This is a genomic window from Alkalilimnicola sp. S0819 (genome assembly GCF_009295635.1).
Classification (GTDB): domain Bacteria; phylum Pseudomonadota; class Gammaproteobacteria; order Nitrococcales; family WHIW01; genus S0819.
Window position 1 is genome coordinate 1 of sequence record NZ_WHIW01000001.1, and the last position, 370,137, is coordinate 370,137.

Below are 370,137 nucleotides of genomic sequence, written 5' to 3' on the forward strand. Positions count from 1 at the left end.
CTCAGCTACGCGCCGTCCATCGATTCGGTGATGGAGGAAGTCGCCCGGCGCTACGGTGCCAATGGCGGCGCGATCATCTTCAGTGGCATGGGCGACGATGGCGCGCGGGGCTGTCAGGCCGTGGCCGGGGCCGGCGGCCTGGTCTGGGCGCAGGATTCCGCCAGCTGCGCCATCGACAGCATGCCCAGTTGCGCGCGCAACACCGGCGTCGTGGCCCACAGCGCACCCCCCGAGGCGCTGGCCCGGGATCTGGCGGCCCATCTGGCCAAGACCGCCCAGCGAGTGGAGAGCGGAACATGAGTGAAACGATCGAAACCGTGCGCAGTCTGGTCGTGCCCCTGGACAACGGCAGTATCCTGTTGCCGGGCACCGTGGTGGCGGAAATCGTCCCCTTCGTCGAGCCCGAGCGTACCGACGCCGCCGCCCCTGATTGGGTGATGGGCATGGCGGAGTGGCGCGACGAGCAGATACCTCTGATCTCTTTCGAAGCGCTGTGCGGCGAGCCGGTTCCCCAGCCCAGCCGCACCGCCCGTATCGCCGTGCTCAAGGCCCTGGGGGGTGCCCAGGAATTGCGCTACTTCGGCGTGCTGACCCAGCAGATCCCCCGCTTGCTGACGGTGTACGAAGGTGGGCTGGAGGATCTGGAGCGGGAGGCCGGTAGCCCGGCCGTGGCCGCCCGGGTGATGGTCAACGGCGAGGCGGTGATGATTCCGGACATGGATCTGCTGGAGCGTGATTTGAAAACACTGCTCGCCTGATTTGGGGTGGGGCGCTCAGGCGTCCCCGAACAGGCTTTGCAGCGCCGCCAGGCAAGCCATGCCCGCGGTTTCGGTGCGCAGCACCCGCGGCCCCAGCCGTAGCCCCTGAAAGCCCGCGTCAGCGGCAAGGAGGAGCTCCGCCTCGCTCAGGCCTCCCTCAGGCCCTGCCAGCAGCGCGATGGGCGCATCGGCTTCGGGCCGCAGATCCCGCAGGCGCACGTCACCTTCCGGGTCCAGCGCCAGTTTCAGCCCCCCGGGTGGCGCGCTCCACACCTCCTTCAGCGCTGTCGGAGTCAGCAATTGGGGAATGCGATTGCGGCCGCACTGCTCACAGGCGCTCACAATGACTCCCTCCCAGTGCCGCCGGCGTTTCTCCAGCCGCTTCTCGTCCAGGCGCACCACGCTGCGCTCGCTGAAGACCGGAAGTATGCGACTGGCCCCCAGTTCCACGGCCTTCTGCAAGGTGATATCCATGCGCTCGCCCTTGGAGACTCCTTGGATGAGCGTGATATCGAGGGGCGACTCCCGCTCCCGCCCGAGATGCGCCCCTACGTCCACCGAGACCCGCTTCTTGTCCATCTGCGTGATGCGCGCCGCATACTCGCCCCCCTGGCCGTCGAACAGGGTGATCTCGGCACCCGGCGGCAGCCGCAGCACCCGGACATGGCGAGCGGCGGCTTCGTCGAGCTCCAGGCTGTGCTGGCCTCGCAAGGGTTGTAGGCTGAAGAAGCGCGGCACGGGCCTCAGTCCCGCACCGCCAGATCGATGCCCTCGGCGGCTACTCGCCCCAGGTGTTCGATCTCTTCTTCCGTGATCACGTAGGGCGGCATGAAATACACCACGTTGCCCAGCGGGCGCAGCAACGCGCGGTTGCGCAGGGCATGCTGGTAGACCTTCAGACCGCGGCGCTCCTGCCAGGGAAAGGGCGCGCGGGCGGCCTTGTCCTTGACCATTTCGATGGCGAGGATCATGCCCGTCTGGCGGACTTCCCCCACATGGGGGTGGTCGGCCAGGGGCGCGGCCACCTCGGCCATCTTCTCCGCCAGGCGGCGGTTGCGGGCGATGACATTGTCCTGTTTGAAGATATCCAGGGTTGCCAGCGCCGTGCGGCAGGCCAGCGGGTTGCCGGTATAGCTGTGGGAGTGCAGGAAGGCACGCAGGCTGGCGTAATCGTCGTAGAAGGCCTGGTACATGGCCTCGGTGGTCATTACCACGGCGAGCGGCAGGTAGCCGCCGGTGAGTCCCTTGGAGAGGCACATGAAATCCGGCGTGATACCGGCCTGCTCGCAGGCGAACAGGGTGCCGGTGCGGCCGAAGCCCACGGCGATCTCGTCGGCGATCAGGTGCACGCCGTGGCGGTCACAGGCGTCTCGCAGGCGCTTGAGGTAGATCGGGTGGTACATGCGCATGCCGGTGGCGCATTGCACCAGCGGTTCGACGATCACCGCGGCGGCCTCGTGGGCGTGTTGCTCCAGGGCCCGCTCCATGGCGAGGAAGGCGCGCTCGGCGCAATCCTCCCAGCTCTCGCCGGCCTCCCGCTGCCAGGCGTCGGGGGAGGGCACTGTGATCGCCTCCATCAGCAGCGGCTTGTAGGTTTCCTTGTATAGCGCCACATCCCCCACCCCCAGGGTGCCCAGGGTCTCGCCGTGGTAGCTGTTGGATAGGGTGATGAACTTGTGCTTGGCCGGGCGGCCTTGGTTGCGCCAGTAGTGGTAGCTCATCTTCAGGGCCACTTCCACGGCGCTTGAGCCGTTGTCGGCATAGAAGCAGCGCTGCAGGCCGGGCGGGGTGAGTTCCACCAGGCGTTCGGACAATTCCACCACCGGCTCGTGGGAGAAGCCGGCGAGGATCACGTGCTCCAGGGTATCGAGCTGGTCCTTCACCGCCTGGTTGATGCGCGGGTTGGCGTGGCCGAACAGGTTCACCCACCAGGAGCTGATGGCGTCGATGTAGCGGTTGCCTTCGTAGTCCTCCAGCCACACACCCTGGCCACGCTTGATGGGCACCAGCGGCAACCACTCATGGTCTTTCATCTGGGTGCACGGGTGCCAGAGTACGGAGAGGTCGCGGTCGACCAGGTCTTGGTTACGCATGGACGGTCACTTTCTGTTGTGCGGCGACCGCCGAGCCCGGCGACCCTCCCTGGTTTCGGGTCGCCGTGGAGTTCAGACCCGGGCGCTCCGGCTCGGCCGCTCGCCAAGCCCCAGGCGGTGCCAGATGCGCTCGGTCACCGGGGCCTGGTTCATGGCGTAGAAATGCAGGCCCGGCGCGCCGGCGTCCAGCAGCCGCCGGCACATTTCGCTGATCACATCCACGCCGTAGTCCACCAGGGATTCTCGGTCATCGGCGAAGGCTTCCAGGCGCTTGCGCAGCCAGCGGGGGATTTCCGCGCCGCAGGCGTCCGAGAAACGGGCGAGCTGCTTGTAGTTGAGGATGGGCATGATGCCGGGGACGATGGGCAGGTCGATCTGTTGCTGTTCGCAGGCATCGACGAAGCGGAAATAGGCGTCGGCATTGAAGAAATACTGGGTAATAGCGGCGTCCGCTCCGGCCTCCACCTTGCGCTTGAAATTGGCCAGGTCCACTTCCGCATTGTCCGCCTGGGGATGGACCTCGGGGTAGCAGGCCACTTCGATGCGGAAGTAGTCACCGGTTTCGGCGCGGATGAACTCCACCAGCTCGTTGGCGTAGCGGAACTCTCCGGCCTCCATGGTGCCCGAGGGCAGATCGCCGCGCAGGGCGACGATGTGACGTATGCCCTCGGCCTGATACTGGCGCAGGATATCGCGGATGTTCTCCCGGGTGCTGCCGATGCAGGACAGATGCGGCGCGGCGTCGATGCCGGATTCCCGCTGGATCTCGCACACGGTCTCGAAGGTGCGGTCCCGGGTGGAGCCGCCCGCCCCGAAGGTCACCGAGAAGAAGCGCGGCCCGAGAGCCGCCAGCCGCTCTCGGGTCAGACGCAGCTTGGCCGCCCCCTCGTCGGTCTTGGGCGGGAAGAATTCGAAACTGAAGACCGGGGCGTGGAGTTTCTGGCTTTGCATGACTGGTGCTGGCTTGTGTCCTGGCAGGGCGGCTTGGGGGCAAGGCTTCCTGCGGGAGCGGTTTGCGGCCGCGATATCTTTGCTGTGCAAAGACGGTCGCGGTCAGACGCCGCTCCCGCAGGGGCTGGCCTCAGTACCGATAGCTGTCGTTCTTGAACGGCCCGTCCTGCGACACGCCGATGTATTCGGCTTGGGCGCGGGTCAGGCGGGTCAGTTTCGCGCCGATCTTCTCCAGATGCAGGGTCGCCACCTTCTCGTCCAGATGCTTGGGCAGCACGTAGACGGTGTTGTCGTACTCGCCGTGGTTGTTCCACAGCTCGATCTGGGCCAGCACCTGGTTGGTGAAGGACGCACTCATCACGAAGCTCGGGTGCCCGGTGGCGCAACCGAGGTTCACCAGCCGGCCTTCGGCGAGCAGGATGATGCGGTTGCCCGAGGGCAGGGTGATGTGATCCACCTGGGGCTTGATGTTGTCCCACTCGTACTGCTTCAGCGAGGCGACATCGATCTCGTTGTCGAAGTGACCGATGTTGCAGACGATGGCGTTGTGCTTCATCCGCAGCAACTGCTCGTGGTTGATCACGTGGTAGTTGCCGGTGGCGGTGACGAAGATGTCCGCCTTGTCCGCGGCCTCGTCCAGGGTCACCACCCGGTAGCCTTCCATCGCCGCCTGCAGCGCGCAGATGGGGTCGATCTCGGTGACCCACACGGTCGCGCCCTGGCCGCGCAGGGACTGCGCGCAGCCCTTGCCCACGTCACCGTAGCCGGCCACCACGGCGATCTTGCCGGCGATCATCACGTCGGTGGCCCGCTTGATGCCGTCGAGCAAGCTTTCGCGGCAGCCGTAGAGGTTGTCGAACTTGCTCTTGGTGACCGAGTCGTTGACGTTGAAGGCGGGGCACTTGAGGCTGCCTTCCCGGGCCATATCGTAGAGTCGCAACACCCCGGTGGTGGTCTCCTCGGAGACGCCGCGAATCGACTCCAGCAGCTGCGGGTGCTTGTCGTGCACCAGCTGGGTGAGATCCCCGCCGTCATCGAGCAGCATATTCGGTGCCCAGCCGTCGGGGCCGGTGATGGTCTGCTCCACGCACCACCAGTATTCCTCTTCCGTCTCGCCCTTCCAGGCGAACACCGGCACGCCGGCCTCGGCAATGGCCGCGGCGGCATGGTCCTGGGTGGAGAAGATGTTGCACGAGCTCCAGCGCACCTCGGCGCCCAGATCCACCAGGGTCTCGATGAGCACCGCGGTCTGGATGGTCATGTGCAGGCAACCGGCGATGCGCGCGCCCTTCAAGGGGCTCTTGCCTCGGAATTCCTCGCGCAGGGCCATCAGACCGGGCATTTCCGTCTCGGCGATGGCGATTTCCTTGCGGCCCCAGGTGGCGAGGGAGATGTCGGCGACCTTGTAATCCTGTTCCAATTGTTTCGCTGCCTCTGCGTTCATGAGTCAGGCCTCCGCGGTGTCGGTGGCTTTGAGTTCAGCGGCCTCGCGCAGCGCGCCGGCCCGGTCGGTAGCCTCCCAGCTGAACTGCGGCTCCTCGCGCCCGAAGTGGCCGTAGGCCGCCGTGGGGGCGTAGATGGGGCGCACCAGGTCGAGCATGCGGGTGAGCCCGTAGGGGCGCAGGTCGAAGTGGCTGCGCACCAGCTCGACAATGCGCGCCTCGGGAATGCGCGCGGTGCCGAAGGTGTCCACACTGATGGAGGTGGGCTCGGCCACACCGATGGCGTAGCTGACCTGAACCTCGCAGCGTTCGGCCAGGCCCGCGGCGACGATGTTCTTCGCCACATAACGCCCGGCATAGGCCGCCGAGCGGTCCACCTTGGAGGGATCCTTGCCGGAGAACGCGCCGCCGCCGTGGCGGGCCATGCCACCGTAGGTGTCGACGATGATCTTGCGCCCGGTCAGCCCGCAATCTCCCACCGGCCCACCGATCACGAAGCGCCCGGTCGGGTTGATGTAGTAGCGGGTGTCGGCGTTCAGCCAGTGGGCGGGCAGCACGGGCTTGATGATCTCTTCCATCACCGCCTCGCGCAGCGCGTCGGTGCCCATCCCTTCATCGTGCTGAGTGGAGAGTACCACCGCGTCCACGGCCACCGGGCGGCCGTTCTCGTAGCGCAGGGTAACCTGGCTCTTGGCGTCCGGGCGCAGCCAGGGGAGCTGTCCGTTGTGGCGCAGCTCCGCCTGACGCTTGACCAGTCGGTGCGCCAGGGTGATCGGTGCGGGCATCAGCACGTCGGTCTCGGCGGTGGCGTAGCCGAACATCAGGCCCTGGTCACCGGCACCCTGGTCTTCGGGTTTCTGGCGATCCACGCCCTGGGCGATGTCCGGGGACTGCTTGCCGATGCAGTTGAGCACCCCGCAGGTCTCCCAGTCGAAGCCCATGGCCGAGGAGTTGTAGCCGATGCGGCGCACGGCCTGGCGGGCCACGTCCTCGAAGTCCACGCTGGCGGTGCTGGTCAGCTCGCCGGCGAGGATGATCATGCCGGTCTTCACCAGTGTTTCTACCGCCACGCGCGCCATGGGGTCCTGCTCCAGCACGGCGTCCAGGATGGCGTCGGAGATCTGATCGGCCACCTTGTCGGGATGGCCCTCGGAGACGGATTCGGATGTGAACAGAAAGTCTCTCACCCTGGGTAACTCCTTTTTAAAGCGTGTCATGCCGGGCCGTGAAGCGGCGCGCTTCCGTCTGGATCACGTGGCCCGCGATTGTAGCGTTCGATGGGTCGCAATGCGAACCTTCTCCGCCTTGCCCGAAAGGCCAAAGTCGGAGAAAATCCGCGCTCTTACCTGCCCGGGGAAGGTGCCTGAGGCCCCTCGCGGCGCATGTCCTATTGCCGGGTTGCCCCCCGATGGTGGCGACCCCGACTCACAGCCGGCCCCGCGCCGTGCTTCGGGAGCAGAATCTATGCCTTCACGTCGAGACCTTGCCAACGCCATTCGTGCCCTTAGCATGGACGCGGTCCAGCAGGCCAATTCCGGGCACCCGGGCGCTCCCATGGGCATGGCGGACATCGCCGAAGTGCTGTGGAACGATTTTCTGCGACACAATCCCGCCAACCCCCAGTGGTTCAACCGTGACCGCTTCGTGCTCTCCAACGGCCATGGCTCCATGCTGCAGTATTCCTTGCTGCACCTGGCCGGCTACGAACTGAGCATGGACGATCTGAAGAACTTCCGGCAGTTCGGCTCCAAGACCCCCGGCCACCCCGAATATGGCTATGCCCCCGGTGTGGAAACCACCACCGGTCCGCTGGGCCAAGGCCTGGCGAACGGTGTGGGCATGGCGCTGGCGGAGAAAGTACTGGCGGCACAGTTCAACCGGCCGGGCCATACCCTGGTGGATCACCACACCTACGTGTTTATGGGCGATGGCTGCCTGATGGAAGGGGTCTCCCATGAGGCCTGCTCGCTGGCCGGTACCCAGGGTCTGGGCAAGCTGATCTGTTTCTACGACGACAACGGCATCTCCATCGATGGCAAGGTGCAGGGCTGGTTCACCGATGACACCCCGGCGCGCTTCGAGGCTTACGGCTGGCACGTGGTGCGGGACGTGGACGGCCACGACGCCGAGGCGGTGCGCCGGGCGACGGAAGAAGCCCGGGCGGTCACCGACAAGCCCAGTATCATCTGCTGCAAGACCGTGATCGGCTTCGGCGCCCCCAACGTCTGCGGCACCCACGGGGTGCATGGCGCGCCGCTGGGCGCCGACGAGATCCAGGCCACCCGCGAGTTCCTCAACTGGCACCACGAGCCCTTTGAGATCCCCGAAGAGATTTATCAGGGCTGGAACGCCCGGGAGCGCGGCGAGCAACAGCAGCGCGAATGGGAGCAGGTGCTGGAGGCTTACCGTCAGGCGCATCCGGAGCTGGCGGCCCTGTTCGAGCGGCGTATCAGCGGCGAGTTGCCCGAGAGCTGGGGCCGGCATGCCGCCGAGGCGCTGGAGAAATTCAACGCCGAAGCGGCCTCCGTGGCCACCCGCAAGGCCTCGGAGATGGCGCTGAACAGCTTCGGGCCGTACTTGCCCGAACTGCTGGGCGGCTCGGCGGATCTGACCGGTTCCAACAACACCTGGTGGAGCGATTGCACGCCGGTGAGCGCCGACGATGCCGACGGCAACTACCTGTTCTATGGCGTGCGCGAGTTCGGCATGGCCGCGGTGATGAACGGCATGGCCCTGCACGGCGGTTTCATCCCCTACGGCGGCACCTTCCTGGTGTTCTCCGACTACGCCCGCAACGCCTTGCGCATGGCCGCGCTGATGAAGCTGCGGAATATCTTCGTGCTCACCCACGACTCTATCGGTCTGGGCGAAGATGGCCCCACCCACCAGCCCGTGGAGCACTTGGCCTCCCTGCGCATGATCCCAAACATGCAGGTGTGGCGCCCCTGCGATGCGGTGGAAACGCTGGTGGCCTGGCAGGTCGGGCTGGAGCGCCGCGATGGCCCCACCGCTCTGGCGCTGACCCGTCAGGGCCTGCCCCACCAGGCCCGCAACGCCGAGCAGCTGGCGGACATTCGCCGCGGCGGCTACATCCTTCGGGACTGCGCCGGGGAGCCGGAGCTCATTCTGCTGGCCACCGGTTCGGAGGTGGCGCTGGTCATGGAGGCCGCCGAGCGGCTCGCGGAGCAGGGTCGCGCGGTGCGCGTGGTGTCCATGCCCTGTGCCGAGCTGTTCGAGGCGCAGGATGCGGCCTACCGTGAAGCCGTGTTGCCCCGGGCCTGCCGGGCGCGCATCGCGGTGGAAGCGGCCTGGGCCGATTACTGGCTCAAGTACGTGGGCCTGGAGGGGCGGGTGATCGGCATGACCGGCTTCGGCGAATCGGCGCCCGCCAAGGTGCTGTTCGAGCATTTCGGCTTCACGGTGGACAACATCCTGGCCGTGGCCGAGGAGCTGCGCTAGAGCGCCGGGGGGACGCCGCCCGGGCCCTTTGCGGTATGGTTCGAGGGACAGGTGGGGCGCGGCGACGGCTTCTCCGTGAAGCGGCGCCGGGCCCCGGGTACTCGTAATCCAGCGCCAGCGGGCAGCCGGCGGGAGGTCACTCATGGCGATCAAGGTGGCGATCAACGGGTACGGGCGCATCGGCCGCAACATCTTGAGGGCGCTGTATGAGTCCGGCCGCAGCGACGAGGTGCGTATCGTCGCGGTCAATGACCTGGGGGATGCTCGAACCAATGCGCATCTGACCCGGCACGATTCCGTGCACGGGCGCTTCCCGGGCGATGTGCGGGTGGAGGGCGAGGATCTGCTGGTCAACGGCGAGCGGATACGGGTCTGCGCCGAGCGCGACCCGGCGAAGCTGCCCTGGAAGGCGCTGGGCGTGGATGTGGTGCTGGAGTGCACCGGGCTTTTCACCAGCCGCGAGAAGGCCCGGGCCCATCTTCAGGCCGGCGCGCGCAAGGTGGTAATCTCGGCCCCGGGCGGCGAGGACGTGGATGCCACCGTGGTGTACGGGGTGAATCACCGCAGCCTCACCGCCGATCACGCGATCATCTCCAACGCCTCCTGCACCACCAACTGCCTCGCCCCCTTGGTGAAAGCCCTGCATGACGGGCTGGGCGTGGAGCGCGGCCTGATGACCACCATCCACTCCTACACCAACGATCAGGTGCTGAGCGACGTCTACCACAAGGACCCGCGCCGCGCCCGCAGCGCGACCCTCAACCAGATCCCCACCAGGACCGGGGCCGCCGCCGCCCTGGGGCTGGTGATCCCGGAACTGGCGGGGCGCTTCGATGGGTACGCCGTGCGGGTGCCCACCGCCAATGTCTCCCTGGTGGACCTGACCTTCACCGCCAGCCGCGATACCGATGCCGAGGAGGTGCGGCGCATCGTCCGCGAGGCCTCGGAAGGCGACTTGGCGGGTATCCTCGGTTACAGCGAGGAGCCGCTGGTATCCATGGACTACAACCATGATCCGCGCTCCTCCATCCTGGATGCGGAACTGACCCGGGTGGTGGGTGGCCGCCTGGTCAAGGTCTGCGCCTGGTACGACAACGAATGGGGTTTTTCCAACCGCATGCTGGATGTGGCGCTTGCCCTGATGAAAGCCGCCTGAACCCAGGAGACGCCGATCAATTCTCGGGGGGCTCTGACCGTCTGACTGGCGCGGCGGCCCCCGGGGGTTGGACAGCGTCGCCGTGACAAACAACAAACCAATACGGAGCGAATGATGGCGATCACCCGAATGAGCGAACTGGCCCTCGAGGACAAGCGTGTGCTGATCCGCGAGGACCTCAACGTGCCCCTGACCGAGGACGGGGGGGTGGCGGACGACACGCGCATTCGGGCGGCCCTGCCCACGCTGCGGCAGGTCTTGTCGGCGGGGGGGCGGGTGATGGTGATGAGCCACCTGGGTCGTCCCGAGGAAGGCCGGTTCGAGGCGCGTTACTCCCTGGCCCCCGTGGCCGCCCGTCTGGCCGAACTGCTCGGGCGCGAGGTGCGCCTGGAAGCCGACTGGCTGGATGGCGTGGAGGTGGCGCCCGGCGAGCTGGTGCTGTGCGAGAACGTGCGCTTCAACGCCGGCGAGAAGGCCGATGACGAGGCGCTTTCCCGACGCATGGCCGCGCTGTGCGACATCTACGTGATGGACGCTTTCGGTACCGCCCATCGTGCCCAGGCTTCCACCCATGGCGTTGCCCGGTTCGCCCCCCAGGCCTGCGCCGGCCCGCTGCTGGCGGCGGAGCTGGACGCCCTGGGTGCGGCCATGGAGGCGCCCCGACGGCCCCTGGTAGCCATCGTCGGCGGATCCAAGGTGTCCACCAAGCTGACGGTGCTGGAATCGCTCAGCGGGGTGGTGGATCAATTGATCGTCGGCGGCGGCATCGCCAACACTTTCCTCGCCGCGGCGGGGCACCCGGTGGGGGAATCCCTCTACGAGAAGGACATGCTGGATGAGGCGCGGCGCCTGATGGAAGCCGCCCGCGCCAAGGGCGGCGAGATCCCGCTGCCCCTGGACGTGGTCTGCGGTTCCCATTTCGGCGCCGACGCCAAGGCCGAGGTGCGGGCGCTGGACGAGGTGGGCGAGGGCGAAATGATCCTCGATGTGGGGCCGCGCACCGCCGCCAGTTACGCCGAGCTGCTGCGCCGGGCCGGCACCATCGTCTGGAACGGGCCGGTGGGCGTGTTCGAGTTCGATCAGTTCGCCGAAGGCACCCGCGCCATGGCCGAGGCCATCGCCGAGAGCGAGGCCTTTTCCATTGCCGGTGGCGGCGACACCCTGGCGGCGGTGGCGAAGTTCGGCGTGGCCGAGCGGATCTCCTACATCTCCACCGGTGGCGGCGCCTTTCTGGAGTTTCTGGAAGGCAAGACCCTGCCGGCGGTGGCGGTGCTGGAGGCGCGTGGCGCCTGAGGCGGCCACGGGCCAAACACACCCCCTGTAGGAGCCCCTTCTACAGGGGGCAGGTACATCGAAGCCATTTCATCGAAGGAGCAAGGATGCGTCGTCGCACCAAGATAGTCGCCACGCTGGGGCCGGCCAGCGCCGAACCGGGGGTGTTGCGGGAGATGCTGCGCGCCGGCCTGGACGTGGTGCGCCTCAACCTCTCCCACGGGGACCATGCCACCCACCGTCGACTCCTGGCGAGCGCCCGCGCCGCCGCCGCCGAGCTCGGAGTGTGTCTTGCGGTGATGCCGGATCTGCAGGGCCCCAAGATTCGCATCGAGGGCTTCAGGCGCGGCCCGGTGCGCCTCGCGGCTGGCGAGCCTTTCGCGTTGGACGTCGCGCTGGCGGCGGATGCGGGCGATGAACAGGTGGTGGGGGTCAGCTACAAGCAGCTGCCCGAGGACGTGGCGCCGGGCGACATCCTGCTGCTGGCCGATGGGCTGATTCGCCTGAAGGTGGCCCGGGTGCGGGGCAGCCGGGTGGAAACCACGGTGCTGGTGGGCGGTGAGTTGTCCGATGCCAAGGGCCTGAACCGTTTCGGGGGCGGTTTATCGGTGGCCGCGCTCACCGACAAGGACCGGGAGGATATCCGCTTCTGTGCCGAGATCGGGGCCGACTACATGGCCGTGTCCTTTCCCCGGGACGGGGCGGACATCGAGCAGGCCCGGCGCCTGCTGCGGGAGGCCGGCGGCGACGCGGGCATTGTCGCCAAGATCGAGCGCCGGGAGGCGCTGGACAATCTGGACGAGATCATGGAAATGGCCGACGCGGTCATGATCGCCCGGGGCGATCTGGCGGTGGAGATCGGCGACGAGGAACTGGCCGGGGTGCAGAAGGATCTGATGCGCCGCGCCCGTGCCCGGGACTGCGTGGTGATCACCGCCACGCAGATGATGCAATCCATGGTCAGCAGCCCCACCCCCACCCGCGCCGAGGTGCTGGACGTGGGCAATGCGGTGCTGGACGACACCGACGCGGTGATGCTCTCCGAGGAAACCGCGGTGGGGGCGCACCCGGCCCGGGTGCTGGAAGCCATGGCCCGGGTCTGCGCCGGCACGGAGCGCTACCAGCGCTTCGCCGCTCACCACGAGGACGCGACCAGTGGCTACCGCTATATGGATGAGGCCATCGCCAAGGCCTCCATAGACACGGCCAACCGCCTGGGGGCGCGGGCCATCGCCGCGCTGACCGAGTCCGGCGCCACGGCGCTGTGGATGTCGCGCATCGGCACCGAGCTGCCGATCTTCGCCTTTACTCGCCACGAGGCCACCCGTCGCAAGGTGGCGCTGTATCGTGGGGTGTACCCGCTGGCGCTGGATGTGGCCGAGGCGGACCATGCCCGGGTGAATCGGCAGGTGCTGGAGCGGCTGCGCGAGGAAGGCGTGCTCTCGCAGGGCGATTTGCTGGTGCTCAGCAAGGGGGATCTGGCCGGCGTGAAGGGCGGTACCAACACCATGAAGATCCTGCGCCTGGAAGAGCGCCCGGGGGAGGCGCCCTCCGCCTGACGCGAGCCCGGGCGCCCGATTGCAGCGCGGCCGTGTTTCCTGGGATTGGCCTTGGCCACGAATGTTGCAACGCCGGCATCATCCGCCGGGCTTCGCGGCCCGGGCCGCCTCCAGGGGTGGCCCGGGGGCATCAGCCGTACTTGGACAGCATCCTCGTCAGCTCGTTGAGCTTGTCCTTGGCCGCCGTCGGCAATTCCTCCCCCGGCGCCACCTCATGCTCGATGGCGCAGGCCATCATCTCGTAGAAGGCCTTGTTCAGCGCCTTGCGCGAGGCGGCGAGTTGCTGGGCCACCTGCTCGCAGGCCGCGTCCTCCTCGATCATGCGGCGTATGCCGCGGATCTGCCCCTCCACCCGGGCGAGACGGGCGAGCAGCGCCTTGCGCTGGGCCTGCTGTAGGGCGTGCATGTCACTGGCCATGTCGTCACCTCGTGTGAACCGCTAGAATGGCGCCCTTGTTCATCCGTTGCCGGTCAAGGACACCCATGAGTCACGCCCCCGAAGCCCTGTACGATTCCGAGCTCAAGAGCCTGCCCCTGCTGCACAAGGGCAAGGTGCGCGATGTCTACGCCATCGACGAGGAGCGCCTGCTGATCGTCACCAGCGACCGGCTTTCCGCCTTCGATGTGATACTCCCCGACCCCATTCCGGGCAAGGGCGCGGTGCTCACCGCCGTATCCAGCTTCTGGTTCGCGCGCACCGGCCATATCGTGCCGAACCAGCTGCTGGATGTGCCGCTGGAAGCGGTCATTCCCGACCCGGCAGAGGCCTCCCGGGTGGCCGGCCGTGCCATCGTCACCGTGCGGGCTCGCCCGCTGCCGATCGAAGCAGTGGCCCGAGGATACCTGATCGGCTCCGGCTGGAAGGACTATCAGGCCAGCGGCCGGGTCTGCGGCATCGAGCTGCCGCCGGGCCTGCGTCAGGCCCAGCGTCTGCCCGAGCCCCTTTTCACCCCCGCCACCAAGGCCGCGGTGGGGGATCACGACGAGAACATCAGCTTCGAGCAGGCCGCGCGGACCATCGGTGGCGAGCTGGCCGAACAGGTGCGCGAGCTCACCCTGCGTCTCTACGGCGAGGCGGTCGAGTACGCCGCCAGCCGCGGTATCATCATCGCCGACACCAAGTTCGAATTCGGCCTGGACAGGAACGACCGGCTGATCCTCATCGACGAGGCGCTGACCCCGGATTCCTCGCGCTTCTGGCCCGCCGATCAGTACCGGGAAGGGACTTCCCCGCCGAGCTTCGACAAGCAATACGTGCGCGATTACCTGGAGACCCTGGACTGGGACAAGACCGCGCCCGGCCCTCGCCTGCCCGCCGAGGTCATCGCTCACACCGCCGCCAAGTACCGCGAGGCGCAGCAGCGCCTGACCGGCGAATGAAGTCGGCCCCGCCCCGGCCAAGCCGGGGCTGCATCGCGATCAAAGCGCGTTGATCGGGATCTTCAGATAGCGCACTCCGTTGTCCTCGGCGGGCGGGAACTCGCCGGCGCGCATGTTCACCTGCACGGAAGGCAGCAGCAGGGTGGGCATGGCCAAGGTGGCGTCGCGCTCCTCGCGCATCGTCACGAACTCCGCCTCGCTCACCCCGTCATGCACGTGCACGTTGCCGGCCTGCTGCTCCGCCACGGTGGTCTCCCACGCGTATTCATCCCGCCCCGGCGCCTTGTAGTCGTGGCACAGGAAGAGGCGGGTATCCTCCGGCAGCTCCGTGAGCAGACGGCGAATGGAGCGGTACAGGGTGCTCGCGTCGCCGCCGGGGAAGTCCGCCCGCGCCGTGCCGTAATCGGGCATGAACAGGGTGTCGCCCACGAAGACCGCGTCGCCGATCACGTAGCTCAGGCAGGCCGGCGTGTGGCCGGGGGTATGCATCACCCGCGCCAGCAGACCGCCGATGTGGAAGCTGTCGCCCTCGGCGAACAGCCGGTCGAATTGCGAGCCGTCGTAGCGGAAGGCCGCCTCGGCGTTGAAGATCCTGCCGAAGATCTTCTGCACATCGCGGATATGCTCGCCGATGCCGGTCCTGCCGCCCAGATGCTCCTTGAGATACGGCGCGGCGGAGAGATGATCGGCATGGGCGTGGGTTTCCAGGATCCACTCGATGCGCAGATCCTGCGCGCGCACATGGTCGATGATCCGGTCAGCCGATGCGGTGTGGGTACGGCCGGATTTCGGGTCGTAGTCCAGCACTGAATCGATGATGGCCGCCTGCTGGCTGGCCGGGTCGCGGACCACGTAGGAGACCGTGTTGGTGGCCTCGTCGAAAAAGGACGCTACCTGCGGAATCATGATCTGCCTCCCTGCGCCTTGGCGCGTTCGAAGATCAGACTGTGAGCGAACATGCCCAGCAGCATGGCGCCGATAAAGCCATGGACCGGGGTCAGACCGCTCAACAGGGCGAGGATGCCGGGGCCGGGGCAGATGCCCGCCAGGCCCCAGCCAATACCGAAAATGGCCGCGCCGCCGATCAGCCGCCCGTCCAGGTCCTGGCGGGTGGGCAGCACGAAACGTTGCGCGCACCAGGGCCGGCCCAGGCGTTTCATCAGGCGAAAGCCGGGGATGGTCACGGCCAGAGCGCCGCCCATGACCAGCGCCAGGGTCGGATCCCACTGGCCTGCCACATCCAGAAAGCCGATGACCTTGGCCGGGTTCACCATGCCGGAGATCACCAGGCCCAGACCGAACAGGGCGCCGCTTGCGAGAGTCATCAGCCACTGCGCCATGGTTCAGCCTCCGATCAGGTGGCGGGTAATGAAGACGGTGAGGCCGGCGGTGACCATGAAGCTCACCGTGGCGACGATGGAGCGGGCCGACAAGCGACCGATGCCGCACACGCCGTGGCCGCTGGTGCAGCCGCTGCCAAGGCGCGCGCCGAAGCCCACCAGCAGGCCCGCGGCGATCATGCCCGGCCAGCCCGCCTGCAGGTCCACCGGCAGGGGGCGGTCGCTTGCCAGCAACCAGCCCAGCCCGCCGAGCAGCAGCCCGGCCACGAACAGCAGCCGCCAGAGCCGATCACCGCCTTGGGGCTTGAGCAGGCCGCCGACGATGCCGCTGATGCCCGCCACCCGGCCCGTGCCAAGAAACAGCAGCAGGCTGGCCAGACCGATCAGCAGGCCGCCGATCAAGCCGGAAACGGGCGTGAAGTTCTCCATGGGGCCTCCATGTTGCAGCGCAGGTAGTGCGGGTGGTGCCGCTGATCAGCTTATATACCCCCTGGGGTATGTCAAGGGCGGCCGCGCAGCTGGCGCACCGCCGCCTCGGTGCTCAGGAATATTCGCCCCGGCGCCAGTGCCTCCAGCAGTTCGCTGTGGCGCAAGCGGTCCATCACGGGGCCCTTCACCTCGGCCAGGTGCAGGGTGATGCCGGCCTCCTCAAGGCTCAGGCTCAGGCGCTCCAACGCCGCCAGGGCGCTGTGGTCTATGCTGTTGATCGCGCAGCAGATCAGCACCAGATCCCGCAGCGCCGGCTGCTCCGCCGCGGCGCGCGCCACCACGTCCTCCAGGTGCCCGCTGTTGGCGAAGTACAGGCTGCGGTCCACCCGCAGCAGCAGCAACTCCGGCCAGGTTTCCACCGTGTGGCGACAGACATTGCGGTAGTGCTCGGTGCCGGGCACGCGGCCCACCACGGCCAGATGCGGCCGGCTGGCACGGGCCTGGAATACGGCCAGCGAGAGCAGGGCGCCGCTGATCAGGCCCGCCTCCAGGTTCCAGGCCAGCGAGATCAGGAACGTGACCAGCCAGGTGGCGCCATCGGCCCGGTCATAGCGCCAGGCGCTACGCAGTGCGCGCCAATCCACCAACGGTGCCACCGCCACTACGATTACCGCCGCCAGCACGGACTTGGGCAGCCGTTCGAAAGCGGGGGTGAAGAACAGGGTGGCGAGCAGCACCAGGGCGGTGGTGATCAGGGTGGCGAGCTGGGTGCGGGCGCCGGCGGCGTAATTGACCATGGAGCGGCTGAAGCCGCCCGCCACTGGCATGGCCCCGCTCACTGCCGCCGCCGCATTGGCCGCGCCCAGGGCGAGCAGTTCCTGGTTTGCCGCCACCCGTTCCCGGCGCCGGTAGGCCAGCACCTTGGCCACGGAGATGCTCTCCACGTAGGCGATCAGCGCGATCAACAGCGCCGAGCCGAGCAGCGAGCCGGAGATTCCGCTACTCAGAAAGGCCAGGCTGGCGCTGGGGAGCCCGGCGGGAATGGCGCCTACCACGGCGACACCTTTCTCGGCGAGCCCCAGCGCTGCCACCAGGGCGATGCTGGCGAACACCAGCGCCAAGGGGGCGGCGCGGCTGAGCAAGCCGGCGGTGGCGGCAGCGAGTCCCAGCCGCCGCAGCAGCGCCGGGAAGCCGGCGCGCAGGAACGCCAGCAGCGCCACACCGCCAAGGCCCAGTGCGGTGGTGGCCGGGTGCCACAGGGGCAGCGAAGCAAGCAGGGCAGGGGCCTGCTGCCAGAAGAGCCCCGCCTTGGGCGCGGGTATTCCCAGCAGGGCCCCTGCCTGGCTGAAAATGATCAGCACCGCGGCGGCGCTGGTGAAGCCGGAGAGCACCGGGTGACTGAGAAAATCCACCAGCCGTCCCAGCCGTAGCGCGCCCATCAGCAGCAGCAGGGCGCCGCTCAGCGCCGCCAGCATCAGTGCCTGATCCAGCCAGGCCTGACTGCCGGGCTCCAGCCCCGTGCCGCGCAGCGCCTCCGCCACCAGCAGCGCCGCCACCGAGACCGGGCCCACCGCGAGGGTGCGGCTGGTGCCCAGCAGGGCATAGATGGCCGGGGGAATGATACTGGCGTACAGCCCCACCTGGGGCGGCAGGCCGGCCAGCAGGGCGTAGGCCAGGCCCTGGGGAATCAGCAGGGCGGCGGTGATGACGCCGGCGCTCAGGTCGTGCCCCAGGTCGGCCCGGCGATAGGCGCGGCCCCAGCCCAGCGCGGGAACCAGCCGTGACAGCAAGGTTGGTGAGCGCATGCACGTGTCTCTGTTGGAGGTTGACCGGCCCGGCTTAGCCCGGTGGGAGTGGCATACCCCCGGTAGTATCTAACTAGCCTAACAGCCCGCCCTGGCATTGCCAGGATTGCGGCGAAGCCGGTGATCGGCGATGGTTTGGCGGATGAAAATCTTCTTCAAGGCGCATATGGGCAAGCTCACCGGCTTTCTGCTCGGCCTGGTGCTGGGTAATGTCGGGTGGGCGCTGGCGTGCCTGCTGCCCGGCGCGCTGCTCGACCGGCGCCTGGCCTTGGAGCGCTGCCTGGGACTCGCCTGGCGAGGCTGTGGCATGTCGCGGCGCGACCAGTTCTTTCATGGCGCGTTGTTCGTCACCGCCGGGCATCTGGCCAAGGCCGATGGGCGGGTCAGCCCGGCGGAGATTCGTGCCGCGGAGGCGCTGATGGCCGAACTGGGCCTGAAAGGGGAGCGCCGCCGCCGGGCAATCGCCCTGTTCAATGCCGGCAAGGCGGGTCGCGGCCCCTGGCGGCGGCTGCTGCGCCGCTTTGCCCGCGCGGCGGATCGACGTATGGAGCGGCGCGAGCGGCTGCTGGGCTATCTGCTGCGGGTGGCTTTCGCCGATGGCGCCCCGGTGCCCGCCGCGGACCGGGTACTGGGGGAGGTGGCCAATCGTCTGGACATCAGTCGCATGCGCATGGACGATCTGCGTCGCCGGCGGCGCCACCACCAGGAGCGCGAGCGCCACCAATCCCGTTCGGTGCGGCCCACGCTGAACGGTGCCTACCGCCTGCTGGACGTCCCCGAGACGGCCGACGAGGCCGCCATCCGCCGCGCTTACCGCCGGGCCGTCAGCCGCCACCACCCCGACCGGGCCCAGGCCCGGGGGCTGGGGGAGCAAGCGGTGCGCGAGGCGACCCGGCGCACCCATGAGATCCGCCAGGCCTACGAGGAGATCCGCCGCGTCCGAGGTTTCTGAGCGCTACCCTCGGCTGCAAAAGCGCGAGCCATGCGGTAAAGTCCGGCGGCATCCACAGCCTCCCGGGAGCGCGCACGCACATGGCTGACTACAAGATCGCCCCTTCCATACTCTCCGCCGACTTCGCCCGTCTGGGCGAGGAAGTGGACACGGTGCTCGCCGCCGGCGCGGACATCGTCCACTTCGATGTCATGGACAACCATTATGTGCCTAACCTCACCATCGGCCCCATGGTCTGCCAGGCGCTGCGCAAGCATGGGGTGACGGCGGAGATCGACGTGCACCTGATGGTCAAGCCGGTGGACCGGATCATCCCCGACTTCGCCGCCGCCGGGGCGAGCTACATCACCTTCCACCCCGAGGCCAGCGAACACGTGGATCGGACCCTGCAGCTGATTCGCGATCAGGGCTGCAAATCCGGTTTGGTCTTCAATCCGGCCACCCCGCTGGATTACCTGCGCTACGTGATGGACAAGGTGGACATGATCCTGCTGATGTCGGTCAACCCCGGCTTCGGCGGCCAGACCTTCATCCCCGCCACCCTGGACAAGCTGCGCGAGGCCCGCGCGCTGATCGACGCCAGTGGCCGGGACATCCGCCTGGAGGTGGACGGGGGCGTCAAGACCGAGAACATCCGCGCCGTGGCCGAGGCCGGTGCCGACACCTTCGTCGCCGGCTCGGCGATCTTCGGCCAGAGCGACTACCGGGCGGTGATCGACGCCATGCGGGCGGAGCTCGCCCAAGTCCGCCGATGAGCCGGGTCATGGCGGCGCCCAGCGGTGACATCCGTGCGGTACTGTTCGATCTGGACGGCACTCTGGTGGACAGTGCCCCGGACCTGGCCCATGCCCTGGATCTGACCCTGGTCGAGCAAGGGCTGCCGCCGGCCGGCCCCGAGCGGGCCAGCCACTGGGTGGGCAATGGCTCACGGCGGCTGGTGGCCCGTGCGCTCACCGGCGAGATGTGGGCCGACCCGGCCGACACCGCGCACTGGGACCATGTGCTGGAGCGCTTCTTCCACCACTACGGCGAGCACATGCTGGAGCGCACCCGGCCCTACCCCGGGGTGCCCGAGACCCTGGCGGCGCTGCGCGAGGCGGGCCTGCGGCTGGCCGTGGTGACCAACAAACCTTCGCGTTTCGTGGCTCCCTTGCTGGAAGGCCTGGAGCTTGGGCCCTTCGAGCTGCTGCTCGGCGGCGACAGCCTGCCGGAGAAGAAACCCCACCCCCTGCCGCTGCTGCACGCAGCCCGGCAACTGGGCGTGGAGCCCGCGCAGACCCTGATGGTGGGGGACTCGCTGAACGATGTGGAGGCGGCCCAGGCCGCCGGCATGGGGATTATTTGCGTCCCTTATGGTTATAATCACGGCCAGGACATACGCGCCGCCGGCGCGGATGCCGTCCTCGAACACTTCGCGCAACTGAACAATTATCTGAGCATCACGGCCTGAGCATGGACCGCGCACTACTGGCAGAACTGCACACCACCGGACGATGGCGAGGCGGGCACAACGACGCCTGATCCTTGCCGTTATCCAGTGAGTGAGCACCATGCACGCAGACCAGTTTGAGCGCCTGAGCGCCCAGGGCTTCAATCGCATTCCCTTGATCCGCGAGATCCTCGCCGATCTCGAAACCCCGCTGAGCACCTATCTCAAGCTCGCCCAAGGGCCCTATTCCTTCCTCTTCGAATCCGTGCAGGGCGGCGAGAAATGGGGCCGCTACTCCATCATCGGCCTGCCCGCCCGCACCCGCCTGGAAGTGTGCGGCGAGCGCATCCAGGTGATTCACGACCAGGCCGTCATCGAGACCGCCCAGACCGCGGATCCGCTGGCCTGGATCGAGGCCTACCAGCAGCGCATTCGCGCCGCCCGCCCGCCGGGCTTTCCGCAGATGCCGCGCTTTCTCGGCGGCCTGGCCGGTTACTTCGGCTACGACACCGTGCGCTACATAGAGCCGCGCCTGAAGCGCTGCCCCAACCCGGACGAGCTGGGTGTGCCGGACATGCTCTTCATGGTCAGCGACGAGGTGCTGGTCTTCGACAACCTGGCCGGGCGTCTCTACCTGGTGGTGCACGTGGACCCGGCCGAGGAGGGCGCCTACGGCCGCGGCGAGGCCCGCCTGGATGAATTGGTGAATCAACTGCGCAACGCCCGCAGCGCCTACCCTGTGCCCCGTGCGCCGCGGGAACTGTGCGAGGACGACTTCCGCTCCAACTTCGAGCAGGCCGGCTTCGAGGAGGCGGTGGAGCGGATCAAGCGCTACGTCATCGACGGCGATGTGATGCAGGTGGTGCCCTCCCAGCGCATGAGCGCCCCCTACAGCGCCCCGCCGCTGGATCTCTACCGCGCCCTGCGCTGCACCAACCCCTCGCCCTATATGTACTTTCTGGACCTGGGCGATTTCCAGGTGGCGGGCTCCTCGCCGGAGATCCTCGCCCGGCTGGAGGACGACGAAATCACCGTGCGTCCCATTGCCGGCACCCGCAGGCGCGGTCATACCGCGGAAGAGGACCGGGCACTGGAGCAGGAACTGCTCAACGACCCCAAGGAAATCGCCGAGCACCTGATGCTCATCGATCTGGGCCGCAACGATATCGGCCGGGTGAGCGAAGTGGGCAGCGTACAGCTCACCGAGCGGATGGTGGTGGAGCGCTACTCCCACGTAATGCACATCGTCTCCAACGTCACCGGCAAGCTCAAGCCCGGCCTCGGGCCCATGGACGTGCTGCGGGCCACCTTCCCCGCCGGCACCGTCAGCGGCGCGCCGAAGATCCGTGCCATGGAGGTCATCGACGAGGTGGAGCCGGTCAAGCGCGGTGTCTACGCCGGCGCGGTGGGGTATTTGTCCTGGTCCGGCAATATGGACACCGCCATCGCCATCCGCACCGCCGTGATCAAGGACGGCCAGGTGCACGTGCAGGCGGGCGCGGGGGTGGTGGCCGACTCGGTGCCGCGGCTGGAGTGGAAGGAGACGCTGAACAAGGGGCGTGCCCTGTTCCGCGCCGTGGCCATGGCCGAGCGCGGCCTCGACAATCGCGAGGGGGCCTGAGCCATGCGCCTGCTGATGATCGACAACTACGATTCCTTCACCTACAACCTGGTGCAGTACTTCGGCGAGCTGGGCGCGGAGGTGGTGGTCCACCGCAACGACGAGATCACCTTGGCGCAGATCGAGCAGCTGGCGCCGGAGCGGCTGGTCATCTCCCCCGGCCCCTGTACGCCCAACGAGGCGGGCCTGTCGCTGGCGGCGGTGCGCCATTTCGCCGGCCAACTGCCGATTCTGGGTGTGTGCCTGGGGCACCAGACCATCGGCCAGGTCTTCGGCGGCCGGGTGGTGCACGCCGGTCAGGTGATGCACGGCAAGACCTCGCCGGTGCATCATCAGGACCGCGGCGTGTTCCGCGGCCTGCCCAACCCGCTCACCGCCACCCGATACCATTCCCTGGTGGTCGAACAGGCGAGCCTGCCCGACTGTCTGGAGGTGACGGCCTGGACCGAGCGCGAGGGCGGCGGCCTGGACGAAATCATGGGCCTGCGCCACCGGGAGCTGGACGTGGAGGGCGTGCAGTTCCACCCGGAGAGCATCCTCACCGAGGCGGGGCACGCCCTGCTGAAGAACTTCCTCAACAGGGGTTAGCGCGATGGATATACAGACGGCCATACGCACGGTCACCGAAGGCCGCAGCCTGGACCAGGAGGACATGGGCACGGTGATGCGGGCCATCATGACCGGGGAGTGCACCCCAGCGCAGATCGGCGGCTTTCTCATCGGCCTGCGCATGAAGGGCGAGACGGTGGACGAGATCGCCGCCGCCGCCCGGGTGATGCGCGAACTGGCCAGCGCCGTGGAGGTGAGCAAGCAGCATCTGCTGGACACCTGCGGCACCGGTGGTGACTCCCGCGGCACCTTCAACGTCTCCACCGCCACCGCCTTCGTCGCGGCGGCGGCCGGCGCCAAGGTGGCCAAGCACGGCAACCGCTCCGTCTCCAGCCGCTCCGGCAGCGCCGATGTGCTGGAGGCCGCCGGGGTGAACCTGGACCTCACCCCCGAGCAGGTGGCCCAGGCCATCGAAGAGGTGGGGGTGGGCTTTTTGTTCGCGCCGCGCCATCACGGCGCCATGCGTCACGCCGTGGGCCCGCGCCGGGAAATGGCGGTGCGGACCATCTTCAACCTGCTCGGCCCCATCACCAACCCGGCCGGCGCCCCGCACCAGTTGCTGGGCGTGTTCGACGGCCGCTGGGTGCGCCCGGTGGCCGAGGTGCTGCGCGAATTGGGCAGTCGCCGGGTGCTGGTGGTGCACTCCGATGATGGCCTGGACGAGATCAGCATAGGCGCGGCGACCTCCGTGGCCGAGCTGGATCAGGGCGAGGTACGTGAATACCGCATCGCGCCGGAGGATTTCGGCATGGAGCGAGCTGATCTGGATACCGTGCGGGTGCATAGCGCCGAGGAGAGTCTGGCGATGATCCGCGATGTCTACCAGGGCGAGCCCGGCCCGGCCTACGACATGGTGGCGCTCAATGCCGGGGCCGCCATCTATGCCGCCGAGCGGGCCGACAGCCTGTCCCATGGGGTGGAGCGCGCCCGGGAGTTGCTCGATGATGGCAGTGCGGGGCGCAAGCTCGCCGAATACGCGGACTTTACCCGCCGTCTCAATCCTTCCGTTTGAGGAGCGCGAAGATGCTGCCCGATACCCCCAATGTGCTGAAGAAGATCCTCGATCGCAAGGCCGAGGAAGTCGCCGAACGCTCCAGCGTGCTGTCGCGGGAGGCCCTGATGCGCCAGATGGCCGAGCAGGCGCCGCCGTTGCGCGGTTTCCGCAGCGCCCTGCAGCGGCGGATCGAGGCCGGCGCTCCGGCGGTGATCGCCGAGGTGAAAAAGGCTTCGCCGAGCAAGGGCCTGCTGCGCGAGGATTTTGACCCGGCCGAGATCGCTCGCAGCTACGAGCGCGGGGGCGCGGCCTGCCTGTCGGTGCTCACCGATGAGGATTTTTTCCAGGGCGCGGATGCCTACCTGCAGCAGGCCCGGGCCGCCTGCACGCTGCCCGTGCTGCGCAAGGACTTCGTGATCGATACCTACCAGATCTACGAGGCCCGCATGCTGGGGGCGGATTGTATTCTGCTGATCGTCGCCGCTCTGGGTGATGCGCTGTTGAAGGAGCTGTACGACTGTGCCCGCGGCATTGGGCTGGATGTGTTGGTGGAGGTGCACGACGCGGAGGAGTTGCAGCGGGCGCTGGCGCTGGAGCCGGAGCTGCTGGGGATCAACAACCGGGATCTGCGCAACTTCCACACGGATATCGACACCACCCTGAGGCTGAAGAGTCGGGTGCCGGCGCATAGCCTGCTGGTGACCGAGAGCGGCATAGCCACCGCGGAGGAGGTGGCCATGATGCGAGAAGCCGGGGTGCACGGCTTCCTGGTGGGGGAGAGCTTCATGGTGGCGCCGGAACCTGGGGAGCGGCTGCGGCAGTTGTTTTTTGCGGGGGGGTAAACCGCGGAGGTTCTTTAACCACAGAGACACAGAGGACACAGAGTTTCACAGAGGGGAGAGGGGTCGCGACAAAGGCTGGAGGGACGAGGAAACACGCAAGGTTTCATCATGTACCGTGCGCCCTTGTGGTTAGCCTGTTCTTCTTCCCGCTTTCCTCTGTGCCTCTTTGGTTAACAGCCCTTGCGGTTGAAACGTCCGGGCTGGGGGGATTCGTGCCCGGGGGCTGCTCCTACCGGGTGTTGAACACCACAATGGTCTTGCCCGCCACCGAGATGAGTTCCTGCTCCTCCAGATCCTTCAGCACGCGCCCCACCATCTCCCGCGAACACCCCACAATGCGGCCCAGCTCCTGCCGGGTGATGCGGATCTGCATCCCGTCGGGGTGAGTCATGGCGTCGGGCTCCTTTGTCAGGTCCAGCAGGGTGCGGGCGATGCGGCCGGTGACATCCAGGAAGGCCAGGTCGCCGACCTTGCGGCTGGTCTTGCGCAAGCGGTCGGCCAGCTGGGCGATTACCGGGAACATGATGTCGGGGTCTGATTTCATCAGCTGGCGAAAGCGGGCGTAGCTGATCTCGGCCAGCTCGCAGTGTGTGCGGGTGCGCACCCAGGCGCTGCGCTCGCTGCTGGAGCCGAACAGGCCCATCTCGCCGAAGAAGGCGCCGGCGTTGAGGTAGGTGAGGACGATCTCGTGACCGTTCTCGTCCTCCATCAGCACGCTCACCGAGCCCTCGATGATGTAGTAAAGGGCATCGGATTGGTCGCCCGCGTAAATGATGCCGGTTTTCGGCGGATAGCGCCGCCGGTGGCAGTGGGCGAGCAGATTGTCTATGGAGGTGTTGCCACCCGCCTGTCCCGAGGGCTGTAGCATGCTTGAATCCTTGTGTTTGCCGATCGCGGCCTTGCCGCGGGGCGCGCAGCCGTCCGGCATGCCTGTTCACTGGGGCGAAGCCTACACCCAAAGGGGGTGCGTTTCACCTCATGGTACGCGCATCGGCCACTCGTTATACTCGTTCGGAAATCTGGGGGCCCCGCCCGGTTCAAGCAAGCCGGCCGACCCCCTTTTGTTTTTCCAGGGGGCACGGAGGTGGCGATGCGCGCAACGGTGAAGTGGCTGGACAATGTGGCCTTCGAGGGCACCGCGGGCAGTGGCCACAAGGTACTCATGGACGGCCCACCGGATGCCGGTGGTCAGGACCGGGGCGTGCGGCCCATGGAAATGCTGCTGCTCGGCCTGGGTGGGTGCACGGCCTTCGACGTGGTGTTCATCCTCCAGCGCGGCCGCCATCCGGTGAGCGACTGCGTGGTGGAGATCGAGGCGGCCCGCGCCGAACAAGCGCCCAAGGTCTTCACCCGGATTCATCTGCACTACAAGGTCAGCGGCGAGGGCCTCAGCGAGGCGGCGGTGAAGCGGGCGGTGGAATTGTCCGCCGAGAAGTACTGCTCCGCCTCGCTGATGCTGGCCAAGGCTGCCGATCTGACCCACAGCTACGAGCTGGTTTGAGGGGCCTGCCCGTCGGGGCGGTCGCGGTTTGATGTCGGGGGTTTCGCCCCCGGCCCGCGGGTGGTCGACCGAGGGCCGGCGGGCTGGAACCGTCGGCCAATTCGTGCATAATTGCGCGCCTCGCCGGGTCGCCGACCCCGAGCTCAACCCGTTGCATGGAGGCCCGCCAGTTGCAACAGTCCAAGCTCAAGCTCCACGGCTTCAACAATCTGACCAAGTCGCTGAGCTTCAACATCTATGATGTCTGTTACGCCAAGAACGCGGAGCAGCGCCACGCGTACATCTCGTACATCGACGAGGTCTACAACGCCGAGCGCCTGACCCAGATTCTCACCCAGGTGGCGGACATCATCGGCGCCAACATTCTCAACATCGCCCGCCAGGACTACGAGCCCCAGGGCGCGAGCGTGACCATGCTGATCGCCGAGGAAGAGGTGCTGGACAGCGACCGGGTGGAGGACGAGCCGGCGCCCGGGCCCTTGCCCGACACCGTGTTGGCGCACCTGGACAAGAGCCATATCACCGTGCACACCTATCCGGAGAGTCATCCGGACCATGGCGTGAGCACCTTCCGGGCGGATATCGACGTCTCCACCTGCGGCGTCATCTCACCGCTGACGGCGCTGAACTACCTGATTCACTCCTTCGATTCCGACATCGTCACCATGGACTACCGGGTGCGCGGCTTCACCCGTGACGTGGAAGGGCGCAAGCACTTCATCGATCACGAGATCAACTCGATTCAGAACTACCTGAGCGAGGACACCAAGCAGCGCTACCAGATGATCGACGTGAACGTCTACCAGGAGCATCTGTTCCACACCAAGATGATGCTGAAGGACCTGGACCTGGACAATTACCTGTTCGGGGAGTCCTCGGAGAGCTTCGGTCTGGAGGAGAAGGAGGAGATCCGACGCCACCTGCGCCGGGAGATGTTCGAGATCTTCTACGGGCGCAACATGGAGCCCGATCAGGAAGTCTGATCGGGCAGCCGCCGACCCTTTCTCACAGGTAATAGGTCGTGCCGGTCATCACGCGGGAAGCGAGGCCCATGGCCCGCGTCACCGGCGCCGGCAGAGTCGCGGCGCCGGCGCTCACCGCCTGGCCGGCGTGGCGAGCCTCGTCCTCTTTCATCTGCTCCACCACGGCACGGCTGCGCCGGTCCGCTTCGGGCAGGCGCGCCAGGTGCCCCTCCAGGTGGCGCACCACCTGTCGCTCGGTCTCCGCCAGAAAACCCAGGCTCCATTTGTCGCCCACCAGCCCGGCGCCCGCCCCCAGCGCCAGGGAGCCGATGTAGAAGAACGGATTGAGCCGGCTGACCCGGCCATCCAGCTGGCGGATGCGTTGCTCGCACCAGTCCAGGTGGTCGTTCTCCTCCGTCGCCGCCTCGGTCATCGCCTCGCGCACGGCCTGGCTGCGGGCCGTGAGCGCCTGGCCCTGGTACAGCGCCTGGGCGCAGACCTCGCCGCTGTGGTTCACCCGCATCAAGCGCATGGCGTCCCGGCGCTGCGCCTCGCTCAGTGTCTCGGCCTCGGTGAACTGCTGCGCCGGATTGCTCCGCCCCGTGCCCTGCGGCGCGCCGAACACAGTGCGCAGCGCCTGGTCCAGATGCAGCAGAAAGCGATCGGCGGGACTGTAGTGGCGGCTGGTCATGGTTGGGGGCTCCCGGTTGGCGCGTTTGGCCTTCTATTCTAGGGTCATCGCCCACCTGCGGTGAAGCGACGCCCAGCGTTCCGCGCGGTGTTGCGCCGCAGCACCTTCGGCGGGCCCGCCCTGTAGCCAAAAAGTAAACATGAACCGCTTGACATGTGCGGTCGCAACATAGAATAATGGCCTCGTGCTTCGGGGAGACCAAAAGTTTCCCTGACACATCTCCTCCATCCTCCTTTGGTGTTATATTCAGCGCGGTTTCCCAAACCGCGCTTTTTTTTTGGGAAGAGACCCACGGGGTCTTCCTGGTAGTGCACCGCGCGGATGGGTTGTATGTGCCGAATCGATTAGGTACTATTCCGGCCCTTCTTACGGGGGCGACAGCTTCGGAGACAGGTTAGATGAAGACCTTCAGCGCCAAACCGGCCGAGGTACAGCGAGACTGGTACCTGGTCGATGCCACGGACAAGACCCTGGGTCGGCTTTCCACCGAGATTGCCCGGCGTCTGCGCGGCAAGCACAAGGCCGAGTACACCCCGCATGTGGATACCGGTGACTATATCGTCGTGGTCAACGCCGAGAAGGTGAAGGTCACCGGTCGCAAGACCAGCGACAAGATGTATTACCACCACACCGGTTATGTCGGTAACATGAAGAGCATCAGCTTCGAGAAGCTGATCGACAAGGCCCCCGAGCGCGTCCTCGAGACCGCCGTGAAGGGCATGTTGCCGAAGAACAAACTCGGTCGGGCAATGTTCAAGAAGCTCAAGGTGTACGCAGGCGGGCAGCATCAGCATGCCGCGCAGCAGCCCAAGCCTCTTGAGATTGAAGCCTAAGATCCAATCAGACGGGCAGCGGACTGATCATGGCAGAGCAAAACTACGGTACCGGTCGACGCAAGACTTCCGCGGCGCGGGTGTTCTTGAAAGCCGGCAGCGGCAATATTACGGTTAATGGCCGTACCCTGGAACAGTACTTCGGTCGCGAGACCGCTCGAATGGTGGTTCGCCAGCCCCTGGAGCTGGTGGACGCGGTCGAGCGTTTCGATATCAAGATCACCGTCAGCGGCGGCGGCACCACCGGCCAGGCCGGTGCCATTCGCCACGGTATCACCCGTGCGCTGATGGACTATGACGAAGAGCTGCGCGGTACCCTGCGCAAGGCCGGCTTCGTGACCCGTGACGCTCGCGCCGTCGAGCGCAAGAAAGTGGGTCTGCACAAAGCCCGCCGCGCCACGCAGTTCTCGAAGCGTTAAAGCGCTTCACGGTTCGCTTGGGGGATCGTCTAGCGGCAGGACTACGGACTCTGACTCCGTCAACCTAGGTTCGAATCCTAGTCCCCCAGCCAACATGAAGAAGGGGTTACGCGAAAGCGTAACCCCTTCTTTTTGTCTGGGTGTATGCGGGGAGGGCCAGCTGGCGCCGGTTAGGCGCATTGGCCTGGGCGCCCCCGCACCGGGGCATGGAGACCTCGGCGCCGCGGCAGGCTTTGCGGGAGCGGGGCTGCCAGATCGCTGGCCGCACTACCGGGCCGGCCAGAGCCCGGTCGGGCGTGCTGTGAGCGGCGAGATTTATCTGCCGCTGCGATCGCGGACTACTTGCGGAACAGCCAGAGCAGCAGTGTCACCACCAGGCTGATCAGGATCGACGTGGTGAGGGGGAAGTAGAAGCCGAGGCCTTCCCGGCGTACGGCGATATCACCGGGCAGGCGCCCCAGTCCGAGTTTGCTCAGCCAGGGCCAGAGCGGGCCGGCGACGAGCAGCGCCAGCCCGGCGATGATCAGCCACTTTTGCAGGTTCATTGTGCCGTGAGCTTGCGCACCCCCTGCTCGCCGCCCAGCAGCAGCACATCGGCGCCGCGCAGCGCGAACAAGCCGTTGGTCACCACCCCGGGGATGTTGTTGATCGCCTGCTCGAGCTTGATCGGCTCCTTGATGCTCAGGCCCCGCACATCCAGGATGATATTGCCGTTGTCGGTGGTGAAACCCTCGCGCAATTGCGGCCGCCCACCCAGCTTCACCAGCTGCCGGGCCACCAGGCTGCGGGCCATGGGGATGACTTCCACCGGCAGGGGGAATTCACCGAGGATATCCACCTGCTTGGATTCATCGGCGATACATACGAAGGTGTCGGCCACCGCGGCGACGATCTTCTCGCGGGTGAGCGCGCCGCCGCCGCCCTTGATCAGTTGCAGAAAACGGTTGGCCTCATCGGCGCCATCCACGTACAGCGGCACCCGGTCGGCGGCGTTCAGGTCCAGCACCTGGATACCATGGCCCTTGAGTCGCGCGGTGGAGGCCTCGGAGCTGGACACGGCGCCGGCGATGCGATGCCGCATCCCCGCCAGCGCATCGATGAAGTAATTCACCGTGGAGCCCGTGCCCACCCCGACGATGCTGTCCTCGCGGACGTATTCCAGCGCCGCCTCGGCGGCCGCCTGTTTGGCCTGATCCTGGGTCATGCTCGCTCCTGCTGTGAATGGCTGTGGCCAATGATAGGGGTTAGGGAGACGCTCTTCTATTCCCTGGAGCCGTACTTTATAAGCCCGGAGCCATTCCTTACACTGTTCGCGCACTCCCATAAGGCAGATACATGACCAAGCCTTACCTGCAGAAGATACTCACCGCCTGCGTCTACGACGTGGCCGAAGAAACCCCGCTGGATCCGGCGCCGGCGCTGAGCGAGCGACTGGGTAATCGCGTGTTCTTGAAGCGCGAGGACCTGCAACCGGTGTTCTCGTTCAAGATCCGCGGTGCCTACAACAAGATCGCCCAACTCGGCGCCGAGCAGCTGGAGCGGGGCGTGATCAGCGCCTCCGCCGGCAACCATGCCCAGGGCGTGGCGCTTTCCGCGTCGCGGCTGGGGGTCAAGGCCATCATCGTCATGCCCCGCACCACGCCGCAGATCAAGGTGGACGCGGTGCGTCGTCGGGGCGGCCGGGTGGTGTTGCACGGCGACAGTTACGACGAGGCCTCCGCCCACGCCCAGCGCCTGGTGGTGGAGAAGGGCATGACCTACATCCCGCCCTACGACGATCCGGACGTGATCGCCGGCCAGGGGACGGTGGGCATGGAAATCCTGCGCCAGCATCAGCGGGACGCGCATGCCGTGTTCGTGCCCGTGGGCGGCGGCGGGCTGATCGCCGGGGTGGCGGCCTACCTCAAGCAGCTGCGCCCGGAGATTCGCATCATCGGCGTGGAGCCGGAGGATGCCCCCACCCTGCATGCGGCCATGAAGGCAGGGCGCCGGGTGACCCTGGAACAGGTGGGACTGTTCGCCGACGGGGTGGCGGTGCGCCAGATCGGCAAGGAGCCCTTCCGCATCGCCCGCAAACTGGTGGACGAGGTGGTGCTGGTGAGCACCGACGAGATCTGTGCCGCCATCAAGGACATCTTCGACGATACCCGCTCCATCATGGAGCCGGCCGGTGCCCTGGCCGTGGCGGGGATGAAGAAATACGTGGAGCGCGAGGGCCTCGCCGGCGAAAACCTCATCGCCATCAATAGTGGCGCCAACATGAATTTCGGCCGTCTCGCCCACGTGGCCGAGCGGGCCGAGGTGGGCGAGCACCGGGAAGCCGTGCTGGCCGTGACCATCCCCGAGCGCCCGGGCAGTTTCCGTCAGTTGTGTCGCACACTCGGCAAGCGGGGGGTGACGGAATTCAATTACCGCTACGCCGACCCCAGCAGCGCCCATGTCTTTGCCGGCATCGCCCTCAGCGACGGTGCCGAGGAGCGCGCCGCGCTGGTGGCGGAGCTGCGCGAGCAGGGCTACCCGGTGCTGGATCTCACCGAGGACGAGATGGCCAAGGTGCACGTGCGCCACATGGTGGGCGGGCGCGGCAACAAGGTGCCCGATGAGATCGTCTTCCGCTTCGAGTTCCCCGAGCGCCCCGGCGCGCTGCTCAGCTTCCTCACCCGCCTGGGCACCCGCTGGAACATCTCCATGTTCCATTACCGCAGTCACGGCGCGGCCTACGGGCGGGTGCTGGTGGGCATACAGGTGCCGAAGGTGCAGCGGGATCGTTTCGATCAGTTCCTCGACAAACTGGGCTACGGCCACGCGGAGGAAACCTTCAATGAAGCCTACCGCCTGTTCCTGAGTTGAGCCTGGCCATGCGTGGGCTGCTCTTTCTTGTGACGCTGCTGCTGTGCGCCGGCCAGGCCGGGGCGGCGGTGGTGCTGATGTACCACCGCTTCGGTGAGGACGAGCTGCCCGCCACCAACATCCGCCTGGCGCAGTTCGAGCAGCAGCTGGAGTACATCGCCTCGGCGGGCTATCGGGTCTGGCCGCTGGCCCGTATCGCCGAGCACCTGCGGGAGGGGCGCGAGTTGCCGGACCGGGTGCTGGCCATCACCGTGGATGACGCCTACGCCTCGGTCTATCACGAAGCCTTCCCGCGGTTGCGCTCCCGGGGCTGGCCTTTCACGGTCTTCGTCAGCACCGATCCGGTGGATCAGGGGCTGCGGGGCTACATGAGCTGGCCCCAGTTGCGCGAGTTGCACGAGGCGGGCGTGGCGCTGGCCAATCACAGCGCCAGCCACGCGCACCTGGTGCGGCGTCTGGCGGGCGAGTCCGAGCCGGATTGGCGCGCACGAGTACAGGCCGATATTCAGCGGGCCGAGCGCCGACTTCGGGAAGAGCTCGGGCCGCGGGTGAATGGCGCACGGCTTTTCGCTTACCCCTACGGGGACTACGACCGGCCCCTGGCCGAGTGGCTGGCGGCGCGCGGTTACCTCGCCTTCGGCCAGCATTCCGGCGCCCTGGGTTTGCGCAGTGACCCACGAGCCCTGCCCCGGTACCCCATCGCCGAAGCCTATGCCGATCCCGACGAATTCGCCCTGAAGCTCGCCAGCCGGCCGCTGCCGCTGCGAGCGGTCCATCCCTGGAACCCCTTGCTGGGTGAGGCTGGCGAGGCGCCGGTGCTGGAACTGCGCCTGGACGCGCCGGTATCGGGTCTGAGTTGTTACTACCGGGGCGAGCGCCTGCGCCTGCAAGGGGCCGAGGGGCGGCGGGTTCGGGTCATGGGGCCGGCGCGCCTGCCGCCGGGGCGCAGCCGTTACAACTGCACCGCGCCCGCCGGCGAGGGGCGCTGGTACTGGTACAGCCACCCCTGGTTGGTGCCGGGCGGCTGGGACTGAACCATCACGCGGGCTAGCGCCCGGGGGCCAGCGCCAGGCTGCCCAGACGGTGCAGCCGATTGCCGCGGATCATCGCCTGAATCTCCGCCACATAGGCCTCGCCACGCTCGGAGTAGCGCAGCAGGCCCCGGGCGAGCACCAGCGCGTCCGGCTCTTCGCCACGGGCGCGCATCTGCGCGCGCAGCGCGCGCAGCTCCCGGTAGGCCCCGCCGCTGTTGAGGTTGTGCATGTAGCCGCGCACCGAAGCGCGCAGATCCGGGAAGACCCGCACCAGGTGCGTCTTGCCCGCGGCCCGCTGGCGCGGCACGAGTCCCTGACTTTGGTCCCAGGTCCATTCCCCGAAGAGGTTGTTCGCCTCCCGGGCGAAACGCGAGGTGCCCCAGCCGCTCTCGTTGGCGGCCTGGGCCAGCACCAGTGCCACCGGCACCTGGTCCACCCGGCGCAGCAAGGCGTCCAGCGACGGGGGGCGCCCCTCGCCCGTGCCGCCGACACCATAACGGCTGGCCAGGCGTCGCAGGCGTGTCGCCTCCTGTTCATCGAGCGGCCCGCCGCGACGTTTCAGAGCGACCAGCCAGCGCCGCTGCTGCGCAAGGCGTTCGTTCTCCGCCAGCGCCAGTGGTAGCAGGGCGCGGAAGAACAGGCTCTTCTTCAGCGCTACCGGCTGCGCTCCCAGCCCCCGGGGAAGGCGCTCCAGCGCCAGGCGCGGCACCGCGCCGGCGGGGGGCCACTGATAGTCCAGTGCGGCGTAGTGCTCACCCAGCTCCCGCGCGTGGCTGACCCGCAGGGGGCGCAGCTCGCCCTCGCCGGGCTCGCCGATCTCGGGCAGCGGGGCCCACAGCAGCAGGCCGACGATCAGCAGGGTGAGGGGCAGGGCCTCCAAGGCCACGCGCCAGGCGGGTGTTTCGCGGGGTGAATTGTCAGTGTGTTTCATGCCCGAAACCATGCCATGGAAAGCGTAACGCCGGCCAGCACCACAGTTCAGACCGGCGCTTGTTTTCACCGTTTCTGGCCCTTACGAAGGTACACGGGGGCGTTGGCCTCCGTGACAATTCCTCGGCTCACCGTGTGAACGAGCCCGGCAGGCGTGCCGGTGGCGGGTGTGTCGGGCGGTGCTACAGCAGCACATCGCCCGTTCGCGCCGGGCCGACGCGCGAGCGGGCGGCGCGGGGGGCGGCGCGGGGAATGCGGGGAGTTCCGTGCAGGCACGGAGCGCTGCTTATGACATCGATAGGAATCAATTGACATGACAGCACGCGAGAACGGTACCGTTAAGTGGTTCGACAATGCCAAGGGTTACGGCTTTATTCAGCGCGAAGCGGGGGAGGACGTGTTCGTGCACTTCCGTTCCATTCGCGGTGACGGCTTTCGCAGCCTGGACGAAGGTCAGCGCGTCGAGTTTGCCGTGATCCCCGGGCGCAAGGGGCTGCAGGCGGACGACGTGGCCCGCCTGCAGTAAGCGCCTGTGGTATCGGGGCGGTGCGCCGCGCCGCCCCGCCCCGATACCACGGCCCGGCGCAGGGTTCTCCTCATCTCACCCACCTTATATAGTTCCTGCTTCAGCCCAGCGGCATCGACCCGCGGAGCAGGTGGCAGCCATGACCCCCGCAGTGAGCGCGCTGAAGCGTGCAGGCATATCCTTCGAGCTCTTGAGCTACACCCATGATCCGGCCGCGGTCTCCTACGGTCTGGAGGCGGCCGAGGCGCTGGGGCTGGCCCCGGAACAGGTGTTCAAGACGCTGGTGGCGCAGCTGGATGATGGCCGTCTGGCGGTGGGCATCGTGCCGGTCACGGCGAGCCTGGATCTGAAGGCGCTGGCCGCGGCGCTGGGCGCCCGCAAGGCGGTCATGGCCGAGCTGCTCCAGGCCGAGCGGGCCACCGGCTATGTGGTCGGGGGCATCAGTCCGCTGGGCCAGCGCAAGCGTTTGAGCATGGTGCTGGATCGCAGCGCCGATGCCTGGCCGGTGATCTACGTCAGCGGCGGGCGCCGGGGCCTGGAGCTTGCGCTGGCGCCGACGGATCTGCAGCGGCTCAGCGGGGCCCGTATCGGCGCCATCGCTCGCGCGGCGAAATAGCTCACATCATGTTGTAAATACAGAACCATCCCCCTCCCGGCCGGTCTTAATTACCAGTACTGGGCGTCGCAGCGGCGAGGAGCGGAACATGACGGTCCCCGGGACAGGCACACTGGAGCTGTGGGAGCAGGTGGAGAAGACCGACCCGCAGTACACCAAGCCTTTCAATCGCGGCGGCGGCTTCAAGGGCACCGCCACCAACGCTACCTGGCTCGCGCGGCGGGCCACCGAAGTGTTCGGGCCCATGGGCATAGGCTGGGGCCTGGAGATCATCGACGAGCAGTTGATGCAGGGCGCGCCCCTGGATGAGCGCGGCACCCATGAATTGATTCATCGGGTGCGAGTACAACTCTGGTACCACTGGCAGGGGCAGCGGGGCGAGCTGACCCAGTTCGGTCAGACTGTCTTTTTGGGGCGCAACAAGTACGGGCTCTTCACCGATGAGGAAGCCCCGAAGAAGTCCCTCACCGATGCCATGAGCAAGTGTCTGTCACTGCTGGGCTTCTCCGCCGACATCTATCTGGGTCGCTACGATGACAACAAGTACGTGCAGGCGCTGAGCGCGGAATTTCGCGACCGGGCGGTGGCCGAGGCGCGGCGTCAGGCACCCAAACTCAGCCCCGAACAGCGCGAGCGGCTGAAGGAGTTGATCCAGCGCACCGGCACCGACGCCATCCGCTTCCGGCGTTTCTTCAAGGTGGATGATCTGGCCGATCTGCCCGCGGCGGATTTCGAGCGCGCCAGGCGCATGCTGGAGAAAAAGGAGCACGCGCCATGAGCCGTCCCCGCGCCGTGATTCCTTTCCCCGCCCAAGTCCAGGGCAGCGCCGAATGGCATGCTCACCGCGCGGGGCGGGGCAATGCCTCGGAGTTGCCCGCACTGCTCGGCTGTTCGCCCTGGTTCCCCCGCACACCGCTTGAGCTGTGGGAGCTGAAGACCGGCCGCCGGCGGGTGACCGTCAGTCCGGCCATGCGCCGGGGCCTGCGCCTGGAGCCCCGGGCTCGGGCCTGGCTGGAGGCGCTGAGTGACACGGTCTACGAGCCCCAGCTGCGGGTGCGCGGCCGGCTGTCCGCGTCGCTGGATGGCCTCCGCTTCGACGAGCGGGAGCTGGTCGAGATCAAATGCCCCGTACACGGCGCCGCTTCGGCCACCTGGGCACAGGTCGCCGGGGAGGGACGGCCACCCGAGCATTACTGGTGGCAGGTGCAGCAACAGCTCTACTGCGCCGGCGCGGAGCGGGCGCGTTTTGCCGTGTTTCACGCGGAGGGCGGGCGCATCGTCGACATGGTGGAGTGCCCGGTGCTTGCCGACGAACAAGCCCAAGCCAGACTTGAGCAGGCCTGGGCCGATTTCTTTCCCTGGCTGGATGCGGATGAGCCACCGCCACCGCTGGAGGGGGATGCGCGCCGGCGCGACGATCGGGCCTGGCGCGATGCGGTGAGCCGTTGGAAAGAGGCGCGTCATTGGCTGGATCAGGCGCGCCAGGCGGAGCAAGAGGCCAGGCGGGCGTTACTGGGGCAGGCGGGTGATCGCAGCACGGTGGGAGCTGGGTTGCGGGTGACGCGCCATTGGCAGAAGGGTGCGCTAGACTGGGGCAGACTGGCACAAGAGCTTGATCCATCGATGGATCTGGAGCCTTTTCGAAAGCCCGGGAGCTGGCGTTACCGTATCAGTGAGCAGGATTGAGCGGGCAAAAAAAAGGCGACCAGGGGATGGTCGCCAAAGCATCGCAGAAATGCCGGGGAGAGAGGCAGAGGATGGTAGCGGCCCAATCGCTCAGCTACGATGACGGATTCATCAGATTGCCGAGAATGTCGATTTGGCGCTGTCCTCGCCTGTCAGGGTCAAAATTTATATTTTCTGGGCCGATAGGGCAAACAGGAAATTCTAGGGCTGAGGGGTAGAAAAGCTAAACCATGTCGCCGCGCCGTTTGCCGCCACTCAATGCCGTGCGTGCCTTCGAGGCCGCGGGCCGCCACGAAAGCTTCAGCCGTGGCGCCGAAGAACTGTTCGTCACGCCCGCGGCGGTGAGCCAACAGGTGCGGGCCCTGGAGCATTGGCTGGGTGTGCAGTTGTTTGAGCGCAAGGCCCGGGGGCTGGCGCTTACGCCGGCGGGCCGCAGCTATCTGCCGCGGGTCAGCGAAGTGCTGGATCGCCTGGCCGATGCCACCCAGTCGGTGCGTCGCCTGGGCCACAGCAGCATCCTCAGCGTGGGCGTTACACCCGGTTTCGCCTCCCTGTTTCTGGCGCCGCGCCTGTGGCGCTTCGCCTCCGAACACCCGGAGCTGGACGTGCGCATCGCTACCCAGATGCGCCCCGTGGCCTTCGACGAAGACACGGTGGATGTGGCCGTGCGCTACGGCCGCGGCGATTTCCCGGGCTTGAGCAGCGAGTTCCTGTTGCGCGACGGCGTCACGCCGATCTGCTCGCCGCGGCTGCTGGAGGCCAACGAACACCCGCTGCGCTCCCCCGAGGATCTGCGCTATTACACCCTCTTGCATAACGAGAGCGCGGTGCTGGCGGGTTTCAGGGTGACCTGGAAGGACTGGCTGGACGCGGCCGGGGCTCATCAGGTGGATTGCCGGCGCGGCCCGCGCTTCAGCGATGTGCACCTGGTGATGCAGGAGGCCCTGGCCGGTCACGGCGTGGGGCTTGGGCACATGGCCTTGATCGGTGAGGAACTGCGCGCCGGGCGGCTGGTCGCCCCCTTCGATCTGGTGCTCGCGGGCGGCGGTGATTATCACGTGGTGTATCCACCGGGTGCGGAGGAGCAGCCCAAGGTGGCGGCGTTTCTGAAATGGTTGCGCGCCCAGGTGAGCGAGTCGTGAGCGGGCCGGGAGAGGGCGCGCAGGCGCACTGTCGGCCCGGCTGCGGCGCCTGCTGCATCGCCGTGTCCATCAGCAGCCCCATGCCCGGCCACCCGCGGGGCAAGCCCGCCGGCGTGCCTTGCGTGCAGTTGGATGACCATTACCGCTGCCGGCTCTTCGGTCAGCCGGAGCGGCCGGTGGTCTGTGGGGCGTTGCAGCCCGAGCCGGCGATGTGCGGCGAAGACCGGGAGCAGGCGCTGGCGTATCTGGCGCGCCTGGAGCAGCTCACCCGCTGAAACCCGGCCCCCATGCCGTTGTGGGGGCGGGGGCCGCGGCCCGATCTCACTCTTCTTCCGTCTCCGGCGGGTCCTCCACCGGGCACAGGCTCATGTCATCCCATTCCGCCAGCGGCAGTTCCCGCACCTGGCCATCGCGGTAGCGGAATTCCACCAGCCCCTGGTGGCCCGACAGGCCGGTGACTTCCAGCAGCCGGTTTTGTTCGTCCAGATACCAGTGCCCCAGCACCGGATCACGGTGTATCGACATGGCTAGATCCCCGGGAATCCCTCTAGACTGTGCCCTCTATATAGGCCTTGAGCACGGTGGGGGAAAGGGCGAGCCCATGACTTCCCGGCGATGCCTGCCTAGAATGGCCGCTCCATCCACCCATCCCGGATGCGCTACCGCCCTATGCGACGTTCCGCCGCCGGCCTGTTGCTGGCCCTGGCCCTGCTGTTGGCCATCGTGCATGCCTATTATCCACTGTTGCCCCGCTGGCTCGCCGGCGCGGCCGGCTGGGGGGCGGGGCTGTTGTTGTTGCCGGATCTGGCCTCCAGGGTGCGTTGGCAGGCGGGGATTCTGCTGGTTCTGGGCCTGTTGGGGCTGCTGGCGGGGTGGCGGGGCGGTGTGGCGGTACCGTGGCAGCAGGCGCTGGCCGGCAACAGCCTGTTGATCGCCATGCTCACCGCGGTGAGCTTTCTGCGCCTGATCAGCGAGCCGGCCGCGGACGCGGCCGAGCGCCCACCCCGGGGGCGGCGCGCCCTGGGTTCGACCCTGCTGGGGCTGCACCTGTTCGGGGCGGTGATCAATCTGCCCGCGGTGTTCATCATGGCCGACCGTATGCGCAATGGCGGGCGGCTGAGCAGCCACCAGGTAGTGGTCCTCACCCGGGCCTTCGGGGCCTGCGCCTTCTGGTCACCCTTTTTCGCGGCCATGGCCGCCGCGCTCACCTATGCGCCGGAAGCGCGCCTGTCGGCGGTAATGCTTGCCGGGCTCCCCCTGGCCGCCCTGGCCCTGCTGGGCACCTATTGGCAGCTGCGCCGCCATGCCGAGAGCATTCAGGGCTTCCCCATGCACTACGGCAGTCTGTGGCTGCCGGGGCTGCTCGCCCTGGCGGTGCTGGTGCTCCACGGGCTGTGGCCGACATTCTCCGTGCTGGCGCTGGTCAGCACCCTCGCTCCCGTGCTCGCCGCGCTGGTGCTGGCGCTGCGCGGCCAGGCCACGGCCCTGGGGCGGCATGTGCGCACGGGGGTGCCGCGCATGGTGAACGAATTAGGCCTGTTCCTCGCCGCGGGGGTGTTGGCGGCGGGGCTCGGCGCCCTGGTGCCGCTGTGGTTCGATGAGCTGCCGGTGGGGGCCTTTGGCCCACCCATGGCGGCGGCGAGCCTGTTGCTGATGTGGTTGGTGGCGCTGGTGGGGGTGCATCCGGTGGTGAGCATCGCCGCGCTGGGAGCCCTGGTGGCGCCCCTGGAGCCGGATCCGAACCTGCTGGCGTTGACCTTCGTCGCCAGCTGGGCCCTGGGCGTGACCTGCGGTCCGCTCTCGGGGCTGAACCTGGCGTTGCATTCCGCCTATCGGATCCCGGCGCTCGACCTGCTGCGCGGCAATCTGGCCTACGGGCTGCTCATGATGCCCGCGGTTTGGGTGGTGCAGTTCACCTTCTTTGGCTGAGCTGTTCCGGATCTTGCAGGCTCCGGCCTATCGGGCCTATCCTTGCGTCGCCAACTGCGTGAGCACGGTCATGCGCGGCACGGAGCGTGCTCCATGACCCGCCTCGGGCCGCCGGTTTCGGCCAGGGCTAAGCGGCTCGCGCCCGGCGAGGCAGCGGTTCAGCCCGCAGCGCCAGGGCCAGGTGCTCGGCCACCCGATAGAGCTCCGGCACATCCCGGCGGATGGCATCTTCCATGGCTTCCCGCAGGCGCTCCTTGTCGCTCAGCAGCTCCGTCTCGGACACGCGCGAGCCGGTATGCCGGCGATAGGCGCAGACAAAGCCCAGCAGGGCGGACCGGGTACGCTCGTACATGAAGCCTTCCTTCTTGTTGTTCATCGGTGCCTTGCTCCGTCCCTTCGATGAGCAGCCACCATACGGGCCGCGTGTGACGATCTCGTGCACCTGGTGTGTCCGGATCATGGCAATGCCAGGTCATGGGAACCGTGAACTGCTTCAAGAGTTCGCCAATCAGGGTGGGCGGGGGCGGCGGCCCGGGCATCGCCTCCGCCGCATTTGGTCCACAGTTGGGCTATCGTATTGACGAGGAGCACGGCAGCCACAGCCGGCCCGGCGTGAAGCTCGCGTCGTGATGGATCTGCCGCTGAAGGGCCATGGCAATGCCCGGCCCCGGTCGGATGTGCTGGTGGGCCACAACGCGGTCAAGCGGGATCGAAGCAGCGTAGAACTGAAGGCGCGGGGGATGTCGGAGGAATATCAACAAAGGGTCAGCCTGTACAAGGCGGCGGCCAGTGTGGCCGGGGGGTTTCTGGCGCTGTCCTTGGTCTGGCTGCTGGTCTCGGACCAGCTGGTGGCCATGTTGCCGGTGGGCGTCAAGGAGACGGCCTGGCTGCAGACCGCCAAGGGCCTGGCCTATGTGGTACTGGCGGCGCTGCTGATCTTCGTGCTGGTGCTGCGCCACCTGCGGGTGCAGGACCGCTACCGGATCAGCCTGGAGCGGGGACGGGACCGGGTCGAGCGCACCTTTTTCAGCGCGCCCGTGGGCGTCGGCCTGATCGATCTGGACCGGCGCTGGCTGTACGCCAACCGGGCCCTGTCCGAAGCCCTGGCGGTCGCGCCCGAGGCGCTGGTAGGCCACTTCCTGGACGAGACCCTGCCCGCCTCCGTGCTCGCGCTGCTGCAGGATCGCGGCTGTTGCACCGACGAGCTGCGCGGCTGCGCCGGTGTGGAGCTGGAACTGTGCAATCGCCGCGGCGAGCGGCGCTGGCTCAGCGCGCACATCAGCCTGCTCCACGATGAGCAAGGTCGTCCCGAGCATTACGTCATGACCCTGTCCGACGAAACCGTCCGCCATGAGCAGGCGGCGGCGCTGGCCGAGGCGGATCGGGCGCTGGAAGCGATGGCCGAGGGCGTGCTGGTGGTGGACCGGCTTGGCCGCATTCGCCGGGCCAACTTCGCCGCGGAGCGGCTGTGCGGGGTGGAAAGTGGCGCGCTGCTGCGCCGGCCGGTGCGCCGGTTGCTGCGCTACGGCAGCACCAATGCCCGGGAACTGCGCCGCCTGTTCGCCGCTCTGCGTGATGGGCGCAGTTGGACCGGGGAACTGGCCGGTCGGCGACGGAACGGCAGCAGTTTCGCCGCCTGGGTGGCGGTCAGCCCGCTGGGGGGCGAGCGCCGCGCACAGATGGTGGTGGTATTCAGCGACATCAGCGAACACAAACAGGCCCAGGCCCGCCTGGCGTTTCTCAGCACCCATGACCCGCTCACCGGCCTGCACAATCGCGCTACCCTGCCGGCCTTGCTGAGCGCCGCGATGAAGGCCCAAGCGCGCCGGGATGGTCATGTGTGGCTGGCCTGCATCGCCCTGGACGGCTTCCAGGCGGTGAACGGCAGTCTGGGCCATCAGGCCGGGGACGCGGTGCTCCGGGAAGCCGCCCAGCGCCTGCAGACCTGGGTGGGTGCCGGCGGCAGTGTCGCCCGGCTGGACGGGGACAAGTTCGCCCTGGTCTGCGGGGCGGAGACCCATCAGCGCGATCTGGCCAATTTCGTGGCCGACCTGCAGGCGCGTCTCGATGCGCCCTTCGAGGTGAGCGGCGAGCGGCTCAGCATCACCGCCAGCCTGGGGGTGGCGCGTGCCCCGGATGATGGCCGCAAGCCCAGCGATCTGATCCAGGCCGCCGAAGCGGCCATGGACCGGGCCAAGCAGGCCGGCGGCAACCGTGCGGAGATCTATTCCGAGGCCCTGGACGAGGGAGGCCGGGCCCGGCTGCGGATGGTCTCGCTGCTGCGCGAGGCGCTCCGTCGCGAAGAGCTCACGCTGCACTACCAGCCCCGCCTCTCCGCCACCACCGGCAAGGTGCTCAGCCTGGAGGCCTTGCTGCGCTGGCATTCCGCGGAGCTGGGCGAAGTCGGCCCCGGCGAATTCATTCCCATCGCCGAACGCTCCGGGCTGATCGTCGAGATCGGCGACTGGGTGCTGAGCGAAGCGCTGCGCCAGTACCGCGAATGGCAGGACCTTGGGCTGGTGCTGGATCGAATCGCCGTGAACCTGTCCATGCGCCAGCTGCATGAGCCCAGGCTGGTGGAACGGGTCGAGGGTCTGCTGGCCCGCCACGGGCTGCCTGCCCATGTGCTGGAGCTGGAGGTCACGGAAAGTGCCCTGGCGGAAGACCCCAAGGAGGCCATGCGGGTGCTGCGCGCCCTCAAACGACTCGGCGTGCGCCTGGCCGTGGACGACTTTGGCACGGGCTATTCCTCGCTGGCATATCTCAAGCTCATTCCGCTCGATTATCTGAAAATCGACCGCTCCTTCGTCAGGGAGGTGCCCGGCAGCGCCAGTGATTGCTCCATCGTGCGCACCGTCATCGCCCTGTGCGAAGCCCTGGGAGCACGTACCGTGGCCGAAGGGGTGGAGACCGACGAGCAGCGCGGATTCTTGCGCCGGGCGGGCTGTGACGAATTCCAGGGCTTTCTGTTCAGCCGCCCGGTCTCACCGGCCCGCATCCCCGTCTTGTTGCAGGACCGCTTCAATCCGGGCGGACGTGACGAGGTGGAGGCCAAGGTGCTGGTGGTGGATGACGACCCCAAGGTGGCCGCGGCGCTGCGCCGGGAGCTGATGTTCCACGGCTACGACGTGGAGCTGGCCGGCGACGGCGAGGAAGCGCTGGCCCTGCTGGCGCGCGAGGGCGATGTGGTGGCGGCCATCTGTGACTACCGCATGCCCCGGATGAATGGTATCGAACTGCTGCGCCGGGTGCGTGAATACTACCCGGGTGTGGGGCGGATCATGCTAACCGGCCAGGCGGAGCTGAGCACCGTGTCCGATGCGGTCAACGCCGGGGCCATACACCGCTTCTTCACCAAGCCCTGGGACGTGGATGAGCTGCAGGATGCGCTGCGCTGGGCGGCACGGCGTTACCGGGAGAGGCTGGAGGCATGATGCGCAGCCCCATGTCTCATCCGGGCCGAGCGCTGGCGGGGCTTATCCCGCTGTGTCTGCCCGTGCTCGCGGGCGCGCAGACGTTCGCGGAGCCCCTGCGTGTATGGGCCGGCTTGCCGGGCGCTTCGCTGCATTGGCTCTTGTTGCTGCTGGGGCTGTGCCTGTGTGCCCTGGTCCTGCTGGGTAGTTTGCGCTACCGGCAGCTGAATCGCCGGCTGACCGCCTCGCGGCGGAATCTGGCCAAGCGCGAGCACATCTACCGCCTGCTGGTGGAGAACAGCATTGCCGGGGTGGCGCTGCTGGGGCCGGAGGCGCAGTTCCGCTACGTCAACGACCGCCTGGCTCAGATGTTGGGGCGGGACGTGGCGGAGTTGATGCGCATCAGCGTCATGGATGTGTTGGACGCGGATGATCGCGAACGTACGCTGCGGCGTATCGCCGAGCACAAGGCCGCGCGCCTGGGCGACAGCCGCTACCCGGTGAAACTGCTGCGCCCCGATGGCAGCGCGCTGTGGTTGCTGGCGTCCATCACCCCGCTGTATGACGAACAGGACGTGCTCCAGGGCAGTGTCGCGGTGGTGCTGGATGTCAGCGAGCAGCGGGAGACCGAGCTGGCGCTGGCGGCCCAGAACGCCGAGCTGCGGGCCGCGCAGCAGCGCCTGGAGCGCATGCAGGAGGATCTGGTGCGCACCGAACGCCTGGCCTCCCTGGGGCAACTGGCCGCCGGTGTCGCCCATGAAATCAACAACCCGGTGGGGTATCTGAAGTCGAACCTGGGCACCCTGGAGCGTTATCTCTCCTTGCTCGATCAGGCGGTGCCCGCCGAAGTGGACGATCGCCGCCTGAGCCAGGCGCGCAAAGACCTGCCCACCCTGTTGGCCGATTGCCACGACGGTCTGCGCCGAGTGGAGGAGATCGTACGCGGGCTGCGCGGCTTCGCCCACGCCGGCGAACAGGCCTTCGCCGAGGCGGACCTGAAGGACGTGCTGGAATCCGCCCTGCGCCTGGCCTGGAACGAGCTTAAATACCATGTGCGGGTGGAAACGGATTACGCCCCGTTGCCACCGCTGAGCTGCCGGGCTACCCAGCTCACCCAGGTCTTCGTCAATCTGCTGGTCAATGCCGCCCAGTCCATGGAGGGCGAGGGCGAGGTGCGTATCAGCACCCGTTTGCTGGGGGGCGAGCAGCTGGAAGTACTGGTCGCCGACAATGGTCGGGGCATCGCGCCGGAGCGACGCAGCCGCATCTTCGAGCCTTTCTACACCAGCAAGCCGGTGGGCCGGGGCACGGGCCTCGGCCTGGCGGTGAGCCACGGGATCATCGAGGGTCACGGCGGTACCATCGAGGCGCTGGAGACCCCCGGCGGCGGTGCGACCTTCCGGGTGCGACTGCCCCTGCGCCAAGGGGCGTCGTCGGAGGCCCGCCGCTGATGTTCCAGGGCATGAACGCCATGGCGGTGATCGCCACCCTGCTCGGTGAGCTGGTGCTGCTGCTGGTGCTTGCACTGGTTGTGACAGGCCGGCTGTGGTGGAAGGCCCGCGGCCAGGTAATGGCGCTGAACGAGCAGCTGGGGCAAGGACGTAGGGGGGCCGGCGACTATCTGGCGCAGATCCGCGCGGCCATGCGGCAGACCGTTCAGTCTTATCAGAGCCGCTTCCAGGCTGGCCCCGAGGTGCTGCATACGGCTGCCCTGCTGCGCGCGCCCAATGCGCCGGACCAACTGGTGGCGCAACTGCGATACGAGTTTCTGCGCCGCGAGCAGCGCCTGCTGGAAAACCCGGCGGCGCAGCGGGATTTATGGCGCCTTCGGGGCGAGGCCACCACGGAATTGCTGGAGTGTTTCGTCACCGGCGAGGAGGCCATACGCCAATGGTGGGCGATGCAGCAGCGCCGCCAGGGCGATGCGCTGGAGCACGCCCGGCGGGAGGGCGGGGAAACCGAACAGACCTTGCGGCGCAAGCTCCAGCGCCGGGACCTGAGCCTGGAGCAGCTCAAGCAGCGGGTGGCGGAGCTCGACGCCTACAAGCTGCGCTTCAATACGCTGCACGAGCAGGTGCTGCAGGAGCGCAAGGCCAACGAGGTGCTGCGTAATCGGCTGCGGGAGCAGGGCGGCCAGCCGGTCGCCGCCCCCTTGCAGGCCTACGAGGAGCAGCGCGGTGCGCTGGATCAGTATCTGGATCGCGCCGACATCGCCCCCTTCGCTCTGCGTCACGTGGCCGACCCCAACGGCCTGAGCGATGCCCATCGCACCCAGCGCCAGCGCCAGGTGCTGGAAGGCGCGGGGGTGCGGCTGAGTACGCGCCAGGGCCTGCTGCGCCGTTCCCTGAGCCGGCAGCGGGAGCTCATCAGGCAGCTGCGCGAGCGGGTGGGCCAGGCCGAAGAGCGGGAAGAACGGCTGAAAACCTACTATCAGCAGAAGGTACGCCACCTGGAGCGCGTCGCCGAGACCGCGAAACGCAACGCCGACGGGCTGGAGAAAGAGGTGGCCCGGACCCGGCGGGCCTCCTCGCAACTGCTCGCCCGCCTGGAGCAGCAAGAACAGGAGCACAGTGCCCCGACGGTGCTGGAGCAGACCATTGATCGCTTCGCCGCCCAGGCCATCGATATGCAGGGCCGCATCCAGGCGCTGGAGAGCGAGCTGGATGCGTTGGCGGCGGAGAACCTGAACCTCAAGGCGCGCCTGGAGGCGGCTCCGGCCGGGCTCTCGCCGCCGGCCGATGACACCGATACGGGGGGGCAAGCATGAATCAGCCAGCCGAGTCGGCGGGGGCACGCCCGCTGCGGGTGCTCTGCGTGGACGATGAGCCGGGGGTGCGCGCCGCCCTGCGCCGTGAGTTGATGGATTTCGAGGTGGAGGAGGCAGGCAGCGGCGCCCAGGCCCGGGCGCTGATGCAGAACTGGTCGCCGGATGTGGTGATCAGCGATCAGCGCATGCCCGGTGAGGAAGGGGTGGATTTCCTCAGCTGGGTGGCCGACGCCCATCCGCGGGTGCTGCGCATCCTGCTCACCGGCTATGGCGATTACCAGACCAGTTTGAAGGCTATCAACGGCGGCCGGGTGTTCGCCTTGCTGGAAAAGCCCTGGTCCCGCGATGAGCTGCAGGCCACTGTGCGCGCCGGCGTGGAGGTGTTGGCTCGGGAAGGTGAGCGGGAGAGGCTCGCCGGGGAGTTTCAAGGCGAGCAGGAGCACGAGCAACTGGCGCTGTTCATGCCTCTGCTGGAGGGTATGGCGAAGCTTGATGTTCACAAGAGCGGGCATGCGCGGCGGGTGGCGGACCTGGTCCAGGTGTTCGCCCGTTTCCTGAAATTGAGCGAGGCGCGGGTGCAGGAACTGCGGGCCGCGGCGCTGGCCCATGAGCTCGGCGAGCTATCCCTCACTGAAGAATGCCGCAATACCCCGCAGCTGCGTTTGCAGGGGGCGATCCAGGCGGAATTTCAGCGCCACCCCGAACGCGGCGCGGAGGTGCTGCGCGGCACGCCGGCACTGGCGGCGGTGGCGCGCATTGTCGAGGCGCATCATGAGCGTTTCGATGGCAAGGGCTTCCCCGCCGGCCTGGCCGGTGAGGAAATCCCCGTGCCCGCGCGGGTGCTGGCGGTGGTGGACACCTACGATTCCGCCATGTACGGCTACCTGGCGCCCCGGCGCCTGAGCGAGGCCGAGGCGCGCCAGTACCTGCAGACCCAGCGCGGTCGCCTGCTGGATCCCCGGGCGGTCAATGCCTTCCTGCGCTGCCTGCAGCAGCGCAGCCGCGCGCCGGAGCCTGCCGGCTTGCCGTTGGAGCAGCTGGAACCGGGCATGGTGCTGGCGGAGGATCTGGTGAGCCGGGGCGGCATCCTGCTGGTGCCCGCGGACCATCGCCTCACGGCAGCGCTGATCGAGCGCATCGGGGCTTTGGCGGCCCAGGATGGTGGTCGGCTGCGCGCGGTGGTGAAACCGGCGCGGAACCGCTGAGGAAAGCAGGGAGCAATTCGTTTCCTGGGCTGGGCTCAGGCCGCCTGCGCCCGCCACAGCCCGAGAAACTCCTCGGCGCTGACCGGGTGACCGAACAGCCAGCCCTGCGCCTGCACGCAGCCGGCCCGCAGCAGAGCTTCGCGCTGCCCGGCGGTCTCCACCCCTTCGGCCACGGTACCCAGAGAAAAATTACGCGCCAGATCCAGCACCGTCTCGGCAATGCGCGCCTCGTTGCGGTCCTCGGTGATCCGCGCGATCAGACTGCGGTCTATCTTGATCGCGGCAATGGGAAGATTGCGAAAACAGCTGAAGTGGGCGCTGCCGCTGCCGAAGCCATCGATGACGATGCGCACGCCCAGGCGGTGCAGGGCCCACAGCGTCTCGCGCCAGGCGGGCCGGTCCTCGGCGAAGACCCGCTCGTCCAGCTCCAGCTCCAGCAGGCCACGGTAGCGGGGGAGCTTGTGCAGCAGGTGGGTGAACTGCTGGACCAGTTCCGGCCCCTGGAGTTGGCGCGGCGCGCCATTGACCGAGACCCGCGGCAGCTTCAGCGCGCGCCGTGACCAGTGGCCCAGGTCCTGCTCCAGCAGGCGCAGCACCTCGGCGCCCAGCGTGCAGATCAGCCCATCCTCCTCGGCCACGGCGAGGAAGTGTTCCGGCCCGATCAGGCCCTGCTCCGGGTGGTGCCAGCGCAGCAGCGCCTCGGCACCCACCAGTGCTCCGTCCTCCAGCCGGACACGGGGTTGGTAGTGGATCTGGAACTCCCGGCGCCGCAGCCCCGTCTGCAGCCCCGCCAGCAGCGCGGCCTTGATGCGCAGCCGCTCTTCGGTGTGCTCATGCAGCGACGCCGAGTACACGGCGTAACGGCCGCGGCCGGCGGCCTTGGCCTGATACATGGCGGCGTCGGCATTGCGGATCAGGGCTGGGCCATCGGTGCCGCCGTCCGGGTAGGTGGCGATGCCGATGCTGCACGCCACCGAGAAGCGGTGCGTCCCGGCGCTCAGCGGTTGCGTCAGCGCGCCGACGATCTTGCGGGCGATGCCCTCGGCGTCGGCGGTGCCGTGGAGTTCATCGGCCAGCACGATGAACTCGTCGCCGGACTGACGCGCGAGGATGTCCACCTCGCGCAGCTGCGCCTGAACGCAGGTGGCGAAGGCCTTGAGGAGTTCGTCGCCCACATGGTGACCGTGGCGGTCGTTGATCTCCTTGAAATGGTCCAGATCCAGGAACAGCACCGCCAGTTGGTGATGTTCGCGTCGCACCCGCTGCAGGGCGTGCTCCAGATGCTCCTGGAAAAGCGCCCGGTTGGGCAGCTTGGTGAGCCGGTCATGCTTGGCCATATGGGCCATGCGCTCGGCGATGCGTTTGCGCTTGACGATCTCCCGGGACAGCGCCCGGGTGCGCTGGCGAACCCGGTCCTCCAGCTCCGTGTTGAGCGCGCGCACCTGCAGGCTGCTGATCATCTGCTGGTCCCTGGCGCGTATGGCCAATCCCAGCAACACGGCCAGCAGCAGGCCCAGGGCGAACAGCGTTTCGGGCAGAGCGGTGCGCAGCAGCGGGAGGGTCTCCGGCAGGGGCCAGATGCGCAGTTGCCAGCCCAGGCCGGGCAGGGCGTGGTGCACGATCAGCTCCTGCTGGCGCGGGGGTGAGAGATGCGGTGAGCTGCGGTACAGGGTTTGCTCGTCGGTGCGCAGTGACACCGCATAACCGCGCCGGGTCTGGTGCACCAAGGCCTCGGACAGGCTGTGGGACAGGTCCACCGTGGCACCCAGCAGGCCCAGCAGTTCCCCGTCCTGGCGTACCGGGATATAAACGTGGAAACCGGGGTGGTTATCCCCGACCGGGATGATCCGGCTGTGGCTGATTTTCCCGCTGTCGCGGGCCTGCCGGGCGGCGTCCAGACGTGCGGGGTCGCTGGCCGGCAGCGGGGACGGGGTCGGTTCCAGCGGCACCCAGGCCAGCGGCTCCAGCCGCGGCGACAGCCAGACGATGCGTCGATACCGCCTATTGGCGGTCAATTGCCGGGCATCCGCCCGCCAGCTCATGTCGGTCTGCCCGCCATTGAGCGCCATGCGCCGCGCCAGGGCGTTGAGCAGCTGAAACTGATTACGCAGCGCCGACTGGATCTCGATGCTCAGCAAGTGTATTTCCGCCTCCAGCACCCGCTGGCCCTGCTGCCGCTCGGTGGCCTCCATGGCGATCGCGAGCACTGCGGCAAGCAAGGCCACGCCCAGCCCGGCCGCCCAGGGGCGCCAGGCGGCCGGCCTGTCGGCATGGCGCGGGGCTGGTCCTGGCTTCTCGGCCGCCATCATCAGCAGCAGGGCGCCAACCAGGAAGAAGGCCGCGGTGGCGTGGGGTGCCATGCGGGTCCAGTGGGTGAAGGGCGGGCCCGCGCCCAGGCCGGCCAATTCAGTCACGGCGGCGGCACCGGCGATGCCGACGATCAGTATCGCGCACAGGGCCATGAGCCAGCTCGAGGCGGGATGGCGTCGGCGCACGCCGTGCTGCAGGGCGATGCCCAGGCCGGCGAGTATCAGGCACACGGAGACGTTCGGCCGCAGCAGCCAGGGTTTCAACGCCGGGCTAGGGCTCTCGCCGGCCAGCAGATAGACGCTGAGCAGCGTCACTCCCAGCGCCAGCACCACCAGGGCCAGTTTCAGGCACCAGCGCTGACGATGTTGCGCGCAGGCGAGCAGGTTCATGCCCAGCAGCGTGAGGCCCAGCGCCGCCGGAAAACCCATGGCGGGCAGAGCGGGCAGGGGCTGCAGCAGCACCGTGGCTCCCAGGTGCCAGGCCATCAGCACGCTCAATCCCAGGCCCAGCAGCACGCCGGCGCCGAAGGTCAGCGCCGCGTCCCTGCGCTTGCGGGCGGTGTTAGACATGCGGGGACTCCCCAGGGCCCGGCGGTCCGGCCCCAAAGAGATGGGGGCTGAGGGCGGCCCCAGGCAAGAGACGGTCGTCCTCTTCCTGAGATGCGACCGCAGCGGTTACATTAGCGGTCGCGGGCTTGCCGGACGGTGTTCGGCGCAAAACAGCAAGGACTTAAGAGGATTTCATGGCGGAACTGACACAGACCGGGCCCGGCCCGCGGAGCGGCGGGGTCCGGCCCGAGCCCGTGCTGAAGCGGCACGAACTGAGCAACGGCGTCACAGGCTTTCTGTTCGGCCTGACCGGCCCGCTGGCGGTGCTGATCACCATGGGGCAGGCCAGCGGGCTGAGCGAATCGGAGATCGCCTCGTGGATCTTCGGCAGTTATCTGGGCACCGGCGTGCTCACCGGGTTCTTCTGCTGGAAGTATCGCAAGCCCCTGTCGCTGGCCTGGACCATTCCCGGCGCCATGCTGCTGCCCGCGGCCATGGAGAGCATCAGCTTCGTCGAGGCCATAGGCGCCTATTGGGCGACGGGCATTCTGATCACGCTCCTTGGCTGGAGCGGGCTGGTGACGAGGATCATGGCCCGCATCCCCATGCCCATTGTCATGGGGATGGTCGCGGGTGTGTTCCTGCCTTTGGGGGTGCGCGTGGTCACCGCCTTCACCGAGCAGGCCTGGGTGGCGTTCGCCAGCCTCGCCGGCTTCGTGCTGTTCAGTGCGGTGGGTTCCTTGCGGCGGCTCATCCCGCCGGTCTTGATTGCGCTGGCCGCCGGCTGGGCGGTGGCCTGGTACACGGGCGCTTTCGCGCCGCGGATGGCGGGCACCGATCTGCTGGTGCGGCCCAATCTCTACATGCCGGCCTTTTCCTGGCAGGCCATGTTCGAGCTGGTGATTCCGCTGACCATTACCGTGCTGGGCATCCAGAATGCCCAGGGCATCGCCGTGCTGAAGAACGCCGGTCATGAGCCACCCATCAAGAGCATCACCGTGGGGTCCGGCCTGGGCACATTGTTTTACGCCCTGGTGGGGTCCGTGCCGGCCTGCCTCACCGGGCCCACCAATGCCATTCTCACCTCCAGCGGCGAGCTTCACCGCCAGTGGCGCGCCGGGGTGCTTATGTCGGTGCTCATGGTCATCTTTGCCATCTTCGCCCCAGCCGCTACCACCCTGGCTCTGGCGCTGCCCATCGCGCTGATGGGCCTGGTGGGCGGCTTGGCGATGATTCCGGCGTTGCAGGGTGCCTTCCTCGCCGCCTTCAGGGGCCACTGCCCGCTGGGGGCACTGGTGGCGTTCGTGGTGGCTGTGGCCGGCGTGCCCATTCTCAAGGTTGGCGCGCCGTTCTGGGCCTTGCTGTTCGGCCTGTTGGCCTCCTGGCTGCTTGAGCGAGACAGCCTGCGCCATACCTTGCGGCGCGGCGCGTGAGGCAGGGGCGCGCGGGTACCGCGGGCTCCCGGGTGTTATTCTGAGCCGCCGCAAGGGCGGGTGCAGCGAAAGGGCGCATGTCGATGAAAAGAATCGTGGTGGGGATCTCCGGCGCCTCGGGGGTGTGTTATGGGGTGGAAGTGCTGCGTTTGTTGCGCGACTGCCGCGACATCGAAACCCATCTGGTGGTCTCCCCGGCCGCCTTGCGCACGTTGCGAGAGGAAACCGAACTCGATGCGCAAGGGCTCAGGGCGCTGGCGACGGTCAACCACAGCTTTCGCGACATAGGCGCGAGCATCGCCAGTGGCTCCTTCCCGGTGGAGGGCATGATCATTGCCCCCTGCTCTGTGCGCACCTTGGGCGCGCTGGCCAATGCGCTCAACGACAACCTCATGGTCCGCGCCGCCGATGTCTGCCTCAAGGAGCGCCGGCCCGTGGTGCTGATGCTGCGTGAAACGCCGCTGCACCTGGGTCATATCGAACTGATGGAGCGGGTCACGCGCTACGGCGGCATCATCATGCCGCCGGTGCCGGCGTTCTATCACAAGCCACAGAGCCTGGAAGAGCTGGTGACCCAGAGCGCGGCGAGAGCGCTGGGCCTGCTCGGGGTGGACACCGGTGTCAGCCGTGTCTGGACGGGCCATTCAGAGGGCTAGCCGCCGCCCTGGCGCCCCCTCAATGCCCCGGCAATCGCAAGGGCTGGCTCAGCGTATAGATCTGCCGGTTGCCCTCCCCGTCCACCAGTTCCACCCGGTGCAGTCCGTCGGCCGCGTCATCCACGTACAACTCCCGTGGGTGGCTCACCAGGTGGTCGAGTTCCTCGGTGAGCAGCTCGAACTGGTCGGCCCGGGGGTCGTAGCTCATGCCCCGCAGGGTGAGCCGCTCCCCCTGCGTCTGGTCGCCGACCCCCGGCCCGGCGATCTCGATGCCCACCTGTGTTGCGGCCAGTGAACGCGAGACCCGGTCGAAATAGGCCTGGCGCTGATCGGGTTCCAGACGGCGGCTGCTCATGGCGCTCTCCTGCGGCTGGCGGTGTTACTCATCTGTTAGATGGGCGCGGGCCGGTGTGCATCAAGGGAAGTCCAATCGCGCGTCGCGCATTGATCCGGCGGCGAGTGGCCGCAGTACGGATGAATGAACCCACAAGGAGCGGGCGGCAATGGCCGGAGAACTGAACGCCGGGCAGTTGCGACTGTTGCGGGAGCTGTTGGAGCGCCGTCGGGAGGAATTACGGGCCACCGTGGCCGAGGAATTGCGCCGCTCGGAGGATCCGGAGGCGTTGAACCTGGCCCGTGAGGTGCACGATCAGGGCGAGGCCTCGGTGGCGGATCTGCTCATGGACCAGAACATCGCCGGCATGGAGCGGCATGTGCGCGAACTGTCCGAGGTGGAGGCTGCCCTGGACCGAATGCGCGAGGGCCGCTACGGTTATTGCGAGGACACCGGCGAACCCATCGCCTTCGAGCGGCTGCGGGTTCAGCCCACGGCGCGCCGCACGGTAAAGGCCCAGGAGCTCTGGGAGCGTACCCACGCGCAACCCGGCAGGCCGACCCTGTAGGGCGGGGCCTCGCGCCCGCAAGCCCCCGCCGCGGCTGGCCGGCGGGGGTTCTCGCACCGCGGTTGCGCCTCGCACCTGGCACGGGGCGCGTCGGGCTGTTGTATCTTTTGGGTTTGCGTATACCGGCCTCCCGAGCGGAGGCGGCTTCCAGGGAGATGCAAGGCATATGTCAGCAAGAGATCCACGTCGCTGGATGTGGGCCGAGGCCTGCGAGCTGCTCGACCAGGCGGAGCGGCTGCAGCGCCAGTTCTTCGAGCTCTCCGCCGCGCCGCGTGCCCGCTGGCGACCGCCAGTGGACGTCATGGAGACCGAGCAGGCCCTGATCGTGCTGGCGGCGCTGCCCGGTGTGCCGGCGGACCGGATCGAGGTGCTCCTGGAGCAGGGCGTGCTGCTGATTTCGGGCCACCGCCCGCTGCCTGCGGAGCTGCGCGGCGCCGCGCTGCATCGCCTGGAATTGCCCCATGGCCGTTTCCAGCGCGCCATCGAGCTGCCCGCCGGGCGTTTTCGGCTCAGGCGCCAGGAGCTGCGCGACGGCTGCCTGGTGCTGGAGCTGGAAAAGCGCTGAACCGGCCTGGCCGGCCCGGCGCCAGCGGGGCCGGTGTTTCATTCCCGCAGGAGATCGGATGGGTATGGAGCAGGACTACCACACGAACGAAACGACGCCGAGGCAGCCCGCCGGCGAGCCCGCGCTGCCCGAGGATGCGCTGATCATCCTGCCGGTGCGGAACATGGTGCTGTTCCCCGGCGTGATCCTGCCCCTGAGCGTGGGGCGCCCCCCGTCCATCGCGGCGGCCCAGGCGGTGGCCCAGGCCGACCGCCCCATAGGCATACTGCTGCAGCGTGATCCGGCCACTGAACGCCCCGGCCCCGACGATTTGTACGCCCTGGGTTGCGGCGCCTCGGTGTTGCGTTACGTGACCGCGCCGGATGGCGTCCATCACCTCATCTGCCAGGGCGAGCGGCGCTTTCGGGTGCGCGAGTACCTGTCCGGGTACGAGTATCCCGTGGCTCGGGTGGCGTGGCTCGACGAGGATGCGGCGGAGCCGCTGGATGCGGAGCTGGCCGCCCGGCTGCACCGCTTGAAGCAGCAGGCGGTCGAGGCGCTGCAGTTCTTCCCCCAGGCCCCCCAGGAATTGCGCGGCGCGATAGAAGCCATGGACTCGCCGGGGGCGCTGGCTGATCTGATCGCCAGTTTCATGGACGTGAAGCCCGAGGAGAAGCAGCAGCTGCTGGAAACCCTGGACCTGCGCGAGCGCCTGGACCGGGTGCTGGAGTTGCTGGGCCAGCGCCTGGAGGTGATGCGCCTGTCCGAGCAGATCAGCCAGCGCACTCGCGAGACGCTCACCGAGCAGCAGCGCAAGCACCTGCTGCGCGAGCAGTTGCGCACCATCCGCCAGGAACTGGGCGAGGACGAGGGTGAAAGCGAGGACCTCCGCGAGCTGCGTGAGCGGCTGGCGCAGGCGGGCCTCCCGGAGGAAGCCCATGAGCAGGCCACGCGGGAGCTGGCGCGCCTGGAGCGCATGCCCGAGGCCTCCACCGAGTACTCCATGAGCCGCACCTACCTGGACTGGCTCATCAAGCTGCCCTGGAGCCGCCTGGATGAGGAGCGGCTGGACATCGAGCAGGCCCGCGCGGTGCTGGAGCAGGATCACTACGGCCTGGAGCGCATCAAACGGCGGATTCTGGAATACCTGGCGGTACGCAAGCTCAACCCCGAGGGGCGCAGCCCCATTCTGTGCTTCGTCGGCCCGCCCGGGGTGGGCAAGACGTCCCTGGGCCAGAGCATCGCCCATGCGGTGGGTTTGAAATTCGTGCGCGCCAGCCTGGGCGGGGTGCACGACGAGGCGCAGATCCGCGGCCACCGGCGCACCTACGTGGGGGCGCTGCCCGGCGAGATCATCCAGGGCATCAACAAGGCCGGCACCCGCAACCCGGTGTTCATGCTCGACGAAATGGACAAGCTCGGCGGTGGCGCCTTCCACGGCGACCCCTCCGCCGCCTTGCTGGAAGTGCTGGACCCGGAGCAGAACACCCATTTCCGCGACAACTACCTGGGCGTGGATTTCGACCTGAGCAAGGTGCTGTTCATCGCCACCGCCAACGTGCTGGACGCCATTCCCGGGCCGCTGCGCGATCGCATGGAGGTGATCGAGCTGAGCGGTTACACCGAGGAGGAAAAGGTGGAGATCGCCCGGCGTTACCTGGTTGCCCGCCAGCTGCGCCAGAACGGGCTGACGCCCGAGCAGTGCCGCATCGAGGGGGAGGCCCTGCGCGAGATCGTGCGCGGCTATACCCGGGAGGCGGGCGCGCGCAACCTGGAGCGCAACATCGGCGCGGTGTGTCGCAATGTGGCCATGCGCATTGCCGAGGGCAAGGTGGCGTCGGTCACCGTGGGCGCGGCGGATCTGCCGGCGATCCTCGGCGCCCGGCGCTTCGAGAACGAGAGCGCCATGCGCACCAGCGTGCCGGGGGTGGCCACGGGCCTCGCCTGGACCCCCGTGGGCGGGGATATCCTGTTCATCGAAGCCAGCCTGGCGCCGGGCAAGGGCCGGCTGATCCTCACCGGCCAGCTTGGCGATGTGATGAAGGAGAGCGCCCAGGCCGCACTCACCCTGATCAAGAGCCGCGCCGCCGAGCTGGGCGTGTCCGCGCAGTTGTTCGAGGAGAACGACATACACGTGCACGTGCCCGCCGGCGCCATCCCCAAGGATGGGCCCAGTGCCGGGGTGGCCATGTTTCTCTCGCTGGTCTCCCTGCTCACCGAGCGCAAGCTGCCGGCGGACCTGGCCATGACCGGCGAGATCAGCCTGCGGGGGCTGGTACTGCCCGTGGGCGGCATCAAGGAGAAATGCGTGGCGGCGGCCGGGGCGGGGATTCACAAGGTCATGCTCCCGGCGCGCAATCGCAAGGATCTGGAGGACATCCCCGAGAGCGCCCGCAAGCAGCTGGAGTTCATCTGGCTGGAGCGAGTGGACGAGGCGCTGCTGGCGGCGCTGGAGCTGCGGCCGCGGCCCCGGCGCGAGCGGGCCGGGCAGGACTGAACGCCCATGAGCGTGCCCGCCCTGATCGGCGATATCGGTGGCACCAACTGCCGCCTTGCCCTGTATCGCCCCGGCGAGGGTATCGCCGGGCGATGGCGGGCGCGCCGAGCGGATTTTCCCGGTCTGGAAGCGGCCATCGCCCATTATCTGCGTGCCCTGCCCGCCGCCGAGCGCCCCCGGCGCGCCGCGCTGGCGGTGGCCGCCCCCATCGCCGGCGACGAAGTGCTGATGACCAACACCGGCTGGACCTTCTCGGTGCGGGGCATGCGTGCCGCCCTGGACCTGGACGAGCTGCGGGTGCTGAACGATTTCGCCGCCCTGGCCCTGGCCTTGCCGGTGCTTGCGCCCGCCGACCGCCTCGCCATTGGGCCCGAGCGCGTGCCCGGCCCCGGGCCGCTGGCCGTGCTGGGGCCCGGGACCGGGCTGGGCACGGCGCTCAGCGTGCCCGCCGCCGGGCACTGGGTGGCGGTGCCGGGCGAGGGGGGGCATGTCAGCCTGGCGGCGCTCAACCGCCGGGAAGCGGCGGTCATCGAGCGGCTGCGTCTGCGCTTCGATCATGTCTCCGCCGAGCGGCTGCTGTCCGGGCCGGGCCTGTTGCTGCTCTACCGCACCCTGGCCGAGGTCAGCCGTCGCGGCCCCCGGGCCGAGGACCCGGAGCAGGTCAGTCGGGGCGCGCTGGACGGCAGTGACGAACTGGCCGCCGATGCCCTGGACATGTTCTTCAAGATGCTCGGTTCCACGGCGGGCAATCTGGCCCTGAGCGCCGGGGCCCGGGGCGGGGTGTATCTCGCCGGGGGCATCCTGCCGCCCCTGCGTGAAGCCCTGCAGCGCTCGGGCTTTCGCGAGCGTTTCATCGCCAAGGGGCGTTTCCGGGAGTACCTGGACCCGCTGCCCACCTGGCTCATTACCCACCCGCATCCGGCCGAGCTGGGGCTGGCCGCGCTGCTCGATGGCCTGGGCGAAGTCTCCCCGTAGGAGCCGCTGCCAGGGGAGCGGCGTGGAGACTTGTGGGGCGCGGCCCTGACCCTCACTACCTTTCTCAACCCTCGCCACTCAGGGAAACCGTGCATGCCTGTGCGTATCCTGTTGGTACTATTTTCCCTCGTCCTGTCCCTGCTCAGCGCCTGCGCCACCCGCGAGCAGACCGGCACGGTCGTGGGCGCCGGGGCGGGTGCCGTCATCGGGGAGCAGGTCGGTGAGGGCACAGCCGGCACCCTGGTGGGCGCCATCGCCGGAGGACTGCTGGGGCGGCAGATCGGCCAGTGGATGGACGAGCGCGATCGCCAGGAGGTGGCACAGACCCTGGAATACCAGCCCAGTGGTGAAACGACCGCCTGGGTCAATCCGGACACCGGACGGGAGTTCCGGGTCACCCCCACCGAGACCTGGGTGGATGCCGAGCGGGATCGCCCCTGCCGGCGCTTCAGCATGGATATCGACGGCGAAGTGGAGAATGTCGACGGAACGGCCTGCCGGGTGGCGGATGGCCGCTGGGAGATCATGGAAAGCGAGCGCGATTGACGCAGCCGGTCCCGGGGTTGCCGGCCACGGCCGGCGAGGGCCTTGTCCGACCCCAGGTTTGCCCGACCGCAGATTGTCCGATCCAGGGAAGCCGTTGAAGACCTGGCCGCGGCAAAGCATCCTTGATGGACTGTCGTTGCTGTCGTTAATGCACAGCCGGCGGAATCTGCCGCTCCACGGCCTCGAAGGCCTCCCGCACCAGAGTCTCCAGGCGCAGCAAGGGGGTTTGCACGCGACACTTGTCGCCGATCAGGAGTCGTTTCTCGGGCAGGCCCACTTCCACCCGCACACGCAGCTCGTTGCCACTGTGCTCCCCCGGGCGGTGCGGGGCGTGCGGGCGCTCCAGCACCACCCGGCAGGACGTGGCGCTCTCGCAAAGCCGTGCCAGCCGCGCGGCGCGCTCGCGCACATAGCTTGCCACTTCCTCGGAATGGTTCAGCCCGTGAAAACTGATCTGTGGCTGCGGACCCATGCAAAGCCTCCGTGCGGATAGGCGTGTTTCTCCGGGATGGGTGCGCCGGCCAGGGACGACAAGCCCCGGGCGGCCTTCTAAACTGCTGCACCAGCCCCCGCCCTCCATGGCGCAGAGGGCGCCGATACGGAGAACAATAATGCGGCGACTGGTGATCTGCTGTGACGGTACCTGGAACACCCCCGATCAGCGCGAGGACGATGCGCTCTGCCCCAGCAATGTGGTGAAACTGGCCCGCGCCGTGTGCCCGCAGGCGCCGGACGGCACCACCCAGAGCGTGTTCTACGACACCGGGGTCGGCACCGGCCCCTGGCTGGACAAGCTGACCGGGGGCGCCTTTGGCCATGGTCTGTCGCGCAACGTGCGCAAAGCCTATCGGTATCTGGTGCACAACTACGTACCGGGGGACCAGATCTGGCTGTTCGGTTTCAGCCGCGGCGCCTACACGGCACGCAGCACGGCGGGCCTCATCCGCAACTGCGGGCTGCTGCACAAGACCCGGGCCGATCGCATCGAGGAGGCCTATGCCATGTACCGCGACCCCGCGGTGCACCCGGATGACGAGACCGCCAGGCGCTTTCGCGCCCAGTACGCCCAGCAGGCCGAGATCCACTTTCTGGGGGTGTGGGATACCGTGGGTGCCTTGGGCATCCCCCTGCGCGGGCTCAATGCGCTCACCCGCCGGCGCTATGAGTTCCACGATGTGAAGCTCAGCCGCATCATCCGCCACGCCTGCCAGGCGCTCGCCATCGACGAGCAACGCGGCGCCTTCCGCCCCGCGCTATGGCGCAACACGCCCGCACCGGGTCAGCGGGTGGAGCAGGTCTGGTTCCCCGGCGTGCACGCCAATATCGGCGGCGGCTACCGGGACAGCGGGCTGAGCAACCTCGCCCTGCACTGGATGGCCCGCAAGGCGGCCCAGGCCGGGCTGGCGCTGGACCAGGCGTGGCTGGACACCGCCTGCGTGCCGGACTGGGGCGGGGCGCTGCGGGAATCCCGCCGTGGCCTGTACCGCCTGTTGCAGCGGCACCCGCGACCCATCGGCGCGGCGGTGGGTGAGGCGGTACACCCCGGGGCCTTGCACCGCTACCGGGATGCGGTTCAGGCTTACGCGCCCGATAATCTGCGACACTGGCTGGAGCGGCGCGACGGCGCGCCCAGCCCCGAAACCGCCCCCAGTCCCGAAACCGCCCGAGAGTAGCTTTGCCACAGCGCCGATGAGCCGCAAGATCATTCACCTGGATATGGACGCCTTCTTCGCGTCCGTGGAGCAACGGGATGATCCGCGGCTCAAGGGGCGGCCGGTGATCGTCGGCGGCGACCCCCACGGGCGGGGTGTGGTGGCGGCGGCAAGCTACGAGGCCCGGCGTTTCGGCATCCACTCCGCCATGGCCGCCTCCCGGGCGCTGCGGCTTTGCCCGGACGGGGTCTTCCTGCGGCCACGTTTCGAGGCCTATCGGGCCGAGTCCCGGCGCATCCAGGCCATCTTCCGCCGCTACACGCCGCTGGTGGAGCCCCTGTCCCTGGACGAGGCCTATCTGGATGTGAGCGAGTGCCGGGCCTGCCGGGGCTCCGCCACCCTGATCGCGCAACGGATCAAGGCGGAGATTCGCGAGCGCACAGGCCTGACCGCCTCGGCCGGGGTGTCCTACAACAAGTTCCTCGCCAAACTCGCCTCGGACATGGACAAGCCCGATGGGCTTTACCTGATTCGCCCCGGCGAGGGCGAGGCCTTCATGGCCGAACTGCCCGTGGGCCGTTTCCACGGCGTGGGCCAGGCCACCGAGGCGCGCATGCACGCCCTGGGCATCAAGACCGGGGCGGACCTGCGGGAATGGACGCCGGAAGCGCTGCAGGCGGCCTTCGGGTCCCGGGGGGCGTTCTTCCACGCCATTGCCCGTGGGGAAGACCCGCGGCCGGTGCGCCCGGTGCGGGTGCGCAAGTCCATCGGCAGCGAAACGACCTTTTCCCGAGACCTGGCCGACCCCGAGCAGATGCTGGCGGCGCTGCGCCCCCTGGCCGAGGAAGTGCTGGCGACGCTGGCCGCCAAGAAGCTCTGCGCCCAGACCCTGACCCTGAAGGTGAAATACCACGACTTCCGCCAGATCACCCGGGCCCACACCGGGGTCAGACCGCTGGCGGGCGTGGAGCAGGTCATGGATCTGTTGCAGCGCCTGCTGGCGCGCACCGACGCGGACCGGGTGCCGGTGCGCCTGCTGGGGGTGACGGTATCCGGCCTGCAGCCGCTGGAAGAGGGGACGGGTCAGCTGACCCTGTTCTGAAGCGCGCCCCTCTCTTCACCTCCCCCGCAGGCGGCACCGATCCGTGAATCTTTCCCGTCAACACCCTGTAAACAGCACCCATCGAAGGTGACGAAACGGGGGGAGTCATGGCCCTGAGCCGCTCCTGCACGGGGAGGAACGGCTGTTACGGGGGCGTGGTGGCGACGGGACCGGTGATCTCCAACACCCGGGTGGCGGTATCGAAGTGCAGGCCGAGGACCTGCAGCGTTTCGTTGAACAGGGCGTAGTCGTAGGATCCGCCGGCGTAGGGGGCGTCCGGGTCGTCGGCGCAGTTGAAGGGCAGCGGCAGGTCCTTCAGGGAATCGGCGTTTTCCAGCAGCCATCCCCGGGCCAGTTCACGGCTGCGAGCGATCTGCTCCGGCGTCATGCCCGCGTTGTAGGGGTAGGCCTTGCCGGTGAGGCTCATGGTCTCGGGGTCGTGGCGGATGCCGTGCAGGGCGTCGATGCTTTCCTCGAGAATGTCCCACTTGTAAGCATGAATGTCGTTCGCCCCGAGTTCGGCATACTCGTAGAATTGGTTGCCAGTGAAGATGAACATGGCCATCAGGGCTCTTCGCTGCAGATACTTCGCGCCACGCCAGTGCCAGTACAGTATCTCGTCGGCGAGGAAGGACTTGGTGTGTACGTCGTGGCCTTCCAGATAGTCGTCCAGACACAGGCCCAGTTTCGTCATGGCGTCGGGGTCGCCGCTGGCGCCGGCCCTGCGGGCCCAGTCCACGGCCTCATCGGCGCTGAAGCCGGGGCCGCCGGCGCGGCAGAAGGCGCCGTAGGTGGTCTGGGCGGTCAGTACGCCCCGTTCCGCGTAGTGGCGCAGTGCCGTTGCGCCTTCTTCGTCCAGTGAGTTGCTGAGCACGTCGGACAGTGCCCGGCGCTCGTTCACCGGCAACTCGCAAAAGCGCACGTGTTCCGCCCGCAGATACTCCGCGGGGAGAAAATCCTCGGGGCGCCAGCGGCGCATATCGGGCAGGCCCTGGCGGTAGTAGCGCTGCCAGGTGTAGGGCTCGCGCAGGGGGCGCTCTTTCGCCACGTACTCGTCCCAGCCCAGGGCGGTGTCCGGGCTGGCAGGCAGGTCGTCGTTCGCCGGGTTTTCACAGCCGAGGCCCAGGGCGAGCGCGGCCAGAAAGGTGCAGGCGAGGGGTAATCGCATGGTGGTGTTCGGTCCTTGAACATTGGTTTTTCCCGAGCGCTTCTTGTACCTTTCCGGGCGAGGGAACGCAAATAATCAAATGCATAAGGAGTATGCAGATGAACGCAGTAGTCGCGTCGGCGCCCGCCGACTGGGCGCTTCGTGGCGCCCGCATGGCGCTGTCCGCCAAGATGGCGCAATGGGCCACCGATCTCAAAGACGCCGTCGATCACGCCGAAGCCCCGCACGTTTCCCGGGAATTCCCCGGTCTGGCCAATCTGGTGTATTTCAATCTGGCCCTGGACGGGGCGGGCGCCTTCCTGCCGCGCACGGCCGGTGCGGTGATCGCCCGCTTCGCCGGCCCGCTGTGGCTGCTGAACGCCGCCTCCACCGCCTTCGAGAAAGGCTACAAGGCCCATGCGGAACGGGTGAATGACAAGCTCAGCACGCACTTTCGCAATGCGCGGGATGACTACAAGGATCGAATCAACTTCGCGGCGGATGATTTCTTCAACCCGGCCGGGCCGGGGCCGGCGATATGGCGCGAGTTGGCGGTGCTCACCCAATTGGCGGAGGCTAACGGGCGCCAGGACACGCTGAAGACCGAACAGGGCTCGACAGCGTACAAGGAGGGATACGCTGCGGATCTTGGCAAGAGAATCATCGATGCCGCGCGAATCCTCCCTCGCAACCGAGACTTGAGCCGCTGGGCCAAGGAAAGCTTCGGCGAGACCCTGAAGAAGATCCAACTGCTCTACCTGCACTCACCCTTGCATGAGCGGGGCCTCGCCGACCTGAGCCGGCCGGCGGTGGGGGAGGTCTACGTGGTGGATGACCACGGCGTGCGGCGTTTCCCCACCCTGGGCGAGGCGGCCCGCATCTGCCTGCGGCGCAATTACGACTGGACCCTGCTGCAACGATGGCTGGGTGTGGACGAGTGCCTGCGCGCCGTGCCGGGGCAGCGCATCGCGACCAAAAAGGACTTCTTCATGCTGATACAGCGCGGCTGGCTGTTTCGGATCGACGTGGATGAGTACACGGCGCTGGTGAACGGCACGCCCTTGCGGGTATCGAATCTGGCCATCGTGCCGCTGGAGGGGGCGAGTCGGCGCCCGTTCGTCAATCTGCCGGCCACCCTGGACGCCCTGCGCCAGGGCTACCGAAGCGTCATGGCCCGCGGGTGAGCCTGCGCGCTCAGACCGGGATCGCCCGGGTGTGATCGCCCGAGCAGGGGCTGAGCAGCGGCTCGGCCTCGGCGTTCTCCGCCGCCACCCAGACGCTCTGGTCCCCCTCCCAGCGACCGGCTTCCACCGCCTCGATGAACTCCGCCCAGATCCGCGTGCAGATCTCGGGCACTTCCAGGGTGAAGGCGTGGGCCACGTGGGGCAGCAGCACCAGCCGTGCGCCGGCGATGTGTTGGCGCAGGATCTCGTGGCAGCTGCGCGGGGTGAGCGCATCGTGTTCGCCGTTGAGGATCAGGGTGGGGGCGGTGATGCGGGCGAGTTCCGCGGTGAAGCCCTGGAAGCGGGCGATGGATTCCATCAGGTTCTGAATGGCGTAGAGCTGGTTGCCGGCGCTGCTCTGGCGGCGCATCTCGGGGATGCGCTCGGCGTGGCGCTCCAGCCACTGGGCGCTGAAGTTGTAGCTGGTGAACAGCTCCACCAGGTACTCGAAGCCCACCCGCGCCATGCCCTGGTAGAGCGTCCCGCCGATGGCGCGCAGGCGCGCGTCCATCTCGCTGAAGGTGCTCATGGGGATCAGCCCGGCGCAGCGCTCAGGGTGTTCGATGGCAAACTTCAGGGCGACGATGCCGCCGAAGGAAATGCCGGCCACGTAGGCCCGCTCCAGCCCCAGGTGATCCAGCAGGCTCTCCAGCACCGCCACATTGTCCTCGAACTCCAGCCCCAGCACGGGCTTGGCGGATTCCCCCTGGCCCAGCAGGTCGAAGCTGAGCAGCCGTATGCCGCGATCGGCCAAGGTCTGCTGGTAGGGCGCCCAGTGGCGGGTGGCCTGGGTCAGACCGTTGACCATCACCAGGGTGGGCGCATCGGGGGCGCCTTCACCGAGTTCGTAGTAGACGGGGTGACCCTGGTGCTTGAAGTAGGGCATGGGCGTGATGTTCTTCTTGTACCGGAAGTGCCTAGATTCTGGTCAGCCCGGGGTCGATTCGCAAGTCCGGGGTCATCCCCGGTGGCGCGCGCGGGGGGTGGGTTCAGGGAAAATTCGGCATGTGCGGCTCAGTGCCGCTGATGGTCGCTTCGGGGTGATGGGCGCGGATCAGCGCCTCCACCTCGTCCACCCGCCCGCGCTTGACGTCCACCAGCATCAATACCTGGCCAGCCTCCACCGCCTCTTCGAATTTCTTCAGCCGGCTGTTGGGGGTGGAGATGCCCATCATGCTGGCCGCCCACGCGCCGAAGCCCGCTCCGGCGAGCGCCGCGCCCAGCACCGCGCCACCGCCCAGTACGATGCCCGCCGGCGGTACGGCCACCGCCACCAGCCCGGCTACGGCGCCGGTGGCGGCCCCGGCGGCGGCGCCCCGCTCCAGGGCCGGAATCAGGTCGCTCTTCTGGGCCATGGAGGCCTCGGGGAGGTCCTCCAGCGGCACATCACGCCGCGCGATCAGGTGGATGTGCTCCTCGGCCACGTGGTTTAGCAGCAGATCCCGCACGATGCGCCGGGTCGTGGATACATCCGGGGCGAGGAAGTACAGGCGTCGCATGGGGCGTCTCCTTTCAGGGAGGAGTCATGAACGCGGAGATGGGGGTAAACGCAGCCATTTCCAGCACCGACGGCGCCGGAAATGGCGCTGGCCTACATACCGTGGTGGCCGCCGCCGCTCAGGGCCATCAGCGGCGTGGCCAGGGTCCACAGGCCGAAGAACACGATCAGCACGCCGGCACCGCGGCGCAGGCCGCGGTGGTTGGACCAGCGGCGCAGGCTGTGGGCAGCGCTGCCGACCAGCACCATGGCGGGCAGGGTGCCGGCGCCGAAGGCGAACATCACGCCGGCGCCCTGGGCGGGCCCGCCCGAGACCGCCGCGGTGAGCAGCATGGAGTACACCAGCCCGCAGGGCAGCCAGCCCCAGACCATCCCCGCGGCCCAGGCCTGCAGTGGGTGGCGCACGGGCAGCAGGCGCCGGGCGAGGGGGCTCAGCAGCCGCCAAAGCCGGGCGCCCGCGACCTCCATGTGGCGCAGGCCGCGCCAAGCGGTGGCCAGTTGCAGGCCGATGGCGATCAGCACCAGGCCCGTCATCAGGCGCAGGGCGATGGACCAGGCGGGCAGGTTCAGCAAGGTGCCGAGCCAGCCGCCCAGGGCCCCCACCAGCGCGCCGGCGATGGCGTAGCTGCTGATGCGGCCCAGGTTGTAGAGCAGGTTCAGCCCCAGACCCGCCAGCCGGGAGGGGCGCTGGGCGCTCATGCCCAGCGCCGAGGCGATGCCACCGCACATGCCCAGGCAATGACCGCTGCCCAGCAGGCCCACCAGCAGGGCGGCGGTCAGGCTGGTCAGGGGGTCAGAGTGCATCGTCGCCTCCTTGCTCGCCGTCTTCGGGCGTCGCCCCTGGTTCGCTGTCGTCCTGCTGGCCCCGACCCGGGGCCGGGGCCTTGTCTTCCATGAGAATGCGGTAGGCGGGGCTGTCCAGATCGTCGAACTGGCCATTGTTCACCGCCCAGAAGAAGGCCCAGATGGCCACGCCCAGTAGCATGATCCCCAACGGTATCAGCACCAGGATGATGTTCATGTGCGCGCCTCCGTCACCCCAGCAGCGGCCAGCGGTGTGTTCCGGGCGGCCCGGCCCAGGCGCAGGGAGTTGAGCACCACGATCAGGGAACTGGCGGACATGCCGATGGCCGCCAGCCAGGGCGGCACCAGGCCGACGGCGGCGAGGGGCAAGCCGATGAGGTTGTAGCCCAGCGCCCAGGCCATGTTCTGGTGGATGATGCGCAGGGTGCGCCGGGCAAGGCGCACGCCGTGGGGCAGCAAGCGCAGATCCTCGCGCAGCAGTACCGCGTCGCTGCTGGCCCGAGCCAGGGCCGTGCCGCCGCCCATGGCGATGGACACATCGGCTCCGGCCAGCACCGGGGCGTCGTTCACGCCATCGCCGATCATCGCCACCAGTTCGCCTCGACGGCGGTATTCGGCCAGACGTTCGAGCTTCTGCGCCGGGTCCAGTCGGGCGGCGTGCTCGTCAATACGCAACTGCCGCGCTACCGCGGCCACGGTGGCGGCAGCATCGCCGCTGGCCATGGCCGCGCGCAGCCCCAGCCCGCGCAGCTCATCCAGCGCCACGGCGGCCTCCGGGCGCAACTGGTCGGCCAGGCGAAAGGCCGCCAGCCAGCCTTGCTCGCCGCCGAGCAGCAGTGCATCGGCGGGCAGTCCGGCCGGTGGCGGGCCGGCGAGCGCCGCCACGTAATCCGCCCGGCCAATCCGGTAGCGCTGCCCGTCCACGCGCCCCTGCACGCCGGCCCCGGGCTGGTAGCGTTGCTCCTCGGCGGCGCGGGGAGCGCGGGGAAAGGCGCGGGCCAGCGGGTGCTCGGAGCCCTGCTCCAGCTGTGCGGCGATATTCAGGCAGGCGCTCTCGTCCTCGGCCCCCAGCGGCAGGGTTTCGGTAATGCGCAGTTGCCCTCGGGTGAGGGTGCCGGTCTTGTCCAGCACCAGCCGGTCCACCCGGGCCAGATTCTCCAGGGTGTCGGGGCGGCTGATCAGCAGCCCGTCCCGGGCAAGCCGCGTGGTGGCGGCGGTGAGCGCGGTGGGGGTGGCCAGGGACAGGGCGCAGGGGCAGGTGACCACCAGGGTGGCCAGCACCACGGGCAGCGCGCGGCTTGGGTCAATCTGCCACCAGACCAGCGCGATCAGCGCGGCGACCACCAGCACCGCGATCACGAAGACCCGGCCCACCCGCTCGGCGGTCTGGGCCAGGCGCGGGCGTTCCGCGGCGGCTCGCTCCAGCAGTCGGCCGATGGCCGAGACCACGGTGTCCGCGCCCACCTGCTCCACCCGCATGCGCAGTGGGTGCTCCAGGTTCAGGCTGCCGCCCACCAGTCGCGCCCCGGTGCCCCGGGGCAGCGGTTCCGATTCGCCGCTGAGCATGGATTCGTCCAGCCGACTTTGGCCGGCGATCACGACACCGTCGGCGGGCACGGATTCGCCCGGGGCGATGATGACCACATCGCCCACCCGCAGATGCCGGGCGGCGATGCGCTGCTCGGTGCCGTCGGGCTGCAGGCGCAGGGCCGAGGCGGGCAGCAGTTGACTGAGCGCCTCGCCCAGGGCGCCGGCCCGGTGGCGCGCGGCCATCTCGGCGTAGCGCCCCAGGGAGAGGAAGAAGATGAACATGGTGACCGAGTCGAAGTAGACTTCCTCGCCGCCCCGGAACGTCACCCACAGGCTCCAGGCGTAGGCGCCGCCCATGGCCAACGCCACGGGTACGTCCATGCCGGGGCGGCGGGCGCGCAGATCCCGCGTCGCGCCCTGGAAGAAGGGGGCCCCCGCGTAGAACAGCACCGGGGTGGCCACCAGCAGGCTCACCAGCCGCAGGAAGTCCTGATACAGCGGCTCCATGGCCTGCACCGCGCCCAGGTACAGCGCTACCGCGTACATCATCACCTGCATCATGCCCAGGCCCGCCACGGCCAGGCGTTTGAGTGCCCGGCTGCGTTCCCGCTCGGCCGCTCCGGCGGCAGCTTCGCTGCCCACCGGGTGGGGGGTGAAGCCCAGCGCGGCGATCAGTCGCAGCAGCTCGCTCAAGGGCCGGCGGGCGGCGTCCCAGCGCAGCAGTGCGCGGCCGCTGGCGGGGTTGACCCGGATCTGCTCCACGCCTTCTTCTCGGGTGAGCGCGTGCTCGATCAGCCAGCTGCAGGCCGCGCAGCTGATGCCCTCGATGAGCAGGCGCGCCTCGCCGCGCCCGTCGTCCAGGGGTTCCACGAAGTCCTGCTGCAGGCTGCCATCGTCGAGCAGGCTCCATTCGTCCCGACCGCCATCCTCGGGCTGGGGCGTGGGGGCGGTGCGATAGCGGTAGAAATCGTCCAGGCCGGCGTCACGGATGAAAGTGGCGGCGGCCTGGCAACCGATGCAGCACACCGGACGCGGCTTGTCGTCGATGCGTACGGTGCGGTGCTCGTCGGGCGGGACGGTGTCGCCGCAATGAAAGCAGCTGACCATGGTTGGTGGCTCCGGCGCGGCCTAACCGCGCGGTGCGAGTTGCAGCAATTGCTGGTCGTCGGCCAGTTCACCGGCCAGGCGCCATTCGGCGCCCAGCGGCTGAATCTGCACCAGCCAGCGCCCGGGCAGGGTGTGTTCGCTCTGGCCCCGGTACACGCCTGCCTCGTCGGCACGCAGCTCCAGGTCCAGGTCCCGATTGCTGAGCGTGGGGTGGGTCAGCCGCAGCTGCAGGCTCTGTGGCTGCGTCTGTGCCCCCTGGAGTATCAGCATGATCCGGCCCTGTTCTCGGGCGATGTTCAGCCGGGCGCTGAGGCCGCGCTCGGCGGCCGCCCGGTCCAGTACCTGACGCTGCTCGGTGATCAGGCCGATCTTGCCGTAATCGTCCACCACCAGGCTGTCATGGCCGCTGGCGGCGATTACCAGGGTGAGGATCCCGGCGACCACCACGGAGCCGGGCAGGGCGATCAGGAACCAGGGCCAGAATTGCTTGTACCAAGGCGCATGTTCGCCGGGCATGGATGGCTTACCTCACTGGGGTATGGAAACGCGTTTCCACACTGTAACGCTGTTCCGGCTTGCCGATGGTGACCAGGATCAACTGGATGTTGTGTCCGCCGCCCCGGGCGAAGGCGCCGGGCTCGGCGCTGACCCGGGCCGCGACGCGGCGAGATGCGCCGCTCGCCACCGTGAACGTCTCCGGTGTGGTGATGATGCTGAGGCCCGGGGCGCCGGCCACCTCCAGGCGGAAGCGGGCGTCCTCACCGCTTTTGTTCATGGTGTGCAGGGTGTAGACGTTCTCGATCACGCCGCCGGCGGCTTCGCGATAGAGGGCGTTGCGATCGGGCAGCACGTCCATGTCCAGGGGGGAGCGCATGGCCAGGGCCGCCACGGCGCCGCCGGTGATCAGGGCGAGCAGCAGGCCGTAGATGAGGATGCGCGGGCGCAGGATGCGGCTGCGCTTGCCCGCCAGGGCGTTCTCGGTGGTGTAGCGAATCAGCCCCCGGGGGTAGCCGACCTTGTCCATCACGCTGTCGCAGGCATCTATGCAGGCCGCGCAGGCGATGCACTCGTACTGCAGCCCATCGCGTATGTCGATGCCCGTGGGGCAGACCTGCACGCACAGGTAGCAGTCTATGCAATCGCCCAGGCCCAGCGCCTGGTGATCGGCTTCGCGGCGGCGCGGCCCGCGGGGTTCACCGCGGCGCTCGTCGTAGGAGATGGTCAGGGTGTTCGGGTCGAACATGGCGCTCTGGAAGCGCGCGTAGGGGCACATGTACAGACAGACCTGCTCACGCATGAAGCCTGCGTTGCCCCAGGTGGCGAAGCCGTAGAAGGCCATCCAGAAGCTCTCCCAGGGGCCGAGCTGGAAGGCGGCGAGCCTGGCGGTCAGTTCGGTCACCGGGGTGAAGAAGCCGACGAAGGTAAAGCCGGTCCAGGCGGCGAACAGCACCCAGAGCACGTGTTTGCTGCTCCGGCGGATGAGCTTTTCGCGGCTCCAGGGCGCCTTGTCGAGCTTGATGCGCTTGTTGCGATCGCCTTCGCACCACTGCTCGATCCAGATGAACACCTCGGTCCATACGGTCTGCGGGCAGGCGTAGCCGCACCACAGCCGGCCGGCCAGCGCGGTGAAGAAGAACAGCATCAGCGCACAGACGATCAGAAACAGCGCGAGAAAGAAGAAATCCTGGGGCCAGAAGGTCAGGCCCAGTACGTGGAACTGCCGCCCTGGCAGGTCGAAAAGCACCGCCTGACGATCATCCCAACGCAGCCAGGGGGCCAGGTAGAACAGCCCCAGCAACGTGAGCACGGCGAGCTTGCGCAGGCTCTGGAAGCGGCCCTTGATCTCGCGTGGGTGAATCTTCTCCCGGGCCTTGTACAGGCCGGGGTCGGCAGCGCTCGGCTGCGCCGCCGCCCGGCGAGGATCGCCGGGGCGGGGGGTGTCGGTACTCATGAAGGCTCCAACGCAATCAGCGTCGACGGGAGGACGGGGTCAGCAGCAGCGCGCTCAGCCAGCTCGATGCCGCCGCCGCGGCCCAGAACATGAAGAAACCCAGAGTATAGCCCTGTCGGCGAGACAGGTCCCACTCGGGGAACGTCGCCATGCGCAGATCCTCCGGGTCCAGATTGGCGAAAAACACCATGGTCGCCACGCCCGCCACCAGGAAAGAGGGCCAGAGTATGGCTCCCCAGCGGGCGATGACAGGTTTCCAGACCGGGTCCAGCCCGGAGGGCTCGTTGCGCTCGTGCACGGCTTGCTACTCCTCGATGCTCGCCTCGTCCTGGCTCAAAGAGTACACATAGGCGGTGAGCACGTGAATGCGCTCTTCATCCAGCAGCTGCTCGTGAGCGGGCATCAGGCCCTGGCGCCCCTCGCGGATGCTCTGCTCGATGGCGGCCAGGCTGCCGCCGTAGAGCCAGGCGTCGTCAGTGAGGTTCGGCGCGCCCAGGGCCTGGTTGCCGGTGCCGTCGGCGCCGTGGCAGGCCGCGCAGCTGGCCTCGAATTTCTGCTTGCCGGCACGGGTGAGCTGCGCCGGGGCGCTGCGGCCGTTGAGGCTGTACACATAGGCGGCCACCTGACTCACGCCCTCATCGCCCAGGACCGCGCCCATGGGCGGCATTACGCCGCGCCGGCCTTGGGCGATGCTGTGGCGGATGGCGGCGGGGCTGCCGCCGTAGAGCCAGGCGTCGTCGGCCAGGTTGGGGAAGCCCGGCGCGCCACGGGCGTCCGAGCCGTGGCAGACCGCGCAGTTGTTGCCGAACAGGCGGCTCCCGGCGGCCATGGCGTCCGGGTTGTGGATCAGCTCCTCCACGTCGGTGGCAGCCCATTCGTTGAAGATCGCGCCATAGCTGTCGCGCGCCTTGGCCACTTCCTCTTCCCATTGCCCGACCTGAGTCCAGCCCAGTACGCCCTCGAAGCGACCCAGTCCCGGGTAGAGCACCAGGTAGAGCAGGGCGAAGGCGATGCTGATGTAGAACATGGTCAGCCACCAGCGAGGCATGGGGTTGTTCAGCTCGCGCAGATCGCCATCCCAGACGTGGTCGGTGGGCTCACCCTCGGCGGACTCACCCGCGATGGGCTTCGCGGTCCAGCGCAGCAGCCACCAGCAGCCGAGGATGTTGGCCAGGGTGAGCAGGGTGATGAACCAGCTCCAGAAACTACTCATCGCGGTTGGTCTCCTGCGATTTAGGGGTCTTTTCGTCTTCCAGCGGCAGGCGGGAGGCTTCGTTGAAGTCCTTCTTGCGCTTGCCGCTCCAGGCCCAGATGACGATTCCTAGGAAGATGACCAGCAGCAGCGTGGTCATGATGCCGCTGACAGTGCCGGCGCTCATGGCTTACCTCCGTCCGCTGAAGGCCGTGCCCAGGCCCTGCAGGTAGGCGATGAGCGCGTCCATCTCGGTCTTGCCTTCCAGTTGCGCGGGCGCCTCGGCGATCTGCTCGTCGGTGTAGGGCACCCCGATCAGCTGCTGGGCGCGCATACGGGTCTGGATCACGGCGGGATCGACCTCCCGTTCCGCCAGCCAGGGATAGGCGGGCATGTTGGATTCGGGCACCACATCGCGCGGGTTCATCAGGTGCACGTAGTGCCACTCATCGGTGTAGCGACCACCGACCCGGGCCAGGTCCGGCCCGGTCCGCTTGGAGCCCCACTGGAAGGGGCGGTCGTAGACCGACTCGCCGGCCACTGAATAATGGCCGTAGCGCTCGGTCTCGGCGCGGAAGGGGCGGATCATTTGCGAATGGCAGCCGTAGCAGCCCTCGGAGACGTACACATCGCGTCCGGCCAGCTCCAGCGCCGGGTAGGGCTGTACGCCCTCCGCCGGTTGGGTGGTCTCGGCCTGGAACAGCAGCGGCACGATCTCGACGATGCCGCCGATGCTGATCACGATGGCGGTCAAGATGCCCATCAGCGGAATGCTGCGTTCGACTTTAGCGTGTGCTTGTGACATTCCTGCGCTCTCCTAGGCAGTCTGGGCGGCGGCGGTGGCGTGCGCGGGCTCATCGCCACGCACGGTCTTCCAGATGTTCCAGGCCATGATGAACATGCCGGCGAGGAACAGCGCGCCACCCAGGAGCCGCGCCGCGTAATACGGGTAGGTAGCTTGCAGTGCCTGGACGAAGGTGTAGGTGAGGGTGCCGTCGTCGTTGACCGCGCGCCACATCAGCCCCTGCATCACACCGGCGATCCACATGGAGGCGATGTAGAGCACCACGCCGATGGTGCTGATCCAGAAGTGCGCGTCGATGGCCTTGATGCTGTACATGGCCGGACGGTCGTAGAGCTTCGGGATCAGCGCGTAGATCGAGCCGATGGTGATATAGGCCACCCAGCCCAGCGCGCCGGCGTGCACATGACCGATGGTCCAGTCGGTGTAGTGGGACAGGGCGTTGACCGTCTTGATGGACATCAGCGGGCCTTCGAAGGTGGCGATGCCGTAGAAGGACAGCGAGACGATCAGGAATTTCAGGATCGGGTCGGTGCGCAGCTTATGCCAGGCGCCCGAGAGGGTCATGATGCCGTTGATCATGCCGCCCCAGGAGGGGGCGAGCAGGATCAGCGAGAACACCATGCCGACACTCTGGGCCCATTCGGGCAGCGCGGTGTAGTGCAGATGATGCGGCCCGGCCCACATGTACACCGAGATCAGTGCCCAGAAATGCACGATCGACAGGCGGTAGGAGTACACCGGGCGCCCGGCTTGCTTGGGCACGAAGTAGTACATCATGCCCAGAAAGCCGGCGGTGAGGAAAAAGCCCACGGCGTTGTGGCCGTACCACCACTGCACCATGGCATCCACCGCGCCGGAGTAGAGCGGGTAGGAATGGGTCCAGCTGGTGGGGATCTGCAGGCTGTTGACGATGTGCAGCAGCGCGATGGCGAGGATGAAAGCGCCGTAGAACCAGTTCGCCACGTAGATGTGCTTCACCTTGCGCACCGCGATGGTGCCGAAGAACACCACGCCGTAGGCCACCCAGACCAGTGCGATGAGCACGTCGATGGGCCAGATCAGCTCCGCATATTCCTTGCTCTGGGTCAGGCCCAGGGGCAGGGTGATGGTCGCCGCCACCAGCGCCGCCATCCAGCCCCAGAAGGTGAACGGCACGAGCCAGCCGCCGAACAACGGTGCCTGGCAGGTGCGTTGCACCACCCAGTAGGAGGTGGCGATCAGGCCGCTGCCGCCGAAGGCGAAGATCACCGCATTGGTGTGCAGCGGGCGCAGGCGGCTGAAGGTCAGCCAGGAGGTGTCGAAGTTCAGGGCGGGCCACAGCAGCTGGGCGGCGATCAGCACGCCCACGGCCATGCCGATGATGCCCCAGACAACGGTGGCGATGGTGAACTGTCGCACCACCTTGTCGTTGTACGCGGGTGTCGTGTCCATAAGCGTTAGGGAGTCTCTCGAAAGGTACGGAGTTGCAGCCGCGGCTATTGTGCCAAAGGCCGCGCAAAAGATCTTGACCTGGGTCAAAGGCCCGGTATTTGTCCCGGAGCGCGGCTGGCGTATGCTCCGGTCCAACAGCGGCGCGGCATAGGATACAGGACGGGATGATGAACGTGGAGCAGGAACGGCGTATCGAGGATCTGGAAGTGCGTTTGGCCTTTCAGGAGGACACCATTCAGAGCCTCAACGATACGCTGATCGCCCAGGGCGAGGCGCTGGCGGAGCTGCGCCTGGCACTGCAGCGTGTCAACGAGCAGGTCAGGCGGCTGCAGCCCGGCGAAGGCGGGGGCGCCGCCGAACACGAGCCCCCACCCCACTACTGAGGGCGCCGCCCCACTACTGAGGGCGCCGCCCCCATCGAGTGAGGCGGTGACGCAGATAGCGCTTGTATAGGCGGTCCAGGCGTTTGGTCAGGCGCTGGTCGCGGCCATCATAGAACCCGAGTACCCCACGGATCTCGCGCCGGCCACGCGCATCCAGGCGCGCCAAGCCCCGGTAAAGCAGGTAAAAGCGCAGGCGCTGGCTGCGGGACAGCTCCACCCGGGCGTGGCGGTCCAGGCAGGCCAGGTCCTTGATCCGGCCGCGGCGCCGCAGGAGCCCGTAGCGGCGCCGGCCGATGGGGCAGTCGATGAGATAGACCCGGGGCGGCGCGCCGCGGCTGACCATCACGTTGCGCCACTTCAAATCGTTGTGGCAGAAGCCGATGCGGTGCAGGCGGGCGGTGTAATCGGCCAGCTGGCGGCTGACCTCCGCCACCCAGCGCCGATCCCGCAGCTTGGGGTCGGCTTCCCGCGCCATGCGCGCCAGGTCCGTGGTGTCGGGGATCTCCCGGGTCACCAGCGCCGCGCGGCGAAACCGCCCCCAGGCGCGATGTTGCTCGAAGCCGGCGATGTCCGCCGTGGCAATGCCGAGCCGGGCGAACAGCCGCAGGTTCTCGTACTCGCCCCGTGGCCGGCTGCGGCCGAACAGTCGGCGCAGCATCTTGCCCGCGGCGCTGTAGCGCTTCAGGTAATACACCCCGTCGGGCCGTTCCAGCCGCAGCACTTCGGAGATGAGATCGCCCGCGACCCGCTCGCCTTCCCACGACCAGGCTTCGTCCAGGTCCCGCCACAGGTTCTTGTCGGTCATCATTCCAGACCCAAAATGAAGTCCCAGTCCTCGGCGCTCACCGGCATGATGGACAGGCGGTTGCCCCGCTGTACCAGGCGGAAATCCGCCAGTTCCGGGCGCTCCTTCAGTTCCTGCAGGCTGATGTTGCGTTTCAGCTTGCGCACGAATTTCACATCCACCAGCACCCAGCGCGGTTTGTCCGGGTCGCTCTTGGGGTCGTAATACTGGTTGTCCGGGTCGAACTGGGTGGGGTCGGGGTAGGGCGCGCTCGCCACCTCGGCGATACCGACGATCCCCGGCACCTTGGTGTTGGAATGGTAGAAGAAGACCTGGTCGCCGATCTTCATGTCATCCCGCATCATGTTGCGCGCCTGGTAGTTGCGCACCCCATCCCAGGGCTCGGTCAGGTTGGGGCGCTGGGCCAGGTCATCGATGCCGAACACATCGGGTTCGGACTTCATCAGCCAGTAGTTCATGCTCGGCTCCCTGTGTTGTTGTGAAACGCTTACTGGAAGGCGCGCAGGCCGCGCTCGGTGATTATGCCCCACAGCGGCACGTCCCAGGGTTCACCGGCCAGCGCCGGCACGCGCTGGAAGGCGTGGGCGACGCCCAGTAGCCGCGGATGCTGCCAGCGTCGGCGGTGGCGGGTGAAGGCGAAGCAGCGATCGTAGTAGCCGCCGCCCATTCCAAGCCGGTTCCCCCGGTCATCGAAGGCCACCAGTGGCGCCAGCACCAGGTCCAGCCGATGAGCGGGCAGGGGGCGGCCGCCGAGCCGTGGTTCGGGGATGCCGTAGCGGTTACGCCGCAGGCGGCTGTGCTCCGGGTGGTAGGGGTAGAAGCGCATGACGCCGCGCTCGGCGACCACCGGCAGATACAACCGCTTGCCCCGGATCGCGGCCAGGCGCATCAGCGGCGCCAGGTCGGGTTCGCCGTCGGCGGCCCAGTAGGCGGCGATATGGCGGGCCTTGCGAAAGACCGCGCTGCGGGCCAGGTGGGCGGCCAGGCGGCGGGCGTGCCGGTGCTGCTTGCGCGGGTCCAGCCGGCGCCGTTGCTGGCGCATGGCTTGCCGTATGTCCTGGCGGGAGTTCATGGGGCGGGATGTTAGCACGCCCGGCTGGCCACGCCGGGCGGCCTGAATTGAGGGGACATTCCCCGCCTGTGCCGATGCGGGCTTCGCCCTTGAACCCTATGGTTCAGGTGGGGATGGCGAGTGGCGGCTTAGGCTTTCCGCTGCATGGCGGACCTGCACACCGCTTGCCACTACGACCAGGATCCCCGGGGCTACTCTTTGAGGCTCAAGAATACGTAGGCCCGCTGTCGAACACCGCAGGGAATGTCCGTGAACTCACTATGCAGCAGGACGCGGGGGAAGGTAAAGAGGTGCGGGTCTCAAGATGAGCCGTTCAGCGCCCCGGCCAGCTTTTCGTCCATGGCACTCAGCCGCTCGCGCACCTGGCGCAGCGCCTCGGTTTCGCTCTGGGCCTGCAGCAATTCATGGGCCAGGTTCAGGGCCACCATCACCGCTATGCGTTCGGCGCCGATCACCTTGCCGCTGTCGCGGGCCTCGCGCATTTTCCGGTGCACCATATCGGCCGAGCGCAACAAGCTTTCCCGTTCGCTCTCGGGGCAGCCGATCAGGTATTCCTTGTCGAGGATGTTGATTTTGACGGCGGTGGTGCTGCTCACGGTGTGCTGCTCGCTTTATCTACTGTTGTTCCATGGCACGCAGGCGACCGATCATGCCCTCGATCCGGGCCCGGGCCTGTTCGTTGCGCTCCAGCAGACTGGCGCGCTCGGTGGCCAGCTGGGACTGGGATTCCCGGAGCACCCGGTTTTCTTCGCGCAGCCGCTCGCACAGGCTCAGCAGCTGTTCCAGCCGTTGCTCCATGCGATCAATTGCTTTCGTAATGGAATCAGCCACTTGAAAATGTCTCCCGGGGGCGGTTTCGACTATAGACCCGGCACTCGTCCGGGTCAATCGGCGTCGGTGTTAGCATACGGTCTTGCGGCGGGGATATCCTGCCGCATTTCGCATTAGTAGCCCGGGGCGAATCCGGGCGGGAAAGCGGATGAGCGCAGGCATGGATTACGATCAGGTACAGCAGGCCCTGCAGGGCGTGGGCGCGGCGGTGGATGCCGCCGAGAGCCAAGGTTTGTTGAGTGGCATGGTGGCCGCCCCCGATAAAGTCGAGCCCGCCCCCTGGGTTGCCCAGGTGCTGGCCGAGACCGAGCCCCGGGGCGAGACGGCCAAGGCTTGTCTCGCCGCGCTCGGCGCGCTCTACGAGCACACCCTGGCGGGCATGGAAGACAAGTCCCTGGGCTTCCAGTTGCTGCTCCCCGACGATCAGGAAACCCTGCCGCGCCGTGCCGAGGCCCTGGGGCGCTGGTGCGAGGGGTTCCTGGTGGGGCTGGGCATCTCCGGGCTCAAGTCCGAGGCGGAGCTGCCCCGCGAGGTGCGGGAGATCCTGCAGGACTTCAGCCAGATCACCCGCGTGGAATTGGAGCCGGACGCGGAAGAAGACAACGAGGAAGCCTACGCCGAGCTGGTGGAATACGTGCGCGTCGCCTCCCTGCTGGTGCTGGAGCATCTGCGCCCCAGCGGTCGCAAGGTGGTGAACCCGCCCAAGGACGGCGACGAAGAGCCCACCGTACATTGATTAACCCATGAGCCGCTCCTGCGGGAGGCAGCATGATCGAGCAGAGTGAATTCGCCCGTCGTCGTCGGGAGTTGATGAGCGTGATCGGCGAGGGTGGTATCGCCGTGGTGCCGGCCGCCCCTGAGCGTCCGCGCAACCGGGATGCGTTCTACCCCTACCGCCAGGACAGCGACTTCCATTACCTCAGCGGTTTCGACGAGCCCGAGGCCGTGCTGGTACTGATCCCCGGCCGTGCCCACGGTGAGTACATCCTGTTCAACCGCGAGCGCGACCCGGACCGGGAGATCTGGGACGGTCCCCGCGCCGGCCAGCAGGGGGCCTGCCGGGACTACGGCGCCGACGACGCCTTCCCTATCGACGACATCGACGAGATCCTGCCCGGGCTGCTGGAGGGTACCGACCGGGTGTTCCACACCATGGGCGTGGACCCGGAGTTCGATCATCGAGTCATCGGCTGGGTCAGCCAGGTGCGTCAGAAGGCCCGCGCCGGGGTGCGGGCGCCGGGGGAGTTCGTCTCGCTGGAGCACTGGCTGCACGAGATGCGCCTGATCAAGAGCGCGGCCGAGATCAACGTCATGCGCCGCGCCGCGCAGGTCTCCGCCGAGGCCCATCGGCAGGCCATGCGCATCTGCCGTCCGGGGCTGTACGAGTACGAGATCGAAGCCGAATTCCAGGCCGCCTTCCGCCGCCACAATGGCTGGCCCGCCTACACGCCCATCGTCGGCGGCGGGCGCAACGCCTGCATACTGCATTACATCGAGAACAAGGCCCGGCTGCGCGATGGCGATCTGCTGCTCATCGATGCGGGCGCGGAACTCGATTGCTACGCCGCCGACATCACCCGCACCTTCCCGGTCAACGGCCGCTTCAGCGCCGAACAGCGGGCGGTCTACGAGGTGGTGCTGGCCGCCCAGCAGGCGGCCATCGACGCCACCGGCCCGGGGCGCAGCTGGAACGCCGGCCACGAGGCCGCCACCCGGGTGCTTTGCGAGGGCATCGCCGAGCTGGGCCTGCTCCAGGGAAGCGCCGAGGACATCGAGGCGCGTGGCGACTACAAGCGCTTTTTCATGCACCGCACCGGTCACTGGCTGGGCATGGACGTACACGACGTGGGCGATTACAAGATCGACGGCCAGTGGCGCGAACTGGAGCCCGGCATGGTGCTCACGGTGGAGCCGGGGCTCTACATCGCCGGCGACCAGCCCGATGTGGACGAGCGCTGGTGGAACATTGGCGTGCGCATCGAGGACGATGTGCTGATCACCCGCGATGGCTGCGAGGTGCTCACCGCCGATGCCCCCAAGCGGGTGGCGGATATCGAAGCGCTGATGGCGCAGGGCTGAGGGCGCCGTGGCGAGCTTCGACTACGATGTGCTGATCGTGGGCGGCGGGCTGGTGGGCAGCGCGCTCGCCTGTGCGCTGGCCGATACCCCCGCGCGCGTGGGGGTGATCGAAGCCGTGCCCCCCGGTGAGCCGGGCCAGCCCAGCTACGACGAGCGCAGCACCGCCATCGCCGCCTCCACCCAGCGCATCCTTCAGGCGCTGAGTCTCTGGCCGGCGCTGCGCGCCGAGGCCGCCCCGATTCGCTGCATTCACGTCTCCGAGCGCGGCCGCTTCGGGGTCACCCGCATGAACGCGGAGGAAGAGGGGCTGGAGGCCCTGGGCTGGGTGGTGAGCAACCGCGCCCTGGGTGCGGTGTTGCCGGCCCGCGCCGCGGCTGCCGACAACGTGGACTATTTATGCCCGGCGAGCCTGGAGGGTCTGCGCCAGGAGGCCTCGGGCGTGAGCGTCACCATCACCGAGGCCGGGGGCGAGCGCAGCCTGCGTGGCCGCCTGCTGGTGCTCGCCGACGGGGTTCGCTCCCGGGGGCGGGGGTTGCTGGGGGTGGCGGTGCGCGAAGACGCCTACGGGCAGGCAGCGGTGATCGCCAATATCACCCCGGAGCGGGATCACGCCGGCGTGGCCTACGAGCGCTTCGGCCCCGACGGGCCGCTCGCCCTGCTGCCGCTCACCGGCGGGCGTTGCGCGCTGATCTGGACGGTTCCGTCGGCCCGGCGCGAGACCGTGTTGGCCATGGACGACGAGGCCTTCCTGGCCGAAGTGCAGCAGCGCTTCGGGTTTCGGCTCGGGCGCTTGTTGCGGGCCGGCGAGCGGGCGGCCTATCCGCTTGCCCGGGTGCGCGCCGAGCACCTGACCGTGGAGCGTGCCGTATTGCTGGGAAATGCCGCGCACAGCCTGCACCCGGTGGCGGGGCAGGGTTTCAACCTCTCGCTGCGTGATGCCGCCTGCCTGGCCGAACTGGTCCACGAGGCGTTGGGCCGGGGCGAGGACCCGGGGCGCGCGGCGCTGCTGCACCGCTACGAGGACTTGCGACGGGCCGATTACCGAACGGTGGACGGCTTCACCCACGGACTGGTGCGCGGCTTCGGTCTGGGTCTGCCGGGGCTGGGCGCGTTGCGCGGCCTGGGGCTGGGGGGCATGGACCTGCTGCCGGGTGTGAAGCGCGATTTCGTCCGCCATGCCACGGGTCGGGCCGGAACTCTGCCGCGCCTGGCGGTGGGTTTGCCGCTGGGCAAGGGCTGAGGGGCGCCTCATGGAACGTTACGATTGCATCATTCACGGCGCCGGCATGGTGGGCCTGAGTCTCGCCTGCGCGCTGGCCGAAGGCGGCCTCAGCGTGGCCGTGCTGGAGGCCGCGCCGCTCCGGCGCTGGAGCCCCGAGGAAACGCCGCTGCGGGTCGCCGCCGTGAACCGCGCCTCCGAGCGGATGCTGCGTCGACTGGGTGTGTGGGAGGGCCTGGAGGCCGCCCGCGTCAGCCCCTTCCAAGGCATCAGCGCCTGGGACGGCGAGGGCGGCGGCGCGGTGCATTTCGACGCCCTGTCCCTGGGTGAGCCCCACATGGGGCACATCATCGAAAACCGCCTGACGCAGACGGTCCTGCACGACCGCTTCCTCTCGCTGCCCGGCGCGCGGCTGCTGGCTCCGGCGAGCCTCGCCGGCTTTCACCGCGAGGGCGATGAGATGCGATTGCGCCTGGAGGATGGCCGCCGGCTGTGCACCTCGCTGCTGGTGGGGGCGGACGGGGCCGGGTCCGCGGTGCGGAAGATCGCCGGCATGCCGCTGGAGCAGCGTGAGTACGGCCAGCGCGGCCTGGTCTGCGCGATCAGCACCGAGCAGCCCCACGGCGCGGTGGCCCGTCAGCGCTTTCTGTCCGGTGGCCCGCTGGCGCTGCTGCCGCTGGCCGATGGACGCTGCTCCATCGTCTGGTCCCTGCCCGAGGCCCGGGCCAAGGCGCTGCTGGCGGCGGACAAGAGTGACTTCCTGACCGAGCTGAACCGGGCCGCCCAGGGGCTGTTGGGGCAGGTGCTCGATTGCGGTGAGCGAGCGGCCTTCCCGCTACGCCGCCAGCACGCCCGGCAGTACGTGCAGCCGGGGCTCGCCCTGGTGGGTGATGCCGCTCACGTGATCCACCCGCTCGCCGGTCAGGGGGCGAACCTCGGCTGGCTGGATGCCGCCGCCCTGGCCCAGCTGGTGTTGGCGGCCGCCGCCGCCGGCAAGCCGCTGGGTGGGCACAGGCTGTTGCGCCGTTACGAGCGCTGGCGCAAGGGCGACAATCTGATGATGCAGAGCGCGATGGACGGCTTTCATTGGCTGTTCACCCAAAGCCCCGGCTGGCTGGCCGGCTTGCGTAGTCTGGGCATGGACCTGACGGACCGCCTGCCTCCCGCCAAGCGGCTGATCATGAGCCGGGCCATGGGGGAGGGCGGGGAACTGCCCCGGCTCTGCCAAAGCCATCCCATCGCCCGGTAGGAGGCGCCGGTTCTCTTGGTCTACCCTCCCCCGCAACGGTATAGTGCCGGCCATTCATCAGCCGCCTGCCCGCTCGTCTGCTCAAGCCGCCCTTCGTCCGCAAGGGCCAGGCCCTGATAGAACTTTCCTCGTAAACCAAGAAGGACGTACCCATGAGCGAAGTCCCCGGCGATCTGCGTTACGCGCCCACTCACGAGTGGTTGCGCCTGGAAGACGACGGCACCGTGCTGGTCGGTATCACCGACCATGCCCAGCAGGCGCTGGGGGATCTGGTGTTCGTGGAAACCCCTGAAGTGGGCAAGGAAGTCGAGGCCGGCGAAGCCTGCGCCGTGGTGGAATCGGTCAAGGCCGCCTCGGACATCTACGCCCCCGTGGCCGGCGAAATCATCGACACCAACGGCGGGCTCATCGAGGCCCCCGAACGGGTCAACGACGCCCCTTACGGGGATGGCTGGATCATGCGCATTCAGCCCAGCGACGCTGACCAGATCGAGGAACTGCTGGACGCGGACGGCTACGAGGCCGCAATCGCCGACGACGACGAGGAGTAAACGCGCCGGGCCAGTCCGGAGATCATTTCACGCCAGAGCGCGAGGCGAAAGAACCGGGGGCGAGGGCCATGGATTTCGCCAGGCGCTTGCTGGATTAAGGCTTCCACGCCCCCACCACGTATTTTTCCCGGCTGGATGATGTAAAGGCGGCGCGGGAGCTGGACTGGGTCTGGCGCCCCGCCGAGCGGGTCCGGGGCGACCGGCCTCGACCCCGACAATAACGACGAGGATGATGCGATGACGGCACTGATCAGCGGTTCCATGGCCTTTGACACCATCATGGTCTTTCGCGACCGCTTCAGTAATCACATCCTGCCCGAGCAGGTACAGATCCTGAACGTCTCCTTCATGGTCCCGGAGCTACGCAAGGAATTCGGCGGCTGCGCGGGCAACATCGCCTACAACCTCAAGCTGCTGGGCGAGATCGGCATTCCGCTGGCCACCGTGGGCGCGGACTTCGAGCCCTACGCCCAGTGGTTGGACCGCAAGGGCATTCCCACCGACCATATCAAGGTGGTCGACGACAGCTACACCGCCCAGGCCTTCATCACCACCGACGAAGCCGACAACCAGATTACCGCCTTCCACCCAGGCGCCATGTCCGAAGCGCACCAGGTGCGGGTGCCCACCGACGCCGGAGGGCGTGTGGGCATCGTCGCCCCCAACGGCCGCGACGGCATGGTCCAGCACGCCGAGCAGTTCGCGGCTGCCGGCATCCCCTTCATCTTCGATCCCGGCCAGGGGCTGCCCATGTTCGAGGGTGAAGAGCTGCTGCGCTTCGTGGAGCAGGCCCGCTGGGTAGCGGTGAACGACTACGAGTCACGCCTGCTGCAGGACCGTACCGGGCTCGCTCTGGAGGCGCTGGCCGAGCGGGTGGAGGCGCTGGTGGTGACCCTGGGCGGGGAGGGCTCGCGCATCCACACCGGTGGCCGGGTGCTGGAGATTCCGGCGGTCAAGCCTGCGGCCCTGGTGGATCCTACCGGCTGCGGCGACGCCTACCGCGCGGGCCTGCTTTACGGCCTGTTGAACGGCCTGGACTGGGAAATCACGGGCAGAGTGGCCTCGCTGATGGGCTCGATCAAGATCGAGCAGGCGGGCACCCAGAACCACGGCTTCACGCGGGATGGGTTCCGGATGCGCTTCCAGCAGGAGTTCGGGACGGAGATGTGATGTGGGCGGGGGTTGGCGGCATATGGCCGCGAACCCCCACGCCATCAATCGTTCAACGGGATCCCCGAAAACAGGGTGGAAAACACCTCGATGGACTGCACATCCGCCTCCAGGCGCAGATCCTCCACCATCACCGGGGTCAGCGGCACGCACTGCGCCGCGGTGGGGCGCAGCTCCGGCGGATCCTCCGCCGGTCGGTCGAGCTTGTAGCCCGGCTCCACCTTCTTGGTGAGCGCATTGGCCGCGTGCACCACCGAGACCATGGGGATGTGGTGGCGTGCCCGCTGCGGTTCGTGGTGCAGCCCGGTGGTGTCCTGGTACAGATCCGCCAGGCGCCAGTTTTTCACCAGCGCGCGGCCCACGTCGGCGTGGTCGTAGCCCAGCACCTCGCGCTCCACCTGGTACATTTGCAGCGGCCCTTCGGCGAAGCGCGCCATGATCTGTTCGGCCTGCTCCGGCGCGTAGCGATAGATCACCAACTTGCCGATGTCGTGGAGCAGCCCGGCGACGAACAACTGGTCCGGCTCGCCGATCTTCAGCCGCTTGCTCAGCAGCCGCGCCATGATTCCGCAGTAGATGCTGTGGTGCCAGAAATCGGCCATGTCCACCAGGTCGGACTTGAGCTTGGCGAAGCTGCTGGCCACCTCGGTGGCGAGGATCATGTCGTTCAGCGCCCGGGTGCCGAGGATGGTGATCGCCATGGGGATGGTGTTCACCTTGGAGGGCAGGCCGTAATAGGCGCTGTTCACCACCCGCAGCAGGCGCGCGGTGAGTGCCGGCTCATGGGCGATGACCTTGCCGATGTCCGCCGCGCCGTAGCGGGGATCGTCGAGCATTTCGGTGATGCGGTGATAGGCCCGCGGAAGGCTGACCAATTGATTGGCCTTGCGCGCCAGTTGTTCGGCTGTCATGGGCACTCTCGATCTGCGATCTCTTGGGAGACACTGATCAATTCCCTTAGGGAATTGATCAGTGTCTCCCAAGGCATGCTAGCGGATTTTTTCCGCCCCCGCACCGTACGCAGTCGTGCTTTCCCCGCCCTCCAACACGGCTGGTGTATCATCGGAGCCATAGTCGAAAACCGGAAACCAGCAAGGCGATATGCACGTCGATCCGCACACGGGCCTGATTCAGGGGGCCCGCCAGAACCCCTCACCCAACTGCGACGCGCGGCCCGAGGGCACGCTCATCGATATGTTGGTGATCCACAATATCAGCCTGCCCCCGGGGCAGTTCGGCGGGCCCTGGATCGATGCGCTGTTCACCAACACCCTGGATCCCGGCGCCCACCCCTTCTTCTCCGAGATCTTCGAGCTGCGGGTATCGAGCCATGCGCTGATACGACGTGATGGCGCACTGATCCAGTACGTGCCGCTGCACAAGCGCGCCTGGCACGCGGGCAAGTCCTGCTTCCAGGGGCGCGAGCGTTGCAACGATTTCTCCATCGGCATCGAACTGGAAGGCGCCGATGAGACCCCCTATACCGATGCCCAATACCGACGGCTCGCCAGGCTCACCGCGGCGTTGCGTACCGTCTATCCGGCGATCACGGCGGATCGCATCGTCGGGCACAGCGACATCGCCCCCGGGCGCAAGACCGACCCGGGCCCCGCCTTTGACTGGGCGCGCTATCTGGGCGCGCTGGAGGAGCACCGCTCATGCGTTTGATTGCTGTTCTGCTGGCCTGGTGGGCCGGCCGCTACTACAACTTGCTGGGCCCGTGGCGGGATACGGACTGGTTCCACCGCTACGGCGATGCACTGCGCCGACGCCTTTCAGCGGCGGTGTGGGACGGCTGGCTGGGGCTGGCGGCCCTGCTGGCGCCGCTGCTGCTGCTCACCGCCTTTCTACAGCATGTGCTGCCCGGCCCCCTGTTGCTGCTGGCGGGAGTGGCCGTGCTGCTCTATGCCCAGGGGCAGGTGCGCCTGGACGAGGTGAGCCGGCGTTATCTGCGCGCCGAGCAGCACGAACAGCCCGAAGGTCAGCGCGCGGCGCTGGCGGAACTGGGGAGCACGCCCCCGGCTGGCGGCGAACCCCGTGCCCTGTGCCGGGATTTTGTCGCCGCCATGTTCTGGCATGCCTATCGCTATGCCTACGCGCCGGTGTTCTGGTATCTGCTGCTGGGGCCCTTTGGTGTGGTGCTGCAGTACGGGCTGGTGCTGACCCAGCGCTATGCCGAGCGTTACGAAGGGCATCAGCAGGGGCTGCGCCGCGCGGCCGGCGTGGCACTGTATTGGGTGGACTGGCTGCCGGTGCGGCTGTGTGCGCTGGCGCTGGCCTTGGCGGGCGATTTCGGCCGGGCGCTGCAGGGCTGGCGCCAGGGCGGCGCGCCCGGTGCGGTGGAGCACGCGGCGCGGCTGGGTGAAGTAGGATTGGGCGCGTTGGGCGGGCTCTCCCCCGAGACACCGGTGGCGCAGAGTCTGTACGACGCGCGCGCCTTGATCACCCGCGGCGTGACGGTGTGGCTGGGGGTGGTGGCCCTGTTGGTCATCACCGGGTGGTGGGCTTGATGAGCCCTCTTCCCCGGTAGGAGCGATCACATAAAAGGTGCATCGCGGGCAAGGGGAAAACCAGCAATCCTTATTCGGCGATCCGGGCAGCATGGGAACGCGGGCCTGAACGCCGATGGCGGCCGCCGTGTCCGGGTGGGCCTTGGGGGTTCCAAGTCTTGGCCCCGGCTCCTCGAGCCTGGGTGGCTGCTTCTCGATCCAGGGTGAAACAAAGAGAGACCACGTTATCGCTTCGCGACATCGCGACATTGCGAGCGCATATCTCCCCGCTTTCAGGGGGGGCTTGCGCCGACAGATGGAGTTCCGGGGTGGGTACGGTCTGGGGCGGACGTCGATGCAGCCGAGCATCGCAGCCGGAAAGGGAAAAGCGGGTTGCCTGTTTGAGCGAAGCGAGTTTGCAACCCGCCCCTTTCCGGCGAGAAGCGCAGGGAAGCCCGGCGTAGCCGGGCCAAATCGTGGGCCGCCCCAGACCGTACCCACCCCGGAACCGGCACCAGTGTCACAAGCCTCATCACAGGGCCGGCTCCCTATGCCACCGTTTTCCCGCTAACGCGCGATGCACCACAAAAAAACCCGGCGCCAGGGCCGGGTTTTTCTTCGTGGGTTCGGAGCTTCGCCTCAGTTATAGGCCACGCTGGGCAGCCAGGTCACCAGGGCCGGGAACAGCGCCACCAGCAGCAGCCCGGTCAGCTGGATGAGGATGAACGGCGTCACACCCTTGTAGATGTCCGTCACCTTGACCTCGGGCGGGCACACCCCCTTCACGTAAAACAGCGCGAAGCCTACCGGCGGGGTAAGGAAAGAAGTCTGCAGGCAGATGGCGAACATGATCGTGAACCAGGCCAGGTTGAAGCCCAGGCTCTCGATCACCGGCGCGACCAGCGGCAGCACGATCAGGGTGATCTCCACCCAGTCCAGGAAAAATCCCAGCAGGAACACCGCGAACAGGATCACGGCCAGCACGCCGTAGGGGCCGAAGGGCAGGCCCAGCAGGGCGTCCTCGATCACCGTGTCGCCGCCTACGCCGCGCAACACCACCGCGAACATGGTCGCGCCCAGGAAGATGGCGAAGATGAACACGCTGGTGCGCGTGGTCTGCTCCACGCTCTCCTTGAGCACCTTCAGGTTCAGTCGCCGGTTGATCAGCGCCAGCAGGGTGGCGCCGGCCGCGCCCACGCCGGAGGCTTCCGTGGGGGTGGCGATGCCGAAGAAGATCGAGCCCAGCACGGCGAGGATCAGGCCGGCGGTGGGCAGGATGGCGAGGCACAGATCCAGAATGGTGCGCCAGGTGATCTTCTCGTCCTTCGCGCCCGGGGGCACCGGCGCCATGTGCGGCTTGAACCAGGCGAGCAGCAGCACGTAGGCGATGTACATCACGCCCAGCATCAGCGCCGGCAGCATCGCGCCCATGAACAGGTCGCCCACGGAGGTGCCGGGGCGGGCCAGGCGGTCGGCCATCAGCACCAGCATGATGCTGGGCGGCATCAGGATGCCCAGGCAGCCCACCGAGCAGGAGGTGCCCACGGCCAGCGCCTTGTTGTACTTGGCGTCCATCATCACCGGGATGGACATCATGCCCAGCAGCACCACGGAGGCGCCGACGATGCCGGTGGTGGCCGAGAGCAGCATGCCCATGACGATCACGGTGACCGCGTAGCCGCCGCGCACGCCGCGGAAGAGCTTCACCATGTTGCGCATCAGCAGTTCGGCGACGCCGGACTTGTCCAGCATGATGCCCATGAAGATGAACATGGGTAGCGCCACCAGGGTGTCGCTGCTTACCGTGGGCCAGAAACGCTCGGGGGCGAGCGCCATGGAGCTGTTCCAGGTGTACCAGATGTCGGCGTTGAAGGTTTCTACCGCCAGGTGGCCGATAACGCCCCAGATGACCGCGGTGCCGGCCAGCACCCAGGCGACGGGGAAGCCACTCATCAGCAGTACGCCAAAGGTGGCGAACATGCCGATCACGAAAATCGTTTCAAGTTCCACGGGTTAAAACTCCGGATGACGCGAGTCCGTTCAGGGTTGTTGCTGCCGCCCCGACTAGGGCAGCTTGTCGGCGCCGCGGGGCTTGGGAAAGCCGAACAGCAGGGCGGTGACCTTGAGCAGCCGCGAGAGGGCGCCCACCGCGATCAGCACCATGGAAGCGGTCATGACGAACTTCAGGAACCAGCGGTAGGGCAGGCCCGAAGGCGCCTGGGAGCGCTCGGAGAGCACGAAGGAGCCCCAGGACCAGGTTGAGGCGTAGTACACCACCACGCCCAGAAACGGCAGCAACAGGAAGACGATGCCGAACAGCTCGATCCAGCCTTGGGTGCGGGGGGAGAGCCGTTCGTGGAACACGTCGACTCGCACGTGCTGGTCGTAGACCAGGGTGTAGGCCATGCCCAGCAGCCAGACGAAGCTGCTGATGTGCCAGCCCAGTTCTTCCATCGCGATCGAGCCCGCGCCGAAGGCGTAGCGGGAGATCACGCTGGTGAGAATGACCGCCACCACCGCCAGCCACAGCCACGAGGCCCAGCTGCCGATGATGATCAGAATCTTGTCCAGCACTCGCGAGAGGCTGGTGGAGGGGAAGCCCGCGGCGGGAGGGCCATCCATGTCCTGCAACCCTGCCGGGTGCTCATGACCTGCGTGGATATTATGCTCGGACATTGGATGGGTCTCCTCCCGCCTCGGTATTTCAGCTCAACTGTTCAGGGTTCCGATCGGAATCAGTCCTGGTACAGCTCGTTGGGCAGGTAGCCCAGCTGGAAGTAACGCTCGTACTTCTTGGCGTAGTCCTGCTGGCTCTCGTACACGCGCTTGAAATCGGCGTCCTTGGAAGCCTCTTCCGCCAGCACCTCGTTGCTGAGGTCCTGCAGCTCCTTCAGCACGCTCAGCGGCAGCTGCTCGGCGTTGACGCCCTTGTCCTTGAAGCCGGCGACCACGTCCGGGTTCAACCACTCGCCTTCGTTCAGGCCCTGCAGGGTAGCGGCCTGGCAGGTGGTCTGAATCATCGCCTTCTGGGCATCGCTGGCACTGTTCCACTTATCCTTGTTGACCAGGATGTACTGGGCGGTGAAGGTCTGATGCCAACCCGGGTACAGGTTGTTCTTCACGACCTTGTCGAAGCCCAGCAGCTGGTCGATGACCGGCAGGGAGAATTCGGTGGCGTCGATGGTGCGCTTCTCCAGCGCCTGGAACAGCTCGCCGCCCGGCATCATGGTGACGGAGGCGCCCAGCTTCTCCAGCACCTTGCCGCCCAGGCCGGCGAAGCGGATCTTCAGGCCCTTGTAGTCGTCCAGGGACTTGATGGGCTCACGGTACCAGCCGGCGGTTTCCGGGCCGATGATGCCGCAGAGGTTGGCATACACGTTGTAGCCCTTGTTGGCGTACACGTCCTGCAGCATTTCATGGCCGCCGCCCTCGTAGTACCAGGCGGTGAAGGCCCAGGGCTTCAGGCCGAAGGGCACGGCGGCGAACAGCGGCACGGCCGGCACCTTGCCCTGGTCGTAGCCGATCCAGCTGTAACCGGCTTCTACCTTGCCTTCGCTGACGGCTTCCAGGATCTCGAAGGGCGGCACGATCTTGCCGGGCTCGGAGACGCGGATCTGGATCTCGCCGCCGCTCATCTCCTTGAGACGGTCCGCGGTCCAGGCGGCCGGGCTGCCCAGAGCGGGCAGGTTGGACGAGAAGGTCATCGGCATGCGCCAGCGCAGGCGGTCGGCGGAGGCCTCGGTGACAGCGCCCAGCAGCAGGGCGCTGCCTACGGCGGCGGCAACCAGCGGTTTGCTCATCATGCTTTTCTTCATTGGGGGGTTCCTCTCCTCACTCTCGCGGTAAAAACGTCAGGTTTGACGCATACGAAAACGATGCAGCCGTGGCATGGATGGATTTCGTCTTGTCTGGACACATGCACGGATCGGCTGCTTGTCATTTTTCCATCGGCAAGACGCGGCTTGCCTGTCCAATCGCTATGTGCCCGGCGAGGGTTGGGCTGGGCGCTGCGGTTGTAGTTGTTATATACGTGTGCTGCAGGCCGAATTTCACGATACCCCGCTCGCGCCGCGTCATGCAAGGGGTTGCCGGGGGGTGATCGGCGATTCCCCCCGATCTTCCACCCGAGCCCGGCTTGCTCAGCGCTCATTTCCCGTCTTGCTCCCGCGCCCCGGCGCTCCCAGGTGCGCCTGGGCTTCCTCGCCACTCTCGAAGATATGGGGGGAAAGCCCGCGGGTGCGCAAGGATTCGCCAAGCTTCATGCGCAGGAAAGCGCTGGTGGTGTAGCGGGTGATATCGGCGTAGTAGCGCGCCACCAGGTGGCTCACCATATCGGCGTAGTCGGCCACCAGGTCGGGGCGGATGGTGAAATTGTCGTAGTTGACGATGGCCCGCACCTTGCGCCCCAGCGGCCGTACCACGGCTTCCACCGCCTGGCGGGTGCGCTCTATGTCGGCTCGCTCGCGGATGGCGTAGGCCTCGAAGTTGATGAACAGCAGGTTCTGCTCGGCGTCATAGATCAGCCGGCTCTCCAGCGGCACCTCCAGCAGCTGCTGGTCCAGGCCCATGGCCTCGGGGCGGAAGATGCGCGCGTCCATGGGTCTGGGCGGCTCGTCCATGATCGGCTCGAAGGCCATGTGGGCGAGCACGTCCCGGTGCAGATCCACCCCGGGGGCGATCTCGCGCAGGTGCAGGCCGCGCTCGTCCAGCTCGAACACCGCCCGCTCGGTGATGTAGAGCACCGGCTGGCCCAGGGCTGCGGCCCGCTGGCCGCTGAAGCTCACCTGCTCGACCTGGGCGAGGAACTTGCCGAGTTGCTCGCCCTCGCCGATGTGCAGCGCGCCGTCGCTCACCGTGAGCGGGCATTTGCCGGCGCAGAAGGTGCCGAGGAACACCAGCCGCTTGGCGTTCTGGCTGATGTTGATGAAGCCGCCGGCACCGGCGAGACGCGGGCCGAAGCGGCTGACATTCACATTGCCCCGGGCATCCGCCTGGGCCATGCCGAGAAAGGCGATGTCCAGCCCGCCGCCGTCGTAGAAGTCGAACTGGCTGGGCTGGTCGATGAGCGCGGCGATGTTGCTGCCCGCCCCGAAGTTAAGCCCCCCGGCGGGCAGGCCGCCGATCAGGCCCGGTTCGGCGGTCAGCGTCACGTACTCCAGAATCCGCTCCTCGTTGGCCACATTGGCGACCCCTTCGGGCATACCGATGCCGAGGTTCACCACCGCGTTGGGGCGCAGCTCGAAGGCGGCGCGCCGGGCGATCACCTTGCGGGCAGTCAGCTCCATGGGGGCGAGCGAGGTCATGGGCACGCGGATCTCGCTGCTGAAGGCCGGGTTGTAGGCCTCGGCGAAGGTCTGCCAATGGTTCTCCGGGCGCCCGAGCACCACGCAGTCCACCAGGCTGCCGGGGATCTTCACCGCGCGCGGGTCCAGGGTGCCGCGCTCGGCCATGCGCTCCACCTGCACGATGACGATGCCGCCGGAGTTGCGGGCCGCGGTGGCCAGCGCCAGGTTCTCCAGCACCAGGGCCTCGCGCTCCATGGTGATGTTGCCGTCCGGGTCGGCGGTGGTGCCGCGCAGGATCGCCACCTGGATGGGGAAGGCCTTGTAGAGCAGGTACGGCTCGCCGTCGATCTCCAGCCGCTCCACCAGATCGCGGGTGGTGCGGGCGTTGAGCTTGCCGCCGCCGTTCAACGGGTCCACGAAGGTGTCCAGGCCGACGCGTGTGAGGGTGCCCGGCTTGTGGGCGGCGATGTCGCGAAACAGATGGCTGATGCAGCCCTGGGGCAGGTTCCAGGCCTCGATCTTCTCGTCGTTGGCGAGTTTCTGCAGCCCCGGCACCAGGCCCCAGTGGCCGCCGATCACCCGGCCCACCAGGCCCTCGTGGGCCAGATGGTTCAGGCCCCGGGTCTTGCCATCGCCCTGGCCGGCGGCATAGACCAGGCCCAGATCGCGCGGCGCGCCCTCATCCAGGAAGCGCTGCTCCAGGGCGATGGCCACTTCTTCGGCGAAGCCGATGCCGACGAAGCCACCGGTGGCCACCGTGTCGCCATCGCGGATCAGGCGGACGGCCTCGGCGGCGCTGACCAGCTTGTTGGGTCGCACATTGGCCTGGGCCGGCTGCTGGAAAAGGGGGTGTTTCTGCTGAACGGGGTTTTTCGCGCTCATGGCTTTTATTGTTCTCCGGGGTTGAACTGTGCGCCGTGCCTGGTGGATGATGCGTGAAGCACGCATCCAAAGGCCAGGCGCGCGCGCCTACCGCATAACTATAACCATACAGGCTGCGTGTTCAGGGGCGAAAAAGAAAAACAAGCGTTTCCCGCTGGAGGCTTCCATGCGACGTGTCTGCTCTACCGTACTGGCCGCGGCTACCCTGCTGTGCGCCACTTCCGCTGCTGCGCAACTGTCCGATAACGAGGTCCGGGTGGGCCTGCTCACGGATCTTCACGGCATTTATTCCGACATCGCCGGCCAGGGCGCGGTCATCGCCGCCGAAATGGCCATCGAGGATTTCCGCGAGCAATACCCGAAGCTGGGCGCGAAGGTGCGCCTGATTGTTCGCGACCACCAAAGCGACGGCAAGGTGGCCGCCCGTCTGGGCCGGAAGCTGGTGGAGGAAGGCGTGGACGTGTTCGCCGAAATGGTGAGTTCCTCCACCGCCTTGCCGCTGCAGAAGATCGCCCACGAGCACAATGTGGTGGCGCTGCACAGCGGGGCGGCCTCCTCGGATCTGACCGGCAAGCACTGCTCGCCACTGGGTGTGCACTGGGCCTACGACACCTATGCGTTGGCCGGGGGCACCGGCCAGGCCATGGTGCGCGAGGGCAAGGACCGCTGGTTCTTCCTCACCGCCGACTATGCCTTCGGCCACAGCCTGGAGCGGGATACCGGGGCGGTGGTGGAGAGTGCCGGTGGCGCGGTGCTTGGCGCCGTCCGCCACCCCTTCAAGGGCGATGACTTCGGCCCCTACCTGCGCCAGGCCCGCGCATCCGGTGCTCAGGTGGTGGCGCTGGCCAATGCCGGCGGTGACACCATGAACGCCGTGCGCCAGGCCTACGAGCTGGGGCTCGCCCACACCGGCCAGGATCTGGCCGCGCTGCTGATGTTCATCACCGATGTGCGCCGGCTTGGGCTGTATGTGGCCGGCGGGTTGAAGCTCACCACCGGCTTTTACTGGAATTATGACGAACAGACCCGCGCCTGGTCCGAGCGCTTCTACGCCCGCGCCGGCGCCATGCCTACCATGGTGCAAGCCAGCGTGTACTCATCGCTGATGCATTACCTGAAGGCTGTGCAGGCCCTGGGAAGTGATGACGGTCGCGCGGTGGTGGCGAAGATGAAGGAGCTGCCGGTGAGCGACTTCTTCTCCCGCAACGCCTATCTGCGCGCCGACGGCCGCATGATCCACGATATGTACCTGGTGGAGGTGAAGAAGCCGTCGGAATCCCAGCGGGCCTGGGATTATCTGAAGGTGATCGCCGTGACCCCGGGTGAGGATGCCTTCCGGCCGATGGAAGAGGGTGGGTGCCCGCATATTTGAAGAGGGCGTTCAGGGTAAGGAAATCGCGGCTCTTGGCCGCGATCTCTTGCTCTCCGAAATCACCCGGCCTGGGGCCGCATCGCCGCCTCACAAGGCAGGCTGTGCCGTTCCCGTTGTGGCCCATCCAGTCGCACCGCGGTCAACTGCCCGCCCCACAGGCACCCGGTATCCAGCGCCAGAATCCCCGGTCTATCCACGTACCCCAGGGTGGACCAGTGGCCGAACACGATCGTCCCATCCTCGCGCCTGTGCGCCCGCCCGGGCGCTTCGAACCAGGGCATCAGGCCTTCCGGCTGGCTCCCGGGCGCGCCCTTGTGTCGCAATGCCAGCCGCCCATGGGCATCGCAGTAACGCATGCGGGTGAAGGCATTGACGATCAAGCGCTGCCGCTCGTGGCCGGTCAGGTCCTCCGACCATTGGTCCGGCTCGTTGCCGTAGAGCTTGGCCATCAGCGTGGGGAAAGCCTCGCCCCGCAGAACCTGCTCGACTTCCGTCGCGCAGGCGCTGGCGGTGGCCAGGTCCCAGGCCGGCAGCAGCCCGGCGTGGGTGAGCACCGCCCCGAGTTCGGCGTCGTGGTGCAGCAGCGGCCTCCCGCGCAGCCAGTGCATCAACTCATCGCAATCGGGGGCGTCCAGCACCTGGCTGAGGCTGTCCCCGCGCTTCAGACGCGCATGGCCGGACCAGACGGCGAGCAGGTGCAGGTCGTGGTTGCCCAGCACCACCGTGGCCCGTTCGCCCAGATCGCGCACGAAGCGCAGGGTGGCGAGGGAGTCCGGGCCGCGGTTGACCAGATCGCCGGTGAACCAGAGCTCATCGCGTTGGGGCGAGTACCGGAGTTGCTCCAGCAGCGCCCGCAGCGAGCGGTAGCAGCCCTGTATGTCGCCTATGGCATATATGGCCACGACAGCCTCGTTCGCCCGATTCAGTGCAAGGTTCTGGGTACGGCCAGGGTGAAGGCGGGGATGGGGGCCTGGAAATCCCGGCCATCCTCCGCCTGCAGGGTATAGCTGCCGCGCATGCTGCCCAGGGGGCTGTCCAGCACGGCGCCGCTGGTGTAGCGGTACACCGCGCCCGGCGACAGCCAGGGCTGCTCGCCCACCACGCCCTCGCCACGCACTTCCTGCTCGCGGCCGTCACCGTCGGCGATGATCCAGTGCCGGCTGACCAGTCGCGCCCCCAGGCTGCCCGTGTTGGTGATGGTCACGGTGTAGGCGAACACATAGCGGTCGTCCTCTGGACGGGACTGCTCCTCCAGATAGCTGGGTTCCACCTGTACCCGGATACTGTATTTGGTGTCCTCGCTCATGGAGTCAAGCGTCGCCGCTCAGCCGGCCGCCTGGCGGTCGGACAGCAGGCGGGCGGCCTTGTCCTCCAGGGCCCGGAGCAGATTGTCGTAGGAATCCACGAAGGCCTGGATGCCGTCGCGCTCCAGTGTCTCGGTGATCGCCGCCAAGTCCACCCCGTAACCGCGCAGGGTCGCCAGAATGCGGGCCGGCTCGTCCAGATCCTCGGCCAGGCGCGCGGCGGGTTCGCCGTGATCGCGGTAGGCCTCGTAAGTGGCCGGGGGCACGGTGTTTACCGTGTGCTCACCGATCAGCTCTTCCACATACAGCACATCGCTGTAGGCCGGGTTCTTGGTGCCGGTGCTGGCCCAGAGCAGGCGCTGCAGCTGCGCGCCGGCGGCCTCCAGCGCCTCCCAGCGCTCGCCGCTGAAGGCCTGCTGGAAGTGGCGATAGGCCGCACGGGCATTGGCGATGGCCGCGCGGCCCTGGAAATCCTGCACGCCCAGTTCATCCAGCGCCTTGTCTACCGCGCTGTCCACGCGGCTGACGAAGAAGCTCGCCACCGAGGCGATGTGCGCCAGCGGCTTGCCGGCGGCATGCCGTGCTTCCAGGCCGCGCAGCCAGGCTTCCACCACTTCCTCGTAGCGGCTCACGGCGAAGAGCAGGGTGACGTTCACGCTGATGCCTTCGCGGGTCAGCGCCTCGATGGCCTCCAGGCCCTCGGTGGTGGCGGGCACCTTGATCATCACATTGGGGCGGTCGATCCAGGCATGCAGGCGCAGGCCCTCGGCCACGGTGCCGGCGGCATCGCGCGCCAGGCGCGGCGAGACTTCGATGCTGATGAAGCCGTCGCGCCCGGCGCTTGCCTCGTGCACGCCGCGCAGCTCATCGGCGCCGGCGCGAATGTCCTCCACCGCCAGGTGGTTGAACAGCGCCTCGCTGTCCCAGCTGGGGTTGGCGCGCACGGCGCTGGCAATGGCTTCGTCGTAAGCCGCGCTGCCGGTGATGGCCTTCTCGAAGATCGTCGGGTTGGAGGTGACGCCCTTGAGGCCGTCGCGCTCGATCATTTCGGCGAGCAGGCCCGCGCGGAGCATATCGCGGTGGATATTGTCGAACCAGATGCTCTGGCCGAATTCGCCGAGTTTCTTCAAGGGGTTAGCAGTGCTCATGGGGTATCTCTGCCTGGTGGCTTGGGGCATGAAAGAGGCGTGCATTGTACCCGTTGCGCGCCGTGGCATGAACCCGATGCAAGTCGCAATTCGGGCTGTCGCTGTTTGGAGACTCTTGAAAAGCCTTGGGAACTTTGGTGTTCTTGCCGTTTACGCAACAAGAACAAGGCCTTGGGAGGTTTTCCATGTTGCAGCGCAAGCCGCGATTTCGCCGGCCGGACCCGCTCGCCGCCCTGACGGTGGTGGTGGCCGTGGCCACGGCGGTGACCCTGTTGATGCCGCATATCTGAGCGGTATCCGGAAGATTCGGGAGATGGCGGCCAAGAGCCGCTCCTGCAGTGGCGGGCATGGCGCCGGCCTGCAGGAGCGGCTCTTGGCCGCGATTGTCTTTGCTGCCCGGAGCTCGACCCGGTTTAAGCCTTCCCCCTCCCGCCCCTACCCTATAAAGTACCTGCCCATCCGCATTCGATAATCCAAGGGAGTATTCGCCATGGCCAGAGGCGTGAACAAAGTCATCCTGATCGGCAACCTGGGCGTGGACCCGGAAACCCGATACATGCCCTCCGGCTCGGCCGTGACCAACATCCGCATCGCGACCTCGGAGAGCTGGCGCGACAAGCAGACCGGCGAGCAGCAGGAGCGTACCGAGTGGCACACGGTGGTGTTCTTCAACAAGCTGGCCGAAATCGCCGGCGAGTACCTGCGCAAGGGCTCCAAGGTCTACGTGGAAGGCAGCCTGCGCACCCGCAAGTGGCAGGGCAAGGACGGCCAGGACCGTTACAGCACCGAGATCGTCGCCAACGAAATGCAGATGCTCGATTCCCGCGGCGGCGGCTCCGCCCCCATGGGTGGCGGCGGCCAGAGCCGGCCCCAGCAGCAGTCGGGTGGCTATGACGACGCCCCGCGCCAGCAGCCCGCCCCCGCCCAGAACGCGCCGGAGCCGGATTTCGACGACGACATTCCGTTCTGACGGACGCCCCCTCTTCCTGCAGGGGCGGCCATGGGCCGCTCCTGCCGGGAGGCGGAGGGATCTACCGCCGTTGATCCCTCGGCGATAATCCCGGGCCATCCCGCCCACAACAACACCACAAAGGATTACCCATGGACGGGTACCCCCGCATCCTGCACCACGGCGCCGCCGAGGGCGTCACCGGCAGCTGCCACCGGCTGCAGATCGCCGCCGACCGGGCCCTGCTCATCGACTGCGGCCTGTTCCAGGGCGCCGAGGCCGGCGGGCAGGACACCCTCAGCCGCCACCGCATCGACTTTCCCCTCGATGACCTGCTCGCGCTCATCGTCACCCACGTGCACATCGACCACGTGGGGCGCCTGCCGTACCTGCTGGCCGCCGGCTACCAGGGGCCGATTCTCTGCTCCCGCCCCTCCGCCGAGCTGCTGCCGCTGGTCATCGAGGATGCCCTGAAAGTGGGCTTTACCCGGGATGCGCGGCTGATCCAGCGCTTTCTCGCCGAGGTGGGCGAGCGCCTGCTGCCGCTGGACTACAAGCAATGGCACACCCTGGTGGATGATGCCCGCCAGCGGGTGCGAGTCCGCCTGCAGCGCGCCGGCCATATCCTGGGCTCGGCCTATGTGGAAATCGACGTGCAGGACCATGAGCGGGGTGGCGAGCGGCGCATCGTCTTCTCGGGGGATCTGGGCGCACCCCATGCGCCGCTGCTGCCGGCGCCGAAATCCCCGCAGCGGGCCGACGTGGTGGTGCTGGAGAGCACCTACGGTGATCGCCGCCACGAGGGCCGGGCCGAACGTCGCGAGCGGCTGCGCGGCGCCATCGACCGGGCGCTGACCGATCAGGGCACGGTCATCATTCCCGCCTTCAGCATAGGGCGCACCCAGGAGCTGCTCTACGAGCTGGAAGGGCTGATCCACCGGGCGCGCGAGCCGCGCTGGCAGGGTCTGGAGATCATCGTCGACTCCCCCTTGGCCGCGCGCTTCACCGACTCCTATCGCCGCCTCAAGCCGTACTGGGACGCCGAGGCCCACGCCCGGGTGCGCTCCGGGCGGCACCCCTTAAGCTTCGACAACCTCTATACCGTGGACAGCCACGCCGAGCATCTGCAGACCGTGGATTACCTGGCCCGCACCGGGCGGCCGGCCGTGGTGCTGGCGGCGAGCGGCATGGCCGCCGGGGGGCGGGTGGTGAATTATCTCAAAGCCATGCTGGAAGACCCGCGCCATGCGGTGTTGTTCGTCGGCTACCAGGCTGCCGGCACGCCGGGGCGGGATATTCAGCGCTACGGGCCGAGCGGGGGCTGGGTGGTGTTGGATGGGCGGCGGTATGAGATTCGCGCTCGGGTGGAGAGCTTGTCGGGATATTCGGCCCACGCCGATCAGAAGGATCTGCTGAACTTCATCGGCCGCATGGGCCATCGTCCGGAGGAGGTTCGGCTGATTCATGGTGATGTCCCCGCCCAGCGCACCCTGCAGGCCGAGCTGCAGCGCCAGGCGCGGGCCCGGGGCGAACCGCTACGGGTTACCCGCGCGGAAGATCACATGGCGTGACGCGCGGCCGCCACCGGTCCGTATCAAAAACCCAAGAACAGCATGTCCAAAGCGGCGGAAATTTCCCCCTGTTCTTCAGCAAGACTACCAACGCCAGAACGCAATTCGCCCCCCGGTACCGCAGCCATGTACTGTGTCGCCATAACGAACTCCCGGCCTTGGATGCTAAACACGGGGTTCAGCCGCTGGGCAGGGGACGGTGCGGAGGCTCTGGGCAAAAGTGGCACCACAACCCGGGTGTTCAGACCACTGAGCAGGTCAGACTGAACGTCCAGCAGGTAGCCGGCGCCCCCCTCGTTCTCGAAGATGTCGAAACGGGCCATCAGAACTGACGGTGCCGCGCGAGCGGCAAGCCGTTCGCTTCCACGTAGGCGTTTGAGCTTGCCACAGCCTGGGCGTTTTCTTTCAGCCATCTCTCCTGCTTGTATCGCTTCACAGCCTCCGCGATCCCCGCCTCGGCGGCCCGTGAGACGTTGATTCCCAAAGCCTTTGCCTCTTTGAGAAGAGCGTTGTCCAGCGATAGATTCGTTGGCCTGCGGGAGGGTCTGGTGATTTCAGCAGTGTACATGGGCATGATCTCGCGCGGAGTGATGCGCCGATTATATGCGCATGTCCGGTGGGCATCAATTGCGCTTAAAAGGAGCGTTGAGCCGCGCCTGCCGGGCATGCCGCTCCCGCTCCGCAGTGTTGTCGCTTTGCCTCCCACTCCTGTAGCGCTAAAGTAGCCGCCAACATCCGCCGCCACACCGCCGCAGGAGCCCCCATGCAGTTCGTCGACTTGGCCGCCCAGCAAGCCCTGATCCGCGAGGATCTGGACCGGCGCATCAAGCGGGTGCTGGACCATGGCCAGTACATTATGGGCCCCGAGGTCGCGGAGCTGGAAGAAACCTTGGCCGAGTACGTCGGCGTGCCCCACGCGATCTCCTGCTCCTCGGGCACCGACGCGTTGATCCTGCCCCTGCTCGCCCGCGGTATCGGGCCGGGGGATGCGGTGTTCACCACGCCATTCACCTTCATGGCTACCGCCGAGGTTATCTCGCTGCTGGGGGCCACGCCCATATTCGTCGATATCGAGCCCGACACCTTCAATATTGACCCGACGCAGCTGCAGGCCGCCATTCAGGCGGTGCGCGAGGGTGATGCCAGCTTTTACCCCGTGCCCCAGAAGATCCTTGACCAGGGGCTCACCCCCAAGGCGGTGATTGCCGTGGATCTGTTCGGCCTGCCTGCCGACTACGAACGCATCGAGCCCCTGTGCCAAGCGGAAGGCTTGATGCTCATTGAAGACGCCGCCCAGTCCTTCGGTGGTGCCATCGGCGAGCGCCGGGTAGGCAGCTTTGGCGATGCCGCGGCTACCAGCTTCTTCCCCGCCAAGCCCTTCGGCGGTTACGGCGATGGCGGCATGGTGTTCACCGCCGACGCAGAACTGGCCGAAGTCATGCGCTCCCTGCGGGTGCACGGCCAAGGCGCGGATCGCTACGACAATGTGCGCATTGGGCTGAACGCGCGGCTGGATACGCTGCAGGCGGCGGTGTTGCTGGCGAAGTGGAGCTTGTTCGCGGACGAGGTGGCGTTACGTCAGGAAAACGCCGGCCGCTACACGGCCCTGATCAAGGAGCAGCTGCCCCAAGTGGTTACGCCGACGCTGCCGGCCCGCTATGTGTCGGGGTGGGCGCAGTATACGCTGCGCTTTGTGCAGGGGCGGGATCAGCGCAAAGCGGCACTGGATGCGATAGGGGTGCCCAGCGCTATTTATTACCCGATTCCGCTATCGCTGCAGGCGGCTTATGCTGGTCTGGGGTATCGTCCGGGTAGTTTGCCGGATGCGGAGCGCATCGCAGAGCAGGTGCTCAGTCTGCCATTCGGCCCTTATATCCAGGAGGTGGATCAGCAGCAGGTTATCGCCGCCCTTGCGTGATCAGTGTCTCCCTGGGTTGCGCGGCCGAGGCGGTTCGGGGCTTGGCTGGCCTCGGCGCAGTGATGTTTAACACCATGACAAGCCCGATCGCTCCGCATTGGCGGCACCCGTCTCTCCCCACTGCGCTTGATTCTTGTTAACCTGCGCACCGGATTTGGACGCCGGCGCGCCCGGCCCTTGGGTATCACCGAAGTATGCTGGGCTGCCAGTCCGCCGTCCGGGAAGTCGAACAGCCAGCCGCAACGGGAATAGAAGCTGTATGTCCTCCTCTCAACTCTCCGGTGCCAGTCTTCCCACCGAGGCCGGTGCTTTGCCAGATAACTGGAACGACAACGAGATCAGCCTGTTTGATCTGTGGGAAGTACTGGTTTGTCGTCGTTGGTGGATCATTGGCGCGTTGGTCGTTGTGCTATTGGCCGCCGGTGCCTATCTCTTTCTTGTGCCGCCTGTCTACGAGAGTCGGAGCGTCGTACAGCTGTCCAAGGTGGCTGGCGTGCCGGTGGTTACACTCGAAGTCACCGCTATGGGGCTGCGCGAAGGTTACAAAGTTGGCGACCCCGACCGTCCTAGGCCATATCTGGAAAGCGTGTCCAAGGACGAAAGCGGCGGTGATGCCTTGGTGATCACGGCGTTGGGTCAATCACCCGACGAGGCGCAGGCGTACTTGGCCATGGTGGCGAGAAAGCTGCTGGAGGCACAAGAGCAGCAGTTCGGCTCGGTCCTTCAAATTCAGCGCGCGGCCTTCAATAGGGTGGAATCCCAGCTTTCAATGCTCAAGCAGCTATTGGCTGCCCATCAGGTGGCGGTTGTCGCCGACGGAGCGGACGAAGCGCTCCGAGCATTGCTGGTGCTGCAAAGCGCGGGGCTGCAGGCTAGCCTGCAGTCTCTTGAAGAGCGCCGCGCGGAGCTCGCCTTGTCCCTGTCGCGTCAATCCACCTACTCGGCGTCGATAATCCGTGAACCGACGCTGCCCGTGCGGCCCGTGCGGCCACAGCCGGTGTTGGTTCTTCTGATTGCCCTGGGCCTGGGGGGGGCGCTGGGCGTGTCCATTGCCTTGTTCGTGGAGTTTCTGCAAAAAGCGCGTCTGCGTAGCGCTGCCCGTGCCGCCGAAGGGGCCGGGGGCAGGCAATGACGCGAGGCATCTCCATGCCTTGCCGCCGCGTCCGATAGCTTGAAGCCGATGATACTGTGAAGCTTGTGTGAGTGCTGTTGAATGAAGAAAGTACTGGTTACCGGCGCCGACGGTTTTATCGGCTCTCATCTTACCGAGCTGCTTGTCGATGAGGGTTATCAGGTCAAGGCCCTCTCTCAGTATAATTCCTTCAACTACTGGGGTTGGTTGGAGGATGCCCAATGCCTGAAGGACATCGAAGTGCTGACGGGCGATGTCCGCGATCCCCATTATTGCCGGCATATCACCAAGGATGTCGATCTGGTTTTCCACCTGGCGGCGTTGATCGCAATACCCTATTCCTATGTGGCGCCCGACAGCTATGTAGATGCCAACATCAAGGGAACGCTCAACATCTGCCAGGCCGCGCTGGATAATGGTGTCGAGCGGGTCATTCACACCTCCACCAGCGAGGTGTACGGCACGGCACAGTATGTGCCGATCGACGAGGCGCATCCGCTCCAGCCCCAGTCTCCCTACAGCGCTTCGAAAATAGCCGCCGACGCCATGGCGATGAGTTACTACAACGCCTTCGGTCTTCCGTTGACGGTGGCGCGGCCCTTCAACACCTACGGCCCGCGCCAGTCGGCACGTGCCGTGATTCCGACGATCATTGCCCAGATCGCCAGCGGCAAGAAGCAGATCCAGCTTGGCGATGTCTCCCCGACCCGCGACTTCAATTACGTGGAGGACACCTGCCGGGGGTTTCTGGCGCTCGCGCGTTGCGAGCAGGCGATAGGGCGGACCGTCAATATAGCTTCCAACTACGAGATTTCCGTAGGGGATACGCTGGAAATAATCCGAGAGCTTATGCGCAGCGACGTGGAGTTCGTGACCGATTCCCAGCGCCTGCGGCCGGGCAAGTCCGAGGTGTTCCGGCTGTGGGGCGACAATCGGTTGATCCGGGAGTTGGCCGGGTTCGAGCCCAGATACGACATTCGTGCCGGCCTGCAGAAAACCATCGACTGGTTCGTCCAGCCGGCGAACCTGGCCAAGTATAAAGCCGACATTTACAACGTCTGAGCGATGCCATGTTCAAGCCGCTGATACGCTTCGTCCGCGAGCAATTCCAGACGCAGGAATTCATTCCCTTGCACGCCCCGGTGTTTGCAGGGAAAGAGCGCGATTACGTGCTTGAAACGATCGACTCCACCTTTGTCTCCAGCGTCGGCGCCTATGTCGATCGGTTCGAGCGGGAGATGGCCGCCTACACGCGTAGCCCGTCCGCGGTTGCGACCGTCAATGGCACCGCCGCACTTCACGTGGCCTTGCGCCTGGCGGGGGTCGGCCCGGACGATCTGGTGCTGACCCAGCCGCTGACCTTTGTCGCCAGCTGCAATGCCATCCGGTATTGCGGTGCTGAGCCGGTGTTCGTGGATGTCGATCGTCATACGCTGGGGCTCTCGCCGGTCGCGCTGGAAGCCTGGCTCACGGAGCATGCCTTCCTCGACGATGAAGGCCGGTGTCGGCTCAAGGCCGATCGGCGGGCAGTCAAGGCCTGTTTGCCGATGCACACGTTTGGCCACCCGGTGGATCTCGATGGCGTCTTGGCCGTCTGCCAACGGTGGGGGCTGGTCCTGGTCGAGGACGCGGCTGAGTCCTTGGGCAGCCACTACAAGGGCCGTCATACCGGTACGGTGGGGCAGCTGGGGGCCCTGAGCTTCAATGGCAACAAGATCATCACGACCGGGGGCGGGGGTATGCTGCTGGCGGATGAGCATCTCGGCCGCCGTGCCAAGCACCTGACGACCACCGCGAAACAGCCCCACCCCTACGAATACGTGCATGACGAGCTTGCGTACAATTACCGCTTGCCGAATCTCAATGCCGCCATGGGCTGCGCGCAGCTTGAACAGCTGGAAACCTTCGTCGACGCCAAGCGGCGCCTTGCCGCCGATTATCAGGCGGAGCTGGCGACCAGCCCCGTGCAATTCATTCGCGAGCCGGAGGGCTGTCGCAGCAATTACTGGCTGAACGCGGTGTTGTGCGAAGACCACCAGCAGCGTGATGCCTTGCTGCAGGCGACCAATGAGGCCGGCATCATGACGCGCCCGATCTGGCGGCTGATGAACCGTTTGCCGATGTACGCCGGTTGTCTGCGGGGCGATCTGGCCAATGCACAGTGGCTGGAGGCGCGGGTGGTGAATCTGCCGAGCAGCGTGCCGCCCAACGAGGCGCGCACTTGAGCAAGAGGGCGCGAGTAGTCGTTCTGGGTGCGGGCGGGCACGCCCGTGTCCTGGTCGACGCCTTGGCATGCGCAGGGCGAGAGGTTGCCGGGGCGCTGGATCCTGCCATGGCGATGGGCGTCACCCCCCACGGCCTGGAAATACTGGGTGCCGATGATTGGCTGGAGAACGCTGGCCCTGACGATGTGCAACTGGTCAATGGCCTGGGGGCAAATCCGGATACCGGCTTGCGCCGCGCAGTTTATGAAAAGTGGACGCGGCGGGGCTTCAGTTTTACCGAAGTACGCCATCCTGGCGCCTTGGTGGCTCGCTCTGCCCGACTGGGCGCCGGTGCCCAGATCATGGCGGGGGCCGTGGTGCAGGCGGCGGCCTCCCTGGCGGACAACGTGGTGATCAATACCGGCGCCATTATCGAGCATGATGCCAGCTTGGGGGCTCATGTGTTCGTGGCGCCCGGTGCGATACTCTGTGGCGCCGTGGACCTGGGTGAGGGGGTGTTTATCGGCGCGGGGGCGGTCGTGCTGCCGGGCCGGACGGTGGGCCCGGGCGCCATGGTGGCCGCGGGTGCCATAGTCAACCGGGACGTTGCCGCGGGGCGGCGGGTGTACGGCTCTCCCGCCCGCGAGCGCACGGGCACGGCGTCCCCTTCCACGCAGCCGAAGTCACTATGACCCCCGGTCCTAACGTCGAAATGCGTCGCGGAAACTGTCGATGAGCGGTTTGGGATCGGCGGCAAATCGGTTGTCGGGCGGGCGAGCGCGGGCACGCCGGATGCCTGCCAGGAGGGCGCGGCCAGCGACGCTGCCGTGTACAGAAGTTTTATGAGAGGCAACAAGGCGGCTTTTTTCACGGTTGTGTACCCGGGAATGGGGGCCTTCCTCCCGGACTTTCTGGCTTCTCTCGGACGGCAAAGCTACCGGCGCTTTGATCTGGTCGTTTTCGACGATGGGCTGCCCGATGCCGAAGAGATTCTGAGCGCTGCGCCCCCCGGCCTGGCGATCACGCTGAAGCCCGCCTCCGGGACACCCGCCGAGATTCGTGAAGCGGGTATCCGCTATCTGCTGGCGCAGGGTTACCAAGCGGCCATCTTTGGTGACAGTGACGATTATTTTTCGCCCGAGCGGGTAGAAGCATCCCTGGATGGGCTGGGTACGTCAGATGTGGTGGTGAACGAGCTGACCCTGGTGGATGAGCAGGGGGAGGACGAGCTTGCACGCCACTATCTGTCACGGCGACTGGTAGATGGCCAGCAGATCGATCGGCGATTCATCGAAGACAAGAACCTCTTCGGTCTCTCCAACACGGCGGTCGCGCTGCGGCGCTTGGCCGGGCTATCTGTACCGAACGAGGTCGTCGCGGCTGACTGGTATATCTATTATTGGCTTCTTTTCCATGGCGCAGCAGCCCGTTACACCGCCGGGGCGGTAACGTATTACCGGCAGCACGGATCGAACATCGCCAGTCTGGCTGGCGATAGCCCCGGCGACTACGCCCATGGCGTACGTGTGAAACATCTGCACTACCGGCATGTGGCGCGCTTCGATGAGACGATGGCGGCTTTCGATCACTCTTTCGATGAACTCCACAACCGTCTTCCAGGGAATCCCGATTATCTGGCCGAAAGGCATCATAGAGCCAAGGTTTCGAAGGGCAGGGATCCCTTGTGGTGGGAGTGGATAAGGTAAGGAATTGATATGGAACTGCAGTTGACAAAAGATTTTCGCATCAGCGCTGGTGGCGCGCCCTACGTGATCGCTGAAATCGGCGCGAATCACAATGGTGACCTGAACCTGGCGAAGGAGATGGTCGCGGCCGCCAAGGCCTGTGGTGCTCATGCCGCTAAATTCCAGTCGTGGACGCCTGAATCCCTGATCTCCGAATCCGAGTACCAGAGCAACCAGGTCTATACGGATTCCCCCAAGAAGCACTTTGGCTCGCTACGCAGCATGGTGGAGAAATACTACCTGACGGAAGATCAGCATCGAGAGCTGAAGGCCTACTGCGACACCATCGGGATCGACTTTTGCTCGTCTCCCTTCTCCCGGGAAGAGGTCGATCTGCTGGCTGATTTGGGTGTGGAATTCTTCAAGATCGCCTCCATGGATATCAATAATCTGGACTTGCTGGGCTACGCGGCAAGCTTTCAGAAGCCGATTATCCTTTCCACAGGCATGGCCACGCTGGGCGAGATAGAGACCGCGATCGAGACGATCCGGGCGCAAGGCAATGACCGGATAATTCCCTTGCACTGCATATCCATCTATCCGCCCGAATATGCCGATATAAACCTGAACAACATCCCCACCCTGCAGCAGGCGTTCGGTTACCCGGTGGGCTTCTCCGATCATACCATTGGCTTCTCCGTGCCGTTGGCGGCGGTAGCGCTGGGCGCCTGTGTCATTGAGAAACATTTCACCACGGACAAGGATCTACCGGGCTGGGATCATGAGATATCGGCAGATCCCGAGGAAATGCGCATCATTTGCGCGGAGTCCAGGAACATCGCGTTGTCACTGGGCTCACACCGGCGAACGGTCTCACCGGCCGAGGAGCAGAAGAAACTGAAGTTTCGGCGTAGCGTCGTGGCCCGCCATGCGCTGGAGGCCGGTCATGTGCTGACCGCAGACGACCTGGCCTTCAAGCGCCCGGCCACGGGAATTCCACCGAACGAGGCGAAGTATCTGATTGGCAGGACCTTGAAGCAGGCGCTGGATGGCGATGCCATTCTCAGCTGGCAGGATCTGGTTTAAAAGCATCGTTCGACAGCCTGCGCGGCCCGGATCGTATCTGGAGAGGCAGCCATGAAACACTCGCTGGTATTGACTGAGGAAACCACCCTTAAAGAGGCTATCGAGGCGCTCGATCAAGGTGGCGTGGGCTTTCTGGCGATGGTTGAGGCGACGGGCCGCCTGGTGGGCATCCTCACCGATGGGGACATCAGGCGAGCCGTGCTGCGCAAGGAGGATCGCCTGCTCAACATCATCAATACGTCGCCCGAAACGATGCTCGATTCAGCCTCCCAGCGAGAGATCGTTTTACGCCTCAAGGCCTTGCACCGACGCCACATGCCGCTGGTGGATGCCGCGGGACGTTTCAGCGGGGTGTTCTCGCTGGACGATGTGGAGTTCGTCAGCCGTGACAACACGGTTGTGATCATGTCCGGCGGTCTGGGCTCCAGGCTCGGTGAGCTGACCAAAGAGGTGCCGAAGCCAATGCTGACGGTCGGTAGTCGGCCGATGCTCCAGCACCTGGTGGAAATGTTCAGCGAGCATGGTTTCAGGCGGTTTATCTTCTGCGTCAATTATAAAAGAGAAGTAATTCAAGACTACTTCGGTGACGGCAGTCGCTTTGGCGTCAAGATCGACTATGTGGTGGAATCGAAGCGTCTTGGCACGGCTGGGGCGTTGAGTCTTATTGACGCTGCGTTGGACTGCCCGTTTTTCGTTATTAACGGCGATGTCCTGGCGAATGTCGATTTTAGCCATGTGCTGGCGACGCATATCGCATCCGCGAGAGTCGCGACCATGTGCGTGCGCCAGCACAGCTATCAGGTGCCCTATGGGGTGGTTCGAACCGATGCCTCCAACATGATTACCGGTTTGCAGGAGAAGCCGGAGCTGGCTTTTGATGTCAATGCCGGTATTTACGTGTTGGACCCCGAGGTGCTCGATCTCGTTCCTTGCGACACGTTCTACGACATGCCCTCGTTATTTGAATGCCTGGTTGGTTCGGGTAGAAAAGCAGGCGTCTATCGTATTGAGGATTATTGGCTGGATGTCGGTCGCCGTGAGGATCTACAAAAGGCCAATCGGGATCTGCCGCTTTAGGATGGGCAGCACCCGGGCACAACAGCGTTCGATCAGAGAGGCGGGGTACCGTCCCGCTGGCGTGAGCAGTGTTTCTGGAGGGTTGACTGGATGAGTCGCAAGCGTATCGCCATCATACTGGCTCGTGGGGGCTCAAAGCGTCTGCCGGGCAAGAACATCATGGAGTTTGCCGGCAAGCCCATGCTGGCCTGGTCGGTGGAGGCCGCGCTCGATTCGGGCGTGTTTGACAGGGTCCTGGTCTCCACGGATGACGAGGCTATCGCGGATGTGGGCAGGCGCTATGGCGCGGAAGTCCCGTTTCTTCGCGAGCGCGCGAACGATGACCATTCGCCGACCAGCCTGGCCACCCATGCCGCGCTGCTGCAGGCCGAGGCGTATTGGGGTTGCCGATACGATGTCGTGGCGCAACTGATGGCCAATTGCCCTCTCAGGAACGCAGAAGATATACGGGCGGGTATGACGGCTTTCGAGCAGGCGACGGCCCCATCCCAGATCAGCTGCTTTCGTTTCGGCTGGATGAACCCCTGGTGGGCAGTCAAATTGGCCGACTCCGGCCGGCCCGAACAGTTGTTCCCGGAAGCGCTCAAAGCGCGCTCCCAGGACCTGGAGGCGCTTTACTGCCCGACCGGTGCGCTGTGGCTTGCAGAGCGGGACGCCTTTCTGGAGAACAAGACCTTTTATATGGACGACCACCGCTTTGAGCCACTGCACTGGATATCGGCGGTCGACATCGACGACCGGGACGATCTGCTCATGGCGCAAGCCTGTGCCGCACTTCGGCAACAGCAATAGCAGTTTGGCTGCAGCGCCGGGGCGGTGAGCCCCTGTGGCCGGGCCGGCCGCGGGGACTCCCTGATCGCAGCCGCGGCAGGCTGTCGCCCGTGGCCGCTTCGGGTGGGCCTGGACGGGACAGGGGTCGTCAAGAAGGGCTGGTCAAGAACGGATAGCGCTAGGCAATGAAAGCACTGTTGATTGGTTGCGGTAATATCGGGGGTTTCTACGACTGGAACTCCCCGGATGTCCGGACGTATGCCAAGGCGTTCCATACGCTGGGTATCGAGTTTGCCGCCTACGATCAGGATCCGGCCAGGGTTCATCGCCTCTCGCAACGCTATGGGGCAAAGGCGTTATCCCAATGGGATGAGCTGCCGGTAGAGCAGTATGATCTGGTCGTGGTCAGCTCCCCGACGCCAACCCATTCCTATTACCTGTCGTCCCTGTTTGCCAAGCCGCCGGGCTTGATCATTTGTGAAAAGCCGGTTGATTCAGACCCCCAAGCCTTGGACCTGCTGGCGGCGCAGTACCAAGACAGCGCGGCCAGGGTCATGGTGAATTTTCATCGCCGCTTCCAGCCCCGCGTGAAGGAGCTGGCTGAGCGCGTTGAAGAGCTGCAAGGCGCGGATCCGTGTCGCACGGTGGTGGTGACGTATCAGCGCGGCTTTCATAACAATGCGGTCCATGCCATGGATCTGTTGGCTGTCGTCTTTGGGCAGCCATTCGAGCCGTCCGAGCCGGTCGTGCTCAATGCGGTGGCGGACGAGTTTCCCGCCGATCCTACGATGACCGTCAGCTGCCAGTGGCACGGCATGCAGGTCATTTTCGTCGGCCTGGTCGGTGCGAGGTTCTCTCACTTCGAGATGACGCTGTACTGCGGTCGCCACGTCGTCGTCTTACGGGACGGAGGGGATAGGGTAGAGTTCCTGTCGGCTCCCGATTCCTCAGCCGGCTACTACCCGGCGTTATCGCCCACCGAGGTCTGGTCGGGCGTGTTGAGTGAGCATATGACCCATGTGTTGGCACATGCCCAGCGCATGCTGTCGGATGAGTCTTTGGCTGACAATTTCATGGAAAGCGTCGATCTTTCCAAAGCCGTGTTTTCCATCTTGAAAAGAGCGAGCAAACGATGAAGTTGGCGATTTTGGGTGGTGACCCCGTTCGCAGGAAGGATTTTCCCAATCGGGTCTCCATGGGACCGGAAGAGAAGGCGGCAGCCCTCAGGGTGCTGGATTCCGATGTGCTGTCGGGCTTCGTTGGCGCCGCCGGCGAGTTCTTCAACGGCGCCAAGGAAGTGCGCGACCTGGAGTCGGCCTGGGCGAGCCGATACGGGTTCAAGCACGCTATCAGCGTGAACTCCTGGACCGCTGGTCTGCAGGTGGCTGCTGGCGCGATCGGGATCGAACCGGGCGATGAAGTCATTTGCCCGCCCTACACCATGTCCGCCACCTCGACCGCCATGCTGTTCTATGGCGGCATACCCATATTCGCGGACATAGACCCGACCCGCTACAGCCTGGACCCCGCCTCGATCGAAGCACGCATCACGCCCAGAACGCGCGCTATCGTGGTGGTGCACTTGTTCGGCTATCCGGCCGACATGGATTCGATCATGGCGATCGCCAGAAAACATCGGTTAAAGGTCATTGAGGACGCGGCCCAGGCCCCGGGCGTGCTGTACCGTGGCCAGCCTGTCGGCGCGATCGGCGACATAGGCGGATTCAGCCTGAACTTTCACAAGCATATCCACACCGGTGAAGGTGGCTTGCTGGTAACGAACGATGATCAGCTGGCTTTGCGTTCCCAGCTGATTCGAAATCACGGTGAGAATGCGACCGAAGCCTATGGCGTGGAAGATATCTCCAACACCATAGGAAGCAATTATCGATTTACCGAGCTGCAGGCGGCGATCGCCTCCGAGCAGTTCAAGAAGCTGCCGGCCATGCTGGAGCATCGCAAGCAGCTCGGTCTATATCTGGATCAACGGCTGGAGTCGCTGCCGGGTCTGACGATACAAAAGCTCGAGCCCGGGAGCACACACGCTTATTACATGTACCCGCTGCGCTACGATGAGAACGTCTTGGGCGTGCCGCGCAGCGTATTCCTGAGGGCCGTGCTGGCCGAGTTGCCGCGGCCGCGCTATTGGGATACCACGCCCCTGGCCGAGGGATACGTCAAGCCGCTGTATCTGAACCCCGTCTACCAGCAGCGGATTGCCATCGGTCGAAAGGGCTTTCCGTTCAACATGAACCCGGACGTTGCCTACGAGTATCCGAAGGGGCTGTGCCCGGTGGTGGAGCGCTTGTACGAAAAGGAATTGCTGCTGTCCCCGTTGGTTCGGGAAGGCATGAGCAAGTCCGATGTGGCGGATTTCGCCGACGCCATCGAGAAAGTGGTCAGCAACATTGGCGAGTTGAGGGACGCAAAACTGGAGGCGGGAACCGGCGTCTATGACGCGGTGAAAGCCATAGATGATTACGTGAAGCCGGAGTGAGCGACTGGATAGCCAATCGACGCGTGCTGGCGGCTTTTGGTGACCCCGCCGGCGCCAAGGCGGTGCTGGCCTATCTGAGTGCCTACGGGCGGGCTGCGGCAACGATCACGGCCGTGTCGGATCGCAAGCACGGCTTCTACGAGGATTTCGACTGCAAGGTGCAGCCCTGGCCGGCCCGGGCTGCCCAGGACTGGTTGAAGGACAAGGATATTCTTCTCACCGGGACGTCGGTGCCCACGGGGCTGGAGCTCGAGCTGATCGAGTCCGCGGCGAGAGTCGAAGTGCCGTCGATCTCCTTCGTCGATCATTGGACGAACATGGCGGCTCGCTTTCAAAGCGGTGCGCGACGAATTCTTCCTGACCGAATCGCCGTGATCGATGAGCAGGCCGGCCGGGTCGCGCATCGGGAAGGCTTGCCGGCTGAGCGCGTGTGTGTTGTCGGCAACCCCTACCACGAGTATCTGCGGGCCTGGCGTCCCAAGGTCGCTATGGAGGGTTTTCTTGCCTCCATCGGGGTCGATCCGGCCGTGCCGTATCTGCTCTATGCGCCAGAGCCGCTCTCCAGCTTCAACCTGGATAAGACCTACGGATTCGATGAGCTCGACGGCTTGCGGCTTTTGATCAAGGCCAGGCGAGCGCGAGGCAGGGGTGACGTTGCCATTGTGGTCAAAGGACATCCCAATCAGCATCATGCGCTCTTTGAGCGTGAGCTGGCCGCCACGGCTGAGCAAAACCTGGTTTATGTCCGAGAAGCCGACTTCAACCTGTTGGCCCATGGGGCGGCGGCGGTAATCGGTTTCTTTTCAAACTCGATGATCGAGGCCCGTTTGCTGGGCAGGCCGGTAATACGCCTGCTGAGCTTGTTGCGCGCGGGTGCGGCCGATCCTCTTGCTGGCTGGCGGGAAGGGGGGTGGACCGAGGTGTACACGGACCATGAACTGGTCGATGCGTTGGCTGCCGCGTTGGATGACATACGGAAGAATTAGAGGGTACCGATGGAGCAGCTGTTAAGTGACGAAAGGGTGGTTCTGCGACCGCTGACGATAGCCGATATCGACGGGAACTATCTGAATTGGTTCAACGATCCCCAGGTGGTGCGCCACAACTCGCATGGGCGCTGGCCGATGACGCGGGAAAAGCTGGAGGCTTACGTCGCCGGCCTTGCCAACGACAGCTCCATCATGGTGTTCGCCGTGGAGTGCCGTGAGGCCTCGGTGCACGTCGGCAACATCAGCCTGCAGAACCTGAACTGGGTGGACCGGAACGCGGAAGTGGCTTTTGTCCTGGGTGAGACAGGGTTTCGCGGGAAGGGGCTGATGCACAGCGCCGGAAGGCTGCTCATAAGCCATGCTTTCAATACCTTGAATCTACACCGGGTATATTGCGGCACCCTGGATTCCAACCTTGCGATGAAGCGGCTTGCAGAAAAGCTGGGCATGAAGGAAGAGGGGCGGCGAGTGGAAGCCCTGTTCAAGGACGGCGCCTACGTGGACATCATCGAGTATGGATTGCTGCGGCGAAACTGGCTGGAGGCGAACCGCTGATGTTCTCAAGCGAGCAGGCCCGATGAAAATTCTCTGTCATGTAGCACCTTGGTGTGCGGAGCAGTTCAAGGTCATTGCCGAAGCCGTGTCGCCGGACGCGGATATCCAGTTCATCAGCGGCTTTCGCCAACTGGATCGAACCGGATTGGTCGAGACCTATTATCGCAATGTCGCCGCGGATCGCGGGGATGACCCTGACGAACGGGACGAGGAGACCATTCTCCGCTGCCGGCTGTTGCGGTCGTTGCCCGCGGAGCAGGCCAGGCGGCATTGTTCTGCCATGCGAGGGGCGATTCGAGAGGTCCTGCTCCGGGAAAAGCCGGACTTGATCATATGCGAGTCGATCGACCAGTTCCTGCACGATATCCTTTTTCAGGAAGCGGACAGGCAAGGTGTGCTCGCGGTCGGATTGATCAGAACGTTCGTCAACAATTATTTTCGATTCAGCGCACGGGGCGAATTCCAGGTGGTCCGGTCGCCGGAGGAGGCGGAGATAGATGAGGTTCTGTCCCTGTTGACCGACGCCCGCTATATACCGAAGAACCTGGTGCCGCTGAAGGCGTCGCTGACGAAGACGTACTTTCGGATATACCTGTCCAATCACTTGAGGGTTCTGTACTTTGGGCTCAAGCGGCTGCTGACGGGGCAGAGATACAATTATCATTATTGGTCTTCCTACAAGACAACACGCGAGCTCTATGCTCATCTGATTCCGAAACGATCATTCGGTGATGAGGATTGGCGGGAGAGACTGCGGCGCAGCAGCAAACCGGTGCTTTTCATCCCGCTGCAACACTTTCCGGAAGCCACGGTCGATTACTGGGCGGAAGACACCGCCATGGTGGATTATCCGCGTCGTCTGCTGGAGTTCATGGAGCGGCTTGCGGGGGCGTTTACCCTGCTTGTCAAAGAGCATCCGGGGGTTTGGGGTTACCGCAAGCCGGCCTTCTATCGGCAACTGGAGGCGGTGAGCGGTGATGTGATCTGCGCGCCTACCCCTACCAAGGGGCAAGAATGCATAGAGCTTTCGAGCGCCGTGTTGGTATGGACGGGCTCCGTCGGCTTCGAGGCGGCCTTGCGCGGAAAGCCCGTATTGACGACCTGCACCCCTTACTATGCGACCGGGCCCAGGTTCCAAAAGATCACGTTGCAGACGCCGCTGGCCGATATCCTGCAATTCGTCCGCCAGACCGAGGCGAACCCCATAACGGCAGCCGAGCAGCGTGATCTGATTCGGCATTTGTTGTCCGGCATATTGCCCGGGCAGTTCAAGAACGATGGCAGCTTTGATGCTGGCCGGGCAGACGACATCGCGCAGGCCAGACGGGTCGGCGCCTGGATACAAACCTGCCTGGTCGCGCCGCCGGACGCCCCGTGATGGCCGTCAAGGGCGAGCCTGTCGGTGCATGGCGTCCGCATGAGCCGGCAGGGGGCGTTGCGTACCTGATGATCCGAGCGGCGAAGGTGGCCTGCTGATGCGGCGTCGCTGGAGCGTTCTGGTCTATTTTCTGCTCATGGGGTGCGGCGCTCTGTTGGGCGTCGGCAAGTATGCGCTTTTTGCCAGTCGCCTCAGCCCGGAAGAGTTCGGCCTGTACAGCTTGGTGCTGACCACCTACGTGTTCATCATGTATGCCGGCGGGCTCGGGCTGAATGAAGGTTTGGTGAAACTCGGCGGACTGGCCTACGGGCGGGGTGAGGTGGAGCAGACTCGCCGGCTGCGGAACCTGTCCATGCTGTATGGGGGGCTTGCCACCGCGGTGGTCGGCACAGCGTTCCTCCTCGTGGTGCTGCTGCTTCCCGCGGATATGAAGGTCCCGCTGGTGCTGGCGCTCGCGCCGGCGCTTGCGTTGGTTGCCTTCGAATTCAACCTGCTTGACGGCTATTTCCGAATTTCCCAGCGTTATCTCGCATTCGCCTCCATGCTGGTCCTGAAGTCAGCGGTAGTGCTTGGCCTGGGCGCGATGTTCTCCACGGCCTTTGGCGCGCTAGGCGTGCTTTCTGCCGAGATCGCGGGGTTCCTGCTGATTTTTGTTGTTTTCCTGGCTGTAGCCGGCGGCCCGAAGCCGTCTCGCACGGCTGGCGCGCGCGCGATGCTGGCGGCTTCTGTAAAGAGTGGCTTTCCACTGATGGCGGCGATGTTTATCCGGACTCTGTCGATTGCGCTCGATCGCTGGGTGATTGCTGCCGCGCTTGGCGTGGCGGCGCTGGGGAAATATTCCTTTGCGATGATTCTCTATTTGGTGGCCGTGATGTTGGTCGGCTTCATCACCAATATCACAGGGCCTCGCTGGTTGGCCGGTTTTGGCGCATCCGCCGACGTCCTTCAGTTGTTGCGGCGCGTGAACCTGACGGCGGGCTTGTTGGTCGTGATGGGCTTGAGCATCGGCGGGGTAGCTTATGCCTGGGGGTTCGAGTTGTTGAACGCGTTCTATCCCGCGTATACCGATGCCGAGACGCTGTGGGTGGTCCTTTGGGTGGCTGTCGGCACCTTGGTGACGGTGATCTCCAGCTTGTATGACTGGTTCTTCATGGCTGTCTCGAAGGAGCGTCTGGTTTTTTACGCGTCTGTCTTTTCGCTTGTCGCCGCCTGTGCTGCGCTCCTCGTTCTATACGTGCAAGGCTACAGTCTCGTGCATTACGCCTTTGCATTTGCGGCGGTCCGATGTGGCGGCGCCATTCTGTATGGGCTGCTGATCCAGCGGCTTCATGCCGAGGCGTGTGCCGAGTACTAGCCGGCACACGCCCCGGCCTGCCGGGCTGTTTGCGGGCAGCGCCGATGCCTACTTCCCGGCAGCGCCATACACCTCGCCATCCGTTCTGGATGTGTCCGGTTCGGCGCTGGAGTACAGGGCGGGCCTGTCTGCCATCCTGTTCAATCGCAGACAACAGCCGATCAGAAACCACAAAAAGGAATTGGTCATCAGTACCGCGCCGAACATCGATAGGGCGATGATGCCGCAGAGCCAGTAGGCAAAATAGCGCTGCTCTCTGAGCAAGCCGCCGGGCCGGCTGCGCCAAACCAGCAGGGTCGCGTTGTAGAGCAATATCGAGTACACGGCGATGGGCGCGAGGATGCCGCCTATCCAGATGTAGCTGATTACCCCGAAGTGTGTGTAGTGCCTGAAAAAGTGCTCGTAGCCTGCAAGGTCGGGGTAGGGCAGGTATTGGGCGCCGAAGCCGGTGCCGAGCAGCCAGTGATCCGCGCGCGTGGCGATATGCGACAGCGCGGCGACGGCTTCGCTCCAGCGCATTCCACTCGCTGCATCCCAATTGCCCGCCTGGAGAGCGGCGATCGACCGCTCAATGCGGATCAGGCCGCCTTGCAGCATGTCTTGCGCTCCAAACCACAGCAGCACGAGAGCCGCCGGTGCGAGCACGAGCAGCCTTGCCCTGGTGCCGCCCCGTACCATCAGGAAGAGGAGGGGAAGGTAAATGGCCATGGCTGCCAGTACGCTTCGTTTGCCGGCGAGGGCACTCATCAGGAATGAGGTGATGAAGTATGCGCCGCCCAAGGCCTTTTGAAGCAAATAAGGGCCGGAGAAGAAAAAGTTCCACAAGCCAATGGCGTCATAGGAGGCTACGCCGGCAATCAGCAGGACGTTGAACAGCAAGACGACCACCAGGCCGACATAGAACGCCCCCCGCATCAGCACATCAAGGCGACGTTTCAGCGCGGCGTTGGCCTGGAGATCCGCTACAAAGTGCCAGCCATACCAGCACAGGACAAAGGGCATGACCACATAGTAGCAATGGGAGATGAAGGCAGAGTTGAATGTCCCCTGGCCCAGCCCCTTCGCTGCCCCGACGATGAAGATGATGAAGAACACCAGGAACAAGGGGTGTGCCGGGATGCCGCGGGATTTGCTGAGGACATGGTAAGCCGCGACGAGAAACGCGGCCAGGTAGCCAAATCTCGGGAAGTAGTTGCTGTCAAGTCCCGCCCCAAAGCCAAAGTCAAGCAAGGCCAGGATGGGCAGCGCTGTCAATTCAAGGGCCCACAGCAGCAGGAAGATCTTGTGGTCTCGCATGTTCGTCTCGAGTGCGCTTGCCGCATTCAGGGGGCTGTTGGATCCGTGGATCGATAGGCGGGCTTGATGCCAGCACCAGAGCGGTCCGCGCCTTTATGTGCCAAGGAAAGCAGTCATGTTCCGGATCGTTTCAGGGTGTGCAGAGCATTGCCCGCAGCCGTCTTGTGTACACCTGAAAGGCGCGTGCTGGTTCATGCCGAGCTGCGTTGTCGATTGCCTGGATCGTTGCTCCCACCGAGGCTGACCCCGAGGACATTCGGAGCATGCTCGCCGTGTGCCTGCGCTTGTTATGCGGGCGGCGGCCTCGCTCGACGCCGGAGACCGCGTAGTGTGCCTGAGTCGGCCTCGGAGGCATATAGCCCAGCGACGGTATTCGCCTTGGCACCCGGCATTCCCCCGGCCGTCCCGCTCATGGCGATAGCAGGCATGGGGACGGCCGGTGGCCGCGGTCGTGGAGTGCTTGGCAACCGTCAGCAACAGAGCCGTTTGGTGTTTGCCCGTGGTCGCCGACTCGTGTAGAAATGCCACTGGTTCGACGACAAGCTGACCGGCCTCGCCTGCGTCCCGTGCTGTCGATGCACACGGGCGTGCGTCGCGGGATCTCCGCCGAGGGCGCGATCAGCGATCTCCAAGGCAAGCGACGACATAAATCACATGAGCTCACACACTTCGGATCAGCCTGGCCGATCGTACGCGATCTGTTCCAACTGCATCATGGACACGTCCGATTCCAATATCCGGTTCGATGGCCGCGGTTGGTGCGATTACTGCAATAACTACCACAGCAACATCCTGCCCAACTGGCACCCTGATGAACGCGGCGAGCGTGAGATCATGGAGGTGGTGCGTGAAATAAAGTCCCGCGGGCGAGGGCGCGATCACGATTGCCTGATCGGTGTCAGCGGGGGCGTGGACAGCTCTTACGTGACTTACCTGGCCAAAGAGAAGTTCGGCCTGCGACCGCTGTTGTTTCACGTCGATGCGGGCTGGAACTCTCAACAGGCCGTGCACAATATCGAGAAGCTGGTCGACGGGCTGGGGCTCGATCTACATACCGAGGTGGTCAACTGGCAAGAGATGAAGGATCTGCAGCTCGCCTTTTTCAAGGCGCAGGTGCCGCACCTCGATACGCCGCAGGACCACGCATTTTTCGCTGCGCTGTATAACTTTGCAGCCAAGAATGGCTTCAAATACATTCTCACGGGTGCCAACTATTCAACCGAATGCGTGCGCGAGCCGCTGGAATGGCATTATCACGCCTCTGACCTGAGGCAGCTGAAGGATGTCCATCGCCGATTCGGCACGAGGCCGCTGAAGACCTTCCCCATGGCGGATATCTTCACCTACAAGCTGTATTACCGCTTCGTCAAGGGGGTGCGAGTTGTCAAGCCGCTGAACAATATTCCGTTCCAGAAGGATGCGGCGGTGCGGGAGTTGGTGGACAAGTTCGCCTGGCAGGAATACGCCCACAAGCACTATGAGTCGCGTTTCACCCGTTTCTACGAAGGCTACTGGCTGCCGACGAAGTTCGGCTATGACAAGCGGCGGGCGCATTTCTCCAGCCTGATCCTGACGGGTCAGATGACACGAGAGGAGGCGCTGACGCGAATCGCCAAGCCGGCGTACGAGGCGGCGGATGTGGCGCAGGATTTCGAGTATATCGCCACCAAGCTGGGTATCAGTGTGGATGAACTGCAAGCGTTGCAGAACGGGCCCAATAAAAGCTACCGCGATTACAAGAACAGCATGGGGTTGATAGATCTGGGCACCAAGGTGCTCCGGGCGACGGGGATCCAGAAGACCGTTATCCGATGATAACCATCATCGATTATGGGTCAGGCAATGTTCTGGCATTGGCCAATGTTTATCGGCGACTCGGCCTGGGTTTTTCGGTGGCGCGCTCCCGCGCCGAGCTTGAGGGCTGCACCAAGCTGATATTGCCCGGCGTCGGCGCCTTTGACCACGCGATGAGCCGCTTCGAAGCGTCCGGCATGCGTGAGTCGGTCGTCGAACTGGTGAAGACGGAGCAGGTTCCCATTCTCGGTATCTGTGTCGGCATGCAAATGCTTGCGACAGCGAGTGATGAGGGCAGCCTGCCGGGCCTGGGTCTGGTTGACGGGAGGGTGAAGGCCCTTGGCGCGGTGGAAAGCAGCAGCCGGCTGCCGATACCACACATGGGTTGGAACGACGTCCAGCCTACTTCGAGCCACCCGCTCTTCCAGGGCCTTCAGGAGCACGCTCGTTTTTACTTCTTGCATTCGTATTACTTCGAGTGCGCGCGTGCCGAGGATGTAATGGCGACGGTGGAGTACGGCCGGCGTTTCACCTGCGCCGTCAACAGCGGTAGCGCATACGGCGTGCAATTTCATCCCGAAAAAAGCCATCACTGGGGCGTGCAGCTCCTGCAGAATTTCGCGGAGCTTTAGCATGTTGCGCCCACGAGTGATTCCTTGCTTGCTGATACGTGATGAGGGCTTGGTAAAGACCGTCGGCTTCAAGGAGGGGAAATACGTTGGCGATCCGATCAACGCGGTCAAGATATTCAACGAGAAAGAAGCGGACGAGCTGATCGTCCTGGATATCGATGCCACGGTTAACGGGAGCGAGCCCAATTACCGAATGATTCGCCATCTGGCAGCGGAGTGCCGGATGCCGCTTTGCTACGGTGGTGGCATCAAGACGGTAGAGCAGGCAAAGCGTGTCATCGCCCTGGGGGTGGAGAAGATCGCGCTAAGCTCCGCGGCCATCGATGATCCGCTGCTGGTGTCTCGTATCGCCGAAGAGATTGGAAGCCAGAGCGTGGTGGTGGTGCTGGACACCAAAAAGCGCTTACTGGCCAAGGAACACGAGGTCTGGACCCATAACGGTCGTCGCAACACCAAGCGCACCGTGGTCGCGGTGGCGCAAGAGGCGGAGGCGCGGGGGGCCGGAGAGGTGGTCATCAATGCGATCGACCGTGACGGGCAGATGAAGGGGTACGACCTGGCGTTGGCCGAGAACGTTCGACGAAGCACCCGCCTGCCACTGACGTTTCTCGGCGGCGCCGGGGCGTTGTCCGATATGGAGGCGCTGTTCAAGGTTTGCGGCGTCGTCGGCGCGGCGGCTGGAAGCCTCTTCGTTTTCAAGGGCAGTTATCGGGCCGTGCTCATAAACTATCCCCGACCGGCCGAGAAAGAACAGCTGTGCGCCGCGGCGCTGGGCTAGGCAAGAGCGGCGCCTGGTGGTGTGCGACTCTCTTATGAATGATTGGCGATGGCTCGAATGGATATCTAATGTTTAGTGATGGCACGCTTTTGATTACCGGTGGCACCGGCTCCTTTGGCAACGCCGTGCTTCGGCGGTTTCTTGACTCTGACCTGCGCGAGATTCGCGTGTTCAGCAGGGATGAGAAGAAACAGGATGATATGCGCAAGCGCTACGATGATCCCAAGCTGAAGTTCTATATCGGCGATGTGCGTGATCCAGCCAGTCTCGTCAACGTCATGCGCGGCGTCGACTACGTGTTCCACGCGGCGGCCCTGAAGCAGGTGCCTTCCTGCGAGTTCCACCCCATGGAGGCTGTGCGCACCAATGTTGTGGGTACGGAGAACGTGCTCGAAGCGGCCATTCAGTCCGGCGTTAGTCGGGTCGTTTGCCTGAGCACCGACAAGGCGGTGTATCCGATCAACGCGATGGGGATCTCCAAGGCGATGATGGAGAAGGTCATGGTGGCGAAGTCGCGGCATCTGGAGGAGCGCGGCATCGTCATCTGCGGCACCCGGTACGGCAATGTGATGGCCTCACGAGGATCGGTGATTCCGTTACTGGTCGATCAGTTGTTTGGCGATCGGCCGCTGACGTTGACCGATCCGCAGATGACCCGTTTCATGATGACGCTCTCCGATGCGGTGGATCTGGTGCTGTATGCCTTCGAGCATGGCAGCAACGGCGATATCTTCGTGCAGAAGGCCCCGGCGGCGACGGTGGAAACCTTGGCGACCTCGTTGTTGGATCTGTTCGGCAAAGCGGATCACCCGATCAACATTATCGGCACGCGACACGGCGAAAAGCTGTACGAAACCCTGCTCAGCCGGGAGGAGATGGCAGCGGCTGAGGATTGCGGTGAGTACTACCGTATTCCTCCGGATCTGCGGGACCTGAACTACGCCAAGTACGTCGAGGAGGGGGAGCGGCGAATCTCCGGATTTGACGATTACAACTCCCACAACACGACTCGGCTCGATGTGGCGGGCATGCAGGCCTTGTTGTTGAAGCTCGAGTTCATTCGCGCGCGGATGCGCGGTGAGCGTGCGGTAGCAGAGGATTAGTCGATGCGGGTCTTGGTCACCGGGGCTAACGGATTCCTGGGCTCCAACCTGGTCGTCAGACTGCGCGAGCAGGGCGACGAGGTGGTAGCTTTCACACGCGACACGGCTGTGACCGATCTGCCGGCCTTGCTGGACGGCGTGGACTTCGTGGTCCATCTGGCGGGCGTCAATCGGCCACGGCGGGTGGAGGAGTTCGAGGAAGGCAATGCCGATCTGACGGCGCGGTTGGTCGAGGCCTTGTCCGCACGTCCGCTGCCGGTTCTTTATTCTTCGTCCATCCAGGCCGACCGGGACAACCCGTACGGGGCGAGCAAGCGCCGGGCGGAGCAGCTATTGCAGCAGTACGGCCGCGATTACGGTGTGCCGGTGTCCATATACCGCTTGCCGAACGTGTTCGGGAAATGGTGTCGGCCCAACTATAACTCCGTCGTGGCCACCTTCTGCCACAACATTGCCCGTGGCTTGCCGATTCAGGTCAACGACCCGGATGCGCCGCTGCGGCTGGTCTACATCGACGATGTGATCGAGGCCTTTTTGAGCACGCTGCGCGGCGCTGAGGCGGGGCTTTGTGAGGTTGCGCCGGAGTATTCCACCACCGTGGGGGCGTTGGCGAGCCAGATTCGTGCCTTTACGGATGTGCGGGACAGTTTGATCACCGAGCCCGTGGGGGCGGGTTTGACTCGCGCGCTGTATGCGACCTATCTCAGCCATCTCGCGCCAGCGGAATTCAGCTATGAAATACCCCAGTACCGCGATGAGCGCGGGGTTTTCTCCGAGGTGCTGAAAACCCGCGACTCCGGGCAGTTCTCGTATTTCACCGCCCACCCGGGGGTAACGCGAGGCGGCCACTACCACCACTCCAAGACCGAGAAGTTTCTGGTCGTCAAGGGCGAGGCGCTGTTCAAGTTCCGCCACATTCTCAGCGATGAGCGTTATCAGCAGCGCGTTTGCGCGAGCCGGCCGACCATCGTCGAGACCATTCCGGGCTGGGCCCACGACATCACCAACGTCGGCGATGACGAGCTGCTGGTGTTGTTGTGGGCCAACGAGGTTTTCGATCGGCAAAGGCCGGATACCATCCAGAGCCCTGTCTGAGGCACCCTTATGAAAAAGCTAAAGGTCGTAACAGTACTCGGCACGCGGCCCGAGATCATTCGGCTATCACGCGTGCTGGCGAAACTGGACCAGCACTGTGAGCATGTGCTGGTGCACACCGGCCAGAACTACGACTATGAACTGAACGAAATATTCTTCGCGGATCTGGGCGTCCGGCGTCCCGACCATTTCCTGGGCGCTGCCGGGGCGACGGCAGCGGAAACCATTGGCAATGTCATCATTCGAGTGGATCAGCTGTTGGCCGAGCTGCAGCCCGACGCGATGCTGGTTCTTGGCGATACCAACAGCTGTCTGGCGGCATTGCCGGCAAAGCGCCGGAAAATCCCCATCTTCCACATGGAGGCCGGAAACCGCTGCTTTGATCAAAGGGTGCCGGAGGAAACCAACCGCAAGATCGTCGACCATACCGCCGATGTGAACCTGCCCTACAGCGATATTGCGCGCGAGTATCTGCTGGCGGAGGGGCTGCCGCCGGACAGGGTCATTAAGACAGGCAGCCCGATGTTCGAGGTGCTGAACGAATACCGTGCCGGGATCGAGTCCTCGGATGTCCTCGGGCGGCTCGGTCTGACGGCCCGCGAGTATTTCGTGGTAAGCGTCCATCGCGAGGAGAATGTCGATACCAGCGGCAACCTCACGAAGATCGTTGGCGCCCTCAACGCGATTGCCGAGCGCTTTGGTCTCCCTGTCATCGTCTCCACGCACCCCCGTACCCAGCAAGCCGTGGACGCCCAGGGTTTTGTCTTCGACAATCGGGTTGTTCTGCACAAGCCCTTGGGGTTCAAGGACTACGTATGCCTGCAGATGAATGCGCGGGCGACGCTCTCGGATAGTGGCACCATTACCGAGGAGTCGTCGATCCTGAACTTTCCGGCGCTGAACCTGCGGGAGGCCCATGAACGCCCCGAGGGGATGGAAGAGGCGGCGGTCATCATGACCGGCCTGGAGACCGACCGCATCTTGCAGGGGCTCGCCATTCTGGAGCAGCAGGGACGCGGCGACCAAAGAGACCTGCGTCTGGTGGCCGACTACAGCGTGCCGAATGTCTCCGACAAGGTGCTGCGGATCATTCACAGCTACACCGACTACGTGCGGCGTACGGTCTGGAAGCGGTACTAGCGGGCCGTCATGAAGTCGAAAAAGCTGCGCGTTTTGGTCGTTTCGCAGTATTTCTGGCCGGAAGAGATGCGGGTCAACGATTTGGTCGAAGGCCTGGTGGCGCGGGGCCATGAGGTCACTGTCTTGACCGGCTGGCCCAACTACCCGGACGGGCGCTTCTTCGCCGAGTACCGCCGCAAACCTCAGGAATTCACACGCTATGCCGGCGCCCGCATCGTGCGGGTGCCGATGTTGGCGCGGGGCGCGCGCGGCTACACGCTGCTGCTCAATTACCTCAGCTTCTTCCTCAGTGCGGCGCTGCTGGCGCCGTTCAAATTGCGCGGAGCGCGCTTTGACAGCGTGTTCGTCTACGCGGTCTCGCCCATTACCGTTGCCATTCCCGCCATCGTGCTGGGGCGGATCAAGAAGGCGCCGGTCCTGCTCTGGGTGCTGGATCTATGGCCCGAGACCCTGGAGGCGGTGGGCGCGACCCGCAGCCGCGCCGTGCTCAAGTTGGTAGGACGGCTGGTCTCGTGGATCTACAATCGGGCGGACTACCTGCTGCTGCAGTCGCGTGCTTTTGGCGACAGCGTTCGGCACTACTGTACGCGCCCTGTTGCGGACGAGCGTTTGGTGTATTTTCCGAGCTGGGCGGAAGACCTGTTTGAGGCGGGCGCTGCTCGGCCTTCGGCGTTGCTGGACCCTTGCCCGGATCAGTTCACCATCGTGTTTGCGGGCAACATGGGGGAGTCGCAGGACTTTCCGGCGATCCTGGATGCGGCCGAGCGATTGCAGGGTCGGGTGCCCGTGCGCTGGGTGATTGTCGGCGATGGCCGGATGCACGGCTGGGTAAAGCAGGAGGTCGAACGACGCCGGTTGACCCAGGTGCATCTTTTGGGGCGTCATCCGGTGCAGGAGATGCCGGCCTTGTATGCGGCTGCCGACGCTTTGCTGGTCTCTCTCAAGACCAACCGGATCTTCGCCAAGACCATCCCCGGCAAGCTGCAGTCCTACCTCGCGGCGGGGCGGCCCGTGCTGGCGATGATAGACGGGGAGGCGGCCGAGGTGGTTCGGGCGTCGGGCGGCGGATTTGCCTGTGCTGCCGGCGATGGCGCTGCGCTGGCGGAAGCGGCCGAACGGATGGCCGCCTTGAGCGGGCCGGAGCGCGAGCAGATGGGGCAGCGTTCGCGCGCTTACTATCGGCGTCACTTCGCCCGGGAGAGCTTGTTCGACCGGCTGGAAACACTTATGCAGTCAGCGACTTGTCGACGAGGTTAATCAGGTGTCTCGAAGAGTATTGGTGACTGGCGCAAGCGGTTTTGTCGGCCGGGGGCTTATCGAACAGGCGCTTACACAGTGGCCGTTGCGTGCCGCCGTGCGGCGGCCGACGCAAGACCTGCCCGAGGGCGTTGAGTTGGCACCTATCGCCGGGCTCGGTCCGGATACCGATTGGACCGCCGCGGTGGCGGAGGTGGGGGTTGTGGTGCACGCAGCCGCTCGGGTTCACGTCATGGGCGATCGGGCCGCCGACCCGCTGGCGGAGTTTCGACAGACCAACGTCCAGGGCACGCTGCGGCTGGCGGAGCAGGCCGCCGCGGCCGGCGTCAAGCGTTTCATCTACCTGAGTTCGATCAAGGTCAACGGTGAGTCCACCGAGGCCGGCCGCCCTTTTCAGGCCGATACGCCGCCGGCGCCGGTAGACCCGTACGGCGTCTCCAAGCATGAGGCCGAGGACGGCCTGTATGCGCTGGCCGCCAAGACCGGCATGGAGCTGACGATCATCAGGCCGCCGCTGGTGTACGGGCCCGGGGTGAAGGCGAATTTCCACGCCATGATGCGTTGGCTGCACCGCGGCGTTCCGCTGCCCCTGGGCGCGATAGACAATCGGCGCAGCCTGGTGGCGCGCGGCAATCTGGTGGATTTGATCCTGCGCTGTCTGGAGCATCCGGCGGCCGCGAACCAGCTGTTTCTCGTTTCCGATGGTGAGGATTTGTCGACCACGGACTTGCTGCGGCGCATGGGCCGGGCGCTGAACCGCCCCGCGCGCCTGCTCCCGGTGCCGCCGGCGGTCCTCAAGCTCGGCGGCACGCTGCTGGGCAGGGCGGCGGTGTTCGAACGGCTGTGTGGCTCCCTGCAGGTCGATTCGAGCAAGGCGCGCGAACTGCTGGGCTGGGTGCCGCCGCTGACGGTCGACGAGGGGCTGCGGTTGGCGGCGGAGGACTTCCTGCGCCATGCCGGCTAGGGTACCGATGGAAAGCCTGCTATGGATCGGCGTGCTGCTGGTGTCCGCGGTACTGACCGCGTGCTTGCGCTCTTACGCCCGTCGCGCCCGCCTGATCGATGTGCCGAACAGCCGAAGCTCCCATGTGGTGCCGACCCCGCGGGGTGGGGGGCTGGCCATCGTCATCAGCCTGCTGCTGGCTTGGGCGGTGCTGGCCGGGCTGGGCCGATTGCCATGGGCCGTCTTGCTGGGGGCCGGGCTCGGGGGGGGCTGGATAGCCCTGATCGGCTTTATCGATGATCACCGTGATGTGTCTGCGCGTTGGCGTTTGCTCGGGCAAGCGCTGGCTACCGTCTGGGTGCTGTACTGGTTGCCGGTGGCGGCAGTGCCGTTGGGAGATTGGTGGCTGGAAGCTAGCTGGCTGGTGCTGCTTGCCGGTATCGGTATCGTCTGGCTGCTGAACCTGTTCAATTTCATGGACGGCATAGACGGCCTGGCTGGGCTGGAGGCTGCCATGGTGGCGGCTGGCGCGGTGCTGTTGCAATGGTCGCTGGGCGAGGCCCAGGGGATGGCCTGGGCCAGTGCCATGCTGGTGGCGGCCGCGGCAGGCTTTTTGCTCTGGAACTGGCCGCCGGCGCGCATTTTCATGGGCGATGTGGGGAGTGCGACCCTGGGGTATCTGTTCGGGGTGATGGCGGTCAGTGGCGTGTTCGCGCCGGCGCTCAGCGTCTGGAGCTGGCTGATTCTATTGGGGGTGTTCATCGTCGATGCCACCTATACCCTGATACACCGCTTGCTGCGTGGCGAGCGTGTCTATCAGGCCCATCGCTCCCATGCCTACCAGCGCGCAGCGCGCTGGCTCGGTAGTCATCGCAGGGTGACGGTGACGGTGGGCTTGATCAACGCCTTGTGGCTGCTGCCGCTGGCTGCCATGTCGGTGCTGTGGCCTGGGCAGGCCTATGCGTTGACGGCGATGGCCTACCTGCCCCTGGTAGGGCTTTGTCTATGGCTGGGTGCAGGCAAGCCGGAGCGCAGCCCGGTGGGAGCGGTCGGTGAGCCCTAACAGTGTGTTGAAATGCTTGGCGGCACTTCCTCGTCCGGCCAAACGCTGGCTGACTATCGCGGCGGATGCACTGATGTTGCCGCTGATGCTCTGGGGCGCTTTCGCGCTGCGTTTCGGCGAGCTGATGCCACCGTCGATGGCACGGTTTTGGTGGTTGTTCCCAGTAGCACCGCTGGTGGCCATACCGATGCTCAAGTGGGCGGGGCTGTATCGCGCCGTGCTGCGCTATATGGGCCCCAATGCGGCCATCGCGGTGCTCAAGGGTGTGAGCTTGTCGGCCGTGTTGCTGGCCGCCCTGGCGTTGATGGGTAACGTGCGCGATCTGCCCCGCACCATCCCGATCCTCTACTGGCTGCTGGCCATGCTGTACGTGGGTGGCAGCCGATTCCTGCTGCGCGCGATGCTGCAGCGGTTGGTGCGGCGCCCCCGTCTCAAGGAGCCGATGATCATCTACGGTGCCGGTTCCGCCGGTGCGCAGTTGGCCGCGGCCTTGTCCCACGGCCCGGAGTTTCATCCGGTGGCCTTCGTCGATGACGACAGCGCGCTGTGGGGCAGCGTGGTTCGCGGCGTCAGCGTTTATGCCCCGACGGAGATCGAGCGGCTGGTCGAGCGTTACGAGGCCCGCCAGTTGTTGCTGGCCATCCCCAGCGCCAGCCGCCAGCGCCGCCGCGAGATCCTGATGCGCCTGGAACCCTTGTCGGTGCACGTCAAGACCATTCCGGGCTTTGCCGACATCGTCAGCGGCCGGGCCCGGGCCGATGAGGTTCGCGAGGTGCCCATCGAGGATTTGCTGGGGCGTGACCCGGTGGCCCCGGATACTGCGTTGCTCGATCGCTGCATCCGCGACAAGGTGGTGCTGGTCAGTGGGGCGGGCGGCTCCATCGGCGCCGAACTGTGTCGGCAGATCGTGCAGCGCCGGCCCCGTGCGCTGCTGCTCTACGATGTGTCGGAGTACGGCCTGTACCAAATCGAGCATGAGCTGCGGCGGCTCAAGGTGGTGGTGGAATCGGAACTCAGCCTCATCCCGCTGCTCGGTTCAGTGGTCGACCAGGCGCGGCTGGAGCAGGTGCTGCGCCAGTTTTCGGTGCAGACCGTTTATCACGCCGCGGCTTACAAACACGTGCCGATCGTCGAGCATAATATCCTCGAAGGCATCCGCAACAATGTGTTTGGCACGCTGGCCGCGGCCCGCGCGGCCCAGGCGGCGGCGGTGGAGTCCTTTGTGCTCGTTTCCACCGACAAGGCGGTGCGGCCCACCAACGTCATGGGGGCAAGCAAGCGCCTGGCGGAACTGGTGCTGCAGGCGTTGGCCCGGGAGGAGGGGGTGACGCGCTTCACCATGGTGCGCTTTGGCAATGTGCTGGGTTCCTCGGGTTCGGTGGTGCCGCTCTTTCGTCGCCAGATTGCCCGGGGCGGGCCGCTCACCGTCACCCATCCGCAGATCACCCGCTATTTCATGACCATCCCCGAGGCGGCGGCGCTGGTGATCCAGGCGGGTTCCATGGGGCAGGGCGGGGATGTATTCGTGCTGGAGATGGGCGAGCCGGTGCGCATCGTCGACATGGCGCGCAAGATGGTGCGCCTGACTGGGCTGCAGGTGCGTGACGAGGACAACCCGGAGGGCGATATCGCCATTGAGTTTACCGGTCTGCGCCCCGGCGAGAAGCTCTACGAGGAGCTGCTGATTGGCGACAATGTGACCGAAACCGGCCACGAGATGATTATGCGAGCCGAGGAAGCCTGCTTGCCCTGGGACACCGTGCAGGGCTTGTTGAATGAGCTGCGCCAAGCCTGCCTGATGTTCGACGGCGCTCGGGCGCGCGCCGTGTTGCAGCAGGCGGTGCCGGAATACGCTCCCCAGGGGGACGTGCGGGAGTATCTGCAGCCACTGCCTGGGAGTGCGGCTGGTGCCAAGGCGCATTGGCTGGAGGAGCCCGGGAGCCGCGCCTAGAAGCATGGGGTTCGCGGTGGCGATCCCCGTCCCTCTGTCTACACCGTTATAACCACAGTCCCTTTCAATATTTTCAATCCCCCGCCATCTTCACTACCCTCCGACTTCATTGAAATAGCCGCACGGACGCCCAAGGCTGTGACCCTGGAACCACAAAAAAAAACCCCCGGTGCCTGAACTGCTCCTAACCCTGCTGGTCGTCCTCGCCTGCGTGCTCGCCATGGCGCTCACCCGCATCGGTGTGGAACTGATCCTCATGGCCGGGCTCACCGTGCTGCTCACCGTGGGCATCGTCACCCCCGCCCAGGCTTTTGCCGGCTTCGCCAACGAGGGCCTGCTCACCGTGGCGGTGCTCTACATCGTGGCCGCCGGCATGCACGAAACCGGTGCCACCCTGTGGTGGGTGCGCCGCAGCTTCGGCCGGCCCCGCACGGTGACCGGCGCGCAGGCGACCATGATGAGCCAGGTGGCGCTGCTCAGCGGCTTCTTGAATAACACCCCGGTAGTGGCCACTTTTCTTCCGGCGGTGCGTGATTGGGCGCGCCAGCGGGGCTTCGCGGTCTCGCGGCTGCTCATGCCCATGAGCTTCGCGGCGATTCTCGGCGGTGGGCTGAGCCTGCTGGGCAGCAGCACCAATCTGATCGTCGCCGGCTTGCTGGGTCGTGACTTTCCCCAGGTATCGCTGGGCTTGTTCGAGATCGCCTGGCTGGGCGTGCCGCTGGCGCTGTTCGGGGTCGTGTTCACGCTGCTGTTCAGTCGCTGGCTGCTGCCGCGGCGCGAGGGGGCCGAGCAGAGCTTCGCCAACACCCGTGAATACATGGCCGAGATGCTGGTGGACGCCGGCGGGCCGCTGGTGGGGCGTACGGTGAAGGAAGCCGGCTTGCGCAATCTTCCCGGGCTCTTTCTGGTGGAGATCGAGCGCAGCGGCCATCGGCTTGGGGCAGTGGGGCCCGATGAGGTGCTCTGCGGCGAGGACCGATTGATCTTCGCGGGGCTGGCCGATTCCATCGTCGACCTCTACCGCATCGAGGGTCTGCGCCGGCCGGGCAAGGCCTCGGCGCTGGAGGGCGGTCGCGGCCAGCCGCATTGTCTGATCGAGGCGGTGGTGGCGCGCAGTGCGCCCTTCGTGGGGCGCAGCATTCGCGAGAGCCGCTTTCGCAGCGAGTACGGCGCGGCGGTGGTGGCGGTGGCCCGCCACGGTGAGCGCATCAAGAGCAAGGTGGGCGACATTGTCTTGCAGCCGGCCGACACCCTGCTGCTGGAAACCGACCAGGGCTTTTTGAAGAAACACCGCCAGTCGCGGGATTTCCTGCTGGCGAGCACGGTGGAGAATTCCAATCTGCCCCGGGATCACAAGCGGGTCTGGGCCTGGTTGAGCCTGTTGCTGCTGATCGGGCTGGGGGCGGGGGGCGTGGTTTCGCTGCTCAACGCCGCGTTGCTGGCGGCGGGGCTGATGGTGATGAGCGGCTGCCTGACTGCGCGGGCGGCGCGCAACAGCATTGATCTGCCGGTGGTGATCAGCATCGGGGCCGCCTTCGGGCTGGGTGAGGCCCTGCGCGCCGCCGGCGCGGTGGAGATGGCGGTGCAGGGGCTGCAGGCGCTGGAGCTGGGTTCGCCCATGCTGGTGTTGGCGGCGGTGTATGTGCTCACGTCCCTGCTGACACTGTTCATCACCAATAATGCCGCGGCGATCCTGGTGCTGCCGGCGGCGCTGGGGATGGCCCAGGCGGCGGGTGTCGCGCCCACGGCCATGGCGGTGGCGGTGATGTTCGCGGCGAATTTGAGTTTTGCCACACCCACCGGCTACCAGACCAACCTGATGGTCTACGGGCTCGGTGGCTATCGGTTTGGGGATTATGTGCGCTTCGGGCTGCCGCTGCAGGCAGGGGCGGGGGTGTTGGCGCTGGTGTTGATTCCTCGCATATGGGGGTAGGGGATTATGTTTCAGAAATGCAGAGAGAGACCACAACGATGACACTACAAAAAGCCACCAACGTCACCTGGCACGAGGGGGAGGTGACCCGCGCCGACCGCCAGCAGCTGCTGGGCCAGAAGGGCGCGACCATTTGGTTCACCGGTCTTTCCGGCAGCGGCAAGAGCACCGTGGCCGTGGCGCTGGAGAAGGCGCTGACCGCCAGCGGCCACCTGTGCTACCGGCTGGACGGCGACAATGTGCGCCTCGGGATCAACAAGAACCTGGGTTTCTCCGCCGAGGACCGGGCCGAGAACATCCGCCGCATCGGCGAGGTGTCCAAATTGTTCGTGGATACCGGCGTGATCGTGCTCTCCAGCTTCGTCAGCCCCTACAAGGCCGACCGGGACCAGGTGCGCGCCCTGCACGCCGCTTCGGACATGGATTTCATCGAAGTCCACATGGATGTGCCCCTGGCCGAGGCCGAAAAGCGCGACCCCAAGGGCCTGTACAAGAAGGCCCGCGCCGGCGAGATCAAGAACTTCACCGGCATCGACGACCCCTACGAGGCCCCCGAGGCCCCGGAACTGGTGCTGTACAGCAACCGGATGAGCGTGGAAGAGGAAGTGGAGGTGTTGCTGGCGCTGCTGAGCGAGCGCGGCCTGCTCTCCGGCGCGGCCTGAGCCGCGCCGCTTCCAGACCCTGCGGCCGACAGGCCCCCGAACGTACGGAGTGATGACGATGATCAAACCCCACGGTTCCGAGCAACTGAAACCCCTCTATGTCGCCGACGCCGCCGAGCGCGAGGCGCTGCGCCAGGAGGCCGAGCAGCTGCCCGCGCTGCTGCTCAATTCCGCCGCCGCCGCCAACGCGGTGATGCTGGGCGCGGGTTACTTCAATCCGCTCAGCGGTTACATGAACCTGGCCGATGCGCTGTCGGTGGCCGAGCAGCTGCACACCGCCCAGGGCCTGTTCTGGCCGGTGCCGGTGGTGAATCTCGCCAAGGACGTCAGCGCCATCCAGGGCGCGAAGCGCATCGCCCTGCGTGACCCCAACGTGGCAGGCCAGCCGGTGCTGGCGGTGATGGACGTGGAGGCCATCGAGGAAGTCTCCGAGGCGCAGATCGAGAGCATGGCCCAGCAGATCTTCGGCACCCTGGATGACAAGCACCCGGGTGTCGCCACCTTCCGCGGCCTGGGCCGGAACCTGGTCTCCGGGCCCATCCAGGTGCTGAACTTCAGCTACTTCGAGACCGACTTCCCGGACACCTTCCGCACCGCCGTGCAGATCCGCGACGAGATCGCCGAGCGGGGCTGGGAGAAGGTGGTGGCCTTCCAGACCCGCAACCCCATGCACCGGGCCCATGAGGAGCTCTGCCGCATGGCCCAGGAGCGCCTGCAGGCCGACGGCATCGTGGTGCACATGCTGCTGGGCAAGCTCAAGGCCGGCGACATCCCCGCCGACGTGCGCGATGCCTGCATCCGCAAGATGGCCGAGCTGTATTTCCCCGCCAACACGGTGATGATCACCGGCTACGGCTTCGACATGCTCTACGCCGGGCCGCGCGAAGCGGTGCTGCACGCCGTGTTCCGCCAGAACATGGGCGCCACCCACTTCATTGTCGGCCGTGACCATGCGGGGGTGGGCGATTATTACGGCCCCTTCGACGCGCAGACCATCTTCGAGGAACGGGTGCCGGAAGGGGCGCTGCAGATCGAGATCTTCCAGGCCGACCACACCGCGTACTCGAAGAAGCTCGACCGGGTGGTGATGATGCGCGAGGCCCCGGACCACGCCAAGGAGGACTTCGTGCTGCTCTCCGGCACCAAGGTGCGCCAGATGCTCGGCGAGGGCATCGCCCCGCCGCCGGAATTCTCCCGCCCCGAAGTGGCCCAGATCCTGATGGACTACTACCGCAGCACCGAAACCGCCTGAGGGGTTAGCCCCGCCCCCCCCTGTGGGAGCGGCCAAGGCCGCTCCCACAGGGGGGGTTCTCTTGCGCTATCATCCAACGGATGAAACACCTCGCCACCACCCTCGCCGTCGCCCTGCTGCTCACCGCCTGCGCCCCACTGCCCACCGGTGATTCGTCCTCCGCGCCCGACCCCTTCACCGCCCACGGCAACGAGCCCTTCTGGTGGGTGGAGCTGCAGGATGGCCGCATGCGCCTGCGGCAAGCCGGCGAGCCGGAAGGCACGGTGGATCCGAGCCGGCTGCGCGTAGAGCAAGGCCTGTGCCACGATTCCATGAGCGGTATGCCTTACCCCTATCGGGCCTGGCTGACCCTGGACGGGCGCGAGTGGCCCGGTTGCGGCGGTGATCCGCGTGAGCTGCTTGAAGGTGTGGTCTGGGAGCTCGACGGCACCGCCCTGGAGAGCCCACCCACCCTGGCATTCCTGCCCGATAACCGTGTAGCCGGCCGAGGCGGCTGTAACCGTTACAGCGGCACCTACCGGCTGACCGGCGAGGGCCTGCGCCTCGGCCCCCTGGCCGCCACCAAGATGCTCTGTCGCCCCGCGCAAATGACCGTGGAGCAGGGTTTCTTCGAAGCCTTGGAAGCCGTGCACCGCTTCGACCTGAACGAGGGGGGTAGCCTTGAATTACACGGTGCCGGCCAAAAAAGCCTGAGCTTCCACCCGCGCTCCCCGTAGCCGCGAAGCAGCCGAAGGCGGAATCGAGGATCCGCAGCAAGGCTTGGAGCGATTCTTCCAGACCGGAGACAAGGCGGACATCAGGCCAGGAGCCGCTCCGACACGGGAGGAGATGACCACTTGAGGTGGTCACCGGGCAGTGCTAGCAATAATGACTATTGCTGATGACCAGCGCGCGGACATGCATACCGACGAAGCTTCCAAATCGCAGTTCAAGGCGAGGGCGGTGGAGTCGACGCGGCTGCCGGGCGAGTTTCACAAGGATCCGGCGGACCGGATGATCGTTGCCCTGGCTCGACGCTTCAATGTCGAGCTGGTCACCGCCGACGACAGGATCATGTCTTATAAACATGTGCGAACGCTCTGGTAAGGCCCCCTTCCCCTGCAGGAGCGGCACCACTGCCTTTACCCCCACCGCGCCCCTGAGTATCCTTCTCTCCCCATCCGCTTTATCAGACACTTACCGCCATGTCCCGCAAACTCTACGTCAAGACCCACGGCTGCCAGATGAACGAGTACGACTCCGCGAAGATGGCGGAGCTGCTCGGCGCGGCGCGGGATTTCCAGCGGGTGGACAGCCCCGAGGAGGCGGACATGATCCTCCTCAATACCTGCTCCATCCGCGAGAAGGCCCAGGAGAAAGTGTTCTCGGAGCTCGGCCGCTGGCGCAAGCTGAAAGAGGCCAAGCCGGACCTGGTGATCGGGGTGGGCGGCTGTGTCGCCAGCCAGGAGGGCGAGGCGCTGGTCAAGCGCGCCCCCTTCGTGGATCTGGTCTTCGGCCCCCAGACCCTGCACCGCCTGCCGGCCATGTACGACGCCACCCGCGCCGATCGTCGCCCCCAGGTGGATGTGTCCTTCCCCGAGATCGAGAAGTTCGACAGCCTCCCCGAGCCCCGCGCCGAGGGCCCTACGGCTTTCGTCTCGATCATGGAAGGCTGCAGCAAGTACTGCACCTTCTGCGTGGTGCCCTACACCCGGGGCGAGGAGGTCAGCCGGCCCTTCGATGACGTGATCGCCGAAGTGGCCCAGCTTGCCGCCCAGGGCGTGCGTGAGGTCACCCTGCTGGGGCAGAACGTCAACGCCTATCGCGGCCCCATGGAAGACGGCACGGTGGCGGATCTTGCGCTGCTGGTGAGCTTCGTGGCGGCCGTCGAGGGTATAGAGCGCATCCGCTACACCACCTCCCACCCGGTGGAGTTCTCCGACAGCCTGATCGAGGCCTACCGCGAGGTGCCCGAGCTGGTGGATCACCTGCACCTGCCGGTGCAGAGCGGCTCGGATCTGGTGCTGAAGCTCATGAAGCGCGGCCATACGGTGGCCGAGTTCGTGGACAAGGTGCGCCGGCTGCGGGAGATTCGCCCGAACATCAGCCTCTCTTCCGATTTCATCGTCGGCTTCCCCGGCGAATCCGAGGACGACTTCGAGGACACCATGGCGCTGATCGAGCAGATCGGTTTCGACCAGTCCTTCAGCTTCATCTACAGCGCCCGCCCGGGCACCCCGGCGGCCTCCCTGGCCGATCGCACGCCGCTCGAGGTGAAGCAGCAGCGCCTGCAGCGCCTGCAGGCGGCCATCAACGCCAATGCCCGGCGGATCAGCGAGAGCATGGTGGGCAGCGTGCAGAAGGTGCTGGTGGACGGGCGCAGCAAGAAGGACCCGCACCAGATCGCCGGGCGCACGGAGAACAACCGGGTGGTGAACTTCGCCGGCCATCCGCGGCTGATCGGCCAGTTCGTCGAGGTGCGCATCACCGAGGCGCTGAGCAATTCCCTGCGCGGCGAAATGGTGGAGACCACCGCGGCCTGATTTTCCGCTTGGGAAATCGCGGCTCGTGGCCGCGAATCCCCCTTGCCAAGCCGCCAGCCCGGTGACAAGGTACGCCCTATATGCCCATGCCGCGCACAGGAGCGCCCGGAACACCCTTGAACGATCAGCCCCGGACCCTCGACTTCGAGCTCAGCCCCGCCGACAACCAGCAACTGGCCAACCTCTGCGGGCAACTGGATGAAAATCTCCGCCAGGTGGAGCGCCGCCTGGGTGTGGAGCTCAAGAACCGGGGGCATCGCTTCCGGGTCATTGGCCCGGCGCGGGTGGTGGAGGCGGCGCGCAAGGTGCTGGAAGACCTCTACGCCCAGGCGGCGAAGAGCGCGCTCAGCCCCGACACCATTCACCTGGCCCTGCAGAGTTCCGACGTCCAGGCCCGCCTGGAGCAGCCCGTGGACGACCCCGGCGAGGTCACCATCCGCACCCGCAAGATGGAAGTGCGCGGCCGCGGTCCGAACCAGCGGCGCTATCTGCACAATATCCTCACCCATGACCTGAACTTCGGCGTGGGCCCGGCGGGTACCGGCAAGACCTATCTGGCCGTGGCCTGCGCGGTGGATGCACTGGAGCGCGACCTGGTGCAGCGCCTGGTGCTGGTGCGCCCGGCGGTGGAGGCGGGCGAGCGGCTGGGCTTTCTGCCCGGGGATCTTGCCCAGAAGGTGGACCCGTACCTGCGCCCGCTCTACGACGCGCTGTATGAAATGCTCGGCTTCGAGCGGGTGGCCAAGCTCATCGAGCGCAATGTCATCGAGATCGCGCCGCTCGCCTACATGCGCGGTCGCACCCTGAACCACTCCTTCATCATTCTGGACGAAGCGCAGAACACCACGGTGGAACAGATGAAGATGTTCCTCACCCGCCTGGGCTTCGGCTCCACGGCGGTGGTGACCGGCGACGTGACCCAGGTGGACCTGCCCCACGGCAAGCCCTCGGGCCTGCGCGACGCCATCGAGGTGCTGCGCGACGTGAAGGGGGTGAGTTTCACCTTCTTCAGCGCCCAGGATGTGGTGCGCCACACCCTGGTCCAGCGCATCGTGCAGGCCTATGATCAGGTCTCCCCCCATGCTTGAGCTTGACGTTCAATACGCCACCGACGCCCCTGCGCCGGACGAGGCCACCCTGCGCGGCTGGACGGAAACCGCCCTCGCCGGTCGCCGGGACGAGGCGGAGCTGAGCATTCGCATCGTCGACGAGCCCGAAGGGCAGGATCTCAACCGCGACTACCGCGGCCGGGACTATCCCACCAATGTGCTCTCCTTCCCTTACGAGGCTCTGCCCGGGGTGGAGCTGCCTCTGCTCGGCGATCTGGTGATCTGCGCGCCGGTGGTGGCCCGCGAGGCCGCCGAGCAGGGCAAGGCGCTGGATGCCCACTGGGCGCACATGCTCATACATGGCTGTCTGCATCTGCTGGGCTATGATCATGAGGACGACGCCGAGGCGCAGGTCATGGAGACCCTGGAGCGGGACTTGCTCGCCTCCCTGGGCTTCCCTGACCCCTACGCCAGCGACTAAACTGCGCGCCGGGCGATCCGCCCGGCGACCGACACATGTGAAGGTTCGATGAGCGAAGACCGACCTAGTCCGTCTACCACCGCCCAGCGTTCATGGCTGGGCCGGCTGAGCCAGGCATTCTCCAGCACCCCCACGGACCGGGAGGAGTTAACGGATCTGATCCGCGAGAGCCAACAGAAGGGCCTCGTCGATGCCGATGCGCTGGCGATGATCGAAGGGGTGCTGCACGTCTCCGAACTGCAGGCCCGCGACATCATGGTCCCCCGCTCCCAGGTGGCGGCCCTGTCCCGGGACGCCAGTCCGCAGGAGTTGCTCCCCATCATCGTTGAAACCGGCCATTCCCGCTTTCCCGTCACCGGCGATAACCGCGATGACGTGGTGGGTATCCTCATCGCCAAGGATCTGCTGGCCATGTTCGCCAACCAGGGCAACGGCCAGGAGCTGCGCATTCGCGAGATCCTGCGCCCGGCGCTGTTCATCCCCGAGGCCAAGCGGCTGGATGCCCTGCTCAAGCAATTCCGCGAAAGCCGCAACCATCTGGCGGTGGTGGTGGACGAGTACGGCGGCATGGCCGGCATCGTCACCATCGAGGACGTGCTGGAGCAGATCGTCGGTGATATCGGCGATGAGCACGACTTCGAGGAGGACACCCAGATCCTCACCCACGAGAACGGCCACACCATCGTCAAGGCGCTCACGCCCATCGAGGACTTCAACGAGCACTTCGGCACGGCCTTCTCCGATGAGGAATTCGACACCATCGGCGGCCTGGTGGCTCACTCCTTCGGCCGGTTGCCGCGCCGCGGCGAGAGCGTGGAGCTGGGTGCGTTCCGCTTCCAGGTGATCCGCGCCGATAACCGGCGCATCCACCTGCTGATGGTCACCCGGGCCGAAACGGGAACCACCCAATAGCCATGCGGACGGCGCTGCAGCGCTGGCTGGCCGGGCGCCGCGCCTGGCTCGCGGGGCTGGCCGGCGGCGCGGCGCTGCCGCTCGGCTTCGCGCCCTTCGAATGGTGGTGGCTGGCGCCCTTCGCGCTGTCTCTGCTGTTCGTCCCCGCCCTGTGCGCGCCGCGCCGCCAAGCACTGCTGAGTGCCTGGTGTTTTGGTTTTGCCAGCTTTGGGCTGGGCTGCTGGTGGGTGTATATCAGCATCAGCCAGTTCGGCGGCGGGCCACTGGTGGCGGTGTTCGTCTGCCTGGTGCTGGCCGCCGTGTTCGCGCTGTTTCCCCTGTTGGCCGTGTGGCTGACGCGGCGACTGTGCCCGCGCCCCGGGCCGGCGGCTTTCCTGTTGGCCTTGCCGGCCGCGTGGATACTGGTGGAATGGCTGCGCAGCTGGTTGCTCACTGGCAATCCCTGGCTGAGCGTGGGCTATACCCAGACCGGCTATTGGCTGAGCGGTGTGGCGCCGGTGTTCGGCGTGCTGGGGGTGGGGCTGCTGTTGTGCCTGGCGGCGGGCCTGCTGGCCTGGTCGGTGGCAAAAGCTTTTCTCCTTCCCGGCGCCTCCCCGGCAGGCGCGGCTCCTGGCCGTGAATCTTTCTCGCAAAACCGGACTCGCGGCCATGCGTCGCTCCTGCAGCTGGGTGTGCCCCTCCTGGTCCTGCTCCTCCTGCCCCCAGCCCTGGACCGCGCCTGGAGCACGCCCACCGGCGAGCCGCTGCGCGTCGCCCTGGTCCAGGGCAACGTCCCGCAGGGTGAGAAGTGGCTGCCCGAGCAGCGCCTGCCCACCTTGGAGCGTTACGTCTCGCTCACGGTCCGGAACTGGGATGCGGATCTGGTGCTCTGGCCCGAGACGGCGGTGCCCGATTACGCCCACCGGGTGGAAGAAATGCTGCTGCGCCCCCTGCGCCGCGAGGCCGCGCGCCACGGCACGGCGGTGGTCTTCGGCGCCCCGGTGCACGATTTCAATGATCGCCAGGCCTACAACAGCCTGGTGACGCTGGACGGACGGCGCTACGACAAGCGCCATCTGGTGCCGTTCGGCGAGTACGTGCCGCTGCGCGACGTGCTGGGCCGGGCGTTGGATTTTCTCGGTGCGCCCATGTCCGACTTCAGCCGCGGCACCGGCCACGGCGTGCTGGAAGTGGCCGGGGTGCCGGCGGCTGCCTCCATTTGCTACGAAGTGATCTTCCCCGCCGAGATCGCCGAGGCGCTGCCCCATGCCCGCCTGCTGCTCAACGTCAGCAACGATGCCTGGTTCGGCGATTCGCTCGCCATGCACCAGCATCTGCAGATGGCCCGCATGCGCGCCATCGAGACCGCACGCCCCATGATCCGCGCCACCAACACCGGCATCACCGCCCTGATCGATCATCGCGGCAGGGTCACCGAGCGCCTGCCGGCCTTCCAGACCGGGGTGCTGCGCGGCGAGGTGCAGCCGAGGGAAGGCGGCACCCCTTACGTGCATTGGCGGGACTGGCCGGTGGTCGGGTTCTGCCTGGTGATGCTGATAGCCGCCCGCCGCCGCGCTTAGCCCCCGCGCCCCTGTAGGAGCGGCTCATGGCCGCGAAATGCCTTCCGCCGCGTCAAAACCATTCGCGGCCGTGAGCCGCTCCTACTGGACATGCCCCCTCCCAAGCCCTAGCTTGTTCCCATAGGCCTTGCCGCAAACCGGAGCCCCACCCATGAGCGAGCACCAGAACGAGCAGCGCCTGCTCCGCGGTTACGAGCGCATGCTTCGCCGCCTGCGCGATGACCTCAAGGACCTCTCCCTGCGGGAGGCCCTGGAGCGGGCCAAGCAGCGCACCGTGGAGTTGGGGGAACTCACCCGTGAGGAAGCCGACCGGGTGGGGGATTTCCTGCGCCGCGATGTGGAAGAGGCCGGCGAATACCTGGCCGAATCCGATCGGGATCTGCGCGATTGGTTCCACATGGACGTGCAGCTGATCGAGAACTGGCTCTGGGATACCTTCAGCGCCGCCGCCGACCAGACCAAGCTGCAGTTGCTGGAGCTGCAGCGCCGCGCCGATGAACAGCAGCGTGTCTACTACAGCGGCGAGATCGTCGGCCCCGGTGCGCTGAAATGCATCAGCTGCGATTACATTATCGCCTTCAAGGAAGCCGCCCACGTGCCCGCCTGCCCCGATTGCGGCGGCGAGGAGTTCGTGCGTCCGGCGCGGTAGGTCCGCCGGGGGAAGCATAACCACCGAGGACACAGAGCTATGCGGAGAAAGCGAATCATTTGACAGGCTTCTCCTCTGTGCACCTCTGCGTCTCTGTGGTTACGCTCCCTCCCAAGCCTGCGTGTCCTTAACTACCACCGCCCCCTGCGGTATCCTTCCCGGCTCTCCGAAACCGTGATTCTTACAGGCACTCAGGCGGGATTGATGGACGCGACGTACAAGCCGGAACAGATCGAGGCGCAGGCGCAACAGGACTGGGAGGCCGCGCAGGTCTTCAAGGCCCGGGAGGATGCGCCGGGTGAGAAATACTACTGCCTGTCCATGTTCCCCTATCCCAGCGGCCGGCTGCACATGGGGCACGTGCGCAACTACACCATCGGCGATGTGATCGCCCGCTACCAGCGGATGCAGGGGCGCAACGTGCTCCAGCCCATGGGCTGGGATGCCTTCGGCCTGCCGGCGGAGAATGCCGCCATCAAGAACAATGTGCCGCCGGCCCGCTGGACCCGCGAGAATATCGAGTACATGCGCGGTCAGCTCCAGGCGCTGGGTTTCGGCTACGACTGGAGCCGCGAATTCGCCACCTGCGACCCGGACTACTACCGCTGGGAGCAGTGGCTGTTCACCCGCCTGTACCGCAAGGGCCTGGCCTACAAGAAGACCTCCACGGTGAACTGGGACCCGGTGGACCAGACGGTGCTGGCCAACGAGCAGGTCATCGACGGCCGCGGCTGGCGCTCCGGCGCGCCGGTGGAGCGCCGCGAGATCCCCCAGTGGTTCTTCCGCATCACCGACTACGCCGAGGAGCTGCTTGCCGAGCTGGACAGGCTCCCGGGCTGGCCCGAGCAGGTGCGCACCATGCAGCGCAACTGGATCGGCCGTTCCGAGGGCGTGGAGATGCACTTCCCGCTCGACGGCCTGGACGAGACGCTCACCGTCTACACCACTCGCCCGGACACCCTGTTCGGCGCCAGCTACGTAGCCGTGGCCGCCGAGCATCCGCTGGCCAAGGCCCGCGCCGCCGAACACCCGCCGCTCGCCGCGTTCATCGAGGAATGCCGCCACATCAAGGTGGCCGAGGCCGACCTGGCCATCATGGAGAAAAAGGGCGTGGACACGGGGCTGCGCGCCGTGCACCCGCTCACCGGTGAGCGGCTGCCGATCTACGCCGCCAATTTCGTGCTCATGGACTACGGCACCGGTGCCGTCATGGCCGTCCCCGGCCATGACCAGCGCGATTGGGAATTCGCCCGCGCCTACGGGTTGCCGATCAAGCCGGTCATCGCCCCGGCCGACGGCGAGGCGCCGGATCTTTCCGAAGGCGCTTACACCGACAAGGGCGTGCTGATCAACTCCGGCGATTTCAACGGGCTCAGCTCCGAGCAGGCCTTCGCGGCCATCGCCGACAAGCTCGCCGAGCTGGGACGGGGCGAGCGGCGGGTGAACTTCCGCCTGCGCGATTGGGGCGTTTCCCGTCAACGCTACTGGGGCGCGCCGATCCCCATGATCAAGTGCCCCGCCTGCGGCGATGTGCCGGTACCCGACGAGGATCTGCCGGTAGTGCTCCCGGAAGAGGTGGCCTTCGACGAATCCGGCGGCTCTCCGCTGAAGAAGATGCGCGAGTTCATCGACACCCGCTGCCCGGAATGCGGCGCCGCGGCCGAGCGCGAGACCGACACCTTCGACACCTTCATGGAGTCCAGCTGGTACTACGCCCGCTTCGCCAGCGCCGGCAACACCGAGGCCATGCTCGATGAGCGCGCCCGTTACTGGCTGCCGGTGAACCACTACATCGGCGGCATCGAGCACGCCATCCTGCACCTGCTGTACTCGCGCTTCTACCACAAGGTGCTGCGCGACGAGGGCCTGCTGGACTGCGACGAGCCCTACGAGAACCTGCTCACCCAAGGCATGGTGGTGGCGGAGACGTATTACCGGGAAGAGGCCAACGGCGGCAAGAGCTGGTACAACCCCCAGGACGTGCTGGTGGAACGAGACGCCAAGGGTAGCGTCACCGCGGCAAAGCTCGCCAGTGACGGCGAGCCGGTGGAAGTGGGCGGCATCGAGAAGATGTCCAAGTCCAAGAACAACGGCGTGGACCCACAGACCCTGATCGCCCGCTACGGCGCCGACACCGTGCGGCTGTTCACCATGTTCGCCGCCCCCCCGGATCAGTCCCTGGAGTGGTCCGATTCCGGTGTCGAAGGGGCGTACCGCTTCCTCAAACGGCTCTGGTCCCTGGTGCAGCGGCATGTGGCCCAAGGCCCGGCCGAAGCCCCGCAGGTGGCGACGCTCACCGACGCCCAGAAGACCCTGCGCCGCAAGGTGCACGAGACCTTGCGCAAGGTCGGTGATGACATTGGCCGGCGCTACACCTTCAATACCGCCATCGCCGCGGTGATGGAACTGTGCAACGCCCTTGGCAAGGCCGAGGACGACAGCGCACAGGGCCGGGCGGTGCTGCAGGAAGGCCTGGAGGTGGCGGTGCTGGTGCTCGCGCCCATCACCCCGCACATCTGCCACGCCCTGTGGCAGGCGCTGGGCAAGGAGGGCCTGGTGGCCCAGGCCCGCTGGCCGCGGCCGGACCCCGAAGCCCTGGTGCGCGATTCCGTGGAGCTGGTGGTGCAGGTCAACGGCAAGCTGCGCGGGCGCATCGAACTGCCGGCCGATGCCGACAAGGCGAGCGCCGAGCAGGCCGCCTTCGCCGACGCCAAGGTCCAGCCCTGGGTGGAAGGCAAGGAGGTCAAGCGCGTGATCGTGGTGCCGGGCAAACTGGTGAACATCGTGGTGGCGGGGTGAGTATGGGTACGCGTTCTCTCAACGGCCTGATCAGCCTGCTGCTGGTGAGCCTGCTGGTGGGTTGCGGCTGGCACCTGCGCGGTCAGGGGACGGGGGCCTCCATGGGTGGAGCTCAGGTGTATCTGTCGGTGCAGGGGGGCCCGGAGCTCGAGAACCGGGTGCGCAGTGAGCTGCTGGCTTCCCAGGCGAACCTGGTGGAGCGCCAGGAGAACGCCGATATCGCGCTGTTCGTGCTGGGCGAGCGCCAAGTGCGCGAGATCGTCGGAGTTGATCGGAACATCGACGCCAACGAATACGAGCTCCGTTACAGGCTCAGTTACCGGGTGGAAAACGGCGAAGGCGTGGAGCTGCTGCCGGCCAGTCAGAGCAGCAGCGTGCGCTCCTATGAGTACGATGCCGACAACGTCCAGGCCAGCCGTGCCCGGGAAGAGCGCCTGAGCCAGGAGCTGCGCTACGACGCCGTGCGCCTGATGCTCCTGCGCGTCCAGTCCCTGCTGGGCGCCACCGCCGAGCCCGAGGCGGAGTAACCGCGATGCGGCCCACCTCTCCCCCTGCAGGAGCGGCCTGAGCCCGTGCTGAACCCGCGCCAACTCCCCCAGCAGCTCGCCCAACAACTCTCTCCGGTCTACCTGGTGGCCGGCGAAGAGCCTCTGCTGCTGGAGGAAGCCCTGGACGCCATCCGCGCCGCCGCCCGCAAGGCCGGTCACAGCGAACGCGAAGTCCTGGAAGTCGGCACTGGCTTCGACTGGAACCGCCTCGCCGAGGCCTCCGGCAGCCTCTCCCTGTTTGGCGATCGGCGCATCCTCGAGCTGCGCATTCCCAACAGCAAGCCGGGCAGGCCCGGCAGCCAGGCCATCGGCGACTACTGCGCGCGTCCACCCGAGGACACGGTGCTGATCATCAGCTGCGGCCGGCTGGACGCCAGCCAGCGCAAGTCCGCCTGGGTGCGCAAGATCGAGCAGGCCGGCACTTTCCTCTACGTCTGGCCGGTGAGCGGGCGGGCGTTCGCCGGCTGGCTCGCCCAGCGCCTGCGCGAGCGGGGCCTCACCCCCAGCCGCGAGGCCCTGGCGCTGCTGGAACAGCGCGCCGAGGGCAATCTGCTCGCCGCCGCCCAGGAAATCGACAAGCTGCAATTGCTCCACGGCGAAGGGCCTTTGGCGCTGGAACAAGTCCAGGCCGCGGTGGCCGACAGCGCCCGTTACGATGTCTTCGACCTGAGTGACGCGGTGCTCGCCGGCGACCCGGCCCGGACACTGCGCATCCTCCACGGGCTGCGCGCCGAAGGGGTGGAGCCCACCCTGGTGCTCTGGACCCTGGCCCGGGATCTGCGCCTGCTGGCGGAGCTCGCCGCCGAGCAGGCCCGGCGCGGTGATCCGGCCGGCGTGCTCAAGCGCGAGCGGGTCTGGAAGAGCCGCGCCGAGCAGCTGCGCACCGCCCTGCGCGGCACGCCGGCCAGCACCTGGGAGACCTTGCTCGCCCGCGCCGCCCGCGCCGACCGCGCCTTGAAGGGGGTGGGAGAAGGCAGACCCTGGGACGAGTTGTTACAATTGGCCATATTGTTCGCCCGCGCCGCGGGCGCGCAGCGCTAGAGCCACCGCCCACACTCCTACAGGGTTTGAGGCACGTTAACGGACGGATCATGAACGCCATCGTCGAAACCGATATCCAGGACTATATGCGCGAGCTGGGCCGCGCCGCCCGCCAGGCCGGGCGCGCCATGAGCCGGGCCGAATCCGGCGCCAAGAACGCAGCGCTCGAACACATCGCCGCGCGCATCGAGCAGCACGCCGAGGCCATCGCCGAGGCCAATGCCCGGGACATGAAGGCCGGCCGCGATAACGGCCTGGACGCCGCGCTGCTGGACCGCCTGGAACTCACCCCCGAGCGTATCCAGGCCATGGCCGACGGCCTGCGTCAGATTGTCGCGCTCCCCGATCCGGTGGGCGCGATCCGGGATCTGAACTATCGCCCCTCGGGCATCCAGCTGGGCAAGATGCGGGTGCCGCTGGGCGTGATCGGCATCATCTACGAATCCCGCCCCAATGTGACCGCCGACGCCGCCGCCCTGTGCCTGAAATCCGGCAATGCGGCGATCCTGCGCGGCGGTTCCGAGGCGATCCACTCCAACCGCGCGATTGCCGAGCACATCCGCGCCGGGCTGGAGCAGGCGGGGCTGCCCGGCGAGGCGGTGCAGGTGGTGGCCACCACCGATCGCGCCGCCGTGGGCGAGCTGATCACCATGAACGATTACGTGGACGTGATCGTGCCCCGGGGCGGCAAGGGGCTGATCGAGCGCATCAGCCGGGATGCGACCGTCGCGGTGATCAAGCATCTGGACGGCATCTGCCACGTGTACGTGGACGACAAGGCGGATCTGGGCAAGGCCGCGGCCATCGCCTTCAATGCCAAGACCCAGCGCTACGGCACCTGCAACACCATGGAAACCCTGCTCGTGCATGAGGCAGTGGCCGCCGAGCTGCTGCCCTCCCTGGCCGAGCGCTACCGGGACGTGGGCGTGGAGCTGCGTGGCTGCGAGCGCACCCGCGCCATCGTCGAGATGAACGCGGCCAGCGACGAGGACTGGGCCACCGAGTACCTGGCGCCCATCCTCTCCATCCGCCTGGTGGCTGACCTGGACGAGGCCATGGAGCACATCGAGCGCTACAGCTCCCGGCATACCGAATCCATCGTCACCGAGGACTACAGCCGGGCCCGGCGCTTCCTGCGCGAGGTGGACTCCAGCTCGGTGATGGTCAACGCCTCCACCCGGTTCGCCGACGGCTTCGAGTATGGCCTGGGCGCGGAGATCGGGATTTCCACCGACAAGCTCCATGCCCGGGGCCCGGTGGGCCTGGAGGGGCTCACCACCGAGAAGTACGTGGTGCTGGGTGACGGCCACGTCCGGAACTGATTTGAACCGGCGCCTGCTCGGGATCTTCGGTGGCACCTTCGACCCGGTGCACCACGGGCATCTGCGCCCGGTGCTGGAAGTGCAGCAGGCGCTGAACATGGCGGGCATGCGCCTGGTGCCCGCCAAGGTCCCGCCCCATCGTCCCCAGCCACGCCTGGCTGCCGACGCGCGGCTGCACCTGCTGCGCCTGGCGGCCGCCGACTACCACGGCTTTTCCGTGGACACCCGGGAACTTCAGCGCTCAGGGCCGTCTTATATGGTGGACACCCTGGCCTCGCTGCGCGCGGAGAGCGGCGCCGACGACGCCCTGTGTCTGATCCTGGGCATGGACGCGTTCCTGGGCTTGCCCACCTGGTATCGCTGGCGGGAACTGGAGCGTTACGCCCACATCGTGGTGCTGAACCGCCCCGGCAGCCGCCGCCCGGTGAATGGCGAATTCCGCGACTGGCTGGCCGAGCGCGAACTGCGCACGCCCGCCGGCCTGCGCGAGGCCCCGGCGGGACGGGTGTGGTTCCAGCCGGTGACCCAGCTCGATATTTCCGCCACATCCGTGCGTCGGCTGATCGCCCAGGGGCGTTCCGCGCAGTTTCTCATGCCGCTGGCGTGCTGGCGGCTCATGGCCCGAGAGGGCTGGTATGGTTATCCGCAAGTAGGGTGAGTGCCGCTGTAATGATGAAAGCTGAACTGTCCACCGAGCAGCTGAACACGCTGGTGATGGGCGCGCTGGAGGATCTCAAGGCCGTCGACCCGGTCATGCTGGACGTGCGCGGGCGCACCTCCATCACCGACCTGATGTTCGTCGCCTCGGGCAACTCCAACCGCCACGTGAAAGCCATCGCCGACAACGTCCTCGACGCGGTGAAGGAGGCCGGCCTGCGCCCCCTGGGCGTGGAGGGTGAGAGCGGTTCCGAGTGGGTGTTGGTGGACCTGGGCGACGCGGTGGTGCATGTGATGCTGCCCCAGACCCGGGACACCTACCGTCTGGAAGACGTGTGGTCCCTGGAGGCGGAAGCGGAAGGCATCGCCTGAAGCAAGCCGCCTTCTCCATACGGATTCGTCCATGCGCTTACTCATCATCAGCCCCGGTGGCCGGATGCCCGCCTGGGTCGCCGAGGGCTTTCGGGATTACGCCAATCGCATGCCGCCGCAGTTGCGCCTGGAGCTCATGGAAATCGCCCTGGCCAAGCGCGGCAAGAATGCCGATCTGCGCCGCGCCCGCGATGAGGAGGGCGCGCGCATGCTGGCCGCGGTGCCGGAGCAGGCGCGTGTGGTGGCGCTGGATGTGCAGGGCAAGCCCTGGAGCACCGAGCAACTGGCCACGCGCCTGCAAGACTGGCTGCAGGACGGGCGGGACATCGCCCTGCTGGTGGGCGGGCCGGACGGGCTCTCCCCCGGGTGCCTCGCCCGAGCCGAGGCCCGCTGGTCCCTCTCGGCGCTCACGCTGCCGCACATGCTGGTGCGGGTGCTGCTCGCCGAACAGCTCTACCGCGCCTGGACGGTTACCGAAAACCACCCCTACCACCGAGCGTAATCCGCCCCATGGCTGAACTGTTCCTCGCATCCCACTCCCCCCGCCGCCGCGAACTGCTCGCCCAGATCGGCGTGCCCTTCGAGACGCTGTCCGTGGCGGTGGATGAAACCCCCCGTGCCGGCGAGGCCCCCGATGCCTTCGTCCGCCGCCTCTCCCTGGACAAGGCCCGGGCGGGTGCCGCCACCCTGGCGCGGCCCGAGCAGTCCCTGGTGTTGGGTTCCGACACGGCGGTGGTGATCGGCGGTGAGATCCTCGGCAAGCCGCGCGATGAGGCGGACGCACTGGCGATGCTCGCCCAGCTCTCGGGCCGGGTGCACGAGGTCATGACCGGTGTGGCGCTCGCCGGCCGGTTGGAAGAGGCGCTGGTGTGCATCAGCCGAGTGCATTTTCGGCCCATCAGCGCCGGGGAAGCGTTACGCTACTGGCAGACCGGCGAGCCCGCCGACAAGGCCGGGGGCTACGCCATTCAGGGGTTCGGCGCTGTGTTCGTCACCCATCTGGAGGGCAGTTACTCCGGGGTGATGGGCCTGCCCCTCTACGAGACGGCCGCGCTGCTGAGCCGTCATGATCTGCCGCCGCAGGAGGGCTGGCCGCACCATGGCCCATGAGATTCTGATGAACGTCACCCCCACCGAGACCCGGGTGGCGCTGGTGGAAAACGGCGTGCTGCAGGAGCTGCACCTGGAGCGGGCGCGCCGACGCGGCCTGGTGGGCAATATCTACAAGGGTCAGGTGGTGCGGGTGCTGCCTGGCATGCAGGCGGCCTTCATCGAGGCGGGGCTGGCGCGCACCGCCTTCCTGCACGCCTCGGACATCGCCGTGCCCGGCGCCGAACCGGTGGTGGAGACCCGCAACATCACCGAACTGCTGCGCGAGCAGCAGCAGGTACTGGTGCAGGTGCTGAAAGACCCCATGGGCACCAAGGGCGCGCGGCTGACCACCAATATCACCATCCCCTCGCGCTATCTGGTGTTGCTGCCGGGCCACCCCGGGGTGGGCATCTCCGCGCGCATCGAGGACCCCGCCGAGCGCGAGCGGCTCAAGGCCATCGGCGAGCGCCTGCTGACCGAGGACGGCGAGCACGGTTACATCCTGCGCACCGCCGCCGAGGGCGCCGAGGAGGAAGCACTCTTCTCCGACCAGGCCTTCCTGCGCAAGCTCTGGGATTCCGCGAGAGACCGGGGCCAGCAGGCCCAGCCCGGCACCCTGGTGCACGAAGATCTGCCGCTGACCCTGCGCGCGCTGCGCGATGTGGTCAGCAGCGAGGTGGAAAAGGTGCGGGTGGATTCCCGGGAGAATTTCGTGAAGGTGCAGGCCTTCTGCGAGCAGTTTCTGCCGGAGCTGGCCGAGCGGGTGGAATACTACCCCGGTGAGCGCCCGCTGTTCGATCTGTACAACATCGAGGATGAGATCCAGCGCGCCCTGGAGCGCAAGGTCATGCTGAAATCCGGCGGCTATCTGATCATCGATCAGACCGAGGCCATGACCACCATCGATGTGAATACCGGTGGTTACGTGGGCCACCGCACCCTGGAAGAGACCATCTTCAAGACCAACCTGGAAGCCGCCCAGGCCATCGCCCGCCAGCTGCGCCTGCGCAATCTGGGCGGGATCATCATCCTCGACTTCATCGACATGGTGGATGAGGAGCACAAGCGCCTGGTGCTGCGCGCGTTGGAGAAGGCGCTGGATAAGGACCACGCCAAGACCCAGATCAGTGGTGTATCGGCGCTGGGGCTGGTGGAAATGACCCGCAAGCGCACCCGCGAGAGCCTGGAGCATATCCTCTGCGAACCCTGCCCCACCTGTGCCGGGCGCGGCTCGCTGAAGACCGCCGAGACGGTGTGCTACGAGATCTTCCGCGAGATCCTGCGCGAGGCCCGCCAGTTCGAGGTCAAGCGTCTGCTGGTGCTGGCCGCCCAGGAGGTGATCGACCTGCTGCTGGACGAGGAGAGCGCGAGCCTCGCCCAGCTGGAGGAGTTCATCGGCCGGCCCATCAAGCTGCAGCCCGAGCCCCTGTACACCCAGGCCCAGTACGATGTGGTCCTGATGTAAGCCAGGAGGGTGCGGCCCTGAGCGAGAGCGGCGTGCAAGACCAGTGGAGCGAGCGGGCATGAGCATGGGCCCCGGCGCACGGCTGCGCATCTGGCTGCTGCGCACGGTGGTGACCGTGTTGCTGCTGCTGGCGCTGAGCTTCACCGGCCTGCGGGCGCTGGTGGGCGGTGCGCCGCAATTCCGCGCCCAGATCGAGGCGGTGCTCTCCGACGCTCTGGAGCGCCCCTTGCACCTGGGCGGGCTGCGGGCCGAATGGACCGGACTGAACCCCGGCATTGTGCTGGAAGACGTGCGCTTCGACGCCGAAGCCGGCGGCTCCCCCCTCACGCTTCCCGAGCTGGAGCTGGAGATCAGCCTCTGGCGATCCTTGAAGACCCTCAGCCTGCGCCCGGCCGAGATCGCCGTGAGCGGCCTGGACATCACCCTGCGCCGGGAGAGTGAACAGCGCTTCAGCATCGAGGCCCTGGGCCAGCGCCGGGTGCTGGGTCAGCGACGCCTGGACCTGCCCGCCGCCCTGCGGGTGCGCGATGCCCGGCTGCATTACATCGATACTCCCCTCGGCCGGGAGTTACGCCTGGACGATTTCAACTTCCGCCTCACCCGCGAGGGCGACTGGAACCAGGCGGCGATGACCGCTCGCCCACGGGGCGCGGAGGCGGAGGCGCTGCGCCTCTTTACCCACTGGGACCCGGCGGCGGGGGCCGGGCAGGCGCTGCGCCTGCACGTGGAATTGCGTGCTGCCAACCTGCCCGCCCTGCAGGCCTGGCTGCCCGACGATCTGGCCCCGGACGTAGTGGCTACCGCCGGGCAGGGGGATCTGGCGCTGTGGCTGGAGGTGGCGCAAGGCCTGCCGCGCAGCATCGCCGCTGAGCTGAATCTTCACGGCCTGGGGCTGGCGCGGGACGAGCGTCGGGCCGACTTGCCCAGCTTGCGGGGCCGCTTTGACTGGCAACGCGACGACCAGGGTTGGCTGTTGCGTGCCACCGAGGGCGAGAATGCCGCCTCCGCCCTGCAACTGCGCCAGGACGCCCAGGGCCTGCGCCTGGCACTGGATGGGCTGGACCTGGCCGATTGGCGCGGACTGGCCGCCTTGCTGGCGAAGCCCGCGCAGCGCGACTGGCTGACACGGGCCGCGCCGGCGGGCGAACTGCGGGAGCTGCGCCTGCAACTGGACAGCCTGGCGCCGGCCCTGTTCCGCGCAAGCGGGCGGTTTCAGGGCCTGGCACTGAAGCCCGTGGGGAAGATGCCCGGCATCAGCGGGTTGAGCGGTGACTTTCGGGCCGATCAGCATGGCGGGCGTCTGAGCCTGCAGGGCCGGGACGGTGCCGTGAACCTGCCTTGGCTGTTCCGCGAGGCGCTGCCCTTCAAGGCCCTGGCCACCCAGATGCACTGGTGGCGGGAGGGCGGGAGCTGGGAGCTCGACGCGCCGGCGCTGGAGCTCAGCAACGAGGACGCCCATGTGCAGGCCCGCCTGCGCGCCCATGGCCGTGCCGGCGACACCCCTTTCATCGACTTGCGTGCCCGGCTGCGGGACGGCGATGGCAGTGCCACCTCCCGTTACTTGCCGGTGGGCATCATGCCCGACGGGCTGGTGGATTGGCTGGATCGGGCCGTGGTCTCCGGCGACGGCCGTCAGGGCGACCTGATCTTCCATGGTCCGGCGAATGCCTTTCCCTTCCGTGGGGGTGAGGGCGTGTTCCAGATCAGCGCCCGGGTGGAGAACGGGGTGCTGGACTACTGGCCCGGCTGGCCGCGGCTCACCGGGGTCGATGCCGATCTGTTTTTCGACGGCCAGGGTATGCGCATCCGCAGCGATGGCGCGCGTATGCTGGGTGCGCCGGTGGCGGCGGGCGAGGCCTGGGTGGACGACTGGTTCAGCGGGCCGCTGCGCATCAGCGGTGAGACCGAGGCCGAGGCCGAGAGCCTGCTGGCCTTCCTGCGCGCCTCGCCCCTGGCCGAAGGCCTGGAGGAGTGGCTGGCCCAGCTGCGGGGCGAAGGGCGGCATGGGCTGCGTCTGGGGCTGACCATCCCGCTCTATGAAAACACCGGGCCGCGGCTGGAAGGGGCGCTGTCGCTGCGCGACGGGGAGCTGGCCTGGCGCGCCCGCGGCCTGCGCCTCACGGCCATCAATGGGCCGCTGCGCTTCGATAACGACGGGCTCTACAGCGAAGGGGTGCGCGCCCGCTGGGCGGGCCAGGACCTGCGGTTGCGCGCGGCCACCGAAGGCCGGGGCGACGGCGCCCGCATCCGCCTGGACACCCGCCTGCGGCTGCATCCGGAACAGTTGCCCGATGTGCCGCTGGCCGATCACTTGCAGGGCCGCAGCGACTGGCAGCTGTTGGCCTACCTGCCGGGTTTCGGCAGCAACGCCGCGCCGGGGGTGAATCTCACCCTGGAGTCCAGCTTGCGCGGCCTGGCGGTGAAGTTGCCCGCGCCACTGGCGAAACCCGCCGATCAGACACTGCCCCTGCGGCTGCAGACCCGCATCGACGGGCAGGGGCTGCGGCCGGTCTATCTGCGCTACGGCTCGCGGCTGCGGGCGGTGGGGGAGTGGCGGGATGAGCGGCTGCGCCGCGCTACCGTGAGCCTGGGCGAGGCCGTGCCGATTCTGCCCCCCGAGCCCGGCCTGCGCCTCGTCGGTGAGGGCGGGGCGTTGAACCTGGATAGCTGGTACGGGCTGCTCGGCGCCTTCGGCGGCGATGAGGGCACCGGGACGAGCTGGCCGGCGCTTCGCTGGGTGGATCTGCGACTCGACGAACTCGCCGTGCTGGGACAGCGTTTCACGGCGCAGCAACTGCGCGCCCAGCGGGGCGGGGATGGCTGGACCGTGCACCTGCAGGGGCCGGAACTCGGTGGCCGGCTGCAAGTGCCCGCTGTGGCGGGCCGGCCGATCGACGTGGACCTGCAGCGCCTGAGACTGCGCAGCGACGAGGGCACCGCCGCCCCCGCCATGGGTGAATCCCCGGCCGGGTTCCCGGCCCTGAACGTGGCGGTGGACGAGTTGGACCTGGATGACATGCGCCTGGGGGCGCTGTTCTTCACCGCCCGGCCCACCCGCGAGGGCCTGAGCCTGGACGGGCTGCGCCTGCACAATCCGGCCTTCACCCTGAGCGGCGGTCTGCGCTGGCTCGCCACCGGCGAGCAGGGGCGCGGGCGCAGCGAGCTGCGGCTGAACCTGCAGGCGGCGGACATGGGGCGTGCGCTGGCACGCCTGGGGTATCTGCAGAGCATCCAGGGCGGCAAGGGTAGCGGCGAGATCGCCCTGGGCTGGCCCGGCGGGCCCGCCGCGGTGGCGCTGCCCGCGCTGGACGGCACGGTGAGCCTGCGCATCGATGATGGCCGCATCCCCGAGGTGGACCCGGGCGCGGGGCGCCTGTTCAGCCTGCTCAGCATCACCGCGCTGCCCCGCCGGCTGGCCTTGGATTTCTCCGACCTGTTCGGTGAGGGCTTCGCCTTTGACCGCCTGCAGGGGAGCCTGCGTATCGTCGACGGGCTGGCGCGCACCGAGGATTTGTACATCGACGGCTCCGCCGCGCGCCTGGAATTCACGGGCAGCATCGGGCTGGCGGCGCAGAGCTTCGACCAGCTGGTCACGGTGATGCCGCGTTTCTCCTCCACCCTGCCCATCGTCGGCGGGATCGCCGGCGGCCCGGTGGGGGCGGCGGCGGCCTACGTGGCCGAGCGCCTGCTGCGCGGCGAGATCGATCGCCTGACCCGCTATCATTACCGGGTGACCGGCCCCTGGGCCGACCCGCAGATACAGCGCATCTCCCGCGCAAGGGCGCGAGAGCATGGCCGCGAGGAAACGCCGCAATGAGCAAGAGCACCCTGGCCACCGTGCAGATGGTCACCGGCCCCGATCGGGACGCCAATCTGCGCCAGGCCGATGAGTTGCTGGCCCGCGCCGCCGCGGGCGGGGCGAAGCTCGCCGTGTTGCCCGAGAACTTCGCCCTCATGGGTCGAGACCCCCGGGACAAGCTGGCGGTGAGCGAGGACGACGGCACCGGCCCCATCCAGGATTTCCTCGCCGAGCAGGCCGCGAAACGGGGCCTGTGGATCGTCGGCGGCACCGTGCCCATCCGCGGTGGCGAGCGGGACCGGGTGCTGGCCGCCTGCCCCGTGTATGACGACCGCGGCGAGCGCCGGGCCTGTTACCACAAGATCCATCTGTTCGACGTGGACGTGGCCGGCGACGCCCCCTACCGGGAATCCGACACCCTGCAACCCGGCGCGCCGAGCCCCGTGGTGGTGGACACGCCTTTCGGCCGACTGGGCCTGGCGGTGTGCTACGACCTGCGCTTCCCGGAACTGTTCCGGCACCTGAGCGGTCTGGGTATGGAGATACTGGCCCTGCCCGCGGCCTTCACCTACACCACCGGCGAGGCCCACTGGCGCGTGCTGCTGCGGGCTCGGGCCATCGAGAACCTTTGCTACGTGGTGGCCTCGGCCCAGGGCGGCGAGCACGCCGACGGCCGGCGCACCTGGGGCGATTCGCTGCTGATCGACCCCTGGGGCCGGGTACTCCACAGCCTCGCCCAGGGGCCCGGCGTGATATGGGCCGAGGTGGACACTCACGCCCAGGCGGGCCTGCGACAGAGCTTCCCCTGCCTGGCACACAGGCGCATGGACTGAACGAGAGCATATGAACACGAGCAATCACCTGGACCTGGCCCGGGAGCGGATCCTCGCCCCGGCGGGCTTGGACGAGGCCCGGCTGGAGCAGGCCTTCGCCCGGCTGATGACCCCGGCGGTGGATGCCGCCGACCTGTACTTTCAGGTCAGCCGACACGAGAGCTGGGTGCTGGAGGACGGCATCGTCAAGGAAGGCAGCCGCAACCTGGACCAGGGAGTCGGGGTGCGGGCCATCAGCGGCGAGCGCACCGGCTTCGCCTACTCCGACGACATCGTCCTGCCCGCCCTGCTGGAAGCGGCGGGGGCGGCCGGTGCCATCGCCCGCAGCCGCGGCGAGGGGCGCATCCAGGCCTGGCAGCGGCGCAGCGGCCATGCCCTCTATACCCCGGACAACCCCCTGGAAGGCATGAGCGCCGAGGACAAGGTGGCCCTGCTGCGCAGCCTGGACGCCGAGGCCCGGCGCCAGGACCCGCGGGTCGAGCAGGTCATCGTCAGCCTCTCGGGGCTGCACGACACGGTGCTGGTGGCCGATCACCAGGGTCGGCTGGTAGCCGATGTGCGCCCGCTGGTGCGGCTCAATGTCACCGTGCTGGTGGAGGACCAGGGCCGGCGGGAGAACGGCAGCGCCGGGGGCGGCGGCCGGGTGGGCTACAACACCTTCCTGGACGAGGATCGCGGCCTGGCCTACGCCCGGGAGGCGGTGCGCCAGGCGCTGGTGAAGCTCGACGCGGTGGACGCGCCGGCGGGCACCATGCCCGTGGTGCTGGGGCCGGGCTGGCCCGGCGTGCTGCTGCACGAGGCCATAGGCCATGGCCTGGAAGGGGACTTCAATCGCAAGGGTACCTCCGCCTTCGCCGGGCGCATCGGCGAGCGGGTGGCCTCGCCCTTGTGCACCGTGGTGGACGACGGCACCCTGCCCGGGCGCCGGGGCAGCCTGAACGTGGACGACGAGGGCGAGCCCACCCAGTGCACCACCCTGATCGAGAAGGGCGTGCTCAAGGGCTATATGCAGGACAGCCTCAATGCACGCTTGATGGGTGTCGCGCCCACCGGCAACGGCCGGCGCGAATCCTATGCCCATCTGCCCATGCCGCGCATGACCAATACCTATATGCTCGCCGGCCCCCACGACCCGGGCGAGATCATCGCCTCGGTGGACCGGGGCCTGTACGCGGTGAATTTCGGCGGCGGCCAGGTGGACATCACCAACGGCAAGTTCGTGTTCTCCGCCAGCGAGGCCTATCTCATCGAGAACGGTCGCGTTACCCGCCCGGTGAAGGGCGCGACCCTGGTGGGCAACGGCCCCGATGTGCTCACCCGGGTGAGCATGGTGGGCAACGACCTGGCCCTGGACACCGGCATCGGCGTGTGCGGCAAGGACGGACAGAGCGTGCCCGTGGGCGTGGGCCAGCCCACCCTCAAGGTGGACGCCCTCACCGTGGGCGGCACCGCCGCCTGATACACCGTGGACGGGGCGCGCCCGTCGCCGCGGCATGGGTCCACCTCGCCGCGCCTGGTCGCCCCGCCCGCAGGAACGGCTCCTGGCCGCGATGCTTCCCCGCCACCAGAGCGTCGGCGAGAACGCATCGCGGGCTTCGACCCGCTCCTGCATCGGCTTTCCCCACATTCAAGGAGTTGACGCGTGACGAGTACACAATCCCTGCCCCCCCGGGCCGAGCTGGAGGCCACCATCGCCCTGGCCCTGGAAGAGGCCAGGCGCCTGGGCGCGACCCAGGCCGAGGCGGCGGTGAACGTGGATCTGGGCCTGTCGGTGAATGTGCGTCTGGGCGAGGTGGACACCCTGGAGCACCAGCGCGACCGGGGCCTGGGGGTGACGGTGTACTTCGGCCAGCGCAAGGGCAGCGCCAGCTCGGCGGATTTCCGCCCCGAGGCGGTACGCGAGATCGTGCGCTCGGCCTGCGATATCGCCCGGCACACCTCGGAAGACCCGGCACAGGGGCTGGCGGATGCCGAGCTGATGGCACGGGACTGGCCGGATCTGGATCTGCATCACCCCTGGGGCATCAGCGCCGAGGAGGCCATAGAGACCGCCCGCGCCTGCGAGGCGGCCGGGCGCGAGGTGGATGGACGCATCATTAATTCCGACGGCGCGGAACTGGGCACCCATCAGGGCCTGCGGGTCTACGGCAACAGCCACGGTTTTCTGGGCGGCTACGCCGCCTCCCGGCACACCCTCTCCTGCGTGCTGGTGGCTCGGGACGAGCAGGGCATGCAGCGCGACTACTGGTACACCGTGAGCCGCACGCCGGAGGGGCTGGAGGGCGCCGAGGCGGTGGGCCGGCGCGCCGCCGAACGCACCCTGCGCCGCCTCGGCGCGCGCCGGGTGGGCACCGAACGGGTGCCGGTGCTCTACGTGCCGGAGATGGCGCGCGGCCTGCTGGGGCACTTCCTGGGCGCGATCAGCGGCGGCAGCCTGTACCGCAAGGCCTCATTCCTGCTGGATGCGCAAGGCGAGCGAATCTTCCCCGAGTTCGTGCAGATCGATGAACAGCCGCATCTGCCCCGGGCGCTGGGCAGCGCCCCCTTCGACGGCGAGGGGGTGGCTACCCGCGAGCGCGCGCTGGTGCGCGACGGGGTGTTGCAGGGCTACGTGCTGAGCAGCTATTCCGCCCGCAAGCTGGGCCTGCGGACCACCGGCAACGCCGGCGGCGTGCACAACCTCAGCCTGGCGCCCGGCGAGCGGGATTTCGACGCCCTGCTGCGGGAGATGGGCCGTGGCCTGGTGGTGACCTCGCTGATGGGCCAGGGGGTCAACGGCGTGACCGGCGATTACTCCCGGGGGGCCTCCGGCTTCTGGGTGGAGAACGGCGAGATCGCCTGGCCGGTGGAAGAGATCACCGTGGCGGGTAACCTGCGGGAGATGTACGCGGGCATCCGCGCGCTGGGCAGCGATATGGACGAGCGCGGCAACATCCGCACCCCCTCGATCCTGGTGGACGGGATGACGGTGGCGGGGGAGTGACGATGACGCCCCGCCTGTAGCAGCGGCTCATGGCCATGATGGCCTTTCATCGGCTGGTGATCGCGGCCATGAACCGCTGTTGCGTGGGGAGCGCGGGAGAGCTTATTCGGTTTTCAGCTGTTCCAGGTGCTTGCGGGTCAGTTCCCGGAATTTCGGCGTGAGTCCCCGGTCTTCGTAGATCGGGTCGCCTTCCTCGTCCTCGGCGACCACGGTGGTTCCCTGCACGTAGGGGAAGGTGGCTTCCACTTCATCCAGGGCGGTGGACAGCAGATCGGTGATCAGGTCTTCCACCCGGCGCCCGGGGTAAAGCTCGGCCAGGGCAGCGAGCTTGGCGGCGTCGTGCGCCGGCAGGCGGATCTCGTACAGTCCGGGGGCGCGGGGTTCGCTGGCGTTGTTCTCCCAGCTGCGCACCAGGTCTTTGAATTTCATGTACACGTAGGCTCCCCTTCGCGCTGGCTTGCGGCCAGGGAATCGTTCAGCGTTTCCCCAAGACGGATCATGAAGCTCTTAGCACCAGTTATGCTTTTGCCCAGCGGGGGTTTCAAGCGCGTTGCAGGATGGCGAAACCCTGTCGATAGCCCAGGCCCCCGTTGCCGTGCACGCCTCCCAGTGCCGCGCGTTCGGCCAGCAACTCCTGCACCATCACCACCAGAGCGTTCAGCGCGGGATTGTTCCAGGGGGCGCGGGCGAGGTTCATGCCACCGGTGACGGTGATCTCCCGCGCGGCCAGCACCTCCTGCATCTGCTCGGGCAGGGTGGCGATGCCGCTCGCCGAGAGCAGGCCCAGGGGGCTGACCGGAAAGCAGGTATAGGCCTCCAGCAGGGCCTGGCCGGCGAGGAATTCGCGGGCGAAATCCACGCCGGCCTCTTCACAGGCGCGGCGGTAGGCACGCTCCAGGTGGCGGTATCGGGCAAGCTGTTCCACGTTCTCCGGGCCGTCCTCATCCACCCGGCCCAGGCCGATGCCGGCCAGGCGTATGCGCGCCTCGGGGGGCACGCCCAGGGCCTCGGCCTGGGCGGCGTTGGCCAGCAGCAGGCGGCCGCGGAAATCCACTACCGGGTTGGCGCAGTCCACGGCCCGAAACAGGGCGGTGACCCGCGCGTAGCGCTCCGGCGCGGGGTCGGCGGGGATGCCGCGGCGGCGGGCGGTGCGCTGGTAGTTCTCGAACAGCGCCTCGGCCAGCGCCAGAAACTGCGCCTCGCTCCAGCCCTGGCGGGCCATGAAGGCGTGGCTGAGCCGGGTGTAGGCCTCCGGCAGCGAGCAGCCCTCGCCGTAGATGGCCATGGCCTGCGCGCGTTCCGCCTTGCGCCCGGCGTATTCGCTGCGCAGCAGATCCTCGCCGCTCACCAGGGCCGCGGTGCTCTTGCCCTCGTCGATGCAGCGGGCGGCGGCCTCCAGCGCTTCCAGCGGCGCGCAGCCGCTGCGGAAATGCCCCGGCGCGGTGGTCGTGTCCCAGCCCGCTTTCAGCGGGTCCACCACGAATTCCGGGATGCTCAGCCCCTGATCCGCCAGTGCCTGCTCCAGCGCCCCCACCGGGGCCAGATCACCAATGCCGTCCACCTCCCGGGCGGCGGCGATGATGTAGACATCCTTCATGCGTCCTTCCCCCGACTGCGCTCGATCTCGCGCTGCTTCAGCTCCCGGCGGATGATCTTGCCGGTGGTGGTCATGGGCAGCGAGTCCACGAATTCGATCTCCCGCGGGTATTCATAGGCCGCCAGGCGTTGCTTGACCCAGGCCTGGATCTCGCTCGCCAGCGCCTGGTCGGCGCGAACGCCGCTCCCGGGAACGATGAAGGCCTTGACGATCTCGGTGCGCAGTTCGTCGGGCTTGCCCACCACCGCGGCCAGCGCCACGGCCGGGTGGCCCAGCAGGCAGTCCTCGATCTCCGCCGGGCCGATGCGGTAGCCGGCGCTGGTGATGACATCGTCCGCGCGGCCCTTGAACCAGAAGTAGCCGTCGTCATCGCGGCTGCCGGTGTCCCCGGTGAGCAGCCATTCGCCGATGTATTTCTCCCGGGTGGCTTCCGGGCGGTTCCAGTAGCCGAGGAACATCACCGGGTCCGGGGCGCGCACGGCGATCAGGCCGGTCTCGCCATCGGCGAGCGGTCTGCCCTGGTGGTCGATGATCGCCACCTCATGGCCGGGGATGGCACGCCCCATGGAACCGGGCCGTGGCGGCATCAGCGTGGCGCAGTTGCCGACGATCAGATTGCACTCGGTCTGGCCGTAGAACTCGTTGATGGTCAGATCGAAGGTCTGCCGGCCCCATTCCAGCAGTTCTTCCCCCAGGGTCTCGCCGCCGCTGCCGATGCTGCGCAGGGCATAGGCATGGCGGCTTTTCGGCTGGGGCACCTGGCGCATCAGCTTCAGCGCCGTGGGAGGCAGGAAGCTGTTGCGCACCCGGTGTTTGGCCATGAGGTGAAAGGCTTCCTCGGGGTCGAACTTGTGCATGCGCCGGGCGAGCACGGGCACGCCGTGGTGCCAGGCGGGCAGCAGCACGTCCAGCAGCCCGCCCACCCAGGCCCAGTCCGCCGGGGTCCAGAACAGATCTTCGGGCTGCGGGAAGAAGTCGTGGGGCAGTTCCACCCCGGGCAGATGCCCCAGTAGCACCCGGTGGCCGTGCAGCGCGCCCTTCGGGTTGCCGGTGGTGCCCGAGGTGTAGACGATCAGTGCCGGGTCGTCCGGGGCCGTGGCCTCGGCCTGGAAGCCCTCGGCGGCCTGGCGGAGCAGCGCATCGAAGGCGTGCAGGCCGCGCGGTGCGCGCTCGCCGGTGACGATCACCTCGCGCAGCGCGGGCAGTTCGGCGCGCAGCGCCTGCAGCGTTTCCAGCTTGTCGGCACCGGTGAGCACCACCCGGGCAGCGCTGTCGGCGAGCCGGTACTGCAGCGCCTCGGGGCCGAACAGGGTAAAGAGGGGCAGGGCGATTGCGCCCAGCTTGTAGATGGCGATGTGGGCGATGGCCGCTTCCGGGGATTGTGGCAGCAGGATCGCCACCCGCTCACCGCGCCCGACCCCCAGGCCCCGCAGGGCGTTGGCGAAGCGGTCGCTCAGTTGCCGGATCTCGCCGAAGCTGTAGCGGCGCACCGTGCCGTCGGCCTGCTCATGGATCAGCGCCGTGGCGTCCGCCGGGTGGCGGTCCACCACATCGGTGCCGATGTTGTACCGCTCGGGCAGCGCCCAGCGGAAGTGTCGGACCAGACTGGCGTAATCCTCGGCCGGCTGCAGCATGGTGCTCTCCGTATGCCGTTTCCTTGGCGTCGATGATGCCTCATGCGCGCCCGGGCTGCCTTCTGCAACGCAGCACGAGGGCCCCGGGGAGGGTCGCCAGGCGCCCCTCGGCCGCCTTGCCGCCCTTGGCCAAGGGGCTTGCGGCCTTCGTGGCGGCGGCGGCTTGTCGAAGATCGCCGGGCTGCGGTGGCGGCCCATGGGAATTGATCGGTGTCTGCTTTAATCTGCGCAGCCATGAATGTCATTTTCTTCGCGCTGGTGCTCATTGCCTTTGGCACCGCCGCCTGGCGGCAGCTGGTCGGCAGCGCGCCGCCGGAGGCCTCGCCCATGGCGGCCCTGACCCGCGCCGCGGTGGACTCGGCGGCCGGAGCGGTGGAGCTGGCCATCGGTCTGGTGGGGGTGATGGCCCTGTTCCTGGGGCTGATGAAGATCGCCGAGGCCGGGGGGCTGCTGCGCATCCTCGCCCGCCTGATCCGCCCGCTGATGGTGCGCCTGTTCCCCGAGGTGCCCCCGGAGCACCCGGCCATGGGGGCGATGATCCTCAACTTCTCGGCCAATATGCTGGGGCTGGGCAATGCCGCCACGCCTTTTGGCATACGCGCCATGCAGGAGCTGGACACGCTCAACCGCCACCCGGGCACGGCGAGCAACGCCATGGTGCTGTTCATGGCGATCAACACCTCCAGCCTCACCCTGCTGCCCACGGGGGTGATCGCGCTGCGCAGCTCCGCCGGCAGCGCCGACCCGGCGGGCATATTGCCCACCACCCTGTTCGCCACGCTGTGCGCCACCACGGTGGCGGTGCTGGCGGCTTTTTTCTTCCGGCGTTTCTTTCCGCTGGGGGCGGGCGAGGCGCGGGCGGTGGCCTTCGAGGCGGCAGCGCCGCCGGCGGACGCGGCCAGTGAGTCGGAGGCGCCATCGCTGCCCGAGGCGGCGGGTGCCTATCCCCTGTGGGTATCGCTCTTGGCGCTGGCGGCTTTCCTGGCGTTGATTCCGCTTACCCTGGTCTACGGCGCGGTGATCTCGCCCTGGATCATCCCCGCCTTGATCCTCGGTTTTCTCAGCTTCGGTGTCGCCCGGCGCGTGCCCGTCTACGAGGTCTTCGTGGAAGGGGCGAAGGATGGCTTTCAGGTGGCGCTGAAGATCATCCCCTACCTGGTGGCCATCCTGGTGGCGGTGGGTTTGCTGCGGGCGAGCGGCGCGCTGGAGGCCTTCGTCACGGTGGTGGGGCAGTGGACCGGGCAGCTGGGGATGCCGGCGGAAGCCTTGCCCATGGCCCTGCTGCGGCCCCTGTCCGGTTCCGGAGCCTATGGGGTGATGAGTTCCATCATCAGCGACCCGGCCACGGGGCCGGATACCTATGTGGGCTATCTGGTGACCACCCTGCAGGGCTCCACCGAGACCACCTTCTACGTGCTGGCCGTGTATTTCGGCGCGGTGCAGATACGCCGTCTGCGCCATGCGCTGCCGGCGGCGCTGAGCGCGGACCTGGCCGGCGTGATCGCGGCGGTGGTGGCGGTGAGCTGGATGTTCGGATGAAGGAGGCCGGGGAATGGCGGCCATGAGCCGCGCCCGCGGGGAGGCTAGAAGTAATACCCCACGTTGAAGTTCACCCGCTCTTCGCGCTCGTTCGAATCCCCCGCCAGCTCGCCGCCGATGAAGGGCTGGTTCTTCGCCGAGATCAGGTCCAGGTAGGCCAGGACCGGACCGATTTCCATGGCGATGCCCAGGGCGTTCATCACCGTGTCCTCCAGACCGTCGGGCTTGTCGGTGAGCAGGCTGTTGTCGCTGTAGAAGGTCAGCGCGTCCACCGGGCCCCAGTTCACCGGCAGCCGGTAGGCCAGGTTGGCGGTCAGGCTCAGGCCTTCACCGGGGGTGCGGTAGGGGAAGGCAAAGGCGCCCAGCACCAGCACCTCGTCATTGTCCGCGTCCAGCGAGTATTCGTAGCGGGTGGCCTGGAGCTGCAGGTTCCAGCGGCCGTAATCGGCGTTCAGGTGCACGGCGGCCGCGTGGTAGTCGCCCACTTGGTCATCGCTGTCGTGCAACTGCCCGCCCAGGGCCGATATGCCCAGTTCGGCGCGGAGCGCCGTGTCGGCGCCGAAGCTGTGGCTCAGACGTCCGACCAGGGTGTTGCTCTCGCCGATCTCGTTGACCAGATTGCCCTGGCTGTCCAGCGCGCCGGCGACGATGTCGTAGGAGTAGCGCTCGGTGTCGCCGCCTTCGCCGCCTCGCTCATCGTTCTTGAAGAAGGCCGCCTGGGCCGTCCAGGGGCCTTGCCGCCAGCTCAGCTTCAGGCCCGCGTCGTAGTCGTCCTCCAGGCCCAGGTAATAGTTGGTGCTGAAGAAGAAGCCGTGGGAGTTGAAAGGCAGGTTGCCGAAGGGAACCTGGGTGATGCCCAGCTCCCCGCGCAGCGATTCGCTGAAGTCGTAGCCCACCCAGGCGTGATGCACCACTTCCATGTATTCGTAGTAGCGCAGCTCGGCGGAGAGAATGACGCCCCTGACGGTGCCGTCGAAGTTCAGCCGCACGGTGTCCAGGTCCAGGTCGCCGCCGCGGTTCCTGTTGCCCTCGTCGAAGCTCTCCCAGCTGCTCTGGAAGCGCACCGCGCCTCCCACCTTGATGCCGTCGTCCGTGTCCTGCGCGCCCGGCGCGGCGAGCGGGAACAGGGCGGCGAGTAGGGTCAGCCGGGCCAGGGTGTGCGTGGTGTTGGTAGGCATGGGGGTGAACTCCGTAAACGCGTTCTCAGCTCAACGCCAGGTGCAGGTAATGCATGTGGCGCTCGTACTGGCCCAGCACATCGCCGATGAGCTGCTCCTCGGTGTAGCCCATGACGTCGTAATGCTGGCTGCCCTCGGCGAGATACACCTCGGCCCGGAAATAGGTGTGCTTGCGGTCGCGGGGCAGGCGGAATTCGGGGAAGGCGAAGCCGGGCGCCTCATAGCCGCGCAGCACCACGCAGTACAGGAAGTCCGCGTCGTCGCCCAGGTTCACCCGAAGGCGCACCCGGTCGTCCTCGAGTTCGGTGTGAGCCTCCAGATTCTGCGCCGCGAGTTCCTGTGCCACCGCCACCAGGGCGGGCCGGGCCGTGTCCTGGATGAAGGCGGCCACGCTGGGCCGATCGGCGTGACTGGCGATGTTCTTCAGACGCTTCTGCCAGGTGACCCGGCCCGCCGGCAGAGAGGGCGCGGGGGGAATGGCGAAGGCTACCTTCTTCAGCCTCTCCCTGCTCAGGCCCTGGTAGAGCCCGTAGCAGATCAGCAGCATCACGAACACGAAGGGCAGGGCGCTGGCGATCGCCCCGGTCTGCAGCGCCTGGAGGCCGCCGGCGAGCAGCAGCACGGCAGCCACCACCCCTTCGAACAGGGCCCAGAAGATGCGCTGCCAGACCGGCGGTTCCTCACTGCCCCCGGAGGTGATGATGTCGATCACCAGCGAACCCGAGTCGGAGGAGGTGACGAAGAAGGTGACCACCAGCACGGTGGCCAGCCCCGAGGCCAGGGTGCTCAGCGGCAGTCGTTCGAAGAACTGGAACAGTGCCACCGGAATGTTCTCGGCGACCAACGCCGACAGCCCCGCCGTCGCGTCGTTGAGTTCGATGTTCAGCGCCGTGTTGCCGAAGAAGGTCATCCACATCAGGGTGAAGCCGAAGGGCACGAACAGCACGCCGAAGACGAACTGGCGAATGGTGCGCCCGCGGGAGACCCGGGCGATGAACATGCCGACAAAGGGCGACCAGGCGATCCACCAGCCCCAGTAGAACAGGGTCCAGGCGCCCATCCAGTCCGAGGGGGCGTAGGCCCGCAGGTTGAAGGTGCGGTGGACGATCTGGCTGAAGTAGTTGCCGGTGTTCTGCACCAGGGTGCCCAGCAGATAGAGCGTGGGCCCGGTGAACAGTACGAACAGCAGCAGCACGGCGGCGAGCACCAGGTTCAGCTCGCTGAGCCGGCGTATGCCAGCGTCCAGCCCCGCCACCACCGAGCCGGTGGCGAACAGGGTGATGAGGGCGATGAGCACGATCTGCACCAGGGTGTTCTCGGGTACGCCCAGCAGATAGGCAAGGCCGGCATTCACCTGCATGACGCCCAGGCCGAGGGAGGTGGCGACTCCGAACATGGTGCCCAGCACGGCGAAGGTGTCCACGGTGTGGCCGATGGGGCCATGGATGCGCTCGCCGATCAGCGGATACAGGGCGGAGCGAATGGTCAGCGGCAGGCCGTGGCGGAAGCTGAAGTAGGCCAGCGCCAGGCCCACCACGGCGTAGATGGACCAGGCGTGCAGGCCCCAGTGGAACATGGTGATGGACATGGCGTTCCGGGCGGCCTGGACGTCGCCGCCTTCGCCCACCGGGGGGCTGGCGAAGTGCAGCACCGGCTCGGCCACGCCGAAGAACAGCAGCCCGATGCCCATGCCCGCGGAGAACAGCATGGCGAACCAGGAGCGGTAGCTGAACTCCGGTTCCGAGTGGTCAGGGCCCAGCTTCACCGCGCCGAAGCCACTGAAGGCGAGGCCCAGGGAGAAGACCAGGAACACCGCCACGGCGAGCATGTAGAACCAGCCGAAGGTGTCGACGATCCAGCCCTGCACGCCGGTGAAGACGGTTTCGGCCACGGAGGGCGCGGCGGCGGCGAAGACGACGATGAACAGGATCAAGCCCGCGGAGGCGAAGAACACGGGTGGGTTGATCTGCACGGCCCGGGGGCCGGACTGCTGCTTGCTCATCGGCGTTGCTCCCCATTGCTGCTTGTTTATATGGGGGCATCGACGAGCCTTGCACGGTCGGTGCCTGGCTCTTCCAGCAGTGGGCGATGGGCGGGCTTGTCGCCGGGGGACGTGGAGTTCAGCGCGGCTCGCGGAACGGTTGCGTGAGCAGACGGTCCAGGCGCAGCTCGCGCGGGTCGCGCAGGTACTCCAGGCCGATGATCATGCCCAGGTGTCCATCCCGGGGCTGCGGGCGGTAGCTGCGGAACAGCCGGTCCCACCAGGGCAGGTTGAAGCCGAAATTGCTGTCGGTCTCCTCGGGGCGCACCGAGTGGTGGACCCGGTGCATGTCCGGGGTGACCAGCAAAAGCCGAAGAATCCGGTCCAGCGCCAGCGGCAGGCGTGCGTTGGCGTGGTTGAACATGGAGGTGGCGTTGAGCAGGACTTCGAAGATCAGCACCGCCAGGGCTGGCGCGCCCAGCGCGGTCACCGCCACCAGCTTGATGCCCATGGAGAGCAGGATCTCGAGGGGGTGGAAGCGCAGCCCGGTGGTGACATCGATCTCCAGGTCGGCATGATGCATGCGGTGCAGCCGCCACAGCAGCGGGATGCGGTGGAAGGCGCGGTGCTGGAAGTAGATGATCATGTCCAGCGCCAGCACCGAGAGCAGCACCGCCAGCCAGCCGGGCAGGGCCAGCTGGTTGAACAGGCCCCAGCCGGCGCTTTGGGCCTGCAGGGCCATGCCCACCGCCGCCAGCGGGAAGAACAGCCGCAGGGCCAGGGTGTCCACCGCCACCAGCGCCAGATTGCTCGGCCAGCGCCGTGCGCGGCCCACTTGCTGCGGCCGGCGCGGGGCGAACACTTCCCACAGGGCCATGAGGGCGAGCACGCCGGTGAAGAAGCCGAGCCGGATCACGGGTTCGAAGGCGAAGATGGTGTCGCTCATGAGCTGCGCTTATAGCAGGCCCGCGGGTGCGGTGGCAACGAGCGATGGGGAGGAGGTGGTGGGCCGTGCTGGATTCGAACCAGCGACCAGCGGATTAAAAGTCCGATGCTCTACCAACTGAGCTAACGGCCCCCCGTCGAGGGCGCTAATAGTACCGAAAAGCGTGGCCGTGTAAAACCTGTTTTTGGCGCGGCGCCGTCGCATACGACGGCGCCGCGAAGGCGGCCGCTCGTCAGCGTCCCCTAGCGCATACGCTCCAGGCGCTGGCGCCCCAGGGCGGCGGCGGCGGAATCGGGGAACCGGGCGATCAGGCTCTCCAGCTGCTGGCGTGATTTCGCCTGCTCACCCTGCTCGTAATGGATGTAGGCGATCTTCAGCATCGCGTCCGGGGTCTTGTTGCTGTCCGGGAATTGCGCCGGTACCGCCTGGAACTGCGGCAGGGCCTTGGCGAATTCGCGCACTACGTACCAGGACTCGCCCAGCCAGTAATAGGCGTTGGGGGTGAGCTGGTGCTCCGGCTGTGCCTCGATGAAAGCGGCGAAGGCCTCGCCTGCCTCTGCGTGGCGGCCATCCACCAGCAGGCGGTACGCCGCCCGGTAGGCCTGTTCCGGGTCCGAGGCGGCGGTGTTGCGCAGGCTGGTGTCGAGCGGCGCGGACGCGTCCCGCGCTTCAGTGCCGGTCGCGCTCTCGTCGGCGCTGGCCTCTTCGTCCTGCGGCTGGCCCAGTCGCAGGGCGGGCTGGTCACTGCCCGGCGCTTGCGCCGGGGTGGCGCTCTCCAGCGTGCGCAAGCGCCCGTCCACGTCGTCGTAGAGGGCGCGCTGCTGGGCTCGCAGCTCCTCGAGCTCGCGCTCCAACACTTCCTTGTCGCCACGCAGGGTCTGCACTTCCTGGCGCAGGCGTTGCATTTCCTGGGCCATGTCGATCAGCACCGAGCTGTTCAGGCGTTGCTCCAGGCGGCCTACCCGTTCGTCCAGGCTCTGGGCGGCGAGGGGGGTGCTGGCCGCGCCCAGCAGGGCAGCCAGCGCGAGCGTCGGGAGATGTTTCATGGGTTCGGCTTCTTAGCGTTGGCTGTAGATCAGTTCCACCCGGCGATTCTTCGCCCAGGCGTCTTCAGTCTGCCCGAGTTCGGCGGGTTTTTCCTCACCGTAGCTGACCACTTCCAGCTGCTCGGCGGCGGCGCCGTGGAGCCGGAGTATCCGTTCCACGGATTTTGCCCGCTGCTCGCCCAGGGCCAGGTTGTATTCCCGGGAGCCGCGCTCGTCGGTGTGGCCTTCCAGCAGCAGGGAGAGCTCCGGGTGGGCGGCGAGGAATTCGCCGTGGGCGCGCAGGGCGGCCCGGTCGTCGGCGCTGATGGTGCTGCTGTCGAAACCGAAGTAGACGATCCGATCCGACATGGGGTTGGCCGGGTCGTCCAGTTCGTTGAGATCATCGGCGCTCAGTTCGCCATAGCCTCGGGCACCCTGGGCTTCGGCGGCCGTCGTCGCGTCTTCCCCCTCGACGGTGGCGGTGCCCACACGCTCGTTCTCGATCAGCTCCGGGTTGCGGTCCTCAACCGGGGCGGGCTCCCTGGGGGCGCTGCCCGCACAGGCGGCGAGGAAGACGGCGCTGGCGCCCAGCAGGATCCAGTTCTGCAACTTGCTCATGGTCAGGGTACTCCTTGGTAGTCAGTGAATCGGTGGCTCAGCGAGCGTCCGGGAGCGGGCCCCAGGCCGGTTCGCGCAGGGTGTGCGGCGCCAGGCGCAGGGGCTGGTCGGCGCGGCCGTGCACGGACACCGTGGCCAGTTGCCGGCGGCCGTTGATGCTCTGTCCGTAGACAATCAGATCGCCGTTGCCGGCGAAGCTGGGGGATTCGTCCAGCGGCCCGTCGGTGAGCACGCGCAGTTGGCCGGTTTCCAGATCCTGCACGGCGATGCGAAAGCCGCCTTTGCCGCCGCGATGGACCATGGTGAGCAGCCGCCCGTCCGGGGAGAGGTCCGGGGCGGCGTTGTAGTCGCCCTCGAAGCTTACCCGTTCGGCCTTGCCGCCGGCCACCGGCACGCGGTAGATCTGTGGGCGCCCGCCCCGGTCGGAGGTGAACAGGATGTGCTTGCCGTCCGGCGTCCAGGTGGGCTCGGTGTCTATGCCGTAGTGGCGGGTGAGCGGGCGGGATTGGCCGCTGGCCAGATCCAGCACGAAGATGTCGGCATTGCCGTCCCGCGAGGAGGCGATGGCCAGATGTCGCCCGTCGGGCGACCAGGCGGGGGCGCCGTTGATGCCGGCGAAGCTCGCCACCTTGCGGCGCTCGCCGGTGGCCACGGTCTGCACGTAGATCTCCGAGCGCCGGCCCTCGAAGGAGACGTAGGCGATGCGGCCGCGATCCGCCGACCAGGCCGGGGACATCAGCGGCGCGGCCGAGGTGAGGATGGTCTGCGGGCGGTGTCCGTCGGCGTCGGCGAGCATCAGCTTGTGCAGCCGGGTGTCGTTGGCCTCTTCCACGGCGATGTAGGCGATCTGGGTGCCGAACACGCCGGGGCGGCCAATCAGGGTGGCGTAGATGTCGTCGCTGATGCGATGGGCCAGGGTGCGCAGCGCCTGGGGCTCCACCCGGTAGCGCTTGCCGCCCAGACGCTCGCCCCGGTAGCTGTCCAGCAGCTCGTAGGTGAGTTCGTAGCGCCCGCCGTTCAGTTCGCGAAGCCGGCCGATGAGCAGGTTATCGGCCCCGATGGCGCGCCAGTTGGGGAAGGTGACGTCCTCCAGCCGCTGGGGACGCTCCAGAAAATCGCTGCTGGGCAGGGGCTCGAAGCGCCCGCTGCGCTCCAGATTGCCACGGATGATGGCGGCGAGGTTTTCCTCGGGCGCTGTGCCCTCCACGCCGAAGGGCACGATGGCAATGGGCAGTGCGCCTTCCGAGCCGCCGGTGATGCGGATCTCCAGGGCCTGGGCGGAGGCGCTGCACAGGGCGAAGCCCAGCAGCAGGGTGGTGAGGATGCTCAGTCGGCGCATGGTTTACTGGCCTTCCGGTTCGAATATCAGGGTGAGCGGTTGTGCCGCGAGGCGCTTGGCGACCTCCGGGTCGCGGGGCATGGGCAGGGGCGAGGCCTTGTCCACGGCACGCCGGGCGGATTCATCGAAGGCGCGGTTGCCGCTGGAGCCCGCGACCCGGGCCGATAATACCCGGCCTTGGGGGGAGATGCGGATCTCCATGCGTGCCTTGAGGCCGTCGGGGATACCCGAGGGGCGCAGCCAGCTGCGGGAAATGGCCTGGTTCCAGGCCCCGCCCAGGCTGCTGGCGGCGCGGGCGACCGCCCGCTGGATGGCCTGCTCGCGTGCTTCGGCTTCGCGGCGCTCGGCCTCGGCCTGGCGGCGAGCTTCTTCTTCGCGGCGCTGACGCTCGGCTTCGGCCTGGCGCCGCGCCTCTTCCGCCTTGCGCCGGGCCTCCTCTTCCTGGCGGCGGCGTTCGGCCTCGGCCTGGCGGCGCGCTTCCTCTTCCTGGCGCTGGCGTTCGGCCTCGGCGCGGCGGCGCTCTTCCTCTTCGCGCTGGCGCTTGAGCACGGCCAGGCGTTGCTCCTCGCGCTGGCGTTCGGCTTTCAACTGGGCCTGCCGTTCGGCTTCCTGCTTGCGACGGGCTTCTTCCTGGCGGCGCTGTGCCGCCTGTTCGGCTTTGCGGCGCTGCTCGGCTTCCCGACGTTCGCGCTCGGCCTGTTCGCGCTGGCGTTTCAGCTCCGTCAAGCGCTGCTGTTCTCGCTCCCGCGCGGCGGCCAGTTCCTGCTGGCGGCGCTGCTCGGCGGCGCGGGCATCGGCTTCGGCCTGGCGCTGGCGTTCAATTTCGGCCTGGATCCGGGCCTCGTCCACGGCCACGGCCTGGATCGGCAGTTCGCGCGGCGTGGCCTCCACGGCCTGGGGCGTGTGGCCGGAGAAACTCAGCACGAACAGCGTGCCCAGACCCAGATGCACCAGCAGGGCGAGGCCCAGTTCCTTGCTGCCTATGCTTTTCATGGGGCGTTATCCGGCATCTGCGTACTCAGTCCCACCTTGGGTACGCCGGCGGCCTGCAGCTGCACCATGGCCTGGACGACCTTGCCGTAGGGCACGTTCTGGTCACCCCGCACCAGTACCGGGGTGCCGGGCTGGCGGCGGACGATGGCGGCGACGCGGGTGAGCAGGGTGTCGGTGTCCACGGCCTCGGGTTCGGCGGCGCCGACACTGAAGTAATAATTGCCCTCGGCGTCCACGGCAACCAGCACCGCTTCCTGATCCTGCTGTGGCAAGGGCTCGGCGCTGGCCCGGGGCAGTTCGATCTCGACACCCTGATAGAGCAGCGGCGCGGTGACCATGAAGATCACCAGCAGCACCAGCATGACGTCGATGTACGGCACGACGTTGATCTCCGCCATGGGGCGGCGCCGGCTGCGGCGACTGGCGGGGCTCATGGGGGCCGGCATGGCTACTGCTCCTTGCCCTGGGTGTGGGCGTGGCGCTGGAGAATGCTGGTGAACTCTTCCATGAAGATTTCGTAGCGGTTGGCGAGCCGCTCGGCCTGGTTGCTGTAGCGGTTATAGGCGATCACCGCGGGAATGGCGGCGAACAGGCCCAGTGCCGTGGCGATCAGCGCCTCGGCGATGCCCGGGGCGACGGTGGCCAGCGTCGCCTGTTGCATCTGCCCCAGGGCGCGGAAGGAATTCATGATTCCCCAAACGGTGCCGAACAGGCCGATGTAGGGGCTGGTGGAGCCCACCGTGGCGAGAAAGGGCAGGTGCTGTTCCAGCTCATCGAGCTCTCGGGACATGGACACCCGCATGGCCCGGTGGGCGGCCTCCACGGCGGGCTCCGCCGGCCCGCCGCCCTGGCGCATGCGGCTGAACTCGCGAAAGCCCGCGCGGAAGATTCGCTCCAGCCCGCCGGTGTCGGGCTGGGTGCGTTTGACCTTGTCGTAGATCTCGCGCAGGTTGCCGCCGGCCCAGAAGCGTTCCTCGAACTCATCGGCGCCGGCCAGCGCGTCGCGCAGGGCCTTGCGCTTGCGGAAGATGATGGCCCAGGAGGCGATGGAACCGGCCAGCAGGGTCAGCATGACCAGCTGTACCACCAGGCTGGCGTCGATGATGAGTTTGTAGATGGACAGGTCCACGGCCATATCGTGTGGGTCTCCGCTTGCTTCAGTTCAGGGCGGCCAGCAGGGGGGCCGGCAGGGCGCGGGGGCGCAGGGTTCGTGCATCCAGGCAGGCGATTCTCACCTCGGCGTCCAGCAGGCGCTCCCCACCCCGGTGGATGCTTTGCGCAAAGCGCAGGCTGGCGCGTTTGGCCTCGGCCAGCCGGGCCTGCACCTGAAGCATGTCGTCGAAGCGCGCGGGGCGTCGAAACTCGATGCCCATGCCGCGCACGGCGAAGACTATGCCCAGGGTGTCCCGCAACCGGCTTTGCTCGAAGCCCAGGGCGCGCAGCCAGTCGGTGCGGGCGCGCTCCATGTATTTCAGGTAATTCGCGTGATAGACGATGCCCCCGACATCGGTGTCTTCGTAGTAGACGCGTACGGAGAGCGAAAATTCCCTCACTGCGGTGATTTCCTCGGCCGGTCGTTGTCGGGGGGCCAATTTAGCCGCCAGGGCAGGGGATTGAAAGCCTGCTCGCGCACATATCGGTCGATCTGAAAGCATAAAAAAGGGAGCCCCCGAAGGGGCTCCCGCGCCGGCATCCCAGCCGACCTGGGGGCAATCCTCGCCCCCTTTAACGGAGTGTGGCAGGCGGGTTCCCTCCGCCCGTCCCTGGCTCGCGCCCGATGTCCTGCCGACAGCCTCCAGCCGTCCTGTTTTCCCTGGCCCACCTGGGCCTGTGGTCTAGAGCGCAATCCTGCGCCCGGAGGGGGTCGGTGGCCGCGCTATTCGACGGGATCGCGCAGCGCCACGCGAGCCATGGGGTGCCTTCGCGTGATTGTGTTTGTGACTTGCCGTGTCATTTGCGAACTCGTGTCGTTTGCGAACAAGCGAAGCAGGCTTCGTGCCAACTGTTGCAAGTCCTTGATGTGATGGGGTTTGCAGTTTCAGCGGCGGGCCGGCCCGGGTCGCGGGTTGTCGCCTGCGGGTGACGCTTTCCGGTGGCTGGGTGGGAGAGGCATTCAAATCAATGGCTTACGGAGTCGCCAATGGGCGACGCCCCCGGGAGGGGCGGCTCCCTCAGGGGGGCGCTGGGCGCTTCAAGCCTCGCCGCGCTTGAACAGCCCCGGGTTGATGTCGTGACGGTTGAGCAGCTTGTAGAACTCGGTGCGGTTGCGCCGGGCGAGCCGCGCGGCCTTGCTGACGTTGCCCTGGGTGATCTGCAGCAGTTTCACCAGATACTCCCGCTCGAACTCCCGTCGGGCCTCGGCGAAGGCGGGCAGGTCCGGCTCGGCGTCGCGCAGGGCGCGTTGTACCAGGGAGGCGGGCACCACCGGGCCGGTGGAGAGCACGGCCACCTGCTCCACCAGGTTGGCGAGTTGGCGAACGTTGCCCGGCCAGGGCGCGGTCACCAGCTGGTCCATGGCCTCGCCCGCGAAGCCATTGAGCTGACGCTCGTATTTGGCGGCGTACAGCTGCAGGAAGTGGTTGGCCAGCAGCGGGATGTCCTCGCGCCGCTCGGCCAGCGAGGGCAGCTCCAGGGTGACCACGTTGAGCCGGTAGTACAGGTCTTCGCGGAATTCCCCGGCCGCCATGGCGGCGTCCAGGTCCTGGTGGGTGGCGGAGATGATGCGCACGTCCACCGGGCGCGATTCGGTGGCGCCCACCGGGCGCACCCGGCGCTCCTGCAGTACCCGAAGCAGCTTGACCTGCAGGGGCTGGGGCATGTCGCCGATCTCGTCGAGAAACAGACTGCCGCCGTCGGCGGAGACGATCAGCCCGGCATGATCGGCGCTGGCGCCGGTGAAGGCGCCTTTCTTGTGGCCGAACAGTTCGGATTCCAGCAGGTTCTCGGGAATGGCGCCGCAGTTCACCGCCACGAAGGGTTTGTCGGCCCGGGGGCTGGCCTTGTGGATGGCCTGGGCCAGCAGTTCCTTGCCGGTGCCGCTATCACCGCGGATGAAGACGCTGGCGTCCGACGCGGCGACCATGCGCGCCTCGCTCAAGACGGCTTCCATGCGCGGGTTGCGGGTGACGATGTCGGCGCGCCAGCCGTTGCTCTCGCCTTGCGGGGCGGCGGAGCCTCCGCTGTGGCGCAGGGCGTCCTCCACCTGCTTGAGCAGGCTCTGGGCGTCGAAGGGCTTGGTGAGAAAACCGTAGACGCCGCGCTTGGTGGCCTCCACCGCATCGGGGATGGAGCCGTGGGCGGTGAGAATGATCACCGGCAGGGTGGGGTAGTGGGCATGGATGTGGTCGAACAGCGCCAAACCGTCCATGCCCCCCATGCGCAGGTCGGTGACCACCAGTTGCGGGCGCTCCACCTGCAGCACGCTCAGCGCCTGCTCGCCGCTCTCGGCGGTGTGGATGCGGTAGCCGGCGGCGCTCAGGCGGATGGAGAGCAGGCGGAGCAGATCGGGGTCGTCGTCCACCAGCAGGATTCGTGATTGCTGTTCCATGACGATATTCCTGGTGGTCCTTGAGTGTTGGTGGCGGCTCAATCGCGCTGTTGCAGGCTGCGCTCGATGGCCTTGAGGCCGTCCAGTTGGCGCCGGAGTTCCTCGGCGCGGGCCCGGGTGGCGGCCAGCTCCGAGCGGGCGGCGCTCAGTTGCCGGTCGGCGGCCATTTCCCTGTTCTGGAGGCGCTGATGACGCAGCCAAAGGTTCTCGCCGAGCAGCGCCCAGGCGTCGGGCGTGGCCTGATCCAGGCAGGGGCGCAGCAGGCTGCGCAACCGGGCCTCGCCCGCCCGCAGCGCCTCCATGAGCATGGCACGGCGCAGGCGCGGGGCATCGCAGCCGCCGCCCAGCGCCTCGCCGGGCTGGGCCAGGCGCCGGCGTAGTTGTTCGTCATCCATGCGCAGCACGGCCACCTGCCAGGCGAGCAGCTCCTCCAGGCTCTGCGCCGGCCCGGCCGCGGGCGGTGGCGGTGGGGGCTCGGGCCGGAAGGGATTGTACTGGCAGCCGGCCAGCCCCAGCAGGGCCGTGAGCAGCAGCAGGCGCGCGGCGATGGTCATGGGTGATTACCTTGTGGGCGCAGGGGCAGCTCCACCCGCAGGTGGCCGCCGCCGGCTTGATCGTTGAGCACCATGATACTGCCCTGGTGGGCAAGTACATACTCGCGGGCTATGGACAGGCCCAGCCCCGAGCCACCCACGTAGCCGCTGGGGCGGGCGCTGCCCTGGCAGAAGGCGCCGAAGATCTCTTCGGCCTCCTCTTCGGGAATGCCAGGCCCTTCGTCGTAGACGTCCAGGCGTACCTGACTACCCTGGCGGCTGAGTTCCACACGCACCTCGCCCCCGGGACGGCAGAACTTGACCGCGTTGGAGAGCAGATTGTCCACCACCGTGGCGAGCTTGTCCCGATCGCCCCGCACGCTCATGGGCTTGAGCCGGGTGTTCAGGCGCAGCTGCTTGGTCAGGGCCGCGGGCTGATGATTGCGCAGCACCTCTTCCACCAGCCGCTGCATCTCCACCGTTTCCAGGCTGAGCGGTGGCGGCTCGCCCTGGGCGGTGCCGAAGCGCAGCAGGTCCTCGATCAGTCGCTGCAGGGCCCGGGCGTTGGACTCGAGGATTTCGGCGATGGCCTGTTGCTGCTCGTTCAAGGGGCCCACCACCTGATCCTTCAGCAGCGCGCTGCTCTCGCGGATGGCGGTGAGGGGGGTCTTGAGCTCATGGGAGACGTGATGCAGAAAGCGGGTTTTCTGCTCTTCCAGTTCCTGCAGCCGTCCCCGCAGCCAATCCAGCCGATCGCCCAGGTACTGCAGGTCCTGGGGGCCGCGTACCCGGATGGGCAGGTCGAAGCGGCCGTCGCCCAAGCGGTGGATGGCCCGATCCACCTGGCGTATGGGTCGGGAGATGAGCACGGTGAACAGGGCGCTGGAGGCGAGTGTCAGCGGTACCAGGGCGATGGCCAGCCACAGCAGCAGCCGCTCGAAGCCGGCGGCGCGCTTTTGCAGGGCCACCACGTCCTGGTCCACCCGCTGGTAGGCGCCGCGCAGGATGTTGCGGCTCAGTTCGGTGAGGGCCTGGAAATCGCGCACGATATCGCCGGGGTCCGGCGGCTCGCCGCGCCCCCCCATCAGTGCCGCGCGCAATTGCTCTTCCAGATCCGCCAGGGCCTCGATGCGGGCACGCTGGCGCGCGTCGCTGGGCAGGCGGCGCAGGCTGCCCAGGGTTTCGAGGAACTGGCGGTGGTGCTCCGCGTAGACCTCCAGCAGTTCCTCGTCCTGGAGCAGCAGGTACTGCCGGGCGCTGCGTTCCATGGCGGTGATCTGCTCGCTCAGGGTGCGTCCGGCCTGGGTGGCCTGCAGGCCGGAATAGACCACCTGTTGGCTGCGCTCGGCCAGGCGCTCGATCTGCAGGCCGCCATAGGCGAGCGCCGCCATCAGCGGCAGGGCGACGATGCCGAAGCCGTAGAGGACCAGTTTGAGCAGGGATCTGGGTCGGTAGAGGGCCATGGGAACCCGACATCAACCCCGGGGGGTGTCGTCGAACAGGTCCGGGTCCTGCCCCTCCAGGCGCGGCGGCGGGGCCAGGCCGAAATGGGCGTAGGCGTTACGGGTGGCGACCCGCCCTCGGGCGGTGCGCATCAGATAGCCCTGCTGGATCAGGTAGGGCTCCACCACGTCTTCCAGGGTGCCGCGCTCCTCGCCCACGGCGGCGGCCAGATTGTCCACCCCCACGGGGCCGCCGTCGAACTTCTCGATGATGGTGAGCAGCAGGCGCCGGTCCTGCACGTCGAAGCCGCTGGCATCCACGTCCAGCAGCTCCATGGCGGCGCGGGCCACGTCGCCGCTGATGTGGCCGCCGGCTTTCACTTCGGCGTAATCACGCACCCGGCGCAGTAGGCGGTTGGCGATGCGTGGCGTGCCCCGGGAGCGGGAGGCGATCTCGGCGGCTCCCTGGGCGTCGGTCTCCACCGCCAGCAGGTGGGCCGAGCGCCGGACGATGCGGGTCAGTTCCTCGATGGAGTAGTACTCCAGGCGCTGGACGATGCCGAAGCGATCGCGCAGCGGCGAGGTGAGCAGCCCGGCGCGGGTGGTGGCGCCCACCAGGGTGAAGGGCGGCAGGTCCAGCTTGATGGAGCGGGCCGCGGGGCCCTCGCCGATCATGATGTCGATCTTGTAGTCCTCCATGGCCGGATAGAGGACTTCCTCGACCACCGGGCTCAGCCGGTGGATCTCGTCCACGAACAGAACGTCGTGGGCTTCCAGGTTGGTGAGCAGGGCGGCGAGATCACCCGGCTTCTCCAGCACCGGGCCGGAGGTCTGGCGCAGGTTCACGCCCATTTCGTGAGCGATGATGTGGGCCAGGGTGGTCTTGCCCAGGCCGGGCGGGCCGAAGATCAGCACGTGGTCCAGGGATTCACCCCGGCCGCGGGCGGCGGGGATGAAGATCTCCATCTGCTCCTTCACCGCCGGCTGGCCCACGTAGTCGGCCAGGGTCTTGGGGCGGATGGCCCGGTCCACGGCGCTGTCCTCGGCGGAGGCCGAGGCGGTGATGACGCGGTCCGTGTCGATCATGGCGGCTTACCTCAGCGCTTAAGCGCTTTCTGCAGGGCGAGGCGAATGATCTGCTCGCTGCTGTGCGCGTCTTCGGCCACATCGCGGGCGAGCCGACCGGCCTCCGCCGGTTTGTAACCGAGCGCGATCAGCGCGCTGACAGCGTCGCTCACCGGGTCGTTGGCGGCGTTCGCCGGGGCGGCCTTGCCCGGCCCCCCGGCGGCGGGGAGGCCGCCGGCCGAGGTGCTGATCAGGTCTCGGGCCCGGTCACGCATTTCGATCAGCAGCCGCTCGGCGGTCTTCTTGCCGATGCCCGGCAGGCGGGTGAGGGTGGCGCTGTCGCCCTGTTCCACGCAGGCGACAAACTCTTCCGGGCGCATGCCCGAGAGCAGGCCTAGGGCGAGCTTGGGGCCCACGCCACTGATCCGGATCAGTGCCCGGAACAGGCTGCGCTCCAGGGTGCTGGCGAAGCCGTAGAGCACATGGGCGTCATCGCGCACGACCAGATGGGTGTGAAGCTGAACCTGCTCGCCGGTCTCGGGCAGTTCGAAGAAGCTGGACAGGGGGAGCTCCAGCTCATACCCCACGCCCTGCACGTCCAGCAGCAATTCGGGGGGCTGTTTGTCGAGTATGGTTCCGCGCAGCAGTCCTATCATCGGCTGACCTGTTTGGCAGTGGCCTGGCTCAGCAGGCCTTCGAGGCCTGCTCGGTGGCTGTGGCAGAGGGCGACGGCGAGCGCGTCGGAGGCGTCCTCCTGCAGCTCGCCACTGAGCTTGAGCAGCATCTTCACCATATATTGCACCTGGTCCTTGCCGGCGCGACCGCTGCCCACCACGGCCTGCTTGATCTCGCTGGGGCTGTACTCGGCCACCGGCAAACCGCGGGCCACACAGGCACAGATGGCCGCCCCGCGAGCCTGGCCGAGCTTCAACGCCGAGCCGGGGTTGCGGTGCACGAAGACCTGCTCCACGGCCACCACGGTGGGCGGGTTGCTGTCCAGCACCACGCTGAGCTGCTCGAAGATGATGCGCAGGCGCTCCGGGAAGCTGCCCGCGCCGGTGCGGATCACACCGCTGGTGAGATATCGCGCCTGGCGGCCGTCGGCCTCGATCAAGCCGAAGCCGGTGAGCCGGGAGCCGGGGTCTATGCCCAGTATGCGCGTCATGACGCGCGCTCAGCCCTCGTAGGCGTCGGCGGCGAGATCGGCATTGGAGTAGACGTTCTGCACATCGTCCAGATCATCGAGCATGTCGAGCAGCCGGGCGGCTTTCTGCGCTTCCTCGCCTTCCAGGCTGACGGTGGTCTCCGGGCGCATGGTCACATCGGCGTCCGCCGGCTCCAGCCCGGCTTCCAGCAGCGCCGCTTTCACCGTCTGGAAGCCTTCCGGGGTGGTGAGCACCTCCACGGATTCGTCTTCGTTGGTGACGATATCCTCGGCGCCGGATTCCAGCGCCACTTCCATGATGCGGTCCTCGTCGCTGCCCGGCGCGAAGGTGATCACGCCGCGCTCCTGGAACAGATAGGCCACGCAGCCGTCGGTGCCCAGGTTGCCGCCCAGCTTGCTGAAGGCGTGGCGGACCTCGCTTACCGTGCGGTTGCGGTTGTCGGTCATGCAGTCCACCAGGATGGCGATGCCGTTCGGGCCGTAGCCCTCGTAGCGCAGTTGCTCGTAGGTGATGCTCTCATCCAGCCCGCCGCCGCGCTTGATGGCGCGTTCGATGTTGTCCTTGGGCATGTTCGCGGCCAGCGCCTTGTCCACCGCCAGGCGCAGACGCGGGTTGGTCGCCGGGTCCGGGTCGCCCATGCGGGCGGCGACGGTGATTTCGCGAATCAGCTTGGTGAAGATCTTGCCGCGCTTGGCGTCCTGGGCCTTCTTCCGGTGCTGGATGTTGGCCCACTTGCTATGTCCTGCCATGGCTGTGCAAACCGCCTTGTTGACTGCCTGAAAAGGAGTGCTGTGGATTGCGCGCAAGCTTAGCATGGCGGCCTGCTGGCGGGCAGGGGGCCGAGGCGGCCTGAATAACGGCTGGAGGAGTCTATAAATTCAAGGTGAATATATCGTCAGGGTGTGCTTGGCATCGCTCCGCGCATAGCGTAATCTCCGAATGCTGCCGCGAATCGGTCCACCGCAAGAGCCGAGGCAGCGGCAAGAACTCGAAATAGTAGTGGACAACCATGTCCATCCAATAAGAAGGAAATAGGGGAGGACCTATGAAACGCCTTCTACAGACCGCAGCGATTGCTGCTTCCGTGCTGGCGGCCGGTACCGCTGCCGCCGCCGATCCCATCAAAATCGCCCACGTCGCCGGTTTCACCGGTCCCCTGGAGCCTTATGCCAAGCAGCTTCAGACCGGCATGGAAATGGGCTTCGAATACGCCACCAACGGCACCAACAAGGTGCTGGGCCGTGACATCGAAATCCTGCAGTACGACTCCCAGCTGAAGCCCGACCGCGCTCGCGCCCTGCTGGAAGAAGCGTATGGTGACGAGGACGTGACCCTGGCCGTGGGCCCCGTGGCCTCTGGTGTGGCCATCGCCTCCCTGCCCATCGCCGAGATGTATGAAAAGATCATCATCCCGGAAGGCGTTGCCGATTCCATCACCGGCAAGGACTGGAACCGCTATGTGGTTCGCATCGGTCGCAACTCCTCCCAGGACGCGATCTCCAACGCCGTGGCCGTGGCTGACGAAGGTGTCTGCATCGCGACCCTGGCGCAGGACTATGCCTTCGGTCGTGACGGCGTGGCCGCCTACAAGAAGGCCGCTGAAGAGCTGGGTGCGACCATCGTGCACGAAGAGTACGTGCCCACCGACGCCACCGACTTCACCGCACCGGGTCAGCGCATCATCGACGCCCTGCGCAACGATGACTGCGAAGAGCGTTATGCTTTCCTGATCTGGGCGGGCGGCGGTAACCCGCTGGCCAAGCTGGCTGATATGAACCCGGGTCGTTACGGCATCACCCTGACCACCGGCGGCAACATCCTGCCGGCCCTGGCTGCCTACAAGGTCTCCCCGGGCATGGAAGGTGCGGGTTACTACTACTACGAGAACCCGAACAACGACGTGAACGACTGGCTGGTCAAGGAGCACTTCAAGCGCTTCAACTCCCCGCCTGACTTCTTCACCGCCCAGGGCATGGCCCAGGCCATGGCCATCGTGGCCGCCATCGAGAAGGCCGGTGCCACTGACACCGAATCCCTGCTCGAGGCCTTCCAGGGTCTGACCTTCAACTCTCCGAAGGGTGAGCTGTACATCCGTCCGGAAGACCAGCAGACCCTGCAGCCCATGTACCACTTCAAGATCAAGGTCAAGGAAGGGGTCGATTGGGCCGTGCCGGAGCTGGTGCGTGAGATCGGCGCCGATGAGATGAATGTGCCGATCCTGAACTGATCGGACGTTGCTTTCGCAACGGCAGCAATAAAAGAAATGGGCGCCCGCCGATCCGGCCGGGCGCCCAACTTATAGCGAAAAGATATTGCCCGCCTCGCAAGGGGCGGGTCGTTTATCCCTCCCTAGATATCTCAGGTGGGCAGCATGTCGGAAAATCCCGTCCTCGAGACCCAGGATCTGACTATCCGTTTCGGCGGGCATGTGGCGGTGGACAGCGTCTCGTGCAAGTTCTATCCGGGCACCCTGACCTCTATCGTTGGCCCCAACGGAGCGGGTAAGACCACGTATTTCAACCTCATCTCCGGGCAGCTCCCGGCCAGCGCCGGGCGTGTGACCTTCTACGGAGAGGACATTACCCGTTTGCCGGCCCCGGCTCGCGCCGATCGTGGTGTAGGGCGTGCCTTTCAGCTCACGAACCTGTTCCCGCAGCTCACCGTGCTGGAGAACTGCCGCCTGGCCGTGGCCTCGCGTCATGGTATTGGCCACAACTTCTGGAGCATGGCCGCCAAGCGCCGCGATCTGACCGATCGGGCCATGAGTTACCTGGAGCAGGTATCCCTGGCGAAGAAGGCCATGCAACCGGCGGCGATGCTGCCCCACGGTGACCAGCGCAAGCTGGAAGTGGGCCTGCTGCTCGCGCTGGAGCCGAAGATCTTCATGTTCGATGAGCCCACCGCGGGCATGAGCGTCGACGAAGTGCCGGTTATCCTGGACCTGATCCAGGACATCAAGAAGCAGACCGACAAGACCATCCTGCTCGTCGAGCACAAGATGGACGTGGTGCGCTCCTTGTCCGATCGGATCATCGTGCTGCACAACGGCCAGCTGGTCGCCGACGGTGAGCCGGCCGAGGTCATCGCCTCGCCGGTGGTGCAGGAAGCCTATCTGGGTGCCGCCCCCTCGGCGGCGGAAGAACAGCAAGAGACGCCGGCCTGAGGGCCAGGCGTCCGATAGAGCGGGGAGCCTGAATCATGGCGGAGCCTTTGCTGAAACTCGACGGGGTGCAGACCCATATCGGCCATTACCACATCCTCCACGGGGTGGATCTGGTGGTGCCGCGTAACCAATTGACGATGCTGCTCGGCCGTAACGGCGCGGGCAAATCCACGACACTGCGCACCATCATGGGCCTGTATACAGCCTCGCACGGCAGCGTCACCTTCGACGGCGAGGACATCACCAAGTGGCCGACGCCGAAGATCGCCACCTCCGGCATCGCCTTCGTGCCCGAAGAGATGGGCATCTTCGGCCTGCTCACGGTGCAGGAGAACATGGTGATCGCCGCGCGCAGCGGCCCCATGGACGAGCAGCGCCTGGAGTGGATCTTCGGGATGTTCCCGGCACTGAAGAAGTTCTGGAGCAAACCGGCGGGCAAGCTCTCCGGCGGCCAGAAGCAGATGCTGGCCATCGCGCGGGCAATCATCGAGCCGCGCAAGCTGCTGATCGTGGACGAGCCCTCCAAGGGCCTGGCGCCGGCGATCATCAACAACATCATCGAGGCGTTCAACCAGTTGAAGGAAACCGATACCACCATCCTGTTGGTGGAGCAGAACTTCAACTTCGCCAAATCGGTGGGTGACTCGGTGGCGGTGATGGATGACGGCAAGATCATCCACAACGGCACCATGGCCGATCTGGCGTCGGACACCGAGCTGCAGACCCGTTTGCTGGGCCTGAGCCTGGACGCGCATCAGTAAGGGTGGGGTAACGAGCATGACTGCGCAAAGCAAGACCCTGGAAAACAAGCCGTCGTTGAGCCCCGCGGAGCTCGTCGACAAGTATCCGCACTACTTCCTGCTGGCGCTGATCGCGGTGCCGGCCTTTTTCGCGATGCCGTTCAGTGCCTGGGCCACCATGACCCTCTCGGGGCTGGCCATGGGGCTGATGATCTTCATCATGTCCTCGGGCATGACGCTGACCTTCGGCCTGATGAGCGTACTGAACCTGGCCCACGGCGCCTTCATCGCGCTCGGTGCCTACGCGGCCTTCTCCATGCTGGAGAACTGGTTGCCGGGACTGTGGGAATCGACCAATTTCGGCGCCAACATGGTGGCCATCGTCGCGGCACTGGTCTTCGCCATGGTGCTGGCCGGTGTGCTGGGCTATGTGTTCGAACGGCTGATTCTCAAGCCCGTGTACGGCGACCACCTCAAGCAGATCCTGGTCACCGTGGGTGGCGGTATCGTGCTGATCGAGCTGGTGAAAGTGTTCTGGGGCCCGAACGAGTACGCCCTGGTTCGTCCCGACGCCCTGCGTGGCTCCTTCGTCTTCGGTGATGTGATCCTCGAACAGTATCGCCTGCTGGCGGTGGTGGTCGGTCTGCTGGTGTTCTGGGGGATGCTCCGGGTCATCAACAAGACCAAGGTGGGCCTGTTGATCCGCGCCGGGGTGGAGAGCACCGAGATGGTCGAGGTGCAGGGCTATCGCATCAAGCAGCTGTTCATCGCCGTGTTCGTCGCCGGTTCGGCGCTGGCCGCGGTGGGCGGCGTGATGTGGGGCATGTACCAGGAGCTGGTGGTGAGCACCATCGGGGATCACATGCTGGTCATGGTGATCATCGTCATCATCATCGGCGGCCTCGGCTCCATCACCGGTTGCTTCTTCGGCGCCGTGCTGGTGGGGCTCCTCTACAACTACGTGGGTTACCTGTTCCCGCACTTCACCGAGTTCTCCGCCATCACCCTGATGGTACTGGTGCTGATGTGGCGGCCACAGGGACTGATCCCGGTGATCAAGGTTTAAGGGGTGAGAGGCATGTTGAACTCAATTCTCTCCGGTGATTATCCGCGCAGCCGCCTGCTCACGGGGCTGCTGATTCTGGTGGTGCTGGGCCTGGCCGGCGGTCCGTTCCTGTGGGACGGCGCCGTGGCCTATCGGACCATCACCCTGATCTGTCTGTTCATCATTCTGGTGGCCAGCTACGACATCCTGCTGGGGTATACCCACATCGTCTCCTTCGCCCACACCATGTTCTATGGAGTGGGAGCCTATGGGGTGGCGATCGTGCTGCAGGAAATGCCCGGCAGCTGGGCCGGGGTGTTCCTCGGTACCCTGGCGGGCCTGGGTGTGTCCATCGTGCTGGCGCTGTTGATCGGGCTCTTCTCCCTGCGGGTGAAGGCGATCTTCTTCGCTCTGGTGACCCTGGCGGTGGCTACCGGGTTCATGATCCTGGTGTCCAAGTTCTACCACCTCACCGGTGGCGAGGACGGCCTGACGCTGCGCGTGCCCCGGGAACTGGGACCGGCCTTCAAGTTCATCGAGAACAGCGAAGGGCGGGTGGCGCAGTGGTATGGCTTCGACATTCCCACCTTCTTCAGGGCCTTCTTCGATAGCAACGTCAGCTTCGGGGATGCCGTCATGAAGGTGCGGATGAGCGGCAAGATCCTGATGTACTACGTGGTGTTCATCGCCTCCGCGGTGCTGTTCCTGGGCATGCTGCGGATGATGAATTCGCCGTTCGGGCGTGTGCTGCAAGCGATCCGCGAGAACGAATTCCGTGCCGAGGCGCTGGGTTACCGGACCATGTACTATCGCACCGCCAACGTGGTGGTGGCCGCCATCATGGCGTCCCTCGCGGGCTCGCTGACGGCTCTGGCGATTCGTTACGTGAACCCGGACACCACCCTGTCCTTCGTGCTGATGGTGAACATCCTGCTGATGTGCGTCATCGGCGGCATGGGCACGCTGTGGGGCGCGGTGATCGGTACCGCTCTGTTCGTGATCGCGGAGACCTATCTGCAGGACTTCATGGGCCTGGGGTACGGTGCCGTGCAGAACGTGCCGGTGGTCTCCGAGTTCATCAACCCGGATCGTTGGCATCTGTGGTTCGGACTGCTGTTCATCCTCAGCGTGTACTTCTTCCCCAAGGGAATCGTCGGTACGCTGCGGGCGCGGGGCGAGCGCAAGACCGGTGTCGGCAAAGGCGCGAACGGCGAAGCGGCCGGCGAGACCAAGCCCGCCGAAGCGTGATCCTGGCCTCTGCGGTCTGAACACAAAGCCCCCGGACTCCCGGGGGCTTTGTTGTATCAGGGGCTGGCTCCTACAGGGCTTCGGACAAGGGTGTGGTAGAAACCCGGCCGATTAGTCCGCTGCATTCCTGTAACCATTGCCCGGCGCGCTCGCGTCCGCTGTGGTGCAAATGTTTCAAGAACGGCCATTCGGTGTTCATGGGGCTGGTGTGGCCCGCCCCCTGAGCCGCATCGCCGAGCTCCAGGCGGTGGAATCTCAGCTGGCGTATGCGCCGGGTGAGGCCCGTGGCGGGCAACCACCGGTTTCGGGGCTCGCAATGCAGTTCGGCGATCAACTGCAGCTCCCGCAACATGTTTGCTTGAAAACCAATTTCGTTGATCCGGTGCATGATGCCGTCCACCGTGGTGGGTACCCCGGCCTGCCAGCGGGGATTGAGCTGAACGAGCAGCAGATCCCGGCCCGGGCAATCGCGGATCAAGGGCATCAGCGGCGGATTCGCCGTGTATCCGCCATCCCAGTAATACTCCCCGTCCACTTCCACGGCCTGGAAGAGCAGCGGCAGGCAGGCCGAGGCGAGCAGGGCATCGGTGGATAGATCGGAGTTGCCCACCAGCCGAAGACCACTGTCGTGCACATTGCTCAGTGCGATATAGAGCGGTGGGCATCTCTTGTCACGCAGTGCCTGCGGGTCGACCCAATCATCGAGCAGGCTGCGCAGGGGGTTCAGGTCCGCGGGGTTGAGCTGGTAGGGCGAGGCGAGCTTGCCCACCTTTCGGGCCAGCGCATGGCGCGGTGAGCTGTCCCGGTTCCAGCCGTGGAGCAGGTAGTCGAACACGGTGGGGAACAGCGGACCCGTGTGGGCGCCGGCGCCCACCTGCTCCCAGAAGCCGCGCAAGGCGGCCCGGGCGCCCTCGGCGCCGTCCTGGGCCCAGCCGCTGGCGAACAGCGCGGCGTTGACCGCACCGGCACTCGCGCCGCTCAGTCCCGCGGGGCTGAACCAGGGTTCTTCCAGCAGCCTATCCAGTACCCCCCAGGTGAAGGCTCCATGGGAACCGCCCCCCTGCAGAGCGAGTTTCAGAGGTAGACGACGACGTGGTGAAAGTCCCTTCAAGGCGGGTTCCTCCGGGTGTGATGGGGCGCTGTCTCCACCGTGGATGGCTATGGTATCTTCATGGCATCTGCAGTATGTGGCCAGAACCCAAGATGACAAAAATCGCCACCGTGACACCGGACATGCTCGAAGACCTGATTCCCCTGCGCGAGCTGGATCAGGAAGCCTTGGAAGCGCTGGCCGATCTGGCGGAGTACGAAGATCATCCCGCCCGTTCGGTGGTGTTTCGTGCGAATTCCGAAGACCCCTGGCTCAGGTATCTGGTTTCCGGATCCCTGGTTCTGGCGACCCCGGACGGGGGGCGGGAAAGCCTGGTCGGGATGGGGGACTCCGCCATGGTGACCCGGCCCCTGGGTCTGGAGCAGCCGTTTCCCCACAGCGCCCTCGCCGGCACCGATGTGCGCTTGCTGCGGATGCCCCGAGAGCGTGTGCTCGACCTGCTGGATCATCATCGCCTGCCGCAATACCAGGTGGACGTGGTCGATGCCGAGAACACTGAAGACTCGGGCTCGCAGTTGTTCTACCAGCTTTTCGAGGACCTGATGGAGGATCGCCTGACGCTACCCAGCATGCCCGATGTGGCGGTGCGGGTGCGCCAGGCGGTCAGCGACCCGGATAGCGGCGCGCCGGAAGTGGCGAAGATCATCCAGGCCGATCCAGTGGTGGCGGCCCGGCTGATGAAGGTGGCCAACAGCCCCGCCTTCGGCGGCGCTCAGCCGGCGGACAGTGTGGCCGCGGCGGTGGTGCGGCTGGGCCTGAAGGTGACTCGGGAGATCGTCACCGCGGTGACGGTGAAGGAAGTTTTCAAGAGCAGCAGCCCGCTGATCAACCAGCGCATGACCGAGCTGTGGATGCGCAGCACCTTGATCGCCGCGTTGGCGACGGTGTTGGCGCGCAAGCTCAAGGGCTTCAGCCCAGACCGGGCCCTGTTGGCCGGGCTGCTGCACGATATCGGTGCGGTGCCGCTGCTGGCCCATGCCCATCATTACCCCGAACTGGCCGGCAATCCGAATTTGCTTTCGCGCACGCTGGATGCCTACCGCGGGCAGGTGGGTGGCATGCTGCTGCGGCGTTGGAACTTCCCCGAGGAGGTCATCGCCGTGCCCCTGAACGCCGGCAACTGGGAGCGTAGCCACGAGGAAGCGGGTGACCTGGCGGATCTCGTGATCGTTGCCCAGTTGCAAAGTGTCGCCGAGACCGCGGAAGCCTCTCGCTACCCCTTGCTCAGCGAGACCCCCGCCTACCGCCGCCTGGGACTGGATGCGCTGGGTATCAGCGACAGCACGCCGGTGATGGACGAGGCGCGGGAGGAAATCGCCGAGGTCCAGCGGCTGCTGATGGGTAAATAAAAGGTTCTTTGCGGGTTAGCAGGGAATTCTGAAACCACGACGGAAGCTGGCGCAGTGGCTCCCGGCTATTGCTGGAACGTCCACCGGAGCGTGAAGGTTCTTGGGCGGGTGGGGCCGGCGGCGGCCGTGCCGCCCCCGCGCCAAGCTTGCAGATCCGGCCACCACCACGATCGGGAGGTCGGTTGGTTAACCCGCCTGCCCGTACAGGGCAAGTGGCCATATCAAACCATCGCTGCCGCGTCGCGCTCCTTTAGAGCAGCGAGCCCTCAGCCGTCTTTTCCCGCTCGGGCTTCCTGGCGCAGATCCTTGCGCAGGATCTTCCCCACCGGGCTCTTGGGCAGTTCCGAGCGGAAGACCACTTCCCTGGGTATCTTGTAGCCGGTCAGGTGCTCCCGACAGTAGCGGATTACGTCATCGGGGCTCAGCTGTGGGTTGCCGGTGACCACATAGGCCCGCACTCGCTCGCCGCCCTCGGGGACGGGCACGCCCACCACGGCGACCTCCAGCACACCGGGCAGGGACTCGATGACTTCCTCGACCTCGTTGGGGTACACATTGAAGCCGCTGACATCGATCATGTCCTTGAGCCGGTCGACGATGGTGATATAGCCACGCTCGTCGACGAAGGCGATGTCGCCGGTGTGGAACCAGCCGTCCCGCAGCGCTTGGGCGGTCTCCTCGGGCTTGTTCCAGTAGCCGCGAAAGACCTGAGGGCCCTTGACCAGCAATTCGCCCATCTCTCCGCCGGGCAGCACCGTGCCATCCGGGCCCACTACCCGGACCTGGGTGCCCGGCAGCGGTATGCCCACCGTGCCCAGCCGGTTCTCGGCCATGGGCGGGTTGACGGCGACCACCGGGCTGGTCTCGGTCAAGCCGTAGCCCTGCAGGATCTGCGAACCCACCACTTCCCGCCATTTTTCGGCGGTGGACTTGTGCAGCGCGGTGCCGCCGGCCACCGAAAGATTCAGCAGGTGCGGCGGCTTGTTGCGGAACCAGTCCTCGTGGCACAGGGCGTGGAAGAGCAGGTTAACCCCGGAGAACTTGTTGACCGTGAACTTCTCGAAGGCCTTGCGCAGGTTCGACGGCGGCCGGGGCGAGGGGCATAGCACATTGCGACAGCCCATCTGGTAGAAGATCATCAGGTTAAAGGTGAAGGCGAAGATGTGGTAGAGCGGCAGCGCCGTGAGCACCGTGTCCTCGCCGCGACGGATGGCGGGGCCCGCCACCGCGTTGATCTGGCTGATGTTGGCCAGCAGGTTGGCGTGAGTCAGTTCCGCGCCCTTGGCGACCCCCGTGGTGCCGCCGGTATACTGCAGGGCCGCCAGGTCGTCCGGGCCCAGGGCAACGCACTGGTTGGACGCCGGGTCCCGAAGCCGTTTGCGCCCCGCCGCCAGGGCGTCAACGAAAGGTTCGGTGGCCACGGGTGGGCGGGGTAGCTGGCCCTTGAGCTTGAGCACGGTCTTGATCAGGCCGCGTTTGAGTCCGGGGAAGAAGTCGGCGACGCTGACCAGCAGCACCTTCTCCACCGCGGTGCCTTCCAGGGCGGTGACCAGCTTGTCGGCGAACAGATCGAGCAGTACCAGCACCTTCGCACCGCTGTCGGAGAGTTGGTGGTGCATCTCGTCGGCGGTGTAGAGCGGGTTGATGTTCACCAGCGCGCAGCCGGCCTTGAGCGTGCCGAACACGGCCAGCGGGTAGGCCAGGCAGTTGGGCATCTGGATGGCGACCCGCTCGCCCTTCTCCAGCCCCAGTTCATCGCGCAAATAGCCCATGAACTGGTCCGACAGGGCATCCACCTCGTGATAGCGCAAAGAGGCGTGCAGACCGTTGTCCAGACAGATGGTGAACGCCGTCTTGCCGGCGTAGTCGGTGCCCGAGCGCCGGATCAGTTCGACCACGTTGCGAAACGCCGGGGCGCGGAAATCCTTCGCCACACCCGGGCCGTACTCCTCGCGCCAGGGCATGGAGTCGTAGAAACCGCTGGGGTCCTGGTGCTCTGCCATGCTCTCTCCTCGATCTCCGTAGGGGCCCGGAACCGTGGTTATACTGTCGCGCTGGTCCCGGATAGCTGGTTTATTCTTGATCTTGGCGTACGGCCAGTATATCCACCTGTATTCGCCCACGGCCACTCTTTCCGAAACGCAGCATATCCATGAGCGAGAAGACGAAATCAACTGCCGGCCCGCCGCCACGCATCGAGCTGCCGTATAGGGCGGACGGCGCGGACTGGTTCGGCCGGTTCCGGCACTGGCCGGGGGCGGTATGGCTGGACAGCGGCGGCACGGGCTGGGATATCTGCGCCGCTCGCCCCCGGGTCACGCTCACCAGTCGCGGCGGGATTACCCGGATCGAGACGGCCGAGGGCCGCCGCGAGAGCCAGGAAGACCCGCTGTGCCTGCTGCGCGAGGAGCTCGGGCCGCTGCGCGCTGCCCATCCGGCGTTGCCTTTCCCCGGCGGCGCCATCGGCTGCTTCTCCTATGATCTGGGGCGTCGGCTGAACGGCCTGCCGGTCGAAGGCGATTGGCCCGAGATGCTGGTGGGTCTGTATGACTGGGCCTTGCTGCTGGATCATCGTGCCCGCCGCGCCTGGCTGGTGGGAGGGGATGCGGCGCTGGCCGAGGAGCTGTGCGGCTTATCGCAACCACCGCCGGCGCACTTTCGGGTGCTGGGCGCGGTGCGCCAGACACCGGGCCGGCGCGCCTATGCCGCCGCCTTCGCCCGGGTGCAGGCGTATCTACAAGCGGGCGACTGTTACCAGGTGAACCTGGCGCGCCGCCTGGAGGCTTCTTGTGCGGGGGATGGCTGGGCGGCCTACCAAGCCTTGCGCGAGCAGGCCGGCGCGCCTTTCAGCGCCTATCTGCGCTATCCCGACGGCGAGGTCATGAGCCTGTCGCCCGAGCGTTTTCTCGCGGTACGCGCCGGGCATGTGGAAACCCGGCCCATCAAGGGCACCCGTCCCCGCCATGCGGACCCGGCCCGCGACGCGGAGGCCGCGCGTGCCCTGCGGGCAAGTCCCAAGGACCGGGCCGAGAACCTGATGATCGTCGACTTGCTGCGCAATGATCTGGGGAGAGTGTGCGAGACGGGCAGCGTGCGGGTGCCGGAGCTGTTCTCGCTGGAGAGCTATGCCCAGGTGCATCATCTGGTGAGCAGCGTGGAGGGCCGACTGCCCGCCGTGGCCCACGCCCTGGACTTGCTGCGTGCCTGCCTGCCCGGCGGCTCGATTACCGGGGCGCCCAAGCGCCGGGCCATGGAGATCATCGAGGAATTGGAACCCGGCCCGCGGGGCATGTACTGCGGCAGTGTGGCCTATATCGGCTACGATGGCGCCATGGACAGCAGTATCGCTATCCGCACCGCATTGCGTCAGGGCGAGCGCCTCCGCTTCTGGGCCGGGGGCGGGCTGGTAGCCGATTCCACCTGTGAAGCAGAGTTTCAGGAAACCTTGGACAAGGCCCGTTTTTTCCTCGAGACCTGTAAAATGCTGCAGTCTTGACAGTAGGTTGTGAACTGCTATTGTTTCGCCCTTGCATGCTGCAACGCATCACGCGGAGGAACCCCCGTCCATGAGTGACATTCGGATCATCAAGAAGTATCCCAATCGCCGTCTCTATGACACGGCTATCAGCAGCTACATCACCTTGGCGGATGTAAAGACGCTGGTACTGGACGGGGTGGACTTCCAGGTAGTCGACGCCAAGACCAAGGCCGACCTGACCCGCAGTATCCTGCTGCAGATCATCAGCGAGGAAGAGGAAGGCGGCGAGCCGATCTTCAGCAGTGAGTTGCTTGCGCAGATCATCCGCTCCTACGGCGGCAATATGCAGAACATGCTCACCAGTTACCTGGAGAAGAGCATGGAGATGTGGGGCGAGCAGCAGCGGGTGTTCCGCGAGCGCACCCGCAGCTTCATGGAAGGCAACCCGATCAACATGCTCACCCAGTTCGCCGAGCGCAACCTGGCCATGTGGCAGGCGATGAGCGGCACCGAGCAGGGCGAAGAGAAAAAACGCGAGCCGGAGGGCGATAGGGACGAGAGCGCTGACGAAGGCGCCGAGCGCAAGTAGGCTTCCCGAGTGTCACCTTTTGTTGACACTCCGCTCACCTGTTTTTATGATGCTGCGGGCCTTGTGCAATGCACAAGGCCCGTTTTCTATCCGCCCAGCGGATAAGCTTCGCAAGCGATTCCGCGCACTCGCCCCAGGCGGGCAGGGTTGCACGGGGTTCCCGGGCAGGCGGCTCAGGCGGCCGCTGCAGGCCCATCTGGTAAGGGGAGAATCGAATGGCTAATCGTGTAGCTTTGGTGACCGGCGGCAACGGCGGCATCGGCACCGAGATCTGCAAGCAACTGGCCGCGGCCGGCTACAAGGTCGTGACCACCTGTGTGGACGCCGAGAAGGAAAATCTCGCCGGCTGGCAGGCTGAGCGCAAGGCCGAGGGTTATGAAATCGGCTACGTCGAGTGCAACGTGGCGGACTTCGACGCCTGCGCCGAGATGGCCAAGCAGGTGGAAGGCGAGTACGGCCCCGTGGATGTGGTCGTCAACTGCGCCGGCATTACCCGCGACACTTTCCTGCACAAGATGGATGCGGCGGCGTGGAACGCGGTGATCTCCGTGAACCTGAACAGCGCCTTCAATGTGACCCGCCAGTTCGTGGAAGGCATGCGTGAGCGCAAGTTCGGTCGTGTGGTCAACCTGGCTTCCGTGAACGGCCAGAAGGGTCAGTTCGGCCAGGCCAACTATGCCGCCGCCAAGGCCGGCATGCACGGCTTCACCATGTCCCTGGCCCAGGAAGGCGCGCGCAAGGGCATCACCGCCAACACCGTGGCGCCGGGTTACATCAAGACGGCGATGACCGACGCCATTCCGGAAGACGTGCGCAACGCCATCGTCGCCCAGGTGCCGGCCGGCCGCATGGGGCTGCCGGAAGAAATCGCCCGGGCGATCGTGTTCCTGGTGGCCGATGAGTCCGAGTACATCAACGGCGCGCTGCTGCCGGTCAACGGGGCGCTGTTCACCAGCTTCTGAGCCAGTCTCGGACCCGTTGTGAAGAAGGCCGCGCAAGCGGCCTTTTTTATTTTATGGGTGGCTTCAGTGAGGCGGCGGGGCGGAGCCGCAGAGGACGCAGAAAATGCGCGATGAATGAGAGCATGTCCCGATAGTTCTCTGCGCGGCGCTGCGGTGATCTGCGCAGCCCAGGGCCGGAGCGCAGGTTGCTGCGGCGCAGCATCGGGGGGCAAAAAAAATGGGAGTCCATTTGGTACTCCCCGGCAGGTTTGCGCTCTTTTTCTTGTTTGGTGCTTATTGTTTCTGCTCTATTGAGCTGGCGCTTGTGTTGTGCAGGTCTATTGTTGGTCTTGTGCCCCTGCTCTCCTCCTCCTGGCGATGCCTTCGGCGTCGCCTCTTCGCCCTCTCAACGAGCGGGCTGTATTGTTCGTACGCTTTCCGAAGTGCAGCAATGTGTTTTCGATAAGCTTTCCGGCATTGTATCCGCGAGGCGACAGTTCGCAAGCACTTTCGATGCTGCGCCGCGTCACCCTTCAGGCGGGTTGCTTGCGTGTCCGCGGGGCGTGATCCAACAGCCAACGGCTGATTCGGGGGTATAGATCGCGCTGGGCGCGGCCGCTGATGAACGGGCTGAGATGGCCGCCGGGGAAGCCTATTTCGCTGTAGTCGCTGCTGCCGCAGGCCTCCCCCAGTGCCCGGGCGCTGGCCTCCGGCACCAGATGATCCCCCTCGGCCCAGATGTTCAGCAGTGGGGCGCGAATGCGGCTCAGCTCCACCGCATGGCCCCCCAGTCGCAGCTCGCCCCGTATGAGGCGGTTCTGCTGGTACAGCTCGCCGGCGAACTGGCGGAAGGCCTCCCCGGCTTGGGCGGGGCTGTCGTACATCCATTGCTCCATGCGCAGGAAGTCGGCCAGGGCTTCCGGCTGGTCCGCCAGCTCCGCCATGTCCAGGTAGCGCTGGGAGAGCAGCCGGAAGGGCTTCAAGCCGAGAAAGAACTGGTTGAGCTGTTCGGCGGGGATGTTGCCGTGGGCGTCCACCAGGGCCTCCACGTCGATGTGCCTGCTCAGGCGCCAGAGCTGGTTGTCTGGAGTATGGAAGTCCACCGGCGTGACCATGGTGACCAGGCCGGCGAGGGATTCCGGGTGCAGCGCGGCGTAGCACAGGCTGAGGGTTCCGCCCTGGCAGATGCCGATCAGCGGTACCGGTGCCTGGGCGTGGCGGCCGCGCACGTGCATCACGGCGCGATGCAGATAACCGTTGATGTAGTCGTCCAGCCCGGTGAAGCGGTCCAGCGGTTCGGGCTCGCCCCAGTCCAGCAGGTACACATCCAGACCCGCCTCCAGCAGGGCGCGGATCATGGAGCGCCTGGGCTTGAGATCCAGGATGTAGGGTCGGTTGACCAGCGAGTAGACGATCAGCGCCGGGGGGGCGGGCGCGGCGCGCTCCTGCACGGGTTGGTATCGGTAGAGAGTGCAGGGGCCGTCGCGCAGCAGCGCCTCGCGTGGGCTGACGCCCACGGGTACTGGCTGCATGGCGGCGGCCTGGCCCAGGGCCCGGGTCAGGCTCCGGCCCCAGCGGGCGGCCTCGCGGCTGTAATCGTCAAAAGTCATGGGGTCTCGGTCTGCTCCCGGCGCAGGGCTCGCATCTCCCGGCGCAGCTGGTGCAGCTGGTTCTGAGTATCGCGCAAGGCGCGCCGGCTGGGCAGGTCCAGCGCCTCGAGTACGCCGTCCAGCAGTTGCTGGGAATGGGCGGTAAGCGCCGTCTGGCTGTTGTTCAGACGCCCCAGGGCCTGGGCATAGGCGTCACGCTCCAACAGTTGTTCATAAGCTTGCTCGCTGGTTTCCAGCCAAAGCTGGTACAAGCTTCGCAGGCTGGGCGTCTCGCCGTGCTGTTCGCGCAGATCCTCCAGGCGCGCCTGGCAGCAGGCGGCCGCGGCCAGTACCGCCTCATCCAGCAGGCGCTGAAAGTCGCCGCGGGCCTGGCGATAACGCTGCAAGGCGTCCAGGGCCTCCTGCAGGCGGCGCTGATAATGCTGGTAAAGGCCCAGTTGCGGCAGACGCATAGTCGGCCACAGGGAGAAGGGCGGCGGATCGGTTTCGTCCGCGGCGCCCTGCTGGGCGCGGAGCATCGCCTCCAAGCCGGCGGTTGCATCGGCGCTGTAGCGGCCGGCTTCCTCCAGGGACTGGCGCAGTCGCTCGATCAGAGCTTCCGGTTCGCCGCGCCCCAGGGCTTCCCAGAGCAGCTCGAAGCTATGTTGTACCAGCTCGCCCTGCGGGGTGAGGCCGCCCCGGAGGCTGCGCCAAAAGGCCCATAGCGCCTCCTGGGCCTGCTCGGCCCAAGCTCGCTGATCGCTGGAAGCTGCATCGTCCATGGGCAGGCACCGCTGTGACTTGCTGCATTGCGGTGCCTAGGATAGCACCGCGTGGCGGCGCTCAGGAATCGCGGGCGCGTTCGGCGGCCCGGCGCCATTGCTCCCGGTAGGCGGCGGCGCGCTCCTTTTGGTAGCGGTCGGCCTCGGCACTGTTCAGTACGGCGTCCAGCTGGGTGAGGGCGGCGCGCAGATCGCCACCCATGTAGTAATGGCGGGCCATGGCGAGGCGCGCATCCACCGGATGGCCGGCGGCATCGGCGAGCCGAGCGAGATCACGCAGGGTGTCCGCCTGCAGCGGTTGGCGGCGGTGCAGTTGCTCCAGCTGCTTCCAGGCCTGTTCGCTGCGCCCGGCGGCTTCCAGGCTGCGCGCGTAGCCCACGCCCAGGCCGGCGTCGTCGGGGTAAAGGGACAACCCCTCGCGATAATGCGCCAGGCTCTGTGCGGTGTCTCCCGCGGCCCGTTTCAGCTCGCCCAGGGCGGCGAAGTAGGCGGCCCGCTCGCCGTGCTCGTCCAGCAGTTGCCGCAGCAGCCCCTCGGCCTCGGCGTGCTCGCCTTCGCGGATCAACAACAGGGCAAGACCGTAGCGCAGGGCGTGGGCGCGCAGGCCCTCGGCCTCGGCGAGCCGGGCGCGAAACTCCCGCGCCGCGCGCTGGCCGCGCTGGGCCTTGAGCGCGGCCAGGCGGGCGCGCATCAATTGGAAGTCGTCATTTTCAAAGATGTCGCCGCGGGGTTGGCTATCCGCTCGAGCGCGGGTGTCGCTCACCCGGGATTCGGTAACCGGGTGCGTGCTCAGGTACTCCGGCGGGCGGTCCTGGTAGCGGGACTGCTGGAGCAGGCGTTCGAAGAAACGGGGCATGCCCCGGGGGTCTAGGCCGGCGTCGGCCAGGATACGCATGCCCACGCGGTCGGCTTCCTGCTCGTGCTGGCGGGAGTAGTTCAGCTGCTGCTGGATGGAGCCGGCCACGCCGGCCATGGCGGCGGCGCTGCCGGCCTGGGGGCTCTGGCTGCCGATGAGTATCGCCGCGGTGAGCAGTGCCGCGGTGCGCCAGGTGGAGTTTTCGGCGGCGGCGATCCGCCGGGCGATGTGGCGCTGGCTGACATGGGCGATTTCATGCGCCACCACGCTGGCCAGTTCGCTCTCGGAGCCGGCGTTGAGGATCAGCCCGGTGTTGATGCCGATATAGCCGCCGGGCAGGGCGAAGGCGTTGATGGCCGGGTCGTCCACCACGAAAAAGCGCAGCTCCTGCTCGGTATATACCCGCGAGGCCAGGCGCCGGCCCAGGTCCGACAGGTAGCCGCTGATCTGGGGGTCCTGCTCCATGGGCAGCTTGCGGCGCAGTTCCTCCATGATCGCGTCCCCCAGGGCGCGCTCCTCGCTCTCGGACAGGGCAAGGCTCGCCGGGTCGCCCATTTCGGGCAGGCGCAGGGGCTCCGCCGCGGCGGGGGCCGCCAGGACCAGGCACAGCAGGCTTGTAAGTAGGCGTCGCACGATGATCCGGTTTCCGTTCCTTGTGGCTGGGTAGACCGTGGCGGCCCGCGGCGGGTTCCCGCAACACATTTACCACAACTCTAAGGCATACTGACGCCGCGCGACGGCGCAAGGGAGACAGTCCGTGTCTCGCGAGGGTATTGACAGGGATTCGCATGCAACTGATTCGGGACTGGTTCAGCCGGCATTTGAATGACCCGCAGGTGGTGGGCCTGGGCGCGCTGCTGCTGGTGGGTTTCGGGGTGATCGTGCTGTTTGGCAATATGCTCGCGCCGGTGCTGGCGAGCATCGTGCTGGCCTATCTGCTGGAGGGCCTGGTGCGGCGGCTGCAGCGTTTGGGCGCGCCGCGGTGGGTGGCGGTGCTGCTGGTGTTCGCGCTGTTCATTTGCGGAATGCTGCTGGTGGTGTTCTCCCTGATCCCCATGCTTACCGCGCAGTTGGCGCAACTGGTGGAGGGGCTGCCGCGAATCATTGCCCAGGGGCAGGAGGCGCTGCGGGGGCTGGCGCGCAACTACCCGGCGATGCTCTCCGAGCAGGAGGTTCAGAGCCTGCTGGCGGTGGTGCGCGAGGAGCTGGCGCTGCTGGGGCAGCAGTTGCTCAGCCTGTTCAGTTTTCGCTCTCTGGTGGCCTTGCTCACGCTGGTGGTGTACCTGGTGCTGATGCCGCTGCTGGTGTTTTTCTTTCTCAAGGACAAGGACCGTATCCTGCAGTGGTTCGCCGGCTTCCTCCCCCGGGACAGGGCGTTGGCGGCCCGTGTCTGGCGGGAAGTGAACGTGCAGATGGGCAATTACGTGCGGGGCAAGTTCCTGGAGATTCTCATCGTCTGGCTGGTGACGCTGCTGACCTTCACCTGGTTGGAGCTGCAGTTCGCCATGTTGCTGGCCGTGGTGGTGGGCCTGTCAGTCATCATCCCCTATATCGGCGCCACGGTGGTGACGCTGCCGGTGGCGGCGGTGGCCTATGCCCAGTTCGGGGCCAGCCCCGAGTTTCTCTGGGTGCTGGCGGCCTACGGCATCATCCAGGCGCTGGACGGCAATGTGCTGGTGCCGCTGCTGTTCTCCGGTGTGGTGAACCTGCACCCGGTGGCCATCATCGTGGCCATTCTCGTGTTCGGCGGAATCTGGGGCTTCTGGGGGATCTTCTTCGCCATTCCCCTGGCCACCCTGATCCAGGCGGTGATCGAGGCTTGGCCGCGGGAGCCGGTGCGTGAGGAAGCAACGTAGGCGCGGCCCATGGCCGCGAGCTCTGCGTCTCTGCGGTGAACGATCCCGCCGTTTGAGTGCTACAGCGTTTCGCTGGCGAAATCCGCCAGCCGCGAGCGCTCGCCGCGGCGCAGGGTGATGTGGCCGCCGTGGGCCCAGCCCTGGAAACGGTCCACCACGTAGGTCAGCCCCGAGCTGCTGCCGGTGAGGTAGGGGGTGTCGATCTGGGCGATGTTGCCCAGGCACACCAGCTTGCTGCCAGGTCCGGCGCGGGTGATCAGCGCCTTCATCTGCTTGGCGGTGAGGTTCTGGGCCTCGTCCAAAATGATGAACTTGTTGAGGAAAGTGCGCCCGCGCATGAAGTTCAGCGAGCGGATCTTGATACGCTGATTGAGCAGGTCCTGGGTGGCCGCGCGGGCCCAGCTGCCGCCCTGATCCGGTTGGGTGAGCACTTCCAGATTGTCCATCAGCGCGCCCATCCAGGGGGTCATCTTTTCTTCCTCACTGCCGGGCAGAAAGCCGATGTCCTCGCCCAGGGCGATGGTGGCTCGGGTCATGATGATTTCCCCGTAGCGCTGGCTCTCCAGCACCTGGGCCAGGGCCGCGGCCAGGGTGAGCAGGGTCTTGCCGGTGCCGGCCGCGCCCAGCAGGGTGACGAAGTCCAGTTCCGGGTCCAGCAGCAGGTTCAGCGCGAAATTCTGCTCCGGGTTGCGCGCGTGGATGCCCCACACCGCCTCGCCCTGCTCGGTGTAGTCGTCCAGGGCGGCGACAAGGGCCGCATCGCCCGCGCGCTCGCGCACGATGCCCTGCAGGGCGTGGTCGGGGCTGTGCACGTATTCGTTGAGCTGCAGGTCCGCGCCCTGGTCCAGCCACCAGCCTTCGCCTTCTCCCCGCCATTGCTCGGCGGGCACTTCGCGGGCGCCGCTGTAGAGCAGGTCCAGGTCGTCCAGTACCCGGTCGCTGGCATAGTCTTCGGCCTGGATGCCCCGCACCGTGGCGCGTATGCGCAGGTTGATGTCCTTGCTGACCAGCACCACGGGCCGGTCCGGCTGGCTGTGCTGCAATTCCAGGGCGGTGGCGAGGATTGCCTCGTCGCCCTGGCCGGCGGTCTCGTGCAGATCGAAGTACAGCCGCCCCTGGGCCTGGGAGTCGCGCGCGTCGAGCGGCACGCCCCGGCGCAGGCTGTCCAGACCCACGCGGCTGAGCAGTTCGTCCAGGAAGCGACTGACTTGGCGGACGTTGCGAGCCTCCTCGGACACGCCCTTCTTGGCGCGGTCCAGCTCCTCCAGCACCGCCATGGGCAGGTGCACATCGTGTTCCTCGAAGCGGAACAGAGCGGTGGGGTCATGCATCAACACCGAGGTGTCGAGCACGAACAGCCGGTTGTGGCGGGCGGGGGAGGGCATGATCCGGCGCCGCGCTCAGCCGGCCTGTACCCGTTCGAGCACCGCCTGGGCGTGGCCTTTGACCTTCACCTTGCGCCAGGCCTCCAGCAGGCGGCCCTCTTCGTCGATGAGGAAGGTGCTGCGCTCTATGCCCATGACCTTGCGCCCGTACATGTTCTTCTCGCGGATCACGTCGAACAGCCCGCAGACGGTCTCTGCCTTGTCGCTGAGCAGCGGGTAGGGAAAGTCCTGCTTCGCCTTGAAGTTCTCCTGGGCCTTCACGCCGTCGCGGGAGATGCCGAGGATCTCGGTGTTGGCGGCCTGGAACTGTGGGTACAGATCGCGGAAATCCTGGCCTTCCTGGGTGCAGCCCGGAGTGCTGGCCTTGGGGTAGAAGAACAGTACCACCTTGCGCCCGCGCAGCTCCGACAGGCGGATGCTCTGCTCGCCGGTGGCCGGGACTTCGAAATCGGGGACCGGCTGGCCGGTTTCCAGTTCGCTCATGGCATCGGGCTCCTTATCCCTTGATGGGTTCGATGATCGCATCCAGGTTCAGCTGGTCGCAGAAATCCATGAATTCCTCCCGCAGTGCGGCGATGTGCATGCCGGCGGGCACGTCCACGCTCATCTGCACCGAAAACATGGCCGTGCCCGTGTGGGCGGCGGCGTAGCTTGCGGTGCTCATGTCGCGGATGTTGATCTTGCGCTGGGAGAAGAAGTTCGCCAGCTGCTGGACGATGCCCGGGTGGTCTACGGCCACCACCTCCACCGCGTAGGGCAGCAAATCACCCTGGCGGCGCGGGCATTCGGTACGCTTGCTGCTCACCATCAGGCCCAGCTTGCGCCCCAGGCCGGGAAGATTGGTCTCCAGCTTGGCCAGCTCGTTCCACTTGCCCTTGACCAGCAGGATCACGGCGAACTCGCCGCCCAGCACCGTCATGCGGCTGTCTTCGATATTGCAGCCTGCCTCCGAGACGACCCTGGCGAGCTCGTTGACGATGCCCGGGCGGTCTTCGCCCAGGGCGGTGATTACCAGCAGCTTTTGCATTATTCGGTGGCTTCCCTTGGTTCCCTGCGTCCTTGTCCGGCCGGTATCACTGCCCGGGGTTTTAGGGCCGCGTCCCGCGGCTGGCAAAGTGTAGCATGAGCGCCCGCTCATTCCGGCCCGGTTTGCTTGTCAGGCCAGGGGTGCACAAGTAGTATGCAGCTTTCATTTTTCCCGGGGAGAGGTGTGCGATGTTTCGCGGCAGCATGGTCGCTCTGGTCACGCCCATGCACGAGGATGGCAGCCTCGATGAGGCGGCGCTGGAGCGCCTGGTAGAGTTTCATATCGACAGCGGCACCGACGGCATCGTCGCCGTGGGCACCACGGGCGAGTCGGCGACCCTGGATTACGAAGAGCATTGTTATGTGATGCGCCGGGTGGTGGAGATGTCCCGTGGGCGCATCCCGGTGATCGGCGGTACCGGCGCCAACAGCACCTGGGAGGCGATCAAGCTCACCCGCTGTGCGATGGAAGGCGGCTGCGACGCGGCCCTGCTGGTAACCCCCTATTACAACAAACCGACCCAGGAAGGCCTGTACCAGCACTACAAGGCTATCGCCGAGGCCGTGCCCCTGCCGCAGATCCTCTACAACGTGCCCGGGCGCACCGCCTGTGACATGTTGCCGGAAACGGTGGAGCGGTTGGCCGACGTGCCCAACATCGTCGGCATCAAGGAAGCCCAGGGCACCGTGCAGCGGGCCGAGGAAATCATGGAACGCTGCGGCGAGCGCCTGGACGTGTACACCGGCGAAGACGCCAACGCCCGCGAGATGATGCTCGCCGGCGGCAAGGGCGTGATCTCGGTCACCGCCAATGTGGCGCCCCGGCTGATGCACTTGATGGCCGAGGCCGCCCTGCGCGGCGATGCCGAGGAGGCCGGTCGGCTGGATGCGCAGCTATCGGCCTTGCACAAGGTGCTGTTCATCGAAACCAATCCGATTCCGGTGAAGTGGGCGCTGCAGGAAATGGGCCTGATCGGTGGCGGCATTCGCCTGCCCATGACGCCCCTGTCGGAACAACATCATGAAACCCTGCGCCAGGCGCTGAAGCTCGCCGAGGCGCTGTAGGAGGATATGCGGGTCGTGGCTAAATGGAGCGCCTTGGGTGGAGTACTGGTGATGGCCGTGGCCCTGAGTGGTTGCGGGACCGTCCGGGATCTGGGGCGCTCCGTGGGCATAGGCTCGAAGGATCCGCAGGCGGAGCGTGTGGAGCGGCTCAAGCTGCCGCCGGACCTGTCTTCGGAGCGGGTGCGTGACGCCCTGCCGGTGGAGCAGTCCGAGCCCGCCTCCTACGCCGAATACGCCCAGGGCCTGCGCCGGGACGTGCTGCCGGAGCCGGGCGGGCAGATCCGCGTGCGCAAGGCCGGCGGCCTGCGGTGGCTGGAAGTGGATGCGCCGGTGGGGCGGGTTTGGGGCTGGGTGGAGAACTACCTGGAGGCCCAGGGGGTGGATGTCGCCCGTCGCGATCCGCAGCTTGGTGTCCTGCAAACCGACTGGCTGCTTTCCGGGAGCCCCCTGCCGCGGGGCGTGTTCGGCCCCCGGGTGGCCGATGAAGTTGACGCCCGTATCGCCGATGCCTATCAGTTCCGTCTCGAGCGGGGCGTGGATGCCGACAGCACGGAGGTTTACGTGGCTCATCGCCGGGTGGCTCGGGACGAGGACGCCGGCGACGACGAGGGCAACTGGCGACTGCGTCAGTCCGATGCGTACCTGGAGGCGGAGATGCTCCGCGGCTTGATGCTGCATCTGGGCTATGAGCAACTGGCCAGCGTACAGGCCGTGGCTCGTGCCAGCGGTGAGTCCGAGCGCCTGGCGAGCCTGGAGCAGACCGCCCAGGGGCGGCCGCAGTTGGTGCTCCCCGAGCCGTTTTTCCGCGGCTGGCGCCGGGTCGGTCTGGCGCTGGACCGGCTGGGCTTCAACCTGGTGGATCGCGACCGAGCCGAGGGCCGTTATTACGTGCGCTACGATCTGCGCGCCGAGCAGGGACAGCCCGAGAAGGGCTTGTTCGACAGCTTGGCCTTCTGGCGCGACGAGGCCCCGGACAGCTTGCAGACCTACGTGATTCACGTGGCCGACGCCGGACGGCGCAGTCTGGTCAGCGTGGAAACGGAAGACGGCCAGCCCGTGCCCGCCGAGCCAGCGGCCCGCGTGCTGGGTCTGCTGGAAGAGCAGCTGCGCTGATTTGGCGGCTCCCCGCGGTGTGCGCTGCGGGGAGCGATTGATCCCATCATTTCTCCAATCGGTATCCGATATGCTCCGACTGCGTGGTAAACCCGCCCTCTCGCCCTTCCGCCTCGACAAACTGCTGGATCAACTGCGGGCCCGGGTGCCGCGCATCGAGGCGCTGGGCAGCGCCTGGTGGCACTTCGCGCAACTGCACGCCGCGCTGGAGCCCGGTGAGCAGGCGGTGCTGGAGAGCCTGCTGGAATACGGCCCGGACTGGCCCGAGCAGAACGACGAGGGCAGCCTGCTGCTGGTGGTGCCGCGCCCCGGAACCATCTCGCCCTGGTCGAGCAAGGCCACCGATATCCTGCACAACTGTGGCCTGAACAGCGTGCGCCGGGTAGAGCGGGGGTTGGCCTATCGGTTGCGCGCCGAGCCACCACTGGATGACACGGAGCTCGCGGCGGTGCGGGCGCTGCTGCATGACCGCATGACCGAAGCGGTGCTGGATGCGTTCGAAGAGGCCGAGGGCCTGTTCCGTGACGGCGAGCCGGCGCCGCTGGCAAGTGTCGACATCCTGGGGGGCGGGCGCGCGGCGTTGGAGGCGGCCGATCGGGATCTGGGGCTCGCGCTTGCCGCCGATGAGATCGATTATCTGCTGGAGAACTACCAGGCCCTGGGCCGCAACCCCACCGATGTGGAGTTGATGATGTTCGCCCAGGCCAACTCCGAGCATTGCCGCCACAAGATCTTCAACGCCGACTGGATCATAGACGGCGAGACCCAGGAACATTCCCTGTTCCAGATGATCCGCAACACCTATCGGCGCCGCCCCGAGGGGGTGCTTTCCGCCTACAGCGACAATGCCGCCGTGGCCGAAGGCTGGCCGGCGCAGCGCTTCTTCCCGGAGGCCGGCAGCGGGCGCTACCAGACCCACCACGAGAGCTCGCACCTGGTGATAAAGGTGGAAACCCATAACCACCCCACCGCCATTTCCCCCTGGTCCGGCGCGGCCACCGGCGCCGGTGGCGAGATCCGCGACGAGGGCGCCACTGGCCGGGGCGCCAAGCCCAAGGCGGGCTTGTGCGGTTACTCGGTGTCCGATCTGCGTATTCCCGGCGCCGAGCAGCCCTGGGAGTCGAGTTACGGTCGCCCCGGGCGCATCGCCTCGGCACTGGACATCATGCTGGACGGCCCCATCGGTGCGGCCTCCTACAACAATGAGTTCGGCCGACCCAACCTGGCCGGTTATTTCCGCAGCTTCGAGATGCCTGCCGCCGGCCCCCGGGGCGAGGAAATGCGCGGCTACCACAAGCCCATCATGATCGCCGGAGGCCTGGGCGCCATCCGGGACCAACACGTGGCCAAGGGCGATGTGCCCGCCGGCGCGCAGGTGGTGGTGCTGGGTGGCCCGGCCATGCTGATCGGCCTGGGCGGGGGCGCTGCCTCCAGCATGACCAGTGGCGAGAGCCAGGAGCAGCTGGATTACGCCTCGGTACAACGCAGCAACCCGGAAATGGAGCGCCGCTGCCAGGAAGTCATCGACCGCTGCTGGGCGCTGGGTGAGCGCAACCCCATCATCTCCATCCACGACGTGGGGGCGGGCGGCCTGTCCAACGCCGTGCCCGAGATTCTCGACGACTCCGGTCGGGGCGGCGCCCTGGAGTTGCGCGCCGTGCCCAATGACGAGCCGAGCATGTCGCCCATGCAGATCTGGAGCAACGAATCCCAGGAGCGCTACGTGCTGGCCATCGCCCCCGAGCGCATGGACGAGTTCTCCGCCCTGTGTGAACGCGAGCGCTGCCCCTTCGCCGTGATCGGCGAGGCCACCGAGGAGCGCCGGCTGCTGCTGGGCGATGGGCACTTCGGCAACACCCCGGTGGACCTGCCCATGGAAGTGCTGCTGGGCAAGACGCCGAAGATGCTGCGCGATGTGCATCGCGCCCCCTTCCACAAGCCGGAGCTGGAGCTCGGCGGCGTGGAAGCGCGCGAGGCGGTCTACCGGGTGCTGCGCCTGCCCACCGTGGCGGCCAAGCATTTCCTGATCAATATTGGCGATCGCACCATCACCGGCCTGGTGGCCCGGGACCAGATGGTGGGCCCGTGGCAGGTGCCGGTGGCCGATGTGGCGGTGACGCTCTCCGACTACAGCGGCTACACCGGCGAAGCCATGGCCATGGGTGAGCGCGCCCCGGTGGCGTTATTGCACGCCGCGGCCTCCGGGCGCATGGCGGTGGGCGAGGCGGTGACCAATATCGCCGCGGCGCTGATCGGCGATCTGCGCAAGATCAACCTGTCCGCCAACTGGATGGCGCCGGCGGGCCACCCGGGCGAGGACGCGAATCTTTATGACGCCGTGAAGGCCGTGGGCATGGAACTGTGCCCCGAGCTCGGCCTGACCATCCCCGTGGGCAAGGATTCCCTGTCCATGAAGACCGTCTGGGAGGAGGACGGCGAGCAGAAGAGCGTCACCGCGCCTCTCTCGCTCATCGTCTCGGCGTTTGCCGCCTGCGAGGACGCCCGCAAGACCCTCACACCACAGCTGCGCACCGACCAGGGCGATACCGACCTGTTGCTCATCGATCTGGGCAAGGGCGCGAACCGCCTGGGCGCCTCAGCGCTGGCTCAGGTCTACGGCCAGCTGGGCCATCACCCGGCGGATCTGGACGACCCGCTGGCGCTGCGTCATTTCTTCGATGCCATCCAGTCCCTGAACCGGGACGGCCTGCTGCTGGCCTACCATGATCGCTCCGACGGTGGCCTGCTGGCGACGCTGGCCGAGATGGCCTTCGCCGGCCATGTGGGCATCGATGTGTTGCTGGACGACCTGGGTGAGGACGCGCTGGCGGCCCTGTTCAACGAAGAGCTGGGTGCGGTGGTGCAGGTTCGCGCCGGCGAGCGCGAACAGGTGCTGGCACGCCTGCACCAAGCGGGGCTTGGCCACTACAGCCATGTGATCGGCTGCCTGCGCGACGATGACCGTCTCGTGCTCCGCCATGGCGGCACCGCGCTGTTGGACGAGGCCCGCGTGGACCTTCAGCGGGCCTGGCAGGAAACCAGCTACCGGATGCAGGCCCTGCGCGATAACCCCGAGTGTGCCCAGGAGGAATACGATGTCCTGCTGGATGACGCCGACCCCGGCCTGCAGGCGTCTCTCAGCTTCGACCCGTCCCGAGACGTGGCCGCGCCCTTCATCAACAGCGGCGCCCGCCCGCGAGTGGCGGTCCTGCGTGAGCAGGGCGTGAACGGCCAGACCGAAATGGCCGCCGCCTTCCACGCCGCCGGCTTCGAGGCGGTGGACGTGCACATGACCGATCTGCTCAGTGAGCAGCACCGGCTGGGTGATTTCGTGGGGCTCGCCGCTTGTGGCGGCTTCTCCTACGGCGATGTGCTGGGCGCCGGCGGCGGCTGGGCCAAGACCGTGCTCCACAACCAGCGGTTGCGCGGCGAATTCGAAGCCTTCTTCAACCGCGGTGACACCTTCGGTCTGGGGGTGTGCAACGGTTGCCAGATGCTGAGCACCCTGCGTGATCTGATCCCCGGCGCGGAACTGTGGCCGCGCTTCGTGCGCAACCGCTCCGAGCAGTTCGAGGCGCGGCTAAGCATGGTGGAAGTGCAGCCCTCGCGCTCCATCCTGTTCGAGGGCATGACCGGCTCGCGCATGCCCATCGCGGTGGCCCATGGCGAGGGGCGCGCCCAGTTCGACGCCGAGCACGGTCCGCGCAAGGCGCTGAGTGCCGGTGTGGTCGCACTGCGCTATGTGGACAGCCGCGGCCGTCCGGCCGAGACCTACCCGGCGAACCCGGGCGGCACGCCGGAGGCCATCACCGGGCTGACCAACGTGGATGGCCGTTTTACCATCATGATGCCGCACCCCGAACGGGTGTTTCGCGCGGTGCAGCACTCCTGGCACCCGGACGAGTGGGGCGAGGAAGGGCCTTGGCTGCGGTTGTTCCGAAATGCCCGTGTCTGGGTGGGCTGAGGAGAGCGCTCACCGGTCCGGCCCTGGCCCGCGGCCTACAGACGCAGGCGGGATTCGCCCGGGTCTGGCCAATGGTCCAGATAGGGCGGCTGTGCTACGATGCCCGCCTCGAAAGAGGGCGGGGCAGCCGCCCGCAAATAACGATCAATAACGGATAATCGCTTATGAGCATCGCCGTCGACTGGCTGGCGAAAAGGGCTGCGCTGTCGCCGAACAAGCTCGCCCTGATCGACACCATCCGGGAACGCCGGATTACCTACCGGGAGTGGAACGAGCAAGCCAATCGCACCGCGCGGATGCTGGTCGACGAACTTGGTATCCAGCCCGGTGAGCGGGTTGCGGTGTTGGCCACCAACTCGGTGGAATACCTGGACCTGCTGTTCGCCTGCAACAAGACCGGCGCGGTCCTGCAGAACCTGAACTGGCGTCTGGCCGCCCCCGAACTCGAACTGCTGCTCGAGCACGCCCAGCCCCGGGCACTGTTCTATTCCACCGACCTGAGCGAGAAGGTCCGCCAGCTGAAGCTGCGCGGTGACCTGGACGCCATGAACGCCTGCGTGGCCCTGGACGGTGGGGAGCGCGCCGCGCCCCGCGACCGGACTATCAGCGAGCGGGAAACCCTCAGCGCCGCGCCCCTGCCCGAGGCGGAGTTGCAGCTCAGCGACCCGTGGGTCATCTGCTACACCGGTGGCAGCACCGGCCTGCCCAAGGGCGTGGTGCTCAGCTACGGCAATGTGGAATGGAACGCCATCAACACGGTCATGACCTGGGGGCTGTGCGACACCGACACCGCGGTGCTGGACGCCTCACTGTTCCACATCGGCGGCCTCAATGTACTGACCACGCCGCTGATCCAGGCGGGCGGCACCAATATTGTCTGCAAGAGCTTCGACACTGATCAGGCCTTCGATTTGCTCGATGGCGGCCAGGCCACGGTGTACTTCAACGTGCCCACTGCCTTCATCCGCATGCAGCAGCATCCGCGCTGGAAAGAGGCGAACTTTCGCAGCCTGCGCTTCGTCATCTCCGGCGGGGCGCCCTGCCCGGCACCGGTGTTCGAGCGATTCTGGGAAAAATCGGTGGATTTCCGCACCGGTTACGGCCTCACCGAGGCCGGCCCCAACACCTTCTGGCTGCCCAGCAAGCAGATCCGCCAGAAGCCCGGCGCCGTGGGGTATCCGCTTTTCCACATCGAGGTCAAGCTGCTCAATGTCACCGGCGGTGAAGTAACCCAGCCCGATCAGCCCGGCGAGCTGCTGATCCGCGGCCCGCACCGCACCACCGGCTACTGGAACAATCCCATGGCCACGGCGCAGTTCATCGACGACGAAGGCTGGCTCCACACCGGGGACCTGGCGCACTTCGATGAGGATGGTGCCTTCACCATCATCGGTCGGGCCAAGGACATGTACATCTCTGGTGGCGAGAACGTCTATCCGGCCGTGGTGGAGAGCGTGCTCTACGGCCACCCGGACGTGGTGGAAGCCTCGGTTATAGGGGTGCCCGACGCTCATTGGGGGGAAGTCGGCAGCGCGGTGCTGGTATTGCGCCCCGGCTCGAAAACCGCGGAAGCGGAGCTGGAGGCCTACCTGCGCGAGCGCATTGCCGGCTACAAGGTGCCCAAGAATTATGTGTTCATCGACGAGCTGCCCAAGACCGGCGCGGGCAAGATCGATCGTCGCGCCCTGCGTGAGCGTTACGGCGAACTCCAGGGCTAAGCCCCGGACCGCAAGCCGCAGAGTGTCGACCAAAAAAGCAAGACGAAGGAAAGCATTATGACCATCGCAGTGGACTGGCTGGACAAGCGCGCGAAGCTCTCCCCGGACAAGGTGGCGCTGATCGATACCATCGGCGATCGCAAGCTCACCTACAAGGAATGGGACGAGAACGTCAACCGCACCGCGCACTTCATGCGCGAGCAGCTGGGCATTCAGAAGGGCGACCGGGTCGCCGTGCTGGCCACCAACTGCGTGGAGTACCTGGATGTCTTGTTCGCCTGCAACAAGCTCGGCTCTATTCTGCAGAACCTGAACTGGCGCCTGGCAGTGCCGGAGCTCGAGCAGTTGATCCGCGATGCCAAGCCCAAGACGCTGATCTACAGCGCCGAGTTCCTCGACCAGGTGAACAAGCTCAAGGTGCGCGAGGATATTCCCTGCGTGCGCAACTTCGTGGCGCTGGAAGAGAAGGCCGGCCCCATCGACATCAGCTTCTTCATCCGCGACCGCTTCCCCGCGCACAAACCGGACACCCCGTCGGTGAGCCTGGATCACCCTTGGGTGATCTGCTACACCGGTGGCACCACCGGCCTGCCCAAGGGCGCGATCCAGACCCACGGCAATATCACCTGGAACGCCATCAACACGGTGATGAGCTGGGGCGTGGGCGCGGAAGACACCGCTATCCTCAACGCGCCGCTGTTCCACACCGGGGGGCTGAATGTGTTCACCGCGCCGCTGGTGCAGGCCGGCGGCACCAGCATCGTCTGCAAGACCTTCGACGTGGATCAGGTCTTCGATCTGGTGGAAACCGGGGATGTGAGCGTGTTCTTCGGTGTGCCCACCATGTTCACGATGATGCAGAACCATGAGCGCTGGGAGACGGCGGATTTCTCCAAGCTCAAGGTGGTCATTTCCGGGGGCGCGCCCTGCCCGATGCCGGTGTTCGAGCGCTTCTGGGCCAAGGGCGTGGACTTCAAGACCGGTTATGGGCTCACCGAAGCCGGCCCCAATACCTTCTGGTTGCCGCCGGAGCAGGTGCGGGAAAAGCCCGGCTTCGTCGGCTACCCCTTGTTCCACGTCGCCTGCAAGCTGGTGGATGAGCAGGGCGTGCGGATCACCACGCCGGATGTGGCCGGCGAGCTGTGCATCCGCGGCCCCCACCGCACGCCCGGCTACTGGAACAACCCCGAGGCCACCGCCGAGGCCATCGACGAGGACGGCTGGTTGCACACCGGCGATCTGGCCATCGCCGACGCCGACGGCGCCTACAAGATCGTCGGTCGGGCCAAGGACATGTACATCTCCGGTGGCGAGAATGTCTATCCGGCGGAAGTGGAGAGCATCATGCACTCCCATCCCGCCGTGTCCGAGGCGGCGCTGTTCGGTATCCCCGATGACAAGTGGGGCGAGGTCGGCTGCGCGGTGATCGCGCTGAAGCGTGACCAGAACCTGGATGAGGCGACCATGATCCAGTTCCTCAAGGATCGGGTAGCCCACTACAAGGTGCCGCGCCATGTGCGCTTCGTGGAAGAGCTGCCCAAGACCGGCGCGGGCAAGATCAGCAAGAAGGTGCTCAAGGAGCGCTACGGCAAGATCGACGAAGCTTCCTGAACCCGGGGGAGGGGCCGCAGAGACGCAGAGGGCGCGGAGAAAGACCCATGATCGGGTAGCCGGGAGCGCGTCGCCACCGGCGCCGCCGGCCGGTTCCCGCCGTACCGGTGTCGATCTGTCACTCAGCGTAACTCTGCGCCCTCAGCGACTCTGCGGTAAATGAACCGCCAATCAACGCTCGGCGCGCGCCAGCCCCTGTCGCCCCGCCCAGTCGCGGGCGAACTGCCAGGCCACCCGACCGCTGCGAGAGCCCCGCTCCAGTGCGTAGCGCAGCGCGTCGGCGCGCAGCCGCTCCGCATCCGTCACCGTAACGCCCAGTTCCTCCAGCCAGCCGTGCACGATCGCCAGGTAGGCATCCTGGTTGAACGGGTGGAAGCTCACCCACAGCCCGAAGCGCTCCGACAGGGAAATCTTCTCTTCCACCGCCTCGCCGTGGTGCAGCTCCGTGTCCACCAGCCGTGAATGCGCATTGTCCTCTAGGTACTCCGGCAGCAGATGGCGGCGGTTGGAGCTGGCGTAGATCAGCACGTTCTCCGGCGGCGCGGCCAGCGAGCCGTCCAGGGCGGCCTTGAGTGCCTTGTAGGCGGCGTCGTCGGCTTCGAAGCTCAGGTCGTCGCAGAAGATGATGAAACGCTCCGGGCGATCACGCAGCTCGGCGCTAATCAGGGGCAGGTCCACCAGCTCCTGCGGCTCCACCTCCACCAGCCGCAGCCCCTGCTCGCCGAACTCATCCAGCATGGCCTTGATCAACGAGGACTTGCCCGTGCCCCGGGAGCCCCAGAGCAGCGCATTGTTGGCCGGCAGCCCTTGAACGAACTGGCGGGTGTTGCGAGCCACCAGCTGTACTTGCCGCTCGATGTTGCGCAGGCTGGCGAGCTCCACCCGCTGAGGGTGCGCAATCGCCTCCAGGCGGCCGCGACGCCAGCGCAGCGCTCGAGCCCGTTCCCAGTCCAGCGGCGCGCGGGCGGGGGGGAGCATGCTCTCCAGCCTGGCCATCAAGGCCTCCGCCCGCTCCAGAAACGCTCCCCAGTCTTGCTCCGCCATAGTGCTCCTACCCGAATTGTCCTACGGTTACATGTCGACACGACCGGCAAGGACCATACCATGCGCTGTGTGCACACCGGAGCCGACCCCCTGCTGGCCGGCCATTTGCACGAATTGCTGAGCCAGGCCGGGTTGAGCCCGCAACTCAGGAACGCCGGCTTGCTGGGGGGCGCCGGCGAGTTGCCGCCCACGGAGCTCTGGCCTGAGATCTGGGTGCCAGCGGAGGAGGCAGAGCGCGCCGCCGCATTGCTGCAGGAGCAGCTCGGGCGGGCGGACGAGCCCGCCTGGCAATGTGCCGCTTGCGGTGAGCGGCTTGAAGGCCAGTTCCGGCAATGCTGGCGCTGCGGGCACTGGCGCACGTGACCTGCCGCGGGCGGCGCAGTAGACTCCCCGCCCATGATCAGCCTGCGAAACTTGAGCCTCTATCGGGGCTCCCTGTGCCTGCTCGAGCAGGCCGAGCTCACCGTGCACGCGGGGCAGAAGCTTGGCCTGACCGGCGCCAACGGCACCGGCAAATCATCTCTGTTCGCCCTGCTGCGCGGCCAGCTCATCGCCGATGCGGGGGATGTGCGAATGCCCGGCGGTTGGCGCATCGCCCATGTGGCCCAGGAGACGCCGGCGCTCTCGCGCCCTGCGCTGGACTATGTGCTGGACGGTGACGAGGAGCTGCGCGAGGTGGAAGCGGAGCTCGCCCATGCCCAGCAGGCGGATGCCGGCGAAGCCATTGCCCGCGCCCATGGCCGGCTGGAGGCGATCGGCGGTTACAGCGCCCGGGCACGAGCGGCGGAAATGCTCCACGGTCTGGGCTTCGGGACGGCGGATCTGGAGCGCCCGGTGAGCCGCTTCTCCGGAGGCTGGCGCATGCGCTTGAACCTGGCTCAGGCTCTGATGTGCCGCTCGGACCTGCTGCTGCTGGACGAGCCCACCAACCATCTGGATCTGGAAGCCGTGTTGTGGTTGGAGCAGTGGCTGGCCGCCTACCCAGGCACCCTGTTGCTGATCTCCCACGACCGGGACTTCCTGGACGCGGTGGTGGATGGCATCGTGCATCTGGAGCATCGTCGGCTGAATGTCTACAAGGGTGGCTACAGCGAGTTCGAGCGCCAGCGCGCGGAACGGCTGGCGCAGCAGCAGGCCCTGCACGAACGCCAACAACGGGAGGTCGCGCACCTGCAGCGCTTCATCGACCGTTTCCGGGCCAAGGCCACCAAGGCCAAGGCCGCCCAGAGCCGCATCAAGGCCCTGGAGCGCATGGAACGCATCGCCCCGGCCCATGTGGATTCCCCCTTCCATTTTCGTTTCCGCCCCGCGCCCCGGGCCGGCAACCCGTTGCTGCAACTGGAAGAGGCCGCGCTGGGTTATGGCGAGAGTCCGTTATTGACGGGGATACGCCTGAGCCTGGCGCCGGGCGAACGGGTGGGGCTGCTGGGGCCGAACGGCGCGGGCAAGTCCACCCTGATCAAGTGCCTGGCCGGCGAGCTCGAACCCCTGGCCGGCAGCCGCTCCTCGGCCCAGGGGCTGCGGGTGGGCTACTTTGCCCAGCACCAACTGGAGCAGCTCGACAGCGACGCCAGCCCTCTGCGGCATCTGCAACGCCTGGACGAGCGGGCGCAGGAGCAGTCCCTGCGCGATTACCTGGGCGGTTTCGGCTTTCACGGCGAACAGGCCGACAGCCCCGTCGCCCCCTTCTCGGGCGGCGAGAAGGCCCGCCTGGTGCTGGCGTTGCTGGTCTACCAGAAACCCAATCTGCTGCTGCTCGATGAGCCCACCAACCACCTGGACCTGGACATGCGCCAGGCTTTGGCGTCGGCACTGGCCGGGTTCGAGGGGGCGCTGGTGGTGGTTTCTCATGACCGCTATCTGCTCACCACCACCTGTGAGGAATACCTGTTGGTCGAGGGTGGCCGGGTGCGGGCGTTCGACGGCGATCTGGACGATTATCGGGATTGGCTGCGCCAGCAGCGCCGGGAGCAGCGGCAGGCCGAGCAGCCCCGCGAGAAGCAGGAGCATTCCGCCGACGCCCGCAAGCTCCAGCGCCGGCTGGAGGCGCAGCGCCGCCAGGCCGCGGCGCCGCTGAAAAAGCGGGTCGAGGCCCTGGACCGCGAGCTGGAGCGCAGCGGCGCGCAGTTGCAGGCCCTGGAAGAGGCGCTGGCGGACCCCACGCTCTACGAGGCCGAGGGCAAGGTGCGGCTGACCGAACTGCTCAAGGAACAAGGGGAGCTGCGTCAGAACCAGGCGGAGCTCGAAGAGCAGTGGTTGGAGGCCCAGGATGCCCTGGAGCAGGCACTGAGCTGATGGGCGCGAACCAGGATGTGATCGTCATCGGCGCCGGGGCCGCGGGCCTGATGTGCGCCATCGCCGCGGGTCGGCGGGGCCGCCGGGTGCGGGTGCTGGACCATGCCAACAAGGTGGGCAAGAAGATCCTGCTGTCCGGTGGCGGGCGCTGCAACTTCACCAATTATTTCGCCGAACCGGGAAACTACCTCTCCGCCAACCCGCATTTCTGCAAATCCGCCCTGAGCCGTTACACCCAGTGGGATTTCATCGCTCTGATGGAGCGCCACGGCATCGCCTACCACGAAAAGACCCTGGGGCAGCTGTTCTGCGACAATTCCGCCCGGGACATTCTCGATATGCTGCTCGCCGAATGTGCCGCCGCCGGCGTGGAGATCCACAGCCGCTGCGAGGTCACCGATTTGCGGGCCCTGGAGCGGGGCTACGAGCTCGATTGCAGCCTGGGCACGCTGCGCTGCGAGAGCCTGGTGATCGCCACCGGCGGCCTGTCCTTTCCCAAGATGGGTGCCAGCGGCTTCGGCTACCGGGTGGCGCGGCAGTTCGGCCTGAGAGTCACCGAAACCCGCGCCGCCCTGGTGCCCTTCACCCTCACCGGCGGCGACAGCGAGGCCTGGAAACGCCTGGCGGGGGTGTCCCTGCCGGTGGAGGCAAGCTGCGCGGGGATGAGTTTTCGCGAGAGCCTGCTCTTTACCCACCGCGGGTTGAGCGGGCCGGCCATGCTGCAGATCTCTTCCTACTGGCGGGATGGAGACCCGCTGGAACTGAACCTCTTGCCCGATGCGGATGCCGCCGGGGAGCTGCTGCGGGCCAAGGCCGACCGTCCACGGACCGCCTTGAAGACGGTGCTCGGCCAGTGGCTGCCGGCGCGACTGGTGGACCTGCTCGCCGAACAGGGCTGGTTTCGGAGCAAACCGTTGCAGCAATGTGCCGAAGCGGAGCTGCGCGCGCTGGCCGAGCGCTTGCAGGGCTGGTCCCTGCGCCCGGCGGGCACCGAAGGGTATCGCACGGCCGAGGTGACGCTGGGTGGGGTGGATACCGATGAACTGTCGTCGCGCAGCCTGGAGGCGCGACGACAGCCGGGACTGTATTTCATCGGCGAGGTGGTGGACGTGACCGGGCAGCTGGGCGGCTTCAATTTCCAGTGGGCCTGGGCCAGCGGCCATTGCGCCGGGCAGTATGTCTGAATCCCCCCTTACGGTGTTGTACCGCGATGAGCACCTCATCGCGGTGGACAAGCCGCCGGGCCTGCTGGTGCATCGCACTCGCCTCGATCAGGAGCGCGAAGCGGTGGCCGTGCAACGGCTGCGTGATCAGATCGGCCAACGGGTCTGGCCGGTTCACCGCCTGGACAAGCCCACCTCCGGGGTGCTGCTCTTCGCACTGAGTGCCGAGGCCGCCAGCCGGATGCAACCCCTGTTTGCGGCAGACGGCGTGGATAAGCGCTATCTGGCCGTGGTGCGGGGCTGGGCGGCGGAGGCGGGACGGGTCGAACGCCCGGTGAAAATGCGTGATGGCGGCCCCCGGCGCCTGGGCGTGACCGACTACCGCCGCCTGGCGACGGTGGAGCTGCCCATACCCGTGGGCCCCTATCCGGCCGCTCGTTACTCCCTGCTGGAGCTGTGTCCGCGTACCGGGCGGCGTCACCAGCTACGCTACCATTGCGAACATCTGGGCCACCCCATTATCGGTGATACCAGCTACGGTCGGGGCGAGCACAACCGCCTGTTCCGGGAACATCTGGATTGTCACCGCCTGCTGCTCATGGCCGTGGAGCTGCGCTTCATCCATCCCTGCAGCGGCCAGCCCCTGTGCATCCAGGCGAAGCCCGAGCAGGAACTCGCCCGCCTGTTCCAGCGTTTCGGCTGGGGTGCACACTGGCCCGCCTGATCGTCTCCAGCCCCCGCAACCCCTTGTTTCCATCGGTATCGCCCCCGATGTTCGAAACGTACGGCAGGTCCTGGGTCATTGGCAGGGATGGAGGTGGTATATGCCCACTGAGCATGAGCAGCACCGGGATACACCAAGACAGCCGGGAGGCGCGCCGGCAGGGGCGCACTCGGGGGGCGACGGCCCAAGCGACGAGGATCCGCGCGCCGAACAACTGCGAGCCCAGGCGGAGAACCTGGGCCACAAGGCCAGGGAACACGGTCTCGGCATGGTCGATGAACAGAAGGCGGTGGCCGCCGACCAGCTGAACAACCTTTCCCGAGCACTGCGCGACACCGCCGAGAGGCTGCAGGGCGAGCAGGGCGGCACCGCCCGTTATTTGCGACAGGCCGCGGAGGGCCTGGGACGCCTGGGGGATGGCTTGCGCGAACGCGATGCCCGTCAGCTCTATGACCAGGCGGCCGGCTTCGTGCGGCGGCAGCCCGCCGTGGTCTTTGCCGGCGCCCTCGCTGCGGGCTTTCTGATTACCCGCTTCCTCAAGGCGGAGCCCGAGGATTATCCGCCCACCGGTACCACGGCCGATGCAGCCGGGCACAGTGACTACGGCGGGGCGCCGTCCTCCGCCTCCGCCGTCAGGGAAGTTTCCATGCCCGGCATGCCGCAGCAGGGGAGGGAACACTGATGGCTATCCAGGATTTCAACCCCGAAGAACGGATCCCGGCCGACGCCGCGCCCGGCGCGGGCAGCCGACCGGAGAGCGAGCGCTCGGTTACGGCTTTGTTCCGAGAACTGGCCAACGAAGTCACCACCCTGGTGCGCAAGGAGGTGGAGCTGGCCCGGGTGGAAACCGGTGAAAAGGTGTCCCAGGCCAGTCAGGGCGTCGGAGCGCTGGCCGCGGGGGCACTCATTGCCTTTGCCGGGGTGTTGGTGTTGCTGGATGCGGCGGTGTACGCGCTCTCCCAGGTCTGGCAGCCCTGGCTGTCCGCGTTGGTGGTGGGCGCCGTGGTGGCCGTGATCGGTCTGATCCTGCTCTCCCGGGGGCGCTCGCGGCTGAAGGCACGCAACCTCATGCCCGAGCGCACCACCGAGTCTCTGAAACACGATAAGGAGTTTGTCCAAAGGAGGATGCCATGAGCACGGACAAGCGGAGTTCCAGAGAGATCGAGGAAGAGATCCGCCATACCCGGGGGGAAATGGACCGCACCCTGGACCAGCTGCAGGGGCGTTTCACCACCGGGAACCTGGTCGATCAGGCCCTGCATTACTTGCGCGATGGTACGGGCGGGGAGTTCACCCGGAACCTCAATGAGTCGGTGCGCCGCAACCCGGTGCCGGTGGTGCTCATGGGGCTCAGCATGGCCTGGCTGATGGCCTCCGGGCGAGAGGGGCGGTTTTCCCCCCATCAGTCCCGTCCCTCGCGCCTGGGTGAGCGTATGCGGAGCATGCGCGATACCGCCGGTGCCGGCCTGCACGCCGCGCGGGAGCGTCTGGGTCGGGGTGCGGGCTCCAGCAGTCGGCGCGTAAAACGCTCCTTGAGCGGCGCGCGGGAAGAGGCGAGTCGGGTCGGGCAGCAGGTGGGTCAGCGCGGGCGGCAATTGCGTCACTCGGGGCAGCAGGTCTGGAGTGACGCCACGCGCGTGGCCCAGGAACAGCCTCTGCTGACGGGCGCCATGGGCTTGATGGTGGGTGTGGCGCTGGCCGGCATGTTGCCTCGGAGTCGGCGTGAGAACGAATGGTTGGGCGAGCACCGGGAACATCTGCTCGACGAAGCCGCGCGTCAAGGCGGCGAGCAGCTGCGCAAGGCCGAGCAGGCGCTGGAGTCGGCCCCGCCCGGTAAATCGTCTCCCGGTGAATCGGACAGGCCGTCGGGGCTTTGAACCGGCGGCGTGGCGCCAAGGGTCAGGCGCCTGCGCAGAGGTGTAAATATGGCGACCGTGCCTAAGGACCGTCTCACCCATTGGCGTTTCGAAGACTGGAAGCGCGTTGTGCTGCGGACCCGCGAAGACGTCAATCGGCATTTTCTCGGGTTGGCGGCGGCGGGTGTAGCCTTCTACAGCCTGCTCGGGCTTTTCCCCGCCTTGGCCGCCGCCGTAGCCATCTTCGGGCTGCTGCTGGATCCGGCGACGGTGCAATCCCAGTTGGCAGGCCTGATGGACGTGATGCCGGAGCAGGCCGCGGGCCTGCTTCAGGGGCGTCTTGAAGCCCTGGCCGCAGAGTCTTCCACCAGCCTGGGGCTGGGGGCGGTGCTGGGTTTGCTGGTGGCCTTGTGGAGCGCTACCAAGGGCGTGAAGGCGCTGTTCAAGTCGCTGAACATGGCCTACGAGGAGCCGGAAACCCGGGGGTGGTTCAAGCTCAACGGGCTGGCGTTGCTCTTCACCCTGGGCGGCATCGTGTTCCTGTTGCTCGCGGTGGGCTTGATTGCCGTGTTGCCCGCGCTCATGGGCTTGCTGGGAATGGAAGGGCTGGGCCGGCTGCTTGCCCAGTGGCTGCGCTGGCCCTTGCTGCTGGCGCTGATGGTGCTCGCACTGGGAGTGGTTTATCGCTGGGGGCCGTCGCGCCCCAGCCCGAGCTGGCGCTGGCTGAGCCCTGGCGCGCTGCTTGCCACCGGCCTGTGGTTGCTGGCTTCGATATTGTTCTCCGTCTACGTGGGAAGCTTCTCCAACTACGATCAGACCTACGGTTCCCTGGGGGCGGTGGTGATCCTGATGATGTGGCTGTTTCTCTCGGCCTTTGCCGTATTGATTGGCGCCGAGTTCAACTCCGAGCTGGAGCGCCAGGGCAGCTGAACAGCGCTTCCCGGGAAGCGGGCGCGTGTCCGAACGTGCGATACTGGAGAGATTGGTTAGCCATGACGATGGATAGCAATGAAACTTCTAAAAGAATTGTTCGACAACAACCGCCGCTGGTCCGAGCAGATCACGGAACAGGATCCGGAGTTCTTCAGTACGCTGTCCGGTCAACAGGAGCCGGAGTATCTGTGGATCGGATGCTCCGACAGTCGTGTGCCGGCCAACGATATCGTGGGCTTGATGCCCGGCGAGCTTTTCGTGCACCGGAACGTGGCCAATGTGGTGGTGCACAGCGACATGAACTGTATGTCCGTGCTGCAGTTCGCGGTGGAAGTGTTGAAGGTCAAGCATGTAATGGTCACCGGGCATTACGGCTGTGGCGGGGTGCGCGCCGCGCTGCGCCAGACCGACTTCGGGCTCATCGACCACTGGCTTCGTCACATTAAGGACGTGGCCTGCGAGCATCATCATGAACTGGATGCCATTGAGGAAGAAAGTGACCGCGTGGACCGGCTGTGCGAACTGAACGTGATTGCCCAGGTTCGCAATGTCTGTCACACCACCATCGTGCAGAAGGCCTGGGCCCGTGGCCAATCGCTTGCCGTGCACGGTTGGGTCTACGGGCTCAACAACGGTCATTTGAATGACTTGGGTGTTACCGTGAGTGGGGCGGAAGAGAGGGACAAGCTCTATCACATGCTCTCCGCCTGAGAGCCGGCGGGCGGCGGAGAGCCGGGAGGTCACCATGTATCGAGGCCTGACGCCTTTGCTGTTGCTCCTGCTGCTGACGGGCTGCGCCAGCCGGTTGCCGTCGGGTATTGCGGAGGCGCCGGTAGAGAACCCTGCCCCGTCGGAGGTGGCGGCGAACCCCAACGCTCATGCGCAGCGCACCGTGCGCTGGGGTGGCACCATCGCCGAGGTGGAGAACCGGGCGGAATACACCTGGTTGGTGGTGGTCGGCAGACCGCTGGCCGGCAACGGCCGGCCGGATGAAGGTGATCGGAGTATCGGGCGTTTCCTGGCCCGGGTGCCGGGCTTCCTGGACCCGGCCATATACGAGGCTGGGCGGCAGGTGACGGTTTCCGGGCCGGTGATAGGTCTGGTCAAGCGGCCGGTGGGCGGCTACGAATATACGTACCCCGAGATGCTGGCCGAAAGTCGGCACTTGTGGGAGCCGCTGCCGGAGCGCATTCCGGCGATGGAGGGTCCGTACTGGTATTCGCCGTACTGGTATGATCCCTGGTACCACCCCTACAGGCGGTCGCATCCCTGGCCGCGATCTCGGGCCCGTTGATGCGTCTCGGCATACTGTTGGGTTTGGGGCTGTTGCTGGCCGGTTGCGCCGGCCGGGCGCCGCTGCCCACTGAGGGAGTGGTGTCGGCGCTGACGCCCGCGGCGGCCGTGGCGGAGCCCGTACGCTGGCAGGGCCGTCGCCTCCTTTGGGGCGGGCGCATCGTCAGGGCGGAGAACCTGGCCCAGTACACCGAACTGGAATTGCTGGCTTATCCCCTGGGCGATAATCAACGGCCCCAACTGGACCGCGCTTCTCAGGGGCGCGTGCTGCTCCGTTGGCCGGGTTACCTGGAAACAGCGGACTATCCGCAAGGGCACCTTTTGACCGTGCTGGGGGAGCTGGACGGCGTGATGGCGGGGCGTATCGGGCAGCGGGAATACCGCTTCCCGGTGGTGCGGGCGGAGCGACTGCATCGCTGGCCGCCGGGGGCCGCTGCCGCTCCGCCGCGGGTGACTTTTGGCATAGGCATTATGCTGGGGCGTTGAGCCGGCCCCTTATCCACGTACGCAGGCAAGGAATGCAAAGGACCTATGATGAAGCGCAAGATACTCGGGTTTCACAAGGATGATGAGGGGCACTGGGTCGCGGACCTGGAGTGTGGGCATCAGCAGCACGTGCGTCATCGGCCACCCTGGATCAACCGCCCCTGGGTGGTGTCCGAAGCCGGCCGCCAGCGTCAGATCGGCAAGACCCTCAACTGCAAGCTGTGCTCCGACGAGATGCCCGCCGGGCGTTCGGGGGGGCGGGCCGAACCCGGCGTGGGCCGACATCCGGGGCGTGGCGGCCCCTGAGCGTTCCGGGCGGTCGTGCAGCGCGGACGCGCACCCTGCCTGTTCGAAGCTGAGGTGAGGCGGCGGCACGCGTTACACTGCGCTATGCTTTGTGAAAACACCAACAAGCCGGCATGAGTCAGACCGTGGCCGACGTGATGACGCGCAAGCTGGTCTTCGTGCAGATGGATGACCCGGTGCGGCTTGCTCGTGCCCTGTTCGAAGAGCATGGCTTCCATCACCTGCTGGTTCTGGAACGGGAAGGCCTCGCGGGCGTGTTGTCGGACCGGGATTTGCTGCGCACCGTGAGTCCCTACGTGGGTACCGTGGCCGAGCGGGAGCGGGATCTGCGCACCCTGGAGCGCCCCGTGCACCAGATCATGAGTCGGCGCCCGCTGGTGATCCATGAGCACATACCGGTGGCGCGAGCGGCGGCGCTCATGGTGGAGGCGGATGTCTCCTGCCTGCCGGTGGTGTCCGAGCAGGGCGCGGTGCGTGGCATCCTGACCCGCAAGGACGTGCTGCGTTGGTGTGCGGAGCATCTGGATAGCAAGGCGTAAGTGACGGAAAGATAATCAAGCGGGCCAGGGAGTGGCGCGTGTCGGTTCATGAGGCGAGCGGGTGCGGGAGGCGTCCGGGCGCAGCGGGCTGAGCGCAACATGCCGGTAGGACTTCCCAACCATCGACGCTGGTCGAATCTACTGCTGGGTTTGCTGCTATTGACGGCCGCCGGCAACGCCTGGGCGGCCTGCTCAGTCTATCACGGTTTCGCCACCATCAACGAGGTGCACCGCAGCGGGAACGCTACCCGTTTCATCGAGGTGAAACTGCTCGATGGCAGCATTCCGGCGGCGGAATACGAGCAGTGGACCGTGCGCGCTTGTGGGGAAGATGGCAGACCCTGCACCACCGACATCAGTCTCGCCCAAGCCACCTCCATCAGTTATCCCTGGCTGGTCATCGAGAAATCCTTGCTGCCGAATCGGCGGGTGGTGGACCTGTCTGATCCCATGTCCGTGATTCTGCGCGACGCCGATGGTGACACCATCGATTTCCTCAGCGTCGATGGCGAGAACACTAACCGGGATTACAGTTGTACGCCGGCCTACGACTGGCGAGCCGGCGACACCAACAGTCACACCCTGCGACGCACGCCCGATGGCACCGGCGACTGGGGCTCCGCCCCGGGCAATTCCTCCAACAACACGGAAGGCGATACCAACGACAATGAGGGTGGGGCTGACCTGCCGCTGCTGGCCCTGGACGATGTGATCGTGGCGGCGGGGGATGCCGCCTTGTTCACCGTGACGCTCGATCAGAGCGCGGCCAACGATGTCCGGGTGGGTTACCGCACGGTGGATGGTTCCGCGGTCGCCGGCACTGACTATACGGCGAGTAGCGGTACCTTGGTGATTCCGGCGGGCACCACATCGGCGACGGTCAGCGTGCCCACCGACGCGGCCTCCCAGGGCGGCGACTTCCACGTGGTGCTGGAACAGCCGGACAACGCCAGCATCGGTGACCACTTCGGCCGTGGGTCGATTCTTGCGCCGGTGATTTATTTGCCCATGGACGAGCCCGGCTGGGACGGCAGTGCCAACGAGGTGACGGACGAAAGCGGCAACGGCTACGACGGCACCGCCGGCGGTGACGCGACCACCTCCGACCTCGTACCGCGCGCCTTGGCGGGTAACCCGGGCACCTGTGGTTACGGCGTGCTGGACGGCAACGGCGACTATGTGCTCCTGGATGATGCCGGTGATGAGCTGGAGGACAGCTATACCTTCGCGAGCTGGGTGCGGCTGGATAGCGTGGCTGGCCAACAGACTGTATTCAGCGCGCCCCGTTCGGGTTTCTGGGGTATTGCCCAGGCAGGGCAGACCTTGAGTGTCGACAACGGTGATCTGCTGTATTTTCGCTATGGCGCGAACTTCGGCGGCGGTTCGGCGAGCTTCCGCGTGCCCGCGCCGCTCGTGCCGGGGCAGTGGCATCATCTTGCGGTGAGCCACGATGCGGCGGCCCGGCGCGTGCGCATGTTCGTGGACGGCGTAGAGCTCGGCACACGAAGCTATGGGCCGAGTGCGAGCCCTTCGGCGTTCGGGCCTTTGCTGTTGGCGACGGATATCGGTTGGAACTGGTGGCTCGGGTACGTTGCGCGCAACGAGATGGCGGGCGCCATGGATGAGGTACGCCTATACCGTGCCGCCTACGACGCCTCGGTGATCGACCACCTTCGGGATCTGCGTCATCCCTGTGGCGGGGTCGGTTTGGACCAGCTCCTCATCACCCACGACGCACGCGGTGTGCACTGCCTGAACGAACCGATCACCGTGCAGGCCCGCGCGGGCGGCGCGGCGTTCACCGGCTTTCAGGGCACGGTGCAGCTGAACACCGGTACCGGCGCTGGCGGCTGGCAGGTCGCCCCCGGATTCAACGCCGCAAACCTTGCCGACGCCGACCCCAATGATGGTCTGGCCAGCTACCAGTTCGATGGCAGTGAGCCTGACGCCACGGTAGAGCTACGCCTGGTCTATCGGGAAGGCGCCAATCCCGTGCAGATCCAGGCGAGCGCCGGAGGCATTGTCGGCACCGCGGCAGATTTGGTTTTCACCCCCTCGGGCTATGTTTTCACCGACGCGCCCGTGGGCAACCCGGCGGCGCTGGATCAAAGCCTCGCCGCCAATACCGCCGGGACTGGCCGCACCCTGCATATCACCGCTTACGGCCAGACGCCCACCGACCCGGTCTGCGGCATCATCGAGAGTTACGATGGCGCGAAAGCCCTGGATTTCTGGGCCGGGTACCAGCAACCGGCCCATGCCGGCGGGGCGCCACGGCGCGTGCTGGTGGATGGCCGGGGCATCGACCATTTCGAGGGCGAGGGGCAGGCCGGCGGCGCCTGGAGCGTGAGCTTCAGCCAGGGGCGCGCGCAGGTGCCCGTACGTTACAAGGACACCGGATCGGTGCGCCTCCATGCCCGCGATACGGGCACGCCGGTGGACACGGACGATGTGCTCAGCGGTGACATACGCGGTGGCAGCCAGACCTGGGTGTCGCGGCCGGCCGAACTGTTGGTGAACGCTATCCGTCGTGCCGTTGACGGTGTGGCGAACCCCGCCGCCGCCGACGCCGACGGCCCCGCCTTCATTGCCGCCGGCGAGGATTTCCTGTTGCGGGTAGAAGCCCGGGATGCCGATGGCGATCTCACCCCCAGCTTCGGCCAGGAGGGCGAGGCTGTCGATCTTGAGCACAGCCTGCTGGCCCCCGCGGGTGGCCAGAACCCGGCCCTGCAGGATGGCGGCAGTGGTCCCCTGCAGGCCTTCAGCGGCGGCCAGGCCGACAGCCACTCGCTCAGCTGGGGCGAGGTGGGGATATTACAGATGCGGGCGCTGATCGCCGATGGCGATTATCTGGGCTCCGGCTCCCTGCAAGGCGCCTGGAGCGAGCCGGTAGGGCGCTTTCATCCGGCGAGCTTTCAGGTGCAGATCGAACCGGAGAGTGGCAGCCGGGTGGATTTTGCCGCCCCGGCCGGCAGTTTCGGCTATCTGGGGCAGGGCTTCGTCTTTGACACGCCGCCCCGGGTGACACTGCGGGCCTTGAACGCGGACGGCGCGCGGACTCGCAACTACGAAGCGGCTTTCTGGAAGCTGGGCGACGAACTGGCGCTGGGCGGCCCGGCCCGCTACAGCTACGCCGATAATGCGGTACTGACGAACCCCTCGGTCCCCGGCCTGGATTCGCCGGGTGCTGCCGTCGCCTTCCCCGATACCAGCGCCGTGGCGGGCGAGCTGGTGTTGAGCGGGGTGCATGCCGGTGCCGCCTTCGCCTACCAGCGGGGCAATATGCCGCTGGCGCCCTTCGACCCGGACGTCAGTCTCACTGTGGCATTGGACGATGGTGACGCCCAGGGGCAGGCCACGCTGACGCCCATCGGTTTCAGTATCGATGCGCTGGGCGCGGGCGAGACGGGCTACAACGATCAAGTCGATGAGCTGCTGCGCTGGGGGCGGCTGCGGGTCGCCAACAGTTACGGGCCGGAGACCCGACCTCAGCCGGTACCGCTCATTGCCGAGTACTGGTCCAGCCAGGGCGTCTTCGTGCCCAACACCCTGGATTCCAGCACACCCTACGACGGCGGGCAGCCCGGTATGCTCGCGGGCGCCACGTACCTGGGGGGTCTGAGCGCGGCGCAGCTGGGCAGCAGTGGCAGTGGCGTGCTGAGCAGCGGTGCGGCACAGTTCAGCTTGCATGACGATACCGACAGCAGCGCCGGCCCCGGCGTGCCGGGTACCGTGGTTTATCGCCTGCCGGTGCCCGATTATCTGCGCTACGACTGGGATGACGTGGACGGTGCCGGCGACGGTCCCCAAGATGACGACCCACCCGCCCGGGCCACCTTTGGGGTCTACGGCGGGCAGGAGGATCTGCTGTACTTGCGTGAAATCTACTGAGCCGCAACCGCCCGCGTAGACACAGGCTTGCATCTCAAGCAGCGGACGGCATCGAGAGTCCCCCAAAGGCGGTGTTGCCCCGGAGGCTTCTGGTGCGAGGCGGCATGCATGCCCGGGTTCCCAGCTTCGGCTACACCCGGGCTACCGGGTATGGCACAGCCCGGCAATATCCCCGGCATCATAAAAAACCCGGCCACTGGGCCGGGTTCTTGCTGCGGGGCGCGGTGAGCGCTCCTTAGTGCTGGTGGCCTTCCGGGCCGTGGGGATGGCCGTGCTCCAGTTCCTCGGAGCTGGCGTCTCGCACGTCGCGCACATCCACCTTGAAGTTCAGGGTCACGCCGGCCAGCGGATGGTTGGCGTCCACGGTCACGGTCTGCTCCTGCACGTCCTTCACGGTCACCACCTGGGCGCCGGCCGGGGTCTGGGCCTGGAACTGCATGCCCGGCTGGACCTGGTCCACGCCCTCGAACATTTCCTTGGGCACTTCCTGCTGCAGGTTGTCGTCGCGCTCGCCGTAACCTTCGGCCGGCTCGATCGTCACCTCGACGGAATCACCCGCCTGCTTGCCTTCCAGCGCCTTCTCCAGGCCGGGGATGATGTTCCGCGCGCCGTGCAGGTAGGCCAGCGGCTCGCGACCTTCGGAGCTGTCCAGCAAGGTGCCCTGCGGGTCGGTGAGGGTGTAGTCGATCGAGACGACGGTGTCCTTTGCAATCTGCATGCGCAACCTTTGCTTGGTTGTGAGTGAGCGGTGCAGTTTACGCGTCTGTGCCGGTCGTTCCAAATTGCGAAGCACTCACCCATTGACGGGCGGGAAAGAAAGCGGCCCGCGGTAGGCGGGCCGAAGCGGGGAGAGAGCGGGCACGGCCGTGGCAGCCCCCGGGTTCGGGTATCAGTGGGCATCCGCCGTGGTGGCGTAGTGGGCCTCGGCGGGGCTCAGGGTCACATCCACCCGACGATCCAGCGCCAGGCCGTCCAGGTCGCCGGTTTCGGCCTTGGCTCGGCTGGCGCCGTGGGCCCGGGTGTGAATGCGTGCCGCGGCTATGCCCGCGCCGACCAGTGCCTGCTTGACGGCCTCGGCCCGGTCACGGGAGAGCTGCAGATTGCGCGCCTCGCTGCCTCGGCGATCGGCATGGCCGGCCAGGGTAATGTCCAGCTGCGGGAAGCCCTGCAGCAGCGCTGCGAGCTCGCCGACACGCTCTCGGGCGCGGGGCTCCAATTCACCGGAACCGGTACGGAACAGCACATCCAGGCTCAGCTCAGCGGCCACGCGCTGCTTGTCCTGCTTGCGGCTGGCGAGTCGCTCTCGGCGCTGCAACTGCTCCGCGCGGGTTTGCGCGGCCAGCAGGTCCTGCTCCAGCCGCTCGCGCTCTTCCGCGATTTGCGCCAGTTCCGCCTGATGCGCTTCCTCCTGCAGCCGGGCTTCGGCCAGGCGGTCACCGACGAAGGCACCCGCGATCACACCGGCCACGACGCCGAAGGGGCCGCCGGCGAGCCCGCCGATGAGCGCGCCGCTGCCCGCGCCGGTGGCGGTCTCCAGCTGCAGCTCTTCGGTGTTCTCGGGCTGGAACTCCGGCGGTACATAGGCCTGGGCGCTGCTGGCCAGGGCGACGGCCAGGGTAAGGGCGGCGATGGGGGTTTTAGCGTGTTTCATGGTCTGATCCTCGCAATCAGGTTTACCGTTGGGGCGACGGTGACCATTACAGGCGAGGAGGATGGAAGGAGCGGGGCCGAATCGGGGCGATCCGGTGATCGATTATGGCGAAATCAGGGCAGGGATCGTTCACGGCCGGTCGGCGTGTGATCGACCTCCGGCTGCGGGGGGGGCGGATTCCGCCGGGGGCGGCAACGCCGGCGCAGGCTGCGCTTGATCCGATACATGTCCAGATCCGCCAGGCTCATCAGGGCTTCCAGATCGCTGTCATGATCCGGGTACACGCTCAGCCCCACGCTGACCTTCAGGGGCAGTTCCCGGCCCTCGAAGCGAAAGGGCTGCTCCACCGCGCTCACCAGCTTGCCGGCGGCCGCCCGGGCGGCGCTTTGGTTCTCCACATCGTTGATGATCACCATGAACTCGTCGCCGCCAATGCGGGCGACGGTGTCCGAATCGCGCAGGCTGGCCGTCAGCCGCCGGGCGACTTCGCGCAGCACGGCGTCACCCACCCGATGACCATGGCAGTCGTTGATGGGTTTGAAATCGTTGAGATCCAGGAACAGAACGCCGAGCCGAGTCTGATGCCGTTCCGCCAGGGTCAGGGCCTGCTCCAGGCGTTGGCGCAGTAGGGTGCGATTGGCCAGCCCGGTCAGCGGGTCGTGATGAGCGAGGTGCTGGAGTTCGGCCTGGCGGGCGCGCAGTTCCGTCACAGTGCGGTACAGTTGGTGGCTATGGCGGCGCAGCCGCAGCTCCGCCCGGCTTAGATGGACCAGCGGGGCGAGCAGGCCCAGGCCGATGAGCAATTGCACCAGCCCCAGCCGGGGCTGGCCCTCGCCGGCCATATACAGGGCCAGCACCAGCAGGGCGAAGAGGGCGACGCCGGCGAGCAGGCGCGCCAGCAGACCTTCCCGGTCGCCGACGGTCGAGGGCGGTGGAGCTGATTTCAAGTCGGGCGTGTAGACCATGATCGTCCTTGTCCCTGGGGTCGCCGCGAGCGGGCGACTGGTCTTCTTGTTGCTGCTTGCAAGGATGCAGGCGCGGGTGGAGTGCTCCGCACGTCCATTGTGCGGTGCAACAATAGCGCATGACCACGTTGTGATCAATATGGTAACGCCCCTGTGCCCTCTCAAGGGCCGTCGGGCCAGGAGAACCAGCTGACATGTCCAGAGTGGTGGCTATCGTCGAGGACGAACCGGCGATCCGGCAGAATTACTGTGAAGCCTTGGGGCGTTATGGCTATCAGCTCCGGGGTTACGCCTCGCGTGCCGAGGCGTTGGCCGCCTTCGAGCACGGCTTGCCGGATCTGGTGATCATCGACGTGGGCCTGGGCGAGGAGGTGGATGGCGGTTTCGAGCTTTGCCGTGAGCTGCGGGCCCGCAGCGCCGGCCTGCCCATCATCTTCCTCACGGCCCGGGACAGTGATCTGGACGCGGTCTCGGGCCTGCGCCTGGGCGCCGATGATTATCTCACCAAGGACATCAGCCTGGCGCATTTGCAGGCCCGCATCGCCACCCTGTTCCGCCGCCTGGATGCGCTCAGCGCCCCCGCCGAATCACGCTTGCAGCGCGGCGAGCTGACCCTGGAACCCGAGCGCATGCACGTGGCTTGGCGGGAGCGGCCGGTGCCGCTGACGGTGACCGAGTTCTGGCTGGTGCACGCACTGGTGCGCCACCCGGGCCATGTAAAAAGTCGCGACCAACTGATGGACGCGGCCCAGTTGGTGGTGGATGGTCCGACGATCAATTCCCACATCAAGCGCGTGCGGCGCAAGTTCCAGGCGCTGGATTCGGCGTTCGACCGGATCGAGACGGTGTACGGCATGGGCTACCGCTGGCGGAGTTGAACCCATGCGCCTGCGCCGCCAGCTCATACTCGTTGCCACGGTCACCCTGGCGCTGCCCTGGGCGGCCTGGCAGTACCTCACCGAACTGGAGGCCTTCCTGCGCCAGGGGGAAGAGCGAGCGCTGTTGGCCGGCGCCGGCGCCATGGCCGGGGCCCTGGCCGCCGGGCCGCTGCTGGCCTTGCCCGCGGCCGCCCAGCGGCGGTTGTACGTGCGCCCCGGCGCCCGCCCGGTGGTGGACGGTTACGCGGACGAGTGGCAGCCCTGGCTGGACTGGACGCAGCCGCTGGACCCATCGGCCCCCGAGCGCGCGCGCCTTGCGCTGGCGGAGGACGAGCAGGCGCTGTATCTGTTGCTGCAGGTGCGCGACCCACGGGTGGTCTATGAAGACCCGGGGCTGAACGCTCCCAAGCGCAGCGATCATCTGATCATCGAGCTTGAGGATGCCGATGGGGCGCCGCGTCGCTACCTTCTGAGCAACTCGGCGCCGGGCTGGGTGGTGGCGCGCCCCATGGGCGGGGCGGCGGCGGAGCCCTTGCGGGGCGAATGGCAGGATGTGGCCGGCGGCTACAGTCTGGAGCTGCGCATACCCCACGGCCAGGCGGGAGACCGGCTTGGCCTGACCCTGGTGAATGTGGACGACCCCGAGAGTCGCGAGGAAGTGGATCGGCTGCGCCTACCGCCGACACCGTTGCTGCGACCAAGTCCGGTGCTGGCCGAGCGGCTGGCGGAGCTTGCCCTGGCCGGGCGGCGGGTGTGGTTGCTGGATGCCCAGGGTTGGGTACTGGCCCGGGCCGGGGAGCTGAGCGTCCCGGCCGCTTCGGCGCAAGGCTGGCCCTGGTGGCGGCATTTTGTCTATCGCTACCTGATACGCCCGCCGCTCAACCCGCCGCGTAACCGGCAGGAGCACGCCCTGCGCCTGGAGGGCGAGGAGCTGCAGGCCGCGGCCGCCGGAACGGCACTGGCGGTATGGCGTCCGGCGGAGGGGCGGCGGGCGGTGACCGGTTCCGCGGCCAGCCCGGTGCGCCAGGCGGGGGAGGCGCGTTTGATCGTGCTGCTGGAGCAAGGCTCGGAAGACCTGCTGCTGTTCACCAACCAGGCGCTCGGGCGGCTGCTGGCGCTCACCGGGCTGGTGCTGCTGCTGGTGGTGGGTGCCCTGCTCGGCTATGCCAGCCTGCTCTCCGCCCGCATTCGGCGTCTGCGCAATGCCGCGGAAGCGGCCCTGGGGCAGGATGGCCGGGTACGCCCCTTCAAGCCCTCGCGCCAGCGCGACGAGCTGGGCGATCTGTCCCGTGCCGTCGCCCGCAGCCTGGAGCGGCTGCGGGAGCACACCGATTATCTGCAAACCCTGGCCTCCAAGCTCTCCCATGAGCTACGCACGCCCCTGGCGGTGGTAGGTTCCTCGCTGGACAACCTGCAGGCCCAGGCGCTGCCCGCGGCGGCCCAACCCTACGTCCTCCGGGCCCGGGAGGGCACCGAGCGGCTCTCCGGCATCCTGCGCGCCATGAGCGAGGCCCAGCGCATCGAGGAGAGCCTGCGCGCCGAGTCCCCGGAGACCTTCCCGCTGGATGAGCTGCTGGCCAATTGCCTGGAAGCCTATCGGGCGGTCTCGCCGGAGCATCGGCTGCGCCTGGACATGCCCGCGGGGGATTACCGGCTGCGCGGCATGCCGGAGCTGCTGGTGCAGATGCTCGACAAGCTCATGGACAACGCCTTCAGTTTCGCGCCGAAGGGGGCGGAGATTCGCCTGGGGCTGCGGCGGATCAAGCAGGGCCTGGAGCTGCGGGTGGCCAATGCGGGCCCACCCCTGCCACGGGACATGCAGGCGCGCCTGTTCGACTCCATGGTCTCGCTGCGCGAGGGGCGCGGGGATGGGCCCCATCTGGGCTTGGGCTTGTATATCGTGCGGCTGGTGGCACAGCTGCACGGTGGCGGGGTGCAGGCCCGCGACCTGCCCGGCGCGCGGGGGGTGGAATTCGTGGTGCTGCTGCGCGATGTGCCCCTGGCCCCGTAAGGCGGACCAAGACACCGGGGCGGCGCCTGCCGATCCACTCGGGGGCTTCTCGACGGCTTCGGGCAGGGCCGCCGGTGCGGCGGCGCATGATGCGCCTCTTGGCCCCGGCCGAGGTTTTTTTCCGGCCTGGCGGCTTACAATGGCCTTTTGCGTATTGCCCAGAGGTACCCATCGATGAGTGAGCAAGACGACAAGCCCCAGCGGGCGCCGAGTTTCTGGCAGGTGGTGTGGAGCGTGCTGGCGGCGGGTTTTGGCGTGCAGTCGCAGCGGGCACGGGAGCGGGATTTCAGCCATGGCAAGCCGGCGGTGTTCATCGTCGCCGGGCTGATCTTCACCATCGCCTTCGTGGTGATTCTGGTGGTGATCGTGAACCTGGTGGTGCGTTCGGCGGGGGGCTGATCCGCACTATCTGGTGCGGCGGCCCCAGCCTGTAGGAGCGGCTCATGGGCGGGGATGGCCTCGGGCCGGGATGGCGGCATTCGCGGCCATGGGCCGCTCCTACAGGGGGCGTTAGCGGTTCAAAGCGCCTCGATGCGGGCGTACTGTTCGTCGAGCTTGGCCAGGGCCGATTCCTGCTCGGCGAGCTTTTTCCGCTCCTTGTCCACCACTGCGGTGGGCGCCTTGTCCACGAAGCTCGGGTTGGCGAGCTTTTTCCCGATCCGCTCGATGTCCTGGCGCAGCTTGCCCCGTTCCTTGTCGAGCCGGCCCAGTTCCGCGTCCTTGTCGATCAGCCCGGCCATGGGCAGGAGCAGCTTCATCTCGCCCACCAGGGCGATGGCCGATTCCGGCGCGCCCTCGCCCGGCTCCAGCCAGGTGATGGACTCCAGGCGGGCCAGGCGCTTCAGATAGCCGCGGTTGGCCTCCAGCAGGGCACGATCACGCTCGCCGCCGTTCTGCAGCAGCACGGCAAGCGGCTTGCCCGGGGCGATGTTCATCTCGCCGCGAATGCGCCGCAGGCCCAGGATGAAGGCCTGGATCCAGGCCACTTCCTGCTCGGCGTCCTCGTCGAGCTTGTTGTGCTCGGGGGCCGGATAGGGCTGCAGCATCAGGGTCTCGCCCTGGGCGCCGGCCAGCGGCCCCACCCGCTGCCAGATCTCTTCGGTGATGAAGGGCATGAAGGGGTGGGTGAGCCGCAGGATCGCCTCCAGCACACGCACCAGGGTGCGTCGGGTGCCACGCAGCAGCGCCGGGTTGTCGGATTCGGTGAGCACCGGCTTGGCCAGCTCCAGATACCAGTCGCAGTACTCGTCCCAGGTGAAGCGGTGGATGGCCTGGGCGGCCAGATCCAGGCGATAGCCGTCGATGGCCTCGCGCACCTCGGCCTCCACCCGCTGCAGACGGGAGACGATCCAGCGATCCGCCACGGAGAGTTCCACCGGCGCCTCGTTCAGGCCGCAGTCCTCGCCTTCCACATTCATCAAGACATAACGCGCGGCGTTCCATAGCTTGTTGCAGAAGTTGCGGAAGCCCTCGGCGCGGCCCATGTCCCAGATCACGTCCCGCCCGGTGGTGGCGAGGCTCGCGAAGGTGAAGCGCAGCGCATCGGTGCCTATGCTGCTGATGCCCTCGGGGAATTCCTTGCGGGTGCGGCGGCGGATCTTCTCGGCCATCTTCGGCTGCATCAGCCCCTGGATGCGCTTTTCCTCCAGCGCCTCCAGGGTAATGCCGTCGATCAGATCCAGCGGGTCCAGCACATTGCCCTTGGACTTGGACATCTTCTGGCCGTCGTGATCGCGCACCAGACCGTGCACGTAGACCTCGCGGAAGGGCACGTCGTCCATGAAATACAGGCCCATCATCACCATCCGGGCGACCCAGAAGAAGATGATGTCGAAGCCGGTGACCAGCACGCTGGTGGGGTAGAAGGTACGCAGAGTCTCGGCATCCTCCGGCCAGCCCAGGGTGGAGAAGGGCCAGAGCGCCGAGGAGAACCAGGTGTCCAGCACGTCCTCGTCCTGGGTGAGCGGCGCATCGCCCAGTTGGTGTTTGCGGCGCACCTCTTCTTCGGTGCGCCCCACGTAGACCCGGCCCTGCTCGTCGTACCAGGCGGGGATGCGGTGCCCCCACCAGATCTGGCGGCTGATGCACCAGTCCTGAATGTTTTCCAGCCAGTTGTAGTAGGTGCGGTCCCAGTTGCCGGGAATGAACTTGATCCGTCCGCTGCGCACCGCCTCGATGGAGGGCTCGGTGATCGCCTTGAGCCCGCCTGGGCGGCCGTCTTCCTGGCGCTCGCGGGTCAGATCCACGAACCACTGGTCGGTCAGGTACGGCTCGATGACGGCGCCGCTGCGATCGCCGCGCGGGACCATGAGCTTGTGGGGCTGGATGGATTCCAGCAGCCCCTGGGCCTCCAGGTCGGCGACGATGCGCTGGCGTGCTTCATAACGGTCCAGGCCGCGGTAAGCTTCCGGCGCGGCCTCGTTGATCTTGGCATCGATGGTGAAGATGTTGATCTGCGGCAGCGCGTGACGCTGGCCCACCTGGTAGTCGTTGAAGTCGTGGGCGGGGGTGATCTTCACGCAGCCGCTGCCGAACGCCGGGTCCACGTAATCATCGGCGATGATGGGGATTTCCCGATCCACCAGCGGCAGGCGGACGTGCTGGCCGATCAGTGCCGCATAGCGCTCGTCTTCCGGGTGTACGGCCACCGCGGAGTCGCCCAGCATGGTCTCGGGGCGGGTGGTGGCCACCACCAGGTGCCCCTCGCCGGAGGCGAGCGGGTAGCGCATGTGCCACATATGGCCCTGCTCTTCCTCGGAGACCACTTCCAGATCGGACACGGCGGTGTGCAGCACCGGGTCCCAGTTCACCAGGCGTTTGCCCCGATAGATCAGGCCGTCCTCGTACAGGCGCACGAAGACCTCGCGCACCGCTTCGGACAGGCCCTCGTCCATGGTGAATCGCTCCCGGGACCAGTCCACGCTGGCGCCCATGCGCCGCAGCTGCCGGGTGATGGTGCCGCCGGATTCGTCCTTCCACTCCCAAACCCGCTCCAGGAAGGCTTCCCGCCCCAGATCGTGACGGCTCTGGCCGGCTGCGGCGAGCTGACGCTCGACGACCATCTGGGTGGCGATGCCGGCGTGGTCGGTGCCCGGCTGCCACAGGGTGCGGTCACCGCGCATGCGGTGATAGCGGCTGAGCACGTCCATGATCGTGTCCTGGAAGGCATGACCCATGTGCAGCGTGCCGGTGACATTGGGGGGTGGGATGACAATGCTGTAGGGCTGGCCCTCGCCGCTGGGGGCGAAGAAATCGCGGTCTTCCCAGTGCTGGTACCAGCGCTGTTCGATCTGATGCGGGTCGTAGGTTTTTTCCATGATTGGGCTTGGGCGTGCTCGGTTTATCGTGTCGGGAAAGCCGCGCCATTATAGCGATGGCGCGCGGTCGCCCCAACGGGGCTCAGTCTTCGCGTGAACGGGGCGGGTGCAGGGCCTGGTGAAGATGCTGATCCAGGGACTCGCGCAGCAGGTGCAGGGTGCGCCGGGTGAGCTCCGGCAGGGCTTCGTCCAGCGCCTGGCGAACCCGGGCCTCGATGGCCTCCGGCGAGGGGCCGGTGTCGGCGGATGAGTCCGGCCGTGGCGAGGCCTCGCGGCGGGGCAGGTACAAGGCCTCCTTGCGACAGCGATCGCCGGGGATGGCCACATCGAACAGGGTGGGCAGGCCCTGGGCGTCCAGATAAAGCGCTTCTGGGGCCTGCGGTCCGGCTGCTGCTGTCGGGGGAGTGGGCGCGGGCGGCGCGGCGTTGGGGGCGGGAGGCGCGTCCTTGTCCGGCACGGTGGCGGCAAGCCCGGCAGCGCCCGAGCCCGAGCCAGTGGCCGGGTCTGGGGCTGTGGCCGCGGTGGTGGGCGAGTCGGCCTCTTCGGCGGCGGCGTCCGCGCCGAGCGTGGGCGCCTCGGCCGCTGCAGCAGGCGGGGGGTCCGCACGCGGCGGCTCCGGGCGAGGGTGCTCCCGTTCCGTGGCCGGCGCGAAGGGGTTGTCGCTTTCCCAGTCGGTGCTCATGGGGCGATCTTACAGCTTATGGGAGACGGGTTCCCGCCCCCCGTCGCGGTAGCGGCGAAAACGCTCGCGCCCGGCCGCCCGCACGGCCGGGTCCGTGTCGATGATTTCCGCCAGCCGGGTGTAGTCGGCCCAGTTTTCGGGCATCGTCGGCGAGAGGTTGATCAGCAGCAGATCCGTGTCGGCGGGGGGCTGCAGGCCAAGGCGGATGGGCTCGTCGCTGTCGGCGCCGCCGTGGGGCAGGAAACTGCCCGGGCGAAAGCTCCACAGCAACTGGTCCAGCTCCTCCTGCCGAGCGTGATCGCCCAGCAGCAGAAACACCCGCACGCCGCTGCGCCAGGCCTTCTCGGTGAGCCTGCAGGCGAACAGCGCCCGCGCCCGGGGGGTGTCCTCGGAGAGGATGTAGAAATCCACCCGCCGGGCGGTCTCGGTGCTCATGCCGACGCCCTCAGCGCTCGGCGCGCTGGATCAGGAATTGGCTGAGCAGGGGGACCGGGCGGCCGGTGGCGCCCTTGTTCGCGCCGCTGAGCCAGGCGGTACCGGCGATATCCAGATGTGCCCAATGGAACTTGCCGGCGAAGCGGGAGAGGAAGCAGGCGGCGGTGATGGTGCCCGCCTCTCGACCGCCGATATTGGCGAGGTCGGCGAAGTTGCTCTTCAGCTGATCCTGGTATTCATCCCACAAGGGCAGCTCCCAGGCCCGGTCGCCGCTGGCCTTGCCCGCTCCCAGCAGTTCGTTGATCAACGGGCTGTGATTGCCGAGCAGGCCGTGGGCATGGTTGCCCAGGGCGATGACGCAGGCGCCGGTGAGGGTGGCGATGTCCACCACCGCCTCCGGCTCGAAGCGTTCCACGTAGGTGAGCGCATCGCACAGCACCAGCCGCCCCTCGGCGTCGGTGTTGAGGATCTCCACCGTCTTGCCGGCCATGGTGGTGACGATGTCTCCGGGGCGGGTGGCGCGGCCGTCGGGCATGTTCTCGGCGGCGGCCACCACGGCCACCACGTTCAGCGGCAGCTCCAGCTCCGCGCAGGTCTTGAGGGTGCCGAACACGCTGGCCGAGCCGCACATGTCGAATTTCATCTCATCCATGCCGGCGCCGGGCTTGAGCGAGATGCCGCCACTGTCGAAGGTGATGCCCTTGCCCACCAGGGCGATGGGTTTTTCGTTCGGCTTCCCGCCCCGGTACTGCATGACGATCAGGCGCGGTTCCCGCTCGCTGCCCCGGCCCACGGCGAGCAGGGAATGCATGCCGAGCTCGGTCATCTGCGCCACGTCCAGCACCTCGGTCTCGATAACCGGGTATTGCTCGGCGAGCAGGCGGCCCTGCTCGGCCAGGTACTCGGGGTAGCAGACATTGGGTGGGGTGTTGCCCAGGGTGCGCGCCAGGTTCATGCCTTCGGCCACGGCCTGGCCGGTGCGCGCGGCCTGTTCGCCGCTCGCCAGATCCCGGCGGCTGGGCACGGCGAAGGTCAGCCGCTTGACCGGGCGGCGCGGCGCCTCGGCCTTGCTCTTGTAATCGTCGAAGCGGTAGAGCCGATGCGTGATCTGGCGGGCGGCGTCCTGCACGCACCAGTGCAGATCCCGGCCCTTGACCGGCAGTTCGGTGAGATAGCAGACGGCCTCGGTGGCGCCGCTGTCGTTGAGCTGGTCGGTCATCAGGTCGATACTGCGGCGGTAGGCGCGCTCGTCGAACTCGCGCTCCTTGCCGCAGCCGATCAGCAGCACCCGGTCCGCCAGCAGCTGTGGCACCCCGTGCAGCATCAGCGCCTGGCCGGCGCGGCCCTCCATGTCGCCCCGGCGCAGCAGCGCCGACAGGTGCCCGCCACTGGCCTCGTCCAGGGCCTTGGCCGCCGCCGACAGGCGACGGGACTCGAACACGCCGGCCACCACGCAGGCGCTGCGTTGTTTTTCCGGGCTACCGCTCTTGACCGCGAACTGCATGCGAGACTCCTCGATAGCTGTTGGGACAGGCTTTATGGCCGAGCCTGTTTAGGGCACTATCGGCTCCGGTTCCTGTCCATTTCGGGTATGTGTCTTCCAGCCGGTTCCGCCGTCTTTTCCATGGGTGCGCCGCCATTGGCGCGCAAGGTCGGACAGGGCCGTTGCGGGAACAGTTTAATGGGTAAATCGCCCTTTTTGCAGGGGAATGACCAGAAAGTGGGTCTTTCGTGAGACTTTCCATCGTCGCGCGGTATCTGATCCGGGAGGTTGTCCAAGCCTGGCTGGCGGTAACGCTGGTGCTGGTGGCGGTGCTGCTCACCAATCGGCTGGTGCGATTCCTGGCCGAGGCCGCCAGCGGCGAGATACCGGGCGACGTGGTGCTGGCGCTGCTGGGCTACAAGGCGCTGAGCCATCTGGGACTGGTGTTGCCGGCGAGCTTCTTTCTTGGCGTGGTGCTGGCCTTCGGTCGCCTGTATCGCGATACCGAAATGGCGGCGCTGGGGGCCTGCGGCATAGGTCCGCGGCGGCTGTACCAGGCGCTTTTGCTGCTGGCCGTGCCCCTGGCGGGGGTGGTGGGTCTGATGGCCCTGCAGCTCGGCCCCTGGGCGGACCGGGCCGGCGAGCAGCTGCAGCTGGAGGCCCAGCAGCGGGTGGATGTGGCCGGGCTGCGCGCCGGGCGCTTTCTGCAAATACAGGACTTGAGCGGAACCTTTTATCTGGAGCGATTCAGCGCCGATGGCAGCCGCATGGAGGACGTGTTCGTCCAGACCCGTGGCGAGGGTGGCGAGCTGGTGCTGATCGCGGCGGCCCGCGGGCGCCAGGAGATCCACCCCGAGACCCGCGACCGCCACCTGGTGCTGGAAGACGGCTACCGTTATCAAGGCGTGCCGGGCAGTCCCCAGTGGCGGGTGGTGCGCTTCGAGCGCCATGGAGTGCTGATTCGCGAGGCCGAGGTGGGGGAGGCCAGGCTGCGCCACGGCGGTATGCCCACCGAGGTCTTGCTGGCCTCCGATGCCCCGCGGCTGCGCGCGGAGCTGCAGCGGCGCCTGTCCGCACCCTTGATGGTGTTCGTGCTCGCGTTGCTGGCCGTGCCCCTCTCCCGCAGCAGCCCCCGGGACGGTCGCTACGGCAGGCTGTTGGCGGCGGTGCTGGTGTACGCGATCTATTCCAACCTGCTCACCGTGGCCCAGGGCTGGATGGAGGACGGTGATCTGCCGGTGGCCTTGGGGCTTTGGTGGGTGCATGGGCTGCTGGCGGCGTTGGGGCTGATCCTGCTCTGGCGCGAGTACGGGCTGCGGCGGCGGCCGAGGGCGGTGGAGGCCGGCGCATGAGCATCTTCGCTCGCTATCTGATCCGCACGGTCATCGCGGGCAGCCTGATCGCCCTGCTGGTGATCATCTCGCTGGAGCTGGTGTTCGCCTTCGTGGATCAGAGTCAGGACGTGGGCGAGCAGGATTACACCGCGCTCACCGCGCTGCTCTATGTGTTGCTCACCGCCCCGTACCGCGCCTACGAGGCCTTCCCCATGGCCACGCTCATCGGCAGTCTGGTGGGCCTGGGAGGGCTGGCGGCGCGTTCCGAACTGGTGGTGATGCGCGCCGCCGGGGTGTCGGTGCTGGGTGTGGCCCGTGCGGTGATGGCCGCCGGCCTGCTGCTGGCGCTGCTGGCCATGGCGCTGGGGGAATGGGTGGCGCCGGTTTCCGAGCGCTGGGCTCAGGAATTGCGGGCCCGGGCCATGGCCGAGAAAATCAGTGCCCGGGCCAGCGGCTTCTGGGCGCGGGACGGGCGCTTTTATGTGGAAGTGGAGCGGGCCGACAGCGCGCGCTTGCTGCGCGGCGTACGGCTTTACCAGTTCGACGGGGCGGATCTGCAGCGGGTGATCACCGCGGACACGGCTACCCACACCGGGCGTGGCTGGCAGTTGGACCAGGCCCGCCAGACGGTGTTCGGGCCGCAGGGCGTGGCAGTGGGGCCGGTGAAGGCGTTGAGCTGGGATTCGCAGCTCGAACCCGAGGTGCTGGACGTGGTGGTGGTGGAGCCGGAGGCCCTGCCGCTGCGCCAACTCCATACCTATATCGGCTATCTGCGGGACAACGGCCTGGAGTCCGAGCGTTACCAGCTCGCCTTCTGGATCAAGCTGGCTACCCCCTTGGCCACCATCACCATGCTATTGCTTACGGTGCCGCTGGTGTTCGGCTCGCTGCGCACCGTGGGAGCGGGTCAGCGGATCTTCATCGGCGTGCTGATCGGCATCGGCTTCTTTCTGGCCAACCGACTGCTCAACCACGCCGGGCTGGTCTATGGGCTGCCGCCGGTGCTGAGCGCGCTGCTGCCCACGGGGCTTTTCCTGCTGGCGGGGGTTTGGGCCACGGCGCGGGTGCGCTAGGAAGGTATCCGATCGCTCCCCCGGGCTCGCGAAGCTGGCCGTCCGCGAGCTTGCCTTGAGCTCCCCTTGCCACCGGGGCCCTGTCCTAGACCGGCGAGCGCTCCGCCGGTTTCGGCTCCAGAACCAGCTCGGTGCCGGCCGCCAGGTCATGCCAGGTGCGCCCGCGGGGGTCGATGATCGAATGCAGGAAGCCCAGCCCGAACACCGCCCAGGAGAGCGGGGCCACCAGGAAGCGGATCAGGGCCTGGCGCAGGCTCACCGGCCCGCCGTCCAGGCTCCGCAGGCGCAGCCGCCAGGCGCGCAAGCCCAGGGTCTGGCCGCCTCGCAGCCAGAAGCCACCGAAGAAGCCGAAGCTCACCAGCAGCAGATAGCCGCGGTAGAGCCAGTCATACCCCTGGATGGCCTCGCCGTCGGTGAAGGGCAGCCACAGGGCGGTGGCCAGCATCAGCAGGGCAAGCAGCAGCAGGCTGTCGTAGAAGATGGCCGTCAGCCGGCGCAGCAGGCCGCCGTGCTGGGCGCGCTTGGAAGGAGTAGTGCCGGTCACGCTGGGTATCCGTTGTTCGGCCGAACCGGGGGTTGGCGCTCCCACGGGGAATTGAACCCCGGTTTCCGCCTTGAGAGGGCGGCGTCCTGAACCGCTAGACGATGGGAGCGTGTCCGTATCGATCTCGGGCCTGCAAGCCCGTCGAGGCGGTGCTATTATACGCGCACTTTGAGCCCGCTCAAGCGCATGCTGCTCGTGAACGAACAGGACAACAAGCTGACACCGACTATCATATCCCGCGCCGATCACAGTATTTCGCGCGCCAATATCAGCGAGAACGCCCTCAAGGTGCTGTACCGGCTGAAGAACGCCGGCTACCAGGCGCATCTGGTGGGCGGCGGTGTGCGTGATCTCTCCCTGGGCCGCGAGCCCAAGGACTTCGATGTCGCCACCGACGCCACCCCCGAGGACGTCAAGGCGCTGTTCCGCAACTGCCGCCTGATCGGCCGGCGCTTTCGCCTCGCCCACGTGCACTTCGGCCGCGAGATCATCGAGGTGGCCACCTTTCGCGCCCTGCACGACGGCAACGGCGAAGAGACAGAGGGTGGCGAGGTGGCCTTCCAGGATGGGCGCATCGTGCGCGACAACGCCTACGGCACCCTGGAAGAGGACGCGCTGCGCCGCGACTTCACGGTCAACGGGCTGTACTACAACATTGCCGATTACTCGGTGGTGGATTATGTGGGCGGCATGGCCGATCTGCAGGCCGGACTGATCCGTCTGATCGGCGATCCGGAGGTTCGCTACCGGGAAGACCCGGTGCGCATGTTGCGCGCCGTACGCTTCGCCGCGAAGCTGGGCTTTCTGATCGAGCAGAACAGCGCCGAGCCCATCGGCGAGATGGCCGCCACCCTGGAGCAGATCCCGCCGGCGCGGCTGTTCGAGGAGGTGCTCAAGCTGCTGATGGGCGGCATGGGTGTGCAGACCTTCGAGGCGCTGCGTCATTACGGCCTGTTCAATCAGCTCTTTCCCGGCACCGACCAGGCCCTGGACAGCGATCCCCACGGCCAGGCCATGGGGTTTGTCTCCCGGGCGCTGGCCAATACCGATGCGCGCATCGCCGAGGACAAGCCGGTGACCCCGGCTTTCCTGTTCGCCGCGCTGCTCTGGCCGCAGCTGCGCCATCGCGCCGAGGCGCGGGTGGCCAGTGGCGACAACCTGGCGCTCGCCTTGCAAGAGGCGGGCAGCGAAGTGTTGGCCGAGCAGATGCAGCGGGTGGCTATCCCCAAGCGTTTCAGCCTGCCCATGCGCGAGATCTGGCTGCTGCAGCCGCGCTTCGAACGCACGCACGGCAAGCGCGCCCAGCGCCTGCTGAGTCATCCGCGCTTTCGCGCCGCCTACGATTTCCTGCTGCTCCGCGCCGCCGTCGGCGAAGTGCCGGAGGAGCTGGCCCAGTGGTGGACCGAGGTGCAGGACTCGCCCGAGGCCGCGCAGGCCGCCCAGGAGCGCTCCGAAGCGGGTGCCCGGCGCCGGCCTCGTCGACGCCGCGGCGGGCGGCGCTGCACCCCCTCCGAGTAGCCGTGGCGGAACGGGTTTTCATCGGGCTCGGCAGCAATCTCGCCGAGCCGGCGCGTCAGGTCCGTGACGCGCTGCGCGACCTGGGCGCGCTGCCCGATACCCGGCTGGTCCGTCAATCCTCCCTGTATGCCAGTCCGCCCATGGGGCCGCCCGATCAACCCGATTACATCAACGCCGTGGCCGAGCTGCGCACCGAGCTCGCCCCCCTGGCGCTGCTGGCGCAGTTGCAGGGGCTGGAGCGGCGGTCCGGGCGAGAGCGGGTTGTGCGCTGGGGGCCGCGCACGCTGGATCTGGATATCCTGCTCTGGGGCGAGCGGAAACTGGCTCTGGAGGGGCTGACCGTGCCCCACCCGGGCGTGCACGAGCGCGCCTTTGTCCTGTATCCTCTGGCCGAGATCGCGCCGGGGCTCAGCGTGCCCGGGCGCGGCGAATTGGGGGCGCTGCTGGCGCAGTGTGAACGAGGCGGTCTGCGGCGACTGGAGCCCGGCCATCCGGCGGTCTGAGCGGCATGAACACGACAAAACCTCGCTACATCGTGGTCGAAGGCCCCATCGGGGTGGGCAAGACCAGTCTGGCCCGGCGCCTGGCCGAGAGTTTCGGCAGCGAACTGCTGCTGGAGCGTGCCGAGGACAACCCCTTCCTGGAGCGCTTCTATCAGCAGCCCCGGGACGCGGCCTTCCCCACCCAGCTGTTCTTCCTCATGCAGCGCGCCGAGCAACAGCGCGCCCTGCGCCAGGGGGACATGTTCCGCCCGGCGCTGGTGTCGGATTACCTGTTCGACAAGGATCGCCTGTTCGCCCGGCTCAACCTGCGCGAGGCGGAGTTCAACCTGTACGACAAGGTATACCGGGAGCTCGCCCTGGACGCGCCGGCGCCGGATCTGGTGATCTACCTGCAGGCGCCGGTGGAAGTGCTGGTGGAGCGCATACAGCGCCGCGGCATCGCCTACGAGCAGCAGATGGCCCAGCCCTACCTGCAGGGCCTGAGCGAATCCTATGTGCAGTTTTTCTACCACTACGAGCAGGCCCCGCTCTTGATCGTCAACACCCGGGACATCAATCCGGTGGATAACGATCGGGAATACGCCCTGCTGCTGGAGCAGATCCGCAGCGTGCGCAGTGGTCGTCATTACTTCAATCCGGCGCCCATGGCGCTGGCCTGAGTCCTTCCCTCTCTCAACAGCCACAGGTTCTATTCATGTACGCAGGTGAACGCGAAGTCCGTCCGCAGTCGCCGGTGACTGTCTCCCGCTTGCAGCGCATGAAGCGCGACGGCGAGAAAATCGCCGCACTCACGGCCTACGATTACAGCTTCGCCTCAGTGCTGGAATCGGCGGGCATGGACGTGATCCTGGTGGGGGATTCCCTGGGCATGGTCATGCAGGGGCGCGAGACTACCCTGCCCGTGACCGTGGACGAGATCATCTACCATAGTCGCTGTGTGGCCGCCGGCCGCCAGCGCGCCCTGCTGATGGTGGACATGCCCTTCATGAGCTACGCCACCCTCGACCAGGCGCTGGCCAACGCCGCGCGGCTGATGAAAGAGGGCGGTGCCCATATGGTCAAGCTGGAAGGGGCCGGGGAGCAGGCGGAGCTGGTGTCGCGCCTGACGCTGGCCGGCATTCCTGTATGCGCGCACCTGGGCCTGCAGCCCCAGCTGGTGCACAAGATCGGCGGCTACAAGGTGCAGGGGCGCGAGGACGCCGCCGCTCAGGTCATGTTCGACGACGCCCGGCTGCTGCAGGATGCCGGCGCCGACGCCTTGCTGCTGGAGTGCGTGCCGGCGGCACTCGCCGAGCGCATCAGTCGTGCCCTGCGGATCCCGGTAATCGGCATAGGCGCCGGCCCCGGCTGCGATGGGCAGATCCTGGTGCTCCAGGACATGATCGGCATCACCCCCGGGCGTACGCCGAAATTCTCCCGCGACTTCATGCAAGGCCAGGGCTCCGTGCAAGACGCGGTGGCGGCCTACGTGCAGGCGGTGAAAGCGGTGAGCTTCCCCGCCGAGGAGCATTGTTTCTGATGCGCATCGAACATGGCATCGCCGGTCTGCGCGAGCAGTTGGCCGCCTGGCGCGCGGCCGGCGAGCGCATCGCCCTGGTGCCCACCATGGGCAATCTGCACGAAGGCCATTTGGCGCTGGTGGACGAGGCCCGCCGCCAGGCGGGTCGCGTGGTGGTCAGCATCTTCGTCAACCCGCTGCAGTTCGGCGAGGGCGAGGATTTCGACGGCTATCCGCGCACCCTGGAGACGGACTGCCGCCAGCTTGAGGCGCGGGGCGCGGACCTGGTGTTCGCGCCCTCGGTGGCCGAGATGTACCCCGATGGCGCCCGCCCCCTGACCCGCGTGACCGTGGCGGGCATTTCCGAAGGGCTGTGCGGGGGCTCCCGGCTGGGGCACTTCGATGGGGTCGCCACGGTGGTGAGCAAGCTGTTCAACATCGTCCAGCCGGACCTGGCCGTGTTCGGGAAGAAGGATTACCAGCAGCTGCAGGTCATCCGCCGCATGGTCCGCGATCTGAACATGCCCCTGTGCATCATTGGCCTGGATACGGTGCGCGAGCCCGACGGGTTGGCAATGAGTTCCCGTAACGGGTATCTTTCCCCGGCCGAGCGTGACCGGGCCTCCGCCCTGAACCGCATCCTGGCCGAGGCCGTGGCGCGGATCCGGGCTGGCGAACGGGACTGGATGGCCCTGGAAAGCTGGGGGCGGCAGGCCCTGAACGAGGCGGGCTTCGAAACCGATTATTTCGAAGTGCGCCGACGCGAGGACCTGGCGCGAGCGCAGGAGGACGATCGGGAATTGATCGTCCTGGCCGCCGCCTGGCTGGGCCGGGCACGGCTTATCGACAATCTGGAAGTCTGAATTGAAGAGCACACGGTGGCGGCGATAACATGCTGCCTTGCAATAGGGCGGATCACGGGCCAAGGCGTCCGGTCCGCCCCGTCAGACGACGACAGATGGTGAAACGCTATGCTTCTCAATATGCTCAAGTGCAAGCTGCATCAGGCACGCGTGACCCAGACCGAACTGGATTACGAAGGCTCCTGCGCCATTGATGCCGAACTGCTGGACGCGGCGGGCATTCATGAATACGAGCAGATTCAGATCTACAACATCGCCAACGGCGAGCGCTTCACCACCTACGCCATTCGTGGCGAGGCCGGCAGCGGCATGATCTCCATGAACGGCGCCGCGGCCCACAAGGCCAACGAGGGCGATCGAGTGATCATCTGCGCCTATGCCCAGGTGGATCAGGAAGAGCTGGCCAGCTACCAGCCCACCCTGGTCTACTGCGACGAGCACAATCGCATCACCCACCGGCGCAGCGCGATTCCCCTGCAGGTCGCCTGAGCGGTTTGCCGGGCCGTTTAATTCGGCCGACTGTGACCTTATGCCTATAGCAACGCCACCCGAGGGTGGCGTTTGCGTACAATAATCCACGGCAGAAGGAAACGGCCCAATCATGGAAGCCCTGCGGTCCACGCCCGCCTGGCGCGAGCTGGAGAAACTCCGGCGCGAGCGCCAGGGACAGACCCTGCGTGAGCTCTTCGAGCAGGATGCTCACCGATACCAGCGCCTGGCGTTTGGCGATGAATCGCTGTGGCTGGACCTCTCCAAGACTCACCTCGATGAATTGCTGCTGAGCGGGCTGCTGGCGCTCGCCCGGGAGGCCGAGCTGGAAGCGTGGCGTGAGCGGCTGTTCCGCGGCGAGGCGATCAACCACACCGAGGGCCGGGCGGCCTTGCACACCCTGCTGCGTGATCCGGACGGCGAGCCGTTGATGCTGGCCGATACGGATATGCGCGCCGAACTCCGGGACGTGCACGGGCGCATGCGCACGCTGGTGGAGGCCGTGCGTCAGGGTGATTTTACCGGCCATGCCGGCGAGACCATCACCGACGTGGTGCAGATCGGTATCGGTGGTTCCGACACCGGGCCGCGCCTGGCGGTAGAGGCCCTGGCCCACGGCGCGGACGGTCCCAGAGTGCATTTCGTGGCCAATCTGGATGGCGTGGAGCTGGAGCGCGCCTTGAGCGGCGTCTCGCCCGGGCGCACGTTGGTGCTGCTGATCTCCAAGAGCTTCAACACCCGTGAAACCCTGATCAACGGCGCCCGGGCGCGTGACTGGCTGCTGGCGCACGGCGGCAAGGCCGCGGTGCAAACCCAGCTTTTCGCCGTCACCGCCCGCCCCGACCGAGCCCGGGAGTTCGGCCTGCGGGATGAGCGCATCTTTCCGCTGTGGGATTGGGTGGGCGGGCGCTACAGTCTGTGGTCCGCCGTGGGGCTTTCGGTGGCGCTGGCGCTGGGTTGGCAGGCCTACCAGGAGCTGCTCGCCGGGGCGCGGGCCATGGATCGGCATTTCCGCGAAGCGCCCCTGGAGCGCAATCTGCCGGTGCTGTTGGCGCTCAGCGGTATCTGGTACAGCAACTTCGAAGACGCCCAGAGCATTGCCGTGGTGCCCTATACCGAGCGGCTCGCGCGCCTGCCCGCCTATCTGCAGCAGCTGGAGATGGAGAGCAACGGCAAGCGGGTGGACCGGGACGGGCGGTTGGTGGACTACCACACCGCGCTGCCGGTCTGGGGGCAGACCGGCACGCCTGCGCAGCACGCCTTCTTCCAGGCCCTGCACCAGGGCACCCGGGTGGTGCCGGTGGAGTTCATCGGCGTGGCGGAGCCCCTCACGACGAGCGACGGGCTGCACGATGAACTCATGGCCAATTTGTTCGCCCAGGGCCAGGCGCTGATGCAGGGTCGCAGTGCCGAAGAGGCCCGGGCGGAGATGGCCGCGGAGGGCCTGGATGACGCCGCCATTGCCCGCTTGCTGCCTTATCGGGTCTTTCCCGGCGACCGCCCCAGCAGCCTGCTGCTGCTGCGACGGCTGGACGCCGATGCCCTGGGGCGGCTGATCGCGCTCTACGAGCACAAGGTGTTCGTGCAGGGGGTGATCTGGCGGCTCAACAGCTTCGATCAGTGGGGCGTGGAACTGGGCAAGCAGTTGGCGGATGCCTTGCTGCCCGCCCTCCGTGACGGTCTGAACGGAGCGGGCCTGGATGACTCCACCGCCGGCCTGGTGGCCCAATACCGCCGCTGGCGCGGCCGGTAGGAGCGGCGGCTGGCCGCGAATCTTGCCCCGGGAAAGGTATTCGCGGCCAGCCGCCGCCCCTACGGCGTTACGCTCTCCCCGTGGCGGGCCAGCGCCCACTGCACGTGTTCGCGCACCAGCGCCGAGGGGTGTGACGCGCGCCCCTGCAGGGCTTCCACCACCGCGGCCTGTGTCGGCGCATTGCCCAGCGCCACCGCCAGGTTGCGCAACCAGCGCTCATGCCCCAGCCGCCGTATGGCCGAACCCTCGGTGCGTTGCAGAAACTCCGCCTCGCTCCAGCCGAACAACTCCACCAACGCGCTGTCATCCAGGCCGTGGCGCGGGCTGAACTCCCCCGACCCCTCCAGCTGCGCGAACTTGTTCCAGGGGCAGAAGACCTGGCAATCATCGCAGCCGAACACCCGGTTGCCGATGGGCGCGCGCAGCGGCTCGGGAATGGCGCCCTGTGCCTCGATGGTCAGATAGGAGATGCAGCGCCGGGCATCCAGTTGATACGGGCCGACGATAGCCTGGGTTGGGCAGACCTCGATGCAGCTGCGGCAGCTGCCGCAGTGGTTTTGCCCAGGCTCGTCCATGGGCAACGGGAGATCGGTGAACAGCTCACCCAGAAAGAAGTAGGAGCCGGCCCCGCGGTTCAACAGCACCGTGTGCTTGCCGATCCAGCCCAGACCCGCCTTCTCGGCCAGCGCCTTTTCCAGTACCGGCGCGCTGTCCACGAAGGCTCGGTAGCCGAACGGGCCGATCACCGCCTCCATGCGCCGCGCCAGCTTCTGCAGGCGGTTGCGCATCAGTTTGTGATAATCGCGTCCCAGCGCGTAGCGCGATACGAACCCCCGCTCCGGGCGTTGCAGCAGTCGCGCGCTCTCCCTGACCGGCTCGGGCAGATAGTCCATGCGCACGCTGATCACCCGCCGGGTGCCCGGGTGCAGCTGCTCGGGCCGTGCCCGCTTGACGCCGTGGCGCGCCATGTAATGCATATCGCCGTGGCGACCGGCGCGCAGCCAGCGCAGCAAATGGGCCTCGTCCCGGGGCAGAGCAGTGTCGGTGATGCCGGCGGCGCTGAAACCCAGCTCCTGCGCCCAGCGCTTGATATCGGCGCTCAGTCGCGCCAGATCGGGAAGCGTCTTGTCGCTGTTCGGGGGACTGTCCATGGGCGCCATTGTAGGGCTGCTCGGCCCACCCCCGCCATGCCCGGTATACTCGCCGCCATGAGCGAGCGTCCCTTGGAACTCTACAGCCCCGAGCAGGTGCGGGAGCTGGATCGTCGGGCCATTGCCGCGCTGGGCGGTGACGGCTACGCGCTGATGTGCCGCGCCGGAGCCGCCGCCTGGCGTGTGCTGCGCGAGCGCTATCCGCGGGCACGGCAGGTGCGGGTGGTTTGCGGTCTGGGCAATAACGCCGGCGACGGCTATGTGATCGCCCGATTGGCGCGGGCGGCGGGGCTGGACGCGACGGTGCTGAGCTTGGTGGATCCCGCGCGGCTCGGCGGCTCAGCGGCCCGGGCCTTGGCCGATTACCGGGCCGACGGCGGGCGGGTGGCGTCTTTCCAGGTAGAGGGACTGGCGGGAGCGGATGTGCTGGTGGACGCGATCTTCGGCATCGGCCTGAGCCGCCCGCTGGACGGGGAATGGCGCGCAGCGGTGGAGGCGCTGAATGGCGCCGCCGCCCCGGTGCTGGCGGTGGATGTGCCCTCGGGGCTGGATGCCGGCACTGGCGCGATCCGGGGGCTTGCCGTGAGGGCACGGCATACGGTCAGTTTCATCGGCCTGAAGGCCGGGCTTTTGACCGGGGCGGGACCGGCCTGTTGTGGCGAGCTGCTGTTCGATGGGCTGGGTGTTCCCGCCCATTGTCATGAAGGCCTGCGTCCGGTGGCCTGGCGGCAGAGCCCCGCCGAGCGGCGCGCCGGTCTGGCCCCGCGACCCCGTGATGCCCACAAGGGGCTTTTTGGCCATGTGCTGGTGGTCGGTGGCGGCCCCGGCATGGCCGGTGCCGTCCGGCTGGCCGGCGAGGCCGCGGCCCGCTGCGGGGCCGGGCTGGTGAGTGTGGCCACGCGCCCGGAGCACCTTCCGGCGGTGCTCGCCGGGCGCCCGGAGCTCATGTGCGCGCCGGTGGGGTCCGCCGCGGCGCTCACCCCCTTGCTGGCCCGCGCCTCGGTGCTGGTGTTGGGGCCGGGGCTGGGGCAGGGGGCCTGGGGGCGCGAACTCTTTCGGGCCTGCCGGGATTTCGCCGGCCCCCGCGTGCTGGATGCCGATGCCCTGAATTTGCTGGCGGATGAGCCCGACACCGAGGCCTGCCGAGTGCTCACCCCACACCCTGGGGAGGCGGCGCGGCTGCTGGCTTGCACCACGGCGGAGGTGCAGGCGGACCGCTATGCCGCGGTGCGCGCGCTGCAGCAGCGCTACGGCGGCGTGGTGGTGCTGAAGGGCGCGGGCTCGCTGGTCTGCACCGGGGACGAGATCGTGCTGTGCGATGGGGGCAACCCGGGCATGGCCAGCGGCGGCATGGGCGATGTGCTGAGTGGCGTGTTGGGGGCGCTGCTGGCCCAGGGGCTGGCGCCGGGGCCGGCGGCCCGGATCGGCGTCGATCTGCACGCGCAGGCCGCCGACGCCGCGGCGGCCCGGGGCGAGCGGGGGCTGTTGGCCTCGGATTTGTTCGAGTATTTGCGGGAGCTGGTGAACCCGGATGAGTGATTGGCTGCAATTGGCGAACGAGGCGCGGACCGCCGAGGCGGGCGCGGCTCTGTGGCGGGCCCTGGAGGGCGAGGCGGTGGTGTATCTGCACGGCGATCTGGGCGCGGGCAAGACCACCCTGGTGCGAGGCCTGCTGCGGGCGGCGGGCCATGCGGGCGCGGTGCGCAGCCCTACCTATACCTTGGTCGAGCCCTACGAGGTGGCGGGGCGTGCCGTGTATCACCTGGATCTTTACCGGCTGGCCGACCCGGAAGAGCTGGAGTTTATCGGCCTGCGTGACCTGTTGGCGAGGCCCGCGCTGTGGCTGGTGGAGTGGCCCCAGCGTGGCGAGGGCATGTTGCCGGCGGCGGATCTTCGGCTGGAGCTTCATCACCAGCGCGAGGGCCGTGGGTTGCGGGTGGAGGCTGGCAGCGGGCGTGCCGAGGCAGCGGCCGAGGCGCTGCGCAGGCAGTTGGGGGGGTGTTGAGCAATCCTCGGGGAGCTTTGGCGGCTTGCATGGGTGCCAGTGGAATGAAGCAGCAGCTCCTTAGGTAGCACACAAGGTATTCGGTGTAGATCCTTATTTGTGTTCGTTTTTGTTGAAAAATGAGCGCGCCTGTGCCTAACTGTTGCTTGCCGTAATACCAAGACCGAAGGCACCGATTGATCATGCTGCGCACCGTGGGGGTTCTGCTGCTGTTGCTGCCGATGCTGGCCTGGGGCCGCGTCACCGTTGACGGTGTGCGCACCTGGGCGGCGCCGGATCACACCCGTGTGGTGTTCGATTTGAGCGCCCCGGCCGAGCATGAGGTCTTTACCCTGAGCGGCCCGGATCGGGTTGTGATTGACCTGGAGCAGGCGGCGGCCGACACCGCCCGTCTGCAAGGCGCCAAGGCGGAAGGGCTGCTCAAGCGCATTCGAAGCGCCCGCCGAGGCGAGCAGGGCCTGCGTGTGGTGCTGGACGTGGGCGCCGAGGTGGCGGCCAAGAGCTTCCTGGTCAAGCCCAACGGCACCTACGGCCACCGGCTGGTTATCGATTTGCGCAAGAAAAAGGCCGCGGACCAACCGGTGCGCACCGCCCCCCAGGGCGGCCGGCGGGAGCTGGTGATCGCCATAGACGCCGGTCACGGCGGCGAGGACCCGGGCGCCATCGGCAAGGCCGGTACCTATGAGAAGGACGTGGTGCTGGGTGTCGCCCGCAAGCTCGCGGCGCTGATCCAGCGGGAGCCGGGTATGAGCCCGCTGTTGATACGCACCGGCGATTACTACGTCGGTCTGCGTGATCGCACGCGCAAGGCCCGTCAAGGCGGGGCGGACATGTTCATCTCCATCCATGCCGATGCGGTGGAGACGCGCTCGGTCAAAGGCTCTTCCGTGTATACCCTGTCCCGTAACGGCGCCTCCACCGAAGCCGCGCGGCTGTTGGCCGCGCGGGAGAACTCCGCCGACCTGATCGGCGGCGTGTCGCTGGAAGGCAAGGACGATCTGGTGGCCAGCGTGTTGGTGGATCTCTCCCGTGCCGCCACCGTGGAGGCCAGCGTGGAACTGGCGGATCGCCTCTTGGGCGAGCTGGGCAAGGTGGGTCGGGTGCACAAGTCCCAGGTGGAGCACGCGGGCTTCGTGGTGCTGAAGAACCTGGACATCCCCTCGGTGCTGGTGGAATTGGCCTTCATCTCCAACCCCTCCGAGGAGAAGCGCCTGCGCAATCCGGCCGAGCAGCGCCGTCTTGCTCAGGCCTTGATGCAAGGCCTGCGGGGTTACGCCGAGCATTCCATGCCGCCGCCGGGGCTGCGCATGGCCGGTGGGCGCCAGCATGTGGTGCGCCGGGGCGATACCCTGAGCGGCATCGCCCAGACCTACAGCGTCAGCCTGCAGCAGCTGCGCAGCAGCAACAGCCTGGTCGGCGACGATATCCGGGTGGGTACCACCCTGATGATTCCCTGAGTACGGCGCGGGCTGTCACCCGGCCCGCCTTTGTCCCATAATGACCGCCCCCTGATAGCCACCCCTGCAAGGCCATGGCCGACGCGCGCCGCATTCGACAACTCTCCTCCCAGTTGGTCAACCAGATCGCCGCCGGCGAGGTGGTCGAGCGCCCGGCCTCCGTGGTCAAGGAGTTGGTGGAGAACAGCCTGGATGCGGGTGCGCGGCGGGTGGAGGTCGATATCGAGGAGGGCGGCCGGCGGCTGATCCGCATCCGCGATGACGGCCACGGCATACACCCGGAGGACCTGGCTCTCGCTCTGTCCAGCCATGCCACCAGCAAGATCCTCGAACTCCACGACCTGGAGCGGGTGGCGAGCCTGGGTTTTCGCGGCGAGGCCCTGCCCAGCATCGCCTCGGTTTCCCGGCTCAGTCTGAGCTCCCGTGTCCGGGGGGCGCCCCGGGGCTGGCAGGTGCAGGCGGATGGCCGTGAGCCCGTCGAGCCGCCGCGCCCGGCCGCGCACCCCGAAGGCACCACGCTGGAAGTGCGGGATCTGTTCTTCAATACCCCCGCCCGGCGCAAGTTCCTGCGCACCGAGCGCACTGAATTCCAGCACATCCAGGAGCTGATCAAACGTCTGGCGCTGAGTCGCTTCGATGTGGGTTTCCAGTTGCGTCACAATGGCAAGATCGTGCTGCAGGTGGCCGCCGGCGGCGACGTCGAGCAGCGGCTGGCGGAGTTGCTGGGCCGCGGTTTCGTCGAGCAGAGCCTGCACCTGCAGGCCGAGGCCGTGGGGCTGGGGCTGCAGGGCTGGGCCGCGCTGCCCACCTATTCCCGCAGCCAGGCGGACCTGCAGTATCTGTACCTGAACGGGCGCATGATTCGCGACCGGCTGGTCAATCATGCCCTGCGCCGGGCCTACCACGACGTGCTGTTCAAGGACCGGCATCCGGCCTATGTGCTGTATCTGAGCGTGGAGCCCGAGCAGGTGGACGTGAACGTGCACCCGACCAAGCACGAGGTGCGCTTTCGGGACAGTCGGCTGGTCTACGACTTCCTCTTTCGTCATGTGCACCGGGCCTTGGAGCAGGTTGCGCCCCGCGCCTCGGAGCAGCAGGCGCCGGCCGCGCCGCGACCGGAATTGCCGCCGAATCCGGTCCATCCTTCCGCTGCGCCGCCTCCGCGCCAGAGCACCATCAGTTTTCCCGCCGAGGAGGCGCGCCTGCTCTACGGCCAGCCGTCCGCGCCGGCCCAGGGCGGCGCGGCGGAGACCGCGGCAGCTCCGGAGACGCCGCGGCGGGATGTGGTCCGTCAGCCCCATCCTCGCCCCCGGCCGGAGGCCATGGACGGGGAGGTGCCGCCCTTGGGCTATGCGCTGGCGCAACTGCACGGTATCTACATCCTTGCCCAGAACGCTCGGGGCCTGGTGCTGGTGGACATGCACGCCGCCCACGAGCGGATCGTCTATGAGCGCCTCAAGCGCGATATGCAGCGCGACGGCGTGCAGTCCCAGCCCCTGCTGGTGCCGGTGAAGGTGGCGGTGAGTCCCGCCGAAGCGCAGCTCGCTGAAGAGCGCGAGGCCTTTTTCACCAGTCTGGGCTTGGAGCTGGGCCGGGCCGGCCCCGATCTGCTCCTGGTGCGTCAGGTGCCGGTGCTGTTGGCCCGGGCGGATGCCACTCAGCTGGTGCGTGATGTGCTCTCGGATCTGCAGACCCACGGCCGCAGTGACCGGATTCAGGAGGCGCTCAACACGGTGCTGGGCACCATGGGCTGCCATGGCTCCGTGCGGGCCCGGCGCCGCCTGACCGTGCCCGAGATGAACGCACTGTTGCGGGAAATGGAGCAGACCCCCAACAGCGGCCAGTGCAACCACGGGCGCCCCACCTGGACGGAGCTCTCCGTGGACGAGCTGGACGGCCTGTTCCTGCGAGGGCAGTGAGCGTCATGGCCGAGGCACCCGTCGTTTTTCTCATGGGGCCCACCGCCTCGGGCAAGACCGCCGTGGCGGTGGAGCTGGTGCAGCGTTTCCCCTTCGAGATCATCAGCGTGGATTCCGCGCTGGTGTATAGGGGCATGGACATTGGAACGGCCAAGCCCGAGCCCCATGTACTGGCGCAGGCTCCGCACCGATTGATCGACATTGCCGATCCGGCCGAGGCCTATTCAGCCGCACGCTTCGTCGAGGATGCCCGACGGGAGATCGCGCAGGTGCGGGCGGCGGGGCGCATACCACTGTTGGTAGGCGGGACCATGCTCTATTTTCGGGCGCTGGCGGAGGGATTGGCGCCATTGCCACAGGCCGACCCGGCCCTGCGTGCCGAGCTGGAGGCAGAAGCCGCGCGGCATGGCTGGGAGGCCTTGCATCAGCGTCTGACCGTGCTGGACCCGCGGACCGCGGCGCGGCTCGCGCCTTCGGACCCGCAGCGCATCCAGCGTGCGCTGGAGGTCTGCCTGCTGAGCGGCGAGCCAATGAGCCGTTTGCTGGAACAGGGCCGGCGGGGCGGGCTGTCGAGCGCTCCGGTGAAATGGGTGGTCGCCCCCGCCGAGCGGGCTTGGCTGCGCGAGCGCATCGCAGGGCGCTTTGCTCAGATGCTGGCCCAGGGCTTCGTCGCCGAGGTCGAGGCGCTGCGTGCCCGCCCCGATCTGGCCCCCGGTATGCCGTCCATGCGTGCGGTGGGCTACCGGCAGGTCTGGGAGTATCTGGAGGGCGTCGTGGATTATGCCGGCATGGAGTACAAGGGTGTGGTCGCCACGCGGCAATTCGCCAAACGCCAGATGACCTGGTTGCGCCGGGAAACCCAGGCGCAGTGGTTCGATCCGCGGGCCGCAGGCTGGCGGAGCAGCCTCGCGCGGGCCGCCGAACAAGTCTGCGAGGCCGACCGTCGAAATGGGGGTTGAGGTGACTGGCTGGCGTACCGAGCTATGTTATTATTCCTTCCTTATGACTGACACTAGGCTAATTGTGAGGGTGATCGCCGGGCGTACGGCTGGAGGCCTCCAATAAGAACAAACACTCGATTGATAAGGAGTCACTCGATGGCTAAAGGACAATCGCTGCAAGAGCCGTTCCTCAACGCATTGCGCAAGGAGAAGGTCCCCGTCTCCATCTACCTGGTCAATGGCATCAAGCTGCAGGGGCAGATCGAATCCTTCGATCAGTTCGTGGTGCTGTTGAAGAACAGCGTCAGCCAGATGGTGTACAAGCACGCCATCTCCACGGTCGTGCCCGCTCGCAACGTGCGCACCTCGCCGCCGGAAGAACGTGGTCAAGAATACGGAAACATCTGAGACGACACCGGGCACCTCGGAAGCGAACCTCTTCGACCGCCCGGGCGGCGGTGAGCGAGCCGTCATCGTCCATTTGGACATGGGCGGTCTTGATGTGGAGGAGTCCATCGAGGAGTTCGCCGCGCTGGCCGAGTCGGCGGGCGCGGAAGTGGTTTCCGTGCTGACCAATCGCCGTGGGCGACCAGACCCCCGGTTTTTCATAGGCACCGGCAAGGTGGATGAGCTCGCCGCGGTCCTGCGCGCCGAGGAGGCGGATCTGGTGTTGGTCAATCACGCCATCAGCCCCGCCCAGGAGCGCAATCTGGAGCGAGCGCTGCAATGCCGGGTGCTCGATCGCACCGGTCTTATTCTCGATATCTTCGCTCAGCGCGCTCGTTCCCACGAGGGCAAGCTGCAGGTGGAGCTCGCGCAGCTTCGGCATATGGCCAGTCGGCTGGTGCGGGGTTGGAGTCACCTGGAGCGACAGAAGGGCGGCATAGGTCTGCGCGGTCCCGGTGAAACCCAGCTGGAAATGGATCGGCGTATGCTCGGTCTGCGCATCAAGCAGTTGGAGCGCCGGCTGGTGAAGGTGCGTCGCCAGCGCAGCCAGGGGCGGCAGGCGCGCAAGAAGCGGGAATTGCCGGCCATCTCCCTGGTGGGCTACACCAACGCCGGCAAGTCCACCCTGTTCAATCACCTGACCACCGCCGAGGTGTATGCGGCGGATCAGCTGTTCGCCACCCTGGATACCACCCTGCGGCGCCTGGAGCTGTCCACCGGCCAGCCCGTCATCATCGCCGACACGGTAGGCTTCGTGCGGGATCTTCCCCACCAGTTGGTGGCGGCTTTTCGCTCCACCCTGGAAGAGGTCATCGAGGCGGATCTGCTGCTGCATGTGGTGGATGCCGCCGATGAGGACCGGGCCAACACGGTGGAGCAGGTGAAGAGCGTGCTGGCGGATATCGGCGCCGGCGAGGTGCCGGTGCTCTACGTCTACAACAAGGTGGATCTGCTCGATCGCGAGCCGGGCATAGACCGGGACGACCAGGGCCGCCCGCTGGCGGTGTGGCTCTCGGCGGCCAGTGGCGAGGGGCTGGAGCTGCTGCGCCAGGCGCTGACCGAGCGGGTAGGCGAGCAGCGTTTTCACGGTTGGGTTACCCTGCGTCCGGAGCAGGGGCGGCTGCGGGCTCGCCTCTTCCAGCTCGGCAAGGTTCTGCAGGAGCGAACCGGGGAGCAGGGCGAGGCGATGCTGGAGGTGGATCTGCCTCGGCGTGACTTCGAGCGCCTGCGGGCGGGGGAAGGCTTGCGGGCGGAATCCTGCTGACCTTCCTTTCCAGGGGGATTGATCAGCGCCTCCCTTGCAGGTCCGGCGCGCGGCTCTTTACAATCCAAGCGTTTTTGCGCCTTGAAATTACAGCGTCGGCCCGAGTCCGGCGAAACCAGGGGGTGCCCGATCTTGCGTGGGCGCCGCCGACTGATCACGGAGAGTTCAATGGCCTGGAATGAACCGGGTGGCGGTAATCGCGACCCCTGGTCCGGTCCTGGGAAGAACAACCAGGGGCCGCCGGATCTGGATGAAGTACTGCGCAAGCTCCAGGGCCGGCTGCATCGCCTGTTCGGCGGCAAGTCGGGGGGCGACTCCGGAGACGAGGCCGGCGGTGGTGGCGGCGCGGGGGCCTTCGGCCTGATGCTGCTGGCGGGTATTTTGCTGCTGGCCTGGCTGGCCTCCGGTTTCTACATCGTCGACCAGGGCTGGCGTGGCGTGGTGCTCCGTTTCGGTGAGCACGTGGATACGGCCATGCCTGGGCCTCACTGGGTCTTGCCCTATCCGATTTCCGAAGTGCGCCGGGTCAATGTGACCGAGGTGCGCGTGGTGGAAGTGGGTTATCAGTCCACCGGCGGCGGGCGCAAGCGCCCCGTGCTCGACGAGGCGCTGATGCTCACTCGCGATGAGAACATCGTCAATGTGCAGCTGGCGGTGCAATACCGGGTAGAAGATCCGGCCGCGTACCTCTTCCAGATGCGTGACCCCGACGGCGTGCTCAAGCGCCTGGCCAAGAGCGCACTGCGCGAAGTAGTGGGCAAGCGGCCCATGGAGGAAGTGCTGACCTGGGGCAGCGTTGAAGAGATCACCAGCGAGGGCGAAATGGCCCCGCGGCAGATCGGTGGCTCCGCCGAGGTGGCGGCAAGCGCCCGGGAGTTGATCGAGCAGGGCCTCGCCGAGGAGTACGGTTCCGGCCTGCGGCTGGTGGATGTGGCGGTACAGGACATCCAGCCGCCGGATCAGGTTCAGGAGGCCTTCGCCGACGCCGTGGGCGCTCGGGAGGACCGCCAACGCCTGATCAACCAGGCCCACGCTTACGCCAATGAAATCATTCCCCGCGCCCAGGGTGAGGCGGCTCGCGCCACCGAGGAGGCCGAAGCCTACCGGGCGCGGGTGGTGGCCGAGGCCCAGGGTGAGGGGAGCCGCTTCGTGGACCTGTTGAGCGAATACCAGCAGGCGCCGGAGGTGACCCGCGAGCGACTGTATCTGGCCGCCATGGAGCAGGTGCTCAGCCGCTCCAGCAAGATCCTGGTGGGCGTGGAAGGCGGTCAGCCGCTGATGTACCTGCCGCTGGACAAGATGATGGAGCGCAGCGCTCGCCCCGCCGGCGCCGCCAATACCGACAGCGGTGGCGGCAGCGCCTTCGTGGATGACGGTTTGGGCGGTTCCTCGTTCAGCGGCGGCGGCGCGTCCTCCTCGACGGGCGGGCGTAATGTGGAACGCCGCAGGGGGGTCCGCTGATGCGACAGTTTAGAACTCCGGTGGTGGCGGTGGTCGTCATCGCCCTGATCCTGGCTTGGTTCTCGGCCTTCACGGTTCACGAGGCGGAGCGGGCCATCAAGTTCCGACTCGGTGAGATCGTCAAGAGCGATTACCAGCCGGGGCTGCATTTCAAGGTGCCGTTCATCAACAATGTGCGCACCTTCGATGCCCGTGTGCAGGTGCTCGACGAGCAGCCGGCGAGCTACATCACCGCCGAGCAGAAGCCGGTGATCGTGGACGCTTACGTGCTTTGGCGCATCGGCGAGGACGTAGAGCGTTTCTATACCTCGGTGGTGGGCAGCCCCGAGCGCGCCGGCCAGCGCTTGAGCGAGATCGTCCGCGGCGCCCTGCGCAGCCAGTTCGGCAAGCGCACGGTGCAGGAAGTGGTGTCCGGCGAGCGGGCCATGATCATGGAGGCGCTGCAGGAGCAGCTCAATGAGGCGGCCGAGGCTATCGGTGTCTCGGTGGTGGATGTACGCATCGAGCGCATCGAGCTGCCCGAGGCCATCAACGAGCGTATCTATGCGCGCATGCGCTCCACCCGTGAGCGGGTGGCCAAGGAGTTGCGCGCTCAGGGCGCCGAGGCGGCCGAGCGCATCCGCGCCGAGGCCGACCGGCAGCGCCAGGTGATCCTGGCGGAAGCCTATCGGGAGGCGGAGCAGCTGCGAGGCAAGGGCGATGCCCAATCGGCGCGCATCTTCGCCGAGGCCTACGAGCGCGATCCGGAATTCTATTCCTTCTATCGCAGCCTCAACGCCTACACCGAGGCCTTCAATAGCGAGGATGACGTGCTGGTGCTCTCCCCCGAGCAGTCCCAGTTCTTCCGCTACTTCAACAGCGAGACCGGCGGCGGGCGTTGAGCCCGCGTTGGGGTTGGCTTGAATCAGCCGGGTGGCCTGCCACCCGGCCTTTTTGTGGGTAGACGCCATGTGGCAGGACCTGTTCTCCGCGCTGGCCCTGGTTCTGGTGCTGGAGGGCATCATGCCCTTTCTCAGCCCCGACGGCCTGCGGCGCAGCCTGCTCGGTATCGCCCGGCTGGATGACCGCGTGCTGCGGGTCATGGGGCTGGGCAGCATGCTGCTGGGCGCACTGCTTCTTTATCTGGTCAGGCACTGAATACTTATGCGCGAACCGACATTCGGCAAGGACAATCGCTGGCTGCTTCCGGAAGGGGTGGACGAGGCCCTGCCCGAGCGGGCCGCGGCCCTGGAGGCCCTGCGCCGCCGGCTGCTGGATCTGTACTGGAGCTGGGGCTATGAGCAGATCATGCCGCCCTTCATCGAGTACCTGGATTCCCTGCTCACCGGCGCCGGGCACGATCTGGACCTGCAGACCTTCAAGCTCACCGACCAGCTGAGCGGCCGGCTCATGGGGGTGCGCGCGGACATGACGCCCCAGGCGGCGCGCATCGATGCCCATCAGCTCAACCGGGAAGGCCCCAGTCGGCTGTGTTACATCGGCACCGTGCTGCAGACTCGGCTGGAGGGCTTGTCCCGCTCGCGCAACCCGCTGCAGGTGGGCGCCGAGCTCTACGGACATGCCGGGGTGGAGAGCGAGGTGGAGATCATCTCGCTGATGCTCGCGACCCTGGCGAGCGCCGGTGTGGGCGATGTGCACCTGGATCTGGGGCATGTGGGCATCTTCCGCGGGCTGGTGGCCCAAGCCAATCTGGACGAGGCCGCCGAGGCGGGGCTGTTCGATGCCCTGCAGCGCAAGGCCGAACCGGACATGCGTGAGTTGCTCCGAGGCGTGGAGCCGGCCGTCGCCGAGATGCTGTTGGCGCTGGTGGAACTCAATGGTGGTGTAGAGGTGCTGGACCGCGCCAACGAAGTGCTGGCCGGGGGCAACGAGACGGTGCGCACGGCGCTGAAGGCCCTGTGGCGCATCGCCTCGGCGCTGGAGCGCCACCAGCCGGCGCTGCCGGTGCACTTCGACCTGGCGGAGCTGCGCGGTTACCGCTACCACACCGGCGCGGTGTTCGCGGCTTTCGTGCCGGAGCACGGCGAGGAAATCGCCCGCGGCGGGCGCTATGACCAGATCGGCGCGGTCTTCGGACGCTCCCGCCCGGCGGTGGGCTTCAGCGCCGATGTGCGCACCCTGGCGGACCTGGCCGGTGGCGAGGCCGCCACGCCGCGTCGTGGTGTGCTGGTGGACTGGTCCGATGACCCGGCGGTGCTGGGCGAGGTGCGTCGTCTGCGCGAGCAGGGCGAGCGGGTGGTCTGGGCGATGCCCGGCGAGCCCGCCCCTGCCGAGGAACTCGGCTGCGATCGGCGCCTGCGGCGCGAGGGTGCCGAATGGCGCCTGGAAACACTCTGAACTCTTTAATTCTCTGTTAGCGGAAGGACCAATGGCCAAGAATGTCGTTGTTATCGGTTCCCAGTGGGGCGATGAGGGCAAGGGCAAGGTCGTCGACCTGCTCACCGATCGTGTCGCCGCGGTGGTGCGCTTCCAGGGCGGCCACAATGCCGGCCACACCCTGGTCATCGACGGCAAGAAAACCGTCCTGCATCTGATCCCCTCCGGCATCCTGCGCGAAGGCGTGCAGTGCCTGATCGGCAACGGCGTGGTCCTCTCGCCCGAGGCCCTGCTCAGGGAGATCGCCCACCTGGAGGCCCAGGGCGTGCCCGCCCGCGAGCGGCTGCGCATCAGCCCCTCCTGCCCGCTGATCCTGCCCGTGCACGTGGCCCTGGACCAGGCGCGCGAACGGGCCCGGGGCAAGGCGGCCATCGGTACCACCGGGCGCGGGATTGGCCCGGCTTACGAGGACAAGGTTTCCCGTCGCGGTCTGAGAGTGGCGGACCTGCTCTATCGCGAGCGCCTGGCGGGCAAGCTCGGCGAGTTGCTGGATTACCACAACTTCGTGCTCCAGCACTTCTTCAAGGAAAAGCCGGTGGACTTCCAGCAGGTTCTGGATGGCTGCCTGGCTCAAGCCGAGGAGCTGGAGCCCATGGTCATCGACGTGGGCGCGGCGCTGCACGAGTACCAGGAGGCCGGCCAGCCCCTGCTCTTCGAGGGGGCTCAGGGCACGCTGCTGGACATAGACCACGGCACCTACCCCTACGTGACCTCCTCCAACACCACCGCGGGGGCGGCGGCCAGCGGCACCGGCGTGGGGCCGCGGGATCTGCACTATGTGCTGGGTATCACCAAGGCCTACACCACTCGGGTGGGCGCGGGGCCCTTCCCCACGGAACTGTTCGATGAGTTGGGCGAACACCTGGGCAAGCGCGGCCACGAGTTCGGCGCCACCACCGGGCGACGGCGCCGCTGCGGTTGGTTCGACGCCGTGGCCCTGCGCCGCGCGGCCCATATCAACAGCCTCTCGGGGCTATGCATCACCAAGCTGGACGTGCTCGACGGCCTGGACATGATCCGCATCTGCGTGGGTTATCGCTGTGCGGGCAAGCTGGTGGAGACCTTGCCGCCGGGGGCGGAACTGCTGGCCGATTGCGAGCCGCAGTACATCGACCTGCCCGGCTGGAGCGAGTCCACCGTGGGGGTGGAGAACTTCGATGGCCTGCCGGCCAATGCCCAGGCGTATCTGCGCAAGGTGGAAGAGCTGGTCGGCGTGCCGGTGGATATCATCTCCACCGGGCCGGACCGGCGCGAGACCATCGTGCTGCGCCACCCCTTCGATGCCTGAGTAGCGTAAACGCCTGTGTGGCAGCGGCCTTGGTCGCTGCCACATTCCCGGGCACTCACAGCTTGTCCATGGATTGCGCAACGAAAAAAGGCGAGCCATCGGGCTCGCCTTTCTCGATCAGGTATGGTGCCGAGGAGAGGACTCGAACCTCCACGGGGTTTCCCCCACTAGCACCTGAAGCTAGCGTGTCTACCAATTTCACCACCTCGGCTTGATGTGCCACCTGAGTGACCACCAGCGGCGCGTACTTTACTGTCGAGGCATGGGGCTGTCAACGGCTTTTTGCCGCTTTGTTCAAAGCGACACCCGGAAGGAGTATGCTGCAGCCATGATGAGAGGACCGAAATAAACGCATGGCGAAAAGAGACAAGACACCCCGGGTGCAGGACCCCTTCCGTGCCCGCGAGCAACAGACCTACGAACATCCGATCCCCAGCCGGGAATACATTCTGGAGTACTTGGCCACGCAGGGCCGCCCACTGACCCGCGAGGCCATCGGCCAGGGCCTGGAGCTGGAGCACCCCGATGCCATCGAGGGCCTGCGCCGGCGCCTGCGCGCCATGGAGCGCGAAGGTCAGCTGATCCGTAACCGCCGACGCGCCTACGTCATCGTCGACAACAAGGAACTGGTACGCGGTCGCATCAACGGCCGCGCCGACGGCTCCGGTCAGATGATGCCCGAGACCGGCGAGGCGCCCATTCAGCTGCAGCCGCGGCAGATGCGCGAGCTGTTCCACGGCGACCGGGTGGTGGTGCGCGTCACCGGCATCGACGCCGAGGGCAAGCCCGAAGGCGAGTTGGTGGAAGTGCTCAAGCGCGCCAACCGCAGTATTACCGGGCGCTTCTACCGCGAGAGCGGGGTCGGGTTCGTGGTGCCCGAGAGCAAGCGTATTCATCACGACGTCATCGTGCCCGCCGACGCCCAGGCCGATGCCGAGAGCGGCGAACTGGTGGTGGCCGAATTGGTGGCCCAGCCCAGTGTGCGCCGGCAGCCCATCGGGCGCATCATTCAGGTGCTGGGCCGGCACGTGGAAGCCGGCATGGAAATCCAGGTCGCCGCCCGGGTGCACGGGATTCCCGTGGACTGGCCCGATGATGTGCTGGAAGCGGCGAAGCGCCTGGACCCGGAGGTGCCGGATCAGGCCAAGGAAGGGCGCGTGGATCTGCGCGATACGCCATTGGTGACCATCGATGGTGCCGATGCCCGGGATTTCGACGACGCCGTCTACTGTGAGCCCACGCCCAGCGGCTGGAAGCTGCTGGTGGCCATCGCCGATGTCTCCCACTACGTGCAGCCGCGCAAGCCGCTGGATCGAGAGGCCAACGAGCGGGGTACCTCGGTGTATTTTCCCCGCAACGTAGTGCCCATGCTCCCCGAGGTGCTCTCCAACGGCTTGTGTTCGCTCAATCCGCAGGTGGACCGGCTGTGCATGGTCGCGGAAATGCAGATCGCCGCCGACGGCAAGTTACGGCGCTCACGCTTCTATCGCGCGGTGATGCGCTCCCATGCGCGGCTCACCTACGAGGAAGTCGCAGCCATGCTGGAGGGTGACAAGGCGCTGCGACGCAAGCACCAGGGGCTGATTCCCCATCTGGAGCATCTGCAGGGGGTCTTCAAGTCCCTGTTCAGCGCGCGCAAGCGTCGCGGCGCCATCGACTTCGAGACCAGCGAATCGCAGATCATCTTCGGCGAAGGTGGGCGGGTGGAGACCATCGTCCCCACCGACCGCAACCAGGCTCATCGCATCATCGAGGAATGCATGGTCATCGCCAATGTGGCGGCGGCCCGCTTCCTGCAGCGCCACCGCATCGGCGGGCTGTTCCGCGACCACGAAGGCCCCTCGGCGGACCGGCTGGAAAACCTCAAGACCTTCCTGGCGCAGGCCGGCCTCAGCCTGGGCGGTGGCGACAAGCCCGGCTCCGACGATTACGCCAAGCTCATGGAGCAGGTGCGGGACCGGCCCGACCGCCACCTGATCCAGACCATCATGCTGCGCTCCATGAAGGCCGCCGAATACCGGCCCGAGAGCAAGGGGCACTTCGGCCTGGCGCTGGAGCAGTACGCCCATTTCACCTCGCCCATCCGTCGCTACCCGGATCTGATCGTGCACCGGGCCATCGGCCATATCCTCGACGGCGGCAAGGGCAAGGACTTCGTCTACTCCCACGACAAGCTGCTGGCCCTGGGTGAGCACTGTTCGATGGTGGAGCGACGTGCCGACGAGGCCACCCGCGACGCCATCATGAGCCTCAAGTGCGAATACATGGCCGACCGGGTAGGCGAGGAGTTCACCGGGGTGATCAGCGGGGTAACCGGTTTCGGGCTGTTCGTGGAGCTCGACGAGCTGCATGTGGACGGGCTGGTGCACATTTCCAGCCTGGAGAACGATTTCTACCGCTTCGACCCGATCGGCCATCGCCTCCAGGGCGAGCGGGGCGGCAAGGAATACCGCCTGACCGACCGGGTGCGGGTGCGCCTGGCGCGGGTCGATAAGGACGAGCGCAAGATCGACTTCGACCTGCTGGCTCATCCGCTGAACGAGCACGGGGAGGAGGTCGGCGGCAAACGCAAGGACAAGGCGCGCGCGAAGACCCACAAGGCGGCCAAGGCCGAAGCCGGCGACAAGCCGGCGCGTCGCGGGCGGGGCAGTCGTGCGCGCAAGAGCGGTCGTTAAGCGACGATGAGCGAGCCACAATATATCCACGGGCTGCACGCCGCCCGTGCCGCCATCAAGTATGACCCGGCCCATATCGTCGAGGTGTGGGTCGAGAAGGGTCGCCGGGACGCTCGGCTGGAGCGCCTGCTCGAGGGCCTTCAGCATGGCCGGGTGCCGCTGCATCGGGTGGCGCGTTCGGAGCTGGACCGTCTGGTGCCCGGCGGCGTCCACCAGGGGATCGTGCTCGCCTATCGGGGGGCTGCGCCCCGGGGGGAGGCGGAGCTGGAACACCTGCTCGATGCCTTGGTTGAGGCGCCGTTCCTGCTGGTGCTGGATCAGGTGCAGGATCCCCACAACCTCGGTGCCTGTCTGCGCAGCGCCGACGCCGCTGGCGTGCACGGCGTGATTGCCCCGCGGGACCGTGCCGCCGGGCTTACCCCCACCGTGCACAAGGTGGCCAGCGGCGCGGCCCAGTCCGTGCCCTTCTTCCAGGTCACCAACCTGGCCCGCACCCTGCGGGCCCTGCGCGAGCGGGGGATCTGGCTGGTGGGCGCCGCGGGGGAGGGAGATGCCAGCCTCTATCAGGCGGATCTCACCGGCCCGCTCGCGGTGCTGATGGGCGCGGAGGAATCCGGGCTGCGCCGGCTCAGTCGGGAGCTCTGTGATCAGTTGGCATCCATTCCCATGGCCGGCCAGGTGGAGAGCCTCAACGTCTCGGTGGCCGCCGGGGTGTTCCTGTTCGAGGCGGTGCGTCAGCGCCGGGCCCTAAGGCGTTGATGGGACTTTAATCTCCCGCCGTGCTCGGCTAAACTGCGCGATCTTTCAAAAGCCCGCCCCCCAAAGGCGGGCCTCCTTGCCGGCGGCGAGCGCTGTCGGCTCCGGGCCTCGGCCCGTTTATCCGAAAGGAGCAACAATGCGACATTACGAGATCGTGTTCCTGGTGCATCCGGACCAGAGCGACCAGGTGCCCGCGATGATCGAGCGTTACCGCGGCATCATCGAATCCAAGGGCGGCAAGATCCATCGTCTGGAAGACTGGGGTCGCCGTCAGCTCGCCTATCCCATCAAGAAACTGATCAAGGCGCACTACGTGCTGATGAACGTGGAGTGTGGCACCGAAGAGCTCGCCGAGCTGGAGTCCACCTTCCGCTTCAACGATGCCGTGATCCGCAACATGGTCATGGCGCGCAAGCAGGCCGATACCGATCCTTCCCACCTGGCCAAGAGCCGGGAAGAGGAAGAGAGCGGTCGGGGCCGCGGCCGTGATCGTGACGATCGCGAAGAGCGCGGCGAGCGCCGTGAGCGTTCCGATCGTGACGAGCAGGAGCAGAAAGAGGAAGACTGAACGCTTCCGGCAGCTGGCGAATGATCGACGACAACCGTTTGATTCTCGCCGGACGGCTGCTGGATGCGGTGGAGCTGCGTCGCACCCCGGCCGGCATCGCCATCGCCCGTTTTGCCCTGGAGCACGAAGGCTCTTGGCAGGAAGCGGGGGTGGAGCGCCGGCACCGTTTCATCATCGGCGTGCGCGCCGTGGGGGACGAGCTCTGCCGAAGCGTTCAGGCGCTTCCGCCCGGGACAGCCATGCGAGTGCATGGCAGCCTGGTGCGTAGCCAACAGCGCAGTGATGACTATCGGCTTTTGATCAGCGCACGGCGCATTGAATTGATACGGGATACTGGAGCATAAAATGGCGCGTTTTTTCCGTCGTAGAAAGTTTTGCCGCTTTACCGCAGAGGGCGTGAAAGAGATCGATTACAAGGATCTCAACACCCTGCGCAACTACATCACCGAGACCGGGAAGATCGTTCCCAGTCGCATCACCGGCACCAGCGCGCGCTACCAGCGTCAGCTGGCGCGGGCGATCAAGCGGGCGCGTTTCCTGGCCCTGCTGCCCTACACCGATCGCCACTAAACGGCATTCGGTTTCGGCGGCCGCGGAGCGGAGCTGCTGGTGCGTGCACTAGCCGGTTTCATCATGCGAGGCCGATCCCAGGCGGTGCTGGTCGCCAGTCTGGGCGCCTTGTTGCCGGGCCTGATCTGGGTGAGCGGCGCGGTCATCGCGCTGTTTGCCCTGCGCAAGGGCTGGCGGGAAGGCTTGCTGATCATCGTCTTTACGGCGGGGGTCTGCGCCCTGGGGTTAACGCTGCTGGGCGGGCTGCCGCAGCAGGTACTGCGCCCGGCGCTGGAGCTGTGGCTACCGGTGTTGCTGGTGGCGGGCTGGCTGCGGGCGAGCGTCTCCCTGTCCTCCACCCTGCAGCTGCTTGCCGGGCTGGGGGTGCTGACGGTGCTGGGGTTGTATCTCCTGGTGCCGGAGCCCGAGGCCTACTGGGCGGCGCAGTTCGAGCAGATGCGCCAGCTGCTGGAGGTGGGCGAGGCCGATTGGGCCATGTTGCGCGAGCAGATCGTGCCCATCATGAGCGGGCTTTGGGCGGTGAACCTGATGCTGCTGGTGCTCATCGGGCTGCTGCTCGGGCGCTGGTGGCAGGCGCTGCTGTTCAACCCGGGCGGCTTTCGCCAGGAGTTTCACGGCCTGCGGCTGGATTGGCGGCTGGCGGTATTGGCGCTGGCGCTGTGGGTGGCTTCGGCTTTCACCGGCCCCGGGCTGGTGAATGATCTGGGCCTGGTGCTGAGCGGGATCTTCCTGTTCCAGGGCCTGTCGTTGATCCACGCGGTGGGTGCGGCGCGCGACTGGGGGCGGGGCTGGTTCGTACTGCTGTACGTGCTTTTGCCGCTGATCCTGCAGATTTTGATGGCGGTCGGTATGGGCGATGCGATTTTCAATTGGCGCCGCCGGCTGATGGGTTCCGACGGCGGGCCGTCGGCATGATTTATGGTTTGTGACACCGTGGGGTGATGACGATGGAAGTGATTCTGCTGGAGAAGGTCGAGAACCTGGGCGGCCTGGGCGACAAGGTCAAGGTCAAGGCGGGCTACGGCCGCAACTACCTGGTGCCGCAGGGCAAGGCCAAGCCGGCCACCGCCGAGAACCTGGCCGAGTTCGAGGCGCGTCGCGCCGAGCTGGAAAAGGCCGCCGCCGAGCTGCTGGCCTCGGCCGAAGCCCGCAAGGCGAAGCTTGAAGAGATGAGCGTGACCATCCAGTCCAAGGCGGGTGAGGAAGGCAAGCTGTTCGGCTCCGTGGGCACCCAGGACATCGCCGACGCGATCACCGCCGCCGGCGTGGAAGTGACCCGTCAGGAAGTGCGGCTGCCGGAAGGCCCGCTGCGCAACCTCGGCGAGTACGAGATCGAACTGCATCTGCACACCGATGTGGATGCCACCATCAAGCTGGTGGTGGAAGCGGAATAATCCGCTGGCTGTGACGGGGTCGCCCGCCATCCCTGGCGGGCGGCCTTAACATGCGTCACTATCGATCCGGCTGACGGATCTCCGGGGGAGTGACGAATGGCAGAGGCGCCTATCGCCGATGCGGCCATCGACAGAATCAAGACGCCGCCGCATTCCATAGAGGCCGAGCAGGCCGTGCTCGGCGGCCTGATGCTGGACAACGAGGCCTGGTTCCAGGTCTCCGACAAGCTCACCGAGGCCGATTTCTACCGTGGCGATCATCGCCGCATCTTCCTCGCCATCGCCGCGCTCGCCGAGGCGGGCAAGCCGCTGGACGTGCTCACCATCTCCGAGTGGCTGAAGGAAAACGGCCAGCTCGAGGACGCGGGTGGCCTCGGCTACCTGGGCAGTATCGCCCAGCAGACCCCCAGTGCCGCCAATATCGCCGCCTACGCCGAGATCGTCCGCGACCGTTCCGTGCGCCGTCAGTTGGTGCGCAGCGCCGACGAGATCATCGAGCTGGTCTTCGAGCAGGAAGGCCGTCCCACCCCCGAACTGCTGGAGGCCGCCGAGCAGAAGGTCTTCAAGATCGCCGAGCAGACCGGTCGCGGCCAGGACGGCTTCATCGGCGTGAAGGACATCCTGCCGGTGGTGGTGGAACGCATCGATACCCTCTACGGTCAGGACAGCACCATCACCGGTCTGGCCACCGGCTTTCACGACTTCGACCAGATGACCTCCGGCCTGCAAGCCGGCGACCTGGTGATCGTCGCCGGCCGCCCCTCCATGGGCAAGACCACCTTTGCCATGAACATCGCCGAGCATGCCGCCCTGAAGGGTGAGGCGCCGGTGGCGGTATTCAGCATGGAAATGCCCGGTGACTCGCTGGTGATGCGCATGCTCTCGTCCCTGGGGCGGGTGGAGCTGCAGAAAATTCGTACCGGCAAGCTGCTCGACGAGGACTGGCCTCGGCTGACCGGTACCATGAACCTCATGGCCAATGCCAAGCTGTTCATCGACGACTCCGCCGGCCTCAGCCCCAACGAGATGCGCGGCCGCGCGCGACGCCTCAAGCGCGAGCACGGCCTGGGGCTGATCGTGGTGGATTACCTGCAGCTGATGCAGCTGCCCGGATTCAAGGAAGGCCGTACCGCGGAGATCTCGCAGATCTCCCGCTCCCTGAAGGCCATGGCCAAGGAGCTCGACGTGCCGGTGATCGCGCTCTCCCAGCTCAACCGCTCCCTGGAGCAGCGCCCCAACAAGCGCCCGGTGATGTCGGACCTGCGTGAATCCGGCGCCATCGAGCAGGACGCCGATGTGATCACCTTCATCTACCGCGATGAGGTCTATAACGACGACAGCCCGGACAAGGGGTCGGCCGAGATCATCATCGGCAAGCAGCGTAACGGGCCCATCGGCACGGTGCGTCTGACCTTCCTGGGCAAGTACACCCGCTTTGAGAACTTCATCGAGGACGTCTACCGCGACGAGGCCTATCTGTGAGCCGCGGCACCCGGGCACTGATCGACCTGGCGGCGCTGCGCCATAACTTCGCCCTGGCCCGGGCGCACGCCGAGGGCGCGCGGGTGATGGCGGTGATCAAGGCCGGCGGCTACGGCCACGGGCTGCGGCGTACCGCCCAGGCATTGCCCGACGCGGATGCCTTCGGTGTGACCAGCCTGGAGGAGGCGCTGCCGCTGCGTGCGGCCGGCATCTCCCAACCCATCCTCCTGCTCGAAGGCATTTTCACCGACGATGAGCTGGCCGCGGCGGCGGAGCACGAGCTCTCCTTGGTGGTGCATTCCGAGTGGCAGCTCGCGGCGCTGGAGCGTTGCGAGCTGCGCGCTGCCTTCGAGTGCTGGCTGAAGATCAATTCCGGCATGAACCGTCTTGGTGTGCCGGGCGAGCAGGCCGCGGTCTTCGAGCGCCGATTGCAGGCCTGCCCCGCGGTGCGCGGCACGCCGCGGCTGATGACCCACCTGGCGGCGGCCGATGACCGGGGCGGTGCGCGCACCCCGGCGCAGTTGGAAAGCTTCCGCCGCAGCTGCGAGGGGCTCACCGGCGAGCGCTCCCTGGCCAACTCCGCCGGCCTGCTGGGCTGGCCGGCGGCCCGCGCCGACTGGGTACGCCCGGGCATCATGCTCTATGGCGTCTCGCCTTTCGTGGATGGCGGTGAGCGGCCGGACCTGCGGCCGGTGATGACCCTGGAGAGCCAGCTGATCGCCATCAACCAGTGCCGCGCCGGGGATCGTATCGGCTACGCGGGCGCCTACACCTGCCCCGAGGACATGGCCGTGGGGGTGGTGAGTATCGGCTATGGCGATGGCTACCCGCGTCATGCGTCCACCGGCACGCCGGTGCTGCTCAATGGTCGGCGCACACAGTTGCTGGGGCGGGTGTCCATGGACATGATCTGCATCGATCTGCGCGGCCAGGCTGACGCCCGGGTGCACGACCCGGTGGTGCTCTGGGGGCAGGGCCTGCCCGCCGAAGAGGTGGCGGCCGCCGCCGGCACCATTGCCTACGAACTGTTCTGTCGTCTCACCAACCGGGTGCGCTTCGAGTACCACGATGGCTAAGTCACGTACGGTTTTCGTCTGCAGTGGCTGTGGTGCCAGCAGCCCCAAGTGGGCGGGGCAGTGCGGGGATTGCGGTGAATGGAACACCTTGCAGGAGCAGGTGTTGGCCGCCGCCACGCCCCGCGCCGCCGCCGCGCCCCGGGGGCAGTACGCGGGTGATGCCGGGGTGAAGACTCTCGCCGAGGTATCCACCGAGGAAGAGGCGCGCTTTGGCACCGGCCTGCGGGAACTGGACCGAGTGCTGGGTGGGGGTCTGGTGCAGGGCGGGGTGGTGCTGCTGGGCGGCGACCCGGGTATCGGCAAGTCCACCCTGCTGTTGCAGACCGTCGCCATGCTGCCCGGGGATTTGCGCAGTCTGTATGTCACCGGGGAGGAATCCCTGCGCCAGGTGGGCCTGCGGGCGCGGCGCCTGGGTGTTGCCGCCGAGCGCATGCAGGTGCTGGCCGAGACCTCGGTGGAGGCCATCGTCGACGCGGCGCGTGCGGCGCGTCCGCAGGTGCTGGTGGTGGATTCGATCCAGACCGTGTTCAGCGAGAACCTGCAGTCCGCGCCCGGCTCCGTGAGCCAGGTGCGTGAAGCCGCGGCGCATCTGGTGCGCTACGCCAAGCAAAGCGGCACGGCGCTGTTCCTGGTGGGCCATGTTACCAAGGAGGGGGCACTGGCTGGCCCCCGGGTGCTGGAGCACATGGTGGACACGGTGCTGTATTTCGAGAGCGAATCCGGCAGCCGTTTCCGCCTGCTGCGGGCGGTGAAGAACCGTTTTGGCGCGGCCAACGAGCTGGGCGTGTTCGCCATGGACGAGGCGGGGCTGAAGGAGGTGAAGAACCCTTCGGCGATCTTCCTCTCCCGCCATGACGAGCCGGTGGCGGGGAGCGTGATCACCGTCACCCGGGAGGGCAGCCGCCCGTTGTTGGTGGAGGTGCAGGCCCTGGTGGCCGACAGCGCCATGAGCAATCCGCGCCGGGTGGCGCTGGGGGTGGATGCCAACCGCCTGTCCATGCTGCTGGCGGTGCTGCAGCGCCATGGCACGGTGCAGATGCACGGCCAGGACATCTTCCTCAATGTGGTGGGCGGCGTGCGTCTGAGCGAGACCGCCAGCGACCTGCCCAGCCTCATGGCGGTGCTTTCCAGCTTCCGCGACCGGCCCGTGCCGCAGGATTGCGTGGTATTCGGCGAGGTGGGGCTGGCCGGCGAGATTCGCCCGGTGCCCAATGGCGAGGAGCGGCTGCGGGAGGCCGCCAAGCATGGTTTTCGCCGGGCCGTGGTGCCGTACAAGAACGCTCCCCGGGGCAAGGGGCCCCAGGGCATGGAGGTGGTGCCGGTGCGCCGCCTGGCCGAGGCGGTGGCGGCGTTGTTCTAGGGTGTTTTAACCACAGAGGAGCAGAGTTACACAGAGGAAGACATGCCTGGTTTCCTTGCCAGCTTTAATCTCCTCTGTGCTCTCTGTGGTAAATCCCCACCCCTGCAGGAGTCAGCCTCCGTCCCGGGCCTCCGCCGCATCGACGGTGTTGCTCAGCAGGGTGGCCACGGTCATCGGCCCGACACCGCCGGGCACCGGCGTGATCCAGCTCGCTCGCTCGGCGGCGCTGTCGAATTCCACATCCCCTCGCAGCTTGCCGTCCTCGCCGCGGTTGATCCCCACGTCGATGACGATCGCCCCGGGCTTGATCCACTCGCCGGGCACGAAGTGGGTGCGCCCCACGGCGGCCACCACCAGATCGGCGCGGGCGACTTTCGCCTGCAGATCCCGGCTGCGGCTGTGGCAGACGGTGGGGGTGCAGCGGGCGTTCAACAGTTCCAGGGCCATGGGGCGGCCGACGATGTTGGACTGGCCGATGATCACCGCATCCAGGCCCGCGAGCTCCACCCCGGCGTGCTCGAGCATGATCATCACACCCCGCGGCGTGCAGGGGCGCGGCCCCGGCAAGCGCTGGACCAATCGACCCATATTGATGGGATGAAAGCCATCCACGTCCTTGTCCGGATGGATGTGTTGAATGACGGTGTTCTCGTCCAGATGGGCGGGCAGCGGCAACTGCACCAGGATGCCGTCCACCGCCGGGTCGGCGTTGAGCCGATCGATCAGCGCCAGCAGATCGCTCATGGACGTCTCGGCGGGCAGGTCGTGTTCATAGGAGGCGATACCCACTTCCGCGCAGCCCCGGCGCTTGCTGCCCACATACACCTTCGAGGCCGGGTCATCACCCACCAGTACCACGGCCAGCCCCGGTTGGCGCAGGCCGCGCGCCGCGCGCTCGTCGCAGCGGGCCTTGAGGCGGATACGCAGATCGGCCGCGATGGCCTTGCCGTCGAGGATGTGCGCCGTCATAAAAGCAGTCCTGTCTGTGGGGCTTCGAAGAAGGAGCGGATTTTCGCACGGGTCGGCCGGGGCGTCACCCCGGTACGGGCTCGCCCCGCGGGGCGGAATAAATCGGTGTCTTGCTTGCACCACCGGGCGCGGGGATGGATAATCGCCCGACGTTTGACGGCCGATGCCCGGCCACGTATTATGCGCGCCTCGTTCGAACGGCGGCACGCTGCGGGGCGGCAACGGTCATCGCGGGGTGTAGCGCAGCCTGGTAGCGCTCCTGCTTTGGGAGCAGGAAGTCGGGGGTTCGAATCCCTCCACCCCGACCAATCCGGTAACCGGGCGGGGCGCGAGGTGTCGGTCGAGCCGAGGGGCTTGAGGTAGACTTGCAAGACCGCGCGCCCGTAGCTCAACCGGATAGAGCATCGGCCTTCTAAGCCGGCGGTTGCAGGTTCGAGTCCTGCCGGGCGCGCCATTAGCGCGGCGGGACATCCGGTGAAAGCCGGGAATAATGGTGGGCGTAGCTCAGTTGGTAGAGCTCCGGATTGTGGCTCCGGCGGTCGTGGGTTCAAATCCCATCGCTCACCCCATTTTCTTGGGCCATTAGCTCAATTGGTAGAGCAGCTGACTCTTAATCAGTTGGTTCTAGGTTCGAGTCCTAGATGGCCCACCAATTCAACGGCTTGCAGCTTGCTGCAAGCCGTTTTTTGTTGTGCCGGCGTGGCCGCGCCGGACTTGGGTTTAGTTGCGGCGGCTTGACGCATATAATGTCCGGCTCAGTGCGTGTCGGGTATGGGCCTGGCGGGCGCGGAAGGCGAAAGTGGCGGAACTGGTAGACGCGCTGGATTTAGGTTCCAGTGGGGCAACCCGTGGGAGTTCGAGTCTCCCCTTTCGCACCAGAATGTTCTCCCGGTGGGGCCCGCGGCTCGGCCGGATTGTGAGATCTCCGAATTCATACCGGGATTGAGGTGCACTCGATGCAAGTGTCTGTGGAAACGACCCAGGGTCTGGAACGCCGGATGACGGTACAGCTGCCGTCCGAGCGCGTCGATACGGAAGTGGACAAGCGGCTGCGTGACATGCGCGGCCAGGTGCGCATGGACGGCTTCCGCCCGGGCAAGGTCCCGCTGAAGGTCGTCGAGAAGCGCTACGGTTCCCAGGTGCGCGGCGAAGTGCTGAGCGAAGTGCTGCAGCAGAGCTACGCCGAGGCGCTGGATCAGGAATCCCTGCGCCCGGCGGGGGCGCCCGCCATCGAGCCCACCCAGACCGACGCCGGCAAGGACCTGGAATACGTCGCCACCTTCGAGATCATGCCCGACGTGGACGTGCAGGGCCTGGACAAGCTCAAGGTGGAGCGCCCGGTGGCCGAGATCGGTGATGCCGACATCGACAAGGTGCTGGACAACCTGCGCAAGCAGTCCGCCGAGTACAAGCCGGTCAAGCGCAAGGCGAAGGAAGGCGATCGGGTGACGATCGACTTCGTCGGCAAGATCGACGGCGAGGACTTCTCCGGCAACAAGGGCGAGGACACCCCGGTGACCATCGGTTCAGGCCAGATGCCTCCGGAGTTCGAGAAGGCCATGAAGGGCGTCAAGCCCGAGGAGGAGAAGGAGGTCGAGTACACCTTCCCCGAGAACTTCCCCGACCCGGAAGTGGCCGGCAAGACCGCCGTGTTCTCGGTGACGATCAAGGCCGTGGACGGGCCCGTGCTGCCCGACGCCGATGACGCCTTCGCCGAGACGGTGGGCATCAAGGAAGGCGGCATCGCCCAGCTGCGCGAGCAGATCAAGCAGGGCCTGGAGCGTGAGCGTGACCAGGTGATCGGCATGCGCCTCAAGCGCCAGATCATGGAGCAGCTCTCCGAGGCCAACCAGGGGCTGGAGCTGCCCCGCGTGCTGGTGGACGGCGAGATCGACGCCCTGCGCAAGCAGGCCGAGGAGCAGCTGCGCCGTGCGGGCCAGGAGCCCACCGAGGATCAGCTCAACAACGCCGAGTACGAGGATGATGCCCGCCGCCGTGTGGTACTGGGCCTGGTGGTCAACGCCATCATCCGCGACAACGACATCAAGCTCGACCAGGACAAGGTGCGCGAGCGCCTGCAGCAGATCGCCAGCGGCTATGAGCAGCCCCAGCAGGTGATGCAGTACTACATGCAGAACCGCCAGATGATGGAGAGCCTGGAAGTGGCCGCGCTGGAAGATCAGGTGGTTGACTGGGCGATGGAACGGGCCAAGGTCGAGGACAAGACCAGCAGCTTCGAGCAACTCATGCAGGGCGGTGACGAGGCCGCCTCCGAGGAGTGATCATGACCAGCGATCGCAGCAACGGCGCCCTGGGCGCCGCCGCCACCGGCCTGGTGCCGATGGTGGTGGAGCAGACCGCGCGCGGCGAGCGGGCCTACGATATCTACTCGCGCCTGCTCAAGGAGCGGGTGATCTTCGTGGTCGGCCCGGTGGAAGACTACATGGCCAACCTGATCGTCGCGCAGCTGCTGTTCCTGGAGTCCGAGAACCCGGACAAGGACATCCATCTGTACATCAACTCGCCAGGCGGCGTGGTCACAGCCGGCATGGCCATCTACGACACCATGCAGTTCATCAAGCCCGACGTGAGCACCATGTGCCTGGGTCAGGCAGCGAGCATGGGCGCCTTCCTGCTGGCCGGTGGCGCCGCGGGCAAGCGCTTCTGCCTGCCCAACTCGCGGATGATGATCCATCAGCCCCTGGGCGGTTTCCAGGGCCAGGCTTCTGATATCGACATCCATGCCCGCGAGATCCTGTCCATGCGCGAGCGCCTCAACCGCCTGCTGGCGCACCACACCGGCCAGGACATGGAAACCATCGAGCGCGACACCGAGCGGGACAACTTCATGGGCCCGGAGGCCGCGGTGAACTACGGGCTGGTGGACGCTGTCCTAAAAGATAGAAGCAGTCTGGCGAGCCAGGGTTGATCGGGTACAGAACGGCCGGTTTTCCCGGCCGTTTTACTGTGGGCACCGGGCAGTATTCCGCGGGCCGCAGCGTGTCCGGCTTGCTTGCGCGACTGTCAAAAAATAGGCATGGTTTAAGCCAGTACCCCGCGTACCGAGGGCAATAGATGAGCGACAGAGAAAAGGGCAAGGGCGACGACAGCGGCAAGCTGCTGTATTGCTCCTTCTGCGGCAAGAGCCAGCACGAGGTGCGCAAGCTGATTGCGGGCCCGTCGGTGTTCGTCTGCGACGAATGCGTGGAGCTGTGCAATGACATCATCCGCGAGGAGATGCAGGAGCAGTCCACTGCCATGGGTTCGCGGCTACCCAAGCCGCACGAGATCAAGAACGTGCTCGATGAGTACGTGATCGGTCAGGAACAGGCCAAGAAGGTCCTGGCCGTGGCCGTGTACAACCACTACAAGCGCATGGAGGCTTCCCAGGGCAAGGGTGAGGTGGAATTGGCGAAGAGCAACATCCTGCTCATCGGCCCCACCGGCTCCGGCAAGACCCTGCTGGCTGAAACCCTGGCGCGCCTGCTGGATGTGCCCTTTACCATCGCCGACGCCACCACGCTCACCGAAGCGGGCTACGTGGGTGAGGATGTAGAGAACATCATCCAGAAGCTGCTGCAGAAGTGCGATTACGATGTGGAGAAGGCCCAGACCGGCATCGTCTACATCGACGAGATCGACAAGGTCTCGCGCAAGGCCGACAACCCCTCCATCACCCGGGACGTCTCGGGCGAGGGCGTGCAGCAGGCACTGCTCAAACTGATCGAGGGCACCGTGGCCTCGGTGCCGCCCCAGGGCGGGCGTAAACACCCGCAGCAGGAATTCCTGCAGGTGCATACCCACAACATCCTGTTCATCGTCGGCGGTGCCTTCGCCGGCCTGGACAAGGTGATCCGGGACCGCTCCGAGAAGGGCGGCATCGGCTTCTCCGCCTCCGTCAAGAGCAAGGACGAGCACCGCAGTGTCGGCGAGATTCTGCACGAGGTGGAGCCGGAGGACCTGATCAAGTACGGGCTGATCCCCGAGTTCGTCGGCCGACTGCCCGTGGTGGCGACGCTGGAGGAACTCGACGAGGATGCCTTGATTCAGATCCTGCGCGAGCCGAAGAACGCCATCACCAAGCAGTACCAGAAGCTGTTCGACATGGAAGGGGCGGAGCTGGAGTTCCGCGAGGACGCCCTGCGGGCTGTGGCCCACAAGGCCATGGAGCGCAAGACCGGTGCCCGCGGGCTGCGCACCATCCTCGAGCACGTGCTGCTGGACACCATGTACGAGTTGCCCTCCATGGAGAACGTGGGCAAGGTTGTGGTGGATGACGCGGTGATACGGGGCGAGACCAGCCCGTACATCATCTACGAGGGGGCGGACCAGCCCAGGGCCGCTTCCGATTGATGCCCCGACGCCGCGCCCGACACCCGCCGAAGGGTGTCGGGCGCGTAGTCCTGTCCGGTGCGGGAGCGCTGTTTTCGTTGAAAGCCGTTCCCCACAGCCGCATTACCTGAATGCGCAGCCGTGCCCGCATCGGCACTCTTTCCCGATCATGAGCGAGGACTCGTTCTGTCTATGGCGCGTAGAAATTCCCCATCCGATATCGTGCAGGGTTCCGTGGACCTGGCGCCGGTGTTGCCGCTGCGAGACGTAGTGGTCTATCCCCACATGGTCATCCCGTTGTTCGTGGGCCGGGACAAGTCCATCCGCGCCCTGGAGGCGGCCATGGAGGATGACAAGCGCATCCTGCTGGTAGCCCAGACCGGAGCCGAGATCGACGATCCCGCCGAGGATGAGCTCTACCAGGTGGGCACGCTCTCCAGCATCCTGCAGATGCTCAAGCTCCCGGACGGCACGGTGAAGGTGCTGGTGGAGGGCGTGCAGCGGGCGGACATGATCAGTTTGACCGAGCACGACGGCTACTACGTCGCCCAGGTGCGCGAACAGTCCGAGCCCACCGTGGACGAGGATCGTGAGCTGGAGGTGCTGGCCCGCTCGGTGAACAGCCAGTTCGAGCAGTACGTCAAGCTCAACAAGAAGGTGCCGCCGGAAATCCTGAGCTCTCTCGCCGGCATCGAGGAGCCGGGGCGTCTGGCCGATACCATCGCCGCCCACATGACCCTGAAGGTCGAGGAGAAGCAGCGCATCCTGGAGATCCAGGACGTGCGCGAGCGCCTGGAGCACCTGATGGCCCTGGTGGAAGGCGAGATCGATGTGCAGCAGATCGAGAAGCGCATTCGTGGTCGCGTGAAGCAGCAGATGGAGAAGAGCCAGCGCGAGTACTACCTCAACGAGCAGATGAAGGCCATCCAGAAGGAACTGGGTGAGATGGAAGAGGGTGCCGGCGAAATCGACGAGCTGGAGAAGCGCATCGCCGAAGCCGGCATGAGCAAGGAAGCCCGCGAGAAGGCCGAAGGGGAACTGAAGAAGCTCAAGCAGATGTCGCCCATGTCGGCGGAAGCCACCGTGGTGCGCAACTACCTTGAAACCATGATCAACGTGCCCTGGAAAAAGCGGACCCGGGTGCGCAAGGACCTGGCCGCCGCCGAGCTGGTGCTGGAAGAGGATCATTACGGCCTGGAGAAGGTCAAGGACCGCATTCTCGAGTACCTGGCCGTGCAGCAGCGGGTGCGCAAGCTGAAAGGCCCGATCCTGTGCCTGGTCGGCCCGCCGGGGGTGGGCAAGACCTCATTGGGCAAATCCATCGCGCGGGCCACCAACCGCAAGTTCGTGCGCATGGCGCTGGGCGGGGTGCGTGACGAGGCCGAGATCCGCGGCCATCGGCGGACCTACATCGGCTCGCTGCCGGGCAAGATCATCCAGAACCTGTCCCGGGTGGAGTCTCGCAACCCGCTGTTCCTGCTCGATGAAATCGACAAGATGGCCATGGACTTCCGTGGCGATCCGGCCTCCGCCCTGCTGGAAGTGCTGGACCCGGAACAGAATGCCGCCTTCAACGACCATTACCTGGAAGTGGATTTCGATCTCTCCGATGTGATGTTCGTGGCCACCGCCAACACCATGAACATTCCCGGGCCGCTGCTGGACCGCATGGAAGTGATCCGCCTGGCCGGCTACACCGAGGACGAGAAGCTCAACATCGCCCGGCGCTATCTGGTGCCCAAGCAGATGAAGCAGAATGGGCTCAAGGACAAGGAGCTGGAGATCAGCGACGCCGCGGTGCGCGACATCATCCGCTACTACACCCGCGAGGCGGGCGTGCGCAATCTGGAGCGGGAGATCGCCAAGATCTGCCGCAAGGTGGTCAAGGCTCTGGCGCTGGACGCCGAGCTGGCCGCTCAGCGAGTCACCGTCAGCGACGAAAACCTGGGCGACTACCTGGGCGTGCGTCGGCATCGTTACGGCAAGGCGGAAGAGAACGATCAGGTGGGCCAGGTCACCGGGCTTGCCTGGACCGAGGTGGGCGGCGAGTTGCTGACCATCGAGTCCGCGGTGGTACCTGGCAAGGGCAAGCTGACCCATACGGGGCAGCTGGGCGATGTGATGCGCGAGTCCATACAGGCCGCCATGACCGTGGTGCGCAGCCGCAGCGCGGCGTTGGGTATCAGCGCCGATTTCCACCAGAAGTACGACATTCACGTCCATGTGCCGGAAGGGGCAATCCCCAAGGACGGCCCCAGCGCCGGTATCGGCATGTGCACCTCGCTGGTCTCCGCGCTCACCCGTATCCCGGTGCGCGCCGACGTGGCCATGACCGGCGAGATCACCCTGCGCGGTGAAGTGCTACCCATCGGTGGGCTCAAGGAGAAGCTCCTGGCGGCTCACCGGGGTGGGGTCACCACGGCCCTCATTCCGGCCGAGAACGAAAAGGACCTTGTTGATATTCCAGAGAATATTCGTTCGGCCCTGGACGTTCGCCCGGTGCGTTGGATTGACCAGGTGCTGGACGTGGCGTTGGCCTCGCAGCCGGTGCCGCTTGCCGAAGGAGATGTCAAGGTGCAGGAGGCGGGTGACGGCAAGAGCGCCAAATCGTCCGAAGATGCCGCCAGGGCGCATTAAACAAAGCTCCGACGGCGTGACGGGCTTTGTTGACACTGCGAAAACAGCCCTGCTATAAACTGAGGCCATCGGCAGGTGGCGCCGCGCAAGCAGCCTGCCGATTTTCTTGATACCGGGGGGCGCGGGTCGACAGGGATAGCTGATGTGCCCGTTGGCCGGGGAAGGCGATGAACCAGGGAATGCCCTAACCGCTTGTCCCACAAGACTCGGAGATATAGGATGGCCAAGGCTTGCCGAAAGGGCTAACCGTCCAAGGCCAACCATCTACTGCAGAAGGTCTCCGGGAAACTTGTCGTCCGCGAGAACAACACCAAGGGGAAGCTAGGTAATGAACAAGTCTGAACTGATTGACGCCGTAGCCCAGTCCGCTGATATTTCCAAGGCCGCCGCCGGTCGTGCTGTTGACGCGCTGGTGCAGTCGGTTACCGACGCACTGAAGGAAGGCGACCAGGTTACCCTGGTGGGCTTCGGCACCTTCACCGTGCGCGAGCGCGCCGCGCGCTCCGGCCGCAACCCGCGCACCGGGCAGACCATCAACATCGCCGCTTCCAAGGTTCCGGCGTTCAAGGCTGGCAAAGCCCTGAAGGACGCTGTAAACTAGCGCACCTTACTCTCGGGTGGTTAGCTCAGCTGGGAGAGCGTCGCCCTTACAAGGCGAATGTCGGGGGTTCGATCCCCTCACCACCCACCAAGAGTTCGGAGCGGTAGTTCAGTTGGTTAGAATACCGGCCTGTCACGCCGGGGGTCGCGGGTTCGAGTCCCGTCCGCTCCGCCAACTTTAAGCACGAAAGGCGCCTCCGGGCGCCTTTTTTGCGTCCGGCCCCGCCCTGAACTATGCTCGCCCGCTACATTCGAATTCGTAAAAGCCTTCGCAGGAATCAGCCACCATGTTGCAGCAGATCCGGGAACGCGCCACGGGATGGATCCTCTGGGTCATCATCATTCTGATCGGTGTGCCCTTCGCCTTCTTCGGGGTCTATAACTACCTCTCCGGCCCGCCGGCTTCGGTGGCGGCCAAGGTGGACGGGGTGGAGATTCCCCTGAGTGCCCTGAACAACGCCTACCAGCAGCAGCGCCAGCGCCTGGAGCAAATCTTCGGCGGGCAGCTGGACCCATCCCTGATCGACCAGGATAGCCTGCGCCGTGAGGCCCTGGAGCAATTGATCGACCAAGCGGTGCTCAACGCCTATGTGGCCAAAGGCGCCTTCGCCGTATCCGATGCGGCGCTCGCCCGGGTGATTCGCAGCCAGGAATATTTCCAGGCCGATGGCCGCTTCTCCCGCGAGCGTTACGAAACCACTCTTGCGCGCGCCGGACTGAGCTCCGCCGACTACGAGCGCCGAACTCGCCGTTCGGAAATGGTGGGCCAGCTGCAGGGTGGCGTATACGGCAGCGCCTTCGTCACCGACGCCGCCATCGAGCGCCTGCTAGCGCTGCAGAGCCAGGAGCGCGAGATCAGCTACCTACGGGTTTCCGCCGCCCCTTGGCTGGAACGCGTGAGCGTGGAACCGGCGGAAATCGAAGCCTGGTACGAGGAGCATCCGCAGGCTTTCCGCACGCCGGAGCGCCTGCGCATCGCCTATGTGCCGCTCAGTGCGGAGCAGCTGATGGACGAGGCGGATCTGGACGAGCAGACCGTGCGCGCCCGCTACGAGGAGCTCAAGGCGAGCCGTTACACCGAGGGTGGCACCCGGCGGGTGAGGCATATCCTGCTGGAGTTGCCCGAAGAGGCCTCGGAGCAGGATCTGGCGCGGGTGCAGGCGCGTATGGATGAGCTTGAGGCCCGACTCGCCGATGGCGCGGATTTCGCCGAGCTGGCGCGGGAGTATTCCCAGGATCCCGGTTCCGCAGCCCAGGGCGGGGACCTGGGACAGTTGCTGCCGGGCCTGATGGTGCGGCCCTTTGAAGAGGCGGCCAAGGCGCTAGCCGAGGGTGAAGTGAGCGAGCCGGTGCGCACCCAGTTCGGTCTGCACCTGATCAAGGCCACCGAGGTCGCGCCTGGCCAGGTTACGCCCTTCGAGCAGGTGCGCGACGAGCTGCGCCGGGAGCTCGCCCGGGAACAGCTCGCCAGCCGCCTCTACCAGCTGGGCAACGAGCTTGAGAACCTGGCCTACGAACAGCCCGACAGTCTGCAGCCCGCCGCCGACGCCCTGGGCCTGGAGGTGCAGCAGAGCGCGTGGTTCACCCGCGAGCAGGGCGAGGGTATTGCCGCGGCGCAGGCCGTGCGCGAGGCCGCTTTCGGTGAGGAAGTGCTGGGGGCGCGCCGCAACAGCCGCCTGATCGAGCTGGAGGATGGCCGACTGCTGGTGCTGCGGGTCGCCGAGCACGAGCCCGCCGGGCGCCAGCCGCTTGAAGAAGTGGACGAAGAGATCGCCCAGCGGGTGCGCCAGGAGAAGGCCGCCGAGCGGGCCGCGGCGCAGCTGGGCGAGCTGCAGGCGCGTCTGGAGAAGGGCGAGAGCCTGCAGGCTCTCGCCGCCGCCGAAGACGGGGTGGAATACGTGGACGCCGGGCGGGTTGGCCGGGCGAGCGACGAGCATCCGGCGGAATTGCTGAGCCGTGCCTTCGAGCTGGGTCGCCCGAGCGGGGACGAGCCTCTGCGCACTCAGGTGGCGCTGCCGGGCGGGGACCAGGCCCTGCTGCAGGTCAGTGCGGTGCACGATGGCACCGGCGAGGAACTGTCCGATGAGGCGCGCGCCCAATGGCGCCAGCAGCTTGCCGGCATGGAGGGCAATGCCGAACTGGCCGCGCTGGTGCAGGCACTGCGCGCCCGCGCCGATATCACGGTCTACGAGAACCGCCTGTAGGGCGAAAGCCCTTCGTGCCTCCCCAAGGGGGGCACGAAGCAATTTGCCAGTGTCTCCCCGGAGCCCGCCTCGCGCGGGCTCTTTTTCTTTTGTTCATCGCGCTTTGGTGGGGAAACGGCGTCATGGAAGTACCGCCCTGTGACTAGCCTTATGGCGTGGGTGCCGGTTCCGGGGTGGGTACGGCCTGGGGCGGCCCACGATTTGGCCCGGCTGCGCCGGGCTCCCCTGCGCTTCTCGCCGGAAAGGGGCGGGTTGCAAACTCGCTTCGCTCAAACAGGCAGCCCGCTTTTTCCCTTTCCGGCTGCGATGCTCGGCTGCATCGACGTCCGCCCCAGACCGTACCCACCCCGAAACCCCATCTGTCGGCGCAAGCTCCGCCGCTGAAGGCGGGGAGAGATGCGCTCGTGCCCTCGCGATGTCGCGAAGCGAGAGCGCGGCCCCTCTTTGTTTGGATCGAGAAGCAACCACCGAAGTCTGAGGAGCCGTGTCCGGGTGGGCCTTGGGGGTTGGTTGGCGCAGCCGAGGCCAAGTCTTGGAACCCCCAAGGCCCCCCCGGACACGGCGACCGCCGCCGACGTAGGGGGGCATTCCCATGCTGCCCCGATCGCCGAGAAAAGATGGGTGGTTTCCTCCTGAGCCGCGGTGAAACTTTTCTTTCGGCGCCTGCCTTGTTGCCGGCTTGAAAAACGCCAAGCTTACTGGGAGAGTCTAGGCACCCGACTGAGGCCGGCACACAAGGATTGCCCGTGAGGCTGAGTGCATACAGGTTCCCGCTGCTCGCAGCGCTGCTGCTCGCGCTGAGCTGTGCCACGGCCTCGGCCGCCGAGCATGCCATCGCCATGTACGGCGAACCCAAGTACGGCCCGGACTTCAGCCATTTCGATTACGCCAACCCCGACGCCCCCAAGGGCGGGCGGCTGCGCCTGTCGGCGCTGGGCAGCTTCGACAGTCTCAACCCCTTCATTCTCAAGGGCCAAGGCGCCACCGGCCTGGGCATGATCTACGACACGCTCACCGTCTCCTCCGCGGACGAGCCCTTCACTCAGTACGGCCTGCTGGCCGAGCGTATCGAGGTGCCCGAGGATCGCAGTTGGGTGCGCTTCACCCTGCGGGAGCAGGCGCGCTTCCACGATGGCGAGCCGGTCACCGTGGAGGATGTCATCTACAGCTTCAATCTGCTGCGCGAGAAGGGTCATCCGCAGTACCGGCTGTACTGGGCCAGCGTCAGTGCCGTGGAGCGCAGTGGCCCGCGCAGCGTCACCTTCCGCTTCGAAGGCGGGCAGAACCGGGAGATGCCCCTGATCGTCGGCAGCCTGCCCGTGCTGCCCAGGCATTACTGGGAGGCGCGCGACTTCGCGCAGACCACCCTGGAACCGCCCCTGGGCAGCGGTCCTTATCGCATCGAATCGGTGGAGCCGGGTCGGCGCATCGTCTATCGCCGGGTGGCGGATTACTGGGGCGCGGAGCTGGCGGTCAACCGCGGTCGCCACAACTTCGACCGCATCCGCTACGCTTACTACCGTGACGCCTCGGTGGCGCTGGAGGCCTTCAAGGGCGGGGCTTTCGATGTGCGCCTGGAGAATATCGCCAAGAACTGGGCCACCGCCTACGATGTGCCCGCCGCGCAAGAGGGCCGACTGAAGAAGCTGGAGACCCGCCACAGCCTGCCCGCCGGCATGCAGGGCTTCTTCTACAATACCCGCCGCCCTGTGTTCCAGGATCGCACCGTGCGCCGCGCGCTGAGCTACGCCTTCGATTTCCAGTGGACCAACAAGACGCTTTTCTACGGCGCCTATCAGCGCACGGAAAGCTTTTTCGCCAACTCGGAGCTGGCCGCCCGGGAGCCCATCTCCGAGGCGGAGCGCGAATTGCTTGCCCCTTACCGCGAACAGTTGCCCGAAGAGGTGTTCACGCAGGTCTACCAGGCGCCGAGCACCGACGGCGTGGGCCTGCCGCGGCGGAACCTGCGCATCGCCGCCCGCCTGCTCGATGAGGCCGGCTGGGAGCTGCGCGAGGGGCGCCGGGTGCATGGCGAGACCGGTCGGGTGCTGCGCTTCGAGATCCTGCTCTACAACCCCAGCTTCGAGCGGGTGGTGCTGCCCTTCATGCAGAACCTGGAGCGGCTGGGGGTGGAGGCCAGCGTGCGCACCGTGGACGCCACCCAGTACGTGGAGCGCATGAAGCAGTTCGATTTCGACCTCACCGTAGCGGTGATCGGCCAGTCTCTCTCGCCGGGCAACGAGCAGCGCCAGTACTGGGGATCTGCCGCTGCCGACACACCGGGTAGTCGCAATTACGCCGGCATCAGCGACCCGGTGGTGGATGCGCTCATCGACAGCCTCATCGCCGCCCCCGACCGCGAGGCACTCATCCACCGCACCCGCGCCCTGGACCGGGTGCTGCTGTTCGGCCACTACGTGATCCCCCATTACTACACGGATCGCTTCCGGCTGGCCTACTGGGACCGCTTCGGGCGCCCCGAGCGTATGCCGGAGTACGGCCTGCCGCTGGAGAGCACCTGGTGGGCGCGCGAGCCGGAGCCGGAGCGCTGAACATGGCCGCCTATATCCTGCGCCGTCTGCTGCTGATGATCCCCACCCTGCTGGGCATCCTGCTGTTGAACTTCGCCATCGTGCAGTTCGCCCCTGGCGGGCCGGTGGAGCGGGTGCTGGCCCAGTTGCAGGGGCAGGACGTGGGCGCCACCGCCCGGGTGGCGGGCAGCAGTGCGGGGGAAACCAGCGCGGCCGATCCTGGCGGCGACAACCGTTACCGCGGCTCCCAGGGCCTGCCGCCGGATCTGGTAGCGGACCTGGAGCGCCAGTTCGGCTTCGACCGCCCGGCCCACGAGCGTTTCCTGATCATGCTCGCGGATTATGCGCGGCTCGATTTCGGCGAGAGCTTCTACCAGGACCGCACGGTGCTGCAACTGATCGGCGACAAGCTGCCCGTGTCCGTCTCGCTGGGGCTCTGGACCACTCTGCTGGTGTATCTGATCTCCATCCCCCTTGGCATCAAGAAGGCGGTGCGCGACGGCACCCCCTTCGATTTCTGGACCAGCACCCTGGTGATCATCGGCAACGCGGTGCCCAGTTTCCTCTTCGCCGTGCTGCTGGTGGTGCTGTTCGCCGGCGGCAGCTTCCTCGACTGGTTCCCGCTGCAGGGGCTGGTGTCCGAGAACTGGGCCGATCTGAGCTGGCCGGCGCGCATCGTGGATTATTTCTGGCACATCACCCTGCCGGTGCTGGCCATGGTGATCGGCGGCTTCGCCAGTCTCACCATGCTCACCAAGAACTCCTTCCTGGAGGAGATCAACAAGCAGTACGTGACCACCGCCCGGGCCAAGGGGCTGTCCGAGCACCGGGTGCTCTACGGCCATGTGTTCCGCAACGCCATGCTGGTGGTGATCGCCGGCTTCCCCGCCGCCTTCGTCGGGATCCTCTTCACCGGCTCGCTGCTCATCGAGATCATCTTCTCCCTGGACGGCCTGGGGCTGCTCGGTTACGAGGCGGTGATCAACCGCGATTATCCGGTGATCTTCGGCACCTTGTTCATCTACACCCTGGTGGGCCTGCTGCTGAACCTGATCGGGGACCTGGCCTATGTCGCCATCGATCCGCGGATCGACTTCGAGGCGCGGGAGGGCTGAGGCATGCGATTGAGCCCCATCAACCAGCGCCGCTGGCAGCAGTTTCGCGCCAACCGTCGAGGCTGGTGGTCCCTGTGGCTGTTCCTGATCCTGTTCGGGCTGAGCCTGGCGGCGGAGCTCATCGCCAACGACAAGCCGCTGCTGATGCGCTTCCAGGGCGACTGGTACCTGCCCGTGCTGGTGAGCTACCCGGAAACCGCCTTCGGCGGGGATTTCGCCACCGAGGCCGAGTACCGAGACCCTTACGTCCAGGGTCTGATCGAGGCCCAGGGCTGGATGCTCTGGCCGCCCATCCGTTTCAGTTTCGATACCGTGGACTACGAGCTGCCGGGCCCCGCGCCCTCCGCGCCCAGCGCCCGGCACTGGCTGGGCACCGATGACCAGACGCGGGATGTGTTGGCGCGGCTGATTTACGGCTTTCGCCTGTCGGTACTGTTCGGCCTGGCGCTCACCGTGCTCAGCTCCCTGGTCGGCGTCGCCGTGGGGGCGATGCAGGGTTACTTCGGTGGGCGGCTGGACCTGTTCGGCCAGCGACTGATCGAGATCTGGTCCGGTCTGCCCATGCTGTTCGTGCTCATCATCCTCGCCAGTGTGGTCAAACCCAATTTCTGGTGGCTGCTGGGCATCATGATGCTGTTCAGCTGGACCAGCCTGGTGGGGGTGGTGCGCGCGGAGTTCCTGCGCGCACGCAACTTCGATTATGTGCGCGCCGCTCGGGCGCTGGGGGCGCCGGATCGAACCATCATCGTGCGCCATGTGCTGCCCAACGCCATGGTGGCGACCCTTACCTTCCTGCCCTTTATCCTTACCAACGGCATCGTCGCCCTGGCCGCACTGGACTTTCTCGGCCTGGGCCTGCCCGCCGGTTCGGCCTCGCTGGGTGAGCTGCTCTCCCAGGGCAAGAACAACCTGCACGCACCCTGGTTGGGCATCACCGGCTTCATGACCCTGGCGGTGAGCCTGAGCCTGCTGATCTTCATCGGCGAGGCGGCCCGGGACGCCTTCGACCCGCGCAAGAGCCTGGAGGGGCAGCCATGAGCGAGGCCCTGCTGCAGGTGCGCGATCTGCGGGCCGCCTTCGGTGGCGCGGAGGTGGTGCGTGGCGTGAGCTTCGAGCTGCATAGTGGCGAGACCCTGGCGCTGGTGGGCGAGAGCGGTTCGGGTAAATCCGTCTCGGCGCTGTCCATCCTGCAGTTGCTGCCTTATCCGCGGGCGCATCACGCCGGCGGCAGCATCCGCTTTCAGGGCGAGGAGTTGCTGGGCGCGCCGGAGCGGCTTCTGCGCCGGGTGCGCGGCGGGCGCATCGGCATGATCTTCCAGGAGCCCATGACCTCGCTGAACCCGCTGCACAGCATCGAGAAGCAGATCGGCGAGAGCCTGCGCCTGCACGGTGTCACCGACGCCGCCCGGGTGCGCGCTCGCACCCTGGAGCTACTGCGCCTGGTGCGCCTGCCCGAGCCCGAGCAGCGCCTGAAGAGCTTCCCCCACGAGCTCTCCGGCGGTCAGCGCCAGCGGGTCATGATCGCCATGGCGCTGGCCAACGAGCCCGAAGTGCTCATCGCCGACGAGCCCACCACGGCGCTGGATGTGACCATACAGGCGCAGATCCTGGAGCTTTTGCAGGATCTGCAGCGCCGTTTTCGCATGGCTCTGTTGCTGATCACCCATGATCTCAACGTGGTGCGCAAGATGGCCGACCGGGTCTGCGTGATGCGCCATGGCGTAGTGGTGGAGGAGGGCGAGGCGGCGCGACTGCTCGGCGCGCCTGAACACCCCTATACCCGGGCGCTGCTGGAGGCGGAGCCCGAGGGGCGGCCGCGCCCGGTGCCCGCCGACGCCGCCACCGTGCTGCAGGCCCGGGACATGCGGGTGTGGTTCGCGCGCAAGCGTGGCTGGTTGGGCCGCGGTCGGGACTACCTCAAGGCCGTGGACGGCATCTCCCTGAACGTCGCCCGGGGGGAGACTCTGGGCATCGTCGGCGAAAGCGGTTCGGGCAAGAGCACCCTGGGCTTTGCCCTGATGCGGCTGCTGGCCGCGCGCGGCGAGATCCTGCTCGACGGGCGCGACATTGCCCGGCTGAAGGGACGCGCCCTGCGCCCGCTGCGTCGGGATATGCAGATCGTCTTCCAGGACCCCTTCGGGAGTCTCAGCCCGCGTCTGTCCGTGGGGCAGATCGTCGCCGAAGGGCTGGAGATCCACCGCTTGGGCGGGACGGCCGCCGAGCGCGAGGGGCTGATCATCGCCGCGCTGGAGGACGTGGGCCTGGAGGCCGAGCTGCGCCATCGCTTCCCCCACGAGCTCTCCGGCGGGCAGCGTCAGCGGGTGGCCTTCGCCCGGGCGCTGGCCCTGAAGCCGCGATTATTGTTGCTGGACGAGCCCACCTCGGCCCTGGACCGGCCCGTACAGGCCCAGGTGGTGGAGTTGCTGCGGGAACTGCAGGCGCGCCACGGCCTGGCCTATGTCTTCATCAGCCACGATCTGAAGGTGGTGCGCGCGGTGAGTCACCGCATCCTGGTCATGAACCAGGGCCGGGTGGTGGAGGCCGGCGATGCCGAGCAGGTCTTCGAGCGGCCCCGCGAACCCTACACCCAGGCCTTGCTGGCCGCCGCGCTGGACATGAAGCCGCCGGAGGAATCGTTGTGCAGCCTGCGTGGTCCGGGTGGAGATGAAGACGGGAATCCGGGTTCCTGAGGTTTCCGCCCCGCCCCGGTGCTTGGGGCTCGATTCCGCTGCGCTGCACCGCGGCTACGGGTCAGGCGGGGCTTTCTGCTATCCTCTCCTCCCGCCTCACACACTGAAGCCCTAGCATCATGGAACCCGTAATCGCCCTGGTCGGCCGCCCCAACGTGGGCAAGTCCACCCTGTTCAACTACCTCACCCGCACCCGCGACGCGCTGGTGGCGGATTATCCGGGCCTGACCCGAGACCGCCAGTATGGCCGCGGCCGGGTGGGCGAGCGCCCCTACATCGTGGTGGACACCGGTGGGCTGGGCGACGACCCGGAAGGGGTGGAAGCGGGCATGCACAGTCATGCCATGCGCGCGGTGCAGGAATGCGATGCGCTGCTCTTTCTGGTGGACGCCCGCGCCGGGGTGACCGCGGCGGACGAGGAACTGGCGCGCATCCTGCGCCGCCTGGGCCGGCCGGTGTACCTGGTCACCAACAAGGTCGACGGGCTGGACCAGCGCAGCGCCGGGCTGGATTTCCACTCTCTGGGCCTGGGCGACCCCTGGCCGGTGGCGGCCAGCCATGGCCGCGGCGTGGCCGCCATGATGGAGACGGTGCTGGAGGAAGTGCCGGGCCGCGAGGACAGCGCCGAGGAGCTGGTGGCCGAGCAAGGCGGCATCAAGGTCGCCGTGGTGGGGCGGCCCAACGTGGGCAAGTCCACCCTGGTCAACCGCTTGTTGGGCGAAGAGCGGGTGCTGGTCTACGACATGCCCGGCACCACCCGCGACAGCATCTTCATCCCCTTCGAGCGGGACGGGCAGCGCTACACCCTGATCGACACCGCCGGGGTGCGCCGCCGCGCCCGGGTCAAGGAGGCGGTGGAGAAGTTCTCGGCCATCAAGACCCTGCAGGCCATCGAGGCGGCCAATGTGGTGGTGATGGTGGTGGACGCGAAAGAAGGCGTGACCGACCAGGACGCGGGTCTGGCCGGCCATGTGCTCGATGCCGGCCGGGCACTGGTGCTGGTGCTGAACAAATGGGACGGCCTGGAACACTCGGAGAAGGATCGGGTGCGGCGCAGCCTGGACGTGAAGCTCGGCTTTCTGGAATTCGCCCGGCAGCACAATATCTCCGCGCTGCACGGTACCGGCGTGGGGCTGATCCTGAAAAGCGTGAACAAGGCCTATGCCGCGGCCATGCGCAAGATGAGCACGCCGGAGCTGAATGAAGTGCTTGCCCAGGCCATCAGCGCCCACGAGCCGCCGCTGGTCCAGGGCCGGCGGATCAAGCTGCGCTATGCCCACCAGGGCGGCCAGAACCCGCCGGTGATCGTCGTGCACGGTAATCAGACCGCCAGGGTGCCGGCCACCTACAAGCGCTATCTGGTCAATACCTTCCGCAAGGCCTTCGACCTGGCGGGCACCCCGGTGCGGGTGGACTTCAAGACCAGCGAAAACCCTTATGCCGGCCGCGTGAACAAGCTCACGCCCCGGCAGGTCGCCAAGAAGCGCCGCATGATCCGCCACTACAAGAAGAAGTAGGGCGGCGCCGCTCAGACCTGCAGCAGGTACGCGCCGCAGGGCCCCTGGACACCGGCCAGGGGGGCGGCCCGGGTCATCGCCGCCAGCGCCGCCGCATGATCCGGGCCGTGGTCTTCCAGCAGCCCCTCCAGGGTGTCGGGCTCCAGCGCTTCGGCCAGGTTCGCGCTGAGCAGCAGATAGCGCTGACCGGGGCGCCGGGGTTCGCTGTACAGCGCCGGTTCCAGAAATTCCTCTTCGCCGAGGCGGCTGCCCGCCGCCGCATCCAGCTGGCCCGGCCCCAGGGGTTCCAGCCGTCCCTCGCGTATCCGCCAGCCTTGCAACGCCCCGATCTGGGCGAGCAGCACGGTCTCCGCATCGGCGCAGAACACCGTCAGCCCACAACCCGCGGAGCCTGCGCCACGCCGGAACCGGGCCAGCAGCAAACGGTTGGCCAGTTGCAGCAGATACACCGGGTCGCCGTCCTGCGCCAGCCAGTTGCCGGGCGCCTGGCGGGCCAGGGTGTGGGGCAGGCCCTGCAGCACCTGTCGGGCGGCGATCAGTTGGGCCTGGTCCGCGTAGTCGGGGAGCAGGGCCAGCTCCTTATCGGCGGCGTACAGGTAAGGGGCACTGTTCTTGGCGCCGGGGGAGGCGGGACCGAGGCTGGCGTGGCACTGGAACATGAAGGTTTTCTAGGGTTTTTTCCGAGCCGCGAAATGGTGCCCCGGGCAGGATTCGAACCTGCGACCTATCGCTTAGGAGGCGATTGCTCTATCCAGCTGAGCTACCGGGGCGCGGGCGGGGAGTATAACAGCGCCGGCCGTGGGGCCTGTAGTCGACGAAAAAGCCGGCACAAGGGCCGGCTTGGGTGGGGACCTGGTCGTCCCGGTGTCTGGTGGAGCCGAGGGGAGTCGAACCCCTGACCTCAGCAGTGCGATTGCTGCGCTCTCCCAACTGAGCTACGGCCCCGGAAAGCGCAGATCTTATCACCCGCTTCGAGCAGTGCAAAGTGCTCGCGCCGGGCGCTAAGCTATGGGCCAAGCAGCTTACAGGCGGATGGTGGTGTGCGAATCTCGGTGGTGATTCCCGTGCTCGATGAGGCAGCGGCGCTGCCGGCGACCCTGGCCGCCCTCGCTCCGCTGCGGGCGGCGGGCCATGAGCTGATCGTCGCCGACGGCGGCAGCGAGGACGGCTCCCGCGCGGCGAACGAGCCGGCTGTGGACCGTTGGCTGGCGGCGCCGCGGGGGCGCGCACGCCAGATGAATGCCGGCGCGGCGGCGGCGAGGGGGGAACTGCTGTGGTTCGTGCACGCCGACACCCGGGCGAGTGCGGCGGCCAGCGCGCAGATTCAGGCCTTGCGCGCTTCGCCCGGGCTCTGGGGGCGCTTCGATGTGCGGATCGAGGGGCGTTCGCCCTGGCTGCCGATGGTGGGGTGGTTGATGAACCGGCGCTCGCGCCTTACCGGCATCGCCACCGGGGATCAGGGGATCTTCATTGGGCGTGCGCTGTTCGAGCGGCTAGGCGGTTTTCCCGATCAGCCCCTGATGGAGGACGTGGCGCTCAGCCGTCGGCTGCGGGCGGAAAGCCCGCCACTGTGCCTGCGCGGCCCTTTGGTCACCTCGGGGCGGCGCTGGGATGAGCGCGGGGCGCTGCGCACCATCTTCCTGATGTGGCGCCTGCGCCTGGCCTACGCCTTGGGGGCGGACCCGGCACTGCTCGCCAAGCGATATCGCTAGGGAGGCACGGATCAAGCCCCTTGGACTTTGCTGGCCACCAGCCGGTCAGAGGCCCAAGGGGTTTGATCTGCGTCTTTTGGGCCGGGTGTCCGCCTAGCGGCGCAGCATCTCGCGCCCCTGGCGTCGGGCGTCCTCCAGACGCTGCTGCCGACCACCGTCCAGCTCGTCCAGGTTCACCCCCGGCTGGGTCCGCTGGGCCCGAGCCTGCTCGGCGGGATTGCTCATGGTGTAGCCCCGCGGCACCTGGAAGTGCCCCTCGGGTAGGTTCTGGTTCAGCTGTAGCGCTGTGATTTCCTGGCGTAGCCGCCCTTGGGGGCCTTCGGTGCGCATCTTCAGGCCCAGCCGCGCCTGTTGTTCGCCGGTGAGCTGGTCGGCGAGTTCGCAGGGTTCGAATTCCACGCCCAGGCTCTCGTAGCCGGCCCGCTGGCGCGTGCTGAGCTGGTGAAAACCCAGCTGGAATGCGACGAGATCACCCTCGGCCATGGCCTCGGCGGAGAAGTAGCTGTCCTGGCAGTGACGGCCGTTGGCGAGCAGTCGGTAGTGGCGGGTGGGATAGCCGGCGATCTCCGGGCCTGGCCCCATCTCGCGCAGTTCGGGTTGTACCGTCTGGCGCCGGCGGGTCTCGCGGGGCAGGTCCGGCGCCTGTTCCGGCACCCAGGCCATGTCCAGGATGATCTGCGCGTTTTCGTCCACCGCGTAGTAGCGGCCTCGTGCCGCGTCAATCAGCAGATAGCGCCCGGTTTCCATGTCCAGACGCGCTTGCTGGCCCGCCACCGACATGGTGGCGGCACTCTGGCCGGGCAGTTTCAGTTCCATCACCGTGGCGGCATGGGCGCCGGCGCCGGTGAGGGCAAGAGCGATTGCGGCCAGGGATCGGCAGGAGAAGATGCTCATGGACGGGTTCCGTATGTAGGGATTCTTTGCCTTGATGGTAACGGCACACGCATGGTTTGGCAGCCCCCGCGGCTGGCAGTATTCTAGGCGGTCCCAGGCACCAGTCGGAGAGCCCGGAATATGTTCCTCGAGCGCAACCCCCGTTTCGTCAGCCGCCTCACCCGTGACACGCTGGCGCTGATACTCGCCGGGGGGCGGGGCGGTCGGCTGGTCAGCCTCACTGAATGGCGCACCAAGCCCGCCGTGCCCTTCGGCGGCAAGTTCCGGCTGATCGACTTCCCGCTGTCCAACTGCATCAATTCCGGCATACGCCGCATCGGCGTGGTCACCCAGTACAAGGCCCACTCGCTGATCCAGCATGTCCAGCGGGGCTGGGGCTTTCTGCGCGGCGAGTTCGGTGAGTTCGTGGAGATCATTCCCGCTCAGCAGCGCCTGGACAAGCCGCTGTGGTTCGCCGGGACCGCCGACGCGGTTTATCAGAACATCGACATCATCAAGGCCCATAATCCCAGCTACGTGCTGGTGCTGGCCGGCGATCACGTCTACAAGATGGACTACGGCGCGCTGATCGCCCGGCATGTGGAAAGCGGCGCGGACATGACCGTGGGCTGCGTGGAAATGCCCCGGGAACGCGCTAGGGCCTTCGGTGTGATGAGCGCCGATGAGCAGGGGCGGGTACGGCGTTTCACCGAAAAGCCCGCCGAGCCCGAACCCATGCCGGGCAAGCCGGATCGGGCCCTGGTGTCCATGGGCATCTACGTCTTCAACCGCGAGTACTTGTTCGAGCGCCTGCGCCAGGACGCCCAGGACATCGATTCCGCCCGGGATTTCGGCAAGGATTTGATCCCCGCGGCCATCGCCCATGACCGGGTCATGGCCTGGCCCTTCAGCGACTCCGATACCGGTGCCCAGCCCTACTGGCGCGACGTGGGCACGGTGGATGCCTTCTACGAGGCCAACCAGGAATTGATCCGGGAGAGCCCGGAGCTGGACATCTACGACGAGCAATGGCCCATCTGGACTTATCAGGCGCAGTTGCCGCCGGCGAAGTTCATCTATGACGAGGACGGGCGGCGGGGCATGGCGGTGAACAGCATGGTCTCCGGGGGTGACATCATCGCCGGGGCCACGGTACGCAACTCCCTGCTCTTCTCCCAGGTGGTGGTGCGCCCGGGCAGCTTGGTGGAGGACGCGGTGATCCTGCCGGATGTGGTGCTGGCGGAGGGCTGCCGGGTGCGCCGTTGCGTGATCGACGAAGGCTGCCGTCTGCCGGCCGGGACCGTGATCGGTGAGGACGGGGAAGCCGATCGGCGCCGCTACTACGTTACCCCCAAGGGGGTCGTGCTGGTCACCGCGGAGATGCTGGGCCAGGACGTGGCCCACGTGCGTTGAACGTACGGGGAGATGGTGCCGGGAGTGGGACTTGAACCCACACTCTGTCGCCAGAACCGGATTTTGAGTCCGGCGCGTCTACCAATTCCGCCATCCCGGCCGGATGCGCAGGCGGCAGAGTATACGGCAGCTCCCCGCCGCCTTGGAAGGGCTGAATCGTGCGGCTATCGCGCGCGGGAACGCATCCTGCTAGTATCCGCCGCGACATGCAACGCGCCGATTTCCACTTCGAGCTCCCCCCGGAACTGATCGCCGAGCACCCGCTGGCGCAGCGCAGTGGCAGCCGTCTGCTGTGCCTGAACGGGCGTGACGGCAGCCTTGCCGACCGGCGTTTCGCCGATATCGAACAGCTTCTGGAACCGGGCGATCTGCTGGTGCTCAACGACACCCGGGTGATCCCCGCGCGGCTCCATGGCCACAAGGCCAGCGGCGGCAAGGTGGAAGTGCTGGTGGAGCGGTTGCTGGAGGAGCACCGGGCGCTGGTGCATCTGCGTGCCAGCAAGTCCCCCAAACCCGGCACCGAGCTGCGGCTGGAGGATGAGCTGCAAGCCGTCGTGGAAGGCCGCGAGGCCGATTGCTTCGTGCTGCGTTTCCAGGCCGAGACGCCCCTGCTCACGCTGCTGGAGCGCTACGGCCACATGCCCCTGCCCCCTTACATTCGCCGCCCCGACGAGGACGCGGACCGGGAGCGCTACCAGACTGTGTACGCCCGCCGCCCCGGTGCGGTGGCCGCGCCCACGGCGGGCCTGCATTTCGACGAGGCGCTGCTCGCCCGGCTGCGCGAGCGGGGCGTGGAGCAGGCTTTCGCCACCCTGCACGTGGGGGCGGGCACCTTCCAGCCGGTGCGGGTCGACCGCCTGGACGAGCACCCTATGCACCGGGAATACCTGGAGGTCTCCGAGGATCTGGTGGCGGCGGTGGCGCGCACCCGGGCCCGGGGCGGACGGGTGGTGGCCGTGGGGACCACCGTGGTGCGGGCGCTGGAAAGTGCCGCCGCCGACGGCGAGCTGGCGCCCTTCCAGGGGGATACCGAGATCTTCATCTATCCCGGCTACCGCTACCGGGTGGTGGATGCGCTGATCACCAACTTTCACCTGCCCGAATCCACCCTGATCATGCTGGTCAGCGCCTTCGCCGGCCACGAACACACCCTGAATGCCTATCGCCACGCGGTGGCCGAGCGCTACCGCTTCTTCAGTTACGGCGATGCCATGTTCATCTGGCCCCGGGCCGAGGAGGGCGACCATGCGCTTTGAACTACTGGCCGAGAACGCCGGTGCCCGTCGCGGCCGCCTGCATTTCGACCGGGGCACGGTGGAGACCCCGGCCTTCATGCCGGTGGGCACCTACGGCACGGTGAAGGCCATGACCCCGGAGGAGCTGCGCGGCTCCGGCGCCGAGATCATCCTGGGCAACACCTTCCACCTGATGCTGCGCCCGGGCACCGAGATCATCCGGGCCCACGGTGATCTGCACGATTTCACCCATTGGCAGGGGCCGATCCTCACCGACTCCGGCGGCTTTCAGGTGTTCAGCCTGGGGGAGCTGCGCAAGATCACCGAGGAGGGCGTGAGCTTCCGCTCCCCGGTGGACGGCTCCAAGGTCTTCCTGGGGCCGGAGGAATCCATGGCGGTGCAGCGGGCGCTGGGGTCGGACATCGTCATGATCTTCGACGAGTGCACTCCGTACCCGGCCGACGAGCGGCAGGCGCGGGAGTCCATGGAGCTGTCACTTCGCTGGGCGGCGCGCAGCAAGCAGGCCCACGGCGACAACCCCGCCGCGCTGTTCGGCATCGTCCAGGGCGGCATGTACGCGGAGCTGCGCCAGCGCTCCCTGGCCGGGCTCACCGAGATCGGCTACGACGGCTACGCCATCGGCGGGCTGTCGGTGGGCGAGCCGGAAGACGAGCGCAACCGGGTGCTGGACGGGCTCGCGCCGCGCATGCCCGCGGACAAGCCGCGCTATCTGATGGGCGTGGGGCGTCCGGAGGACATCGTCGAGGCGGTGCGCCGGGGGGTGGACATGTTCGATTGCGTGATCCCCACCCGCAATGCCCGCAACGGCTTCCTGTACACCCACGAGGGTGTGCTGCGCATCCGCAACAGCCGTCATGCGAAGGACACCGGTCCCATCGATGAACGATGCGACTGTTACGCGTGTCAGAACTACAGTCGGGCTTATCTGCGGCACTTGGAAAAATGCAACGAGATACTGGGGGCGCGGCTGGCCACCATACACAATCTGCACTACTACCAGACGCTGATGCGGGAGCTGCGCGAGGCTATCGCCGAGGGGCGGCTGGAGCAGTATGTGGCGGACTTTTATGCGTTGCGGTCGCCGAACTTGCGGTCGCACAAGGACAACCCTGTGACATAATGGACCGCTTTATCGGCGGCCGCGCAGCGGTTCTCGTGTTCAGAATTCGATAATTGATCCAAGGAGATTTCCATGAGCTTCTTCATTTCCGATGCCCTGGCCCAGTCCGGCGGTGCGGCCCCGGCCGGTGGCGGCTTCATGCAGCTGCTCTTCCCCGTCGCCCTGATCGCTATCTTCTACGTGCTGCTGATCCGGCCCCAGGCCAAGCGCGCCAAGGAGCACAAGAAGATGGTCGAGGCCCTGGCCAAGGGTGACGAGGTGGTGACCAACGGCGGCCTGCTGGGCCGGGTGATCGACGTGGCCGACGACTTCGCCACCGTGGAAGTGGCCGAGGGTGTGCAGGTCAAGCTCCAGAAGGGCGCCGTGGCGGCGGTGATGCCCAAGGGCACCTACAAGCAGCAGGACAAGAAGGCCAAGTAAGGCCGGGGACAAAGGCACGGCGTCATGAATCGCTATCCACTGTGGAAGTACATCCTGTTGCTGGCCGTCCTGGTGGTCGGCCTGCTGTATGCACTGCCCAACCTCTATGGCGAGGATCCCGCCGTGCAGATCGCCGACGGCAATGGCGATGCCCCGGGCGAGGCGGTCCGCCAACAGGTGCTGGAGTTGCTGGGCGAGCGGAATATCGCCGTCAAGGCCGACGAGGTTCTGGATGGGCGTTACCTGGTGCGGCTGCGGGACGAGTCCGCCCAGTTGCGGGCCGTGGACGAGGTGGCCGCGGCTCTCGGCCGGGAATACGTGGTGGCGCCGAACCTGGCGCCGGACACGCCCGAGTGGCTGCGCAACCTGAACGCCCGTCCCATGTACCTGGGGCTGGATCTGCGGGGTGGCGTGCACTTTCTGATGGAAGTGGACGTGGACGCCGCGCTGCGCCAGGCCAGCGAGCGCTACGTCAACGAATTTCGCAATCTGATGCGCGAGGAGCGGGTCCGCTACCAGGGCGTGAACCTGCGTGAGCAGGGCCTGGTGCTCCGTTTTGACCGCGCGCCGGAGCGCAACCGGGCGCTGAGCGTGCTGCGCGAGGAGCATCGCGACCTGCAATTCGAGCAGCAGGAGCGCGACGGCGCGTTCTGGCTGATTGCCACCCTGCCCGAGGAGCGGCAGCTGGAGATCGCCCAGTTCGCCGTGCAGCAGAACATTACCACCCTGCGCAACCGCGTCAACGAACTGGGTGTCGCCGAGCCGGTGATCCAGCGCCAGGGCCCCCGCCACATCGTGGTGCAGTTGCCCGGCGTGCAGGATACCGCCCGGGCCAAGGAGATCCTCGGCGCCACCGCCACCCTGCAGTTCCGCGCCGTGGACATGAATTATCTGGATTATCGCGGCGGTGGTGGCATCAGTGTGCCGCCCGGCTCCGAGGTGCTGCCCCAACGGGGTGGTGGCGAGGTGGTCTTGAAGCGCCAGGTGATCCTCACCGGTGAATCGATTACCGACGCCAGCGCCGGATTCGACCCGGAGCGCGGTCGGCCCATGGTCAGTGTGCGGCTGGATTCCGCCGGCGGCACCATCATGCAGCGCTTCACCAGCGAGAACGTCAAGGATTACATGGCGGTGCTGTTCATCGAGCCGCGGGTGGAAACCGTCCGCACGGCGGATGGCGAGCTGGTCAAGCGGCGCACCCGGGTGGAAGAGGTGATCAACGTCGCCCAGATCCAGGACAGCTTCGGCAGCCGCTTCCAGATCACCGGCCTGGACAGCGCCCGGGAGGCCCAGAACCTCTCGCTGCTGCTGCGGGCGGGTTCGCTGGCCGCGCCTATGGAGATCGTCGAGGAGCGCACCATCGGCCCCAGCCTCGGGCAGCAGAACATCGATCAGGGCTTTACCGCCGTGGTGGTGGGCTTTCTGCTGGTGGTCGTGTTCATGGCGGTGTACTACAAGGTCTTCGGCCTGATCGCGAACCTCGCCCTGTTCGTCAATCTGGTGTTGATCATCGCCGTGCTGTCCATGCTGCAGGCCACCCTGACCCTGCCGGGCATTGCCGGCATCGTGCTCACGGTGGGCATGGCGGTGGACGCCAATGTGCTGATCTTCGAGCGCATCCGTGAAGAGTTGCGCGCCGGCGTGAGCGCCCAATCCGCCATCCAGGGCGGCTACGGCAAGGCCTTCTCCACCATCGCCGACGCCAACATCACTACCCTGATCGCGGCGATCGTTCTGTTCACCTTCGGCACCGGCCCCATCAAGGGCTTCGCGGTCACTCTGTCCATTGGCATACTCAGCTCCATGCTGACGGCCATCATGGGCACCCGGGCGGTGGTCAACGCCCTCTACGGCGGCCGCCGCGTGGCCAAACTGCCCATCTGAGGGAGCGCAGCATGATGAAACGCGAACTCAATATCGATTTCATGGCCGGCGGCAAGCGGCGGGTGGCGCTGGTGCTGTCCGTGCTGCTGATTCTGCTCTCGCTGGCTTCCCTGTTTACCCGTGGCGTCAACCTGGGCATCGACTTCACCGGCGGCACCCTGATCGAGGTGTCCTACCCCGAATCGGTGGAACTGCCGGCGGTGCGTCAGACCCTGGAAGAGCGCGGTTACGACCGGGCGGTGGTGCAGCACTTCGGCACCGCTCGAGATGTGCTGATCCGGGTGCCGCCCCGCACCGGTGACGATGACAATGCCGTCAGTCGCGAGGCCATCAGCGAGGACGTGTTCGATGCGCTGCGCGATGCCGCCCCGCAGGTGGAGCGCCAGCGGGTGGAGTTCGTCGGGCCGCAGATCGGGGACCAGCTCACCGAGCAGGGCGGGCTGGCCATGCTCTATGCGCTCATCGGTATCCTGATCTACGTGGCGCTGCGCTTCGAGAAGCGCTTCGCCCTGGGGTCCGTGGTGGCGCTGGTGCACGATGTGATCATCACGCTGGGGGTGTTCTCGGCGCTGCAGATCGAGTTCGACCTGACCGTGCTGGCGGCGGTCCTGGCGGTGATCGGCTACTCGCTCAACGATACCATCGTGGTGTTCGACCGCATTCGCGAGAACTTCCTGCGCATGCGCAAGGGCAGCCCGGCGGAGGTGATGAACGCCTCCATCAATCAGACGCTGAGCCGTACGCTGACCACCTCGTTCACCACCTTGCTGGTGGTGCTGGCGCTGTTCTACCTGGGCGGCGAGATCATCCACTCCTTCGCGCTGGCGCTGCTGCTGGGCATCGTGGTGGGCACCTATTCGTCCATCTTCGTTGCCAGCAATCTCACCCTTGCCATGGGTGTGAGCAAGCAGGACCTGCTGCCGCCTGTGGAGACGGAAGACGAAGAAGAGGCGCCCTGAGCCTTGGGAATCCGGCCCCGCGGCGCGTCATGCGCGCCCGGGGCGTCGTTTACATCCGATGAATCCAGTCGTTCACTTCCCGTTCCGCCTCCTCACGGCTCTTGCCGTAGCGCTCCTGAATCTTGCCGATCAAGGCCTCCCGGTCGCCCTGGACCACGTCCGCATCGTCGCTGCTGAGCTTGCCCCACTGGCGAATTGCCTCGCCCTTGAGCTGGCGCCATTTGCCCTGTAGCTGATCACTGTTCATAAGTCCTCCCTTAGCGTTCATCATGAGCCGAGAACTTCCATGCGGGCGGCTGCCCCGGCGTACAAGAGAAAAGGAGTCCCGGCATGCACACGAAACCCTGGTCGGAGGCCTGTGCCCGAAACCGCGAGCCGATTCTGCAGGTGTTGCGCGAGCATTTCCTGAAACCGGGCTGGGTGCTGGAGATCGGCAGTGGCACGGGCCAGCATGCCGCCTGGTTCGCGCCGGCCTTGCCCCATCTGGTCTGGCAGCCCAGCGACCGGGAGGAGAACCTTCCCGGTATACGTGCCTGGTGCGCCGAGGCGGATTGTCGAAATCTGCGCCCGCCGCTGGTGCTGGATGTGGACCAGCCCTGGCCCGTGCAGGCCTGTGATTACGTCTTTTCCGCCAATACCGTGCACATCATGGGCTGGGCCAGCGTGGAGCGCCTGTTCCAGGGGGTGGGACGGTATCTGGCGCCAGGCGGACTGTTCGTGCTCTACGGGCCCTTCCATTACGGAGGGCGGCCTACCAGCGAGAGCAATGCGGCTTTCGACGCGCAGTTGCGCCGTCGAGATCCGGCCATGGGGATCCGGGATTACGAGGCGCTCAACGCGCTGGCCGGGCGCAACGGGCTGGAGAAAGTGGCCGATCATGCGCTGCCGGCCAACAACCATGCCCTGGTCTGGCGCCGGCTAAACGATTGAGCGCCTGGTCCGGTGTCTTGCGCCTGCCGCGCGCCGTCGCAATGTAGGGGGCAGAGCGCGATGTTCTCGCGATCGTGGATGGCACAGGGATGGGCCATATGCGCTTGTTCGTGGTGGGGCCCTTGGTATGCGCGCTGCTGCTGGCCTTCGCACTGTGGGGGCTGCTGTCCGGTGTGCCGAAGGCGGCCGGCGAGCACGGTGCGGGGGTGGCGCCATTGGTCGAACGGCCGCCGCCGGCGTCTCCAGCCGCGGGGCGTTTGGAGCGCGCGCTGCTGGCCGAAATCAACGCCGTGCGTCAGGTCCATGGGGTGGCGGCGCTGCAGGCCAGTACCCGGCTTGCGGGACAGGCCAGGCGGGATAGCTGGGCGCGCGCCTCGCGCCGAACGGGCCGGGTGGAAATGCCTCCAGCACCCTTCGCCTCCAGGCTCAGGCTGGCGCCGCGCCTGCGTGGGCGGCTGGAATGGGGAGTGCCGGCGGCGACCGTGTTTCCTGAAGCCTGGCTGGATGGCGCGGAGAGTCGCGCCATCCTGCTCGATCCGCGCTGGTCTGCGGCCGGGGTGGGCGTATGGCCGGGGCGGGGTTACCTTCTGATCACCGTCCTGCCCACCGGCTACTGACTCGTCATCGCGATACCGCGAAGCGGCATCCGGGTATCCCTTTCCCGGCTGGCTTGCCGAGAGGCTTGCCAGGATGTTCAGTTGCCATCGGTCGTCTCGAACGACTTCTCCTCAGGGCCTTTCGCCACCGTGCGCCCGGGCGCTCTCCGCGGCGCTGTCCGGCGGCGGCGCCCGCCTGCCTGCGCCACGCTGGTGCAGCGTTCGTTCCACGCCCAGAGGCAGGAAGATCAGCAGGTCATAGACACGCATCAGCAGACGGCTCAGGTGTACCAGAACGTCGCCCAGGGTCAGGGCGATCCAGGCCAGTGCCGCCAGCAGGGCTTCCAGCAACAACCCCCCCAGCACGCGCCCGGACTGCAGCGCGCTCTCCAGCGGGATGGCCGTCAGCGCCAGGGGCAGAATCAGCAGCCACAGCAGCAGCGGCTCGCCGGGGTTGGGTCGGTTCCCGCCCAACAACACCAGGGCGGCCGCGCAGGGCAGCAACACCAGGCCCAGCGCACACAGCCGCGCCAGGATGTGTCGCAGCCGATCATCGAAGCGGCCGACGAAGGGCAGCATGCGGGTGGCGCGCAGGCATTCCCACAGGAACAGGCCCAGGGCGAACTGCACCAGCAACAGAATCCAGGCGCCCAGGCTGCCGCCCTGGGGCATGTTCGGGGCGAACAGGCCGCGCAGGGGCGCCTGCAGCAGTCCCTGGGCGAACCAGGCCGCCAGCCCGAGTATTCCCAGCGCACCGGCGCCGAGCAGGAACTGCTTGAGATTGGACGGGGCAAAGTTGCGGGCGTCGGCGGCGTCCATGGCGCGTAGCTGCTGGTACTCGCCCATGTACTCGTCGATGCTGCGCGCCCGGGCATCCAGGCCGCCCACACCCTGTTCCAGGGTCTTCAGTGTTTGGTTCAGACGCCGCCAGTAGGGGAGCATACGCTTGAGCCACAGGTGGCGCTTTCGGCTGGCGGCGCGGTATTCGCTGATCGCCTCATGGCAGGCGCGCTCCAGGGTGTGGTGTATATCGCCCAGGATCTTGCCCACCATGGGGTCGCCGTGGGCGGGAATGCGCGCAATGGCGTCCACCGCCTCCAGCCAGGCGGGCGGGGTGGGGGGCTCTTCCACCGAATGGCGGTAATCGGCGTCCACCCGGTTGATCTGTTCGTGCAACTGCCGCTGCAGGGACGGATAAGCGGCCAGGTCCCGCTCCACCAGGGTGCGCACCCGGCTGAATTCCCGCTCCAGCAGCCGCTCCTGGTTGTCCACCGCCAGGCGCAGGATGACATCGGCATTACGCTCGCGCAGTCGCCCGCGCCACAGCCGCAGGCCGCGGGCCAGGCGCCGCAGCGGCTGGCGCAGGCCCAGCCCCAGCGCCTGCAGCAGCCGGTGCGCGCTGGCACGCCCCAGATACAGCAGGATGAGCAGTATGCCCAGCCAGATCAGCGCCGACACAGGCGTGGATTCACTCCAAAGGTGCAGGGTTTGCTCGAAGGACACGGATGGACTCCCCGGTCGGCGAGGCGTGAGCCTCGCGGCCTGATTCTAGTTATCGCGGAGACAGCGTCTCCCGTAGCGGCTAGCTTAGAAACAAGCGCGGGCGGAGTCCAACGGCTTGGGCCTGGAATGCGCCCTGTCTTCGAGTATCAGGCGCTCTGGCCCAGCAGGGCCGGGGTGCAATGGGGGCGGATCTCGCGGACCATGCCGCTGAACACCTTGCGGTTGCCTGCCACCACATGACCGCTGTCGAGGAAGCTGGGGCCGCCCTGGAGGTCGCCGACGATGCCGCCGGCCTCCTGGATCAGCAGCGCGCCGGCGGCGATGTCCCAGGGCTGCAGGCCGATTTCCCAGAAGCCGTCCAGCCGACCGCAGGCCACGTAGGCCAGGTCCAGCGAGGCGGCGCCGGCGCGGCGCAGATCGCTGGCATGGCGGCTCAGCGCCCGGAACATGTCCAGGTACGCATCCATGTGCTGTTGGGCCTTGAAGGGGAAGCCGGTGCCCAGCAGCGCGCCGTCCAGCCCCCGGCGATCGCTCACGCGAATGCGCCGACCGTCCAGCTGGGCACCCTGGCCGCGGGCCGCGGTGAACAGCTCCTGGCGCAGCGGGTCGTAGATCACGCCCGCTTCCAGTCTGCCCTGATGCCTGAGTGCGATGGAGACGGCAAAATGCGGCACGCCATGGAGGTAGTTGGTGGTGCCGTCCAGCGGGTCGATCACCCACAGGTACTCGTCATCGGCCTGGCCGTGGGCGCCGGATTCCTCGCCGAGGATGGCGTGGTGGGGATAGGCCTTGCGCAGGATCTGGATGATCTCCTGCTCGGCCAGGCGATCCACATCGCTGACGAAATCGTTGCGCCCCTTGGATTCAATGCTCACCGCGTCCAGACGATCCATGTGGCGGACGATGATGTTGCCGGCCGCGCGGGCGGCGCGTACGGCCATGTTGACCATGGGGTGCATAAGCTGGGTTCCGGTTCGGCAGTCGGTGGACGGGCGCAAAGGATACCAGTAAAAGTAGGCCCCTCAAACGACCAGGGCCCCATTCGGACATGAAGCTACTCGACGCTGTGCGCATCGTGCTGATCGGCACCACGCATCCCGGCAACATCGGCTCCGCCGCCCGCGCCATGAAGACCATGGGCGTGCAGGATCTGCAACTGGTGGCGCCGGAGCGCTTCCCGGCCCCCGAGGCCACCGCCAACGCGGCCCATGCCGCGGATGTACTGGAGGCCGCCGGCGTACACGAAGAGCTGGACCAGGCCCTGGCCGGGGCCGGTCTGGTGGTGGGGCTCACCGCCCGCAGCCGTCGCCTGGGGGCACCGTCCCTGGAAGCTCGTCCCTGTGCTGAGCGGCTGATGCGCGAGGCGACGCGCCACCCGGTGGCGCTGTTGTTCGGGCGGGAGCATTCGGGGTTGAGCAATGCGGAGCTGGATCGTTGCCACTACGTGGTGCACATCCCCGCCAATCCGGATTACCCGGTGATGAACCTGGCGGCGGCGGTGCAGGTGATGTGCTACGAGCTGCGCATGGCGGCGATGACCGGCGAGGCGCCGACGCCGGAGGCCCTGCCCGAGGTGGCGGGCGCCGAGCATCTGGAAGGCTTCTATCGGCATCTGGAGCAGTTGCTGGAGGACACCGGTTATCTGCGCCGTTTCAGCCCCGAGGTGCTGATGCGCCGGCTGCGGCATCTGTTCAACCGCGCCCGGCCAAGCTCCGAGGAGCTGAACATTCTGCGCGGCATGCTGAGCGCCATGGAGCGCCACAAGCGGGGGCGCGATTGAACGGCGGCGACGGGGCGGGTGTACCAATGGCCGGGGCAAGTCGTTATCATGAAGCCATGCCTGCCTACACCGCGATCACTCCCGCCTGTTGCTCCTGTATCTAGGGGTCGTGCGCCGCTCGTCTTCGGCGCAGGCTCCAGTTCTCCACAGCACTTCCCTCGCTTCATATCCGGGAATCGACGATGTTTCAGCGGCTCAGAGAAGATATCCAGTGCGTGCGCGAGCGCGACCCCGCCGCCCGCAACGCTTTTGAAGTGTTCACCAGCTATCCGGGCTTCCACGCCCTGCTCATGCACCGGTGCAATCACTGGCTGTGGCGCCGGGGGTTGCGTTGGCTGGCGCGTTTCTTGTCCCTGTTCGCCCGTTGGCTCACCGGCGTCGAGATCCACCCGGGCGCGCGCATCGGTCGGCGGTTTTTCATCGACCACGGCATGGGGGTGGTGATCGGCGAGACCGCCGAGATCGGCGACGACTGCACGCTGTACCACGGCGTCACCCTGGGGGGCACCAGCTGGGAGGCGGGCAAGCGCCACCCCACGCTGGCCAATGACGTGGTGGTGGGGGCCGGGGCCAAGATTCTCGGGCCGCTGCAGGTGGGCACCGGCGCGCGCATCGGCTCCAATGCGGTGGTGCTCAAGGACGTCCCCGAGGGCGCCACCATGGTGGGCATCCCGGCGCGGGTGGCCGGCGTGCGCCATGCCGCGGCCGACAGCGATGCCCGTCGGCGCGAGGCCGTGGCCCGCAAGATCGGTTTCGATGCCTACGGCACCACGGCGGACATGCCCGACCCGGTGGCCCGGGCGTTGAACGCGTTGCTGGATCATGTGCACGTCACCGACCAGCGTCTGGAAGAAATCCGCACGGCCGTGCGCGGATTGGGCGGCGAGGTGGCCGACCGGCCAGTACCCGATATCGAAGATTGCAAGCTCTCCGACGATGCCGCCGACGAGGTGGGCGGGGGCCGCTGAACCATGGCGCCAATTTACCTGGATTATGCGGCCACCACCCCCTGCGACCCGGCGGTGATCGCCCGCATGAGCGCGTTCCTGGGCGAGGAGGGCGCCTTCGCGAACCCCTCCTCCGCGCATGGGCCGGGGCAGGTGGCCGCTCAGGCGGTGGCCCGGGCCCGCGCCCAGGTGGCGGCATTGATCAATGCCGAGCCCGAGGGGCTGGTGTGGACCTCCGGTGCCACCGAAGCCAATAACCTCGCGCTGCTGGGCGCCTTGCGCCTTGCCCGCGCCCGGGGGCGAGGCGGGCAGGTGGTGACCGGCGCCACCGAGCACCCGTCGGTGCTGGCCGCCTGCGCCCAATTGGAACGGGAAGGGGTGAAGGTCACCCGCCTGTTCCCGGACGCTGGCGGGGTGATCGCCCCCGAAGCCGTCGCGGCCGCGCTGCGCGACGACACGGCGCTGGTCTCGCTGATGCACGTCAACAACGAAACCGGCGCGGTGCAGGACGTCGCCGCCATGACGGCGCTGGCCCACGCGGCGGGTGCGCTGATGCATGTGGATGCGGTGCAGGCCGCGGGGCGCCTGCCCATCGACGTGACGGATTGGGGCGTGGATCTGCTGAGTCTGTCCGCCCACAAGCTCTACGGGCCCAAGGGCGTGGGCGTGCTCTACCGCCGGGCGCGGCCGCTGCTGCGCCTGGCGCCGCTGGTCCATGGCGGCGGCCAGGAGCAGGGGCTGCGCAGCGGCACCCTGGCCACCCACCAGATCGTCGGCATGGGCGAGGCCTGCGCACTGGCCGCCGCCCGCCTGCCGGAAGAGGCCGCCCGGCTATATGCCCTGAAGACGCGGCTGCGCGAGGGCTTGCTGGCCCTGGGCGCGGTGCAGCTCAACGGCCCGGAGCAGGGCGCGCCGCATATCCTCAACCTCGCCTTCGGCTGCGTGCACGGCGAAGCCCTGGCCGAGGACATCGGCGCGCAATTGGCCGTGTCCGCCGGTTCCGCCTGCAGCGCCGTGAGCGGCAAGCCCTCGCCGGTGCTGCGGGCCATGGGGGTGCCGGATGCCTTGGCCCACGCGAGCCTGCGCTTCAGCCTGGGGCGGGGGAGCACGGAACGGGACGTGGATGCCGCGGTCGAAATAGTCAGCCGGGCGGTTCACCGCCTGCGCGCATGTTCGCCCCTGTGGCGGGATTTTCAGGCCGGCGCCTCGCTGCGGGCGCTCTATGCGGGAGACCGGGATCATGGCCTGGTCTGAGGTGGTTTTGCGCCATTACCGGGAATTGCCCGGTGCCGGGCTGCCCGCTGGCGCTTGCAGCGGCGAGGCCGGGCGCGTAGCCGAAGGCCGCCGGGTGGTCATCGGCCTGACGGTGGACGCTGAGCGGATTGTCGACGCGGGCTTTCTCGCCTTCGGTTGCCCGGCCACCCTGGCCGCGGCCGCCTGGCTCAGCCAGTGGCTGCCCGGGCGCGGCCTGGATGAGGTCCGCGGGCTGCGCGGCCTGGAGATCGCCGAGGCACTGGCGCTGCCCGCCGAGCGCCTGAGTGCCGCCCTGGTGGTGGAAGATGCCCTGCGGGCGGCATTGGCGTGCTTTGGAGAGCCGCCAACGGCCGCGTACACTGGTGAATATCAACCAACTGATGGAGGACGGTGATGAACCCGATTACCGTGAGCGATCGTGCCGCCGAGCACATCCGCCATTATCTGGGCAAGCACGGCGGCGACGGCCTGCGCCTGGGCGTGAAGACCAGCGGCTGCTCCGGCTTCGCCTATACCGTGGGGGTTGCCGGGGAGCCCGACGAGAGCGACCGGGTGTTCGAGACCCAAGGCGTGAAACTGGTGGTCGCGCCCAAGAGCCTGCCCTTCCTGGAGGGGATGGAGCTGGATTACGTCACCGAGGGGCTCAATGCCCGCTTTACCTTCAAGAACCCCAATGCGAAGGACCATTGCGGCTGCGGCGAAAGTTTCGCCATCTGAACGGCGGCATTCGAAAATTGCCGCTGTCGGGGGCGGGCTGTACACTTGGCGCCCATCGCGCCCGCGGGCTTCGGCTCGCGGGCGACGAACGCCGTAATCCAACGAATTCTCAGGGAGTGGCCGAATGGCAGTCGAACGTACTCTTTCCATCCTCAAGCCCGATGCAGTCGCCAAGAACGTGATCGGTGAGATCTACAACCGTTTCGAGAAGGCCGGGCTGAAGATCGTCGCCTCCCGCATGAAGCACCTGAGCCAGGCCGACGCCGAAGGCTTCTATGCCGTGCACAAGGACCGCCCCTTCTTCAAGGATCTGGTTTCTTTCATGACCTCCGGTCCGGTGATGATCCAGGTGCTGGAAGGCGAGGACGCCATTCGCAAGAACCGCGAGATCATGGGCGCGACCAACCCCAAGGAAGCGGCGGCCGGCACCATTCGTCACGATTTCGCCGATTCCATCGACGCCAACGCCGCCCACGGCTCCGACGCGCCGGAAACGGCCAAGCAGGAAATTGAATACTTCTTCAAAGCCGATGAGATCTACTCCCGTTAAGGAGCCGCGCGAGGCCAGGACCAACCTCCTGGGCCTGGACCGGGAGGGGTTGAAAGGGTTTTTCGCCGAAATGGGCGAAAAACCCTTTCGTGCCTCTCAATTGCTGAAATGGATTCACCAGCGCGGGGTTACCGACTTCGCGCAGATGACCGATCTCAGCAAGGCCCTGCGCACCAAGCTGGAAGCCACCGCGGAGGTGCGCATCCCGGAGCCGGTCTTCGACCAGCGATCCGCGGACGGCACCCGCAAGTGGCTGCTGCGCATGGACGGCAGCAACGCCATCGAGACGGTGTACATCCCCGAAACCGGCCGCGGCACCCTGTGCGTGTCTTCCCAGGTCGGTTGCGCGCTGGAATGCACCTTTTGCTCCACCGCCCAGCAAGGTTTCAACCGCAACCTCACCAGCGCCGAGATCCTGGGGCAGCTGTGGTTCGCGGTGCGCGAACTGCAGGCGTCGGGTCTGGAGCGGCCCATCACCAATGTGGTTTTCATGGGCATGGGCGAACCGCTGTCCAATTTCGCCCCGGTGCTGATGGCCAGCCGCGCCATGGTGGACGACGACGCCTACGGCCTGTCCAAGCGCCGGGTGACGCTGAGCACCTCGGGCCTGGTGCCGCAGCTCTATCGCATGGCGGAGATCTCCGATATCGCCCTGGCGGTGTCGCTGCACGCGCCCAACGATGCGCTGCGCGACGAACTGGTCCCAATCAACCGCAAGCACCCGATCAAGGATCTGCTGGCGGCCTGCAAGCACTACATCCAGGACAAGCCCCATCGCAGCATCACTTGGGAATACGTGATGCTGGACGGCGTGAACGATCACGACGAGCATGCCCGGCAGCTGGCCGTGCTGCTCAAGGGGATTCCCTCCAAGGTCAACCTGATCCCCTTCAACCCGTTCCCGGGCACCGATTACCGCTGCTCCTCGCCGGAGCGCATACGCAGCTTCGCCACCATACTGCTCAAGGCCGGGCTGACCACCACCACCCGCAAGACCCGCGGGCAGGACATCGACGGCGCCTGCGGCCAGCTGGTGGGCAGGGTGGAAGATCGCACCCGTCGGCGTCTGCGCCGGGAGCAGGCCGCGGAGGCTACCCAATGAAACCCGCCGCGCGCCTGTGGTCTCTGCTCGTGGCGGTCCTGTTGCTGGCGGCGTGTTCCAGCACCCCCACCAAGCCGCCGGACGAGGCGCCCACCACCGACAGGGGTCGGGCCGCCGAGATCAACACCCGCCTGGGCGTGGCCTACATGCAGCGCGGTGAGCTGGAACAGGCCATGGTCAAGCTGCGCCGCGCCCTCTACCAGGACCCGGACTACGCCCCGGCCCACACCACGGTGGCCGTGCTCTACCAGCGCCTGGGCGAGTCCGACAAGGCGCGGGGGCATTTCCAGCGCGCTCTGCGCCTGACGCCGGATGATCCGGGGCTGCGCAATAATTACGGGCAGTTCCTCTGCGCCGAGGGCGACACGGAGCAGGCGCTGGGACAGTTCCAGCGGGCCGCCGCCGATCCGCTCTACGAGCGTGTCGAGATCCCGCTGGCCAATGCCGGCCTTTGCCTGCTGCGCGAAGGCGACAAGGTCCGGGCCGCGGAAATGCTGCGCCGATCGCTGGAACACAACCCGCGGCTGGGGCGCGCGCTGTTGCCCATGGCGGAACTTCGCCTGGAGCAGGGCGACGCGCTGTCCGCGCGTGGCTATTACCAGCGCTATCTGGCGGTGAGTGAACAGAACGCACAGAGTCTGTGGCTGGGCATACGTATAGAACGCGTACTGGGTGATCGGGACGCGCTGGCCAGCTACGCGCTGCTGCTGCGCTCGCGTTACCCGGATTCGCTGGAGACCAAGAAGCTGCTTGAGAGCGAAACCAATGACCGATGAGCAGCCCCAGGGAGGCCCGGAGTCGGGCCGGGAGCATCCCGCCGCCAAACCGGGTCATCTGCTGCGCGAGGCGCGGGAACGCAAGCGACTGAGCCTGCAGGCCGTTGCCGAGCATCTGAACCTGCGCGCGCAGGTTGTGGATTATCTCGAACAGGACCGCTACGAGCGTCTGCCGCCGCTGATCTTCGTGAAGGGTTACCTGCGCGCCTACGCCAAACTGGTGGACGAGCCGGAAGAGCGGATCATGGCCGCCTTCACCCAGCAGGGTCTGGAAGCCGCGGGGCGACAGCCGGAGTTGCCCCGGGATGGCGCCCGCGGCGCGGGCAGCCGATTGTTGCCGGCGATGTTGCTGCTGGCCGTACTGGTCGTGGCGGCCCTGTTCTGGTGGCGTGGCGAACAGCGTCTGCCCGGGCAGGCGGACGCGCCAATCGCGGGGGAGCCCGCCGCCGTGGCACCCCTCCACGATGAGGACGATGTCGCCGCTCGCACCCTCGCCACGCGCGATGGCTCGAGTGCCGAGCGCGACACCGAACGGGCCGAGCCGATCGCGCCAGCGACCGGGAACGGTGGGGTGCAAAGTACACCGGAATCGACGCCCGAAGAGCCCACGGTGTCTCCGCCACCGCAGGCCGCCGTCGCCGGGCATCAGGCAGCTGCCGCGGCGCGGACCGACACCACCGAAACCACGCCCCCTGAAACGGCCGCGGAGCCGGAAGCTGTAGCAGAGCCTGAGCGCGCCAGCGAAGCGGAGCCCGGGATGGCGCCCGAGCCGGCCGTCGACATGCTCGTGATCCGGGTGCGTGGCGACGCCTGGATGGACGTGCGCGATGGCAACGGCGAGCGGGTGCTCTACGGCACTGTGCGGGGCCCGGAGCTGTTTCGTTTCGACGGGCCGTATCCGTATCGACTGACCATTGGTGACGCCAGTGCCGTGGAACTGGAGTTCCGCGGCCAGCCGGTGGACCTCGCACCTCACACCCGCGGCCGCGTAGCGCGCCTGAGCCTGCCCGCGCAGCGCTGAGCGCCCGGTCGCACCCAAAATCAATACAAGCGGAGGCACCTTGGCCAAGGGGATCCAAAGCATCAGGGGCTTTGCCGACATATTGCCCGAGCACCTGCCCACCTGGCGGCACGTGGAAGAGACCGCTCGGCGCTGGCTCGAGGCCTACGGCTATGCCGAGATCAGGTTGCCGGCGCTGGAGCGCACGGAGCTTTTCAGCCGCTCCATCGGCGAGGTCACCGACATCGTCGAGAAAGAGATGTACACCTTCGCCGATCGCAACGGCGACAGCCTGACCCTGCGCCCCGAGGGTACCGCGGGCTGCGTGCGCGCGGGTATCCAGCACGGCCTGTTCCACAACGCCCAGCCGCGACTGTGGTACAGCGGCGCGATGTTCCGTCACGAGCGCCCGCAGAAGGGGCGCTTTCGTCAGTTCCACCAGATCGGCGCCGAGGTGTTCGGCCTCGCCGGGCCGGACGTGGATGCGGAGATGATCCTCATGACCGGGCGCCTGCTTGCCAGCATGGGCCTGGAGGATGTGGAGCTGCAGATCAACAGTCTCGGCAGCAGCGAGGCCCGCGCCGCCTACCGCGAGCAGCTGGTGGCGTATCTGGCCCAGCACGAGGCGCGGCTTGACGACGACAGTCGCCGCCGCCTGCACAGCAACCCCTTGCGGGTGCTCGACAGCAAGAACCCGGCTCTGCAGGAGATCATCGAGGCCGCCCCGCGGCTGCTGGACCAGCTGGATGAGGAATCCGAGCGGCATTTCGCCGAGCTGCGCGCCATTCTCGACGCCGCCGGCCTGAACTACCGCATCAACCCGCGTCTGGTGCGCGGGCTGGATTACTACGGTCGCACCGTGTTCGAGTGGGTCACCGACCGGCTGGGTGCCCAGGGTACGGTGCTCGCCGGCGGCCGATATGACGGCCTGGTGGAGCAGATAGGCGGTCGAGCGACACCGGCGGTGGGCTTTGCCATGGGTGTGGAGCGCATCGTGACCCTGCTGGAGGAAAGCGGCAGGCAGAAGCGCGCGCCGGCCCCCCAGGCCTACGTGGTCGTGCCGGCGGGGGTGGAGGCCCAGGCTCATGCCTTGGTGGAGAGTCTTCGCGATCAGCTGCCTGCGGCGTGCTTGCTGGTCAATGCCGGTGGTGGCAGTTTCAAGAGCCAGTTCAAGCGCGCCGATCGCAGCGGCGCCCGCCTGGTGCTGGTGCTGGGCGAAGAGGAGCTGGCCGCCGGCCGGGTAGGCGTCAAGGACCTGCGGGGAGACGCTGCCCAGGAAGCCGTGGCACGGGAAGATTTGGCCGAATTCATCCGCGCGCGACTGGATTGAGCGCGGGTTTCATCGAGGAGAGAGAGCAGTGGCGGATTACAGTTCGGACATGGAGCAGGTGGAGGCGCTCAAGCGCTGGTGGAGCGAGAACGGCCGTTCCATCATCGCCGGCGCGGTGATCGCCATCGTCGGCCTGCTCGGCTGGCAGCAGTGGGGCGCCTACCAGGATCAGCAGGCACTGGACGCCTCCAATGAGTATCTGGCATTCCTGGAGCAGTTGCGGGGCGATGCGCCGGACGGCGGGCTTGGTCGCGGTGAACGGCTCATCGAGAAGCATGCCGACAGCCCCTATGCGGCGCTGGCCGCTCTGTGGATGGCCTCTCACCATGTGGAACAAGGCGCGCTGGAGCAGGCCGAAGCGCGGCTGCGCTGGGCCAGCGAACAGGCCGACGGTGAACATTTCCGCGAGCTGGCGAGCCTGCGCTTGGCGAACGTGCTGCTCGCCCGCGCGGACCCTGCCGCGGCGCTCGCCGTGCTGGAGCGAATCGACCAGGGTGCCTACAGCGCGCTGGCCGGCGAGCTGCGCGGTGATGCGCATGCCGCCCGGGGTGAGCGCGAGCAGGCCGCGGCCAGTTATCGCGCCGCCCTGGAGAACGACGGTCTGAGTGGTCAGCGGCGCCAGTTGCTGGAGCTCAAGCTGCGGGATCTGGGGGCCGGGGAGTCTCTATCGTGAGGCGGGTGCTGGCGGCGTTGATGATGGTCGGCGCGCTGGCTGGCTGTGCCTCCTCCGGCGGTGGGCCGCGGGAGGAAGTGCCCGAGCCGCCCAGCCCGCGCAGTGTGAACTCGGATCTGCGCCTGGACCGGTTGTGGGAGACCGGCGTCGGCGGCGGTGCCGGCTCGGCGGCGAACGGCCTGCGCTTGGCGTTGTACGATGGCCGGCTGTACGCTGCCGGTGCCGCCGGGCGCGTCAGCGCGCTGGCCGCTGACAGCGGCAAGACCCTGTGGCGCACGGAGCTGGATGCTTCCCTGGGCGGAGGTCCCGGCGTGGGGGCTGGCAAGGTATTTGTCGGTTCCCGGGACGGGCGCGTGTTCGCCCTGTCCGCGGCGGACGGGGAGCGGCTTTGGGAGCGTCGGCTGAGCGGCGAGATTCTCACTGTGCCGGCGGTGTTGGATGGCCAGGTGATCGTGCGCACGGTGGATGGCCGGGTGCATGGGCTGGATGCCGCCGACGGCGCGCCGGTCTGGTTGTTTCAGCGCAGTCTCCCCAGCTTGACGCTGCGGGGCAATGCCGACCCGTTGACCGTGCCTGGTGGCGTACTACTGGGGCTGGATAGCGGTGAACTGGTGGCGCTGGCGGCTCCTCGCGGCCAGGTGGCCTGGGAAACCGATGTGGCCGTGCCCCAAGGGCGCTCCGAAGTGGAGCGCATGGTGGACGTGGACGCCACTCCCGTGGCCCTGGGCGATACCGCTTATGCGGTGGCCTATCAGGGCCGGCTGGTGGCCGCTGACCTGCGTGACGGCAGTCTGCGCTGGGCCCGCGAGATGTCCGCCCACACCGGACTGGCGGCGGACAATGAGCGACTTTACCTGAGCGACAGCGACCAGTGGGTCTGGGCCCTGGACCGTTTCAGTGGCGCCAGCATCTGGCGCAACGATAAGTTGCGCGGCGTGCGTCTGGGCGCGCCGGCCCTGCACGGCGGCTATCTGGTGCTGGGCGATGATCAGGGGTACCTGAACTGGCTGAGCCGGGATCAGGGCGAGCTGCAGGCGCGAGTGAAGCAGGGGGAGGCCGTGCGCGTGGCGCCCCTCAGTGACGGCGAGCGGCTGTATGTGCTGGATGCGGGTGGCCGCGTGCAAGCCTGGCGGGTCATCGGTCAGGACTGATGTGCCTGCTGCTTTTCGCCCACGGCCTGGAGCCCGACCTGCCGCTGGTGATCGCGGCCAACCGTGATGAGTTCCACGCCCGCCCCACGGCGCCGGCCCATTGGTGGCGGGAGCCCCGGATACTGGCCGGGCAAGACCAGCAGGCGGGGGGCAGCTGGATGGGCAGCACCCGCGGTGGGCGCATCGCCGTGGTCACTAACTATCGGGACCCGCCCTCCCATCGGGAGGGCGCCGGCTCCCGCGGCGAGCTGGTGACCCTGGCCCTGCAGGGGCGCTTCGACGGCGCCGATGGGCGTCGGGAGCTCGCCGCCCGGGGTGGGGAATACAACAGCTTCAACCTGGTCTATGGGGAAGCCTCGGCGCTGTGGTATTACAGTGACCGGGAAGGCGAGGTGCGGCGGCTGCCGCCGGGGCTGTACGGCCTGAGCAACCATGTGCTGGAAACCCCCTGGCCGAAAGTCACACGGGGCAAGGCACTGCTGCGGGCGTGGCTGGACGGGCCGCGCCGGGGTGATCCCGAGGGCCTTTTCGCACTGCTCGCCGACACTCGGCAACCGGAGCCGGCCGAGCTGCCGGATACCGGCCTCTCCGCGGAATGGGAGCGGTTGCTGGCCACGCTTTTCATCCGAAGCCCCCGTTACGGCACCCGTGCGTCCACCGTGGTGATGGACGACGCCCGGGGGCAAAGATTATTTGCCGAGCGGGCTTTCAACGAGGCGGGGGAAACCCGGCAAACTCGCTGGTTTCGGTTCGCAACTCGTTGAATTGCGTGAAAGGTCCCCCTCGCCGCGTTGCGGCATGGGGCACCCGGTGATAGGCTCGCCGCATTCCGGGGCCGACGCGGCTTCAAGCAAATTCTGATAATCGTGGTAGAGAGGTTAGGCATGCGAGTGATTCTGCTGGGGCCGCCGGGGGCGGGCAAGGGGACGCAGGCGGCGCACATCTGCGAGGCCTTCAAGATTCCGCAGATTTCCACCGGCGACATGCTGCGCGCGGCCGTCAAGGCCGGTACGCCGCTGGGCCGGGAAGCGAAGAAGGTGATGGACGCCGGTGGGCTGGTGTCCGACGATATCATCCTGGGCTTGGTCAAGGAGCGCATCGCGCAGGCCGACTGTGCCAACGGTTTTCTCTTCGACGGTTTCCCCCGCACCATCGCCCAGGCCGATGCGCTCAAGGAGCAGCAGGTTTCCATCGACCACGTGGTGGAACTGCAGGTGCCCGATGAGGAGATCATCAGCCGCATGAGCGGTCGGCGGGTTCACCCCGGCTCCGGCCGGGTCTATCACGTGGAGCACAATCCGCCGCGGCAGGAAGGCAAGGACGACGTGACCGGCGAGCCGCTGGTTCAGCGTGACGACGACCGGGAAGAGACCGTGCGCAAGCGCCTGGAGGTCTATCACGAGCAGACCCGCCCGCTGGTGGAGTACTACTCCTCCTGGGCCGACAGTGGCGATGCCGCCGCGCCCCGTTACTCGGCCATCCATGGCACCGGTGCCATGGAAGCCGTGCGTCAGCGGATCATGGACGCGTTGAAAGGCTGAGCCCGCGGGGCTCGCGCATCGAAACGGGGCCGAAAGGCCCCGTTTTCGTTTGCGCCGCGCTATGCTGGGGCAGGGTATCACCACGGAGAGTGCATCATGCTACGCGCCAGTCGGTTCCGTCTCGCCGTGTGGAGCTTGCTCCTGTTGCTGGGTCTGGGCTTGGCCGCCCCCCTGCGCGCCCAGGTGGCGGTGCTGGAGGTCCAGGGCGTGATAGGGCCGGCCACCGCGGATTACGTCTCCCGGGGCCTGCGCGAGGCCGGTGAGCTGGACGCTGAACTGTTGGTGCTGCGCCTGGACACCCCGGGCGGGCTGGACGGCGCCATGCGCGCGATTATCCAGGACCTGCTCGCCTCCCCCATCCCCGTGGCCGCCTGGGTGGGGCCTCGAGGTGCCCGCGCGGCCAGCGCCGGCACGTATATCCTCTACGCCACCCATATCGCTGCCATGGCACCGGCCACCAACCTGGGGGCGGCCACACCGGTGCAACTGCGTGGCCCCGGAGGCGGCGGCGCCGAACCCGAGGGCGGCGAGCCCGAGGCGGACACGGCGATGGAACAGAAACTGGTCAACGATGCCGTGGCCTATATCCGCTCCCTGGCCGAGTTGCGCGGGCGCAACGCCGACTGGGCGGAACGGGCGGTGCGGGAGGGGGCCAGCCTGAGCAGCGAGGCGGCCCTGGCCGAGGGCGTGGTGGAACTACTGGCCGAGGACCTGGATAGCCTGCTGCAGGCGCTGCATGGTCGGGAGCTAAAGCTGGACGGTAATCGCACCGTTACTCTGGACACTGCTCAGGCGGAGGTGGTGGAGCTGGCGCCGGACTGGCGCAACAAGCTGCTGGCGGCGATCACCAATCCGAACGTGGCCTATGTGTTGATGCTGATCGGTATCTACGGGCTGATCTTCGAGTTGGCGAATCCCGGCGGGATCGGCCCCGGCGTGTTGGGCGCGATCTGCCTGGTGTTGGCTCTGTTCGCCTTCCAGGCCCTGCCCATCAATTATGCCGGGCTGGGGCTGATCGTCCTGGGGCTGGGTTTCATGATCGCCGAGGCCTTCCTGCCAAGTTTCGGCGTGCTGGGCCTGGGGGGGGTGGCGGCCTTCGTGATGGGCTCGGTCATGTTGATGGATACCCAGGTGCCGGGTTATGAGCTCTCCACCGGGCTGATCATCGGCTTCGCGCTAGGCAGTCTGTTGCTCTTGGTGGGCACGGTGTGGCTCGCCCTGCGTGCCCGCCGCCAACCTATGCGCACCGGGCGCGAGCAGTTGCAGGGGGCCGAAGCGGTGGCCCTGGAAGCCTTCGCCGAGGAGGGCTGGGTGCGTCTGCACGGGGAACGCTGGTGGGCGCGCAGCGCCGTGCCAGTGCGTCAGGGGCAACGGCTGCGGGTTGTCGGTGGCGAAGGCCTGGAAGTCGTGGTAGAACCGATCCCCACTGAATTCCCCCAGGAGTCGTGAACGACTATGCAGGTAGACCCGGAAGCCCTGAGCCGCATTCAGGAACTGCTGGCCCAGGCCGGCGAGCTGGATCTCAATGAACCCACTGCCATGACGCTGGCCACCGCCGGCGCCGACGGCCGGCCCACGGCCCGCATCGTGTTGCTCAAACAGGCCGACGAGCGCGGTTTCGTCTTCTATACCAATAGCCGGAGTCGCAAGGGGCGCAACCTGGCCGAGAACCCCTGGGCGGCGCTGTGCCTGTTCTGGCAACCGCTGATGCGCCAGGTGCTCATAGAAGGGCGGGTGGAACCGGTCAGCGAGGCCGAATCCGACGCCTATTGGGCACACCGGCCGCGGAGCAGCCAGATCGGTGCCTGGGCCTCGGAACAGTCCGAGCCCTTGGCCGACCGGGAGACCCTGGAGCGGCGCACCGCCGAATTCGAGCAGCGCTTTGCCGGTGTGGCTGTGCCCCGCCCGCCCCACTGGGGTGGATACCTGCTGCGCCCCGAACTGATCGAATTCTGGGTTTCACGCCCTGGGCGGCTCCACGAGCGTCAGCGTTATACCCTGGTGGACGGTGCCTGGCAGCAGAGCCTGGTCTACCCCTGAGAGATCTCCCGCGGTACGGCTTTGCTCAGTCTTCCAGCAAGGGCATCAGGCGATGCTTGTCCTCGTCCATGACCATGCGCCCTGGCTGCAACAGGTGGAAATTCAGCCCCAGCTCGCTCGCTTTCTGCTCCCAGTGGCGACGCACGGCCTCCACGCCCGCGGGGCTCAGCGGGTACTCGTGGCCCAGATACAGCACCTCGCCGTCGGCGCTTTGCGCGTAGACGGTGTGGGCCACCGGGCCTAGCGCGCCCAGGCTGTGTTCGGTGAGGGTGAGAAAAGCCGCCTGGGGCAGTTGCGCCGCGTCGATGTGCAGCCGTTCGCTGAAATAGGAGTCATCCGCGGGCGAGGCAAGCGTTTGGGCCCGCCCCAGCGCACTATCGGCGCACTGCTCGCTCAGTGCCGGGTCGGGCTTGATCAGTTCCACGCTCAGGCCATGGGCCTGCAGGCCGGCCAGGAATTGGCGTTGGCGCTGCAACCAGCGCTTGTAGCCTTCCAGCGTCCCGCCGGCTTGCGCCAGCCACTGGGCGGGCGTGTAATAAACACTGAGAATGTGCCCGCCGTCGCGCAAGAACAGATTGCCTGTTTCCAGCTCCACCCGTTCCTGGCCCTGGGGACGGAAAAGCGCGCCCTCCAGCAGGGTCCATAAGCCCCCGAAACCGGCGTGTTCCAGTTGCAGCTTCAGCAAGGCGCAAAGATCGTTGAACGTGGCGTAGGCGAGATTCTCCGGCTGCAGCCCGAATTGCTCGCGTATCACCTGCTCGGTGGCAAAGCCGGCGCGACCCTTCTCCAGTAGTTCGGCCTCCAGCTTGCGCTCCATGGCGTCCATGGCCTGGGAGTCGCCGAGCAGCAGGAAGGGGATCACCAGCATGGGCCCGGCGCCGGGCTGGCGGGCGGGCGCCAGGTCGGAGATGGGGAAATGGCCGCCGGGCGCGCCCAGCGCCATCAGCTGGGGCACGAAGGGTCCGCCCTGCAGGCTGCCGCGATAAAGCTCCATGAGGGTTTCCACCAGGGGCAGCCCGGGGCGCAGTATCTCGGTCAGATCGTATAGGCCGCCGATCAGGGCCAGGCCGTATTGGTCCACAGGCCCCAGGATGCGCTTGAGATCTTCCGCGAGGGCCCAGCCGAGTTTCTCGGCGGCGATGGGGTCCAGGGGGGGCGGCGGGCGCTGGCCGGATGCGGAGGCGTCCAGGGATAGTTCCACGGTGAGAACCGCTGGGCAGGCGGAGAGGCTGGGGTTAAGGCTGTGCATGGTGCGCGCGTCCTGTGGGTGAGAGCGGTCGACACTATAACGCCGGTGCCCACGCTTCCCAAGGCAGACACTGATCAATTCACGAAAGCCACTGCGGCAACGCTATCGCGAGCCGGCGGTTTGTTTCTTGATTTTTTTATTTATAAATCATTAAAATAGAAAGTCACTTCAATTGGCTGGAGTGTATCGAAAATCGTTGGGTGAGCCTTTGGCTCGCCATATTTGGGCTAAGCCCGGAATAAGGATAAAGGAGTATTCATGGATCTTTCCAAGTACAGTTTGGAAGAGCTGCGCGAGCTGCAAAAAGACCTGGAACGGGAGCTGCGCGCCCGCCGCAAGGAAGAGGCGCGTCGCGCGCAGAAGGAATTGAAGGAAGTGGCCGAAAAGTACGGCTTCAGCCTGAGCGACCTGGTGGGCGCCAGCCCGGCGCGCACCACCGCCAAGGGCAAGCCGCGCTTTCGTCACCCGGATGACGCGAGCAAGACCTGGTCCGGCCGGGGCCGCAAGCCCTTCTGGATCAAGGACTGGGAAGCCAGTGGCCGTTCCCTGAGCGAACTGGCCATCGACTGAGCATCCCTCGGTCATTGACTGCCCCCCGGCAGGAGCGGCCAGAGCTGCTGCTGCAGGGGGGCAGACTCACTTGCGCAGTCCAGTGCCTCGGTTCAACAGATACAGGCAAAAACCGCCCAGCAGCACGATGAACAGCAGGATGATGCTGTAGGCGACACGGATATCGATGTCCGATGCGCCCAGAATGCCGTAGCGAAAGCCATTGACCATGTAGAGGATGGGGTTCAGGTGCGACACCCGCTCCCAGAACGGGGGCAGCAGCGAGATGGAATAGAAGACGCCGCCCAGATAGGTCAGTGGGGTCAGTACGAAGGTGGGGACGATGGCGATGTCATCGAACTTGCGCCCGAACAGGGCGTTGAGGAACCCGCCCAGCGAGAACAATATCGCGGTGAGCAGTACCACCGAGAGGGTGATCCACGGATTGTGGATACGCAGGTCGGTGAAGAACAAGGCCACCAGCGTGACGATCAGGCCCACCAGTAGTCCCCGCCCCACGCCGCCGGCCAGATAGCCCAGCAGGATGAAGAAATTCGGTGTCGGCGAGACCAGGATTTCCTCGATGTGGCTCTGGAATTTCGCCCCGAAGAAGGACGAGGCCACATTGGCGTAGGAGTTGGTGATGACCGCCATCATAATGATGCCAGGGGCGATGAATTCGATGTAGGAATAGCCGTCCATGGGGCCGATGCGTGGGCCGATCAGGCTGCCGAAGATGACGAAGTACAGCGTCATGGTGATCGCCGGGGGCAGCAGGGTCTGCGCCCAGATGCGCATGTATCGGTGGGTCTCCTTGAGCACCAGGGTGCCCAGGGCTATCAGGTTGCTGCGCAATTGCTGGTTTTGATTCATGCGCCGGCGCCTCCGCTGTGTTCGGTCTTGTCCGCGGCGAGCAGCCGCACGAACATTTCTTCCAGGCGGTTGGACTTGTTCTTCATGCTGCCCACGTACACGCCGCGCTCGGCGAGGCGCGCGAACAGCTCCGTGAGGCTCTGCCCCGGGCCCACCTCGGCCTCCAGGGTGCTGTCGTCGAGCCGGCGCAGGGAGTAGCCCTCCACCTGGGGCGGTTCCGCCAGCGCGGCCTGCAGATCGAGAATGAAACTGTGGGTGTTCAATTGCCGCAGCAGGCTCTTGATGTCGGTGTTTTCGATAATTCGGCCGTCGTCGATGATGGCCACGTTGCGACAGAGCAGCTCCGCCTCTTCCAGGTAATGGGTGGTGAGGATGATGGTGGTGCCCTGCTCGTTGATCTTGCGCAGGAAGCCCAGCATGGAGCGACGCAGTTCGATGTCCACCCCCGCCGTGGGTTCGTCCAGGATCAGCAGGCGAGGTTCGTGGATCAGCGCGCGGGCGATCATCAGCCGCCGTTTCATGCCCCCGGACAGCGCTCGGGAGACGGTGTCGCGCTTCTCCCACAACCCCAGTTCCTTGAGGTACACCTCGGCCCGTTGCCGGGCGATGCGCCGCGGCACGCCGTAGAAGCCGGCCTGGTTGACCACGATCTGCGTCGCGGTCTCGAAGCCGTTGAAGTTGAATTCCTGGGGCACCAGGCCTATTGACGCCTTGGCCTGCCAGGGCTCACGGTCGATCTCGTGCCCGAAGATCAGCGCCTCGCCGGCGCTTTTGCGTACCAGCGAGCTGATGATGCCGATGGCGGTGGACTTGCCGGCGCCGTTGGGGCCGAGCAGGGCGAAGAAGTCGCCTTCTTCCACCACCAGGTCCACGCCCTTCAGGGCTTCCACGCCATTGGGGTAGCGCTTGGCGAGATGGCGCAGCTCAAGAGCTTTCATCGCAGCCGGTCCGTCGCGGAGGGGGTGTTGATTCTAGAAGCGGGGGTCCGGCGCGACAAGCCAGGGAGAAATGGATCACCCCCCCCCCCGGGCCGTCTGCGGCCGTCGGCGTTCCACGGCTGCGAGCGCGCTGGCCGATCAGGGGGGGCAGGGGGGAATCCGTGTCTCCCTGATGCGCCGGGCGGGAAAAAGCCGCTGCAGGATGGACACCGGAGGGCCTTGGCGCTAAAATTCCGCGCCGTACCGCGACACCGATTCTAATGCCGAAAACGGGAGGGTATCAGGCGATCCCTCCCGTTTTCGCGCGCCCAGCAGGAGGGTCCCCCTTGAGCAAGCCGGCTATTCTTGCACTGGAAGACGGCACAGTCTTTCGCGGCGAGTCCATTGGCGTGGATGGCACGGTCAACGGCGAGGTGTGTTTCAACACCGCCATGACCGGTTACCAGGAGATCTGCACCGATCCCTCGTACAGCCGCCAGATCGTCACCCTCACCTATCCCCACATCGGCAACACCGGCACCACGCCGGTGGACGCGGAATCCCGCGGCGTGCAGCTGGCGGGGCTGGTCATTCGCGATTTGTCGCCCCGGGTCAGCAACTGGCGTTCCCGGCAGAGCCTGCCCGAGTACCTGGCGAGCCATCAGGTGGTGGCTATCGCGGGCATAGACACCCGCAAACTCACCCGCTTGCTGCGCGAGAAGGGCGCGCAGAACGGCTGCCTGATGGCGGGCGAGGTGGATGAGGCCCGGGCGCTGGAGCAGGCGCGGGCCTTCCCTGGCCTGAAGGGCATGGACCTGGCGAAGGAAGTGAGCACCGATGCGCCCTATGAGTGGACTCGGGGCAGCTGGCAGCTGTCCATGGGCACCGAGGACTGCGCCGAAGTGGCCGCCGATGCCCAGCGTTACCATGTGGTGGCCTACGATTTCGGTGTCAAACACGCGACCCTGCGCATGTTGGTGGACGAGGGCGCCCGGGTGACTGTGGTGCCGGCGCAAACGCCCGCCGCCGACGTGTTGGCCATGAACCCGGACGGTGTGTATCTATCCAACGGACCGGGTGACCCGGAACCCTGCGGTTACGCCATCGAAGCCATCGCCCAGATCGTCGAGGCGGGTGTGCCCACCTTCGGCATCTGCCTGGGGCATCAATTGCTGGCCCTGGCGAGCGGCGCGCGTACCGTGAAGATGAGCGTGGGCCACCACGGCGCCAATCACCCGGTGCAGGATCTCGCCACGAAACGGGTGGCGATCACCAGCCAGAACCACGGTTTCGCGGTGGACGAGGCCAGCCTGCCGGCGAATCTGGAGCCCACCCATCGCTCCCTTTTCGACGGCACGCTGCAGGGCATACGCCGTACCGACAAGCCGGCCTTCAGCTTCCAGGGGCACCCGGAGGCCAGTTCCGGCCCCCACGATGTGGCCCCGCTGTTCCGGCTGTTCACCGAGATGATGGACGCCCACCGGGCTGCCCGCTGAGCCCCGAACTCACCCACCAGAGCACGACGTAGCAAAGATGCCCAAGAGAACCGACATCGAAAGCATCCTGATCATCGGCGCCGGTCCGATCGTCATCGGTCAGGCCTGCGAATTCGACTACTCCGGCGCCCAGGCCTGCAAGGCGCTGCGCGAGGAGGGCTACCGGGTGATCCTGGTGAACTCCAACCCGGCCACCATCATGACCGACCCGAACATGGCCGATGCGGTGTATATCGAACCCATCGACTGGCAGGCGGTGGCGAAGATCATCGAGAAAGAGCGCCCCGATGCGCTGCTGCCCACCATGGGCGGACAGACCGCGCTCAACTGCGCGCTGGACCTGGACCGGGAAGGGGTGCTGGCCGAGTACGGCGTGGAGATGATCGGCGCCACCAAGGACGCCATCGACAAGGCCGAGGACCGTCAGCGCTTCAAGGATGCGATGGAATCCATCGGCCTCGGTTCCGCCATGGCCGACACGGCGCACTCCCTGGAGGAGGCGCTGGAGGTGCAGAAGCGCGTGGGCTTCCCCACCATCATTCGCCCCTCGTTCACCATGGGCGGCTCCGGCGGCGGCATTGCCTACAACATCGATGAGTTCGTGGAGATCTGCGAGCGCGGCCTGGATCTTTCCCCCACCAAGGAACTGCTGATCGAAGAGTCGGTGCTGGGCTGGAAGGAATTCGAGATGGAGGTGGTGCGCGATCGCAATGACAACTGCATCATCGTCTGCTCCATTGAAAACCTGGACCCCATGGGCATCCACACCGGCGACTCCATCACCGTGGCCCCCGCCCAGACGCTCACCGACAAGGAATACCAGCTGATGCGCGATGCGTCGCTGGCGGTGCTGCGGGAGATCGGCGTGGAGACGGGTGGCTCCAACGTGCAGTTCGCCATCAATCCGGAAGACGGGCGCATGGTGGTGATCGAGATGAACCCCCGGGTGTCCCGCTCCTCGGCGCTGGCCTCCAAGGCCACCGGCTTTCCCATTGCGAAAGTCGCGGCGAAACTGGCGGTGGGCTACACCCTCGATGAACTGCGCAACGAGATCACCGGCGGCAAGACGCCGGCGAGCTTCGAGCCGACCATCGACTACGTGGTCACCAAGATTCCGCGTTTCACCTTCGAAAAGTTCCCCCAGGCCCAGGCCTCGCTGACCACCCAGATGAAGTCCGTGGGTGAGGTCATGGCCATCGGTCGCACTTTCCAGGAATCCTTCCAGAAGGCCCAGCGCGGCCTGGAAGACGGGCTCACCGGCCTGGACGAGCGTATCGACCTGAGCCTGCCCGACGCCCGCGAGCGTCTGGAGCAGGAACTGCGCATTCCCTGCCCGCAGCGGGTGCTGCTGGTGGCCGATGGCATCCGCGCCGGTTTCACCGTTGAGGAGCTCTTCGAGCTGACCGCCATCGACCCCTGGTTCCTCGCCCAGATCGCCGATCTGGTGGCCGAGGAAGCCGCCGCCCGTGAGGGCGGCATGAGCGGGCTCGAGAAGGAACGGCTGTTCGCGTTGAAGCGCAAGGGCTTCTCCGATGCGCGCCTGGGGCAGCTGCTGGGTGTGAAGGAAGATGCCATCCGCGCTCTGCGCCACCGTTTGGGTGTGCGCCCGGTGTACAAGCGGGTGGATTCCTGCGCCGCCGAGTTCGCGTCCAGCACCGCGTACATGTACTCCTCCTACGAGGAGGAGTGCGAGGCCGAGCCCACGGATCGACAGAAGATCATGGTGCTGGGCGGCGGGCCCAACCGCATCGGCCAGGGCATCGAGTTCGACTACTGTTGCGTGCACGCCGCGCTCGCCCTGCGCGAGGACGGCTACGAGACCATCATGGTCAACTGCAACCCGGAGACCGTCTCCACCGACTACGACACCTCCGATCGGCTCTACTTCGAGCCGCTCACCCTGGAGGACGTGCTGGAGATCGTCGAGTTGGAGCAGCCCGCCGGGGTCATCGTGCAGTACGGCGGTCAGACGCCGTTGAAACTGGCCCGGGACCTGGAAGCCGCCGGCGCGCCCATCATCGGTACCACCCCCGATTCCATCGATCTGGCCGAGGACCGGGAGCGCTTCCAGGGCCTGATCGAGAAGCTCGGCATCAAGCAGCCGCCCAACCGCACCGCTCGTGCCGTGGACCAGGCGCTGGCGCTGGCCGCGGAGATCGGGTACCCGTTGGTGGTGCGTCCCTCCTACGTGCTGGGCGGGCGGGCCATGGAGATCGTCTACGAGGAATCCGAGCTGCTGCAGTACATGCGGGAAGCGGTGAAGGTCTCCAACGAGTCCCCCGTGCTGCTGGACCGCTTCCTGGATGATGCGGTGGAAATCGACGTGGATGCGGTCTGCGACGGCGAGCAGGTGCTGATCGGCGGCATCATGGAGCATATCGAGCAGGCCGGGGTGCATTCCGGTGATTCCGCCTGTTCGCTGCCCCCGTACCACCTGTCGGCGAAGCTGCAGGACGAGTTGCGCGAGCAGATGCGCCAGATGGCGCTGGAATTGAAGGTGGTGGGCTTGATGAACGCCCAGTTCGCCATCAAGGGCGAAGAGGTCTACATCCTTGAAGTGAATCCTCGCGCCTCCCGCACCGTGCCCTTCGTCTCCAAGGCCACCGGCCTGCAGCTGGCCAAGATCGCTGCCCGCTGCATGGTGGGCCGCAGCCTGGCCGAGCAGGGCGTGACCGAAGAGGTGGTGCCCGAATACTACTGCGTGAAGGAATCCGTCTTCCCCTTCATCAAGTTCCCCGGCGTGGACCCCATCCTCGGCCCGGAGATGAAGTCCACCGGCGAGGTGATGGGCATAGGCGCGAGCTTCGGCGAGGCCTACGCCAAGTCCCAGCTGGGTGCGGGTGTGCGACTGCCCAAGAGCGGCCAGGTGTTCATGAGCGTGCGTGAGGCGGACAAGCCGGCCGCCGTGGCCGTGGCCCGCATGCTGAAAGATCACGGCTTCAGCCTGATCGCCACCCGGGGCACCGCGCGTGCCTTGCAGGAGCAGGGCGTAGACTGCAAGGTGATCAACAAGGTGCTGGAAGGGCGGCCGCATATCGTCGATGCCATCAAGAACGGCGAGATCGCGCTGATCATCAACACCACCGAGGGCAAGCAGGCGATTCGCGATTCCTACTCCATCCGCCGCGAAGCCCTGCACCGCAAGGTGAGCTACACCACCACCATCGCCGGCGCCCGGGCCACCTGCCTGGCGCTGGAGCACCTGGAGAGCCGCGACGTGGTGCGCTTGCAAGATCTTCACAAGGAGTCACAGGCATGAATCGAGTACCGATTACCGCCCGGGGCGCCGAGCAGCTCAAGGTCGAGCTGCACAAGCTGAAAAGCGAGGAGCGCCCGCGCATCATCGCCGCCATCGCCGAAGCGCGGGAGCACGGCGATCTGAAGGAGAACGCCGAGTATCACGCCGCCCGCGAGCAGCAGAGCTTCGTCGAGGGGCGCATCGCCGACATCGAGGGCAAGCTCTCCAACGCCCAGATCATCGACCCGGCGAGCCTCGACGCCGGTGGCCGGGTCGTGTTCGGCGCTACGGTGACGCTTGCCGATGAGGAAACCGGCAAGGAAGTGAGCTACCAGATCGTCGGCGAGGACGAGGCCGACATCAAGCAGAACCTGATCTCGGTCAGCTCGCCCATCGCCCGGGCGCTCATCGGCAAGGAAGAGGGCGATATCGCCTCGGTCCAGGCGCCGGGCGGCATCCGCGAGTACGAAATCGTCGAGGTGAAGTACATCTGAGCCCCTCGGGGCTCCGATGTACCGACCCATGCCGTACTTAGGTGAACGACTGGCGCTGACCCTGTGGGTGGGCTGCCTGTGGGCCGTGGGCTATATCAGCGTGCCGTTGCTGCAGGCGGAGTTGCCGCCGCCAGTGGCTCAGGCGCTCGCTGAGCGCCTTTACGAGACGGCGGCCTATCTGGGCCTTGCCTGCGGGCTTTTCCTGCTGTTCACCCAGGTGGCGGCGACCCGCCCTTGGTGGCGCAACTGGCGGCTTTGGCTGATCACGCTGATGTGGCTGGGCGCGGTTCTCAACGCCTTTGTGCTGAGCCGCTGGTTGCCCGGCGCGGTATCCGGCGTGCACCTGGCGATGAGTCTGCTCAGCCTGGCCCTGGCGGGCTTCGGGCTGCGCGCCGACACCCCCGCGGCAGGCGGTGGCGGCTTTCCCGATATCAAGCCGGGCCGGGGCTGAGCGCCGCGGATTTCAGGGCAGGGCGATCCGCTCCTTCTTCTTGCGCGGGTTGGGCCGGTAGAGCAGCAGCACATGACCGATGACCTGCACGGGTTCGCCTTCGGTCTGCGCCAGGATCTGGTCGATGAAGGACTGCTTCTCTTCCCGGTCACCGGCGATCAGCTTGACCTTGATCAGCTCGTGGTGGGCCAGGGCGATCTCGATCTCGTTCATCACCGCTTCACTCAGGCCGGCGTTGCCGGTGCGGACCACGGGCTTGAGCTGATGGCCCAGGCGGCGCAGGTGACGGCGTTGTTCCTCGTTCAAAGGCATGGATCGATCTCATGACGCAAAATGAAAGGGCGCGCAGTGTAGCACGAGATCGGCCGCTGGAAGCGGTCAAACGGGAGCTGGGCGTGGTGCTACTGGCCGGGCTGTGTCTGTTGTTTTTGCTGATGATACTGGGCCTGCCCCTGGGGCGGCAGCTGTTCGTGTTGCTCGCCTACAGCGTCTTCGCGACCTTGTGGCTGGTGCTGCGCACCCGGCGGCTGGCGCGTGGCCGCGCCCAGGGAGTGCGCGATGCCCCGTAGCAAGAGCAGTCGGCGCTGGCTGAAGGAGCACTTCGACGATGTGCACGTGCGCCGCGCCCAGAAAGAGGGTTGGCGCTCTCGGGCCGCGTTCAAGCTCGAGGAGATCCAGCAGAAGGATCGCCTCCTCAAGGCGGGCCAGCATGTGGTGGACCTGGGCGCCGCGCCCGGGGGGTGGTCCCAGTATGCCGGGCGCATCCTCGGAGATCGGGGCCGGGTAGTCGCACTGGACATCCTGCCCATGGACGCGCTGGCAGATGTGGCCTTCATTCAAGCGGATTTCACCGAAGATGCCGCGCTGGAGCAGCTGAGAGGCGCGCTGGGCGGCCGTCCGGTGGATGTTGTGCTCTCCGACATGGCGCCCAATATCACCGGGCAAAGCGCCGTGGACCAGCCGCGTGCCATGTACCTGGCGGAACTTGCGCTGGATTTCGCGGGTCAAGTATTGAGGCCGGGTGGGGATTTTCTGGTCAAGGTGTTCCAGGGCGAAGGCTTCGAGGAGTACTTGCGGCAACTGCGCGGGCGTTTCAAGCGCGTGGTCACCCGCAAGCCCCAGGCATCCCGGCCCCGCAGTCGGGAGGTATATCTGCTGGCCCGGGATTTCCGGGTGTAGTAGTGTCGCAATGAGAACACCACTGGCCGCCCCAAGGGAATCAATCCGTGTTTCCCCAGGCGGCTGTCCGTGTGTGTAGCGTAATTTTGCCGGTACGCCCGGCGCGATAGAACCGAGGTGGTCGACCTTGAACGACATGGCGAAGAATCTGATTCTCTGGGTAGTGATCGCCGTGGTCCTGATGGCTGTGTTCAGCAACTTCCAGGATCGCGCGATGACGGCCGGCCAGCTGCCGTACTCCGAGTTTCTCAACCAGGTGAAGAGCGGCGACATCAGCGCCGTCACCATCCAGGGCCAGACCATCTCCGGCGAGCGCAGCGGCGGCCAGGGCTTCAAGACCTACAGCCCGGAGACCAACAACGAGGCACTGATCGGCACCCTGCTCGACAACAACGTGACGATCCGCGCCGAGGCCCCGGAAGGGCGCAGCGTGCTGTTGCAGATCCTGATCTCCTGGTTCCCCTTCCTGTTGCTGATCGGCGTGTGGATCTACTTCATGCGTCAGATGCAGGGCGGTGGCGGAGGCCGCGGCGCCATGTCCTTCGGCAAGAGCCGGGCGCGGATGATGAGCGAGGACCAGGTCCGGGTGACCTTCGCCGACGTGGCCGGCGTGGAGGAAGCCAAGGAAGAGGTGGCCGAGCTGGTGGACTTCCTGCGTGATCCGAGCAAGTTCCAGCGTCTCGGTGGCAGCATTCCCCGGGGCGTCCTGATGGTGGGCTCGCCGGGTACCGGCAAGACCCTGTTGGCCAAGGCCATCGCCGGCGAGGCGAAGGTGCCCTTCTTCAGTATCTCCGGTTCGGACTTCGTGGAGATGTTCGTGGGCGTGGGCGCATCTCGGGTGCGGGACATGTTCCAGCAGGCCAAGAAGCATGCGCCCTGCATCATCTTCATCGACGAGATCGACGCGGTGGGCCGCCAGCGCGGCGCCGGTCTCGGCGGCGGCCACGACGAGCGCGAGCAGACCTTGAACCAATTGCTGGTCGAGATGGACGGTTTCGAGGGTAACGAGGGCGTGATCGTCATCGCGGCCACCAACCGTCCCGACGTGCTGGACCCGGCGCTGCTGCGCCCGGGCCGCTTCGACCGTCAGGTGGTTGTGCCGCTGCCCGACGTGCGGGGCCGGGAGCAGATCCTCAAGGTGCACATGAAGAAGGTGCCCCTGGCCGACGACATGGATCCGCGCACCATCGCCCGGGGCACCCCCGGCTTCTCCGGCGCGGATCTGGCTAACCTGGTCAACGAGGCGGCACTGTTCGCCGCTCGGCGCAACAAGCGGGTGGTGGACCAGGACGACTTCGAGCGCGCCAAGGACAAGATCATGATGGGCGCCGAGCGGCGCAGCATGGTCATGAGCGAGGATGAAAAGCAGCTGACCGCCTATCATGAATCCGGTCATGCCATCGTCGGCCTGCTCTCCCCCGAGCACGACCCGGTGCACAAGGTCACCATTATTCCCCGGGGGCGTGCTCTGGGCGTGACCATGTTCCTCCCCGAGGAGGACCGCTACAGCTACTCCAAGCAGCGCCTGAACAGCTCCATCGCGAGCCTGTTCGGCGGGCGGATCGCCGAGGAAATGATCTTCGGCAAGGATCGGGTCACCACCGGCGCCTCCAACGACATCCAGCGGGCCACCGAGATCGCCCGCAACATGGTCACCAAGTGGGGTCTGTCGGAAAAGCTGGGCCCCCTGACCTACGGTGAGGATGAAGGCGAGGTGTTCCTGGGGCAGTCCATGGGGCATCAGCACAAGCAGGTCTCCGACGAGACCGCGCAGCGGATTGACGAGGAAGTGCGGGCGGTGATCGACGTCAACTACGCCCGGGCCGAGCAGCTGCTGCGTGAGAACCTCGACAAGCTGCACGCCATGTCCGAGGCGCTGATCAAGTTCGAGACCATCGACAAGGATCAGATCGACGACATCATGAACGGTCGTCCGCCGCGTCCGCCGGAAGACTGGCAGGGGCCGAGCACCCGTCCGGAGTCGGAATCCGGCGAGTCCGAGCAGGAGTCCGGTGGCCAGCCCATCGGCGGGCCCGCCAGTCATCACTGATCGCCCATGACGGCGGTGCTCGATTGCGGTGGCAAGCCGCTGGACTTGTCCCGTCCCCAGGTCATGGGGATACTCAATATCACCCCCGATTCCTTCTCGGACGGGGGTGTCTTCCTTGGTGGGGAAGCCGCGTTGGAGCGTGCCCACCGCATGGTGGCGGAAGGGGCCGCCATCATCGACATCGGTGGGGAGTCCACCCGCCCGGGCGCGGCGGGGGTCTCGGTGCAGCAGGAGCTGGATCGGGTGCTGCCGGTGATCGAGGCGCTCGCCCCGACGCTGCCCGTGCCCCTGTCGGTGGACACCACCAAGCCGGAGGTCATGGCCGCCGCGGTGGATGCCGGCGCGGGCCTCATCAACGATGTGCTCGCCCTGCGGGCGCCCGGGGCTCTGGAGGTGGTCGCGGCCCTGTCGGTGCCGGTCTGCCTGATGCACATGCAGGGCGAGCCCCGAACCATGCAGCGGGATCCGCGCTACGACGATGTGCTGCAAGACGTGATGGGGTTCCTGCGTGGGCGTCTTCGCGCCTGCGAAGATGCGGGCATTGCGCGGGAGCGTCTGTTGCTGGACCCGGGCTTCGGCTTCGGCAAGAATCTGCACCACAATTGCCGGTTGTTGAAGGAACTGGCGAGCTTTCAGGCGCTGGGGGCGCCGTTGCTGGTGGGGCTGTCGCGTAAATCCATGCTCGGCGCCATCGTCGATCGGCCGGTGACGCAGCGCCTGCCCGCCAGTCTGGCGGCGGCGGTGTTGGCGGCCGAGCGGGGCGCGAGCATCATCCGCGTGCACGACGTGGCGGACACCGTCCAGGCGTTGGCCGTGGTGGAGGCCGTTGCGCGGGAGGGTCTTTGACCCAAGTACAGCGAACAATGAGCGGGTGTTGAGCGCCGGCATCGTCTTTCGGGGACCAAGCATGAAAAAACGTTACTTCGGCACCGACGGCATCCGTGGTCGGGTGGGGGAGGCGCCGATCACGGCGGACTTCATCCTCAAGCTCGGCTGGGCCGCGGGCCGGGTGTTCGCCGCGGGCGGTGGAAAGACCGTGCTCATCGGCAAGGACACCCGCCTGTCGGGCTATATGTTCGAATCCGCCCTGGAGGCGGGGCTATCGGCGGCTGGCGTGCATTCGCGCCTGCTCGGACCCATGCCCACGCCCGCCATTGCCTATCTCACCCGCACCCTGCGGGCGAGCGCCGGCATCGTCATCAGCGCCTCGCACAATCCCCATGCCGACAACGGCATCAAGTTCTTCTCGGCGGCGGGCCAGAAACTGGACGACGCCACCGAGCTCGCCATCGAGGCGGAGCTGGACAAGCCCATGCGCACCGTGGCATCCGAGCAACTGGGGCGCGCCGCGCGGCTCCCGGATGCCCCCGGGCGCTACATCGAGTTCTGTAAACGGGCGGTTTCGCCACAGACCCAGCTCGGCGGTATGCGCCTGGTGGTGGACTGCGCCAATGGCGCCACCTATCAGGTGGCTCCCAGCCTGTTCCATGAGCTGGGCGCCGAGGTCATCCGCATGGGCGCGGAACCGGACGGGCTGAACATCAATGTGGATTGCGGCTCGGTGCATCCCCAGGGGCTGGCGCGGCGGGTGCTGGCCGAGGGTGCCGACGTGGGTATTGCCTTCGATGGTGACGGTGACCGTCTGATCATGGTGGACGAACACGGCGAGGTGCTGGACGGCGACGAGCTGCTCTACATCATCGCCTGCGCGCGCCATCAGGAGGGTGCGCTGCAGGGGCCGGTGGTCGGCACGCTGATGAGCAACCTGGGCCTGGAGCAGGCGCTGAATCAGCGCGATGTGGAATTTCTCCGGGCCAAGGTGGGTGACCGCTATGTAATGGAAATGCTGCAGGCCCACGGCGGCGTGCTGGGCGGCGAGTCCTCAGGGCACCTTATCTGTCTGGATCGCACCACCACGGGTGATGGCATGGTCTCGGCGCTGCAGGTGCTGGAGATCATGCGGGAGAGCGGGCGAAGCCTGCATCAGCTCAAGCAGGGCATGTATAAATACCCCCAGCACATGATCAACGTGCCCATTGCTCGTGGCGAGACTCCCCATGAGAACGATGCCGTGCGCGAAGCCGTGCGTAGCGCGGAGGCCGAGATGGGCGCGCGGGGTCGGGTGCTGCTGAGGCCCTCGGGCACCGAACCGGTGGTGCGGGTAATGGTGGAGTGCGAGGACGGCGAGCAGGGGCTGCGCTGCTGCCGGCGTATCGTCGATGTGCTGGCCGAGACCGCCGGTGGCGCGGCCTTGCTGGCGAATTGATTTATCGGGGTATGGCGGTTAAGCTTGCCGCCGCATTTTTTATCGCGCTATAGCGGTAGGTGTTTGTTTTCAAAGAGGTCTTTCCCATGCGTCCAGCCTTGGTGGCCGGCAACTGGAAGATGAACGGCGACCTGGCTTCGGCTCAGGCCCTGGCCGAAACCGTACGCGAGGGCGTGGCGGATCTGCGGGTCCAGGTGCTGTTGTGCCCGCCCTACGTGCATCTGGACCGGGTCGCCGGGGCGCTGGCCCACAGTGGCGTGGGTCTGGCCGCCCAGGATCTCAATGAGCATTCCGCCGGTGCCCATACCGGGGAGATCTGCGCCGAGATGCTTGCCGATCTGGGCTGTAGCCACGTGATCGTGGGGCATTCGGAGCGACGGCACGTCTACGGCGAGGCCAACGCCCGGGTTGCCACCAAGTTCGCGCGCGCCCGGGAGGCCGGTCTGGTGCCTCTGCTCTGCGTGGGAGAGCGGCAGGATGAGCGGGAACAGGGGCGTACCCAGGCGGTCATTGCCGAGCAGCTGCAGGTGGTGCTGGAGCAATCCGGCCCTGGCGCGTTTGACGGTGCCGTGATTGCCTACGAGCCGGTCTGGGCCATAGGCACGGGCCTGAGCGCCAGCCCGGAGCAGGCCCAGGAGGTCCATGCCTTCATTCGCGGCTGGTTGCACGAACAGGGCGCGCAGGGGGTGGATGCACTGCCCATCCTGTACGGCGGCAGCGTCAAGGCGGATAATGCCGCCGGCCTGTTCGCCCAGCCCGACGTGGATGGCGGGTTGATTGGCGGCGCGGCCCTGCAGGCCGAGAGTTTCATCGCAATATGCAAGGCCGCGGAAGCATCTTCGCCGGCAAGGGAGTCTTGATGTTTACGGTACTGTTGGTTGTCCATGTGCTGGTGTCCATCGCCATGGTCGGCTTGATCCTCATTCAGCACGGCAAGGGCGCCGACATGGGCGCGGCCTTTGGCAGCGGTGCATCGGGCACGGTGTTCGGCTCACGCGGTTCGGCCAGCTTCCTGTCCAAGACCACGGCGCTGCTGGCCACGGCCTTCTTCATCCTCACCCTGGCCCTGGCCATGCTCACTGGCCGCCCGGATGCGCCCTCCAGCGTGGTGGATATGCTCGACGAGCAGGCCGAGGAGTCTCTGCCTGCCGCGCCTGAAGCGCCCGCGGACGACGATAGTCTGGCGCCGGCGCCTCCCGGCGGCGAATAAGCGCGCCGGCATTGCCCAGGGCCGGGGGTGTTGTTAGAATGCCCCCGCTTTTACGCCAGACGTGAAATCCATCTGAATTGCCGAAGTGGTGGAACTGGTAGACACGCCGTCTTGAGGGGGCGGTGGCGAAAGCCGTGCCGGTTCGAGTCCGGCCTTCGGCACCATATGTATTTATGCGCTTTCGGTTCTCGTAAGTGCATGTTTATCAAGAAGAATTGCATGGATACCGGGTTGACAGCAACGCCGGTCGTGGCCTAAACTGCCCGCCGCTGCCCGCGGGGCGCATCAGGGGTCGAGCATCACGCAGCGGATGCGTGCGCCGGCCCGCCACCATAGGCTGTGAGGCTGGCGCCGCATGCTCGACAACTATCTGCCTATCCTGATCTTTATCCTCTTTGGCGTGGGCTTCGGCTCCGCGTTTCTGATCGGCGGTTTTCTGCTGGGTCCGCGCAAGCCGGACCCGGAGAAGCTCTCGCCCTTCGAGTGTGGCTTCGAGGCCTTCGAGGATTCGCGCATGAAATTCGATGTGCGCTACTACCTCGTCGCCATTCTCTTCATCATCTTCGATCTGGAAATCGCCTTCCTGTTTCCGTGGGCGGTGGTGCTGGACCAAGTCGGCGTGTTCGGCTTTGCCGCCATGGCAGTGTTCATCGGCATCCTCCTGATCGGTTTCCTCTATGAATGGAAGAAGGGAGCGCTGGAATGGGAGTAGAGGGCGTACTCGAGAAGGGCTTCGTCACCACCTCCGCGGACAAGCTCATTAACTGGGCGCGCACCGGCTCCCTGTGGCCGGTGACCTTCGGGCTCGCCTGCTGCGCCGTGGAGATGATGCACGCGGGCGCCTCCCGCTATGACCAGGACCGCTTCGGGATCATGTTCCGGCCAAGTCCGCGTCAGTCCGACGTGATGATCGTCGCCGGCACGCTGGTGAACAAGATGGCGCCGGCGCTGCGCAAGGTCTACGACCAGATGTCCGACCCCAAGTGGGTGATTTCCATGGGGTCCTGCGCCAACGGTGGCGGTTACTACCATTATTCCTACGCCGTGACGCGCGGTTGCGACCGCATCGTCCCGGTGGACATCTACGTGCCCGGCTGTCCGCCCACGGCGGAGGCGCTTCTGTTCGGCATCATGCAGTTGCAGAACAAGATCCGCCGCACCAACACCATCGCCCGCTGAGGGGAGTGTCCATGTCCCGTATGCAGAAGCTGGAGGAGGCCCTGCACAAGGCCTTCGGAGACAAGCTGCTGGCCCTGCAGGCGCAGAACGGCGAGCTCACCGTGGAGGTGCGCCCCGAGGATCTGTGCGAGGTGCTGCTGGAGTTGCGTGACGGTCAGGCCTTCCGCTTCGAGCAATTGATCGATCTGAGTGGCGTCGATTACGCCGCTTACGGTCAAGACGAATGGAGCACCGAGCAGGCCAGCTGGACCGGTTTCTCCCGCGGCATCTCCGGCCCGTCCACCGGGCGATTGGGTATTACCGGCCCCTGCGGCGTGCACGACGTCAAGAGCAACACCGCTCGGCGCTTCGCCAGCGTCTATCACCTGCTCTCCCTGAGCCTGAATCAGCGCTTGCGGGTGAAGACCTACGCCGCGGACGACGGCTTCCCGGTGGTCGATTCCGTGGTGGATATCTGGAGCTGCGCCAACTGGTATGAGCGTGAGTCCTTCGATCTGTACGGCATCCTCTACGAGGGCCATCCGGATCTGCGTCGCATCCTCACCGATTACGGTTTCGTCGGCCATCCCTTCCGCAAGGATTTCCCGCTGATCGGCAACGTTGAAGTGCGCTACGACGAAGAGAAGCGCCGGGTGGTCTACCAGCCGGTGAGCATAGAGCCCCGGGTGACGGTGCCGCGCGTGGTGCGCGACGACTCCCGTTACGCGGGTCGCGCCCAGGAGGACGCCTCCGATGCCTGAGATCAAGAGTTACACCCTGAACTTCGGCCCCCAGCATCCGGCCGCCCACGGCGTGCTGCGCATGGTGCTGGAGATGGACGGCGAGACCATTCGCCGCGCCGACCCGCATATCGGTCTGCTGCATCGGGCCACCGAGAAGCTGGCCGAGACCAAGCCGTACAACCACAGCATCGGCTACATGGACCGGCTCGATTACGTGTCCATGATGTGCAACGAGCACGCCTATGTAATGGCCATCGAGAAGCTGCTGGGTATCCAGGCGCCGATCCGTGCCCAGTACATCCGCGTTTTGTTCGACGAGATCACCCGCATTCTCAATCACATGATGTGGCTGGGCGCGCACGCCCTGGATGTGGGCGCCATGACCGTATTCCTGTACTGCTTCCGGGTGCGCGAGGAGCTGATGGACTGCTACGAGGCGGTCTCCGGGGCGCGCATGCACGCGACCTATTACCGCCCCGGCGGCGTATACCGGGATCTGCCGGCGCGCATGCCCCAGTACCAGCCCTCCAAGCACCGTTCGGCCAAGGATCTGGAGCGCCTGAACGCCGCGCGCCAAGGCTCCATGCTGGATTTCCTGGATGATTTCGTCAGCTACTATCCGGGCGAGATCGACGAGTACGAAACCCTGCTCACCGATAACCGGATATGGAAGCGCCGCTTGGTGGATGTCGGCGTGGTCTCGCCGGAGCGGGCCAAGCAGCTCGGCTTCACCGGGCCCATGTTGCGCGGCTCCGGGGTCGAGTGGGATTTGCGCAAGACCCAGCCCTACGAAGTCTATGACCGCATGGACTTCGATATTCCGGTGGGCACCAACGGGGATTCCTATGACCGTTATCTGGTGCGCGTGGAGGAGCTTCGGCAGTCCGTGCGCATCATGAAGCAGTGCATCGACTGGCTGCGTGTCAATCCGGGCCCGGTGATGCTGGAGGACCACAAGGTCACCCCGCCGAGCCGCGAGGAGATGAAGGACGACATGGAGTCCCTCATTCATCACTTCAAATTGTTCACCGAAGGTTACTCCACGCCTCCGGGCGAGGTTTACGCCTGCGTGGAAGCACCCAAGGGCGAGTTCGGGGTCTACATGGTCTCCGACGGTGCCAACAAGCCCTACCGGGTCAAGTGTCGCGCGCCAGGTTTTGCCCATCTGGCGGCCATGGATGAAATGGCCCGCGGCCACATGCTCTCGGACGTGGTGACCATCATCGGCACCCAGGACATCGTGTTTGGGGAGATCGACCGTTGAGTAGCGAGCGTCTGTCGGAAAAACTGCTCTCCGCCGAAGTGCGGGCCGAGATCGACCACTGGGTGGCCAAGTATCCGGAAGAGCGCAAGCAGGCCGCGGTGATTCCCGCCCTGCACGCGGTGCAGGACGCCAACGGCGGCTGGATCAGCTCGGAACTGATGGATGCGGTGGCCGAGTACCTGGAGATGCCCAAGGTGGCGGTCTACGAGGTCGGCAGTTTCTACACCATGTTCGATCTGCAGCCGGTGGGCCGGCACAAGGTAAACCTCTGCACCAACATCTCCTGCATGCTGCGGGGCGCGGAGGAGATCGTCGACCATGTGGAGCGGCGCCTTGGCATCAAGCTGGGCCAGACCACCGACGATGGCCGCATCACCCTGAAGATCGAGGAAGAGTGCCTTGCGGCCTGCCCGGGTGGGCCGATGATGGTTGTCGACGGTCACTATCACACGGATCTGACCCCCGAGAAGGTGGACAAGATCCTGGATGAGTTGGAGTAAGGCATGGCGAACGAGGTCTGCTACCGGACCCTGCAATTCGACGAGCCCTGGGCCCTGGAGAACTATCTCAAGGTCGGTGGCTACGAGGCCTGGCGCAAGATCCTCGCGGAGAAGACCCCGCCGGAGGAGATCATCGACACGCTGAAGGCGGCGTCCTTGCGCGGGCGTGGTGGCGCGGGCTTCCCCACGGGGCTGAAGTGGAGCTTCATGCCTCGCAATGCGCCGGGGCAGAAGTACGTGGTCTGCAACTCCGACGAATCCGAGCCGGGTACCGCCAAGGACCACGATATTCTCCGCTACAATCCCCATGCCCTGGTGGAGGGGCTCGCCATCGCCTGTTACGCCATGGGCGCGACCGTGGCCTACAACTATATGCGTGGTGAGTTCCACCATGTGCCCTTCGCCCGCTTCGAGCAGGCCTTGAAGGAGGCGCATGAGCTGGGGCTGTTGGGCAAGAACATCCAGGGCACCGGGGTGGATGTGGAGATTCACTCCCACATCGGCGCCGGCGCCTACATCTGTGGCGAGGAGAGCGCGCTGCTCGAATCCCTGGAAGGCAAGAAGGGTCAGCCGCGCTTCAAGCCGCCGTTCCCGGCCCAGGTGGGGCTTTTCGGCCGGCCCACCACCATCAACAACACCGAATCCTTCTCCTCGGTGCCTGAAATCATGCGCAACGGCGCGGACTGGTTCCTGAACCTGGGCAAGCCGAACAACGGCGGGGTGAAGTGCTTCAGCGTCTCCGGTCATGTGGAGAAGCCCGGCAACTTCGAGATCGGCCTGGGTACGCCCTTCAAGGACTTGCTGGAAATGGCCGGTGGTGTCTGGAAGGGGCGCAAGTTGAAGGCCGTGATTCCCGGCGGCTCCTCCATGCCGGTGGTGCCCGCCGAGGTGATGTTGAACGTCACCCTGGATTACGACAGTCTCGCCAAGGCGGGCTCCGGGTTGGGCTCCGGCGGCGTGATCGTGATGGACGAGACCACCGACATGGTCAAGGCCCTCACCCGCATCTCACGCTTCTATTACGCCGAGTCCTGCGGCCAGTGCACGCCCTGTCGCGAGGGTACCGGCTGGATGTACCGGGTGCTGCGTCGCATCGGCGAGGGCCGCGGCCGGCCCGAGGATCTGGAGCTGCTGGAATCCGCCGCCGGCCAGATTGCCGGGCACACCATCTGTGCCTTCGGCGAGGCCGCTGCCTGGCCGGTGCAGTCCTTCCTCAAGCACTATTTCCATGAATTCGAGTATTACGTGAAGCACGGGCGCTCCATGGTGGAAGGCGCCTCGGGGGCTGTCGCATGAATGCCAAGGTCGAGAACACGCAGGAACTGGTGACCATCGAGGTCGATGGCGTCGAGCTGCAGGCGCCCAAGGGCGCGATGCTGATCGAAGCCACCGACCGGGCCGATATCCCTGTGCCGCGCTTCTGTTACCACAAGAAGCTCTCCATCGCGGCCAACTGCCGCATGTGCCTGGTGGAAGTGGAGAAAGCGCCCAAGCCCATGCCCGCCTGCGCTACCCCGGTGGCCGACGGCATGAAGGTCTTCACCCGATCGGAACGGGCGCTGGCCGCCCAGCGAGGGGTGATGGAATTCCTGCTGATCAACCACCCGCTGGATTGCCCGATCTGCGATCAGGGCGGTGAGTGCGAGCTGCAGGACCTGTCCATGGGTTATGGCCGCGGCGTGTCCCGCTTCAGCGAGGGCAAGCGCGTGGTCAAGGATGAGGATCTGGGTCCGCTGGTCGAGACCGAGATGACCCGCTGCATTCACTGCACCCGCTGCGTGCGTTTCCTGCAGGAAATCGGCGGGCGCCGGGAGCTGGGCGGCATCGGCCGCGGCGAGCATACCGAGATCGGCACCTACGTGCAGGACGGCGTGAGCTCCGAGCTTTCCGGCAACATCATCGATTTGTGCCCGGTGGGCGCATTGACCTCCAAGCCCTTCCGGTATCGGGCCCGGGCCTGGGAGTTGCTCAGTCATCCCAGCGTGGCGCCCCATGACGCGGTGGGCTCCAACGTCCACATTCATCACCGCCGCGGCGAGCTGATGCGGGTGGTGCCCCGGGAGAACGAGGGCATCAACGAGACCTGGCTGGCCGACCGGGACCGTTTCGGTTACGCGGGCCTGTACTCCGAGCAGCGACTGGCGCGGCCGATGGTCAAGGAGCAGGGCGAGTGGCGCGAGGTGGACTGGGAAACCGCGCTGGCCGCCGCCGTCAAGGGCACCCGAAGGGTTCAGGACGTGGCCGGTGCCGAGGCGCTGGGTACGCTGGTCGCGCCCAATGCGACCCTGGAAGAGATGTTCCTGCTGGGCAAGCTCAGTCGTGGGCTGGGCAGCCGCAATATCGATTCTCGCCTGCGCCAGGGTGATTTCAGCGACGATGCGGAAGCCCCGTTGCAGCCGGCGCTGGGCGTGTCCATCGCCGAGCTGGAAGCGCAGGACGCGGTGCTTGCCATCGGCAGTTACAGCCGTCTGGAGCAGCCGCTGGTCAACCATCGTCTGCGCAAGGCGAGCCTGAAGGGCGCGCAGGTCATGTACCTGAACACCCGCGCTTGGGAATTCAACTTCGAACCGGCCCTGCAGCAGGTCGCCACGCCAGCGACCCTGGTGGCGGAGCTGGCGGCGGTGGCCCGTGTGCTGCTGGACCGAGAAGGCCAGTCGGTGCCCCAGGGTCTGGAAGATGTGTTGGCCGGTCTGGAGCCGGGCGAGGCGCACCAGCGCATGGCCGACGAGCTGCACAAGGCTACCCGGAGCTTGGTACTGCTGGGCTCCCAGGCCGAGAGCCATCCGGCGGCGGCCAGCCTGCGCGCGCTGGCGAGCCTGGTGGCGGAGCTGAGCGGCGCGACCCTGGGTCAATTGCCGGTCGCGGCCAACAGCGTCGGTGGCTGGCTCGCCGGCGCGCTGCCCCATCGCGGCGCCGGCGGCAAGCCGGACGCGGCGGGGGGGCTGAATGCCCGCGCCATGGTGGAGCAGCCGCGCAAGGCCTACTGGCTGTTCAACGTCGAGCCGGAGTTCGATTGTTGGGATGGCGCCGCAGCGGCCGCAGCGGTGGCGCAAGCGGAGTTCGTCGTGGCTTTCACGCCTTTCGTGACCGAATCCCTCAAGGACCAGGCCGATGTGCTGCTGCCCATCGCCAGCTTCGGCGAAACTTCCGGCACCTTCGTCAACCTGGAAGGACGCTGGCAGAGCTTCGGTGGCGTGACCGCCCCCGTGGGCGAGGGGCGTCCGGCCTGGCGGGTGCTGCGGGTGCTGGGCAACCTGTTTGATCTGGACGGCTTCGAGCACAACAGCTCCGAGGAAGTGCTGGCGGAACTGAAGGCCAGCGGCCTCGGCGATGAGGCACCGGCGCAACGCTTCCCGTGGCGGGAGCCACGGCGTGGACTGGGCGAGGGTCTGGTGCGCGGGGGCGAGGTGCCGCCTTACCAGCTGGACACGTTGCTGCGTCGCTCGGCACCGCTGCAGGCTTCGGCCCACGCCGCCAAGCCCGGCGTCTACCTGGCGGCCGAAGAGGCGCAGCGCCTGGGGTTTGCCGAAGGTGAGCGCGCTCGGGTCCGCCAAGGCGAGGGCGAGGCGCAGCTGACCGTCTACATCGACGATACCGTTGCCGCCGGCAGCGTGTGGATTCCGGCGGCCCTGTGTGAAACCTACGGCCTGGGCGCGCCCTGGGGCGAAGTCCGCGTAGAGCGCGCCTAGGAGCGGGAACGGCAATGCAAGAACAATTGATGGAACTGTTCTGGATCCTGATGCGCATCGTTGCGCTGGTCATGCCTCTGTTCATCGCAGTGGCGTACATGACCTACTGGGAACGCAAGATCATCGGCTGGATCCAGGACCGCAAGGGGCCTAACCGGGTTGGCCCCTTCGGGCTGTTGCAGCCCTTTGCCGACGCGGCGAAGCTGATCTTCAAGGAGATCCTGATCCCGGCCCAGGCGAGCAAGGTGCTCTACATCGTCGCCCCCCTGTTGGCGATTACGCCGGCGTTGGCGGCCTGGGCGGTGATTCCGTTCTCGGATACGCTGGTGATCGCCGATATCAACGCCGGCCTGCTCTACGTGCTGGCCATGACGGGCATGGGCGTCTACGGCATCATCCTCGCGGGCTGGGCCTCCAACTCCAAGTACGCGCTGCTGGGTGCGATGCGCTCCGGTGCGCAGGTGGTGTCCTACGAGATCGCCATGGGCTTTGCCCTGGTGGGCGTGCTCATGGCCGCGCGTTCGTTGAATCTGGGGGAAATCGTCAACGCCCAGGAAGGCCACTTCTTCCAGTGGTTCTGGCTGCCCCTGCTGCCCTTGTTTATCGTCTACTGGATCTCCGGCGTGGCCGAGACCAACCGGGCGCCCTTCGACGTGACCGAGGGTGAATCGGAGATCGTCGGCGGTTACCAGGTGGAATACTCGGGCATGGCATTCGCCATTTTCTTCCTCGCCGAGTACGCCAATATGCTGCTGATCGCGGCACTGGCGACGGTAATGTTCTTCGGTGGTTGGTACTCGCCCTTCCACGGCATCCCCGTGATCGGTGCGCCGGGCATTCACTGGTTCCTGGTCAAGGTCGCCTTCTTCGCCTTCTGTTATTTCTGGTTCCGTGGCACCTTCCCGCGGTTCCGTTATGACCAGATCATGACCCTGGGCTGGAAAGTCCTGATTCCCGTCACCGTGGTGTGGCTGGTGGTCGAATCCGGTTTCATTCTGCTCGGCTGGCTCTGACCGGGAGGTATTGATGCGAGCGGTCAAGGATTTCCTCAACAGCTTTCTGCTGATTGAGCTGCTGCAGGGCCTGGCGCTGACGGGCAGGCACCTGTTTCGCCGGAAGTACACCATTGAGTACCCGGACGAAAAGGCGCCGCAGTCGCCCCGCTTCCGTGGCTTGCACGCGCTGCGTCGCTATCCCAATGGGGAAGAGCGCTGCATTGCCTGCAAGTTGTGCGAGGCGGTGTGTCCGGCACTGGCGATCACCATCGAGTCCGAGCCGCGGGAGGACGGTCAGCGGCGCACCACCCGCTACGATGTCGATCTGTTCAAGTGCATCTACTGCGGGTTCTGTGAAGAGTCCTGCCCGGTTGATTCCATCGTTCTGAGCCGTACCTACGAGTACCACATGGAGCGTCGCGGCGAGCACATCATCGACAAGGATGAGCTGCTGTCCCTGGGCGATAAGTACGAGCCGCAGCTGGCGGCTGATCGCGCCGCGGATGCTCCTTACCGTTAAGCACAGCAAAGGCGTAACGATCCATGCAACTGGTCCTGTTCTATATCTTCGCCGCCGTGCTGCTTTTTGCCGCGGTCATGGTGATCAGCTCCCGGAACCCGGTACATTCCGCGATGTTCCTGGTTCTGGCCTTCTTCAACAGCGCGGCTTTGTGGTTGCTGGCCGAGGCCGAATTCCTCGGGGTCGCCCTGGTGTTGGTCTACGTGGGCGCGGTGATGGTGCTGTTCCTGTTCGTGGTGATGATGCTGGACATCAACGCCGTGGTGCTGCGCGAGGGCTTCGCGCGCTACCTGCCCGTGGGTCTGGCGGTCGCCGTGGTCATGGTGCTGGAGATGGTGCTGGTGGTGGGCGCGGATCAGATCGATGCTCTGGTACGTGACGTGCCGCCCGTGGCCGAGCCGGCGGTGAACAACATCGCCGCCATCGGCGGCGTGCTCTATACCGAGTATTTGTATCCGTTCGAAATCGCGGCGGTGGTGCTGCTGGTGGCGATTATCGCCGCCACCATGCTCACTCATCGCCGACGCGCCGACAGCAAGAAGCAGAACGCCGGCAAGCAGGTCCGCACCCGCAAGGCCGACCGGCTGCGCATCGTCAAGATGCCCGCGGCGGGCGGGAACAAGGAATAAGGGAGCGCAGGCATGATCGAACTATCTCATTACCTGGTGCTCGGGGCGCTATTGTTCAGTGTCGGCGTAGCGGGGATCTTCCTGAACCGCAAGAATGCCATCCTGTTGCTGATGTGCCTGGAGCTGATCCTGCTGGCGGCGAACACGAACTTCATCGCCTTCTCCCACTTCCTGGGGGACATATCCGGTCAGGTGTTCGTCTTCTTCGTGCTCACGGTGGCGGCGGCCGAAGCGGCCATAGGCCTGGCTATTCTGGTGGTGCTGTTCCGCAACCGGGGCACCATCAACGTGGGCGATCTGGACAGCATGAAGGGCTGAGTAGAGCGGCATGGAAAATATCTATCTCACTATCGTGCTCGCGCCGCTGCTGGGCGCCATCATCGCCGGGCTGTTCGGCGGGCGTATCGGTCGCGCCGGTGCCCACTGGGTAACCATTTTGGGCGTGGGTCTGGCCTGCGCGCTGTCCTTTTACGTGCTCTATCAGCACGTCTGGGGCGGGGCGGCGGTATACAACGGCAGCATCTACACTTGGATGGTGATGGAAGGGCTGCGGCTGGAGGTGGGCTTCCTGGTGGACCGGCTCACCGCCATGATGATGGTCGTGGTCACCTTCGTCAGCCTCATGGTGCATGTCTATACCATCGGCTACATGGCCCACGACGAAGAAAACTGGCCCGCCGGCAGCCGCGCCGGCACCAACAGCTACCAGCGCTTTTTCAGCTATATCGCGCTGTTCACCTTCTCCATGCTGATGCTGGTGATGGCGAACAACTTCATGCAGCTGTTCTTCGGCTGGGAAGCCGTGGGCCTGGTGTCGTACCTGTTGATCGGCTTCTGGTTGAACCGCGAATCCGCCGTGTTCGCCAACCTCAAGGCTTTCCTGGTCAACCGGATCGGTGACTTCGGTTTTCTGCTCGGCATCGCCGCAGTGCTGATGTACTACGGCAGCCTGGATTACCAGCAGGTGTTCAGCGCCGCCCAGGCCAACCCGAACCTGACCATGGAGATCTGGGACGGTGCCGTGTGGCAGGTGGCCACCGTGGCCTGCATCCTGCTGTTCATCGGCGCGATGGGTAAATCCGCCCAGGCCCCGCTGCACGTCTGGCTGCCCGATTCCATGGAAGGCCCGACGCCGATCTCCGCGCTGATCCACGCCGCGACCATGGTCACTGCCGGCATCTTCATGGTGGCGCGCATGTCGCCGCTCTATGAACTGTCCGAGACCGCGCTGTCCTTCGTGCTGATCATCGGGGCGAGCACGGCCTTCTTCCTGGGCTTGATCGGCATCGTTCAGAACGACATCAAGAAGGTGGTGGCGTACTCCACGCTCTCGCAGCTGGGTTACATGGTCACCGCGCTGGGTGTCTCGGCCTACGCCGCCGGCGTCTTCCATCTGATGACACACGCCTTCTTCAAGGCGCTGTTGTTCCTGGGCGCGGGCTCGGTGATCATCGCCATGCACCACAAACAGGACATGCGGGAGATGGGCGGGCTGCGCAAATACATGCCCCTCACTCACCTCACGGTGCTGATCGGCACCCTGGCGCTGGTGGGCACGCCCTTCTTCTCCGGCTTCTTCTCCAAGGACGCCATTATCGAGGCGGTGGGGCATTCCGAACGCTTCGGTGCCGACTACGCCTACTGGATGGTGTTGCTTGGCGTGTTCGTGACCTCCTTGTACAGCTTCCGGCTGTATTTCATGACCTTCTGGGGCAAGGAGCGCATGGATGAGCACACCCGCTCGCACCTGCAGGAATCGCCCAAGGTGGTCACTGTTCCGCTGATTCTGCTGGCGATTCCCTCGGTTCTCGTGGGCTTCTTCGCCGCAGGCGCCATGCTGTTCGGGGATTTCTTCCAAGGTGTGATCTTCGTGCAAGGGGCCAACGACGTGCTCGCGGAGATCGGCAAGCATTGGCATGGCGCCGCCGCCTTCGCCGTGCACGGTTTCGTGACCCCGGCCTTCTGGCTGGCACTGGCCGGCGCGGTGGCCGCCTGGGTCGCATACCTGAAGCGCCCCGATCTGCCGCGGCAGATCCATCTGAAGCTGCGCCTGGTCTATAACGTGCTCGACGCCAAATACGGTTTCGACAAGCTCTACATCGGCGGTTTCGCCGGCGGCGGGCGGGCCATCGGCCGGTTTTTCTGGCGGGTTCTGGACCAGGGCCTGATCGACGGCCTGCTGGTCAACGGCAGCGCTCGTACCGTGGGACGGTTCGCGGCGGTGATCCGCCGACTGCAGACCGGTTATCTGTATCACTACGCCTTCGCGATGATCATCGGCTTGCTGCTGTTGCTGACCGGCCTGATCGGCCGGCATCAGGGCTGGCTGTAGGCGTGCGCGCCTGCTTCGCGGGGATCTCGGTTCGCTTTTTGGGGTAAGGACGTGGGGATGTTTGAAGCTTGGCCCTTGCTGAGCCTGCTGGTGTGGATACCCATTGTGGGCGGGTTGATCCTGCTCGCCGTGGGCAACAAAGCACCGGGAGGGGTACGTTGGCTGGCACTGGCGGTGGCGCTGGTGACCTTCCTGCTGAGTCTACCGTTGTGGACCGGTTTCGCGCCGGGCACCGCGGAGATGCAGTTCGTGGAGCGCGCGTCGTGGATCGCGGCCTTCGACATCCACTACCACCTGGGGGTGGACGGCATCGCCATGCCGCTGATCATCCTCACCACCTTCTCCATGGTGCTGGTGGTGATCGCGGGCTGGACCGTGATCAAGGACAGGCAGTACCAGTACCTGGCCGCCTTCCTGATCATGGAAGGGATCATGGTCGGGGTGTTCGCCGCGCTGGACGCCATCCTGTTCTACGTGTTCTGGGAAGCCATGCTGGTGCCGATGTTCCTGATCATCGGTGTCTGGGGCGGGCCGAACCGGATTTACGCCACGCTGAAGTTCTTCCTCTATACCTTCCTCGGCTCGGTACTGATGCTGGTGGCGCTGGTCTATCTGCGCTACCAGGCGGACAGCTTCGGCATTCTGGATTTCCACGGCCTGGGGCTACCGCTGGATGCGCAGATCCTGGTGTTCCTGGCGTTCCTCGCCGCCTTCGCGGTGAAAGTACCCATGTGGCCGGTGCATACCTGGTTGCCGGATGCCCACGTGGAAGCGCCCACCGGCGGTTCCGTGATCCTGGCCGCGATCATGCTGAAGATCGGCGGCTACGGCTTCCTGCGCTTCTCGCTGCCCATCGCCCCCGAGGCGAGCATGGAACTGGACTGGTTGCTGATCCTGCTCTCGCTGGTGGCGGTGGTCTATGTGGGCCTGGTGGCCATGGTTCAGCACGATATGAAGAAGCTCATCGCCTATTCCTCGGTGGCGCACATGGGTTTCGTCACTCTGGGCTTCTTCCTGATCTTCCAGATCATTGCCAACAGCGGCTCCACCGAGGGTGCGCTGCTGGCACTGGAAGGCGGCGCGGTACAGATGATCTCTCACGGTTTCGTCTCGGCCGCCATGTTCCTGTGCGTGGGCGTGTTGTATGACCGCCTGCATTCCCGCGAGATCAGCGCCTACGGGGGCGTGGCACATCGCATGCCGATCTTCGCCGGCTTCTTCGTGCTCTTCGCGATGGCCAACTCCGGCCTGCCCGGCACATCGGGTTTCGTGGGCGAGTTCATGGTGGTGCTCGCCGCCTTCCAGGCCGATTTCTGGTACGCCTTCCTGGCGGGTACCGCCTTGTTGCTGGGGCCGGCCTACAGCTTGTGGATGATCAAGCGGGTGATGTACGGGCCGGTGGGCAACGAGGAAGTGGCGAAACTGGAAGACGTCAACGGGCGCGAGTTCCTGGTGCTGGGCATTCTGGCCGTGGCCGTGCTGGCGCTGGGCCTGTGGCCCGCGCCGCTGGTCGAGGTGATGGAACCGTCGCTTGCCAACCTGCTCGAGCAGGTCACCGCCGGGCGGCCCTGAGGCCGCGGATATTCTGACTGAGGGGCTAGTATGAACTTCGAGATGCCGGATTTCGGACTCGCACTGCCGGAGATCTGGTTGCTGTGCGCGGCCTGCGTGATCCTGGTGGTGGATCTGTTCTCCGCCAGCCGCACCCGCGCGGCCACCTTTTATCTCACCCAGCTGAGTCTGGCTGTAGCTGCGTGGCTGGCCTGGAACAGCCAGTGGCTGGCCGAACCGGGCATGAGCTTCAGTGGGCATTACATGGCCGACAGGCTCGGGGTCATGCTTAAGCTGGGCATCTACGGGCTCTCGGCACTGGCGTTCGCCTACGCCCGCAACTACCTGCTGGTGCGTAACCTGCTCAAGGGCGAGTTTTTCCTGTTGGGCCTGTTCGGTGTGTTGGGCATGTCCATCATGGCCTCGGCCCACAGCCTGCTCACCCTCTACATGGGCCTGGAGCTGCTGGCGCTGTGCCAGTACGCCCTGGTGGTCATCGATCGGGAGTCCCGAGGCGCCTCGGAAGCGGCCATGAAGTATTTCGTGCTCGGCGCCTTGGCATCCGGGATGCTGCTCTACGGCATGTCCATGATCTACGGCGTCAGCGGCAGTCTGTATCTGGCGGACGTGGCGGCCGCGGCCGGCGGTGCCGATGAGAGTATGCTTTTCGCTTTCGGCCTGGTGTTCCTGGTAGTGGGAGTGGCCTTCAAGTTCGGTGCCGTGCCGTTTCATATGTGGGTGCCCGATGTTTACCAGGGCGCGCCTACGCCGGTCACCCTGTACCTGGGCACCGCGCCCAAGGTGGCGGCGGTGGCGTTGTTCCTGCGCTTGATTGGTGACGGGCTGGGCCCGCTGATGGAACAGTGGCAGACCATGCTGATCATCCTCGCGGTGCTGTCGCTGGCGGTGGGTAATCTCTTCGCGCTGGTGCAGGACAACCTCAAGCGCATGTTGGCCTATTCCACGGTCTCCCATGTGGGCTTCGTGCTGCTGGGCCTGATCGCCGGCACCGAGGAAGGCTACGCCGCGGCACTTTTCTACGCGCTCACCTACGGCATCACCGCCGCCGGCGCCTTCGGCATGATTGTTCTGCTTTCACGCAGGGGGTTCGAAGCCGAGCTGATGAGCGACTTCAAGGGTCTGGCGCGGCGCAACGGCTACCTGGGCATCGTGCTGCTGTTGCTGATGTTCTCCATGACCGGTGTGCCCGGTACCGTGGGCTTCTACGCCAAGCTGCTGGTGGTGAAGTCCGTGGTGGACGTGAACATGATCTGGCTGGCGGTTTTCGCGGTTATTTTCGCGGTGGTAGGTGCTTTCTACTATCTGCGCTTGCTGAAGATGGCCTTCTTCGATGAGCCCGAAGACGAACAGGCCATCGAGGCCAGCGCCGGGCAGCAGATCGTGATGGCCGGCAACGGCTTCGCGGTGCTGGCCCTGGGCATCTTCCCCGGCGGCCTGATGGCCCTGTGCCTGGCGGCGCTGGGTCTGTAATTCGGCGGGTCTGGTTGCCGCAAAGGCGCGGAGTACGCAGCGGGGAAGAGAGGATTGCCTTTCTCTGCGACCCTCTGTGTACTCCGCGCCTTTGCGGTTAATCCCCCCGGAACCATTTGCCCCCACCAGAGTCAGACAGTACGCGGCTGGCGATTGTGGCGGATGGCCTTGCATAGCACGGGGGGCATCCGTACAATGCGCCACAGCAGTTGCGGGGTGGAGCAGTCTGGCAGCTCGTCGGGCTCATAACCCGAAGGTCGCAGGTTCAAATCCTGCCCCCGCTACCACACATCCCTGAAAAGGCCGCTAGCGGCCTTTTTTTGTAGCCGCAAGGCGCTACAGGGTTGAACGTATGGGATGGGCCGCTTGGCCCATTTTTTGTTTCTGGAGACGGTACGGTCGATGGCAGCCAGACAGGAAACGCTGACGGCGCTGATAGAGCCGGTGGTGGAGGGGCTGGGCTACGAGCTGGTGGGGCTGGAGTACCTGCCCAACCCGAAGAACGGCCTGTTGCGCCTCTATATCGATGCCCCGGAGGGCATCACCCTGGAGGATTGCACCAGGGTCAGCCACCAGGTGAGTGGCGTTCTGGATGTGGAAGACCCGATACCGGGTAACTACCACCTGGAAGTGTCTTCGCCGGGGCTGGATCGGCCGATCTTCAAGGCGGCGGATTACGAGCGTTTCGTTGGTGAGCAGGTGCGTATCCGCATCCAGGGCATCCTGGAGGGTCGGCGCAAGTTCGCCGGCGTGCTGCGAGGCCTGGAGGACGAGCACGTGCTGGTCGAGGAAGATGAAGGGCTGGTGCGAGTGCCTCTGGGGCGCATAGACAAGGCGAATTTGAAGTTGGAGGCCTGAGGGTTAAGCGCCCCGGGGCTCAGGTGGAGTAACGCGAGCATGAGCAAAGAGATACTGCTGGTTGTTGAGGCCATCTCCAACGAGAAGGGCGTGGACAAGGAAGTGATCTTCGAGGCGGTGGAGGCGGCCCTGGCGTCGGCGACGCGCAAGCGCCACGCCCAGGAGATCGACGCCCGGGTGACGGTGGACCGCAAGACCGGGGAGTCATCCACTTTCCGCCGTTGGCTGGTGGTGGAGGATCCGGCCGAGATCGAGGAGCCGGCCCGGGAGATCAGCCTGGAAGAGGCGCGCCAGCAGAATGCTGCGCTGCAGGCCGGCGACTACCTGGAAGAGCCCATGGATTCCGTGGAGTTCGGCCGGATCGCCGCCCAGGCGGCCAAGCAAGTCATTGTGCAGAAGGTGCGCGAGGCGGAGCGGGCCAAGGTGGCCGATGCGTTTCGTGAGCGGGTCGGTGAGCTGGTCACGGGCATCGTCAAGCGCGTCGAGCGCGGCAATGTGACTCTGGATCTGGGTAACAACGCCGAGGCGTTCATCGGCCGTGAGGAAATGATTCCCCGCGAAGCGGTGCGTGCGGGTGACCGGCTGCGCGGCTATCTGCGCGAGGTCAACGAGGAGCCGCGCGGCCCGCAGCTGTTTGTCAGCCGCACCGCGCCGGAGTTCCTGGTGGAACTTTTCAAGCTGGAAGTGCCCGAAGTGGGGCAGGAGCTGATCGAAATTCTGGGTGCCGCCCGTGATCCCGGTCAGCGCGCCAAGATCGCCGTGCTCTCCCACGATCACCGCATTGACCCGGTGGGGGCCTGCGTGGGCATGCGTGGCTCCCGGGTGCAGGCCGTCTCCAATGAGTTGGCCGGCGAGCGTATCGATATCATTCTCTGGGACGATAACCCGGCTCAGTTCGTCATCAACGCCATGGCGCCCGCCGAGGTGGAATCCATAGTGGTGGATGAGGACCGGGGCAGCATGGATTTGGCCGTTGCCGAGGATGAGCTCTCCCAGGCGATCGGTCGGGGCGGACAAAATGTGCGCTTGGCCAGTCAGCTCACCGGCTGGGAGCTGAACGTGATGACCGCCGAGGAGGCGGAAGCCAAGCAGCGGGAAGAGGCGGGCCAGATTCAACAAATGTTCATCGACAAGCTGTCGGTGGACGAGGAAGTGGCCGGGATCCTGGTGCAGGAAGGCTTCTCCAGTATGGAGGAGATCGCCTATGTGCCGGAATCCGAACTGCTGGAGATCGAGGAGTTCGACGAGGACGTCGTGCAGGAACTGCGGGCGCGGGCGCGGGATGTGCTGGCGGCGGAGGCGGAAGCCAACGGCGAGAGGGCGGGCGGTGAGCCCGCCGAAGACCTTCTCAACATGGAAGGCATGGATGAGCCCACCGCGCGGGCGCTGGCTGCCCGGGGCGTACAGACCATGGAAGATCTGGCCGAACAGGCGGTGGACGAGCTCATGGACGTGGATGGTATGGATGAAGAACGGGCTGCGGCCTTGATCATGAAGGCGCGCGAACCCTGGTTCACGGACCAGGACAACGCCTGACGCCGCAGACGACGGCGCGTCGGCAACAGGGCCGGCGCATGTAACGAGTCTGCAGGGCTGGCCCGGGGAGTAGGTAAATATGGCGCAAGTGACAGTACGTGAATTCGCATTGACGGTGGATATGCCGGTGGAGCGGATGGTGGCCCAGTTGGAAGCGGCAGGGGTTGCCGCGCGGGAACCGGACGCCGCGGTATCCGACCAGGACAAGCTCAAGCTGCTGGAGCACCTGCGCCGCCAGAATCCGGAAGCCGCAGCGGCCGCCGAGGACGATGCCGCGCCGCGCCAGGTGACTCTCAAGCGCAAGAGCCACAGCCAGCTCAAGTTGCCCGCCGGTGGCGCCGCGGCTCGCGGGCCGCGCCAGACCCGCACCGTGAACGTGGAAGTGCGCAAGCGTCGCACTTACGTCAAGCGCAGCGCGCTGGAAGCGGAAGCCGAGCAGCAGGACCTGGAGCGCCTGCGCCGCACCCTGCAGGCGGAAGCCGCCGAGCTGGAACAGCGTGTCGCCGATGCGCAGGCCGCCCAGCGCAAGGCCGAGGAAGAGGCTGCTCAACGCAAGGCCGAGGAAGACCAGGCGCGCCGTGCCGCTGAGCAGGCTGCGGCGGAGCAGGCCGCCGAGCCCCAGCCGACTGCGCAGGCGGCGCCGGAAGCCGCCGCGGAGCGGACCCCGGCGGCGACCGAGCCCGCCGCGCCTTCCCCGGAAGACAAGCGTGAGAGTCAGCGGGAAGCGCAGGAGGCCCGCCGAGAGCGGGAAGCCGAGAAGCGTGTGGAACGCAAGGCGGCGAAGCCCAAGAAGGGTCGTCAGGAGATCAAGGTGGCCGCCGGCAAGGGCGGGCGACGGGGCAAGCGGCCCGTGCGTGCCGCTGGTGGCGAAGCGGCCCGGCAACTGCAACACGGCTTCGAGAGGCCCACCGCGCCGGTGGTGCGCGAGGTGGAGATTCCCGAGAACATTACCGTGGGTGACCTGGCCCAGCGGATGAGCGTCAAGGCGGCGGTGCTGATCAAGGAAATGTTCAAGCAGGGCGTGATGGCCACCATCAACCAGACCATTGATCAGGACACCGCGGCCATTCTGGTCGAGGAGATGGGCCACAAGCCGAAGCTGGTGCAGGCCGAGGAGCAGGTGCTGGAGGCCGAGCTGATGGGCGGTGGCGAGACCCAGGAAGGCGAGCGCGTGTCACGGGCCCCGGTGGTCACCATCATGGGCCACGTGGACCACGGCAAGACCTCGCTGCTGGATTACATCCGCCGCACCAAGGTGGCCGCGGGCGAGGCCGGTGGTATCACCCAGCATATCGGTGCCTATCATGTGACCACCGAGCGGGGCATGATTACTTTCCTGGATACCCCGGGGCATGAGGCGTTTACCGCCATGCGTGCCCGTGGCGCGCAGATGACCGACGTGGTGGTGCTGGTAGTGGCCGCCGATGACGGTGTCATGCCGCAGACCGAAGAGGCGGTCAAGCATGCCCGGGCGGCTGGCGTCCCCTTGGTGATCGCGGTCAACAAGGTCGACAAGCCCGATTCCAACCCGGACAACGTCAAGCAGGAACTGGCCCAGCACGACGTGATCCCCGAGGACTGGGGTGGCGATGTGCAGTTCATCCACGTCTCGGCCAAGACCGGTCAGGGGGTGGACGACCTGCTGGAGAGCATCCTGCTGCAGTCCGAACTCCTGGAGCTCACCGCCGTGAAGGACTGCCCGGCCACTGGCGTGGTGCTGGAGTCCAGCCTGGACAAGGGGCGCGGCCCCGTGGCCACGGTGCTGGTGCAGAATGGCGTGCTCAAGACCGGCGATGTGATTATTTCCGGCAAGGAGTTCGGCCGGGTGCGCGCCTTGATTGACGAGAACGGTCAGCGGGTCAAGGAAGCCGGGCCCTCCATTCCGGTGGTGGTGCTGGGCCTGTCGGGCCTGCCCAATGCCGGTGACGAGATGGCGGCGGTCGCCGACGAGAAGAAGGCCCGCGAAGTGGCGGGCATGCGCCAGGATCGCCACCGGGATACCCGTCTGGCCGCCCAGAAGGCGGCCAAGATGGACGAGCTGTTCAACCACATGCAGGACGGCGAGACCACCACCGTCAATCTCTTGGTCAAGGCGGACGTGCAGGGCAGTGCCGAGGCGCTGGCTCAGACGCTGACCAACCTCTCCAACGAGAAGGTGAAGGTGAAGGTGGTCTCCCAGGGTGTGGGCGGCATCAATGAAACCGACGTCAACCTGGCCATGGCCTCCAATGCCATTCTGATCGGTTTCAACGTGCGTGCCGACAACTCCGCGCGTCGTATGGTTCAGGAAAACGGCGTGGACCTGCATTACTACAGCATCATCTACGATGCGATCGAGGAGCTGAAGCGTGCCATCAGCGGCATGCTGGCCCCCGAGGTGCGCGAGGAGATCATCGGGCTGGCCGAGGTGCGGGACGTGTTCCGCTCCTCCAAGCTGGGCGCTGTGGCCGGTTGTCTGGTCACCGAGGGCGTGGTCAAGCGCCACAGCCCGATCCGCGTGTTGCGCGACAACGTGGTGATCTACGAGGGCGAGCTGGAATCACTTCGTCGCTTCAAGGACGACGTCAAGGAAGTTCAGTCCGGTACCGAGTGTGGTATTGGCGTCAAGAACTACAACGACGTCCGCCCTGGCGATCAGATCGAATGTTACGAGCGCGTCGAGGTCAAACAGGAACTGTAAGGCCCGCGCGACCCGGAGGTTTAAGCGTCTATGCCCAGGGATTATCCCCGTACCCGTCGTGTGGCGGATCAGATCCAGCGTGAGCTGGCGGGCCTGATCCGTGATCAGGTCCGTGACCCGCGCGTCGGCTCCATCACGGTTTCCGAGGTGGAAGTAGCCCGGGATTTCGCCCATGCCAAGGTCTACGTGACCCAGCTGGGGGCGGACGCGGAGCGCTCCCGGGAAGCGGTGGAGGGGCTTAACCGCGCCGCCGGCTTTCTGCGTCGGGAACTGGGGCGCGGTCTGCGGCTGCGCAACGTGCCGGCGCTGAAGTTCTTCTACGACCCGGCTTTCGAGAGGGGCGCGCATCTATCCGCGCTGATCGACCATGCGGTGACAGACACGCCGCCCGCCGACGACAGCGAACAGGACTGATACCCCATGGCGAGCAAGAAGCGCCGGTCGGTGACCGGCATACTGCTATTGGACAAGCCGGCGGGGCTCAGTTCCAACAAGGTTCTGCAGCGGGTCAAGTGGCTCTATCAGGCGCGCAAGGCCGGTCACACCGGCAGCCTGGATCCCCTGGCCACCGGCCTGCTGCCCCTGTGTTTCGGTGATGCCACCAAGGTGTCCGGCTTCCTGCTGGATGCCGACAAGCGCTATGTGGTCCGTGCCCGTGCCGGTATGACCACCAATACGGCGGATGCCGAGGGTGAGATTCTGCGTACCCGCGAGGTGGGGGATCTCACCGCCGAGCGTATCGAGGCGGAACTGGCTGACTTTCGCGGTGCCATCCAGCAGGTGCCGCCCATGTATTCCGCGCTCAAGCATCAGGGGCAGCGGCTTTACAAGCTTGCCCGCGAGGGCAAGGAAGTGGAGCGTGCCCCCCGGGATGTGACCATTCATGAGCTTCGCCTGCTGGGCGTGGAGCGTGAGCACTTTGAGCTGGAGGTGCATTGCTCGAAGGGGACCTACGTGCGCAGCCTGGTCGAAGACCTCGGTGAGGCGCTTGGCTGTGGCGCCCACGTGGAGGCGCTGCGTCGCACGGCGCTGGGGCCGTTCGCCCGCCCCGCCATGGTCAGCCTGGCCCAGGTGGAGGCCGCCGCCGAGCAGGGCGAAGAGGCGCTTGATGCGCTGCTGATCCCCATGGAACAGGCCCTGGTACAGTGGCCGGAAGTGCGCCTGAGCAACGAAGTGGCCCATTATCTGCTGCAGGGGCAGCCGGTCTGGGTGCCCCAGGCGCCAGCGGGTGGCTGGGTGCGCCTGTTCGCCGAGGGGGAGCGCTTTCTCGGCATGGGGCATATGCTCAGCGACGGCCGGGTAGCGCCGAAGCGACTGCTCGCCCAGGCGTGAGCCGGGCAGCGCCGTTGTGCTTGTTCAGTCAAAGTCTTACAGGGATTTGAGCGAATCATCTCCCTTGTTACCCCGAAGGGGCGCGGCTACAATATGCGCTCTTTCCAATACTGTAATACTGCCCATCGCCAGATCAGGAGTTTGAAGCGCATGGCTCTGAATGCTGAAAAGAAGGCTGAAATCGTCAACGAGTACAAGCGTGGCGATGCCGACACCGGCTCCCCCGAAGTGCAGGTTGCGCTGCTGACCGCGCGCATCGAGCACCTGACCGGCCACTTCGCCGACAACAAGCAGGATCACCATTCCCGCAAGGGTCTGCTGCGCCTGGTCAGCCAGCGCCGCAAGCTGCTGGATTACCTCAAGCGCAAGGACCTGGGGCGTTACCAGACGGTCATCGCTCGCCTGGGCCTGCGCAAGTAAACTCTCTACTGGATCGGTTGAATAGCACGTGAATTCTATCCGCAAGACTTTCCAATACGGCGAACATACGGTTTCCCTGGAAACCGGCGCCATCGCCCGACAGGCCACCGGCGCTGTCCTCGTCAATATGTCCGATACCGTAGTCCTGGTGACGGTGGTGGGCAAACCGGACGCTGACGAGGGTCGCCCGTTCTTCCCCCTGACCGTCAACTATCAGGAGCGGACCTACGCCGCGGGCAAGATCCCGGGCGGCTTCTTCAAGCGTGAAGGCCGTCCCAGCGAGAAGGAAACCTTGACGTCGCGCCTGATCGATCGACCGATCCGTCCCCTGTTCCCCGAAGGCTTCATGAACGAGGTTCAGGTCATCGCCACGGTGATGTCCATGAACCCGGACGTGGACCCGGATATTCCGGCTCTGATCGGCACCTCCGCGGCTCTGGCCGTGTCCGGCATTCCCTTCAACGGTCCGATCGGCGCCGCCCGCGTCGGTTACAAGAACGGTCAGTACCTGTTGAACCCGACCTTCAGCCAGCTGTCCGAGTCCGATCTGGACCTGGTGGTCGCCGGCACCGAGCAGGCCGTGCTGATGGTGGAATCCGAAGCCAACCTGCTCTCCGAAGAGGTGATGCTCGGCGCGGTCATGTACGGCCACGAGCAGATGCAGGCCGCCATCCAGGCCATCAAGGAGCTGGTGGCGGAAGCCGGCAAGCCCCGTTGGGACTGGCAGGCGCCGCAGATCGACGAGAGCGTCAAGGCTCGGGTCGCCGAGCTGGTGGAGAAGGACCTCAACGAGGCCTACAGCATCAGCGAAAAGCAGGCCCGCCAGCAGCGCGTCAACGAGATCAAGGACAAGGCCGTGGCCGAACTGGTCACCGAGGCCGAGGACAGCGCGGCCGCCGCGGATGTGAGCAAGGTCTTCAAGAGCATCGAGCAGAAGATCGTGCGGGGCCGGATTCTGGCCGGCGAGCGCCGCATCGATGGCCGCGACACGCGCACCGTGCGCGGCATCAGCTGCCAGGTGAGCGCACTGCCGCGCACCCACGGTTCGGCGATCTTCACCCGCGGCGAGACCCAGGCCATCGTGGTCACCACCCTGGGCACCGGTCGCGACGCGCAGATCATCGATGCCATCGAGGGCGAGCGTAAAGAGCCCTTCATGCTGCATTACAACTTCCCCCCGTACTCGGTGGGTGAAGCCGGCTTCATGGGCGGCCCCAAGCGTCGCGAAATTGGTCACGGCAAGCTGGCCAAGCGCGGTGTGCAGGCCGTGATGCCCAGCCCCGAAGAATGCCCCTACGTGATCCGCGTGGTCTCCGAGATCACCGAATCCAACGGCTCCAGCTCCATGGCCAGCGTCTGCGGCACCTCCCTGTCCCTGATGGACGCCGGTGTGCCCATCAAGGCGCCGGTGGCCGGCATCGCCATGGGCCTGATTCTGGAGGGTGACCGCTTCGCCGTGCTGTCCGACATTCTGGGTGACGAGGATCACCTGGGTGACATGGACTTCAAGGTGGCCGGTAGCGCCGAGGGCGTCAGTGCCCTGCAGATGGACATCAAGATCGAGGGCATCACCCGCGAGATCATGGAAGCCGCGCTGCATCAGGCGAAGGAAGGTCGGCTCTATATCCTGGATGAGATGAACAAGGCGATCAGTGCGCCGCGCACGGAAATGTCCGAGTACGCGCCGCGCATGGTCACCATCCGCATCGACCCGGAAAAGATCCGTGACGTCATCGGCAAGGGCGGTGCCACCATCCGCGCCCTGACCGAAGAGACTGGCACCAGCATCGACATCCAGGATGACGGTACGGTGACCATCGCTTCGGTGGACAAGGCCGCCGCCGATGAGGCCCGTCGCCGAATCGAGCTGCTGACCGCCGATGTGGAAGTAGGCGCGATCTACGAAGGTCGGGTGAACAAGCTCATGGACTTCGGTGCCTTCGTCAACATCCTGCCCGGCCGGGACGGTCTGGTGCACATCTCACAGATCTCCGACGAGCGAGTGGAGAATGTGAGCGACGAGCTCAAGGAAGGACAGACGGTCAAGGTGAAGGTCCTGGAAGTAGACCGCCAGGGTCGCATTCGCCTGAGCATGAAGGCAGTCAACGAGCAGGGCTGAAGCCGGCTCCAAGCACTGTCACCAGAGAGAAGGCCCTGCGGGGCCTTTTCTTTTGGGCGGATGGCCGGTGCGGCTTATAACTAATCCGTACTAGCGATCAGTTCACAGTTTCACTATGCTGCTTGCAAGCACTGAATGATGTGTCAGTATTGGTTATGACCAACAATCGCCGATCAAGAGCGATGGTCGCACAGCAGACGGGCACACATCGGTGTGTTGTGTAGAACAAGAGGTGAAACAAGAATCACCCGTCGGCCAACAAAGAAAACATTGTTCTGAGGAGGACAATCAGCATGGCAGTAAAGCACTCGCGGTTGCGTACCGTGGGGCGTGCGATAGCGTGTACGCTCCTTATGGGCCTGGCGGCTCCCGCCGCCTTCGCCGGTTCCTGGCAAAAGAATGTCTCCATCGGCGGCTTCAACAAGGTCCATATCTACTCCCCTGACACTCAATCCGCGCTGGGCGAGAAGGCCCTGTTGGTGGTCCTGCACGGCTGCACTCAGCCCATCGATGCCTTCTTGACCGCCAATCTGGAAGACGCGGCGGAGGAGCATGGCATGGTCATCGCCGTGCCGGATGCCATGCACAAGGCGGGCTTCAGCTGCTGGTCCTACTGGGAAGGCGCCAAGTCGCGCACCTCCGGCGACTACAAGAACCTGATCAATCTCGCCAACACCATGACCGGTGACCCGGCCCGGGGCATCGACCCGAACCAGGTGTACATCGCCGGCCTGTCCTCCGGTGCGGCCTTCGCGGCCCAGGCCGGCTGTGTGGCCCCGGACGTGTTCGCCGGCGTGGCCCCCAGCGCGGGCCCGACCATCGGCACCAGCTCCGGCGGCGCGATCAGCACCTGTGAGTCGGTGTCTACCTCCCAGTTCAAGTCCCGTTGCGAGAGCTACGCGGGTTCCTACCGTAGCCACCTGGACACGCAGCTCGCGGTGGTCGGGCATGGAACTTCCGATTCCACGGTGAATAGCTGCTACAACGAGCAGAACGCCAAGGGTTTCGCCACCGTTTACGGTGTGTCCAAGCTCTCCGGCACCAAGACCGTCGGCGCCGGCGGCAACACCGCCGAGGAGCACCTGTGGGAAGACGGCCGGGTGGCCATGTTGTGGCTGAACGGTCTGGACCACTCCTGGTCCGGCGGCCAGGGGGCGTCCGGCAGTTACGTGGCCGGCAAGAGCATCAACTTCGCCAGCTACCTGGGTGAGCATTTCGCGCAGTACAACGCGCGTGTGGACCGCAACCAGGGGCCGGAGATCTCCAATCTGGCGGCTACCCCGGTGAACAACGCGCTGGATATCAGCGGCACCGCGGTGGATGCGGAAGGTTCCGTCTCCGAGGTGGCCATTTCGATCACCAAGATCGACACCACCAACCCGGAAGAGGTTGCCAGCCTGACCACCAGCGTCAACGCCTCCAACCAGTTCGCCATCACCAGCGCCAGCCTGCTGGACGGTCTGTACGAGGTTGAGGCCGTGGCCACCGACAACGAGGACAAGGCGGGCGAAACCGCTTCCGTGACCGTTCGTGTCGGACCGCCGCCGGCTGACGAGGCGCCGACGCTGAGCAACATCAGCGCATCCACTAACGGCCAGTGCGCCACTGTCAGCGGCTCCGTGGTTGACGTGAACCAGAACCTGAGCTCCGTCAGTGTGGAATTCGCCAACGGCACCGTGGGCGCCACCGTGGACGGCACCAGCTTCAGTGCCGAGAAGTGTGATCTGCCGGGTGGTACCAACACCGCCACGGTCACCGCCACCGACAGCACCAACCTGAGCAACACCGATTCGGTGAGCTTCGAGGTGGATGCCGGCAAGACGGGTGATTACAACTACCACATCGCCGAAGGTCACATCACCTGGGGCGACGGCTACTCCGCTTGCTACCTGGAGTTCGGCGCGGATCCCTTCACCATGCGTGAGACCTCCGCCGGCGGTGGACAGTGCGAATGGGTTGCCGACGGCGCCCCGTCCTGCAACGGCCCGGTCCAGGCCTGCTCCACCAGCGGTGGTGGCGGTGACCCGGAACCCGAGCCGGAGCCGGAGCCCGAGCCGCAACCGAACGATTGCGAGCAGGTGAGCGCGTACAACTACTACCACAAGACCGGTGGTCGCGCGTACAGCACTGGTAGCAGCTGGAGCCCGAGCTACTTCGCCAATGGCACTGACCAGGCGATGAGCGGGTCCACCTGGGGCTACAACACGCTGCACAGCACCAACGGTACCGACTGGAGCGTGGGCGCCTGCCCCTGAGGCCGGCCCTTTCTGATTAGCTGACTGATGGCCCCGCAGCCTGCTGCGGGGCCTTTTTTCATTCCGAGAGGAATGAACGAGGAGTGTCGATGAGCGACTACGAAAGCGTCCCCGCGGGCAGCGCCGAGCAGCGTGCCCAGCCGCGCTACCGCCTGGGCTATACCCTGCCGGTGCGGGATTTGCGCGGCCGTGCCTTGGGGCAGTTGTCCAATCTCTCCGCGGAGGGGTTTATGTTGGTGAGCGATGAGCCGCTGGAGGCCAACCGCCGCTATGACCTGGTGCTCCAGGCAGAGGGTGGTGAGGTGAGGCTCAGTGCTCGTTGCGTCTGGTGCCAGCCGTCCAGTTACTCAACAAACCACGGGGCGGGCTTTCGAATCGAGGTAGTGCTGGTGGATGATCGTCCGCGGTTTCAGGCATTGCTGCGCACCGCCGGCCCGGAATTGGCCTGAGCCGCCTCCAGCTCTGGGGCGCGCAGGAAACGGGCTATGCGTTCATCCAGCCAGTAGCGTCGATCACCGGGCCGATGGCCGACAAAGCCTACGTGGCCGCCATGCGGGCTGGATTCCAGGCGCACCGTCTCGGGTAGGTCCCGGGGGTCCGGCAGCGTCCGCCGGGGCACGAAAGGGTCATCCAGCGCCTGCAGCAGCAGGGTGGGGCAGCGTATGGGCCGCAGCTTGTCCCGGGTGCTGCAGCGTTCGTAATAATCCGCAGCGTTTTCGAAGCCGTGCAGCGGGGCGGTCAGTTGCTCATCGAATTCCCGCAGGCTGCGCAGCCGTGACAGCTGCGCCAGATCCACCGGGGCATCCGTGCGTCCGGCGAACTTCCGTCTTACCAACCGTTTGAGGCTACGCAGCAGGTCTGCCTGGTAGATTCGGGCAAAGCCCCGTTCCAGGGCATCGGCGCAGGCTCCGAGATCGTAGGGCACCGAGACCGCCACGGCGGCCTCCAGCGGCGCCCCGGCGCCCTGCGCGGCGAGCCAGTTCAGCAGGATGCTGCCCCCCAGCGAGAACCCTACCACCGACAGCCGATGCTGCCCCAGGAGCAACCGTCTGGCCGCGGCGTCCAGGTCCTCCGCGGCGCCGGCATGGTAGAAGCGATCGTGCCGATTCGCCATGCCCACGCCCCGGTTATGCATGACCACCGGGCAGAAGCCCTGCAGATCCAGCCGCTGGGCCAGGCCAGCGATGTACTGTGAGTGGCAGTTTCCACCCAGGCCGTGCAGCAGCAGGACCCTTGGGCGGGCGGGCTGCGGCCCCCAGAGCAGCTGCAGACAGTCGCCGTCCGGCAGTTCAAGGGTCTCGGGCTGCCAGCGCAGCCGAGGCCGGCGGCGCAGCAGGGCCGGCCAGAGGGTCTGCAAATGGGGGTTGCGCAGCCATGGGGGTGGCTGGAAGTCGGAATCGTGCACGCCGGAGCTCGTTACCAGGGTACGGGTATGTGATTGTTTCACCATCGCGGCGTGCTTGCACGGGAGAGATGCCATGGGGCTTCCTTACGAGAACCGCGACGCCGCCGGTCGGGCATTGATCCGCGCGGTGCGGGAGCGGGGTTGGGTCAGACCCGACCTGCTCGTGTACGGCTTGGCCCGGGGCGGTGTGCCGGTGGCCGCTGAAATCGCCCGCGCGCTGAACGTACCGCTGGAGGTGATGCTGGTGCGCAAGCTGGGAGCTCCGGGCCAGGAGGAATTGGCGATGGGCGCGATTGCCAGTGGCGGATTCGAGGTGCTCAACACCGAACTCATGGGCTTGCTGGGTGTGGACGAGGCGGCACTTGCGTCGTTGCGCCGCGCGCAGCAGCGGGAACTGGCGCGGCGGGAGCGCCTGTATCGCGGCTCGCGTGTGCCCGCGCAGCCCGCCGGGCGCCCGGTCTTGCTGGTGGATGACGGGGCGGCCACCGGCGCGAGCATGGCGGTGGCGGCCCGAGCGCTGCGTGGGGCACGGGCGGCGCGGGTATGGCTGGCCTTGCCCGTGGCGGCGCAGGAGGCGCTGCGGCGGCTGGAGGCGGAGGCCGACGGGGTGCTGTGTCTGGCGTCCCCCGAGCCGTTTCTTGCCGTTGGCGCCTGGTATCAGGATTTCCGGCAGACCAGTGATGAGCAGGTGCGTGCCTGTCTGGCGGCTTCACCTGGCGAGCCCGGCGGAGTATCGTGAGCGCCGCGACGACGCGACGACGCGACGACGCGACGGGGCTGTTCCCGCCTCCGCGGATTCGCCTGAACTACACGGTAGGAGCGGCATGCGGCAATTTGATCTGGAGCGCATAGGTGACGGGCTGGAGGAGCTGGCCCGCACCGAGCGCAGCGAGGGGCTGACCCTGGTACTGCACCCGGGGCAGTTCTGCGAGCCCGAGCCAGCGCCCACGGACCAGTGGCTGTTGGTGCTTTCCGGGCGAGGGGTCGCCACGGTCAATGGGCGGGAGCTGGCCCTGCGCGGCGGCACCCTGCTGCTCATCGAGCGGGGCGAGTTCAACGAGCTGCGAGCGAGCGGCAAGGGCCCCCTGCTGTTGTTCCAGTTTCAGTCCAGGGAAGCGAGGCCATGAAGCTGTTGAACGTCAACGAACTGCTCGCCGGCGAACAGCTGCTGGCCGATACCGGGCTGAGCCGGGCGCTCAGCCTGGTGCTGGAGCCTGGGCAGGAGCACCGATTCTCCTCTGGAACCGATCGCGACCGCTGGCTGCTGGTGCTCTCCGGCGAGGGGCTGCTGACCGGCCCGGATGGCGACGAGAAAGCCGCGCTGGGGCCCGCGGGCCTCGGCCTGGTGACGGCGGGCGAGCCGTGCGTGCTGCGGGCTCGCGAGGGCGATGAGCCCCTGGTGATGCTCTGTTTCGAGGCTTGAAGGCCGGGGCTTGGAGGTATCGCTAGCCTCGATTCCGCCCCGGCGACATCGTGGCTACCTGTTGGCCCGGTGCTCCAGCAGGTCGTCCACCACGGTGGGGTCGGCCAGGGTGGAGGTATCGCCCAGGGCGTCCACCTCGTTGCAGGCGACCTTGCGCAGAATGCGGCGCATGATCTTGCCCGAGCGGGTCTTGGGCAGCCCCGGGGCCCACTGGATCACGTCCGGTTTGGCGATGGCGCCGATCTCCTCGATGATCAAGCCGATCAGCTCTTTCTTCAGCTCCTCCCCGGGTTCGGCGCCGTCCACCAAGGTGACATAGGCATAGATGCCTTGACCCTTGATGTCGTGGGGATAGCCGACCACCGCGGCTTCGGCCACCTTCGGGTGCAGCACCAGCGCGCTTTCCACCTCGGCGGTGCCCATACGGTGCCCGGAAACGTTGAGCACATCGTCCACCCGGCCGGTGATCCAGAGGTAGCCGTCCTCGTCCCGCCGTGCGCCGTCGCCGGTGAAGTACTTGCCCGGATAGGCGGTGAGGTAGGTGTTCATGAAGCGCTCGTGGTCGCCGTACACGGTGCGCATCATGCTCGGCCAGGCGCGGGCAATGACCAGATTGCCCTCGCCGGCGCCTTCCACCAGATTGCCCGCGTTGTCCACTAGTTGCGGCTCCACGCCGAAAAAGGGCTTGGTAGCCGAGCCGGGCTTGGCGGCGATGGCGCCGGGCAGGGGGCTGATCATGATCGCGCCGGTCTCGGTCTGCCACCAGGTATCGACGATGGGGCAGCGTTCCTCGCCCACCACCCGGTAGTACCACTCCCAGGCCTCCGGGTTGATGGGCTCGCCCACGGTGCCCAGCAGGCGCAGGCTGGCGCGTGAGCTGCGGGTAACGAAGTCATCGCCCCGGCCCATCAGCGCCCGGATGGCGGTGGGCGCGGTGTAGAAGATACTCACCTTGTGCTTGTCCACCACTTGCCAGAAGCGGGAGGCGTCCGGGTAGGTGGGCACGCCTTCGAAGACCAGGGTGGTGGCCCCGTTGGCGAGCGGCCCGTAGACGATGTAGGAGTGGCCGGTGACCCAGCCCACATCGGCGGTGCACCAGTAGACCTCCTCATCCTGGTAGTCGAAGACGTACTTGTGGGTCATGGCGGCCTGTAGCAAATAGCCGCCGGTGGTGTGCAGCACGCCCTTGGGCTTGCCGGTGGAGCCGGAGGTGTAGAGGATGAAGAGCGGGTCTTCGGCGTCCATTTCCTCGGCCGGGCAGTCGGTGTCGGCGGCGCTCAGGGCCTCGTGCCACCAGATGTCACGGTCATCCTGCCAGTGGATGTCGCCGCCGCTGTGTTTGACCACGAAGCAGCTGTGCACCGCGGGGCATTCCGCCAGGGCCTTGTCGGCGTTGGCCTTGAGCGGTGTGTGCTTGCCGCCGCGCACGCTCTCGTCGGCGGTGACCAGCACCCGGCAGTCCGAATCCTGAATCCGGTCCTTCAGCGCCTCCGGCGAGAAACCGCCGAACACCACCGAGTGCACGGCGCCGATGCGCGCGCAGGCGAGCATTGCCACGGCGGCCTCGGGGATCATGGGCATGTAGATACTGACCCGGTCGCCTTTCTTCACGCCCCGGCTCTTCAAGGCGTTGGCGAAGCGGCAAACCTGCAGGTGCAGCTCGCGATAACTGATGTGCTTGCCCTGATCCGGCTCATCGCCCTCCCAGATGATGGCGGTCCGATCGCCCCGCTGCTCCAGGTGCCGATCCAGGCAGTTCCAGGCGACATTCAGCTTGCCCCCCTCGAACCAGCGGATCTCCCCCTTGGCCAGGTCCGAATTCTGCACCCGCTCCCAGGGCTTGAACCAGTCGAGGAACCTCTCCGCCTGCTCCGCCCAGAAACTCTCGGGCTCGTCCAGCGAGCGCCGGTACAGGGTTTCGTAATCGGCTGCCTTGATCAGGGCCCGCTCCGCGGCACTGGCGGGAACCGGGTAAATCTTGCCGTTGGACATGGATCCTCCTCCTGGATCGGATGTGCTTGTCGCTTTGTGTGATTTCGTCCGAATGCATCAATTCCAATGCTAGCAAAGGCCCGACGCTTTGCGCTCTCGCGGCGGCGGCCCCCAATGCCGGATAGAGCGGCGCAGGCCCAGGCGCGCCGTTTCGGCGTTAGGTTCGGTGGCCTTGTCCGCCAGGACGCTTCGCCTGGGCAGTCGAGGAAACGCGGTTCCCGCCCATCCGCGAGAACCTTGGCAAAGGGCTATACTGTTGGTACGTGGACCCTGGGGGTTCCCGGTAAGGACGGGGGAGGCTGCCAATGTATACCGATGGCGCGGGTTTCATCAGCTTCTGTATCCTGGCCGTATCGCTGATGTTGGCGGTGGCCAGCACCAGCGTGTTGGTGCAAAGCCTGAATGAGATGCGCCTTGCCCAGGGCCGGGGGTCGACGCGCGGGCGACCGGCGCGTCGCCTGCGTCTGTCCTGTCTCGGTCTGCTGGGGGCGGTGCTGTGCGCCGCGCTGGGGGTCTGGCTGTTGAGCTGAGCCAGGCGCCGAGTGTGGCTGGCCCCGCGAATGGTGGATCTGTTGCCGCGGCAGGTGGCCGCTTCCGCGGATGAGTTCGTTCGGGCTGTGCCCAGGGCCTTCTGGCGCTTTATCGTCGTGGGGCGCGGCCGAGGGGTGCCGAGCTGTCGCGGGGGCCGTGGGAATCGATGGCTCTCTCCCCGGGGCGCCAGAAACCTTTTATTCGCCCGTTGGGCTCAGCATCCCGGCAAGCCGAGGAATGCGCTCCAGAGACCAGGTATTCCGTGCCCAGTCCAGCAGCTCCGCCACCGGCGCGCCGTGCAGCCCGGCCGGTGGCGGGTGCCCGAGGAAGCCCAGCGCCTGGGCCAATTGCGGACCGGGGTCGGCATCGTCCAACGCCTTGGCGAAGGTCTGCTTGCTGAGCTTGGTGCCGTGGCGGTTCATGGCCAGCGGCAGGTGGGCGTATTCAGGGCTGGGCAGGCCCAGCAGATGCTGCAGGTGGATCTGCGGCGGCGTACAGGCCAGCAGGTCCTGGCCGCGCACCACTTCGGTGACCCCCGAGGCAGCGTCATCCACCACCAGGGCCAGGTGGTAGGCGAATAAGCCATCGGCGCGACGGATGGCGAAATCGCCGATTTCGGCTTCCAGGTCCGCCTGCTGAGGGCCCTGGATGGCATCCTCGAAGGCGATGCGCGCGCCACGGCTGTCCACCCGCCAGCTGCGCGCCGACTTCCCGGGCGACAGACCGGCGCGGCAGGTGCCCGGGTAGATCACGCCGGCGGGGCCGGGGCGGCCGCGGGCCTGGATCTGCTTGCGGGTGCAGAGGCAACCATAGGCCGCGCCGGCGTCGATCAATTGCTCCAGCGCCGCCTGGTAGGCTTCCTGGCGGGCGCTCTGATAGACCACGGCCCCATCCCAATACAGCCCGAAGGCTTCGAGGCTGCGCAGGATGGCGCTGTCCGCGCCGACCATCACCCGTGGCGGATCCAGATCCTCGATGCGCAGCAGCCACTGCCCGTCCCGGCTGCGGGCCTGCAGCCAGCTGCCCACGGCGGCGAGCAGGGAGCCGAAGTGCAGCGGGCCGGTGGGCGAGGGGGCGAAGCGGCCAATGGGGTGTGATTTCTGCATGGGCGCATTGTAGTGATTTATCATGGGCGGCCGAAATCGCCGGCGGCCGTCATGGCCGGCCCGGCCCTCCTTCAGGCAGGATATCCCCGTGACCGAGATGCACTCCCTCCCCGCCCTGGCCGAGCGCCTGCAACACATCCACCCTTTCCAGGTCATGGAATTGCTGGGCCGCGCCCGGGCCCTGGAGGCCCAGGGGCGGGATATCGTGCACATGGAGGTGGGGGAGCCGGACTTCGTTACCGCCGAGCCCATCCTGCAGGCAGGGATGGCCGCGCTGCGGGCCGGGCAGACCCGGTACACCGACGCGGGCGGCCTGCCCGCCCTGCGCGAGGCCATCGCCGGGCATTATCGGCGCGAGCACGGCGTGACGGTGGACCCGGCACGGATCTTCGTTACCCCGGGGGCGTCCGGGGCGCTGTTGCTGGCGCTGGCCTTGTTGGTGAACCCCGGGCAGCAGGTGCTGCTGCCGGACCCGGGCTACCCTTGCAACCGCCATTTCGTGCGGCTGCTCAACGGCGAGCCGTGCAGCGTGCCGGTGGGGGCGGACACGGCCTATCAGCTGAGTCCGGAGTGCCTGGATGAGCACTGGGATGCGCGCACGGTCGCCGCGATGGTGGGCTCGCCGGGCAACCCCACCGGCACGGTGCTGAGCGGGCCGGCGCTGGCCGCACTGGCGGACGGTTGCGCGCGGCGCGGCGGTATTCTGCTGGTCGACGAGATATACCACGGCCTGAGCTACACCGATGCGCCCCTCGCCAGCGCGGCGGCACTGGATACGCCCACCCTGGTGGTCAACAGCTTCTCCAAGTACTTCGGCATGACCGGCTGGCGGCTGGGGTGGTTGCTGGTGCCGGAAGGCTGGGAGCGGGCGACGGAGAAGCTGGCCCAGAACGTCTTCATCGCCGCCTCCGCGCCGGCCCAGCACGCGGCGCTGGCCTGTTTCACCGAGGAGGCCCGGGCGGTGTTCGAGCAGCGCCGCCAGGCCTTCCGTGAGCGGCGGGATTATCTGGCGCCGGCGCTGCGGGCCCTGGGCTTCCACATTCCGGTGCTGCCCGGTGGCGCCTTCTATTTGTACGCCGATGCCTCCGAGCACACCCGGGACAGTCGCGATTTCGCCGCGCGGTTGTTGGAGCAAGCGGGGGTGGCCGTGACACCGGGCTGTGATTTCGGTGATCATCAGGCCTCCCGGCATCTGCGTTTCGCTTACACCACGGGTTTGGCGCAGCTTGAAGCCGGGGTGAGAGGGATCTCACAGTTTCTGGGGGAGGATCGCGGGTAAGATGGGGAGCCCCTTTTTCCATTACGCCGATCCGGATAATAACGAATGCAGCCAAAGGCCCAAAACATGGAAACAGCGGACCGCCGCTTTGATAAACGCGTCGCCGTGGACCTGCTCTGCACCCTGGTTCTGCCCAGCGGCGTGAAGCACTCCGTCATGGCCCGCAACCTCTCCGGGGGCGGTGCCTACGTGGAGGTGGAAACGCCCCTGAGCCGCGGCGAGCAGGTGGAGCTGAGCTTCAATCTGCCCACCCAGGGGCGCTTGCGTCGGGTGCATACGCGCAGCGAGATCATCCACGGCCCATCCCGAATATCCATGACCGCCTTCGGGATTGGGGTGCGTTTTGTGGAGCTGGACGAGGAGGGCGCCGAGCTGGTCGACGCCTTCATCGATACTCAGCCGGCGCTCTGAGCGCGCAGCCGCTCATGCCATAGCCAGGTAGCGGCGATCACCCCGGTGGGCATGGCCAGCAGGTTCAGTACCGGCACCAGGGTCATGGCCAGCAGCCCCAGCCCGAAGCCGAAGGCCAGGCCGCGGCGTCGGCGCAGCAGAGCGCGCTCCTCGGCGAAGCGGTACCCGTGGTTGGCCATGGGGTAGTCCATATACTCCAGCGCCATGACCCAGCCGCCGTAGGCCGCCCAGAGGAAGGGAATCAGCAGGTTCACCACCGGCACGAAGAACAGCACCGCCGAGAGCGCCAGCAGGGGCAGGGCGAGCAGCGCGAAATAGGCGAGCTTGCGCAGTTCCGTGGCCACCGACACGGCGGCTTCCAGCGCGATGCCTTGGCCGGGCAGTTCCGGCGGCTGGCGTCCGCCGCTCAGCTCCCGTTCCAGGCGCGCGGCCAGCATGCCGTTGAAGGGCGAGCCGAGCAGGTTCGCCACCACGGTGAAGCTGTAGAACATCAAGATGCCCGCGGCGAGCACGAATATCGGCCAGAACAGCCAGGCGAGGATGCTCAGCAGCCCGCGCATGAAACCGTTCCAGGCCCCCTCGCCGCTGTAGGCGGACGGGTCCGGCAGCCAGGCGGCGAGCAGGGCGGCGAACTGATCGGCGGCGAGCCAGAACAGCCCGATGAAAACCAGCACGTTCACCAGGATGGGCAGCAGCACGTAGCGCCGGGTGCCCGGGCGCAGCAACTGGCCGAAGGCCCGAGGGATGTAGCTGGCGCCGAGCAATAGATCCTTCATGGGGCGCTCAGGGCAGCTGCACCGGGGCAGGCGGCGTCCAGCCCGGTTGGCGGTGCTCGGCCACCACGGTGGTGTACACCCCGCCGCGCACGTTGAACTCGGCGGTCACGCGCATGAAGCGCGGCTCGGTGGCGGCCACCAGATCGGCCAGGATTTCGTTGGTCACCGCTTCGTGGAAGGCGCCCCGGTCGCGGAAGCTCCAGAAGTACAGCTTGAGCGCCTTCAGCTCCACGCAGCGCTGCTCGGGGATATAGTCGATGAAAAAGGTGGCGAAGTCCGGCTGGCCGGTCTTCGGGCAAAGACAGGTGAACTCGGGCACCCGGATGCGGATGGTGTAGTCCCGCTCGGGGCTGGGGTTGTCGAAAGTTTCCAGATCTGTGTTCGGTTGCGTGCTCATGGCTTTCCAATGATGATGGGTGTCGGGATAATGGCGGCGCATTGTACCGCCGCGTCACGCCCCAGGCACGCCGGACGGGAATAAAACCACGAGCATGAAGGCCAGATGCGGCTGAAGAAGATCAAACTCGCCGGTTTCAAATCCTTCGTGGATCCCACCACGGTGGTGTTCCCCAGCCAGCTGGTGGGCATCGTCGGGCCGAACGGCTGTGGCAAGTCCAATGTGATCGACGCGGTGCGCTGGGTGATGGGCGAGAGCTCCGCCAAGTACCTGCGCGGCGAGTCCATGACCGACGTCATCTTCAACGGCTCCGCCTCCCGCAAGCCCGTGGGGCAGGCCTCCATCGAGCTGGTGTTCGACAACACCGAAAGCGGCCTGGGCGGGCAGTACGCCAGCTACAACGAGATCTCGGTCAAGCGCCAGGTCAACCGCGAATCCCAGTCCCACTACTACCTCAACGGCACCCGCTGCCGTAAGCGCGACATCACCGATGTGTTCCTGGGCACCGGCCTGGGGCCGCGCAGCTACGCCATCATCGAGCAGGGCATGATCTCGCGGGTCATCGAGGCCAAGCCCGAGGAGCTGCGGGTGTACCTGGAGGAGGCCGCCGGGATCTCGCTCTACAAGGAGCGGCGCCGTGAAACCGAGCGACGCATGCGCGGCACCCATGAGAATCTGGAGCGCCTCAACGATCTGCGCGACGAAGTGGGCCGACAGCTGGAGAAGCTCAAGCGCCAGGCCGAGATCGCCGAACGCTACAAGACTCTGCGCGCCGAGCAGCGGCAGAAACAGGCCGAGCTGCTGGCGCTGAAACTGCGTGCCCTGGACACCGAGGCTGCGGCCGTGCTGGGCCGCCTGCGCGAGCGCGAGACCGCGCTGGAGGCCGAGATCAGCCGGGTGCGTGGCGCCGAGCGCGAGGCCGAGGAGGCCCGCGCCGTGCACGCCGAACTGGGGGACTCGGTACACGAGATCCAGGGCCGCTACTACGCCGTGGGCAGCGAGATCGCCCGGCTGGAACAACAAATGGCCCACCAGAAGGAACTGCGCGAGAAGCAGGCCCGGGAACTGGACGTGGCCGAGCAGGCGGTGCAGGAGCTGGAACGCAGCCGGGAGCAGGATCGCGAGAAGCTCACCGTGCTGGAGGCGCGGCTCGAAGAGCTGCAGCCGGAGCTGGAGGAGTTGCGCGAACTGGAGGCCGAGACCGGCGAGCGGGCCGAACAGGCCCAGGAAGCGTTGGAGGAATGGCGCGCCCGCTGGGAGCGTTTCAACGCCGACAGCGCCGAGCACCTGCGCACCGCCCAGGTGGAGCGCACCCGCATCGAGCAGCTGGAACAGCGCGAAGAAGAACTGGCCCGCCGCCGCGACCGGGTGGATGAGGAACGCCAGGGCATGCGCCTGGACGAGCTGGAAGCGCAGATCCGCGAGCTTGCCGACGAAGAGGCGGGGCTGGCCGAGGAAATGGCTCAGGGCGAGGAGCAGCTGGCCGAGGGACAGGAGCGGTTGGCCGAGCTGCGCGAGCAGCACGAAGCGCTGGGCACCGAACTGGAAGATTGCCGCGGCGAGCGTCAGAGCCTGCAGGCCCGGCGCACCTCGCTGGAAACCTTGCAACAGGCGGCGCTGGGCCAGGACGACGGCCCCCTGAGCCGCTTTCTGCAAGAGCACGGCTTGGCCGAAAAGCCCCGGCTGGCCGAGCGGCTGCAGGTGGAGCCGGGCTGGGAGGCCGCCGTGGAAATGGTCCTGGGCGAAGCCCTGCAGGCGGTTTGCCTGGAGGGCATGGACCCCGCCGGCATGGACCTGGAAAGCCTGGCCCAGGGCCATCTCATGCTCTTCGATCCGCAGGCCGCGAGCGAGGGCGGTCTGCGTGCCGGGGCGCCGCTCGTCGACAAGCTAAGTGCCGATTTCCCCCTCAGTGATCTGTTCGCCGGCATTCATGCCGCGGAGGATCTGGCCGCCGCCGAGGCACTGCGCGCCCGCCTGTCCCCGGGGGAATCGGTGATCACCCGCGACGGCCTGTGGCTGGGCCGCAGCTGGCTGCGCATCCACGCTGGCGAGCAGGCCGGCGGCGGGGTGCTGGAGCGCGGTCGCGAGATCGAGCGCCTGGACCGGCAGCTCGCCGCGTTGGAAATGCGCATCGCCGAGGACACCGAAAGGCTGGAGGAGCTGGGCCACGCTCTGTTGGAGGCCGAGGAACGGCGCGAGGAAGTGCAGGACATGCTGCAGGGGCTGCACCGGCGCCATGCCGGCGCGCAAAGCCAGCTGGAGAGCCGCGAGCAACGCCTGGACGAGGCCCGGGAGCGGCGCGAGCAGCTGCTGGCCGACGCCGAGGAACTGCTGGAGCAGCAGGAGCAGGCCCGAGAGGCTCTTGGCGTCGCTCGAGCCCGCCTGCAGCAGGCCCTGGAGCGCAGCGAAGACCTGGACGAGCAGCGTGAGCGACTGCAGGAAGAAAAGGACCTGCTGCAGGACGAACTGGACAATCTGCGCGAGCAGCTCCACGGCTACCGCGACCGCCGCCACGAGCTTTCCCTGAAGCTTGAAAGCGCCACCACCGCCCGTCATTCCCTGCAGGAAACCCTCGCCCGGCTGAACGCTCAGCGCGACCGGCTGCACGCCCGGCGCGACGAGCTTCGTGAGGCCTTGGCCGCCCTGAGCGAGCCGGAGCGGGATCCGGGCGGCGAGCGGGACCGGCTGCTGGATCAGCGCGTGGACGTGGAGCGGGAGCTGAACGAGGCCCGGGCGCGGCTGGGTGAGACCGAGCACCGCCTGCGGGAGCTGGAGCAGAACCGCCTGGCCGCCGATCAGGCCGCGCAGAAACTGCGCGAGGAGCTCGAAGGGCTGCGCCTGCGCCAGCAGGAGCTCAAGGTTCGCCGCGACACCCAGTACGAGCAGTTGCAGGAAATGGATTACAGCCTGCCGGCGCTGTTGGAGCTACTGCCCGAGGACGCCGAGGCCGGCCAGTGGCAGGAAGAGCTGCAGCGACTGGAAGGGCGCATTGCCCGGCTCGGTTCCATCAACCTGGCGGCCATCGAGGAATATCAGCAACTCGATGAGCGGAAAGCGTATCTGGACGCCCAGCACGAGGACCTCACCCAGGCCCTGGAGACCCTGGAGTCGGCCATCCGCAAGATCGACCGCGAGACCCGCCAGCGCTTCAAGGAAACCTACGAGAAGGTCAACGAGGGCGTGCAGCGGATCTTCCCGCGGCTGTTCGGCGGCGGGCAGGGATACCTGGAGCTCACCGGCGAGGATCTTCTCGAGACCGGCGTGGCGGTAATGGCGCGCCCCCCCGGCAAGCGCATCAGCAACATCCACCTGCTCTCCGGCGGCGAGAAGGCGCTCACCGCGGTGGCGCTGGTGTTCGCCATCTTCGAGCTGAACCCGGCGCCCTTCTGTATGCTCGACGAGGTGGATGCGCCGCTGGACGAGGCCAACGTCGGGCGTTTCTGTGAGATGCTCCGGGAAATGTCCGACCGGGTACAATTCATCTTCATTACCCACAACAAGACCACCATGGAGATCAGCGAGCACCTGGCCGGTGTGACCATGCAAGAGCCCGGGGTGTCGCGACTGGTGGAAGTGGACGTGTCCGAGGCCGTGGAACTGGCCGCCGTTGGGCAATGAAGCAGGCAGGGATGAGAAATGGATAGTTTGCGCTGGATACTGCTGATCATCGGGCTGCTGCTGGTGGCCGCCGTATTTCTCTATGGCTGGCAGCAGGAGCGCCGCCGCCGGGGCGGCGGCCAGGGTCGGCGGCGCGCCCGCTCGGGCCGCGAGCGCGAGCCCGACTTCGACGCCGCGCTGGACGAGCTCGATTCCCTGATCGTCGAGGAGAACGGCGGCCCCGAGCCGCGCCTGGGCGACACGCCGGCACCCGAGCCAATGCCGCCGGCCCGTGAGCCCGCGCCGCGTGAATTCGCCCCCGAGGCTGAACATGCCCCCGAGCCCGATATCGAGCTCCCCCCCGAGGCGCCCGAGGAGCGACCCGACCGCGCCGCCTCCGCCGCGCCGGCCCAGCAACTGGCCAAGCTGCGTGAAGGCCTGCGCGAGCGCCTCAAGCGCCCCGCACGGGAAGAGCCGGCGCCCGAAGTGCAGGGGCCGGGCGAGAAGATCGTGGTGATCAATGTCAGCGCCGGCGAGGATGCGCTCTTCCACGGCCGTGCTCTCACCGAGGCCCTGGAGCGGGCCGGCCTGCGCTTTGGCGAGCACGAGATCTATCATCGGGTGCTGGACACCCGCGACGGCCCCATGGCGCTGTTCTCGGCGGCGAACATGGTGGAGCCGGGCACCTTCAGCCCGGACAGCCTGGAAGAGCTCTACACGCCGGGCGCGGCCTTCTTCATGCAGCTGCCCGGTCCCTTCGACGGGCTTACCGCCTTCGAGCAGATGCTGGAGGCCGCCCGCGGTGTCGCCGAGGAGCTGGGCGGCTATCTGCTGGACGCGCGGCGCTGCGATCTGAGCCGCCAGGCCATCGAACACATGCGCGAGGATCTGCGGGAATACCGCCGGCTGGCGCATCTGGCCGCCCGTAAATCCCGCTGAGCCCGCCCGGAAACCCCACCCAGGCACCATGAACACGACCATCGACGATGCCACCGCCCGGGCCGCGCAGCTGCGCGAGAGCCTGCACTATCACAACCACCGCTATTACGTCCTCGACGATCCGCAGATCAGCGATGCCGAGTACGACGCGCTACTGCGCGAACTGCAGGCGCTGGAAGCCCGGCACCCAACGCTGCGCACCCCCGACTCCCCCACCCAGCGGGTGGGCGCCGAGCCGCTGGCCGCCTTCGGCGAAGTCCGCCACGGCGTGCCCATGCTCAGCCTGGACAACCTCTTCTCCGAGCAGGAGCTGGAGGATTTCGACCGGCGCATTCGCGAGCGCCTGGCCGTGCAGGCGGTGGACTACATCGCCGAGCCCAAGCTGGACGGTCTCTCGGTGAGCCTGCGCTACGAGGACGGCCTGCTGGTGCAGGCCGGTACCCGGGGTGACGGCCGGGTGGGGGAGGACATTACCCTCAATTGCCGCACCATCCGCAGCATCCCGCTGAAACTGCACGGCGCGGGCTGGCCGGCGCGCCTGGAAGTGCGCGGCGAGGTGGTGATCCGCACCGCCGATTTCGAGCGCCTCAACGCCCAGCGCGCGGCCCGTGATGAAAAGCTCTTCGCCAACCCGCGCAATGCCGCCGCCGGCAGCCTGCGCCAGCTGGATCCGCGGCTCACCGCCCGGCGCCCCCTCAGTTTCTTCACCTTCGGCACCGGCGAGAGCTCCGCGCCCATTGCTCCCAGCCACCACGAAGTGCTGGCCCGGCTGGAGGACTGGGGCTTCATGGTGAATCGCGAAGTGGAACGGGTGCGCGGTGCGGCCGGCTGCGAGGCCTATTACCAGCGCCTGCTGGCGCGTCGTGACGCCTTGCCCTTCGAGATCGACGGGGTGGTCTACAAGGTGGACGATCTGGCCGCCCGGGAGGAGCTGGGCTTCACCGCCCGCGCCCCGCGCTGGGCCGCCGCCCACAAACTACCCGCCCGGGAGGCCACCACCCCGGTGCGCGAGATCTGGGCCTCGGTGGGGCGCACCGGGGTGCTCACCCCGGTGGCGGAGCTGGAGCCGGTACAGGTGGGCGGCGTGACCGTCAGTCGCGCCACCTTGCACAACCTGGACGAGGTGCGGCGCAAGGACGTGCGCGCCGGGGATACCGTGATCATTCGCCGGGCGGGCGACGTCATTCCCGAAATTGTCAGCGTGGTCGCGGACAAGCGCGCCGAAGGCGCCGCGGAATGGCAGATGCCCGAGCGCTGCCCGGTGTGCGATTCCGAAGTGATCCGCCTTGAGGGCGAGGCGGCCCATCGCTGTATCGGCGGGCTGTATTGCCCCGCCCAGCGTACCGGGGCGTTGAAACACTTTGCCTCCCGCCGGGCCATGGACATCGACGGGCTGGGTGACAAGCTCATCGAACAGTTGGTGGCCAGCGAGCGGGTGCACACGGCGGTGGATCTGTACCGGCAGCACAAATCCAATCTGCTGGGTCTGGAGCGCATGGGCGAGAAATCCGCCCAGAAGCTGCTGGACGCCATCGAGCACTCCAAGGCCACCACCCTTGCGCGTTTTCTCTATGCGCTGGGCATCAATCAGGTGGGGGAAGTGACCGCCCAGGCCCTGGCCGCCCACTTCGGTGACTTGCCGCCGCTGCTGGAGGCCGACGAGGCCGCCTTGGTGGAAGTCCCCGATGTGGGTCCGGTCGTGGCTCAGAGCATCCGGCATTTCCTCGACCAGCCCCATAACCGCCAGGTCATCGACGGCCTGATCCGTGCCGGGGTGCACTGGCCGGTGGTGGAGCGACCCTCCCCCGACGAGCAGCCCCTGGCCGGGCAGACCTTCGTGCTCACCGGCACCCTGGCGGGCATGAGCCGGGGCGAGGCCAAGGCGGCGATTGAAGCCGCGGGTGGCAAGGTCACCGGCAGTGTCTCGAAGAAGACCGACTATGTGGTGGTCGGGGAGTCGCCCGGCTCCAAGGCGGACAAGGCGGAGAAGCTGGGGGTCGCCATGCTGGACGAGGCGGCGCTGCGGGAGCTGCTGGGAACTTGACGATCTGGTCAGGTGAGGCAACAATCAAGTCGTTCGCAAGCCCGAACAATAAACAAGGAACGACTATGTTTGGAAAGCTCAAGGAAGCGGCGGGCGGTGCAGCCGTGCAAAAGGTCGTGGACGCGATCTCCCCCCAGTTGATGGAACACACCGACAAGCTCACGGCGCTCAAGCCCGAGTCGGTGCGATGCGATGACACCTATACCGAGACGTTCGTGCAGCCCGCGCTGCTGGCCGTCTCTGCCGCCAGCAGCGGCGTGACGAAGCTGATTCCGCGCTTTGAAGAGCGCTTCTCCGCGGCCCTGTTGCATCTGCGCGATGAGCTGCTGGACCTGGGCGGCGAGCGTGTTGCGCTGGTCGAAGGCTTCCAGGAGCGTTTGCCGGAAGTCATGCTCAGCGGGCTCAAGAAAGCCTGATCTGCCACAGGGCTTGTGGACAGGCCTGCGAGGCCGGAGCCCGCCGTTTTCGGCGGGCTTTTTTTTGAGTCATCGCGCTTTGGCGGGAGAGCGGCGGCCTAGGGAGCGGGCCCTGTGGCGAGGCTTGTGGTGCTGGTGCTGGTGCCGGGGTGGGTGCCGGGGTGGGTGCCGGTTCCGGGGTGGGTGCGGCCTGGGGCGGCCCACGATTTGGCCCGGCTACGCCGGGCTCCCCTGCGCTTCTCGCCGGAAAGGGGCGGGTTGCAAACTC

General features: G+C 66.7%; 349 protein-coding genes, 16 tRNA genes and 1 other RNA gene. 257 read left to right on the forward strand and 109 right to left on the reverse strand.

What is annotated here, in order from left to right; all coding sequences use genetic code 11:
* Together GBG68_RS00005 and GBG68_RS00010 are read left to right on the forward strand one after the other, a co-directional pair.
* Positions 1–300: chemotaxis protein CheB (locus tag GBG68_RS00005; RefSeq protein WP_193222153.1), on the forward strand; the 300-nt coding region annotated here is incomplete at its 5' end.
* Complete coding sequence (locus GBG68_RS00010; RefSeq protein WP_152143803.1) at positions 297–758, forward strand: chemotaxis protein CheW; 462 nt, start codon at positions 297–299, stop codon at positions 756–758. The genes GBG68_RS00005 and GBG68_RS00010, both read left to right, overlap by 4 nt.
* A 15-nt stretch (positions 759–773) precedes the next feature.
* On the opposite strand, the gene GBG68_RS00015 is transcribed toward GBG68_RS00010, so the two are convergent.
* The 5 genes from GBG68_RS00015 to metK form a co-directional block, all read right to left on the reverse strand.
* A complete protein-coding gene (locus GBG68_RS00015; RefSeq protein ID WP_152143805.1) occupies positions 774–1,496 on the reverse strand; it encodes a 16S rRNA (uracil(1498)-N(3))-methyltransferase in 723 nt (240 codons plus the stop codon).
* 5 nt (positions 1,497–1,501) lie between these two features.
* Positions 1,502–2,851 (reverse strand): adenosylmethionine--8-amino-7-oxononanoate transaminase, encoded by a 1,350-nt coding sequence (locus tag GBG68_RS00020; RefSeq protein ID WP_152143808.1) that lies wholly within the window; start codon positions 2,849–2,851, stop codon positions 1,502–1,504.
* Positions 2,852–2,923: 72 nt separating this feature from the next.
* Positions 2,924–3,802 (reverse strand): methylenetetrahydrofolate reductase [NAD(P)H], encoded by an 879-nt coding sequence (gene metF / locus GBG68_RS00025; RefSeq protein WP_152143810.1) that lies wholly within the window; start codon positions 3,800–3,802, stop codon positions 2,924–2,926.
* Between the two features lie 130 nt (positions 3,803–3,932).
* Positions 3,933–5,246 (reverse strand): adenosylhomocysteinase, encoded by a 1,314-nt coding sequence (ahcY, locus tag GBG68_RS00030; protein WP_152143812.1) that lies wholly within the window; start codon positions 5,244–5,246, stop codon positions 3,933–3,935.
* A gap of 3 nt (positions 5,247–5,249) precedes the next feature.
* Positions 5,250–6,431 carry a methionine adenosyltransferase gene (metK, locus tag GBG68_RS00035; protein ID WP_152143814.1) on the reverse strand — a complete coding sequence of 394 codons (1,182 nt, stop codon included), beginning with the start codon at positions 6,429–6,431 and terminating at the stop codon, positions 5,250–5,252.
* A 277-nt stretch (positions 6,432–6,708) separates the two neighbouring features.
* On the opposite strand from metK, the gene tkt reads away from it, so the two are divergent.
* The 4 genes from tkt to pyk all read left to right on the forward strand — a co-directional run bounded on the left by tkt (position 6,709) and on the right by pyk (position 12,690).
* Positions 6,709–8,703, forward strand: coding sequence for a transketolase (gene tkt / locus GBG68_RS00040; protein ID WP_152143816.1), 1,995 nt, complete (start codon positions 6,709–6,711; stop codon positions 8,701–8,703).
* A 142-nt stretch (positions 8,704–8,845) separates the two neighbouring features.
* Positions 8,846–9,859 carry a type I glyceraldehyde-3-phosphate dehydrogenase gene (gap, locus tag GBG68_RS00045; protein ID WP_152143819.1) on the forward strand — a complete coding sequence of 338 codons (1,014 nt, stop codon included), beginning with the start codon at positions 8,846–8,848 and terminating at the stop codon, positions 9,857–9,859.
* A 114-nt stretch (positions 9,860–9,973) separates the two neighbouring features.
* Positions 9,974–11,152: a phosphoglycerate kinase gene (locus GBG68_RS00050; RefSeq protein WP_152143822.1), complete on the forward strand. Its 1,179-nt coding sequence runs from the start codon at positions 9,974–9,976 to the stop codon at positions 11,150–11,152.
* 86 nt (positions 11,153–11,238) lie between these two features.
* Positions 11,239–12,690: a pyruvate kinase gene (pyk, locus tag GBG68_RS00055; RefSeq protein WP_152143824.1), complete on the forward strand. Its 1,452-nt coding sequence runs from the start codon at positions 11,239–11,241 to the stop codon at positions 12,688–12,690.
* A gap of 130 nt (positions 12,691–12,820) precedes the next feature.
* Here pyk and GBG68_RS00060 read toward each other — a convergent pair whose 3' ends face one another.
* Positions 12,821–13,108: a metal-sensing transcriptional repressor gene (locus tag GBG68_RS00060; RefSeq protein ID WP_152143826.1), complete on the reverse strand. Its 288-nt coding sequence runs from the start codon at positions 13,106–13,108 to the stop codon at positions 12,821–12,823.
* A 65-nt stretch (positions 13,109–13,173) separates the two neighbouring features.
* On the opposite strand from GBG68_RS00060, the gene GBG68_RS00065 reads away from it, so the two are divergent.
* On the forward strand, positions 13,174–14,070 hold the full coding sequence (locus GBG68_RS00065; protein ID WP_152143828.1) for a phosphoribosylaminoimidazolesuccinocarboxamide synthase: 897 nt from the start codon (positions 13,174–13,176) through the stop codon (positions 14,068–14,070).
* A 39-nt stretch (positions 14,071–14,109) separates the two neighbouring features.
* Here GBG68_RS00065 and GBG68_RS00070 read toward each other — a convergent pair whose 3' ends face one another.
* The 4 genes from GBG68_RS00070 to GBG68_RS00085 form a co-directional block, all read right to left on the reverse strand.
* Complete coding sequence (locus tag GBG68_RS00070; RefSeq protein WP_152143830.1) at positions 14,110–14,976, reverse strand: MBL fold metallo-hydrolase; 867 nt, start codon at positions 14,974–14,976, stop codon at positions 14,110–14,112.
* The gene (locus GBG68_RS00075; RefSeq protein WP_152143832.1) at positions 14,973–15,410 is read right to left on the reverse strand and encodes a DUF6691 family protein; all 438 of its coding nucleotides are present in this window, start codon (positions 15,408–15,410) and stop codon (positions 14,973–14,975) included. The genes GBG68_RS00070 and GBG68_RS00075 overlap by 4 nt, the downstream gene beginning before the upstream one ends.
* 3 nt (positions 15,411–15,413) lie before the next feature.
* Complete coding sequence (locus tag GBG68_RS00080) at positions 15,414–15,839, reverse strand: YeeE/YedE family protein (RefSeq protein ID WP_152143834.1); 426 nt, start codon at positions 15,837–15,839, stop codon at positions 15,414–15,416.
* Between the two features lie 71 nt (positions 15,840–15,910).
* The gene (locus GBG68_RS00085; RefSeq protein WP_152143836.1) at positions 15,911–17,644 is read right to left on the reverse strand and encodes a SulP family inorganic anion transporter; all 1,734 of its coding nucleotides are present in this window, start codon (positions 17,642–17,644) and stop codon (positions 15,911–15,913) included.
* Between the two features lie 142 nt (positions 17,645–17,786).
* Here GBG68_RS00085 and djlA point away from each other — a divergent pair, with 142 nt between their 5' ends.
* From djlA to trpC, 7 genes are all read left to right on the forward strand, one after another.
* Positions 17,787–18,596: a co-chaperone DjlA gene (gene djlA / locus GBG68_RS00090; RefSeq protein ID WP_193222154.1), complete on the forward strand. Its 810-nt coding sequence runs from the start codon at positions 17,787–17,789 to the stop codon at positions 18,594–18,596.
* A gap of 80 nt (positions 18,597–18,676) precedes the next feature.
* Positions 18,677–19,351: a ribulose-phosphate 3-epimerase gene (gene rpe / locus GBG68_RS00095; RefSeq protein WP_152143841.1), complete on the forward strand. Its 675-nt coding sequence runs from the start codon at positions 18,677–18,679 to the stop codon at positions 19,349–19,351.
* Positions 19,352–19,359: 8 nt separating this feature from the next.
* The gene (locus GBG68_RS00100) at positions 19,360–20,046 is read left to right on the forward strand and encodes a phosphoglycolate phosphatase (RefSeq protein ID WP_152143843.1); all 687 of its coding nucleotides are present in this window, start codon (positions 19,360–19,362) and stop codon (positions 20,044–20,046) included.
* Positions 20,047–20,146: 100 nt separating this feature from the next.
* Complete coding sequence (gene trpE, locus GBG68_RS00105; RefSeq protein WP_152143845.1) at positions 20,147–21,646, forward strand: anthranilate synthase component I; 1,500 nt, start codon at positions 20,147–20,149, stop codon at positions 21,644–21,646.
* A 3-nt stretch (positions 21,647–21,649) separates the two neighbouring features.
* The gene (locus tag GBG68_RS00110; RefSeq protein WP_152143847.1) at positions 21,650–22,234 is read left to right on the forward strand and encodes an anthranilate synthase component II; all 585 of its coding nucleotides are present in this window, start codon (positions 21,650–21,652) and stop codon (positions 22,232–22,234) included.
* Positions 22,235–22,238: 4 nt separating this feature from the next.
* Positions 22,239–23,267 carry an anthranilate phosphoribosyltransferase gene (trpD, locus tag GBG68_RS00115; RefSeq protein ID WP_152143850.1) on the forward strand — a complete coding sequence of 343 codons (1,029 nt, stop codon included), beginning with the start codon at positions 22,239–22,241 and terminating at the stop codon, positions 23,265–23,267.
* Between the two features lie 14 nt (positions 23,268–23,281).
* Positions 23,282–24,091 carry an indole-3-glycerol phosphate synthase TrpC gene (gene trpC, locus GBG68_RS00120; protein WP_226801519.1) on the forward strand — a complete coding sequence of 270 codons (810 nt, stop codon included), beginning with the start codon at positions 23,282–23,284 and terminating at the stop codon, positions 24,089–24,091.
* A gap of 229 nt (positions 24,092–24,320) precedes the next feature.
* Here trpC and crp read toward each other — a convergent pair whose 3' ends face one another.
* Positions 24,321–24,959, reverse strand: a complete 639-nt coding sequence (gene crp, locus GBG68_RS00125) for a cAMP-activated global transcriptional regulator CRP (RefSeq protein WP_152143854.1) — start codon at positions 24,957–24,959, stop codon at positions 24,321–24,323.
* A gap of 222 nt (positions 24,960–25,181) precedes the next feature.
* On the opposite strand from crp, the gene GBG68_RS00130 reads away from it, so the two are divergent.
* Together GBG68_RS00130 and speD are read left to right on the forward strand one after the other, a co-directional pair.
* Positions 25,182–25,592 carry an OsmC family protein gene (locus GBG68_RS00130; RefSeq protein WP_152143856.1) on the forward strand — a complete coding sequence of 137 codons (411 nt, stop codon included), beginning with the start codon at positions 25,182–25,184 and terminating at the stop codon, positions 25,590–25,592.
* A 170-nt stretch (positions 25,593–25,762) separates the two neighbouring features.
* Positions 25,763–26,575: an adenosylmethionine decarboxylase gene (speD, locus tag GBG68_RS00135; protein ID WP_413463298.1), complete on the forward strand. Its 813-nt coding sequence runs from the start codon at positions 25,763–25,765 to the stop codon at positions 26,573–26,575.
* A gap of 22 nt (positions 26,576–26,597) precedes the next feature.
* Here the strand turns inward: speD and coq7 are convergent, their stop codons facing one another.
* Positions 26,598–27,245 carry a 2-polyprenyl-3-methyl-6-methoxy-1,4-benzoquinone monooxygenase gene (gene coq7, locus GBG68_RS00140; RefSeq protein ID WP_152143860.1) on the reverse strand — a complete coding sequence of 216 codons (648 nt, stop codon included), beginning with the start codon at positions 27,243–27,245 and terminating at the stop codon, positions 26,598–26,600.
* A gap of 398 nt (positions 27,246–27,643) precedes the next feature.
* Between coq7 and rplM the strand changes: the two genes are divergently transcribed.
* The 3 genes from rplM to GBG68_RS00155 all read left to right on the forward strand — a co-directional run bounded on the left by rplM (position 27,644) and on the right by GBG68_RS00155 (position 28,589).
* Positions 27,644–28,078 carry a 50S ribosomal protein L13 gene (gene rplM, locus GBG68_RS00145; RefSeq protein WP_152143863.1) on the forward strand — a complete coding sequence of 145 codons (435 nt, stop codon included), beginning with the start codon at positions 27,644–27,646 and terminating at the stop codon, positions 28,076–28,078.
* A 26-nt stretch (positions 28,079–28,104) separates the two neighbouring features.
* Positions 28,105–28,497: a 30S ribosomal protein S9 gene (rpsI, locus tag GBG68_RS00150; RefSeq protein ID WP_413463301.1), complete on the forward strand. Its 393-nt coding sequence runs from the start codon at positions 28,105–28,107 to the stop codon at positions 28,495–28,497.
* Positions 28,498–28,515: 18 nt separating this feature from the next.
* Positions 28,516–28,589 (forward strand) — tRNA-Gln (locus GBG68_RS00155).
* 246 nt (positions 28,590–28,835) lie between these two features.
* Here the strand turns inward: GBG68_RS00155 and GBG68_RS00160 are convergent.
* Complete coding sequence (locus tag GBG68_RS00160; protein ID WP_193222155.1) at positions 28,836–29,042, reverse strand: DUF2905 domain-containing protein; 207 nt, start codon at positions 29,040–29,042, stop codon at positions 28,836–28,838.
* Positions 29,039–29,701, reverse strand: coding sequence for a ribose-5-phosphate isomerase RpiA (gene rpiA, locus GBG68_RS00165; RefSeq protein ID WP_152143867.1), 663 nt, complete (start codon positions 29,699–29,701; stop codon positions 29,039–29,041). The genes GBG68_RS00160 and rpiA overlap by 4 nt, the downstream gene beginning before the upstream one ends.
* A gap of 131 nt (positions 29,702–29,832) precedes the next feature.
* Here rpiA and ilvA point away from each other — a divergent pair, with 131 nt between their 5' ends.
* Both ilvA and GBG68_RS00175 read left to right on the forward strand, forming a co-directional pair.
* Positions 29,833–31,347, forward strand: coding sequence for a threonine ammonia-lyase, biosynthetic (gene ilvA, locus GBG68_RS00170; protein ID WP_152143869.1), 1,515 nt, complete (start codon positions 29,833–29,835; stop codon positions 31,345–31,347).
* Between the two features lie 8 nt (positions 31,348–31,355).
* Entirely contained in the window at positions 31,356–32,381 is a 1,026-nt protein-coding gene (locus tag GBG68_RS00175) for a polysaccharide deacetylase family protein (RefSeq protein WP_152143871.1), read from the forward strand.
* Positions 32,382–32,394: 13 nt separating this feature from the next.
* On the opposite strand, the gene GBG68_RS00180 is transcribed toward GBG68_RS00175, so the two are convergent.
* Complete coding sequence (locus tag GBG68_RS00180; RefSeq protein WP_193222156.1) at positions 32,395–33,312, reverse strand: glucosaminidase domain-containing protein; 918 nt, start codon at positions 33,310–33,312, stop codon at positions 32,395–32,397.
* A gap of 312 nt (positions 33,313–33,624) precedes the next feature.
* Here GBG68_RS00180 and GBG68_RS00185 point away from each other — a divergent pair, with 312 nt between their 5' ends.
* The 6 genes from GBG68_RS00185 to GBG68_RS14235 all read left to right on the forward strand — a co-directional run bounded on the left by GBG68_RS00185 (position 33,625) and on the right by GBG68_RS14235 (position 37,556).
* Entirely contained in the window at positions 33,625–33,837 is a 213-nt protein-coding gene (locus tag GBG68_RS00185) for a cold-shock protein (RefSeq protein ID WP_152143875.1), read from the forward strand.
* 139 nt (positions 33,838–33,976) lie between these two features.
* Positions 33,977–34,453, forward strand: a complete 477-nt coding sequence (gene ybaK / locus GBG68_RS00190) for a Cys-tRNA(Pro) deacylase (protein WP_152143877.1) — start codon at positions 33,977–33,979, stop codon at positions 34,451–34,453.
* An 88-nt stretch (positions 34,454–34,541) separates the two neighbouring features.
* Positions 34,542–35,231 carry a hypothetical protein gene (locus GBG68_RS00195; protein ID WP_152143880.1) on the forward strand — a complete coding sequence of 230 codons (690 nt, stop codon included), beginning with the start codon at positions 34,542–34,544 and terminating at the stop codon, positions 35,229–35,231.
* Complete coding sequence (locus tag GBG68_RS00200) at positions 35,228–36,139, forward strand: lambda-exonuclease family protein (RefSeq protein ID WP_152143882.1); 912 nt, start codon at positions 35,228–35,230, stop codon at positions 36,137–36,139. Before GBG68_RS00195 ends, GBG68_RS00200 begins: the two co-directional genes overlap by 4 nt.
* 230 nt (positions 36,140–36,369) lie before the next feature.
* The gene (gene gcvA, locus GBG68_RS00205; protein ID WP_152143884.1) at positions 36,370–37,281 is read left to right on the forward strand and encodes a transcriptional regulator GcvA; all 912 of its coding nucleotides are present in this window, start codon (positions 36,370–36,372) and stop codon (positions 37,279–37,281) included.
* Complete coding sequence (locus GBG68_RS14235; protein ID WP_226801474.1) at positions 37,278–37,556, forward strand: YkgJ family cysteine cluster protein; 279 nt, start codon at positions 37,278–37,280, stop codon at positions 37,554–37,556. The genes gcvA and GBG68_RS14235 overlap by 4 nt, the downstream gene beginning before the upstream one ends.
* A gap of 46 nt (positions 37,557–37,602) precedes the next feature.
* On the opposite strand, the gene GBG68_RS00215 is transcribed toward GBG68_RS14235, so the two are convergent.
* Positions 37,603–37,806 (reverse strand): DUF6763 family protein, encoded by a 204-nt coding sequence (locus GBG68_RS00215; protein ID WP_152143888.1) that lies wholly within the window; start codon positions 37,804–37,806, stop codon positions 37,603–37,605.
* A 144-nt stretch (positions 37,807–37,950) separates the two neighbouring features.
* Between GBG68_RS00215 and GBG68_RS00220 the strand changes: the two genes are divergently transcribed.
* The gene (locus GBG68_RS00220; protein ID WP_152143890.1) at positions 37,951–39,210 is read left to right on the forward strand and encodes a hypothetical protein; all 1,260 of its coding nucleotides are present in this window, start codon (positions 37,951–37,953) and stop codon (positions 39,208–39,210) included.
* 127 nt (positions 39,211–39,337) lie between these two features.
* Here GBG68_RS00220 and GBG68_RS00225 read toward each other — a convergent pair whose 3' ends face one another.
* On the reverse strand, positions 39,338–39,586 hold the full coding sequence (locus tag GBG68_RS00225; protein ID WP_152143892.1) for a hypothetical protein: 249 nt from the start codon (positions 39,584–39,586) through the stop codon (positions 39,338–39,340).
* A 253-nt stretch (positions 39,587–39,839) separates the two neighbouring features.
* Between GBG68_RS00225 and GBG68_RS00230 the strand changes: the two genes are divergently transcribed.
* Genes GBG68_RS00230 through GBG68_RS00245 form a run of 4 tightly spaced genes read left to right on the forward strand, consistent with a single transcriptional unit; the run spans position 39,840 to position 46,595 of the window.
* Complete coding sequence (locus tag GBG68_RS00230) at positions 39,840–42,644, forward strand: EAL domain-containing protein (protein ID WP_152765296.1); 2,805 nt, start codon at positions 39,840–39,842, stop codon at positions 42,642–42,644.
* The gene (locus GBG68_RS00235) at positions 42,641–44,074 is read left to right on the forward strand and encodes a sensor histidine kinase (protein ID WP_152143897.1); all 1,434 of its coding nucleotides are present in this window, start codon (positions 42,641–42,643) and stop codon (positions 44,072–44,074) included. Before GBG68_RS00230 ends, GBG68_RS00235 begins: the two co-directional genes overlap by 4 nt.
* Entirely contained in the window at positions 44,074–45,390 is a 1,317-nt protein-coding gene (locus GBG68_RS00240) for a hypothetical protein (RefSeq protein WP_152143899.1), read from the forward strand. The genes GBG68_RS00235 and GBG68_RS00240 overlap by 1 nt, the downstream gene beginning before the upstream one ends.
* Positions 45,387–46,595, forward strand: a complete 1,209-nt coding sequence (locus GBG68_RS00245) for an HD domain-containing phosphohydrolase (RefSeq protein ID WP_152143901.1) — start codon at positions 45,387–45,389, stop codon at positions 46,593–46,595. The genes GBG68_RS00240 and GBG68_RS00245 overlap by 4 nt, the downstream gene beginning before the upstream one ends.
* Before the next feature lie 35 nt (positions 46,596–46,630).
* On the opposite strand, the gene GBG68_RS00250 is transcribed toward GBG68_RS00245, so the two are convergent.
* On the reverse strand, positions 46,631–49,474 hold the full coding sequence (locus tag GBG68_RS00250; protein WP_152143903.1) for an EAL domain-containing protein: 2,844 nt from the start codon (positions 49,472–49,474) through the stop codon (positions 46,631–46,633).
* 173 nt (positions 49,475–49,647) lie between these two features.
* Between GBG68_RS00250 and GBG68_RS00255 the strand changes: the two genes are divergently transcribed.
* Positions 49,648–50,886, forward strand: coding sequence for a benzoate/H(+) symporter BenE family transporter (locus GBG68_RS00255; protein ID WP_152143905.1), 1,239 nt, complete (start codon positions 49,648–49,650; stop codon positions 50,884–50,886).
* Positions 50,887–50,963: 77 nt separating this feature from the next.
* A complete protein-coding gene (locus GBG68_RS00260) occupies positions 50,964–51,542 on the forward strand; it encodes a UbiX family flavin prenyltransferase (RefSeq protein ID WP_193222157.1) in 579 nt (192 codons plus the stop codon).
* A gap of 19 nt (positions 51,543–51,561) precedes the next feature.
* Here the strand turns inward: GBG68_RS00260 and GBG68_RS00265 are convergent, their stop codons facing one another.
* A complete protein-coding gene (locus tag GBG68_RS00265) occupies positions 51,562–51,897 on the reverse strand; it encodes a DUF5335 family protein (RefSeq protein WP_152143907.1) in 336 nt (111 codons plus the stop codon).
* 148 nt (positions 51,898–52,045) lie between these two features.
* Here GBG68_RS00265 and GBG68_RS00270 point away from each other — a divergent pair, with 148 nt between their 5' ends.
* From GBG68_RS00270 to GBG68_RS00290, 5 genes are all read left to right on the forward strand, one after another.
* Positions 52,046–52,444: a TraR/DksA family transcriptional regulator gene (locus GBG68_RS00270; RefSeq protein WP_152143909.1), complete on the forward strand. Its 399-nt coding sequence runs from the start codon at positions 52,046–52,048 to the stop codon at positions 52,442–52,444.
* Between the two features lie 166 nt (positions 52,445–52,610).
* A complete protein-coding gene (locus GBG68_RS00275; protein ID WP_152143911.1) occupies positions 52,611–53,009 on the forward strand; it encodes an Hsp20/alpha crystallin family protein in 399 nt (132 codons plus the stop codon).
* Positions 53,010–53,067: 58 nt separating this feature from the next.
* On the forward strand, positions 53,068–55,485 hold the full coding sequence (gene lon / locus GBG68_RS00280) for an endopeptidase La (RefSeq protein ID WP_226801476.1): 2,418 nt from the start codon (positions 53,068–53,070) through the stop codon (positions 55,483–55,485).
* Positions 55,486–55,491: 6 nt separating this feature from the next.
* On the forward strand, positions 55,492–56,460 hold the full coding sequence (glk, locus tag GBG68_RS00285) for a glucokinase (protein WP_152143913.1): 969 nt from the start codon (positions 55,492–55,494) through the stop codon (positions 56,458–56,460).
* Between the two features lie 93 nt (positions 56,461–56,553).
* Entirely contained in the window at positions 56,554–57,006 is a 453-nt protein-coding gene (locus GBG68_RS00290; protein WP_152143915.1) for an RT0821/Lpp0805 family surface protein, read from the forward strand.
* A 145-nt stretch (positions 57,007–57,151) separates the two neighbouring features.
* Here GBG68_RS00290 and GBG68_RS00295 read toward each other — a convergent pair whose 3' ends face one another.
* Positions 57,152–57,478: an HPF/RaiA family ribosome-associated protein gene (locus GBG68_RS00295; protein ID WP_193222158.1), complete on the reverse strand. Its 327-nt coding sequence runs from the start codon at positions 57,476–57,478 to the stop codon at positions 57,152–57,154.
* Positions 57,479–57,617: 139 nt separating this feature from the next.
* On the opposite strand from GBG68_RS00295, the gene GBG68_RS00300 reads away from it, so the two are divergent.
* Both GBG68_RS00300 and dinB read left to right on the forward strand, forming a co-directional pair.
* Positions 57,618–58,679, forward strand: coding sequence for a DUF2235 domain-containing protein (locus GBG68_RS00300; protein WP_193222159.1), 1,062 nt, complete (start codon positions 57,618–57,620; stop codon positions 58,677–58,679).
* 16 nt (positions 58,680–58,695) lie between these two features.
* Positions 58,696–59,760, forward strand: coding sequence for a DNA polymerase IV (gene dinB, locus GBG68_RS00305; protein ID WP_152143922.1), 1,065 nt, complete (start codon positions 58,696–58,698; stop codon positions 59,758–59,760).
* A gap of 145 nt (positions 59,761–59,905) precedes the next feature.
* Here the strand turns inward: dinB and GBG68_RS00310 are convergent, their stop codons facing one another.
* The gene (locus tag GBG68_RS00310; protein ID WP_152143925.1) at positions 59,906–60,928 is read right to left on the reverse strand and encodes a hypothetical protein; all 1,023 of its coding nucleotides are present in this window, start codon (positions 60,926–60,928) and stop codon (positions 59,906–59,908) included.
* Between the two features lie 98 nt (positions 60,929–61,026).
* On the opposite strand from GBG68_RS00310, the gene GBG68_RS00315 reads away from it, so the two are divergent.
* Positions 61,027–62,091, forward strand: a complete 1,065-nt coding sequence (locus GBG68_RS00315) for a hypothetical protein (RefSeq protein ID WP_152143927.1) — start codon at positions 61,027–61,029, stop codon at positions 62,089–62,091.
* Between the two features lie 10 nt (positions 62,092–62,101).
* Here GBG68_RS00315 and GBG68_RS00320 read toward each other — a convergent pair whose 3' ends face one another.
* From GBG68_RS00320 to ccoN, 12 genes are all read right to left on the reverse strand, one after another.
* Complete coding sequence (locus GBG68_RS00320; protein WP_152143929.1) at positions 62,102–63,016, reverse strand: alpha/beta fold hydrolase; 915 nt, start codon at positions 63,014–63,016, stop codon at positions 62,102–62,104.
* A 103-nt stretch (positions 63,017–63,119) separates the two neighbouring features.
* Positions 63,120–63,629, reverse strand: a complete 510-nt coding sequence (locus tag GBG68_RS00325; protein ID WP_152143931.1) for a DUF1269 domain-containing protein — start codon at positions 63,627–63,629, stop codon at positions 63,120–63,122.
* A gap of 92 nt (positions 63,630–63,721) precedes the next feature.
* A complete protein-coding gene (locus GBG68_RS00330) occupies positions 63,722–64,432 on the reverse strand; it encodes a sulfite exporter TauE/SafE family protein (RefSeq protein ID WP_152143933.1) in 711 nt (236 codons plus the stop codon).
* Entirely contained in the window at positions 64,422–64,649 is a 228-nt protein-coding gene (ccoS, locus tag GBG68_RS00335; RefSeq protein ID WP_152143935.1) for a cbb3-type cytochrome oxidase assembly protein CcoS, read from the reverse strand. Before ccoS ends, GBG68_RS00330 begins: the two co-directional genes overlap by 11 nt.
* Entirely contained in the window at positions 64,646–67,069 is a 2,424-nt protein-coding gene (locus tag GBG68_RS00340) for a heavy metal translocating P-type ATPase (RefSeq protein WP_152143937.1), read from the reverse strand. Before GBG68_RS00340 ends, ccoS begins: the two co-directional genes overlap by 4 nt.
* Before the next feature lie 21 nt (positions 67,070–67,090).
* A complete protein-coding gene (locus tag GBG68_RS00345) occupies positions 67,091–67,585 on the reverse strand; it encodes a FixH family protein (RefSeq protein ID WP_152143939.1) in 495 nt (164 codons plus the stop codon).
* Positions 67,586–67,592: 7 nt separating this feature from the next.
* Complete coding sequence (gene ccoG / locus GBG68_RS00350) at positions 67,593–69,020, reverse strand: cytochrome c oxidase accessory protein CcoG (RefSeq protein ID WP_152143941.1); 1,428 nt, start codon at positions 69,018–69,020, stop codon at positions 67,593–67,595.
* 16 nt (positions 69,021–69,036) lie between these two features.
* Positions 69,037–69,318, reverse strand: a complete 282-nt coding sequence (locus GBG68_RS00355; RefSeq protein WP_193222160.1) for a hypothetical protein — start codon at positions 69,316–69,318, stop codon at positions 69,037–69,039.
* Positions 69,319–69,324: 6 nt separating this feature from the next.
* Positions 69,325–70,233, reverse strand: a complete 909-nt coding sequence (ccoP, locus tag GBG68_RS00360) for a cytochrome-c oxidase, cbb3-type subunit III (RefSeq protein WP_152143942.1) — start codon at positions 70,231–70,233, stop codon at positions 69,325–69,327.
* A complete protein-coding gene (locus GBG68_RS00365; RefSeq protein WP_152143945.1) occupies positions 70,226–70,399 on the reverse strand; it encodes a cbb3-type cytochrome oxidase subunit 3 in 174 nt (57 codons plus the stop codon). The genes ccoP and GBG68_RS00365 overlap by 8 nt, the downstream gene beginning before the upstream one ends.
* A 3-nt stretch (positions 70,400–70,402) precedes the next feature.
* On the reverse strand, positions 70,403–71,017 hold the full coding sequence (gene ccoO / locus GBG68_RS00370; RefSeq protein ID WP_152143947.1) for a cytochrome-c oxidase, cbb3-type subunit II: 615 nt from the start codon (positions 71,015–71,017) through the stop codon (positions 70,403–70,405).
* Between the two features lie 12 nt (positions 71,018–71,029).
* Positions 71,030–72,448, reverse strand: a complete 1,419-nt coding sequence (ccoN, locus tag GBG68_RS00375; RefSeq protein WP_152143949.1) for a cytochrome-c oxidase, cbb3-type subunit I — start codon at positions 72,446–72,448, stop codon at positions 71,030–71,032.
* Positions 72,449–72,612: 164 nt separating this feature from the next.
* On the opposite strand from ccoN, the gene GBG68_RS00380 reads away from it, so the two are divergent.
* The gene (locus tag GBG68_RS00380; protein ID WP_193222161.1) at positions 72,613–72,831 is read left to right on the forward strand and encodes a SlyX family protein; all 219 of its coding nucleotides are present in this window, start codon (positions 72,613–72,615) and stop codon (positions 72,829–72,831) included.
* Between the two features lie 13 nt (positions 72,832–72,844).
* Here GBG68_RS00380 and GBG68_RS00385 read toward each other — a convergent pair whose 3' ends face one another.
* The 6 genes from GBG68_RS00385 to GBG68_RS00410 form a co-directional block, all read right to left on the reverse strand.
* Positions 72,845–73,639 carry a lipopolysaccharide kinase InaA family protein gene (locus tag GBG68_RS00385; protein WP_152143952.1) on the reverse strand — a complete coding sequence of 265 codons (795 nt, stop codon included), beginning with the start codon at positions 73,637–73,639 and terminating at the stop codon, positions 72,845–72,847.
* Positions 73,636–74,094: an EVE domain-containing protein gene (locus tag GBG68_RS00390; protein ID WP_152143954.1), complete on the reverse strand. Its 459-nt coding sequence runs from the start codon at positions 74,092–74,094 to the stop codon at positions 73,636–73,638. The genes GBG68_RS00385 and GBG68_RS00390 overlap by 4 nt, the downstream gene beginning before the upstream one ends.
* A gap of 29 nt (positions 74,095–74,123) precedes the next feature.
* Positions 74,124–74,708: a 5-formyltetrahydrofolate cyclo-ligase gene (locus GBG68_RS00395; RefSeq protein WP_152143956.1), complete on the reverse strand. Its 585-nt coding sequence runs from the start codon at positions 74,706–74,708 to the stop codon at positions 74,124–74,126.
* 55 nt (positions 74,709–74,763) lie between these two features.
* A non-coding RNA gene (gene ssrS / locus GBG68_RS00400) (6S RNA) lies at positions 74,764–74,954 on the reverse strand.
* Between the two features lie 53 nt (positions 74,955–75,007).
* On the reverse strand, positions 75,008–75,304 hold the full coding sequence (locus GBG68_RS00405; protein ID WP_152143959.1) for a cell division protein ZapA: 297 nt from the start codon (positions 75,302–75,304) through the stop codon (positions 75,008–75,010).
* 19 nt (positions 75,305–75,323) lie between these two features.
* A complete protein-coding gene (locus GBG68_RS00410; RefSeq protein WP_152143961.1) occupies positions 75,324–75,506 on the reverse strand; it encodes a TIGR02449 family protein in 183 nt (60 codons plus the stop codon).
* Between the two features lie 181 nt (positions 75,507–75,687).
* Between GBG68_RS00410 and GBG68_RS00415 the strand changes: the two genes are divergently transcribed.
* The 6 genes from GBG68_RS00415 to GBG68_RS00440 all read left to right on the forward strand — a co-directional run bounded on the left by GBG68_RS00415 (position 75,688) and on the right by GBG68_RS00440 (position 81,807).
* Positions 75,688–76,275, forward strand: a complete 588-nt coding sequence (locus GBG68_RS00415) for a UPF0149 family protein (RefSeq protein ID WP_152143963.1) — start codon at positions 75,688–75,690, stop codon at positions 76,273–76,275.
* Between the two features lie 32 nt (positions 76,276–76,307).
* Positions 76,308–77,618, forward strand: a complete 1,311-nt coding sequence (gene pepP, locus GBG68_RS00420; RefSeq protein ID WP_152143965.1) for a Xaa-Pro aminopeptidase — start codon at positions 76,308–76,310, stop codon at positions 77,616–77,618.
* Positions 77,619–77,625: 7 nt separating this feature from the next.
* The gene (gene ubiH, locus GBG68_RS00425) at positions 77,626–78,858 is read left to right on the forward strand and encodes a 2-octaprenyl-6-methoxyphenyl hydroxylase (protein ID WP_152143967.1); all 1,233 of its coding nucleotides are present in this window, start codon (positions 77,626–77,628) and stop codon (positions 78,856–78,858) included.
* A 10-nt stretch (positions 78,859–78,868) separates the two neighbouring features.
* Positions 78,869–80,086 carry a UbiH/UbiF/VisC/COQ6 family ubiquinone biosynthesis hydroxylase gene (locus tag GBG68_RS00430; protein ID WP_152143969.1) on the forward strand — a complete coding sequence of 406 codons (1,218 nt, stop codon included), beginning with the start codon at positions 78,869–78,871 and terminating at the stop codon, positions 80,084–80,086.
* 152 nt (positions 80,087–80,238) lie between these two features.
* On the forward strand, positions 80,239–80,637 hold the full coding sequence (gcvH, locus tag GBG68_RS00435) for a glycine cleavage system protein GcvH (protein ID WP_152143971.1): 399 nt from the start codon (positions 80,239–80,241) through the stop codon (positions 80,635–80,637).
* 237 nt (positions 80,638–80,874) lie between these two features.
* Complete coding sequence (locus tag GBG68_RS00440; RefSeq protein WP_152143973.1) at positions 80,875–81,807, forward strand: carbohydrate kinase family protein; 933 nt, start codon at positions 80,875–80,877, stop codon at positions 81,805–81,807.
* A 44-nt stretch (positions 81,808–81,851) separates the two neighbouring features.
* Here the strand turns inward: GBG68_RS00440 and GBG68_RS00445 are convergent, their stop codons facing one another.
* On the reverse strand, positions 81,852–82,718 hold the full coding sequence (locus tag GBG68_RS00445) for an HDOD domain-containing protein (RefSeq protein WP_152143975.1): 867 nt from the start codon (positions 82,716–82,718) through the stop codon (positions 81,852–81,854).
* Between the two features lie 190 nt (positions 82,719–82,908).
* Between GBG68_RS00445 and ampD the strand changes: the two genes are divergently transcribed.
* Together ampD and ampE are read left to right on the forward strand one after the other, a co-directional pair.
* Positions 82,909–83,475 (forward strand): 1,6-anhydro-N-acetylmuramyl-L-alanine amidase AmpD, encoded by a 567-nt coding sequence (gene ampD / locus GBG68_RS00450; RefSeq protein ID WP_152143977.1) that lies wholly within the window; start codon positions 82,909–82,911, stop codon positions 83,473–83,475.
* Complete coding sequence (gene ampE / locus GBG68_RS00455; protein ID WP_152143979.1) at positions 83,466–84,317, forward strand: regulatory signaling modulator protein AmpE; 852 nt, start codon at positions 83,466–83,468, stop codon at positions 84,315–84,317. The genes ampD and ampE overlap by 10 nt, the downstream gene beginning before the upstream one ends.
* A gap of 618 nt (positions 84,318–84,935) precedes the next feature.
* Here the strand turns inward: ampE and GBG68_RS00460 are convergent.
* From GBG68_RS00460 to GBG68_RS00475, 4 genes are all read right to left on the reverse strand, one after another.
* Positions 84,936–86,306, reverse strand: a complete 1,371-nt coding sequence (locus GBG68_RS00460) for a TRAP transporter large permease (protein WP_152143981.1) — start codon at positions 86,304–86,306, stop codon at positions 84,936–84,938.
* Positions 86,307–86,360: 54 nt separating this feature from the next.
* On the reverse strand, positions 86,361–86,972 hold the full coding sequence (locus tag GBG68_RS00465; protein ID WP_152143983.1) for a TRAP transporter small permease subunit: 612 nt from the start codon (positions 86,970–86,972) through the stop codon (positions 86,361–86,363).
* Positions 86,973–87,031: 59 nt separating this feature from the next.
* The gene (locus GBG68_RS00470; RefSeq protein WP_152143985.1) at positions 87,032–88,111 is read right to left on the reverse strand and encodes a TRAP transporter substrate-binding protein; all 1,080 of its coding nucleotides are present in this window, start codon (positions 88,109–88,111) and stop codon (positions 87,032–87,034) included.
* Between the two features lie 324 nt (positions 88,112–88,435).
* A complete protein-coding gene (locus GBG68_RS00475; RefSeq protein WP_152143987.1) occupies positions 88,436–90,463 on the reverse strand; it encodes an acyl CoA:acetate/3-ketoacid CoA transferase in 2,028 nt (675 codons plus the stop codon).
* A 166-nt stretch (positions 90,464–90,629) separates the two neighbouring features.
* Here GBG68_RS00475 and GBG68_RS00480 point away from each other — a divergent pair, with 166 nt between their 5' ends.
* Positions 90,630–91,835 (forward strand): ABC transporter substrate-binding protein, encoded by a 1,206-nt coding sequence (locus GBG68_RS00480; RefSeq protein WP_152143989.1) that lies wholly within the window; start codon positions 90,630–90,632, stop codon positions 91,833–91,835.
* A 59-nt stretch (positions 91,836–91,894) separates the two neighbouring features.
* Here GBG68_RS00480 and GBG68_RS00485 read toward each other — a convergent pair whose 3' ends face one another.
* From GBG68_RS00485 to tal, 3 genes are read right to left on the reverse strand one after another with little or no spacing between them, the layout of a single operon-like run.
* Positions 91,895–92,737: a symmetrical bis(5'-nucleosyl)-tetraphosphatase gene (locus GBG68_RS00485; protein WP_152143991.1), complete on the reverse strand. Its 843-nt coding sequence runs from the start codon at positions 92,735–92,737 to the stop codon at positions 91,895–91,897.
* A 20-nt stretch (positions 92,738–92,757) separates the two neighbouring features.
* The gene (gene apaG / locus GBG68_RS00490) at positions 92,758–93,141 is read right to left on the reverse strand and encodes a Co2+/Mg2+ efflux protein ApaG (protein ID WP_152143993.1); all 384 of its coding nucleotides are present in this window, start codon (positions 93,139–93,141) and stop codon (positions 92,758–92,760) included.
* An 18-nt stretch (positions 93,142–93,159) separates the two neighbouring features.
* A complete protein-coding gene (tal, locus tag GBG68_RS00495) occupies positions 93,160–94,287 on the reverse strand; it encodes a transaldolase (protein ID WP_152143995.1) in 1,128 nt (375 codons plus the stop codon).
* A 490-nt stretch (positions 94,288–94,777) separates the two neighbouring features.
* Here tal and ssb point away from each other — a divergent pair, with 490 nt between their 5' ends.
* Positions 94,778–95,257 carry a single-stranded DNA-binding protein gene (gene ssb / locus GBG68_RS00500; protein WP_152143997.1) on the forward strand — a complete coding sequence of 160 codons (480 nt, stop codon included), beginning with the start codon at positions 94,778–94,780 and terminating at the stop codon, positions 95,255–95,257.
* A gap of 131 nt (positions 95,258–95,388) precedes the next feature.
* Complete coding sequence (locus GBG68_RS00505) at positions 95,389–96,807, forward strand: MBL fold metallo-hydrolase RNA specificity domain-containing protein (protein WP_152144000.1); 1,419 nt, start codon at positions 95,389–95,391, stop codon at positions 96,805–96,807.
* Positions 96,808–96,830: 23 nt separating this feature from the next.
* Here GBG68_RS00505 and GBG68_RS00510 read toward each other — a convergent pair whose 3' ends face one another.
* A complete protein-coding gene (locus GBG68_RS00510; protein WP_152144002.1) occupies positions 96,831–97,130 on the reverse strand; it encodes a CcdB family protein in 300 nt (99 codons plus the stop codon).
* On the reverse strand, positions 97,130–97,375 hold the full coding sequence (locus tag GBG68_RS00515; protein ID WP_152144004.1) for a type II toxin-antitoxin system CcdA family antitoxin: 246 nt from the start codon (positions 97,373–97,375) through the stop codon (positions 97,130–97,132). Before GBG68_RS00515 ends, GBG68_RS00510 begins: the two co-directional genes overlap by 1 nt.
* A gap of 195 nt (positions 97,376–97,570) precedes the next feature.
* On the opposite strand from GBG68_RS00515, the gene GBG68_RS00520 reads away from it, so the two are divergent.
* The 15 genes from GBG68_RS00520 (at position 97,571) to GBG68_RS00590 (ending at position 113,453) form a co-directional block, all read left to right on the forward strand.
* On the forward strand, positions 97,571–98,725 hold the full coding sequence (locus GBG68_RS00520) for a DegT/DnrJ/EryC1/StrS family aminotransferase (RefSeq protein ID WP_152144006.1): 1,155 nt from the start codon (positions 97,571–97,573) through the stop codon (positions 98,723–98,725).
* A gap of 259 nt (positions 98,726–98,984) precedes the next feature.
* On the forward strand, positions 98,985–99,857 hold the full coding sequence (locus GBG68_RS00525) for a Wzz/FepE/Etk N-terminal domain-containing protein (protein WP_152144008.1): 873 nt from the start codon (positions 98,985–98,987) through the stop codon (positions 99,855–99,857).
* A gap of 81 nt (positions 99,858–99,938) precedes the next feature.
* Positions 99,939–100,919, forward strand: coding sequence for an NAD-dependent 4,6-dehydratase LegB (locus tag GBG68_RS00530; protein ID WP_152144010.1), 981 nt, complete (start codon positions 99,939–99,941; stop codon positions 100,917–100,919).
* A gap of 8 nt (positions 100,920–100,927) precedes the next feature.
* On the forward strand, positions 100,928–102,082 hold the full coding sequence (locus GBG68_RS00535) for a LegC family aminotransferase (RefSeq protein WP_152144012.1): 1,155 nt from the start codon (positions 100,928–100,930) through the stop codon (positions 102,080–102,082).
* The gene (locus GBG68_RS00540) at positions 102,019–102,753 is read left to right on the forward strand and encodes an acetyltransferase (protein WP_413463299.1); all 735 of its coding nucleotides are present in this window, start codon (positions 102,019–102,021) and stop codon (positions 102,751–102,753) included. The genes GBG68_RS00535 and GBG68_RS00540 overlap by 64 nt, the downstream gene beginning before the upstream one ends.
* A 150-nt stretch (positions 102,754–102,903) precedes the next feature.
* Entirely contained in the window at positions 102,904–103,767 is an 864-nt protein-coding gene (locus GBG68_RS00545; RefSeq protein ID WP_152144016.1) for a glycosyltransferase, read from the forward strand.
* Positions 103,768–103,776: 9 nt separating this feature from the next.
* Positions 103,777–104,832 (forward strand): N-acetylneuraminate synthase family protein, encoded by a 1,056-nt coding sequence (locus GBG68_RS00550; RefSeq protein ID WP_152144018.1) that lies wholly within the window; start codon positions 103,777–103,779, stop codon positions 104,830–104,832.
* Positions 104,833–104,883: 51 nt separating this feature from the next.
* Positions 104,884–105,909, forward strand: coding sequence for a nucleotidyltransferase family protein (locus GBG68_RS00555; RefSeq protein ID WP_152144020.1), 1,026 nt, complete (start codon positions 104,884–104,886; stop codon positions 105,907–105,909).
* Between the two features lie 90 nt (positions 105,910–105,999).
* Positions 106,000–106,701: a cytidylyltransferase domain-containing protein gene (locus GBG68_RS00560; RefSeq protein ID WP_152144022.1), complete on the forward strand. Its 702-nt coding sequence runs from the start codon at positions 106,000–106,002 to the stop codon at positions 106,699–106,701.
* A gap of 164 nt (positions 106,702–106,865) precedes the next feature.
* A complete protein-coding gene (locus tag GBG68_RS00565; protein ID WP_152144024.1) occupies positions 106,866–107,816 on the forward strand; it encodes a Gfo/Idh/MocA family protein in 951 nt (316 codons plus the stop codon).
* Positions 107,813–109,177, forward strand: a complete 1,365-nt coding sequence (locus tag GBG68_RS00570; RefSeq protein ID WP_152144026.1) for a DegT/DnrJ/EryC1/StrS family aminotransferase — start codon at positions 107,813–107,815, stop codon at positions 109,175–109,177. Before GBG68_RS00565 ends, GBG68_RS00570 begins: the two co-directional genes overlap by 4 nt.
* Complete coding sequence (locus GBG68_RS00575) at positions 109,174–110,163, forward strand: hypothetical protein (protein WP_152144028.1); 990 nt, start codon at positions 109,174–109,176, stop codon at positions 110,161–110,163. The genes GBG68_RS00570 and GBG68_RS00575 overlap by 4 nt, the downstream gene beginning before the upstream one ends.
* Before the next feature lie 9 nt (positions 110,164–110,172).
* A complete protein-coding gene (locus tag GBG68_RS00580) occupies positions 110,173–110,721 on the forward strand; it encodes a GNAT family N-acetyltransferase (RefSeq protein WP_152144030.1) in 549 nt (182 codons plus the stop codon).
* Positions 110,722–110,743: 22 nt separating this feature from the next.
* Complete coding sequence (locus tag GBG68_RS00585) at positions 110,744–112,099, forward strand: hypothetical protein (protein WP_193222162.1); 1,356 nt, start codon at positions 110,744–110,746, stop codon at positions 112,097–112,099.
* A gap of 97 nt (positions 112,100–112,196) precedes the next feature.
* Positions 112,197–113,453 carry a lipopolysaccharide biosynthesis protein gene (locus GBG68_RS00590; protein WP_152144034.1) on the forward strand — a complete coding sequence of 419 codons (1,257 nt, stop codon included), beginning with the start codon at positions 112,197–112,199 and terminating at the stop codon, positions 113,451–113,453.
* A 48-nt stretch (positions 113,454–113,501) separates the two neighbouring features.
* Here the strand turns inward: GBG68_RS00590 and GBG68_RS00595 are convergent, their stop codons facing one another.
* Complete coding sequence (locus GBG68_RS00595; RefSeq protein WP_152144036.1) at positions 113,502–114,749, reverse strand: hypothetical protein; 1,248 nt, start codon at positions 114,747–114,749, stop codon at positions 113,502–113,504.
* 654 nt (positions 114,750–115,403) lie between these two features.
* On the opposite strand from GBG68_RS00595, the gene GBG68_RS00600 reads away from it, so the two are divergent.
* The 34 genes from GBG68_RS00600 (at position 115,404) to pmbA (ending at position 154,435) form a co-directional block, all read left to right on the forward strand.
* Positions 115,404–116,564 (forward strand): N-acetyl sugar amidotransferase, encoded by a 1,161-nt coding sequence (locus GBG68_RS00600; protein ID WP_152144039.1) that lies wholly within the window; start codon positions 115,404–115,406, stop codon positions 116,562–116,564.
* Entirely contained in the window at positions 116,561–117,175 is a 615-nt protein-coding gene (gene hisH / locus GBG68_RS00605; protein WP_152144041.1) for an imidazole glycerol phosphate synthase subunit HisH, read from the forward strand. Before GBG68_RS00600 ends, hisH begins: the two co-directional genes overlap by 4 nt.
* 1 nt (position 117,176) lies before the next feature.
* Entirely contained in the window at positions 117,177–117,953 is a 777-nt protein-coding gene (locus GBG68_RS00610; RefSeq protein ID WP_152144043.1) for an AglZ/HisF2 family acetamidino modification protein, read from the forward strand.
* A gap of 68 nt (positions 117,954–118,021) precedes the next feature.
* Positions 118,022–119,056, forward strand: coding sequence for a polysaccharide biosynthesis protein (locus GBG68_RS00615; RefSeq protein ID WP_152144045.1), 1,035 nt, complete (start codon positions 118,022–118,024; stop codon positions 119,054–119,056).
* Between the two features lie 3 nt (positions 119,057–119,059).
* Positions 119,060–120,151 (forward strand): UDP-2-acetamido-2,6-beta-L-arabino-hexul-4-ose reductase, encoded by a 1,092-nt coding sequence (wbjC, locus tag GBG68_RS00620; RefSeq protein WP_152144047.1) that lies wholly within the window; start codon positions 119,060–119,062, stop codon positions 120,149–120,151.
* A 9-nt stretch (positions 120,152–120,160) separates the two neighbouring features.
* On the forward strand, positions 120,161–121,291 hold the full coding sequence (gene wecB, locus GBG68_RS00625) for a non-hydrolyzing UDP-N-acetylglucosamine 2-epimerase (protein WP_152144049.1): 1,131 nt from the start codon (positions 120,161–120,163) through the stop codon (positions 121,289–121,291).
* A gap of 9 nt (positions 121,292–121,300) precedes the next feature.
* Entirely contained in the window at positions 121,301–122,548 is a 1,248-nt protein-coding gene (locus tag GBG68_RS00630) for a glycosyltransferase family 4 protein (protein WP_152144052.1), read from the forward strand.
* A 22-nt stretch (positions 122,549–122,570) separates the two neighbouring features.
* Positions 122,571–123,512: a UDP-glucose 4-epimerase family protein gene (locus tag GBG68_RS00635; protein ID WP_264297970.1), complete on the forward strand. Its 942-nt coding sequence runs from the start codon at positions 122,571–122,573 to the stop codon at positions 123,510–123,512.
* Positions 123,502–124,554, forward strand: a complete 1,053-nt coding sequence (locus GBG68_RS00640; protein ID WP_413463300.1) for an MraY family glycosyltransferase — start codon at positions 123,502–123,504, stop codon at positions 124,552–124,554. The genes GBG68_RS00635 and GBG68_RS00640 overlap by 11 nt, the downstream gene beginning before the upstream one ends.
* A gap of 73 nt (positions 124,555–124,627) precedes the next feature.
* A complete protein-coding gene (locus GBG68_RS00645; RefSeq protein ID WP_152765301.1) occupies positions 124,628–126,505 on the forward strand; it encodes a polysaccharide biosynthesis protein in 1,878 nt (625 codons plus the stop codon).
* Positions 126,506–126,674: 169 nt separating this feature from the next.
* Positions 126,675–128,438, forward strand: a complete 1,764-nt coding sequence (locus GBG68_RS00650; protein WP_226801479.1) for an SLC13 family permease — start codon at positions 126,675–126,677, stop codon at positions 128,436–128,438.
* 38 nt (positions 128,439–128,476) lie between these two features.
* A complete protein-coding gene (gene cysC / locus GBG68_RS00655) occupies positions 128,477–129,100 on the forward strand; it encodes an adenylyl-sulfate kinase (protein ID WP_152144058.1) in 624 nt (207 codons plus the stop codon).
* A gap of 58 nt (positions 129,101–129,158) precedes the next feature.
* Positions 129,159–130,352 carry a sulfate adenylyltransferase gene (gene sat, locus GBG68_RS00660; protein ID WP_152144060.1) on the forward strand — a complete coding sequence of 398 codons (1,194 nt, stop codon included), beginning with the start codon at positions 129,159–129,161 and terminating at the stop codon, positions 130,350–130,352.
* 80 nt (positions 130,353–130,432) lie between these two features.
* Entirely contained in the window at positions 130,433–131,068 is a 636-nt protein-coding gene (locus GBG68_RS00665; RefSeq protein WP_152144062.1) for an META domain-containing protein, read from the forward strand.
* Positions 131,069–131,219: 151 nt separating this feature from the next.
* Complete coding sequence (locus tag GBG68_RS00670; RefSeq protein ID WP_226801481.1) at positions 131,220–131,438, forward strand: hypothetical protein; 219 nt, start codon at positions 131,220–131,222, stop codon at positions 131,436–131,438.
* A 98-nt stretch (positions 131,439–131,536) separates the two neighbouring features.
* Positions 131,537–132,874 (forward strand): tRNA (N6-isopentenyl adenosine(37)-C2)-methylthiotransferase MiaB, encoded by a 1,338-nt coding sequence (miaB, locus tag GBG68_RS00675; protein WP_152144064.1) that lies wholly within the window; start codon positions 131,537–131,539, stop codon positions 132,872–132,874.
* 86 nt (positions 132,875–132,960) lie between these two features.
* The gene (locus tag GBG68_RS00680; protein WP_152144066.1) at positions 132,961–133,962 is read left to right on the forward strand and encodes a PhoH family protein; all 1,002 of its coding nucleotides are present in this window, start codon (positions 132,961–132,963) and stop codon (positions 133,960–133,962) included.
* Positions 133,955–134,404 (forward strand): rRNA maturation RNase YbeY, encoded by a 450-nt coding sequence (gene ybeY / locus GBG68_RS00685; protein WP_152144068.1) that lies wholly within the window; start codon positions 133,955–133,957, stop codon positions 134,402–134,404. Before GBG68_RS00680 ends, ybeY begins: the two co-directional genes overlap by 8 nt.
* A gap of 48 nt (positions 134,405–134,452) precedes the next feature.
* The gene (locus GBG68_RS00690; RefSeq protein WP_152144070.1) at positions 134,453–135,316 is read left to right on the forward strand and encodes an HlyC/CorC family transporter; all 864 of its coding nucleotides are present in this window, start codon (positions 134,453–134,455) and stop codon (positions 135,314–135,316) included.
* A gap of 2 nt (positions 135,317–135,318) precedes the next feature.
* A complete protein-coding gene (gene lnt / locus GBG68_RS00695) occupies positions 135,319–136,875 on the forward strand; it encodes an apolipoprotein N-acyltransferase (RefSeq protein ID WP_152144072.1) in 1,557 nt (518 codons plus the stop codon).
* A gap of 151 nt (positions 136,876–137,026) precedes the next feature.
* Positions 137,027–137,524 carry a zinc ribbon-containing protein gene (locus GBG68_RS00700; RefSeq protein WP_152144075.1) on the forward strand — a complete coding sequence of 166 codons (498 nt, stop codon included), beginning with the start codon at positions 137,027–137,029 and terminating at the stop codon, positions 137,522–137,524.
* A 204-nt stretch (positions 137,525–137,728) separates the two neighbouring features.
* Positions 137,729–140,323 carry a leucine--tRNA ligase gene (gene leuS, locus GBG68_RS00705; protein ID WP_152144077.1) on the forward strand — a complete coding sequence of 865 codons (2,595 nt, stop codon included), beginning with the start codon at positions 137,729–137,731 and terminating at the stop codon, positions 140,321–140,323.
* 2 nt (positions 140,324–140,325) lie between these two features.
* Positions 140,326–140,850 carry an LPS assembly lipoprotein LptE gene (gene lptE, locus GBG68_RS00710; RefSeq protein ID WP_152144079.1) on the forward strand — a complete coding sequence of 175 codons (525 nt, stop codon included), beginning with the start codon at positions 140,326–140,328 and terminating at the stop codon, positions 140,848–140,850.
* A gap of 45 nt (positions 140,851–140,895) precedes the next feature.
* Entirely contained in the window at positions 140,896–141,912 is a 1,017-nt protein-coding gene (gene holA / locus GBG68_RS00715) for a DNA polymerase III subunit delta (protein ID WP_152144081.1), read from the forward strand.
* Between the two features lie 50 nt (positions 141,913–141,962).
* Positions 141,963–143,234 (forward strand): glutamate-5-semialdehyde dehydrogenase, encoded by a 1,272-nt coding sequence (locus GBG68_RS00720; protein WP_152144082.1) that lies wholly within the window; start codon positions 141,963–141,965, stop codon positions 143,232–143,234.
* 13 nt (positions 143,235–143,247) lie between these two features.
* A complete protein-coding gene (gene nadD / locus GBG68_RS00725) occupies positions 143,248–143,892 on the forward strand; it encodes a nicotinate-nucleotide adenylyltransferase (protein WP_413463302.1) in 645 nt (214 codons plus the stop codon).
* 11 nt (positions 143,893–143,903) lie between these two features.
* Positions 143,904–144,263, forward strand: coding sequence for a ribosome silencing factor (rsfS, locus tag GBG68_RS00730; protein WP_226801491.1), 360 nt, complete (start codon positions 143,904–143,906; stop codon positions 144,261–144,263).
* 31 nt (positions 144,264–144,294) lie between these two features.
* Positions 144,295–144,765 carry a 23S rRNA (pseudouridine(1915)-N(3))-methyltransferase RlmH gene (rlmH, locus tag GBG68_RS00735; RefSeq protein WP_152144086.1) on the forward strand — a complete coding sequence of 157 codons (471 nt, stop codon included), beginning with the start codon at positions 144,295–144,297 and terminating at the stop codon, positions 144,763–144,765.
* A gap of 8 nt (positions 144,766–144,773) precedes the next feature.
* Entirely contained in the window at positions 144,774–145,373 is a 600-nt protein-coding gene (locus GBG68_RS00740) for a Maf family protein (protein WP_152144089.1), read from the forward strand.
* A complete protein-coding gene (rng, locus tag GBG68_RS00745) occupies positions 145,363–146,820 on the forward strand; it encodes a ribonuclease G (RefSeq protein ID WP_152144091.1) in 1,458 nt (485 codons plus the stop codon). Before GBG68_RS00740 ends, rng begins: the two co-directional genes overlap by 11 nt.
* Positions 146,821–146,878: 58 nt before the next feature.
* Positions 146,879–150,637, forward strand: a complete 3,759-nt coding sequence (locus GBG68_RS00750) for a YhdP family protein (protein ID WP_152144093.1) — start codon at positions 146,879–146,881, stop codon at positions 150,635–150,637.
* Positions 150,634–151,452, forward strand: a complete 819-nt coding sequence (locus GBG68_RS00755) for a carbon-nitrogen hydrolase family protein (protein ID WP_152144095.1) — start codon at positions 150,634–150,636, stop codon at positions 151,450–151,452. Before GBG68_RS00750 ends, GBG68_RS00755 begins: the two co-directional genes overlap by 4 nt.
* A 10-nt stretch (positions 151,453–151,462) precedes the next feature.
* Complete coding sequence (tldD, locus tag GBG68_RS00760) at positions 151,463–152,911, forward strand: metalloprotease TldD (RefSeq protein WP_152144097.1); 1,449 nt, start codon at positions 151,463–151,465, stop codon at positions 152,909–152,911.
* Positions 152,912–153,094: 183 nt separating this feature from the next.
* Positions 153,095–154,435: a metalloprotease PmbA gene (gene pmbA, locus GBG68_RS00765; protein WP_193222163.1), complete on the forward strand. Its 1,341-nt coding sequence runs from the start codon at positions 153,095–153,097 to the stop codon at positions 154,433–154,435.
* A 102-nt stretch (positions 154,436–154,537) separates the two neighbouring features.
* On the opposite strand, the gene GBG68_RS00770 is transcribed toward pmbA, so the two are convergent.
* The 3 genes from GBG68_RS00770 to GBG68_RS00780 form a co-directional block, all read right to left on the reverse strand.
* Complete coding sequence (locus GBG68_RS00770; protein WP_152144099.1) at positions 154,538–154,864, reverse strand: type 1 pili tip component; 327 nt, start codon at positions 154,862–154,864, stop codon at positions 154,538–154,540.
* A 112-nt stretch (positions 154,865–154,976) separates the two neighbouring features.
* Complete coding sequence (locus GBG68_RS00775; RefSeq protein ID WP_152144102.1) at positions 154,977–156,032, reverse strand: hypothetical protein; 1,056 nt, start codon at positions 156,030–156,032, stop codon at positions 154,977–154,979.
* A complete protein-coding gene (locus tag GBG68_RS00780) occupies positions 156,029–157,666 on the reverse strand; it encodes an acyl-CoA synthetase (RefSeq protein WP_152144104.1) in 1,638 nt (545 codons plus the stop codon). Before GBG68_RS00780 ends, GBG68_RS00775 begins: the two co-directional genes overlap by 4 nt.
* Before the next feature lie 234 nt (positions 157,667–157,900).
* On the opposite strand from GBG68_RS00780, the gene GBG68_RS00785 reads away from it, so the two are divergent.
* On the forward strand, positions 157,901–159,205 hold the full coding sequence (locus GBG68_RS00785; protein WP_152144106.1) for a nucleoside recognition domain-containing protein: 1,305 nt from the start codon (positions 157,901–157,903) through the stop codon (positions 159,203–159,205).
* Positions 159,206–159,249: 44 nt separating this feature from the next.
* On the opposite strand, the gene GBG68_RS00790 is transcribed toward GBG68_RS00785, so the two are convergent.
* The 18 genes from GBG68_RS00790 to GBG68_RS00875 form a co-directional block, all read right to left on the reverse strand.
* Complete coding sequence (locus GBG68_RS00790; RefSeq protein ID WP_152144108.1) at positions 159,250–160,383, reverse strand: carbohydrate porin; 1,134 nt, start codon at positions 160,381–160,383, stop codon at positions 159,250–159,252.
* A 25-nt stretch (positions 160,384–160,408) separates the two neighbouring features.
* The gene (locus GBG68_RS00795) at positions 160,409–162,385 is read right to left on the reverse strand and encodes a BCCT family transporter (protein ID WP_152144110.1); all 1,977 of its coding nucleotides are present in this window, start codon (positions 162,383–162,385) and stop codon (positions 160,409–160,411) included.
* Between the two features lie 118 nt (positions 162,386–162,503).
* Positions 162,504–163,310: a sterol desaturase family protein gene (locus tag GBG68_RS00800; protein ID WP_152144112.1), complete on the reverse strand. Its 807-nt coding sequence runs from the start codon at positions 163,308–163,310 to the stop codon at positions 162,504–162,506.
* A gap of 56 nt (positions 163,311–163,366) precedes the next feature.
* Positions 163,367–163,442: transfer RNA gene (locus tag GBG68_RS00805), tRNA-Lys, on the reverse strand.
* A gap of 110 nt (positions 163,443–163,552) precedes the next feature.
* Entirely contained in the window at positions 163,553–164,356 is an 804-nt protein-coding gene (gene ybgF / locus GBG68_RS00810) for a tol-pal system protein YbgF (protein ID WP_152144114.1), read from the reverse strand.
* 12 nt (positions 164,357–164,368) lie between these two features.
* A complete protein-coding gene (gene pal / locus GBG68_RS00815; protein WP_152144115.1) occupies positions 164,369–164,953 on the reverse strand; it encodes a peptidoglycan-associated lipoprotein Pal in 585 nt (194 codons plus the stop codon).
* A 37-nt stretch (positions 164,954–164,990) separates the two neighbouring features.
* Positions 164,991–166,292 (reverse strand): Tol-Pal system beta propeller repeat protein TolB, encoded by a 1,302-nt coding sequence (gene tolB / locus GBG68_RS00820; protein ID WP_152144117.1) that lies wholly within the window; start codon positions 166,290–166,292, stop codon positions 164,991–164,993.
* Positions 166,293–166,295: 3 nt separating this feature from the next.
* A complete protein-coding gene (tolA, locus tag GBG68_RS00825) occupies positions 166,296–167,285 on the reverse strand; it encodes a cell envelope integrity protein TolA (protein ID WP_152144119.1) in 990 nt (329 codons plus the stop codon).
* Positions 167,282–167,731, reverse strand: a complete 450-nt coding sequence (tolR, locus tag GBG68_RS00830; RefSeq protein ID WP_226801494.1) for a protein TolR — start codon at positions 167,729–167,731, stop codon at positions 167,282–167,284. Before tolR ends, tolA begins: the two co-directional genes overlap by 4 nt.
* Before the next feature lie 2 nt (positions 167,732–167,733).
* Complete coding sequence (tolQ, locus tag GBG68_RS00835; RefSeq protein WP_152144121.1) at positions 167,734–168,420, reverse strand: protein TolQ; 687 nt, start codon at positions 168,418–168,420, stop codon at positions 167,734–167,736.
* Between the two features lie 22 nt (positions 168,421–168,442).
* A complete protein-coding gene (ybgC, locus tag GBG68_RS00840; protein ID WP_413463303.1) occupies positions 168,443–168,847 on the reverse strand; it encodes a tol-pal system-associated acyl-CoA thioesterase in 405 nt (134 codons plus the stop codon).
* 629 nt (positions 168,848–169,476) lie between these two features.
* A complete protein-coding gene (locus GBG68_RS00845) occupies positions 169,477–170,832 on the reverse strand; it encodes a sigma 54-interacting transcriptional regulator (RefSeq protein ID WP_152144125.1) in 1,356 nt (451 codons plus the stop codon).
* 38 nt (positions 170,833–170,870) lie between these two features.
* Complete coding sequence (locus GBG68_RS00850) at positions 170,871–171,386, reverse strand: hypothetical protein (RefSeq protein WP_152144127.1); 516 nt, start codon at positions 171,384–171,386, stop codon at positions 170,871–170,873.
* Positions 171,383–172,828 carry a sensor histidine kinase gene (locus GBG68_RS00855; protein WP_152144129.1) on the reverse strand — a complete coding sequence of 482 codons (1,446 nt, stop codon included), beginning with the start codon at positions 172,826–172,828 and terminating at the stop codon, positions 171,383–171,385. Before GBG68_RS00855 ends, GBG68_RS00850 begins: the two co-directional genes overlap by 4 nt.
* 12 nt (positions 172,829–172,840) lie before the next feature.
* On the reverse strand, positions 172,841–173,893 hold the full coding sequence (gene ruvB, locus GBG68_RS00860; RefSeq protein WP_152144131.1) for a Holliday junction branch migration DNA helicase RuvB: 1,053 nt from the start codon (positions 173,891–173,893) through the stop codon (positions 172,841–172,843).
* Positions 173,894–173,904: 11 nt separating this feature from the next.
* Positions 173,905–174,528, reverse strand: a complete 624-nt coding sequence (gene ruvA, locus GBG68_RS00865; RefSeq protein ID WP_152144133.1) for a Holliday junction branch migration protein RuvA — start codon at positions 174,526–174,528, stop codon at positions 173,905–173,907.
* On the reverse strand, positions 174,525–175,037 hold the full coding sequence (ruvC, locus tag GBG68_RS00870) for a crossover junction endodeoxyribonuclease RuvC (RefSeq protein WP_152144136.1): 513 nt from the start codon (positions 175,035–175,037) through the stop codon (positions 174,525–174,527). The genes ruvA and ruvC overlap by 4 nt, the downstream gene beginning before the upstream one ends.
* 9 nt (positions 175,038–175,046) lie before the next feature.
* Positions 175,047–175,787: a YebC/PmpR family DNA-binding transcriptional regulator gene (locus GBG68_RS00875; RefSeq protein ID WP_152144138.1), complete on the reverse strand. Its 741-nt coding sequence runs from the start codon at positions 175,785–175,787 to the stop codon at positions 175,047–175,049.
* Positions 175,788–176,083: 296 nt separating this feature from the next.
* Here GBG68_RS00875 and GBG68_RS00880 point away from each other — a divergent pair, with 296 nt between their 5' ends.
* The 5 genes from GBG68_RS00880 (at position 176,084) to GBG68_RS00900 (ending at position 181,234) form a co-directional block, all read left to right on the forward strand.
* Positions 176,084–177,265, forward strand: coding sequence for a substrate-binding domain-containing protein (locus GBG68_RS00880; protein ID WP_152144140.1), 1,182 nt, complete (start codon positions 176,084–176,086; stop codon positions 177,263–177,265).
* Between the two features lie 144 nt (positions 177,266–177,409).
* Positions 177,410–178,201, forward strand: coding sequence for an ABC transporter ATP-binding protein (locus GBG68_RS00885; protein WP_152144142.1), 792 nt, complete (start codon positions 177,410–177,412; stop codon positions 178,199–178,201).
* Between the two features lie 35 nt (positions 178,202–178,236).
* Positions 178,237–178,962, forward strand: coding sequence for an ABC transporter ATP-binding protein (locus GBG68_RS00890; protein WP_152144144.1), 726 nt, complete (start codon positions 178,237–178,239; stop codon positions 178,960–178,962).
* A gap of 16 nt (positions 178,963–178,978) precedes the next feature.
* Positions 178,979–180,007, forward strand: coding sequence for a branched-chain amino acid ABC transporter permease (locus tag GBG68_RS00895; protein WP_152144146.1), 1,029 nt, complete (start codon positions 178,979–178,981; stop codon positions 180,005–180,007).
* 12 nt (positions 180,008–180,019) lie between these two features.
* The gene (locus GBG68_RS00900) at positions 180,020–181,234 is read left to right on the forward strand and encodes a branched-chain amino acid ABC transporter permease (RefSeq protein WP_152144148.1); all 1,215 of its coding nucleotides are present in this window, start codon (positions 180,020–180,022) and stop codon (positions 181,232–181,234) included.
* A gap of 70 nt (positions 181,235–181,304) precedes the next feature.
* Here the strand turns inward: GBG68_RS00900 and GBG68_RS00905 are convergent, their stop codons facing one another.
* A complete protein-coding gene (locus GBG68_RS00905; protein ID WP_152144149.1) occupies positions 181,305–182,345 on the reverse strand; it encodes a patatin-like phospholipase family protein in 1,041 nt (346 codons plus the stop codon).
* Between the two features lie 92 nt (positions 182,346–182,437).
* Here GBG68_RS00905 and GBG68_RS00910 point away from each other — a divergent pair, with 92 nt between their 5' ends.
* The gene (locus GBG68_RS00910; RefSeq protein WP_226801499.1) at positions 182,438–183,694 is read left to right on the forward strand and encodes an HDOD domain-containing protein; all 1,257 of its coding nucleotides are present in this window, start codon (positions 182,438–182,440) and stop codon (positions 183,692–183,694) included.
* Between the two features lie 266 nt (positions 183,695–183,960).
* Here the strand turns inward: GBG68_RS00910 and GBG68_RS00915 are convergent, their stop codons facing one another.
* A complete protein-coding gene (locus GBG68_RS00915) occupies positions 183,961–185,697 on the reverse strand; it encodes an AMP-binding protein (RefSeq protein ID WP_152144151.1) in 1,737 nt (578 codons plus the stop codon).
* A gap of 149 nt (positions 185,698–185,846) precedes the next feature.
* Between GBG68_RS00915 and pabB the strand changes: the two genes are divergently transcribed.
* The 3 genes from pabB to phbB all read left to right on the forward strand — a co-directional run bounded on the left by pabB (position 185,847) and on the right by phbB (position 188,723).
* On the forward strand, positions 185,847–187,190 hold the full coding sequence (gene pabB, locus GBG68_RS00920; RefSeq protein ID WP_152144153.1) for an aminodeoxychorismate synthase component I: 1,344 nt from the start codon (positions 185,847–185,849) through the stop codon (positions 187,188–187,190).
* A 70-nt stretch (positions 187,191–187,260) separates the two neighbouring features.
* Positions 187,261–187,761 (forward strand): polyhydroxyalkanoate synthesis repressor PhaR, encoded by a 501-nt coding sequence (gene phaR / locus GBG68_RS00925; protein WP_152144155.1) that lies wholly within the window; start codon positions 187,261–187,263, stop codon positions 187,759–187,761.
* 215 nt (positions 187,762–187,976) lie between these two features.
* Positions 187,977–188,723 carry an acetoacetyl-CoA reductase gene (phbB, locus tag GBG68_RS00930; RefSeq protein ID WP_152144157.1) on the forward strand — a complete coding sequence of 249 codons (747 nt, stop codon included), beginning with the start codon at positions 187,977–187,979 and terminating at the stop codon, positions 188,721–188,723.
* A 512-nt stretch (positions 188,724–189,235) separates the two neighbouring features.
* On the opposite strand, the gene phaC is transcribed toward phbB, so the two are convergent.
* The 3 genes from phaC to GBG68_RS00945 all read right to left on the reverse strand — a co-directional run bounded on the left by phaC (position 189,236) and on the right by GBG68_RS00945 (position 192,562).
* Complete coding sequence (gene phaC / locus GBG68_RS00935) at positions 189,236–190,312, reverse strand: class III poly(R)-hydroxyalkanoic acid synthase subunit PhaC (protein WP_152144159.1); 1,077 nt, start codon at positions 190,310–190,312, stop codon at positions 189,236–189,238.
* Positions 190,309–191,073 (reverse strand): poly(R)-hydroxyalkanoic acid synthase subunit PhaE, encoded by a 765-nt coding sequence (locus tag GBG68_RS00940; RefSeq protein WP_152144161.1) that lies wholly within the window; start codon positions 191,071–191,073, stop codon positions 190,309–190,311. The genes phaC and GBG68_RS00940 overlap by 4 nt, the downstream gene beginning before the upstream one ends.
* A 61-nt stretch (positions 191,074–191,134) precedes the next feature.
* Positions 191,135–192,562, reverse strand: a complete 1,428-nt coding sequence (locus GBG68_RS00945; protein WP_193222164.1) for a M48 family metalloprotease — start codon at positions 192,560–192,562, stop codon at positions 191,135–191,137.
* A 155-nt stretch (positions 192,563–192,717) separates the two neighbouring features.
* On the opposite strand from GBG68_RS00945, the gene GBG68_RS00950 reads away from it, so the two are divergent.
* Positions 192,718–193,785, forward strand: coding sequence for an AI-2E family transporter (locus GBG68_RS00950; protein ID WP_152144166.1), 1,068 nt, complete (start codon positions 192,718–192,720; stop codon positions 193,783–193,785).
* 59 nt (positions 193,786–193,844) lie between these two features.
* Here GBG68_RS00950 and GBG68_RS00955 read toward each other — a convergent pair whose 3' ends face one another.
* Genes GBG68_RS00955 through GBG68_RS00965 form a run of 3 tightly spaced genes read right to left on the reverse strand, consistent with a single transcriptional unit; the run spans position 193,845 to position 196,197 of the window.
* Positions 193,845–195,170, reverse strand: a complete 1,326-nt coding sequence (locus tag GBG68_RS00955; protein WP_152144168.1) for a PhoH family protein — start codon at positions 195,168–195,170, stop codon at positions 193,845–193,847.
* A gap of 15 nt (positions 195,171–195,185) precedes the next feature.
* A complete protein-coding gene (locus tag GBG68_RS00960; protein WP_152144170.1) occupies positions 195,186–195,653 on the reverse strand; it encodes a peroxiredoxin in 468 nt (155 codons plus the stop codon).
* Positions 195,654–195,666: 13 nt separating this feature from the next.
* Positions 195,667–196,197: a glycine cleavage system protein R gene (locus GBG68_RS00965; protein WP_152144172.1), complete on the reverse strand. Its 531-nt coding sequence runs from the start codon at positions 196,195–196,197 to the stop codon at positions 195,667–195,669.
* Between the two features lie 188 nt (positions 196,198–196,385).
* On the opposite strand from GBG68_RS00965, the gene dapA reads away from it, so the two are divergent.
* The 5 genes from dapA to GBG68_RS00990 all read left to right on the forward strand — a co-directional run bounded on the left by dapA (position 196,386) and on the right by GBG68_RS00990 (position 205,667).
* Positions 196,386–197,261: a 4-hydroxy-tetrahydrodipicolinate synthase gene (dapA, locus tag GBG68_RS00970; RefSeq protein WP_152144174.1), complete on the forward strand. Its 876-nt coding sequence runs from the start codon at positions 196,386–196,388 to the stop codon at positions 197,259–197,261.
* 15 nt (positions 197,262–197,276) lie between these two features.
* Positions 197,277–198,374, forward strand: coding sequence for an outer membrane protein assembly factor BamC (gene bamC / locus GBG68_RS00975; protein WP_193222165.1), 1,098 nt, complete (start codon positions 197,277–197,279; stop codon positions 198,372–198,374).
* A gap of 70 nt (positions 198,375–198,444) precedes the next feature.
* Entirely contained in the window at positions 198,445–202,338 is a 3,894-nt protein-coding gene (gene purL / locus GBG68_RS00980; protein ID WP_152144179.1) for a phosphoribosylformylglycinamidine synthase, read from the forward strand.
* 164 nt (positions 202,339–202,502) lie between these two features.
* Positions 202,503–204,056 (forward strand): acyl-CoA synthetase, encoded by a 1,554-nt coding sequence (locus GBG68_RS00985; RefSeq protein WP_152144181.1) that lies wholly within the window; start codon positions 202,503–202,505, stop codon positions 204,054–204,056.
* Between the two features lie 57 nt (positions 204,057–204,113).
* Positions 204,114–205,667 carry an acyl-CoA synthetase gene (locus GBG68_RS00990; protein ID WP_152144183.1) on the forward strand — a complete coding sequence of 518 codons (1,554 nt, stop codon included), beginning with the start codon at positions 204,114–204,116 and terminating at the stop codon, positions 205,665–205,667.
* A 171-nt stretch (positions 205,668–205,838) separates the two neighbouring features.
* Here GBG68_RS00990 and GBG68_RS00995 read toward each other — a convergent pair whose 3' ends face one another.
* Entirely contained in the window at positions 205,839–206,711 is an 873-nt protein-coding gene (locus GBG68_RS00995; RefSeq protein ID WP_152144185.1) for an ATP-binding protein, read from the reverse strand.
* 60 nt (positions 206,712–206,771) lie between these two features.
* Here GBG68_RS00995 and GBG68_RS01000 point away from each other — a divergent pair, with 60 nt between their 5' ends.
* The 14 genes from GBG68_RS01000 (at position 206,772) to GBG68_RS01065 (ending at position 220,197) form a co-directional block, all read left to right on the forward strand.
* A complete protein-coding gene (locus GBG68_RS01000; RefSeq protein ID WP_152144187.1) occupies positions 206,772–207,074 on the forward strand; it encodes a putative signal transducing protein in 303 nt (100 codons plus the stop codon).
* A gap of 33 nt (positions 207,075–207,107) precedes the next feature.
* The gene (locus GBG68_RS01005) at positions 207,108–209,006 is read left to right on the forward strand and encodes an ATP-binding cassette domain-containing protein (protein ID WP_152144189.1); all 1,899 of its coding nucleotides are present in this window, start codon (positions 207,108–207,110) and stop codon (positions 209,004–209,006) included.
* Entirely contained in the window at positions 209,006–210,190 is a 1,185-nt protein-coding gene (locus GBG68_RS01010) for an NAD(P)/FAD-dependent oxidoreductase (protein ID WP_152144191.1), read from the forward strand. The genes GBG68_RS01005 and GBG68_RS01010 overlap by 1 nt, the downstream gene beginning before the upstream one ends.
* The gene (locus GBG68_RS01015; protein ID WP_152144193.1) at positions 210,183–210,893 is read left to right on the forward strand and encodes a pseudouridine synthase; all 711 of its coding nucleotides are present in this window, start codon (positions 210,183–210,185) and stop codon (positions 210,891–210,893) included. The genes GBG68_RS01010 and GBG68_RS01015 overlap by 8 nt, the downstream gene beginning before the upstream one ends.
* Positions 210,894–210,993: 100 nt before the next feature.
* Complete coding sequence (locus GBG68_RS01020; RefSeq protein WP_152144195.1) at positions 210,994–211,575, forward strand: hypothetical protein; 582 nt, start codon at positions 210,994–210,996, stop codon at positions 211,573–211,575.
* Positions 211,575–212,027, forward strand: coding sequence for a phage holin family protein (locus tag GBG68_RS01025; protein ID WP_152144197.1), 453 nt, complete (start codon positions 211,575–211,577; stop codon positions 212,025–212,027). Before GBG68_RS01020 ends, GBG68_RS01025 begins: the two co-directional genes overlap by 1 nt.
* Positions 212,024–212,770: a DUF3618 domain-containing protein gene (locus tag GBG68_RS01030; RefSeq protein WP_152144199.1), complete on the forward strand. Its 747-nt coding sequence runs from the start codon at positions 212,024–212,026 to the stop codon at positions 212,768–212,770. Before GBG68_RS01025 ends, GBG68_RS01030 begins: the two co-directional genes overlap by 4 nt.
* 48 nt (positions 212,771–212,818) lie before the next feature.
* On the forward strand, positions 212,819–213,679 hold the full coding sequence (locus GBG68_RS01035) for a YihY/virulence factor BrkB family protein (RefSeq protein WP_152144202.1): 861 nt from the start codon (positions 212,819–212,821) through the stop codon (positions 213,677–213,679).
* Positions 213,680–213,757: 78 nt separating this feature from the next.
* Entirely contained in the window at positions 213,758–214,393 is a 636-nt protein-coding gene (can, locus tag GBG68_RS01040; protein ID WP_152144204.1) for a carbonate dehydratase, read from the forward strand.
* Between the two features lie 34 nt (positions 214,394–214,427).
* Positions 214,428–214,976, forward strand: a complete 549-nt coding sequence (locus tag GBG68_RS01045; protein WP_152144206.1) for a Slp family lipoprotein — start codon at positions 214,428–214,430, stop codon at positions 214,974–214,976.
* Positions 214,976–215,461, forward strand: a complete 486-nt coding sequence (locus GBG68_RS01050) for a Slp family lipoprotein (protein WP_152144208.1) — start codon at positions 214,976–214,978, stop codon at positions 215,459–215,461. The genes GBG68_RS01045 and GBG68_RS01050 overlap by 1 nt, the downstream gene beginning before the upstream one ends.
* A gap of 45 nt (positions 215,462–215,506) precedes the next feature.
* The gene (locus tag GBG68_RS01055; RefSeq protein WP_264297971.1) at positions 215,507–215,767 is read left to right on the forward strand and encodes a DUF3565 domain-containing protein; all 261 of its coding nucleotides are present in this window, start codon (positions 215,507–215,509) and stop codon (positions 215,765–215,767) included.
* Between the two features lie 113 nt (positions 215,768–215,880).
* Positions 215,881–216,306 carry a CBS domain-containing protein gene (locus GBG68_RS01060; RefSeq protein ID WP_152144211.1) on the forward strand — a complete coding sequence of 142 codons (426 nt, stop codon included), beginning with the start codon at positions 215,881–215,883 and terminating at the stop codon, positions 216,304–216,306.
* A 99-nt stretch (positions 216,307–216,405) separates the two neighbouring features.
* Positions 216,406–220,197: a DUF6701 domain-containing protein gene (locus tag GBG68_RS01065; protein ID WP_193222166.1), complete on the forward strand. Its 3,792-nt coding sequence runs from the start codon at positions 216,406–216,408 to the stop codon at positions 220,195–220,197.
* Positions 220,198–220,432: 235 nt separating this feature from the next.
* On the opposite strand, the gene GBG68_RS01070 is transcribed toward GBG68_RS01065, so the two are convergent.
* From GBG68_RS01070 to GBG68_RS01080, 3 genes are all read right to left on the reverse strand, one after another.
* Complete coding sequence (locus GBG68_RS01070; RefSeq protein WP_152144216.1) at positions 220,433–220,915, reverse strand: FKBP-type peptidyl-prolyl cis-trans isomerase; 483 nt, start codon at positions 220,913–220,915, stop codon at positions 220,433–220,435.
* A 171-nt stretch (positions 220,916–221,086) separates the two neighbouring features.
* Positions 221,087–221,848 (reverse strand): OmpA family protein, encoded by a 762-nt coding sequence (locus tag GBG68_RS01075; RefSeq protein ID WP_152144218.1) that lies wholly within the window; start codon positions 221,846–221,848, stop codon positions 221,087–221,089.
* A 113-nt stretch (positions 221,849–221,961) separates the two neighbouring features.
* Positions 221,962–222,813, reverse strand: a complete 852-nt coding sequence (locus GBG68_RS01080) for a GGDEF domain-containing protein (RefSeq protein WP_152144220.1) — start codon at positions 222,811–222,813, stop codon at positions 221,962–221,964.
* Positions 222,814–223,007: 194 nt separating this feature from the next.
* Here GBG68_RS01080 and pdsR point away from each other — a divergent pair, with 194 nt between their 5' ends.
* The 3 genes from pdsR (at position 223,008) to GBG68_RS01095 (ending at position 226,101) form a co-directional block, all read left to right on the forward strand.
* Positions 223,008–223,691 (forward strand): proteobacterial dedicated sortase system response regulator, encoded by a 684-nt coding sequence (gene pdsR / locus GBG68_RS01085; protein ID WP_152144222.1) that lies wholly within the window; start codon positions 223,008–223,010, stop codon positions 223,689–223,691.
* Between the two features lie 4 nt (positions 223,692–223,695).
* Entirely contained in the window at positions 223,696–225,702 is a 2,007-nt protein-coding gene (locus GBG68_RS01090) for an ATP-binding protein (RefSeq protein WP_152144225.1), read from the forward strand.
* 174 nt (positions 225,703–225,876) lie between these two features.
* Entirely contained in the window at positions 225,877–226,101 is a 225-nt protein-coding gene (locus GBG68_RS01095) for a DUF2970 domain-containing protein (protein WP_152144226.1), read from the forward strand.
* A 119-nt stretch (positions 226,102–226,220) separates the two neighbouring features.
* Here GBG68_RS01095 and GBG68_RS01100 read toward each other — a convergent pair whose 3' ends face one another.
* The 4 genes from GBG68_RS01100 to GBG68_RS01115 all read right to left on the reverse strand — a co-directional run bounded on the left by GBG68_RS01100 (position 226,221) and on the right by GBG68_RS01115 (position 231,640).
* Positions 226,221–229,019: a valine--tRNA ligase gene (locus tag GBG68_RS01100; protein WP_152144228.1), complete on the reverse strand. Its 2,799-nt coding sequence runs from the start codon at positions 229,017–229,019 to the stop codon at positions 226,221–226,223.
* A gap of 82 nt (positions 229,020–229,101) precedes the next feature.
* Entirely contained in the window at positions 229,102–229,701 is a 600-nt protein-coding gene (locus GBG68_RS01105) for a hypothetical protein (protein ID WP_152144230.1), read from the reverse strand.
* A 9-nt stretch (positions 229,702–229,710) separates the two neighbouring features.
* On the reverse strand, positions 229,711–230,136 hold the full coding sequence (locus tag GBG68_RS01110) for a DNA polymerase III subunit chi (RefSeq protein ID WP_152144232.1): 426 nt from the start codon (positions 230,134–230,136) through the stop codon (positions 229,711–229,713).
* Between the two features lie 10 nt (positions 230,137–230,146).
* The gene (locus GBG68_RS01115; RefSeq protein ID WP_152144235.1) at positions 230,147–231,640 is read right to left on the reverse strand and encodes a leucyl aminopeptidase; all 1,494 of its coding nucleotides are present in this window, start codon (positions 231,638–231,640) and stop codon (positions 230,147–230,149) included.
* A gap of 227 nt (positions 231,641–231,867) precedes the next feature.
* On the opposite strand from GBG68_RS01115, the gene lptF reads away from it, so the two are divergent.
* Positions 231,868–232,971, forward strand: a complete 1,104-nt coding sequence (gene lptF / locus GBG68_RS01120) for an LPS export ABC transporter permease LptF (RefSeq protein WP_152144237.1) — start codon at positions 231,868–231,870, stop codon at positions 232,969–232,971.
* Entirely contained in the window at positions 232,968–234,026 is a 1,059-nt protein-coding gene (lptG, locus tag GBG68_RS01125) for an LPS export ABC transporter permease LptG (protein ID WP_152144239.1), read from the forward strand. Before lptF ends, lptG begins: the two co-directional genes overlap by 4 nt.
* A gap of 85 nt (positions 234,027–234,111) precedes the next feature.
* Here lptG and GBG68_RS01130 read toward each other — a convergent pair whose 3' ends face one another.
* Positions 234,112–234,570 carry an RDD family protein gene (locus GBG68_RS01130; protein ID WP_226801501.1) on the reverse strand — a complete coding sequence of 153 codons (459 nt, stop codon included), beginning with the start codon at positions 234,568–234,570 and terminating at the stop codon, positions 234,112–234,114.
* Between the two features lie 33 nt (positions 234,571–234,603).
* A tRNA-Glu gene (locus tag GBG68_RS01135) sits at positions 234,604–234,679 on the reverse strand.
* Between the two features lie 77 nt (positions 234,680–234,756).
* Here GBG68_RS01135 and pcnB point away from each other — a divergent pair.
* The 7 genes from pcnB to pgi all read left to right on the forward strand — a co-directional run bounded on the left by pcnB (position 234,757) and on the right by pgi (position 241,194).
* Entirely contained in the window at positions 234,757–236,088 is a 1,332-nt protein-coding gene (gene pcnB, locus GBG68_RS01140; RefSeq protein ID WP_152144241.1) for a polynucleotide adenylyltransferase PcnB, read from the forward strand.
* A 2-nt stretch (positions 236,089–236,090) separates the two neighbouring features.
* Positions 236,091–236,591 carry a 2-amino-4-hydroxy-6-hydroxymethyldihydropteridine diphosphokinase gene (folK, locus tag GBG68_RS01145; RefSeq protein ID WP_193222167.1) on the forward strand — a complete coding sequence of 167 codons (501 nt, stop codon included), beginning with the start codon at positions 236,091–236,093 and terminating at the stop codon, positions 236,589–236,591.
* Positions 236,592–236,596: 5 nt separating this feature from the next.
* Positions 236,597–237,250 (forward strand): deoxynucleoside kinase, encoded by a 654-nt coding sequence (locus GBG68_RS01150; RefSeq protein WP_152144243.1) that lies wholly within the window; start codon positions 236,597–236,599, stop codon positions 237,248–237,250.
* A 35-nt stretch (positions 237,251–237,285) separates the two neighbouring features.
* Positions 237,286–238,110: a 3-methyl-2-oxobutanoate hydroxymethyltransferase gene (panB, locus tag GBG68_RS01155; protein WP_152144245.1), complete on the forward strand. Its 825-nt coding sequence runs from the start codon at positions 237,286–237,288 to the stop codon at positions 238,108–238,110.
* Positions 238,110–238,952 carry a pantoate--beta-alanine ligase gene (panC, locus tag GBG68_RS01160; protein WP_152144247.1) on the forward strand — a complete coding sequence of 281 codons (843 nt, stop codon included), beginning with the start codon at positions 238,110–238,112 and terminating at the stop codon, positions 238,950–238,952. The genes panB and panC overlap by 1 nt, the downstream gene beginning before the upstream one ends.
* A gap of 108 nt (positions 238,953–239,060) precedes the next feature.
* Positions 239,061–239,441 (forward strand): aspartate 1-decarboxylase, encoded by a 381-nt coding sequence (gene panD / locus GBG68_RS01165; protein ID WP_152144249.1) that lies wholly within the window; start codon positions 239,061–239,063, stop codon positions 239,439–239,441.
* Positions 239,442–239,553: 112 nt separating this feature from the next.
* Complete coding sequence (pgi, locus tag GBG68_RS01170; protein ID WP_152144250.1) at positions 239,554–241,194, forward strand: glucose-6-phosphate isomerase; 1,641 nt, start codon at positions 239,554–239,556, stop codon at positions 241,192–241,194.
* Between the two features lie 59 nt (positions 241,195–241,253).
* Here the strand turns inward: pgi and queG are convergent, their stop codons facing one another.
* Positions 241,254–242,345, reverse strand: a complete 1,092-nt coding sequence (gene queG / locus GBG68_RS01175) for a tRNA epoxyqueuosine(34) reductase QueG (protein WP_152144508.1) — start codon at positions 242,343–242,345, stop codon at positions 241,254–241,256.
* A 57-nt stretch (positions 242,346–242,402) separates the two neighbouring features.
* On the opposite strand from queG, the gene GBG68_RS01180 reads away from it, so the two are divergent.
* The 12 genes from GBG68_RS01180 to GBG68_RS01235 all read left to right on the forward strand — a co-directional run bounded on the left by GBG68_RS01180 (position 242,403) and on the right by GBG68_RS01235 (position 255,503).
* On the forward strand, positions 242,403–243,884 hold the full coding sequence (locus GBG68_RS01180) for an NAD(P)H-hydrate dehydratase (RefSeq protein WP_152144252.1): 1,482 nt from the start codon (positions 242,403–242,405) through the stop codon (positions 243,882–243,884).
* Positions 243,877–244,350, forward strand: a complete 474-nt coding sequence (tsaE, locus tag GBG68_RS01185) for a tRNA (adenosine(37)-N6)-threonylcarbamoyltransferase complex ATPase subunit type 1 TsaE (protein WP_152144254.1) — start codon at positions 243,877–243,879, stop codon at positions 244,348–244,350. The genes GBG68_RS01180 and tsaE overlap by 8 nt, the downstream gene beginning before the upstream one ends.
* A gap of 182 nt (positions 244,351–244,532) precedes the next feature.
* Positions 244,533–245,807, forward strand: a complete 1,275-nt coding sequence (locus GBG68_RS01190) for an N-acetylmuramoyl-L-alanine amidase (protein WP_152144257.1) — start codon at positions 244,533–244,535, stop codon at positions 245,805–245,807.
* Between the two features lie 74 nt (positions 245,808–245,881).
* Entirely contained in the window at positions 245,882–247,726 is a 1,845-nt protein-coding gene (mutL, locus tag GBG68_RS01195) for a DNA mismatch repair endonuclease MutL (protein WP_152144259.1), read from the forward strand.
* A gap of 5 nt (positions 247,727–247,731) precedes the next feature.
* On the forward strand, positions 247,732–248,685 hold the full coding sequence (gene miaA, locus GBG68_RS01200) for a tRNA (adenosine(37)-N6)-dimethylallyltransferase MiaA (RefSeq protein WP_152144261.1): 954 nt from the start codon (positions 247,732–247,734) through the stop codon (positions 248,683–248,685).
* A 138-nt stretch (positions 248,686–248,823) separates the two neighbouring features.
* The gene (hfq, locus tag GBG68_RS01205; protein WP_152144263.1) at positions 248,824–249,075 is read left to right on the forward strand and encodes an RNA chaperone Hfq; all 252 of its coding nucleotides are present in this window, start codon (positions 248,824–248,826) and stop codon (positions 249,073–249,075) included.
* Positions 249,050–250,378, forward strand: a complete 1,329-nt coding sequence (gene hflX / locus GBG68_RS01210) for a ribosome rescue GTPase HflX (protein ID WP_152144265.1) — start codon at positions 249,050–249,052, stop codon at positions 250,376–250,378. Before hfq ends, hflX begins: the two co-directional genes overlap by 26 nt.
* Positions 250,379–250,546: 168 nt before the next feature.
* Complete coding sequence (hflK, locus tag GBG68_RS01215; RefSeq protein WP_152144266.1) at positions 250,547–251,839, forward strand: FtsH protease activity modulator HflK; 1,293 nt, start codon at positions 250,547–250,549, stop codon at positions 251,837–251,839.
* Complete coding sequence (gene hflC / locus GBG68_RS01220; protein WP_152144268.1) at positions 251,839–252,720, forward strand: protease modulator HflC; 882 nt, start codon at positions 251,839–251,841, stop codon at positions 252,718–252,720. Before hflK ends, hflC begins: the two co-directional genes overlap by 1 nt.
* Before the next feature lie 67 nt (positions 252,721–252,787).
* A complete protein-coding gene (locus GBG68_RS01225; RefSeq protein ID WP_152144270.1) occupies positions 252,788–252,976 on the forward strand; it encodes a DUF2065 domain-containing protein in 189 nt (62 codons plus the stop codon).
* Between the two features lie 6 nt (positions 252,977–252,982).
* Positions 252,983–254,176, forward strand: a complete 1,194-nt coding sequence (locus GBG68_RS01230) for an ATP phosphoribosyltransferase regulatory subunit (protein ID WP_152144272.1) — start codon at positions 252,983–252,985, stop codon at positions 254,174–254,176.
* Between the two features lie 31 nt (positions 254,177–254,207).
* On the forward strand, positions 254,208–255,503 hold the full coding sequence (locus GBG68_RS01235) for an adenylosuccinate synthase (RefSeq protein WP_152144274.1): 1,296 nt from the start codon (positions 254,208–254,210) through the stop codon (positions 255,501–255,503).
* 124 nt (positions 255,504–255,627) lie between these two features.
* Here the strand turns inward: GBG68_RS01235 and GBG68_RS01240 are convergent.
* Positions 255,628–255,714: transfer RNA gene (locus GBG68_RS01240), tRNA-Leu, on the reverse strand.
* A 142-nt stretch (positions 255,715–255,856) separates the two neighbouring features.
* On the opposite strand from GBG68_RS01240, the gene rnr reads away from it, so the two are divergent.
* The 10 genes from rnr to radA all read left to right on the forward strand — a co-directional run bounded on the left by rnr (position 255,857) and on the right by radA (position 265,387).
* A complete protein-coding gene (gene rnr, locus GBG68_RS01245; RefSeq protein WP_152144276.1) occupies positions 255,857–258,178 on the forward strand; it encodes a ribonuclease R in 2,322 nt (773 codons plus the stop codon).
* 6 nt (positions 258,179–258,184) lie between these two features.
* Entirely contained in the window at positions 258,185–258,937 is a 753-nt protein-coding gene (rlmB, locus tag GBG68_RS01250) for a 23S rRNA (guanosine(2251)-2'-O)-methyltransferase RlmB (protein ID WP_152144278.1), read from the forward strand.
* 136 nt (positions 258,938–259,073) lie between these two features.
* The gene (gene rpsF / locus GBG68_RS01255) at positions 259,074–259,505 is read left to right on the forward strand and encodes a 30S ribosomal protein S6 (protein ID WP_152144279.1); all 432 of its coding nucleotides are present in this window, start codon (positions 259,074–259,076) and stop codon (positions 259,503–259,505) included.
* A gap of 20 nt (positions 259,506–259,525) precedes the next feature.
* On the forward strand, positions 259,526–259,849 hold the full coding sequence (priB, locus tag GBG68_RS01260; RefSeq protein WP_152765305.1) for a primosomal replication protein N: 324 nt from the start codon (positions 259,526–259,528) through the stop codon (positions 259,847–259,849).
* Between the two features lies 1 nt (position 259,850).
* Positions 259,851–260,075 (forward strand): 30S ribosomal protein S18, encoded by a 225-nt coding sequence (rpsR, locus tag GBG68_RS01265; RefSeq protein ID WP_152144281.1) that lies wholly within the window; start codon positions 259,851–259,853, stop codon positions 260,073–260,075.
* A 39-nt stretch (positions 260,076–260,114) separates the two neighbouring features.
* On the forward strand, positions 260,115–260,990 hold the full coding sequence (locus GBG68_RS01270) for a hypothetical protein (RefSeq protein WP_152144283.1): 876 nt from the start codon (positions 260,115–260,117) through the stop codon (positions 260,988–260,990).
* Between the two features lie 32 nt (positions 260,991–261,022).
* Complete coding sequence (gene rplI, locus GBG68_RS01275; protein WP_152144285.1) at positions 261,023–261,469, forward strand: 50S ribosomal protein L9; 447 nt, start codon at positions 261,023–261,025, stop codon at positions 261,467–261,469.
* A gap of 96 nt (positions 261,470–261,565) precedes the next feature.
* Positions 261,566–262,951 (forward strand): replicative DNA helicase, encoded by a 1,386-nt coding sequence (dnaB, locus tag GBG68_RS01280; protein WP_152144287.1) that lies wholly within the window; start codon positions 261,566–261,568, stop codon positions 262,949–262,951.
* Positions 262,948–264,027, forward strand: coding sequence for an alanine racemase (gene alr, locus GBG68_RS01285; protein WP_152144289.1), 1,080 nt, complete (start codon positions 262,948–262,950; stop codon positions 264,025–264,027). The genes dnaB and alr overlap by 4 nt, the downstream gene beginning before the upstream one ends.
* Positions 264,020–265,387, forward strand: coding sequence for a DNA repair protein RadA (gene radA, locus GBG68_RS01290; protein ID WP_152144292.1), 1,368 nt, complete (start codon positions 264,020–264,022; stop codon positions 265,385–265,387). Before alr ends, radA begins: the two co-directional genes overlap by 8 nt.
* A 111-nt stretch (positions 265,388–265,498) precedes the next feature.
* On the opposite strand, the gene folD is transcribed toward radA, so the two are convergent.
* Positions 265,499–266,356, reverse strand: coding sequence for a bifunctional methylenetetrahydrofolate dehydrogenase/methenyltetrahydrofolate cyclohydrolase FolD (gene folD, locus GBG68_RS01295; protein WP_152144294.1), 858 nt, complete (start codon positions 266,354–266,356; stop codon positions 265,499–265,501).
* A gap of 231 nt (positions 266,357–266,587) precedes the next feature.
* Between folD and GBG68_RS01300 the strand changes: the two genes are divergently transcribed.
* The 18 genes from GBG68_RS01300 to der all read left to right on the forward strand — a co-directional run bounded on the left by GBG68_RS01300 (position 266,588) and on the right by der (position 283,982).
* Positions 266,588–266,664: transfer RNA gene (locus GBG68_RS01300), tRNA-Pro, on the forward strand.
* A 69-nt stretch (positions 266,665–266,733) separates the two neighbouring features.
* A tRNA-Arg gene (locus GBG68_RS01305) sits at positions 266,734–266,810 on the forward strand.
* A gap of 39 nt (positions 266,811–266,849) precedes the next feature.
* Positions 266,850–266,925 (forward strand) — tRNA-His (locus GBG68_RS01310).
* A gap of 7 nt (positions 266,926–266,932) precedes the next feature.
* Positions 266,933–267,008: transfer RNA gene (locus tag GBG68_RS01315), tRNA-Lys, on the forward strand.
* 141 nt (positions 267,009–267,149) lie between these two features.
* Positions 267,150–267,234: transfer RNA gene (locus tag GBG68_RS01320), tRNA-Leu, on the forward strand.
* Between the two features lie 78 nt (positions 267,235–267,312).
* Entirely contained in the window at positions 267,313–268,638 is a 1,326-nt protein-coding gene (gene tig, locus GBG68_RS01325) for a trigger factor (protein ID WP_152144296.1), read from the forward strand.
* Positions 268,639–268,640: 2 nt separating this feature from the next.
* Positions 268,641–269,285, forward strand: coding sequence for an ATP-dependent Clp endopeptidase proteolytic subunit ClpP (clpP, locus tag GBG68_RS01330; protein WP_152144298.1), 645 nt, complete (start codon positions 268,641–268,643; stop codon positions 269,283–269,285).
* A gap of 146 nt (positions 269,286–269,431) precedes the next feature.
* Positions 269,432–270,709, forward strand: coding sequence for an ATP-dependent Clp protease ATP-binding subunit ClpX (gene clpX / locus GBG68_RS01335; RefSeq protein WP_152144300.1), 1,278 nt, complete (start codon positions 269,432–269,434; stop codon positions 270,707–270,709).
* A gap of 171 nt (positions 270,710–270,880) precedes the next feature.
* Positions 270,881–273,325 carry an endopeptidase La gene (gene lon / locus GBG68_RS01340; RefSeq protein ID WP_152144301.1) on the forward strand — a complete coding sequence of 815 codons (2,445 nt, stop codon included), beginning with the start codon at positions 270,881–270,883 and terminating at the stop codon, positions 273,323–273,325.
* A gap of 328 nt (positions 273,326–273,653) precedes the next feature.
* Complete coding sequence (locus tag GBG68_RS01345; protein WP_152144303.1) at positions 273,654–273,926, forward strand: HU family DNA-binding protein; 273 nt, start codon at positions 273,654–273,656, stop codon at positions 273,924–273,926.
* Between the two features lie 14 nt (positions 273,927–273,940).
* Positions 273,941–274,016, forward strand: a tRNA-Val gene (locus GBG68_RS01350).
* A 7-nt stretch (positions 274,017–274,023) separates the two neighbouring features.
* Positions 274,024–274,100, forward strand: a tRNA-Asp gene (locus tag GBG68_RS01355).
* A gap of 112 nt (positions 274,101–274,212) precedes the next feature.
* Positions 274,213–276,129 carry a SurA N-terminal domain-containing protein gene (locus GBG68_RS01360; RefSeq protein ID WP_152144305.1) on the forward strand — a complete coding sequence of 639 codons (1,917 nt, stop codon included), beginning with the start codon at positions 274,213–274,215 and terminating at the stop codon, positions 276,127–276,129.
* Between the two features lie 746 nt (positions 276,130–276,875).
* Positions 276,876–278,681, forward strand: coding sequence for an extracellular solute-binding protein (locus GBG68_RS01365; RefSeq protein ID WP_226801505.1), 1,806 nt, complete (start codon positions 276,876–276,878; stop codon positions 278,679–278,681).
* 2 nt (positions 278,682–278,683) lie between these two features.
* Positions 278,684–279,775, forward strand: a complete 1,092-nt coding sequence (locus tag GBG68_RS01370; RefSeq protein ID WP_152144308.1) for a microcin C ABC transporter permease YejB — start codon at positions 278,684–278,686, stop codon at positions 279,773–279,775.
* A gap of 3 nt (positions 279,776–279,778) precedes the next feature.
* A complete protein-coding gene (locus GBG68_RS01375) occupies positions 279,779–280,813 on the forward strand; it encodes an ABC transporter permease (RefSeq protein WP_152144310.1) in 1,035 nt (344 codons plus the stop codon).
* On the forward strand, positions 280,810–282,465 hold the full coding sequence (locus GBG68_RS01380; RefSeq protein WP_152144312.1) for an ABC transporter ATP-binding protein: 1,656 nt from the start codon (positions 280,810–280,812) through the stop codon (positions 282,463–282,465). The genes GBG68_RS01375 and GBG68_RS01380 overlap by 4 nt, the downstream gene beginning before the upstream one ends.
* A gap of 119 nt (positions 282,466–282,584) precedes the next feature.
* On the forward strand, positions 282,585–283,982 hold the full coding sequence (gene der, locus GBG68_RS01385; protein WP_152144314.1) for a ribosome biogenesis GTPase Der: 1,398 nt from the start codon (positions 282,585–282,587) through the stop codon (positions 283,980–283,982).
* Between the two features lie 11 nt (positions 283,983–283,993).
* Here der and GBG68_RS01390 read toward each other — a convergent pair whose 3' ends face one another.
* The 3 genes from GBG68_RS01390 to GBG68_RS01400 form a co-directional block, all read right to left on the reverse strand.
* Positions 283,994–284,641, reverse strand: a complete 648-nt coding sequence (locus GBG68_RS01390; RefSeq protein WP_152144316.1) for a hypothetical protein — start codon at positions 284,639–284,641, stop codon at positions 283,994–283,996.
* 34 nt (positions 284,642–284,675) lie between these two features.
* Positions 284,676–284,752 (reverse strand) — tRNA-Arg (locus GBG68_RS01395).
* Positions 284,753–284,851: 99 nt separating this feature from the next.
* A tRNA-Ala gene (locus GBG68_RS01400) sits at positions 284,852–284,927 on the reverse strand.
* 95 nt (positions 284,928–285,022) lie between these two features.
* Here GBG68_RS01400 and GBG68_RS01405 point away from each other — a divergent pair.
* Positions 285,023–285,694, forward strand: coding sequence for a TIGR04283 family arsenosugar biosynthesis glycosyltransferase (locus GBG68_RS01405; protein ID WP_152144318.1), 672 nt, complete (start codon positions 285,023–285,025; stop codon positions 285,692–285,694).
* 93 nt (positions 285,695–285,787) lie between these two features.
* Here the strand turns inward: GBG68_RS01405 and GBG68_RS01410 are convergent, their stop codons facing one another.
* Positions 285,788–286,588, reverse strand: a complete 801-nt coding sequence (locus GBG68_RS01410; protein WP_152144320.1) for a hypothetical protein — start codon at positions 286,586–286,588, stop codon at positions 285,788–285,790.
* Positions 286,589–286,708: 120 nt separating this feature from the next.
* Here GBG68_RS01410 and glgC point away from each other — a divergent pair, with 120 nt between their 5' ends.
* Positions 286,709–287,980 carry a glucose-1-phosphate adenylyltransferase gene (glgC, locus tag GBG68_RS01415; RefSeq protein WP_152144322.1) on the forward strand — a complete coding sequence of 424 codons (1,272 nt, stop codon included), beginning with the start codon at positions 286,709–286,711 and terminating at the stop codon, positions 287,978–287,980.
* Between the two features lie 13 nt (positions 287,981–287,993).
* On the opposite strand, the gene GBG68_RS01420 is transcribed toward glgC, so the two are convergent.
* Positions 287,994–288,080 (reverse strand) — tRNA-Leu (locus GBG68_RS01420).
* A gap of 106 nt (positions 288,081–288,186) precedes the next feature.
* On the opposite strand from GBG68_RS01420, the gene queA reads away from it, so the two are divergent.
* The 5 genes from queA to secF all read left to right on the forward strand — a co-directional run bounded on the left by queA (position 288,187) and on the right by secF (position 293,619).
* The gene (queA, locus tag GBG68_RS01425) at positions 288,187–289,236 is read left to right on the forward strand and encodes a tRNA preQ1(34) S-adenosylmethionine ribosyltransferase-isomerase QueA (RefSeq protein ID WP_152144324.1); all 1,050 of its coding nucleotides are present in this window, start codon (positions 288,187–288,189) and stop codon (positions 289,234–289,236) included.
* Positions 289,226–290,356, forward strand: a complete 1,131-nt coding sequence (tgt, locus tag GBG68_RS01430) for a tRNA guanosine(34) transglycosylase Tgt (protein ID WP_152144326.1) — start codon at positions 289,226–289,228, stop codon at positions 290,354–290,356. Before queA ends, tgt begins: the two co-directional genes overlap by 11 nt.
* Before the next feature lie 72 nt (positions 290,357–290,428).
* On the forward strand, positions 290,429–290,776 hold the full coding sequence (gene yajC / locus GBG68_RS01435; protein ID WP_152144328.1) for a preprotein translocase subunit YajC: 348 nt from the start codon (positions 290,429–290,431) through the stop codon (positions 290,774–290,776).
* Positions 290,777–290,800: 24 nt separating this feature from the next.
* Positions 290,801–292,660, forward strand: coding sequence for a protein translocase subunit SecD (secD, locus tag GBG68_RS01440; RefSeq protein WP_152144331.1), 1,860 nt, complete (start codon positions 290,801–290,803; stop codon positions 292,658–292,660).
* Between the two features lie 11 nt (positions 292,661–292,671).
* Entirely contained in the window at positions 292,672–293,619 is a 948-nt protein-coding gene (gene secF / locus GBG68_RS01445; protein ID WP_152144333.1) for a protein translocase subunit SecF, read from the forward strand.
* A 49-nt stretch (positions 293,620–293,668) separates the two neighbouring features.
* On the opposite strand, the gene GBG68_RS01450 is transcribed toward secF, so the two are convergent.
* Positions 293,669–293,866, reverse strand: a complete 198-nt coding sequence (locus GBG68_RS01450) for a CsbD family protein (RefSeq protein ID WP_152144335.1) — start codon at positions 293,864–293,866, stop codon at positions 293,669–293,671.
* Positions 293,867–293,949: 83 nt separating this feature from the next.
* Between GBG68_RS01450 and GBG68_RS01455 the strand changes: the two genes are divergently transcribed.
* On the forward strand, positions 293,950–294,549 hold the full coding sequence (locus GBG68_RS01455) for a DUF938 domain-containing protein (protein ID WP_152144337.1): 600 nt from the start codon (positions 293,950–293,952) through the stop codon (positions 294,547–294,549).
* A 98-nt stretch (positions 294,550–294,647) separates the two neighbouring features.
* Positions 294,648–295,166 (forward strand): CAP domain-containing protein, encoded by a 519-nt coding sequence (locus GBG68_RS01460; RefSeq protein ID WP_152144339.1) that lies wholly within the window; start codon positions 294,648–294,650, stop codon positions 295,164–295,166.
* Between the two features lie 111 nt (positions 295,167–295,277).
* On the opposite strand, the gene GBG68_RS01465 is transcribed toward GBG68_RS01460, so the two are convergent.
* Both GBG68_RS01465 and suhB read right to left on the reverse strand, forming a co-directional pair.
* On the reverse strand, positions 295,278–296,648 hold the full coding sequence (locus tag GBG68_RS01465; RefSeq protein ID WP_152144341.1) for a hypothetical protein: 1,371 nt from the start codon (positions 296,646–296,648) through the stop codon (positions 295,278–295,280).
* Positions 296,649–296,794: 146 nt separating this feature from the next.
* Positions 296,795–297,607 carry an inositol-1-monophosphatase gene (gene suhB / locus GBG68_RS01470; RefSeq protein WP_152144343.1) on the reverse strand — a complete coding sequence of 271 codons (813 nt, stop codon included), beginning with the start codon at positions 297,605–297,607 and terminating at the stop codon, positions 296,795–296,797.
* Positions 297,608–297,696: 89 nt separating this feature from the next.
* On the opposite strand from suhB, the gene GBG68_RS01475 reads away from it, so the two are divergent.
* From GBG68_RS01475 to pdxH, 16 genes are all read left to right on the forward strand, one after another.
* Positions 297,697–298,428 carry an RNA methyltransferase gene (locus GBG68_RS01475; RefSeq protein WP_152144345.1) on the forward strand — a complete coding sequence of 244 codons (732 nt, stop codon included), beginning with the start codon at positions 297,697–297,699 and terminating at the stop codon, positions 298,426–298,428.
* Positions 298,429–298,610: 182 nt separating this feature from the next.
* Positions 298,611–299,396: a serine O-acetyltransferase gene (gene cysE, locus GBG68_RS14595; protein WP_152144347.1), complete on the forward strand. Its 786-nt coding sequence runs from the start codon at positions 298,611–298,613 to the stop codon at positions 299,394–299,396.
* A gap of 3 nt (positions 299,397–299,399) precedes the next feature.
* Entirely contained in the window at positions 299,400–300,629 is a 1,230-nt protein-coding gene (locus GBG68_RS01485; RefSeq protein ID WP_152144349.1) for a cysteine desulfurase family protein, read from the forward strand.
* Positions 300,616–301,023, forward strand: a complete 408-nt coding sequence (locus tag GBG68_RS01490) for an iron-sulfur cluster assembly scaffold protein (RefSeq protein ID WP_193222168.1) — start codon at positions 300,616–300,618, stop codon at positions 301,021–301,023. Before GBG68_RS01485 ends, GBG68_RS01490 begins: the two co-directional genes overlap by 14 nt.
* Entirely contained in the window at positions 301,023–301,346 is a 324-nt protein-coding gene (locus GBG68_RS01495; RefSeq protein WP_152144354.1) for a HesB/IscA family protein, read from the forward strand. The genes GBG68_RS01490 and GBG68_RS01495 overlap by 1 nt, the downstream gene beginning before the upstream one ends.
* Positions 301,347–301,470: 124 nt before the next feature.
* Positions 301,471–301,896, forward strand: coding sequence for a nucleoside-diphosphate kinase (gene ndk, locus GBG68_RS01500; protein ID WP_152144355.1), 426 nt, complete (start codon positions 301,471–301,473; stop codon positions 301,894–301,896).
* Positions 301,877–302,998, forward strand: a complete 1,122-nt coding sequence (rlmN, locus tag GBG68_RS01505) for a 23S rRNA (adenine(2503)-C(2))-methyltransferase RlmN (protein WP_152144357.1) — start codon at positions 301,877–301,879, stop codon at positions 302,996–302,998. Before ndk ends, rlmN begins: the two co-directional genes overlap by 20 nt.
* Positions 302,995–303,774, forward strand: coding sequence for a type IV pilus biogenesis/stability protein PilW (gene pilW, locus GBG68_RS01510; protein ID WP_152144360.1), 780 nt, complete (start codon positions 302,995–302,997; stop codon positions 303,772–303,774). The genes rlmN and pilW overlap by 4 nt, the downstream gene beginning before the upstream one ends.
* Positions 303,764–304,795, forward strand: coding sequence for a RodZ domain-containing protein (locus GBG68_RS01515; protein ID WP_152144362.1), 1,032 nt, complete (start codon positions 303,764–303,766; stop codon positions 304,793–304,795). The genes pilW and GBG68_RS01515 overlap by 11 nt, the downstream gene beginning before the upstream one ends.
* A gap of 40 nt (positions 304,796–304,835) precedes the next feature.
* The gene (gene hisS, locus GBG68_RS01520; RefSeq protein ID WP_152144364.1) at positions 304,836–306,104 is read left to right on the forward strand and encodes a histidine--tRNA ligase; all 1,269 of its coding nucleotides are present in this window, start codon (positions 304,836–304,838) and stop codon (positions 306,102–306,104) included.
* A gap of 28 nt (positions 306,105–306,132) precedes the next feature.
* Positions 306,133–306,777: a YfgM family protein gene (locus tag GBG68_RS01525; RefSeq protein ID WP_152144366.1), complete on the forward strand. Its 645-nt coding sequence runs from the start codon at positions 306,133–306,135 to the stop codon at positions 306,775–306,777.
* Complete coding sequence (gene bamB / locus GBG68_RS01530) at positions 306,774–307,928, forward strand: outer membrane protein assembly factor BamB (RefSeq protein WP_152144368.1); 1,155 nt, start codon at positions 306,774–306,776, stop codon at positions 307,926–307,928. The genes GBG68_RS01525 and bamB overlap by 4 nt, the downstream gene beginning before the upstream one ends.
* Positions 307,928–308,692 (forward strand): NRDE family protein, encoded by a 765-nt coding sequence (locus tag GBG68_RS01535; RefSeq protein WP_152144370.1) that lies wholly within the window; start codon positions 307,928–307,930, stop codon positions 308,690–308,692. Before bamB ends, GBG68_RS01535 begins: the two co-directional genes overlap by 1 nt.
* A gap of 120 nt (positions 308,693–308,812) precedes the next feature.
* Positions 308,813–309,469 (forward strand): adenylate kinase, encoded by a 657-nt coding sequence (gene adk / locus GBG68_RS01540; RefSeq protein WP_152144372.1) that lies wholly within the window; start codon positions 308,813–308,815, stop codon positions 309,467–309,469.
* Positions 309,470–309,565: 96 nt separating this feature from the next.
* Entirely contained in the window at positions 309,566–310,918 is a 1,353-nt protein-coding gene (locus GBG68_RS01545; RefSeq protein ID WP_152144374.1) for an NfeD family protein, read from the forward strand.
* Between the two features lie 6 nt (positions 310,919–310,924).
* Entirely contained in the window at positions 310,925–311,509 is a 585-nt protein-coding gene (gene pdxH / locus GBG68_RS01550; protein WP_152144376.1) for a pyridoxamine 5'-phosphate oxidase, read from the forward strand.
* Positions 311,510–311,534: 25 nt separating this feature from the next.
* On the opposite strand, the gene GBG68_RS01555 is transcribed toward pdxH, so the two are convergent.
* The gene (locus tag GBG68_RS01555; RefSeq protein WP_152144378.1) at positions 311,535–312,758 is read right to left on the reverse strand and encodes a hypothetical protein; all 1,224 of its coding nucleotides are present in this window, start codon (positions 312,756–312,758) and stop codon (positions 311,535–311,537) included.
* Positions 312,759–313,016: 258 nt separating this feature from the next.
* Between GBG68_RS01555 and GBG68_RS01560 the strand changes: the two genes are divergently transcribed.
* Complete coding sequence (locus tag GBG68_RS01560) at positions 313,017–313,328, forward strand: H-NS family nucleoid-associated regulatory protein (RefSeq protein WP_152144380.1); 312 nt, start codon at positions 313,017–313,019, stop codon at positions 313,326–313,328.
* 66 nt (positions 313,329–313,394) lie between these two features.
* Here GBG68_RS01560 and GBG68_RS01565 read toward each other — a convergent pair whose 3' ends face one another.
* Both GBG68_RS01565 and GBG68_RS01570 read right to left on the reverse strand, forming a co-directional pair.
* On the reverse strand, positions 313,395–314,180 hold the full coding sequence (locus GBG68_RS01565; RefSeq protein WP_152144382.1) for an ABC transporter permease: 786 nt from the start codon (positions 314,178–314,180) through the stop codon (positions 313,395–313,397).
* Positions 314,177–315,118 (reverse strand): ABC transporter ATP-binding protein, encoded by a 942-nt coding sequence (locus tag GBG68_RS01570; RefSeq protein ID WP_152144384.1) that lies wholly within the window; start codon positions 315,116–315,118, stop codon positions 314,177–314,179. The genes GBG68_RS01565 and GBG68_RS01570 overlap by 4 nt, the downstream gene beginning before the upstream one ends.
* Positions 315,119–315,444: 326 nt before the next feature.
* On the opposite strand from GBG68_RS01570, the gene carA reads away from it, so the two are divergent.
* Genes carA through GBG68_RS01590 form a run of 4 tightly spaced genes read left to right on the forward strand, consistent with a single transcriptional unit; the run spans position 315,445 to position 320,776 of the window.
* The gene (gene carA, locus GBG68_RS01575) at positions 315,445–316,593 is read left to right on the forward strand and encodes a glutamine-hydrolyzing carbamoyl-phosphate synthase small subunit (protein ID WP_152144386.1); all 1,149 of its coding nucleotides are present in this window, start codon (positions 315,445–315,447) and stop codon (positions 316,591–316,593) included.
* Between the two features lie 37 nt (positions 316,594–316,630).
* A complete protein-coding gene (gene carB / locus GBG68_RS01580; protein ID WP_152144388.1) occupies positions 316,631–319,852 on the forward strand; it encodes a carbamoyl-phosphate synthase large subunit in 3,222 nt (1,073 codons plus the stop codon).
* On the forward strand, positions 319,849–320,325 hold the full coding sequence (greA, locus tag GBG68_RS01585; protein WP_152144390.1) for a transcription elongation factor GreA: 477 nt from the start codon (positions 319,849–319,851) through the stop codon (positions 320,323–320,325). The genes carB and greA overlap by 4 nt, the downstream gene beginning before the upstream one ends.
* A 28-nt stretch (positions 320,326–320,353) precedes the next feature.
* On the forward strand, positions 320,354–320,776 hold the full coding sequence (locus tag GBG68_RS01590) for a DUF4149 domain-containing protein (RefSeq protein WP_193222170.1): 423 nt from the start codon (positions 320,354–320,356) through the stop codon (positions 320,774–320,776).
* 12 nt (positions 320,777–320,788) lie between these two features.
* Here GBG68_RS01590 and yhbY read toward each other — a convergent pair whose 3' ends face one another.
* A complete protein-coding gene (gene yhbY / locus GBG68_RS01595; RefSeq protein ID WP_152144394.1) occupies positions 320,789–321,088 on the reverse strand; it encodes a ribosome assembly RNA-binding protein YhbY in 300 nt (99 codons plus the stop codon).
* An 11-nt stretch (positions 321,089–321,099) separates the two neighbouring features.
* Here yhbY and GBG68_RS01600 point away from each other — a divergent pair, with 11 nt between their 5' ends.
* The 32 genes from GBG68_RS01600 (at position 321,100) to GBG68_RS01755 (ending at position 354,002) form a co-directional block, all read left to right on the forward strand.
* The gene (locus tag GBG68_RS01600; protein WP_152144396.1) at positions 321,100–321,345 is read left to right on the forward strand and encodes a hypothetical protein; all 246 of its coding nucleotides are present in this window, start codon (positions 321,100–321,102) and stop codon (positions 321,343–321,345) included.
* Positions 321,335–321,955: a 23S rRNA (uridine(2552)-2'-O)-methyltransferase RlmE gene (gene rlmE / locus GBG68_RS01605; protein ID WP_152144399.1), complete on the forward strand. Its 621-nt coding sequence runs from the start codon at positions 321,335–321,337 to the stop codon at positions 321,953–321,955. Before GBG68_RS01600 ends, rlmE begins: the two co-directional genes overlap by 11 nt.
* 136 nt (positions 321,956–322,091) lie before the next feature.
* Positions 322,092–324,005 (forward strand): ATP-dependent zinc metalloprotease FtsH, encoded by a 1,914-nt coding sequence (ftsH, locus tag GBG68_RS01610; RefSeq protein ID WP_152144401.1) that lies wholly within the window; start codon positions 322,092–322,094, stop codon positions 324,003–324,005.
* Between the two features lie 6 nt (positions 324,006–324,011).
* Entirely contained in the window at positions 324,012–324,851 is an 840-nt protein-coding gene (folP, locus tag GBG68_RS01615; protein WP_152144403.1) for a dihydropteroate synthase, read from the forward strand.
* A gap of 61 nt (positions 324,852–324,912) precedes the next feature.
* On the forward strand, positions 324,913–326,271 hold the full coding sequence (glmM, locus tag GBG68_RS01620) for a phosphoglucosamine mutase (protein WP_152144405.1): 1,359 nt from the start codon (positions 324,913–324,915) through the stop codon (positions 326,269–326,271).
* 86 nt (positions 326,272–326,357) lie between these two features.
* Positions 326,358–327,131, forward strand: coding sequence for a triose-phosphate isomerase (gene tpiA / locus GBG68_RS01625; protein ID WP_152144406.1), 774 nt, complete (start codon positions 326,358–326,360; stop codon positions 327,129–327,131).
* Entirely contained in the window at positions 327,128–327,481 is a 354-nt protein-coding gene (gene secG, locus GBG68_RS01630) for a preprotein translocase subunit SecG (protein WP_226801507.1), read from the forward strand. The genes tpiA and secG overlap by 4 nt, the downstream gene beginning before the upstream one ends.
* 79 nt (positions 327,482–327,560) lie before the next feature.
* A tRNA-Leu gene (locus GBG68_RS01635) sits at positions 327,561–327,645 on the forward strand.
* A 191-nt stretch (positions 327,646–327,836) separates the two neighbouring features.
* Positions 327,837–328,193 carry an NADH-quinone oxidoreductase subunit A gene (locus GBG68_RS01640; RefSeq protein ID WP_152144410.1) on the forward strand — a complete coding sequence of 119 codons (357 nt, stop codon included), beginning with the start codon at positions 327,837–327,839 and terminating at the stop codon, positions 328,191–328,193.
* Entirely contained in the window at positions 328,184–328,660 is a 477-nt protein-coding gene (locus GBG68_RS01645) for a NuoB/complex I 20 kDa subunit family protein (RefSeq protein ID WP_152144412.1), read from the forward strand. The genes GBG68_RS01640 and GBG68_RS01645 overlap by 10 nt, the downstream gene beginning before the upstream one ends.
* An 11-nt stretch (positions 328,661–328,671) precedes the next feature.
* Positions 328,672–329,400: an NADH-quinone oxidoreductase subunit C gene (locus GBG68_RS01650; protein WP_226801509.1), complete on the forward strand. Its 729-nt coding sequence runs from the start codon at positions 328,672–328,674 to the stop codon at positions 329,398–329,400.
* Positions 329,393–330,646 carry an NADH-quinone oxidoreductase subunit D gene (locus tag GBG68_RS01655; RefSeq protein ID WP_152144415.1) on the forward strand — a complete coding sequence of 418 codons (1,254 nt, stop codon included), beginning with the start codon at positions 329,393–329,395 and terminating at the stop codon, positions 330,644–330,646. Before GBG68_RS01650 ends, GBG68_RS01655 begins: the two co-directional genes overlap by 8 nt.
* Positions 330,643–331,146: an NADH-quinone oxidoreductase subunit NuoE gene (gene nuoE, locus GBG68_RS01660; RefSeq protein ID WP_152144417.1), complete on the forward strand. Its 504-nt coding sequence runs from the start codon at positions 330,643–330,645 to the stop codon at positions 331,144–331,146. Before GBG68_RS01655 ends, nuoE begins: the two co-directional genes overlap by 4 nt.
* A gap of 3 nt (positions 331,147–331,149) precedes the next feature.
* Positions 331,150–332,442, forward strand: coding sequence for an NADH-quinone oxidoreductase subunit NuoF (gene nuoF, locus GBG68_RS01665; protein WP_152144419.1), 1,293 nt, complete (start codon positions 331,150–331,152; stop codon positions 332,440–332,442).
* The gene (gene nuoG, locus GBG68_RS01670; protein WP_152144421.1) at positions 332,439–334,835 is read left to right on the forward strand and encodes an NADH-quinone oxidoreductase subunit NuoG; all 2,397 of its coding nucleotides are present in this window, start codon (positions 332,439–332,441) and stop codon (positions 334,833–334,835) included. The genes nuoF and nuoG overlap by 4 nt, the downstream gene beginning before the upstream one ends.
* A gap of 14 nt (positions 334,836–334,849) precedes the next feature.
* The gene (gene nuoH, locus GBG68_RS01675; RefSeq protein WP_152144423.1) at positions 334,850–335,848 is read left to right on the forward strand and encodes an NADH-quinone oxidoreductase subunit NuoH; all 999 of its coding nucleotides are present in this window, start codon (positions 334,850–334,852) and stop codon (positions 335,846–335,848) included.
* A 13-nt stretch (positions 335,849–335,861) separates the two neighbouring features.
* Positions 335,862–336,350: an NADH-quinone oxidoreductase subunit NuoI gene (nuoI, locus tag GBG68_RS01680; protein WP_152144425.1), complete on the forward strand. Its 489-nt coding sequence runs from the start codon at positions 335,862–335,864 to the stop codon at positions 336,348–336,350.
* Between the two features lie 23 nt (positions 336,351–336,373).
* On the forward strand, positions 336,374–336,979 hold the full coding sequence (locus GBG68_RS01685; protein WP_152144427.1) for an NADH-quinone oxidoreductase subunit J: 606 nt from the start codon (positions 336,374–336,376) through the stop codon (positions 336,977–336,979).
* A 12-nt stretch (positions 336,980–336,991) separates the two neighbouring features.
* Complete coding sequence (gene nuoK, locus GBG68_RS01690; protein ID WP_152144429.1) at positions 336,992–337,297, forward strand: NADH-quinone oxidoreductase subunit NuoK; 306 nt, start codon at positions 336,992–336,994, stop codon at positions 337,295–337,297.
* Between the two features lie 10 nt (positions 337,298–337,307).
* Positions 337,308–339,311 carry an NADH-quinone oxidoreductase subunit L gene (nuoL, locus tag GBG68_RS01695; protein ID WP_152144432.1) on the forward strand — a complete coding sequence of 668 codons (2,004 nt, stop codon included), beginning with the start codon at positions 337,308–337,310 and terminating at the stop codon, positions 339,309–339,311.
* A 57-nt stretch (positions 339,312–339,368) separates the two neighbouring features.
* Positions 339,369–340,883, forward strand: coding sequence for an NADH-quinone oxidoreductase subunit M (locus tag GBG68_RS01700; RefSeq protein ID WP_152144433.1), 1,515 nt, complete (start codon positions 339,369–339,371; stop codon positions 340,881–340,883).
* A gap of 30 nt (positions 340,884–340,913) precedes the next feature.
* On the forward strand, positions 340,914–342,353 hold the full coding sequence (nuoN, locus tag GBG68_RS01705; protein ID WP_152144435.1) for an NADH-quinone oxidoreductase subunit NuoN: 1,440 nt from the start codon (positions 340,914–340,916) through the stop codon (positions 342,351–342,353).
* Between the two features lie 210 nt (positions 342,354–342,563).
* Positions 342,564–342,640, forward strand: a tRNA-Met gene (locus GBG68_RS01710).
* A gap of 115 nt (positions 342,641–342,755) precedes the next feature.
* Positions 342,756–343,211 carry a ribosome maturation factor RimP gene (gene rimP / locus GBG68_RS01715; RefSeq protein WP_152144437.1) on the forward strand — a complete coding sequence of 152 codons (456 nt, stop codon included), beginning with the start codon at positions 342,756–342,758 and terminating at the stop codon, positions 343,209–343,211.
* Between the two features lie 39 nt (positions 343,212–343,250).
* Positions 343,251–344,747, forward strand: coding sequence for a transcription termination factor NusA (gene nusA, locus GBG68_RS01720; RefSeq protein ID WP_152144440.1), 1,497 nt, complete (start codon positions 343,251–343,253; stop codon positions 344,745–344,747).
* A gap of 79 nt (positions 344,748–344,826) precedes the next feature.
* The gene (gene infB / locus GBG68_RS01725; RefSeq protein ID WP_152144442.1) at positions 344,827–347,427 is read left to right on the forward strand and encodes a translation initiation factor IF-2; all 2,601 of its coding nucleotides are present in this window, start codon (positions 344,827–344,829) and stop codon (positions 347,425–347,427) included.
* Between the two features lie 30 nt (positions 347,428–347,457).
* Complete coding sequence (gene rbfA / locus GBG68_RS01730; RefSeq protein ID WP_152144444.1) at positions 347,458–347,841, forward strand: 30S ribosome-binding factor RbfA; 384 nt, start codon at positions 347,458–347,460, stop codon at positions 347,839–347,841.
* A gap of 6 nt (positions 347,842–347,847) precedes the next feature.
* Positions 347,848–348,759 (forward strand): tRNA pseudouridine(55) synthase TruB, encoded by a 912-nt coding sequence (truB, locus tag GBG68_RS01735; protein ID WP_152144446.1) that lies wholly within the window; start codon positions 347,848–347,850, stop codon positions 348,757–348,759.
* 150 nt (positions 348,760–348,909) lie between these two features.
* Complete coding sequence (rpsO, locus tag GBG68_RS01740) at positions 348,910–349,179, forward strand: 30S ribosomal protein S15 (RefSeq protein WP_152144448.1); 270 nt, start codon at positions 348,910–348,912, stop codon at positions 349,177–349,179.
* A gap of 28 nt (positions 349,180–349,207) precedes the next feature.
* Positions 349,208–351,298, forward strand: coding sequence for a polyribonucleotide nucleotidyltransferase (gene pnp, locus GBG68_RS01745; RefSeq protein WP_152144450.1), 2,091 nt, complete (start codon positions 349,208–349,210; stop codon positions 351,296–351,298).
* A gap of 293 nt (positions 351,299–351,591) precedes the next feature.
* Positions 351,592–353,553 (forward strand): PHB depolymerase family esterase, encoded by a 1,962-nt coding sequence (locus tag GBG68_RS01750; RefSeq protein ID WP_152144452.1) that lies wholly within the window; start codon positions 351,592–351,594, stop codon positions 353,551–353,553.
* Between the two features lie 89 nt (positions 353,554–353,642).
* Positions 353,643–354,002, forward strand: a complete 360-nt coding sequence (locus tag GBG68_RS01755; RefSeq protein WP_152144454.1) for a PilZ domain-containing protein — start codon at positions 353,643–353,645, stop codon at positions 354,000–354,002.
* On the opposite strand, the gene GBG68_RS01760 is transcribed toward GBG68_RS01755, so the two are convergent.
* A complete protein-coding gene (locus GBG68_RS01760) occupies positions 353,963–355,033 on the reverse strand; it encodes a hydrolase (protein WP_226801512.1) in 1,071 nt (356 codons plus the stop codon). The two genes, GBG68_RS01755 and GBG68_RS01760, sit on opposite strands and share 40 nt — an antisense overlap.
* Between GBG68_RS01760 and GBG68_RS01765 the strand changes: the two genes are divergently transcribed.
* The 3 genes from GBG68_RS01765 to GBG68_RS01775 all read left to right on the forward strand — a co-directional run bounded on the left by GBG68_RS01765 (position 355,032) and on the right by GBG68_RS01775 (position 356,381).
* Positions 355,032–355,697 (forward strand): phosphoribosyltransferase, encoded by a 666-nt coding sequence (locus tag GBG68_RS01765; RefSeq protein WP_152144456.1) that lies wholly within the window; start codon positions 355,032–355,034, stop codon positions 355,695–355,697. The two genes, GBG68_RS01760 and GBG68_RS01765, sit on opposite strands and share 2 nt — an antisense overlap.
* A gap of 85 nt (positions 355,698–355,782) precedes the next feature.
* Complete coding sequence (locus tag GBG68_RS01770; protein ID WP_193222171.1) at positions 355,783–356,085, forward strand: cupin domain-containing protein; 303 nt, start codon at positions 355,783–355,785, stop codon at positions 356,083–356,085.
* Positions 356,082–356,381, forward strand: a complete 300-nt coding sequence (locus GBG68_RS01775; protein ID WP_152144460.1) for a hypothetical protein — start codon at positions 356,082–356,084, stop codon at positions 356,379–356,381. The genes GBG68_RS01770 and GBG68_RS01775 overlap by 4 nt, the downstream gene beginning before the upstream one ends.
* Before the next feature lie 54 nt (positions 356,382–356,435).
* Here GBG68_RS01775 and acs read toward each other — a convergent pair whose 3' ends face one another.
* Positions 356,436–358,373 carry an acetate--CoA ligase gene (acs, locus tag GBG68_RS01780; protein WP_152144462.1) on the reverse strand — a complete coding sequence of 646 codons (1,938 nt, stop codon included), beginning with the start codon at positions 358,371–358,373 and terminating at the stop codon, positions 356,436–356,438.
* Between the two features lie 305 nt (positions 358,374–358,678).
* On the opposite strand from acs, the gene GBG68_RS01785 reads away from it, so the two are divergent.
* Positions 358,679–358,903, forward strand: coding sequence for a hypothetical protein (locus tag GBG68_RS01785; protein WP_152144464.1), 225 nt, complete (start codon positions 358,679–358,681; stop codon positions 358,901–358,903).
* Positions 358,904–359,101: 198 nt separating this feature from the next.
* Here GBG68_RS01785 and gluQRS read toward each other — a convergent pair whose 3' ends face one another.
* A complete protein-coding gene (gene gluQRS, locus GBG68_RS01790; RefSeq protein ID WP_226801515.1) occupies positions 359,102–360,034 on the reverse strand; it encodes a tRNA glutamyl-Q(34) synthetase GluQRS in 933 nt (310 codons plus the stop codon).
* A gap of 73 nt (positions 360,035–360,107) precedes the next feature.
* Between gluQRS and GBG68_RS01795 the strand changes: the two genes are divergently transcribed.
* Together GBG68_RS01795 and GBG68_RS01800 are read left to right on the forward strand one after the other, a co-directional pair.
* Positions 360,108–361,289 carry a pyridoxal phosphate-dependent aminotransferase gene (locus GBG68_RS01795; protein ID WP_152144520.1) on the forward strand — a complete coding sequence of 394 codons (1,182 nt, stop codon included), beginning with the start codon at positions 360,108–360,110 and terminating at the stop codon, positions 361,287–361,289.
* A 66-nt stretch (positions 361,290–361,355) separates the two neighbouring features.
* Complete coding sequence (locus GBG68_RS01800) at positions 361,356–361,700, forward strand: PilZ domain-containing protein (protein ID WP_193222172.1); 345 nt, start codon at positions 361,356–361,358, stop codon at positions 361,698–361,700.
* On the opposite strand, the gene cysZ is transcribed toward GBG68_RS01800, so the two are convergent.
* The gene (gene cysZ / locus GBG68_RS01805) at positions 361,685–362,476 is read right to left on the reverse strand and encodes a sulfate transporter CysZ (RefSeq protein WP_152144468.1); all 792 of its coding nucleotides are present in this window, start codon (positions 362,474–362,476) and stop codon (positions 361,685–361,687) included. The genes GBG68_RS01800 and cysZ overlap by 16 nt on opposite strands.
* Positions 362,477–362,483: 7 nt before the next feature.
* On the reverse strand, positions 362,484–362,873 hold the full coding sequence (gene queF / locus GBG68_RS01810) for a preQ(1) synthase (protein ID WP_226801517.1): 390 nt from the start codon (positions 362,871–362,873) through the stop codon (positions 362,484–362,486).
* 105 nt (positions 362,874–362,978) lie between these two features.
* Between queF and smc the strand changes: the two genes are divergently transcribed.
* The 4 genes from smc to GBG68_RS01830 all read left to right on the forward strand — a co-directional run bounded on the left by smc (position 362,979) and on the right by GBG68_RS01830 (position 369,869).
* Positions 362,979–366,491, forward strand: coding sequence for a chromosome segregation protein SMC (gene smc, locus GBG68_RS01815; RefSeq protein WP_152144473.1), 3,513 nt, complete (start codon positions 362,979–362,981; stop codon positions 366,489–366,491).
* An 18-nt stretch (positions 366,492–366,509) separates the two neighbouring features.
* Complete coding sequence (gene zipA, locus GBG68_RS01820; RefSeq protein ID WP_152144475.1) at positions 366,510–367,409, forward strand: cell division protein ZipA; 900 nt, start codon at positions 366,510–366,512, stop codon at positions 367,407–367,409.
* 28 nt (positions 367,410–367,437) lie between these two features.
* Entirely contained in the window at positions 367,438–369,453 is a 2,016-nt protein-coding gene (gene ligA / locus GBG68_RS01825) for an NAD-dependent DNA ligase LigA (RefSeq protein ID WP_152144477.1), read from the forward strand.
* A gap of 65 nt (positions 369,454–369,518) precedes the next feature.
* Complete coding sequence (locus GBG68_RS01830) at positions 369,519–369,869, forward strand: hypothetical protein (protein WP_152144479.1); 351 nt, start codon at positions 369,519–369,521, stop codon at positions 369,867–369,869.
* The last annotated feature ends 268 nt before the right edge of the window (positions 369,870–370,137 follow it).

Bases quoted from the DNA above. Each gene is read 5' to 3' on its own strand.
- GBG68_RS00010 (WP_152143803.1), top strand. From the start codon at position 297: ATGAGTGAAACGATCGAAACCGTGCGCAGTCTGGTCGTGCCCCTGGAC.
- GBG68_RS00020 (WP_152143808.1), bottom strand. From the start codon at position 2,851: ATGCGTAACCAAGACCTGGTCGACCGCGACCTCTCCGTACTCTGGCAC.
- metF (WP_152143810.1), bottom strand. From the start codon at position 3,802: ATGCAAAGCCAGAAACTCCACGCCCCGGTCTTCAGTTTCGAATTCTTC.
- ahcY (WP_152143812.1), bottom strand. From the start codon at position 5,246: ATGAACGCAGAGGCAGCGAAACAATTGGAACAGGATTACAAGGTCGCC.
- tkt (WP_152143816.1), top strand. From the start codon at position 6,709: ATGCCTTCACGTCGAGACCTTGCCAACGCCATTCGTGCCCTTAGCATG.
- gap (WP_152143819.1), top strand. From the start codon at position 8,846: ATGGCGATCAAGGTGGCGATCAACGGGTACGGGCGCATCGGCCGCAAC.
- GBG68_RS00050 (WP_152143822.1), top strand. From the start codon at position 9,974: ATGGCGATCACCCGAATGAGCGAACTGGCCCTCGAGGACAAGCGTGTG.
- pyk (WP_152143824.1), top strand. From the start codon at position 11,239: ATGCGTCGTCGCACCAAGATAGTCGCCACGCTGGGGCCGGCCAGCGCC.
- GBG68_RS00060 (WP_152143826.1), bottom strand. From the start codon at position 13,108: ATGGCCAGTGACATGCACGCCCTACAGCAGGCCCAGCGCAAGGCGCTG.
- GBG68_RS00065 (WP_152143828.1), top strand. From the start codon at position 13,174: ATGAGTCACGCCCCCGAAGCCCTGTACGATTCCGAGCTCAAGAGCCTG.
- GBG68_RS00070 (WP_152143830.1), bottom strand. From the start codon at position 14,976: ATGATTCCGCAGGTAGCGTCCTTTTTCGACGAGGCCACCAACACGGTC.
- GBG68_RS00075 (WP_152143832.1), bottom strand. From the start codon at position 15,410: ATGGCGCAGTGGCTGATGACTCTCGCAAGCGGCGCCCTGTTCGGTCTG.
- GBG68_RS00080 (WP_152143834.1), bottom strand. From the start codon at position 15,839: ATGGAGAACTTCACGCCCGTTTCCGGCTTGATCGGCGGCCTGCTGATC.
- GBG68_RS00085 (WP_152143836.1), bottom strand. From the start codon at position 17,644: ATGCGCTCACCAACCTTGCTGTCACGGCTGGTTCCCGCGCTGGGCTGG.
- djlA (WP_193222154.1), top strand. From the start codon at position 17,787: ATGAAAATCTTCTTCAAGGCGCATATGGGCAAGCTCACCGGCTTTCTG.
- rpe (WP_152143841.1), top strand. From the start codon at position 18,677: ATGGCTGACTACAAGATCGCCCCTTCCATACTCTCCGCCGACTTCGCC.
- GBG68_RS00100 (WP_152143843.1), top strand. From the start codon at position 19,360: ATGGCGGCGCCCAGCGGTGACATCCGTGCGGTACTGTTCGATCTGGAC.
- trpE (WP_152143845.1), top strand. From the start codon at position 20,147: ATGCACGCAGACCAGTTTGAGCGCCTGAGCGCCCAGGGCTTCAATCGC.
- GBG68_RS00110 (WP_152143847.1), top strand. From the start codon at position 21,650: ATGCGCCTGCTGATGATCGACAACTACGATTCCTTCACCTACAACCTG.
- trpD (WP_152143850.1), top strand. From the start codon at position 22,239: ATGGATATACAGACGGCCATACGCACGGTCACCGAAGGCCGCAGCCTG.
- crp (WP_152143854.1), bottom strand. From the start codon at position 24,959: ATGCTACAGCCCTCGGGACAGGCGGGTGGCAACACCTCCATAGACAAT.
- GBG68_RS00130 (WP_152143856.1), top strand. From the start codon at position 25,182: ATGCGCGCAACGGTGAAGTGGCTGGACAATGTGGCCTTCGAGGGCACC.
- coq7 (WP_152143860.1), bottom strand. From the start codon at position 27,245: ATGACCAGCCGCCACTACAGTCCCGCCGATCGCTTTCTGCTGCATCTG.
- rplM (WP_152143863.1), top strand. From the start codon at position 27,644: ATGAAGACCTTCAGCGCCAAACCGGCCGAGGTACAGCGAGACTGGTAC.
- GBG68_RS00160 (WP_193222155.1), bottom strand. From the start codon at position 29,042: ATGAACCTGCAAAAGTGGCTGATCATCGCCGGGCTGGCGCTGCTCGTC.
- rpiA (WP_152143867.1), bottom strand. From the start codon at position 29,701: ATGACCCAGGATCAGGCCAAACAGGCGGCCGCCGAGGCGGCGCTGGAA.
- ilvA (WP_152143869.1), top strand. From the start codon at position 29,833: ATGACCAAGCCTTACCTGCAGAAGATACTCACCGCCTGCGTCTACGAC.
- GBG68_RS00175 (WP_152143871.1), top strand. From the start codon at position 31,356: ATGCGTGGGCTGCTCTTTCTTGTGACGCTGCTGCTGTGCGCCGGCCAG.
- GBG68_RS00180 (WP_193222156.1), bottom strand. From the start codon at position 33,312: ATGAAACACACTGACAATTCACCCCGCGAAACACCCGCCTGGCGCGTG.
- GBG68_RS00185 (WP_152143875.1), top strand. From the start codon at position 33,625: ATGACAGCACGCGAGAACGGTACCGTTAAGTGGTTCGACAATGCCAAG.
- ybaK (WP_152143877.1), top strand. From the start codon at position 33,977: ATGACCCCCGCAGTGAGCGCGCTGAAGCGTGCAGGCATATCCTTCGAG.
- GBG68_RS00195 (WP_152143880.1), top strand. From the start codon at position 34,542: ATGACGGTCCCCGGGACAGGCACACTGGAGCTGTGGGAGCAGGTGGAG.
- GBG68_RS00200 (WP_152143882.1), top strand. From the start codon at position 35,228: ATGAGCCGTCCCCGCGCCGTGATTCCTTTCCCCGCCCAAGTCCAGGGC.
- gcvA (WP_152143884.1), top strand. From the start codon at position 36,370: ATGTCGCCGCGCCGTTTGCCGCCACTCAATGCCGTGCGTGCCTTCGAG.
- GBG68_RS00215 (WP_152143888.1), bottom strand. From the start codon at position 37,806: ATGTCGATACACCGTGATCCGGTGCTGGGGCACTGGTATCTGGACGAA.
- GBG68_RS00220 (WP_152143890.1), top strand. From the start codon at position 37,951: ATGCGACGTTCCGCCGCCGGCCTGTTGCTGGCCCTGGCCCTGCTGTTG.
- GBG68_RS00225 (WP_152143892.1), bottom strand. From the start codon at position 39,586: ATGAACAACAAGAAGGAAGGCTTCATGTACGAGCGTACCCGGTCCGCC.
- GBG68_RS00230 (WP_152765296.1), top strand. From the start codon at position 39,840: ATGGATCTGCCGCTGAAGGGCCATGGCAATGCCCGGCCCCGGTCGGAT.
- GBG68_RS00235 (WP_152143897.1), top strand. From the start codon at position 42,641: ATGATGCGCAGCCCCATGTCTCATCCGGGCCGAGCGCTGGCGGGGCTT.
- GBG68_RS00240 (WP_152143899.1), top strand. From the start codon at position 44,074: ATGTTCCAGGGCATGAACGCCATGGCGGTGATCGCCACCCTGCTCGGT.
- GBG68_RS00245 (WP_152143901.1), top strand. From the start codon at position 45,387: ATGAATCAGCCAGCCGAGTCGGCGGGGGCACGCCCGCTGCGGGTGCTC.
- GBG68_RS00250 (WP_152143903.1), bottom strand. From the start codon at position 49,474: ATGTCTAACACCGCCCGCAAGCGCAGGGACGCGGCGCTGACCTTCGGC.
- GBG68_RS00255 (WP_152143905.1), top strand. From the start codon at position 49,648: ATGGCGGAACTGACACAGACCGGGCCCGGCCCGCGGAGCGGCGGGGTC.
- GBG68_RS00260 (WP_193222157.1), top strand. From the start codon at position 50,964: ATGTCGATGAAAAGAATCGTGGTGGGGATCTCCGGCGCCTCGGGGGTG.
- GBG68_RS00265 (WP_152143907.1), bottom strand. From the start codon at position 51,897: ATGAGCAGCCGCCGTCTGGAACCCGATCAGCGCCAGGCCTATTTCGAC.
- GBG68_RS00270 (WP_152143909.1), top strand. From the start codon at position 52,046: ATGGCCGGAGAACTGAACGCCGGGCAGTTGCGACTGTTGCGGGAGCTG.
- GBG68_RS00275 (WP_152143911.1), top strand. From the start codon at position 52,611: ATGTCAGCAAGAGATCCACGTCGCTGGATGTGGGCCGAGGCCTGCGAG.
- lon (WP_226801476.1), top strand. From the start codon at position 53,068: ATGGGTATGGAGCAGGACTACCACACGAACGAAACGACGCCGAGGCAG.
- glk (WP_152143913.1), top strand. From the start codon at position 55,492: ATGAGCGTGCCCGCCCTGATCGGCGATATCGGTGGCACCAACTGCCGC.
- GBG68_RS00290 (WP_152143915.1), top strand. From the start codon at position 56,554: ATGCCTGTGCGTATCCTGTTGGTACTATTTTCCCTCGTCCTGTCCCTG.
- GBG68_RS00295 (WP_193222158.1), bottom strand. From the start codon at position 57,478: ATGGGTCCGCAGCCACAGATCAGTTTTCACGGGCTGAACCATTCCGAG.
- GBG68_RS00300 (WP_193222159.1), top strand. From the start codon at position 57,618: ATGCGGCGACTGGTGATCTGCTGTGACGGTACCTGGAACACCCCCGAT.
- dinB (WP_152143922.1), top strand. From the start codon at position 58,696: ATGAGCCGCAAGATCATTCACCTGGATATGGACGCCTTCTTCGCGTCC.
- GBG68_RS00310 (WP_152143925.1), bottom strand. From the start codon at position 60,928: ATGCGATTACCCCTCGCCTGCACCTTTCTGGCCGCGCTCGCCCTGGGC.
- GBG68_RS00315 (WP_152143927.1), top strand. From the start codon at position 61,027: ATGAACGCAGTAGTCGCGTCGGCGCCCGCCGACTGGGCGCTTCGTGGC.
- GBG68_RS00320 (WP_152143929.1), bottom strand. From the start codon at position 63,016: ATGCCCTACTTCAAGCACCAGGGTCACCCCGTCTACTACGAACTCGGT.
- GBG68_RS00325 (WP_152143931.1), bottom strand. From the start codon at position 63,629: ATGCGACGCCTGTACTTCCTCGCCCCGGATGTATCCACGACCCGGCGC.
- GBG68_RS00330 (WP_152143933.1), bottom strand. From the start codon at position 64,432: ATGCACTCTGACCCCCTGACCAGCCTGACCGCCGCCCTGCTGGTGGGC.
- ccoS (WP_152143935.1), bottom strand. From the start codon at position 64,649: ATGAACATCATCCTGGTGCTGATACCGTTGGGGATCATGCTACTGGGC.
- GBG68_RS00340 (WP_152143937.1), bottom strand. From the start codon at position 67,069: ATGGTCAGCTGCTTTCATTGCGGCGACACCGTCCCGCCCGACGAGCAC.
- GBG68_RS00345 (WP_152143939.1), bottom strand. From the start codon at position 67,585: ATGCCCGGCGAACATGCGCCTTGGTACAAGCAATTCTGGCCCTGGTTC.
- ccoG (WP_152143941.1), bottom strand. From the start codon at position 69,020: ATGAGTACCGACACCCCCCGCCCCGGCGATCCTCGCCGGGCGGCGGCG.
- ccoP (WP_152143942.1), bottom strand. From the start codon at position 70,233: ATGAGTAGTTTCTGGAGCTGGTTCATCACCCTGCTCACCCTGGCCAAC.
- GBG68_RS00365 (WP_152143945.1), bottom strand. From the start codon at position 70,399: ATGAGCGCCGGCACTGTCAGCGGCATCATGACCACGCTGCTGCTGGTC.
- ccoO (WP_152143947.1), bottom strand. From the start codon at position 71,017: ATGTCACAAGCACACGCTAAAGTCGAACGCAGCATTCCGCTGATGGGC.
- ccoN (WP_152143949.1), bottom strand. From the start codon at position 72,448: ATGGACACGACACCCGCGTACAACGACAAGGTGGTGCGACAGTTCACC.
- GBG68_RS00380 (WP_193222161.1), top strand. From the start codon at position 72,613: ATGATGAACGTGGAGCAGGAACGGCGTATCGAGGATCTGGAAGTGCGT.
- GBG68_RS00385 (WP_152143952.1), bottom strand. From the start codon at position 73,639: ATGATGACCGACAAGAACCTGTGGCGGGACCTGGACGAAGCCTGGTCG.
- GBG68_RS00390 (WP_152143954.1), bottom strand. From the start codon at position 74,094: ATGAACTACTGGCTGATGAAGTCCGAACCCGATGTGTTCGGCATCGAT.
- GBG68_RS00395 (WP_152143956.1), bottom strand. From the start codon at position 74,708: ATGAACTCCCGCCAGGACATACGGCAAGCCATGCGCCAGCAACGGCGC.
- GBG68_RS00410 (WP_152143961.1), bottom strand. From the start codon at position 75,506: ATGGAGCAACGGCTGGAACAGCTGCTGAGCCTGTGCGAGCGGCTGCGC.
- GBG68_RS00415 (WP_152143963.1), top strand. From the start codon at position 75,688: ATGAGCGCAGGCATGGATTACGATCAGGTACAGCAGGCCCTGCAGGGC.
- pepP (WP_152143965.1), top strand. From the start codon at position 76,308: ATGATCGAGCAGAGTGAATTCGCCCGTCGTCGTCGGGAGTTGATGAGC.
- GBG68_RS00430 (WP_152143969.1), top strand. From the start codon at position 78,869: ATGGAACGTTACGATTGCATCATTCACGGCGCCGGCATGGTGGGCCTG.
- gcvH (WP_152143971.1), top strand. From the start codon at position 80,239: ATGAGCGAAGTCCCCGGCGATCTGCGTTACGCGCCCACTCACGAGTGG.
- GBG68_RS00440 (WP_152143973.1), top strand. From the start codon at position 80,875: ATGACGGCACTGATCAGCGGTTCCATGGCCTTTGACACCATCATGGTC.
- GBG68_RS00445 (WP_152143975.1), bottom strand. From the start codon at position 82,718: ATGACAGCCGAACAACTGGCGCGCAAGGCCAATCAATTGGTCAGCCTT.
- ampD (WP_152143977.1), top strand. From the start codon at position 82,909: ATGCACGTCGATCCGCACACGGGCCTGATTCAGGGGGCCCGCCAGAAC.
- ampE (WP_152143979.1), top strand. From the start codon at position 83,466: ATGCGTTTGATTGCTGTTCTGCTGGCCTGGTGGGCCGGCCGCTACTAC.
- GBG68_RS00465 (WP_152143983.1), bottom strand. From the start codon at position 86,972: ATGTCCGAGCATAATATCCACGCAGGTCATGAGCACCCGGCAGGGTTG.
- GBG68_RS00470 (WP_152143985.1), bottom strand. From the start codon at position 88,111: ATGAAGAAAAGCATGATGAGCAAACCGCTGGTTGCCGCCGCCGTAGGC.
- GBG68_RS00475 (WP_152143987.1), bottom strand. From the start codon at position 90,463: ATGAGCGCGAAAAACCCCGTTCAGCAGAAACACCCCCTTTTCCAGCAG.
- GBG68_RS00480 (WP_152143989.1), top strand. From the start codon at position 90,630: ATGCGACGTGTCTGCTCTACCGTACTGGCCGCGGCTACCCTGCTGTGC.
- apaG (WP_152143993.1), bottom strand. From the start codon at position 93,141: ATGAGCGAGGACACCAAATACAGTATCCGGGTACAGGTGGAACCCAGC.
- tal (WP_152143995.1), bottom strand. From the start codon at position 94,287: ATGAGCACTGCTAACCCCTTGAAGAAACTCGGCGAATTCGGCCAGAGC.
- ssb (WP_152143997.1), top strand. From the start codon at position 94,778: ATGGCCAGAGGCGTGAACAAAGTCATCCTGATCGGCAACCTGGGCGTG.
- GBG68_RS00505 (WP_152144000.1), top strand. From the start codon at position 95,389: ATGGACGGGTACCCCCGCATCCTGCACCACGGCGCCGCCGAGGGCGTC.
- GBG68_RS00510 (WP_152144002.1), bottom strand. From the start codon at position 97,130: ATGGCCCGTTTCGACATCTTCGAGAACGAGGGGGGCGCCGGCTACCTG.
- GBG68_RS00515 (WP_152144004.1), bottom strand. From the start codon at position 97,375: ATGTACACTGCTGAAATCACCAGACCCTCCCGCAGGCCAACGAATCTA.
- GBG68_RS00520 (WP_152144006.1), top strand. From the start codon at position 97,571: ATGCAGTTCGTCGACTTGGCCGCCCAGCAAGCCCTGATCCGCGAGGAT.
- GBG68_RS00525 (WP_152144008.1), top strand. From the start codon at position 98,985: ATGTCCTCCTCTCAACTCTCCGGTGCCAGTCTTCCCACCGAGGCCGGT.
- GBG68_RS00530 (WP_152144010.1), top strand. From the start codon at position 99,939: ATGAAGAAAGTACTGGTTACCGGCGCCGACGGTTTTATCGGCTCTCAT.
- GBG68_RS00535 (WP_152144012.1), top strand. From the start codon at position 100,928: ATGTTCAAGCCGCTGATACGCTTCGTCCGCGAGCAATTCCAGACGCAG.
- GBG68_RS00545 (WP_152144016.1), top strand. From the start codon at position 102,904: ATGAGAGGCAACAAGGCGGCTTTTTTCACGGTTGTGTACCCGGGAATG.
- GBG68_RS00550 (WP_152144018.1), top strand. From the start codon at position 103,777: ATGGAACTGCAGTTGACAAAAGATTTTCGCATCAGCGCTGGTGGCGCG.
- GBG68_RS00555 (WP_152144020.1), top strand. From the start codon at position 104,884: ATGAAACACTCGCTGGTATTGACTGAGGAAACCACCCTTAAAGAGGCT.
- GBG68_RS00560 (WP_152144022.1), top strand. From the start codon at position 106,000: ATGAGTCGCAAGCGTATCGCCATCATACTGGCTCGTGGGGGCTCAAAG.
- GBG68_RS00565 (WP_152144024.1), top strand. From the start codon at position 106,866: ATGAAAGCACTGTTGATTGGTTGCGGTAATATCGGGGGTTTCTACGAC.
- GBG68_RS00570 (WP_152144026.1), top strand. From the start codon at position 107,813: ATGAAGTTGGCGATTTTGGGTGGTGACCCCGTTCGCAGGAAGGATTTT.
- GBG68_RS00580 (WP_152144030.1), top strand. From the start codon at position 110,173: ATGGAGCAGCTGTTAAGTGACGAAAGGGTGGTTCTGCGACCGCTGACG.
- GBG68_RS00585 (WP_193222162.1), top strand. From the start codon at position 110,744: ATGAAAATTCTCTGTCATGTAGCACCTTGGTGTGCGGAGCAGTTCAAG.
- GBG68_RS00590 (WP_152144034.1), top strand. From the start codon at position 112,197: ATGCGGCGTCGCTGGAGCGTTCTGGTCTATTTTCTGCTCATGGGGTGC.
- GBG68_RS00595 (WP_152144036.1), bottom strand. From the start codon at position 114,749: ATGCGAGACCACAAGATCTTCCTGCTGCTGTGGGCCCTTGAATTGACA.
- GBG68_RS00600 (WP_152144039.1), top strand. From the start codon at position 115,404: ATGAGCTCACACACTTCGGATCAGCCTGGCCGATCGTACGCGATCTGT.
- hisH (WP_152144041.1), top strand. From the start codon at position 116,561: ATGATAACCATCATCGATTATGGGTCAGGCAATGTTCTGGCATTGGCC.
- GBG68_RS00610 (WP_152144043.1), top strand. From the start codon at position 117,177: ATGTTGCGCCCACGAGTGATTCCTTGCTTGCTGATACGTGATGAGGGC.
- GBG68_RS00615 (WP_152144045.1), top strand. From the start codon at position 118,022: ATGTTTAGTGATGGCACGCTTTTGATTACCGGTGGCACCGGCTCCTTT.
- wbjC (WP_152144047.1), top strand. From the start codon at position 119,060: ATGCGGGTCTTGGTCACCGGGGCTAACGGATTCCTGGGCTCCAACCTG.
- wecB (WP_152144049.1), top strand. From the start codon at position 120,161: ATGAAAAAGCTAAAGGTCGTAACAGTACTCGGCACGCGGCCCGAGATC.
- GBG68_RS00630 (WP_152144052.1), top strand. From the start codon at position 121,301: ATGAAGTCGAAAAAGCTGCGCGTTTTGGTCGTTTCGCAGTATTTCTGG.
- GBG68_RS00640 (WP_413463300.1), top strand. From the start codon at position 123,502: ATGCCGGCTAGGGTACCGATGGAAAGCCTGCTATGGATCGGCGTGCTG.
- GBG68_RS00645 (WP_152765301.1), top strand. From the start codon at position 124,628: ATGTTGCCGCTGATGCTCTGGGGCGCTTTCGCGCTGCGTTTCGGCGAG.
- cysC (WP_152144058.1), top strand. From the start codon at position 128,477: ATGACACTACAAAAAGCCACCAACGTCACCTGGCACGAGGGGGAGGTG.
- sat (WP_152144060.1), top strand. From the start codon at position 129,159: ATGATCAAACCCCACGGTTCCGAGCAACTGAAACCCCTCTATGTCGCC.
- GBG68_RS00665 (WP_152144062.1), top strand. From the start codon at position 130,433: ATGAAACACCTCGCCACCACCCTCGCCGTCGCCCTGCTGCTCACCGCC.
- GBG68_RS00670 (WP_226801481.1), top strand. From the start codon at position 131,220: ATGACTATTGCTGATGACCAGCGCGCGGACATGCATACCGACGAAGCT.
- miaB (WP_152144064.1), top strand. From the start codon at position 131,537: ATGTCCCGCAAACTCTACGTCAAGACCCACGGCTGCCAGATGAACGAG.
- GBG68_RS00680 (WP_152144066.1), top strand. From the start codon at position 132,961: ATGCCGCGCACAGGAGCGCCCGGAACACCCTTGAACGATCAGCCCCGG.
- ybeY (WP_152144068.1), top strand. From the start codon at position 133,955: ATGCTTGAGCTTGACGTTCAATACGCCACCGACGCCCCTGCGCCGGAC.
- GBG68_RS00690 (WP_152144070.1), top strand. From the start codon at position 134,453: ATGAGCGAAGACCGACCTAGTCCGTCTACCACCGCCCAGCGTTCATGG.
- lnt (WP_152144072.1), top strand. From the start codon at position 135,319: ATGCGGACGGCGCTGCAGCGCTGGCTGGCCGGGCGCCGCGCCTGGCTC.
- GBG68_RS00700 (WP_152144075.1), top strand. From the start codon at position 137,027: ATGAGCGAGCACCAGAACGAGCAGCGCCTGCTCCGCGGTTACGAGCGC.
- leuS (WP_152144077.1), top strand. From the start codon at position 137,729: ATGGACGCGACGTACAAGCCGGAACAGATCGAGGCGCAGGCGCAACAG.
- lptE (WP_152144079.1), top strand. From the start codon at position 140,326: ATGGGTACGCGTTCTCTCAACGGCCTGATCAGCCTGCTGCTGGTGAGC.
- GBG68_RS00720 (WP_152144082.1), top strand. From the start codon at position 141,963: ATGAACGCCATCGTCGAAACCGATATCCAGGACTATATGCGCGAGCTG.
- rsfS (WP_226801491.1), top strand. From the start codon at position 143,904: ATGATGAAAGCTGAACTGTCCACCGAGCAGCTGAACACGCTGGTGATG.
- rlmH (WP_152144086.1), top strand. From the start codon at position 144,295: ATGCGCTTACTCATCATCAGCCCCGGTGGCCGGATGCCCGCCTGGGTC.
- GBG68_RS00740 (WP_152144089.1), top strand. From the start codon at position 144,774: ATGGCTGAACTGTTCCTCGCATCCCACTCCCCCCGCCGCCGCGAACTG.
- rng (WP_152144091.1), top strand. From the start codon at position 145,363: ATGGCCCATGAGATTCTGATGAACGTCACCCCCACCGAGACCCGGGTG.
- GBG68_RS00750 (WP_152144093.1), top strand. From the start codon at position 146,879: ATGAGCATGGGCCCCGGCGCACGGCTGCGCATCTGGCTGCTGCGCACG.
- GBG68_RS00755 (WP_152144095.1), top strand. From the start codon at position 150,634: ATGAGCAAGAGCACCCTGGCCACCGTGCAGATGGTCACCGGCCCCGAT.
- tldD (WP_152144097.1), top strand. From the start codon at position 151,463: ATGAACACGAGCAATCACCTGGACCTGGCCCGGGAGCGGATCCTCGCC.
- GBG68_RS00770 (WP_152144099.1), bottom strand. From the start codon at position 154,864: ATGAAATTCAAAGACCTGGTGCGCAGCTGGGAGAACAACGCCAGCGAA.
- GBG68_RS00775 (WP_152144102.1), bottom strand. From the start codon at position 156,032: ATGAAGGATGTCTACATCATCGCCGCCGCCCGGGAGGTGGACGGCATT.
- GBG68_RS00780 (WP_152144104.1), bottom strand. From the start codon at position 157,666: ATGCTGCAGCCGGCCGAGGATTACGCCAGTCTGGTCCGACACTTCCGC.
- GBG68_RS00785 (WP_152144106.1), top strand. From the start codon at position 157,901: ATGAATGTCATTTTCTTCGCGCTGGTGCTCATTGCCTTTGGCACCGCC.
- GBG68_RS00790 (WP_152144108.1), bottom strand. From the start codon at position 160,383: ATGCCTACCAACACCACGCACACCCTGGCCCGGCTGACCCTACTCGCC.
- GBG68_RS00795 (WP_152144110.1), bottom strand. From the start codon at position 162,385: ATGAGCAAGCAGCAGTCCGGCCCCCGGGCCGTGCAGATCAACCCACCC.
- GBG68_RS00800 (WP_152144112.1), bottom strand. From the start codon at position 163,310: ATGAGCGACACCATCTTCGCCTTCGAACCCGTGATCCGGCTCGGCTTC.
- ybgF (WP_152144114.1), bottom strand. From the start codon at position 164,356: ATGAAACATCTCCCGACGCTCGCGCTGGCTGCCCTGCTGGGCGCGGCC.
- pal (WP_152144115.1), bottom strand. From the start codon at position 164,953: ATGAGCAAGTTGCAGAACTGGATCCTGCTGGGCGCCAGCGCCGTCTTC.
- tolB (WP_152144117.1), bottom strand. From the start codon at position 166,292: ATGCGCCGACTGAGCATCCTCACCACCCTGCTGCTGGGCTTCGCCCTG.
- tolA (WP_152144119.1), bottom strand. From the start codon at position 167,285: ATGAAAAGCATAGGCAGCAAGGAACTGGGCCTCGCCCTGCTGGTGCAT.
- tolR (WP_226801494.1), bottom strand. From the start codon at position 167,731: ATGCCGGCCCCCATGAGCCCCGCCAGTCGCCGCAGCCGGCGCCGCCCC.
- tolQ (WP_152144121.1), bottom strand. From the start codon at position 168,420: ATGGCCGTGGACCTGTCCATCTACAAACTCATCATCGACGCCAGCCTG.
- GBG68_RS00845 (WP_152144125.1), bottom strand. From the start codon at position 170,832: ATGGAACAGCAATCACGAATCCTGCTGGTGGACGACGACCCCGATCTG.
- GBG68_RS00850 (WP_152144127.1), bottom strand. From the start codon at position 171,386: ATGACCATCGCCGCGCGCCTGCTGCTGCTCACGGCCCTGCTGGGGCTG.
- GBG68_RS00855 (WP_152144129.1), bottom strand. From the start codon at position 172,828: ATGGCCCTCTACCGACCCAGATCCCTGCTCAAACTGGTCCTCTACGGC.
- ruvB (WP_152144131.1), bottom strand. From the start codon at position 173,893: ATGATCGACACGGACCGCGTCATCACCGCCTCGGCCTCCGCCGAGGAC.
- ruvA (WP_152144133.1), bottom strand. From the start codon at position 174,528: ATGATAGGACTGCTGCGCGGAACCATACTCGACAAACAGCCCCCCGAA.
- ruvC (WP_152144136.1), bottom strand. From the start codon at position 175,037: ATGACGCGCATACTGGGCATAGACCCCGGCTCCCGGCTCACCGGCTTC.
- GBG68_RS00875 (WP_152144138.1), bottom strand. From the start codon at position 175,787: ATGGCAGGACATAGCAAGTGGGCCAACATCCAGCACCGGAAGAAGGCC.
- GBG68_RS00880 (WP_152144140.1), top strand. From the start codon at position 176,084: ATGAAACGCCTTCTACAGACCGCAGCGATTGCTGCTTCCGTGCTGGCG.
- GBG68_RS00885 (WP_152144142.1), top strand. From the start codon at position 177,410: ATGTCGGAAAATCCCGTCCTCGAGACCCAGGATCTGACTATCCGTTTC.
- GBG68_RS00890 (WP_152144144.1), top strand. From the start codon at position 178,237: ATGGCGGAGCCTTTGCTGAAACTCGACGGGGTGCAGACCCATATCGGC.
- GBG68_RS00895 (WP_152144146.1), top strand. From the start codon at position 178,979: ATGACTGCGCAAAGCAAGACCCTGGAAAACAAGCCGTCGTTGAGCCCC.
- GBG68_RS00900 (WP_152144148.1), top strand. From the start codon at position 180,020: ATGTTGAACTCAATTCTCTCCGGTGATTATCCGCGCAGCCGCCTGCTC.
- GBG68_RS00910 (WP_226801499.1), top strand. From the start codon at position 182,438: ATGACAAAAATCGCCACCGTGACACCGGACATGCTCGAAGACCTGATT.
- GBG68_RS00915 (WP_152144151.1), bottom strand. From the start codon at position 185,697: ATGGCAGAGCACCAGGACCCCAGCGGTTTCTACGACTCCATGCCCTGG.
- pabB (WP_152144153.1), top strand. From the start codon at position 185,847: ATGAGCGAGAAGACGAAATCAACTGCCGGCCCGCCGCCACGCATCGAG.
- phaR (WP_152144155.1), top strand. From the start codon at position 187,261: ATGAGTGACATTCGGATCATCAAGAAGTATCCCAATCGCCGTCTCTAT.
- phbB (WP_152144157.1), top strand. From the start codon at position 187,977: ATGGCTAATCGTGTAGCTTTGGTGACCGGCGGCAACGGCGGCATCGGC.
- phaC (WP_152144159.1), bottom strand. From the start codon at position 190,312: ATGACTTTTGACGATTACAGCCGCGAGGCCGCCCGCTGGGGCCGGAGC.
- GBG68_RS00940 (WP_152144161.1), bottom strand. From the start codon at position 191,073: ATGGACGATGCAGCTTCCAGCGATCAGCGAGCTTGGGCCGAGCAGGCC.
- GBG68_RS00950 (WP_152144166.1), top strand. From the start codon at position 192,718: ATGCAACTGATTCGGGACTGGTTCAGCCGGCATTTGAATGACCCGCAG.
- GBG68_RS00955 (WP_152144168.1), bottom strand. From the start codon at position 195,170: ATGCCCTCCCCCGCCCGCCACAACCGGCTGTTCGTGCTCGACACCTCG.
- GBG68_RS00960 (WP_152144170.1), bottom strand. From the start codon at position 195,653: ATGAGCGAACTGGAAACCGGCCAGCCGGTCCCCGATTTCGAAGTCCCG.
- GBG68_RS00965 (WP_152144172.1), bottom strand. From the start codon at position 196,197: ATGCAAAAGCTGCTGGTAATCACCGCCCTGGGCGAAGACCGCCCGGGC.
- dapA (WP_152144174.1), top strand. From the start codon at position 196,386: ATGTTTCGCGGCAGCATGGTCGCTCTGGTCACGCCCATGCACGAGGAT.
- purL (WP_152144179.1), top strand. From the start codon at position 198,445: ATGCTCCGACTGCGTGGTAAACCCGCCCTCTCGCCCTTCCGCCTCGAC.
- GBG68_RS00985 (WP_152144181.1), top strand. From the start codon at position 202,503: ATGAGCATCGCCGTCGACTGGCTGGCGAAAAGGGCTGCGCTGTCGCCG.
- GBG68_RS00990 (WP_152144183.1), top strand. From the start codon at position 204,114: ATGACCATCGCAGTGGACTGGCTGGACAAGCGCGCGAAGCTCTCCCCG.
- GBG68_RS00995 (WP_152144185.1), bottom strand. From the start codon at position 206,711: ATGGCGGAGCAAGACTGGGGAGCGTTTCTGGAGCGGGCGGAGGCCTTG.
- GBG68_RS01000 (WP_152144187.1), top strand. From the start codon at position 206,772: ATGCGCTGTGTGCACACCGGAGCCGACCCCCTGCTGGCCGGCCATTTG.
- GBG68_RS01005 (WP_152144189.1), top strand. From the start codon at position 207,108: ATGATCAGCCTGCGAAACTTGAGCCTCTATCGGGGCTCCCTGTGCCTG.
- GBG68_RS01010 (WP_152144191.1), top strand. From the start codon at position 209,006: ATGGGCGCGAACCAGGATGTGATCGTCATCGGCGCCGGGGCCGCGGGC.
- GBG68_RS01015 (WP_152144193.1), top strand. From the start codon at position 210,183: ATGTCTGAATCCCCCCTTACGGTGTTGTACCGCGATGAGCACCTCATC.
- GBG68_RS01020 (WP_152144195.1), top strand. From the start codon at position 210,994: ATGCCCACTGAGCATGAGCAGCACCGGGATACACCAAGACAGCCGGGA.
- GBG68_RS01025 (WP_152144197.1), top strand. From the start codon at position 211,575: ATGGCTATCCAGGATTTCAACCCCGAAGAACGGATCCCGGCCGACGCC.
- GBG68_RS01030 (WP_152144199.1), top strand. From the start codon at position 212,024: ATGAGCACGGACAAGCGGAGTTCCAGAGAGATCGAGGAAGAGATCCGC.
- GBG68_RS01035 (WP_152144202.1), top strand. From the start codon at position 212,819: ATGGCGACCGTGCCTAAGGACCGTCTCACCCATTGGCGTTTCGAAGAC.
- can (WP_152144204.1), top strand. From the start codon at position 213,758: ATGAAACTTCTAAAAGAATTGTTCGACAACAACCGCCGCTGGTCCGAG.
- GBG68_RS01045 (WP_152144206.1), top strand. From the start codon at position 214,428: ATGTATCGAGGCCTGACGCCTTTGCTGTTGCTCCTGCTGCTGACGGGC.
- GBG68_RS01050 (WP_152144208.1), top strand. From the start codon at position 214,976: ATGCGTCTCGGCATACTGTTGGGTTTGGGGCTGTTGCTGGCCGGTTGC.
- GBG68_RS01055 (WP_264297971.1), top strand. From the start codon at position 215,507: ATGATGAAGCGCAAGATACTCGGGTTTCACAAGGATGATGAGGGGCAC.
- GBG68_RS01060 (WP_152144211.1), top strand. From the start codon at position 215,881: ATGAGTCAGACCGTGGCCGACGTGATGACGCGCAAGCTGGTCTTCGTG.
- GBG68_RS01065 (WP_193222166.1), top strand. From the start codon at position 216,406: ATGCCGGTAGGACTTCCCAACCATCGACGCTGGTCGAATCTACTGCTG.
- GBG68_RS01070 (WP_152144216.1), bottom strand. From the start codon at position 220,915: ATGCAGATTGCAAAGGACACCGTCGTCTCGATCGACTACACCCTCACC.
- GBG68_RS01075 (WP_152144218.1), bottom strand. From the start codon at position 221,848: ATGAAACACGCTAAAACCCCCATCGCCGCCCTTACCCTGGCCGTCGCC.
- GBG68_RS01080 (WP_152144220.1), bottom strand. From the start codon at position 222,813: ATGGTCTACACGCCCGACTTGAAATCAGCTCCACCGCCCTCGACCGTC.
- pdsR (WP_152144222.1), top strand. From the start codon at position 223,008: ATGTCCAGAGTGGTGGCTATCGTCGAGGACGAACCGGCGATCCGGCAG.
- GBG68_RS01090 (WP_152144225.1), top strand. From the start codon at position 223,696: ATGCGCCTGCGCCGCCAGCTCATACTCGTTGCCACGGTCACCCTGGCG.
- GBG68_RS01095 (WP_152144226.1), top strand. From the start codon at position 225,877: ATGAGTGAGCAAGACGACAAGCCCCAGCGGGCGCCGAGTTTCTGGCAG.
- GBG68_RS01100 (WP_152144228.1), bottom strand. From the start codon at position 229,019: ATGGAAAAAACCTACGACCCGCATCAGATCGAACAGCGCTGGTACCAG.
- GBG68_RS01105 (WP_152144230.1), bottom strand. From the start codon at position 229,701: ATGAGCACCGACTGGGAAAGCGACAACCCCTTCGCGCCGGCCACGGAA.
- GBG68_RS01110 (WP_152144232.1), bottom strand. From the start codon at position 230,136: ATGAGCACCGAGACCGCCCGGCGGGTGGATTTCTACATCCTCTCCGAG.
- GBG68_RS01115 (WP_152144235.1), bottom strand. From the start codon at position 231,640: ATGCAGTTCGCGGTCAAGAGCGGTAGCCCGGAAAAACAACGCAGCGCC.
- lptG (WP_152144239.1), top strand. From the start codon at position 232,968: ATGAGCATCTTCGCTCGCTATCTGATCCGCACGGTCATCGCGGGCAGC.
- pcnB (WP_152144241.1), top strand. From the start codon at position 234,757: ATGCTGCTCGTGAACGAACAGGACAACAAGCTGACACCGACTATCATA.
- GBG68_RS01150 (WP_152144243.1), top strand. From the start codon at position 236,597: ATGAACACGACAAAACCTCGCTACATCGTGGTCGAAGGCCCCATCGGG.
- panB (WP_152144245.1), top strand. From the start codon at position 237,286: ATGTACGCAGGTGAACGCGAAGTCCGTCCGCAGTCGCCGGTGACTGTC.
- panC (WP_152144247.1), top strand. From the start codon at position 238,110: ATGCGCATCGAACATGGCATCGCCGGTCTGCGCGAGCAGTTGGCCGCC.
- panD (WP_152144249.1), top strand. From the start codon at position 239,061: ATGCTTCTCAATATGCTCAAGTGCAAGCTGCATCAGGCACGCGTGACC.
- pgi (WP_152144250.1), top strand. From the start codon at position 239,554: ATGGAAGCCCTGCGGTCCACGCCCGCCTGGCGCGAGCTGGAGAAACTC.
- queG (WP_152144508.1), bottom strand. From the start codon at position 242,345: ATGGACAGTCCCCCGAACAGCGACAAGACGCTTCCCGATCTGGCGCGA.
- GBG68_RS01180 (WP_152144252.1), top strand. From the start codon at position 242,403: ATGAGCGAGCGTCCCTTGGAACTCTACAGCCCCGAGCAGGTGCGGGAG.
- tsaE (WP_152144254.1), top strand. From the start codon at position 243,877: ATGAGTGATTGGCTGCAATTGGCGAACGAGGCGCGGACCGCCGAGGCG.
- GBG68_RS01190 (WP_152144257.1), top strand. From the start codon at position 244,533: ATGCTGCGCACCGTGGGGGTTCTGCTGCTGTTGCTGCCGATGCTGGCC.
- mutL (WP_152144259.1), top strand. From the start codon at position 245,882: ATGGCCGACGCGCGCCGCATTCGACAACTCTCCTCCCAGTTGGTCAAC.
- miaA (WP_152144261.1), top strand. From the start codon at position 247,732: ATGGCCGAGGCACCCGTCGTTTTTCTCATGGGGCCCACCGCCTCGGGC.
- hfq (WP_152144263.1), top strand. From the start codon at position 248,824: ATGGCTAAAGGACAATCGCTGCAAGAGCCGTTCCTCAACGCATTGCGC.
- hflK (WP_152144266.1), top strand. From the start codon at position 250,547: ATGGCCTGGAATGAACCGGGTGGCGGTAATCGCGACCCCTGGTCCGGT.
- hflC (WP_152144268.1), top strand. From the start codon at position 251,839: ATGCGACAGTTTAGAACTCCGGTGGTGGCGGTGGTCGTCATCGCCCTG.
- GBG68_RS01225 (WP_152144270.1), top strand. From the start codon at position 252,788: ATGTGGCAGGACCTGTTCTCCGCGCTGGCCCTGGTTCTGGTGCTGGAG.
- GBG68_RS01230 (WP_152144272.1), top strand. From the start codon at position 252,983: ATGCGCGAACCGACATTCGGCAAGGACAATCGCTGGCTGCTTCCGGAA.
- GBG68_RS01235 (WP_152144274.1), top strand. From the start codon at position 254,208: ATGGCCAAGAATGTCGTTGTTATCGGTTCCCAGTGGGGCGATGAGGGC.
- rnr (WP_152144276.1), top strand. From the start codon at position 255,857: ATGGCGAAAAGAGACAAGACACCCCGGGTGCAGGACCCCTTCCGTGCC.
- rlmB (WP_152144278.1), top strand. From the start codon at position 258,185: ATGAGCGAGCCACAATATATCCACGGGCTGCACGCCGCCCGTGCCGCC.
- rpsF (WP_152144279.1), top strand. From the start codon at position 259,074: ATGCGACATTACGAGATCGTGTTCCTGGTGCATCCGGACCAGAGCGAC.
- priB (WP_152765305.1), top strand. From the start codon at position 259,526: ATGATCGACGACAACCGTTTGATTCTCGCCGGACGGCTGCTGGATGCG.
- rpsR (WP_152144281.1), top strand. From the start codon at position 259,851: ATGGCGCGTTTTTTCCGTCGTAGAAAGTTTTGCCGCTTTACCGCAGAG.
- rplI (WP_152144285.1), top strand. From the start codon at position 261,023: ATGGAAGTGATTCTGCTGGAGAAGGTCGAGAACCTGGGCGGCCTGGGC.
- dnaB (WP_152144287.1), top strand. From the start codon at position 261,566: ATGGCAGAGGCGCCTATCGCCGATGCGGCCATCGACAGAATCAAGACG.
- radA (WP_152144292.1), top strand. From the start codon at position 264,020: ATGGCTAAGTCACGTACGGTTTTCGTCTGCAGTGGCTGTGGTGCCAGC.
- folD (WP_152144294.1), bottom strand. From the start codon at position 266,356: ATGACGGCGCACATCCTCGACGGCAAGGCCATCGCGGCCGATCTGCGT.
- tig (WP_152144296.1), top strand. From the start codon at position 267,313: ATGCAAGTGTCTGTGGAAACGACCCAGGGTCTGGAACGCCGGATGACG.
- clpP (WP_152144298.1), top strand. From the start codon at position 268,641: ATGACCAGCGATCGCAGCAACGGCGCCCTGGGCGCCGCCGCCACCGGC.
- clpX (WP_152144300.1), top strand. From the start codon at position 269,432: ATGAGCGACAGAGAAAAGGGCAAGGGCGACGACAGCGGCAAGCTGCTG.
- lon (WP_152144301.1), top strand. From the start codon at position 270,881: ATGGCGCGTAGAAATTCCCCATCCGATATCGTGCAGGGTTCCGTGGAC.
- GBG68_RS01345 (WP_152144303.1), top strand. From the start codon at position 273,654: ATGAACAAGTCTGAACTGATTGACGCCGTAGCCCAGTCCGCTGATATT.
- GBG68_RS01360 (WP_152144305.1), top strand. From the start codon at position 274,213: ATGTTGCAGCAGATCCGGGAACGCGCCACGGGATGGATCCTCTGGGTC.
- GBG68_RS01370 (WP_152144308.1), top strand. From the start codon at position 278,684: ATGGCCGCCTATATCCTGCGCCGTCTGCTGCTGATGATCCCCACCCTG.
- GBG68_RS01375 (WP_152144310.1), top strand. From the start codon at position 279,779: ATGCGATTGAGCCCCATCAACCAGCGCCGCTGGCAGCAGTTTCGCGCC.
- GBG68_RS01380 (WP_152144312.1), top strand. From the start codon at position 280,810: ATGAGCGAGGCCCTGCTGCAGGTGCGCGATCTGCGGGCCGCCTTCGGT.
- der (WP_152144314.1), top strand. From the start codon at position 282,585: ATGGAACCCGTAATCGCCCTGGTCGGCCGCCCCAACGTGGGCAAGTCC.
- GBG68_RS01390 (WP_152144316.1), bottom strand. From the start codon at position 284,641: ATGTTCCAGTGCCACGCCAGCCTCGGTCCCGCCTCCCCCGGCGCCAAG.
- GBG68_RS01410 (WP_152144320.1), bottom strand. From the start codon at position 286,588: ATGAGCATCTTCTCCTGCCGATCCCTGGCCGCAATCGCTCTTGCCCTC.
- glgC (WP_152144322.1), top strand. From the start codon at position 286,709: ATGTTCCTCGAGCGCAACCCCCGTTTCGTCAGCCGCCTCACCCGTGAC.
- queA (WP_152144324.1), top strand. From the start codon at position 288,187: ATGCAACGCGCCGATTTCCACTTCGAGCTCCCCCCGGAACTGATCGCC.
- tgt (WP_152144326.1), top strand. From the start codon at position 289,226: ATGCGCTTTGAACTACTGGCCGAGAACGCCGGTGCCCGTCGCGGCCGC.
- yajC (WP_152144328.1), top strand. From the start codon at position 290,429: ATGAGCTTCTTCATTTCCGATGCCCTGGCCCAGTCCGGCGGTGCGGCC.
- secD (WP_152144331.1), top strand. From the start codon at position 290,801: ATGAATCGCTATCCACTGTGGAAGTACATCCTGTTGCTGGCCGTCCTG.
- secF (WP_152144333.1), top strand. From the start codon at position 292,672: ATGATGAAACGCGAACTCAATATCGATTTCATGGCCGGCGGCAAGCGG.
- GBG68_RS01450 (WP_152144335.1), bottom strand. From the start codon at position 293,866: ATGAACAGTGATCAGCTACAGGGCAAATGGCGCCAGCTCAAGGGCGAG.
- GBG68_RS01455 (WP_152144337.1), top strand. From the start codon at position 293,950: ATGCACACGAAACCCTGGTCGGAGGCCTGTGCCCGAAACCGCGAGCCG.
- GBG68_RS01460 (WP_152144339.1), top strand. From the start codon at position 294,648: ATGCGCTTGTTCGTGGTGGGGCCCTTGGTATGCGCGCTGCTGCTGGCC.
- suhB (WP_152144343.1), bottom strand. From the start codon at position 297,607: ATGCACCCCATGGTCAACATGGCCGTACGCGCCGCCCGCGCGGCCGGC.
- GBG68_RS01475 (WP_152144345.1), top strand. From the start codon at position 297,697: ATGAAGCTACTCGACGCTGTGCGCATCGTGCTGATCGGCACCACGCAT.
- cysE (WP_152144347.1), top strand. From the start codon at position 298,611: ATGTTTCAGCGGCTCAGAGAAGATATCCAGTGCGTGCGCGAGCGCGAC.
- GBG68_RS01485 (WP_152144349.1), top strand. From the start codon at position 299,400: ATGGCGCCAATTTACCTGGATTATGCGGCCACCACCCCCTGCGACCCG.
- GBG68_RS01490 (WP_193222168.1), top strand. From the start codon at position 300,616: ATGGCCTGGTCTGAGGTGGTTTTGCGCCATTACCGGGAATTGCCCGGT.
- GBG68_RS01495 (WP_152144354.1), top strand. From the start codon at position 301,023: ATGAACCCGATTACCGTGAGCGATCGTGCCGCCGAGCACATCCGCCAT.
- ndk (WP_152144355.1), top strand. From the start codon at position 301,471: ATGGCAGTCGAACGTACTCTTTCCATCCTCAAGCCCGATGCAGTCGCC.
- rlmN (WP_152144357.1), top strand. From the start codon at position 301,877: ATGAGATCTACTCCCGTTAAGGAGCCGCGCGAGGCCAGGACCAACCTC.
- pilW (WP_152144360.1), top strand. From the start codon at position 302,995: ATGAAACCCGCCGCGCGCCTGTGGTCTCTGCTCGTGGCGGTCCTGTTG.
- GBG68_RS01515 (WP_152144362.1), top strand. From the start codon at position 303,764: ATGACCGATGAGCAGCCCCAGGGAGGCCCGGAGTCGGGCCGGGAGCAT.
- GBG68_RS01535 (WP_152144370.1), top strand. From the start codon at position 307,928: ATGTGCCTGCTGCTTTTCGCCCACGGCCTGGAGCCCGACCTGCCGCTG.
- adk (WP_152144372.1), top strand. From the start codon at position 308,813: ATGCGAGTGATTCTGCTGGGGCCGCCGGGGGCGGGCAAGGGGACGCAG.
- GBG68_RS01545 (WP_152144374.1), top strand. From the start codon at position 309,566: ATGCTACGCGCCAGTCGGTTCCGTCTCGCCGTGTGGAGCTTGCTCCTG.
- pdxH (WP_152144376.1), top strand. From the start codon at position 310,925: ATGCAGGTAGACCCGGAAGCCCTGAGCCGCATTCAGGAACTGCTGGCC.
- GBG68_RS01555 (WP_152144378.1), bottom strand. From the start codon at position 312,758: ATGCACAGCCTTAACCCCAGCCTCTCCGCCTGCCCAGCGGTTCTCACC.
- GBG68_RS01560 (WP_152144380.1), top strand. From the start codon at position 313,017: ATGGATCTTTCCAAGTACAGTTTGGAAGAGCTGCGCGAGCTGCAAAAA.
- GBG68_RS01565 (WP_152144382.1), bottom strand. From the start codon at position 314,180: ATGAATCAAAACCAGCAATTGCGCAGCAACCTGATAGCCCTGGGCACC.
- GBG68_RS01570 (WP_152144384.1), bottom strand. From the start codon at position 315,118: ATGAAAGCTCTTGAGCTGCGCCATCTCGCCAAGCGCTACCCCAATGGC.
- carB (WP_152144388.1), top strand. From the start codon at position 316,631: ATGCCCAAGAGAACCGACATCGAAAGCATCCTGATCATCGGCGCCGGT.
- greA (WP_152144390.1), top strand. From the start codon at position 319,849: ATGAATCGAGTACCGATTACCGCCCGGGGCGCCGAGCAGCTCAAGGTC.
- GBG68_RS01590 (WP_193222170.1), top strand. From the start codon at position 320,354: ATGCCGTACTTAGGTGAACGACTGGCGCTGACCCTGTGGGTGGGCTGC.
- yhbY (WP_152144394.1), bottom strand. From the start codon at position 321,088: ATGCCTTTGAACGAGGAACAACGCCGTCACCTGCGCCGCCTGGGCCAT.
- GBG68_RS01600 (WP_152144396.1), top strand. From the start codon at position 321,100: ATGACGCAAAATGAAAGGGCGCGCAGTGTAGCACGAGATCGGCCGCTG.
- rlmE (WP_152144399.1), top strand. From the start codon at position 321,335: ATGCCCCGTAGCAAGAGCAGTCGGCGCTGGCTGAAGGAGCACTTCGAC.
- ftsH (WP_152144401.1), top strand. From the start codon at position 322,092: ATGGCGAAGAATCTGATTCTCTGGGTAGTGATCGCCGTGGTCCTGATG.
- folP (WP_152144403.1), top strand. From the start codon at position 324,012: ATGACGGCGGTGCTCGATTGCGGTGGCAAGCCGCTGGACTTGTCCCGT.
- glmM (WP_152144405.1), top strand. From the start codon at position 324,913: ATGAAAAAACGTTACTTCGGCACCGACGGCATCCGTGGTCGGGTGGGG.
- tpiA (WP_152144406.1), top strand. From the start codon at position 326,358: ATGCGTCCAGCCTTGGTGGCCGGCAACTGGAAGATGAACGGCGACCTG.
- GBG68_RS01640 (WP_152144410.1), top strand. From the start codon at position 327,837: ATGCTCGACAACTATCTGCCTATCCTGATCTTTATCCTCTTTGGCGTG.
- GBG68_RS01645 (WP_152144412.1), top strand. From the start codon at position 328,184: ATGGGAGTAGAGGGCGTACTCGAGAAGGGCTTCGTCACCACCTCCGCG.
- GBG68_RS01650 (WP_226801509.1), top strand. From the start codon at position 328,672: ATGTCCCGTATGCAGAAGCTGGAGGAGGCCCTGCACAAGGCCTTCGGA.
- GBG68_RS01655 (WP_152144415.1), top strand. From the start codon at position 329,393: ATGCCTGAGATCAAGAGTTACACCCTGAACTTCGGCCCCCAGCATCCG.
- nuoF (WP_152144419.1), top strand. From the start codon at position 331,150: ATGGCGAACGAGGTCTGCTACCGGACCCTGCAATTCGACGAGCCCTGG.
- nuoG (WP_152144421.1), top strand. From the start codon at position 332,439: ATGAATGCCAAGGTCGAGAACACGCAGGAACTGGTGACCATCGAGGTC.
- nuoH (WP_152144423.1), top strand. From the start codon at position 334,850: ATGCAAGAACAATTGATGGAACTGTTCTGGATCCTGATGCGCATCGTT.
- nuoI (WP_152144425.1), top strand. From the start codon at position 335,862: ATGCGAGCGGTCAAGGATTTCCTCAACAGCTTTCTGCTGATTGAGCTG.
- GBG68_RS01685 (WP_152144427.1), top strand. From the start codon at position 336,374: ATGCAACTGGTCCTGTTCTATATCTTCGCCGCCGTGCTGCTTTTTGCC.
- nuoK (WP_152144429.1), top strand. From the start codon at position 336,992: ATGATCGAACTATCTCATTACCTGGTGCTCGGGGCGCTATTGTTCAGT.
- nuoL (WP_152144432.1), top strand. From the start codon at position 337,308: ATGGAAAATATCTATCTCACTATCGTGCTCGCGCCGCTGCTGGGCGCC.
- GBG68_RS01700 (WP_152144433.1), top strand. From the start codon at position 339,369: ATGTTTGAAGCTTGGCCCTTGCTGAGCCTGCTGGTGTGGATACCCATT.
- nuoN (WP_152144435.1), top strand. From the start codon at position 340,914: ATGAACTTCGAGATGCCGGATTTCGGACTCGCACTGCCGGAGATCTGG.
- rimP (WP_152144437.1), top strand. From the start codon at position 342,756: ATGGCAGCCAGACAGGAAACGCTGACGGCGCTGATAGAGCCGGTGGTG.
- nusA (WP_152144440.1), top strand. From the start codon at position 343,251: ATGAGCAAAGAGATACTGCTGGTTGTTGAGGCCATCTCCAACGAGAAG.
- infB (WP_152144442.1), top strand. From the start codon at position 344,827: ATGGCGCAAGTGACAGTACGTGAATTCGCATTGACGGTGGATATGCCG.
- rbfA (WP_152144444.1), top strand. From the start codon at position 347,458: ATGCCCAGGGATTATCCCCGTACCCGTCGTGTGGCGGATCAGATCCAG.
- truB (WP_152144446.1), top strand. From the start codon at position 347,848: ATGGCGAGCAAGAAGCGCCGGTCGGTGACCGGCATACTGCTATTGGAC.
- rpsO (WP_152144448.1), top strand. From the start codon at position 348,910: ATGGCTCTGAATGCTGAAAAGAAGGCTGAAATCGTCAACGAGTACAAG.
- GBG68_RS01750 (WP_152144452.1), top strand. From the start codon at position 351,592: ATGGCAGTAAAGCACTCGCGGTTGCGTACCGTGGGGCGTGCGATAGCG.
- GBG68_RS01755 (WP_152144454.1), top strand. From the start codon at position 353,643: ATGAGCGACTACGAAAGCGTCCCCGCGGGCAGCGCCGAGCAGCGTGCC.
- GBG68_RS01765 (WP_152144456.1), top strand. From the start codon at position 355,032: ATGGGGCTTCCTTACGAGAACCGCGACGCCGCCGGTCGGGCATTGATC.
- GBG68_RS01760 (WP_226801512.1), bottom strand. From the start codon at position 355,033: ATGGCATCTCTCCCGTGCAAGCACGCCGCGATGGTGAAACAATCACAT.
- GBG68_RS01770 (WP_193222171.1), top strand. From the start codon at position 355,783: ATGCGGCAATTTGATCTGGAGCGCATAGGTGACGGGCTGGAGGAGCTG.
- GBG68_RS01775 (WP_152144460.1), top strand. From the start codon at position 356,082: ATGAAGCTGTTGAACGTCAACGAACTGCTCGCCGGCGAACAGCTGCTG.
- acs (WP_152144462.1), bottom strand. From the start codon at position 358,373: ATGTCCAACGGCAAGATTTACCCGGTTCCCGCCAGTGCCGCGGAGCGG.
- GBG68_RS01785 (WP_152144464.1), top strand. From the start codon at position 358,679: ATGTATACCGATGGCGCGGGTTTCATCAGCTTCTGTATCCTGGCCGTA.
- gluQRS (WP_226801515.1), bottom strand. From the start codon at position 360,034: ATGATAAATCACTACAATGCGCCCATGCAGAAATCACACCCCATTGGC.
- GBG68_RS01795 (WP_152144520.1), top strand. From the start codon at position 360,108: ATGCACTCCCTCCCCGCCCTGGCCGAGCGCCTGCAACACATCCACCCT.
- GBG68_RS01800 (WP_193222172.1), top strand. From the start codon at position 361,356: ATGGAAACAGCGGACCGCCGCTTTGATAAACGCGTCGCCGTGGACCTG.
- cysZ (WP_152144468.1), bottom strand. From the start codon at position 362,476: ATGAAGGATCTATTGCTCGGCGCCAGCTACATCCCTCGGGCCTTCGGC.
- queF (WP_226801517.1), bottom strand. From the start codon at position 362,873: ATGAGCACGCAACCGAACACAGATCTGGAAACTTTCGACAACCCCAGC.
- smc (WP_152144473.1), top strand. From the start codon at position 362,979: ATGCGGCTGAAGAAGATCAAACTCGCCGGTTTCAAATCCTTCGTGGAT.
- zipA (WP_152144475.1), top strand. From the start codon at position 366,510: ATGGATAGTTTGCGCTGGATACTGCTGATCATCGGGCTGCTGCTGGTG.
- ligA (WP_152144477.1), top strand. From the start codon at position 367,438: ATGAACACGACCATCGACGATGCCACCGCCCGGGCCGCGCAGCTGCGC.
- GBG68_RS01830 (WP_152144479.1), top strand. From the start codon at position 369,519: ATGTTTGGAAAGCTCAAGGAAGCGGCGGGCGGTGCAGCCGTGCAAAAG.